We start from the raw sequence: 461,373 nt of genomic DNA, 5'->3' as shown, positions 1-461,373 counted from the left end.
GGCGGCGTGATCGTTGAAGGCACCGCGGGCAACACCGGCATTGCGCTGGCGCTCTTGGGCAATGCGCGTGGCTACTCCAGCATCATCGTCGTGCCTGACGATCAATCGCAGGAGAAAATCGATCTGCTGCGCGCCTCCGGCGCGGACGTCCGCGTGGTTCCCACGGTGCCGTTCACAGACGACAACAACTACTATCATGAGGCGCGGCGCATCGCGCAATCCACGCCGGGCGCTATTTGGGCCGATCAGTTCAACAACGTGGCGAACCGCCGCGGTCACTACGAAACGACCGGACCCGAGATATGGGCTGCGGCGGGAGGCTCGCTCGACGCGTTTGTGGCTGCGGCAGGCACCGGCGGAACTTTTGCCGGCGTTTCAACATTCTTGAAGGAACGCAACGGGCGCGTGCGCTGCGTGCTGGCCGACCCGATGGGATCGTCGCTCTTCAACTATGTCAAGCACGGCAATCTCGACGTCGAGGGCGACTCGGTGGCTGAGGGCATCGGCATCAAACGCATCACCGCGAACTTCAAAGGTGCACCGGTGGACGATGCGGTTCGCGTCGACGATCAGGCGATGATCGAGATGGTGCATTTCTTGCTGCGGACCGAAGGGCTGCTCGTGGGCGGGTCGTCGGGGATCAACGTGGTAGCGGCAGCGCGCGTGGCGCGCGATCTCCCGCCGGGCAGCAGCGTTGCGACGATACTATGCGACAGCGGCACCCGCTATATGTCTCGGCTCTTCTCAGCGCGGTGGCTGGCCGAGAACAAGCTCACCCCGCGCTGCAAGGACCTGAGCTTTTTGTAGTCTGCCGCACAGGGGAGTCAGCGCATGCTGGCAGAATAGAAAGTTTGGGAAAAATTTCACAAACTCGCCGGCGGGCGCACTGACTTCGTAAAGAGAGCGCATCTTGCCATCATCACCGTGGATCCCCGTCGCGATCTTCTTCGGCGTGGCCATCGTGGTCGCCAGCCTCATCGCGATCGTCCCCGGCATCTTCACCAAGAAACGCCCGACGAAGGAAAAACTGGAGGCATACGAATGCGGCGTGCCTCCGACGTCGGCGATGCTCGGACGCTTCCCGGTCCGCTTCTATCTCGTGGCGATGCTGTTCGTCGTCTTCGACGTCGAGGCCGCGTCGTTCTATCCCTGGGCGGTCTCGCTCAAGGCGCTGGGCTTGTTCGGTCTCTTGGAAATGGTCGCGTTTATCGTCGTGCTCGGCATCGGCTATGCCTACGTCTGGAAGAAAGGCGGCTTCTCGTGGAGATGAGCCCACAACAACCTTTCATCACGACGAAGCTCGACGACTTCATCCATTGGGCGGAGGCCTCGGCGATTTGGCCCATGACCATGGGCTTGGCATGCTGCGCGATCGAGATGATGAGCATCGTCTCGCCTCGCTACGACACGTCGCGCTTCGGCGCCGAAGTCTTCCGCTCGTCGCCGCGCCAGAGCGACCTCATGATCGTGTCCGGTCGCGTCGCCAACAAGATGGCGCCGATCCTGCGGCGGCTCTACGACCAGATGCCCGACCCCAAGTGGGTCATCTCGATGGGCGCGTGCGCGTCTTCGGGCGGCGTGTTCGACAATTACGCGATCCTTCCGGGCGTGGACACGATCTTGCCGGTCGACGTCTACGTGCCCGGCTGTCCGCCGAGTCCGGATGCGCTGATCTACGCGTTGATGCAATTGCGCCGTCAGATCCAAGCCGGCGGCAAGTCGAGGGTGCTCGCAGCCAATGGCTGAAGGCGCAGCGCCCCGAGCGGACACGAGCGCGCTCCTTCCCCAAATCACTCAGGCGCTCGGCGCAAATCTGCTGGAAGCGGTCTCCGAACAGGATATGGACGAGATTGCCATCCTGCCCGCTGGGCTTCTGCCGGCGGTCGAAGTCCTGCGCCGCGACGGCTTCGATCTTCTACTCGACATCGGCGCCACCGATCACCATCCGCTGACGCCGCGCTTTGAGATCTCCTACCACTTCCTGAAAGTCCGGCAAGCCACGCGCTATCGACTGCGCGTGTTTCCTGACGACCTCAACCCGGTCATACCGACGCTCACCGCGCTGTGGCCCAATGCCGACTGGGCGGAGCGCGAAGTTTGGGATCTCTTCGGCGTGCGCTTCGACGGGCACCCGAACCTCGTGCGCATCCTGATGCCGGATGACTGGAAAGGCCATCCGCTGCGCAAAGATTATCCGTTGCGCGGCCTCGAGCGGCGTTTCAATCCCGGCGGCCGGATGGGCGAAGTGCCTCCCGTGATCACCAAATGAGCGCGACCGATCTTTCCGTTTTCGAAAACAATCCAGACATGAGCGTCGCGCCGGGGGACGAGCGCGACACGCTGGTGCTCTCGATGGGCCCGCAACATCCCAGCACACACGGAGTGCTGCGCGTGATGCTCAAGCTCGATGGCGAGACCGTGGTCACAGCGGAGCCGGAGATCGGCTACCTGCATACCGGCATCGAGAAGCAGACCGAGAACTTGTTCTGGCAGCAGGCCATCACGGTCGTCGACCGCGCCGATTATCTCGCGCCGCTGTCGAACAGCCTCTGCTACGTGCTCGCCGTCGAGCGATTGCTCGGCATCGACAACATCCCGGCGCGCGCTCAAGTCCTTCGCGTCATGTTCGCGGAACTGACGCGCATCGCAAGCCACCTGGTGTGGCTGGGCACCCACGCCATGGACCTCGGCGCGCAATCCATCTTCATGTACGCCTTCGAGATGCGCGAGCGCATCCTCGACATCATGGAATTCGTGACCGGCGCGCGCATGCATCAATCGTGGTTCCGCATCGGCGGCTTGGCGCTCGACGTCCCCAAGGGCTTCCTCGCGCGGATCGACGATTTCATCGGCCGCTTCCCCGAGCGCCTCGCCGACATGCGCCGCATCCTCGAAAAGAACATCATCATCATGGACCGGCTGATCGGCGTGGGCAAGATCAGCGCCGAGGAAGCGATCGCGTGGGGCCTCACCGGCCCGATCCTGCGCGCGAGCGGCGTCGCCTACGACATCCGCAAGGCGTTCCCGTACTCAGGCTACGAGACGTACGATTTCGAGATCTGCACGCACGCAGGCGGCGACTGCTACTCCCGGTTCGTGGTGCGCCTCAACGAGATGCACGAAGCGTGGCGCGTCATCAAGCAGGCGCGTGAGAAATTTCCGGGTGGACCCGTGGTCATCGACGATCGCAAGATCGTGCCGCCACCCAAGACCGAGATCCAGCACTCGATGGAAGCGCTCATCCATCATTTCAAGCTGGTCTCATCGGGCTTCAACGTCGAAGAGGGGCATGTGTATCAAGCGGTGGAGGGCCCGCGCGGCGAGATGGGGATGTACGTCACGAGCGCGGGCGGCAACAAGCCGTGGCGGGTGCGCTGGCGACCTCCCTCGTTCTACAATCTGCAAGCTCTGAAAAGACTCGCGCCGGGAAATCTGGTGGCCGATGTGGTCGCGATCATCGGAAGCTTGGATCCGGTCTTCGGCGAGGTCGATCGATGACGCCCGAACGCGCGCAGCGCGGCAAGGAACTGGTCGCTCGCTATCCGCAAGCGCGATCGGCTCTCATCCCCTTTTTGCAGTTCTGCCAGGAGCAGGACGGCTACGTGACCCGCCAGGCGATCGACGATGCGGCGGAGCTGGTCGATCTCACCGCCGGCGAAGTCGAATCAATCGTCTCCTTCTACACGCTGCTGTTCAAGCACCCCGTTGGGAAGCACGTCATCCAGGTCTGCCGCACGATGTCATGCATGCTGCGCGGCGCTGACGAGCTGCAAGCGCACGTCAAGCGGCGCCTCGGCATCGGCCATCTGCAGACCTCCGCGGACGGCATGTTCACGTACGAGGAGGTCGAGTGCTTGGCGGCATGCGATCGCGCTCCGTGCCTGCAGCACAACCTCGAGTTTCATTACGATGTGACGCCCGCCGATTTCGACACGCTGGTCGAGCGCTGGCGCCGCGAATCGCCCTCTCCCGTCATGCCGGCGCAGTGATGCTGTTCGAACCCGTCTTGATGAAGGGCATCGGCGAGCTCGACCTCACCGACATCGACGTCTATCTCAAGGGCGGCGGATTCCAGGCCATGACCAAAGCGCTCAAAGAGATGACGCCGGAAGCGGTGGCGGGCGAGGTGAGCGCGTCCAACCTGCGCGGTCGCGGCGGCGCGGGCTTTCCGACCGGCCGGAAGTGGAGCTTCTTGCCGAAGGATGGCCGGCCGCGCTATCTGGTCTGCAACTGCGACGAGGCGGAGCCGGGCACGTTCAAGGACCGCATGCTGCTCGAGAAGACGCCGTTCCAGATCATCGAGGGGCTCATCATCTCGGCGTATGCGATGAATGCGGCGAAGATCTTCATCTATATCCGCGGCGAGTTTCTGGAGGGTTTTCGCGTCTTCGCGCGCGCGCTTGCCGCGGCGTACGAACGCGGATTCGTCGGGAAGAGCATCGACGGCACGGATTTCTCCGTTGACATCGTGATGCATCGGGGGGCCGGCGCGTACATCTGTGGCGAGGAGACCGCGATGCTCGAGTCCATCGAGGGCAAGCGCGGCGAGCCGCGCCTCAAGCCGCCGTTTCCGGCCAATGCCGGGCTTTACGGCATGCCGACGGTGGTCAATAACGTCGAAACGATCGCCTACGTGGCGCACATCATCGAACGCGGCGCTAAGTGGTTCGCGGCGATCGGCCCGGAGCGATCGCCGGGCCCGAAGATCATCTCGGTCAGCGGTCACGTCCAGCGGCCGGGCAATTACGAAGTGCCGTTGGGCATCTCGGCGCGCGAACTCATCGAAGAATACGCCGGCGGCTTGCTGCCCGGGCGCAGACTTAAAGCATTTCAGCCGGGGGGCGGCTCATCGGCCGCGCTCTTCGAAGAAGACCTTGCGACGTCGCTCGACTACGAGTCGCTCGCGGCCAAGAAGACGATGCTCGGCTCGGGCGGCTTCGTCGTCATCGACGACAGCGCGTGCCTCGTGCGTTCCGCCTATACGCTGGCGCGTTTTTACGAACACGAGTCCTGCGGGCAATGCACGCCGTGCCGAGAGGGCGGGCAGTGGGTCGCGCGGATGGTGGGCCGCCTCGAAGCCGGCGAGGGCTCTGAAGAGGACTTGCGCATCCTGGGCGTCATCAACCGGACCCTCACCGGCACGAACTTGTGCCCGCTGGGCGACTCGATCATGCCGTTCCTCGCCTCGGTGCTCGCGCGCTTCCCGGAGGAGTTCAAGGCGCACCTCAGCATGGCGCGCTGTCCGTTTCGCAGCGCCAGCGAGGTTAGTGCCGCGTGAGCGACGCCGCCTCGAAGAAGATGGTCAAAATCGTCATCGACGGCCAAAGCTTGAGCGTGCCCGACGGCACGCTTGTCGTCGAGGCCGCGAAATTGCTGGGCACGCAGATCCCGGTCTACTGCTATCATCCCAAGATGGAGCCGGCAGGGTTGTGCCGCATCTGCCTGGTCGAGATCGAGAAATTCCCGAAGCTGCAGATCGCCTGTGCGACGCGCGTCAGCGAGGGCATGGTCGTGCACACGATGACGCCGGCGGTCGCCGAAGCGCGCAAGGGCGTTCTCGAATTCCTGCTCCTCAATCATCCGTTGGATTGTCCGATCTGCGACAAGGGCGGCGAGTGCGATCTGCAAGATTTCACCATGGAATATGGTCCGGGCGCAAGCCGCCTCACCGAGCCGAAGCTGCACAAGCCGAAGCGCGTGGATCTGGGTCCGACGATCGTGCTGGACGAGGAGCGCTGCATCCTGTGCCGGCGCTGCACGCGCTTCGACGCGGAGATAGCCCAGGAACGCAACCTGGTGGTCGTCGAGCGCGGCGTTGATTCGCTTATCGCGACCCGCGACGGCAGCGAGTACACTTCGTATTTCGCCGGCAACACCACCGAGATATGCCCGGTCGGCGCGCTCACGAGCAAGGCATACCGCTTCCGCGCGCGCCCCTGGGACCTGGGCCACGCCGATTCGGTGTGCACGCAGTGTTCGGTCGGCTGCAACTACCGCATCGACTCGCGCTTCGGCCGGATCATGCGCACGTATACCCGCGAGAACGATCGCGTGGACGGGGGCTGGATCTGCGATCGCGGCCGCTATACTTTCAACTACCTTTACGAACCGACGCGCTTGCGCAAACCGCTGATCCGGCGCGACGGCCGGCTGCAAGAGACGACGTTCGCCGAGGCGATCGCCTTCGCGGCGCGCCGCTTGTCCGACGCTGCTCGCGAAAAGCGAGTCGGCGTCATCGGCGGCGGCCGGCTCTCCGACGAAGAGGCCTTCGCGCTTCAGCACTTCGCGCGCACGGTGCTCGGCACCAACAACATCGATCACCGGGTGCACCAGCAGAAGTTCGCGTCGCCGGCTCGCTTCGGCGCGCAATTGACGGACATCGACGACGCTTCGCTGATCCTCGTATTCGGCGCGATCACGCCGGAGCAAGCGCCGATCCTCGACCTGCGCATCCGCCGCGCTGTGGCGCGCCATCATGCCAAGCTGGTGTTCGTCGGACCGCATAGGCCGGAGTTTTTCGTGCCCTTCCGCCACATCGAGTACGCGCCGGCCGAGATCGTCGGCCTGATGGAGCAGCTCGCCGACACCGTGCACCACGGCAAAGAGGCCGGCGGCGGTTTCGTTTCGGAGCTCGCGCAGCTGTTCGTCAAAGCGGAGAAGATCGTCGCGATCCACAACGGCCGCAACCCCGGCGCGATCGCCGCGTTGGAGCACCTGGTCGAAATACTGCGGCAGTTCGACCACCAGGCGGGCATCTTAGTGGTCGGCGCCACGGGCAATGCGCGCGGCGCCGAGGCCGCCGGCTGTCTGCCCAACCTTCTTCCCGGCTATGTGGTCGCGGATCATGCCGGCATGACGACCGGTGAGATGCTGGCCGCGGCGGCAAGCCGCAAACTCGACGCGCTGCTGATCCTCGGCGCCAATCCGGCGCTGACGTTTCCGGACGGACTGCTGGCGCGAAAAGCTCTTGCAAGCGTGCCGTTCCTCGCGGTCGCCGATCAAGCGCTCACCGAGACGGCGACCTACGCGCACGTGGTCTTCGCGGCGGCTTCGTTCGCAGAAAAATTCGGACACGTCACCAATCTTGAGGGCCGCCGCCAGGCGTTTCGGCAGGCGGTCGAGCCCCCGGTCGGAACGGCGGACGACGCGCAGATCCTCGCGGCGCTCGCCGCCGAAGCGGGCCAGGCGGATGCGCTCTCCAGCGATCCGGATGTGCTGTTCGCGCGCTTGCGCGAGGCTGAAAGCAAAGGCGCCGATGGCAAGGGTCCGCTCGCGCGGCCGAAAGTCGAGGACGTTTCCGGATTTCGCTCGGAACACTACATAGGTTCCGGCGAGCAGTTCGCGATCTTTCAAGTACCCCACCTATATGCCGGCGGCGGTGCGAGTGCGCACGATCCTGGGCTCGCGCCGATGCGCCCCCGGCCGTTCGCCATACTGAATCCAGCCGACGCGGCGGCGCTCGGCGTCCAAGCCGACGATCGCGTCACGCTGTCCGGACGCGGCGGGGCGATCGATGTCGAGGCGCGGGTCTCCGCCAGCGCTCCGCCGGGCGTCGCGCTGGTGAGCGCGGACATGCCCGAAGCTCCGGTCAACAAATTGCTCGATGCGTCGGGCTCGGGCACGGCCAGCGTCGCGAAGTCCAAACTCGCGAGCGAGGTCTCTGCGTGACGCCGCTTCAGCTGTGGGTCTTGATCATCGCCATCAAGGCCGGCGTCTTGATCTTCGTCGTCGTCACGGCGTTCGCGTACCTGATGCTGTTCGAACGCAAATTGCTGGCGTGGTTCCAGCTGCGCGTGGGGCCGATCTGGTGCGGGCCTTGGGGACTCATGCAGCCCGCCGCCGACGCGGTCAAACTGGTGCTGAAGGAAGACCTGACGCCGCAAGACGCCGACCCCTTCATCTATAAGATAGCGCCCGCGCTTGCCGTGTTGACGGCGCTGCTCGCATACGCCGTGATCCCATTCGGGACGTTTCCTGACGGCTCGCCGATCTCAATCGCGAACCCCAACGTCGGCATTCTGTACCTGCTGGCGGTCGGTTCGATCGGCATCTATGGCATCGCGTTGGGGGGCTGGTCCTCGCAGTCGAAGTGGCCGCTGCTCGGCGCCATCCGCGCCACTGCGCAGATGATCTCCTACGAACTCGCCATGGGACTTGCGATCGTCGGAGTGCTGCTGCTCGCGGGCACGACCGATATAGCGGCCATCGTCAACGCGCAATCAAAGCATCACGTGTGGTTCATCCTGCCGCAGATCGTCGGCTTCGTCATCTACGGCATCACTGCCACCGCGGAGACCAACCGCGCCCCGTTCGATCTTCCGGAGGCGGAGACGGAGCTGGTCGCCGGCTTCCACACCGAGTATTCAAGCCTGCGCTTCGGCACGTTCTTCGTCGCTGAATACGTCAACATGATCACGGTCTCGGCGATCGCGACGCTGCTGTTCCTGGGCGGCGGCGACGGGCCGTTCGTCCAGCAGGTCCCGTGGCTGACCATCCTGTGGTTCGTCGTCAAAGTGGGATTGCTGCTCTTCGGTTTCATCTGGCTGCGCGCGACGCTGCCGCGCTTGCGTTACGACCGCCTGATGGCCTTCGGATGGAAAGTGCTGCTGCCCGTCGCCATCTTGAACCTGCTCGTCACCGCGACGCTGGTGGCGCTGGGAGTCGTGCATGCTTAACGCTTTGTGGGGCATCATCGCCGGCCTCGCCACGACGCTGAAATACCTCTTCATGAAGAAGTCAACCATCGATTATCCGCGCGAGGCCTACCCGCACCCCGAGCGCTTCCGCGGCGTGCACGAATTGCGCAAATACGACGACGGCATGGAGCGCTGCATCGGGTGCGAGCTGTGCGCAGTGGCATGCCCGGCGAACGCGATCACGGTGATCGGCGCCGAGAACGACCCGGCGAAGCCTGTGTCTCCGGGCGAGCGCTACGGTTATCGCTACGAGATCGATATGCTGCGCTGCATCTTCTGCGGCTGGTGCGAAGAGGCGTGCCCGACCGACGCCATCGTGCTCACGCCGCGCTTCGACATCGCGGACTACACGCGCGACCGGTTGGTCTTCGGCAAAGACAAACTTCTCGTGCGCGATCCGTTCACGCAGCATCTGGCGAACACGGAGAGCGCGGTTGAGACCGATCCGGGCGTCGTGCCGTAGCGTGGACGCTTCATGATCGCGCTCTTTTGGATCTGCGCCGCGGTCGCTCTGATCTCCGGCGTGGGCGTCATCGCGAGCCGGCAACCCGTGCATTCGGTGGTGGGCTTGATCGTCAACTTCGCAGCGCTGGCGGTGCTGTTCTTGAGCCTGTCCGCCGACTTCTTGGCGATGATCCAGATCATCATCTACGCAGGCGCCATCCTCGTCCTGTTCCTTTTCGTCATCGCGCTGTTGACCGTCGGCGCCCAGCCGGTCGAAGTCGGACCTGGGCGATTGCAGTTCCAGACGTTGCCGTCGGTCGTCGCGGGCCTGTCGGCGCTCGTGGTGATGGGCCTGAGCGTGCGCGGCGCAGGCTGGGGTCCCGCGGCCGCGTCGGCGCCTGCAGATTTCGGCAGCGTCGCCACGTTCGGGGGCGAGCTGCTCACCACGCACCTCTTCGCGTTTGAAGTGACCGCCTTCATCTTGCTGGTCGCCATCATCGGCGTCGTGCTGATGGCGGGGCGCAAGGAGGTGCGCTTCTAGCATGCCGCAGGTCCCGCTGTCGCTCTATCTCGGTCTGTCCGCGGCGCTGTTCGTCATCGGCGTCATCGGTTTTCTGCTGCGCCGCAATCCGCTGACGATGCTCATGGCCATCGAACTGATGTGGAACGCCGGCAACCTCGCGTTCGTCGCGTTCGCGCGTGATTTCGTGGATATGTCGGGCCAGATCTTCGTGTTCATCGTCATCACCGTAGCGGCGGCTGAAGCGGCGATCGCGCTTGCGATCGTGGTGATGGTGTTCAGACGGCGTCGCGAGGTGGACGTCGACGACATCTCGGTGCTGAGAGACTGATGGATCAGTTCGTCTCGATCGCCGCGCCTCTCATCTTGTTCTTGCCCCTCATCGGCGCGGCGGCGATCACCATCTTCGGACCATACGTCCATCGGTACGCTTGTGCGCTCGTCGCCAATCTCTCGATCTTCTTGTCCTTCGCGCTGACCGCGGCGCTTGCGATCCTCACCTTTCGCCTGGCGCCGGAGCAGCAGGTCGCCTACGCGCATAGCTATGCTGACGGTTTTTGGGCGCACCTGCCCTCGTACTTGAACATCTCGTTCCGGCTGCTCACCGACCCGCTCGCGCTCATCTGGATGCTGATCATCACCGGAGTCGGTTTCCTCATCCACTTGTATTCGGTGGGCTACATGGCCGAGTCGAAGAACTACCGCACGTTCTTCGCGCACATGAATCTCTTCGTCTTCACCATGCTGCTGCTGGTGATGTCGGACAACTTCTTATGGCTTCTGGTGGGCTGGGCCGGCGTGGGCCTCGCCTCATACTTGCTGATCGGTTTTGACACCGACCGGCCCGCCGCGGTGGTGGCAGCGCGCAAAGCGCTCATCATGAACGTCATCGGCGACGTCGGCATCATGGTCGCTATGTTCCTCATGTATGCGCACACCGGCAGCGTGGCGTTTTCCAACGTCTTCGCAGCGGTAGGGTCCATCCCGACCTCGGCGCTCGATTGGATCGGCATCTGGCTTTTGGTGGGCGCCGTCGCCAAGTCGGCGCAGCTGCCGCTGCACACATGGCTCCCCGACGCGATGGAGGGGCCGACGCCCGTGAGCGCCCTGATCCACGCGGCCACCATGGTGACGGCCGGCGTGTATCTCGTCGCTCGCGCACATCCTATCTACGACCAAGCGCCGCTGGCGGCGGAGATCGTCGCGGTCGTCGGCGCTGCCACGGCGCTGTTCGCCGCCACCATCGGCTGCGTGCAGTACGATATCAAACGCGTGCTGGCGTACTCGACGATGAGTCAGATCGGCTATATGATCTTGGGCGTGGGCGTCGGGGCGTATGCCGCGGGCGCGTTTCACTTCATGACGCACGCCTTTTTCAAGGCGCTGCTCTTCATGGCGGCCGGCATCGTGATCCACAACCTCGCGGGGGAGCAGGACATCCGCAAGATGGGCGGGTTGGCCAAGCGCATGCCGTTGGCATACTGGACGTTCCTGATTGGCACGCTCGCCATCGCCGGCATTTTCCCGTTCGCCGGCTTCTTCTCAAAAGACGCCGTGCTCGATGCTGCGCTGCGCCTGAACCATCCTTGGCTCTTCGGTGCCGGCGTCGTGGCCGCCGGCTTGACGGCGTTCTACATGTTCCGCCTTCTCTTCGTGTCTTTTTTCGGCCAATACCGCGGCGAGCATGAGCCGCATGCCGGCAAAGCGCGAAGCATGACGATCCCGGTCGTCATCCTTTCGGCGCTGTCGATCGCCGGCGGCTGGCTCGTGTTTCCCGGTCACGACGCGCTCAGCGGCGCGCTCTCCGCCACGTTCGCGGATGCGCGCTTGCCCCAAAGCATGGCCGAATTCAACTGGCTGCTGTCGCTGGGCGTGCTCGCACTGGCACTCGCCGGCGTCGGCGTGGCATACTATTTCTACCAAGCGAATCCGGCAGCGCGCGAGCGGGCCCGAGCCGTCCTGGAGCCCGTGCGCACACTGGTTTTCAACGCGTATTACATCGACGCGCTGTACCATTGGCTCTTTGAGAAGCCGGCCTACGCGTTGGCGGACGCGTTCGCGCGCTTTGTCGAGCCCGCCGCGATCGGCGGCGTGCCCCGCGCGTTTGCCTGGATGGCCACGCTGCTCGGGGGCCTCTCCCAAAAATGGGAAACCGGCTACTTGCGGCGCTACGGCCTGACGATCGTGGTGGGCGTCGCCTTGTTGCTGCTGTGGTACCTCTACGTCACGCGCGGTTCGCTGGCGGCCGGGACGCTGTAGATCATGTTGATCGACGTCATCATCTTCTTGCCGCTTGCCGCCGCGCTCTTAATGCTGCTGATCCCGAGGACCAGCAGCGGCGTGCTCAAAGCCGCGGCGCTCGCGGGCAGCCTCGCGACGTTCATCCTGAGCGCGCTGGTCGTGCCGTTGGCGCCGAACGGCGTCACGCAACAGGTCGTACCGTGGATCACGAGCGGCGTGGTCGCCTCGTATCACGTGAGCCTGGGCGGCATCAATGTGTTCTTCGTCCTGCTGACGACCTTCGTGGCCGTCCCCGCGGTGTGGGCAGCCTGGACCTACGCCAACGCGACGCGCTTGCGCGGCTATCTGATGCTGTTGCTCGCGTTTGAGTGGACCCTGCTCGGCTTGTTCACCGCCGGCAACCTTCTGCTGTTCTACATCTATTGGGATCTGATGCTGATCCCCGTGTTCTTGCTGCTCGTCGGTTATGCTGTCTCTCCGCAAGCGCGCCGAGCGGCATGGGGCTATCTCATCTACAATGGCGCGGGCGGTTTGATCTTGCTTGCCGGCGTCATCGGGCTGGTCGTGCAGACGCACACCTTCGAGGTGGTCGGCGCCACGTCCGGATTGCCGGCAGGGCTGGAGTGGTGGTTGTTCGCGGCGTTCGCGTTGGCGTTCCTCATCAAGACGCCGGTCTTCCCGTTCCATGCATGGATGCCCGACACGTACACGCAGTCGCCGCCGCCGCTGGTCGCTATGGTCTCCGGCGTTCAGAGCAAGGCGGGGCTCTACGGCTTGATCGTGTTCGCGCTGCCGCTCTTCCCGAATGCCGCGCATGCATGGGCGCCGCTGCTCCTCGTGCTGGCGGTGTGCAGCGTCGTCTACGGCGCTTTCGCTGCGCTCGCGCAGAACAACGCCAAGACGCTCGTCGCGTTTTCTTCGCTCTCGCATCTGGGGCTCGTCATCTTGGCGCTGTTCGCCTTCAGCTTCTCGGTCGTGCAGATCAGCGTGCTCATGATCGTCAGCCACGGTCTCATCTCGGCAGCGCTCTTCTTGCTGTTGGGGTTCATCGAAGAGCGGGTCGGCACGTGCGAGCTCGGATCGTTCGGCGGCTTGAGCGTGCGCGCGCCGCGCTTCGGCGTCTTCATGCTGATCGCGTCCATGGCGGCGCTGGGGTTGCCCGGCTTATCCGGATTTGCGGGCGAGTTTCTCATCTTCCTGAGCGCCTGGCAGACGCAACCTGTGTTCGTCGCGATCTCTCTCGTCTCGGTGGTCATCGCCTGCGTCTACGTGTTGAAGCTTTTCCAGTCGTCGATGCATGGACCTGAGAAGCTGCCCGCCGGGGCGGTTCGTGATGGGCTCGAGCTGCGACCGCGCGAGTTCGCCCTCGTCGCACCGCTGCTTGCAGCCATCATCTTCTTGGGGCTGTGGCCGGCATGGCTGAATGATCGCGTGCCCGCCTCCAATGCGGTGACCCAGGCGAGCGCAGCGAGCATGGAATCTAAATGATGACAAGCGTCGGCGTCGACTATTCGATTCTCGCGCCGGAGCTCGCGCTCGCTGCCGCAGGCTTGCTGGTGCTGCTCCTCGATCTGATCCTGCGCAACGCGTCGCGCTGGCTGCTGTACACCACCGGGATCATCGGATGCATCGCGGCGTTCGCGTTCATGCTGCCGCTCTACGGCAAGACGCAGTCCACCCTGAACGGAGCGTTTGCCAACGACAAATTCTCGTGGGGCTTCGACACGCTGCTGGTATTGACGCTGGCGGTGGTTTTTCTGCTGTCATCGCTCAAACGCGCGGAAGACGGCGGGAACCCCGCCTCGTACGCGTCGCTGCTGATCCTGTGCACCATCGGCGGCACGGTGATGGCGGGCGCGACGAATCTCATCGGCATCTTCCTAGGGATCGAGCTGTTATCGCTGTCGCTTTACGTGCTGGCGGGTACGGGTTTCCCGCGCGAGTCGTCGCAGGAGGCGGCGCTGAAGTACGTCATGCTCGGATCGCTGGCGTCGGGGTTTCTCATCTACGGTTCGGCTCTGCTGTACGGCGCCGGCGGCAGCATCGCGCTCTCAGCCTTGACCAAGGCTGCGGCGGTCTCTTCGCCGCTGTTCATCGCCGGTTTCGCTCTCTTCGTCGTCGGATTGGCGTTCAAGCTCGCGCTCGCGCCATTCCACCTATGGACGCCCGACGTCTACGAGGGCTCGCCGTTGGCGGTGACGGCGTTCATGGCTGTGGCCGTCAAAGCCGCTTCGTTCGCGGTGCTGGCGCGGGTCGCGTACACGGTCTTCGGCCACGCGAGCGACGCGCTGATACCGCTATGGGCGCTTGCGATCCTTTCCATGCTGGTCGGCAATCTCGGCGCCATCCGCCAACGCAACCTCAAACGGCTGCTCGCTTTTTCAAGCATCGCGCAGGCCGGTTACGTCGTGGTCGCGCTCGCTGGAGTCGGCGCAAGCGGACTATCGTCGCTGCTCTTCTATCTGTTCGCGTACGCATTCATGAATTTGGGCGCGTTCGCGGTCATCGGGCTTGTCGGCGACGGCAGCGAAGCCTACGCCGACATCGATGCATATCGCGGACTGTTCTTCCGGCGGCCTTGGGTCGCGGCGGCAATGGCTCTTTTCCTGATGTCGCTTGCAGGCATCCCCGGCACCGCCGGCTTCTACGGCAAGGTCTTGCTGCTCGTGCAAGGCTTCACGGCCGGGCCGTGGGGCGTCGCCCTGGGCATAAGCTTGATCGCCGGCACGCTCGTGTCGTTCTACGTCTACTTCAAAGTGATCTGGCAGATGTTCGTGCCGGTCGAGGGTGAAGCGCCGCAGATCGCCGACGGCACAGCGGCGTCATGGCTTGCCGTCGGGCTTGGCGCCGCCGGCGTCATCGTGCTCGGCGTGTTGCCGCAGATGTTCTTCACCTACGTGGTGGCTGCTCCGCCGTAAAGGATTGGCCGGGCGATGATGGAACTGCGAGCGCGATTCCACCGGGTGCGCCAGGGGCAGGTTGTATTGTGAAGACTGTCGCGTGGTGTCTTTTGGCTCTCGTGTCGTGCGGCGCGCTCGAACCCGGAATCGCAGCAGCCGCTACGCACTCGGCGGATGCGGTCGTCATCAATCGCCAGATCACCACGCCGTCGCGGGGCGCGCCTGTTCCGGCGCCGAGCCGAGTAAACCCGACGTCGGTTGCGCCGACAATGCGAACCATTCTGGCCGCCCCGGCGCCGGTGCTGACGCTCACCGCGAACACAGTCGTGGCGCTTGTCGGTCAAACGATAACCTTCGCCGCGTCGGATACGGCCAACACCGACACCTCTCTCTCTTTCGGCGACAGCACCGCCCCCGTTTTCTTGGTCCCGCCATACCCTGTCACGACCACCCATGCCTATAACGCGGTGGGTACGTACACCGCCGTCTTGACCGAACCGGCCTGTGGATTGAGCTGCGCCAGTGCCGCTCGACTGACGATCACCATCGTGGATCCGGCGAGCTTCTCGCTTACCGCGACGCCCACGACCGCGTTGGCCGGGCAGCCGGTACGCTTTCACGCCTCGAACAGCGGCCGATCGTTGCCGTCCGAGTTCATCCGATTCGGAGACGGTTCGGCGGCTCCGGTTCCGACGTCGAATTTCTTCGTCAACCACGCCTACGCCGCGCCCGGCACGTACACCGCGACGCTGCACGCCAACAACACTGGGCAGGATGTCGTGCTCGCGCGAGCCGTGGTGCGCGTTCAACCCAACCTGACCCGCGTGCCCATCGGACAGATCTATTCCGCCGTGCTCGCCGAATCGCCGGTCTTGGCCGGCAGCGATGCCAACATCATCTTGACCTATCGCATCAACTCCCCGCTCGTCGTCCGCTTCGACGGGCTTACGTCGCTCCAGGCGATCGTCGAGCTCGACGACGCGCGCGGTCACGTGGTGCGGCGCGCTGATCCGGTCCCGCTCCGAATCGCGCAAAGCGCCATCAACGACGCGCAGACGACCCTGATCCCCTACTCCGTGCCGATCGATGCCGGCGGCGCGTATCTGCTGCGCGTCTATATCAGCGTGGATGAGGGCGGGGTCGTGGCGCTCGGCCACCCGCAGCCGCTGACGATCATACCGGGTCCGGACCCGGGCCCCGTCGTCAAGTCTCAATTCCGCGCGAACGGCACGGCCGAAACGCGCGCGCCCGGCGCGGCCGGCGGAGCCAACGTGAACCTTGGCCTCACGACGGCGGTGCAGTGGCCGTACGATCTGCTGTCGCTGACCGGCACCTTTGATCCAACTTCCAAGCGAATCGACGCGCTGGCGACTTTGCAATCCGCGACGCCTGCGCCGCTCACGGCGCCGGACGCGACGCCCGGGCCGGGGCAGATCAATCCGGTGACGTCGACGCCGGGCACGTCAAGCGGCTCGCCGGCGCCGACCGTGAGCAGCACGCTCGCACCTGGCGGCACGCCGCCGCCTACTGCGACTCCCACTCCTTCGGGCACGACCGAGCCGACGCCGGGACCCGTGCATACGCCCAAACCTCCGGTTGCGTATCGTTCGCCTACGGATGCGCCGGCCGACCGGCTCGCTTTCGCGCCGCCAACCCCGACGCCGGTCAAAACAGGTACGCCCGCTCCCGGCGCGAGCGCAGCTCCCGCAACGATCGAGACGCCTGCGCCGACCCCGGCACCGCAGCCCGCCGCCACACCGCCGCCGCTGCCCAGCTTGCAGTTCAAGGACGTGCTCGGACGCACGGACGTGGACTTGCCCGCGCTGATCGGCGGCAAGGAAACGCTGCGCGGCCTCGACGCGACGTACGTGAAGACGAGCGGTTGGACGTTCCACGGCGGCGCCGGATACGCGCAGCTTGCGAGCCAAGCCACCACCGAACGCACCGGCCAACTTTTCGACATCGCCAAGAAATGGGGGCCGAACAGCGCTGACGCTTTCCGCGTCGCCTACACGCGCAGCCAGGACAACGTCAACAAGTTCGTGCCGACGAGCGGCCTCAATCCGCTGGACGTCCGCGCCGGCGTGTTCGAGTTCACGGATGCGCTGACGCCGCACTTGACGGCGACGCTCACCGGCGGCAAGTCTTCCACGCGCGACGAGCTCGGAGCGACCCCGAGCCTGAGCGATGCTTCGGACAAGGCGCTGCTCGCATACGCGGTCGGCTCGCTGACCGCCAACTACGAATACCACAACGGCGGGCCGGCCTTCGGCGCCGGCAACGGAGCGTCGGCGCAATTCGATCGGGCGGGAAGCACCGCATCGGTGGCGCTTCCCACCTCGATGATCTCGAACGTGACGCTGCTCTGGGGCCGTGACGATCAGCGCTCTGTTCTCAACCACACATCGACCGGCAGCGTTGTCTTCAGCATGACGCCGGCGAACGCGCCGACGCTGAATCTGGCGCTCGAGCGAGATCGCGCCGTGGCGGCGGGCATCGACAACACGACGCGCATCGGGCACATCGTGCTCGTGCGTTCCGGGATCACCGCGGACTACCAGCTCACTTCGGCGGTGAACGGAACAAACCCGGATCAGAACTCGCTGACGCGCAATGCGAGCCTGCTCTATGCGCTGACTTCGGGAGCGCATGTCATAGGGCTTGGGCTCGTCGGCACGCAGACCGTCAGCAGCACGTCGTCCGCGACGCTCAACGAAAACGCGAGTTACAGTTTTACGTTCGGTGGGCGACCTGCGCCGCTCGGTCAAAGCATGGGCGGCGTGACGAGGAACTTCCAGATCCAGATGAGCGCCACCAATATGAACATGCGCGGCGCAGCAAGCGAAGGTCACACGCTCAACCTGAGCGGCTTACTCACGTGGCACCTGACTCCGCAGTTCGCGCCGGGCCTCGAGGTCGTGTCGCAACACCACTACGATAACGATCCTGCGTTGAACACGCAGTCGTCTTCAATGCGTTTACGACTTGACGTCACGATCTAGCTGTCCCGCATAGGCGACCGGAACGCCAGGGCAAGGCTCGGACGACGCGAAAGTGCCGACAACCGCGGGCGCTGTGCATATCACACGCCGCGGGTAGCTTTTCCCAAACAAAAAAATCTTCTGGAGGTCATCCTCGCGATGCGTTTGTTTGGTGTCTTATCGACCTGCCTGCTCTTATGCAGCGCCTCGCTTGCCCAGGCAGACCCGGCGTCGGCGCCGGAAGCCGGCGCGGCGCTGGCTCATCGCGTCGGAGATGTTCTTGACTACACCTTGACGGGTAACGTGGCGCAGGCGATCGTCGGGCGCGACGCCTACGGACGCAAGGTCGATCAGGCGGCGATGCCGACGACGCTCAACGGCAGCGAACACGTGGCCATCAAGGACATGACCTCGCTCGGCATCAGCTTATATCGTTCCGGTCAACTCGTCGCCGTCGTGTCCGGCGGAAAGCCGGTCAAACACCCCGGTTCGGGTTGGACGCTGGTCCGCGATGACGGCACGATCGCGCGCGATAACGGCAATCTCGGCGGCGTCTTTCTTTTGCCTTTGGTCTTTCTCGGTGAGAATGCGGTTAACGACGGAGCCGCGCTGCGAGTCGGCGATCGTTGGTCGGCGAAGCTCGGCACCAAACTCTTCGGCATGACCGCGCGACCGACGATACGCTACGCGGTGGATTCGCAGCACTTGTTGCTCGGCGTGGAAGTCTTCAGCCTGTCCGGCGAAGGGTCGGCGCCCATGAAGGAACCGGTCTACTCCAACTCAGGCGAGCCGCTTGGCTATGCGACGGGCACGGCGCGCGTCACGGTCCGCTGCGATTACGATCGCGTCAATAAGCGCATCATGTCCATCGAACTCGACATCACCGACAGCTTGCATCTGACCTCGGGCAAGAAGACATTCGGCACGGTGAGCGACCGCCAGCGTTATTTGGTCTCGCTCGAGCCGGCGACCCTCTCCTCCAAGATCTAACGTAGCCACGGAGCTTTAGCTCCGTGGCTCTTTAGCCCCGTGTTTGCTGCGCCCTCCGCTCCACGCTATTGCGATATCCGTAGAGCGCGTACACCGCCAAGCCGATCAGCATCCACACGCCAAAACGCGTCCACACGATCCAATTGGTTCCATAGAAGACGAGCACGAGCGAGAGGATGACGCCTATCGCAGGAAAGACGGGCACAAACGGTGACCTGAAACGCCTTGGCCGATCCGGCTGAGTATAGCGCAGGATGATGACCCCGATGCTTACGCATATGAACGCAGCAAGCGTGCCGATATTGACGAAATCGAGCAGCGTGTTGAGGTCGAACATCGCGGCGAGCACACCGACGACGACGCTCATGATGATGGTCATGCGCGCGGGCGTGCGGAAGACGGGATGGATCCTTGCGACGCCCTTGGGCAGAAGACCGTCGCGCGCCATGACGTAGAAGATCCGCGCCTGACCGACGAAGGCGGTGAGGATGATGGACACCGCGCCAAAACCCGCCCCCCAGTTCATGATCCATGCGTAACGGCCGAGCCCAACCGTCTGAAATGCGCTCGAGAGCGGGGTGTTTTCGCTCACTTGCGTGGCCGGCACCATGCCGGTGAGCGCGATCGCAACCGCCACGTAGAAGAGCGCTCCGATGCCCAACGCCCCAAGAATCGCGATCGGTATGTCGCGCTGCGGGTTTTTCGCTTCCTCTGCCGTAGTGGTGGTCGCGTCAAAGCCGATAAAGGCGAAGAACACGATGAAGGCGGCCCCGATGACACCTTGGGTGCCCCAGCCGTGCGTTACGAACGGGTGCAGATTGGCCGAGTGGAAAAATGGAATGGCCGCCAGCACGAAGAGGACGAGCACCCCCATTTTTATGACGACGAGTCCGGAGTTGGTGTGGGCCGACTCGCGGATGCCGGCCGCCACGAGCACGCCGACGAGCACGCACGAGAGAAAAGCGAAGACGTCGAAGTACGTGTGCTGTTCAGGCGAAAAGAAGGCGGTGGCCCATAGCGGCAGGTGCACGTTGAATCCGGCGAGCCACTGCTGCAAGTTGCCCGAAAGGATGTTCGCGTCGGGTGCCGCCGAAAGCGCGTATTCCAGGATCAGGTTCCAGCCCACGATCCAAGCCACGAATTCGCCCAGTGTCGCGTAGGTATACGTATACGCGCTTCCGGCCACGGGTACCATCGACGCGATCTCGGCGTATGCGAGAGCCGCGAACACACACGCCAGCCCCGCCAGGATGAAGGAGAGCACGACGGACGGGCCGGCGTAGGTGTGCACGCCGAGACCGATGGTCGCGAAGATGCCGCCGCCCACCATGCTGCCCAGTCCGAACGCGATGAGCGCCCACGGCCCCAGCGCCCGGCGCAGCGTCGGGCCTTGTATTTCCTCGGTCTCTTTGGTGAGCGCGTCGATCGACCGGGTGATGAATAGGCCCATCAGCTGTTCTTCCTCAACTCGAGCGACAACCTCATCAACGCCTTGGTGATGCGGCGCAGATCGCTCGCCGCGATCGCCTTCGGCGTCTTGGTGCCGGATTCGAGCGCCTGTATGCGGCGCTCGAGGTCGACGACGTGTTCCCCCAGCGCGGCCGCCAAGTCGGCCACGCGCGAGAGCTCAGGCCGCGGCATCTTTTGGCGACAAGAGCGGCTCGCCTTCAATCGGCCATTCGATCCCCACTGACGGGTCTTTCCAGCTGAGCACGCGCTCGTGTTGCGGGTCGAAATGCGCGCTCATCTTATAATGGAAGATGACCTCATCGGACAGGGCCAAGAAACCGTGTGCGAAGCCCTTGGGCACGTAGACCTGCATGTGATTGTCGCCGCTGAGATCAAAGCCTTGCCACTGTTTGTAGGTGGGCGAACCTTCGCGCACGTCTACGATGACGTCGTATGCGCGGCCGACCAGGACCTGGGCCAGTTTCGCCATCCGCATGTCGTAGTGCATGCCTCGCAAGACGTTCTTACGCGAGCGAGACACGGCATCTTGCACCCATTCATCAGCGATCCCGAGCTCTTCGTACTTTCGCCGCGCATACGTCTCTTTGAAATAGCCGCGCGCGTCGCTGAAAACATCAGGCACGAAGAGGTGGGCGTCGGCGAACTTGGTGGGCTTGACGACGATCATCCGGGCCCGCCCTTAGACCCGATATGGAACCGGACCTTCACAACGGACCTTTAGGTCCGTTGAACGAACTTTTGACCCTCGGGGGCATCTTTGATTCGCGCGGACGCAAACGGTTTTCGCATCCACTTTTTCGGCACGCCGCACTTCGAGTTGGTCGGCGCTCCGTTTCCGTTCGCGGGGCCGCCAAAAGCGCTGCCGCTGCTGGCTTACTTGCTGCTTCACCGCCAGGCGCCGCTTTCGCGCGACGCCGCAGCGTTTGCGCTTTGGCCGGACGACGCCGAGGAGACGGCGCGCGCAAACCTGCGACGCCATCTGCACATGGTGCAGCGGGCATTGCCGCCTCGCGCGGATGCAGCCTGGATCTTGGCCGACGGCGATTCGCTGCGTTGGAATCCGAACTCGCCTGCGTGGTTCGATATCGCCGAGTTCGAGCGTTGCTTAAAGGACGACGACTTGTTGCCCGAAGCGGTCGCGCTGTATCGGGGTGAACTGCTCGAAAACCTCTACGACGACTGGATCATCGAACACAGGAACCGCTTGCGAAACGCATACCTGGGGGCGCTCGACCGCATCGTCGTGAACCGCCGTCGCTCGCGCGATTTCCACGGTGCGGCCGAGTACGCCGCGCGCATGCTGGTCAGCGACCCGTGGCGAGAAGACGCGCTGCGTCAGCTCATGAGCGCGCGTTACGAGCTCGGCGATCGGTCCGGAGCACTGCAAGAATTCGAGTCTTTCCGGCGGCGGCTGCGCGAGGAGATGGAAGTCGACCCCATGCCGGAGACGGTCGCCTTGCGCGACATCATCCTGCGCGGTGATCCGCTGCCCGGTCCGGCCGCGACGATCGAACTGGGACCGAAACCAGGACGGCGTGAGACGCGCGCTATTCTTCCGTTCGTGGGCCGGTCGGCCGAGACCGCGTTCCTGCAAGAGCATTGGAACCGCGCGGTGGCCGGCGCGGGAAGCCTCGTCCTCATGGGAGGCGAGGCGGGGATCGGCAAGTCTCGATTGGCCGGCGACTTCGCGCTTGCGGTCGAGCGCGAAGGCGGACGCGTCCTTTTCGGAGCGACCAGCTCGCCGGAGGGCGCGCCGTATCAGGCCGTCACCGACGCCCTGCGCTTCGCGCTGCCGCTCGTGACGGCGCTGCGCATCGAACCGGTTTGGCTAGGCGCGATCGCCCAGCTCGTGCCGGAACTGCGCGCGCAGCGCAGCGACATCCCGCCGGTGCAGCCGAGCGCGTCCGATCGAGATCGGCTGCGCCTCTTCGAATCGCTGGCCGTGACGCTCGCTGCGCTCGCGCGATCGCGGCCGCTGCTGCTGATCTTGGAGGATCTCCATTGGGCGGGCGAAGCCACCATCGCTGCGCTTGAGTTTTTGGCACCGCGCTTTTCGAACGCGCGCATTCTCGCGCTTGCGACCTATCGCGATGACGAGACGCCGCGCACGCACATGCTGCGCCAACTCCGGCACCGGCTGCAGCCCAAAGGCATCGCCGATCACTTGACGCCCGCGCCGCTGGGCGTCGAAGATCTCAGGACGATGTTGGCCGCCATCCCGACACTTGCGTCGGAGGCCGAAAGCCTCGCCCCGATGCTGCTGGCGCAAAGCGAGGGCAATCCGCTGTTCGCGGCTGAGATCGCGCGCGACTGGGCGGACAGCCGGCCGGACGTGGCGCGGATCGGCGAAGCGCCCGCGGTTCGCGCGATCATCGCGGCGCGGCTTGCGCGCCTGTCGCCTGACACGCGCGCCTGCGCCGAAATCGCCTCCGTCGCGGGCCGCGGCTTTGACGTGGATCTCGTGCGCGAAGTGTCCGGCTGGCCCGAAGACCAGGTGCTGCGGGCGTTGGATGAACTCGTCGACCGCGCGATCGTGAGGGAGAGCTCCGGACGCGCGCGCTACGCCTTCGCGTTCCGCCATCAGCTGATCCAACAGACGCTCTACGACGCGATCTCGCCCGACGTCCTCGTCCGGCGACATCGGCGCACCGCCCACGCCATCGAGGAGCTTTACGCAGAGCGGCGCGATGAGCTCGCGGCCGATCTAGCGCGCCATTACGAGCTGGGCCGCGAGCCCGAACGAGCCGCGCTATGGTATCTTGAGGCCGGCAAGCGCGCCGCGGATGTCTTCGCGCACGCCGAAGCGGAGGCCGCGTTGACCCGGGGACTTGCGTTGACGCAAGCCGACGAGATGCGCTTGGAGTTCGTGTCCATGCGTGAAGCCTGCCGCAACCACATGGGCGATCGATCGGGCCAGCGTACCGACATCGACGAGTTCGAGCGGCTGGCGGACGGCTTGGGCGACGGCGATGCGAAGTTCGACGCGACGCTGCGCCGGGTTCGGCTCGAGCGCTCCCTGGGCGAGCGCGACCGGGAAGCGGCGGCGATCACCCAGCTCCAACGTCTGGCAGGCGATGATCGGCTGAAAAAAGCCCGGGCTTTGCTGACGGCTGCCGAGCATGCTTCGCTGCTCGGCCAAGTCGAGCTGTCGATGAAGCAGGCAGCGCACGCGCTGGACCTTTTCGGCAGCCGCCCGGATGCGGTCGAATGCCTGTGTCTTCTCGCCGAGCAAGCCTCTCACCACGGATCGATCGCAGAAGGCCGCGCCTACTTGGATCGGGCGCGAGCGCGCGCGGCCGAGCATTCAACGCTGCCATTGATCGCGCGTGCGACGATGACCGCCGGAACGGCGGCGCTCATCCAACAGCGCTTCGCTGAATGCATCGACCTATGCGTCGCGGCGCAAGAACTGCACCGCGCCATGGGCGACCGTGAGGGTGAGGCGGACGCGCTTGGCCGCCAAGCGTCAGCGGCGCTGCGGCTTTTCCGGTTCGATGAGGCGCGGCGCGCGAATAGCGCCGCGGCAGCGATTTTCCAGGCGATCGGCAAGCGTCAGGGGCTCGCGTTGCGCCGCGTGAACGATTGCATTCTTGCGATGCGCCTAGGGATGTTCGAGCAAGCCCGCGAGGGGGCAACAGCCGCAATGGCATTGTTCGAAGACCTTGACGATCTGCGCGGCCGCACGGTGGCCACGGTGAATCTGAGCGCGCTCGAACTATGGACCGGTCATCTGGCGGCTGCCAAGAGCCTGGCGCGCAAGGCGATCGAGCTCGCCCGCGAGCTGAAAAATCCGACGATGGAATCCGCGGCGCTCGCGAATCTCGGCGCTGCGGAGCGTGACCTTGGCGAAGTGAGCGAGGCGATCGTCCACATGGAGCAGGGGCTTGCGCTGCGCCGGGGCATCAGCCGTGCCGCAGACAACTTGCAAGATCTCGCCGACCTTGCCCTTGGCTATGTTCAGGCGCGGGATCTCAAGCGCGCGCAAGAGGTCGCCGACGAGATGATAGCGGCTGCGGAGGAGTCGACGGAGGGCGCCATGTGGCCGCAATATGTGTTCTTGGCGGCGGCTAAAGTCTACAAGAGTCTCAAGAAGCCGGCCCGGGCGGGCGTTTTGATCGCGCGCGCCAGGGCGGCGCTTGAGAAATTCGCGGCCGCTGTCCCGGACGATGCAGTCCCAAGTTTTGGGGAGCTTTGGTTCAATCGGGAGATTGCGACCTTTGGTGCTCGAGCGGCTCGGGCGCGTCGCCGGTCCGGAGCGCGATGAAGTCTATCAGATCGGCATATTTGGTGAAGCTCAGCCGCTGATGCGACTCGACATCCTCGACCGAACCGCGCCAGGCGGCTTCGCCGGTCGAGGCTTCGCGCCACATGCGCACTACGAAAAGATGCTCGGAACGTTCCATCGCCGCCTCCAGGACCAGCCTACCATCGGCCCGTCCTGCAGCCGTCCGAGAGTCGGGGACCGTGCTAGCCCCGCTAGTCTTTGCGGACCGCCTCGACGTCGAGCGTGATGTCCAGATAGTCGCCGACGACGACGCCGCCGCGCGCCATGCTATCGTTCCAGCTCACCTTGAAATTTTGCCGGTTGATCCGCGTCGTGGCGAGGAAGCCTGCCCGCTGACGCGGCCCCTTGTTCACGCCGTCTTCCCACCACGGCGTTTCCCACTGGCCGAGGTAGGTGACCGCCAGCCCGACCTCGCGGGTGATGCCGCGGATGGTGAGGTCGCCGATGACGTGAAAATCGATCTTGCCGACGACCTCCACGCGCTTGCTGTGAAACTCGATCGTCGGGTGGTGTTCGACGTCGAGGAAGTCGGCGCTGCGGAGGTGCGCGTCGCGCGCGGGTTCGCCGGTCCACACCGTCTCGGCCTTGATCACCGTGTCGATCTTCGTCTTGGTCAGGTCCTCGGGGTCGAACTCGAGGTCGCCCGAAACGTTCTTGAACTGACCGCGTACCCAGGTCACCATCATGTGTCGCGCGCGGAACTCCGCCGCCGTGTGACCGGGCTCGAAAAACCACTTCACTCCCACATCACCTCATCGACATAGCACCATTTCCAATGCTCCCCCGGCTGAAACGAACGTATGATGGGGTGCTGCGTCTTGTGGAAATGTTTCGTCGCGTGCTTATTCTTGGAATCATCGCAGCATCCGACATGTCCGCATTCCAAACATTCGCGCAAGTGGACCCAGCTATCGCCCATCGCGAGACACTCCTCGCAGCCCGCCGCGCTGGGCGTGACTTTGTGGATGTGATCGAGATGCGTGCATTCGGTCGGCATGACTTTCTCCTTGACCCCACCTATGGCGACGCACGAGGCCGCACCTGCCATCCTTACGAGGGGGGCGAACTTTCGTTCGGTGCGGTTTTGCGGCAAGGAAAAGCTTTCTGTGACGGGAATGCCTCCGGCCACCTCGCGCCGATAATTGGAGATCCCGATGAAAACTAGTTCATCAAGGGGCTCTGGCCATCTCTATTGCTTGCGTGCTCTCGCTATCGCCTTGGTGGTGGGCGGTTTGAGCGCATGCAGTGGAGCATCCAACCCCGTCATGCCTCCGGGGCCCGGAATCACACCTCAGCGAATGGCGAAAGTGACCTTCACGGTCCACTGGCCGGCGCCCAAGACGCTGTCCATCACGCCCAAGTATCTGCCGGCGACTGCGCGCAGCGTCAGCGTTGCCGTCAACGGCGGAACGGCTCAGTTCGTCAACGCGCCCGCGACGACGATCGTCATCGATGCGCCCGTAGGCGTCGATACCTTCGCGTTTGCCAGTTATGACGCGCAAAATGGTCAGGGTAACGTGTTGAGCCGCGCGTCGATCACGCAGAACATCGTCGCCGGCACTGCGAATGTCATTTCTGCGACGCTCAACGGCGTCATAGCCTCGCTCGCGATTTCGCTGTCCAACCAGAGTCCCAACGCCGGCGTACCGGCGACGGTGAACGTCAATTTAGCCGCTAAGGACGCGGATGGGAACGTCATCGTGGGGCCCGGCGACTACAGCGCCCCGGTCCACCTTGCCATCAGCGATCCGGCGAACAGCGGCACGCTGGCGCTGTCAGCAAACAATATTCCGAACTCGGCAACCACCGCGACGTTGACGTATAACGGCGGTACGCTGTGGACCGCCGATATCGTCGCCACGTCCACCGGCGTCGCCACCGCTTCGACGACATTCGCGCCGAAGCCGACGTTCTACCAATTCTCCATCCCGGTCGCGGCCAATAAGCCTCAGTGGATCGCCGCCGGTGCCGACGGCAACATGTGGTTCACCGAATCCCCCGGCAACGCCGTTGCCCGCATCACCCCGGCCGGCGTGGTCACCGAGTTCACAGTCCCCACGGCGTCGTCGGATCCGCGGGGGATCGTCGGCGCTGCTGATGGCAACTTGTGGATCACCGAGTTCAACGGGAGCAAAATCGCCAGAGTGACGACCGCCGGCGCGTTCACCGAATTCAGCACTCTGTTCGCGTCCGACGGGCCCCAACTGTTGGTGGATCGCGGCGACGGAAACGTCTGGTTCACGGGCAACGTCGGCAACCACGTCGGATTCCAGGGTTTGACAAGCGGCGTCTCCGGCGAAACGACGATTCCGACGGCGAATTCGAAGCCGTTCGGCATCGCAACCGCACCCGATAACAATCTCTACTTCACCGAGAACGCGGCCGACCAGATCGGGCGGATCCCGATGCTCTTCGGCGCCATCACCGAGATCCCACTGACAGTGGGTTCAGCGCCGTCGGGGATCGTTCGCGGGCCGGACGGCAACGTGTGGTTTACCGAATTTGGGACCAGCAGAATCGGACGCCTCGATCCTACGAGTTTCACGGTTACCGGTGAGTTCCCGACGGTCACGGCGACCGCGAACCCGCTCGGAATCACCGTCGGCAAGGACGGCGCGCTGTGGTTCACCGAGAGCGGATTGGACCGGATCGGCCGCGTCACCACCGGCGGCGTCGTGACCGAATACACCTCGCCGGTCATCGGACTAGGAGTGAAGGGAATCGCGGTAGCACCCGATGGTTCACTGTGGTTCTGCGAGCCCGGCACGGGTCTCAATCCGGGCCGGATTGGAAAGCTGGTGTACTAATGAAGACATCATTTGGAATGCTGGCGTTCGTCGCCGTGCTCGCGTTCGCCGGTTGCACCGGCAATGAGACCACGACGGTCGTCACGCCTAACGGCGGCGCGGGGCTCACCGTCCAGTCAGGCGGCGGAGCACCCGGGTCGGCGATCAACGTGAACTTCACCACCGCCGGTTCGCAACAGACCTTCGTGGCCGTTGAAGGCGGCTTCACGCAAGCCTTCACGATCGCGAATACGTGCAGCACCGGACCGGTCGCGAACCTCTCGCCGGCCACCGCGAACGGCCCGAGCGCTCAGTTCACGCTGGCATCGGCGAGCGCGGGCAAGTGCTCCGTCACGATCAGCGACGGGTTCGGCCATGCCGCCGTCGTCAACGTGACCGTGACGACCACATCTGGAAGCGTCCAATAGACCCTACAGGTCTCACACCAACGGAGCCCGCGGTCGCACGTCGGCCGCGGGCTCCCGTTTACCGTCCCGGTGCGGCGCCGGGGGTGCGACGATTGCAGCACTGCGGGCGCCAACATCGTCACGAGTGCATAACCGTACCTTAGGCCCCGCGTGGTAGAATGGCGGCCATGGCGCTTGCTTTCACCAGGGACGAACCCGAACGGCTCAGTGTCGCCCTTATCGCCCACGACGCCCGCAAAGACGAGATGGCGGAGTGGGCGGCGTTCAACGCCGACACGCTTTCGAATTGCGATATCTACGCCACCGCGACGACCGCAAGTTCGGTGGCACGCAAACTCGACTTGCGCATCAACACGCTGTTGTCGGGCCCGCTCGGCGGCGACGCGCAAGTAGGCGCGCTGATCTCCGAGGGGCGGATCCACGTCGTCTTCTTCTTCTGGGATCCGCTCACGCCGCAACCGCATGACGTCGACGTCAAGATGCTGCTGCGCCTCGCCGTGCTGCACGACGTGCCCATCGCATGCAACCGCAGTTCCGCCGATCTGCTGATCTCCTCGCCGCTCTTCACGGATCTCGGCTATCACTTCCGCGAGCAGGGCGAGCATGTGGGGGAGCGGATCAGCGTGTGGGTCAGGCTTATCCGATCCGATGATCTGGCGCGTTGCCGCTATGTGTTCGAACACACCACGAGTGAAGACCGGTATTGCCGTTTCTTCCAATTCAAAGAAGATCTGGACGATGCGCAGCTGCGCCAGTTCGTCGAGCTCGGCGACAACGTCGTCGGCTTGCTGGCCGAGCGCGGCGACGAGCCGGTCGGCATGGCGCACGCGTGGATCGACGGGCGCGATTCGGCTGAGCTTGGAATCATCGTCTCGCGAGACGCGCGCCGGCAAGGCGTCGGCCGGCGGCTCGTCGAGCGGCTGGCGACTGAACTGCGCGCTCGCGGGGTCAAGGAGCTCTTCGCATACACGCTTGCCGAGAACGTCTCGTTCGCCGCGCTGGCGCGGTCCTTAGGCCTCACGCGCACCGGCGTCGAAGCGGGCGTCGCGACGTACCGCCGCAGCCTGTAGGCAAACGTACGCGTGTGCGGGCGGTAGAGAATATGAGCGGAGCATTATAATCGCTGGTTCGGAGGAACTCTAAAGCAAGCGCCGGAGTTACCGCATCATGAGACGCTCTCTTGTGACAGCTGTGCTTCTTCCGTTATTCGCGGCCGCGTTGCTTGCGGTCGCCTCTTTCGTGCAGGCGTCTGCGGGGCCCGTTGGTGGCGGCACGCCGCACGTGATCGGTCATCCGGGTCCCCCAACCTTGGTCGCCGCACCGAGCGGGCTCGTGGTGGTCATAGATACCGCCGAGCTGAAGGATCCATCATGGCTGAAGGCCTTGAATAATCCCTCCATAAGCGGCGTCGCGCTTCAGATCCATTGGAGCGACATCGAGGCGACCCAAGGAAAACCGGATTGGTCGAATCTGGATGCGCTGTTCGCTGCGGCCGCTGCATCAAAAAAATGGGTGCACCTCCTCATTTTCCCCGGATTCTTTGCTCCTACGTGGGCTTTGGCAGGCGCGAAGACCGAACCGTTCGCAATCCAATATGGCCCCGGCAAAGGCACCGTTTTGCCGCTTCCGATGCCGTGGGACCCAACGTATCTTGCCAATTGGCTGGCGTTCGTGAAGCAGGTGGGCGACAGGTACGGATCGTCGCCCGCTCTGAGACTGGTCGCAGCTGACGGACCGACATCGGTCTCTGCAGAGTTCACGCTGCCGAATTCGCCGAAGGATCTTAAGACGTGGGGAAATGACGGTTATACGCCGTCCAAGTATATCGGGGCATGGCAGAATATCTTCAAAGCTTATGCCGCCGACTTCCCTAGTCAGTACATCTCGCTGTCTGAGGGGTCTGGTCTGAATATCAATGACCAGAGCAAAGTCGATGCTGGCGAGGGGTTGCGCACCAAACAGGCGATTGTCGACTCGGCAAATGATCTGTTGGGACGCCGATTTGCGCTTCAGTCAAGCAACGTCCATGCGGGCCCCGGTCCTCACAGCCCCAATTCAGAAAAAGAAGATCAGTTTGTGATCGGTTATAGCGGGCGCATTATCACAGGCCTTCAACTGCGTACCTCAGCCGAAAACAGCAGCGCCGTGATGGGCGCTAAGGGCAATCCGCCCCTGGCTTTGAGCAAGTCGATCAACCTCGCGATGGAGACGAACAAAGCCGGTCAACACGTCAATTATCTGGAGATCTACGAGCCTGACGTACTGGCAGACGAAATGCAGTCCGTGCTGCGCGATGCGGCGTCGCTGTTCACAAAACACGGACCATTTGTTCCACGGGTTCTCCACTAAAGGCCGAGCGTAGTTGAGACTCCCTCCTTTTGGGTATGACCTAATTAGGAAGGGGTATCTTATGCGAATCCTTCGTGCTCTTACGATTGTTTTGTCGCTCTCGTTCCTTAGTCCAAGCGTGAGCATGTTTCCATCGGCGCAAGCCCTTGCGGACAACGTACGCATCATCGTGAACGGCCAAGAGGCATCGTTCGACCAGCCGCCCATCGTGAGGAGCGGACGCGTTTTTGTGCCGCTGCGCGGCGTCTTCGAGCGTCTTGGCGCGACCGTCGTCTACGACAACGGTTTGATCAACGCGACCGGCAACCACCGCAACATCCAACTGCACATCGGCTCGACGGCGGCGACCATCAACGGCCAGGCGACCTCTTTGGACGTCGCGCCGTTCTTGGTGGGTGCGCGCACGTTGGTGCCGCTGCGCTTCATCTCGGAATCGTTGGGAGCGAACGTCAACTACGACGGCAACTCCCGGACGGTGAGCGTGGCCATGGCAGCCGCGGCGGCACCGCCGCCTCCGACGGCAACCGTCGTTTCTGTCGTCAACATCGTCGCGTCCAACTGGAAATTCACGCCCGATACGATCAGCGTTGCCGCCGGAAGACCGGTGACATTGCGATTGACCTCCACTTCGGGCGTGCACGGCATCCAATCGGACGAGCTCGGGATCCCGCAAACCGCGATCAGTCAGGACCAATTCGCGAGAGTGACGTTCACGCCGAAAGCCGGAACGTACGTCATTCATTGCTCGATTCAGTGCGGCTCCGGGCACAGAAACATGGCTCTCACGATTGTGGTGAGATAGGGCTAACGGAGGGGGGCGCACTCAAGGTGGCAGGGAGGAGCCTATACCATGAGGGCATAAATGGTTAGGCACTAAACTATCAAGGAGCCGTATGGACGAGACAACCACCGCTGCCACCGCGCCCGCTGACGAGACGACTGACGATCTACTCAAGCTCCGCTCGGGCATCATGCACTACTGCCAGTCCTGTTCCAGCGGCAACTTCGACAACGTCAACCTCATGATCACCCTGAAGCGAACCCTCAGCGAACTCAGCAATCTATTCGAGTCAACCTACGGCGACCTGAACCTCACGCCTGGCCGCCTGAACATCCTCATGGTGCTCGATGCGGTCGATTCGAACTCGCTGCCGCTGTCTGAGTTGGGCGACTACCTCGTGGTCACGCGCGCGAACATCACCGGCCTCATCGATGGCCTGGTCCGGGACGGAGTCGTGCAGCGCACGGATTATCCCGGCGACCGGCGCATGGTGCTGGCGGAGTTGACCAAGAAGGGCAAAGAGTTCATGGCATGGTTCGCGCCGCGCCACCACGGCATCACCAAGCAAATAGTCAGCTGCTTCAGCACGAAAGAAAAGCGCCAGCTCGTCGAACTGCTCGACAAACTGCGCGCGCACGTCGGCACGCTCAGCCTGCCGAAATTCGAACTGCCGAGCGCATAAGTCCGTGGCGCAACAGACTCCTGCCGGCAACGGAAGCCGTCGCAGGATCATCATCGCAATCGCCGCAGCGCTCGTCATCATCGGCTTGATCGTCGGCATACCGTATTTCATCTATGCATCGCGCCACGTTTCGACTGACGACGCGCAGATCAGCGGCGACATCACGAACATCAGTCCTAAGGTGAAGGGCCAGGTCAAGGCGGTCTACGTCGAGGACGACCGTTTCGTCCACAAGGGCGACAAGTTGGTCCTGCTGGACGATCGCGACCTCAAAGGCGCCGTGGAACAAGCCGCGGCCGCGTACGCGCAGGCAGTCGCCAACGGGCGTGCCGCCACGATCGGCGTACCGCAGCAAGCGGCGTTGACGGCGGCGCAGACGGCGCAAGCGAGTGCGGGCATCGGCCAGGCGCAAGGCGGGCTGCAGAACGCGCAGGCGAAGTACACCTCGACTCAAGCCGCGGTCGCCGCCGCAAAGTCTCAACTCGATGCGGCGCAGGCCGCGCTCACAAAGGCCGCCTCGGATGAGCAACGCGCGCGCACGCTGGTGGCTCAGGGGGCCATTGCGCAGTCGCAATGGGATGCGGCCAAGGCCGCGTACGACGCCGCCCGCGCCGCGCGGGATGCCGCCGCGCAGGGCGTGCGCGAAGCGCAGGCCGCAGTCGCGCAGGCGCAAGCCGGCATCGGGCAGGCCCAAAACCAAATCGCGGCCGGGAGTGCCCAACTTGCGCAAGCGGAGACCGGCTTCCAGACCACCCAGATCAAGTCGGCGCAGGCGGCGACGGGCGCCGCGCAGGTCAGGGCCGCCAAGGCGGCGCTCGATCTCGCCCGGCTGCAACTCTCGTACGCGACCATCTTGGCCCCGATCGACGGTGTGGTGAGCAAGAAGTCGGTCAATGTCGGCGATTCCGTGGCCGTCGGCCAGCCGCTCATGGCGGTCGCCGATCCCCACGCGTTATGGATCACGGCCAACCTCAAGGAGACGCAGCTGACCAACGTGCGCGTGGGCCAGCCGGTCGACATCAAGGTGGACGCCTATCCGAAACTTAGGCTCACCGGCAAGGTCCAGAACATCGCGCCGGCCACCGGCGCCACGTTCTCGCTCATCCCGCCCGACAACGCGAGCGGCAACTTCACCAAGGTCGTGCAGCGCGTTCCGGTGCGCATCACCGTGGACCAAGATCCAAACGCCGACCAAGCCTTGCGACAGGGGCTTTCGGTCGAAGTCACGATCGACACAAGCAACCACTAGTCCGGCAGAGCATGCAATCCTATTCCAAGGTGATCACCGGGAACAAATGGCTCATCGCCATCCCGGTGATGCTCGCGGCGCTGACCGCGGTGCTGGATGCCAGCATCGTCAACGTCGCCATTCCGAACATGCAGTCAAGCTTTGGGGCAGGCGTAGACGAGATCGATTGGGTGATCACCGGGTATCTCATCAGCAACGTCATCATCATCCCGACGACCGGCTGGCTCTCCAGCGTCATCGGACTGAAGCGCTATTTCGCGATCAGCCAGTTCGTGTTCATGGTGGCTTCGCTGCTGTGCGGTCTGTCGTGGAACTTGCCTTCGCTCATCTTCTTCCGCGTGCTGCAGGGCATCGGCGGCGGAGCCATCCTGCCGGTGTCGCTCACCATCCTGCTCGAGGCGTTCCCGCCCTCGGAATTCGCGATGGCATCGGCGCTGTACGGCGTGGGCGCGACGATCGGACCCGCCATCGGCCCCACGCTCGGCGGCTGGCTCACCGACACCCTGTCGTGGCCGTGGATATTCTTCGTCAACGTGCCGCTGGTCACGCTCTCGATCATCTTGAGCCAAACGCTCATCGGCGAGAACCGCGAAGCTCTCGCGCAGCGCGCTTCTCGGCCGATCGACATTTGGGGCTTGCTCGCGGTGGGGACGTGGCTGGCCACCCTGCAGATCGTGCTCCAGGAGGGCGAGAAAAACGGCTGGTTCGAGTCGTCGTTCATCATCGGGATGAGCGCCCTTTCCCTCGCTGCCTTCATCGCCTTTCTCGTCATCGAGCTGCGCGTCGAGCACCCGCTCATCAATATTCGGATCTTCGCCAACCGCAATTTCACGCTCGGCTCGGTCGCCGGCGCGATGCTGGGCGCGGCGCTTTTCGGCATGCTGTTCATCACGCCGCTGTTCGCCGGCAATCTGCTGCACTACACCGCGTTGCAGATCGGGCTGTTGCTCTTCCCCGCGGCCCTGGTCAGTCTCGTGCTGTTCCCCGTGGTGGGCCAGCTGTCGTCCTTCATCGACGGGCGGTTTTTGATGTTCTTCGGACTCGGGCTTTTCGCTGCGGCGCTCTACTTCCAAAGCCTCGCCGATCTGCAAACCTCGTGGTCAACGCTGATGTGGATCCAGATCCTGCGCGGCGCTTCGCTGCCGTTCATGTTCACCTCCATCGGCGCGCTGTCGCTGACCGCACTCGCGCCGAGGGATCGTGCCGACGGCTCGTCCTTGTTCAATCTCACGCGCACGCTTGGCGGTTCCTTCGGCATCGCGATCCTGGCGACGATGGTCGTCAATCGCGAGAAATTCCATTTCGAACGTTTCGGCGAGGCCCTGACGCAGTTCTCAAGCCAGACCAGCGAGCGGCTTGCCTCGTTCACCGCCGGCTTTATGGCGCATGGCTCTTCGGCCGCGCTGGCAGCGCAGCAGGCAAAGGCCTTACTCTCGTTGTTGCTGACGCAACAGGCGTTCGTCGGCGCGTTTGCCGACGTGTCGCTCGCCCTGGCGATATCGCTCATCGCGACGGCGGTTATTCTGCCGTTCTTCCAAATCTCGAAATTGCGCGGCTCCCAGGCGCCTGCCCCTGCCGCCGCCGAATGACCGCGGGGTGATCATCAAACTCGAACTTGAAGACACCTTCGGGGACATCATCCGCAAAGCGTCGCGCGGACGCGGCACAGAGGTCTCCGAACTCTCGGCGCGCACCGGCGTTGCCGCGGAACGGTTGGCGCAATTCATGCAGGACGCCGCCAAGCCCAGCGAAGACGAGGCGCGGGCTATCGGGCGCGCGCTCAAACTCGATGCGGGCAAGCTGGCGGACATCGCCCTCTCGCGCTGGCGCCCCGTCGAGCGCGAGCAAGGCCAGCACATCGGACATCAGATCAACACCCCGCACCCGAGCAACGGCTATTTCCTCATCCTCGAGCAGCAAAAAGTTGCGGCTTTCGTCGATCCCGGCGGGAATACGCGCAACATCATCGCGACGCTGCAGCGCTCTCCGGTCAAGCTCGACTACATCCTCGTCACGCACAAACATCCCGACCATATCGACGGGGTCCCCGAGATCCGTCGCGCGTTCCCATCGGCGCGCATCGCGGTCCACCGCCTTGACGCGCCGGCGCTCGGCGCGCTCTCGCGCGATGCCGTCTCGGTCAGCGACGGCGAAAGCTTGGCGTTCGGCGACGGTGAGATCCGCGTCGTGCACACGCCCGGTCACACGGATGGGTCCATCTGCTTCATCTACCGAGGATCCATCTTCACCGGCGACACGCTCTTCGCCGGATCCGTCGGCGGCTGTTTCGGCGATCGTTTCGGTTACGAAGATCTGCTGCACGGTGCGGCCACCAAGATCTTCACGCTGCCGGACGAGACCGTCGTCTTGCCGGGTCATGGCCCGCCCTCGACGATCGAAGAGGAACGCGAGCACAACCCGTTTTTCTGAGGCGGAGGCGCGGCAAGGCGGCTCACCGAATCACCTGCGCCTATGTCTTTTCGCCTACACATTTCACTGGGGGGCGCCTTCTTGGCCGCCCTCTTCGTGACCGCGGGCTGCAGCCAAAATGCCGGCTTCGGCGCGCCGCCGGTGCCCGCGTACCCGGCTGGCGCGCAGAGCCCTTCGGTCGCATCAGGACAAACCGGTTCGCCCGGTCCCTTGGCATCGGGTCTTCTGGGCGCTTCTCCGGGTCCTTTGTCGAGCGGGTCCGCGACCTTGGGCGTCGCGGGCGCGTCAGCGCGTTATGCGTACGACGGCTCAGACCCGGATCCGGCAAAGGCCACGCGCTTTGTGGAGCTCGCATTCGCACTGAGGAACGGCACGAACACTCCGGTCGTACTGACGAAGGTCACCGCCGTGCTGGATAAGGATGTCGTCGGCGAGGCTCCGCTCAAAATCACCGCCGGGGCGAACGCCACATCCGACGTCGCGCTGGTCGCGTTCAAACCCAAGAAAGATCTCGCCGCGGCCAAGCAGTTGAGCCTTGCGTTCACGGACGACAAGGGCAAAATCGTCGTGCAGACGAGCGTGGACCTCCCGCCCATCGATACGCCGTTCGTGCCGCTCGACGACAAGGACCCGAAGGGCAGCACGAGCATCGACGGCGTCGAGGTTTCTCGCATTGTGGTGGCCGAGGGAGGGCCGCACTACGAAGTGACATTTGCGCTGACGAACGCGGGCACCGCTAAAGTCAACATCGACGGCTTCGCGATGACGGTCCCGAAGGGCACGCCGCAAAAGATCCATATCGTTTTGGCGCTGCCGCCGCGGACCACGACCGGCTTCATCAGCGTGGTGATGTCGTACAAGGGCAAAGCTTTGCCCAATGGCGACTACACCGTCTCCGCGCAAGGCAACGGGGCGATGGTCGCAAAGTCCAGCGGGGCGCTTTTGTAGGCCTCACTCCCGCAGGGAGCCGGCGACAGGACAATGGCAGCACAACGAGATCTTCTCGAACTCGACGTCGTCTTCGTCGGCGCCGGCCCCGCCGGTCTTGCCGGCGCGATCCGCTTGGCACAGCTGTACCGCGAACACAACGCGGCCGTGAAAGCGGGCACGCGCAGCGGGCCTGAACTTTCCACCGACAATATCCTGGTCATCGACAAGGCCAAGAACATCGGCGACCATGGCATTTCCGGCGCGGTGATGGACCCGCGCAGCATGCGCGAACTCTTCGGCGATTTTCTGGCGGCAGGTTGCCCCGTCGAGGGCCCGGTCGCCACTGACGCTTTGTGGTTCATGAACCCAAAGGGCCACATGAAGGCGCCGATCATGCCGCCGATGCTGAACAACCACGGCAAGTACGTCGCTTCGTTGAACAAGATCGTGAAGTGGCTCGCCGAACAGGCCGAGGCGCTGGGCGTACAGGTCTTCGCTCAATTCCCAGGTCAGGAGCTGTTGTACGACGGCGAACGCGTCATCGGCGTGCGCATCGGCGACAAGGGCCTCGACAAGAACGGGCAGCCCAAGGCGAACTACGAACCGGGTCCAGACCTTATCGCGAAAGTGACGGTGCTGGGCGAAGGCCCGCGCGGCACGCTTGCGAAGCAGCTCGAGCATCGGTTGCCCCTCGGCGCGGGCAAAAATCCGCAAGTCTACGCGATCGGCATCAAGGAACTATGGCAGATGCCGAAGGGCTCGACGCCCGAGGGTCAAGTGATCCATACGCTTGGCTTCCCGCTCGACGACCAAACGTTCGGCGGCGGCTTCATCTACTCGATGGCGGATGACATCTGGGACGTCGGCTTCGTCGTCGGTCTCGACTACAAGAACCCGCTGCTCGAGCCGCACGCCGAGTTCCAGAAGTTCAAGGCGCATCCGAGCGTGGCCAAGCTGCTCGCCGGCGGCCAGATGATCCGGTACGGCGCCAAAGCGATCCCCGAGGGCGGCTGGTTCGCCATGCCCAGACCGTACGCAGATGGCGTGCTTTTGGTCGGGGATACCGCCGGCATGCTCAATCCGATGCGGCTCAAGGGCATCCACCTCGCGATGAAATCCGGCATGCTTTCCGCGGAGACGGCATACGAAGCGGTCGTCTCGGGCGACGCCTCCGCCGCGAAACTGGCGGGCCACGAGCAGCGCGTCAACCGGTCCTGGATCCGCAACGACCTCTATCCCGCCCGCAACTTCCATCAGGGTTTTGACGGCCTGCGCTTAGCCGGCATGATCAACGTGGCGCTGGGCATGGTGACGGGCGGCATGGGTTTCGGCGTCCGAAACCGACTGCCGGGCAAAGCCGGCCACGAGCGCATGGAAAAGCTGGTCGATTACTTCGGCCGGAACGTGCCGGGCTTCGAGCGGCCCAAGTACGACGGCAAGTTGACGTTCGGCAAACTCGACGACGTCTTCAAGAGCGGCACGACGCACGATGAGAACACGCCGAACCATCTGCATGTGGCGGATACGGACATCTGCGCCACGCGATGCGCGCACGAGTATGGCAATCCATGCCAGTATTTCTGCCCGGCCAACGTGTACGAGATGATCCCGGCCGCTGTCGGCGCGGCGCAGATCTCCAAAGAAGGCTTTGCGGATTCCGGCAAGCGGCTGCAGATCAACTTCGCCAATTGCGTGCATTGCAAGACGTGCGATATCATGGATCCGTATCAGATCATCGATTGGGTCCCGCCGGAAGGCGGCGGCGGCCCGGTCTACACCGGCCTGTAATTGGTCTAACTGACCCTGATCGTGGAGCGGGACCTTCAAGTCCCGATGACTCATCGTGTAGTGTGCGACCTCTAGATCGCGCGGAAAAAACTAACGGAACCTAAAAGGTCCCGTTGTTCTTCAGGGGTCAACCGGCTCCGAGCTTCGCTCGGAACGCTACATCAGGTGTGTGATGTCAGCGGAACGTCTGGACGAAAAGCGCGTTTACCCAGCCGAAATTATCGCGCGTGAACTTATGCGGGTCGTTCACGTCGAACGACTCGTGCAGAGCGCCATCGCCGATGCTGGAGCCCGCTAGTTCGCGCAACACCGTGCTGCGTTCGTGCTGGCCGCGCGCCGTGCGGTATTGGACCACGAGCGCCAGCGGCCATACGTAGCCGGGCGGCGTGTGCGAGCTGCCGATGCCGGACGCCACACGCCCCTCATAGTAGTATGGGTTGGCTCGACTCAGCACGAAGCGCCGCGTCGCCGCGTAGACGCCTGGGTCCGCATGGTAGCCGAGCAACGGTATCGAGAGCAGACTCGGTGTGTTGGCGTCATCCAAGAACACCGCATGACCGAGGCCATCGACCTCATACGCGTAGATGCGCCCGAACGTCGTCTTGAAAATAGCTCCACGCTCGATCGCATCCTCGGCGGCCGACGCGACCGCCTCCGCGCGTCGGGCATCTTCCTCATCGCGGTAGTTGTCGCGGAAAAGGCGCGCCATGACGCGCAGCGTCACGGTCGCGAACATATTCTCGGGCACGTTGAAATTGTAGGATTGCGGTTCGTCGCTTGGCCTGAACCCGCTCCAAATGAACCCGGTACCGCGGCCGATGTGATGTTCGTTATGACGATAATGCGAGTGCGCGTGATTTTGTTCGATCTCGAGTATGTTGAGCACGGCGCGCAGCTCGTACCACAGCGGCGGATCGAAGACGGAGCGATCGCCCGTGGCTCGCGCATACTTGGCGACCAGCATCACCGGGTAGCACAGCGAGTCAAGCTCGAACTTGCGCTCCCGCACCATGTAGTTGCTGTAGAACGAGTTGGCATAGGGGTCGAGGATGATGAGGCGCTCCTGTCGTGCGATCACCCCGCGCACGAGTCTTCGATTGTGGAGCACTGACAGCGCCTGAATGCTGGAATCCCGCAGGTACATCGCATTGATATCGCCGGTGCTGACGTACGTGGTATTGTCGCTCGTGACGAAAAAAAGCGCCGCGTTGAGATTCGCGGCGCGATGGTAGATGGACGCTACATTGAGCGGTTGAGCAGGGACTGCCACAACCGCCACCGTCAACACACCCATGAGGGCTGTTATCCAGTGCATCGAATAGAACACGTGTTTGGGGCTTGTGGACAAAAGTCCTACGTGGCTAGTCCCGGTGGCCGGACCGGCTTTTTAGACCCCCAGCCAGCGCACGATGGCCACTTGCTCATCGTCCACGATGATGCTCACGACTCCGGAAGCGAAGCGCACTTTTGTCGGGCCGTCCGGATTAAGGCGGACGTACAACATCGAGCGCTCGAGCCGGTCGCCTTGCCGGGATGTTTCGCGGATCGTCAGGGTATCGCCGTGTTCGACGCCCAGGTAGTCATACACGATGCTCTCGAGGAAAGGCTGGGAACTGCGCGCGCTCGACCCGTCGAACGGGTCGTGGTTCGCGCTATCGCGCTCTTGCTGCACCTTGACGTCGATGTGGACCTCGGCGAAGAGGCGATCGCCGATAGTGGCGCGATGCGCGCCCGCTTTCGGAAAGGCAAGCGTTGGTTCCCATTTGGTGGTGCCGCGGGTGTACGTGCTGGTCTCGTGCGGCCCGATCTCCGTCGTCCACCGTCTTGACCTGGGCAAAAAAAGAGCCCCCCTTGCGGTCTACAAACCCCTCGCAACCGCGTTTCTTTCTTCATCGGCAAATGGGCCCTCAAAGCCCAGCGGCCGGCGCAAAGGGCCGTGGCTACAAGGCCCATGGCTACTAGTTTGCCTTCTTAAGAAACGCGCAGGATCGACGTCGAGAAACTGGCGCCGTTGAGGTTCACAAGACGCGCGCCGGGCGGAAGTCCATCCGAGCAAAAGCTCGCGGCGCCCGGTTTGAACTGGAAAAAGGTCGACGGCGCGCTCATGTACGCGGTCGGGCCACGCTTGGTCGCGCATTCCTGATGGACGTGGCCGTACAGCACGGCGTGCACTTGGGGCGCGGCGTCCAAGATCTCGAGCAATTCCCGCGCGTCGCTGATCGTCATCGTGTCCAGCCACTGCGAACCGATCGGCAACGGGTTATGATGCACGACGACCATGGTCGCGGCTTTCGGCTCTCGAGCCAACGTGTCGCGAAGCCAGGCGAGTTGATCGTCGCCGAGCGTTCCCTGATCTTTGCCCGCGACCGAGCTGTCCAACAAGACGAAGCGCCAACCGCCGGACTGCATCACCTGCGTCAGTTTCTCGCCGGCACCGAGCGTGCGCCGCGAGAAGAGCTTAGCCATGAGCGACGGATCGTCGTGGTTGCCCGGCGCGTAGTAGACCGGCGCGTTCAACGGCCGCAGTTTTTCCGCAAGGCGACGATACGAAGTCTCGCTGCCATCCCCGGAGCAGTCTCCGGTCACGAGCGCGAACGCGGGCGGCGTCTCCATCGCCAGCAACGCCGCGACGACGCGATCCAATTCGCGATCCGGCGAAACGCCCCACAACGTTTGCGTCGCGTCGGCGAACAGATGCGTGTCGGAGAGCTGTACGAAGTACGGTTTGTGCGCGTTCATTTCGACCGTAATAGGCTGCGCACTAAGAGCGCGGCCACCCCAACGGCTGCGATTGCGCCGAGCGTGACGTGCAATCCTCCGGATGACGGCCTACGCGCGCCGTCCGTCGCGTCAGGAGTGACGCCGGCCACTCCATATGACTCGTCAAGCAGCTGCGCGATATGCTGAACGCGCAGGCCTCCGATGCGTGCGGCTTCGGCCTCGAGCTGCATCTGGCAGCCGGGATTCGTGGTGACGATGCGCTCGGCTCCAACGGATGCGGCTGCGGCTAGCTTGCGTTCGCCTAGCAGCGCGGCGAATGCCGGATGCGTGATGTTGTAGACGCCGGCGCTGCCGCAGCATCGATCGGATTCGGGCATCTCGATCCGCTCGACACCGGGGATCGCGTCGATGAGCGTTCGCGGCTCCCGCGTGATGCGCTGCGCGTGCGCGAGGTGGCAGGCATCCTGATAGGTCACGCGCGCGCGAACGCCTTCCATATCCTCGCAGTTGAGCGGCTCGGAAGCCAGAAGCTCGCTGAAATCGCGCACCCTCTCGGAGAACGTCTGGGCTCGGTGCGCCCACGAAGGGTCGTCTTTGAGCAGGTGGCCGTACTCTTTGAGCTGCGCGCCGCAACCCGCGGCGTTGACGACGATGAATTGCGCCGAGGAGCGCTCGAATGCGGCGATGGTCTTCCGGGCGAGCTCGCGTGCGCGATCCTTAAAGCCCGCATGCACGTGCAGCGCGCCGCAGCATCCCTGATCACGCGTCGCCTCGACCGCCCAGCCGTTGACGTTGAGGACTCGCACCGTGGCCTTGTGGACGTTTGCGAAGGCGACGCTCATGACGCAGCCGCAAAACAGTGCGACCTTGCCTTTGGGCCTGCCGGCGCTGGGCAGCCAGGTCGAACCGTCGGCGTCGAACGGCGTATTTTCGATCGCAGGCATGAGCCGCTCGAGCCGCTCGATTCCTAGCACCTCGAGCAGGCCGCTGCGGCGCACGATTCGCTGGAAGCCGGTGATGCGATACCAGCGCGCGAGGATCGCCAGCAGACGGAGCGTCGATAGGTTGCCCAGGAGCACGTCATACGCCAATGCGCGCAATCTACCGGCGGGTGAACTTGCGTCGGCTTGCGTTATCTGCGCCCTCGCATCTTCTAAGAGCGCACCGAACGCCACGCCCGAAGGGCAGACGGGCTCGCAGTTGCGACACCCCAAGCATTCGAACATCTGGGCCCGAAACGTCGCATCGTCAACGCCCAGCCGTCCCTCGATGACTTCACCGATCAAACCGATGCGGCCGCGAGGCGATGACCGTTCGTCTTGCGTGAGCACGTACGTCGGGCAGGTGGGCAGACAGAAGCCGCACCGGATACACGTATTGACGATCGCGTCCGACGGCGCGTCGTGCGGACTAAAGCCGGCCAACATTCTTGCCGACGTTCAAGATCCCGTTCGGATCGAACTGGTTTTTGATGAGTCGCATCAGCGCAAGCCCCTGTGGTTCGGGACCGAACACCGGTAGTTCTCGGCGAACGTCTGGGGCCCCATGGCTCACCCGAACCAGCTCGGCGATCTGTGCGAGCGCTTCATAGAATCGGTTGAGGCGGGGTATGCCCACCTTCGGCCCGGCGCCCAGTTCGAGCACGCCGCAGCCCATGTCGGCGGTCCAGCTCATGACTAGGTCGTGCTCGACGCCGAGTTCCAAAGCCTGGCGCGTCAAACCCGCCATTGCCGCAATGGGCGCATTAACCCGAAACACCACCTCGGCTTCGCCTCGCGCGGCCGGCCCGATGCTGCCCCAATGAGAGGCCGAATCAGCGGTCCCGTGCAGCTCCTGCACTTCCGCAGCGCCCGCGGCCTGCAAGACCTTGAGCGCCTCCGCTCGCAAGCGAGCCGCGTCCTTGATATGCCCTTCGCAACCGACATGGACCTTTCCAGGTCCGGTGACGGCGACCGCGCTATAGGGCAACGCGCCTTGGACAAGCGATGCGGCTGCCTCGAGGGCGATGGACGGCGAGCGATATTCCGCGATCAGCAACGTGCGCTGCTTCGGCGCGCTCAGCAGTTTGAAATTCGCGTCCACGATGAGCCCCAGCGACCCGAGCGCGCCATGGTGAAGCTTGGTGAGATCGTAGCCGGACACGTTCTTGACGACCATGCCGCCGGACTTCACGAGCGTGCCGTCGGCGAGCACCACGCGCAGGCCGATGAGCAGGTCGCGCAAACTTCCGAAGCCATACCGGCGGGGCCCCGCGTGCCCTACGGCGATCGCTCCTCCGATGGTCGCGCGCTCTGGCTGTTCGACGTCCAGCGGCAGATGTTGACCTCGCGCCTCGAGCAGCGATGCCAGCGCCGCCACGCGCATGCCGGCTTGAACGGAAATCGTAAGATCGTCGGGTTCGTATTCGTTCACGGCGGACAACGCCGTCATGTCGACCGCGAGATCGATACGATCCACCGGATAGCCGACGTCGCTGTGCGTGCCCCCGCCGACCGGCGTCACGCGCAGTCGCATGGCATTGGCCTCGCGCAACGTCGAGCACAGCTCTTCGATCGAGGCGGGGCGCGTCACGCCGCTCGCGACGACGCCATCGATGTGGAGCGCCGGCGCTAGACCCACGCGCCCGCCTCCATAGCGGCGCGCGTGCCGCCCGCGGCCAGTTCGAGCAATTCGGCGCAGCGACGGCTTGACGGGAATATCTTATCAGGATTGAACAGCAGCGATGGATTGAAGCAGCCCTTGAGCTTTGCCATGGCAGCAAGATCGTCCGGCGAGAAGATGAGGTCGAGCGCGTTACGTTTCTCCAGGCCGATGCCGTGCTCGCCGGAGACGGTGCCGCCGAGATCCACGCAGGCTTTCAGAATCTCCGTGCCGGCCGTCATCACGCGACGGACTTCGTCTTGGTCGCGTCGGTCGAAACAGAGGCTCGGGTGCAGGTTGCCGTCGCCCGCGTGCAGCACGGTGGCGACCCTGATCTTGTGATGCGCGCAGATGGCGTCGACGCGGGTGACCGCCTGTGGGAACCGCGTGCGCGGCACGACGCAGTCTTGCACGTAGAAGTTGGGTGCGATCCGGCCCATCGCAGCCGCGGCGCCTTTGCGGCCGGCCCAGAGCCCATCGCGCTCCGCTTGGCTGCGCGCCTCGCGCACGGACAGCGCACCGTGCTCGTGGCACGTCCTGACGACGGCGGCAAGCCGCTCCTCGACGGCATCTTTTAGGCCGTCCATCTCGATGAGCAACACCGCGTCGGAGCCCACGGGGTAGCCGACGTGAAACGCCGCCTCCACCGCCTCCGTGGCACGCCGATCCATCATCTCCAGCGCCGCCGGCACGATGCCGTGGCCGATGATCGCCGACACCGTTTCCGAAGCCGCTGCGATGCTGTCAAACGCCGCCAACGCCACGCGTGCGGCTTCGGGCACCGGCGTCAGTCTCACCGTGATCTCCGTGACGATGCCGAGCGTGCCTTCCGAGCCGGTCATGATGGCGGTGAGATCAAAGCCCGGTTCGTCTGGAGCGATGCCGCTTTGGACGACGCCGCCATCCGGGAGCACGAACGTCATGCCGAGCACGTGGTTGGTCGTCGTGCCGTACTCGAGGCAATGCGGCCCGCCGGCATTGCACGCGACGTTGCCGCCGACGGTCGATATCTTTTGACTGGAAGGATCGGGAGCGTAGAAAAATCCGTAGGGGCGGGTCGCGCTCGAGAGGTCCAGGTTTATGACCCCGGGCTGCACGACCGCGAAGCGGTTCGGGCGATCGATGCGGAGGATGCGATTCATGCGCGTCAGCGCGACCGTGATGCCCCCGCGCGTGGGCAGAGAGCCGCCGACAAGCCCTGTGCCGGAGCCGCGCGGCACGATGGGCGCGCCGTGCTTGGCTGCCGCCTTCACGACCGCAACGACTTGGTCGGTGGTCCGCGGCAGCACCACGAAATCGGGCCATCCGGTGTGGCTAGGCAGCGCCGCTTCGTATGAATAGGCCGAGCGGCCGCCCGGATCGTCGACCAGCCCGTCCGGACCGCATGCCGCAAGAAGCTCGTCGCGCAGCGACATGCCCGGGTATTGTCGCAACGCACCTGCAGGTCCGTTTTATTGCCCGACGAAGCTCGGGTCCACGGACCAACCACGCCTGCCGCGCGCGCGTCCGAATCTTCTCTTCAGAGCGGGAGGAGGCGCCGGTGAGTAAACCCATCGAGCCTGAGCACGTCTTACTCGAGTTCTATACGGTTTGTTCGTTCCACCCAGAGGATGAGCCGGCCGCCCAGCCGATACCCCTGTTCGTGTTGGGGTTTCGCGAAGGAAGCGAGCCGGTTTTTGTTTGGCTTGTCGACAAGAATCGGTACGACGGCTCGCGGCTGACGAAAGACGCCTACTGGCAGCACGCGTTATCGAATCTGGAAGAATACTTCACCAAAAAACTGTCCAAATGCGTCGCCTCGGAGGGCAGCGTCCACGGCGGCGTCGAGCTTCTCATCTCGACCTATCAGAAACAATTGAGCTTCGCGGCGCTGACGCCGGTGGCGGACCATCCGCCCGGCTTGCGCAAAGCGCCCCCGACTCTCTCCGCCGTTTAGATAACTCACCTCGATGTAGTGTTCCGAGCGAGCGACGCGAGCTCGGATGACGTGGGCGGCTATATGGCCGCCCCCGTCGTATCGTTACCCAATGCTTCACGCGACCCAACCCGGCCCCCAGCGTGTGATCCTGGTCGGCGTCGACACCCGCGGCGATCGTTCACGCTTTGAGGTCGAAGTCGACGAACTCGAGGCGCTGGCACGGGCCGCCGGCACGCAAGTCGTGAGCCGGATGCTGCAGCGCCGCTCGGCCGTTGACCCGTCTACATTAATAGGGACGGGCAAGGCCGAGGAGCTTGCGGCGGCCGTGCGCGAGCAACACGCCGAGGGCGTCATCGTCTTGAACAGCTTGCGGCCTCGTCAGCGCGCCGCGCTGGAGAAGGTCATGGGCGGCGATGTCTTCGTGATGGACAGATCGGTCGTCATCCTCGACATCTTCGCGCGGCACGCCCGGACCGGCGAAGGCAAACTGCAGGTCGAGCTCGCGCAGCTGCGCCACCGCGCCGCGAATCTGATCGGCAGCCAGGACGCCCTCTCTCGTTTGGGCGGCGGCATCGGCACGCGCGGCCCGGGCGAGACCAAACTCGAGGTCGATCGGCGGCGCATCCGTTTGCGCATCTCGCTGCTCGAGGGTCAGGTGTTAGACGTGCGCAAGAGGCGCCGCGAGCAACGACGGAGTCGCGAAGGAACGCCGGTGATCGCGCTGGTCGGTTACACCAACGCGGGCAAGTCTTCACTGCTGAACGCATTGACCGGGGCACGTGTTTTCGTCGCGGATCAACCCTTTGCCACGCTCGATCCGACGCTGCGTAAGATCCGGCTCGACGATGATGCGAGCGCCATCGTGGCGGACACGGTCGGCTTCGTCAGCGACCTGCCAAAAGAGCTGGTCGCCGCGTTTCGGGCGACGCTGGAAGAGGTGACGAGCGCAACGCTCTTGGTGCATGTGATCGATTCCAGCAATCCGCATTGGATGCGCCAGCGCGAAGCGGTCGAGACGGTGCTTCGCGAACTCGGTGCCGGAGAAAAGCCGACGATCGTGGCTTGGAACAAGAGCGACATCGCGACCGCCACGCCAAGCGGTGGCGGGGTACGAGTCTCCGCCAAGACCGGAGCGGGCCTCGACGAACTCAAACGCGCGGTGTCGAGCGCTCTGACGTGAGCCCCAATACCGCGTTCGCGATCCGCGAGATCCGAGCGGACGAGATCGCCGGCACGTGCTGGTTGCGGCGCGAGATGACCCTCGAATTGGACGGAAGCGACCTCGACGTCAAGGACCGGAGTTGGCGCGATCGCTACGTCAAGTTCTTCGGAGGACTGATCGCCGATGGCGCAGGCACGTTGTTCGTGGCCGAAGTCGATGGCCTGATGGTCGGGCTGACGGCGGTCTACAAACCTGCCGACTACCGCAACCTTATCTATGGAAGGCAGTCTGCCATCATCTCTCACGTCTACGTGATTCCGGCTCGGCGCCGCAACGGTATCGCGAGCGCGCTGACTTCGCGAGCGGTGCAATGGGCCAAGGAGCGCGCTTGCGTCGTCGTGCGTTTGCGCAGCTCGACGATGGGCAGACCCGTGTATGAAGCCCTAGGCTTCAGCCCTTCCGACGAGATGGAACTGCGGCTGCCCTAGTGCCCGGCTTTTTGCGTTCGCGCGCGAGCAGTTCTTCCTTATACTGAGGCGGACCGCCGCGGCCGGGTCGTGTTGCGCGCCCATCCTTGTAGATAACGCGATGCCAGGGCACGAGAAACCATAGCGGGTTACGCGCGATGACGCTGGCGGCCGCTCGGACGGCGAGCGGGCGGCGGGCCTCGCGCGCAAGCCAGCTATACGGGCGCGTTTCTCCCCAGCGTATGCTGCGCGCGGCGAGCAGCACGTCGCGCTCGTAGTCTCTTGCCCACGAAAGGTCGATCGGCACATCGATATCGGGTGCGCCGCGGGCGAGGGCGTAAAGCGAGTCGCGAATCAATCGCGGCACCGGCGCCTCCTTGAGGCGCATGCGGATGCGCTTTTCGATCGCGAGCCGCAAGCCGCGGCGCTCGGGGTCGAGAAACGCGATGCCGGCATGCGTCCAAGCCACGCGCAGCCGCTGCCGGCCCGCCTGCACGACGCCGGTTGAGCAGGTGCCGCGGAAAGCCAAGGCCTCTAGCTATCTTCCGTAGCGGTGCATGATCTGCAGCAAGCGGTCGTGCGGCAGCGCCTTGACCGTGTGGCCATCGCGTCCGGTGATGGATTTCGCCGAAAGCAGCGCGTTGATAACCGCTTCTTCGGTCGCATCGGCCGTTGCGAGAAAGATCGGATTGATGTGCGCATGATCCATTGTGGTCACCTTGAAAGTGCGTTGGTCCGGATAATGCGGCACGACGTTCGCGGTCGAGAAAGCGATGACGAGGTCACCGCTTTGGTCCAACGCAGTGGTTCCCGTGCGCGCGAGCCCAAGAGCCGAGCGCTTCGCGACTCGCAGCAGTTGATCGTGCAAGAGCGGCGCGTCGGTCGCCACGATGACGATAATCGAGTGGGTTCGCTCCGGCAGCAACGAGACTTCGCTGCTCAATGCCTGACCGACCGGCACACCGTTGACGAGCAGGGCGCGGCGGCCTTCGCTGCCGTTGTTCGCGTTCACGAGCACGCCTACCGTGTAGCCGCCGTCCTTCGCGCTCAAGACGCGTGACGCCGTTCCGATGCCTCCCTTGAAACCGTACGAAGCCATGCCGGTGCCCGCGCCGATGCTCCCCTGCTCGACGGCGCCGCCGGCCGCTGTTTCAAGGGCGGTCACCGCATCGTCGGCCGTGTTGTGCCGGCCGCGCATATCATTGAGGTAACCGTCATCGCATTCAGCCACCACCGGCAGGGGCACGTCATCCTCGACGCCGACCTGCGGGTAGTGCTTCATCATCCAACTCACGACGCCGTCATCGACTCTTCCGACCGAGAGCGTATCGGTCAACAGGATCGGCACTTCAAGCCAGCCGGCTTCGTTGACCCATGTCGTGCCGGTCATCTCGCCGTTGCCGTTGATCGGCCACGCCGCCGCGAATACTTTCTTGTGCCAGACATCGACGCGCGGAATGATCGCGGTGACGCCGGTGCGTACCGGGCCCGTGCCGGGCACAAGCGCGCCGTCGCCCGCGATGTGCGTCACGTGACCGACGCGCACGCCGGCGACGTCGGTGATCGCATCCAACGGGCCGGGCGACAGCGTGCCGATGCGGATGCCAAGCGCCGGCGCCTTCGCATAGGGTCCATCGCTTTGGAAAGGAGCTGCAAGGGTGAGCGCCGGTGTGCCGGTGAGCATCAAAAACGCGATCGTGACTCGTACTATCATGGCTCGCGTTTTCGCCGCTTGCTTGGACGCTGCCTATATAGGAATGCTTCGTTCGGGCGCGCAACATACAACGCTCGTGTGGACTCGTCGCGAGTTCGTGGTGAGCGCGGGCGCGGCTTGGGCATTTGCGTCGCTTGTCGATCCGTCCGCAGCGAGCGCTGCCGGCGAAGTCGCAGGGCGCTCCATCCGAGTCAAACTCTTTTCCGGATCGTCGATCGCGCGGCTCGAGGTCAGCGGTCTCGTACCGCTTTCCATCGCGGTCGGCGCCGACCGGTTGTCCGCGGCCAACGCTGTCTTCGACGCTGTGGCCGCCACTCTCACGCTCGACGGCCGGCAAGCACCGATCAACGACCCCGTCGTATTGATCGCATCGCCTGCCCCATTCGCGGTGACGAGCTACACCGCGGGCGGCCAGCCATTGCTGCGGCGCTACAACGGCTCGCTGACGGTCGCCATGCAAGCCGGAGCGATCACTGTCATCAATTATGTCGACGTCGATTCATACGTCGCTTCGACGCTGGCGTCAGAAATCAGTCCGGGCTGGCATACGGAGTCCATCAGGGCGCAAGCGATCGCCGCACGGACGTATGCGATTCGCGCGGCCGCGCACGCTTCGGCGCGCGCGTACGACCTTACCGACGACACCTCGAGCCAAGTGTATCGCGGGCTCGACGGGATCGCTCCGACATTTTCCAGCGCCGTGGCGGCTACTTCGGGCCAAGTGCTGGTCGCCGGAGCTGCGCCGGCTGATGTTTTCTACAGTTCGGCTTGCGGCGGCCATACGGCCGGCAGCGTCGAGCTGACGGGCCGCGCAGGTCCGTCATACCTCAACGGCGTGGCGGACGACGACGCCGGCGGACGCGCGTATTGCTCCGCAGCACCGTACTTCGCCTGGAAGAACAGCATCGCGCGTGACGCGATGGCACGCGCGCTTGGGGTTCCCGCCGATCGGCTCGTGGGCGTGGACGTCTCAGAACGCTGGCCCGGCGGACGCGTGAAACGGCTGCGCGTTTCCCGGACTGATGCAGCGGACTCGGACTACGATGGCAGGCGCTTCTACGTCAACGTCGCCGAAGCGCTGGGCTATAAGGTGCTGCCGAGCAGCATGTTCGACATCGTTCGAGACGGTGAGGCGTTTGCGGTGACGGGGCATGGGCTCGGTCACGGCGTCGGGATGTGCCAGTGGGGCGCGCGCGGCCGCGCCGACGCAGGCATGCCGGCGGCGGCGATCCTGGCTGCGTATTTCCCAGGAACGCGGATAGCCTGACGTCACATAGACGCTCGACCGCTTGCGTCCTCCCACCATTCGAGCTTAGGCGACCAACGTCCAAACCAATAGACGAGCGATTGCCAGCGGCCGAACTCCGCAAACCTCTTGCGGATCTGCTTTTCGGTCGGACGCTTTCCGCGGAAGAGTTCTCGCTTGGCATATGCGTACGTGGCGCTGTCGACCGCGATGTGGTCGTAATGTCCGAGCAGATTCATGAGGAAATGAGCCGACGATTTGCCGATGCCTTTGAGTTTGACCAGGGTTTTGTAGAGCTGCTCGGCGTCCATCGTCTTCGCTTGTGCCTCGATCGTGTCGAAGTCGAGGGCGCCCGTCTTCTGCGCCGCTGCCAGTTCGATGATATACGGCGCGCGGTAGCCCGCGCGAACCACGTCGCGCAGATAGCGCTCGCCTGCGCGCGCCACGCGACCCGGCGAGGGCCAGGCCTTGAGCGTGGTATCAGCCGGGCACACTTCCCCGAGGTCCGCCAGCCGGTTGATCATCACGACCGCTTGCTTCCATAGCACGTTGGTGCCGAGCACGGTCTTGACGACATCCTCCCACAGCGACGATGCGCGCATGCTGCGGCCGGCGCCCCAGCGCAACGCGCCCTTCATCTCCGGCAGCTTGCGGCACAACGCGTAGAATGACTGCAGGTCCTCATCCAAGTGCAGCATGATCGTGACGCGGCGCGCCATCTCTTGAGCAACGCCGGGGTCGGTCGCGCCTTCACCCTTGACCTTGAAGAGCACGTCGCTGTAGCCGCGCTTCGTTGAACGCTGTTCGGAGATCTCGAGCAGCATGACGCGATGATCCATCAGTTGCTCGGCGCGCAAGAGCACGCCGCGCCGTTGATCCCAGCGGAACGGCAGCGTTTGATACCAGCCGTGCGACGTCACGGTCGAGAACAGCGTGAACGGCTTGCGCACCGGAATGCTGACCGAAGCTTGGTCGGAGGCGGGCATCGTTGCGGTAGCGCTCAAAACCGGTATGTCACGAAGTAGCTCAGGCGCACCGGCTTGCCGTCCAGCGTCGGCTCGGAAAATGTGCTCTCCCGAGCGGCCTTGAGCGCGGCGTTGTCCAGTGTGTAGTAACCCGACGATCGAAAGACGTTGACGCCTTCGACCTTGCCGCCCGGCCCGATTGTGATTTCGATGATCGCATCGCCCTGATGACCCGCTAAGACGTCGGTTTCGGAAACGTTTGGAGCGACTAGGTTAATGAAGGACGGATCGGTTATGACGTGCGCGATGACGTGTGGCTGACGCGTCTCCGCGGAATCGTCGAAGACGTTCTTCTCGACACCGGGATAGCGGAGAATGGCGACGTCTTGTGCTTGCGGGCATTGCGTGACCGTGGCGGTGGTCAGATCGATCACTTCCTTCACATTGACGGCGGTAAGGTCAGCGCTTGGCCACACGAACAGGACACTGGCGGTGGCTTTGCCCTCCACGCTTTCGCGAGGAGTGAGGAGCGGAACAAAAACTGCGGGGTCAGCGGCGTTGGCGTCGCCTCGAACGACGAGTCGGACCGCAGTCGGCGCAGCGATCGCCGAGGTCACGGCCACGCGGTAGCGAGAGAATCGCGCGCCATGGTCGAGTTGGACAAAGGTCCGGACGGCGACCGGACAGTCAGTCGATGAGGCGGGCGACGCTGCTGCCAGGGCCGCGACAACGGCGATTATGATCATGCTGTGCGCTCAGAGGGGAAGATTGAAGGAGTATTCTGTCTTGTACTTGCCGACCGCGGGTTTGCCTTGAACTTTGGTCTCCACGTAGGTGCTCGATCTGGCAGCCTCCAGCGCGGCGCCATCGAGGCCCGGATGTCCGCTGCTTCGGATCACGCTTGCTTCCAGCACCGTTCCGTCGTTACCCACGATGACTTGAACGAGCGCAGAGCCTTGAATCCCGTTGGCGTGTTCGCGCGCAGGGTAGTTCGCGATCATCATGTGCTCGAAAATGCCCGGATCGTTCGATTTCTCGATGACCGGCTTTGCTTCAGACAGCGCTTTGGCCGCAGGCGTGCTGTCATCGAAGTCCGCCGTCCCCGGTGGTCCGTCGATGCGGTGCTCTGCATCGGCGCACGGGGCCGACGTGCCGTCCTTGGAGCCCACCTGCTTGACCGAAATCCCACGCGCGTAACGAGCGGAGATCGCAAACGTCATCGTCCCCTTGAAAGCGCCACCTTCGCCTTTTGACAGCACCACATGCGGAGCATATATCTGCTTGGGGCCCGTATTGACCGAAGAAACCGCAAAGACCGCGGAACTCGGGCCGCCGCTATCGGCCCACAGGCTCACCTCATATCGGAAAAGGCCGCCGGACTTGCCGACGCCCGCGAGCACAAAGCTGGTCGGGACGAGCGCGCACTTCGCCGACGCCGGCACGCTCGACGTCGCAAGCCACCCAAGCGCGAAAACGAGGCACAAGATAGCCCGCAAAATCGCCTTCATGGAGAGTAAGATTCAGTTATCCGGCAGGGCGGCACCTGTACGCTGCGATGCCGACGGAGGCGCGCCTCGCGGGCTTCGTGAAATCTCGAACCCACATGCAAACCGCACCGTCCAAGGCCGCTGAAGCGCGCGGGCGCGAGCTGGCTCACCGCGTGCTCGACGCCGATTGGCGGGCTCTCGCGCGCGCCATCACGCTCATCGAGAACGATGACCCGGCGGCAGCTGCGCTGGTCGCCGCCCTGTATCCGCGAACGGGTCACGCTCACGTCATCGGCGTGACGGGTCCGCCCGGCTCGGGCAAAAGCACTTTGGTCGACTTGCTCGCGGCCGTGATCCGCAAGGAGGGCCGCACCGTCGGCATCGTATGCGTCGATCCGTCGAGTCCGTTCACCGGCGGCGCGGTGCTCGGCGATCGCGTTCGCATGCAGCGGCACGCCGGCGACGGCGGCGTCTTCATCCGCAGCATGGCCTCGCGCAAGAGTCTCGGGGGCTTGGCACCGGCGACGCGCGACGCGGTGCGCGCGCTGGACGCCTTCGGACGCGACGTCATCCTCGTCGAGACGGTGGGCGTGGGTCAGATCGAGTTGGAGATCGTCAAGGTCGCGGACACGGTCGTCGTCGTCACCGTGCCAGGACTCGGCGACGGCGTGCAAACCATCAAGGCCGGGTTGCTCGAGATCGCCGACATCTTCGTGGTCAATATGGCTGACCGGCCGGGCGCCCATCAGACCGTTTCCGATCTCAAGACGATGCTGACGCTCGGCGGATCGGAAGAGCGCCGTCGCCGCTGGATGCCGCCGGTGCTCGAGACGATCGGCACGACCGGCGAAGGCGTCCCCGCCCTATGGGAAGCCTGCCAGCGGCACCGGCTCGTCCTCACGGCCGACGAACGCATGGGGCGCTCGCGCGATCGCCTGCGCGAAGAAGTCGTCGCTGCCGTGCAGCGCCACATCGGGGACTATGTGGCCGATGAGCTCGCGCACAACGGCGCGATGGAAAACGTGCTCGCCGCGGTGCTCCAGCGGGAACTGGATCCGCGGACCGCGGCTCGGCGCATCGTCGCCGATCACCTCAAGAAGACTTGATAAGCACCACGATCGCCGGCAGTCTCCCGAAGCCGCACTGGCTGGCCGAGACGGAACGGTTGTGGCCGCAATGGCGGCTGGATGGGCCCGAATTAGAGCGTGCCAAAGAGGACGCGGTGCGCATCGCCATCTTCGAGCAGGAGCGTGCCGGCATCGACCTCGTGACCGACGGCGAGCAGTTCCGGCGTCATTTCGTCCACGGCTTTCTGGAGCGCATCGACGGCGTCGACTTTTCGAAAATAGTGCGCAAGGGCATTCGGGCCGACCGGTATCAAGCGGATCTCCCAACGGTGACGGGCCCGGTGCGAAGGCGCGGGTCGGCGCACGGAGATGAAGCGCGTTTTGCGCGTTCGCTGACCACGCGCAAACTCAAAGTGACGATGCCCGGTCCCATGACCATCGTCGACACGCTCCACGATGAATACTACGGCAGCCGGAAAGCGCTGGCACTGGCGTTCGCGGAGCTTTTGCGCGAGGAGATCGGCGATCTCGCGGCGGCCGGCGTCGATGTGGTCCAACTCGACGAGCCGGCGTTCAACGTTTACTTCGAGGATCTCGCGGAATGGGGCGTCGAGGCGCTCGATGCCGCGATTCGCGGTGCACCCTGCGCCACCGCCGTGCATGTGTGCTACGGTTACGGCATTCCGGCGAACTTGGAATGGAAACGCGGTCTGGGCCAAACGTGGGACCAATACGCGATCGTGTTGCCGCTGCTCGCACGCAGCCGCATCGGCCAGATCTCCATCGAATTGGCTGGTAGCCGCGTGTCGCCGAAAGTGCTCGCTCTGGCGGGCGACAAACAGCTCGCCGTAGGAGTCATCGACGTGGCCGACGAGCGCGTCGAAACGCCCGAAGAAGTTTGCCGTACCCTTCGGATGGCGCTGGAGCACGTGCCGATCGAGCGCCTCGCCGCATCGACGAACTGCGGCATGGCGCCGATGAGTCGTGAGGTCGCGTACGCCAAGTTGCGCGCGTTGGGTGCGGGGGCCAAACTCGTTTCAGCTTGAGCGTGCCTGGGAATATCAATAGTAAAGGGGGCACACGCATGCTGAATCAGGACACTCTGACAAGTCTGGTCGAACAGCTGGGCGCGGACGACGTGCTTCGCATCGATCCGGTACACGAATACGAATATCGGAAACACTTGCGTGAGTTCTCCGAAAGTCGCCTTGCGAAGACGCACGATGAGTCCGATGAGCTCGTCGAGCTCGGAAGGCCGACGGGGCCTTAAGAAATCTCCAATACCTGACCCTGTTTTGCGACCTGTGCGGGAAAGCCGTAGGTTTGAGTCACCGCCGCCGCGAGCGATGCCGCCGCGGCCGGTTCTGCGTGCACCAGATAGACGCTGGGCTTGTCGCGGAAATTCCCGAACCAGCGCAGCAATTCGCTGCGGTCGGCGTGTGCCGAAAAGCCGTCTATGCGCGTGATGAGCGCATTGACAGACACCTCTTCCCCAAAGACCTTGACTTGCTTGGCGCCGTTCGCCAGCTGATTGCCGAGCGTGCCCGGTCCCTGGAAGCCGACGAAGCAAACTGTATCGGCCTGTCGCGGCAGCCTATTGCGTAAGTGATGGAGGATGCGACCGCCGCTTGCCATGCCGCTGGACGAGATGATGATCGCGTTTGTTTTAAGGGCATTGAGCGCCTTCGATTGATCTGAGGTTTGCGAGATGGTGACCCGCGACGCACCCATGTTCATATCGCCGGGCCCGAAGCGCCGCTTGAGGTCGAAGCGAAGCGCTTCCGGATGGCGTTCCATGATCGCGTCGGCCTCGATGGCCATCGGGCTATCCACATAGACGTCCACGTTAGGAAAGCTGCCCTGGCGCTGCAGCTGGCCGATGGCGTACAGCACCTCTTGCGTCCGGCCGATGGCGAAGGCCGGGATGACGAGCACGCCGCCGCGCTGCATGGCCGCGGTGGTCACATTCCCTAAGTCCACCTGCGGATCGGTCGCGGAGTGGTTGCGGTCGCCGTACGTCGACTCGGCCAGCACATACTCGCTCTCGGCGATGGGCGAAGGGTCGCGCAAGAGCGGCCGGTTGTAGCGCCCGAGGTCGCCGGTGAACGTCAACTTCGATCGATCGAACCACAACTCGGTGAGGGCCGAGCCGAGGATGTGGCCGGCATCCGACAAGCGGAAGCGGCAGCCGGCGATGTCGTCGCGGAGGTCGTCATACGCCGTGGGCTTGAAAAGTTTGACGACGGCGTTGACGTCGTCATCGGTGTATAGCGGTTTTGCGTGCGCGCCCCGTTCGGGGTGCCGCTGGGCTCGAGCCGCCTCGTCTTCCTGCAAATGCGCCGAGTCGTGCAGGACCAGAGCCGCCGTCTCGGCGGTCGCTGAAGTCGTGTAGATCGAGCCCCGAAAGCCTTGCTGCACGAGCGCCGGCAGGTAGCCGCAATGGTCGAGGTGAGCGTGCGAGAGGATCACCGCGTCCAACGTCTTGGGGTCCGCCGGCGGCGGCGTCCAGTTCCGCTCCGTCAGGTCACGCATGCCTTGATACAACCCGCAATCAAGAAGCAGGCGCGCGCCCGCGTCGGTCTCGACGAGGTGCTTGCTGCCGGTTACGACGCCCGCGGCGCCGATGAAGGTGATCCGGGCCATTCGCCATCCTCCGCGGGCTTTTCTGCCATGAACGTCGAGGGTCGACGGAAGTGCCCGGCGCGATAGAATTCGACGCATCGGGCCACGAGTGCGTGCGGGTCCGCGTCATAGATCAAGTGCGCGCCGGTCTCCTTGGTGAGCTTCGGCAGGATGCTGGGCAGGTCGTCCGCGATGCCGCCGGAGTTCTTGAGGACTCCGATCAGCTTGCCTTCATCGAAGGCGATGCAAAACTCGCCCAGCGTGCCGGAACGGCCCCCCGCTATGATGACGATGTCGGACGAGTGGATGTTGTGAACCTCGCGGCCCATCAAGCCGCTACCGGCGTAGATGATGACGTTGTAGGCGTCGACCGGTGAGTCGTAACGTTTGACGTGCTCGCTGCGCGACAGCGCCGGCGAAATGCCGACCGAAAGTCCGCCTTCAGCGAGGGCGCCACGCGCGCTGTCATACGGCAATCCCGGACACGCTCCCGTGATGAGCACGCAACCTGCGCGCGCGATCGCGACGCCCAGCTCGTGCGCGCGCTTGCGCACCTCGGGATCGAGGTAACCGCCCGCGGCGCCCATGACGCCGATCGTGCGGACCGTCGGATCCTCTTGCGGGTCGTACGTGGGGTCGAGGTCGGGGGCGACGTCTCCCGCATATGGCCTCAATTCTTGGCGCGCGGCATTGTCGCCGTCTGAAAGCTGATCGTTCGTCGGAGGCATATTTCCGTTATCGGCCGTATTGAGAATCGTGCACACTCGTCCCAACGTTCGCAATATCGCGATTGTCGCCCATGTGGATCACGGCAAGACGACGCTCGTCGACGGCATGCTGCGCCAAGCGGGCATTTTCCGCGATCCGTCGCAGGCCGGCGAGCGCGTCATGGACGTCAATCCCATCGAGCGCGAGCGCGGCATCACGATCCTCGCCAAGAACACCGGCATCCTTTGGGGCGACATCAAGATCAACATCGTAGATACCCCGGGTCATGCCGATTTCGGCGGCGAAGTCGAGCGGGTTCTGCAGATGGTCAATGGCATACTGCTGCTCGTGGACGCCGCGGAGGGACCGCTCCCGGGGACACGCTTCGTCTTGCGCAAAGCCCTCGAACAAGATCTGCCGGTGATAACCGTCATCAACAAGATCGACCGCAAAGATGCCCGGCCGAAGGAAGTGCTGGATGAGGTGTTGGCCTTGTTCATCGACATCGGCTGCGCCGACCACCAGCTCGATTTTCCTGTGATCTATGCAAACGCTCGTGCCGGGACGGCGAGCACGGACCTCGCGGTGCCGGGCACCACTTTGCGCCCGCTGATGGACGCGATCATCGAGCACGTCCCCGAGCCGCCGGGCGACGATGAGGGCCCGTTCCAGATGCTCGTGTCCAACATCGATCACAACGAGTACGTGGGGCGCATCGCGATCGGCCGAGTGTTTCGCGGCATCGTGCGTCCGGGCGACGCGATCTTGCGCATCCGCGGCGACGAACGCACGCCGCATCGCGTGACCAAGATCTTGGAGTTCGTCGGCTTGCAACGCAACGAGCTCGCAGAGGCGCGAGCCGGTGACATCATCGCGCTCTCCGGCGCGGAAGGCGTGAATATCGCCGACACGCTGACCGACGCCGAACACGCCGAAGCGGTGGACGCCGTATTGGTGGACGAGCCGACCGTTGCGGTGGATTTTCTGGTCAATACGAGCCCGTTCGCCGGGCGCGAGGGCAAGTATCTGACCAGCCGCCATCTCAAGGACAGGCTCGAGCGCGAGTTGGAGAGCAACGTCGCGCTGCGCGTGGCTCCGACGGCCTCGCCCGACACGTTTGCGGTTTCAGGCCGCGGCGAGCTGCATCTGTCGGTGCTCATCGAAACGATGCGGCGCGAAGGCTACGAACTCGCGGTCTCCAAGCCGCAGGTGGTCATCATAGAGCGCGACGGCAAACGCATGGAGCCGGTGGAGTATTTGGTGGTCGACGTAGCGGAAGAACACGCGGGCTCGGTCATCGAGGCGCTCGGCAAACGCCGCGCTCACCTGCTCAATATGTTGCGCTTCACCTCGCAGCAGCGGCTCGAGTATACGCTGCCGACGCGCGCCCTGTTCGGTTTGCGCAGCGAACTCATGACCCTCACGCGCGGGACCGCAGTGGTCAATCACACGTACTACGACCATCAGCCGCTCGCGGGTGAGATCCCGCATCGCGGGGTCGGTGCTTTGGTGAGCGCCGAGACGGGAACCGTCACGGCCTACGCGCTCGACAACCTGCAGTCGCGAGGCACCTTCTTCGTCGGGCCTCAGACGACGGTCTACGAAGGCATGGTCGTGGGGCGAACCAAGTCCGAAGACGACATCACGGTCAACGTGTGCAAAGCCAAGAAACTCACCAACATGCGCGCCTCAGGTTCTGACGACGCGCCCAATCTGTCGCCGCCGGAGCTGATGACCCTCGAGCGCGCGCTCGAGTTCATCGAAGACGACGAGTTGGTGGAAGTGACGCCGCAGTCCATTCGCTTGCGCAAGCGTCAGCTGCACGAAGACAATCGCCGCCGCACCCGCCACGCCGCCAGGGCTTCTGTTCTTTAGTCGGCGGCGGCGGAGCTGGACGCCGGCTCGCCGCGCCCGCGCCAGCGCTCTTCCCAACCGGCGATGATCATGTATAGCAGCGGGATCACGAGCAGGTTCAGGAGGGTCGACACGAACATGCCGCCCACCACGGCCGTGCCCAGCGAGTGGCGACTCGCCTCGCCGGCGCCGGACGCGAACACGAGCGGCATCAAGCCGAACACGAACGCGAACGACGTCATCAGGATGGGCCGCAACCGCGTGCGCGCGGCTTGCAGCGCGGCTTGCGCGATCGGCATGCCTTGACGGCGCAAGATGTTGCCGAATTGCACGATCAAAATCGCGTTCTTGCTCGAAAGCCCGATCAGCATCACGAGCCCGATCTGGACGAAGATGTCGTTTTGCAAGCCTCGCAGCCATATGCCGCCCAACGCCCCGAGAATGGACAACGGCACCGCCATGATGATGATCAACGGATCCACAAGACTCTCGAACTGCGCGGCCAAGACGAGGAAGACGAAGACGACCGCGAGACCGAAGATGATCACAGTGACGGCACCGGCTTCGATCTGATCCAGCGAGACGCCGGTCCACTCGTAGCTCATGCCTGCGGGTAGGACCTGCTTGGCGATCTTCTGCATTTCGCTGATCGCCTGGCCCGAAGAAGCTCCGGGCGCCGGGGAGCCGTTGAATTCGATCGAGCGGAACAGATTGTAGTGGTAGATCTGCGGCGACCCGAGCGTTCGCTGGAACGTCATGAACGCGCTCAGCGGGATCATGCTCCCGTCTTTGTTGCGCACGTACATGTTCGCCAGATCCTCGACGCGCGAGCGGAACGGCGCGTCGGCTTGGACGTACACCCGATATGACTTGTTGCGATAATTAAAGTCGTTCACGTAGTCGGAACCGAGCATGATCTGCAGCGTGTCGAACACATCGCTCAGGTTGATGTGCAGCGCCTGCACCGCGTTGCGGTCGATGTTCAGTTGGATTTGCGGACTGTCGTTACGGAACGTCGTGAACACCGAGCGCAGCATCGGATCGGTATTGGTCCGGTACTCCATGGTTCCGGCGGTCGCCGCCAGCGCCGGCAAGCCGAGGTTGGCCTGATCTTCCACTTCGAAGTCGAAACCGCCGAAATTGCCGACGCCTTGGATCGACGGCGGGTTGAAGGCGAACACCGAGGCGCCGGTGATGCCGAAGAACTTGCCGGACAGGCGCGCCTCGATCGCCTGCGCCGATTGGCCGGAACCGCGTCGCTCCGCCCAGGGCTTCAACAGCACGAACATGATGCCGTTGTTCGGACTGCTGCCGGTGAATCCGAAGCCGGCCACGCTTGCGATATCGACGACGTCAGGCTCGCTGCGCACGATACCCACCGCCTGGTTCATGATATTGGTCGTGTATTCAAGCGACGAACCGGGCGGTGCCTGAGCGACGCAGATGAAATAGCCCTGATCTTCATCGGGCACGAACGCGGACGGCACGAGATTGAGGACGAGCACCGTTCCGCCGAGCAATGCCACGAAAACGATGAGCACGATGGCGCGATGTTGCAGCACCCACGGCAGCAGCCCGCGGTAGCCGTCCCTTATGCCTTGGATGCCCCGGCCGATCGCCCGCATCAGGCGGCCATGCTTGGGTGGTTCGCCGCCCAGGAAAAGCGCGGAGAGCGCCGGAGTGAGCGTCAAGGCCGTGAACGCCGAAATCGAGATCGTCGAAGCGATGGTCAGCGCGAATTGTTTGTACAGCACACCTGTAGTGCCTGGGAAGAACGCGACCGGGATGAACACCGCGAGCAGCACCAATGACGTCGCCACGACGGCGCTCGCGATCTCGGCCATCGCCAAAGGCGCCGCCGTTTTTGAATCCAGTTTGTGCTCGCTCATGTAGCGGACGATGTTCTCGATGACCACGATGGCGTCGTCTACGACGAGCGTCGTCGCCAGCGTCAACCCGAAGAGCGTCAAGACGTTGATCGAGAAACCGAATGCCTTCAGCAGCAAGAACGTGCCGACCAGCGACACCGGAATGGTGATCGCCGGGATAAGCGTGCTGCGCCAGTCTTGCAAGAAAAGGAAGATGATGAGCACGACCAGGGCGATCGCGATCGCCAAGGTCTTGATCAGCTCTTTGATCGACTCGTCCACGAACATGGAAGAATCGAAAGCAAGGCGGTAGTGCACGCCCGGCGGGAATTGTTTCGAGACCTCCTGCATGACAGCGCGAACGCCTTGCGAGACCGAGAGTGAATTAGCGTCCTGGAGCTGCAGCACGCCCATTCCGACGGCCGGCTTGCCGTTGAAGGTGAGATTGGACGCGTACTGCTCCGCGCCGAGGTCCACACGGCCGACGTCGGAGAGACGCACGAGATAATTCGGCCCCGACTTGACGATGATGCTCGAGAACTCGGCCGGCGTCGACAATCGGCCGGCCACGCGCACGTTGTACTGGTATAGCTGGCCTGGAGGCGCAGGTGCCTGCCCGATCTGACCCGCCGCGACTTGGACATTCTGCTGCTGCAAAGCGGAAACGATGTCGGCCGGCGTCAGGCCGAACGCCTGCAACTTTTGCGGATCGAGCCACAGTCGCATCGCGTATTTGCGCTCGCCGAAGATGATGACGGCGCCGACCCCCTTCACGCGGTTGACCGCCTGCGTGATGTAGCGATCCGCGTAGTTGCTCAAGAACAGCGGATCGTATTTCGGATCGTCTGACGTCAGCGCGTAGGCCATCACGAACGACGTCGAATTCTTGTTGACGGTGATGCCGGTCTGCTTGACCTGCGCCGGCAGCACGCCTTGCGCCACGTTGACGCGGTTCTGCACGTCTTGCGCGGCGAGATTCGGGTCGCGTCCCAGATCGAACGTAGCGACGATCGAACTGGAACCGTCGTCGGAACTGGTGGACGTTATGTAGCGCAGACCTTCGACGCCGTTGATCTGCTGCTCGAGGGGGTTGGTCACCGACGATTCCACCGCTTCCGCGTTCGCGCCGATGTATTCGGATTGCACCGTGACTTGCGGCGGCGCGATAGATGGGTAATGCGAGACCGGCAGCGTCGGGGCCACGATGGCGCCCGCCAGCAAGATGACTGCAGAACAGACGGCCGCGAAGATCGGCCGCGAGATGAAGAACTGCATCAGTACCCTTTGCCGCCCTTTGCCGACATCGATTGGACCGGCATGCCCGGCTGGAGCAGCACCGAGTGGTTCAGAATGGCTTGCACGCCGGGCTTGAGGCCGGGGCCGGTGACTTCGACCTGCTGGTCGTTCTGAAGACCGACCTCAACCTGCAGCGGCTTGGCTTTGCCGCCGTCGATCACGAACATCGAGTAGCCGGTGTCGGTTTGGAACACTGCCGCGCGAGGCGCCAGCAGCACGCCGGTCTTGCCGGCGCTTTTGAACGCTGCAGTGGCGATCATGCCCGAGCGCAACGTAAGATCGGGATTGGCGAGCGGGATCCGCGCGCGATAGATCAACGATCCCGGAGCTGCCGCGAGGTTGAGGTACGCGACGGTGCCATGCCAGGTGCGGTTCGCTATCCCCGAGATGGTCACGTTCGCCGGCGTGCCGACGTGCACGGTCCCTAAGTTGGATCCCGAAATGCCGACGTCGACATAGCAGTGGTCCATTTGCACGACTTCCATCAACACTGTGCCGGGCGTCGCAAGCGAGCCTGGGTCGACGTTGCGCGCCGTCACCACGCCGTCAAACGGGGCCCGGACTTCGCTCTGCGCGATCTGCGCGCTGATGGCGCCCAGCGCGGCCTCCGCGTTTTGCACGGCGGCCGTCGCCGCGCTGTTCCCCTTGCGAAGACTGGCGTTTTGCGCCGTCACCAAGGCGGCGTGATACGCGGCGTCCGCCGCCGCTGCTTGTTCCGCTGCCTGCTCGAGCGTCGTTTTTGCGACGTAGCCTTGGTGGAACAGCGTTTCGTTGCGGCGCAGGTTAGCTTGCGCGGTATCGTCCGCCACCTTTGCGGATGCGAGATTGGCCTGCGCCGTAGTGGAGCCGCCTTGGGTGTTGGCGCTCACCTCCGACAGGTTGGCCGCCGCTTGCGCCTGTTGCGCCCGCAGCGTGCTGGCGTCGATCTGCACCAGAAGGTCGCCTTTGTGGACGCGCTGGCCGATCTGCGCGCCGACCGAGACGACCGCGCCGGACACCACCGAGGACAGCGAGGCCGCTTGCAGCGGCATCACTTCGCCCGTGACTTGGAAATACTCGGCGATGGAGCCGCGTTTGATCGGAGCGGCAGCCACCGGCATCGCAAAACCGCCGGCGCCGCCGCCCGGCGGGCCGCCCTGCCGCGGCGCGCAGCCGAAGGCGCCGAGTGTCGAGATCGCAACCGCCGCGGCCAGCACAGCGGCCGGGCCCAAGGTTCTTAATCGGTTGAAAGTGGACATAGTAAACTATTGACGCCACCTGCGGGCAGGTTTCCTTGTGGATTTTGGCCCGGGACTAGATTTATGTCTAGGTGGTTACTCTTCTTAGGTTGCTTAGGGCCCTTGGTAGACGACCTCGATGCGCAGGCCGCTCGGATCGCGCGCCCACAAGGCGTAATAGTCGTCGCCGTGTTCTGGATCGACGGCCGGCGGCTCGTCGATGTCGCCCCCGAGTTCGTCCAAGAGCTTCGCGCACTCGTCGACTTTCGCGCGCGAATCAGCATTGAGCGCGAGGTGGTCGAAGCCGACGCGGCGCTCGCCGTCCCACAGATCTTCTTTGACGCTACTGCCCTTGACCAGGATGATCTCAAAGCCTTCGCGCTGATAGCCGAACGAGTCGGGCTTCTCAAAAACGATGTCGAAACCAAGCGCGGGCAGCAACGCGCCGTAGAATTTTTTGGCGACCTTGAAGGCATCGGTGCCGATCGACAGATGGTGAATCGGATGGACAGGCATGCCCGCCCTTCTTACGACGTCCTTCACCGTCAAATCCTGGCAGGTCCCAAGCGAAATACTTAAAAAGGGTGCGCGCCATGTCGACGACATTGTGGTTTCACTCGCTGTGGGGCGATCATGCTCTAGCGGTGGTGGCGGTGGCGCTCGCGCAAGGAGGTGTCCTGCTCACCGTCGTCGCGTTCGCCGGGGCGGCGTGGCGCCGCCGTTCGCAATGGGGCTTGCTCGTGCCCTTCGCGGTGGGCGCGGCAGTCGGCTTGGCCCTCGACCTTGTTGCAGGCTGGTCCTACCATGAGCTGCGGCCATTCGTCGTCCTCGGCGTCACGCCGCTCGTAGCGCACGACCCGGCCGACAACAGTTTTCCGTCGGATCATTCCGCGGCGACGGCCTATGTCGCGGCGTTTCTCGCGTTCGTGAATGAGCCATGGGCCGTGCTCGCCATTTTCGCGGCGCTCGCCGTCGGCGTCGCACGCATCTTCTGCTTGCTGCATTGGCAGCAAGACGTGTTGGCGGGGTGGGCGATCGGCGCGCTGCCGGGCGTGGCAGCTGCGTTGTATTGGAAAAAACGCAACGGCGGCTAGAGGCCCGTGCGTTTCAGGAGCGTTGGCCGTCGGGGTAGGCTTTTTCTTCTTCTGATGGTTCGTACTTGAGCGCCAGCGCCTGTTTGAGCACCTTGAGGCCCAGCAGCGCGCACTTCAGGCGCGCGGCGGAGATGTTGATGCCGACGTTGGCCAGCACTTCGTCCTTCCCGATCTTCTCGATGTCGGCGAGCGTTTTGCCCTTGATCTCCTCGGTGAGCAGCGACGCGGAGGCCTGCGAGATCGCGCAGCCGCGGCCCCTGAACTTGACATCGGTGACCACGCCGTCGCGCACCGCCACGTCCATGCGGATCTTGTCGCCGCACAGCGGGTTGATGTCCTCGAACGACGCGTCGGGATGCTCCAGCGTGCCGGCGTTGCGCGGATTGCGATAGTGATCGAGGATGAAGTCGCGGTAGAGCTCGTCCATCCCGGTGAAGGTTGGATCGGTCATAGAAGGCCTATGTTAGCTTGAAGATCTTCTTCGCCTTTTCGATCGCCGCGATCAGCGCATCGACCTCGCCCGGCGTGTTGTAAAGGTAGAACGAGGCGCGGGCGGTCGCCGGCACGCCGAGCTTCTCCATCAGCGGCTGGTTGCAGTGGTGCCCTGCGCGCACGCAGACCCCTTCGCTATCGAGAATGCTGGCGAGATCGTGCGCGTGGATGTCGCCGACCGTGATCGAGATGACGCCGGTGCGATGCTCCATCCCGGGCCCGTAGATCGTGACGTGCGACGTCTCGCGCAGGCGCCGCATCGCGTACGAAGCCAGCTCCAGTTCGTAGCGATGGACGCGATCCATGCCGATCGCCTCGAGATAGCGCACGGCAGCGCCCAAGCCCACCGCCTCGGCGATGGCTGGCGTGCCGGCCTCGAAGCGCGCGGGCACATCGGCGTAGGTAGAGCGCTCGAGCCGCACGATGCCGATCATGCCGCCGCCGGTCAAAAATGGCGGCATCGAATCCAGCAGCGCTTGCTGGCCCCATAGGATGCCCACGCCGGTAGGGCCCAGCATCTTGTGCGACGAGAACGCGATGAAGTCGGCGCCCCAGTCCTGCACGTCGACCGGCATGCGCGGCACGGCTTGGCACGCGTCAACGACGCTGACGGCTCCCGCCGCGCGCGCGCGGGCGGCAAGTCGCTTCGTCGGGTTGATCGTGCCCAACGTATTGCTGACGGCCGTGAACGCGAAGATCTTGGCGCCGTCGAGCAGCGCGTCGAGGTTGGTCAGATCAAGCAGTCCGTCGTCGGTGACCCGCACGAAACGCAGTTGCGCCCCCGTCTGCTGCGCGAGCACCTGCCACGGCACGAGATTGGAGTGGTGCTCCATCTCCGTCACCACGATGGCGTCTTTCGGTCCGACGTTCGAGCGGCCCCACGAATACGCGACGAGATTAAGGGCCTCGGTCGCGTTGCGGACGTAGATGCATTCGCTCGCGCGCGGTGCGTTGATGAACCGCGCTACGGCGGCGCGCGCCTCTTCGTACGCCTCGGTGGCCAATTCGCTGATATGGTAGACGCCGCGATGGATGTTGGCGTGATAGCGCCGGTAGTAGTCGTCCATCGCCTCGATGACTTGAATGGGCTTCTGCGAAGATGCCGCGCTGTCGAGGAAAACCAAAGGCTTGCCGTGCGGACGTTCTTTGAGGATCGGGAAATCGGCGCGGATGCGAGCGACCTCGGCCTCGCTCAGGCTCGCTCCGGTGGGTTTGATCAACGTGCTCACGGTGCTTCAGGCACCTCGATGCAGATTTTGCCGTCTGTGACGGTGACAGGATAGGATTTCACGGGCCGGATGGCCGGCAGGCGCGTGGCACGACCGGTGATCACGTCAAAGCGAGCGCCATGGCGCGGACATTCGATCTCTTGGCCGATGAGTTCGCCCTGGTCCAGCGGACCGCGATCGTGCGTGCACTCGTCGTCGATCGCGTAGAACGTGCCGTCGTAATTGCACAGCGCAAAACGTTTTCCACCGGCTTCAACCGTCTTGACTTTGCCCACCGGCACGTCGCTGACGCGCGCGACTTCCACCAACACCGGCATCGGACTAGTGCGCTCCAAGACGTCCGAGGTGCGGCCAGACCTTCTCGCGCAGCGGATCGGTCACGCGCGGATCGCCCACGCGGTCGAGCACGTCCTGGAAGAATCCGTCCACGACGAGCCGCGATGCCGAATCCTCGTCGAGGCCGCGGCTCTGGAGGTAGAAGAGCTGTTCTTCGTCGATGGGGCCGACCGTTGCGCCATGCGTACAGCGCACGTCGTCTGCCTCAATCTCGAGTTTGGGCTCGGTGTCTGCGCGCGCGTTCGCGCCGAGCAACAGGTTGCGATTCGCCTGATAGGCATCGCTGCGCTGCGCGCCTTTTTCGATGATGATCACGCCCGTGTAGACCGAATGCGATTCGTCGTCCAACGCGGCCTTGAACAGCAGATCGCTGCGCGTGTCGGGCGAGCGGTGGCCCTGTAGCGTATGGTAGTCGAATTGCTGCGAGCCTTCAGCGAAGATGAGCCCCAGCATATCGCTGTGCGCGCCGCGGCCGAGCAGCTCGACCTCGACGTCGCTTTTCGCCAGCCGGCCGCCGAGGCCGAAGTTGAGCGTCACCAATTTGGCGTCGCGCCCGATGCGCGCATGCTGGTGCGAGAAGACGACGGCGCTGTGTTCACATTCTTGAACATGCGCGTACGTGAGGTGTGCGCCATCTCCGAGAACCAATGTCGTAAGTCCAGCCGTAAAATCGTAACCCTTGGCGAACTGCTCCGTCAACGTAAGACGCGCGTTCTTGCCCAGGATGATGAGTGTGCGCGGGTACGGACCGTAGTCGAAGTAGCCTAGACGGATGGGTTCCGTCGCCTCAACTCCGTCGGGCACGTAAACGAAACACCCGATCCGCCAAGCGCACTGCACCAGCGATGAGAATTTCTCCAAGGAACTTGCTGGAGTGCGGCGCGTCAGTTCCTCGCGGATGAGTGGTTCAAATGCCTCCAACTTGGCGCACGCGCTCAGGTGGCCGAGGAATACGCCTTTCCTTTCGTTCTCGCTGCCGATTTCCCAGGACGGGCTGGACGGCGCCGGCGCCGGCGGGTCGAAGGAGATCCCGTCCAACTTTAAGCGGCGCCAACCTGGGGTTCGATCCGTGGGCGTGGGCAGGCTCGCGTAGCGCTCGAACGCGCCCAGGCGCAGTTCGCGCAGCCACGCAGGCTCAGACGCCGAAATCGTTTTGATGATTTCGGCGTCGACTGCGTTCTTGATCAGCGTTTCGGTCAAGGTTTACCCGACGGAGCCTTCCATCTCCATCGCGATGAGCCGGTTGAGCTCCACCGCGTATTCCATGGGCAGCTCCTTGACGAACGGCTCGAAGAAGCCGTTGACGATCATCGTGGTCGCCTCTACCTCGGTCAGGCCACGGCTCATCACGTAGAAGAGCTGCTCTTCGCCGACCTTCGAGACGGTCGCCTCGTGCTCGATGCGCACGTTCTTGGCGTCGATCTCCATGGTCGGGTAGGTGTCGGAGCGAGATTCCGGATCCATGAGCAGCGCGTCGCAGCGCACGTTGGATTTCACGCCGTCGCAGCCTTCGTACACTTTGACCAAGCCGCGATAGGTGGTGCGCCCGCCGCCCTTGCTCACCGATTTGCTCGTGATGATCGAGGTCGTGTTCGGCGCGGCATGGATCATCTTCGCGCCGGCATCCTGATGCATGCCCTCACTGGCGTACGCCACCGACAACACCTCGCCGCGCGCGCCTTCGCCCACCATGTACACCGACGGATACTTCATGGTCAGGCGCGAGCCGATGTTGCCGTCGACCCACTCGACGTGCGAGTTCTTGTGCGCGATCGCGCGCTTGGTCACGAGATTATAGATGTTCTTGTACCAGTTCTGGATCGTGGTGTAGCGGATATGCGCGCCTTCTTTGGCGATGAGTTCCACCACGGCTGAGTGCAGCGAGTTGCTCGAGTACGTCGGGGCGGTACATCCCTCGATGTAGTGCACGAACGAGCCCGGCTCGGCGATGATCAGCGTGCGTTCGAACTGGCCCATGCTCTCGGCGTTGATGCGGAAGTAGGCCTGCAGCGGAATATCCACGCGGACGCCCGGCGGTACCCAGATGAACGAGCCGCCCGACCACGCCGCCGAATTGAGCGCGGAGAATTTGTTGTCCGCCGGCGGGATCACCGTGGCGAAATGCTCGCGCACGATATCCTCGTGCTCGCGCAGACCGGTGTCCATGTCGGAGAACAGCACGCCCTTGGCCTCGAGGTCCTTGCGAATGCTGTGATAGACGACTTCAGAATCGTACTGCGCGGTGACCCCGCCCAAGAACTTGCGCTCCGCTTCCGGGATGCCGAGCCGGTCGAACGTGCGCTTGATGTCCTCGGGCACCTCTTCCCACGTCTTGCCCTCGACGTCGGAGGCGCGCATGTAATAGTAGATGTCGTCGAAATTGATCTGGCCGAGCAGCTCGAGATTGGCCCACGGCGGCATCGGCTTGGAGAGGAAGATGTCGAGCGATTTGTGGCGGAAGTCGTGCATCCATTGCGGCTCTTTTTTCATCTGCGAGATCTGCTCGACGATGTCGTGATCGATGCCTTTGCGCGCTTTGAAAGCGTAGCTCTCGGTTTGATCGCGGAAACCGTACTTATAATCTTTGTCGACGAGTTGTTCTTGTTTGAGGGCCATGGTTATATCTTAGGCCTCCACTAACTCTTTGATGAGCGGATCGTAGCCCTGCGCTTCGAGCTCGTGCGCCAGCTCCGGCCCGCCTTGCTTGACGATCTTGCCCTTGACGAGCACGTGCACGACGTCGGGCTTCACGTAGTTCAAGATGCGCTGGTAGTGTGTGATCAGCAGGATGGAGCGCTCCGGCGAACGCTGTGCCTCGATGCCTTCTGCGATGATGCGCAGCGCATCGATGTCCAACCCCGAATCGGTTTCGTCTAAGATTGCGAGCGTCGGGTTGAGCACCAGCATTTGGAGCATTTCGAGCCGCTTCTTCTCGCCGCCCGAAAAACCGTCGTTGACGTAGCGGCCCAACACTGAGCGCTCGATCTTGAGCTTGTCGGACGCTGAGTCGAGCAGCCCTTTGAATTTGGCCGGCGTCAGCGGGGCATTGCCCTTGGCTCGCGCCATGAGCGTGTTGCGCATGAAATTGGCGACGCTCACGCCCGGCACGGCGGACGGGTATTGGAAAGCGAGGAACATGCCGGCAAGCGAGCGCTCGTTGGGCTTCATGCCGAGCACGCTCTTGCCTTCGAAGAAGATGTCGCCTTTGGTGACCACGTACTTGGGGTGCCCCATCAGGACCAGCGACAGAGTGCTTTTGCCGGAGCCGTTGGGGCCCATCAGGGCGTGCACCGAGCCGCGCTCGACCGAAAGGTCAATCCCGCGGATGATCTCGTTGTCGCCCACGGAAACGTGCAAATCGCGTACTTCAAGGATGATGTCTGGCATGCGTACCTTCTCAGTTAATATTGTAGGCCAACGGGCAAAGATAGTCAAGATAATGGTTGAAAATCTTGTGCGATTGCTTTATACTTAACTCGCAGGGAACCCTCCGCTGGGGACCCGGCAATCAATCATGCGAGAAGCAAGTTTTTTTCAAACGACCCGCGGTCGCGTCACCCAGTCGCTAAAACGACATGGTCCGCGGACGGCTTCCGAGCTCGCCGAAGAGCTCGGTCTTACCGCGAACGCGATCCGGCAGCACTTGGCGCGCCTGGAACGCGACGGGCTGGTTCTCGAGACGAGCGCACGCCGTGGTCCGACAAAGCCCAGCCTCCTGTTTTCGCTCACCGGTGAGGGAGAGCGCCTCTTCCCACAGCGTTACGGCGTTCTGCTCAACGCTGTGTTGAACGAGTTGCGCGCCGAAGAAGGCGAGGAACGCGTTTCTGCGCTGTTCCGCAACCTTGGCAAGCGCTCCGCGCGCAAATATGCGTCGCGCTTCGAGGGCAAGGGCGATGAACAGCGAGTAGCCGAGCTGACCAAGATCCTCCAAGAGCAAGGCGTGCTCGCCGACTTCGAACGCACGCAGGACGGGTTTGTCCTGCGCGAGCACAACTGCCCGTTCAAGGATACCGCCGTAGCGCACCCGCAGGTTTGCGGCGTCGTTCACACGCTGATGCAAGAGGTATTGCCCACCACGCCGACGCAGCGAACCTCGATCGCACGAGGCGACGACGTCTGCGAGTTCATCATCCCTTCCAAAGCTGGAGGCACCTAGATGGATTTCCCCAAGTTTCAAGAGCTCGTCGAGAAGCGACACGGGTTTGCCACCATGGAAAACCCGAGCGCTACGGGCGAGTATTTCTCGGACTCGTGCGGCGACATGTACACGTTCTATCTCAAGGTCGGCGAGGGCGATAGGATCGAGGACATTTCGTATTTCACGACCGGCTGCGGTTTCGGCGTCGCCACTTGCGCGATTCTCACGACGCTCGCCAAGAACAAGACCGTGGACGAAGCGGAAGCGATCACGCCTGCAGAAATCGAGTCGTTCCTCGACGGCTTCCCCGAGCGCAAAAAGGACTATCCGGTCCGCGTGCTCGAGGCGCTCAAAGTGACGATCGACAACTATCGCAAGGCCAAAGCGCCGACCACCGCCGCCGAAGCCTTCTCCAAGATGTAATCGTAAATAATGTAGTGCCGGGACTTTAGCCCCGGGTTTCTTCCCCTCTTTCAGCATTTTTTAAGGTTTCCGCGTCTGTGCCATTAGTCGCAATGGTTTAATGAGAGTTTCACGCGTTCCATGTAACTTTCTCAGTATTGAGCCATATAGTTTAGGCGTATACTCCCATTGAGCCACCAGGCTCACCGTGACGTACCCTTTTCACAACATAAATGTAGTGCCGGGGCTTTAGCCCCGGAAAAGGCATAACCAGTGCGGGCAGTTAGTGAGTTCGACATGAAGACCAAGGGCGCGCTCGTCGCGACGAGGCGCAGATCTCCCATCACCGATACGATCGTCATCGGCCCGCGGCTGGACGCTTCGTGCGCGAAGCGTTTGTCCAGATCCATCGGACGCGTCCTCGAATCCGGTTTGCGCGACTGCACGATCGACATGTCCGGCGTTGAAACCGCCGATTCCGTGGGCTTTGGGGCGCTGATCGCCGCGTTGCGAAAACTTGGCGCGGTCGGGGCCTACGTCGCGGTCGTGTGCGCGAACCCGACGGTGCGGCGGCTGTTTGAAGTCGCGGGCATCACCCGCCTGGTGCCCGTGGTCTCGCGACTGGACGATGCGCGTTCACTGCGCGCTGCTGCCCGCGCCGGCGCCGCCTAACGGAGCAACGGGCCTCATACGTAGCAACGGACCTTTAGGTCCGTTTTGCTTATGGGCGGGCGACGCCAAAGATGGTTTGGGAGCCCGTCTTGATGAATCAATGCTTGCCCAAATTCAGGAGGCATGATCATGCGTCACGTTTTGCTTCTTGGCGCCGCGGCGTTTGCAGCCGCGATGGCCGCATGCACGGCATCGAGTTATAGCGGCCTGCCTTTCGGGCCTCAGCCACCGCCGCCGGTCGTCACGACTTTCAATGTGCCCGCGAGCGACACCGAGCCCGCCGCCTCGGGTACCACATGGGATGTTCTAAGCGTCCAGACGAGCCGGACGGGTCCGGCCGGCAGCGCTAGCTACACCAACATCGCGATCACACTGACGTTCATGCAGACCAATGCGTTTGCATCGTTGCCACCGCCCGGCAGCAACATAGGCTCGAGCGGAACGCTGCTCGGACTTTTCTTCCTAGTCGACGCCGATCAGAACAGCTCGACCGGCGTCAGCGGAAATTGCGGCGGTTTCAGCTACGGCACCGGCTTCGACCACGGAGTCGACGGTGGCGCATCGTTCCCACGTCTTGCGGACGGCAACTTCCAGATTTTTAGTCTTCCCGGCAGAGTGGGTACCGGCGAGGCGACAGTGAGCGGTTCGGGCGGTACAGTCACCGTCAACGTCCCAATCACCGCGCTCGGCGGCACCGGACAGACCAACATGTTCATGGGGACTGCAAACGCAACCGGTCTTCCCGGGGTCACCACCGATTGCGTTCCCGACGCTTCGACGATCCAGACATAGGCCGATGATCCGGTCGTGGTTGCAGTGCCGGGGCTTTAGCCCCGGCCCGAGCCTAGGTTCTTGTACGTCGGGCCGGCCACCATCGGTGAGCCGGCCTGAAAATCTTTCAAGACATCGTTCAGCGTGATCTCGAACGCCGCGAATCCCTGCGCGGACTGAATCGCGGGTGATGGCGTGCCGCGCATCGAGTAGGCCGCGGCGTCGAGCACGCACCAGACCAGCGCGCTGCTGCCGCGACCAAGGTTCTTGGCGGTCGTCGTTTGCCCGTGGACCTCGATCCCGAGGCGTCGTTCGTCGAGCGCCTTGACCTCGCCGGGCGACAGCACCGCGACGCGCGGCGCGCCGTCGGCGTCCACCGTGATCAAGAGAACGGCTCGACAGATCTCGCCGGTGGCTTTTTCCCCAAGGTCGAAGCGCAGCGGCGGCGGCAATTTGTTGCCGATGTTTTCAGACATGAATCACCTTTACTTTGTGATGAACGGGTTGGTGCGCCGTTCGGCGCCGATCGTCGTCTCTGGTCCGTGCCCCGGCACTACCAACGCTTCGTCCGGCAGCGCCATCAACGTGCCGCGTATGGAACGCATGATGTCGTCGAAATTGCCGCCCCACAAGTCGGTTCGGCCGATGCTGCCGGCAAAAAGCGTGTCGCCGGAAAAGACCACGGGCTTGTCCTGCGGCAATACGAGCGAAACGCTGCCCGGCGTGTGTCCGGGTGTGTGGCGCACGTCGACTCGCAGGCGCCCGAAGTCGATCGATCCTCCGTCAACGAGGTTCTTGTCGATCTCGCCGACGGGCGGCGCGGGTACGCCCAGCCATTCCGCTTGCGCTGCAAGCGCTTCGTACAGGGGGACATCGGCTTCGTGGATCAACGCCGGGGCCCCAGTGCGCTCTTTGAGCAGCGCGAGTCCACCAACATGGTCGATGTGTGCGTGCGTCGCGAGGATGGCCGTCACCGTCAGCCCGTGCTTGGAGAGGAGCGCCTCGATCTTGTCGATATCATCGCCGGGATCGATGACGATCGCTTTGCCGGTCTTCTCATCGCCGAGCACGATACAGTTGCACGCTAAGAGTCCGACCGGGATATGCTCGACGATCACCGCTTCGCCGCTGCCTTCTTGGCGCTCGTCTTGACCAGAAACGGTCCGGTCTCGACGATGAAACGCTCGTGAACGCCTTCGAAGATCTTCTCGACTTCGTCGTGCGCTTCGACTTTGAAAACCAGCCTGCGCCGATCGATCTCGGCCAACTCCGCGCGCATCGTGAAGCGCATGGCCTCGGGCGTGGCTGCGAGGTGGCGCACGTCCAGCCGGATGCCGACCGTCGACGTTCCGGGCGCGAGCGCGTCTGCCACGCAGCGCACGCATTCGCTCTCGGCGAGCGCCACCAAGTGCGGCGTCGCCAGAACCGGAACACCGGCATTGCCATATCGATCCGCCAGCCGTTCCGCAGAAGCGACATATTCTGACTGCGACGTCTGCCCGATCTTGAGGTTCATTTAGCCAGCTTCTTACCCAGTGTACTGCCGGACCTTGTTGTCGCCGGGGCTTTAGCCCCGGTGATGTAGAACTGCGAAAGCGTGGACATCTCCGTCTCGAATGCCGACGAGCTTGACAAGAGGATACGCTACTTCATCGAGCTACCGAGCGCCAACAATGTGTCGTTCCAGCGTTTGGCCCTCGAGCTGTTTGCACACCAGTACGCGTGCAATCCGGGCTACCGGCTCTACTGCGACCGGTTCGGCCAAACGCCCGAGTCGGTGCACGGGTGGCTCGACGTCCCCGCGATTCCGACGTCCGCATTCGGTCTAACGCGGTTGGCGTGCTTCCCCGCGGAGCACACGCAGGTCACATTCTTGTCCAGCGGAACAACCGGGGCGCAGGGTGCCCGATCCCGCCATGAACTCACTTCCACCGCGCTGTACGATGCGTCGCTGCTCGCTCATTTTCGAGCATGCGTCATGCCCGACAAGACCTCCATACAAATGCTATTCCTGGCGCCATCGTTTGCGCAAGCTCCACAGTCTTCGCTTTCATACATGTTGTCGAAGCTCAGTCAAACGCTGGGGACCAAGCGCGATGCTTTCTTGATCCGCGACGACAAGCTGGACTTTGAGTCCGCCGCCGGCATGCTTCGAACGGTCGCCGAGCCCGTCGCCGTGATCGGCACGGCATTCGCTTTCGTGCATTTCTTCGAGCGCTGCGAGAAGGAGGGATTGCGCGTCAAGCTGCCACGCGGCAGCCGCGTGGTCGAAACGGGCGGTTTCAAGGGCCGCTCTCGCGAGGTGTCGGGCGAGCGCCTCTATCGCTGGTTTTCCGATATCTTGGGCATACCGCGCGTGTTTTGCGTTTCCGAATATGGCATGTGCGAATTGGGTAGTCAATGGTATGATGCGAACCTGGCCGATTACTTCGCGGAGCGCGAAGCGCGCGTCGGCACCAAGATCGGCCCGCATTGGACTCGCATCGCGGTCGTGGATCCCGTCACCGGCAAGCCGGTTCGGGAGGGCCGCCAAGGACTGCTTCAAGTCTTCGATTTGAGCAACCGCGGCTCGGTCGCTGCGGTCTTGACGGCCGACGTTGCGCGCATCGTGTCGGGCGGCTTTGAGCTCATCGGGCGCTTCGCAGGAGCGCCGCCGAAGGGCTGTAGTATTGCGATCGATGCGCTGCTCGAGCATGGCGCCCGATAGCATGCCGGTCGCCGATAGCCTCGACCTTCCCGTCCGCCGCATCGCCGAGTGCGCGGCGGAGTGGCGCGATCCGTCATCTCCGGTGCGTGCGCAGGCGCGCAGCGCGCTTGCCGGCGGCCGATGGCCGGCGCCGGTTGTGGAGCGCGCACTGGACAACGTGTTATTCGATCTTGACGAAGCAACGGCTCGCGCGATGACGCAGGCGCTCTCCGGGCGACCGGTTTCAACCCTCGTGATCTTGCCCGGAAATATCATCGGGCCGGCGGTGTCGTCGGCGTTCTGCGCCGCGCTGGCCGGCTCACCGGTCATCCTCAAGGCGGCAAGCGACGAACGGCATCTTGCGCCCATCGTCTCGGCGCAACTGGATGGCGTGGCCGGAGCGGTTTCCGCGCAACATTGGCGCGGCGGCGAAACAGAGCCGGAGGCCGAGGCACTGGATCAGGTCGAGCGCGTCATCGCGTTCGGCAGCGATGAAACGCTCGATGCTCTCCGCTCTCGCATCAAAGCCAGACTAAAGTCTGGCATACCACATTTTGTTCCTTATGGCGATTCGTATAGCGTCGGATATGTGAACGCCGGAGCGGAGCTGAACGAGGCGGCCGCGGCCGCGGCCCGCGACGTCTGCCTCTTCGATCAGCGCGGTTGCATGTCGCCGCAAACCGTCTACGTGCGCGGCGACGCCGGTAGGGCCACGTTGTTCGCGCGCGCGCTGGCGGCGGCACTCGAGCGCGAGGGGCGCGCATTGCCGCGCGCCGCGCTGGAAGAGGCTGAGCCCGCGCTGATCGCTAGCTTTCTCCGGCGCTGCGCGGTGACCGCGCTCGATGCGGTGCCACACGGCCTGAGCACGCTCCTCACAGGACCGGCCAAGAGCGGCGTCCCTGAGTTCGTCGTCGTCGTTGAACCCGACGGCGCGCCCCGGTGCGCGGGCTTCGGCCGGGTCGTCGTCGTCAAGCCATGCGCGGATGCCGGGACTATGCAGCGACACCTCGCCGCATTTGGCCGGCCATTGGAGACGATCGGAACGGCGGGCGGGCTGGCGCCCGAAGAGCGTTCGGCGCTCGAAGCTTCGCCGGCGAGGCGTCATTGCGAGCTTGGAGAAATGCAGCGGCCGCCATTCGGCTATCGCCCAACAGTCCAAGATTTTTGCGAAGCGGAGGGCGCGTGAAAGAACTCACCGGCAAGGACTTGGCCCACGTCGTGGTCGAGCCGCCCGGCCCGCGCAGCCGCGAACTGGCCAAGCGCCTGCGTGAATGCGAGTGCCGTGACGTCACCTACGTCAGCGACGATTTCCCGGTCTTCTTCGAGCGCGGCACCGGCGCGAATCTCGTGGACGTCGACGGCAACGTCTATGTCGATCTGAGCGGAGCTTTCGGGGTCGCCGCCGCCGGGCACAGCAATCCTCGCGTCGTCGAGGCGCTCGCGCATCAAGCGGGCAGACTGTTGCACGGTATGGGCGACGTGCATCCCACCGAAGGCAAAGTGCTGTTGGCGGAAGCGCTATGCGAGGTGACGCCCGGCAAAGGCTCCAAGCGCGTCATTCTCGCTTCTTCAGGAGCCGAAGCGGTGGAGTCGGCGATAAAAACGGCGGCCATCGCCACGGGCAAGCCGGGCGTCATCAGCTTCACCGGCGCGTACCACGGCCTGACCTACGGCGCCCTCGCGCTCACCGATCGCGACCACTTCCGCGAGCCTTTCGTCAAACAACTCGGTTCGTTTGCGCGGCGCGTGCCGTACGCGTATTGCTATCGCTGCCCGCTCAACCTCACCTACCCGGAATGCGAAACCGCCTGCCTCAGCTTTGTCGAAGAGGTGCTGGATGCCGAAGGCGGCGGCGAGATCGGCGCTGTGATCGTCGAGCCGATCCAGGGGCGCGGCGGCGAAGTGCCGGCGCCGTTGGGTTGGCTCGCCGACCTGCGCGAGTTATGCGACCGGCGCCGCTTACTGCTCATCGCCGACGAGATCTTCACCGGCTTCGGCCGCACGGGCCGCTGGTTTGCGTGCGACCACGCCGGCGTGGTGCCGGACCTCATCTGCGTGGGCAAGGGCATGTCGTCCGGCTTCCCGATCTCCGCCTGCATCGGTAAGGCCGAGGTGATGGACCGGTGGCCGGAATGTACCGGCGAGGCGATCCACACGAGCACCTTCCTAGGGCACCCAACGGGCTGCGCCGCCGCGTTGGCAAGCATCCAAGAGTTACGCGAGCACAAACTGGTCGAACGCGCGGCAGCGTTGGAAAAACCGCTTGGCGCCATGTTGAACGCGATCCGCGATCGTGCCGGTGGACGGATCGGCGACGTCCGCGGCAAGGGCCTCATGTGGGGACTCGAGTGCGTGGATGAAGCCGGCGAGCCGGCGAGCAAGATCGCAGCGCAAACCGTTGCAGGCGCTTTGCGTCGCGGCGTGGTGCTGCTTGCAGGTGGTCCTGCTAATAATGTCTTGTCGTTCACGCCACCGTTGGTGATCGAAAAAGAACAACTTGAGTTTGCGCTCGGCATCGTTGCTGAGGCGCTGATCGAAGCCTGACACAACTTATCCACAATTTATTTCAAAAACGAACAGTCGTTCCGCTTGTATTGCTAGCGCGCGCACAGTATGATGCCCATACACCGACCGCGGTGCCGAAACAGCGAAGCAACAACGGATGCTACGGTTGCAAGCGTAGAGAGCCGAGCGTTTCGGAAATGGTACCCCTGCCGTTGGGGACTTGACTCACGTCAAGTGATGGACCTGGGGATCGCGTCCCAGTAATGCCTTCGTAAGCGAGCTGGCAGTGTACAATGGTCAGTTCGAAAACGCGGCAACAGCGCCATCGGCCAGACAGTAACGACCGGGCCTCACGGCCCGGTCGTAACTGATTTTAGGCCCAGGCGTTTTGTAGTGCCGGGGCTTTTCGTGTCTGTAGTGCCGGGGCTTTAGCCCCGGAGAATCGAACCCAGCCCTTCGTGCCCGTCATCGTCTCCGATATCGCAGACAGCCCCGAACCCCACCTCGACCTCCCGTCTCCACACGCCCGCGCGCGATTTGGCGCCCTCGCCTATCGCGAGTTCCGATTGCTATGGTTCGGGCTTTTGGTCTCCAATACGGGCACGTGGATGGCCCTGCTCGCCCAGGGCTGGCTCGTGGTCGAACTTTCCCCCTCACCGGCTGTAGCGCCGTTCTATCTCGGCTTGGTGGGCTTCGTGCGCGCGGTGCCCGTGCTCGCGCTTTCCGGCTTCGCCGGCGCGATCATCGACCGGGTCGACCGCCGCAGGCTGCTCGCCGCGAGCCAATTCGTCATGGCGCTCGCGACACTGCTCCTGGGCGTTCTCGTGGCGCTGCACGTCATCCAGATCTGGCACGTGATGCTGCTCGCCGCGATATCATCAGCCGCGGCCGCCTTTGAGGCGCCGACCCGGCAGTCGCTCGTTTCGGTGCTGGTCGGCCGCCGCGAGCTCATGAACGCCATCGGCCTCAACTCCGCGGCCTTCAACGCGCCCTTCATCATCGGACCGGTCCTGGGCGGCCTCCTGGTCGCGAGCGTCGGCTTTGCCGTGTGCTTCTTCATCAATGCCGCCTCGTATGTGGCGGTGCTGGCCGCGGTGCTCGCGATGAAGCCCAAACCGGCGACGCCGATGGACAACCGCCCCGGCCTGTGGAGCGACATGCTCGCTGGTTTTGACTACATGCGCAGCAATGCAGCCGTGCTCGGGGTCATCATCGTGTCCGCGGTTCTGTCGATCGTCGCGCGGCCGTACATCACGCTTCTGCCTGCCCTCGCGAAGAGCGTGCTCCACGCCGACGCGCGCATTCTCGGCGAACTCATGGCGTTTGCCGGCGTCGGCGCCCTGGCGGGGTCCATCATCACGGCGCTCATCGGCGTGCGGCGCGATCGCGGCGTGATCTTTTTGGCAAGCGCGGCCGCTTCGGGCATCGTGCTGGCGTTCTTGGGCCTTGCACAGACGTTTTGGGGAGTCTCCGCAGCGCTCGCTGGTCTCGGCGTCGCCTCGATGTTGTTCTTGGGCATGGCCAACACGCTGCTGCAGACGTACACGCCGCCGGACATGCGCGGGCGCGTCATGTCTATCTACACCATGATTTTTCTTGGCCTGATGCCGCTGGGGGCATACGTGCTGGGATTTGCGGCGAGCTTATCGTCGCTCTCCGCGACCTTCTTGGTGGGCGGCGTCATCGTCGCCGTGGTCGCCCTTGGGGCGTGGCTGCGCCGCGACGTGCGCGAGTTGGCATAAAAAAAGAAAGCGGCGCCGAGTTCGGCGCCGCGAGTTTGCTAACGACTGTAGAGCTACCCGTTCTGCTGCCCGTCAAGAACGATATATCTCGAGGGACCGGTTGGTGCGGCAGTTACGACCCCGACTGCGTCGATCAGGAACATGTCGAAGTTATTGAATGGCGCGGTGGTGGTCCCGATGAGGAATACAGCATTGACGGGGCATTGCGCGTTCCTCGGGTCGGAAGTGGTTGCATTGGGGAATCCCCCGCCGGTGACAAGCACAACGCCGCCGGTTGGGTGGTATGCTCCGAAACACCAGCCGTCATTGATTGAATGGAACAGGATGTTGTTGGTCGACGAGCCGCCGACGGCTGGGCTGCCGATGCCGTTTAGGCAACTTGGTCCACCGGTGACGCAATTGTACGAGACGCCGACCGCTTGGGCCTTAGGCGAGGCGTTGAAGAAACTCATCGCAGCAGAACCGGACGGTGTGTTGTAGTGCGGTTCGGCGAACAGGAAGATCTGCGGTTTTTGGTTCGTTAGAGTCGCGCCGGCATCGCCTCCCGCGACGATCGCATACTTCGTGTTGGGGCTCAGCGTGACGGTTGTTCCGGTGAACAGCGGATTCGTGGGATTGGCGTGATCGTAGAGCGTGACCGTGTGCGACCCGGCCGGTATGCTCAGAATAAACTGTGTTGCTTGCGCATAGTTGAGCGTTACCACGAGTTGGCCGTCGACACGGAAATCGGCGTTGGTGATGCCGAGGTGCAGGTTCGGTGAGCCTTGGATAAAGCGCACGGGGGCGCCAGGGAATGAGTTGATCTGGTTGTTGTTGCCGGTGGGCGCGATGGGTGTGCCGCTGCTGGAACAGGCTCCCAAAGTTGCCCCGGCCAGCAACGCCGCACCTAGCGCGAGAAAACGAGAGACGCTCATCCGCATAGAGGTCCTTTCCTCAGGCATGCGAGAGGTGGTCGCAAAGTCTTGGCTTTGCGAACGATTTCGAGGTGAGGCTTCGCTTCCCAGGCTCGGCTCCCTCCCCTTCCGGGGCTAAAGCTCGGCACTACATCATGCTGAAAACTCTTCGAGCCTGCGCCGTACGGCTTGCAGGAAATGGGACGCCACGGCCCCGTCCAAAACGCGGTGGTCCAGGCATAAGCAAACATTCATGATGGACCTGATCACGATGGCATCCTCCACCACCCACGGCCGCTTGACGATGGCCTCCATCGTGATGATCGCGGCCTGCGGCGGATTGATGATGGGAACGGAAGCGATGCTGCCGAGGCTGCCGGTGTTGTCCACCGTGATCGTGCCGTCGATGAGGTCGTCCATCGTCAGCTTGCGGCTGCGCGCTTTTTCGACCAAGTCATTAACGGTTGCCGCCAGCCCGGCCAAGCTGTAGCGGTCGGCGTCGCGCACCACCGGAACGATAAGCCCGTCTTCGATGTCCACCGCCACGCCAATATTGATGTGTTTACGCTGGATGATCGAGTCGCCGGCCCACACGGCGTTGACCATCGGAAACTCGCGCAGAGCGCCGCAGACGGCTTGGATCATGATCGGCAAAAACGTGAGGTTGACGCCCTCGCGGGCCTTGAACGCGGCTTTTTCCTTCTCTCGCCACTTGACGAGCTTCGTGACGTCCGCCTCGACCATCGACCACGCATGCGGGATGGTCGTTTTCGAGAGCACCATGCGCTCGGCGATGGTCTTGCGCATTTGCGAGAGACGGATCACGGTGTCGTCCGGACCAGGAGGAGCTACCGGCAGAGGTTGTGGATGCGCCGCGAAAACCGCGGCCGGCTTCACCGCGGGCGTCGGTGCGGGCGCGAGTACCGCCGGCGCTGCTTGCGGCGCCGCAGTAGTTTGTCCGGCCGGAGCGGCCGCTGCGGGCGGCGCCCCAGGCGGCGCAACGGTACCGGACTCCGTGTGAGCGATCACGTCTCTCGCCGTGACGCGGCCGCCACGGCCCGAGCCCTTGATGGCGCCGAGATCGATCCTGTGCGTTCGCGCGAGTTTGCGCACGGCGGGTGAGTAGCGCGCGCCGTTGCCAGCTGGAGACGCGGCTTCAGGAGCGGCCGGCGTCGGGGTGGCAGCGGCTTGTCCGTCGCCCGCCTGAGGCGCGGCCGAGATCGGCGAAACAGGCATAGCGACACCACCCGGGGTCACACTTCCCGCAGGCGCCGCGCTGGTCTCGGTTATCTCGCACACCGGCGCGCCAACCGGCACGGTCGCGCCCTCTTCGGCTAGGATCTTCGCAACCGTGCCTGCGAACGGTGATGGGATCTCCGACGCCACCTTGTCGGTCTCGACGTCGAGCAGCGGCTCGTACTTGGCAACGCTTTCGCCGACCTTCTTGAGCCAGCGCGCGACGGTGCCTTCGGTCACGGTTTCGCCGAGCTGCGGCATGATGACTTGGCCCATGTCAGGCGGCGGCGAGCTCGCGCATCGCGCTCGTGATGCGCTCGACATTGGGCATGAACGCCTCCTCGTATTCCTTGGCATAGCCCATCGATGGCACGTCCGGGCCGGCCAGCCGTTTGATCGGCGCATCGAGTTCGAATAGCGCCTGCTCGGCGATGATCGCGGCGATTTCGGCGCCCACCCCGCCGAACTTCTGATCCTCGTGCAGGATCAGCGCGCGGCGCGTCTTGGTGACGCTTGCGACAATCGCCTCGCGGTCCATCGGGCGAATAGTTCGCAGGTCGATCACTTCGGCATCGATGCCGTCGGCGGCGAGCTTGTCCGCGGCCTCGACCGCCAGATGGCGCATCAACCCGTAGGTGATGATCGACAGATCCTTGCCGGCGCGCGCGACGTCGGCCTTGCCGATGGGCACGGTGTAGTCGCCGTCGGGCACCTCGCCTTTGATCAGGCGATACGTCTTCTTATGCTCGAGCACCATCACCGGATCTTCGTCGCGGATCGCGCTCGTGAGCAGGCCCTGGGCGTCCGCGGGCGTGGACGGAACGCAGATCTTCAATCCAGGCACGTGGTAGAACAGCGCTTCGATGCTCACCGAGTGCGACAGCGCGCCGCGCACGCCGCCGCCGTACGGCGTGCGGATGACCAGTGGGCACGTGTTGCCGCCGGCGCTGCGATAGCGGATCTTCGCCGCCTCGCCCACGATCTGGTTGTACGCCGGATAGATAAAGTCGGCGAATTGGATCTCCGCGATCGGGCGCATGCCCGCCATCGCGGCCCCAATGGCCACGCCCACGATCGACGCTTCGGCCAGCGGGGTGTCGATGACGCGATCGCGCCCGAATTCATCGAGGAAGCCTGCGGTGATGCGAAAGACATTGCCGCGCGGCCCGACGTCTTCTCCCATGATGAAGACGCGATCGTCGCGCACCATTTCGCTGTGCATCGCGTCGCGCACGGCTTCTAAAACGTTTTTTGTGGCCATGGTATGTGTGATCCTATGAAAGCGGGCCGGAGGCGTACACGTGCGTGTACAGGTCTTCTTCCGTCGGCGGCGGCTGTGCCTCGGCCCAATCAGTCGCCTCGTCGACCTCGGCTTGGGCGCGCTTGCGCATCTGCGCAATTTCGTCGTCGTCGGTCACCCCGTGGTCCTTGAGCCAGTTCTCGAATTTCGGGAGCGGATCTCGCGCCTTGACGGCGTCGATCTCTTCTTGCGTGCGATAGGTCAATTGATTGTCATCGCTGGTATGCGACATCGCGCGATAGCACTTCGCCTCCACCAGCGTCGGGCCGTCGCCGCGCCGGGCTCGTTCCACGGCTTCGCGCACGCACAGGTACGTCGCCACCGGGTCGGTGCCGTCGCAGATGATGCCCGGAAGGCCGTACCCATGCGCGCGATCCGCCACGTTCTTGATCGCCATTTGCAGACGCTGCGGCACGGAGATCGCGAACTCGTTGTTCTCGCAGAAGAACACGCACGGCACTTTGTGGATGCCGGCGAAATTGAGCGCTTCGTGCCACTCGCCTTCGCTGGTCGCGCCTTCGCCAAACGTGATGAGCGTGACCACCGGCTGCTTGCGCATCTTGAACGCCAGCGCCATGCCGACACCGTGCGTCACGTGAGCCGCGATGATGCTCGAAATGCTGGCGATGTGGCGGTCCGGCACGCTGTAGTGGTTCGGGAACTGCCGTCCGCTGGAAAAAATGTCGCCCTTGCGAGCGAACAGGCACATCATCTGCTCGCGCGCCGTCACGCCGAAGGACAGCGCCAGGCACGTGTCGCGATAGTAGGGCACCAGCCAATCGGTGCCGCGCTTGAGCGCGAACGCCGCGCCGGCTTGCGCCGCTTCGTGACCCTGGCAGGTGGCGGCAAATGGGATCTTGCCCTGGCGATTGAGCGCGAACGCCCGGTCGTCGCACAAGCGCGTCAATGCCATCCGATAATACATATCGCGCAACTGCTCGGGCGTAAGCCCCTCAGGCAGCGAAGCGCGAATCTTCGGCTCGCTTTTCATGTGCCGATTTTCCCTTTGCGCGCAAGCGCGCCCTCTCTTAAGTCCCCATCTCCTCGCCTGCGGGTGTGCGCCGCGCCACTCCCGACTCCAGTGCTGCGGCCACTACCGCCTTGCCGACCGCCTCGACGACCCGCGCATCGAACACGCTCGGAACGATGTACTCCGATGAAAGTTCGTCCGGGGCGATCACCGATGCGATGGCGTGCGCCGCCGCCAGTTTCATCGGTTCGTTGAAACAGCTCGCGCGCGCGTCCAGCGCTCCGCGGAAAACGCCCGGGAAGGCGAGCAGATTGTTGACCTGGTTCGGATAGTCCGAACGGCCGGTCGCTATCACCGCGACGTACGGCTCGGCGATCTCCGGCGCGATCTCCGGCAGCGGGTTCGCCATCGCGAACACGATCGGCGCGCGCGCCATCTTCTTCAACGCATCGACGGAAAGGACATTGGGCGCGGACAGCCCGATGAAAACATCGGCACCCGCGATGACGTCGGCGAGCGAACCGCGCCGGCGCTCTTTATTGGAGTGTTCCGCCACCCATTGCCAGGCGGGGTTGCCGTCGTACTTGGCGCCCGCCACGAGCGCGCCCGCGCGATCGACGGCGATGACGTCGCCGACGCCTGCCGACAGCAGGATCTTCGCGCACGCGGAACCGGCGGCGCCGATGCCGTTGATGACGATGCGCACGTCCGCGAGCTTCTTGCCCACCACCTTGAGCGCGTTGATGAGCGCCGCCAGGATCACGATCGCGGTGCCATGCTGATCGTCGTGCATGACTGGGATGTCGAGCGCCTTGATGAGCCGCTCCTCGATGTCGAAACAGCGCGGCGAAGAGATGTCCTCGAGATTGATGCCGCCGAACACCGGCGAGATGTGGATCACGGTGTTCACGATCTCAGCGACGTCTTTGGTGTCCAGGCAGATCGGAAAGGCGTCGACGCCCGCGAACTGCTTGAACAGCATCGCCTTGCCTTCCATGACGGGAAGGGCGGCATACGGGCCGACGTCGCCGAGACCGAGCACGGCCGTGCCGTCGGTGACGATGGCCACCAGGTTGCGCTTGACGGTCAGCGTGTACGCCTTGCCGGGATCGTCCGCGATCGCCAAACTGACGCGCGCCACGCCCGGCGTGTACACGCGCGATAGCACTTCGCGATTGGTCACGGCGATTTTCGGATTGACTTCGATCTTGCCGCCCAGGTGCGCGAGGAACGTGCGATCCGTGACGTGCAGGATGCGCACGCCTTCGATGCGCTCGAGCGCGGTGATGACCACCTTCAGGTGATCGTCGTCGGCGACGTCGATGCTGATGTCGCGGATGACGCGCTTGGTGCCGACGCGGTTGACGTCGACCGCGCCTATGCGTGCGCCGGCATCGGCGATCGCCGACGCGACCTGCGCGAACGTGCCCAGCGTCGTCGGCGCTTCTAAGCGCACGATCGTCGAAAACGCGATCTTGAGTTGGCTGCTAGTCATTGACAGTTGCCCGAAAAGCGTGAAGTACGAAGCGGGTGAAAACGCGCGAACTCATTCGACTCTTGCACGACAACGGATGGACGCTTGCTCGGGTGACGGGAAGCCACCATCATTTCACGAAGGACGGCGAGCGAAATATCGTCACCGTGCCGATTCACGCTCTTGGCCGTGACATCCCGCCAAGACTACTCCGGAGAATCCTGAAAACGGCGAAACTGATATGAGATATGTAGTCATATTTGAGAAGAGTGCCGACGGGGGCTGGGGTGCCTACGTCCCAGACATTCCTGGTTGCTTCACGTTGGCCGACACGCGCGACGAAGCTAGCCGCTTCATTCGAGAAGCCGCGGCAGGCCACGTGCAGCTCATGCGGGATCGCGGACAGGCTATCCCTATGCCCACGACGGTGGTCGATTCGATCGAGGTCGCCTGACGTCACAATGCCGCGAAGCCTTCGACCCGATGCACCTGCGGTCTTCAAAGAGGCCGCAAGCGCGGGTGCGCGAGATCCACGAGCGGTGGAGCGCTCGAGACGCTTGTTGCTGCCATTGACCGCGGCAGATGCTGAGCGCGACGGCACGCTGTGCGCGACGCTGCGAACGTACTACGCCAACGGCGGCAGCATCACGAACACGGCTGAAGCGATGTTCTTGCACCGCAACAGCGTTCGCTATCGGTTGGACCGGGTGCGCAGCGTGCTCGGCATCGACATCGATCATCCGGAGAATGCCGCGGCGCTCTTGATGGCGTTTGCTATTCTTGACGCCGCAACCCAAGTGGAGGGCGGCCATGCGGCTCTCGGCGCGTAACAAACTGCCGGCGATCGTAGAGTCGATCCAGATCGAAGGCTTCCAAGCCAAAGTCGCGATGAGAGTCGGCGACAATCACTTGGTGGCGATTGTCACCGCCGAGGCGATCGCCGAGTTGGAGCTCAAAGTCGGCGACGCCGTGACCGCGGTGATCAAGTCCAGTTCAGTGCTGCTCGCGAAGTGATCCCTATATCGAGTAGGCGATTTCGCCGGCGACGATCGTCTTGAGCACGCGGATATCTTTGATCGTATCGCGCGGCACGTCTTCGAGAGCACGTTCAAGCACAACGAAGTCGGCATCCATGCCGGAAGCGAGCACGCCACGGCGGCCCTCGTCAAACGAAAGTTTCGCAGCGTCCGCGGTGTAGGCGCGCAGCGCCTCCTCGACGCTGAAGCGCTCCTCAGGCACATGATGATTCACGAGGCTATGGATACCTAGGAGCGCCGAGAACGGCGTGACGGGGCTATCCGAGCCGCCACAGATGACGCAACCCGCCTGCTTCGCGCTCTTGAACAAATTCATGGCCTTAGCCCGATCGGCTCCCAGCCGCTGCGCATACATCCCCTGATCGCCGCCCCACAAGTGGTCGAACGCCGGCTGCATCGAAAGCAGCATGCCGCAGCGCGCTGCGCGCGCGATCTGCTCCGGCGCGGCGATCTCGAAGTGATCGATCGCCGGCCGCACCGTTCGGAGCGGCCCCCGTTTGGCGATGACCTGCTCCCAGGCGGCTATGGCTTCTTCGATCGCGCGATCGCCGATGGCGTGCACGCCCAACGATAGATCCGCTTCCGCCGCCTCGTCGAAAAGCTCGAAGAGCTGGTCGCGATCCAGATACAGCAGTCCGCGCCCTTCACCGTCGCAATAGTCGCGGCCGAGCGCCGCCGTGCGCGAGCCGATCGAACCATCGAGGAAAATATCGCCGCCGAAGAGCCGCCCGCCGAGTTTGCGGATCTTGCCGACGTCGACCGAGCACGACTTGGCGATGACGCGCAGCGGCAGAGCCGCGTTCGCGCGGTACTCCGCCTCCAAATACTCGAGCGAGGCGTCACCCACGATCACATTGTGCACGCAGGTCATGCCCGCCGCCAGCGCGATGCGCGCGGCTCGTTCGTCGGCACGGCGCCTGGCCGGCGCGGGGATCAGCGCGAAAAAGTCATGCTGAGCTTTGTAGTTGGCTGGTCCGCGCAGACGCCCGGTTGGAACGCCCTCGGCGTCGCGTTCGACTCCTTCGAGCGCCTCCACCCGAACCGCGGCAAGCGCGCTTGAGTTGACCACGCACGAGTGCCCGTCAACGCGGGTGAGCAGCACCGGACGATCGGGCGCGACGGCGTCAAGCTCGACGCGTAAGGGGGGACGCCCCTCGGCGACGCGATGATCTTCGAAATTGCCGGCGTACAACACCGAGTCGTCGAGCCTGGCGACGCGCCGCAGCATCGCCGCGACGTCCTGGCAGTCTCGAAAATCGTATTCCCCGGCGAGCAGCCCGGTATCGGTCAGATGCGCGTGGCAATCGAAAAAACCAGGCACGATCGCCGCTCCGGCGCAGTCCACGACGTGTACGCTCTTGGGTAATCCGGTGGGTACGCCGTCCAGGAGCCGTTGCACGCGGCCGTCCGCCACGAGCACGCCGCCGGCGCGCGGCGTGCTAGGATCGAGCGTTGCGACGCGGGCGTTGACGAATGCCGTCGCCATGTGCGCCTGACTCCAAGCGATCCAGCCGATCCTGCAGGCGTTTGTTCGTCTCGCGCAGCTGTTCGAGATCGTCGCGCAGCTGCTTGACTTGGTCCGAGCGCTCGTAGGAGGTGCGGATCGCATGCGCTGCTTCGATGCACCTGCTCTTCAGCCGGCCGTCCACGTCATGCCCTGCGATGCGATCGAGTTCGGGCAGCGCATCGCGATCGTGCGCGGCTTCGAGCGCCTCGACGGCCGCCAAGCGCATCCGAACATCGCGCTCGTCGTCCAGCAACTCGATAAGGGCGCGGCTCACGTCTTTGCGGCCTTCCCCCAAACGACCGAGGGCCGCGGCCGCGGCACGCCGCGCATTTGGCGGCCGGCCATACTTGATCCATGCAAGCAGCAGCGGCACGACACGATCGTCGCCGAGTTCGGCGAATCCGGCCATCACGCCCGAGCGCACCTCGTCCGTCCACGATTCTTTTTCCAGACCGGCTACCAACGCGGCAAAGGCAAGCGTGGAACGCGTCTTGCCGATGGACGTGGCCGCTGAAGCTTCGACCGCGTACGAGCGATCGTGCTTCAGCAGCGGCATGAGCGCGCGGCACGCTTGGTCGCCACGGAAAGATCCGAGCGCGTCGGCCACCGCGCGTCGCACTTTGGCATGCGGCACTTTCGTCGAGCGCAAGAGCGCCTCAAGCGCCGCCTCGCTGCGGATGCGCCCAAGCGCCGCCGCCGCTTCGACGGCGATGCTCCAGTGCCGCGCGTGCATGACCGCTCGCGCGAGCCCCTCGACCGATTCACTCGATGAGCCTTCTGCCAAGGCGCGGGCGGCGGCGACCCCCGTACCGATGCGGCGATCGGAAGCGAGCTGACGCAGCAGCATCTCGCGCGGAACGTCGAGCTTGAGCGTTTTGAGCACGTCGGCTTCGCCATCGAAGGCGAACGTATCCGGCTTGGCCCGAAGCGGAAAGCGAAATGATTGTTCGGCCGCGTCGCACGTCACCTCAAACGTTTCGCGGCGTCCGCCCGCGAACCCAAAGTCGATGCTCAAGGGCACCGAGAACGGCTCGCTCTGCGTTTGCTTGACTCGCACGATGGCGGCGCGGCCTTGCGCATCCCAATGGTAGTGCACCTCGAACTCCGGATGGCCCGAACCGAACACCCATTGATCGAGCATGGGCTGGAAATTGCGGCCCGAAACGGTTTCCAACGCGCGCGCGAAGTCGACCGTCTCGACGTGGCGCCGCGCGTTGTCGGCGACGTATCGATTGATGGCGCGCCACCACAAGTCGTCGCCGAGACGGCGGCGGATCATGTGCAGCACGCAGGCGCCCTTTTCATAGAGGTGCCGGTCGAAAAGGTCCACCGGCTGCGAGTACACGTTGGTCACGATCGGACGGCGGTAGCGATCGCGGTCTTCGCGTAGATAGCGGTCCTGCTGCTCGATGCGGTAGTACGCGAAATCGTCGGCTCCCCGATCCGCTTCGGTGAACAGGGCGTCGAAGTAGGTGGCGAAGCCTTCGTTGAGCCACGCGTGCGACCAATCCTTACAGGTCAGGTAGTCGCCGAACCATTGATGCGCCAATTCGTGCGCCACCAGATGATCGCTGGTGTAGTTCAGCGCCGCGCGCGCATCGTGTAAGGTAGCGTCCGTTTGCGTCGTCGCGGTGGTGTTCTCCATGCCGCCGAAGATGAAATCCGAGACCGCGATCTGCGCGTACTTCGCGTACGGATAGCGGACGCCGATGCGGTCGTTGAAGAACTCGATCATGCGCGGCGTCTTGCCGAACGAACGCGCCCCCTCGACCTCACGCCCCGGATGCACGTACCACGATACCGGCGTGCCGTCCGCGGAGGATGTGCGGCCGGCGAATCTGCCGGCCACCACGCTGATGAGGTAGGTCACGTGCGGCACGTCCATCTTCCAATGGTACGTCTTGGTCTTTTTCTTCTTATCGTGCAGCGTCTCGACGAGCACGCCATTGCTCAACACGAAGAAGGCCTCGGGCACGGTCGCGGTGACTTCGCTCGTGGCTTTGTCGTTGGGATGGTCGATGCACGGAAACCAGTAGTGCGCGTCCTGATCCTGACCTTGCGTCCAGACGTGCACGGGCTTTTTCGGATAGCCCTCGTCCGGCCCGATGAAGTAGATGCCCTGACGCGGGCGACGCGCCTCGTAATCGACGACGACGTCGAAAGTACGGCCGGATGCGATGGGCTTTGAGAATCGTATGAGCAATTTGCCGGCGCTCGCCTCATGCTGCAGCGGTTTGCCGGCCGACGTCACCGATTTGATGGTCAGGCCGCCGGCGTCCATCTCAAGGTCCTTTAAACCGGCGCCGACCACCGTGAACGTGGTCGTGCAGCGGCCGTACAAGATCTTCCGCTCGAAGTCAAAGGAGAGCTTGAGCGCTATGTGCCCGATATTCGCCGGGCGGTCCGGCGCGTAGTGCGCCTTGGCCGTAGGCAGCGCATAGGCGCGGCGCGCGGACAAGCTAGCGCGCCGCCAGCGCTTCTTTGCGCTCCGCCGTCACCGTCTGCGTGATCTTCGGCGGCGCGAACTCGAAGTGGTCGTGCTCGGCTTTGAAATATCCTAGACCTTGCGTCGCGGTGCGCAATTCGGTCAGGTAGCGAGGCAGCTCGGCCTGCGGCACCAGCGCCTTGACGGTATCCCAACCGGCGCGCTCATCGCAGCCTCCATGCTCGAGGATCTGACCGCGGTGTCCGGAGACCTGCTGCAGCACCGAGCTCGTGAAGTGCGACGGCACGGTGATCTCCACGCGCAGGATCGGCTCCAGCAGCACCGGCGAACACTTCGGCAGTCCCTCGCGCATGGCGAGCGAAGACGCCATGCGAAACGACGCTTCGTTGGAGTCGACCGTGTGGTACGACCCGTCGTAGAGCGTCACGTGGACGTCGACGACCGGAAAACCGCCGATCGGGCCTTTGTCGAGCGCTTCGCGCACGCCCTTTTCAACGCCGGGGAAGAACTGCTTCGGCACGACGCCGCCGACGACGCGCTCTTCGAACTTAAAGCCGGTACCGCGCGGCAACGGTTCGATCTCGAGGTGGACGTCGCCGAACATGCCGTGGCCGCCGGTTTGGTGCTTGTAGCGGCCCTGCTGGGTGACCTTATGGCTGATGGTCTCGCGATAGGGCACGGTGGGCAAGTGCGTGTCGAGTTTCACATTGTACTTGCGCTGCAGGCGCTCCGCGGTCACGATGAGATGCATCTCGCCGTGCCCCCGCAGCACCAACTCTTCTGTGAATGGCGCGCGCTCGGCCAGCACGGTCGGGTCCTCTTCTTTCATCCGCACGAGCAAAGCCGACATCTTGGCTTCGTCAGCTCGGTCGTGCGGCCGGATCGCCACCGCGAAAGATGGCGGCGTCTGCTTCGGCACCGGCATGCTGCGCTTGCCGCCCGCGCTGAACGTGTCTCCGGTATGCGTCGCCTCTAAGCGCGTGATGGCGACGAGGCTCCCGGGTCCTGCGCTTGTGACCGCGGTTTGCGTTTTGCCCTGGAGCACGAACAGGCCACCGGGGCGTTCTTTGACGTCGGGTTTCGTCGCGTTCGTCAGTTGCGTATCGCCGGAGATCGTGCCGGCGAAGACGCGGGCGACGGAGACCTTGCCGCTTTGCGGATGCACGAACGTCTTGCAGACTTGCGCGACGAGCGGCGCTTGAGGATTGGGCTCGACCGCTTTCCCCTCTGCGTCCACGCGCGTGGCCGTCGCGGCGTCGGGAAACTGGCGCACGATGACCTCGAGAAGCGCTTGGGCGCCCCAGCCTTTGACGCCGCTTGCCACCAGCACGGGCACGATTTTGTCTTCACTGACATCGGCGGTGAGATCGCGCTCGACCTCGTCGACCGGCGGTTCCTGCCCCTCGAGGATCTCCTCCATGAGATGGTCGTCGAAATCGGCAAGCGCTTCAAGCAGCTCTTCGCGGTTCTTGTCGACGAGATGCTCGGGCATGCTCGTGGGCGCCGGCTTGCCGCCGTCTCCATATGCGTGGGCTTGCATGCCGACGACGTCGACATAGCCGCTGAAGTTCTCGCCCTGGCCGGTCGGCAGCTGCTCGGCGACGACGTGGTTGCCGAAACGCTGGCGCAGCAGCGCGTACGTCGCGGAAAAATCGGCTCCCGGCCGGTCCAGCCGATTGACGACGAAGCAATGCGGCATCTTGCGCGATTCGAGGTGCTCGACGAGCAGTTCGACCTGGGGGATGCGATTGGGATCCGCTTCGACGACGATCACGGCCGCGTCCGCGCCGAGCAGCGCGAGCTTAGTCTCTTCAAAAAAATCGACCGCGCCGGGGCAGTCGATGATGTTCACGCGCACACCTTCCGTTTGAAGGTGAGCGAAGTTCGGCGCGACGGACATTTGGTGGGCGTGCGATTCAGGGTCGTGGTCGGTGGTCGCGGTGCCCTCGATGACGGAGCCTTTTCGCGGCACCGCTCCCGAAAGCGCAAGCATGGCCTCGACGAGCGTGGTCTTGCCGCTGTGGTGAGGTCCGACAAAGGCCACGTTCCTTATGCCTGCGGCAGCGGGTGTAGCCATTGATTATGCACCCCCCTCAAATGTGGCGTTCCGAACGCAAGCTCGGAAGAGAAGAATCGCCCGCTTCGACGCCTTGCGCGCCGTGCCTCTGTAGGGCCGGCGGCACGGGATGTGCCCAAGGGCAAAGCGAAAATCACTCCGATGCTTGCGACCAAGACGCTGCTGGTCAACGAGACGTTTGCTTCTATTCAGGGCGAGGGGAGCCTCATCGGCTCGCCCGCGTTTTTCATTCGGCTCGACGGTTGCCCGCTGCGCTGCGCTTGGTGCGATACGCCATACGCGCTGGCGGGCGACGCCGGCGCCGATGTTTCCGTCGATGCGCTCGCGGCGCAAGCCGCGGACTTCGACCGAGTAGTGATCACGGGCGGTGAGCCGCTGGCGCAAGACATCGCGCCTCTGGTCGAGGCGCTCCACGGCAAGCACATCACCGTCGAGACCAGCGGCACCATTTTCACCGACCTGCCCGGCGTTTCGCTTTTCTCGATCTCCCCGAAAGTCGGCAGTTCCGGATATTCCCCCAAGCCGGCCACGCTGCGGAGATTCTGTGCATGCGCGGCCGGGCGCATGCAGCTCAAATTCGTCATCGCGGGCCTACGAGACTTGAGCGAGGCGCTCGCGTGCGTCGAGGGAATATCGGAGTCGCTGCCTGCGAAGACGCCGATCGTTCTGCAGCCCGAGAGCCGCAGCGCCGGCAGCGGCGATGGCTATGCGATGTTCCTGAAGTGGCTCACCGAATCGATCATGGCCGAGCGGCGCTGGCGCCCGTTCGACGTGCGCGTGCTCCCGCAACTGCACTACGTGCTGTGGGGCGGCGAGCCCGGACGGTGATCTCCATCTCGCTTTGCGCGCACTTCGACGCCGCGCATCAACTCGATCTGCCGTATGAATCTCCGTGCAATCGCGCGCATGGGCATCGCTACGAAGTCGAAGTCGTCGCCTCGGCCGAAGCGCTCGAGCACGGCATGGTGATCGATTACAACGTGCTCAAGAGCGCGATCGACGAATTCGACCATCGTGACTTGAACGCGATGCCGGAATTTAAGGGTGGCGCACTGGCGACCACGGCCGAGAACATCGCACTCGTGCTCGCGCAGATGCTGCAAACAAGGGCGGGGTCGCGTGTTTCAATCGATGAGGTGACGGTGCGAGAGACGCCGCAGACCGCGGCGCGCTGGCGAAAGATGAGCGGCTAGGCCGCGTCCTTGGTCTCTTGCTTTTCCGGCTCGGTGGAATACTCGAGCTTGCCACCGGCGATCTCCGCGAAGGCAGTGCTCACCGCTTTTTCCGGATTTGCGCCTTCGACGAGCGTCTCAGCGCCGTTGACGACTTGCTGCGCGCGCACGCGCGCCGCGTTCACCAGCAGATACTTGTTCGGGATCTCGTGCACCAGGGCATCGATGTTACCAAACGACGCCGGCGTCTTTTTGTCTTGCATTGTTTGTGCGCCTATGTGTGAAGAAACGGGAGGAAAATGGCTTGGGCTTCTTCGTCTCGTGCCAAACACTAATTATAGCAAAATTGAGGCCACGCAGCAAGGAGGGCGGGAGCCTCTTTAACGGGGAAATACTCATCGTGAGGTCTTCGAAATTGGTCATAGTGACCGCGCTCGGCGCGGCCCTTTTGTTTGTGGCCACCCCCGCTCCGGCCAGGCGGCACAGGCTGCCTCCGGACCCGACCGTCGTCGTCACCCAGCCGAACCAGCGAGTGGCGATCGAACAGATCCAACTCGCGCCGGTTGGCTCCCGGATCGAGGTCGTCGGCTACTTCTCTCACAAGGCGCCCGAAACCGACGGCGATCTGCATCTCTACCTCATCAATCATAAAGGTGGCTTCGTCGTCGTCGAGGCGCCGCGCCGGTTTCGCGACATGAAGTACTTCATCCGCAGTCTTCATCTGCACCGCGGCGAGTTGGTCGTCGCGCGAGGCACGCTCACGCGCCAGCCCGATAAGCCCACCAAGGTGTACCCGGCGGGCTGGATGGAGTTGAACCCGGTCGCTGATATCGGACGGTACTCCGGACCGCTGCCGGACGACCTGCATTACGTCAGAGTCGTCCATCGCCTATTCGGCCGGACCCACACCGAGTATAAGTAGTCGGACTTACGCCGCGATCGAGCGCAGCGCTTCGCGCCCGCTCCGGTAGATCCGAATATCCGACGGCAGGTCCCCGCGGGTGAGCGACTCCGCAAGCGAGCGCTGGCGCGCGACAAGCGCGAGATGCCGCTGCGGATCCTCGCTGCGCAGCCGGCGCAGCGCGCCCGTCAGAGCCGCCACGCCCTTGTCGTCTACCGCCCTGACGTTTTCGAGATCGACGAGCATATTCGAGCGGTCGCGGCCGGCGACGTACGCCAGAGCCATACGAACGGTAGGGGCGCTCGTGAAATCGAGTTGTCCTTCGATCTTGAAGAGCCGCCAGCCCGAGCTGGTCGGTAATGATTGCAGTATCACGGTGAGCAACTTCTCTCTTGGCTAGAGGCTTCGCATCCGCCCAAACGGTCCTGCAGGGCCTCCATCCGTCATGATAACGGATCTAGCATAGATATCGGTGCGACCGGGAGCACTTTCATGAAAATCTCACGAAGCGGGAGCGCATGGAAGCCGTGGCCATCATCGGCGAGCGTCTCTATCATGCAGCCGGCAGCGAGTGCCACCGGCAGTTAAGCGCGCGCGCAGGATCCTCTGTGATGACCATCACCGCGGCGTTGGCCCACGAGGTCGGCATGGAGCCCTGCGGGGTGTGCATGCAAAGCGCCGAAGAAGAGCGCCCTAGACCAAAAAACGCTTGAGCGCTTCCCGCAACTCGACAGGCAGCGCGCGCGAGGCCCACGTCTTGCGCTCCACGCAGACGAGCACGATCTCGCACTCAGCCACGAGCTCGGCGTCGTCTTTCTTGTTGATCTGGAATGCGAACGCGATGGAACGCTCGCCCATGCGCTTGATCCACGCCGATACGTTGAGCCGCTCGTCCAGCCGCGCAGGCGCTCGGAAGTCGCAGGCGTAGCGCACGCGCGGCAACCAGATATCGAAACGATCGAAGACCTTGCCGTAGGGCATGCCGGCGGCACGCATGAGCTCGCTCTCGGCGATTTCAAAAAAGCGCACGAAGGCGCCATAGCAGACGACGCCCGCGATGTCGACGTCGCTCCAGCGAACCGGCTCTTCGACGCTGAAGCGCTCGCTCACGGCTGCGGCATGCGCGGACTCACCAGCATGTATGTCGCCGTGCAGCGCGCGCACACGCCCTGACCCTCGATCTCGACCACGGCTTGGCAGCGCAACAGCGTGTTGCCGCGATCGACGACTTCAGCCCTGGCGAGGAATGGTCCGGACTTCGCCGGACGCACGTATTGCATGCACAAGTCGGTGGTCACCATATCTTTGCCCTCGGGCAGAATCGTGGTGACCGCGACCGCGATCGCGGCATCCGCGTAACCCGCGAGGACGCCGCCTTGCACGACGCCTTGATATTGCGTGAAGCGTTTGTCGTATTGGAAACGCAGTTCGGCTTTGCCCGACCCGTAGCTCACGACCTCGAGATCGAAATGATCGGCCCAGGGATTCGCGTAGAGAATAGGGCGGAAACGCTCTGGGACGTTCTTCGGGTCGATGCCGGTGACGGGCATTATGGGAGCGGCTCGAAGCGCGCCGTGAAGTGGCGCAGCGGCGGCGACTGCCAGATCATCTTCATGCCGCGGATGCGCTCGCGCTGCGCGTAGACCTGCTGCATGACCTCGATCACGTAGTCGGCGTGGCTTTGGGTGTACGTGCGCCGCGGGATCGCCAGGCGTACGAGCTCCATCGCGGCGACGTGCTCTTCGTGCGTGTTCGGATCGGTGTGGCCGAACATGACCGTGCCGATCTCGGCCGAACGAATGCCGCCCGCTGCGTACATCTCGCAGGCGAGCGCTTGACCGGGAAACTCTCGAGCCGGGATATGCGGCAGCATGCCGGCGGCGTCGATGTAGATCGCATGACCGCCCGGCGGCTGGACGATCGGAATGCCGATCTCGCTGAAATGATTGCCGAGGTAGGCCGTCGACACGATCCGGTAGCGCAAGTAATCGTGGTCCAGCACTTCCTTCAGCCCGACTGCCATCGCTTCGAGGTCGCGCCCTGCCAGACCGCCGTAGGTCGGGAAGCCTTCGGTGAGGATGAGCAGATTCGATTCTTGCTTCGCGAGCGCGTCGTCGTTGGTGGCGAGAAAGCCGCCGATGTTGACCAGGCCGTCCTTTTTCGCGGACATGGTGCAGCCGTCGGCGTGCGAGAAGAGGGCGCGCGCGATTTCGATCACGGGCGTGTCGGCGTAGCCGGCCTCACGATCGCGGATGAACCAGCAGTTCTCGGCGAAACGGCAGGCGTCGAGGTACAGCGGCAGCTTGAAGCGGCTGCATACCGCGCGCACGGCGGCGATGTTCGCCATCGACACCGGCTGACCGCCGCCCGAATTGTTCGTGACCGTGATCATGACGAGCGGAATGCGATCCGGACCGACCCGTTCGATCAAGGCTTCCAACGCCTCGACGTCCATGTTGCCTTTGAAGGGGTGCACGGCTGCCGGTATGCGGCCCTGCGCGATCGGCAAGTCGATCGCTTCCGCACCCACGTGCTCGATGTTCGCGCGGGTCGTGTCGAAATGCGTGTTGTTGGGCACGACGTCTCCGGGTTTGCACATCGTGGAGAACAAGATGCGCTCCGCAGCGCGGCCTTGATGCGTCGGCAGCACGTGTTTGAAACCGAAGACGTCATGCACCGCGTCGGCGAATCGATAGTAGGATTCGGCGCCGGCGTAGGATTCGTCACCGCGCATGATCGCCGACCACTGGTTGGCGCTCATCGCCCCGGTGCCGCTGTCGGTCAGAAGGTCGATCAGCACGTCTCGCGCATGCAGCAGAAAAGGGTTGTAAGCAGCAGCCTTGAGATGCGCCTCGCGCTCCGACCGCGTGGTCAGGCGGATCGGTTCGACGACCTTGATGCGGAACGGCTCGATGATGGTCTTGGTATTCATACCTTAAACGGACCTGAAGGTCCGTTTCCACAAAGGTCCGTTGCTACGAAGTCTTTGCTGCTGCGAGGCGGCCTTCTTCAAGATCGATGAGATCGGTCCGGTTCTTGATATCCGTGCGACCCTTCGCGAGCTTTTCCAAGTCCTCGCGATAGTGCTCCCAACCCTCCGGCGACGAGGGCACCCAGTGGTCGATGCGTTGGTTGTGAGCCGCGCGCTCCGGCTCGCCGAGCGGTTTGCGCAAAGGGCGAAGGCGCGAAATCACGTCATCATCCGTGTCCGAGCGCTTCACCGCGTCGAGGAACTGCTCGGCGCTCACACCGAGCGTGCTGAAGAGCTGCCGGTCCATAGGGCAATCGTAGATATACTCGCCAAGCGTGCCTGCGATGCTCGCCCGCGCTTTGTCGACGGCGCGCGGGAACATCGAGAGCCCGTCGAGCCGCTCGCGCGGGCTGCGTGGAAAACCGCGTGCGAGATCCATGCCCGTCCTTTCGCTTAGAAGAGGCGCGCCTTCTGGGATCGGGCGTCTTCTTCCCTCAAGGAATCGCGCACTCGGGGCGAAAGTCTGCGCCCGTGATCGCCGATCTCACCGTCGCATTGAGTCACTGCCCGAAGTGCCGCTCACTCGGCCTCGAGCGGCGGACCTATGCCTATCCGATTCTCGGCTATCGCGAATTCGAGTTCGCGTGTTTCATGTGCGGCCTCACGCTCTGGCCGCAGGCGGACGAGTCGCTCAATCAGACGTACTATCGGCGCCTGATGGATCGCGTCAGCCTATAGCCCTCGACGCCGCGTCTGTCACGATCCCGTGCTTTGATAGCGGTTCAACCCGCGCTTCCAAAACCAATACGCTGCCCCGAACCACACCGCGCCGACCACCGGCGTGAGCCACCCGAGCGCGGGGTTGACGGCGTAGTCGCCGTCCATCGTCTTGTGCAGCAGCGTGGTGGCTGGGAAATAATTCATGAAGGCGAACGGGAACACGTAGGCCAGCACGATCTGGACCGCGCGATTGTAGATGGAGATCGGATAGCGCGTGAAGTCGTTCTCGAGCGACATCACGACCCAGCGCAGCGTATCCAGCCGGATCACCCAAAACGAGAGCGTCGCGACCGCGAGCTGGATCGCGAAGTCGATCAGCGCCCCGCCCGCCATCGCGCCGAACAGCAGCGCAACGGCGGCCCACGACCACTGCAGGTGCACGAGCCCCTGCACGACCGCGAAGAACACGATCGCGATGAGGATCTCGTCCGGCCATATCTGCCCCGGCTGCGAGATGACTTGGAACAGCGGGTTGAGCGGCCGCACCATGTAGCGGTCGAATCTGCCTTCCTGGATATCCCACGGCACATTGCCGACGGTGAAGAATAGCGTGTTGTTCACCGTGTGCGCGAGCATGAACAATGCATAGAGGAAGATGACCTCCTGCCAGTGCCAGCCGTTCATGACCGGAAAGCGCTGCATCATGACCCAGATCGTCACCACCGCCGTGCCGTGCAACACTAAGCTGAAGGCGAGCCAGATGAAGAAATTCAGCCGGTACTCCAGCAGCGTGAGAAAATTCAGCCGCCAGAATTCGGCATACGCCCGCCAGTAATCCGCAAACAGATTGCGCTGCGCCAGTTCCTCGCCGGCGCTAGCCACCTTGGATCACCACGCGGCGCTCGCCCACGTGCCACAGCAGCATCGCGAACACGCCGAACACCACGGCCCACATGGCTTGCATGGCGAGCGTGGACCAGATCTGCGCGCCGGCATACTGACCTATGTAGATCGAGATCGGCGCGCTGTAAATCGCCGCGAAAGGCGACGCTTCTGCGATCGCGGCCGAACCGCCGGGGAAGAACTGCAACGGCACGACCGCGCCCGCCAGCAGCGATGTGATGAACTGGACCATCAGCTGGATGCCGAATATCTCCATGGTCCAGAAGGTGATGGTCGCCATCATCAAGTCGAGGAAATAGTTGACCACGAAGCCGAGGCCGACGCTGAGCACGAAGGCGAACGCCGCCCCCACTGAGGCCGGCGCCTCCAGATGCGTGTGGTTGAGGCCCAGCAGCAGCATGGCGAGCAGCAGCGCGGGGACGATCTGCACGATCGCAAAGCCGGTCTGCCCGGCCGTGTCCGCGAAGATGTACAGCGGCACGCTGATCGGGCGCATGAGATCGATGGCGATGCCGCCCTCGCGGATCTTCTCGCGGATCACATACGCGCCGTTCACGCCGAAGATCAAGCCCAACAGCAGCGCCAGCGTGGCGTACGTGATCGTGTCCTGCAGCGAGAAGCCCGCCTGCGTGCCGTGACCCTTGTACAGCGCGGTCCACAGCACGAAGTACAAGTAGACCCGCAGCGCGATCGAGCCGATGTGCGTGAAAACTTCGGTGCGATACGTCGCCTCTCGCGAAAACGCCCGTTTTGCGAACTCGACATACGCGGCCGCCCTCACTTGCGCGCGCGGCCCCTGAACTTGACCTTGACGACTGGACTGACGAAGCGCAGGACCCCGTCGATCGGCGCAGTGCCGACATAGGACGTGCCGCCGATGACCCAAACGGTCTGGCCGACCGTGACCACCGCCATGCCGTGCCGCGGGAAAGGCAGCCACGGGCCGTTCATCCAGCCGTAGCCGTTGTCTTCGGATATCTCGGAGGTCTGGGTGCAGCTATCGCGCAGCAGATCCTCGCCGCCGATCGCCACCATGCGGTTGTTCACGACCGCGAGGCCGAAGCCGCTGCGCGCCTCGTGCAAGTGCGAGCAGGCGCTCCAGCGATCGCGCACCGGATCGAACAGCTCGCATGCGCTCAGGTTGATCTCATCCCGGTTGCGCCCGCCGACCAGGGCGATGCGGTTGCCGATGACGGCGCTGGCCGAAGCGATGCGTTCGATACCGAGCTCGTACGGTTTGCTGCGCCACTCGCTCGTCTGCGGATCGAAGATCATCAAGCTCTGCTCATCGTTGCCGTGCGAGGACTGCCCGCCGATGAGGTAGAGCTTGCCGTCGAACGCCTGCATGGTGGCGCCGTAGCGCGGATACGGCATGGAGGGCATCTCGACCCATTGATCGTCGATCGGATCGTAGCGCCAGAACTTGTTGCTCACCAAGTTCTCGATGCGCCCACCCGCCACGTAGAGGTAGCCGTCTAGCCCGGCCGCGGCGGCATGATCCACCGGCTCCGGGATATTGGCGGCGTAGGTCCACTCGCCGACATGCGGAACGATCGGACCGCCTCGGTCTTGAGTATCGAATTCCGTGGCGACGGCCGGCTCGAAGACCAGCGTCGAACTCATCTGACGATCGTGCGGCCCGAAGCCGCCAACCAAGTAGATCCGATCCGCGATGACGGCCGCTGCGGCGTCCTGACGCGCCGACGGCAGGCTCGGTCCCTTGAGCCACACGCCTTTGTTGAGGTCGACGCGATACTCGGCCGGTTGCTCCTGTTCGTCTGAGGCGCCGGAGGCGGGTAACGCGAGCGCTGACAGCAGGACCGCGAGCGCGTACGCGATGTTCTTGGTCATGTCGGAGCCTCTGCGCCCTGAAGCGTTGCGGTGCCGGCTTCGGCGGCGAGACCGTCCAAACCGTGCTGATAGATGCCCCGGATGATCGTTTCGAGCGCAGGCTCGGCGATGGTCACGTCCTTGAGCTCGTACGATTGCGCGAGCGCCGAAATGAGCTGATCCGCGCGCACCGCGTCGCGGTTGAACTCCATTACGATGCGCGGGCCGTTGCGTTCAACGATATGCGCTCCCGGAATGTGCAGTTCGAAGTCCGAACAATCTTCGCACGCAAGGTCTGCCGTCAGCGTGCGGTTGCGGCCGTAGCGATTCTTGATCGCATCGACGCCGCCATCGTACAACTTGCGGCCGTGATCGATGAGGATGATGCGGGCGCACAGCTTTTCGATGTCCGCCAGATCGTGGGTCGTGAGGATGAACGTCGTGCCGCGTTCCCGGTTGACGCGCGCGATGAACGTGCGAATGTTCTCCTTCGCCACCACGTCGAGACCGATGGTCGGCTCGTCCAAAAAGACGACGCTCGGATCGTGCAGCATCGAGGCCGCGAAGTCGCCGCGCATGCGCTGACCGAGGCTGAGTTGGCGCACGGGCGTGCGCATGAACTCATCAAGCCCGAGCAAGTCGGTGAAATCCTTGATGTTCTTCTTGTAGGTGCTGCTGGGGATGCCGTAAATCGCCCGCAGCAGTTCAAACGATTCGATGAGCGGAAGATCCCAGTACAGTTGCGTGCGCTGGCCGAAGACGACGCCGATCTGGCGGCCGTTGCCCTGGCGGTCCAGCCAGGGCACGATACCGTTGACGGTGCAATTGCCGGAGGTCGGCACGAGGATGCCGGTGAGCATCTTGATGGTGGTGGACTTCCCAGCGCCGTTCGGACCGATGTAACCGACCAGCTCGCCGGCCTGCATGTCGAACGAGACTTCGCGCACCGCATCTTTGACTTCGTAGTCGCGCGAGAACAGGGTGGAGAGCGCGCCCAGTACGCCCTCCTTGCGCTTGAGGGTGCGGAACTGTTTGGTGAGCCGTTCGGCACGGATGATCATGCAGTTGTGATGGTTTGAGAGGAAGGCGGGCGCGTGAGAGTTCTCATCCTTTTGGCGAGCGGGGGCGGCTTCCTTGGCGCCGACTGAAAGCGCGCTGAATACCATCTTCGTGTACGGCGCGCTGATGAACGGCTGCGAGCTGCATCAGCATATGCGGGGCGCGGAGTTTTTGGGGCGCGCGTCGGTCGCGGGCCTGCTCTATTCGACAGGCCGTTATCCTGGACTAAAGGACGGGTCGGGTGTCGTGCGCGGCGAATTGTTCCGGTTTTCGGACATCGCGGTCGCGCTCGAGGTGCTGGATGAAGTCGAAGGTTACGACCCGCTCGATCCCTCGGCAAGCGAGTACGTACGTGGCATAAGAAGCGTGCGCCTCGAAGAGGGCCCAACGCAGCCGGCGTGGGTGTACCTGTACAATCGCGAGGCCGAGGATGGCCAGCGAATCGCGTCCGGGAGATGGGTCAGCAGGAGCTAAAGCTCCTGCTCCACACGCTCGTGTTCGGTCGCCAGGATTTTCGCTTTGCGAGCCGGGCCCCAGCGGTAGCCGCCGGTGTTGCCGTCGCCGCGCACCGCGCGATGGCACGGGATGACGATCGCGACCGGATTCGCGCCGCACGCTTGGCCGACAGCGCGTGCCGCGCTCGGCTCGCCGACGGCCGCGGCGATCTGTCCGTAGGTGCGCGTCTCGCCGTATGGGATCTTGCGCAATTGTTCCCACACGCGCCGGCGAAATGCCGTGGCTTGAATGTCGATCGGCAGCTCTAGGTGCGGCTGCCGGCCGCGCAGATGCGCCACGATCGCGCGGACGTACTCGGTGAGATAGGCGCCGCCGCGGCGGATGTCCGCGGCCGGATATTCGTCGCGCAGCGAGCGCTCGAGAACGCCGTCGGACGAGCCGAGGCTCACGGCGCTCACGCCTTTATGCGTGCCCGCGACGAGCAGGCGGCCGAGCGGGCAGTCCACGACCGTGTAGGCGATCTCCATTCCGGCTCCGCCTTTCCGATACGATGCCGGCGTCATGCCGAGGTGATCCCCTGCGCGCTCGTACACGGCCCGGCTCGAACCGAACCCGGCGTCGTAAAGCGCCCGCGTGACCGGCTTGCCGTTTTGCAGATTCGCTTTGAGGCGGCCGAAGCGGCCGGCTTGCGCATATTGGCGTGGTGTCACGCCAGCGACTTTCCGAAACGCGCGATGGAGCCGGTGCGGGCTGACGCGAAGCTTTTCGGCGAGGCGCTGCAGGGTCGGCTGCTCCTCGCCGTCATCGATGAGACGGCAGGCGCGGTCCACGATCCGGACTTCTGAGCTCGCGCGGCCTGAAGTCCGCGCACCATGCTGAATCATGTCCCTATTCTACGCGATTGGCCGCTATGGTTTCTATCCGTATCTTGCATGGGCAGATTCACCTTCACCGTGTCGCGTGAGAAGACCAAGTCCAGGGTCCAGTCCAGGGCCACCCGGATCTTGCGCTCGAGCGTCGGTATGCGGAATAGATAGTAAGTCCTCCACAGCCACCACGCGGGGAATCCGGAAAGTTTGAAGCCGCCGATCATCGCGACGGCCTTGTGCTCGCCGAGGTGCGCCATCTGCCCGACCATCGTGAACGCGAACGGGTGCAGCGGTTTGCCGTCAAGATACCTCATCATGTTGCTGCCCGCATGAATCCCTTCGCGAAGGGCGTGCTGCGCGGTGGGCGGATACGGCTTGCCGCCGTCCGGCGGGCGCACCTCCGCGCAGTCACCGATCGCCCAAAGCCCGGGGTAGCCAGGAACCGCCAGGTCGGCGTCCACGCTCACGCGTCCGCGAGGACCCGCGCACGGCAGTTTTGCGACGAGGCTGTTCGCGGTCACGCCGCCTGCCCACACAAACGTCAGGGTGTCGATCCGCGTGCCGTCTTCGAGATCCACTCCGCCCGCATCCGCCGAGCGCACCTTGACGCCGAGCTTGAACTCCATGCCGCGTTTTCGCAGCGTTGTCTCGGCGAATTCTGCAAGCGCTTCGCTCAATTCGGGCAGAATGCGATTTTGCACATCGACCAGCACCGTGCGGATGTCGGCGGCCTTGAAGTTCCGGTACTGCACGGCGACGTTGCGCATGAAGACGTCGAGCTCCGCCGCCGTCTCGACACCGGCGAAGCCGGCGCCGGCGACCACAAACGTCAGCAGCCGTTTGCGAAGTTGCGCGTCATCTTCCATCTCCGCCTGTTCCAACATGTCGAGCGCGCGGTTGCGCAACAACACCGCGTCGGCGAGCGAGCGAATGGTGAGCGCGTGTTCCGCCACGCCCGGCAGCCCGAAGAAGTTCGTCTCGCCGCCCAGCGCCAGCAGCAGTTGGTCGTATTCGATCTCATGCCGGTGGCCGCTTGCGTGGGTCACCGAGACGCGCCGGGACGCGAGGTCGATGGCCTCGACCTCAGCTTCCCAACAGCGGGCGCGCGGGCAGATGCGCCGCAGCGTAGCGACGACGTGATTGGTGTCGACGCTGCTCGTCGCAGCTTGCGGCAACATCGGGGTGAATAGGAAGAAATTGTCGCGGCTTATGATGGTGATGTCCACTTCCGGACGCCGCTTGCACAGCTTCTGCAACCTCATGGCGGCGTAGACGCCGCCGAAACCGCCGCCGAGGATGACGATGCGGTGTTGTTTTGCGACCGGCCGAGCGGACGTTTTCATAATGGCTTGGTTGGGCACTTCTCACGGCAGGCAACTCACCCTGCTCGGCAAAACAGTAAGTGCCGAACACCCCCGCCAAAGATAGGTGGGCGATGACTGTCCGCACGCAGTGCCTCAACGCCTCTCGCTATGCCGCCGGCCTTGCGGCCGCTATCGCGCTGTTCTCTGCGAGCGCGCCGCCGCGCGCGGCCGACGTCACGGTGCTGCCTAACGGCTGGCGCGTCACTCCGGCCGGCTCGCTATCCCCACTTGGCACCCTTCCGCTTCACATGGCGCAGGACGCCACGGGTCGATGGCTCGCGATCACCAACGCAGGCTTTTCCAAACAGTCGGTGGTCGTCGTCGATGAGGGCAACGGGCGCGTCACCGATTCTCGGCCGATCGAGCGCACGTTCTTCGGCGTTGCTTTTTCTCCCGACGGTCGTGCCCTCTACGTCTCCAGCGGCGGCGACGGAGGAGTGCTGCGCTACCCGTTCGACCCGGGCTCCGGCAAGCTGAGCGATCCGGCGGTCTGGCCTGTCGGCGTGGGCAAGCTATTCGCCGGCGGCATCGCGGTGTCGTCGAACGGCAAATCGCTTTACACCGCGGTGGAAGGCGCGGACCTGTTGGTCGGCGTGGACACGAGCACCGGCACCAACTTCCTGGCCGCCAAGGTCGGCGTCCACCCGCTGGACGTCGCCCTTTCGCAAAACGGCGCGCGCGTTTACGTCTCTAACTGGGGCGGGGAGAGCGTCAGCGTGGTCGATATCGCCAAAGGCGCGACCACGGCCACCATCCCCGTCAGCCCCCATCCGAACGCATTGCTGCTCAGCGTCGACGGCCGCACGCTCTACGCCGCGTGCGCCGACGACAACTCCGTGGCGCTGATCGACACCCAGACCAATCGCGTGCGCAGCACGATCGATGCCGCGCTCTATCCCTTTTCGCCCGCCGGCGCCGCGCCAAACGGACTCTCGCAGTCACTGGACGGCCGCACGCTCTACGTCGCCGACGCCGGCGCGAATGCGGTCGTCGCGATCGACGTTTCCTCAGCCGCGCCGCGCGTCTTCGGCGCCGTGCCCGCGGGCTGGTATCCGACCGATGTCGAGCTCAGCCACGACGGCCGGCGCTTGTACATCCTAGACGGCATGGGCGTGTCGGGCCACGCCAACCCGCAAAACGCGCACAACGATCTCACGTCGACGTCCACTGGCCACTCCACCACCGATCCGAACTACATCGGGGTGCTGTCCACGGGCGCGCTGCAGACGGTCGCGGTGCCGGATCGCGCAGCCCTGATCTCGGGTCTGGCGAGCGCGCGCGCGAACGCGCTCTACCGGCCTGACGCGACGACGACCCGGGCTGGCTTGCCACCCATCAAACACGTCATCTATGTGATTCGCGAAAACCGCACCTATGATGAAGTCCTCGGCGATGATTCGCGCGGCAACGGGGACGCCAACCTTGCGGCCTTCGGTCGGCGCGTGACGCCGAACATCCATCGCTTGGCCGCGGATTTCGCGCTGCTCGACAATTTTTATGTCGAGGGCCAAGTCAGCGCCGACGGGCATCAGTGGAGTGACGCGGCCTACGTCTCCGACTACGTGGCAAAGCTTTGGCCATCGGCGTACTCGCATCGCGGCTGGGACTTCTCGCTCGCGCCGGCAGAAATGCCCTCTTCCGGTTTCATTTGGGAAGACGCGGCGCGACACGGGCAGAGCGTGCGCGTCTACGGCGAATTCACCGCTTTCGATTCGCCGCCTGGAGCGGCGCGGGCGGGCGTGCCTTCGCTCGAGGGCATTCTCGATACGCATTATCGAGGCTTCGACACCGCCTACTCGGACCAGGATCGCATCCACGAATGGCTGCGCGAATTTCATGGCTACGAGGCCACCGAGAGCTTGCCCGCGTTGGAAGTCGTTTCGCTGCCGAACGACCACACCGCAGCGCTGAAGCCCGGTTACCACACCCCGAACGCGATGGTGGCGGACAACGACTATGCGCTGGCGCGCATGATCGAGGCGCTGAGCAATAGCGCCTACTGGCGCGATACCGTCGTTTTCAGCGTCGAGGACGACGCGCAAGACGGCCCGGACCACGTCAGCGATCAGCGCTCCGTCGCGCTCGTGGCCGGCGCCTACGTGCGGCGCGGCATCGTCGACCATACGCAGTACACGTCGTCCAGCGTGTTGCGCACGGTCGAGCTGCTCCTAGGCTTGCCCCCGATGACCCAATTCGACGCCGCCGCCACACCGATGACGGCCCTGTTCGCCGCTACTCCGGATATGCGACCCTGGGCAGCAGTCGCGCCCTCGATCAATCTCAATGGCGTCAACCCGACTGGGGCGGCGGCGAGCGCGTCCATGAGGTTGGACTTGAGCCGGCCCGATGCGAATGATCCGGCTGAGTTCCGCAAAGCGCTGAACGCGCGGCTAAATCACTCGCCGTCCAAATAGTCCAGCGCCGGTTCGGAACGGACGATGAGACCGCCGAGCCCGTCGAGCATGAGCTTCTTGGAATCCGGGTACCAGCAAACTTCGTCGGGGTGATGGTCGGAGACCATCAGAACGGTGCACGGCTTGTCGCTTTTGTTGATGAGTTGGTGCGTGCCGGACTCGCCGGTGGGAAAGGCGATGAAATCGCCGCGCCGGCAGACGAACTCGCCGCGCGTCATTCGGATCGTCGGCTCGCCATCCCACACCATGAACATCTCCTCTTCGAGCATGTGGCCGTGCATCGGGCAAAAACGTGAGCCCGACGGAATGGTGCAGATCCAATAACCGAGGTTGCGCGCCCCGATCAGGAAGCCGATCTCGCGCGCCGTGGCGGCGTACTTGCCGTCCATGTCGTTGTCGGGAACACCCTCGAGCTCGTCGATGTTGATGCGGTTCACGAAGACATCGCTTCTGCTCTGCAGGTACTCGCCGATGACGCGATCTGCGTCGCCATAGATGTTGGCGCCGTCCCCGACAAGCAGCGTCTTGAGCCGCAGCGCCCACAGCTTGCGCAGCGAGAGCACGGCCGCTTTCGGATCGAGCAGCTTGTCGTCGCGCAAGAGACGGACGGAACCGGCCGGGTCTCCCCACAGCGCATCGCCGACGATGGCCGTGCGCTTGTAGTTGAAGTGCAGCGCGATCTCGCCCGGCGATTTCAAGCCGTCAAGCGCGATGACCGCGACGCCGGGGACCACTTCGTCGCCGTGCTTGAGCGTCCGATCGACCGGACCGGATAGCAGCGGTGCATCTTTTTCGCTCGCGGCGATCTTCGCGCCGAAGGAGCGAGCCAATTCGCGCGTGCGGCGCTCGTGGTCGCGGTTGGTCACCACGATCCACGCGACCCCGCCCATCTCGAGCATCTCCGCTTCGTCTTCAGGCAGCCACGCCAGCGGATCCACGACGAGATTGCCGTCGGCGTGCTTGTAGAAGTACGAATTGAAGTGCACGTTGCGGTCGGTTTGCCAGACCGACCACACGTACAGCCCTTCGATCGCGAGTTTTTGCACCGCTAGCCGGCTAGAACCGGATTACGGCGCCTGGGTCGGTTGGACTTGCGTGTAGCCCGCGGGAACATCGAGGAACGCCCGATCGTAGAGCAGAGTCTGGTAGGACGTTATCTCGTCATGCGTGGAGAAACCGAAGTGACCGCCTACCCCCATCGACGTATCTTCCTTCAGGACGAAGCGATTGCCCGGGTGGCTCTTTGAGTGCGCCTCGCTTTGGAAAGAAAAGCAAGGAGATGCCTGCTGCGGCCCTGCAGGCGCCACCGCCGTCTGCGGCGTCCGCATCTTCGGGGCGTTCGGGCAATTCATCGAGGGCAGCTCGTTCTTGACGTACCACTCGTCGCTGCGGAAAGCAAGATCGCCGGAACCTTTGCAATCGCCGGTACCCGCGAACTTCAACGTCACGGTGTCGACGACGTGGTGTGCCGTCATTCCCGCGATCACTTGCGTCTGATCGTCGGGCTGCTCGTTGAAGTCGACGGTGACCGTTCCTTTGCCCTGGATCGGCGAGCCTTGAGGCTGCGGCGGCGGCATGGTCGCCGTCTTGAGTTTTTGCGCCATCGCGTTGTACTGGGCGTCCATATAGGCCTGCGCCTCGGCGAAGGTCTTCACCCAATACGTCTTGGCCTTGGTGTCGAGGTGCACCACCTGCTTGAGGTCGCACTGTATGATGTAGCTCGTGCCGTCGTTATTATCGGTACGCGTCCTTCCCGGCCCGATGGTTGTGGTCACGCGGGTTTCGGTGTTCGCTCCCTTCATGAACATCTTGAGGACGCCCATGCCGGGCAGGTTGACCTTCGTCATCTGCGTGTACTGGACCATCGTGGCCGGCGACGCCGAACTGCTCGAGAACAGCGGCAGCGCGGTCACGAGAACCGCGACGAAGCCGGCGATGAGGAAAATGGGCAACGCACGTTGTCGGCGCTCCATAGCGACTCTCCTTCAATTGAAAGCGTAATGCCGCTCCTCGCACTGCTCGGAGCGAGGGCTGAATTTCTGTTAAATCAAGTGCCCGTCCTAGGCGGGAGCCCGAAACCGCTTGGCGAACTTTGACAAGTATGGCTGTCCGCGCACCGTCCAAGTCCGTGCAACCTGTGATGCTTCGTTTTGAGGAGGGGGTTGCACCGGAGCGTGGCGGGCCGCCGCTCGGACAGTGGCAAGCAAGCATCCCCTCCCAACCCGCTATCGACGGCACGTTTCCCAAGCCGATCATCGCGCAAGGGCTGGCTGCTTTTCAGCGCGGCAAAGTTCGATCGATCAACGTGCGGCGCGTCGATCTGGTCGCGACGGTCGCCGACACTGAGACCCACACCACCACGCTGACGCGCGACACCTCGCGTCCGCCGCTCGGGCTGCGCTGCAACTGCACCTGCCGCTATGGCTACGACTGCAAGCATGCCGTCGCGGCGCTGTACACGCTCATCGAATTGTCCACGCGCCAGGCCGAAGAGGCTGCGCATGCTCAGAGCGACGGCAAGACGGAAGGCAACGGCCTGGCGACCCACGCGCCTCCGGGCAACGGGAAAAATGGCTCGCCGGCGATCGCCGAACCGCGTGCGCAGAGCGCGGTGCCGGCGGTGCAAGGCCTGCTGGATCTGCTCACCCCGCACCACGAATCGGTCGTGCCGCGAAGGCGCTTGTGGGTGGTCGTAGGCTTTGACGATCGCTTGGGCATCTTCTACGCCCGTCTGTGCCTTGATGCGCCGAAACTCCATGGCGTCGCGCGCACGCACGCGGATCTCCAACAGCTCTATCGCACGACGCGCCAAGCGAATCTCACCGGCGATGAGTGGGACCGCCACGACGCGGCCTTGCTCTCCGATGCCTCGCTCGGCTCTATGTTCGGCACGCCTGCAGATTATGCGCTGGCGCGCGCGACCAGCGAGCAGACCAAAGCGTTGACCAACAACTTCGCGCAGCTGCTGCTGCGCCTCATCGCGCATCCGCGCGTGCGCTACGAAGATCAACTCGGCGAGCACCCGGAGTCGATGCCGACGGTGAAGATCGTGCTTTCACCGCTGCGCTTGCAGCTTTTCGGGCAGCGTTCCGCGGCCGGCGATCTAGAACTCGCCGGTCGTTTCATCCGCCCGGACGGATCCGTCGCCGAAGCATCCTCGGTACGGCCGATCGATGGAACGCCGGCGTGGCTGTTCGACGGCACGACATTCTATTTGCACGACGGCTCGTGCAGCTTGCGCATCGTGGAACGACTCAAGACGCCTGGCGCGCTGCGCCTTTCGCCGGCCGATGTTCCGCAGTTCCTCGAGCGCGCGCATAATCTGCTCGATCCCGCGACCGCCTCCTCGCTCATGGTCATGCCGGCCGACATGCGCTTGCAAACACTGCTGGGCCTGCGCTGGCAGGGAGACGGCATCACCATCGAGGCGTCGATCGAAGACGCTATTTCCGGCGCGAATTGGAAAGTGACACCGCAAGAGTTCAGCCCGCTGCAGCGCGTCGACGACGGCAAGAAGGGCTCGACGCCGCGCTATGCCTATTGCGATCCCTCCCTTGCGCACGCACTGCGGGCTCGCATCGAGAGCCCCGGCTGCAGACCGGCCGCCGAAGTGCGTGAAGCTCTTGCCGCGCAACATCCCGGCGAGAACATCCCGCAGTACGAAGACACCGCGTGGCGCATCGAGCCGACGGACGCCGCGTATCAATTCGGCACCGACACGCTCGCGACGTGGCGCGGGGACTATCAGCTCGACATGGACGACACCGTCAAGTCGTTGGTGGAGGGCCCCAAAGCGCTGCAAGTCGCGGTTTCCGTGGACAGCGGTGAAGAAAAAGCCAAAGCCGCGGCCAAGCCGATGATCCGCGGCGCCGGCGGCATGTTCGGTCCGATAGATTGGCTTGAGATCTCGGTCGAGTTGATGCTGGACGGTCAGCCGCTCTCGCCCGACGACGTGAAGGCTCTCTGGCAGAGCACCGGCCGCTACTACCGCCTCGCCGACGGCAAGTTCATCGACCTATCGTCATTCGCGCTGCTGCGCGAGGCTACCGGCGGATTCGGCGGCGGGCTCGAGCGGGGCGGCAAGGCGCGCTTGACCGCGGCGCAGATGTTGTCCGTGTATGACGACCTCGCCAAAGCGTGCGGTGACGCTCACATGCCCGAACCGTTGCGCGAGTTGCGCGAAGCCGTGCGCGGTTTCTCGGGCATCCAAGAGGTCGATCCACCGAAACACTTGGTGAAGATCCTGCGCCCCTACCAGCGGCGCGGTTTGGATTTTCTTGCGTATCTCGCGCAGTACGCGTTCGGCGGCATCCTCGCCGATGACATGGGGCTCGGCAAGACGTTGCAGGTGCTCACCTACTTGGAGCGCGAGCGCCAGCGCAGGCGCAGCGCGCCGAACCTCATCGTTTGCCCGACCTCCGTGACCCACACCTGGGTGAGCGAAGCTGCCCGCTTCACACCGGAGATGAAAGTCGTGCTGCTGTCCGCCGGCGCGGGCCGCGATGCCGTCTACCAAGACGTGGACAAGTACGATATGCTCGTCACCTCGTACGCGCTGGCGCGACGCGACGCCGAAACGCTTTCCAAGATCAACTTCCGCACCGTCGTGCTCGACGAAGCGCAACAGATCAAAAATCCGCAGGCCAAGATATCGCAAGTCATCAAGTCGCTCGAATCGGAGCAGCGCTTGGCGCTCACCGGCACGCCGATCGAGAACTCGGTGCTCGACCTCTGGTCGATCATGGATTTCGTCATGCCTGGGCTGCTCGGGAACGAGAGCCATTTCCGCACCGCGTTCGAGACGCCGATCATGCGCGACGGTGACGCCGAAAAGCAGCAGCGTTTGGCCAAACGCGTGCAGCCGTTCATGATCCGCCGGCTGAAGACGCAAGTCGCCGCCGACCTGCCGTCGCGCACCGAGCAGACGATCGAATGCGAGATGACCCCGTCGCAGCGCAAGGCGTACCGCGAGGTCGTGCTGCGCGCGCGGCGCGAGATCTTGCGCGAAGTGGACGAGCACGGCATCGGGCGAGCACAATTGTCCATCCTAGCGGCGCTCACGAAGTTGCGCCAGATCTGCAATCATCCCGGCTTGGTCGGCGAGCACTGGCTCGAAGACGAGGACGCCTCAGGCAAGTTCTCGGCGTTCTTGGAGCTGGTCGAATCAATCGTGGAATCCGGACACCGCGTGCTGGTCTTCTCATCGTTCACCGAGATGCTGGGCATCATCCGCGAGTCCTTCGATCAGCGCGGCCGCGGCTATGCCTACCTTGACGGCTCGACGAAGAACCGCAGCAAAGTGCTCGATGATTTCCGCCGCGAGGATGGGCCGCCCGTTTTTCTCATGAGCCTCAAAGCCGGCGGCGTCGGCTTGACGGTCACCGAGGCCGATTACGTGATCCTTTACGATCCGTGGTGGAACCCGGCCATCGAGCGTCAGGCCATCGACCGCACGCACCGCATCGGGCAGACCAAACCGGTGACTGCGTATCGCCTCGTCACTCTGGGCTCGGTCGAAGAGAAGATCCAAGCATTGCAAGGCCGCAAGCAGGCGCTGGCCGATTCGGTCGTCGCCACCGATGCCGCGTTCGCCAAGAGCCTCACTCGGGAAGACCTCGACGACTTGTTCGCCCCCGTCGGGGATTGAACCACGACTGAAGCCGAATTCCGCGCGCTCTTGAATCGCGCGATGGACGGCATCGCCGCGTGGGAACAGCGCTGGCGCCCGTTCGAGCGCGATCAGAGTCTGGCGCTCGATGTCGATCTTGCGGCGCGCGCGATCGACGAACTCGTCGAGCGGCTGCATGACAACTACCCGTTCTTCCATCCGGATTACGCCGGTCAGATGCTCAAACCGCCGCATCCGGTAGCGCTGGCGGCGTATCTTGCCGCCGCGCGCATCAATCCTAACAACCACGCGCTGGACGGCGGGCCTGCAACCGCCGCGTTGGAGCGCGAGGTCGTGGCGCAGATCGCTGCCATGTTCGGCTATCATGAGCACCTAGGCCATCTCACGAGTTCCGGCACGATCGCGAACCTCGAGGCGCTGTGGGTCGCTTCGCGTCTCGCGCCGGGAAAAGTCATCGCGTTTTCCGCCGAAGCGCACTACACGCATGCGCGCATGTGCGCGCTGCTCGGCGTCGAAACGAGCGTCATTCCGGTCGATGCGCGCGGGCGCCTCGACGTCGCTGCACTCCTTGACTCGCCTGACGTCGCTCGCATCGGCGCGGTCGTGGTGACCGCCGGCACGACTGCGACCGGCGCCGTCGATCCGATTCACGAAATCGTGCCCGTGGCTCGCGAGCGCAGTTGGCGCGTGCATTGCGATGCGGCCTATGGCGGCTTTTTCTCGCTGCTCGCCTCCGAGCCGGAGGCGCGCATGGACCCCGCGCCTTGGCGCGCGATCGCGTCGTGCGATTCGGTCGTGGTGGATCCGCACAAGCATGGGTTGCAGCCCTACGGGTGCGGTTGCGTGATCTTTCGCGATCCGGCCGTCGGCGCGCTGTACAAGCACGACTCGCCCTACACGTACTTCTCTTCCAACGAGTTGCACCTCGGTGAGATCTCCCTCGAGTGCTCGCGCGCCGGAGCTGCCGCCGCGGCGCTGTGGGTGACGCTGCGCTGTCTGCCGTTGCTTCCAAGCGAGGGTCTCGGCGCGGTGCTCCTCAGGTGCCGGCGCGCCGCGCTGGGCGCGACTTCTGCGGCGCGCAAAGGCCTGGCTCTGGTCCCGGTCGTGGAACCGGAACTCGATATCGTGACGCTGGCCCCCGGACCGTTAGCCGGAGTCAAAGCCTCTGTAGTCTCGCAGCGTTCCGAGCAGCTCTTCGAACGCGCGGCGTCAGATCCGCAAGAGCCGGTCTACCTCGCCAAGTGGCGGGTGCCCAAGACATTCGGCCGGCTCGCGATGCCCGGCCTTATATGGGACGGCGAAGATTGTACGGTTCTGCGCAGCGTGCTGATGAAGCCCGAGCACGAGCAAAGCGCAGCGGCGGTCATCGCAAGGCTCGAGCGGCTTTCGTCGCTGTGACGGTGGTCACACACACCCCGCGAGCGGTCACAGTGGAGTGCGTAACATGTCATATCATTAGAAAGCCTTTTTCGTGGAGGAGCCGGGCTAGATGAATCACTGCACCTTTTGTCATTGCGACGCCGCGGCGTCGAAGTTCTACGTGACCATAGCGGAAGACGTTCCGCAGTACCACATCTGCTCGGCTTGCTACCTCGTGGCGATCCGCCACGGCTTCACGGTCGTTTTCCGCGAGGCCGCCATCGCGTAACCAAAAATACCACCGAACGACCTCGCGCATAAGAAAAAGCGCGCTCCCCGGTTGGGAGCGCGCTTTCGGGTTTTATTGGGTATCAAGAAAGCATGATCCGCCGTCCGGCAAATACCGGCTGTATTCGAGAAAGATCGACCCGAAGACAGGCAGGCGCAGGAACTTAGGCACCTTTGGTTCGCGAGCGGCGGCCCAAAAACACGAGCGCGCCGTCCAATTCTTCAAGCGCTCGCGCGGATTGTCCTAAGTCCGTTTGTCGATCGGCACCCACGGCAGCCCCATCAGCCCGCTGTATTCCACTTGCGGCCTGATCAGGCGGTTGTCTTTCATCTGCTCGAGCACGTGCGCGGTCCAGCCAGCCATGCGGCTGCATGCGAACATGCACGTGAAGCTGTCGGGCTCGATGCCGAGCGCGTACAGCGTCGGCGCGGTGTAGAACTCGACGTTCGCGTAAAGACGGCGGCCAGGTTTCTTCTCGTCCAGCACTTTGACCGCGACGTCTTCGAGCCGGCGCGCCACCGCATACCATTGCGGTTGGCCGGTCTCTTGCCCTAGATCGCGCGCCATCTTCTCCAGCGGCTCGGCGCGCGGGTCGCGAACTTTATATTCGCGGTGACCGATGCCCATGACGCGGCCGCCTTTGTCCACGACGTCGCGGACGTACTTCTCGGCTCGGTCCGGCTCACGGATGTCGAGGATCATCTTCATGACTTTGCCGGGCGCGCCGCCGTGCAAGTCGCCTTGCAACGTGGCGATGGCTGTCGTCGCCGCGGCGTACATGTCGGCCCAGGTGCTGACGGTGACGCGCGCTGCGAAGGTCGAGGCGTTGAAGCCGTGATCCGCGAGCAATACGAAATACATGTCAAGCGCGCGCGCGGCGTGCTCGTTCGGCGCTTCTCCATTTTTCATGTAAAGGAAGTTCGCGGCGTGTCCTAGATCGGCGCGTGGAGCGATCGGTTCGAGCCCGCGGCGCAGGCGATCGAATGCGGCCACCGCAGTCGCGGCGGCGGCGGTGAGGCGCATCGCGGTCGCGACGTCAGAGACATGCGTGCCATCGGGCCGGACGGGAACATGCAGCGACAGACTCGACACGGCCGTTCGCAGGACATCCATGGGCCACGCGTCGTGCGGAACGCCGTGCAGCATCGCGAGCACCGCGTCGGGTAACTCGCGATGCGCGGCCATGTCGCGCCGCACTTCGTCTAGTTCTTTCCGGCTTGGCAACCGCCCGTGCCACAGCAAGAACGCCACCTCTTCGAACGACGCGTTGGCGGCGAGGTCGGCGATGTCGAAGCCGCGGTAGGTGAGGCGGCCCTCTTGGCCGGCCACGCGGCTGATCGCGGTTGACCCGACGACCACGCCCTCGAGGCCTGGATCGACCTTCACGCTGTTCTTAACCGTGGTGCGTTCCTTTCTCGCGCTGCGACTGGCGCCCGCTCCATTCGTGCGCAGCAGGGCCCGGCCCTAGGCGTTGCACCCGCATCCGGGCACAGGCCCCGCCGACGCGAATGCGTAAACGCATTGGCGTGCACCGGACGCTAGCAAAGCCGGCTGTCGACGTGCGCACGGCTTTGTTCCTCTTCTCCGATACCGGCGGAGGGCACCGCACCGCAGCGCAGGCGATCGCCGCGGCGCTGAGCCGCATGAGCCCCGCTGACAGTCTGCGAGCCGAAATGGTGGACGTGTTCGCGGCGTGCGGCGTGTTCCCGCTGCGCGAGGGCATCAAGTCCTACGGCACGCTTTTGAAGGTGCGGCCAAGCCCCTATTCCGCGCTATATCACCTGTCCAATGGCCGCACGCGCACCCGCATCATGACCGAATTCGCCAAGCCGTTCATGCGCGGTAAGTTCCGCCGGCTGCTGGCGCGCATGGCGCCGAGCATGCTGGTGTCGGTGCACCCTCTGCTCAACGGGATCACGCGCGAAAGCATCGACAGCATGCGCATGCAGGTGCCGTTCGTCACCGTGATCACCGATCTCGTGACGATCCATCACAGTTGGACCGCTGATGCCCCGGCGGATCACTACATCGTGGCATCGCCGGAAGCAAAGCGCGTCTGTCTGGCGCGCGACATTCCCGAGTCGCGCGTTCACGATCTCGGCCTGCCGATTCGCGAAGGCTTTCACCCAGTCGCCGATTCGGCCGAGGCAAAGCGCGCGCTTGGCCTCGACGTGACCCGCAAGACATTGCTGATGATGGCCGGGGGCGAGGGCGGCGGACGGCTCTTCGCGATCCTGCGGCACATCGCACCGCGCGTGCGCGCTTTAGGCTTGCAGCTCGTCGCGATCGCCGGCCGCAATCTCTCGCTGCAGCGTCGGCTCCAGAAGATGGCTGCCAAATTCGGCCCCGATACGCGCGTCGTCGGCTTTGTCGACAACGTCGCCGAGTACATGCGTGCTTCGGACGCGCTGCTGACCAAGGCTGGACCCGGCGCGATATGCGAGGCAGCCGCGTGCGGCTTGCCGATCATCGTGTGCGATTACATCTCAGGCCAGGAGGCCGGCAATCTCGCCTATGTCGAGTCGCGCGAAGCGGGCATCGTCGCGCTCGAGCCTGAGGCGGTGGACGACTGTATCCGGCGGCTGTTCGGCGCTGACGGATCGCTGCTGAAACGATTGCGCGAGGGAGCCCTTGCCAGCGCGCGGCCGCGCGCCGCCGACGACATCGCCCGCTTCCTGCTGAGACTTATGTAAATGGAAATGTACTATTCTCTTTTTCATGGGAGGCCGTGCATCGCCAGCATGGCGGAGCCCACGATGCCGGCGTCGTTGCCGAGTTTCGCTCGGACGATCGTGGTCTGACCCTTCGGCACCATCGTCGTGAGTTCGTCGACCATTTTCGTCAGCGGAATCGCCAGCAGCGCGTCGTCGGTCTGTCCAACGCCGCCGCCCAGCGCGATCACCTCGGGGTTCGTAAAAGCGACGATGTTCGCGACGCCGATCGAAAGATCGACTAAGAAACGGTTCCACGCGGCAAGCCCGTGCTCGTCGCCTGCGGCCGCCGCCCGCGAGACCATCTTCGATCCCCACTGCTCCTTGGGCGTCATGAACAGCACGCTGTAGGGGAATGACGGCGCAACCGCCATGGCGTGGCGCAGCAGGCCCTGGCCTGACGCTTGCGCTTCGAAGCAACCGATCTTGCCGCAGTTGCACACGAACCCGGTATCGGGCCGGATCGTGTGGTGGCCGACCTCGCCGGCGCCCATCAGGTTGCCCAACATGAGTTTTCCGCCGCACACGAATCCGCCGCCGAGCCCCGTGCCGATCGTGATCAACGCAAACTCTTTGGTGCCTTTGCCGGTGCCGTGCAGATATTCGCCGATCGTCGCGCAGCGCGCGTCGTTGAGGATGCGCACCGAACGGCCTAATCTTTTCTCGAGCTTGCGGCGGAACGGGACGTCGGACCAGCCGAAGTTCGGCGAGAAGCGCACGACGCCGGTTTTGTCGTCGATGTTGCCCGGCGCGCCGATGCCGATGCCGACGATTCTCTTGCCGAGACCCTCGATGGCCTTTTCTACGACTTTAGCGATTTCGCTCACGACGTACTTGACGTCGTGCGACGCCAGCTCGCGTTTGTGGCGGCTTTTGATCTTGCCTCGCTCGTTGACGGCTGCCGCCGCCACGTGCGAGCCTCCGAGATCGATGCCGATGGCCCATTTCACGATGAGAAACCCCTTCCCAAACCGAACCGCCGCCTCATGCTCGCAGCGCGGATCGCAGCCGCCTTCGGCTCAACGATGATTCTCTTTGCTCCGGCGATAGCGGCCACTACCACGGCCGCACGCGCTATTCCGCCGCGCAAGGCGGACTTGTTCATCCACGTGGTGCGCAACGCTGGGATCTGCCCCAAGACGGTAGGGCTTTGGACGTGGTTCAAATCCTACGAAGGCGGCGGCGATAATTTCGTAGTCGCGGACACCCTTGCGATTGCCGGTGCGGCCAGGCGTACGAAGGCGACGAAGACGCGCGTGGAGTTCACGGCGCCGCTGCACCGGGACTACGCGACGTGCGTCGGCGCCGGGCTCGACAAGGACTCGACCTACAGTTTCGCGTTCGCCGGCGGGAACGTGCGTTTCCGCGTCGAGCTGAAGCCGACGACCGAACATCCGGCGATCTTCGTCGACTCGGGCCTCGTGAAATCCCGGCCGTTCGTGGAGTGGGCGATCGGCGACTGAAGAGCGTGACGTGTCAAGCTTGATCGGCAGCGTTCAGCAGCCTTGCGATAAAGGCGTCATCGCCGCGCGCTCGGCGAGCGCGCCCTGCTCTGCCGCGTCCGCGCCGTGGATCCTAGCCGCTACCATCATCGGTTCGGCGCTCGTCTTCATCGACAGCTCCGTCGCCAATCTGGTGCTGCCCGCGTTGCAAGCCGAGTTGGGCGCCACCCTCGTGGACGTGCAGTGGGTCGTGGAATCGTATGCGCTCGTGCTCGGGTCGCTCATGCTCGTCGGCGGATCGCTCGGCGACCGCCTGGGACGCCGGCGCGTTTTTATCAGCGGGCTTCTGTTGTTCGCCGCCGGCTCGATATGGTGCGGGCTCGCCCCCAATGTCGGGCAGCTCATCGCGGCGCGCTGCGTTCAAGGCGTGGGCGGCGTGCTGCTCACGCCGACAAGTCTGGCGATCCTCAGCGCATCCTTTGACGACCAAGAGCGCGGACGCGCGATCGGCACGTGGTCGGGAAGCACGGCGATTTTCGCGGCGATCGGACCGCTGCTGGGCGGATACCTCATCCAACATGCGTCCTGGCGCTGGGTGTTCTTCATCAACGTGCCGCTCGTGGCTGCTGCGGTGTGGATCGCGTTCGTGCACTTGCTGGAATCCAGGGATACGACGACCCCCAAGCCGCTCGACATTCCAGGCGCTTTGCTGGCCACGCTCGGTTTGGGCGCGATCGTCTTCGGCCTGATCCAATCGACCGCGCTCACGCTTGCCCACCCCCTCGTGCTGGGCTGCATCGCGGGCGGGTTGGCGATTCTGGCTGCGTTTCTTATCGTCGAGCGGCGCAGCCCCGCGCCGATGGTCCCGCTTGGGCTCTTCCGCTCGCGGACCTTCACCGGCGTCAACGTGTTGACGCTGCTGCTCTACGGCGCGCTCGGCGGGGCGCTGTTCTTCTTGCCCTTCGATCTCATGCAGGTGCAGGGTTATTCGCCCTTTGCGGCCGGCGCTTCGCTGCTGCCTTTCATCATCCTGATGTTTCTGCTCTCGCGCTGGGCCGGCGGTCTCATCCCGCGCGTCGGCGTGAAGTTGCCGCTCGTCGTCGGGCCGGCGGTCGCTGGATTGGGACTGGCGCTGTTCGCCCTGCCGGACATCGGCGGGTCGTACTGGACGACGTACTTCCCGGCGGTGATGGTATTGGGCATTGGTATGGCGACCGCTGTGGCGCCGCTGACCACGACGGTGATGACCGCCGCCGGCGAAGAGAACGCGGGCATCGCGTCCGGCATCAATAATGCGATCTCGCGCGTCGCGTCGCTCTTGGCGGTCGCGGCCCTGAGCTTGGTCCTGTGGACCGTGTACAATCACGCTCTCGATGGCCGGCTCGCGCCCATCGCGATGACGCCGGACGTGCGCGCGGCGTTCGACGCCGAGCGCATAAAGATGGTAGCCGCAAAGCCGCCGCCATCGGTTTCGCCGCTTGCAGCTCGAGAGATGGAAAACGCGACGCGGGAGGCGTATGTGGCAGGCTTCCGTCTGGTCATGATCGTCGGCGCGTTGCTGGCGTTCGGCGGAGCGTTGTCCGCCGCTTTGCTGATCCCCAAACGTTGAAGCGAATGCCCAGGACAGGACTCGAACCTGCACCGGTTTTACCCGACTAGCCCCTCAAACTAGCGCGTCTACCAATTCCGCCACCTGGGCCGGACGCTACATTACGCCGTGCGATCGAAATTTCCGTTTTCGGTCGCGTTAACTGACGTTGGGGTCGAGCGCGTCGCGCAGGCCGTCGCCCATGTAATTGATAGCCAGCACGGTCACGAAGATGCACAAGCCGGGGAACACCGCGGCCCACCACGCTATCTGCGCGTTTTCCTGCGCGTTGGCGAGCATGCTGCCCCACGACGCCGTCGGGGGCTGGATGCCGAAACCGAGATACGAGAGCACGGATTCCAAGATGATGATGTTGGCGATGTCCAGCGTCGCTTGCACGATGATGGGCGCCATGGCATTGGGCAACAGATGCCGCAAGATGATGCGCGCGCTACCGCCGCCGACCGCTCGCGCTGCCTCGGCGAACTCCTTTTCGCGCAAGCTCAAGAAGGCGGCGCGGACAAGGCGAGCCGCAGTAGGCCACGACAGCAAGCCGATGATGATACAGATCCACACGAAACTGAGCGACGCCTTGTCGGAGACGTTGATGATGATCCCGGTGATGACCAGCAAGAGCGGCAACAACGGAATCGACAGGAACACGTCGGTGATGCGCATCAGGACCCAATCGATCCAGCCGCCGAAGTACCCCGCCACCGCGCCGATGAACGTCCCCACGGTCACCTCTACGATGACCGCGACGAATGCGACGACGAGCGAGATGCGCGCGCCGAACATGAGCCTGGAGAGCAGGTCGCGGCCGATCTCGTCGGTGCCGAGCGAATGACCGTGAATGCCGGGCGCCAAGGGAGAGCCCGACCAGACCGCGTCGATGTCGTTCGGATTGAAGCGCGTGAGCAGCGGGGCGAAGACGGCGGCCAAAATCATCAGAAGGAGCACGGCGGCGCCGGCCAGCGCCAGGCGATGGCGCGTGAATTTCTTCCACGTGAGATGACGCTCGCGGACGTATTCGTCTTCGCCGTGTCCGAGCAGCGGTGGGAGCGTCTGAGTTGCGACTGCCATATCCGCCTGCCTCAGCTATACTTCACGCGCGGGTCGAGCCATCCATAGGCGATGTCCGCGAGCAGGTTGGAGAACACCACGAAGACGGAGATGATGATCAAGTAGCCCATCATCAACCCCAAGTCTTGTTGGCCCAGCGCGGTGATGAATAGCCGGCCCATACCCGGCCACGCGAAGATGGTCTCGGTCACGATCGCGCCGGCGACGATGCCGGGCAGCGAGAGCGCGACGATCGTCACGACGGGCATCAACGCGTTCTTGAGGCCGTGCTTCAGCAGGATGGTCAGGAAGGGCAATCCTTTCGCCGCCGCGGTGCGCATGTAGTCCGTGTGAAGCACTTCTTGCATCGAGGCGCGCGTGAAACGCGACCACGTGGCGATTTGGAGCAGACCAAGCACAGTGACCGGCAGGACGAGATGCCGTATCCTGTCGAGCAGATCGCCGCCCTCCGTGGAGGTCATGCCGGCGGACGGCAGCGAGAAATCAAAGCGGTATCCGAACGCCTGCATATGGATGCCGTAGACCGCGAAGAGCATCTGCAGCATCAACGCGAACCAGAACACGGGCATGGATTGGCCGAAAAACGCGAACGTCGTCACGAAATAGTCGACCGTCGAATACGGCCGAACTGCGGCCACGATGCCGAAGACCAGCCCGACGGCCAGCGACAGGACGAACGCGATCGAAGTCAACTCAAGCGTGGCGGGCAGACGTTCGAGCAGCGCCTCCGTCACGGGGGTCGAGTTCATCTGCGACCAGCCGAGATCGCCGTGCACCAGCGACACGAGCCAGCCCCAGTATTGGAAGATGACCGGCCGATCGAGGCCGAGATTGTGCTTGAGGCGTTCGATGTCGGCTTGCGTGAGGTGCGGATTCTGGGTGTAGGCTGCAAGACCGCCGCCCGGCATCGCATGCAATATCGAGAACAGGATGATGCTGATGAGGATAAGCAGCGGAATCGCCTGCAGCGAGCGGCGGAGGGCGTAGACTACCATGCGTTCCGGGCCTCGTTCGGTTTCATACTTATGACTACGGTAGAACCGCGGTCACCGGTTTACCATCCATCCGACGTACGTCCTCCGCGAGGACCCAGCCGAACCGCCCTCGGATCTTGCCGCTGGTGACCTTTACGCCAACGATGTCGACGTTCTTCGTCGAGAATTTCGGGCGCGCCACCCTGTCCCTGCACTCCGTGGCGGTCGCCGTCGTCCCCGGCTTTGCCAACACGGTGTGCCTGAGCACCATCGCCGTGTTGAAATCGCCGCCCGCATAGCTGATGAGCCTTTGCGCGGAATCCCAGACGAAAACGTCGGGATCGAGCGCGAGCGACGCAAGCATGATGTGGTCACCGCGATTCACGGCGCATGCCTGGGCTTGCCCGCCGGCCCACATCAGCGAAATGATCAGCACAGGGAGCGCCGCAACGCGGGCGCGGCTTAGTTCCATGCGGTGAGCGCGATTCGCTGTCCCGGCCTCACCAGCCTTGTTGGCGCTCGCGGCCGTGCCGGGGATTGCAAGAATGAAAAAAGCGGCGGATCATGCGACCCGCCGCTCGTGTGGGCTTGGCGGACTTAGCCCTTGATCGTGACCTTCTTGGCGGCCGCCGGCTTGGCGGACTGCACTGAGAGCTTCAGGATGCCGTTGTCGTAGCTGGCGGTCACCTGCTCCGCATTGATCTCTTGCGGGAATTGGATCGTGCGCGAGAACTCGGTGCGGCGAATCTCGCGATAGTGATAGCGCGACGATTCATCGGCCTTGTCTTCTTTGGTCTTGCCTGAGACGGTCAGACTGTTGTCGTTGACTTCGATCTCGATGTCGTCTTTCCTCAGGCCGGGCACTGCGAACTCGACGTGGTACTTGCCGTCCTTTTCGAAGACGTCCACTGCCGGTCCCCACGTGGCGGTGAAGCCCATGGCGCCCGGTCGGACCACGCTGTCGAGCAGCGTGTTGACGTTGCGGCGGAAGTTCGCCAGTTCGGCGAGCGGGTTGTACCGGACGAGATCGGTATCGAAGATCGTCTCCAGCTGGGCGCCGTCGCCTGCTTGGATCCGACCGGTGGCGTTGATGCGAGGTAGTGTCATTTTGATTTCTCCTTTTTCTTACTTGCGGTTGGTTTGTTCTCTTTTTTGGTCAGCTTGAGGTGGTAACGCGCCGTGCTGGCGGCATGCGCGTGGCCGAGCATGTCCTGGACTTGCCATAACGTAGCGCCTGCGAAGAACGCCGCTGCCGCTGCGCCTGCGCGCAACTGCTGCATGGTGAGATCCGAGTCCCCGGCGTACTGCCGGAAGAGCCGGTGCGCGCCCGCGTATGAGAGCGCCCGTCCCCCGTTGGCGACGAAGAGGCAATCGGTCTCATCCGAGTGGCGCGTCGCCAGATAGTCTCGCAGGCAATCGCATGCGGCCGCGGTGAGGCGGACCATGCGACTGTCTGACTCGTCGCTGATGCGAAGCGTGCCCGCGCGCAGGTCCACGTCCTCAACCTTGAGGTTGAGCGCTTCGCCTACGCGGAGCCCGTTCTGCCACAGCAGCGTGATCAGCGCTCGATCGCGCGAGCGGTCGATGCGTTGGAACAGTTTACGGACATCCTTTTCGTCGACCGCTTTCGGCACGCTCGCTTCGACTTTCACGCCGCTGCGCGACGCCAACGGATTGACCGCGAGCTCGCCCTGCTCTACGAGGAAGTCGCAAAAGCGGCGAAGCGTGCTGAGGTGGCGGTTCCACGAGCGCTCTGCGACCTCGAGCGAGTCGAGGTGCTGGCGCACGAGGCCCGCAAACGCGTTGCCCGAGATCATCTCTCCGGCTTCGCGCATCAGTCCGAAGAGATCGGCCCGATAATTGCGGACAGTCGTATCGGCTTTACCGTCAGTGCGTTCGTGATCGAGAAACTGGTCGATCAGATCGTCCAACGGAAGGCCTCTGCTGCGACTGGTCTTTGCTGCCATACCTCAACTATAGAGAGCATATGGCAAAAAGTCAATATATCATAAGATACATTGACGTCAATATATCATAGTGGGACTGGATTATTCCCATTTTTCGGGACGAGCCTTTGGGGTCGGGACAAGCCTTAGGGTACGATATTTATACGTCAGGTTTGCCGGTTCGTATCTGATGGACTCGCGTCCGAGGAGTCGATCGTGAACCGAAGCGGCCTGACATCCGAAGCCGTGCGCTCCATCAGGGCGCACGGCTTACTATTTCAAATAGCGGCGGACGAAGAAGTCGGCGTACCAGTTCTCCCACGTGGCGCCCGGAGCTTCGAAGGTCTGCGTCTTGTCCGCCAGTACGAGCAAGTAGATGAGGTCGCTCTTGATGATCGTGGCTTGCAAGCTCTTGTCAAAGCCCTGCTCCAAGAGCCGCCCCGAATACCAGATCGACCAGTCCGCATCCACGCCGTCGGTCGCCTTGAACGCGACGTGATGATCCTCAGACGTCTGATGCAGCAGGGCTGCCAGCTTTGCTTTGAGCTCCTCATGCGCCATTGTTTTGTGCCCCGCGTGCGTGAAGTTGGCGCAATACGTACTGCAAGATGCCGTCGTGCTTGTAGTATTCCGCCTCGTCCGGCGTGTCGATGCGCGCCCTTACGGTAAAAGTTCTTGCAGCGCCATCCGGCCCAACGGCTCGCACGGTCAATTGTTTCCCGACGCCCACGCCGCCCGCGATGCCCTCGATATCGTAGGTCTCTTCGCCGCTGAGGCCGAGCGATGCCGCAGACTCTCCGCGTTGGAATTGGAGCGGGAGCACTCCCATGCCGATGAGGTTGCTGCGATGGATGCGCTCAAAACTCTCCGCGATCGCCGCGCGGACGCCGAGCAGGCGCGGACCCTTGGCGGCCCAGTCCCGCGAGGAGCCGGTGCCGTATTCCTTGCCGGCGAGAACGACCAGCGGCGTACCTTCGATCGCGTACTGCATGGCCGCGTCATAGATCGACATCTCTTTGCCGTCGGGCAAGTGGCGTGTCACGCCGCCCTCCGTGCCTGGCGCGAGCTTGTTGCGCAGCCGCACGTTGGCGAACGTGCCGCGCACCATCACTTCGTGATTGCCGCGCCGCGCGCCGTACGAGTTGAAATCCAGCGGGTCAACGCCTTGGGAGATCAGATACTTGCCGGCCGGCGTGTTCTTGCCGATGTTGCCCGCCGGCGAGATGTGATCGGTCGTCAAACTGTCGCCGAATATGGCGAGCACGCGCGCGCCCGTGATGTCGCGCAGCGGCGGCGGCTTTGCCGTGATGCCGTCGAAGAACGGCGGCTTGTGCACGTATGTGGATTTCGGATCCCACGCAAAGCGCTCGCCCGGCGGCACGGGCAACGAGCACCAGCGTTCGTCGCCGCCGAACGCGTCGGCATATTCGCGGCGGAACATCGCCTCGGCGACGCACTCGCCTACGGTCTTCTTGATCTCGTCGTTGGACGGCCAGATGTCGTGCAAGAACACGGGCTTGCCGTCGCTGCCTTCGCCGAGCGGCTCGTTGAGGAGATCGATCTCCATGGTGCCGGCGAGCGCGTACGCGACGACGAGCGGCGGCGACGCCAAGTAGTTCGCGCGGACTTGCGGGTGGATGCGCCCCTCGAAATTGCGGTTGCCGGACAGCACCGAACACACCACGAGATCGTGCTCGGTGACGGTGTTGGCGATGGGTTCGTCGAGTGGGCCGCTGTTGCCGATGCACGTGGTGCAGCCGTAGCCGACGAGGAAGAACCCGAGCCGCTCCAGATACGGCGTGAGGCCGGCCTTGGCGAGATACTCGGTGACGACTTTGGAACCGGGCGCGAGGCTTGTCTTGACCCACGGCTTGCTCGTGAGCCCGCGCTCGACCGCTTTCTTCGCCAGCAGGCCGGCGCCGACCATCACGCTCGGGTTCGAGGTGTTCGTGCAGCTCGTGATGGCGGCGATGACCACCGCGCCATCGCAGATCTCGACGTCGCCGTTGGGGCTCGCGTAGGTCGCTCGACGGCGGTCGATCGGCGCGAGCGTCGCGACGGTCGCCACGCTGCCGCCTTCGCTGGCCCAATCCGCCACCGCCGGCGCGGGTGCCTTCGGCGCGGGGCGCCCTTCCGCGAACGCGCGCATGGCTTCTTCAAACGCTTGCTTGGCGGTCTTGAGCGGCACGCGGTCTTGCGGACGGCGCGGACCGGCTAGGCTAGGCTCGACGCTGGCGAGATCGAGATCGAGCACGTCGGTGAAGAGCGGCTCGGCGGAGTCATCCGATCGGAACAGGCCTTGCGCCTTCGCATAGGCGCGAACCAGTGCGATCTGTTCGTCACTGCGGCCGGTGAGGCGCAAGTAGGTGAGCGTCTCTTCGTCGATCGGGAAGATCGAGATCATGCAGCCGAACTCGGGCGACATGTTGCCGATGGTCGCGCGGTCCGCGAGGCTCAAGTTCGAGAGACCCGCGCCGAAGAACTCGACAAATTTCTCGACCACGCCCTTCTTGCGCAACATCTCGGCGACGGTGAGCACGAGATCGGTCGCGGTGGATCCCTCGGGCAGTTTGCCCCGGATGCGGAAGCCGATCACTTCCGGGATCAGCATCGAGACGGGTTGGCCGAGCATCGCGGCCTCTGCCTCGATGCCGCCGACGCCCAAGCCGAGCACGCCGAGGCCGTTGATCATGGTGGTATGCGAATCGGTGCCGACCAGCATGTCCGGATATGCCTCGCTCTCTCCGCTCGTCGTGTCGCGGAATACCACGCGCGCAAGGTACTCGAGGTTGACTTGATGGACGATGCCGGTGTCCGGAGGCAGCGCTCTGAAACGGTGCAGCGCTTTTTGGGCCCATTTGAGGAGCTGGTAGCGTTCTTTGTTGCGCGAGAACTCCATGTCGGCGTTGATCTTGAAAGCGCCGGCGTTTCCGTAAGCATCGACTTGGACGGAGTGATCGATGACCAACTCGACGTCTTGCAGCGGATTGATCCGGTTCGGATCGCCGCCGAGGTCGGCCATGGCGTCGCGCATGGCGGCGAGGTCGACCACGCACGGCACGCCGGTGAAATCTTGCAGCAGCACGCGCGCGGGGCGGAACGCGATCTCGCGGTTCGGCGGGGCTTTCGGATCCCACGAAGCAAGCGTCACGATGTGCTCTTTGGTGACCGAGCGCCCGTCTTCGAAGCGCAGCAGGTTTTCGAGCAGGATCTTGAGCGAATACGGCAGCTTTTCGACATGTCCGACGTTGGCCTCAGCCAGCGCGCCTAAGCGGTAGTAGGTCGACTTCTTTCCGCCGACATCAAGCGTGGCTTTGCTCTTGAAACTGTCGATCTTCGTGGCCATACGAGACGCTTCGCGGACCAAAGCGGGCGACCTCCGAGCTCGCTTCGCTCGCTCGGAACACTACATCGGGCGCCGCCTATTCGCCGGAGCCGGTTGAGTAGCCGGGTTGGCCGTCGAAGGTCTGCAGATTCTCCGTTTGGATGAAGTCGAAACCGGCCGCGGACACGCGGTCGAGCAGCTTCACGACTTGTGCATGTGCGATCGATGCGCCTTGCGCTTTCGCCATGAAGCGGCAGCGCCATTGGTCCGTCGTCTTGGTCTCCGGTATCCCGCCCGGCCACACTTTGGTGCCGCGGTTGAAGATGAGGCGCAGTTGTAGATCGTCGCCTTGCAGCGGTGCGAGCGCCGTGCCAAGTTCGTCGGGCGAGCCTTTGCGCCAATCGAGGAACACGTCCACGCCGACGATCGCCTTCTTCACCTCGGTGCCGGCCTTGGCAGCGGCACGCGGCGCCGCTTGCGCGGGCGCATTCTTGTAGGAGACGGCTTTCAGCTTCTCCGGCTTGCTCCCGATACGCGCGATCACGGCCTGCGCGAACTCCATGGTCCCGACCTTTTCTTTGCTCGTGCCTTCTTTATATATGTCGTAGGTATGGATGCCGTCTTCGAGCGTGCGCAGCCAGGCGTTGTGGAAGCGCTCGGCCACGTCGATCTGCTCGATATGCACCAGCATCAGCACCGCCCCCAGCATCAGGCCGGACGGGTTGGCGACGTTTTGGCCTGCGCGCCGCGGCGCCGATCCGTGGATCGCCTCGAACATCGAACACGTCTCGCCGATGTTCGCCGAGCCGGCCAAGCCGACCGAGCCGGCGATCTGGGCGGCCACGTCGGAGAGAATGTCGCCGTACAGATTGGGCAGCACCAGCACGTCGAACGCTTCGGGAGTGTCCGCGAGTTTGGCCGCCCCGATGTCGACGATCCAGTGCTCTTTTTCAATGTCGGGATACTCAGGCGCGATCTCGTCGAAGATCTTGTGGAACAATCCGTCCGTGATCTTCATGATGTTGTCTTTGGTGAAGCAGGTGACTTTCTTCCGGTTGTGGCGGCGCGCATACTCGAACGCGTAGCGCACGATGCGCTCGGTGCCCGGGCGCGAGATGAGTTTCAAGCACTGCGTGACGTCGCGTGTCTGTCGATACTCGATGCCGCCGTACACGTCTTCTTCATTTTCGCGGACGATGACCACGTCCATGACCGGGTGCTTGGTGGCCACGTACGGATAGTACGAGACGCACGGCCGCACGTTGGCGTACAGTCCAAGCGTCGTGCGCGTCGTGACGTTGAGGCTCTTGAAGCCGCCGCCTTGCGGCGTGGTGATCGGGGCTTTGAGGAAGACCTTGGTGCGGCGCAAAGATTCCCAAGACTCTGGCGCGATGCCGGTCGGATTGCCCGACAAGTACACTTTTTCGCCGATGTCGATGACGTCGATGTCGAGGCGCGCTCCCGCCGCCTTGAGCACCTCAAGGGTGGCGCGCATGATCTCGGGGCCAATGCCGTCGCCATAGGCGACCGTAATGGGCGTGTTGCCGGCCATGATATTCCTCTGCAGTCGGATTGCGTGCTCGGAGTTGACTCGGGAGTTCAAGGAATCCGCAGGACGAGCCTCCGGGCGAGGCTAATGCGAACGCCGCTCACCATGAAGAAGTCTCAACAGATCGCCGCGCGCTTCACGCAGCTCCGAGATGCGACGGCAGCCATCGATTGGTTTCGCAACCAAGCCATCGATCCGGCCGCGATCGGCGCCTTTGCGGTGCCGCCCGACGGCCAGCCTCGTCCGCCGCGCGCCGGTGACAACGCTCGCACCGATCTCGGTTGGATCGTGTCGCTCGATCTGAATCGGGCACGGATTTCCCGGAAGGACGCGGTGGCCACGCTGCGGCGCGAAGGCGGTTCACTGATCGGCCGCGCGCCGGACGGCTAGAGGGATCTAAAAGGAGCGGCCGGCGTGATCGTAGCGATCGCCCGCGAACTCGGCGCCGGAGGACACGCGGTCGGCGAGGCGGTCGCGCGCCTGCTTCGCGTCGAGTTGCTCGACAACGAGATCGTCGATTTGGTCGCCGCACGCATGGGCGCGCCGACCTCGTACGTGGCCGAGCGCGACGAACAGGTCGAAAGCTTCGCCGATCGCCTCATCCGCGTCTTCACGGCAGCGCATCCGGAAGAATACGGCGCGCAGGCCTTGCCGGACTGGTCGGAAGACCGGCTCGTCCAACTCACCAACGACATCATCAAGGAGCACGCCGCTTCAGCGTCGCTCGTGGTCATCGGACGCGGCGCGCCGATGCTGCTCAAGGACAGGCCGGATGTGCTGCGCGTCTTCGTCACCGCGCCGAACGAGGTCCGGATCAAGCGCGTCTGCGAACGCACCAGCGTCACGCTTGAAGAAGCCGCGCGCGAGATCAAGAAATCAGATCAGCGTCGCACTGCGTATCTCAAGGAGCACTATGGAGTGGAGTGGCGCGAACCGCACAACTACGATATCGTGGTGGATACGGGGCGCTTCACGATCGATCAGGCCGCTCAGCTGATCGTGGATGCGGCGACATTGATTGAATCGCATGAATAACCGTTTGATGATTCGGGTCGCGATCGTCGGTGTCGCGCTGCTTTGGTTCTCCTCGACCGCATGCTATGGCGACGGGTCGAGCGGCGGCCTGCGCCTTGTCAACCAGGCGCTCGACCCGGGCGTTGAGATTGAAAGCTTCGCTTGGATAAACAGCCTCACGTCGATTAGCGGGTTTCGCGAAGCTCCAGGCTTGATTCTGCGGGTGCCCTGCTTTAGGCAGGATCTGGAGAAACGAGCTGCACTTCACACGACCTACCCGGACCTGCAGATCCACACGCCAGACTCGCTATCGTGGTGCAGACCGCAACGGATCCCGCGAGGCGCTGACGCTGGGCGATATATCGATCAGCACGGCCATGTCTTTGCACGCCAACCGGCGCTTTCCGGCGCCGCGGCTCCTCCCCCAGCGCATGCGATGACGGAAATTGGGGCCGGCGGTGTCATGCAGGTTTTCGATCCACCAGTCGAAGTTAAAGATTCCGAGTGGATGACGAGCCTCACGACGTTCAGCTCGTTTCCCGGCGCTCCAGGTTTGATTCTGAGGGTGCCCTGCTTTCGGAAGGATCTTGGCAATCCGCCCTCACCTAACCCGGTACTTGTCCTGAGGCCTCCGCTGCAAATGCCAAAGTTCTCATCCGTGTGGTGTGCTGCCAAACAAATTCCGCGCGGCGAGTGGGCGGGCCGGTACGTTGAGGTAAACGGTGAAGTTATTGTTCCGCCGCCCCGCTAACCGCTGCTTAGACGCGATCGAACAGCATGAATAACCCCATGATTCGTGGTGCGATCATCGGTGTCGCGATACTTGGGTTCTTCTCGATCGCATGCTATGCCGACGGATCGAGCAGCGGCTTGCGCGTTGTCACGCAGACGTTCGATCCGCCCATTACGACTGGGACTGTCGAGTGGATAACGAGTCTCACAGCAATCAGTGGGTTTCGCGGGGCTGCAGGCTTGATTCTGCGGGTGCCTTGCTTTAGGCAGGACCTACTAAAACGGGCCGTGGAGGAGAGAACTTACCCACAAGTGCACTTTCGCACGCCAGGTTTGCAATCGTGGTGCCGGCCGCAACGAATCCCGCGGGGGGCTTACGCTGGGCGATACGTTGACGAGCACGGCCGTCTCTTTGCGCGACAAACGACGGTTCCCGGTGGCGTTCCGCCCGTGCCGGATACATCACAAAAGCAAATGGAAGGCGGCGCAATTTTGCAGGTCTTCGATCCGCCCGTCGAGATCGAAGACTCTTCGTGGATGATAAGTCTCACGACCGTCCGCAGGTTTCCCGGGGCTCCAGGCTTGATTCTGCAGGTTCCTTGTTTTTCGGGGTATCTCGGCGTTCAACCGTCACCCGGCCCTACGCGTATCCAGACCATTGCCATGCCAAGACCAAGGCCAAGATATCAGTCCTCGTGCGCACCCCAGCGAGTCCCGCGCGGAGACGACAAGGGTCTATATGCCATGCAGGACGGTTACATCGTACCGCCGCCGCCCTAAGAATCCTAGCCGCGGGCGGCGTCGAGCGCGGGGCCTTCGCCGATCGCGCACGTCACGCCCGAATCCCAGCGGATCTTCTCCTTCACGAAATCGTTGAAGTCCGAGACGCGAAACGTTCGGAGCATCGCCAGTTCTTGCGCGGGCGTGACGAGCGGCTGGTCGAACAGCGTGAGCTCCGCGTAGCGCGATGCCTGATACGCGTTCCAATCTCCCATCAGCGTGATCTGGGCGCTCAGCGAATCTCGGCCGCGTTCGAACTCGTCGAGCGAAAAGCCATGATGCGTTTCCTCGAGGATCCGCTTCATCTCGCGCACGCCGATCCCGGCGCGACCGCGACCCACCGCCGCCATCGCGCTCATCACGCCGGCGCGCGAATAAAAATCCTGGGTGGCGTAGACGTCGTAGGCGAGTCCCGAGCGTTCGCGCAAACCATCCCACAATCGGCTGCCGTCGCCGTCGCCGATGAGCGTCTGTGCGAGTTGCGTGCGCAGGACGGCGCCGTATCCGTCTGGGTACGACGGAGTGATCGTCGACATCGAGAACCATACCTGCTGCGTGTTCGAACGGCGCAGGATCTTGGAGCGGCGGCCCTGGCGCAGCGGCGGCTCGTAGTACGCGCCCGACTGCGCTTTGGGAATGACCGCACCCGGCGCAGGGCGCCAACCCCCGAAATGCCGCTGCGCGACGTCGAGCATCTCGCTCTCTTCAAGCACACCGGCCATGCTGAGGATCGCGTTGCGCGGGTGGAAATACCGGCGGTGATAGCGCCGCACCTGCGCGCGCGTGATGTCGCGCACCGACGCGCGCGTGCCCCCGATATCGCGGCCGAGCGGGTGCGCGCCCCACATCGCGGCGTCGGTCAGCGCCTCGATGCGTTTGCTTGGATCGTCTTGCCAGTCGCGCAGTTCTTCCAGCACCACTTGGCGTTCGGTTTCGATGTCAGGATGTGCGAAGAGCGGGTGGCGCGTCACGCTACTCAACAGATGCAGCGCGTCCGACGTTTTGTGCGACGGCACGGTGCCCGATAGCGAGACGATCTCTTTGGTCGTGCCCGGATCGAAGCGGTTGCCGCAGCGCTGCATCGCCGCGGCGAGCTGCGCGCGCGAGTAGTCGCTCGTCGCTTTGAAGAGCAAGTGCTCGAGGAAATGCGCCAGCCCGGCCGCTTCCGGCGGATCGTAGATCGAACCGGCGCGCACCGCAAGCGCGATGCTCACGGCGTCGCCGCCGGGGATATGCGTGGTCACGACGCGCAGACCATTGCGCAGCCGGTGAGTCGTCGGCTTTGGCGTTTTTTTGATGCGGGGCATGGCGAGGCTGGGGTGCTTTCTTTGGACGGAGGGGGGATTGTAGACTTCGCACCCCTCTATCACGCATCCGGGTCGGGCAGGGACGTGCAAAATGGGGGTTTCTCGACCAGCCAAGCGTCCCGTTTTGTGGAATTAAAGCCCGACCAGGCGAACGTCCATGCGAAGACGCTCAGAAGCGCGCCGACCAAAATCGCACTGACCGCGAGATCCGCAGCCGGCGAGCGCCACCCCAGCGCTTGGGCAAGTTCGTAGGCGCCCACGGACAAGGCCAACGCGGTCACGGTGATCATCCACACGCGCGTCGCGCGGACGAGCTCCAGCGGATGGCGCGTGCACAGCTTATGCACCAAGAGGCTGTCGAGCGTATCGGTGACCGCCATGCCCAGCGAAAAGATCGAGCCGATGAGCACGCCTGCGAGCACGCCGCCGCCGCTCGTGAACGCGAGCGCGTAGGTCGCGACCTGACTCGAAGTGTCGAATCCGAGTCCGAAGAGCAGACCGATGGGGATCGCCGCTAAGGGGCTTGTGGCCGCCCGCAATGCTTTGGGAAGCATGGCGGTTTTTGGGCCGGCCACGGGACCGATCTTGCCGACGGCGAGTGCGCGCAGGTTCAAACCGCCGATGACGAACAGCGTGATGATGCTGAACCACGTGCCGATCGCTTCGAGCAGCGCGCCGTGCGCTGCGATGCGGCTGCCGAGCAGCCCCGCAAGCGCCGCGATCGACAAGACCATGAGGGAGTGGCCGCCGGCGAAGAGCGTGCCGACGAAGCGGCTGAGGCGCCGGCGGGTCAGCGAGTTGCGCGTGAGGTTGTCGATGGCGGCGAGATGGTCCGGGTCGGCGCCGTGCCGCAGGCCCAATGCGAACACGGTGAAGGCGGTGACGCCGAAACTCGTTGCGATGATCGGGGCGATCACGTCTACACCTCTCTTGCCGACGTCATATGGTTAGTCGGTAATCCGTTCTGCGCCTACGTTCGTTCAAGAAGACGTGAGCGGTCGGAGGTGCGGCCGGCTGCACGAACACCTCCGATGACAGAACTTATCGCAGCTTTCCCTCCTCCCAACCCGTTCGGCGGCTTGGCCGCCGAACGGGGATTTTTTGCGCCCCGCGCGCCAGGCGTTGCCCATTTGCGGACAGAAACAGGCCCCCGAATGAGCGATGACAGCGCGTTGATGCGGCGTGTGCGCACCGGCGACGCGGAAGCGTTTGCGGTTTTGTACGACCGCTACTCTGCGCTTGTCTTCGGCGTGGCAAAGCGCGTGCTCGGCAACCAGACGTCGGCTGAGGACGTCACCCAATCCGTCTTCCTTTCCTTGTGGTCCAAGCCCGACGCGTTCCAGGGCGGCAACCTTGGGGCGTGGGTCGCGACGATCGCGCGCAACGCGTCCATCGACATCCTGCGCAGCGCGGCCGTGCGCACCCGCGAACCCGAACTGTCCGCGAATATCCCGTCCGGCGACGTCATCGACGAAGAAGTTTTCGAGCGCGTGCGCGCCGGACAGGTCAGCGGCGCTCTGCAAAGGCTGCCGCAGGAGCAGCGCGACGCGATCGAACGCGCTTATTTCGAAGGACTCTCGTATCGGGAAGTCGCCGAGCAATTGGGCGCACCGCTCGGCACCGTCAAGAGCCGCATCCGGGCCGGACTTCGGCGCCTGTCCGAGACGTTGCGCGGAGTGCAAGCGTCATGATGCAGCAGCACGACGACATGCTTGAACTCGCTGCGCTCTACGCGCTTGGCGCGCTGCCACCCGACGAAGCGCGCGACGCCGCAGCGCACATCCTGCAATGCGCGCAGTGCCGCGCCGAATACAACAACGCGACGCTGGCGGTGTTCGGCCTGGCGGCATCTGCTGCGCAACGCCCGGCTCCAGCCTTACGCGCGCAGATCCTTGCGAAGATCTCGCCGGCGGCCGGCAAGCGCGCCGCACCAGCGCTGCCGCGGCCGTCCATGTGGCAGAGCCCGGCGTGGATGCTGGTGGCGGCGGCGGCGGTCGTCGTGGTGTTCGTCGCGACGTGGTATGGCCAGATCATGAATCAGCGGACGCAGGTGGCGAGAATGGAAAGCCATCCTTCGTGGACCATCGCGTGCGCCGCCACGCCGTGCCCGTTCAGCGGACGGGTCGTACTTTTGAGCGGCCGGTTGATGCGCCTAGAGGCGCACGGCTTGCGGCCGCTGCCCGCCAACAAAGTGTATCAGGCGTGGTACATCCCCAAGGGGGCCAAGCCGTTTCCGGCTCCGACGTTCACCGCGACGGCGAGCGGCGATGCGGTTGTTGCGATTGCGGCCGCCGCGCGTAAGGGCATGCTCGTGGCGGTGACGATCGAGCCGAAGGGCGGCTCGAAGCAGCCGACCACGAAACCGTTCCTGGTCGCCGCGATCAACTAATGGGGGCGGGTCGCGATATACTGAACGCAGCGGTTAGTCGCCCGGTAGTGATCGCTGGAATAGCGATCGCGATTGTTGTGGGCGTGGGGATAGGTTGGGGATTAAGCCAGTTGTCGCTTGCGCCGCCAGAAATTTCCGCGACGGCCTCGCAACAGGTCGCCCGCGCTCGCCAAACGCTACCCATGAAAGAACGCTCGTTATCGTACGCCAGACCAGCCCCAACCTTTACCATCGCGGCTCACTGCTGGATCTACGATAAGATCTTCCCGGCGACAACGACTGCGTACAAGAGCCAGCATCTGACGCTGGCCGAGCGACACGAGGTTGAGAAATGGGCCGCCAAGGTGCCGTCGTCTGAGCGGTCGTCGGTGCGATGGATGCGGGACGAAAAAAGCTTGCTTATCTTCATCAAGAGGCCAATCGCTAATCCTAGCTGGAATGGCCACGGTAGCGACCCTGGATACGCTCCGTGGGTCGAGCTTAACGGATATGGAAATGTCCTCATCGACCCGCTACGATGTTGGATTTATCCCTACTCTAAAGCATGAAGCAATTCATTCGCGCTATTTCGGTCGCGCTGGTCAGTTTACGGTGCGGAATTTCGCATACACGTACGGATAATTCGGCCGGAACCAGTTGCGGAGACTGCGCCGGATGAGCTCGCGCGCGGTCACCGCCGAGGCGCCCTTCATCACGTAGTGCTGTCCGTCGAAGAAATCCGACGAATACGGCGGATAGGTCTTCATCGGCGCGAAGCCCGGTAGCGGCCCGAAGACGGTCGACGTCCATTCCCAGCCGTTGCCGACCAGATCGTGGACGCCCCACGCGCTGGCGCCTGCCGGGTACGAGCCAGCGGGCACGGGATCGTAGCGCTCCAGTCCAAAGTTGCCTCGCGTGCTGTCGGGAGCGGCGTCGCCCCACGGCTGCGGCCGCTCTTCGCCGCCCGCCGTGCCGTACGCCGCGCGATGATATTCGCCTTCGCTCGGCAAGCGGCGGCCCTGCCAGCGAGCATAAGCGGTCGCCTGCTCCTGCGTCACGTACGCCGGCCACGCCAACGGCAGCGGGATCTCGTCGAACATCGCCGACTGATGCCATTCGTCGCCGCGGCGCACCCAGAACGGCGCGGGCTCGCCGCCGGCATCCACGAACTTCAGCCAATCCGCGTTGGTCACGCTGTGCGCGTCGATCTCAAAAGCCGGCACGTCGACACGCGTTTCCTCAAATTCGTTATCCCAGCCGAACACGACATCGCTCGATCGGGCTCCGAGCGTTGCTTTCCCCGCCGGTATCGCGATCCGTTTGCCCGCGGGAACTTCACCGTCGCGCGGCTTTTGCGCGCCGGCCGGGCGCCGCTTTTCGGCTACCGGCAAGCGGTGGAGCATGTAGAGGAACGTCTCGTGATGCATCGGTTCGTGCTCGAGAATCGTGTAAGCGCCTTGACGCGAGAGCGCAGGCGCTTTGTGTCCTTGCCGGGTGATGTCATCGAGCGCCGAGATCACCGCTGCATCCCAGAGGGAGGCGAGACGACGCACTTCTTCGCGGGTCGGCCATTCCGTCACGCTTTGCGCCTGTGCGGTCTTCAGGTCATCGGGATCGATGCCGCGCTGGAAGAATTTTTCGAAATGCTCGTCGATCGGCGGCTGGCCAAGCGCTCCGCGATTCAGCGTGATGTAGCTGAACGCCGGCAGATGGCCCTCGTAGAACTCGATCGGGTGGCGCAGCGGAATCGGACGCGCGAGATAGTCTTCGGGTACCGGGATAGCGAAGAGTTGCGCGGTTATTTCGCGGTTTCGCCGGTACCAAGCGGTCAGCCGCGCGCTGACGTCTGGCCGTACATCCGTCTGAGCCATGTCGAGCCTCCGGGTGGTGTGATGGGAAGACGGCGGTTTCGGCGCGGGCGGATTCGCGCCTTTCGCATGTGGAACGAAAAACCGGGGCTAAAGCCCCGGCACTACATAAACTGGAACGATCGACCGGGGCTAAAGCCCCGGCACTACATTCGCTTGGAGGTTAGGCGGCGTTTTTGAAGACGAGCGCGGCGTTAAGCCCGCCGAAGCCGAAGCTGTTCGAGAGCACGTACTGCTGCTTCAGCGGCGTCGGCACGGATGGCGAGTAGCGCAGGTCGCAGCCTTCGGCCGGCGTTTCGAGATTTGTGGTCGGCACAACGACTGCATCTTTGAGACCGAGCGCGCACAACGCCGCTTCGACCGATCCGGTCGCGCCAAGCGCGTGACCCATCATCCCCTTGATGCCGGACACGATGAGCTTGTCGGCGGACGCGCCGAAGACGCTGCGAATCGCGCGGCTCTCGGTGGCGTCGTTCAGCGGCGTCGACGAGCCGTGCGCATTGATGTGATCGACTTGCTCGGGCCTCACGCCGGCGTCCGCTAACGCTTTGCTCATCGCGCGCTTTGCTTCGCGTCCATCCTGGCGCGGCGCCGCCATGTGCTCGCCGTCGTTGGTGAGCGCGTAGCCGCACAGCTCCGCATACGGGGTGGCATTGCGGGCGACCACGTCTTCCTCGCGCTCCAGCATCAGCAAGCAGGCGGCTTCCGCCATGACGAAGCCATCGCGCCCGGCATCGAACGGCCGGCTTGCGGTCGCTGGGTCGTCATTGCGCTGCGACATCGACTTGATGACGTCGAATGCGCTGAAGATCAGCGGCGTGAGCGGGATTTCGACTCCGCCTGCCAACGCGCGCCGTGTATAACCGTCGCGCACGGCGCGAAACGCTTCGCCGATCGCCACCGCGCCGGCAGCGCATGAATTCGAATTGGACACCGTCGGTCCATGGATCCCGAAATGGATCGCGATGTTGCAGCACGCCGCAGCCGGGAAGACGGACAACGCGAGCATGGGGTGCACGCCCTTGATGCCGCGCTCCAGGAAACTGCGCAGGTTCGCTTCGCCGTATGCCGCGCCGCCGAGCGCGCTCCCGACCCAGATGCCAAAATCCTCGTCATCGCCCGACGGCGTAAAGCCGGCGTCCTCTAACGCCATCCGCGCGGTTGCGATGGAGAACTGCGCGAAACGTTCCGAGCGCTGCAATTGGCGGCGATCCAAAAATGCCGCGGGGTCGAAATCCTCGACTTGGCCGGCCACTCGCGATCGGAAAATCGAGGCGTCGAAGCGGTCGAGCGCGCGGACGCCCTGGCGACCCGCGAGCGCGCCCTGCCAGAGGTTGGTGCGGCCGATGCCGATGGGCGTGATCGCGCCGATACCCGTTATAAAAACCCTGTGTGTCACGATTGTTCCGCTAGTTCTTTCATGCGCGCAAGCGTACGCCCGGCAATGCTTTGGATGAAGAAATCCCCGATGATGTATCTACTTACCCAGGCGCCGATCAGGGGAATCTGTTTGAAATCGAGATCGTGAACGATGGTGACGCGCGTGCCGCCGTCTATTGGTTCAAATGTCCATGCCACCTCCATTCCAACAGTCCAGCCTGAAAGATGTCTGAATGCTATACGCGGTGTCACGGGGTCGAGACGCTCGAGCGCGGTCCAGCGCACGGGTATCCAGCCGCGCCGTGCGGCCATGATAGCGGTCCTTTCGTGGTCCCGCTCGCTCAACACCGTGACGTAGCGATAGTGCGGCAGGAGCTGCGGCCAACGACCGATGTCCTGCGCTAAAGCATAGATCGCTTGCGGCGTGGCGGCGATATCGATCGATCGTTCAGCGTGCATGCTTTAAGTCAAGAGACCCAACACGAGTTTGGGCGAGATCTTCGCGTTCGCGTCGGCGCCGGCCACCGCGGCGAGCAGCGACTCCGCTGCTCCGACGTCGCGCGCAACGCGTCGGAAAAGCCTTGCGCGCAGCGGCCGGGTTCGCAAAAGCGCGTCGATGACACGAGCGGCGAAGCGACGCGGGCGTACGAGGGCGTCGTGGGCAGCGGCATAGGTGCGGGCGGCACGCGCCGGGTCGCGGCCTTCCAACATATACGTCACGGCCTGCTCGGCTAGACGCGAACTGCTCACCGCCATCGGTACTCCCTGACCGGTGAACGGGTCGAGCAACCCGGCAGCATCGCCGACGAGCAGGATACGACCGCTGGCCACCCGCTTGGGTTGATAGCGAAGCGGCCCGATCGCGACTTTGCGCTCCAGACGCCCTTGGTCGAATGCATAGCGCCCATTCGTTATCGCGGCGACGGCGACGTCGGCTCGCTCGGGCGCAACCGCTGTGGGCATGACATACATCGCGTTCACCAGGCCGCCGCCGAGCGGATTGCGCGCGTAGTAGCCTTCGGCAGTGAGATACATCGCGACGTCGTCTCCGTCGCCGTCCGGCTGCTCGCGAAGATGCCCTCCTACCGCCCAGCGCCCGCCGGTCCGCTGGGTGGTGCGCAGGCCGCTGTGCTGGGCGACTGACGACCACGCGCCATCTGCGCCGATCAGAACGCTTGCGGTGAGCGAGCGTTCGACGCCTTCGGCGTCGCGAAATGCGACGTCGACGCGACGTTCGTGCTCCACGGATGAGAGATACGCGCCTATGTGCAAGCGCGCGCCGGCAGCCAGCGCGATGTCGAGCATGAGCGCGTCCAAGACCGAACGCGCGAGCGCCAGCGCGCCCCGCCCGGGCAGTTTCAAGCGCACGGGACCAAGCCCGAAACCGGTGAGGCTGATCGTCCGCAGACGATGCGCTCGCTGCTCGACGCGATCCAGCACGCCCGCTTCGTCAAACGCCGCCAACGCGCTGGGACTCAGGTAGTCGCCGCAGACTTTGGTGCGCGGGAATCGGCTGCGCTCGATGAGGGCCACGGAACGGCCGGCTCGCGCAAGACGCAGCGCCAGGCTCGAACCCGCTGGACCCGCGCCGACGATCGCCGCGTCGAAATGTGGCGCCCTCAGAGCGTTGCTCGTGGCACTCCCTGCGCGCGAGGGCGTCGGCCGCCTGCGACGGCCGTCGCGACAAAACCCGCGATCCAAAACAAGAACGCGACGACGAGGAGCATGCCGACGCCGATGGCGCTCGTCACCGCACCTGCCGACCCGAGCGTGCGCACGTAGTACGGCGACCACTTGGACCCATCACCCGTGGCGAGGTCGACCAATGCGGTCACCTTTCCGGATCGCACGTCTTCGAGTTTGGGTGACACGCGAACCGACGGACTCCCCGCGTCGACGCGTTCCGCCAGCGTGTAGGGCGGTAGCGCGCTGCCGATCGACACGAAGCCGGGAGGGATCACGTAGTAGCCGGACGTTATCGTGTAGCCATGCCCGACCCCATGCGCTTGCGCAAGCGACCGCGCCGAGCGCGGCAGCGGCGCCGCGCCCAGCATCGCCGCTACGCCATACAGAATGAGCACGACGCCGATCAGCCCCAGCGTCCACACAAGGCGCGCGCCGATGGATACGCCACGCGCGGGCAGCATCGTCGCCGCGCGCGGCCTAGACAATTTTCTCAGCCACCGATTTGGCTTGCATGAACAGCAGCAGGTAGTCGGGCCCACCGGCCTTCGAGTCGGTGCCGGACATATTGAAGCCACCGAACGGGTGCGCGCCGACCATCGCGCCGGTGCACTTGCGATTGAGGTAGAGATTGCCGACGTGGAATTCGGCTCGCGCGCGCTCGAGTTTGGCCGGATTCTTGGAGTACACGGCGCCGGTGAGTCCATACTCGGTGTTGTTCGCTATGCTGAGCGCGTCGTCGTAATCTTTCGCCTTGATGACGGCCAGCACCGGACCGAAGATCTCTTCCTGCGCGAGTTTGCCCTTCGGGGGTATGTCGGCGAAAATCGTCGGCTCGATGAAATAGCCCTCGCCGGGCGCGCGCTCGCCGCCATACACGAGCTTGCCCTCGGCTTTGCCCTGCTCGATATACGAAAGGATCTTCTTCATCGAGGCCTCGTTGATGACCGGGCCCATATAGTTCTTCGGATCGGCGGGATCGCCGACGGTGATCGTGTCGGCGCGCTCCACGAGCCGTTTGACGAAGTCATCGTAGATCGGTTCTTCGACGATCGCGCGCGAGCACGCCGAACACTTTTGGCCTTGGAACCCGAACGCGGATACCGCGACGCCTTCCACGGCAGCGGCGACGTCGGCGTCGGCGGAGACGACGATCGAATCTTTGCCGCCCATCTCCGCGACGACGCGCTTGATCCAGATCTGATCAGGCTGCGGCGTGGCCGCGAGCTGGTTGATGTGGAGACCGACTTCCTTGCTGCCGGTGAAGGCGATGAAGCGGACGTGCGGATGCTTGACGAGCTCATCGCCGATCTTGCCGCCCGAACCCGTGATGAAGTTGAGCACGCCTTTGGGCAGACCGGTATCGTCAAGCAGTTCGACGAACTTCGCAGCGATCACGGGCGAGTCGCTCGAGGGTTTCAACACGACGGTGTTGCCGGTCACGATCGCGGCCGCGGTCATGCCGACCAAGATCGCGAAGGCGAAATTCCATGGCGGAATGACGACTCCCACGCCGAGCGGGATGTAATGCATGCCGTTGCGCTCGCCCGCCATCGGCGTCACGGGATGGACGCCGGCATAGCGCAGCATTTCGCGCGCGTAGTATTCGAGGAAGTCGATGCCTTCGGCGACGTCGGCGTCCGCCTCGATCCACGACTTGCCGACTTCGGTGATCAGCCACGCGTCGAATTCATAGCGACGGCGACGCACTTCCGCCGCTGCTTTGAACAACAGCTCCGCTCGCTCTTCGGCCGGCACGCGCGACCAGGTCGCAAACGCGCGACCCGCCGCGTTGACCGCCTCGCGCGCCTGCTCGAGCGTGGCAGATTGAACCTTCCCGATCACCTCGCTGGGCTTTGCCGGATTGCGCGACTCGAATTGCGTCGGCGATTTCTGGCGCGCGCCGCCGATGATGAGGTCGTATTCCGTGCCGAATTTCCCTCGCACTGCGGCGAGGGCGGCTTCCATTTTCGACCGCACATCCGGCTCGGCCGGATTGATGTAGGTCTCGTTCTTGAATTCGGGGACGCGCTCGAGAACTGTCGCCATGGTCGGGGGCTCCTTGATGCTTGATCGATCCGAGCTTCGCTCGGAACGCTACATTAGAACGGCGTAGATGCGGCCCCTGCGGCCCTAAACTGCCGCGGTGACGGGAGCTTCGGCGTGCGGCGCGGCGCGGTGGCGCTTGCGTGCTTGCGCGTACGCGCGGATCGCGCGCCCGAAGCGAGCCATCGCTTCCGGTGCCATTTCTTCGGACAGCTTGCCATACGACATGCGCAACGTGTTCGTGGCCGGCGCAGTCGGATAGAAGGGCGCGCCGGGCAGGAACAGCACGCCTTCCTGGGCGGCGTAGCCGAACAGTTCCATGGCCGACCATTCAGTCGGCAACTCGACCCAGACGTTGACGCCGCCGCGCGGCACGGCAGCGCGCGCCCCGTCGGGCAACACTTTGCGCAGCGCGCTCATCAAAGCGTCGCGGCGCTTGTGATAGAGGAAGCGCGTCGCGCGCATATGCCGGCTCGCGGCCTTCGACTCCAAGAATCGCAGCAATGCGCGCTGGCTCACGGTCGTGGTGAACGAATCCGCGCGCAGCTTCGCTGCGTAGAGGGCCTGCAACGCGGGTCCTTTCGCCGCGATGTATCCGATGCGCAGGCTCGGCAGCAGCAGCTTCGACATGCTCTCGATGAGGATGACGCGGCCGTCCGGGTCCGAAGCGAGCAGCGGCGGGGGCGCCTCGCCGTCGTACGTCAGCGGCCAGCACGTCTGGTCTTCGACGATCGTGATCTTCGCGCGGCGCGCAACGTCGATGATCTTCCGATGACGTGCCCGCGAGAGATAGGCGCCGGTCGGGTTCTGCGCCGCGGTGTTGAGATAGGCCGCTTTGGGCGCGTGCCGCCATGCGACGTCGGCGAATGACTCCGGCAAGAGACCGTCGGCGTCCGAGGTCAAATTGCTCCAAGCCACGCGCCGCTGATCGAACAATTCGAGGGCAGAGAAGTAGGTCGGCGCCTCCGCGGCTGCGGTGTCGCCATATTCGAGCAGCGTCTCGGCCGCCAGGCTCAAGGCCTGCTGCGCCCCGCTGACGATGAGGATGTCGTCCGCGCTGACGTCGGCGCCCCTGCTGCGCAGGCGGTCGGCGAAGAACGCGCGCAGGTTTTCGTCGCCCCGATCGGCGCGGTATTGATGGATCTCAGGCGGATCGTCGAGGAACGTGCGCACGTAGCACTGCGCGAAGTCGGCGACGGGATACGTCTCGGGCGCCGTGTGGCCGGCCGAAAGCGCGATCGCGCCGGGGCGCACGGCGGAACGCAGCAAATGCATGGCCGCGACCCTGCGCGTCTCCGTCGCGTAGCGGTGAATGCCCGGATCCCAATAGCCGACGGTGTAGTCGGGCACCGGCGCGCGACCGGTTGTGCGAGGTCTCGATGCGGGCGCATCGTCGCTTTCATGCGATACGAACGTGCCGCGTCCGGTGCGCGATTCCACCAGACCTTCCGAAGCAAGAACTTCATACGCCTGGCTTGCGGTCACGAGCGCAATGCCGTGCTGCTTTGCCACTTCTCTTTGCGGAGGCAGTTTGGCGCCATGCGCCAGCGAGCCATCACGGATCTGCTGCGCGATGCCTTCCGCGAGCTGCTGGTAGAGCGGCCGGCGATCGCGCGCATGGAAGGCGACCGGCACGAACCCATCCGAACCGCCGTCCCTATTGCCCTGGGTATTGTCATGCTTATCCTGCATGTGTGCGGGATACAAGCATGTCGCTCAAAACACCTCTTAGGCTTCGCGCGATGACTTCAACGCGTCCCTATTGCCCCCACCTGATACTATGCGAGGGCAATCCCATGAGAAGCGAAGCCGCGCTAACGCGGCGTTTGAGGCGGGTCGATCGGAACGGGCGGTTCTCGATCCGGCAGCGGCACGGTGAACTTGCGGCGACGCATGTCGGCAAGGCCCGGCTTGGCCATCTCCATCCCCGGCTGGTCGATGGGCATTTCTTTGTCGTAGACGCGCCCGATATGGCGCAGGTCGAGCCGCGGCTCGAACAAGGCTTTCTCATCAGTCATCACTGCAGGTGTACGGTGCGCGCTTAAGCGCGCCCTGTCTCAATTCTTTTCCGAGCTCGCTCGCGCTCGCTCGGAACACTACACGTCACCTAATCCTAAGGAGAAAAACCCAATGGCACGCACTATTGCCTTTCCCGAAACGCTGGTCACGACCGACTGGGCGAAAGAGCACCTCACCGAAAAGGGGTTGCGTTTCGTCGAAGTCGACGTCGATACGACGCAGTACGAACAGGGCCACATCCCCGGCGCAGTCGGCTTCAACTGGCAGACCCAACTGAACGACCCGGTGCGACGCGACATCCCCTCAAAGGAAGAGTTCGAAAAACTGCTCTCGGACGCGGGCATCGACAACGACACCACCATCGTGCTGTACGGCGACAACAACAACTGGTTTGCGGCCTTCGCGCTGTGGCTGCTCAAGTACTATGGCCACGACAAGGTGCTGCTCGTCGACGGTGGGCGCAAGAAGTGGCTCGCGGAGAACTGGCCGTTGACCAAAGATGTGCCGTCCTACCCGCGCTCTCAGTACAAGGTGCGCCACGTCGATCCGGCGCTGCGCGCCAAACGCGAGTTCGTGCTCGACACGGTGCGCGCGAAATCGCGCAACCTCGTGGACGTCCGTTCCGTGCCTGAGTTCACGGGCGAGATCATCGCGCCGCCCGGCATGCCGGAAACCGCGCAGCGCGCGGGCCACATCCCCGGTGCGATCAACATCCCGTGGAGCCAGGCGGTCAACGAGGATGGCACCTTCAAGTCGCCGGATGACCTGGCCAAGCTCTACGAATCAAAGGGCCTCGATCCGTCGAAAGAGACCATCACGTACTGCCGCATCGGCGAACGCTCGTCGCACACGTGGTTCGTGCTCAAGTATCTGCTTGGATACGAGAAGGTCATCAACTACGACGGCTCGTGGACCGAGTACGGCAACCTCATCGACGTGCCGATCGAGAAGAACGTCTGATCTGGGCCCCACCCGGATGCGGTGTTCGAGTTCGGAGAGGCGGACCCAGGGGGTCCGCCTAACCGTTTGCGCCGGAGGGCGTCATGAACAAATACATCGCTGAATTTGTCGGCACGTTCGTTTTGCTGTTCGCCGGCCTGGGCACCGCGATCTTCGACGGCAAAGATGTCGGGCATCTCGGCATTTCCCTCGCGTTCGGACTGGCGCTGTTGGCGATGGCCTACGCCATCGGACCGATCTCCGGCTGCCACATCAACCCGGCGGTCACCATCGGACTCGCGGTGGCCGGACGCTGCCCCTGGTCCGACGTACCGGGCTACGTCATCGCCCAGATCCTGGGCGGCTTTTCCGGTTTCGGCACGGTCGTGCTGATACTGTTCATGGCGGGCCACTACGACCCGAGCGTCGCGGCCTCAGTCGCGAACGGCTACGGCGACCACTCAGCGATCGGTGCTACGGTGGGCGGAGCTTTCGTCGCCGAATCGGTGCTGACGTTCGTACTGGTGCTGACCGTGCTCGGAGCGACGGCGAACAACGCGCCCGCCGGCTTCGCAGGCATCCCGATCGGGCTTGCGCTGGCAGTCACCAACTTCGTCGCGATTCCGATCACCAACGCGTCGATCAATCCGGCCAGAAGCATCCCGCCCGCCTTCTACGCGCACGACTGGGCGCTTTCCCAACTGTGGCTTTTCATCGTCGCGCCGATCATCGGCGGCGTCATCGCCGCGCTGGTATATCTTCCGATAGGCGGCAAGAAGTAAACCGGGGCTAAAGCCCCGGCACTACATGACGGCGTCTTAGTATTTCGGGATCGAGGGGTCGGCCTCGTCGCTGTAGGCCTCGATGCCGCCCGCGAGGTTCTTCACATTGCTGAAGCCTGCTTCGCGCAGCAACTGCGTCGCGAATGCGCTGCGCTTGCCGGAGTGGCAGTACACGATCGTCTCCGCATTCTTGTCGAGCTCGCCGATGCGTCCGGACAATTGCGTGACCTCGATCTCTTTCGTGTTGGGCAGCTTCGCGGTATCGATCTCATCTTGACGGCGCACGTCGAGCAGCACGAAGCGCTCGCCGCGGTCGAGTTTCGCCTTGAGCTCTTCAGGCGCGATGTCGAAATCTTTCAATGCTCCGTTCCTCTCGGTGGGAGCGTCGCCGCAAAGGCGATCGTAGTCCACCAACGCGGTGATCGTCGGATGCGTGCCGCACACCGGGCATTTGGGATCTTTGCGCACCTTGAGTTCGCGAAACCGCATCTCCAGCGCGTCGAACAGCACCAGCCGGCCGACGAGCGTTTCGCCCGTGCCTACGATTAGTTTGATCGTCTCGGTGGCTTGGATCAGTCCGATGATGCCCGGCAGCACGCCGAGCACGCCGGCTTGCGCGCACGAAGGCACGGCACCGGGAGGCGGCGGCTGCGGGAACATGCAGCGGTAGCATGGTCCGATGCGCGCGTCGAACACCGACGCTTGACCTTCAAAGCGATAGACCGAGCCGTACACGTTCGGTTTGCCGAGCAGCACGCACGCGTCATTGACGAGATAGCGCGTTGCGAAGTTATCCGTGCCGTCGGCGACGATGTCGTACTCGCGGAGGATGTCCAGCGCGTTTGCCGAGGAGAGTTTGGCCTCGTAGCCGACGACGCGCACGCCGGGATTGATGCCGGCGATCGTCCGCGTCGCCGATTCGACCTTCGGCTTGCCGACCATGTCGGTCGAATGCAGCACCTGGCGATGGAGATTATTATACTCGACGACATCAAAATCGACGATGCCGAGCGTGCCCACGCCGGCCGCGGCAAGATAGAGTCCGAGCGGCGAGCCCAGTCCCCCGGCGCCGACCAACAACACGCGAGCCGCCTTGAGCTTTTGCTGACCTTCCAGCCCGATCTCGGGCAGGATCAGGTGGCGCTTGTAGCGGCGCAGTTCGTCGCGGTCGAGTTCGATGACGGATGCCTGCATGGGAAAGAAGACTTCGACGCGTTTTGGAGCGCGCCTACGGCTCCAGCACGATCTTTCCGAACGCCGCGCCCGACTCGATCCGCTCGTGCGCGGCCCCCGCTTCCCGCAGCGGCATGACCGAATCGATGACCGGCCGGAACGTGCCGTCGGCGAACAGCGCGAGAATGCGGTCGAAATCTGCCGGCCGGATGATCCCCATCGAGCCGATGATCGAAGCGTTCTTCGTGATGAGGTCCATAGCGTTGATTTGCGCGACGTCGCCCGAAAGCGTGCCGACGACGATGATGCGGCCGCGCGGACTGAGCATCTCGATGGATTGCTGCAGCGTGGCGCGACCGACTAATTCGAGGACGCACGTCGCTCCCTGTTTGCCGAAGGCGTCCTTCACTTGGTCGACGAGGTCAGGCGCGTTGTGATCGATGACTGTTTCCGCTCCCAGCGCGCGCAGCTGCACCTCCTTGCCCGGGGCGCTGATCGCTAACGCGTGCGCGCGCTTCCAGCGCGCGATCTGCAGCGCCGAGGTTCCAACGCCGCTGGAGGCGGCGTGCACAACCACGCGGTCGCGGCCGCTCAGCGCGGTGTTGTAACAGAGCGCGATCCACGCGGTGGTGAAGGCGAGGCCGATGCTCGCCGCGGCCGCGTACGAGAGGCCATCGGGAATGCGGTGTAGTTCCCGCGCCGGCACGGTGGTGAATTCCGCATACGCTCCGTCGCGCTCGCGCCCGAGCGCCTCGAACGCGGCTACCACGCGATCTCCCTCTCGCCAGCCCGCGACGCCCTCGCCCAGCCCGGCGATCTCGCCCGCCACGTCCATGCCGAGCACATGCGGCAGCTCTTTGTGGATGAGGAATCTTCCCGAACGGTGGAAGAGGTCGGGGTGGTTGACGGTCGCAGCGCGCACCCGGATCAGCGCCTCGCCGGGCGCAGGCACGGGAAGCGGCATCTCTTCGTAGCGCAACACGTCGGCGCCGCCGCGCTCGTGCATGATCACGGCGTGCATGCTAACCGTTGAAGAAGTCACGACGTGATGCGGGCGAAGCGAACGCTTGCCGCTACGATGAGGACCGCCCCGAGTGCCAACATCGCGGTCACCGCGGGCCACAACGTGTCGATGCCGGCGCCGCGCAGCACGATGCCGCGCAGAATCTCGAGGAAGTAAGTCAGCGGAATAGCGTAGCCGAGCCATTGCATGATCGGCGGCATCAAGTCTCTTTCAAAAAAGAAGCCGGACAGCAATACCGACGGCAGCGTGCTCGCGAACGTGAACAGGATCGCCTGCATCTGGTTTTGCGCAACGCTGGAGATGAGCAAGCCGAGCCCGAGCGCCGCGATGAGGAACCCCACGCCCAGCAGCAGCAGCAGCGTAAGGCTGCCGGCGATGGGCACATCGAAGATATAGCGCATGGCGAGGAGCGCGCCGAGGAAATCCACAAAGCCGATCACCGCGTACGGCGCGATCTTGCCCAGCATCAGCCCGGTCGAGCCTATCGGCGTGACCAAGAGCTGATCGAGCGTGCCGCGTTCTCGCTCGCCGGTGATCGACAGCGCCATCAGAAAGACGGTGATGAGCTGCATGATGATGCCGATGAGTCCGGGCACGAGAAAATTGGCGCTGCGCAAGCTCGGGTTGAAGAGCATACGCGGCCGGATCTCGACCAGCATCGGCGTCACGGTGGTCCTCGACGACAACTGCGCGGATAGCGCCTGCCCAATGGCTACCGCCGCTCCGAACGCCTGTTGTGCGATGTTCGAATCCGAGCCGTCGATGAGCACTTGGATCTGGGCCGTGCGGCCGGCCCGAACGTCGGCCGAGAAGTTCGGAGGAATGTCCAGAGCCACGCGCACCTTGTTGCCGACGATGAGCCGCTCGAGTTCGGCGCGCGAGCGGGCCTGATACACGAGGTCGAATTCACTCGAACCTCGCAACGCATCGAGCGCGCGGACGGCGATGGGCCCGCGGTCCTCGTCGAAGTAGGCGGTTCCGATGTGTTCCACGCGCATGTTGACGGCGTAGCCGAAGATGATCAACTGGACGACCGGGAGCAAAAGCGCGAGGATCAGCGTCGCCGGATCGTGCCGCACGTGGATGAATTCCTTGTACAGCACCGCGCCGAATCCGCGAAAGTCGAGCGCGCGCCTCACGCCACGTCTCGCTCCCGGGTGAGCGCCACGAAAACGTCTTCCAGCGACGGCTGGATGCGCTGGATGTCATCGATGGGGCCGCATTTCGGCTCGAGATCCGCGCGCAGCGTGTCGGGCCCGACGGCTTGATCGACCACGACGTGCAGATCGCGCCCGAAAATCGTGACGTCCTTGACGTACGGCAGGGCGCGCGCCGTTGAGAAGGCGCGCATGACGTTCTCGGTGCTCACCAAGTAGCGCACCGTGCCTGGCTTCTGCACGCCGGGGAGCCGGCGCAATTCGTCGAGCGTGCCGAGCGCGATGAGATCGCCGTCGTAGATGTAGCCGACTCGCGTGCAGCGCTCCGCTTCATCCATATAATGCGTGGTCACGAACAAGGTGGCGCCGCCCTCGGCCAACTTGAACAACAGGTCCCACAGGTCGCGGCGCGCCACCGGATCGATGCCTGCCGTCGGCTCGTCCAGGAACAGGACGGGTGGCTCGTGCAGCAGAGCCGTCGCCAGCGCTAAGCGCTGTTTCCAGCCTCCGGAGAGCGAGCGAGCTTGATAACTGTAGTACCGGCCAAGCCCGGTCAATTCGACGACCTCGCGCTTGCGCTGCTGTCGGCGCTCCGGGGTCAAGCCGTACGCGCGACCGTAGAACTCTAGATTCTGGTCGACCGTGAGATCACCGTAAAGCGAGAACGACTGCGACATGTAGCCGATGGCGCTTCGCGCTTGCTCGCCCTGTCGCTCGACGTCGTAACCGTCGATGCTGCCGCGCCCCGCTGTGGGTCGGACCAAACCGCACAGCATCTTGATGGTGGTCGATTTGCCGCTGCCGTTGGGACCGAGGAAACCGAAGATCGAGCCGCGCTCGATGGAAAAGGAAAGGTCTTTCACCACGAGGCGATCGCCGTAGCGCTTGCTCAAGCCTTGGGCGACGATCGCCGCGCCGGAGGTCACGGTCCGGAGATTTCGACGGTCGTGCCGCCGCGCAGCACGCGGTCGGGGTCGTGCACGCGCACCTTCACCCCGAAGACGAGGTTGGCGCGGTCCTGGGCGGTCTGGACGTCGCGCGGCGTGAACTGCGCGCTCTGGTCGATGAATTCGACGGAGCCCGTGAAGGTGCGATCTTTGAACGCGTCCGATTTCACGCGCACGCTTTGGCCGACCGCGAAGCGGCCGAGATCAGGCTGAGCCACGAAGATCCGCACGTACGGATCCCTTTGCTCGTCGATGCTGGTCACCGAAGCGCCGGGTTGCACCAAGTCGCCGGGCCGAAGATCCATACCGCTGACGATGCCGTCGGCCGGCGATCGGACGACCATCTCGGCAAGACGAGCACGCGCTGCGCTGACCTGCGCTTGGGCAGTGCTCACAGCTGCTTGCGCTTGCGCGACCTGCCCGGGGCGCGTCCCGGCTTGCACCAGCGCGAGATTCGCCGCAGCGGCTTCGTATTGCTGGCGAGCCGCCTCGACATCGGTCGACGCAGCGCCGGATTGCGCGGCAGATAATTGCGCCTGGGCCGACCGGAAACGAGCCTGTGCTTGCCGATACGCGGCGCGGGCTTCGTCCAGCGACTGCGCCGGGATCGCCCCGTTGTTGTAGAGTTGCTGCGCGCGATCGAAGTCGCTCTTGGCGAGCGCGGTCGCCGCCTGTGCTTCGTGCACGGCTTGGCGCGCGACCGCCAAGGTATCTGGTGCGGTGCTGCGCGCCTTTTCGTATGCGGCCTGCGCCTGTGCCGCCTGCGCTGCAGCCTTGTCGACGTCTTGCGGCCGGGGACCCGCCTGCAGATCGGCGAGCGTCGCGTTCGCCTGTGCAAGCTGGCCAAGCGCGGAAGCGAGTGCGGCCTGCTGATCCTTGTCATCGAAACGCACCAAGACTTGACCGGCCTTGACGCGCTGGCCGTCGTTGACCAGCACAGCCGTGATGCGCCCGCCGACGGTGCTGCCGACTTGCGCCGACTCCGCTTGCAGCGTGCCGCTATACGTTCCTTTTGCGTTAGCGCTGCAGCCCGCGATCAAGACGGCGAGCACCAATGCGGCATATCTCACGGCGTGACACCGACGATGAACACGACCAAGAATTGCGGACCGTGCGCGCCCAGCACCAATGTCTTCTCGATGTCCGCCGAGCGGCTTGGACCCGTGATGATGACGAACTCGCCGCGTTCGCCCGCGCGTGCGCGCGCGTAGAGCGGCGCGAGCGCCTCCAGCGTCATGTGCGAGTGGAGCCGCGATTCGTCGGCGATGACGATGCAGGTGCGAGGCAGATACGGGAGCAGACGCTCGCCGCTCGTCGAGAAAGCTGCCACGACGGATCCCGTGTCCGCCAGAAGCGCCTCCGCCGCGATCACCGCGCACCTGGCGCCGGCGACCCGCAGCTTGTCGGCGTCTGCCGCCGAAAACGCCGCCCCCTCGGGCAGCCGCGTGAGCGCCCAGCGGACGGCGATGGAGTTCTGACATGCGGCGCTCGCTATCTCGCGATCCTTCAGGAACTGCGCGAGCGCTCCGGGGAGTTCCTGAGCAGTCGCTACGAAGCGCGCCTCGCCGGAGAGCGCCTTGAGTTCGTCGCGAAAACGCGCGGCGAGGGTGGCGCGGTCGGCCGCCGGCTCCGCGCCGAAGATCGGCTGCGGCTCGGGCAATGCGCGCGCTGGTTCGTCGCGAAGCGCCGTAGCGATTCGCGCCAAGATCGCGGCGCGAGGATAGAGATCAGCCATTTCGCTTTTGTCTCAGCCACCACTCTTTGAACGTCTGTTTGGCAAAACGTGGAATATCGCGCCGGCGCGACCACGCCGCCAGCGGCCCCGGCTTCAGGCCGAACGCGCCGAGCACGCTTGCACCGAAACGGGCGAGTCCCGTGGCACGGCGATAGGCCGGCAGGCTGCGCATCGCTTTGGCCCATGCGTCGATCGCCCGGCGCTCGCCCGCGTCGCCGATGGCTTTGGCTTCGACCGCCTTGTGCCGCAGGTGCACCAGCTGGTGCGGCAAGTCGATGTTCACCGGACACTCTTCTTGACACGCGCCGCAGAGGCTCGACGCGAAGGGAAGCTCAGCGGCCTTTTCGATGCCGACCATAGCCGGGGTGACCACGGAGCCGATCGGCCCGGGATACACCCAGCCATACGACCAGCCGCCGACCCGGCGATAGATCGGACACACATTGATGCATGCGCCGCAGCGGATGCAGTACAGCGCTTCGCGCGTCTTCGGATCTTCGAGCAGTTTCGTGCGCCCGTTGTCGACGATGATGCAGTACGCCGCCTTGCCGGGCTCGGGTCCGGTGAAATGGTGCGTGTACACGGAGAGTTTTTGCCCGGTCGCCGCACGAGCCAGGACGTGCAGAAACGGCGGCAGGTCCACCAGGCGCGGGATGACTTTTTCAATGCCCATGATGACGACGTGGACCGGCGGCACGGAAGCCGACAGTCCCCCGTTGCCCTCATTCTCGACCACCACGACCGTGCCGGTCTCAGCGATGCCGAAATTCGCGCCGGTCATGCCGAGACCGGCTTCGAGGTAGCGCTGGCGCAGGCGCTCGCGCGCCGCGGCGAGCAACTCCTCCGGATCGTCCGTGTACTCGATCCCAAGTTTTTCCGCGAAGAGCTTGCCCACGTCGCTGCGCGAGAGGTGCAATGCGGGCGCGATGATGTGCGACGGTTTTTGGCCTGCGAGCTGCACGATGTATTCGCCGAGGTCGGTTTCGAACGGCTCGATGCCGCCCGCCGCCAGCCGTTCATTGAGCTCGAGCTCTTCGGAGACCATCGACTTGCCCTTGACGACCGAGAACACGCCGTGCTTCACGCAGATGTCGATGAAGTGCCGTCCGCCTTCGTCGCCGTCGCGCGCCCACAGCACGGTGCCGCCACGTGCGGTGAACTGCTTCTCGAATTCGACGAGCAGTTTGTCGAGATTCGCGATCGAGTAGGCTTTGATGTCATGCACGCGAGCGCGCAGTTCTTGCCACGGCACCTGTTGTTGTGCCACGTGTTTGTCGGCTACGATGCGCTCCATCGTTGCGGGCAGACCCGCTGGGCCGTGCGGGTGGTGGAGGTCGGCGTTCACCGCTTGTCGATCGAAGTGGATCACGACGTGCTCGCCAACACCTCGGCGAGGTGCATCGTCCTCATATGTGGAGCAGGACCTTTAGGTCCTGCGTCTTCCCGCGCCAGCATCCCGCCGATGTGCATCAGACAGCTCGAGTCACCCGATACGAGCACGTCCGCTCCGGTCGCGCGCGCATTCGCGCATTTCTGCGCGCCCATGTCAGTGGAGAGCTCTTCGAACTTCACGCTGAACATGCCGCCGAAGCCGCAACACTCCTCGATGGCGGGCAATTCGACGTACTCGAGATCTTTGACCGCGCGCAGCAATGTGGTGGCGGCGTCGCCTGCGTGCAACTCGCGCCTTCCATGACAGCCGTCGTGATACGTGACGCGGTGCGGAAAACGTGCGCCGACGTCGGTGATGCCGACGTTCTCCACAAGAAACGTGGCGAGATCGCAGACGCGCGCGCCCACCGCCGCGGCGTCGGACTCAGGCGCGAGGTAGTCGTAAAAGACTCGGCACATCGCGGCGCACGACCCGGACGGCACGACGATCCACTCGTACGGGCGGAAGACGTCGGCGAAATGCTGCGCGACGGCGCGTGCCTCGTCCCAATAGCCCGAGTTGAAGGCGGGCTGTCCGCAGCACGTCTGCTCCATCGGATACTCAAAGGGCAACGCCAAGCGCTCGAAGAGCGTGACGACGGCCTTGCCGACCTGCGGGAAAAGCATGTCGGCATAGCAGGGCATAAAGAACGCGACGCGCTCTCCTTGCGAGTACCGCCGCGAGGTGCCGGCTTCGCCCATGAGGCTCCGGTGTTCTGCGCTATGCGAGCTTCACCCTCATCAGATATAGCCGCGGCGAAGAGCCGTCACGGCAGCGTGCGTGCGGTCGGCGGCGGAGAGCTTCGCCAAGATGTCGCGCACGTGGCCCTTGACCGTGCCCAAACCGATATTGAGCTGCCGCGCGATCTCTTGATTGCCGACGCCGTCCGCGATCAATTTCAAAATGCCGGTTTCGCGCGGGGTCAGCGGCGAAGCCGCAGGGTCGGCTTCGCGCGGTGAGAACCGCGCAAGGGCGACGTGGGCGATGCGCGGATCGAAATATGCGCCGCCTTCGGCGGCGATGCGGACCGCCTCCACGAGGCGTTCGGGTTCTGCGCTCTTCAAGCAATACGCATCGGCTCCGGCGGCGAGCGCTGCGATGACCTCGTGGTCCATGTCGAGCATCGTCACGATGACCACGTGGGTCGCGGGCGACTGCGCGCGGATGCGTTGGGTCAATTCGATGCCGTCAAAACCGGGCAAGCCGATGTCGATCACGGCGACATCCGGACGCTCGCGGGTGACGGCTTCAAGACCCGAGGGACCGTCTGCCGCTTCGGCTACGACATCGATGCCGGCCGATGTCAGGCTTGTGCGCAGGCCGGTGCGTACGAGCGCGTGATCCTCGACGATGACCGCTCGGATCATGCGCCGCGGTCCGGAGCGCGCGGCAGCGAGAAGCTGAAACGGCTGCCTGGTTCGCGCGGCTCAAAGCCGACGGCGCCGTCATGTTTTTCGGCGATCCGGCGTACGATGTAAAGCCCGAGCCCCGTGCCGCCCCCGCGCGGGGGTCTTCCCCCGCCGAAGCGCTGGAACAGCAACGGCCGCTGTTCCGGCGACACGCCGAAGCCGTCATCCTCTACTTCAAAGCGCGCCGTCTTGCCGTTGGTGATGGTCCTGATGCGCACGTGTCCTCCCGAGGCGGTCGCCGCTATCGCGTTGCCGACCAAGTTGATAGACGCGCGTCGCAGCTCGACCGCATCGCCCAAGACCATCGCCGGATCGCCCTCGACGGCGAGCGCGACGCCGCGCGCGCGAGCGCCCGCCTCGAGCTCGGCGCGCACCTGCCGCGCGATCTCCGCGAGGTCGACCGGCGCGCGCACCGCTGACGCCTCGCCGGATTCGTACTTCGCCACCATCAGCAGCGTCTCGACCATGCGCTGAAGGTCCTGGTTCGAGCGCAGCGTCGTATCGAGCACCTCGCGGTATGCATCGGGCAGCGCTCCGTATGCCCCGGCTTTCGCCTGCTGCATGGTGACGTCGGCGGCGGCCAGCGGCGTCCGCAGATCGTGCGCCAGCGCGTACACGAGATCGCGGATCACATCGCTCCTCTCGAGCAGTGATCGGTGCTGCGCGCCTATCTGTTGAGACTGTTCAGCGGCGTGCTCGAAGAGTTTGGCCTGAGCGACGGCGATGGCTGATTGGTCCGCGAACGACTGCAACAGACGCACCTCGTCACGAGCCCATGCTTTACTGCTGCGGAGGAGCAGCAGGCGGACGTCGCGGTCGTCCAGGCGCAGCGGCGCTACGAGCGCGAACCTCGACTCGAGCGCTTCCAGCGCATACCGCGCGACCGTGTCTATGCTTTCTTCTCCCAGAGCTCCGGCGCCGTCCCATGCGCGCGCCAAGAGCGACCGGACCTCGGCGGGCAACGGCTGTTGCTGTACCGACACCTCCTGCTCGCCCGCGCGGGCCACATAGCGCGTTGCATCGGGCGCGGGCGAATCCACCACGAGCATCGAGCGCTCGGCGTCGAAGAGCACGAGACCTTCGCGCGCCACGGCGCGCAGCACGAGTTCAACGCTGAGGCTTGCGCGCACGCGGTCGAGCGCCAGGCGCAGACTGCGTTCGCGTTGCGCCTGCTCGGCGCGCGCGTCCGCGAGGCCTGCGGTGCGCGCGAGTTCCTGCGTCTTGAGGGTCATGTAGCCCACGAGCAGGAACGAAGCAGCCAGCAAAACGCGATCGCCGACGGCGATGGCATCGAACCGGCCGCCGGCTTGGATGCCGTTGACATACCCGGCGACGGCGTTTGCCGCCTCGGCGGCGACGATCAAGCCGATGGTCAGGCGGCCGCGCAGCGCCAAGCTGCTCAGCGCGATCGGCACGTTGCTCAAGATCGCCGCGACGAAGAGCTGTGGCGTGAAAAGGTCGAGAACGAAGACTGCGAATAAAATCGCATAGCACAGGGCCGGCAGCACGGCAGGCCCTTGGTGGCCATGCGTTGCGCTCCCTGCGGCCGCGCCGCGAGAATGCTAGAAGCCGGTGACGTGAAACGCGAACTGGACAGACCGGACGCTGAGGCGCTGCTCGCTGAATACGGCGAACGGGCTCGGCTGGTGGTTTTCTTGGCGGCGGCTCCTGGCGCCGGCAAGACGCGGCGTCTGCTCGAAGAGCTTCAGCGGATGCGCGCCGCCGGACGCGATGCGGTCATCGGCTGGATCGAGACCAAGGGCCGTCCGGATCTCGAGGCGCTCGCTCGCGACATCCCGCAGATCCCCCCGCTGGTCGTCGAACGAAATGGACAGACGTTCACCGATTTCGACTTCGATGCGGCGCTCGCGCGCAAACCACAGGCTCTTGCCATCGACGAAGTGGCCCACGAAAACCTGCCCGGCACGCGCTATCGCACGCGTTGGGAGGAGGCGCTCGCGCTGCGCGACGCAGGCGTCTCCGTTCTGTGCGCTTTCAACATCGCGCATCTCGAAAGTGTCGCACCCGCGGCCGAGCGATTGATCGGTCACCCGTTGCGCTCGCTCGTGCCGGATCGGTTCTTGCGCGCCGCAGACGAGGTCGTCGCGCTGGACGTCTCGCCTCAGCTTCTGCGTAGCCGCTTGCGCTCGGGGAAAGTGGTCCGCCCGACCGACGTCGATGCCGCGTTGAGCAACGTGTTCTCCGAACGCACGCTCTACGGTCTGCGCGAGTTGCTCTTGCATACCGTGGATATCGTGACGATTCCGCACGTATCGGCGGAGCGCGTGTCGACCGCGGTCGCGTTCGTGCCCCCGGGCATTCCGGTCGAGTCGTATGTGGAGCGCTCCGCGACCGTCGCGCGCGCACTCGATCTACTGCTGGAAGTTCGGGCGGCCGGCGCCGTCGACATGACCGCGCTGCAGGACGCGGCAGAGCGAACCGGAGCGGAACTGCTCAGCGACCCCTTCGACATCGGCAAGCTGGACTTAAGCGATCTGCGCGCGAGCCTCGTCATCGTGCCCAATGGAAAAGGAGCGCGCCGGCTCGTCAACCATCGTCTGGATCGCGACGTCTTCATCATCGATCCAGCACAGACGTATCTGAGCGATCGTCCGTTTCGCACGTACCCGCTCGACACCACGGCCGGCGACCGCTTTCGGATCGGTTACGGCAAGCTCGTCGTGTATCTCGGCGCAGTCGCCGGCGCAGGCAAGACGTACGCTATGCTCGATCGCGGCAACCAATTGCGCGCCGAAGGCGTGGACGTCGTCGCGGGCTTCATCGAGACGCACGGGCGGGCCGAGACGGCCGCCATGATCGGCGACCTCGAGGTCTTGCCTCGCCGCGTCATCGAAAAGAACGGAGTCCGCTACGAAGAGCTCGATCGCGACGCGGTGTTGGCGCGGCGGCCTGAGGTCGTCCTCATCGATGAGCTGGCGCACACGAATGCGCCCGGAGCCTTCGCAAGGAAGCGCTACGAGGACGTGCTGGCGATCTTGCGTGTAGGCATCGACGTCATCACCACGCTGAACATCCAGCATCTCGAGGCCTTGAACGACACGGTGCTCCGGATGACGCAGACGCAGGTCCGCGAGACGCTGCCGGACGGCATCGTCGCGCTCGCCGACGAGGTGATCCTGATCGACGTCTCGCCGCAAACGTTGCGGACACGCTTGCGCGAGGGCAAGATCTATCCGCCCGATCGCATCGAGCGCGCGCTCTCCAGCTTTTTCACGCTCGACAATCTGGCGAGCCTGCGCGAACTCGCGCTGCGCGAGGCGATGCGGGCGCGCAAGCGCGAGCGCCCGAGAGCGCCCTTCGAGCGCTTGCTGTTATGCGCCGGGCCGCGCGAGCAGGATGTCGCTTTGATCTTGCGCTGCTCGCAATTCGCAGCGCGGCTCGGCGCCGATTTCGCGGTGGCCATGATCCTGGAGCCGCGCGATGCGTGCTCGAAGGAGCTGACCGAAGCGCTGCGAGCGGAAGCATACAAGCATTGCGCGGAATGGATCGAGGAGATCACGCCCAACCCGGCACGCCGGATCATCGAGCTGGCGCGCATGGTGCCCGAGACCACCGTCGCCTTGGCAGCCACGTTGCGAAAGCCTCGCTGGCCGCAGCGCGATGCATTCGCGCTGCGAGTGCTCGATGCGGGCGCGCGCGAGTTGCTGGTTTTAACGCGACGATAGCCGTAGAGTTTGTTGTATGTGGAATGCGAGACTTTAATGTGGTATGCCGGACTTCAGTCCGGGTCTCGTTCGAGAACCGGCGCTCGCGGCGATGCAGTTGAAAGTCCTTTAAGAACACGCTCGCCACGACATCACCTAGCATCCACCAGCGTAGGGGCCGGACTAAAATCCGGCATACCACATCCGGGGCTAAAGCCCCGGCACTACAAGCCCGGCCGCGAAATCAAACCCCCAGCGGATAGGCCTCCTCGCCGTGGAGCTCGACATCGAGCCCGCGCTCTTCGGCCGCCGGATCGACCTTCGTGCGCGTGACCAGGTTGATCAGCCACAGCATGGCGTAGGTGAAGGTGAACGCCCACGCACTGCACACCGTTGCCGCCGTGATCTGCTTGATGAAGAACGAGGTCCCGCCGAGCAGCAGGCCATCTGCTCCGGCCGGGTTCCACGCCTTGGAGGCGAAAACGCCGAGCAGCGTGATGCCGAGGAAACCGCCGACGCCGTGCACGCCCCACACGTCGAGCGCGTCGTCCCAACGCAGTTGGTTCTTCAGCGCCACGGCGTAGTAGCAGACCGATCCCGCAAGAACGCCGATGATCACGGCGGTGGTCGGCGAAACGTAGCCGGCAGCGGGCGTGATCGTCGCGAGACCTGCGACGGCGCCGGTGAGCAGCCCGACGAACTTCGGCTGCCTGCCGCGCGCCCATTCGACGAGCAGCCACGTCACTGCCGCGAACGAAGCGGCGAGGTCGGTGTTGAGGAAAGCCGCAGCCGTCACGGGGTCCACGCGCAGCTCGGATCCGGCGTTGAACCCGTACCAGCCGAACCAAAGCAGGCCCGTGCCGAGCGCGATCAGCGGCACGTTGTGCGGCCTGTTGTCGATGACGGCTCGGCGTCCGACGTACAACACCGATGCGAGTGCGGCGAAGCCTGCCGATGCGTGCACCACGATGCCCCCGGCGAAATCGAGCGCGCCCCATTTGGCGAATAAGCCATCCGGGCTCCACAACATGTGCACGAACGGGAAGTACACGAGGATGAGCCAGGCCGTGAGGAAGAGGAAATACGCCTTGAACGTGACTCGGTTGGCGAATGCGCCCGTGATCAGCGCCGGCGTGATGATGGCGAACATCATCTGATACGCGATGTGCACGACGAGCGGGATGCCCGCGTCGTTGCCCGTGAACATCGTCTGCAGCGTGACCCCTCGCAGGAATGCATACGTGGTCGGGTTGCCGATGATGCCGTGCCAATCCGGTCCGAAACTCATCGAATAGCCGCAGATGAACCACAGCACGGTCGTCCACCCGAGCGACACGAAGCTCTGGATCATGATGGCCAGCACGTTCTTGCGCTGCACGAGGCCGCCGTAGAAAAACGCGAGCCCCGGCGTCATGAGCATGACGAGGCTCGCGCAGATGAGCATGAACGCTGTATTGCCGACGTTGAACGGAATCACCGTGGCGATCATGGGCGGCCCTTAGGCGTTTCCGGTCGGATTCCTACACTATCGGCCTTTGCTATCGAGGGCGAGATTCAGTTCCAACACGTTCACGCGCGCTTCGCCGAGAAAGCCGAGCTCGCGCGGCCGTATGTGCTCGGCGATGAGCGCGTTGACTGAGCCGATCGGCATCGCGCGAGCCTTGGCTATGCGGGGCGCCTGGTAGTAGGCGCCCTCGGGCGAGATGTCGGGGTCGATGCCGCTCGCGCTTGAAGTGACAAGGTCCATGGGCACCGGCCCATGGGAATAGGGGTTCTCTTTTTTGAGGGCGGCGATCGTCGCGCGCGTCTGATCGATCAGCTTCTTCGACGTCGGACCGAAGTTGGTGCCGCCGGTCGAGGTCGGATCGTAGCCTTTCCCCGCCGCCGACGGCCGGCCGTGGAAGTATTGCGGCTTGGTCCACAACTGACCGATGATGTCCGAACCGACGACGCTGGCGTGGGCCGTGACCAACGAGCCGTTCGCCTGACGCGGGAACAGCGCAGATGCGACGAGCGTCATCAGCAGCGGGTAGATGATGCCGAGCGCGATCACGGACACAATCGTGTAGAGCAGCGCCGTCGGGATGTGACGCAGCGTGCTGTCGTTGGTGGGCGTATCGACCGGCTGTTGCATGGAGTCGTTTCCTCTACGTCAGGTGGAACGCGGCAAGCAGCATGTCGATGAGCTTGATGCCGGCGAACGGGATGATGATGCCGCCCAGGCCGTAGATGAAGACGTTGTCGCGCAGCACCAGATCGGCGCCGCGCGGGCGGTACGCTATGCCGCGCAGCGCGAGCGGGATCAACGCGACGATGATGAGCGCGTTGAAGATCACGGCCGAGAGGATCGCGCTCGACGACGTGGTGAGGCGCATGACGTTGAGCGCCTCCATCGCCGGGTACGCGGTCGCGAACATCGCCGGCAGGATCGCGAAATACTTGGCGACGTCGTTGGCGATGGAGAACGTCGTCAGCGCGCCGCGGGTCATGAGCAGCTGCTTGCCGATCTCGACGATCTCGATCAGTTTGGTCGGGTCGGAATCGAGGTCCACCATGTTGGCGGCTTCTTTTGCGGCTTGCGTGCCGGTGTTCATCGCGACCCCGACGTCCGCTTGCGCGAGCGCGGGCGCATCGTTGGTGCCGTCGCCGGTCATGGCGACAAGCCGCCCCGACGCCTGCTCGCGCTTGATAAGCTGCATCTTGTTCTCCGGCGTCGCCTCGGCGAGGAAATCATCCACGCCCGCCTCGCGTGCGATGGTGTTCGCGGTGAGCGGGTTGTCGCCGGTGATCATGACCGTGCTGATGCCCATGGCGCGCAGGCGGTCGAAGCGCTCGCGCATGGCGGGCTTGAGGATGTCTTTGAGATGGATGGCGCCCAAAACGGCGCGATCCTGAGCCAGCAGCAGCGGTGTGCCGCCGGAGCGCGCGATGCGCTCGACGTCGGCTGCGAGCACGTCCGCTCCCTCGCCACCGCGTGCGCGCACCCAGGTCCTCACGGCATCGGGGGCGCCTTTGCGGATCGCGGTGCCATCGGAAGCGTCCACCCCGCTCATGCGCGTGTACGCGGAGAACGGCACGAACGTCGAGCCACCCGGCGCCGGTCCGCCCAGGGTCACGCCGTTGACTTCCGCCAGCGTCACGATCGACTTGCCTTCGGGCGTTTCGTCCGCCAGCGAAGACAGATATGCCGCTCGATACGCGACTTTGGGATCCACGCCCGGCGCGAGCACGATCTCAGTCGCGCGCCGGTTGCCGAGCGTGATGGTGCCAGTCTTGTCGAGCAGCAGGGTATCGACGTCGCCCGCCGCTTCGACGGCGCGCCCGCTCATCGCGAGCACGTTTCGCTGCAGCACGCGGTCCATGCCCGCGATGCCGATGGCCGAGAGCAGCCCGCCGATCGTCGTCGGGATGAGGCACACGAGCAACGCGATCAGTACGGTCACGGATTGCACCGTGCCGGCGTAGATCGAGAACGGGCCAAGCGTGACGACTGCGAACAGGAACACGATAGTCAATCCGGCGAGCAGGATCGAAAGCGCGATCTCGTTGGGCGTCTTCTGGCGGCTGGCGCCTTCCACCAGCGCGATCATGCGGTCGAGGAACGTGTCGCCCGGATTCGAGGAGATGCGCACGAGGATGTGGTCGGAGAGCACGCGCGTGCCGCCGGTGACGGCGCTGCGGTCGCCGCCGGCTTCGCGGATGACGGGCGCGGATTCACCGGTGATGGCGGATTCGTCGACCGAAGCTGCGCCCTCGATCACGTCGCCGTCGCCGGGGATGAGTCCGCCCGCACCCACGCGGACCACGTCGCCCTTGCGCAATTCGGTCGCGTTGACCGGCTCCTCGCGGCCGCCGACGACGCGCCGCGCCTGGGTTTCGGTCTTGGTGCGCCGTAGAAAGTCGGCCTGTGCCTTGCCGCGGCCCTCCGCCACCGCCTCGGCGAAATTGGCGAAGAGCACGGTGAACCACAGCCACGCGGAAATCGCGAAATCGAAACCTGAGTTCTTGCCGCCGGCGAAGAACAGGTCGCGCAACCAGAATATCAGCACCGCGAGCGCGCCGACCTCCACGATGAACATCACCGGATTGCGCGCCTGCCAGCGCGGATCCAGTTTCACGAACGAATCGCGGATGGCCCGCAGGATGATCTCCCGGTCGAAGAGCGAGCGGGCTTTCGGGCGGCGTTCGATGCGACGCTGCGTGATCATGGCTAGAACGTCTTCCCCTGTAGCATCAGCAAGTGCTCGACGATCGGCCCAAGCGCATCGGCGGGGAAGAACGTGAGTGCGCCGACGATGACGATGACGCCGATCAGAAGGAACACGAAGATCGGCGAGCGCGTGCTGAACGTGCCTGCCGTTGTGGGCACGCTGGGTTTACCCGCTAGCGAGCCGGCCAGCATCACCGCGGGTATCAGGAACAGGAAGCGCCCGCAGATCATCACGATGCCCATCACGATGTTGAAATAAAGGTTGCCGCCGAGCCCGGCAAACGCGCTGCCGTTGTTCTCCGTTGTGGATGTGAAACCGTAGAGCAGTTCGGAGAACCCGTGCGCGCTGCCGTTGTTGAGCGTCGCGGTACCGATCGGCAGCAGTACGGAAATCGCCGTCGGCACCAGTGCGAAGAACGGAAGCACGAGCGCCCCGAGCATGGCGAGCTGCACCTCTTTTTTCTCGATCTTCTTGCCGAGGTATTCCGGGGTACGCCCGACCATGAGTCCGGCGATGAAGACCGTCAGCACGACGAAGAGGATCATGCCGTACAAACCCGTGCCGACGCCGCCTAACACGACCTCGCCGAGCTGCATGTCCGCCAACGGCACGAGGCCGCCGAGCGCGGTGAACGAATCGTGCATGGAATTCACGGCACCGCACGACGTGTCGGTGGTCACCGTCGCGAAGAGCGCGGATGCCGGCACGCCGAAGCGGCACTCCTTGCCCTCCATGTTGCCGCCGGACAGCCCTAGCGCGTGCACGATCGGGTTGCCCGCGGCCTCGGCGGCGTACGCCGCCGTGAAGCCGACGCTGAAAAGGATCGCCATGGCGGCGAAAAGCGCCCAGCCCTGCCGCTGGTCGCGGGCGTAGCGGCCATACGTGTAAGTGAGCCCGGCGCCGATCGAGAAGATGAGCAGCATCTCGAAGAGATTGCTGAACGGCGTCGGATTCTCGTTCGGAGACGCGGAGTTGGCGTTGACGAAGCCGCCGCCGTTGGTGCCAAGTTCCTTGATGACCTCCTGCGACGCCATCGGCCCGCCCGTGATCGACTGTTTGAAGCCTTCGATCGAGACGATGTCCTGATACGGATGGAAGTTCTGCGGCACCCCTTGCCAGACGAGCAGCAGCGCGCCCGCGACGCTGATCGGGAGCAGCACGTAGAGGATAGAGCGGGTCAGGTCCACCCAGAAGTTGCCGACGGTCTTCAGATCGGTGCGCGTCACGCCGCGAATCACCGCGATCGCGATGGCGATGCCCACGCCGGCAGAGACGAAATTGTGCCATGCCAGGCCGGCCATCTGCGAGAAGTAACTCATCGTGCTCTCGCCCGAGTAGAACTGCCAGTTGGTGTTCGTCGTGAAGCTGACCGCCACGTTCCAGGCATTATCGGGCGTGAGGTTGTCAAAGCCTTGCGGGTTGAGCGGCAGCCACGAGAAGCCCGTGAGCCATTTCTGCGTCCGGAGCAGGACGTAGAGATAGATCAGTCCGACGGCGCTGAACGCGAACGTCGCCACCAGGTACGAGACTGCGGACATCTCCTTTTTGGGATCGATGCGGCAAAGCCGGTAGATAAGTCCCTCGATCGGCGCAAGCACCGGACTGAGGAAGGTGCGGCCGCCTTGGAAGACGCGCGCCATGTAGGCGCCGAGCGGCTTGGTGATGGCGACGACGATCGCCACGAACACAAGGGTCTGCAGCCAGCCGATTGCGGTCACGTGCGCTCTCCTAGAACTTTTCGGGGCGCAGCATCGCGTACGCGAGGTACACGAGCGCGAGTATGGAAAGCACCAAGCCGGTGATCTGTTCAGCCATGTTACAGCCTCTCGCAGCCTTTGGCATAGGTGTCGAAAAGCCAAAACGACGCCAGCGTCAACGCCAGGACCGACAATTCCAGGATCAACATCAGCGCTGCACTCCGAGCTCAAGACCGATCCGGTTCTGCGTGGTGCCGGTGCCGCTCGGGCCGAAGGCCAGCCCCGGCGTGGCGCGTTGAACGGTCATATGCGAGTACTCGAGGCGGACGAACGAGATGCCGTGGCGATAGGTCGGTGTGAGGGTGAACGTCGTCCCGCCGCTTCCCGGACCGAAGCCCACGAGATCGGCGTTTGGACTCGTATCGGTGGTGGCGCTGTGATTGTTGACCTGCTCCCAGCGGGCAGCAACGGAGTAACCCGAGTTGAACGAATACGTGCCCATGAAGACGGACGCGAACGCGGTCTCGTCGTGCGTGTATCCAAGGGCGGTAGAAGCGGGCGAACGCACCCACAACAAGTAAGGCTGTAGCTGCAGCTTGCCGATCGTCTGCGTTGGGAACAAATCGTATTCGACCTTGTTGCCGACGGTCACAGTAGGATTGGAACTAGCGTTGGCTTTGGGAACGATTGCCGCGAACTGGATATTGGTGTTCGACGTAGGCGCATAGCCGAATAACGCTTCCCATGCCCTATCGTGACCCGAATAGTAGGCGTCGTTAAACTCGAGCGTGCCGCTCCATGCGCCTTGAGCGTACGACACGTGCACGCCCCGGCTGATCGTCGGCTCGAGTGACCACGCCAAGCCGCGTTGCACGTTCACGTTTTGAAACGTGAAGGGCGATTCTTGACCCAAAAGGGCGCCGAACTTTCCGGCTGCGACGCTCCACCGGTCGTTGAACGAGTATTGCAGCGAGCCTATCGGCACGACGCCGAACAGCCTTGTGTTCGCGCCGGGTTGGAGCGCCGGATTGAGCGCGAAGCCTAGCGTCGGAAACGAATACTCGCCGATCAGCGCCGAGGCTCGTAGCTTACCGGTTCCGGCGCTGGCGTTGAGAAAGAAATCGTTGAAGTCGGTGCGCGTGGCAAGATCGACGCCGCTCGGTTGATCGAGCGCGCCCGTGGCGTTGACGCCGGTGGTGTGGAAGCTCCCCAAAAGAACGATGTAGCCGAGCGACGAGGACGGCGTTGGCGTGGCTGTCGGCGTTGCCGCGGGCGTTGGCGTCGCAGCCGGCGCCGGCGAGGAGGCATAAGCGATCGCGGGCGTGCAGAGCGTGAGGCACGCGAGCGCGGCGAGGAGCGCAGTGGAGTAACGCATCAGCGCAATCATAGCACGGCGATTCGGACCCGCCTAGCCGCCCAACGGATGAGCCGAACGGATGCGCCGGACCAGTCCTTCATATCATATCTTCCTGCTTGGCGACTGGCTCCGGTCCGCCGATAATGTAGACGTGGGATCTGTCAGCCGCGGCGCGGCGCCCGTCAACCTCACGCCGCTGTACCTCACCCTCGTGGTGCTGGGCAGCATTGTCGCGCATTTCGCGGCCGAGTTCGCCGCGATGGGAAGCGACGCCCAGGGACTAGCCTTCAGCCCGCGCCATCTGTATCTCGCCATTGTCGCGGCGGTTTGCCTCTGCGTCGTCGTCGTCCGGCTCTTCGCGCTGTGGCGTCAATCCGCGGGCGGACGCGATCTCAAACGAGCGCTGCACGTCGGCATGGACACGTTACCGTTGCGCGGACGCGGTTGGAGATTCTATGCGTTGACGGTCGGCCTGCAGTTCGCGATCGGTCTGATCACCGAAATCGGCGAAGGCTGCCCGTTCTGCGCGCACGATGTGGCAGCAGGCGTGATCGGAGCGCTCGTGTGCGCTTTGCTGCTCGCCTTCGCGCTCAGAGCCGTCGCGCGCCGGCTGCCGGCCTTCGCCTTTGCCTTCACGCGCCTTTTGCGGCTCGACCCGGTCCCGTCAGCCGCGCGTTGGCTGCCGCGCCACGTGGCCTCGCGCCGCGAGTCGTCGTTCGCGTGGTTCTCTCGTCGCTTCAACCGACCACCGCCCGCTCTCCAAGTCTGATCTTCCCCACTTTCTGACTTGGAGAGTTTTCAATGCGTACTATTGTTCTTTTCGTTTGCGCGGTGAGCGCCGCGTTTGCCGCCTGCGCGGCTGCCGCGACCGCCGCGTCCACCACCTTCGTCACTGGTACCGTCACCGACAACGGCAACCCAGCTGCCGGCGTTGCGGTCTCGATAGCCGGCAACAACATCGTCCAGCGCACCGCGACGGATGACGCAGGCCGCTTCTCCTTTGGGGCCCTGTCGGTCGGGACGTACACCATCACGGCCGTCGCCCCCAACGGATCCGCCGACCTGCACATCGATCTGTCGAGCGCGGGCGCTACGGTGGCGCTGGACATCCATGCGAAAAGCCTGGGGTCAGTGACCATCACCGCGGCGAGGATGACGCGCGCCAGCGGCGGAGACCTCGTGCTCAACCAAGACCTGCTGGCCAAGGCATCGGCAGGGACCAGCCTGCCGCAAGTGTTGATCCAATTTCCGGGAGCTGCGCGCGGCGCCAACGGCGTCGTCCACCTCAACGGCGATCACGGCGACATCAACTACATCGTAGACGGCGTTTCGATCCCCCAAGAATTGAACCGCTCGCTTGGCTCCGAGTTCGACTTGAGCGACATCGCGTACATGGAGGTCATCGAGGGCGCGTATCCCGCGCAGTATGGCGAGCGCTTCGGCGGCGTACTCAACATCAGCACGCGCGCGGCTGCGGGGCCTGCCGGCGTGGACGCCGGCGCCGCGTTCGGCTCGTACGCCCACACCGATACGACGCTTGGCATGCATACGCACGTGGGCGCTGGTTCGCTGTCGTTCACCACGCGCAACGAACGCGGCGACCACGGCTTGGATCCGCCCAACTTCGACTCGCCCCACAATCAGTTCAGCAACGCCAACCAATTCCTGCGCCTGACGTTGCCGGCCGGTCACGGCAATGACTATTGGAACGCGACGATCAGTCACGCGTTTCGCACGTTCCAGTTGCCCAATGACGTCGCCAACGGCGAGCCGGCCGCGACCGACGACAACGAGTGGCAAGACGACCTGTTCGCCACCGTCCAGTTCCGGCACGCGATCGGCGATCACGGGTCGTTGTCGTTCGGCCCCAGCATGAAACGTTCGCGGATCCGCGACTTCGGCGATCCGAACAACGACTGGACTTATGGCGAAGCGCTCAACGCGGGTAACGGCGGATCGGCGACGGACTGCGCGAATGCGGTGTCGTCGGGGACGTTTGGTCCGACCACGTGTGCTTTTTCCTTGACCAGCGATCGCACGGCGACCGATTACAAGTTCAACGCCGACTACGCGCTGCGCAGCGCGGCTCACGACATACGGGCCGGCGGCTTCTACGACGCCACGAAGGTCGCGAAAGACTATCGGATAGCGCTGCAGCCGATGAATTTCCTCGCACCGATCTACGATCCGGCCAACCCCAACGCGCCGTTTGAGGTGGTGGACAACGCGCCGAACGTCGGCCAGACCGAGGCGGTCTATCTTCAGGACAGCTGGCGCGCCAGCGAACGGTACGAACTGGATTACGGCCTCCGCTACGATGCGTTCCAAGTCGTCTCGACGCAGTTCCGATCCTTCGCCGACATGTTCAGCCCGCGGGTGAAGCTCACGCGTTTCTTGGGATCACGCGCCAGCGCGTACATCTACTATGGGCGTTTCTTCACGCCGTTCTCCTTCGAAAACGTGTCGCCGCAGGCGGCGCAGTTGATCAACCTGCCGCTGCAGCCGACGGTAGCGCAGTTCGATCTCAGGCCGGAGCGCGACTCGATGTACGAGATCGGCGGGCATCTGCCGCTCGGGCGAGGCGATCTGGGCATCCGCGTGTGGCAGAAAAACGCTACCGACCTCATCGACGACACTCAGGTCGGGGTCACGCTGCTCCACCAGGACATCAACTTCAACCTCGGCCGGCTGGCGATGCAGATCCTCAACTATCAGCAGCCGCTCGCGCGCGACGGCCGCTTCTACGTGACCTTTGCGCACGAGATCTCGCTCAACAAGGGCTGCGAGACACAGCTGCTCGCTCCGTGCTTCGGATCGTCGACGAACTGGACGCCCGCGGATCACGAACAGCGCTGGCAATCGACCGCGGGCGCGCTGATCAACGACGCGCACGGCGGCTGGTTCGCCGTGGATGGCGAGTATGGAAGCGGCTTGTCGTCGGCGAGCTGCCCGCCGGGCACGCCCGGCTTTTGCAAGCGCACACCGCACACTACGTTCGACGTCGAGAAGGGCTTTCGCGTGGGACCCGCAGCGTTCGTGACGGCGAGCATCCACAATCTGCTCAACGACCGCTACTTCGTCACCCTCGCCAACGCGCAGGGCAACCACTACGCGCCGCCGCGCACGTTCGAGGTCGGGTTGCGCTTTGGCCGCTAGTCGCGCGAGCGGATGAAAGGCCGATGAATTGGTGCACAGGGACGGCGTGGCGCTCGCCGGAATCAGCAGAACAACTATGAACCGGCGCTTCGCATTGTGGTCCCTCTTCGCCGCCGTCGCGCTCGCGGCGTCGTTGGCGGCGCACGCGTTGCAGTTAGCGCTCGAGAACGGCCACCTATTCGGCGGGATCAGGTCGGCCTATTCGCATCCCGCGCAGGGTCCCATGGCGCTGGCGGCGCTCGTACTCGCGGTTTTTGCAGCGAGTCTTGTCGTGCGCCGCGTGTTGGCCGCCCGCGGCGGGCGCCGTGCCGACGCCGATTGGCTGCTCCCGGCCTTGGCCGACGTGCGCGCGCTCGGACTCGCGCGCTGCTTCGCTATCATCGTAGGCGTACAACTGTCGGCTTTTGCCGCCGGTGAATTGGTGGAGCAAGCGACCTTCTCGTACCGGCAGTTCGGATTCGCGGCATTCGCCGGCTCCGGCCACGCCAGTGCTGCGCTCGTGCAATTCGCGATCGGTCTCGTGGCCGCCGTCGTGCTTTGGTTCTTCGCTCGCGAAATCTGCCGGCACGCGCGTGCGCTTGCCGAATTCGCCGGCATCGTGGCGTCGTGGCTTGCACGTCCGGCACGCGTGCGCGTCGCACCCGCGCTGCGCTCCATCTCGCTGGGCGCAGCCACGCCCCAGCCTCCTCTTCTCTCGCGTCGTATCGCGAACAGACCACCCCCAGCCTCCACGCTCTCGTTCGCCTAGCCGGACCTCGTCGCCGGACATACGTCCGGCATACCACATCCTCAGAGGTCCGTCTGTCACTCGAGTTTCGTGGAGGTTTTTTCGTGCGTCATCACATTTTTGCGGCAGCGGCCGCGCTCATACTTTCTCTTGCGAGCGGACAGTTCGCCTTGGCCAGCACCTACGGCGCGGTTTCGGGAACCATCTCCAACGAAGCCGGCAAACCTGTGGTCAACGCATCGGTGAGCTTGAGCTCACCGGATAGCGCGGCTCAAGTCACCAAGAGCGACACTGCGGGCCAATTCTCTTTTCCTCGCGTCACCTTCGATACGTACACGGTCAGCGTTTCCGCGTCCGGATATGGCGATCAAACGGCAGTCGTCACCGTGTCGAGCGGCGGCGTCGCCACGGTCAACTTCACCATGTCACCGCGTTCCCTCGGCAGGATCGTCTCCCGGGCCAGCGCGTCGGCGCACCCGGTAAGCGTCGACGTCATCTCGACCCAAACGATCCTCACGCTACCCGGCAACAACTCGCTGGGCAAAGTGACGGAGACGGTTCCCGGCATCGTGCCGTTTTCGTACGGCGAGCCCGTATCGCACGGTTTCCACGGCCTCATGTACGAGGTCGACGGGGTGCCCATCCCGCAAACGAGCTCGTCCGAGTTCGCCGAGATCATCGACCCGCGCGACATCGATCGCCTCGAAGTCTTCACGGGCGCGTTTCCGGCTGAGTTCGGCGGCCAGCGCGAAGGCGCGGTCGTCGATATCATCACCCGGCACGTGGGAGCTGCGCACGGCGGATCGCTGAGCCTCTCGGGCGGCAACTACGCCTACAACGCGGCTAACCTCAACGACGCGTTCGGCAATGACCGCTTCAAGGTTTTCACGTCGTTCAATCTCGTGCGGAACGCGCGCGGCATCGACTCACCGACGCTGGTGCCCGAGCACGACAACTCCGATCAGGCTGACGAGTTCCTGCGCGCCGTGTACGCGCCCAACGCTCGCGACACGTTCGCGTTCGATTTCTCCAATCAATATGCGGCGTTCCAGATCCCCATCGATACCGATCCGGCACACCCGAATTTTTCGGTCCCGGGAACCGACGATAACCAACACGAGTACGACCGCTTTGCGAACCTCGCATTCAACCGCTTGACGGCTGACGGCAAGGGTTATTTCGAGATCGCGCCATGGTATCGCACGGGACGAGTCACCTACTTGCCCGATCCGGCCAAGGATCTGGCCGGCGGCAGCGCCTCATCGACCTTCCAAGATCGCCGCGCGCAATACTACGGCTTGACGACCGCGTGGTTTCGCGGCGGCCAGCGCCATAACGTCAAGGTCGGTTTCACGGCGACTCGGGAAGATTTCGCGAGCCAGTTCCAAATCCGGTTCATCGATCCGATCTTGGGATTGCAGACGTTCAACGACAACGTCACGCAACCGGGTTCCAATTTCGGCGCTTACGTCCAAGATAAGATCAACGTGTCGCCGGTGCTGACGCTCAACGCCGGGCTGCGCTACGACCACTCCACCGGCTTCACGAGCGGCTTCCAATGGAGTCCGCGCATCGAAGCCAATATCCAGGCCGACGACAAGAACACGCTGCACTTCTACTACGGACGCCTCTACGCCGCGCCGGCCTTGGAAGACGTGCGCCGCGATGCTGCGGTCGTGGGCGGAAGCGGTGGTGTGCCGGTATACGACCTCAAACCCGAACGGGATTCCATCTACGAGGGCGGGCTCGCGCACGCGTTCTCGCCCCTCGTGCGCGGCTACATCACCCTGTGGGCGCGGAGCGTCAGCAATGTGCTCGATACGACCCAACTCGGGAGCACGCCGATCTTCACCATCTTCAACTCCGACGTGGGCAGAGCCAGAGGCGTAGAGCTGAGCGTGAGCGGGCGAAGAGAAAGAGGCGACAGCTACTTCCTATCCTATGGCGTGAGCGAAAGCCTGGCCAAGGGCATCTCCGGCGGCACGTTCCTCTTCTCGCCGGCCGCGCTGCAGGGCGCGTCTAGCTTCGCGCTGGAGGATCACGACCAGACCCACACCTTGAATGCGGCGTACACGTGGGCGCTTGCCGGGGACCCGAATCGCTATCTGACTCTGGGCACGCGCTACGGCAGCGGCTTCCCGGTGCAGTTCGAAAACGGTCCGGGCCGGCTGCCGGTGCACTGGGAGGTCGACGCATCGTTCGGCCGCAAGGCCGCGCCGGGACATCTCGGCTGGGAACTCCAGGGTACGAACTTGCTGAACCATCAGTACCTGATCAAACTCAACAATGGTTTCAACACCACGCAGTACGCAGCGGGGCGCCAGATCACGTTGAAGGTCACGACGCCCATCCCCTGATGAACCAACGAGCACGCTACATCGTTATAACGTTATAAAGGAACGAACTCCACAGGGACTAATACGGACGACATGAATCGGCGACTGGCGATGTGGGTTTTGGTGGCGGGCTGCGCGCTGCTCGCCTCCTTCATCGCGCATGCCGCGTTTCTCGCGCTCGAACGCTCGCACGGCGTCGTCGTCGTGCTCGCCTACGATGCGCACAACTCGATCGCCAACGCGGCGCTCCTCGCCCTCGCACTAGCGGCGGCGTTCGTCGTCCGCCAGCTCATCGCCGGCTTGCGCGCGGGCGGCAGCGCCGAGCTGTTGCTGCCGGCCTTGTGGGGCGTGGTCCGGCTCGGCCTCGCGCGCTTGATCGGCGTGCTCGTCGGCCTGCAGCTCGCTTCTGGATTTTTCGGCCTGCTCTTCGCGCAGGCTGTCTCGCTCCACGGACGCGTGAGCCACATCTTCGGCCCGTCCGATCCCGTGGCGTTGACCGTGCAGGTTATCGTCGGCGCCGCAGTCGCGCTGGCGTTGTGGTCCTTCGCAAAGGCGGCGTGCAGCCACGTCCGCGCCGTCGCGCAGGCGGCGCTCGCATTCATCGACTGGATGGCTCGCCCGGCGCGGCCGAGCGTTGCGCATCAACTCTGCGAAATCACGCTGGGATCTTCCGTTCCGCCGCCGCCCGTCTTGGCGCGCGGCATCGCGAACCGGCCGCCTCCGGCCTTCTCAGCCTCTCCGGCATAAGCGCGTTGTAGCGGCGCATTGCGTGCCGCGCTGACGCGCCTCGATGAGAGCGTGAAGGCCGTTTTATATCATTTCGTCCGACGCGCCTCGACTCGAGGCCGGAGACTGCTTGACAAGTGTCGGCGGCGCTCCGGTCACTGACTGCCCGCCCGCGCCGGAGCGCCGCGACAGACCGCGCGTCTCGTTCGTGCAGAAATGGGCTGCACGAGCGCGACGCGCGGCTCATTTTGGCCGAGGACTGTAGCCCGCCGGGGGCGCGTCGCTCGTGCCGGCCGGTGGAGGCACCGGCGCGATGCCGATCTTCGCGCAATTCCACGGCGACGGTATCGACATCACCACGCTTTCGGGTATGAGCGCAGCCGAAGCCGGCAGCGGCTGCCGTTTGCCTTGCAGCCGTCCGAGATCGAACGCCCCCGACAGGTCGCCGATGCGAGGGTCGCCATCGCGCGGTCCTCGCGGCAGATACGGCTTCTCATCAGGTAGCGAGGCCATCGCGGGCAGACCGAAAACGGTCTCGACGAATTTCGGCACGGACGCCGTGTCGTCCATCTCGTGCACGATCGCACCCGATTTCGCGAACGGCGAGATCACGATCGCCGGAACGCGCGGGCCGTCGCCGCATGGCGCCGCATCCGGGCACTGCTCGAAGACGGGTGGCGGCACGTGATCCCAGTAGCCTTCGGAATCATCCCAGGTGATGATGATGGCGGAATCCTTCCAGTAACGGCTGCGCGCGATCGCGTTGACCATGTGGGCGACGAGCGCCTCGGAGATCTGCTGGTCGGAGTATGCGGGGTGATCGTCATCGCCGCGGAAGGCGCCGAGCGCGCGCAGCTGCGGATTCGCGGGTTCCAGTCCCAAGATATTCTTGAAGCCGCCCTTGACGAAGAACAACCCGCGATCCGGCAGCCTGCCCTCTTGAAGGTCGGTCTCGAACTGCCTGAGGTCGGCCAAATGGCGCAGCATCGTCCGGTTGGTCATGACGTAGCCGAAATATTGCGGCGCGTTGTGGTGCGTGATGTAGGTGAGATGCTTAGGATCGTTCGGGTCGGCATAACCCTCCTGGTACCAGGCCCACCCCACCGGGTCAGCTTGCGCTTTCGCGATCGCGCTCTCGTCTTGGCGCACGTCGTAGTTGTCGTTGACGACGGCGAGCGCGTCGCGCTGCTCGAGCTCGAGCAGCACGTTGACGAACGTCAGGTCCACCTGGCGATGCGCGTATGGCCTGCTCACGTTGAACGGCCCATAGTTCGGGAATAGATCGTTGACGACCGGCACGCCGGGGCCGCGGTCATCCGGGTCGGCCACTTGCTCGGGATGGCGGGCCGCTTGCGTGAGGCCGGTTTGGCCCGCGATGATCTCGATATTGCCCGGCGTCGATGGGCCGGTCATCCCTTGGAAGAAGCGATCGAACAGCGTGAAGCGATGCGCGTAGGTCCACAAGTACGGTATGGCGTCGCAGTCGATATGGAGCATGGTGGAGTCGCCCATCCCAGCCGCCATCGCCGGTGACGCACCCCTGCCCTGGTAGATGGCGGCCTCGGTCTCAACGAACCGGTCCATGCGCCCGCCGCTCATCTTCTTGACCAGCGTCTGGCGGGTATGGTCGACGTCCGCGACGTCGGGATCGGTTATCCGAAACGGCGTGACGTCCGTGCCGTCGACCGGATTCTTCTGCGTGAAGCCGTGCGCGCGCGCAGCGTCTGAGTAGACGCCGTCAGCGCCCGGATACGTGCCGAACTCGGAGTCGAACGAGTGGTTCTCTTGGTAGATGACGAAGACGTACTTGATCTTCGAGTGAAGCAGCGCTTGTATGGTCGCGTTTGGCATCGCTCCGGTGTGTAGTGCCGGGGCTTTAGCCCCGGTCTTCGAAGAAGCGCCCGTCAGCGCGAACGCCAGCCCGCCCATCACGAGCGCAGCGGCCAGCATCCTGCGCGCGCCGCTCATTGATTGAGATTAGCGGCGTTGTGCAGGTAGGCGTTGATGAACCCTTCGATTTTCGATTTGTCGACGCGGTCAAGCGTCGCCAAGCGCGTCCACGCGGTGAGCGCGATCTTATGTTTCATCCCGGAATACGGCGCCACGATCACTGCGAGACCTCCTTCTTCGGCGGCTTGAACGTCCGCGGGCAGGGGCTGCAGATGGTTTGACGGGACCTGCTGCGCATCGTATTCGTACGCGATCTGCGCCAACGCGGCCGCGACGTCCGGACATTCGCAATTGTATTGCAGCAGCACGTTGCCGTGCTCGAGCAGATGAACCTGCAGGAACTTCGGCAGCGGCGTCGGGCTCACGAACGTGTCGTTGAACAATTCTTTATGCGATCCCGAAGTCGGAGGGTCGGAGTTATAATGGAACGCGGTGGACTCCCCTTCGGCGAAATGCTTGTGTCCTTGCGCCGGGTAGTGCGTCCCCGGTACCACAGCGGGGGCGGCTTGCGCCGCCGAACCGGTCGCGCTCGCCGTGGCGGCCGGTGTTGCAGTTGACGAATCGGCGCCGCCTTTCGAACAACCCGTCAGTAACGCCGCCGATGCGACGATCGCGCATGAGAGGAACTGGAAGCGCATGGGCACGCCTTTCGTCACCCGGTGACGGGATTGTGCAAGTACGCGTTGATGAAGCGCATGATCTGCGCGCGATCCACCTTGTCCAGCGTCAGCAGATGCGTCCACGCGGTGACCGCGATCTTCGATTTCATCGCTGGGTAGGGCGCCAGGATCACGCCCGTGCCTTGCTCTTCGATGACGTGGACGTCGTCGGGCGTCGGCAGGTTGGCTTTTGAGGGCAGCAGCCGGTAGTCGTACGCTCCGGCGATATCCTTGAGCGCGGCCGCGACCTCCGGGCACGCGCAGTTATATTGCAGCAGCACGTTGCCGTGTTCGAGCAAATGGACTTGGATGTACTTGGGCAGCGGGCTGTCCGCGAAGAGCTGATCGGAGAAGCGCTCCAGGTGCATGCCGGAGGTCGGAGGATCGGAGTTATATTGGAAGCCGGCGACTTCGCTCGGGTCCTTTTTGTCGTGACCCGGATTGCCTTGGGATTTGACGAGAACGCCGATCACGACGCTCGAGTGCGGAACAGGCATCGCCATGGACTGCATGGGCGACGGTGTCGCCGGCGCCGGGGTCGCGCTTCGGTTTTGGGCTGCGACCGTGAGGTAGATGAGGACGCCCAGCGTGATCACGACCGCGGCGGCGAGCAGCAAGCCGATGAGGCGCCCGGCAGCGGGCGTCCCCGATCCGGGCTTTTTGGGCCGATTCTTTGACATGGCTGCGCACCATTCTGCCTCTCTTGCCGATAATACTGTTAACGTATTGGAGGTAGCGGTGGCATGCGTTATGCCGGCATTCTTCTCACGCTGTTAATCATCTCGATTTGGGCGGTGTGGACATTCGCGCATCTCGGCACCAGCGATTCCCACGACGTCGATTGGTGGTACGGTCATCCGGCCGAGCGCGCCGAGCGGCTCAAATGGTGCAACGAACACCCGCAGCAGCAGGATACCAGTGACTGCACCGTGCCTATCGCCGCGCAAACGCGGGCCGACATCGAGGGCCCGAAGTGAAGCTTAAGAACAGCGCGCGCACAGGCCGAAAAATTCCAGCTTGTGCTGCGTGAGACGAAAGCGCAGATTGCCGGCCAGCGAGCGCGCGAAGCCCGCCACCGAGCGGCAGGGAACGTCGTCGACCCGTCCGCAGCGGACGCAGACCGCGTGATGGTGATGTGAGATCGCGCAGAAGAGGTATGCGGTCTCGCCGTGCGCTTGCGGCGCGGCGCTGGCGGCCCCGATCCGCCGCAGGACCTCAAGCGTCCGGTACACCGTGGCGAGCCCGATGCGCACCTTTGCAGATCGCAGATGGTCGTGCAGTTCTTTGGGTGTGACGTAGCGCCGCAAATGCGCGAAGGCGGTGACGATGGCCTTGCGCGGCCCGGTGACGCGGCACGAGGCGCGCGTCAGTTCGCGGTAGACGTCGTCGAACTCAGGTCTGCCGCGCGCTCGGAGGGTCACGAGCGATTCCTTTGCGACGTGCGTCGCGCTTCGAGCACCGCGGTCAACAGCGAGCGCCGCTTGGGCGAGAAGACGAGCGCGAGGAAAAAGCAGGCGGTCGCGGTGAGCACGATGGTAGAGCCGGACGCCGCGTTGAGGTAGTACGATGCGTACAGACCGACGACCGCGGACACCACGCCGACGATTGCGGAAGCCGCCATCATCGGGCCGAAGCGGTCGGTCAGCTGGTAGGCGGTCGCGGCAGGCGTGACGAGCAGCGCCGCGACGAGCACGATGCCCGCTGCCTGCAGCGATACGATGATGGTCACGGCGAGCATCCCGAGCAGCAGGTAGTAAAGAAATCCCGTCGGCAGACCGCTCGCGCGCGCCATGGCCGGATCGAAGGACGCGAACAGCAGCTCCTTGTACAGCAGCGCCACGATCAGCAGCACGGCGCCAGTCAGCGTCGCCACCAAGATGATGTCGAGACGATCGACTCCCAACACGTTCCCGAATAGAAAATCCTGCAGATCGACCACGTAGTTGCGCACGCGCGACATGAGCAGCACGCCCAGCGCAAAGGCGGCGGTGAAGAGCACGCCGATGGCCGTGTCGACCGACACGCCTGCGCGCCGGCTGACGACGCCGATGCCGAGCGCGGTCAGCACGGCGAACACCAAGCCGCCCAGATAGAGGTTGATCTTGAGCAGATACGCGATGACGATCCCCGCGAACGATGCGTGAGCGAGGCCGTCACCGATGAACGAAAGGTTGCGCAGCACGACGTAGACCCCGACCACCGAACAGGTCAGACCGATAAGCGTGGACGCGATGAGCGCCCGCACCATGAAGTCCTGCTGCAGCGGCGCGAGCAGCCAATCCATTTAGTCTCTGCGGCCGGTGATCGCGCCGGCTTCGGGGATCAGGAGCACGTGGCTGCCGAACGTCGCGGAAAGCGTGGCGTCGTTGAGCACCTCGGCGGGCGGACCGAAGGCGATGATGTGGTGGTTCAAGCACAGCACTTTGTCGAACCATGTGGTCACGCACGAAAGATCGTGCGTGGTGGCGATGATCGTCATGCCGCGGCGTTGACGCTCCTCGAGCAGTGTGAAGATCGCGTGCTGGCTGGTCGCGTCCACGCCCGCGATCGGCTCGTCCAGCAGCATCAAGTCCGGGTCCTGCACGAGCGCGCGCGCCACGAACACCCTCTGCTGCTGACCGCCCGACAGTTGGCCGATCTGCGAATCCGCGCGATCCGCCATGCCGACTTCTTCGAGCGCGGCCAATGTGCGCTGCCGATCCGCTTCGTTTGGGCGTCTGAAGAGCCCGAGCCGTCCATACCGACCCATGAGCACGACGTCGAAAACCGTCACGGGAAACGCCCAGTTCACCGACTCGATCTGCGGCACGTAGCCGATGCGGCGATGATCCGGCGGCGGAGGCGCCCCGAAAACCGTCACGCTGCCGCATTGCGCCGGGTGCAAGCCGGCGATCACGTTGAGCAGCGTGGTCTTGCCCGAGCCGTTCGGACCGATGATCCCGATGAATTCTCCAGCGCTGACGGAGAACGTCACCGCGTCGAGCACGTCGCGCCCAAAGTAGCCGGCGCACACGTCTTCGAGCGCGACGACGACGCCGGGCGCGGCGACACTCGAATGGAATGCCTGGTGATCGCCATGGCGGTGCAAGTGGGGAGCGACCGGCGCGATCGCGTGGCTGTGATCCGCCGGCGCCTTGATGTCGGCAGGCGCGACGTGCGTGTGGTCGTGCGGATGCTCGGGTGTTTTGCTCATGTGCTCAATGCCTTGACGATTTGGGCGACGTCATAACGCAGCATGCCGTCATAGGACGACAGCTCCGGCGTCGTGCCCAGGGTGTCATCGTAGAGGTCCGTCACCGTGCGGATGCCCGCGCTCGTCGCCAACTCGTTCGCAAGTTTCGGCGAGAATTGCGGCTCGGCGAACACCGCGTTCACGTGATTCTCCTTCGCCGTCGCGATGAGTTTCGCTAGGTAGCTCGCGGAGGGTTCTTGTCCGGGCGATAGCTCGATGACCCCGACGTCGCGCAAGCCGTAACGGCGATCGAAATACAGCCAGGCGTCGTGGAAGGTGATCATGCTGCGTTTTTGCGGCGGGATGGTGCTGATCTGCTTGCGCACCCAGGCATCGAGTTGGCGCAGCCGCGCCATTTCGGCCCGGGCGTTGCGCGCGTAGTACGGCGCGCCTTTAGGGTCCGCGGCAGTCAATGCGGCATTGATCTTTCGGACGTACGCCTGCGCGTAGACCGGGTCCATCCAGAGATGCGGGTTGCCGCCCAAGCCGTCCGGAGTTCGCCCGGCCACCGGAAGTCCGGCAGACAACTCGACCCGGGTCACATGCTCGCCCGCCGCGCCTTTGAGGATCTTGGCGAGCCAGATCTCGAGGCCGGCGCCGTTCAGGAACAGCACCTGCGCAGCAGAGAGCTTGACCATGTCTTGGGGTGAGGGCTCGTAGGTCTCCGGCGACGCTCCGACCGGAACGAGGCTGTACACCAGGACGCGATCGCCCCCCACCGCTTCTACTAGCGACGCGAGCGTGGAGATGCTCGCGATGACCGTGAGCGCGTGCGAATCCTTTGGTCCGGTTGCTCGCTGCGCCGGCGCGCACCCCGCCGCGAAGATGAGCGCGCCGAGGAGCGCCGGCACAGCGCAATGCCGGGCCTTATCGAGAATCATTCTCGATAGGTTTGCTCCTTAGCCGACGAGAGCCTTTGCCCGGTAGTCGGCGAGGACGTCGCGCACGTACGCCCGCGTTTCCTGATATGGCGGGACACCCCCATAGCGCTGGACTGCGCCAGGGCCGGCGTTGTAGGCGGCCAGCGCGAGATCGAGCCGGCCGCCGAACTGATCGATGAGCCCGCGCAGCAGCTTGGCGCCGCCCTCGACGTTCTGCGCTGGATCAAACGCGTCCGAGACGCCCAGCGATTTTGCCGTGTCGGGCATCAATTGCATCAGCCCTTGTGCGCCGGCCTTGGAAACGGCCGTCGGGTCGAAAGCGGATTCGCGCCGCGCGACGGCGGCGAGCAGCGCCGGATCGAGCGCGTGGCGCTCGGCGGCGGCTCGGATAAGCCCGTCGTACGGACTGACGGTCGATTGCGCCTGACGCGCCGCCGTGCTTTCGAGCGCGCGCGGCGGCGGCGCCGCAAACCTGGCGCTCAAACGCTGCAACGTTTTAGCCAGCTGTTGCGAGAGGCTTTCAAAGCGCTTCTCCAGGTCGGCGATGAGCGTCGCGAACCCGCCGCTGACGCTGCGTGGTGTACCTTGAAGTCCTGCTTCTTCCAGCGTATCCGCTATTTCGCTTGAGTGGGATAGGTCGAGTTGCGCCGCGACCGGCGCCCTCCAGCCTGGTTGCGAGCTTCGCAGCGTGCTCGCGAGATCGGTCGGCGCGATGCCCATATGCGTCTCCTAGAAGCGGCGTTGTTCGCCTTTATATCACGCAGCAGTGCGCGATGGTCCAGTGGCGGCCTGGAGGCGGCCGGCGATATCCGCAAGCTCGGCGACCGGGTCGGGTGAGCTCTCGGTGCCTGCGCCGTCGAAGATCAGCCTTTCGATGTCGGGGCGCGCCGCAACGCACGCGTCCAGCCAAGGATCCGCACCTGGACGAAACGCCCCGATCGCGAAGAGATCTTCCGCTTGTTCCAGAGCGGCCAGCGCGTGGCGCACGACCGTCGCGGCCTGTTGATGCGCCGGCGTCGCGATGTCGGGCATCGAGCGACTGATGCTGCGCAGCACATCGATCGCCGGAAAGAGTCCGGCATCCGCCAATTTTCGGGAGAGCGCGACGTGTCCGTCCAGCAACGCGCGCAGCGTGTCCGTGACGGGTTCGAATGGGTCGTCCGCTTCGACGAGCACGGAGAAGACCGCGGTGATGGAACCGCCCGAAGCGCGCGCACCCGCTCTTTCGACGAGCCGCGCCAGCGCGCCGACGAGCGACGGAGGGTGGCCGCGTTGCGCGGGCGGCTCGCCGGCGGCCAGCGCCATCTCGCGCCACGCGGATGCGACGCGCGTCAGCGAATCCAACACGAGCAGCACGCGACGACCCCGCGCGCACAGCCACTCGGCTTGCGCAGCTGCGCTTTGCGCTGCGCCATAACGCTCCATCGGGCCCGAGTCGGAGGTCGCGCTGTAGATGCTGGTCGTGGACCACCGGCTGGAGCGCTCGAGGCGTCCGATCGTCTCCGCGGCTTCGCGAGCGCGTTCCCCTACGAGCGCCACGACGCGAGCGTCCACCTCCGCGCGCTCCACGATCCGGCGCAGCAAGCTCGTCTTGCCGACGCCTGCGCCCGCGGTGAGCGCGATGCGCTGGCCGTAGCCCAGCGGCGCGAACGCGTCCATAGCCGCTATCCCGGTTCGCAGCATGGCCTTGATGGGAGCGCGCTCATGCAGCGGCAGCGGCGGCGGCTCGATCGAGGCGACGAGTTTGGTCCCCGGCGCGTTGCTGCGACCCCACGCGTCGGCGGCGCGGCCGAGAAGCGACGGTCCGACGTACGCGCCGAGTCTTGCAAGCTGCGAGGTCGCGCGGGCGCCCGCGCTGACTCTGTCGGCGCGTTCGAGCGGCGTGCAGTGGGCGCCGCGCATGTCGATAGAATGCACGCGCGCGAGCAGCGGCCGGCCGGCGTCGCGGGCGACGAGAACTATCGTGCCCGGCTGGAGCGCCGGCACGCGCACAACGAGATGATCTGCCGCCACCGACTCGACGACGCCGGTGCGTACCCAACCGTCCGCCGCGTCGAAGCGCAGCGGTACGTCACGCATGTTCGCTCGCGGCCATTGCCAGACAAGCGGCGCGTTGCTCGATCGAGGCGCCGACCTTGCCTTCAGCGACGTCGACCTCGCATGCCCCGGGCTGCAGCGCGTCGTCCGCGACGATGTCCACGCCGGGGCGAGCAGATGCGTGCTTCGCGTCCTTGGGATGGAGTCGCACTACGGCGCTGCGCGGGCGGCCGCACGCTCGCAGAGCATCGTCCACGAATTGATCGATGAGGCGCGGATAGTGCGCGAGCGAACGACGCATTGCGCGGGCGCAAGCGATACCCGCAAAGCGCGCGGCTTCAAGCCGGAGCGTTGCGATGTCTTCGAGTTCGGCGAGCTCAACCGGCGGCGGGTCTGGATCCGCAGGCGGCGGATCTGGCGTAGCCTGCGCTGGAGCGTTCGGACCGGGATCGTCCTGAGCCGGTGTTTCGGCCCGCGCGTGCTCGATCTCGATGCGTGCGGCGACGAGTTTGCGCGGGCAAAGCGGTTCGAAACGCGCATCACGCACGTCGATCGCGTCTCAGCCACGTTTCGATCGTCGCGCGCCGCGCAGGGCTCGCCGATTGCAGCACGCGTTCGCGCGTCGTGCGCGGCACGTTTGACAGGACGTATGCCGCGGCATGCGGTGACTCCCGATCCAGCATGGCCCGCAAACGCGCCGTTTCCCCGTCCACGGGCGGCGTGCGGCGTGCAGCGGCGACGTGGGGCCAAGCAAAAAGACCAAGCAACGTCAACGCCACGGCGGCGGTCGCGGGCAGGATAGCGCGGACGAGCACGGGCCGCGGCGCCGCCGGTGTCAGCGTCACCGCAGCATGTGGCGCGAAAGGGACCGATTCCACGACCACGTCGTCGCCGGCCTGGAGGTCTGCTCCAGCGGCCGCTCGCACGAGCGCGGCGATCGTCTGCGTCTTGCCCGAGTCGACACGAGCGGCGTCAAGGAACACGGCGACCGACAGCGTCCCGATGGCATCGGGAGGCGACGTGCGACGCTCGACGACCGTATCGTAAGCGTAGTGCCGAGTGGTGCGCTCCTTATCCAACTTGCGACCGTTCTCGGTGCCGCGCTCGCGCCCCGTATCGGCGTCAAGAAGCCCATGCGGTGTCACCCGCGTGGTCTGCACGCTGTGCTCTCCGGGCGCCGCGCGTACGCTGACGCGCACGACTGCGACGCCGGAACCGAGCACGGCATCGAGCGCGCTTTGAACCGCGCCTTGCACGCGCAACTCTTTTGACGCGGAGCGATCTGCCACGACGTTCAGCACCGCGCCGGCGCCATCCACCACGGTGACGCGCTCCTCCGTGAGACCGGGGTACGCCGCGGCGACAAAGCGCCGGACGCCGGCTACGGTACTCGCGGACAAGTTCGCGCCCGGCTGAACGATCAACTGAACGCTCGCGCTCGGCGGCGTCCGCTGCGCTTGATCCGCGAACAAATCGCCCGCCGCCGGCGCGATGACGACGGATGCGTCCGCGACTCCGTCAACGCGACGCAAGCTTTCAACCAAGTCGCCCTCGATGCCCGAGCGGCGGCGATCGTCTACAACCGTTTGCGGAGTGAGCGGCCCGTCCGGGGTCTGGAGAACGTCGGCCGTAGTGGGCACGTAGCGGTGGGGCAAACCGGCCATGACGAGCTTCAAGAGAACATCCTTGCGCCGACCCGCGGCCACGTACACTTGCGTCCCCTGCGAACCCGTTTGAAACGGTTCGTTCCACAGCGTCAGCGCCTGGGCGACCTCACCTGCCTGCGTTGCGTGCAGCGGCGCGTCGAAGAGCGGCACGAATGCCGTGCCGCGCGCTATCGCGATGATGGCGGCGGCACACGCCGCGGCGGCCACGACTCCAGCACCGACCGGAGTCTTGCGCCGTCGGACCCATACCACGCATCGTTCCAGCACGCGCGGCAACGACGGCGGCAGGCGCGCCAGCATCGCTCTACACCTGGGTTTGCAGCAGCGTTGTGACGGCCGCGCTCACGCGCGATGCAGTCACGGCCGCTATTTCGAGCAACACGTCAGCCTTCGCACGCGCGACGGAGGCATCGGCGACGCTGCCGCGACCGAGCGCCACCGCGCCGGCCTGCGCATCGGCCGCGTCGAGCGCTCCGGCAACCGCGTCCAGCGCAGCGGCGAAACTTTGCGCGCCGCTACGCCCTTCCGGGAACCCCCCAGCGCTCGCTTGGAACATCGCATCCGGTGCGATACCCGAAGTCAGCATCCAGCCTCACGCCCTCTCGATGTCGACCGCCTCGATCTCCATTTGTTTGGCGGCTTGCAGCACGGCGATGTCCGCGTCGTATGCGCGCCCCGATGCGACGAGCCCAACCATCTGCGATACCGGATCGACCGCCTGCTCGCTGGCATCGACGAGGCCGGCGAGTCGCACGCCCGCGACTTGCGGCTCGTCGTCGAGCGAAACCGCAAATGCGTCAAGCGATGCGGAGTCGAGGGCTTGTGCGAACGGCGAGGCGGTCTCGAACACGGCCGCGCGCGCGTGGAACGGCGCTCCGATGCGCGCGGTGTTCGCGTTGGCAAGATTGTCGGCGATCAAATCCATTTGCATGCGCTGCGCGGCCATGCCGCTTGCCGCGATGTCGAATGCGGACTCCGGTCCGATCATCGGCGCGACTCTTCGGCGACGGTGCGCAATTCTCGCAGCATCGCGCGTTCTTGATCCGCAAGCGCGCGATAGGTCACGGAATTTTTCGCGGTCGCGGCCATCGCGTATTCGAGGCCGGCAGCCGGTCCGCCCGAAGCCAGTTCTTGCGTCACGGCGGCAAAACGCAAGCCCCCGGACTCAAGACCCGGTTCGATTGCCGGCGTCAGATCGCGCGGCACGAACCCCGGCGTGGCCGAGTTTGCGACGTCCGCCGCGAGCAAGCCGGCGCGCGCTTGCGCGAAACGCATACCTTGTTCGACCAGCGAGATCGCCGACGTGCTCATGCGGCTTAAGGTACGCGCCGCGCATGAGCGGATTTTGAACGCTGGATGACCAACTTCTTCAGAACCGTGCATCGATCGAACTTCTTCCGCTTCGCGACGCCTGCGCTGATCGCGCTGGCCATCGCCGTCGGCGCCGTGCCGGCGTCGAGCGCCGACGGCGTTGACGCCTCCACCCCGGTCCAGGTCGCGCTCCCCAGCGGATTCAGCTCGACCACCACGAGCGTCGAACCCGTTCCAGGGGGCAAGACGAAATTCGTCATCATCAATATGCTGCGCGTGCGCAACGCCAGCCGAACGGTCCCGCTGGACGTTCTCTACCGCAGGTTCTCGCTCGTCACCGACCAGGGCGACCGCTTCGACGTCAGCGCGCGGACCAAGTCGCTGCCGTTCTCGCTCTCCGAGGGGTCCCTGGGGCCGGGTCAAGGCGAAGTCGGCTCGCTTGCTTTTGAGGTGCCGGCGGGGGTCTTGCGTGCCGCCCTCATGTTCGATGCCGAGCAATTCGGGGTCAGTTACCCGACCCTTTACTAGGGTCCCCACACCCGGAAATGCCGATTATCCCATATAGATGGAACACGACCGGCGCGAGAATCCCTGGGAGAAGATCGCGGCCCGGCTCGATGAGGCGTTGGACGAGACGCGCAGCCTCACCGAACCGGCTCCTTCGACGCGCACCTCGTCGACCGCCACGAAGCTGCTCGACCTGCTCGCGCGCGCCCGCCGCGAGGTGCACGCCCGCGAATTGGAAGCCAGTGTAGCCTCGACCCGCGCGCAACGGCTGCAGGACGAACTCGAGCACCAGCAGCGGCGCGCAGACGTGTTGGCGCGCATCGGCAAGACCCTCAATGCCGTGCGCGACCTGCCGGTACTGGTGCAGTTGATCAGCGATCTCGCGGTTGAAGCGACGGGCGCGGAACGCGCTATCGTCCTGCTCCCCTCACGTCCGGACCAGCGCCCCGAAGGACGGCCTGAGCGACCAGAGCTCAGCGCAGGCACGAACCTCGATCCGCACATCATGACGAGGCCGGAATTCGCGGTGAGCCGCTGGATCATCGAGCACGTGTGCCACGACGGCATCCCGATCGTGACGACCGATGCGCAGAACGATCCGGTCGTGCGCGACGCGCCCAGTGTCCGCTCCCTGCATATCCGCTCGATCGTGTGCGTGCCCATCAATAACGGGAACATCGTGCTCGGGGCGATCTACGTCGACTCGCGCATCGGCGCCGACAATCCGCTCAATCACGATCCCGAACTGCTTGGGGCCATCGCCGAACAAGCCGCGATCACCATCGAGAACGCGCGCTCGTTTGAAGACCTGTCGCATGGTTTGGACGAGCTCTTCGCGCTCAAGTCGCAGAACGACGAGATCCTCGAGTCGATCGCGTCGGGCGTCGTGGTGCTTGACAAGCAGGACGTGGTGCGTCGATTCAACCGTGGCGCAGAGATGACGTTCGGCCTGTCGGCATCAAGCGTTGAGGGCCGGCATGCGCGGGCGCTCAACACGTGGCTGCCCGGATTCACCACGTTGCTGGAACAATTCCGGTCGACCACTGACGCGCGGACCAGAGTCGAGCTCACCGGGTCGCATGCCGAGCGCGGCCCGATCGTGCTCCAGTTGACCTTCTTCAGCATCCGCTCGCAGGCCGGCACGAGCGGCACTGCGATCGTGTTCAACGACCTCACCGCGAGTCGCGCGCTTGAATCCGCCAATCGCGCCCAACTCGAGAAGAGCGAGCGCATCGCGCGCTCCTTCGAGCGCTACTTGGCGCCGCACGTCGTCAACAGTCTGATGATGGACCCCGATGCCGTGCCGCTCGGCGGCACGCGCCTGATCTGTACGATGCTTTTCGCCGACATCCGCGGTTTCACCGAACTTTCCGAACGGCTGATGCCTGAGGAGGTGGTCGAAATCCTCAACCGCTACCTCGCGGCGACCGCGAACGTCGTCTTTGCGAACCTGGGCCTGCTCGACAAGTATTACGGTGACGGCCTGATGGCGGTCTTCGGGGCGCCGAGGCCTGCGGCCGACGACGCCCAACGCGCGGTCACGGCGGCTCGCCAGATCATGCAGCAAATCGAGCGCCTCAACGCCGCGCGCGGCGCCAACTGGCCGCTCGCCGTCAGCATCGGTCTGGCCACCGGCGACGTCGTGGCCGGCAACATCGGCTCCGAACAGCGCCTCGAGTACACCGTCGTCGGCAACGCGGTCAACCTGGCGTTTCGGCTGCAAGCCATCGCGGAACCTAGCCAGATCCTCGCCGATGCCGCGACCTACGAAAAGGTGCAAGGGCAGGTGACGGCAACGCGTCGTCAAGCCCGCATCAAAGGCAAGGTCGGGCCAACTCCGGTATACGTCCTGCACGGCTGATGAACGAAGCGCTCGCCCCGAAACCTTCCATCTCCAGCTTTAATTCGGCGCTCGACGAAATGCGCTGGTTCGAAAGCAGTTTGCTCAAAGCGCGCTTCGTCGGCATCCTCATCGGCGCCACCGTGTTCTTGCTCTTGCCGCTGCCTCAAGGCCGCTGGCTGCAGCTTGTCGGCGTTGTGGCGTGGTTCGCCGCAGGCCTCGTCGCCGCAGCCATCGTGCGGCGGGCGACGAGCGACGCCGTCGTAATTTGGACCGGTAGGTCACTCCTCGCGCTGGACTTCCTCATCGCATCGGGCATCATCGTGCTGTACATGGCGACGCTGCCCGATGTGTGGGGAGGTTTCTTGGTCTTCATCGTGATCGCCGCGGCCCGCGCACGCGTCAGCGGCGCCATTTTCATGGCGTCCCTTACCACGGTGCTGTTGACCGTCATGCGCGTGGTGCCCAACCTGCCTGAAACCGGGCACTGGGCGTCGCTGCTGGTCCAGCTCAGCGTGGCGTGGATCGTGGTCTTGACGCTCGGCGTCATTCTGCAAGCCGCGCGGCTCCAGCGCGACGCGATCGCGGAACAACGCGCGGCGCACGACCTCAATCTGGAGGAGTACGCGGCGATGAGCGAGGCGGCTCAGGCGCAAGCGCGCATGTTGCAACAGGTCATGGATCTGGCGGTCGTGCTGCTGCGCGAGCGCAACCTGCCCTCGCTGCTCGCGCGCATCTTGGAATCGACGCTACAAGTCTTCCGCTTCGAGTGCGGCGCGGTGTACGTGGCGCAACGCGACACCGAAACATACGTCTGCACGGCGACGATCGGCTATCCGCCGCAGATCGCCGAGCGGCTGCACGGACGCCAAGTCTCTTTTGCGCAGATGGGTCTGCGCATCGACCGGCGCTTTGCGATCCGCCCGGACGTCTACTATGCGCCGGTCGAGCGGCAGACGTGGCACACCGACCCGGAGTTCTGCCGCAATCCCGAAGCGCTCTACGAAGCGCGCCGCGAGACCGGCCGCTGGCACGAGGCCGACTTGCTGCTCTTCACGCTGCAGTCTTCCAGCGGCGAGATCATCGGCGTGCTGGCGGCGGACTCGCCGGCCGACGGGCGCGTGCCGTCGCAGCAGACGCTTGACGCCAGCGCAGTGTTCGTGCGGCTCGCCGCAGCTGCGATCGAGACCGTGCACTTGGTATCGGCCGAGCAGCGGCGCGCAGAAGATCTGAGCGAACAGAACGTGGCGATCCGGCGCATGCACGCCGACGCCCAGGCGATCGCGGAGCAACGGCGCGCTTACGCCCACCGCCTCGAGCGCATCCTCGACGTCTCTACTGCCATTTTCAGCGAGCACGACCTCGACACGCTGCTCAAACGCATCCTCAGACTGACGCTCGACATGTTCGGGTTTTCCGGCGGAACCATTTTGCTGCGCGACCCGATGAGCCACAAGTTCGTGCGCCGCGCAGCGGTCGGCTACTCGACCAACGTCGTCGGCGAGGAGATCCAGCCCCGCGAGGTCGAGGACAGCATGAACGAGCGCACGCGCGTGCGTGACACCTTCTACTATGCGCCGAAGGAGCTCGGCATCACGGGCGGCGTGACCCGCCATCCCGATCGCGCGTCATTGCCCCGAACCGCGGCCGGCGCTTGGCACGAAGATGACATGCTCATCTTCCCGATCTTCAATTCATCGGGGCGCACGATCGGCTTGCTCTCGCCGGACGACCCGAAAGATGGGCGCGTGCCCGGTGAAGAAACGGTGCGCACGATCGAGGTGTTCGCGCAGCTCGCCGGCATCGCGGTGGAAACGGCGCGCCTCAGAGCGGCCGCCCGCCAGCCCGTCTAACCGGGCTAAAGCCCCGGCACTACAAATCTATCTCTTGCTGAACTGGAAGCGTTTGCGAGCGCGTTTGCGCCCGTATTTTTTCGACTCTTTTTCGCGCGGATCGCGCGTCAGCAGGCCCGCCTTGCGCAGGATCGGGCGGAGGCTCTCGTCGGCTTGCACCAGCGCTCGCGCGATGCCGTGGCGGATCGCGCCGGCCTGACCGCTCAACCCGCCGCCGAACGCGTTGACGATGACGTTGAAACGCCCGACGCTGTTGGTCGCCTCAAACGGCTGACGCACGATCTGCATGAGCGTGGCACGCCCGAGATATTGATCCGCGGGTTTCGAGTTGACGGTGATCTCGCCGGTGCCGGGCAGGAGCCTCACGCGCACCACGGCGCGTTTGCGGCGGCCGGTGCCGCGCGGCACAGAGGATGGGGCGTTGACTGCCATTATATTCCTTTTAGCTGTTGCGGCTGCTGCGACATGTGGTCATGCTCCGCACCGGCGAAAACGCGCAGTCGTTTCATGCGAGGCGCGCGCAGTTTGTTGAGCGGGAGCATGCCGCGCACCGCCCACTCGATGAGGCGTTCCGGCCTGTCGTTCTTGATCTCACCTGCCGTGCGCGTGTACAAGCCGCCCGGGAATTGCGAATGCTGCCGGTAGAGCTTCGTCGTCAGTTTCTTGCCGGTCAGGTGGACCTTCCCGGCGTTGACGACGACCACGCAGTCACCGGTGTCGGCGTGAGGCGTGAAATCGGGCTTGTGCTTGCCGATCAGTACGCTCGCCACGCGCGTGGCTAGGCGGCCGAGGGTTTTATCCCTTGCGTCGACGAGGAACCAGGTCCGCTGGGCGGAGTTCTTGGACATCAAACGGGTGCGCATGTGAACCTCAGAAAATAACCTCCCGGCTGGGAGGGACACCTCATGATAAGCGAGCCGCGCGGTAGCCGTCAAGCAGTGCAGCGCTGTCCCTCATAGCGGTTCCCAGGCGTTTTGTATCCCGCACCAAAAAATGCCGGTGCATGGAAGACTTGACCCGCACCATCCGCGTGTTCCGCTCGAACTGGCAGATCCTGGTGCCGGTCATCATCGTCATCGTTTTCCTCATCGTCGAACACGCTATGAACCGGCACGAAAACCCGCACTGGCTGTGGGTCATCTTCGGCACGCTCGCGATCGGGCTCATCGCGGGCGGCGCGTATTTTCGGCGCCATGGCGTCATCGTCGTCGGTGCTGGGCTCGGCGTCGTCGCCGCCGTGCTTCTCTTCAACGTAGGCGGCGCCGCATTTTGGCTGTGGACGCTGGTCGCCTTCGTCATCGTGATCGCCGGCATTCTCCTCGCGCGGGAATGACGGCATGCTAGCCGCGCGTGATGTGCACCGCGCCTGCCGCGACGTGCCACATGACGAAAAGCGCCAGCCCCAGTCCGACATATTGCGCCCCGATCAGCCAGCGATCGAGCGTGGTGACCGGCGATGACCGGGAGAACAGCGGAGCCACCACCCAGCCGCCGTCAAGCGGCGGAATCGGCAGCATGTTGAACAGATTCAAGAAAAACGTGATTGAGGCGAGAGCGAACCAGAACGGCTGCCCTGTTTGGATCCCGGCGACGTAGCAGCCGAAGGCTCCCAACGCGCCCGCGGCTGGACCCGCCAGCGAGATCAGCGATGACATCTTGGTATTGCGCTCGAGGCCTTGCAGCGCGACGAATGCGCCCATGAACGGGATGAACACCGGGGCGCTCGGGTGCAATCCGTAGGCGCGGGCGGCGACATAGTGGCCCATCTCGTGCAGCAGGATGAGCAGCACGAAGCCGACCGCGAACGGCAATCCGAAAAACGGGATCCACAGCAGGATGGTGGCGAGCAGCGAGCCGGACGACAGCAGCAGCTTGCCCAGAATCGCGATCCACTTGAAGTTCAACAGCACGAGCAGCACGGTCTTGAATTTGACGGCGATCGCGATCAGCACCGCGCCGATGCCGACCAAACCGGCCCCCGTCTGCGAGCGCGTGCGCGGCTGCAGTTGAAATGACTGGGTTTGGTAGCCGGGGGGCAGCAGGTGCGAGTAGTCGGGCTGCGGTTGCGGGGCCTGAGGGTCGGAGTCGTTCACGTTCTTGCTATTCCGTGCGCGCGTGGGGCCGGACCTTTAGATCCGGCTAACTCCTCACGTGACGCGCGACCTTTAGGTCGCGCCGGAGCTAAAGCTCCGGCACTACACCGGGATCAGCAGGACCTCAAGGTCCTGCTCCACACAAGCAATGTTTCCGGCTGCTAAACCGGCGGATCGTACAACACGTATTCGAGGTAAAGCCCGTGCGCCGGCGCCGTGTGCCCGGCTTGCGTCCGGTCGCGCGATGCGAGGATGCGCGACATGTCGTCGGGCGAGCGCTTGCCGCGGCCGATTTCGACGAGCGTTCCGACGATGATGCGCATCATCTGATGAAGGAACGAATCCGACTCGATCAGCACGTCGATGAAATCACCGGATCGCTGCGCTTCGGCACGCTTGACGTCGCGCTTGGTTATGCCGCTCGCCGGCTTCTCGGCGCCGCAGAAAGCGGCGAAGTCATGCTCGCCCAACAACGCCTGCGCGGCGTGCCGCATGACGTCGGCGTCGAGTCTCGAGCGCACGTAGAACGCGCGGCGCTGATGCAGCGGCGAAGGCGCCAGCCGATTCAAAATGCGGTAGCGATACGTCCGCGAGAGCGCGTTGCGGCGCGCCGAGAATCCGTGCTCGCGTTCGACCGCGCGCAGCACGGCGATGTTCGAAGAACGCAACATGCCGGAAAGCGCTATCGGCATCCTTGCGATAGCCGCACTGGTCTCGAAGCTCACCACCTGCCCGGTGGCGTGGACGCCCGCGTCCGTTCTGCCGGCGCCGACGACGTCGACGCGATGACCGCAGAAGATCTCTAGCGCGCGCTCCACCTCGCCCGCGACGGTCGGCAATGCCTCCTGGCGCTGGAAGCCGTGCAAGTCGGTGCCATCGTATTCAAGGACGAGCGCGACTGTCCGCATCGCTGACCAATCGGATCTGCGTGACCACTGCCTGGGCCGCGGCATACAGTGGCGACAATGCGTGCGCGGCCGCTTGTATCGCCCGCTCATCGATCGCTTCCGATGCGCGCACGCTGTTTCGCGCGATGACGAAGAAGCGGACCTGACCCGGATTTGGAAGCGGGTAGCTTGTGGCTTCAGAGAAGCCGGCCGCACAATGCTTTGCCGCCGACAAGAACGCCTGTGCCGCCGCTCGGACCGCCGGCCGTCCTCCCATACCGAGAAAGCCGCCGCCGCTGCTGACGTACATGCTGACGGTGCCGTCCGCCATGGCTGCGAGCGTCGCGCTGCCGTTCGGATATGCCAGATCCATCAGGGCGCCCTCGACGCCGGCGGTGAGCGCGTTGTTCCGCAACTTCTCGTACGGATTCGGTGGAGGCATCTACTCCGGTCTTTGCAGCGGGAATAAAAGCACGTCGCGGATCGATTCCTGACCGGTGAGGACCATGATAAGACGATCCATGCCGAGCCCCAAGCCGCCGGTGGGCGGCATGCCGTATTCCAGCGCCTGCACGTAGTCCCAGTCAGGCTCCGGCGCTTCGGGGTCGCCTTTCGCACGATCCGCCGCTTGGGCGAGGAAGCGTTTGCGCTGATCGTCCGGATCGTTCAACTCGGAAAATGCGTTGACCATCTCCGAGTGTGCGATGAACAGCTCGAAGCGCTCGACCAGCTCCGGGTCGCGCGGACTGCGTTTCGCCAGGGGCGAGAGAATGACGGGCGTGTCGGTGACGAAGGTCGGATCGATCAAGTGGGGCTCGACCACGCGCTCGAAGAGCTTGTCGATGACGTGCGCGTGACTATCCGTCCGCGCGACCTCGACCTTAAGGCGCGTCGCTGCGGCACGCGCCCGCGCTTCGTCCAACAACTCCTCGCGCGGCAGACCGTGCTGCGCCGCCGCGTCCAGATATGCCACCCGGGCGAACGGTTTCGCGAAATTGATCGTCTCGCCGCGAAACGTCGTCTGGCCTTTGATGCCGGCCACGTCCGCGAGGTGGCGGATCAGGTCTTCGGACAGATGCGCCATCCCCTCCATGTCGGTGTAGGCCTCGTACAGCTCCAACATGGTGAACTCGGGGTTGTGCGTCCGGTCGATGCCTTCGTTGCGGAAGATGCGGCCGAGCTCGTAGACCTTTTCGATGCCGCCGACGATGCAGCGCTTGAGGTTCAATTCCGTGGCGATGCGCAATTGCAGCGGAATATCCAGGGCGTGCGAGTGCGTGACGAACGGGCGCGCATTGGCCCCGCCCGCCAGGCTGAGCAAAGCCGGCGTTTCGACCTCGACGTAGCCGCGCTCGTCCAAGAAACGCCGCGCGGCTGCGACGATGCGGCTGCGCGCGAGCATCGTGTCGAGCGATAGCCGGTTGACGATGAGATCCACATAGCGCCGGCGATAACGCGCTTCTTGATCGGTCAGACCATGCCACTTCTCGGGCAACGGTCGCAAAGACTTGGCCAGCACGGTAAGCTGCTTGACCGCGATGGTGAGCTCGCCGGTCTTGGTCGCGAACGGCTCTCCCTTCACGCCGACGATGTCGCCCCGATCGAGCTGGTCGGTGAGCTCGAACTGCGCGCCGAGCGATTCGGCGTTCAGGTAGATCTGGACGCGCCCGCTTTCGTCCGCGAGATCCGAGAACACCGATTTTTTGCCCATGCGGCGCAACGGTCCGAGCCGTCCGGCGAGCGCCGCGCTCGCACCGCTGTGCTTGCCCGCCTCGAGTTCGCCGTGCGCCGCGCGAAGCGCGGCCGCCGTGTGCGTGCGCTCGAACTTCGTATGCAAGAACGGATCGTGCCCGGATGAACGCAGCGCGTCGAGCTTGGCTCGACGCGCCTTGATGAGCTCCGCTTCGGCTGCGCCGACCTCCAGCTCGTCGCTCACTTCACCTTGGCGCGGCCGGATTTCCGGTTGGCCTTGATCGACACGACGCGCAGCTGCACATCGCCGCTCGGCGTGGTGGCGCTGACGGTTTGGCCGGGCTTGGCGCCCACGAGCGCTTGGCCGATCGGCGAATCATTGGAGATCTTCGAACGCATCGGGTCGCTTTCGGCGCTGCCGACGATGGTGTATTCGTGCTCCGTGCCGGCGGTCAGATTCTTCACCTTGACCGTGCTCGCAAGGTGGACTTCGTCGGCGCCGCCCTCGCCCTCGGTGATGATCTTCGCGCCGCGGATCATCGCTTCGAGCTTCATGATGCGGCCCTCGATGAACGCCTGCTCCTGCTTGGCGTCCTCGTATTCCGCATTTTCGGAGATGTCGCCGAACTCTTTGGCTTGGCGGATGCGGTCGTTCACCTCTTTGCGGTGGACGGTCTTGAGCTCGTCGAGCTCGGCCTCCAGTTTCTTCAGCCCTTCGGCGGTGACGACGGTCTCTTTTTCTTGCATGGTATTCCTTATTTGACGGTCGATGGAATGGCGAGTTCTTCGATGCGCGGTTTGAAATCGAGCTGTTGGAGCAAGCCGAGGTAATCAGCTTCGGTCACCTCGTCCCAGCGTTTGCCGAGCAGCGCCAAGAGCGCGGCTTCCATCACGTTGGTGCCGAACGAGCGGCCGCCGATATTCGGCGTGCTTGTGATCAGCCGCGCGACTCCGCGAGCGCGCAACTCCTCGATGTCCGCCGGCGTCACGGTGTTGGTGAGCACGGTCTTGCCGCCCAAGTCGGCGGGCATGTGCTGGCGGATGAAGTGGAAGTCGCCCGCGATGACGCTCGCCGCGGCGTAGTAATGCGGGAACTTCGGTTCGGGCGGCTTCTCCTGTTTCTTGCCGGTCGGATAGAAGAATTGAAACGGCAGCTTGCAGGCGTCGGGCAGATATCGCTCGGCGAGCGCTTCGAATTCGACGAGCGATGTGACCGGCTTGTCGACGCCGAGCGCGAAGATGAAGTCTCCGAACGTCACTTTGGCGCCGGCGGCCACCAGCGCTTGCGCCATGCCGAAACGATCGAGCGCGCTGACCATGAGCACCGGGAGATCGCGGAAGTCGATGACGCCGTGCTCCTGCAGATACTTGACCGTTTCGCGTTCCAAGGTGTTCTTGAGTCCGCTGCCGTCCACGACCGGCGTCTTCTTCACCGAGTCAAGCATCCGAAGCCCGTCGCGCAGCGCGTAGCGCTTGCTGCCGGCGTAAAGATACACGTCGATGCCGCCCAGTCCGATGGCATCCACGCGCCCGTCGAGGCGGCGTAATTCTTCGATCGCCCGGTCGAGCGAACCGTCGAAGCCCACGCGCGAGATGTCGAAGTCCTCGCCGAGCCACCGCACCGTTGCCCGGTGATCGCGCGTCGATGATCCCAGGCTCACCGAAACGACGCGCTTCACGTGCCTTGGACCACGATGCCGCCCGGGGATCTGCGCCGAGCGGCGAGCGCGCGCGCGGCGCGGGCTCGCTTGCGTATGCGGGCGATCTGTTCTTCAGTGACGGCCTTGTCGAACGCGCGCATGCCGGCGAGCTTGAAGCCGTGCTTTTCCGCGAGCCGCTCGATCTCGAGCACCTTGTCGAGGTTGATGCCTCGGCCGAGCGAGTAGTTCACGAAGCGCTCTTCGAGCGTGAGGATCATGGTCTCGGCCATGCACGCCAGCGCAGTGCGCGGGGGCAGTCCGAAATCGAAGTTGAAGTTGAGCTTCTTGCCCGGCACGAGTATGTTACCGCCCTCGGTGACGAGCACATCGTCGCGCTCGGAGGCGACGCGTCGCGAGACGTCGTGCGGCAGCGACACCTCGCACACCACCGCGCCCGGGCGCAGATCTTCGGGCTCGACCACGCTGGACGTAGAAGCGGTGGCGGTGAGTATGAGGTCCGCGCTGCGCACCGCGGCGCGGATGTCGACGGTCCAGTCGAGCTGCGCGCTCACGTGGGGCTGCATTGCATGCGTCAAATTTTTCAGCCGCGTCGCGTTGCGCGCCACCAGCGTCACCTTCGCGACCCGGTTGCCGAGGATCTGCGAGCATGCCGAACCGATGCTGCCGGTCGCGCCGATCACCACGGCATGCGCGGAAGAAACGCGGATCTTCAACTCTTTTGCGCCGCGGAAAAGGCTCTGCATCGCAGCCGCGATCGTATACGAGTTGCCGGTGGTGACCGCGATCGAGGGGCATTCCTCCGCCACGGTCACGCCGCCATCGCCCACCACCGCGGTGAACCCGCCCAGGCCCACGATGTCGCAACCTAGTTCGATCGCGACCTTGGCGCCGTTGATCACGCGCTGCACGGCTTCCGCGCGCGGGAGTTCCAGCCACTGGTCGGGCAGCAGCGGCACGGCGATGAAATGTCCGCTGACCTCCTTGCCGGTAATGCTGCGCACGCCCACGATGTCGGATACCCTGTAGGCAGGCATCCATTCGAGGATCTTCCTTATCAGCGGCTTGCCCTTGCCCACCGCGCCGGGCTCGTACCGGATGACGTCCTCGTACGAAAGGGGGTGGACCAGGAATCCGAACTTACGCAAGTTCAAGAGTTTCTACGTTCCCTCGCTTTTCGCCTTGAGCGCCTTGAGCATCATGACCGAGTTCTCTTCGACCTTTTTGTGCAGGAGCGGGCCGATGAGTTCGGCGAGCGTCGGCACGCCGAAGTCGTAGTCCACGCCGAGAACGACGTGCGTCTTTCCGTCGCGCTCTTCGAACGTCCAGCTGCCCTCGAATTTGTCCAGGTCGCCCTCGATGAGCCGGTAGTCGATGCGCGTGCGGGCGTCGTCGAAGATGTCCTCTTCGGTCCATTCGATCGGCGCTTCTTCGACCAGCGTCTTCCAACGCGTGATGGTGACGTTGCCCTCACGTTTGAGCACCTTCACGGATTCGACATCGGGCATGAAATCAGGATAGCGCTCCATCTCCTTGGCCAATGCATAGATGGCTTCGGCGCGGGCCGCGATATCGATTGAAGTTTCTACGTAGGGCATTCGCTCATCACAAAAGGCGCCTGAGAGAATCTCGCAGCGCCTAGCTTCGGTGGCTCAAATCCCCGAGTTGTGCTTTGGCTTTGGCCACTCCTTGTTCGAGCAGCGCCATCGCTTCGTCGATCTCCGTTTCCGTCACGACGAGCGGCGGCTCGAGCCGGATGACGCGCTGCTGGTTCAACGTGTAGGCGACCATCAAGCCGAGCTTGAGACATTCGGGGATGATGGCGCCGCCGTAGCCTTCATCGGTGAGTTCGAGTCCGACGACCAGTCCGCGGCCGCGCGTCTGCGCGATCACGTCCGGATGGCGCGTCATGAGCTTGGTGCTCGCGACGAGCAGCCGCTCGCCGAGAACCCGCGAGCGCTCCGCCAGCCGTTCCTCGAGCAGCACTTCCAGCGCCGCCAGACCGGCGGTGCACGCGAGCGGATTGCCGCCGAACGTGGAGGTATGGATGAGCGGGGATTTGCCGAACGCGTTCATCCACACGTCCGGCTTGGAGATCGTGGCGCCGATGGGGATGACACCCCCCGACAGGCCCTTTGCCGCGGCGATGACATCAGGAACCACCTTTTCGTAATCCACGCCCCATAGGTAGCCCGTTCGCCCGAGCCCGGTCTGCACTTCATCCGCGATGAACAGCGCGCCGTGCTTGTCGCACAGATCGCGCACGCCGCGCAGGTAGCCGTCAGGCGGCACGATCACGCCGCCCTCGCATTGGATCGGCTCGACGATGAACGCGGCGGCGCCGGGCAACGCCGCATCGAGCGCGTCGAGGTCGCCGAAATCCACGTGCTCGAACTGGGGCACGAGCGGCTTGAACGAATCCTTGAACAGATCGCGGCCCGTGGCGGTGAGGCTGCCCATCGTCTTGCCGTGATAGGCGTTGTGCGTCGCGACGAGTTTCGTGCGCTTGGTGGACAGGCGCGCGAGTTTGAGCGCCGCTTCGACCGCCTCGGTGCCGCTATTCGAGAAAAAACTGATCTTGAGGTCGCCCGGCGCGAGATCCGCGAGCGCTTTCGCGAGCGCGGCCTGCTTGGCGTTGAAGAACACGCGCGAGGAGAGCGCCATGTCCTCCAATTGCGCTTTCACCGCCGCGACGACTCTCGGATGCATGTAGCCGAGCGTGAACACGCCGTAGCCGCCGCAGAAATCCAGGTACGATTTGCCGGTGTGGTCCCAAACCCGGCAACCGCGCGCGCGCACTTCGACCGGCGCGCCCGCCATCTTCATGAAGCGCGCGAGCGGCGGGTTGATGAACTCCTTGTACGCGGTATAAACCGTGTCGAACAATGCTCCGGGATCGCCGTCGGCACTCATACGAAAGTTAGCCTTCGGCGGCTCCGCGCGCGCCCACCTTTCCGTTGGCGCACTAGGGAACACCGCGCCCGTTTTCGCGCTGATCGTATTGGAAGCCGTGAGGGACGACAGTCAAGTACCTGTCCAAGTATCGACTAAAAATCAAATTTGAGTCAGGTTGAACGCGGCCATCGAAGTACAAAACGAGATGCCCCTCGAGGGGCAGAGGCCCAGCGCCGGCCGCGCCTGCGACATACTCGACGACGAGCCCGTGATTTGGAAGCCGCTCATAACCTTCGCGTCCCGGATGCACGCGAAACCAGAGGATGTTCGCGCGCTTGGCGGCGGGCAACATGGTCATCACCTTTCCGAATCACGACGTGGTCGACCCAGGTCACGCCCGCAGGGATGTGCGCGTCGATTCGATCGTCTGCAATCGACCTTGCGGGGATCGGCCAACCAACGTCCGCCACCGGCGGTAATGTGCTAACCACAAAGCCCGGTGCAAGACTCGGCGTCGCTGACGAAACGCTACGCGAGGATCGGCTGCAGCCGCAGCACACGAGAAGACTAGCCACTATGGCTAGACACGCTGGAATGGTGCGAATGCTGCTCGAGGCGCTAACGCCTATGCCAGCTTTGCGCCGCAGTTGCCGCAGAACTTCGCGCCGGGCGCGGTCGGCTGGTGACATTGCGGACACTGCGCCGCGGCCGTCGACTTGCCGCACTCGGGGCAGAATTTCGCGCCCGCGGCGATTTGCGCATGACAATTGGGGCACGCCATCGTGGCCGCAGCAGCTCCGGCCGCGGCCGCAGCGTTGGATGCCGCTCCTTGCTGCATGGCTTGATTGATCATGCCGGGCACCATGAAGCCGAGCCCCGCGCCCATGCCGATGCCGGCAGCCGTGCCCGCGCCGCCGCTCGGGTTTTGCGCCGCGTCTTCCAGCGAGCGCGCCGCCTTGTATTGCATGTACTGGCCCATGTTGCCGACCACGCCCATGCCGGTGCGCTCGTCGATGACTTTTTGCACTTCATCGGGCGGCGTGATCGCGTTGATCAAGAAGTCGACCAGCTCCACGCCGTATTGCGCGAAGTCGTCTTTCACGCGCGCTTTGGCGGCGGCGTCGAGCGCGTCGTAGTACTTGGGCAGGTCGAGCACGCTCTTCACGGTCTCGCCGAGCAGGTTGTTCAGCCGCGACACGATGATGTTGCGGAAGAAATCCTGCAGCGAATCCGACGTGTAGACGTTCTGCGTGCCGACGATCTTGTTCACGAAGAGCTGCGCATCGGTGACGCGCACGCTGAAAATGCCATACGCGCGCAAGCGCACCATCGCGAATTCGGTATCGCGGAACAAAATGGGCTCAGCCGTGCCCCAATGCAAGTTCGTGAAGACTTTAAGCGCGACGAAGTACACCTCGGATTGGAACGGCGAGGTGCCGCCGAACGGGATCGAAAGCAGCCCGGTGATGAGCGGCAGGTTCTGGGTCGAGAGCGCGTAACGGCCGGGCCCAAAGGTGTCGAGCGCCTTGCCGTCGCGGAAGAACACCGCTGACTGGCTCTCCTGGACGATGAGCTGGCTGCCCCACTTGATGTCGGTGGAGCCCTCCTCCGGCCAGCGGTGGACGATCTGCTGCCCGGTGTTGTCGAAAAACTCGATGACGGAAAGTCCGAGTGCCATTGCTTCTGCTTTCTTAACCTCGAAGGGCGCCTAAAGAGCGAAGTGGTCCGCGCCTACATACCTATAGGTTCGGCAGAGGTTTCAAGGCTCTTGACGTCGTGTCCCGCAACACCTCGCGCTCCGCAGGGGTTGGGCGGACGCTCCCGGTACGGACCCATGCTACTATTGGTCGCATAGGAGGACCGTCATGAGAGCTTTCTTTCGCTTCGCTGTGTACTTCATCGCCGCGGGCGTCGTTCTGGTGGCGTGCGCCAAGCAGGGTGGATCGCAAGGCGGCGGCCTTTTCGGCGGCAACAGCGCGCCGCAGAGCACGTTTCCGATGATCTCACCGAACACGGTCGTGACGGTCGGCAAGTACGACGACAGCCCCGAGATCGAGAAACTGGGTTCGAATATGTTCGGCGAGGGCCAAGACCAGTATAAGCCCTACATCGGCTCGCAGGAGTTGATCAAGACCAGCGCATCGCTTGAGGACCTTCGCAAGTGGCTGCATCAAGTCGTAGCGTCGCCGCCGCCGGATCTGATTCCGACTGACGCTACCACGTTCCGCGACAACGAGGTGAATGGCGCGAGTGCGATCGCCTCTCCGGCCGCGGGTGCGACCGCGCAGCCCTCATCGGCACCGGTTGATCCTTTCGTCAACACATTCCAGACGTTCGGCCTGGTGCCGGCAGGCTTCTTCACCAAAGACCGCGGACGCGTCGTGCTGGTCATGATCATGGATCCCAAAGCGGTAGCGGACCACCTCGGACCGACCATGGACCTGATGGACCAGTACGACAAGTTGCCCGCCATGATGCGCGGCGGGATCGACGAGGTGGCCAAGAAGAACACCGGCATGTCGATCTCCGACCTCATGAACACGAATACGCCGATGGGCATGATCGTCTACGCCGCGCGCAATTACAAGACAGAAGACACGCGCGCGATCATCCTGATCGACGCGGTGCGCCAGCCGAACCCGTTGCCGACCCCGCAAGCGACCCATACCTAAGCGGGCATGTCGCTGGAAGTCTGGAGCATCGCGGCCTCCGTTGGGACCTTCGTCGTCATCACCGTGACGGCCATAGCCGCGTTCGTCCAGCTCCGCCATTTGCGTACCAGCAACCAGCAAGAATCGCTGCTCACGCTCGGGCAACGGCTCAATGACAACATACCTTTGATCAGCTTCGTCTATTTCGAACTGCCGGAGCTGATGAACTCCGAGGAGTTCCGTCGCGATATCGGGCTCGTGATCAATCGCGACCATCACCCCGAACTGATCGTTGCCGGTTTTTTCGACGAACTCGGAGCGTTGGTGAAGAATCGGATGATGGACGAATCGCTGCTCATGGAGTTCGGCGGGGGAGCCGACTCGATTCTGTGGTGTTGGAAAAATCTCGCCGGCGTCATCGCGATCCGCCGCCGCAATGCCCCCGCCGCCTACGAGAACTTCGAGTTCATCGCATCGAGGGCCAAACGCTGGAAGGAGCGCTTTCCCAAGGGGACGTACCCGGCACGCGAACCACGCATGCCGCTCCCGCCGGAAAAGCCCGGTTGATGCTTAGACGGTCGGCAGGCCGTCGAAGAGGTGCTTGCGCGCTTCGAAGCGGCGGTCGAATTCGGCGGTCAGCGCGTCGAGCTTGTTCAGCGCCGCGCCGAGTTTCGCGGAGTCCGAAGCGCTAGATTCTATTTCGGACGCGGCGGCGTCAAACGAGCCCAAATCCTGCATGATGCCCAAGTCGTACTGATACAGCCGATCGAGCTCAGGCTCGCCCAGTTGAACGCGATCGAACACGGCTGAATAGCCGTAGTCGGCGAAGCGCATGCGATCGATGAGCCGTTCCAAGCGCCGGCCCGATTGATCGATGAGCGCGAGCGCGTCGAGATCGCCCTGCCGAGTCAGTGCGTCGACGACGCCGCTCAGGCGGCCATTGATCGCGGTCAATCGCTCGCCGATCGTGGCTCGCAATTGTTTGTCGGAATTGCGTCGATCCTCGATCGCTTTGTATCCCGCAAATCCCGGGATGATGCTCGCCAAATTGCTGAGCAGGTGGCCGATGCCTTGCGTCGGGCCAGCTTGCTGCGGCGGCGCGGGCGTGTGTTGCGGCGCACCCGGCTCGGGGGTTGGTACCGGCACCGGGGCCCGGATGGCGGGCGTCGGGGTTTGCGATTGGTCTGACATCGGTGTCTCCTACTCCGGGGCTAAAGCCCCGGCACTACACCCGAGCTTCGCTCGGGTCGCTACATTTTATATCGCCCGGCGTGGGCGGAAGTTCCATTTGGTTTTGTCCCGCTGGACTTAGCTCGCGAGGGCCTCCATGGGGGTCCCCACGCTTTCGGGTTCGCGCGTGCGCGCGATGTCGAGTAGTTCCCGAACGGCGTCCACACCCGGTGTGTTATTGATCTGCTCGCGCAGCGTTGAAGCATCGCGGATGCCCTTGATGTACCAACCGAGATGTTTGCGCATCTGCAGCACGCCCGATTTCTCGCCGTAGCGATCCACCATGGCGTCCAGATGCAAGCGCGCGAAATCGATGCGTTCGCCGACGCTCGGCTGGGCCGGCGCGGGCTCGCCCCGCATCGCTGCCGCGATCTCTCGGATGAGCCACGGATTTCCCAGCGAGGCCCGGCCGACCATGATGGCGTCGACGCCGGTCTCGCGCAGCCGCCGCACCGCGTCAGCCGCCGAACTGACGTCGCCGTTGCCGATCACCGGCACGGTCAGCACTTCCTTGAGCCGCGCGATGTGCGCCCAATCCGCGCTTCCTTTATAGAACTGTTTTCCGTAGCGGCCGTGCAGCGTGAAGGCTTCGATGCCCACCGCTTCTGCGCGCCTGGCGATCTCCACGAACGTGAAGTTATCGGATTCCCAACCCAGCCGCATCTTCACGGTGACCGGCACTCGCGTGACCGCCTTGCGCACCGCCTCGCAGATCTTCACGGCGAGGTCGGGGTCGCGCAAGATCGCGGCGCCGTCTCCGCCCTTGACGATCTTGGGCGCCGGACACCCGAAATTGATGTCGACGATATCAGCCCCGCATTCTTCGACGAATGCGGCGGCTTGCGCCATGACTTCAGGATCGCTGCCGTGGAGCTGGACCGCCGTCGGCCGCTCCTCGGCGTAAACGTCGATCATCTCGAGCGTGCGCCGGTGCATGCGCACGAGCGATTGCGCCGACACGAATTCGCTCACCGTCAAACCGAGACCGAACGGTTTGAACAAGCGTCGGAACAGGGCGTTGGTCACGCCCGCCATCGGCGCGAGCGCCAGCGGCGGGAACATTTCGAGCTTGCCGATGCGAAGCGGTTTGATGTCGTGCATGGAACGAAGCAACTGTTCGACTAATGACCGGGATGCGCCTCGCTGGCAGGCGTGTCACGGCCTGCGACGAAGCTCGGCCGATACGGAGGAGTGCCATGCACAAATATCTTCTTTTGACGATCGCGAGCGCCGGCGCGCTCGCCTTCACGTTCAGCGTCGCACCATGCGCGGCTGCGAATCTGCGCGCGATCGCTTTCGTCAATACCAGCACGGGCTGGGCTGCCGGCGACGGCACGATCGTCGCGACGACCGACGGCGGGCGCACCTGGCACTCGCAATACACCGGACGCGTTCAGTTCACGTCGTTGAGTTTCACCCCCGGCGGCAGCGGGTGGGCCGCGGGCGTCGATCCGATCCGCGGCAACGGCATTCTCATGGGCACCAATGACGGCGGACGCAATTGGAAAAAACTTCCGGAGCCGCGAAACTCGCTGCGCACCATCAGTTTCTCCGAGCCGAGTTTTGGACTCGGGGTCGCCGGCGGCTCTCCGATGGCGCCCAGCGAGGCCACTGAACGCTCCACGCCGTTCTTCGGCGGCCGTCTTGCCGTCGCATCGAATCAGGGCTACACCTGGCGCCTGGAGGATCAGCCGCTGCTGATCGATTCGGCCTGCAGCGCGGGCGCGTATGCATCGTTCGTCGCGTATCAGGCGGCCGTGCTCGTCAGCAAAAATTTCGGCACCGACTGGCAGCACGCGTACTCGGCGCCGGTGGACACGCATATCACGTGGTACGCGACCGTGCGCTGCAACGGCGGCTCCGTGTGGGTGCTCTTCGCCACCGGCGCGCGCGGAATGCAGCAGCGTTCCTATCTGCTCGTGCGCGGCGACCAGACGGGCAACAACTGGAATCCGGTGCTGCAGAACAAGAGAACTCCCGATGCCTATCCGCAGGTGAACGTCGCCGATGGACCTGCTGAGGCGCCCGGCGACTACTCGGTGCCCGACGCGAACACCGCGTTCGTGCTCGGCATCTGTCTGCCGTGCCAGGACGCCGGCGCGGTGACGATCATCAGCACCACGGACGCCGGCGCGCACTGGACGTCGGTTTCGACGATCCTAGGGATCACGGCCGCGAGTCCGCCGGCGATCTCGTTTGTCGATTCAAGCCATGGCTGGGTAGCAGGCGTGAACGGCAGCAAGGGCGTGGTCCTCGCGACCGGCGACGGCGGGCGTTCGTGGAAGCAGGTCTATTCGAAATGACCGGCGCGCTCCTCGATGTCTCGCCCGCGATCTTCCGCGACGTCGTTTCGGTGCGCCGCGATCTGCACGCGCACCCGGAACTCGGTTTTGAAGAGCATCGCACCGCCGGCATCGTCGCGGAACGCCTCCGCGCATTGGGATACGAGGTCAAGACCGGCGTCGGCGTGACCGGCGTCGTTGGCGTCCTGCGGACGAAAAAACCCGGTTGCACGATCTTGCTGCGCGCGGACATGGACGGACTCCCGATCACAGAAGAGAGCGGCGTCGATTTCTCGTCGACGAATTCCGGCACGATGCACGCCTGCGGCCACGACGGACACGTGGCGATTCTGCTCGGCGCGGCTCAGATGATCATGGAGCGCCGCGATCTGCTGTGCGGCACAATCGTCCTGTGCTTCCAGCCGGCGGAGGAGGGCAAAGGCGGCGCAAAGGCGATGATCGAGGATCGCTTGTTGGACGACCCGCACGTGGAGCGGGTCTACGGTCTGCACCTCGCTTCGCTGTATGCCTGCGGTCAGGTGCTCGTGCGCCCGGGGCCAGTCATGGCATCGAGCGATTCGATCGAAGTGACGATCCGCGGCCGCGGCGGGCATGGCGCGGCGCCGCATCAGACGATCGACCCGATTTGGACTGCCGCGCAGTTCGTCAACCAGGTCCAGTCGGTCGTGAGCCGGCGCGTCGACCCGATCGAGCCCGCGGTCGTCACGATCGGCGCCATTCACGGCGGCACGATTCACAACGTGATCCCCGACGAGGTCAAGCTGCTCGGAACGGTGCGCGCCTTTTCGGCGCTAGAGCGCGCGCAGATGAAGCCTCGCATCGAAATGGTCCTCTCGGGCTGCTGCGGGGCGTCGGGCGCATCCTACGACTACCAGTATCTCGAGCGCTATCCCGTCACGGTCAACGACGCCAAGGAGGCGGCCTACGTGCGCGAACTCGCGGCGCGCACGGTCGGCGCCGAGCGCGCGGTGGATTTCACGCCGACCATGGGCGCTGAAGACTTCTCGTTCATGCTGCAAAAGCGCCCGGGCTGCTTCTTCTTCATCGGATCGCAAAGCGACGAGCGCACCGCGGTGCCGCATCACAACGCGCGCTTCGCGATCGACGAGCGCGCGCTGGAGACCGGCGTGCAGATGATGACCGCGCTGGCGCTTGACGCCCCGAAAAACCGGGGCTAAAGCCCCGGCACTACATTCCGGCTGCCGCTAGGTATTTGCCGAACCAGGCCAAGGTGCGCGCCCACGCGTCCTGCGCCGCCGCCGCGTTGTATGATTTTCGCTGGTCGTCGAAAAACGCGTGGCCGGTGTCGGCATAGATCTTGAAGTCGTGCGGCGTTTTGAGCCGCTGATCCAGCGCGCGCACGTCGTCCGGCAAGATGCTCGTGTCTCGACCACCCCAGCTGCCGATGACCGGCATGCGGATCTCATCTGAATATGCCAGCGCCATGTCGGTGATCGGCCCGGTGTCGCTCGTCCCGTATCGCACTTTGCCGTAGAAAATGGCCGCGGCGTCGAACGTCGGCGTGTCGACGGCCGCGCGCAGCGCTATGCTGCCGCCCATGCAGAACCCGAGCACGCCGACTTTGGGCGGACGTTGGGTAGGCTGCGCGTGCGCGCGCGTGCGGATCCACGCCGCACCGGCGGCGATATCTTTGTCTACTTGGTCGTCGGAGAGCTTCGAAGCGATCTCCGAGAACGGTTTGTAATCGGTTGCGCCGTCACCGCTCGGCGGATTCCAGCGCGCGAACAGATTCGGCGCGATGGCGACGTAGCCGGCCTTCGCGAAACGGCGCACGACGTCGCGGATCGAGGTGTCCACGCCCCAGATGTGCTGCACGATCACCACGCCGGGCGTTTTTTGGTTCGCGTTCTTCGGATGCGCGGCGTAGGCGTCGATGTTGCCGTCGTCGCGCGCCAGCGTCGGCCGCTCGACCCGGATGTCCGGATCGTTTTCCGGCACGATCGGCGCGTGCGGCTTGCCATAGTCCTCACCGGCGGCGAGCGCCGCTCCCATTGAACTTGCCGCGCCCGCCGCGACGGCCGTTACGCCGATGAAGGTCCGGCGGCTCAGGTCCGGATTCGTGGAATGCAACGGGTCGATGTGCTCGCGCATGCGATTGCCTCCATTTCCGGGGCTAAAGCCCCGGCACTACACTTTTAGGCGGCGGGTCCAAGCGGCCAGCGCTACGAGCAGTTCGCGCAATTCTTGGGCGACATCTTCGTCGGTCAACGCGCCCGCGTCGTCGAATTTCTGCCACGCGCGTGCGACGCGCATTTCCGGCTCGTTGAGGATCCACATGTTCGTCTCGACCGCGACGTGACGCAGGTGCAGCTGCGCGCGCACCGTACCGAAGCCGCCGGCCGAGGCGCCCGCGATGGCGGTGGGCTTGTCGTTGAGGCACGAATCGTCCGGCGGGCGCGAGGCCCAGTCGATCACGTTTTTGGTGACGCCGGAAAACGAATAGTTGTATTCCGGCGTGACGATGAGCAGCGCGTCCGCCGCCCGGATCGCCTCGCGCATCGCGCGCACCGAAGGTGGTGTGTTCGCCGGCTCCAGGTCCGCGTTGTACAGGGGTATCTGGCTGATGTCGATCGTTTCGATGCGCATGCCGGGTGGCGCCAGTTTGCCGGCCGCCCGAAGCAGCATTTTGTTGTAGGATTTTTCGCGCAGGCTGCCCGCGAAGGCAGCCACGGTCAGCGGGGCGTCGCTCATACGGCTGGCGCCGGGCCTTCCAACTGGTCGCCGCTTCCTCCTCGCCGTGCCATGATTTTTATGCGGCCGGAACGGCCAGCCGCACGGCGTCGGCCAGCGTGAACTCGCCGTCGCGAGCGGCCGGCAAACCCGGCTGCCATGAAGGGTCTGCGCTTCGATAAGAGGTCGGATCGGCATCGATGATGCCGATCAACGTCTCGGCGACGATGCGGCCGCCGACTTCGCCCAAGCGCTCGCCGTTGTGCCTCGCTTCGGCTTCGCGCAGGATGTAGTACCAGAGCGGCGTCTCGCCTTTCCACCCGTATTCCCCGAGGCCGGCTTCGGCGGCGTCCAGCGGTTCGGCGCCGATGTGCCGCGCCACCGATTCGCCGGACGGGAGATTCAACGCGTTCGCGCGCAGCAGATCGCGGCACGCCAACGAGTGGTACTCGGGCAAGGCGGTCGCGCCCACGACCGATTCCGGCAAGTCGATGAGCGAGTGAGCCATGCGCGCGCGGATGCGCGCGCTCGCTTGAGGACGCGTCTTCGGGTCGAGCTCGAGAAAATAACGCCACTCGACGACTCGTTCCGGGGGCACGAACCTGCCGCCGGCCAGGTCGGGGAATATCTCGGCGAAGGTTTTCGCATTAAGCCGGTACTTCACGCGGATCTGCGCGTGGCCGAACCGATACGCGGCGTCGGCGAACTCGACCGGGATGAACGGCCGGCTCCCGGTCTGATAATAGCGAAGACCTCGCTCCAGCAGCTCGCTCATGAGGTCTTCGCCCACGGTGAGCGGCAGAAATTCGTGCAGCACGATCCACTGCAGATGCCAGCGCACGTTGCGTTGCGCCTGCGAGAAGGCCTCACTCGGCGCCGCCCCGTCTTTGCGCACGTGGTCGACGACTTTGTTGTGGAACTTCAGCATCGTCAGATGCAGCTGGGAGATGATCCCGTGCACGTCGTTGCGCGGATCGCCAAGCAATGCGCGTCCTTGCCGATTGCGAGGCAGGTCGTTCTGATCCGTTGCAGCGTTATTGCCCAAGAGGAATTTATCCGGGTCATCCGCGTCGTAGAGGTAAGGCGCCCCGCCGGGGCCTGCGCCGTATAGGGACTCGAAGTCGAGCGCCGGCGTCCGGAAATTGCGGATCTCACGCAGCCGCGCATGATGCTGCAGCAGGCTGCGGTCGGCCGTGACGTCGTGAGCTAGCATGTGGCCGAATATCGTGTGGCCCGCCGCGATGCGCGGATTGTCCGCCTCGGGGACATCGCTCACGACGTCCATCGCGGCGCCGGTCCGCCCCAGCGCGAGCAAGAGAGGCTCGTCCACCTTCAAGCCCTCGAGATCGGGAAACATCCGGCGATATTTGCCGCCGGCGCCGCCCGACAGTCCCTCTTTGAGATCCAAGTGGAGAACACAACTATGAATAGCCATCGGTTAGGCTTGGGTTCGCCAAGCCGAGTTCCTCCTGGACTAATGTCGGGCTATTTCGCTCGGCTGCGCGCTGCGGCGCCGGCGGGCTTGGCCTCGTTCGGGCGCGAGCGCGCGGCCCAGTGGTAGATGCCATCGAGCACGAGGCGTTCGTCTTTCGCCTGGAAGATCTCCATGTGCGGCGCGATCAAGTCGGCGAGACCGCCCGTCGCGAGCACGGTAGGCCGCGGGCCGCCCATTTCGAGCGCGATCTTCGCGACGAGATACTCCACCTGTCCCATGAAGCCGAAGATGATGCCGGATTGCAGCGAGGTCGGCGTGTCGGTGCCGATCGCGGACTCGGGCTTGACGAGCGGCACGCTCATCAGCTTCGCCGCGCGTCCGATCAGCGCGTCCACGGAGACCTCGATGCCAGGCGCGATCGAAGTGCCGATGTACTCGCCGCGCGCGTTGACCGCCGCGAAGGTCGTGGCGGTTCCGAACTGGACCACGATGAGCGGCGCGCCGTATTTGACCACGCCGCCGATCGCGCCGCCGATGAGGTCCGCGCCGAGCTCCGCGGCGCGCCGAGTCTTGACCGGCACGATGGTCTGGCGCGCCGCCGACAAGAACTCCGGCCTGCAGTTGAAATAGCGCTGCGCCATGCCGGTGAGCGCGCGATACAGCGCCGGCACGACGCTTGCCACCGCCACGCGGGTGACCGCGCTGCGCTTCACGCCGTTCAAGCGGAGCATGCCGTCTATCGAGGCGGCGAGATCGTCGCCGGTCTGTTGGCGGTCGGTGGCCGAGCGCCACGTATGCACGAGCGTGCCCGCTGCGGCGCCTTCGGTCTCGAAGAGCCCAAATTTGATATTGGTATTGCCGACTTCGATCGCGAGCAGCACGTCAGCGTTCGGCTCGCAACGTCGCGACACGATCGAGAATCGCCGCCGCGACCGCGCTCTTCGATCCGCGCGGCACCTCTTGGCGGCCGTCGCGTCCCCACAAAATGGTCACCGCATTTTCGCGGGCGCCGAACGCGCCGTCGGGGCCGCCGACGCGGTTGGCGATCACGCAATCAAGCCCTTTGCTTTCGAGTTTCGCGCGCGCGTTCGTCTCGATATCATCCGTTTCGGCGGCGAACCCCACCACGAAACAGCCTTTGGGTCCGTGCGCGGCGACGTCGGCCACGATGTCGGGATTGCGCGCGAGGGTCATGGTCAGTTCGGCCGATTCTTTTTTCACCTTGTGCGCAGCGACAAGCTCGGGCCGAAAGTCCGCCACCGCGGCGGCGCCGATGAAGATCTGCGCACCCGGTAGATGTTCCAGCACGGCGGCGTGCATCTCACGCGCGCTCGTCACCGCGACCGTCTCGGCGATTGCCGGCGGTCGCAATTCGGTTGGGCCATAGACCACCGTGACGTCAGCCCCGCGCGCCGTGGCTTCGGCAGCAAGCGCGAAGCCCATCCGGCCGGTGGCGGGATTGGACAAAAAACGCGCCGGGTCTGCGAACTCGCGCGTCGGCCCCGCCGTGATGAGCATGCGCACGCCTTCGAACTGATGCGTGCGGGCGATGACGCGGCGCACCGCCGCGACGATCTCGGCCTCATCCGCCAGACGGCCGCTGCCGACTTCGCCGCACGCCAAGAAACCGACGCCCGGCTCGATGAACTCAAAACCGCGCGCTTGGAGACTGGCGATGTTCTCTTGGGTCGGCGCGGCTTCGAGCATCGCGGTGTTCATGGCCGGCGCCACCAGCACCGGCCGGCGCGTCGCGAGCACGCTCGTGGTCAGCAGATTGTCGGCGATGCCGTGCGCGAGTTTCGCAAGCGTGTTGGCGGTGGCGTTGAGCACCAACATCAGCTCGCTCTTGCGCACGAGACCGATGTGCGCGATGTCCCATGTCGAGTCGGTCGCGAACATATCGGTGTGGACGTCGTTGTTCGACACCGCCTGGAACGTGAGCGGCGTGATGAATTTCTGTGCCGACTCGGTCAGGATGACGTGCACGTCTGCACCGGCCTGACGCAACGCGCTCACGACCCCCGCACACTTGTACGCAGCGATGCCGCCGCACACGCCCACGAGCAGCGTCTTGCGGTTCAGATCGGCCAGGGGTTGGTCGTTCGGCATGCTTATGGTGTTTTGAATTCCAGGTTGTCGATGAGCCGGGTGGCTCCCGCGAACGCGGCGCCCACCGCCAGCAGCGCGGCTCCGGCCGGCGCCTCCGTGAGGGGTTCGAAGCGCGCTGGGTCCACGACAGCGAGGTAGTCTAGTTTCAATGGAGGCAAGACGGCTTCCGCCTCCCGCAGGGCTGCGGAGACGTCGCGCTGACCCCTGCTCAGGCGCTGGGCCACGAGCTGGAGTGCGCGAAAAAGGCGCCCCGCTTCGCTTCGCTCCTGCGGCTTGAGGTATGCGTTGCGCGACGACAGCGCTAGGCCGTCGTCTTCTCTGACGGTCGCGCAAGCCACGATTTCGATGGGCAAATCCAGATCGATCACCATGCGTCTCACGACAGCGAGTTGCTGCGCGTCTTTTTGTCCGAAGTAGGCGCGCTCCGGCCGGATGATGTTGAACAGCTTGAGCACGACGGTCGCGACGCCGCCGAAGAAATGCGGGCGCCGCTGCCCCTCAAGACTCGCCGCGACCGCCCCCGGAACGACTGCGAACTGCGCGTTTGGGGGGAACATCTCGCTCTTGCCGGGCGCGAACAGGATGTCGGCGCCGTGGCGCTCGAGCCTTGCGCTGTCGGCTTCTGGCGTGCGGGGATAGCGCTCGAAATCTTCGCTTGGCGCGAACTGCAGCGGGTTCACGAAGAGCGACACCACCACCGACGCGCATTCGGCGCGCGCGCGCGCCACGAGCGACTCGTGACCCGCGTGCAACGCTCCCATCGTCGGCACAAATCCAACCGGCGCGGAAAGCTTATCGCGCGCCGATCGCAGCTCGGCTATGCTGTCTATGCGCCTCAAGGAATTTCGAGGACGCGCAGCAGCGTGCGACCGACCACGAACGGCGTGCCTGTCGCAATGGCCGTGCGGTCTTTCACGGGTCGCCCGTCGAGAAATGTGCCGTTGCTGCTTTCCAGATCGCTCAAGAAAAGCGCGCCGTTTTCAACGTTCACGCTGGCGTGGCGGCGCGAAACGCTGCGGTCGGTCGAGAGCACCGCCTGCGCATTTTCATGATCTCGTCCGATCGTGATGGCCTCGTCAAACGGCCAGCGTTTGCCGTCAAGCGGGCCGTTCATCGCTTCGATACAGTACATCGGCGAGCGGCTGTTCGAGGGTCGAAAAAGGGGTTCCCGCGCTACGTCTTGCGGGACCGAGCGGCTGCAAAGTGTGATTCAAAGTGTGACGGCTTTGGCGGGAAATACCGCTCATCTTTGCGGCCCCGGTGGCCGATGAGAAGCATAGAGGGAAGTCCCAATCTTGAAAAATCTCCATGAATCCGAAATGATGGACATCGACCCCGTGGCGCTGCGCGAGGCGGAGCGAGAGTTTGCCCAAGGCATCCTGGACACCATGCCGGGCAAAAGCGTCGCCAGCGCGACCTACGAAGAAACGCGCGTGGTTGTGACCATGACTGACGGGTCGGAATACTACTTCTACGGGTTCCTAGGAGAGTCCAGGCCCCGCTAGCTCCGCGTTTGCCGGCGCGTGTCTTGCGCGTCCACGAATTCCAAAACAGCAGTTCGATCATCGGGATCCATCGACGTGAAAGCGACCCCGTGATGAAACTTTTTTTCGCCGCCTAAGAAGGCGCTGGCCACCGCGCGCCCGCGCGCGCGAATCGAACGTTCCGATCCGGGCAGCCGGAACTTGATCTCGAGGACGGCGTGAGCCGGGAGATCGTACGAGGCGACCAGGCGCATGCCGCCTGCGCCGAGGTCAAGCGCCGAACCCGCTCGACCGGCAGCTTCGCCTTCGAGCGTGAATTCAACGGGCAGCGACACCGACACACGCACGTAGTGACGCCTATGAAGATCCCCCATCACCGGAGAGTATTCTCTCGCCGCCGACGTGGGCCTTCAGGATTGGGCCATGACGGCGGCCGCCGCGCTCATCGTCGCGAGCATGCCGTGGCCCGCATCCATGCCGCCCTGCAAATACATTTCGAACGGCTCGCGCAGCGGCGCGTCGCACGAAAGCTCGAGCGTCGAACCAGAAACGAAGGCGCCTCCCGCCATGATGACGGGCTCGGCGTAACCCGGTACCGGTCCAGGTTCGGGCGCTGCCCTTGCGTTGATGGGCAGCAGTTTTTGCAGGCCGCGCGCAAATGCGACGATGTTGGTCACGCTCTTCAACCGTATCGCCTGGATGATATCCGTGCGCTGCTCGCCCGTCTTGGGAGACACGACAAAACCGAGCCGCGCGAACAGCGCCGCCGCGAAGTCCAAGACTTTTAGACTTTCCGCCACCGCGCGCGGGGCTCGGTGCAGACCGGCGAGCATCCAGCGTTGACCTTCGAGCGTCGGTCCAACGGCGCCGCCCAAGCCGGGCGCGAAGACGCGGTCGGCCACGCGGGCCACGAGCTCCGGCGTGCCCGCGACGTAGGCGCCCGTCGCCGCCATGCCGCCGCCTGGATTCTTGATCAACGAGCCTACTGCGACGTCGGCGCCGACGGCGCCCGGCTCGCGCGCTTCGACGAGTTCGCCGTAACAGTTGTCCACCACGATGATCGCGCGCGGCGCATGCGCGCGCTTCAGCTCCACCAGCTTGGCGATGTCGGCGATGTTGAGCGAACGGCGCGGCGCGTAACCGCGGGAGCGTTGGATGAAGACGACATCGGGGCCGACTCGAAGCGACGCGATGACGTCCTCATCGTGCAGCTCTTCGTCGGCTTTCCACGGCGTCTCGGAATAACGCACGCCTGTTTTGGCCAAGGCGTTGGGCGCGTCCGCCAGGGCCATGCGAAGCGTATCGTAGGGCCGGCCGGTCAGCATGCACAAGCGGCCGCCCGGAGGCGTCAAGGCTGCGATGGTGGCCACGATCGCTTGGGTGCCGCTGGTCAGCTGCGCGCGCGCAAGGACAGCCGGCGCGTCGAGGATCTCCGCGAGCAACGCTTCGTATGCTTCGCGGCCGCGATCGTGGTAAGCGTACCCCGTGCTGCCCGCGAGATGAGCGTCGTCAAGGCCGGCGCGCGCAAAAGCGGCCACCACCTTGCTCGTGACCTCGAGCGCGGTGACCTCGCGCCCTGCCCATGCCGAGGCGCAATCGTCGATGGCGCCTTCAGCCGCTGCCACGACGGATGCCGGAAACGAAAAGCGCTGCGCCGCGCCGCGCAAGACCGCTTTCATCGCAAGGGCTCGTCCGGCGGGATCTCGTGCGGCTGCCGTTCCGGGTGGCGTTCGACCTCGAGCTCGTGCTCGCGGATCGCCTCGGCGGTCTTGACCAATTGCTCTTCGGTGGCCGGCGCTTGGCGCACCGCTTCCTCAAAAGTCCGGTAAAAAGGAAGATAGCAGACAAACGTGATCGCGAAGTTGACGAACACGAGCACCACCGCTCGCCAGTCCCCGTGCAGCAGCACCGCTCGCCAGTCGCCGTGGCCCGTCGAGGTGGTCAGCCATGCGGCGATCGGCGCGGGCAGCGCACCCGGCAAGAACACGGTGGTCTTGTTGACCAGCCCGAACCACATCGCGCCATACGTCACCGACGCGAGGAGCAGGGGCACGACGACGAACGGGATCGTCAACGACGGATTCATCACCAGCGGAATCCCGAAGATCAGCGGTTCGTTGATGTTCAGGAAGCTCGGCAGCAGCGAGGCCATGCCGAGCTTGCGCAATCGCGGGATCTTCGAGCCCAGCATCATCAGGTTGAGCGAGATCGTGGCGCCCGAGCCGCCGAGGAAAATGAACACGAACAGCGTGATGGTCACGATGTGCTCGGGTTGTTGATGGTGGATGATGGCCTGGCCGTTTTGATCGATCGCAGCGAGGAATACCGGGGTGGTGATCGCAGCAAGGAATGCCGGGCCGTGCACCCCTGCGCTCCACAGGAGCACTTGGAGGAACACGACCAGCAGCAGCGCCGGCAGCGTGTCCCCGACGCCGACCAGCGGCTTGATGATGCCAAGCGCGACGTCGGCGATGCTCAGGTGTGAAGGCGAGAGCGCCGCCGCGATGCCGCCGAAGAAGATGCTGGCGGCGATCGCGGCCGCGGCGATCGCCAGCGAGCGGTTGCGGATCAGGCGGTGCGACCAGCGCAGAAATTCGCCCGTCGCCAGACTCACGATGAGCGCCAGGAAAAGGCTGCTGGCCGATAGGTTGCCCAGCAAGACCAGCGGGTCGTGGGGTATCGGGCGCGGCAGGGAGATGCCGAATGCGGCGAAGCTGAGCAAGATCGCGGCGGCCTGATTGTAGCCGAAACGCAAAGCGAGATGGTTGGCCAGCAAGATCGTCAGCGCGACGCCCATTGCGCCGAAGCCGACGTGGTACGCATCGAGGAATTGCGCGAAAACGTCCTCGCGCGGCAGCATGAAGAAAGCGATCACGGTGCCGGCGATGAGGACGTAGAACGTGGGCTGGATGGCCGCGCGGATCGCGGCTAGGTGCGGTTCGTCCGCGGCCCGCTGAAGGGGCGGAAGCAGGCGCACTTCGAGCGCGCCAACCGCGGCTTCGAGTCCGCGCATCGCCGACCGCTTCAACGGCCTTGCGCCCTAGCCCGCGCCGGAAGTCGCTTTGCGGCTGCGCGCCCGCTCCGCGGCCTTGGCCACCAGCGTGGCGAACAGCGAACGGCTCGGGCCGTCCTGCCCGACCATCTCTTCGGGGTGCCATTGCACGCCGGCGAAGAACGGGTGCTCGTCGCGCGATTCCACGGCTTCGACGATGCCGTCGCGCGTTTTGCCGACGGTGGCCAGATCGTAAGCCACCGTGCGCAACGCCTGGTGATGCAGCGAGTTTGTCGACACGGTGGTCGAGCCAAGCGCAGTCGCCAATCGCGAGCCTGCGCTCAAGTCTACGGGATGCGTCGGCTCGCTGCGCGCCGCTCCCGGCGTCTGCTGGTGACGCACGATGAAGCCGGCCGGCGCGTCGTACTGATCGTCGATGTCCTCGAAGAGGGTGCCGCCCAGTGCCACGTTCATCAGTTGGATGCCGCGGCAGATGCCAAGCGTCGGCAGTCCCGATGCCTTGGCGCTGCGCGCCGCATCGATTTCGAAATCGTCGAGTTCCTTTGGGCTTGGTTCCACGAGCGGATGCGGCTTGCTCCCGTAGCTTTCAGGCGCGATGTCCTTGCCGCCCGGGATCAGCAACCCATCGAAAGCCTCCAGCGCGGATGCCACTGCGTCGGCGCCGCCCGAGACGAACAGCAGCACCGGCTCGCCGCCGGCCTGTTCCACGGCGGCGCGATACTTCGCGCGCGCGCCGGGTTTGCCGGCATCGTCAGGTCCGACGGTGATGGCGATTCTTGGGCGCATTCTACGTCCGGGTTACCCCCTAATAGAAAAGAGGCCTGCCACCTGGCTAGACCCCTTCCGCAACGTTTGTAGTGCCGGGGCTTTAGCCCCGGATTAGAGTTTCCTTATAACCGCGGAAACCTTGCCCACGATCTGCACATCCGTCGCGTAGATCGGCTCCATGAATTTGTTCTCGGGCTGCAACCGGATGCGATTGGCTTCCTTATAAAAGGTCTTGACGGTCGCCTCGGTTTCAACGCCTTCGACTTGCGCCACCACGATCTCGCCATTTTCGGCGACCTGCGTCGGCTGCACCACGATGAGGTCGCCATCGAGGATGGCCGCGTCCATCATGGAGTCGCCCTTCACGCGCAGCATGAACGAGCCGGATTTCGCTACCAAGTTGGACGGCAGCGCGATCTCTTCTTCGATGTTTTCGGAGGCGGTGATGGGGATGCCGGCGGCGACGCGGCCGAGTAGCGGCAGCGTGACGACTTCGCGGGCATGGTCGGTGCCTGAAACGAGCGCGCGTGGCTTGGTCGGGTCGCGGTGGATCAGTCCTTTGCGCTGCAACGTGCGGAGGTGGCTTTGGACGGTCGAGCTGCTCGACAGTCCGACGCGCTCGCCGATCTCTCGCACCGACGGCGGGTAACCGTGCTCGCGCCGATAGTCGTTGATGGTATCGAGAATGGCCTGCTGCCGCGGCGTCGTCTTGCGATCCACAGAACTATACCGCCTTCCCAACTGCGCCGCTATGCGGGACGAAGAGCGACGCCTCTAAACCGTCGATTACGCTAAGCGACGGGGCAATACGGATTCTATCATGGCCCGCGTCCCAAATGCAAACGTTTGTTCGAAAAAACCTTGACACTCGTGCTCAGCCGGCGGTAAGATTAATCTGAACTAGAACACATGTTCGAGCCGAAGCTCGGAGGAAAGTCCTATGTACTCCTACCGCCGCCGATCGCGGGTGACCCTGATTCCCCTCATCCAATTGCTCTCCCTCGTGCTGGTGTTCGCCATGCCGGTGGTGTGGGCGTCCCAAGTCTTCACGTCCAGCCCCGCGCGCTTTGACAGGGTCGTCGTCACTCGCGGTGACACGGTTTGGAGCCTCGTGGCACGCAGATCGGAGCCGGGCACAGACGTCAACGAAGCCGCCTATAACGTGATGGCGGCGAACCACCTCAAGGCTGACGCCAGCCTCCAGCCGGGCCAGGTCTTGCTGATCCCCAGATAACCAGAAACTCCCCCCACAAGAAACACCCAATTGTAGTGCCGGGGCTTTAGCCCCGGTCTTTTTTTTGGTTTCCCGACACTCGCGGTCGCACTGTCCCGATTGACGGGTGTTTTCAGCATGTGCTATTCTGGGCGTTGTATGGCATTAACGAAAGATCACAAAACGACAGTCATCGGCAAGCATAAGCGAGCCGACAACGATACCGGGTCGCCCGAAGTCCAAATCGCACTTTTGACCGAAGCGATCAACGAGCTCACCGGCCACCTTCAAACACATAAGAAGGACCACGCCAGCCGGCGCGGTCTTCTCATGAAGGTGGGCAAACGGCGGCGCTTGCTGCGCTACTTGGAGAGCTCGGATCTCGAGCGCTATCGCAAGATCGTGGGCGAACTCGGCCTGCGACACTAGTCACAGCTGCGCTCGATTCCAGGGATGCTTTGCCTACATTAAGAACACTGTATTCGTCTATTTAACGATATTGTTAGCATAGGCGCGATTGTGGTCGCGCCGCATTAGGAGGTCCCCCCTTGCCAGAGTCCGTCAGCATGGAGCTGGGCGGGCGCACGCTCACTATCGAAACGGGTGAGCTTGCACGCCAAGCCAGCGGCTCCGCATTTGTCCGATACGGCGAAACCTGCATCTTGGCAGCCGCCACCGCCAGCGCCAACCCGCGCGAAGGCATCGATTTTTTCCCGCTCACCTGCGATTACGAAGAGCGCATGTACGCCGCAGGCAAGATCCCCGGCGGCTTCATCAAGCGCGAGGGCAGGCCCTCAGAAAAGGCGACGCTCACCGCGCGCCTGATCGACCGGCCCATCCGCCCGCTTTTCCCCGACGGTTTCCGCCACGACATCCACGTCATCTGCACGGTGCTTTCGGTCGACCCTGAAGTCGATCCGGATGTCGTAGCGCTAGTCGGCGCGGGTGCCGCTCTGGCGGTGTCAGCTATCCCGATCGAGGGCACCGTCGCCGGCGTGCGCGTCGGCATGGTGGAGGGCGAGTACGTCGTCAATCCCACGCCCGCGCAGCTCGAGAAGAGCATTGTCGACGTCATCATCGCCGGAACCGAAAAGGCCGTGATGATGGTCGAGGGCGGTGGCAAAGAGGTCTCGGAAGAGACGTTTTTGGGCGCCGTCGAGTTCGGGCATCAGCGCCTGAGAGAAATTCTGAAGATCGTAGGCGAGTTGGCGCGCAGGGCGGGCAAGCCGAAGCGCGAGTTCCCGCTCTTCCTGCCGTCGCCTGCGATGCGCCAGTTCGTCGACCAAGCCTTTGGCGACGACATCAAGCACGCCATGCGCGTCACCGGCAAGCAGGAACGTGAGCGCGCGTTCGACGCCGTCACTCGCACAGAGGCGCTGCGGCGCATCGTCGGTCTTCCGTTAGAACACGAGTTGCGCCCGTTGCTCGAGGACCCGCGCAACCACGACTTCGACAAGTGCGTGAAGGGCCGCCAAGAGGACGAGTTGCGGACGATGGTCGTCGACGAGGGGCTGCGCCCCGACGGCCGCAGGCTCGACGAAGTGCGCCCGATTTCGGCGCGCGTCAGCGTCGTGCCGCGCACGCACGGTTCCGGACTGTTCACGCGCGGTGAGACACAGATCTTCACCGCCGCGACGTTGGGCTCGATCTCGGACGAGCAGCGCATCGATGGCCTCGGCCCGATGACGTTCAAGCGCTTCATGCATCACTACAACTTCCCGCCGTACTCGGTGGGCGAGACCCGGCCGATGCGCGGTCCGGGCCGCCGCGAGATCGGACACGGCCTTCTGGCGGAGCGCGCCATCGCGCCGATGCTGCCGCCCCAAGATGCGTTCCCCTATACGCTGCGGTTGGTCTCTGAGACATTCGAAAGCAACGGCTCGTCCTCGATGGGCTCGGTGTGCGCGAGCACCCTTGCGCTCATGGATGCCGGCGTGCCGCTGCCCAAACACATCGGCGGCGTCGCCATGGGTCTGATCCTCAAAGACGGCCGAGCCGGCATCCTCACCGACATCCAAGGTTTGGAAGACGCGCTCGGCGAGATGGATTTCAAAGTCGCAGGCACGGTGGACGGCATCACCGCGGTGCAGATGGACATCAAGGTGCAGGGCATCACGATCGACATCATGCGCCGCGCCATGGAGCAAGCGCGCGAAAGCCGCATGCACATCATCGGCAAGCTGCGCGACGCCATCGCCGCGCCGCGCAAAGGTCTTTCGAAGTACGCGCCGCGGATGTTCGTGCTGGAGATCCATCCGGACAAGATCAAAGACGTCATCGGCCCAGGCGGCAAGGTCATCAACAAGATCGTGGCCGAGACCGGCGCCAAGATCGACATCGAAGACGACGGACGCGTGTTCTTGGCCTCGCCGGATGCGGCATCGGCCGAAAAGGCGCGCCGCATGGTGGAGGACATCGTCAAGGACGTCGAGGTCGGCGAGGTCTATACGGGCGTCGTCAAGCGCATCATGAACTTCGGTGCGTTCGTGCAGATCTTGCCGGGCAAGGAAGGCTTGATCCACATCTCGCAGCTGGCGGCGCATCGCGTGAATCGGGTCGAGGACGAAGTGAACATCGGCGACGAGGTGATCGTCCAGGTGCGCGAGATCGATCACCAAGGGCGGATCAACCTGACGCGCAAGGGCGCGGGCGCCCCCGAACCCGCCCCCCGCTAAACGGTCTTTCTATCCCTAATGTAGTGCCGGGGCTTTAGCCCCGGTCTTTTTTATTGCTGCAACAACCCCGCCGCGGCTTGCAGCGTCACGAGTGCGATGCGCAGGTTGGCGAGCGCCGCGACGAACTGCGTCTCCGCCTGCGTATTGCTCAGCTGCGCGTCGGCGAGTTCGATCGCCGTTCCCGCACCCGCCCGATAGCGGAGCTGCGTGACGCGCAGACTCTCTGCTGCAGAATCTTGCGCTGACTTCGCGGCCGCCACTTGCGACTGCGCGGCCCTGTAGTTGAGGAAAGCCTTGCGCGCCTCCAGGTCCACGGCGTTGCGCTGCTGCTGCAATTGCACTTTCGCCTTGTCGACGTTGGCTTGAGCCTCGACGACCTTTCCCTTGGTCAGCCCGCCGTCGAAGAGACGCCACGTCGCGGCCAGTGTTTCCGAGAGCTGGGGTTGCGGCACGTTTTGAAAATTGGGCTTCGAGCTTGCGTCTTGGACTTGCAGTGAGATGGTCGGCAGCGCCCCTGCCCGCGCGCTTTGCACGGCGTGCTCGGCGATCGAGACGGCGTCCTGGGCCGCAGCGACCTCCGGCCGCTTGACTTGCGCATCTTGCAAGACTTCGTCCATCGTGAAGGTCGGGGTCGGACCTTCAAGTGGTTCGGCCGGCGAGACCGTGCTGTTGAGGTTGATGTTCAGGAGGTTGGCGAGCACCGCGTTCGCGATCGCCACCGCGCTGTTGGCTTGCACGTCCTGCACCTGCGCGTTGGAGAGCACGACCTGCTGCTTGAGCACGTCGGCGCGCGCGGCGGTGCCTGCGTGAAATAGTTGATTCGATATGTCCAAGCTTTTTTGCGCGACGCTCACCGCCTCATCGGCGATCAGCGCGGTCCGCTGCGCCTGGACCAGCTGGAAGTACGCGCTGGTCGTGTCGCGCACGATGTTGCCTTTGACCGCCGACACCTCGCTCTCCGCAGCTGAAAGTCCGGCTGCAGCGCTGCCGATCGCCGCTTGCGTTGCGCCGCCGTTATAAAGCGCCCACTGCAGCGTGGCGTTCACATTGTTGAGGTCGGTGGCGGACAGTTGGATTGTTTGAAACGTTGTCGGCCCGGTCGGGATTTTGAACACGGCGGCGTTGGCCGTGTGAAAATAGGAATAGCCGGCGCTCAAACTCGGAAGCGCGCTGCCGCGTGCCTGGACGATGCGCCCGATCGCGATTTTCACGTCGGCGATGGCGCTCTTGAAGGTGAGATTGTTCGCGAGTGCGAGCTGCAGCGCGTCCGCCAGGGTCAGCGACACGCGGGGCGGCACCGCGCTATTGAGCGCCGGAACCGGAGTGGCGACTTGGGCGATTTTGGATGAGCCCGCGGCATCAGCCGCAGAAGTTTGCCAGGCAGTGACGGCGGACGCGAGACACAGCGCCGCAAGCAGCGATCTGACGCGCATGCGAACTCCTTCGAACGAGCGGTTTCTTAGGCTGCCGGTGCGGCTTGCGTGGTGTGTGCCGCTTGAGGCTGCAGCCGGAAGACGCGCGATAGGCCGGTTAGCTCCAAGATACGGCGGATGGGTTCCTTGGCCGCTTCAATGGTCACGTTGCCGCCGGCGTCGCGTGCCAAACGCAAGGTGGCGATGAGGGCCGCGAGGCCGGACGAGCTCAAGTCGCCGACGCCGTCGAGATCGATCGTGAGGTCGGTTCGGCCAGACTTCACGACGCGGGCTAGCTGTCGGCGTGCCTGTTTGCCGCCGGCCGAATCAAGATCCCCGGCGAGCGAAATGCGCGTAGAACCGGGCTGGGACGTTTCTTTGATTTTCAGTTGCAGGGCCATGAAAGAGCTCCAAAATGGGTGCTTTTAGGGGGAACTAGTTTCCCGCCTAATCGTTAACTACCTAATTATATACCCATTAACGCTATCCCTGCAAGCCCTTTAGGAACGGGGGTAGTACTTATTGCCTCGAAAGTGCGGCACTTTTGGGAACACCTCGATCTCGATCCAACGGTGCCCGCTACAGCGGCGCCGGGTGATACTGGGGTTGCACTAAGAGACCTGCGGTAATCCCGATCATGAGCGCACAGGCCAGAATCAGCAGAAAAATCGACCGATCAAACACCCACCAGTTTCTGGACAAACCTAGCACGGCGGAGAGAAAGATCACCGCTACCGCGCCTATTGCCAGATACCAGAACGCCAGGTACTCGGGCCAGTCAGCGGACGTGGGGTCGAATCGAACTTGCCGATACGTGCTAATTCCGACCGCTGATGCGAACCCACCGTAAATAATCGCAAACCACTGCATCGTTGATTTGATAGCTTCATTCATGGGCTCCGTCCTTCTCAAGAAAAAACCGCGCCCCTACTTATAGGTCTCCAAAATGCGGCACTTTTGGGAACACCCTCTAAGGGGTGAGGTGGCCGGTGCTTTCACCTTCGGGAATATAAAATCGAATTTTTTTCAAGAAGGCGTGACCGACTTGCGTTAAACTCTGGCCAGGCAGGTAGGCCTCGACACGCGATTTATTCCTGTTGGCGCCATATCTTGGATCGACCATAAAAGACGAAGGGTCGAGATTGGCGGCACGGATGACGTACACCATGGCGGCCGTCGAGTAGGACGACCCACTCCCTGATGCCCTTCTGCGAAAGCGAAGCAGACTGAGTGTCCACCTCCAAAATCGCGCTAACCACCACGGGTGCTGCACTTCAACAGAATCTGTTATCGGCGGGAGCGTCTCGAAGATGTTGATCATCCAGTGCCGATTCCGGATAATTGTGCCGTCATGGATGTCGGCGTTTCGCAATCCGATGATGGTAGCGATGTCTAGGTCGTCCTCTTTCGCAGTCCACCAGGCTGCGGCTGCCCCGCCTCGGCTCGCAGCATCTTTTCGTACGTACTCAGCCGCTGCCCGCGCGTTCGCTAAGAACGTGCTAAAATGGTACTCAAAATCGTCGTCCTGTTGAGCAGTCTGGGCAACCTCCATTTCAGCGATCGCCCGTTCGGCCAACGAGAGTTTCTTTTGAACTCTTGCTAAAGCCATGGCGGTGCTCAGCTGCTCTTGCCGATCGCCCGTTGCGACATCCTAAGGGGTGTATGCCCAAAAGTCCGATATAGCTTTAGCCTCAGCGGCAACGGCGAGTAATACTCGCGGCCTAGGACATCGAGGACGAACGCGGTGTTGAAGCGCTGGCCGGTCTTGTTTTTTTCTTCCATTTCAATGAGAGCATCATCATCTATTAGAATGTCGGTCGAATCACCTTCGGTTAGAAGTTTTGGCTGACCCTCCCAGGCCATGTATGAACCACCATCACGCCCCAACAGCAGTCCCGCCTTATCCATCTTGATTGGCCGTCGCCCATTGTTGATTACGGTGATATACGCCCAGCTCTTAGAAGGATCAAGTTTCACCATGTCTTTTTCGAGCGCGGCTAGATGCTCGGCCATCAGTTTCTGGATGTTCTCGGGAATTGAATCGCGCATTGCTTTGAATTTCTCATACCGCTCGGCAGTATTCACCGAACGTAGCCCTCTCACGAACCTAACCGCGAGACTGCCTCGGTCCCTTCGATAGTTGAGTATCGAGATGAGTAGGCCCAGAGGACCCGTGAGCGACCCGAAGATCGCCAAAGCTCCAACCCACCAAATACTGCTATTCATCTCGATGCCCTTTGCCCTTCAAAGAAACCCGAAGTGAGAACGTTTGGGAAGAGGTAGCCTATGTGGTAGATGCCTACAGTCTGGGAAACAGGTTATTGATCTTCTCCTCAGTAGTCATGACTTCTTCGACCTGCCGCTCCTCATTACGAGATAGAATGTAGTCATCGCTGCGGTTTCGTATTGCACTCGAAACGGCTTCCAAAAGGTCGCCTATGGAGTGTTGGTATCCTCGAAGTTGCTGATACCGACTTGTCCCTAGCTGCTTGAAACCTTCTGGGTGCTTGACACCGCTAGCGGCGAGTCTCATCGAGCGCTTGCGTACGCGTTCAATAATTGTGCGGGCTTCGCTTGCAGACATCATTTTGGTTCGAACCTCGACCAATCGTTGAGGAGACTCACTAGCGCAATAAAATCGGGTGGAACATGCGACCCTAGTTCTCTGTCGCTTGCTCTGTCGTTATAGGAAGACTTAGTCCGGCCAATCGAAGAATTAGAAGTACCACTGCATCGAGGTCTAGGTCTCTGTACTGAACGGCGTGTAAGATCGCGTGACCTACTTTGTCTCGCAGGCCCTCCGGTTTGCGGTCGAGCGTGTGCTTTGCGAACGCTATCAGATCTTCGCCGCATAGCGCTTGTATCTTCGGATGGTCGAGCAGTTCGAGTCCCGCCACATTTGCGATCGCCCGCCCGTGCCGATCATCTGCAGGACGAGTGTCCGGAACATCCAGCAAACGGGCGAGTTTACGAAGCATCGCCTCAACGCGCAAAGTTAAAGTGTCAAGAGTGGGAATCAACGAGTCACGGTGGACCTTATCGGTCTTAATCAAGAAGTAGAGCCTCAACCCGGCCATCAGCAGCCGCACAAGATCGTTCGGCATTGTTGCATCCCCGCCATAGGAGATGTTCTCCTCGCGACCGATCCACGATTCGGTTAGGAAGCGCTCCAAGTGATTGAGGTCGATGTCGCCATTTGGCACGAGCTCCTCGATGAAGACAGAGAATTTTAGGACTGAGTCAAACATCCAAGCAATATCATAGGTCTCAGCTAATGCAGGGTCCGAACCTTGAGCCCCCGACTCACCATGACTAACGATGCGCTCGCCAACTGAGTCGATTTGCGTAGCGAGCTTCCTAAAGGTGCCGATGCCTCGAGATTCCATGTCCGCCACCAGGTCTCGTACGGCCGAGACTCGCGGGATTAGCTCAGGGTCCGCCGCTAGCCAGTGGAGCACGCCGATTCCGCCCTTGTCGCGCACCATCGTACGAGCCAAACCTTGCATCGTGAGCACTTGCTCCGGCCAATCATCGGGCTGCCCGGAGAACACCGTATATCCAATCTTGGATCGCGCCTCGCGCATACGTTTGATAGTAATCTGACGTTGTGCGTCATTTCTTAGTAGTTGGTAAAGACGCATGAGCCGCGTGCCAACAATTTCTACAAGCATAGGATGCGCCCCAAGTTCGAGTCGATCTTCGAGCGCGGCCGCTTCGGCCTCGAGCCAGGGGACATGAGATTCCTGAATGCGATCAGCCAGCCGCCGGCCTATACGTGCGGCCTCCATAATCTCCTCATGGTAGCCTCCCCGTAGCTGCAATGGCAAATCGAGCGAGAAGCCGCGGAGGCGAATCATATCCTCTCGCATGAATCGGCGCGAATCCTCAACTGCGAGTTCGAGCAATTGAGACTTGACGCGGACAAACCACTCAGGGCCGTCGAGCAAAAAGGTAAGCGCTTCCTCCTTGAATCTGTCGAACACGCCGTGTCTTCGAGCCATGACCATTGCCACGGGGAACATGCGCTGAAGTGCGTGGAATGCGTCGAAATTATCGCGCGGTTCTTGTTGTCTGTAGTGATGAATAGCATCTAGGTATGCTTCGGCCGCAACGCGGCCGTCATCTTCCCGCCTCGTCAGGGCGGCAACAGCGTGCAGGTACCTCGCTTTGGCTCGAGGATTCGGGGTCTCGGCTGCACGCAACCGGAGGTACTGGATATCGCTTTGAAACAACGTTTCGGGAATCACACCAGATAGGCGGTCAATGCTTGCCTGATCGTCAAATATCAGGAACACGTTACCTTCGCAACGTACGACACTATCTAGAGCCTGATCTTGGGTATTTGAGGCTAACTGTTTGAGTTCTCCGAGCCTAAATGGGATTCTCGTTTCCTCCGTAATCGGCGTGGTATCAATCAGCGAACTCACGCGGGTGTCGGATTGCGGTGCGATTTGATTACCTGGCTTATTCATTTCACTGCCGCAGACTCCGAAGCAGTCTTCGAAGCCGAGCGTTTAGAGCACGTTTGCCACATAACACTTCCGTCAAACGCCCAGCATGCGTGCCTATTCGCTCCGCAAACTTGCGAAGCCCCTCTTTGCATGCCTGTTCTCGAGCGCTCATAGCAAGAACGAGGTCCTCGCTGGATTGTAGGTCGCATTCTTCAATAAACCGGCGTACTCGGTCAGACAATGCACCCGGGAGGGCTTGATCCCCGTTCACAATTCTTCGAATGGTGTAATCCGACTTTCCAACCGCTCTCGCAACAGCGCCGATCCCAAAGCGTCGGACAACCGATCGCAATAACTCGGCCGATCCGGCTGAGGAGAACTGCGCCGGTTCGTACCCGACAAAATGATCCTGGCGCGAATACCGAATCGTCTCCTTGCCGATAATATCGATTCTTGACGGCGCAACGCTCCGCCGCTCGGTTTCGCCCTGCGCCTCGTCGTGCGCGTTCGAGTTACTAGTGACGACCAGTGGTTACGGGAAGGCTACATATACGTTTGCCGACAACAAACCGCTTCAGGCAATAACCGGTAGTGAGTTGCTCTATTTGTTGAAAGAGCACAGGGGAGTCGATGCAAGAATAGAATTTCCAGATAATTGGACCGATCCTGTTGACGATAGCGCGACGGAAGAGGGCGTTGACCCGGTGCAGAGACTGAACGAACGCCCGGAAGGGGAGCCGTCTCGGCACGAGTGAGGAGTCTCGTTCATCCGAGGATTGTGTATTTGAGCGCGCTGCCGGTGCTGGATACTTACGACTACATTTTCACCGTTTCAGGCATTGCTCTAATCGTGTTCGGCACCTGGCTCCTCATAAACCCGAAGCCCTTCAATGAATACACTACGCGCATGTACGAAAACAGCCCGGTTTTTCAAAAGATCGGAGTCCTGAGAGAATACCTACGCTCCCCCTCAAGAGGGCGAGTGTATGGGGCAACCATGATGGCCGTTGGAATCTTGTTCCTTTGCTTTGAGTGGCTGTCTTTGCCAATGAAGCGCTAAGAAGAATCGATAAGGGATTGCGCTCCCTTGTACCTGGCTGAAAGTCTGCCTCGGCCGTAATCCCACGGCCGCGTCGCACACCAAAGACCGGACGTTTGGCACGGCGGCGGTTGCCTCGCTAGGGCACAGCACGGCTACGTCGAAGCCAGTATTTTATGGGGATCATCAATATCGAGGTGCTGCTCGACGTCATGAAAGGCAGCCGCGCTGCATTTGTGAGGCTGGCTGCGACGGCAGTTGCAATCGCTTTGATCATGTTGGCGGTCCTTTTCAGCACCACGCACCTCGCTTCGTTTCCCCTGATGTTCAGCGGGGAAGTCATCGCCGACTTTTTCCGGTACCTGCCTCGGACGATCGAGCTTATTGCCATTTCTTTCGTGGTTGCATCGATCGCGGGGCTCTTGTCCGCTCTTCCGCCCGCTCGAGCGGTGAAGCCGTTGATCACGAGCATCGCAGTGGGATTGCAATGCATTCCGTTCTTTTTGCTTGCCATCGTCGTGGGACTCGCGTTTGCCTTCTCCGGTATGCATCCAATTGCAGGGATGACCCGCCCCGGCTTTGCGGACAGCCTCTCGGGCTTGCTCGCGCCGGTCGGTGTCCTCGCAATGTTTCAGTTTCCGCTCATCCTGGAGCACTTCGACAAACGGCTTACGCTAGGGCCGAACCTCCGAGCAGCTGCCTCCTCAATTCTTGGTGGGCTTGCCCAGCAGTTCGCCAGAAATCTTCCCGATTTGCTAACCGCAACGATAATCACAGAAATCGTCCTCGGACGGCCAGGGGAGGGCAGACTATTCTGGCATTCACTTTCGACACCCGCCGGTTCAGAGGCCGCGGGGTTATTGTTGTTCATGGCGTTGTCAGTTCTTGTGACGCGCTTCTTGGCCGAGACGCTCACACGACATACTACGGCAGCAACGGACAGCCATGCCTAGGTGGATTGCGGTAGTCACGGCGTTGGCGATAGCTGCATTATTTTTCGCGCTTCTGGTCCTCGCGCAGATGCAATTTAACCCAAACGACATTGATCCGCACTGGACTGGAACGCCGCTGCCGCCATGCTTTTTGGATGCCAAGGCATGCTTTGGTCACGTGCTCGGCACGGATGAGGTCGGTCGGGATGTCCTGGCTCGATTAGGTCGCGGGGGAGAAATAAGTCTCGGACTCAGTCTCATCACGGTATTCTTCGAGATCGCGTTTGGCGCCGGTTTCGGCATCCTCTCACGTTACGGCGGAGCGGTTTTGAAGTTCACTATTCTTCGGGTAGCTGACGCTCTCTCATGCTTTCCGGCGTGGCCGTTTCTCATGCTCATAGTGATTCTCGCTACGCCTCCCGATCATGCTACGTTGAAGGCGATCTTCATCGCTGCGATCATCGCAATACTTCTCTCGCCCCAGATCCTGCGCCCCATAGCTATCGGCAACCTGCGTGATGTTGTCCACGCTGTCTCCGACCACGCTGCGCGGGACTTAACTCGCATCATCGTGCTCTTCGCGACGATCGACTTCTTCGGCTGGGGTGTGCAGCCGCCGACGCCCACGTGGGGTGCGATGCTGGCAGACTGGCCGGAGAACGTTATGCTTGCTTGGTGGTCTGTCGTGTTCCCCGCCGTCTGCCTATTCGGCGCGATACTCACGATTGAGATCATGAGGCGGCGATTGCTCCGATTCGTCGAGCCGACTAATGAGGCAGCGCCTATCTAGGCGGTCTGCGCCGCACGCTGAGAAGGTGGCCGACCACAGGTGTTATGACCCATTTAAGCGCTGGATCCGGACGTATTGGTGGCGACACGATGGCCGGGCGCTGACTGGAGACGGAGGCTGGCCAGATGGCCGCCACACTGCGGACGTTTGCGGCTGCCGCAGCGACCGGACGTTGCCGACCTGGCGTCAGCAAGGCGCTCGAATAGCCTTGAGTAGCGAAGAACGAATATTGCGTCGAGTTGTACTCGGGCCAAGGCATCGGCCAACGGGAATCGTTAGACATTACCGTGGCCTCCCACCCTCGCTTGGCGAGGGTGATCGAGTGTTGCTGCCGCCGCCGACATCTCTAGCCATCATGAAATATGACGACGACACAGGGTACTATCTTCTTTACTACGATTCGCGCGGAGAACGGCAGAACGACACATATCACGACTCGCTCGAGTTAGCCCTCAACCAGGCGTTTCTTGAATTCAAAGCCAGGCCCGAGGATTGGGAGGTTCTTGAATAACCTCCGTGCTTGCGTAGGGCCAACGGACGTTTCCCAGGCTTTGGAACCGTGGTGCAACTTGGTTGCACCACGCGTCGCACCTTGCATTAACCGGACGTTCGCACGGCTGCCACGTACCGCGAACAACGCACCGTAGCAGCCGGCAAGACAACCGTAGATAGCCAACAGACCGCGGCCAATCACCGCTTACGCCGGACGTTTACCACGACACGTCGCGCGGTGGAGATCCACATGGTCACCATGTCACCGGACGTTTGCCGGTCAATCGAGGCGTTTTCTCGCACGGGCCGAAGTCTGAAGCGGAGAGGTATCCATTCAATGACGAAAGAGATTTGCTCCGACCGTGGTCACGAGCGGAAGCCGTGGCACGAAAACGCCTCAACCAAGTGCATTAAGCTCGTGGACAAAGATAAGGAGACACCTGCCGGAGTTTTCAACCAGCAGGTTCAATGTGGTTGTCCAGCTTTCAAATGAAGAAGCGTTGACCCGACGTTCATGCCAGTACCCACCCAAGTTGATGCCTCCACAGCGGCGGAAAAGATAACCACCTTGGACCGGACGTTCCACCGTCTAACTACGCGGCTCCGCTACAACGGACAATGGCCGGTAGATAGACCGCAGAGTGAATTCCTGGCATACTTCGGACGTTTGCAATGGTTATTGGGGCAACCGTCGGATCGGCTAGGAACTCGATGCCGCGGACGTTCCGCGGCTGCCGGGGACTGCAAAGGCATACTCCACAGGCGCATTGCGCCAGAACCGGACGTTTGGCTGTGGTCCGACCTAGCGTGTCGCTAAGAAACCTAACTGCTGCCGCCTTGGTCGCGATTACATGTTCGTCCATGGGATGCGCGTCGCGATTCGCGCCCTCCCAAGTGGGAACCAGCCCTACGCGAGCTGATGCGCCGCTCTGCAACTCGACATATGACTCTCAAGCAGTCCTCCAGGTTGAGCTGTCTGATGCGCAGCGTGCATACGCTCCTTTTTACCCGATCGTGCCAAGCGTGTTTGATGGCTGGGACTTTCTGGATCTTTACGAGTACAAGTACCCCGGCGGTCACGTCAGCAATATTCTGATCGTGCGCGTCAACCGGCAGGAGTGGGATCGCGCTTACGACCACGGCGGCCAACAATTCGCGAATCAAATCGGCGCCGTTTGGTTTCGAATCTATCGCGAGCATCACACGAAGTGCGTGCCGGCGTTCACTATGGTCAAGATTTTCGATAGTGAGGGCGTCAAAGTTGCCGAATCGACGAAGTCGCCGGGGGACCGGACGTTCACCGCGGCGCCGACTCCCACGCCATTTGGACTGCCGCCTGCAACTCCAACTGGACAACCAGTAAGCGCCACGTGCCTTGGCGCGGTGAGAAGACACGTGTTCGAACTCACGCGTGCGACTGGGAGCTTCCCCGTGCGAACGCTGGACGGTTTCGGGACCCTCGTGTGGCTCCCGCCCGGTCCGCTCGAGATCGACATGCCTTCGTGTGACCCAAGCGCCTCCGTCGGCGCAAGTTTTGACTGGTACCATCACGAGAGACCGATCGACCTGTACGCTTCGAGCGGCTCGATACGACACTTGAGGCTGAAGTTGGACGGCGGCCGAGCGGTACTTTCCGCGTGGGATGCTGGGGGAAGACTCTTTCAGCTGACCCTTCCCGCACAACCCTCAGGCGTAGGACTCTTGCGGAATGGTAAGCGTCCGAGTTTTCAACTTGGGTATGACTTTGGCGAAGACGGACGAGCCGTGTTCATTGGTAAGAGGGGCTTGTCATTCGCTCCCGCCTTTGAAGGCGGACCTAGCCCACCTCCTTAGCCGCACCGGACGTTCCAACGGACTGGCGTCAGAACTTGTCCGTTTTGCCGCATCCCGCTATACCCCGCCCTTAGGAACGGGGGATAGTACTTAGCTAGCTTTGATGTTCAAGGTCGCATCTTCCAAGGCTCAGACCTGAATGAAAAGTGTGAGGCTTTCAAAGCGGATGATCCGATAACCGTCTATTACCTGCCAACCGAACCAAGTGTGAGTGTAACCGAGGACCCTCGCGGTCGCCTTACTAACGAGAATATTGCCATACTTCTAGCATCTATTTTGATCCCATTAGTCGCATCGTTAGCTATAATCGAGGTTTTAAGGACCTGGAAACGCTGACCGCAGATTTGGGTGTTCCCAATAGAAGAGAGTGAGATAGTATGATTAACAAGCAGATCTGGTTCATTACTGGAGCAGGCCGCGGTATGGGCGTCGACATCGCTAAGGCCGCCCTGGCCGCCGGCCACGCAGTCGTCGCCACCGGACGCAACTCCAAGCGGGTCAGCTCCGCGCTCGGAGTCCACGACGACCTCCTGGCCGTCAAGCTCGACGTCACCAGCCTCGACGACGCCAAGGACGCCGCGCGCGCCGCCGTCGACCGGTTCGGCCGGATCGACGTCCTCGTCAACAACGCGGGCAACTTCTACGCCGGGTTCTTCGAGGAGATCACACCGGCGGACTTCCGGTCACAGGTCGAGACCACCATGTTTGGCCCGATGAACGTCACCCGCGCGGTACTTCCTGTCATGCGCGCCCAGCGCTCAGGCCTCGTCATGGCGATCTCCTCGACCGCTGGCATCGTGGGCCAGGAGTTCTGCACCGCTTATGCCGCCTCGAAGTTCGGGGTGGAGGGTTGGATCGAATCGCTGGCCCCCGAGGTCGCGCCCTTTGGCATCCACACGATGCTCGTCGAGCCCGGCTTCTTCCGCACCGAGCTGCTCACGCCGGAATCGACGAACTACGCCAAGCCCTCGATCAACGACTACGCCGAGCGCACCAAGCAGACCGTCGCTGCCTGGAACAGCATGAATGGCAAGCAGGGAGGCGACCCCGCAAAGCTCGCCAACGCGCTGGTCCAGCTCGCAAGCCAGGGCCAGCCGCCTCTGCGCTTCGCGGCCGGCGCCGACGCCGTGTCGGCCGTTGAGAAGAAAGCAAACGATCTCCTTGCCCAGGTGGACGCCCACCGTGAGCTGTCCAGCAAACTCGCCCTCCATGACGCCTGAGTCACGTCTAGCCTGAGGGCGAAATCATGTGTTCCCAAAAGTGCCGCATTTCCGGGGGCATAAGTACTAACCGCCCCTTAAGTTTGGGGGGTATAGTAGAGGCCATCCGGTAGTGGTGCACTCCGGTCAGTGTCACCCTGGCGCCCGACCGAAGTTATTCCACTCACGGATAGTGCACGTCGAAAAACTCGAGCGGTTCACTTCCGTGGCCTGGTTGATGCCGCGTGCGGGATTGCGGCGCTACTGTTTGATCGTCCCTGGTGAAACGACCGACCTGGGAAACAAGCGAGCGCAGACGTGGTTTGAGTTGGCGGACTGCGTATTGGTGGCGAGGTTGCGCGCTCTCACGATGAAGCAATCGTTCACCGCCCACTGACCGCGCAAGAGCCCTACACCCCGCAAATTGTGCGCTGGATCGTAGAGCGGAGCGTAGCGGTCCTGCGTCGTGCCCGGCCGGCGGACGATCACGAACTGGTCGGCGGTAAGGCATTCGACATGACCGCAGGCTTGCGTCCACGCCCAGAGCAGGAAAGAACCCCCGCCCTCCACCGCCTTATAGCAAGGGAACTTCGCCGGCCCAAGATTGAGACATGCGTTCGGATCGGTGAAGAGCATCAAGTCGGTGGGCGCGGCGATGCCGACGTCGACAATCACGCGGGCTGCGCTTGCGACCGGCAAGGGTGATGGATACGCACCGGCGTTGGTTTGCATCAGCCCTATGGCGGTGCACACAACAAGCAGAAACGCCGTTCCAAGATAATTCATCCGTTTCATATCTCTTGCTCCATGGCGCGTCGCAATCTGATGCTGCATCAGACACCGTATATTGCGGCTTTTCCTCTTCCGCACCCTTGAGATGCCTCTGTTGCAAGAGGAGCCCGGCGGCTTAGCGGTCCACTTGAGCCATTTGGCGCTCACTGTAGCGCGGGCCGGCCACCTTCTCAGGCGATAGAGCAGCGTCGAGTGCGGCCATGTCTTCAGACGTCAGCGTCAGGGCTGCTGCGCCGACGTTCTCCTCCAAATAGCGTCGCCGCTTCGTTCCGGGAATGGGCACGACATCCGAACCCTTGTGCAGCAGCCACGCAAGTGCGATCTGCCCGGGGGTCACGCCCTTTCGCGATGCGAGCTCACGCACGGCCGCCGCGGCGCGCATGTTCGCGTCGAAATTCGCACCTTGGTAGCGCGGGTCGTTGCGGCGGAAATCGCCCTCTGGATAGTCCTCCGCACGCTTTACAGAACCCGCAAGAAAACCACGCCCGAGTGGCGCGAAGGGGACGAGGCCGATGCCGAGTTCACGCAAGAGTGGAATGATGCGCGGTTCGAGGTTGCGCTCCCACAGGGAGTATTCGCTCTGCAGCGCGGAGATGGAGTGCACGGCGTGTGCGCGCCGGATCGTCTTCTCACCCGCCTCCGATAGGCCAAGGAAACGCACCTTGCCCTCCCGCACGAGCTCGGCCATCGCACCTACCGTTTCCTCGATGGGAACTGCCGGGTCCACACGATGCTGATACAAGAGGTCGATGCGATCGGTGGCGAGCCGCCGGAGCGAACCGTCGACTGCCTCGCGCACGCGGTCGGGCCGGCTGTCCAGGCCGGTAATGCCTTCTTCGCCGAACCGGAAGCCGAACTTCGTCGCGATAACGACCTTGTCTCGCCGGCCCTGCAGCGCGCGAGCCAACAGTTCCTCGTTTGTATACGGTCCGTATGCTTCAGCCGTGTCGAAGAACGTCACACCAAGCTCGATCGCACGGTGAATCGTCGCGATAGATTCGAGCTCATCGCGCTCTTCCGGACTACCGTAGGACTGACTCATGCCCATACAGCCAAGACCGAGAGCGGACACAGTGAGACCTTGTGTACCAAGTGTGCGGGTGCTCAACATAGGTTGCTCCGTTTGTTACAGATTCCTAGTGGTGCAGCAAGCGGGCGAGCCAAGCGACCAACAACGTTAGCGCCGCGACGGCAAGACCGAGGATGATTTCCTGCCGCGGCGTTGCAGGCGCGACCGCCCCCGGCACGCCTTCCTCCGCATCATGTCGATCCAGGGCGACCCCTTGGCGCAACAACCACGAGTTGGCAGTCTGGATGCGCTCCGGTGTGGCGCGCTCGGATGCCCACGCAAGGATTTCGTCGTCGCTTGAGTGCTGGCCGACGGCGGTGGTGAACTCGCGCGGGCTGATGCCCCAGCGTTGCATCATCGCGCGATCCATTGGGCACGGATAGATGTAGCCGTCCTGCGTGCTGTTCTGCTTTGCGCGCGCCTTGTCGAAGACGCGGGCCAGCCACAAGAAATCGCCAAGAGCCTCTCGGCCCCGCCTTGGGAAGGTCTTTCCATCTCGAAAGTCAGTCGGCACTGCTGGTTTGCCCGCTGCTGTTGCTTGCAACGGGCAGTAATCGTCGCTCAGCGCGAGGATAGTCGCCGTCCGGGTGCTGCTCAACCCACGCTTTGGCCCGGGCCGCCAAGTACTCGAAGTTCTCAAAGACGTGTGGCCGGTTGGTTCGGCTGATTGCGATGACGTCCGCCAACAATGCCCAACATAGATTGACATTGTACCAATCGGTCTGCAGGTACGTGCGTTCATCGATGAGGCCGCTGCGCACGAAGGAGCCGATGTGGTTGTACATATCGCAGAGATAAAATTCGGGGTGCTTGCGCCGGTCTATCGGGATCTCCAGCAAACTAGCGCGAAAGTCATCATCTTTCATGCGCTCTGCTAGCTCGTGGCGGACGAAATTCAGCAGTTCGCGAACACTCGGATCCTGCAACATGCCGAATACCGTGATGAGGCCGCTGAGTTGATTGCCCGTGCGCAGATGGCGCAGTTGTGCCAGCGCAGCGATAGCAGATGCCGTGATGACGACGAACGTGCCAACTGCTGCAGCGGTGTTCCAGGCTTCTAGCGTCATGCTGGACAGGACATTTGGGCTGAGTGGGGCGGTCGCCCTCTCCTATGAAATGCGCCCCAAGACGTAGATCACCCAGGGGGCGATTGCGGTTTCACGCACCCATGCATACGCCTCGCCGCGATCCCCCAAGGGTCTGTATACCTTGATCGGCTTCAGACCCGAACGCTCGTACACCTCGCGGTAACCTTCGTCCGTCCAGAGGATATCTTCCACTGGTCGCCTGTCCTCGACATCGAGCATCACGATCCGAACTTTATCGCCGCATCGAGCGGCCCGGTTCTCAGGAAAGTCTTCAGTGGAGAACGACGTCCACTCGTTCACGTAGATCTCGGGGGACGACACCACACTCACGATTCTCCCGTCCAGGCTCAGTAAACGCCTCAGGCCTTGGAAGAGCGTGGTTTTCTTTTCGATCGTGGGGATGTTGTCGAAGGTGAATGCTGACAAAACCAAGTCATAGGCCTCGGCAGCTAGGCCGGTGAGGTCACCGTCCGAGACCAAACGATAATCCCCTTGTGGGTCGCGGTCGCGGGCTCGTGCGAGCATGGGCTCCGAGATGTCGACGCTTACCACATCAAAACCCAGCGCGCGCAAGAACCGCGTGGAACGACCGGCCCCGCACCCGAAGTCAATGGCCTTCCTGCCGTGGACGTGCTCGCTGATAATCGCGGGCAGGTCCCGGTACGCCAGGTAGTAGGTGCCGGGGAAGTCAAGCTTCGCGTAGGCTTCTGCACGCGCGCTATCATCGTAGACGTTAGAGAACTTGTTAGGTTCCATGTTTTCGGTAGCGACTCAAGAAACGCTGGCCCCTGACCTTTAGCCTACTTCGCTGTGCTCAAGGTGGCGGCGCCACGCGCACAGTAAGCGGGCGTCCATGCTGGTTCTTTTAGCAGCCGCGACGCTTCTCTTCTACCCCGGACCCGTGGTGGCGACGACCTTGCGCCTTGAAGTGTCGAAGGCTATGAGTGCGCCATCGCCCATGTGGGCGAGGTACAGCATCCCGTTGGAACGTCGTGCCGATCCTGGCTGGCGGGTAGCAGCAAAGAGACCCCGGTTTAGTAGGAGTCTCTTTAACTACGGATCTACGCGGACGTGCGTCTAGTTACCGTGGCCCCCGTTGCCGTTGCCTTGGTTGCCTTTGTCCTGCTTGCCGTGACCTTGGTTGCCCTTGCCCTGATGTTGCTTCCAATATTGCTTGCAATGACCTGGCGGCCAGCACGCGGGTCGGTAGCCTTGCGGGAAATACGCGGTCAGATGCGTTGGCGCGCAGCGCGTGCCATAGCCGTTGAACGTACACGGTTGCGACCCATTATTGCTCAAGTATGTGGTGACGTTCCCGCTGTTGGGGTACACGACGCGGCCGTCACCGTAGATGACGCCGCCGTCGCGCGTGTAGCCGACGACCGTATTGGCTTGCGCCACTTTGTGTTGGTAGTTGTTGTAAATGATGATGCCTGCCGCCACGGCGGCCGCGCCAAGAATGAGGTTACGCGTGACCGCGGCGCTATCGGCTCGCGTCTGCGACATCGTCCCGGCGAGCATCGAGAAAACCAAGGCTAATACGAGAAATGCCTTGTACACGCTGCGGGAGCGAACGAATGACAATGCCATGAGATTTCTCCTTGTGCCTTGATTCTACCCAATCCGGCACCGACTCACGCCAGCATTGATGCCTTCCTAGTTCTTCGTTGTGAGTACGACGCGGAAGCGTGCCTTACCGCTCATCATGCGATCGTACGCTTCCGCCGCGCGTTCTAGCGGAAACACCTCGTTCATGGACCGAATGCCCTTCAGCACGCTGAAAGCCATTGTATCCTGCGAGTCTATTGACGATCCGGATGGCCAGCCCGCGATCGCGCGACGTCCTCCGATCAATAAGAGTGGGGGTATTTCAAGCGGATCGGGTGCGGCACCGACGATGATAAGCTTTCCATTGATCCCTAGACCACCCAGCACTGCCGTCATGGCCTTCCCACTGGTGACGGTCGCCAGGATGACTTTCGCACCGCCGAGTTTGCGCAGTTCGGCCGCAACGTCGCGTGCCTGGCTATCGATGTAAAGCTGAGCGCCCAGTTTCTTGGCCAAGGGCTCCTTATCTGGGCCCCGAGCGATAGCGACGGTGTGAAAGCCCATGTTGGCGGCGAACTGTATGCCTAAATGGCCGAGTCCGCCAACGCCGAGAATCGCGACCACATCGCCTGCGCGTGCGCCGCTGTTCCGCAATGAGTTGTACGTGGTGACGCCGGCGCACATGAGCGGCGCCGCCTCTGCGGGGGTAAGCTCGTCAGGAATGAGTGCGAGCGCACCGGCTGGAGCTATGACGTGATCCGCGTAGCCGCCATCGTAAGAAATGCCCGGCACTTGGGCGGCCACTTGGCAGGTGACAAAGTCACCGCGCCGGCAAGAATCACAATGGCCGCAGTGACCGCCGTGCCACCCAACCCCGACGCGTTGGCCTGCGCTCCACCCGATGACGCCCGGGCCTATGGCATCGATGATGCCTGCGATCTCATGTCCGGGAACCCGCGGATACTGAATGCCCGGCCAGTGGCCCTCCTTGGTGAGCGAGTCGCTATGACAGATCCCGCAGGCTTGGACCTTGATTCGCACTTGCCCGACGTTCGGCTGCGGAACATCGCGCTCCACCAATTCAAAAGGTCCACCGGGTTGTGCGACCTGAAGCGCGCGCATCTTGGCCATACGGTCCTCCACTCTGAACTAGGTTCTGCGCCTACGGAAGCCTGCCGGGTGCGTCGTACTTCACGACAGTACCTTTACGGAAGAAAACCGTGTACCTGAAGGGCGCCACCTCATCATAGCGCCACATATCGAGCTTTTGTACCTGCCCGATTGTGCCGTAGACGGAAGGGTACCCGAACATCCACGCGATCATGTCTTTGCTCATTCCGATCTCGACGTGTCGGCTTTCAATGGCATCTATGGTGGCCCGGGACCAGTCCGGGTGCGCACGCGAAATGGGGACTAGGCTAAATGATCGTTCGAAGTCCCACGCGTCTGAAAGAACCCAGTACAGTACGGCGGTGTCGGGGACCGACTGCACAAACCCACCTTGCATCGTCAAAGCCGCAGGAGTCTGAAACCTGATAACGATCGGATCGAGAGCGACAAAACCGGAGGCCCGATCCAAGCCCGACGCTGCCCAGCTACCCGGCGATCCGATCGCAAGCTCGGGCGCGTATCCGCGCGCGCGATATAGCCCGGTGATCGTCAGAGCGTCGCCCGTTCCCGCCGAACCCCCCGAATTGACTCCGCTCACGTACGGGCCGCCATAGGCCCAGACTTGTTGACCCAGATATTTGACCCGCAGCTGTCTCACCGAGTTGTCGTCAACGAGCGGGTAAAGGCCGGGTATGCTTAGCGCATCCGCGTCGCGGGCAAGGTACAGCGGCGCATCGATGCCCTCCACATGGAACTGCATGCTCTCACGGTTGATCTGCTCGAGAGTCACGATTCGCCCGAGCACGCTTCCCGCCTGGATGTGAACACCACTAGTGTCGATAAAGGGAGCCGCTCGCAGACCGCTGCGGAACGCCGGAAGCGCGATGAATTGTTGACCCTGTACGAGTTCCGGTTTCCGATCCGGCGCAGGCGGTACGTAGACTGCAAGTCGGTTATAGCCGTAACGCTGATCCATGATGAGTGCTTGGCCATTCTCTCTAGTCACGAAACCAGCATCGTAGGTTGCTGCGATGCGATACATGCCTGCGACAAGACGAGTTGGATCCAGAATGAATCCGCTCCAGGACCTGGGGAGTGGGGGTTGCGGGTAGGGACCATACGGAGACGTGATGCACGAGTCAAAACGGAATCTCTCACCGCCGGCGACAGCGTGGCCCGCGTTATCTTCCAACGTGAGATGAGCACGGTTCGGATGAAGTTCGATCTGTGCTCCGGGCTCGCCATCAACCCGAATTCCAAATTGCACGCCCTGGGGGCCGGGAAGGACAAGCGCTCTAAACGGATACCTTATGTGCAGCTGATCAATGATCGCCTGTGTCTGCGGCTGCGCTGTGGGTGTCGTTCCCGTATGTAAGCAGGGCGGTGATGGCGCGGGCGCGTTACCTAACACACTGACCGCGGTGACTACGAGGGCCGCAAGACCGATCCAGGCGCGCTCAAGATGATAACGCACAAGTGCTGATCCTCAGAAGTCTCCTCACCACAGCGCGCCCTCGGCGACCAAAATGTACAGAATCGGTCCAAGCCCCCAGATGATGCTGACGACAAACCAGACGGCCTTCTTGAAAGTGGCCATCTCCTTGCGTGCGATCAAGTTGATCCACATCAGGATCATGGCAATCGGGTGCAGGAAGATCGACAGAAGTATTTCGAGCGCGAGCTTCATGGCGTGGTCAGCGCTACCGCTCCGAGGCGAAGGACGTGGTGGTCCACGAGGACGACTTGACCTTCCAGGCGCCGTTGATCCTGACAAGCACAATCGCAAACGTGCCGCTCTCGCTGCCCAGCTTACCGTTTATCGTAAAGGAAAACGTCGCCGGCACCGTTATCCACGCGCGATCGCCCTTGGCGTCCCAGAAGCGGACCGCATCGAACGTGACATGCACGCTCTTGAGACCGCCGGCGCGCAACCAGGCGCGTAGATCCGACGCGTACTGGCGGACCGCGTTCGGGCCGCTCCATTCATAGGGTGCGAACTCGTCGACGATAATAGGGTCAGATGTGTACGCGTTCGTCAACATCTCGACCGCGCCCGTTTCGCCGATCACAGCTGCATAGACGGGCGCCATCATCGCGCTGCTGGGATCTTTGGTTTGGGCCGCGACCGGCCGCAGCGAGGAAAGCGCGATGATCGCGCCGATCGCGAATAGCGACAGCGCACGCGCCATATACTTCATCATATTCCTCCCTCCGTGAAGAGCACGCGCGGGAGTTGGCGGCCTGACCGACCTCGCCCTGTTACGGGATCGTTTTTGGGAACAGCTCAGCTCCGCGGTTCTAGAGAACGCGGAGCTTTGCTATGCAGAGTGGTGTTTAGCGGAGTACCGCTACGTGTTGAACCACTTCCGACACCAGGACGGATCCCTTGCGCATCGATACATTCGTGCGCATGTTGTACGCGTAGAGAGCGCCGCCGACGAGTCCGGCCGCGCCGCCCAAGTTCGAATGGAACAGGGTCTTCCCGATGATGTTTCCGACGATCATGCCGCCGACCGCGGTCAATGCGACGTTGCTCGTGTTGTTATGGCGCTGGGTCGCTTGAGTCTGGAGCAATGTCGAGACGGCGCCTTGCTGTCCATTGGCCAAGTGGATTCGATCGAGGGCGAATTCCAGCGCGGCATTGCGTCCCTGGCCGGCGCGCACGACATTGGTGATGTGTCCGTCCAGCTGCGCGTTCGCGAAGGACGAGCCGCCGCTATTGGGATATGGCGACAGCACCGTTAGGGTGAATTTGTCTCCCTTGTTGGCGCTGCCGGAATCAATGGTTTGATTCATGCTGGCGGTGATCATGTTGCCGGGCCTCAGGACGACGACCTGAGCGGCGGATGCAACCAAAGGCAGTGCGACGCCGACGGCGATCGCGGCGAGTGTGATGGCTCGATAGATAGTCCTCATGGTTCTCCTCAAAGCGGCGATTAGGTTGATTCTTCTTCTCTTCTACCCACCTTCGCCGCGAGGCAATTCTGGGAATCGTCACCGTATGGGACGGCACGAGGCATGAAAGTGTGATACAATGTCACTACACAGCGACTCTAGGCATTTCCGAATCACTGCCCCCGGTACCGCCGCAAAGGCGCATCACTGTCGGGCAGTTTGTTTTTGGTGAACACCCGTGATATCGACTGTTGTCCAACTATCGTTAAGGAGTCTAAATGTTTGCTCGCATTGTCAAGATCAACCTGAAGCCCAACCGCGTCAACGAGTTCAACGAGACGTTCGAGAAGCAAATCCTTCCGCTGCTGCGCAAGGAAAAGGGTTTCCAGGATGACATCACATTCGCCGGTCCGAGCGGAACCGAAATGGTTTCCATCAGCCTGTGGGATCGCAAGGAAAGCGCTGAGACATATAACAGCGTGACCTATCCCGAAGTGCTGAAGTCCTTGTCGACCGTGCTTGAGGGTAGCCCGCAAGTCAAGACGTATGAGGTTGCCAACTCAACCTTCCACAAGATCCCCGTCCACGCGACGGTCTAACAACCCACACAGCGTTCCATCCTACGGAGCGGCCGGACTAACGTCCAGCCGCTCTATTTATTTTGGAGACAACCCTCTCTAGGGTGCGTGCCAGAGGCTGCTGCCGGTAGAGCTGTATATGGTCTCCCCGAACGTGCCGTCCTTGTAGTAGCCGAGGAAGACGCGATCGGTCTTGGTGGTGTCGCGCAAGCGCAGCTGCGGATTGTCGGCACTGCTCGATCCGAGATAGGCGCGCTCGACTCCGGATCGGTCGCTCAGCGACAGGCCGTACGAGCCGTCGGTGAAGCTGCCGACGTACGTCCGCTCGGTTCCCGACGCATCGAACAGCGAGAGCAGCGCGGCGCCCGAAGAGCTGAGGCCGAAACGAGCCCGAGTCTTGCCGTTGTGATCGCGAACGTCGATCATGGAGTCGCCGTTGGGCGTCAAGCCGATCGACATGCGCGACGTGCCGGTAGAATCTTCAAAGGCGATGTAGTCGCCAAAGATGTGAATGCTGTGCCCGCCGGGACCGCGGATGATCATGGGTCCGTTCGAGGTGGTGGCGGCGGCGGTGAATCCCAGCAGCGCGAAAACAGCGAAAGCTGCCAGCACCACGGATCGCAGGCGGGTGTTCGCGGTCTCCAGCCGTTCGATGCGGCCAAGCAGCGCGCCCAGTGTCGGTTCCATATAGCCTCCTTGTTTTGGTCAGTCGAAGTTCTGTTTGACCGTCCACTCGGTCTGGGGATAGACTTTTTCGAGCTCGTGCCAGCCGTGCAGCAAAGCGTTCGCCTCGCCGGTTTTCCGATAGCCCGTTACGGCTGAGAAGTACTGAGCCTCAGGCGCCGCAAATGCCGTTGGAAAACGTTTCAAGACATCGGCGTACAAGCTCTCGGCCTTCTCGAAGCGCTGAAGGCGCAACCATGCAAGCCCGAGGCCTGCGAGCAGCCGCGCAGCGAATTCTGCCGGCGGCAAATAGCCGTTCCAGTGATAGAGTTCGACGCCTGCACCATCGAGGATGCGCAGATCCGGCGTCCAGATATGGCGGAAGCGCTCGACGAAGGCCTTGTTCGCATCAAGCGAGTTGTCCACTTGCACGGGCACGCAGAACTCCGAAACGATGTCTTGCACGAAGGCTTGGGGATACGTCACGGTATCCAGCGCTTTGCAGCCGCCTCACGTGGGCTTGAAAAAATCCAGCAGGACCAGTTTCCCGGCTGTCTTCGCTTGAGCCACGGCGTCGTCAACGGACGCCAACCACCGAATCGCCATTGCTGCCTCCACAGGGGAAGGGGAGACCCAGCCTTCCCCGCGTAGGCTTCACAGACATGTCGGAGATACAGACTTTCTTGGGCCTGATCGCGGCGATCGCCGCGCTCGCTTGGCTCGCACAGCGGATCAAGGTGGAATATCCGATCCTGCTGGTGATGGGCGGCCTGATCCTGGGATTCATCCCGGGGTTGCCGCAAGTGGCTTTGCGCCCCGACGTCGTCTTCTTGCTCTTCCTGCCGCCGCTGCTCTACTACGAGGCTTACAACTCTTCGCTGCGCGATTTCCGCGCGAACCTTCGGCCCATCACCTTGTACGCGGTCTTTTTGGTCGTCGTCACGATCGCCGCGGTTGCGTGGACCGCGCACGCGCTCATCCCAGGCATGTCGTGGGGCGCCGCTGTGGTTCTCGGCGCGATCGTCGGACCCACCGATGAGACCGCCGCGATTGCCATCGCCTCTCGCCTTCACGTGCCGCGCAAGCTGATAACGCTGATCAAGGCCGAGAGCCTATTCAACGACGCCACGTCGCTGGTGATCTACGCGGTAGCGCTCACCGCCGTGGTCACCGGCATGTTCTCGCTCGCCATGGGCATCTGGCAGCTCTTCCTCGACGCCATTGGCGGCGTGGTGGTCGGACTCGCCGTCGGCTGGTTGCTGACCGTCATCCGGCGACGCGTCGAGGATCCGTTGATCCAGAACACGCTCTCGCTGCTGAGCGGCTACGCTGCGTACCTGCCCGCCGACGCCCTGCATCTCTCGGGCGTTCTTTCGGCGATCACGGCGGGCATCTACCTCGGCCGGCAAGGCTACACGTTCACGACCGCCGAGTCGCGCATCCAAAACGCCGGCATGCGCGAGATCACGCTGTTCTTGATCAACGGCATCTTGTTCATCCTCGTCGGATTGCAGCTGCATCCCATCCTCGCCGGTTTGTCCGGCGCCACAGCACCAGCGACGCTCATCTGGCGGGCGCTGGCCATCAGCTTCGTAGTCATCGTCGTGCGAATCACGTGGATCTTCGCGACCGTATATATTCCCCGTGCTTTCTCACTGAGGAACAACAAATGGAAAGCTTCCATGCCGTGGCAGCATGCTGCGGTCGTGTCGTGGACGGGGTTGCGCGGAGGCATCTCGCTGGCGGCTGCCTTGGCGGTCCCGCTCGTCATCGGATCGGGCGCGCCGTTCCCGCATCGCCCGCTCATCCTCTTCCTGACCTTCGCCGTCATCCTGGCGACGCTCGTCATCCAAGGTCTGACGCTGCCTGCGCTGATCCGCGTGCTCGGGGTGGCGAGCGACGGCAGCGCGGAGCGCGAAGAAACGCTCGCACGTCTCAAAGCGACGCGCGCGGCGTACGATCGTCTGAAGAACCTGGCGAAAGAGCCTTGGGCCGAGAAGGCTGTCGTCGACGACCTGCGCGGGCATCTCAAGGCGACGTATGCGCACCAGAGCGGCCGGCAGCAGCGCAGCTTGACTCCCGAGGACGAGTCACGCGCTTCCGCCGTCGCCAGGATTCGCCGGGAGCTCACTGCCGCCCAAAGCAGAGAAATCGTCCGTCTTCGTGACGAGGGCGCCATCAATGACGCCGTGATGCATAAGATCCAGCGCGAACTCGACCTCGAAGACCTGCGGAACGTCTCCTCCGCGGCTACCGCGACGGATTAGGCGACTGGGGTTTTCGGGCGTCCGGCGGAGCGATAGCGGGTGACGATCTCCCGCGGCAAGGGTTCCAGACCAGCAGCGCGACGCAGGACGTCCACGAAGTAGTTCGCCGCGCCCTCTGCCGAACGCGCGATGGCCGGATCGTATAAACGCCGTACCGGCTCGGACTCGCCATTTGAGTACTCGACGTCCCATAGCTGGTTCGCGCCCCAGGTGGCCACGACAACGGAGTCTTCGTAGCGCGCGCTTTTTCCGTCGGCGCCGCGCTTGGTTCCCAGCACGTCTTTCTGGATCGTATCGAAGAAGCTTTGGATAAACTCGTCGGGTTTCAAGACAGAACTCCTTTACTTTCAGTCTTGTACGCTTCGACACAGGCGAGCCCATTACCGCTACGAATACGGCCGATTGCGGGCCATTTTTCAACGAAACGAGCACGCTCCCTCAGGGGCGTGCTCGTGAGGTCAGTGGTAGCCAGACCTAGAGCTTCGCGTTGATCACCGCGTCCACACCGACGCCGTACACGCGCTTGAATCCGCCGGCGACGACGTTGAGGTTGTTGATGGGCACGATCGCGCGGACTTGCCACACGTTGTTGTTCCATCCGCCCGCGAACTCGCCCACCGCCTGCGTCTGCGCGATCGCATAGGCGGGGCCGGTGACTTGCGCCGCACCGATGTACGTCGAGGATCCGACGGTGAGGATCGGCACGACTTTGGTCTTGTCATGATTGGCGACTCCGTTGGACAGCATCAGGCTGTTGATGAAGCCGTTCAACGGTGTGGCGATCGCTTTGACCGCCAGCACGCCGGCCCCGCCGACCAGCACCTTGTTCAGGATCGAATCTGCTCGGACCGCCGCGAGCGACGAACCTGCAAGGAGCGCCACGAGCGCCGCCGCGGTCCACGTTTTCTTGAGATTCACGATGTTTCGATAGTCCTTTCCACCGCGCCGCGCACCCGTGCGGGCGAACGCTGCGGCTTCTTACAGTACTAAAACGTCGCCCGCGTGGGCAATGTCTCGCTTGCCCTCTTACCCGCGAACCAACTCTTGCATGCACCGACGTGCGGGACATCGAGGCTTTCGTCGGCGTGCTTGAGAACGAGCGACGCCGTGTACGCGAACCTTCGGGAGTTCGTAGACGAACTGCGCCGCGACGGCGACCTCCTGGAAATCAAGGCGCCGGTCGATCCCCGGCTTGAGATCACCGAAATCGCCGACCGCTGCGTCAAGGACTCAGGCGGTTCACCGGCGCTGCTGTTCAGCAACGTCAAGGGCTCGCAATACCCGCTTCTGATCAACGCGCTTGCTTCGGCTCGGCGCATGGCGAAAGCGCTGGGAGTCGAGCGCTTGGATGATCTGGGCGCGAAGATCTCCGGCTTGATCGATCTCATCAAACCCGGCGCGCAGGGTGGTGGGCTTGCCAAACTTTTTTCGGCGCGCGATTTGCTCGGCATTTTCCCAAAGACGGTGCGCTCGGGCGCGTGCCAGGAAGTCGTCACCGAAGGCGGTGCGGTGAATCTCAACGAGCTGCCGGTGTTGACGTGCTGGCCCGAAGACGGCGGCCCGTACATCACGCTGCCGCTCGTATTCACCAAAGATCCGGGTTCGAGCGTGCAAAACACCGGCGTGTATCGCATGCAGGTCTTCGATGCGCGCACGACCGGCATGCATTGGCAGCGCCACAAGCACGGGCGCGAGCATCAAGATGCCGAAGGCCCGGGCCGGCGGATGCCGGTTGCAGTCGCGATCGGCGGAGACCCGGTGCTGACGTACTGCGCGACGGCGCCCGTGCCGTCGGGCGTCGACGAAATGCTGCTCGCCGGGTTCTTGCGCGGCCATGCGGTTCCCATGGTTGCGTGCAAGACGGTCGATCTCAAAGTGCCCGCCGACGCTGACTTCGTGCTCGAGGGTTACGTCGACAACGACGAGCTGCGGCGCGAGGGCCCGTTCGGCGATCACACCGGCGTCTATTCGCTCGCTGACGATTTCCCGGTGTTTCACGTTACCTGCATGACGCGCCGGCGCACGCCGATCTACTGGACGACCATCGTCGGGCGGCCCCCGATGGAAGATGGCTGGCTCGGGAAGGCGACCGAACGGCTCTTCTTGCCGGTCTTGCAGCAGATGCTGCCGGAGGTCGTCGACTACAACTTGCCCGTCGAGGGCGGCTTCCAGAATTTGGTGATCGTGTCGATCAAGAAACGCTATCCTGGGCAGGCCAAAAAAGTGATGTACGCGCTATGGGGTCTCGGACACATGATGATGCTCACGCGCAACATCATCGTTGTGGACGCCGACGTCGACGTGCAGAACCTTCGCACGGTGAGTTGGGTGACGCTGAACAACGTCGATGCCGGTCGCGATCTCGTCTTCGCCCCCGGTCCGGTGGACGTGCTCGACCACGCCGCGCCCCTGCCCGCCCTCGGCACGAAACTCGGCATCGACGCCACGCGCAAAGGCGCGGACGAAGGCTACATGCGCGAGTGGCCGCCCGACATCTTGATGTCGGATGATATCAAGGCGCTGGTCACGCGACGTTGGAAGGAATATGGCTTCGGCGACGGCGCCGGCACTCGATGAGTCGCATCAAGCAGTTTCTCGATGACATCAAGATCGAGCACACGTTGTTCGCGCTGCCGTTCGCCTATGTCGGCGCGCTGCTCGCGCAAGGGGGCATCCCGCCTGCCCGGGCGCTGATCTGGATCACGCTGGCGGTGATCGGCGCGCGTACCGCCGCGATGGCCGCGAACCGGCTGCTCGACGCGCGCCTCGATGCGCGCAACCCGCGGACCGCGGGAAGGGCGCTGCCTAGCGGCAAGCTTTCGCCTGCGGTGATGGTGTGGGCGGCGTTCGTCGGTCTTGTGCTGCTCACGCTGTCGGCGTACGAACTCAATCCGCTGTGCTTCGCGCTCGTGCCGATCGGCGCGCTGGCCGTTCTGATCTATCCGCTGGTCAAGCGCTTCACCTGGGGCGTGCACTTCCTGCTCGGCGCCGTGGACGCGTTGGCTCCGCTCGGCGCTTGGCTGGCCATCACCGGGCGCTTCGAACCCGGCGCCCTGCTGTTGTTCGCAGCCGTGACGCTATGGGTCGCCGGCTTCGACATCCTCTATGCGCTCATGGACTACGATTTCGACGTGCGCGAGCACGTCAGGTCGATTCCCGCGCGCTTCGGCGTGCGCAGCGGTCGGGCGCTGCCGTTGCTGCTCCACGCGCTCGTCGTCGCGACGCTGGTCTGGGTCGGCTGGGCGGTGCACGCTCGCCCGCTGTATTGGGGCGGGGTGTTCGCCGGAATCGTGCTGCTCGGTTACGAAGTATTGCTCGTTGGCCGGCAGCGCGACGTGTTCGTGCTGAACTCGGCGGTCTTCAACGCCAACATGGCTTTTTCGGTGGTGTTCTTCGCGACGACGGCGGCGTCCGTCGTCGTATGATTGACGGGAGAATGAAAATCTTGAATCGCGTTCGCTTGCTCAGTGCCGCTCTGGCCGCCGCTCTGGTGGCCGCATCCTCCAATGCCGCGGCGCTGGCGGACTTCCCGCCGTACGCGCACATCGTCGGCATCGCCTTGGTCGCACCTCTGTCCGGTGACAGCCGCGAGTACGGCCTTCAACTCTCAAACGGCCTGCAATTGGCGGTCGACGAGGCCAACGAGCGGCGCAACCTCACCGATTTCGGCTGGGTGCTTCACACCTTCGACGATCAAAACGATCCGGGCGTCGCGCAGCAGCAAGCGGAGTTCTCGTTGGTAGACGAGGGCACGTCGGTGGTCGTCGGGCATGTCGGCGCCGAAGAGACGCTTTTGGCGCTGCCGACATACGCCCAAAAAGGGGCGCCGCTCATCATTCCGACGTCGCCTCTCGGCCAGCTCACGCAGCGCGGTTACACCGATATCTTCCGGTTGTGTCCCCCCGACTCAGCCGAGGGTCAGCAGGATGCCCGCTATGCAGAGCGCACGCTGAAAGCCAAAAAAGCGGCGGTGATCTATCAGGAAAACGACATCGGTGCGAATACCGCGCAGGGTTTCCTCAATTTCGCGAACGCCGGAAAGAATCTGGCGGCGAAGGACTTCGGCGTCGATCCTGACGTGAAGAGTCCCGCCGCGCTGGTCGCATCCATCAAGACCTTCGCGCCCGACTTGCTGTACGCATCGGGCGACGGGCGCTTTCTCTCCAAAACGATTCTCGCGTTGCGCGCGGCCGGCGTCGACGCGCCGCTCTTCGGCACGCAAGGTTTTTGGAGCGATCCTGCGATGAAGGCGCTCGGCACCGGCGCCCAGGGCACGCTGGTGAGTTCGTGCGTGCCGCCGATCGAGCTCATGCCGACCGCGCAGCTGTTCATACGCCACTACCAGGCGCGTTTCGGACGGCCGACCTCCTTTGCGCTCTTCGGCTACGTCGCGGGGCAAGTGGCCATCGCCGCGGCGCAGCAGGTCCGCACCGCGGACCGGCGTCTGATCGCGCGCCAGCTGTCCATCGGTTCGTTCCAGACAATCTTGGGCACGATGACCTTCCAGCGCAACGGCGACCCCGCCCAACCGATCCTGTATCTCTATCGCTACGGCCAAGACGGCGCGTTCAAGTACGTCGACGCGACGTTCCCGAATCCGCTTATCGCCCGGTAGTCCGGCAAGTGTGCGCTGCGTCACTGCTCGACCAAATCGGCAGTTGGCTTTAATCTGCGCGCCTGGCGCGCCGATGGAGTAAGAGTAGTCCAAAGCACATTTTCGGAGGGAGTTAGACGTGGCCGTAGAGGTTAGGCCTGCGCCGCCATCGGCGCTTGAAGAGTTGATCCGGTCGGTGGCAGACACGCCTGATCGGCCCAAGCCGTGGGTCGACGTCGCGACCTACCCATGGAACGAAGAAGAGTTCTCATCGCGCTACGTGCGCCGCGCGAACTACCAATCGCTCTACGGCATGAAAGATACCGGCGACGAGGTTGAGGACATCATCACGCTGCTCAACCCGCAGCCCAAAGCGCGCCTCCTCGATTTGTGCTCCGGCAATGGACGCCACGCGATCGCGATGGCGCTGCGTGGTTACCGCGTGACGGGCATCGATATCGGTCCCGGCGCCGTCTCGCTCGCGCGCGACACGGCTCGCAATCTCGGTCTAAGCGTGGACTTCCGGCAGCTCGACGTGCTGCACATCTCGTTTGAAGACTTGTACGACGGCGCGTACCTCACATGCGGCGGCTTTTCCGACTTCAGCCCGGCCGAGGGCCAGGCGTTGCTCCAGGCGGTCGAGCGCGCGCTGTCGCCGGGCGGTCGGATCGTGGTTGAATTCGCCGACGCCGACGCGGGAAGAGCGCCAGACCTTCGAACATGGCAGTTCGTGCAAGCGGAAACGTCGCTTTATATGGACGGTTCGCATCTGCAGCTCGACGAGCGCAACTTCGATCCGGAGCCTGCGACCGAGGTCGAACGCTGCTACGTCGTGCCTTCCGATGGACGCGTGCGTGAATTCACACGCTGCCGTCAACTCTACACCGAGGCGTCGATGCGATCCGCGTTGGAGTCGGCGCGTTTCGACATGCTCTCGTTCTCACCCGGCAGCGCCCCGGGCCTGAAGAAAGCCGCCGCCAAAAAGCGCTGACAATTCTATCCTCCCTCTCCTGATGTAGTGCCGGGGCTTTAGCCCCGGTTCTTTTTTTCATAAAATCGGCATAGCGCTTGCGCCATCGCCTTCATCGTCGACTTGTCGGGCACGACATCAACTCTGATCCCCAGCTCTTTCGCTTGGCCGGCCGTTATCGGACCGATGCAGGCGATGACCTTGTCTCGCAGCAGCACGGGAGCGCCCGAGCCGAGACCTCTGACCAAGGATCGCACCGCGCTGGCAGATGCTAACACGATGGCACCGGCCGCAGCCACGCGCGCGGGCAAATCCGGCGGCGGTGTCTCGAGCGTGGAGTAGCCGGCAACCGCGGTCACGAGGAAGCCTGCTTCTTTCAAGCGAGATGCGAGAACCGGCCTCGCGTCCTGTGCCTGCACGATCAAGATGGCAGCGCCGGGCTTCGCCGCTTTCCTCAACGCCTCCGCAAGCTCTTCGCTCACGAAGCGCTCGGGCACGACATCGGGCCGCCGCTTGAACGTCTCTTGCAGCGCGTCGCTGGTCGCCGCACCAACCACCGCGGTGCGCACCTTCGCGGGGAACGCCCGGCGGCACCGTGCAAACGCCTCGACCCCGCTTGCGCTGGTGAAGACGATCCAGTCGAAGCTGTCGGCGTCTCGCACTGCTTCCTGCAGGCCTGAGTCCTTCGGGGGAGGACCGATCGCGATGACGGGCGCGACGTCTACCCTCGCACCCAACGCCTCGAACAGCGCTGCAGCGCTGAGATGCTCGCCCGCACGCGTCACCAGAACGGTGACGCCGTCGAGCGGGAGGTCCATGTGGGTTTTAGTCTAGCCGCGCCGGCGCGGACGGGGCGGACGCAGAGCTTCTGCAAGCTGCTCTTCGAGCCTGGCTCCAAGCGTTTCTAGGTCGAGCAGCCGTTCCGTCGTATCCGAGCGGAGCGCACCGCTCTCGGCCGCGCTCTCGCGCAAGCGCGTGACCGGCGCGTGCAGCAGTTTGTTGAGGATAGACACGCTCGCGCCCGCGATGAGTTCGCGCTGGTGGCTGTCGAGTTCCGGCAGACGCGCAAAAAGCTTGTCGATCTCGGCAAGCCGGATCGCTTCTGCCTTGCGCCGCAATGAAGCGATGAGCGGCACGGCCACGCGCGACTGATACCAGCGCATGTACTCACGGACGACACCGGCGATGATCGCTTCCACGGCCGGTATCTCGGCTCGCCGCGTGTCGAGGGTCGCGTCGATGACTTGCTGCAAGTCGTTCAGTTCGTAGATGGTCACGCGCTCAAGCATCGCTGCGCTCGGTTGCACGTCTCGCGGCACGGCGATGTCCACGATCAGCAGGGGCTTGGAGCGGGCGGCACACGCGGTCTGCAGCATCGATTCGGTGATGAGGAACGCGCCGCCGCCGGTGGCGCTGATGACGAGATCGGCGCTGCGCAGCAACTGCGGTAGTTCACCGATGCCGTGCGCGCTTCCATCGATCGATGCGGCCAAGCTTTGCGCGCGTGCCGGTGTCCGGTTCACGATCGCAAGCGTAGCGGCGCCACGTGCGGCGATGTGCTTTGCGACGATCGTGCCCATCTTGCCGGCGCCCACCACGACGACCTCGGCAGCAGCTAAGCCGCAGTGACGCGAAGCGAGCTCGACCGCCGCCGCTCCCAACGAGACGGCGTCCCGGCCGATGCCCGTTTCCGTGCGCGCGCGCTTGCCGCATTCGAGCGCGATGCGGAACAGCCGGTTGAGGTGCGGGCCGGTCGAATGCGCGCGCCCTGCGAGCGTCAGCGCCTCTTTCACTTGCCCGACGATCTGCGCTTCGCCGAGAAGCATCGAATCGAGGCCGCTTGCAACGCGGCAGAGTTGCTCGACCGCCTGGGCGCCGAGCAGAGTGTACAGATACTTGTCGAAGTCGTCGACCCGCATGCTGCGATAGGTGGTCAGAAAATCCTTGAGTCGATCGACGCCGATCTCGTAGTCGTCGACGTCGGCGTAGATCTCCAGGCGATTGCAGGTGGCGACGATGGCCGCTTCGCGCACCCCGGTGTAGTCGCGGAGCGCGCCCAGCGCTTCGGTGATGCGCTCGGTGGGGAACGTATGGCGGTTGCGCACCTCTGGGGGCGCGGTCTTGTGGCTCAGGCCAAGGACGACGATCGGCACGCTGGTGCTCTTGTCTTGGGCGTTCCGCGTTCCCTACCGGATGGCGCGACTTTGGTCGCTTACGACAAGTGGTGGGTCAGAATGGACAGCTCGGAAGCGAGGTCGATCGAACGCACGGATACCCGAGAGTTCACTTTCAGGGTCGTGGGGGCGAAGTTCAAGAGCGCGCTCACGCCGCATCGGACGATGCGCTCTGCGACGGCCTGTGCGGCGCCGGCCGGGACGGTGATGAGTCCGATGCTGCAGTTGAGCACCGGCAGCACTTTTTCGAGATCGTTCACGTGGCTGATGCGCACGCCATGCCAGCGCGTGCCCACGAGTTCCTTGTCGATGTCGAAGATCGCCGCGATGTGAAATTTCTCTTCGCGGTATTCCAAGAACGTGGCGAGCGCGTGGCCGAGGTAGCCGAAGCCGACGATGGCGATGCGCCAATCGCGGTCAAGCCCGAGCACGCGCGCGAGCTTCTTCACCAGCATCACGACGTTGTAGCCGCGGCCGCGGCGGCCAAGCGTGCCCAGATAGGAGAGGTCTTTGCGGATCTGGGTCGACGACACGCCGCGTCCGACGCGCTCGGCGAGTTCCTGCGACGTCAGCACGGTGGTGCCCTCACGCAACGCGTCTTCGAGACCGCGATGGTACAGGAACAATCGCGGCGGGTTGATGTCGCGTTTTGCGCTATGCGGTGACGACATCAAAGGACTCGCGGGCGGCGTTGATGGTGCGCTCGATCTCAGCCTTGCTGTGCGCGAGCGAGACAAAGCCTGCCTCGAACTGCGAGGGCGGCAGATAGATGCCGCGCTCGAGCATCGCATGGAAGAATCGACCGAATGCTTTGGTGTCGCAGCGTTTGGCGGATGCGAGATCAGTCACCGCATCTTTGGTGAAGAACAGCGTCCACATCGAGCCTGCGCGAGCGACGTGCGCCGGTGCGCCGACGTGCGACAACACTTCATTCAGGCCGGTTTCAAGGGTCTTGCCAGCGGCTTCGAGGCGTTCGTACGCGTCGGACTCCTTGAGGGCGCGCAGCTGCGCGATGCCCGCCGCCATGGCGAGCGGGTTGCCGGAAAGCGTGCCCGCCTGGTACACGTCGCCCTCCGGGGCGAGATGACGCATGATGTCAGCGCGGCCGCCGAACGCCCCGACCGGCAGCCCTCCGCCTATGATCTTGCCGAGGCACGTCACATCGGGTCTTATATCATGGAGAGCTTGCGCGCCGCCATACGCGACGCGGAAACCCGTCATGACTTCATCCATGATGAACAGCGCGCCGTGCTCCTTGGTCAATCGGCGAACCGCTTCCAGGTAGCCCGCTTTGGGCCGCGCCACGCCCATGTTGCCGACGATCGGTTCGAGGATGACGGCGGCGATCGGGCTTGATCGCTGCGCGAAAAGTTTTTCGAGCGCGGCGACGTCGTTGTACGGCACCACGATCGTGTCCGCCGCTTGTGCCGCGGACACGCCGGGAGAATCGGGCACGCCCAGCGTGAGCGCGCCGGAGCCCGCCGCCACCAGCAACCCGTCGGCATGACCATGATAGCAGCCGGCGCACTTGACGATCTTGTCGCGCCTGGTGAAGGCGCGTGCTAAGCGCAGCGCGCTCATGCACGCCTCGGTTCCCGAGTTGACGAAGCGCACAAGCTCGATCGACGGCATCGCTTCAACGATCAATTCAGCGAGTTCCACTTCGAGCGCGGTAGAGGCGCCGAAGGAGGTCCCCATGCGCGCCGCGCGTTCGATCGCCGCGATGACGGGCGGGTACGCGTGTCCGAAGATCAGGGGTCCCCACGAGCCCACGTAGTCGACGTACTCGTGGCCATCGACGTCGAATATGAGCGGGCCCTCGCCGCGCGCGATGAAGAGCGGCGTGCCGCCGACGGCCTTGAAGGCGCGCACCGGCGAATCCACCCCGCCCGGGATGACCCGCTTCGCTTCTTCGTACAGATCCTGAGAGCGCTTGATATTCACCGCGATATCTTCACCGCTCGCTCGTAATCTTCGGGCGTATTGATGTTCGCGAGCATGCGCTCGTCCTCAGAAGTGACGTGGTATGCGGCGACCTTGAGGCCGTCCAGCGCGGCGGTCACCTTTCGGCGACCGGCTGCCAGCGCGCGTTGGGCGCCGCCGATCCAAGGCGCGGTCGCGTATAAAGCGGCGAGCGGCTCGACTTTGCCGTCCGGCCACGTCGGCAGCACGGCATCCGGAGCGTTGCCCGCGGCTTCGCGATCCTGAAACGTCTTCAAGAGCTTCGCGATGAATCCGCTGTCGATGTCGGGCAGATCGCCGGCGACGGCCACGAAGAGCGGCGTCCGCACCTTTCTCGCGCATGAAAGAACAGCTCCCAGCGGTCCGCCGTCGGAGATCTCGTCGGTGACGATCTCACACGAGATCAAGTCGGCCAGGCGCGGGTCGAGCCGGTCGCGCACGCTGAGGATGCACGGGGTGCCGTCTGCCGTGAGCCGCCGGTAGATTCCAATGAGCAGCGGCTCGCCGTTGAGCGGGAGCGCGAGCTTGCCCGGCAATCGCGTCGCCGCGCCGCCTGCGAGCAAGACGATGGTGACTTCCGCCATGCGCCTTGATTAGTGAGTCTAGCGCTTCAGCCGTGCAGCGACGGAGCGGGCGAAGTACGTCACGATGATATCCGCGCCGGCGCGTTTGCAGCTCACCAGCACTTCGTCAATCGCGCGCTGTTCGTCGATCCAACCGCGCGCCGCCGCTGCCTTGATCATCGAATACTCGCCGCTCACGTTGTAGACGGCGACCGGAACGTTGACCGCCTCGCGCACGCGATGCACGACATCGAGGTAGCTCAGCGCAGGCTTGACCATCACCGCATCCGCGCCTTCCTGCACGTCCAGCAGCGCTTCGCGCACGGCCTCGCGCGCATTCGGCGGATCCATTTGATGCGTGCGGCGATCGCCGAACTTCGGCGTCGAGGCCGCGGCTTCGCGGAACGGGCCATAGAAGGCCGATGCGTACTTCACCGCATACGAGAGAATGGCGACGTCTATGTGGCGCTTGCTGTCCAGCGCGTGGCGGATCGCCTTGACCCGACCGTCCATCATGTCGGAAGGCGCGACGATGTCGACGCCGGCTTCTGCGTACGAAAGCGCGCCTTGCGCGAGCAATTCGAGCGTGGCGTCGTTGTCGATCGCGCCGCGCTCGTCGATGAGTCCGCAGTGGCCGTGCGAGGTGTATTCACACGCGCACAGATCGGCGAGGACAAGCAGTTCGGGCGCGGCGTTTTTGATCGCCGCGATCGCGCGCTGCACCGCTCCGCCGGGATCGGCAAGACCTGAGGCGACATCGTCCTTGTGGTCTGGGATGCCGAAGAGCAGCACCGCCGGAATCCCAAGCGCTGCCGCAGCTTTCGCGTCTTCAAGCAACGTGTCGACGGACTGCCAGAAGACGCCGGGCATCGACGGGATCTCGCGTTTGACGCCCGTGCCCTCGACGACGAACAGCGGCTCGATGAGATCGTTCACGCGCACGGCGTGCTCGGCGACCATGCCGCGCAAACCGCTCGTGCGGCGCAAGCGGCGCGGCCGCTCCGTCGGTGTAGGAAGGCCGGCGATAGTTTCGCGCCTTCGTTCGATCATGCGCATCGTGGTGAGCGGTTCGCGAAGACCGGACTGAAGTCCGGCATAGCACGTGCCGCTAGGTGCGGAACTTGGCGATGATCTCACGCGCCCCGGCGGCGAGCATTTCGTCCGCCAACGCTTCCACGCGGGATCGCGCCGCCTTATCCGAACCGCGTATGCTCCGGCGCTGCGCTTGCGTGCCATCGACCTCGGCGACAAAAGCGTGGAACGTCCAGCCCTCCTCCCCCACCTGGGCGTGCCCTCCGATCGGCACGAGACAGCCTCCGCCCATGCGCTTGAGGAAAGCCCGCTCCAGGTCTACTTCGAACGCGCTTGCGGGATCGTCCAAGGGCGCGAGCATTTCGCGAAGCGCGCTGTCCGCCTCTCGATGCTGCACGTACAGCGCGCCTTGACCGACCGCCGGAACCATTTCGTCGATCGCAACGGGCAGCGCGCCGGCTTCCGCAGGCAGGCCGATGCGTTCTATGCCCGCCATCGCAAGGACCGCCGCGTCGCATGCTCCGGCGAGCATTTTCTTGATGCGCGTGTCCACGTTGCCGCGGAGATCGCGGACCCGCAGATCCGGGCGGATAACAAGCAGTTGCGCCTTGCGACGCAGCGAGCTGGTTCCGATGACGGCGCCTTGCGGCAGATCGCGGATCGTCTTGAACGCCCCGCGCGGCGAAACCAACGCGTCGCGCGCATCGGCTCGAGGCGGAACCACGCCTGCGCGCACGCCGGGAGGCAATTCTGTTGGAAGATCCTTCATGGAGTGCACGGCGATGTCGGCGCGGTTGTCCAGCAGCGCGTTTTGCAACTCCTTGACGAAGACGCCGTCACCGCCGATTACGGCAAGGCTGCCATCCTTGTCGCGGTCGCCGCGGGTCGTGATCTCCACGATCTCGCACGCGATCCCGCGCTTCGCGAGGCGCTCGACGATCGAGCGGGTTTGGATGAGCGCGAGCGCGCTGGTTCTCGTGGCGACGCGCAGCGTGCGGACAAGCGACATGCGAGCGCGCTTCCAGGCGGCGCGAAACACGTCCTTGGCGGCGCAGCAGGAGCCAATGCGCTTCCTCAACCATTGGCTCCACATGAACGAGGTTTCCGAGCTTCGCTCGGAGCGCTACATGTGGTTGTGGCTGCGCGGCGGGGTCTTCGTCTTGCTGGCGGCGCTTTATTTCGTGCGCCTGGGCTCGGGCAGTCTGTGGGATAACAGCGAACCCACCTACGGCGAGATCGTCAAGGAGATGTTCCGTACCGGCGACTGGATCACGATGCACTTCAACTTCGCGCCGTGGTACATCCACCCGCCGCTGTGGTTTTGGATCGCCGGCGGCGCGGTCAAAGCTTTCGGACTCAACGAACTCAGCCTACGCCTGCCCAGCGCGATTTTCGGATTGCTCGGCGCCGGCGCGACGTACCTCGCCGCGCGACGGCTTTACGGCGAGATCGCCGGACTCATCGCCGCGCTCGCGCTCGGCACGAGCCTCGAGTACATCGTGCTCTGCCGGCTTGCGATCCTCGATACCACGCTTGTCTTCTTCATGACGGTCACGTTCTTTTGGGGTTATTTCGCGCTGCGCGACGGCGATCGGCGCGCGTTTTGGATCGCGGTGGTGGCCGCGGCGCTTGGCACGCTGACCAAAGGCCCGGTCGCGCTCGTGTTGCCGCTGCTGTCCTTGCTGGTCTACTTGTGGTGGGCAAAGGCGTGGCAGCAAGTGCAGCGCCTGCCATGGGCGATCGGTTTTCTCGCCTACGTGTTGATCGCCGGCTCGTGGTTCGCGGCCGAAACCGGTTTGCACGGTCAGATCTTCATCATCGATTATTTCGGCGCTTCCACCTTTGGGCGCTATCTCCAGCCGTTCGAGAATCAGCCCGGACCGGTGTACTATTACATACCGCTGCTCGCCGTCGGCTTCTTCCCGTATGTCGCCTTTTTGCCCAAGGCCATCAAGGAGGCCGTCCTGCGGCGCAGCAACGACGATATCTTCTTGCTCGCTTCGGCAATCGTGCCGTTGGTGTTCTTCTCCGCCGCACAGACCAAACTGCCCAACTACATCGTGGTGATCTTTCCCATGCTGGCCGTGCTCGTCGGAGGACTGGTCTGCGAAGCCATCGCCGCCAATCAGCTGAAACCGCTGCGCGGCGCACTGTTCATGCTGCCGGTATCGCTCGTGCTGCTGACGATCGGCGTGGTCTTATATCTGAACATCCAGGTATCGCAGGATCTGTCGGCGCTGACGCCGGCGCTCGCCCTCTTGGGCTGGATCGTGGTGCCGACAGCCGCCTTGACGCTCGTCGCCACGCTTGTGACCAAGCGGGTGTGGCTGGCGCCGCTAGGCTTTGCGGCGATGATGGTCGGCCTCATCGGCGCGCTCGTGATCGCCATTTTGCCCGGCGTCGAAGCGCAGAAGCCGATGAAAGCGATGGCCGCGCACATCCAATCCCTCGTTCGACCCGGCGACAAGATCGGCATCGCCAGCGTGCGCGGCGGCTTTTCCCTCCTGTTCTATACCGACAACCACGGGATCACGTTTTTCGGCAAGGTCACGGGCGCACTGAGCCCGTGGAGCTTCTTCGGCCAGAAGGCGCGCGTGTTCGCGCCGATCACGGCAGCCGAATACTACAGCATGCAGCTCATGCGCGTCAAGAGCGTTTATGTGTGGCTGCGCACGCCGAGCATGTGGCTCGCGTCCAATCGGCCGCCCCCATGATGGCTCCGAGCTTCGCTCGGAACGCTACACTAATTCCGGGGGTAGTCCCTAACCTGCGGCCACGCTCTTATTAGCGTGGCTATGGCCAAAACCGCGAGAACCAGATAAATCTTGTCCCCGAGGGCAAACACAACCCATAGAGAAAACACAGCAAAAAGTACGGCGACAATCATCAGGGACACCCAGAACCAGTACATAGCCTCCTAGCAATACTCTATTTGTAGGAGTGGAGGCCGCTGATCCAGATGTTGACGGCGAAGTAGCTGAAGAGAATCGTCGCGAAGCCGATGATCGAGACCCACGCCGACACCGTGCCGCGTAATGAAGGCTTGGTGTGCATGTGCACGTACGCGGCGTACACGATCCATGAGATCAGCGCTGCTGTCTCCTTTGAGTCCCACTGCCAATAGCTGCCCCACGCGACGTGCGCCCACAGCGCGCCCAAGATGATGCCCGCGGTGAGGAGGATCTCGCCGATGGCGTTGGCGCGATACGCCAAAACGTCCAGGCGCGGCGAGGCCGGCAAATTTTCCAGCCACGCCAAGTAGATGGGCCGCGCCTGCGCCGCGACCGCCGCGCCAACGGATTGACCGGCGCCGGGCGGGCGATTCTCGTCGGCTTTCTTCATTAGAAAGAGGATGCTGACGGCGCAGCCGATCAGAAACGCCGCATATGCGCCCAACACGACCGGCACGTGGATGTAGATCCAGGTGCTTTGCAACGACGGAACGAGCGGTTCGAGGCCTTTGTTCCAACTTTTCGCGTAGGCGAGCAGCGCGTCGCTGAACGCGAACACCAGCGGACCCGCGAACCAGCTCTTGTAGCGCGCGCCGATGAATAGGAACAGCACCGCCACCCACAGCGAGACGACCGACAGCGAACCGTACAAATCGTTCCAGGGGACGTGCTGGCTGTAATACCAGCGCAGGCCGAGGCTTGCGACTTGCGCCGCGATGCCGAGCACTGCGAACGTGATGCCGACGCCCAGCACCATCCAGTTGCGGACGAACCAGTAGATAAGGAATCCGGCAGCGGCGAATAGGTAGAGGATGACCGCCGCCTCATACCAAGCCATGTACGCCGCAACATGCGCGTTGGCCACGGCCGCCACGTTGGTGTTGTATTGCGTGTAAGGAGTCGTGTCAGGCATAGGCGCTCACCGTTTCCTGGATCGGCGGCGGATCCGGAGCCCGAAGGCGCTTCTCCAGACCCTTCACCAGGCTTTCGAATTCGTCTTCGTACATCGCGTTGCCCTTGGTGGTCGTCGCTGCGATGTCGACCAGCGCACCCCCGCCGGCCTGCGCCTTCACCCGCGCATACAACTTCACCGGCAGGAAGAAAAGCGCCATGACGAAGCCGCCGGAGAGGATGAGGGCGCCGAGTCCGACGTACAGCTCGCCCGGGTCGTAGCGGTAGGTGATGCCCGACCACGCGATCGGCGGCAACGCGCGCACCGTGTAGCCGTCGCCGGCGTTCAGGCTTGCGCCGATCGGCAAGAAGATCGGTTTGGCGGTCGTCGGGATGCCATCATGGAACACCCACAACGCATACGTGTCGCGGATGGGCAGCGGAACGCCCATCGGCGACTGCGATGGATCGGATGGTCCCAGCATCGTGCCGTACTCGATAGCGCGGCTGGTCCCCGGCAACAGGATCGCGTCTTGGGGCATGAGCCGCCCCTGCGCAGCGGGGGAGTCGATCGGCTTGCCGTCGCGCGTGATCTGCAGGTGACCGCCGTAGCCGTATGAGGCTTGATAGAAGTACACGTTTTCCGGCGTGACGTAGGGCTGATTGACGATGATGTTGGCGGCGGCCGGCGCGCCTAATCCGCCGGCCGAGCCCACCCTGACGTCGGATTGGAAAAGCGATGCCTGATACATGGTGCCGTTGGGCGTTTGCACGGGCGTGAAGTGCGCGATGAACTTGTCGAGCGTGAGGTTGAGCCGCGCCTGAGGGACCGCGACCGTTTGGCCGCTGAAGACCTGAAGCTCGCCGCGATAGCCTTTCAGCCAGCCCAAGAAGAGTCCAAACGCGATGACCGTGAACCCGAGATGCGCCACGAGCACGCCGTAGCGCGCCCATTTCTGTTTGTCGGCGAACACCCAATGCGCGCCGTCGACCTCCTGCGTGCGGATGGCGAAGCCGCGCCGGCGCGCGTAATCGTCGATCTTCGCAGCCGTGGCCGGCACGTCTCGGCTGCATTCGCGGGCCGCGTGCAGGCCGAAGTTCTCGAGCGCGACCGGCCGGTCTTTTGGGAAACGTTTCGGGATGACGCGCCTGAACGTGCACACCGCCATCGAGATCAGCAGCAGCAAGACCAGCGAGAGATACGGCAGCGAATGGAAGATGTTCGTGAGGTGCAGGCGCAGGATCGCGTTGGCCATCGCCGCCGGGTACTCTTCGTAGTAGCGCTCGGGCGGCTGGTTTTGATCCACGATGGTGCCGACCGTGGTCAGCGTGGCCCAGATGAAGAACACGACGATCGGGAACATGACGTTGCTCAGCACGTCGAGCGTTTGATCGTAAGGCGAGCGCGTGGGGCGCGCCGAGGCGGGAGCGGCCATGTCCGCGTTGGCCTTAGGCGCCGTCGCTGGCCGTTCCCTTTTCGGCTGCGATTTTCGGCTGAACCAGCCGGACGACCAGGATGCTGAGCACGTACAAGACGATGAGCGGCAGCGCGAGCAGCAGCATGGTGAGCGGGTTGCCGTCCGGCGCACCGATGCCCGCCGCGATGATGATGATCATCGTAGCGTGACGCCACTTCTCCGCGAGCATGCGCGCGTTTACGAGCCCGACGCTTGCCAGGATCGCCAGCACGATCGGCAGTTGGAACATGACGGCGAAAATACCGAGCAGGATGATCACGAATCCGATCGTCGGATCGAGCTGATACGTGCCCACCAGCCCCGAGCTTTGCGTATACTTGAGGAGCGTTCGCATGACGAACGGTATGATGAAGAACCCGCAAAATGCGATGCCGGCGAGCGACATGAACAGCGACGGCAGCGCGAACCACGCGATGCGCGCGCGCACGCGCCGGTTGAGGGCGGGAGAGACGAAGGCGTAGATCTGATAGAGGATGAGGGGAAACGCGACGACGATGCCGACCAACACCGAGAGTTTGATCTGGACGCGGATCACCTCGGCCGGCGAGAACACGTGCAGCTGGATGCCGGGCAAGAAATACGCCTCCATGAAGTTCATGAGGCGCGGCATGAAACCGAAGGCGAGCACCGAGATCAAACAGACCGCGATGATGGAGATCAGCAGACGATTACGGAGCTCCGCGAGGTGCTCCGTAAACGTCATCTCGATGTCGTCAGACGGTTCTGACGGTGGGTGCTCCTGCAAATTCTATACTGGAGCGGAGGGGGGCGGGTCGCCGGGGGTCGGCGGCGGGGGAATGGCCTGTTGCGGCGGCGGCGGCGCATCGGCCGGTTTAGCAGAGGCCGCTTCGAACTCCCGTTTCGCCTGACCCATCGAGCGTGCGAGTTTGGGGATCCGTTCGGCGCCGAACAGAATCACCGCGATGCCGATGATGATGGCGATGATCGGCGCGTCGATGACCGCGTAAAGTGGCGTCATGTGATTCCTTGAGGCTCCTTTCGTATGAGTCTTATCGGAACGCGGCGCCCGCGCCCTGCCGGTTTCTCATGAAAACTGCTTGAGAGTTCGCGCCAAGGCGGCCAGTTCATCGCGGGCAGGCGTAGGGTGTAGGTCGTCCAGCGCGCGCTCGGCTGCATCGGCGTGCTCCGCCATCGCGGCGTTGGTCGCATCGATGGCTGGCCCGCTGCGCATGCCCTGCATCGCCTCGGCGAGCAGCGGCTTGGCTTCGGCCGAATCGAGGTCCTCAAGTTCGAAAAGCTTCTCGACCGCGCGCCGGAAGGCGTGGTCGCCGAGCTTCAAGGCGTTGATCATCGGCAGCGTCATCTTCTTCTCGCGCACGTCCGAACCCGACGGCTTGCCGAGTTCGGCCTCGCTCGCCACGACGTCGTAGATGTCGTCGCGGATCTGGAAGGCGAGCCCGAAGAGGCGTCCGTATTCGCGCAGCATGCGCACTTCCGGTGCGTTGCGCAGCGCCGGACCTGGGGCTCGCCCGGCCTGGATCAGTCCGTTGATCGCGCCCACTTCGGCGCAGGCCGCGAACAGTTCGGCCGTCTTCTTCCCGATGATCTCGTAATAGCGCGTGGCCGACAATTCGACGTCGCCCGCGGCGCGCAGCTGTTTGACTTCGCCGTTGCAGATGTCGGAGAGCATCGCGGCCAAGATGGTGGGGATCGGCGGCGCGTAGCCCTGCGTGATCTTCTTGAACACCCACGAGAACAGATAGTCGCCCGCGAGCACCGAGAAGCGGTTGCCGAACGCGCGATTTGTGGACTCGCGCCCGCGGCGCAGATCGGCGTTGTCGAGCACGTCGTCGTGGATCAGCGTCGCCACGTGGATGAGTTCCATATAGGAGGCGAGCACGGGATCTTCCGAGGCGGCCGCATTGCACGCGAGGCAGGCCAGCATCGTGATGCGCGGGCGCAGCCGTTTGCCGCCGGCATCGAGCATCGACCACACCGCACCGGCGATGTGCGCGTTCTCGTGCGACAGTTCTTCGCGCACGAACTGCTCGACGACGTTTTGAATCGTCTGCTGCGGGCTGCTTTGGATCATGCCGGCGCCGGAGCGTGCTCTTCCAGGGCGCGCACGTGCGCCTCGATCGTGTGCGGATGCTTCGGCGCTTGCGCCGTGGTGCCGACGTGCATGGTCACGGCGCCGCCCATCAGCAAGATGCACTGCACGCACGCGAAGCCGCTCGTCTTGAAGAGCTGCGACAGGGCGTCGGCATCCGGAAAATTCACGAGTGATTGCGGCAAGTAGCGATACGCGGCCTTGTCGCCGCCGACGAGACCGCCGAGCGTGGGCAGCACGTTGTAGAAGTAGAAATAAAACGTCCGCCGCCACAGCTTGTTGGCAGGTTTGCCGATCTCGAGGTTGACGAATGAAGAGCCCGGTTTGAGCACGCGCCGGACTTCGTCAAGGCACGCGCCGATGTCCACGACGTTGCGCATCGAGAATCCCATCGTGGCGCCGTCGAAGTAGGCGTCGGCGAACGGCAGCGTCAGCACGTCACCTTGCAGGTAGCGTATGTTCGAGTAGCCCTGATTGGCGCGCGCGATGTCCAGCATCTTGGGAGAAAAGTCGATGCCGACGACTTCGCCTTCCGGTACCTTGCGCGCAAGCACTTGGGCGAGCGCTCCGGTGCCGCAGCAAAGGTCGAGCAGGCGGGCATCGTTGGGGACGTCGATTAGGGCAGCGGCTTGCCGGCGCCATATGCCGTCCATGCCGCCCGTCATGACGCGATTGGCCATGTCGTAGCGGCCGGCGATGCGGTCGAACAAGTCGCGAACGACGCTTCCTTTATCCATAGAGCGGTGTACGCCGGTATTTCCCTGCCCTTCACAGCCCCACCTTGACGGTCTCGTGCTCCTGCGTGATACAAGCGCGCATGGGATATCTGCACGTCGCGCTCGGCGGAGCGGCTCGCGATGCGTTCTGTTCGGCTTTCGACGGCGCCAAACGGAGCATCGATGCCGAATTCTTCAGCATCCGCGATCCGTCACTCGTGCAGGGCCTCAACCGCGCGGCTGCGCGCGGCGTGGACGTGACCGTGCACGTCGAAGGTGACCCAGACCGCTACGGGCACCGCGGCGCGCATGAGCCTAAACCGCGGTGCGTCTTGCGGACGACAAAGCTTTACTCGAATCTATTCGACCCTCGCGTCCATGTCATCGTCGAAAGCGATGCGAAGGTGCTCGAGCACAGCAAAGCCGTCGTGATCGACGATGCACGCGCGTTGCTCGCCACCGCCAATGCGAACGATGACGGCTTCCGGTGTCCGGGTGAAGTGTGCGTGGAGGACGATGCGGCGGTGGATGTCGCTGCCGTGAAAGACGCGATCGCCGGACGGCCGGGCAACTCATCGCGGATCGTCGCGGGTCCAAGCGAGCATTCCCGCGATCGCATTGCGCGATTGCTCGGCTGCGCGCACGACCTTCGCATCGCTTCCGAAGATCTCTCCGATCCGCAGATCGTCAACGAACTTGCAGCGCGGCGCGCCGCTGGTCTGCACGATGAAGTTCTCGTGAAGCGCGAGGGTCGCGAAACGTGGCCGGAAAAGCGCGCCTTGAGCGAACTTTCTGCAGCCGGGGTTTCGGTCCGCTCGCTTGGCGAGACGTTCATGCACGACAAGTACATCGATACGGGCGACGAGATCTACGTCGGCTCCGCCAACCTCACCCGAAACGGCCTCGATGAAGCCCGCGAGATCGGCATCATCGCGCCCTCGGCCGACTTCGGCGAAGGCGCCGTCACGCTGCGTGCCGATTTCGATCGCATGTGGCCCCTCGCGCAACCGGTCTGACCACGACTCCGGGGCTAAAGCCCCGGCACTACATTAGCTTGAGAGTTTGAGGCGGGGGAAGAGGCGCAGGGCGTTTGTGGTCGTCGCTTCTGCGATCGACTCGGGGCTCGCGCCGCGCAGTTCGGCGAGCCGGGCGCAGGTGAGCGCGAGGTATGCCGGCTCGTTGCGTTTGCCACGATGCGGCGCCGGCGTCATGTACGGACAATCAGTTTCCAACACGAGCCGTTCGATCGGCAAGCGTGTCGCCGCATCGTGCAGTTCAAGCGCCTTCTTGAACGTGAGCGCGCCGCCGAGTCCCAGATAGACGTCGAACTCTTCGATGAAGCGCATGCCGGCGTCGTAGCTTCCGGTGAAGCAGTGGAGCACGCCGAGCCGGCCCTTGCTGAAGTGCCCGCGCAGTGCGGCGGCGACGTCGTCCTCGGCCTCGCGGCAGTGCATGATCACGGGCAAGCCGTGCTCGCCGGCGAGATCGAGTTGGCTATTGAAAACAGCGCGCTGCACGTCGCGCGGAGAAAAGTCGTAGTGGTAGTCGAGTCCCATCTCACCGGCCGCCACGACTCGCTCATCCATGAGCAGCGGCGGCAGCCAGCGTAGGTCGCCGGCATCTTCGGCTTCGTGCGGGTGGACGCCGACCGCCGCGGCGACGAGCGGCCGGCGCGCGGCGAGATCGAGCGTCGCGCGGCTCGTCGCTTCGTCCTGGCCGGCTGAAACCACCGCGCTCACCCCGGCGCTCGCGGCGCGCGAAATGACCTCATCGAGATCCGCCGCGAACTCGTCGCCCTCGAGATGCGCGTGCGTATCCACAAAACGGGAGGTCACGCGCTGGGGACGCCTTCTTCCACGCGTGGGAACAGCGCCGCCGGCACGGTCGTCTTGGCGCCTTTGGGCAGACCGCCCCATCGAAGCGTTTTCTCCCAAGCGGCCCCCGGCGTGCCCTCGAGCGAGAGCGCCCGCCACATCGCCTCGCCGGATGCCGGCATGAACGGATAGACGAACGCGGCGAGCCAGCGAAGGCCCTCGCACAAATCGTAGAGCACGGCATCGAGCCCGGCCTGATCGCCGCGTTTGGACAGCTCCCACGGCTTCTTCTGCTCGACAAGCAGGTTGAGCGCACCGACGCGCTCCCCGATGGACGCAAGCGCTCCCCGAAAATCGAGCCCACCCAGCGCCCCTTCGATCGCGGCGCGCGCCGTGTCAAAGGCCGTGCTCAACTCTTGGTTCTTCGTCGCAGCGGGTACGACGCCGTCGCGATATCTGGCGAGCATCGACAGCGTGCGCTGAACGAGATTGCCCAAATCGTTTGCCAGGTCGGCGTTGTGGCGCCGCAGCATCGCCTCTTCGCTGAAGCTGAAATCGGTTCCGAAGGTCGCTTGGGCGAACAGGACGTAGCGCGTCGAATCCACGCCGAAGCGATCGATGAGCTCGCGCGCGCTCACGATGTTGCCGATGCTCTTGCTCATCTTGCGGCCTTCCATCGTGATCCAGCCGTTGGCGAACACGAGCTTGGGCGCCGGCAAGCCGAGCGCGAACAAGATCGCCGGCCACAAGACCGTGTGGAAGCGAAGGATCTCTTTGCCGATGAGCTGCACGTCCGCCGGCCAGCGCCGCTCGAAGCGCGCCATGTCGTGCGGGTAGCCTGCGGCCGTGATGTAGTTGACGATCGCATCGAACCACACATAGATGGTGCCGCCGCCACCGGGGATGGGGATGCCCCAGTCGACGCTGGCGCGAGAAACGCTCACGTCTTCGAGCCCCGCCTCGAGCAGCGCCATCATCTCATTGTACGCGCTCTGCGGCCGCACCCAGTCCGGATGCTTGCGGAAGTGATCGGCGACTTTGTCGCGATATGCGGATAGTTTGAAGAACCACGAATCCTCGGAGACCCATTCGACCGGACGGCCGCATTCAGGGTTCGGACAGTGACCGTCGACCAACTTCGACTCCAACCAGAACGTCTCGTCGTTGCGGCAGTACCAACCTTCGTACTTGCCGGGGACGATGTCGCCTTTGCGGCGCAACGTTTCGAAGATCGCCTGTACCGCGGCCTCGTGTTCCGGATCGGTCGTGCGGATGAATTGATCATAGGAGATGTTCAGCTCGCGCCACTGCGCCTTCCAGCGCTCGACGATCTCGTCGCAGAACTGCTTGGGTGTTTTCCCCATGGCTCGCGCGGCATCGGCGATCTTCTGCGCGTGCTCGTCGGTGCCGGTGAGGAAGTGGGCGTGTCCGTCGCCCGTGACGCGGCGATAGCGCGCGATGATGTCGGCCGCGACGGTGCTGTACGCGTGGCCGATGTGCGGCGTGCTGTTCGTGTAGTACAGCGGGGTCGTGACGTAAAACGTATCTTTTGGCATCGTTAGCCGTAGGTGTTCAGCAAACTCCTTCGGGAGGGCCTGCCTGCAGGAACCTAGAGCCGGTTGCTAGCGGCGAAGGATCTGCCAGAGCAGGCTCGACGCGAGCACCCATGTCATCGCCAAGAAGACGTAACGGACAAACGGCGCACCGCGCAAAATCGCAAGCCGCGAACCCGTGAACCCGCCGGCGATGGCGCAGGCCGCCATCACCACTCCCACGCGATAGTCGATCGCGCCGGCCAGCGCGAAAATCACGACCGAACCAAGGTTCGAAGCGAAGTTCGCCGCCTTTGCCATGCCCGTTGCGTGAAGAAAATCAAGCCCGAGCCACGCCACGAAGAGGAACACCATGAAAAGGCCGGCGCCGGGTCCGAAGAAGCCGTCGTAGAAGCCCAACGCAAGCCCGATAGTGCCGGAGCGCCAAATCGAATGTGTGGCTGCTTGACGTGTCAGGTCTTGGCCGAGCTGTGGAAACACGGTGATCACGAGCGACACGAGCAGCACGAGGACGATCACCACGATGCGCAAGATCGTCGGGTTGGTGTTCAGCACCGCGTGAGCGCCGAGGACCGAACCGAGCAGCGCAGCGATCATCGCGCTGGCGACCAGATGCCAGCGGATGGCGCGCGCCGAGGCGAACGTCACAGTCGCGGTCGCCGTCCCCGCGATGCCGGCCAGCTTATTCGTGCCGAGCGCCATTTGCACCGGTAGGCCTGCAAGCAAGAGCGCCGGCACGTTGACCAAGCCCCCGCCGCCGGCGACCGCATCGATGGTCGCCGCCACAAACGCGACGGCGCCGAGAACGGCGATCACCCACGGATCTGTATGGGGCATCTAGTCGCGAGCCGCGCGGATGCGCTGCGCCAGCGCGTACAACTGGTTCCGCGGCGCTCCGCTGGCCGCATGCAGTGCCGCAACTGCGGTCTTGGCGCTCACGCCGTCCGCGAGCAGCTGCTCGAGCGCGACGACGACGCTGTCGGCGATCGCGACGCTCGAGCGCTGTTCCGCCGGCGCCCCCTCCAACACGAGTGCGAACTCACCGCGGGGCGGTGCCGAAAGCTCACGAAGCACTTCGGCCGCCGTGCCGAGCAGATGCTGCTCGAACTTCTTGGTGTATTCACGCAGGACGAAGACTCGGCGCTCGGGCAGGACGCCGGCGACGTCGGCGAGCAGATCCGTCACGCGGCTCGGTGCCTCGTACCACGCGACGGCGAAACGTTCATCTGAGAGCAAGCGCAAATACTTGCGACGTTCCCCAGACTTGCGAGGCGGAAACCCGTCGAAGCGAAAGCGGCTGACGTCGAACCCGCTGAGCACCAACGCGCCGACAAAAGCCGTAGGCCCCGGCAATACCTCGATCGCCGCGCCAGCGGAGCGAGCGGCTCGCACGAGCTCCACTCCGGGGTCAGAGATGCCGGGCGTGCCGGCGTCGGTGGCCAGCGCGACGGTCTTGCCGGCCGCCAACGTCTTCAACACGGCGCGGATGCGCTGCTGCTCGACGCCTTCGTGCAACGAATGGATCGGTTTGGAAATGCCGAAGTGCGTGAGCAGCGTACGCGTCACGCGCGTGTCTTCGGCGACGATGACGTCGCACTCGCGCAACGCGCGCAGCGCGCGCGCAGTGATGTCTTCAAGATTTCCCAAAGGCGTCGGACATAGCACGAGGCGGCCCGATCGCTCCTCAGTGTGACGAAGCGCCATGCGCGGCGCTTCGGCGACATCATCGGAAAATGCTTGCGCACCAGGCGCACCGAACCCGCGCCGCATGGTGTCTTCCCCGCGTCCGCCGAGCGATGCGCGGCTCGACGTCTTGGACGGTTTGCGAGGCATCGCGATCCTCATGGTGTTGTGGTACCACGTGTGGCAGCTGTCGTGGCTGAGCACCGGCGTCACCGCGCTTGGGCGGCACTTCGACGCTCAGTTCATCCCGGAAACCGGCTTTTTGGGCGTCGAACTGTTCTTCTTCATCAGCGGTTTCGTCTTATTCTATCCGTACGCGCGGCATGTGTTCGAAGGCAAGCGCTTGCAGACGGCGGGTCAATTCGCATACCGCCGTTTTATCAAGATCGTGCCCTCGTATTTGATCGTGCTGATCGTGCTCGTGCCGATCGTCGCCCGCGACTTCGGTTCGGCCGCGAATACGGCGTGGCAGGTTTTCACCCACGCGCTGTTCATCCACACGTGGTTCTACGACACGATGAGCTCGATCAACGGCGTGCTCTGGTCGCTCGGCATCGAGGTGCAGTTCTACGTCATCTTCCTGCTGCTGGCGCTGGCGTTCCGCAAGTGGCCGTTATGGACGTTTCTCGGTATGCTGGCGACGGCGCTGATCTATCGCCACCTGCTCGCAGCATGCTGCATCGCCGATTACACGAAGATGAACCAATTGCCGGCTTACATCGATCTGTTCGCCGCGGGCATGATGGCCGCGTATCTCTTCGTGTTCTTAAAGGTCAAAGTCGTAAACGTGGAGCGCTACGCGCTGGGCTTCACGGTCGTGGCGCTCGCTATGGCGGCGGTCTTCTATCTCATGCAGCATAATTTGTTCGAGGTGCGTTATCAAGATCAGGGCTTCGAGATCTGGAAAGCCGACAACCGTACCTACCTCGGGCTGGTGTTCCTCGCGTTCACCGTGGCATCGCTGCTCGCGGCTGCGTGGTGGCGGGCCGTGCTCGCCAACAAGATCCTGTTCTTTTTCTCGATCATCTCGTACAACTTGTATCTGTGGCACGCGGTGATCGCCCGCTACTTGTTCGAACACCGGATTCCGGCGCCGGGGACACCGGATCCGCACAACGATCCATACTGGGCGTGGCTGTATACGTTCACCGCGGTGGTGGCGGGCATCATCGTGGCGGCCGCGATCACGTACCTTTTCGAACGGCCGCTGCTCAACAAAGGCAACACCGGGGCTAAAGCCCCGGCACTACGATTAGGTCTTGTTGGATTAGATCCGGACGCCCCAGCCGCTGAAAAGCGAGGCATCGGCGGCTCCCAGAGCGCGAACCAGCGTGGACTGCGACCCCAGTAGTTGGGACGAGTTGGAACCTTGAATGAGTATGTTGCTGACCATGATTTTGAACCTCCGAGTGGTATCCGTTTAGTAACCTGCTATAATAGTACACTAGTTAGTATAACCTGTCAATAGATTTTGCAGGTTATCGAGCATTCCAGGAATAAGGAGCGGTCATGGCCAGCGCCAGCCTGCAATTCCGGCCCCTAACGCCCGCCAGATGGAAAGACTTGGAAGCGCTCTTCGGCCCGCGCGGCGCCTGCGCCGACTGCTGGTGCATGTGGCCTAGATTTGCACCCGCGCAGATGCGCAAGAGGAGCAACGAGGCGAATCGACGCGCGCTCCACCGCCTCGTCAACTCAGGCGTTCCGCCTGGCATCCTTGCATATCGCGACGGCCGGCCCGTGGGGTGGTGCGCCTTCGCGCCGCGCGAGGAATACCGCCGTCTGGCCACCTCGCGCGTGCTGCGGCCGGTCGACGACAAGCCGGTCTGGTCGATCATCTGCTTCTTCATAGCGAGGAGCGTGCGCCGAGCCGGCTTGACGGGCGCGCTGCTGCGGGCCGCTTTGGAGCACGTTCGCAAACGCGGCGCGCGTATCGCTGAGGCCTATCCGGTCGACGCCCGCGCGCGGAGGAGCAGCTCGGCGCTCTGGCACGGAGTCGCTTCGACCTTCTTGCGCAACGGATTCAAAGAGGTCGTGCGCCGCTCGGCAGACCGGCCGATCGTGCGTAAGCAGCTTCGAGTTGCGCCGCGATGAACGATCGACAAGCCGCGTGGGAGCTGCTGTGCCGGCATGTGCAGAACCCCGCGCTGCGGCGGCATTCGCTTGCCGTGGAGGTCGCGATGCGCGCCTGCGCGCGCAAACTCGGCGAGGACGAGGACCGCTTCGGCGTCACCGGCTTGCTGCACGACTTCGACTGGGAGATCCACCCCACCAAAGAGCAACATCCCGAACTGGGGTGCCGGATGCTGGAAGAAGCCGCCTGGCCTCCGGACATCGTGAAAGCGATCCGCGGACACGCGCCCTATCTGGGCGTGCCGCGCGACACGCCGATGGCGAAGGCCCTTTTCGCGTGTGACGAACTCACCGGTTTCATCACGGCGGTCGCCTTCGTCAGGCCCGGGAAAACCGTGCGCGAAGTCACACTCCAATCGGTCAAGAAAAAGTTGAAAGAGAAAAGCTTCGCCGCGAACGTGAATCGCGACGAGATCTTTCAAGCGGCCGAGGAGTGGGGCGTTCCGTTAGACGAGCACATCGAGTTCCTGATCGCGGCGCTTTCGGAGCGCTCAGACGAGCTTGGCCTCTAGCAGGCAACCGAGCGGCCGCCTGGAAGAAACACCCGTCTGGATGGGTACGTTAGAGATACGGAGGGAGTACATCTAATGACACATGTCTTGAATTCAATGGCGCATACCTGGCGGACGCTCGTCGCATCGTTCGTCGCGGTGGCGCTGCTCGCGTCCATCGCAATCCCCGCGTTGGCCGAGACCGCTGGCCAGCGCTCGACGCGCAACATCCTTTTGGGCGCAGCTGCAGCGACGGTGGGCATAATCCTGTACAACAACTACCAGCACAAGAAAGCCGCTGCGAACACGGTTGTCGGTTACACCCGCGATGGCGGCGTGATCTACGCTGACGGTCGCATCGTGTACCCGAACGGCGGGGTCATGTATCCGAGCAACAACGGCCAGCAGATCTGCGACTGGGATGACGACAACGACGCCCAGCGTTGCGGACCGAACGTGACCGCCTACGCGCCGCGCGGCCACGCGTACGGCTATTGGAAGCATCACAAGAACAAAGGTGAGGGCAACGAGAACCGCGGTGGGAACGAAAATCACGGCGGCGACAACTAGCGCCTGACCTTCGACGAACGAACGCGCTGCGCGGGATCACTCCCGCGCAGTTTTGTTATTCCACGAGGGGGGCGGCCTGGGGTATGAGCGGCTTGTGCTCGCGACGCTTCCAAACCAGGAAGTAGTACGCCGACTGCAGCGAGAGCGCGACGATAAAGCCGGCTGGATAGCCTATCCATATCCCGTTGAGCCCGAGGTGCTGCATCAGCACGTAGGCGACCGGAACCTCGACCGCCCAAATCGCCAGGATGCCGTTGATGGTGGGGACGATCACCGTGCCGCTCGCGCGCATGATGCCCGAAAGGACGGCTGAGTTGCCGAATATCAGGTAGCTCCACAGGGTGATCATCAACAGCGAGTGGGCGATGTCGATCGTGCTCGGATCCGTGATGAACAGCGAGACCAGCTCGCGCGAGAAGAGGTAGCACAGGCTGATGAGCACCGCGCCGATCGCGTAGTTGAGGCCGATGCCGGCGTGGATGACGCGGCTCAGCAGATCGGGGCGCCCCGCGCCGATCGCCTGTGCGCCGAAGATCGAGGCGGTGATCGAGACGCTCACCGCAGGGAACTGCACGTAGCTCACGATCTGGTTGACGGCGCCGTACGCCGCGGTCGCCTTCGAACCGAAGTGGTTCACGAAGGAGATGACGGCGATCTCCGCCAGCGAGACCATGACGACTTGGAGACCTGTGGGTACGCCGATGCGCACGACAGCCGAGAGCACCGGCCACCGGATGCGAAAGTTGTGGAGGGTCTCCGCATCGAGCGCAAGGGGATGCTTCACGGCGCGCAGGTAGATGATCAGCACGACCAGCGACACGACGCTCGAGCACAGCAGCCCCGCCGCGGCGCTCGAGACGCCAAGGTGCGGCAGGCCCAGCCAACCCAAGATGAACGCCGGGGTCGTGATCAGCCCGACGACCGTGAAGAGCACCAGAAACCAGAACGGCGTCGCCGCGTCGCCGATGCCGCGCAAGATCGACGTGTACATCAAGAACACGAATGCGACGGGCAGCGAGAAGAACACGAAGCGCGCGTAGGCGATCGAGTCCGGAAGGATATTGGCAGGCGTGCCGAGCGCGACGAGGGTCCTGTCCGTGAAGAGCGCGCCGAAAATCGCAAGCGCGATGCCCAACAACAGCATGAACGAGATCGTCGTGCCGGATACCTGCTTGAGGCGATGCTCGTCGCGCGCGCCGTACGCCTGGCCGATCAGCACGCTCGCGCCGCTGCTCAACCCGATGAGGAATGAGATCAGGAAGAAGAATATGGGGAAAAAGGCCGAGATGGCGGCAAGGCCGTTGACGCCGATGAGCCGGCCGATGAAGATGCTCGTGAGCGTGCCCGACGCCGACTGCAATAAGTTGCCGAGCATGAACGGCAGCACGAAGATCAGCATCACCCGCCATAGCGGCCGCGATTCATCGAAGATGCCGCGCCTCGCGCCGGCAGGACCTGCGTTTCGTTGCATCGCTCACCTACTATCGACGCGGACCGCTCGCTCCCCTGGATGATTTTCTTTCCGGACGGGACTTGACAACTTCGAAATGGTATGCTTCACGCATGCTGGTGATGGAGAAATTGCTGTTATGAAATGGGTGACACGAGAGCACGCCAAGGTCGACCGCATCGCCTGCCCGTGGCTCATACGCCGATTCATCGATAAGCAGGCCGAATTCTTGTACGTCCCTGCCGACAAGGTGATGGAAGTCGCGAAGCGCGAGGGGGCTTTGGCCTTTGATGTGCCTGACGTCGAGCTCGGGCATCATGGACCGCTTTGCTCCTTCGACGCGATTCTCGACAAGCACGGTCTCGACGATCCGGCGCTGCGCGAACTTGCCAAGGTCGTGCGCGGGGCCGATACGAGCGACATCGGCTTGACCGAGCAGTCCGCGGGACTCAGAGCGATCGCATCAGGCTTTTCCAAACTCTTCCCGGACGATCACAAGAACTTAGAGCATCAGTCGTTCGTCTACGATGCGCTGTATGAGTACTGCCGCGGCGTTGCCGGCGGGTAAGACCTACTGACGCGCACGCTGACGGTTCTCTTCGGCACCCGGTTCTTGCGCGCGGCGGCGTTCGGCGTCGCCACGGTGCTCGTCGCGATCCATTTGGAGCGCTTGGGCGTCGATCCAAGGCTCATCGGTCTGACGCTCACGCTGGGCGTGTTGTCCGCTTCCCTTTTTGGCCTCGGCGCGGCTTGGCTTGCCGCCCGGGTTGGCCGGCGTCTTTCCTTGGCGGTCAGCGGAGCGTTGATGGCCTTGTGCGGGCTGGATTTGGCGTTTGCCACGCAGTCGTGGATCCTCGTGCTCGCCGGCGCAACGGGCATGTTGGGCATCGCCGGCGCGGATGTCGGTGCGTTCAGCTCGGTGGAGCAGGCGGCTTTGGCCCAAGTCATTCCGCAACAGCATCATGCCATTGTTTTCGGACGCTATGCCTTGGCCGGTGGCTTGGGCTTCGCGGCGGGCTCCTTTGCCGCACTCGTGGGCGTGACGCTGCCCGCGACACATTGGCTCTTCATCGGGTATGCGGTGGTCGGCGTCTTGTCAGCGGGTGCCGCGCTGCTCCTCGATGACATCGAAAGCCCGGCGCCTGGACGGTCTGCGAAACGGGCTGCGCTGCCGAGGAGCATCTACGAACTCGCTGCGCTCTTCGCGCTGGATTCGTTCGCCGGAGGGCTCGTCGTGCAAGGCTTCATCGTGTACTGGCTGCACGTCCGTTTCGGCGTCGATGCGCAGACGCTCGGACCCGCGGTGGCCTTCATGTCGTTGGCGCAAGCAGCGTCATTCGAAGTATCGGGCAGGCTCGCTCAACGCTTCGGTTCCATCCGGACGATGGTGTTCACGCATCTGCCCAGCAACGTGCTCCTCATCGCCGTGCCGCTATGTCCGACGTTGACGGCGGCGCTCACCGTGCTCGTCATGCGCTTCGCCATCGCGCAGATGGATGTGCCCGCGCGGCAAGCGCTGATCGCCTCGCTTGCGCCGCCTGAAGCGCGCGACAGAGCCGCCGCGCTTGCGGCGGGAGCACGGGGTATCGCGCAGACGCCGGGTCCCACCTTGGCCGGCGCCGCCGTGCAGGTCGGCGCCCTCGCCGCGCCGTTCTTCCTTGCGGGTATCCTCAAGATCGTCTACGATGTCGTCCTCTACGTCCGGCATCGCGACCTACGGTGAGCATGCTGGGCGCAACCGTAGCCGTCACCGGTGCCAACGGCGGGATCGGCAGCCACACCGCCCTCGCTCTCGTGAAGCTCGGCGCGCACGTCGTCCTCGTATGCCGCTCGCAGCGGCGCGCCGATGAAGCGACAGCCTTCATCCGCGCAAATGAGCCTGGCGCGCAGGTCAGCTCACTGGCCGCGGACCTTTCGCGCCTGGCCGACATCCGCCGGCTGGCGCGCGATCTGGCCGCTGCGCATCCGCGCTTGAGCGTTTTGGTCAACAATGCCGGCGCGATCTGCAGGCGGCGCGCGATCACCGAGGACGGCTTCGAACTCACGTGGGCCGTCAATCACATCGCGCCGTTCGTGCTCAGCACGGAGTTGCTCGAAGTCCTGCGCGCGAATGCACCCGCTCGCATCGTCAACGTAAACTCGGACTCGCACCTGCACGGCACGATCGACTTCGACGACCTGAACGCCGAGCGCGGTTTTTGGCCTCCGCGCGCCTACGAGCGCTCGAAACTCGCGAACGTGCTGTTCACGAAGGAACTAGCCAGGCGCGTCGATCCCGCGCTTGTGACGGTGAACGCGCTCCACCCCGGATTGGTGAACACCAATTTCGGCGAGGTCGGCGGCATCGTGGAGTTCGGATGGCGGGTCTACAAGCACTTCGGAATCACACCGGCGGAAGGCGCGCGCACGCCCGTCTATCTTGCGACGTCGCCTGAGGTCGCCGGCAAGACCGGCGGCTACTACCGGAAGTGCCTGCTCGGGCCGGTCAATCCGCTGGCGGAAGACGCGGAGCTTGCGAAGCGCCTCTGGGAACAAACGGCAAGAGCGGTCCGCGGAGCGTGATGTAGTGCCGGGGCTTTAGCCCCGGAAATGTAGTGCCGGGCTTTAGCCCCGGATGCTGGAGAACGCCTCCAGCACCTTTTGAAACGCCGCGATCTCTTTGACGCTGAACCCCTTGAGCGCGCTCGCCTCGTACTTGCTGAGAACTTCGAAGACTTTGGACGCCAACGTCGAGCCGGCTTTCGTGAGACGCACCGTGATGCTGCGGCGGTCGCTGCGGTCGACAGCACGCGTGATCAGCCCCCGCTGCTCCAGGCGATCGAGGACGCTCGTCAGCGTCGAACGCCTGTGGCCGAATTCCGCGTGGAGATCGCCGACCCGAGCCGCGCGCGCCCCGTGCAAATGGGCCAGCAGGTGCGCCTCGGCTTGGTCCACCTTGAGTTCTTTGTGGTCGGCGAGGTAGAGCGCCACCGCGTGGACGGCGCGCTCCACCTTGGGAATGGCTTTTAGTCCCAGGGACGTACTCCCGCGTGCGGCGGGCACACCGGCAAAACCTGGAGGTCCGGCTCGACCCATCTCGCGCGCGCATCGTCGCGAAAAAGCAGATCGCGGCTGTAGAAGCGGAGCGGCATCTTCTTGTCGAGCAGGTCCGGGTTATATTCGAGGAACTCCTCGAAGGACCGCGCCGATTTCTCTGCATCGAGAGCTGCGGCCACGAGCCGCGTCCAGCAGCACGTGAGCGTGACGTGGAACTTCTGTTGGTGGCCGAGACCGGTCGCATATCGGTTGATGACCCGCAGCATGTGCTCTTGCGCTGCCGGAAATCCGAAAGTCCGCAGATAGTAGACGGTGGCCTGCAGGTGCTGGCGATGGCGAAACGCCTCATTCGGCAAGCGCAGCGATTCGAGCGCGCTGACGAGATCTCTCGAGTTCATTATGACGATATCGTACTATACGATTACGTATTATGTCAAGAGCTTGAGATCACCGGCCGATAGGGCGGGTCGCGCCAACTCGGGATGTCGCTGGTGCGCCCCCGGATGGGACGGCCCGCGAAGAATTTCACCATGCCGATCAAATGCCATACGGCGAGCAGTTGACGATAGCCGATCTGCTCCAGAAACGCGGTCAGGAAGAGCGCCCACACTTCGCTCACGCGGCGCGTGCGATAGGATACCTCGTCGAGCAGGAACGCGCTCGCGGACTTCAAGATCGTCAGGCTGAAGACCAGCGCGAGCAACGCCACTTGCGCATAGACCGAAAGGATGCCAAGCCATCCCGCGACGATCACGAACGCGAGCCCGCCGATCATCCAGATGGGTGACAGCCATTCGATCAGCGCGATCGCAGGCAGCGCGACCCAACCCGCCACGCCGCCGCGGCGGCTGAACATGAGGTTGCGGTGGTGCATGATCGTCTCGGTGATGTGACGATGCCATCCGATGCGTTGGCCCTGCAATGCCTCCAAACTATCCGGCACCGTCGTCCAACACACGGCGGCCGGCACGAAGGCGATCCTATATGGAAGCCCTCGTTCCCGCATGTAATGGTGGACGCGGACGGTGATCTCCATGTCTTCCCATGTGGTGTTGGCTAAGTAGCCGCCGGCGCCCACGACGATATCCTTCGTCCACAGCCCGCAGGCGCCGGAGATGCTCATCAGTCCATTGATGGGCGCCCATCCGAAGCGCGACGTCAATGCGCTGCGCAGATACTCGAGTACCTGAAAGCGCACGAGCAAGTTCCGGGGTAAAGCTTTAGGGATGGGCACGCCGTCGACGAGCTCGGCCTCGTTCAAAATCCTCAACCCCGCGCCGCATGCGACCGTCCTCGGATCCTCCAAGAACGGCTGGATCATCTGCTCGAGTGCGTCGGCCAGGTACACGGAATCTCCGTCGCCCGTCAACAAGAGCGGGTAGCGCGCCTCATTGAGGCCGGCGTTCAGAGCATCGCCCTTGCCGCCGTTCTCCTTATCGACCACGCGAAGCTCGGGGTATTTCGTCGAACGGTATCTGCCGCGAACCGGCTTGGTTCGGACTGCTTGATATCCGGCTTCGAAGACCGGTGTGAGCTCGAATGCTTTCTCCAGGAGCTGCAACGTCTCGTCGGTGGACCCGTCGTTGATGACGATCAGTTCCATGGTGGGATAGCGCAGCCGCAGCAATGAGCGCACGACGTCCACCACTGCCGCGGACTCATTGTACACGGGCAGCAGCACCGAGACGGGCCGCGCGAACGGGAGCGTGACGCGGCGCAGCGCATCGGCCGCGCCGACCCGCAGGAAGCGCGGCATGTTCCAGAGCGCGATCGCGATCAGCGAAAAGTCGATGCCGTTCACGATGATGAAATAGGCGGCCAGAAGCAGCTCGATCGTGATCACGACGGGATGCGCGCCCAGTCCCTGGGGCATACCGGTGATCGTCACATGGAACGGCAAGTGCACCGCGTGCATCAGGCGCCCCCGCTTCGCGCAGCGAGCTCGCGCTCTCCGATGACCTGTCTGAGAACGTCGCGCGCAAATCGATCGGGATGCTTTTCGAGCAGGCGTTGCAGCGAACTGACGGCGTTCAACTTGGCAAGAGCCTCCGCGGCGCGGTAGCGCACCCACCAGTGAGTGTCTCCAAGCAAGGCCGTGAGGATAGGCGCCTGCGTCTTCCGGCCCAAGCGGCCGATCGCATTGGCCGCCTGCACGCGCACCCGCCAGTCGGGATGCGTCGCGAACTTGCCGGCGAGGCCGGCATCGGTGGCCGCTGCGATCGCGCCAAGCACTTTGAGCGCCTCGCGGATCTGCTCGGCGTCGGCGCCCGTTTCTAACACGCGGCGGATGGCCGGCATCGCCTTAGCCGCGTCGAAAAAGGCCAAGTACGGGATCAGGCGCGAGGATGCCGCGGGCGGGAACTCCTGCACGGCGGCGACCAGGGGCTCGACGAGCGACGCGGTTTCTTGGCGCACGACCGAAAGCAATTTGAACGGCGACCAATCGGTGCGCTCGACCATGAGGGCGACGAAACGCCCCGCCTCGACGGAATCGATCTGCAGCAAAGCGCGCGCGGAAGCGAACGAGATCAGCGCGCTCGGCGACAAGACGAAGCCGGTCAGCGCCGGCGTGGCAGAACGCTCGCCGAAGTGGCCCAACAGCGTGATGGCGGAAAGGCGCCTGGCGAGGTCACGCCCTCGCAGCCGGTGCAGCGCGCTTTGCCCCAGCCCGGTGTGGCCGGCGATCTCATTGAGATAGCTGCGCCTCTTCGCATCGCGACCAGCATCACGGCTCAATGCCGCTTCTTGCGCTTCATTCCATAGGATCATCAAGACCGTGAGGTCGGCGGCCTCCACGCCCGGGAGCTGATCGATCGGCTGTGGCGGACCGTCAAGGATCGCCTTCCAGGTCGCTTCGAACCGTTCCAGGTGCTGCGTGCGCGCGCGCCCCAAGACGCGCATGGCGGTGACCTGGAAGGTCAAGAGAAATGATGCGACGCCCACGGCGGCGGCGACCCAGTAGACAACCGCGATGAGTACGCTAAAGTCGATAGTCAAGGCCGAGATGTCCGCCCGACCGGGTGTAGCTTTTTCCTTGCGCGAAAGATTCCAGCCCGTAGGCGATGCCCCAATGATCGCTCGTCCAGTGCCTCCCCGCTATGCTCACGCCGCTGACGTTCGATACGAGCAGCGCCGGCAGTCCCACGTTCTCGACTTCGCGGCCGGCGGTGAAGCCGAGGCCGACGTAGCTATTCCTCGCTCCGTAGTAGCGGTCGAGCTCGATCGAATGATCGACGTCCGTGCCCGTGGCCTCGACGTGCGCGGCGGTGACCAAGTAGGCGAAACGAAAAGTCCCCCAGTAATGCTCGACGCTCAATGCGGTGCTATTGACGCTCGTCGAACGATAACCCGTGTGTCGCAGGGTCAGGCCCTCGAACCATTTGGCACCGGATTCGTAGGTGGCGCCGAGTGCGACCGAGTTGGAAGGCAGGATGCGATACGTCGGAGAGAACGACCCCTCCGCCATGCCGGTCCAACGAGTCCCGAGCGGGAAATAGGCGCCGAGCGTGAGCTGCGTGTCGTGCTTTGAGAATCGATCGACCAGGTCGAATTCGGCGTAGTCGACCCGCTGGTTATCGACCTTGCGGATGACTCGCACATACTGACTGGTCCAGGCCGGGAAGCCGTTCGTCAGCGATTCGTAGGTCGCGCCGAGTTCGAGGTCGGTGGTAGGCCGTGCGGCGGGCGGTGCCGGCGCGGCCGCTGCTGCCGCACCGAACAACAGCGCTAGCGCTACGGCGAGCGTTGCAAGTCCGGTACGGAGGCGGGTCACGCCACGACTAAGCGTCGCTTCTGCTCAGCGATAACGCCCTGCAGTATCGCATCGATCCCAATCCTTGGATTGAAGCCGATGCACTGCCTGGCAAAGGAGATATCTGGGATTCGTCGTTTGATCTCGTCGAATTCATGCTCGTAGGCCAGTTCGTGCGACATGTACACCAATTCGGAGGACGAATTCGTCAAGCCCTTCACGCGCAACGCCAGATCGCGGATGGTGATCTCGTCGTTCGTGCCGATGTTGAGGATCTGCCCGCGCGCCTTCGGCTCGTTCATCGCCGCGATGAGGGCTTCCGCGACCTCGGTCACGTCGGCGAAGCAGCGCGTCTGGGAGCCGTCACCGTGGACGGTAAGCGGCTCGCCGGCTAGAGCTTGGCGGACGAACGTCGGGATGACCATGCCATATCGACCGGTCTGCCGGGGTCCGACGGTATTGAAAAGCCGGACGATGGCGACCGGCATGTTCCGCTCCGCGTGGTAGGCCATGGCCAAGACCTCGCCGGCGGCCTTCGTGTAGGCGTAGTTCCAGCGCCTTTTCGTCGTGTCCCCGAGCACGATGTGATCGCCTTCACGGCTCGGCTTGTGCTCGTTCAGTCCGTACATCTCGGAGGTGGACGTGAACAAGACCGATTTGCCGGCGGCGGCGGCTTGCGCGAATACCACTTCCGTGCCGCGCACGTTCGTTTCGAACGTCCGCAGCGGCCGTTCGAGCACGAGGCGCATGCCGATCGCGGCCGCGAGATGGTATACCTGGTCGCAGTCTTTGACGAGGCGGGCTACGAGGCTCTCATCCGTGACGCTCCCCTGGATGAGTTGAAAATTCGGATTGGCCGCGAGATGCGCGACGTTGGCTTCGCGGCCGGTGGACATGTCGTCGAGGGCGCATACCGCGTCGCCGCGACGGATGCAGGCCTCAGCCAGGTACGAGCCGATAAAGCCCGCGCCGCCCGTGATGAGGACTTTCACAGGCGAATGACCCGTGCTTTGGTCGGGAGGTCTTTAGGGATGACGTTTCGCGTATCGACGATGAGCTTTGCGCGCTCGCCGATGAACTTATGATCGACGCCTGTGTGCGCCGTGACGATGACGACGCAATCGGCGTTCTGCAAAACGATGTCGTCGAGTGCGACCGATGCATGCTCCGCGTCAAGCCGCGCGACGAACGGATCGTGATAGCTGACATCCGCTTGTTGGTCGCGCAGGAGCTTGATGATCTCGAGGGCGGGGCTTTCTCGCATATCGTCGACGTCCGGCTTGTACGCGACGCCGATCAACAGGATGCGCGCTCCGCGCAGCGGCTTTCCGTCAACGTTCAAGCCCTCGGTGACCAGTCGCACGACGTGTTTCGGCATCGCGTCGTTGATCTGCTGCGCCAGGCGGATGAATCGCGACTCGACTCCGAACTGCTTGCCCTTCCATGACAGGTAGGCTGGATCGATCGGGATGCAGTGCCCGCCCACGCCGGGTCCCGGATAGAACGGCATGAAACCGTAGGGCTTGGTCTTCGCAGCGTCGATGACTTCCCAAATATCGATGTCCATCTCGCGGCAGATCAGCGCCATCTCGTTGACGAGCGCGATGTTGACCGCGCGAAACGTGTTCTCCAAGACCTTCGCCGTTTCGGCCACGCGCGTCGAACTGACCACTTTCACGTTTGGCGTGATCGCGGTGTAAAGCGCCTCTGCGGCCTCCGCGGAGTCCGGACTGCATCCGCCGACGATGCGCGGTGTATTCGCAATGCCAAAATCTCGATTTCCCGGATCGACGCGCTCGGGAGAGAATGCGACGAAGAAATCGCGGTCGAGCTCGAGACCGGTCTGGGTCAGCTCGGCGAGGAGCAGCTCATCGGTGCAGCCGGGATAGGTCGTCGACTCGAGAACGATCAGCTGACCGGGGCGCAGATGTTTTTTGACCTGCTGGACCGCCGCCCGGATGTGGCTAAGATCGGGATCGAGCGTATCGGTCAGCGGCGTGGGAACGCAAATGATGATGCAATCGCATTCCTTTATTTCGCGGAAATCAGTGGTGGCGCGCAGGCGCTTTCGCGCGAGCATCTCGACGACGACGGGCGAGCGCGCAGAGGTTTGGTTCTCGTTGATGCGACGCGCCTTCGACTCGTCGATCTCAAACCCGATGGTGTGGTAGCCCGCTTCGGAGAAACTGGTGGCAAGCGGCAGACCGACATAACCCAGCCCCACGATGCCGACGCCGGCTCGCTTGCTTTTTATCGCCTCTATCAGAGCTTGTTTTGCGGTCCCACGCGAGGTGATGTCGTGAGGCGCTATGCGGTACGCCAACGGGAACTCCTAGGGTCGCGCTACAGGATTCTACAACAGAATCCCATGCCGGTATTCATACCTATTATCGGCATTTAGTATGACCGGGCTCACACCGTTTTCGTTACATAATCCGCTGGCTGCGAGGCGTTATTTAGGGGTCTAATCGGCGCTAAGAAGCTATCGCAAAACGCTGATCGCACTGCCGTTGCTGATCAGGGTTATGCCCCCGCTTAAGTCCGTGCGATAGACTTCAGCGCCGGCGTCCTGCAATGCCGCGAGCGTCTGCGGGCTTGGGTGGCCGAACACGTTGTGCCGGCCACATGAGATGACCGCGATCTTCGGGCGTACGGCGGCTAAGAAGTCAGGCGTCGACGAGTAGGCGCTGCCATGATGACCGACTTTTAGGACGTCGGCGCGCACATCGGCTCTTCCGTGCGATAGCAGACGCGCTTCTGCTTCGGATTGCGCGTCGCCGGTCAGCAATATGGCGATCTTGCCAAACTCGATGCGCAACACCACGGAGTTGTTGTTGATGTCGGATGCGGTGCCGGTGATCAGCGGCAGCTCGGGGGCGAGGATCTTGACGCGGGCGGAGGGCCCGAGCCTGAAGGTCACGCCACGCTGTGCTCTCAGCCATGGGATATGACGCTCGCGCGCGGCGTCGAGTGCGCGTTGATAGGCCGGCCCGCTGTAGAGTTGAGCTGAGTCGTACAGCGCACCGACGCGCTGGCGCGTGAGGATCAGCGGGAGCCCGCCTGCGTGATCGCCGTGTGGATGGGTCAGCACCACGGCGTCAAGTTGTAGGACCCAGTGCCGTAGCAGAAACGGCAACACGGTGCGCGCGGCGATGCGATCGCCGATCGGTTGCGCGACGACGCTTGTGCTTCCAACGCGTTCCAGCCTGCCTCCGCCGTCGACCAGCATCGCGTGCATGCCGGGCGCTCGGATCAGCAAGCAATCCGCTTGGCCGACGTCGATCGCATCGAAGCGCAAACGCGGATCGAGTGCGGCCGCGATGCCCGGCGCGCAATAGACAAGCGCGAGCGCCAAGGACGCCCCGATCGCCCAGGGCGCAGCGCGCTTCCATTCCAGCTGTTTGTGCGCCGCCCACGCAAACGCTGCGAGCCCGGCCCAGTAGAGGATGATGAACGCGTGACTCGGCGGCGGCACGTCGATATGGGCATGTGGCAACGTGGCGATTTTTTCAACGGCGCCGATGACGAACGCCAGCGCCCACCAGCACAGGTTGGAGAGCGGAGCCGCGAGCGGCGGAAACCACAGGGCCGTAGATGCGTAGGCCGTACCTGCCGCCATGACCAGGCCGACCAGCGGCACGACGAGCATGTTCGCGGCGATCGCATATGGCGTGAACGCGTTGAAATATAGCGCTTGCAGCGGCCAGAGCGCCAACTGCACGGCGCTGCTGGTGCGCGCTAGCTCGGCGACAAAGCGCGGGCAGTTGTCACCCTCGCGAAGTCCGCAAGCGGCGAGCGCCGGCGAAAGCAGCGCGATCCCGCCAACGCATGCGAACGACATCGAAAATGACGGCGTGAGGATGGCAAGCGGATGCGGCAGCCCGACGGCAAATGCCGCGGCGGCGAGCGCAGCCGAGGGCGAGCGGCCTCGGCCTGCTTCGTATGCGATAGCACCCGCTGTCAGCATGGTGGCCGCTCGCAGCGTAGGCAGATGCATTCCGGCAAGCGCGGCATAGCCCCACGCCGCGCCAAGGGTGAGCGCGACGCGGGCCGGTCTTGGAATCGGCAAGAACGACAGCAGACCGGCGACGAGCGCGGCCATGATGCCCAGATGCAGCCCCGCGGTCGTGAGCACGTGCACCGTGCCGGTGTCCGAAAATTCTTGGCGCATGGTCGCGGGCAAGTTGCCGCGATCACCCCATAGGATGCCTTCGAGGACCGTCGCCTCCAATGGCGGCAAGCGAGATTCCACGGCTGCTGCGGCACGCACGCGAACGCGAGCCAACCGAGCGCGCCAATCGTGCGACTCGCCGAGATCCAAGATGTCCGCTGCACGATGCACGGTCAGCACGACGGCGACGCCTTGCTCGGCAAGCGTGTCGCGCTCCGAAGGCTCGCCCTCGTTGCGTACTCCGGCGGGCATGTCTAGCCTCGCTCGCAGGCGCACCAGCTTGCCCGCGAGCTCCGCATGCTCCAGATCGCCCGGAAGCTCCACCAGGGCGCCGGTGCCGACGAGGTCGCTTGCCGCCCGATTTGCGGGCGACTGGACGCTTTCGATGCGGACACGAACGGAGACACCGTTTCCGCTCGGTCGCGGACGCTCAAGCGCGATCGCTTCGACCACGATGTGCCTGCCGTCAAGCGTTGCGAATGAGCGATGCTCGACGCGCCACAACGCGGTGCTTGCGCTAAGGAGCCCTATGCCTGCCGCGGCACAGACGACAAAGGCGAGTTCGCGGACAGCGCGCGAAGGTCGAAGCGCCGCTGTGAGAGCGGCGACCAGCGCCAACCCAGCAAGACCCGTTGTCCACGGAAAGCCGCGCGCCGCGACGATGACTCCGAAAGCATAAGCGCCGAAGGCCACGGCAAAAGCGTGACCTGCGCGCAGTTGTTCAACGAGTGGCGCCACGCCCTCATATCACGGTCGCAGCGCGCTATGTCAAGGTGGAGTTAGCCGGTCCAGGAGCGCTTCGGGCCCGTGTCGATGTGCACCCAGCCGCCGGCGTAGTTGCCGACGCCGCCGCTATCGGGGCAAGCATAGCAGATACCCGCCAACTCGTCGGTGTCCACGCCGCGCACGTGAAAATCGACGGCGCGGCCGTACATGTGCAGCGAGTTCCACGCCGCACCTTCGGTCGCGGCGTTGGTTTCGGGCGTGCGGTAGCCGCTGTGCACGACGAGCGGCTCGCTCACGCCCGCGCGTATCAGGTATTGCTGCACCGACCATAGCACTTCAACGGTGCGGATTGGGATCTTCACCCAGCCCCGATAGATCGGCACGTGTTCGTCGCGCAGCACGGCGCACAGCTGCTTGTAGCCGGGGAAGTATAATGTTTTTCCGTCACGTGTGAACGGAGCATACGACTGCTCGCCCGTGTCGGAGCGTTCGAGCCATAGATTCCAACGCGAAGAATCGCTCGCGGCTGCTGCAAGCTCGAATGGCGCCAGCGAAATAGTCGCGGCGATGCCCAAGCCGCCAAGGACGAAAGCGCGCCGATCGATTTTCGGCGACGCGCATTGCTCGCACATCTTATTATGGTTATCGAACGCCTGGCGGCTCAGCTTGAGCCGGATGAGGGGGCACTGCGAGGTACATCACAGTTCTCAGTGGAAGGGGTAGTCCTAGGACCGCGACCGCGCGGCTCCACGGGAGGAAAAATGTACGCTGACGATACCGTCTTGATCATCGTTTTGCTCGTCCTCATCTTCCTCGCGGTGACGGGTCACCTGAAGCTGTAGACCCGACGTTACATGCTGAAAGGGGGGTGAACTGATGTCCAGCACGCTCCTCATATTCTTGCTGATCTTGGTCTTGCTGCTGATCAGCGGGCACCTCACCCTCTAGTCCGCCACGTTGCGCATCCTGGTCACGGGCGGCGCGGGCTTCATCGGCTCGCACGTGGTGGACGCCTTTCTCTCCGCCGGGCACGAAGTCGCCGTCATCGACGATCTTTGGGTGCATGGCGGCGGCCGCCGTGAGCACGTCAATCCCCGCGCGGCGTTCTACGACCGCGACATCCGTGACCCGGACATCGGCGAGATCTTCACGCAGCTGTTCCGGCCGGAAGTCGTGTGCCATCACGCCGCGCAGCACAGCGTCTTGCTTTCGACCCAGGACCCGCAGCACGACGCGGACGTCAACGTCCGCGGTCTGTTGAACATCCTCCAGGCGAGCGTCAAGTCGCAAGCGCGCAAGTTCATTTTCGCATCTTCTTCCGCGACCTACGGCATGCCGCAGTACCTTCCGATCGATGAGCGCCATCCGCAGATCCCCGAGTCGCCGTACGGCATCTCCAAAATGGTCGGGGAACACTACCTGCGCTACTTCAGCGAGGCGGCCGGTCTGAAATACACCGCACTCCGATATGGCAACGTGTATGGTCCGCGACAGGATCCCAACGGTGAGGCGGGCGTCATCGCTATCTTCGCCACGCGCATGCTGCGCGGTGAGCCGATCCGCATCGACTGGGATGGCGAGCAGCAAAAAGACTACGTCTACGTCAGCGACGTAGCCCGCGCGAACGTGGCCGCGCTCGAAAAGGCTGATGACGAGATCATGAACATCGGCACGGGGTCCGGCACATCGGTCAATGCATTGCATCGGGCGATCGCGCAGGAGGTCGGCCGCGACGTCGAGGTCGTGCATGCGCCCAAGCGGGCCGGCGACGTCAGAGCGTGCGTGTTCGACGCGAGCAAGGCGAAAAAGCTGCTCGGTTGGCAGCCGTCCGTCGCGCTCGCCGAAGGAATCAAGCTGACCGTCGAAAGCGCGCGCGCAGCCCAAGTGGCGAGCGACTGAGGAGAAAACGGATCATGTTGACCGCGCAAAACAGCATCACCATCAATCGTCCTGTCGGCGATGTCTTCGCTTTCGTTGCGGACGGAGAAACGGCGCCGCGTTGGCGGCCTGCCGTCGTCAGCATCAAGCTCAAGTCAGGCTCCAAGGACAGCGTCGGGGCGGTGTACATGCAGCGCGTGAAGGGCGGGCCGATGGGCGACGTGCCTGCCGACTACGAGGTCACGAAGTACGAGCCGAATCGGCGCTTGGAATTCCGCGCGGTCGCCGGACCGGTGCGTCCTGAGGGCTACTATCAGTTCGACGACAAGGGCGGATCGACGCAAGTCACCTTCGGCCTTTCGTGCGAGCCATCAGGCATGGCGAAACTCATGGGCGGCATGATCGCCAAGTCGATGCAAAGCGAAGTGGCTTGCCTCGCTGAACTCAAGCGCGTCCTCGAGGGCGGCTAGTCTAGTTCGCGACGATATTCAGCAGCTTGTCTTTGACGAAGATGCGCTTGCGCACCGTTTTGCCGTCGAGCTGCGCGCGAACCGTTGAGACGTCTTTCGCTTGCTCGAACACCGCTTCTTCGGGCGTCCCCGGCGCGACTTCCAGCGTGCCGCGGTGTTTGCCATTGACTTGGATCACCAGCGGGATCAAAGAACGCCGCAGCGCCGTCTCGTCGTACGACGGCCAGCTCTGCAGATGAATGCTGCCCGCCTGGCCGGCGCGCTGCCACAGCTCTTCCGTGATGTGCGGCGCGAAGGGCGCCAGCAATAGCAGCAACGCTCGTAGTCCTTCGCTGAAGGCGGCTGAGCGTGCCGCCGGATGCGCGCTCGCGTACGCTTCGAGATCGTTCAGCAGCGTCATGATCGCCGCAACCGACGTGTTCACGTGCAGCCGGTCGCCAAATTCTTCCGTGATCTGCTTGATCTTGGCATGCGTGCTGTAGCGCAGCGCGGTATCAGCGCTCCCGTTTGAGGCGCCAGCTGGCTGCTTGCCTGAGAACGCGTCGATGTTGGCCAGCACGAGCCGCCACACGCGCTGAAGCGTGCGAGTGGCGCCTGCGATGCCCGTCGTCGACCAGGGGAAATCTGCTCCGGGCGGTGCGGCGAACATCTCGAATAGGCGCAGCGCATCCACGCCGTAGCGGTCGGCCGTGTCGTCGATGCTGATGACGTTGCCGCGAGACTTGCTCATCTTCTCGTTGTTCTCGCCAAGCACGAAGCCTTGGTTGAACAGCCGCGTGAACGGTTCGTCGCCCGGCACCATGCCTTCATCCGCCAGCACCTTGTAGAAAAAGCGCGCGTACATGAGGTGCATGACGGCGTGCTCGGCGCCGCCGATGTACTGATCCACCGGCATCCAGTAGTCCACCGCCTCTTTGTTCCACGGCGCCTTGTCTTCATGCGGACTCAAGTAGCGCAAATAGTACCACGACGAGCACATGAACGTGTCCATCGTGTCGGCTTCACGCTTGGCCGGCTTGCCGCATTTCGGGCACGTGGTGTTCATGAAGGAAGGCACATGTTCCAACGGACTGCCTTGCACGCCGGTGAACGGAGCGTCGTGCGGCAGCAGCACCGGCAGTTGATCTTCGGGCACCGGCACGAGTCCATGGTCGGGGCAATTGACGAACGGGATCGGCGCGCCCCAATAGCGCTGACGCGAGATGAGCCAGTCGCGCAGCTTGTAATTGACCGTCTCTTCGCCGATGCCGCGTTCGATCAGCCGGCGCGCGATGTTCGCGCGGGCTTGCGCGCTCGGCTGGCCGTCGAACTCGCCGGAATCGACCAGCACGCCGTCCTCGACAAACGCCTGGGTCGCGGGCGCCTTCGCCCCGGGTTGCTGCGGCGCGACCACCGTCTTGACTTCGAGTCCGTACTTGCGAGCGAACTCGAAGTCGCGCTGATCGTGCGCCGGCACGCCCATGACCGCGCCGCCGCCGTAACTCGTCACGATGTAGTTGGTCACCCAGATGGGCACGCGTGCGCCGGTCAGCGGATGAAGCGCATAGCCGCCGGAGAAGACGCCAAGTTTCTCCATGAGCTGCGTGCGCTCGAGCTCGCTCTTGGTCTTCAGGCCGGCTGCGAACTCGGCGACGTCCTTTGCCTGCGCTTTGCCCTTGACGATCTCGGCGACGAGCGGATGCTCCGGCGCGATCGCGACGAACGTGACGCCGAAAAGCGTGTCGATGCGCGTCGTGAAGACCGGGATCTTGCCGCTGACGCCTTCGACGTCGAACGAGAAGGTGACGCCTTCGCTGCGCCCGATCCAGTTGCGCTGCATCGTCTTGATGCGTTCGGGCCAGCCGCTGAGTTTGTCGAGTCCGGCCAGGAGTTGTTCTGCGTACGCGGTGGTGCGGAAAAACCATTGATTGACCATGCGCTGCTCGACGCGCGAGCCGCAGCGCCAGCACACCCCGCCCTCCGCCTGCTCGTTGGCGAGGATGGTCAGGTCGGTGGGGCACCAATTGACGGGCGCTTCCTTCTTATAGGCGAGCCCGCGGCGATGCATGAGCAAGAACAACCATTGCGTCCAGCGGTAATACTCAGGCGAGGATGTGTCGATCTCGCGCGTCCAGTCGATGGCGACGCCGAGGCGCTGGAGTTGGCTGCGCATATTTGCGATGTTCGCCTCGGTCCAGTCGGCTGGGTGCACGCCGCGCTGGATCGCCGCGTTTTCGGCAGGCAAGCCGAACGCATCCCAGCCGATCGGGTGCATGACGTTGCGTCCGCGCATGCGGCGATAGCGTCCGACGATGTCGCCGAGCGCGTAGTTGCGGGCATGGCCGACATGCAGGTCGCCGCTCGCGTACGGCAGCATTTCGAGCAGATAGAATTTTTGGCGCGAGGGATCTTCGTGGACCTCGTTCTGCGCGCGCTCCGCCCAGATGCGCTGCCACTTCGGCTCGATGACCTGCGGCTCGTACGCGGGTATTGGTCGAGCTTCGCTCGTCGTATCGGCGCTCATACGCACGCGTTGGCCGCGTTGGACCACTCTTGTTGCACCTGATAGCCGCCTAACGTCTTGACCTTCCATGCGCAGATGTCGCCGATCTCGCCGTTGGCGTCGTCGTACCAGCCGCTGCCGGGCACCGGGTCGGTGATGGCTTCGCACAGCTCATGCGACGAGACGATCGTCAATGCTTCGAGCTCGGTGAAGCCGGCGTTGCAGCCGGAACAATTCGGATACGGCATGACCGCGTAATATGTCGCGGGAGCGATGACGTCGTGGTACCCGCAGAAGCTTTGACATGACGCGCTGCCGAAATTGGTGACGCTCGCGTTCGGCGGCAGGTAGATGAAATAGAGCGCATCGACGTCGGGCTTCGGCACGGCGCCCGACAGGATCTGCGCGGCGAGCGCCGCGCGCACGTCGGCATCAGTCACGGTGGCGGGCGGCGCGCCGGCGGCGATCGTGGAGGCCGCGCGACGGCCGGGCCCTATGATCGTGCTCAGCGTATCATACTCGGTCAATTGATCGATGAGCGGGCTGGCGACGATGTAGTCGAAGAAAGCGTCGAGCGCGCTGCGCGTGTCGCCAAGAGGGGGCGTCGACCACGCATCGCCCCAGTACACGATTGCAACGCTCACCGCGCTTATGATCGGACCACCGCGATACGTCAGTTGCGGCGCAGCCGTCGGCGGCGCGCCGGCCTCCGGCAGCCGCATCGGCACGATTCTGATCGCGTCGCTCATCTGTTGTGTCATAACGATACGCTATATCGTACCATGGGGCGGCGCACAAGCCCTTGACGCCTGCTATGCCAGGCGGGAATGACGTTGCATGAAGAGCCACATTCTCGATAGGCGATGGCTGGCGGTCGGAGCAGGGGTCGCAGCTCTGGCCACCGGCTTTCTGTTGCCCCATCCCTCGCCGCCGGCAACGCAACTCGCGCCGTTGGCAACGGTTCCACCGCAACTCAGCAACGGAATCGACGCGTCGCTCGGCGCTTCGCCATCACCGTCCCCCGGCGGGGTCGCGGTTTATATATGCGGTGCCGTCGCCAAGCCAGGCGTATACCGGCTCGAAGCCGGCGCGCGCGTGGAGGATGCGGTGAAAGCCGCCGGCGGGACCACGAGCGCGGCCGATCTCGACCTCATCAACTTGGCAGAGCCGCTGACCGACGCCATGAAAGTATGCGTGCCGCGCAAGGGTCAGGCTTTATCCGACTTCGGCATCGCGGATGCGGCGGCAGCGCAGGCCGCAGCCGGTAGCGGGCGGCACCATCGCGGCCGGTCGCGCGGCGGAGGTTCGAGCGGCGGCGCCCACAAGCTGCAGCAAGGTCAGACCCTTGACGTGAACACCGCCGCCGCCGATCAGTTAGTGGCTTTGCCGGGCGTAGGGCCGAGTTTGGCCGAGCGCATCGTCGACTATCGCCGGCAATACGGACCGTTCCAAACGGTGGACGATCTCCAAAACGTGCCCGGCATCGGCCCCTCGAAATTTGATAAGATGCAACCCTTCGTGCACCTTTAACGACCCAGAGCGTTCTTCAGCGCCGAATTGACCGTGGCGTCTTGCGAATCTCCGACGACCGTCTGCACGAGCCGGCCGTGGCGGTCGAAGATCATCTGCGTCGGCCATGCCGTGACGCCGTAGGCATCGAAGACGCTGCGATCGTTGTCCACGAGTACCGGCCACACGACGCCCTGTTCCGAAAACGACTCGATCAAGTTCTTGCGCACCTTCTCGTATTCCGTCTCAGGGCTATGCACGCTCAAGATGACGAGGTCGTTGCGCGAGTGCTGTTTGTATAGCGCCCGCAGGTTGGGCTCGGTGTTCTTGCAGTTGTAGCACAGAAACGTGTAAAAATCGAGCAACACGACTTTACCGCGCACGTCGGCAGCCGCAGGCCGGCCGTTGAGCCAGTCTGATTCGGACAAAACTCGTTGGAGCGTTATGCCCGGCCCCATCGCCTGTGCAGATCGGGCTTGCGACGCGCACGCGCTAAGGGCCAGGGCCGCAAGGATAAGAGCGATTTGTCTCATGCCGATAGTACGCAGCCTAGAGCCAAGCGGATTATATCCCCGCGAACCACTCGTAGCCTCGATCTTCCCAGTAGCCTCCGCGGCCGTTCGGTCCGCCAAGTCCAGCGACGAGTTCGATCCGGTTGATATGCTTGGCGCTCTTGTACCCCAGCTGCGTCGGCACTTTGAGGCGCAGCGGGGCGCCGTTGAGCGGGGGCACGGGCTGATCGTTGAGGTCGTACGCGAGCAGCGCTTGCGGGTGCGCCGCCTGATGCATGTCGAGCGATTCGTAATACTTGACGCCGGTGCCGTCGTCGTCCATGCAATGGAAGACGACGTAGCGCGCTTCGGGCTTGGGCGCGCAATCGGATAGCACGTCGGCCAACAGGGCGCCGCCCCACTTGCCGATGACGCTCCAGCCTTCCACGCAATCATGACGCGTGATCTGCGAGCGCTTCACGAACTTCGTGCGCAAGGCGGGCAGATCGTAGGACTTCGGCTGGTCCACCAAGCCGCCGACGAACAACCGGTAGCCGCGCCAGGCGCGGTTGCTCCAGCGCACGTATTCGGGATACATCGGCGGATCGAAGCCGTTGTGGCGGAACATCGGCGCGATATCGGCTTCCGAATACTCGCGCGCGAGCGGCTGCCCGGCACCAAGCAGCGCAAGGTCCAATCGCTCGGGCGCTTCGAGCATTTTACGAAACGCCGGGTTTTCGGTCAGATCCGTCGCCCACTTCGAACAACCGGTCAACGCGGCGGAGCCGGCCAGCAAGGTCAGAAAGCGAGCGCGCTGCATGCTCATTTCGCTTTCTCCGCAGCCTTGCCGACGACGAACCAGCCCGTGATCATCGCCCATACGTTATTGAAGACGCCGGTGAGCGAGACCATCATGATGTGGAGTCCGAAGAAGCCGATCAAACCCCACATCGCGGCGAAGTGCCAGACACGCGCGAACTGCCTGCCGCCGAGCAGCGCGGGCAGCCACGGCGCCCACGCATCCACCGACGGCGAAAGCGCGAGCCCGGAAAGAATCGCAAGGGGAGCGAGCACGAAGACCACGCCGAAGTAGGTGATTTTTTGCAGCGGATTATAGATAGGTTCGGCCTTGACGCGCCACGGCACGATATGGCGTTTGAGCGCGCCGGGCAGGTCCGAAATGTCTTTTTTCTTCGGGATGAGCCGCAAGGCCCAATACGCGTACACCAAGGCGCACAGTCCGAAAATCCACGCGAACAGGATGTGCCAGCGCCTGCCGTCGGCAAGGTCGCGATAAAACGGAATCGTGGCCCACGACGGAAACGCTCTATCCGTCTCGCCGCCTTGCCCATCGTCCGTCCACCCCAACACGTGGGTGGTGGTGAACGTCTTGCTGCCCACCCGCAGACGGCCCGCGGGTTGGCCGCGTGCATCGTTATCCGCGTAGATTGAGAGCAACGGTTGCGTGAAGTTCGAGGCATCGGAAGCATAGAGCGCGGGATGCGCCATGAAGATCTGCAACCCGCTCATCGTCAGCACGAGGAGCGCAAGCGCGGTCACCCAGTGCGTGATCCGCACGGCCAGCGGGTGTCGGTATATCCGATTTTTCATCTGATCGTTGCTACGTCTTCGCGGTGCTCTTGGATTATCCGTGCAGCTGCAGGCGCGCGCACGCGGCGGCGAACGCCTCCGGCTGCTCGACGAACGTCATGTGCCCCGCTTCCGGGATGGTCACCACTTCCGATCCTTTGATGCTCTCATGCAGTTCTCGTGTGGCTTCCGGCGGACAGATGAAATCGCTATCGCCGGCGATGATGAGCGTCCTGGTGGTGATGCGCGCAAGCTCCGGCCGCAGATCGATCTTGCGGAATTCAACCTCGTTGAAGTAACGAAGCGCGTTTGGATTGCAGCCGTGTTCGCGAAGCTTCTCCGTATACGCTTGGGCTCGAGCATCGAACGAGTGGAAGTACAGCGGCATTTCTTGCGCGAGCAGCGTCCCCAGCTCGGCTGCGTCTTGAAAATCGCCGGCCTGCTCGCGTTTCAGCGCGGCCATGGCGCTATCGAACCACGCTTCACCGCGCTTGGACTCGATGTGCTTGTCCATGGCGCTGATGGTCTCGTTGGAGAAACGCGCTGCGGTGCTCGCCAGAACGAGCGCGCTGATCCGGCGGCCGAAATGCGCGGCGAACTGCTGCGCGACAAGACCCCCGTGTGAGAATCCGAGCAGCATGACCGGCGGAACGCCCGCCGGGATGATCTGCGTGAGGTCGGCCACGTAGTCGTCGAGGGAGTAGGCGCGCGGGTCCGGAGGCGTGCCGCTCCTGCCGGTCCCGCGCGGATCGATGAGGACGAGCTCAAAGATGTGTTCGAGCCCGGCGAAATCGTCGCCGAACTCGGCCGAACTCAGCCCGGGGCCTCCCGGATGCACGTACATCACGGGCCCATGACCGCGACGCGCGAACTCGATCGGCACTGCTTACGTGTCCTTCGCTCGAGACTTTCGCGTCAAGTCCCAAGCGTACACGAAGATGAGCCACGTCAACCCGTACACTGGAATCTGAAAGCTGAAGTTCCACGGCATGTTTATGACGGCGGCGACGAAACCGCCCCAATTCCATGGGAAATATGTCGACAGCACGACATTCATGATGACTTCGTAGAACAATACCGTCATCGCGGCGTAGACGACGTTAACGCGAAGCAGCGCTACGACAACGGTGATTGGGGCAAGCTCTACGGCGAACCAAAATGGTCCAAGGAGAAATCGAAGAAACATGGAGTTTCCCATGAACAGCGTGACTGAGAGCTCATTCGCAGCATAATACCGCGTTGCAATCACGGAATAAACGATCCCTAGAACCGCTAACACAACGATCAACCAAACTCGTTGACTTCGCATCCTATTTTGTCAGCCTCGCCTGACTGCGCAGATCGCGGATGCGTAGTTCTTTCATTTTGTCAGGACGAGTTCTCGCAATCTCTCTCATTCTCTACAGCCCTTTACGGACGAGCCATTGCGACGATTTCCTGTTTCTCCAGTGTTCTCTCATTTTGCCGCATTGACCACCGCTATGTGGGGACCTAAGTGGGGACCTCCTTTTCGGTTTTCTTGGCTATCTCTACGACGTCCTCAGGCCTCATGGTGTGCGGCTCTTCCAAGTTGTGTCTCTTGCGATATTCCTCGGCCATACTATGCAAATCAACAGCGTTGCGCCAATAGGAAGCACCCTGTTTCTGTTGCAACTCGACGAAGGGCTTCAACTTTGACCACCCCACGAGAACATCATAGACAACGCTTTCAAGCATGATGTCTTTGCTCACCAATCCGAAATTAATTGCTTGTCCTATTCGCTCAAACTCGTTCAGGATGATTCTGGCGGCTTCGTTGGTCTTGTCGAAGTCAGCCACTTTCATTTGACTGTGCAAAACCGGGTACATCGAGTTGAGGTGCCTCGTCGCTTCCATGTATTCTTTCCTCGTGAATGGTTCCATCAGACGAGAGAGAGCATCAAACTCAACCGACCGTCGAAAGTCCCTCAGTTGAAAGTAAGCGACCGATAGCGCGAAAACAACGGCTAGCGCCCCCATCCAGGTGCCAGTCGCAGTGAAGATGTCCGGATCGCTTCTGTGTTGGTACAGTAGCCACGAGAAACCCCCGACAAGCGCCAGGAGAAACCACCAGGCTCCGGTAGGGATTACCTTGATACTAAAGTTGGCGTGAGGCACTTGCTGTTACGCCAACTTGGAGAAGAGACTATCCATTGCGTCCACGGCTTGCCGCTGCATCGAGGGTAAGATGTGACCATAGCGGTCGAGCGTGATAACCACGTCCTTGTGACCGAGAATGGCCGAGACGACCTTGATATTAACGCCTTTCGCTATCATGAGTGAGGCCGCAGTATGTCTCAGATCGTGAAAGCGAATCCGGGGCAGCTCTGCCTTGGTGAGCATTGGCTCAAATTGCTGGCGCACGAGGTTCCCTCGGAAGTATGGGTTGCCTTCTGTGTTTGAAAAGACCCATTCGGACGCTCTGTTTCCCCCGGCGAGCATGTTCTTTTGGTGATCGCGCAGGGCTGAGGCAGCAAGGGTATTCAGGTCGATGGTTCGCCGACTCCACGGGGTTTTCGTGTCCTTGGCAACCAAACCGATCGGGTCTAGTGTCCTGCAGACAGTCAGAGTTGGTTGCTCATCCTTCAATTTCAAGTCTTTCCACTTCAGGCCGAGGAGTTCGCCCTGCCTTAGACCTGTTGTGATTGCCAAGACATAAAGAGCGTAGAGTCGGTCGCCTTTCGCGGCCTTTAAGAGTTGCTCGGATTGGCTCTCGTCCAGGACGTGCATCTCTTTTCGCTCGACCTTGGGCGGTTTCACAGCCTTGCACGGGTTTACCGCAATCATGTTCCAAGCCAAAGCCTGCTTGAGCGCTCCAGATAGGATGATATGAACCTTCTGACGGTTGCGGGCCGAATTGCCCTTCCGCTCTAGGTTTGCGTACAAGTTTTGAATGTGCAACGGTTCCAGGTCTCTGAGTCTGTAGCCGCCGAGATTTGGAATGACGTGGTTTCGAAGTACGCTATTGTAGTCTTTGTAGCTCCCGACGGTTAGACCCGGGCGAACAACATCTTCGAGCCAGCGTTCGAGATACTTGGCAACTCTAATCTTCTCGCTCTTTACCAACTTGCCGTCCTTTTTGTCCGCCTTGAGTGAGTCGAGTTTGTCGAGCAGGTCTTCCTTGCGCTTCGCGTAGACGTAGCGGCGTTTTGCTCGACCGTTTTCGTCGAGCGCTATTGCAATCGAGCCGACCCAAAGGCCCTTGCTCCTACTAAAATGTACGCCACCCTCGCCTTTGCCACGTGGTGCTTTCATTGAGTCTTATCCCTTTTCGGCGTAAATCCGAAGCGCGACCCTGGGAATGCGACGCGACTTGCCTAGTTTGCAGAAAGGCAACTTGCCCGCCTCCATTAGTTTGTAAAGTGTGGACTCACCCAACTGCAAGTGCTCTGCGGCCTGCTTCACGGTAACGAGGCCCTCTGAAAGTAGGTCGATGCCCTGATAGTGGGTTTCTAGCGATCTTGGGTAAAGCATTCTGTTCTAGTCTCAATTGGATTTTGGGTTTCTCGGGCTTTCGCCCGCGCACCAGGCCCCGGATTCCGAAGGCCGGTGTATCAGCGACGCTGCGCTGAGAGTATAATTCGATGAGTAAAGGATTGGAGGCGCTATGCCCTCAGGAATATGGAACACGGTTTCAATCGTAATCTTCCTAGCGTTCTTCGTGCCCGGTTTCGTGTCAATGCAAGTATTTTCGCTGCTTGTGCCGACTGAGCCGCGTGATTTCAGCAAACAGTTGCCTGAAGCGATTGGCTTCAGTGCGCTCAACTATGCCGTGGTCGGTCCCGTCCTATTCTTTATGTCCAAAGACCCGGTTTGGTTCGTGCCTGCCCTCTACATCAGTCTACTCCTCTTGCCAATCGGCTGGCCATTCCTATATCTTAAAGTCAGAGAGTGGCTTCCGTTTACGACCGTCGATCCTTACGCTAAGCCATGGGACTACGTCCTCCGGCTGAATACACGCTGGGTGATCCTGCATCTGCGTAACGGGGAGAAGCTCGCAGGGAAATACGGCTTCAAGTCATTCGCTTCATCATATCCAGCACCTGAGCAAATCTACCTCGAAGAGGTATGGACGCTCGACGAGCATGGTTCTTTCTCGGAGCCCCACGACCGGACTCGTGGTATAATAGTCAACGGTGCAGACATTCTAATGTTTGAACTCCTAGAGTGAGGTAGCGCCGTGTCCGACGATAAGAAACCGCAACCTGCAGGCCAGAAGAGCGAGAAGGACCGCGAAGGCTGGAAACCAGTCGAGAAGGGTCACAAGCCCACGCCGATGGGTTCGGATCATGCGGATTTTGACAAACCACCCCAGAGGGTCCCCGATCCGACATCGAAACCTGCTCCGGAAAAGCCCCAAGCCTCAGACGACAAGAAATAGCGCGACACTTACGACTGTATTCGCGCCAAAAATGCGCGCCTAGGGAATGGCGCGATTGGCTCGATTCGATCCGCGCCGGAAACCAACTACTTGTCAGCCAAAGTACACGCCCCCCGCCACGTATCGGTGTATACGTGGCCGGGGTGGGCTATGGTACCCACTCCCAAGATATGCTTCGGGCGTGGCGCGAATTAGAATATAGGCGCGGTATGGCTTTCACGCGATTCGCGCCAGTATCGCGCCACGTTGGCGCGGTTTATTGGCGCGGTTCTAGCCCCTCGGTCGTTAGGGGATCGGGGATCGCGTATGACTCCAGGTCGAGCGCTGCCTGTGGTTGAGCCTTGAACCGATAACGGAGGGCTCTGCTTTTCCCCGTTGACTCGACTGAGTCACGCTCGAACGCAGCGCTGACTGCTCGCCTGAAGGTACCGCTGCTTCGGTCCAGTCCCACGGCTTGCGCCAACTCTGTTGGTCGCACCCATTGTGGAAAGACGCGCTCAAGGTGACTAATAACCGAGTCGGCGACGTGCTCCGCCTTGCTACCATCGGCTGCCTCACCGCCTGCGAGCCCCGCATATGTGCAAGTGTACTTCCCGCCCGCGAACCTCAGGTCAACGAAGAATGGATCATATTTCTCCGCTTCGTTCATCTTTACGCATGTGAACTTTACGCGAGATACCCCCGGCTCGAACTCGGCCAGTCGAACTGTACTTATGTGGGCAACTTGGCGGAATGACGCCTTCTTCTGTGTCGATCCATAGATCAGATCGGCCGGGTTGGCTGAAGCACCGATCTGTTGCCGTTTCGAGTGGTCAACGATGATGCCGTTCGCCTTGTGATTTTCAAACGCGGCGCGTATAGCACGAATGGCTTCTCGCATGTCGCGAGCCTGCTCTGTTGACGCATTTGGCTCGTAGACGTCCGTCCAGCAGTCAAACACATAAAACGTGTCTTTGTTCTCGCGTAGGAGATAACCAAACTTCTCTGTTTCCCAGTGAGAAGCGCTCACCACGTATAGGTTGCGCGGATGATGCTCCAGACGACAAACTCGGCGCTCGAACGCGAGTCGCCCGGCGTCGAGGTTGATGTAGTAGACGTTGATTCGCTTCCGCGACTTGAAGTGACCGAAGACCGAACTTCCTGAAGCAATACAACTCGCTACGTGCAATGCAAGCCAAGACTTGTACGAATCCGAGTCACCGAACCACAGCACGGGACCGGAATCGCGTTCTAGAAAGCCTTCCGCGTCCCAGGAGGGTGGAGGCGGGGGGTTTTCCGCGATGTCGTCGGCCGAGCGAGCTTCCCATTGCCATTCGGAATCGAGCTTGAGCTTTTCGACCGTCGCCTCTGTGTTTGTATCTATGTCCATAATCGTCTTTCAAAAAGTTATTCGAGGTCGCGCGCTCTTGTGGACGCAACCTCGGTGAGTTTATCGGCCGTGAACTTATGCTCTTGACCTACGCGCGACGCCACAACGACGAGCGTTGACGTTTCATCATCGTAGGTGGAACGCAGCACAGTGCCAGGGTTGGTCACAAACCAGATGTGGGTACAACCTGAAGGTACTTTCATAATGCCTCTCTATCGCTAAAAATGTAGGTCGGGAATGTTCTCGACAAGGCGACGCGCCGTCGCTTCGCGCATTTGATTCACGATGCGAATGTGCGCTGGAGTCTTGAGCCACGAAACTTCCGCCGTTAGCCATACGAACTTGGCCCTCAGGAGCAGATCGGGTGCACCACGCGTACTAAGCCAGGCGATTCGCGCATTAGCGACGGCCAAATGCGTACGAAGAACAAAGTGAGTTACGCGAAGGACGAAACGGGTTGTCAAGAGTTTCCATTCGCGGTAGAGTTTCTTAGCGAGGGCTTTCATATCGGTTAGCTTTCTTGAGCCGCTTTCTCGTGGCGTGTGATTTTAGTCGGCGTCGCTGTCCGGACGGGAGAAAGTGCGCCCGGCGACGCATCTCGAAAGGAATGCCCGCCTTTTCGATCTCTCGGCGAAAGCGCTTGAGCGCGGAAATTACGCCCTCTTCGGGCTGAACATGTATCATGGGGTATTTCTTAAAAGATGTCGCGAGCGCCGTGAAGGGTATTTTCCTTTTCGAGCGCCCGCGAGTCGCGCGACGAAAGGAAAAACGTCGCGCTGAGTTCCCGCTGGAGTTCTGCGGTCACATAGAAGGCAGAAGGCGGGCAAGTTAGATCGGCGACGAGCGGTTTACGCCAGCTCGTCGCTTCGCGCGGATCGGCCGCACTCCACGACTCCGCCAAAGGAAGGTAAGGCGAGTCGCTCGGACGCGCGGCTGAAAACGCGCGCCCGCTATCCCGCCAAACGCCCAGGATGAAACGCTCGGCGGGAATGTTTTGAATTAAGCGAGCTTGGAAAAGTCGTCGGCGAGCTGCTTCTTGGACGCCGCCGCACGGTCCGTGACCGCCTGCCGGGCGTCAACTGCGCGGTTAAAACTTTCGGCGGCACTCACACTGCCGAACCTCTGCGAATCGAAGTCAGCTTTTTTGCGGATGGCCCGGCGACCATCAGCCAGGGCCTTCGCGTCGTCAATCCCTTTTCGGGCCGCAAGCTTTCGTTCTGCGCGCGCGCGGTCGGCTAGTGAAATCTCGGTATCGAGGTCGTCGTTTTCTTTTTTAATCATTTATTTGCTCCAGTTGGGATTTTTTGAAATGAGGGCAAGTTAGTGCCCAAAGCGAGTCTGCCACCATTCCCGCTCACGCAGATCGTCAGGCAAACGCCTCAAAAGGCTTTCGGCGATGTCTATCGCCTCGCGGACTTGGGCTTTGCGCGCGGGATCGGCGGTCCCGAAAAATAGATTTTCGTCGTTCCATGTTTTCAAAGCGTCCCCGCGTAGAGATGAAACAACCTCACGGAGGGTCTTTTTAGGCGCATGAGATTCGATAAAGGTATTTTGGTCGGCGATGGCCGCCGCATATTTGTCCAGCGCCGACGTGATCTCGGTTAGTTTGGTCTGAATTTCGCGAATTTCCACGGATGTAATCTCCTAAGCCGCGACTCGGCCCTTGATGAAGGCAAAAATGTCGGCGATTAAATCGTCACTGACGCGCGTGAAAAGCACGGCAGGCGGCAAACCGTAGTGCTCGCTCAATTTCCGTCTGAGTTCGAGGGACGCATCGGCGCGATTGGCTTCTATGGCCTGGATCGTGCTCCGATGTGAGCCGACCGACGCGGCGAGTTCGTCAATCGTTTCGGCTCTTAAAGTTCTGGCGATTTTGATGATAAATGATGGCACGTTCGGCCACCTCCTCGGGCTAAGGTCCAAGACCAAAGCGACAGCTTGGCAAAAAAAGAGCGACCTCGCCGTAGCGAGATCGTCGAGAGCGGAAAAATGCCCCTCTCCAATCCTATCGTGGGCTTCGTCATCTAGTTGCGCGCGTTCTTAATGCTAAGAATCGCTCTTCGACGATACGGAGGCGAGCTTCGGCCCGGCGTTTGCGTTCAGCCTCGGAAACCCCGGTGCGGTCCCAGAAAACCCGATGCGATTGCCGACGGTGGCAGGTTCCGCAAAGGGTTCGAAGAGACTCGAACGTCTTAGGCGCACCTATCGGGGCCCGGACGAACATTCGACGCGACGTTTCGCCACATGCAACGCAGCGATGCCGATCCCGATCTAAGACCTGTGCCCGAGGGCTAAAGCGCTCCCGATGGGCTCGGCCGCACTTTGGCTCGCAATGCTTCGCCGACCGCCGGTACGCGGGAAACGTCTTACGGCAACCCTCGCAGTCGACGATCCACAAATCTTGGGGCGAGGGACCCCAACGCGACGAGTGGCGCTTGCGGTAAGCATGGCACTTTAAGGCAGCCTGCACGGCCGCCTCGATCTCGGGGTTTACTGCTGTCACGTCCGCTACTTGGGTGCCGCCCGCGACGTTCGGCGGCGAAGGAGTGGGTCGCGATGAGGGCGAGAGCCCCATGAAATGGTCCGGTGCCCGGACAAAAAACGAGGCGCAGTGGCATTAACCACTGTGCTATCGGATTGTATCACAGGACTGTCCCATTTGTCAAGAGGGTAGACCTTTTCATAGCGGGACGAATGGAATTTTACCTAATCGTGGTTTGCCGACAAACCTGACGAAGAAGGCGACCTTGTCGGAGAGCTATTTCCGCCAAACCTTACGATGAAGGTCGCGCGCAGTTCTCGATTTCGACCTTACCATGTCTGTGTGCTATGGTCGCAACGGAGGTACCCGTTGCTATGCGCATCTGCATTACGCACCTGTCCACGGGGCGAAGATTCTACTTCGAGTTTGAGGATCGGAAGTCAGCGGCTGACGCCCTTGCCGTGCTCCAAGAGTATGGAGTCCCGGTGTTTCTTGAACGCTTCGGGGATAGAGCCGTCTCTGATTAGCCGCCTCCGTAAAATCGCCGGCGACTCTGCTCCTTCGCAGCTTCGAGCGCTTCCTGGAAGTTTCGTTCACGGATAGGCTCGTGTTCGAGCAGACATCGGAACGAGCAGTACACCTCGTTGTAGACCGCGCCTTCGATCAGTTCATGGCAATAAGCACAGGTTTGCATTAGTATGGTGTCCATTGCTTGTCGAGTTGGTCAGCGAGTTGTTCCGCAAGCGCCTGAGTCGAGCGTTCGCGCGCCAGAGCTTCCTCGAAGGTCGGGGCTTGGGCGGACGGAAGGGTGGTAGTGCCGTCTTCGCGTTTGTGAACTTCTTCCGCGAGTCGTACTGCCGGTTCTGACTTGCCCGGCAAGGATCGCTCTTCTGAGGGCTCACCGTTTATGATCCTACGAACGCGGGCGTCCAAAGCGACGCGGACTCGCTCTTCCTGAGCCTCTTCCTCTCTTGCTTGCGCTGCGCGCTCGCAGTTCTCAACAAACGTCGTCAGTAGGCCCTCCTCGGGAGAAATCCACGATCCGTGCCTTTCGACGGCTACTCGGTTGAGTGCCAGGGATTCTGCCAACTTCTTGAGCCGGGCCGAGGCCTGCTTTAGGGGAACTGTAACCTCGGCGTCCGGTGAGTCAAGCTGGCGGCTGCGCAGCACTCGCAAGAGCATTTCGTCGACTGCGAACGCATAGAGCAAGGGGAACTGACCACGATCTTCGTCGACGAGGGTAAAGAGTTCTTGGACGCGCGCCGTTATTGCCTCGCGCACCTCGTCGGGATAAGCCGCCAAGAACTCCGGACGGTCAACTTCAATGGCCGATACCGGAGGGAGTTCGAAGCTTAGTCCGAGGGCATCCATCCTCGGAGCGAGTTTGCGAAGAGCCAGGGCCTCGCGTTCCTTGTGGGCGCGTAGGTTCTTCGGGGACATCCGCTCGACCGTGCCCGTGTAGTTGCTGACCAATTGAGACACGCTTGCGACGCTACCCTGACGCGCCTCGATCCGCTCGCGCCGACTTGTGCCAAGCTCGTCCATCTCGACCAGGATTCGATCCAGAACCGCGCTCAGGGTACGCTCGACGTCGTCGAAGTCTTTGCTCTCGGTGAAGAGCCCGACTTCCTTCTCTCGGAGCTTGCCTAGAATAGCGACGTCGGCTTCCAGGGCGTCCATTTCAAGATCAGGTAGGATCGGCTTTGCGGTCGGAGCTTGGCCGAAGGCGACCGCCGGACGGTTCTTGGCGCGGTGCCGAGCTTTCCGAGCGGCCTCGCGGCATTTGGTAATGCAATAGGATTGCTGAACGCCTATTTTCTTGGGGCGATAGGCCTTTCCGCAGTGGCTGCAGTGTTGAGTTATCGGGAGGGTCATGAGATTGTATTCCTTTCTGTTGCGTGTCCCCGGGGTGTCCCCGGTCATGTCACGGGTCTGGTCACGGGTCTAGTCCCTAGTCTAGTCCCCCGGTCAAAAAATCCAAAATCGTGGATCGGGTCCGCCGGTTTTTTCAAATCGAGTTGACGGCCACGCGCGGTAAGGTTGTGTGGTGGTGCGGGGCAGCCGGGTCCTACTTTTTCCCACTGCTTCTTATCCCCCAAGGGTCTCCGTAGCTGATCTTGGGGAGCCGGAAAGCCTTATGTTATAAGGGTTTGAGCGGTTCGGGTTAGGGAGGTCGATTTGAGACCTTATGCTATAGTTCTATGTAATACGGTCGCGCTCGCCCTGGGATCGACCGTGATCCCGCCACGGCGTCAGCGCTAGGCAGGAATGACGATCCGGGAGCGAGCTTGCCTCAAGTCCGCGTGAATTTGCATTCTAAGCCCTCCTAGGCCAAAAATACATACGTTGTCGCAAAGCCTTATGGGCAGGGCAAAATCGTCGCTCCTAGCGCTTCCTACGCCCAAGGGAGGGCATCCGCTGTGTGGGGGTGCCCAAGGAGCGGGGGTGATTCTTTGGCGCTAATCGGACACCAGAGACCCGCTCACGGTGGGGATAGAGCGGCTTGGCGGTGCATAGTACTTAGTGATATAATAATGGTAATATACCGTCATGGGAGGTAGGGATCGTGGCAGACAAGAGTACGCGCAAAGTCTACGGGTATGCGCGAGTTTCGAGCAGGGGTCAGGCTGACGAAGGTATCTCTTTGGACGCGCAACAGGCCCGCATTGAGGGCTACGCTCTTGCGAAGGGTTGGGCGCTTACGGACGTTCTGATCGACGCAGCTCGGTCCGGGAAGAATACGCGACGGCCTATGCTGGAGCGGTTGCGACGCGAAGTCCGCGAAGGCCAAGTCGAGACGATCATCACGCTTAAGGTTGATCGGGTTTCCAGATCGACGCGAGACTTGCTCAACCTCCTTCAGGAGTTCGAGACGCATAAGACTTCATTCGTGAGCGTCTTTGAGAATATCGACACGTCAACTTCCATGGGTCGCTTTGTCATCACCCTTCTAGGCTCTTTGGCGCAGTTAGAAGCCGAGCAGGTTGGCGAGCGAACATCCTTCGCGCTACGCAAAGCACGGCTCGATGGCAAGGCCTACTGTCGCACGGCTCCTTTTGGCTGGAAGCGTGTCGGCGGGGACTTCCGACCTGCCGAGGCCGAGCAGCGCGCACTTGCCCAAATACGAACCATGCGCGCTAAGAACGATTCTTGGCAGAGTATCGCTCGCTGGCTGGCAGAGAATCGAATCAAGCCCCGAGCCGGGGACAAGTGGTATCCGGCCACAGTAAGGCAGGTCCTGAACTCTAAGCTCGCACTGGAGGCTGCCTAACATGTGGCACATGTTCAACTACGGATCGAATCGGCGGACGTGGGGTTCTCCGAATGGTGCTGGTGAGAATTACGCCTCGCAGTTTTCGCTTCTGTCGATCTTGGGTTTGAAGGTTAGGCGGCCGCGCGGACGTCCGAAGGGTCTTGTCCCCGGCTCGCGCCGCTGGAAGGCCGCTCAGAAGAAAGAGGCTCGCCAATGACTAGGCTCGCGTTCGATGTCTTCGTTTGGGCTCTCCTCACCCTGGTCTTCCTGCTTCCGCTGAACGCTCTATGGCGCAGGAAGAAATACGGCTGGTTCTCGGTCGTTGCCATCATCGGTGCGTTTGTACTGCTCATCTTTTGGTTGGGGCAGCGCGCAGCGGGTTGGTGAGGCCGTAAACTCTAGCATCCTCAAAGCCTCGGCGGAAACGCCGGGGCTTTTTGGTTGTCTAGCGCGGACCCCGAGGGAGACGAGCCGGAGGGGTACTAAGCCCCCGGTTGAAAGAGTCTGGGACTCTTGCCTGGCGAAGAACGAACTATGAAGCTCCCAAGAAAACTGCGGCTCTCTAGTTTGCGGCAGAAAGTCTACCGCGCAGGTTCAATCCTTGGTGACGTTGAGGCTGTCTCCTCGGGCAAATCAGAACGCATGGCGCGGCGAATGGGTCAGCACGTGTTTTGGCGGTTCTTTGGGAACCTTGGCCGAAGCATCTTCGGGTTGTTCGGAGGCCGAAGGTGAGTAAACTAGGCGAACTGTTTGTCGCGGTTGTGACCGACATCGAGAACGATGGGCAAACGATGATGGATGCGCTCAAGCCGATTCTCAATCGCGACCCGCAGGGCCGCCAGGTCGGCACGATTGTCGGGGAGTTTTTCAAAAAGCAGGGAGACAGCGGCACAATACCGGGCGGGGCATTTCATAACCTGAGAGATGTGATCGACTACCAGGCGAAAATGTTTGGGCTCCTGCGCGAGGAGCTAGTACTGCTAGGCACGTTGTCCTGTCTAGACGGTCCGGCAAAAAAATGCGTCCAAGAAATCATAAGCGACTTTGACACTATTCTGTCCAGCGCTCCTGCCGAGGGAGCCTCGATGACCAAAGATCGCCGTACTGTTTGAAAAATTTGGCGTGAACTGCGGCACGTTTACCAGGCGGCGCTTTTCATAGCCCGAGTCGCGCGAGAGACCGCTCAGTCACAAAGAACTCCGCCAAGATACGAGCTGCTTGAAGCCCTACGTGACAGAATCGCACAGCCGGACAGCCGTTGAACCACTTACCCCGATCTTCGAAGCCGGATTGGCAAACAAGTTCCGTCTGTTTGCGAGTGCCCATGCGCGCAAATTCGCAATTGCTTCTTTGAGTAAAAGCAATAAGTGATCGGGCGCGACGCATAAATGCATGTATTCCTCCGGCGGGTCTCCGTCTTTGCTCTGATTTTCGTAGTAGATTTCGTGTTCCGTTGGTAACCCCCTGAACGGCTCATGCTCCTTGCCCACTCTCAGCTCGTGGTGAATGCACGTGCGGTAATCGACGTAGATCAAGTAGCTATAGGTGGCCCTATCAATCAATTCCGAGGGAGTTCTGTAGCCGAGCCCGGCAGTCCATCTCAGAAAGTCCGCCTCCAATGGATCGGCGGTCGCCTCGCGGACTAGCCAATTATGCTCTAAGGGGTAAGCCCGTCGGCAGTTGCTCTCAAACCTGGCGTGGCCGCCTTCTCTCTTCAGTTTTCTCAGTAGAATCGGAATGCTCACACGTTCTTTGAATGAGGGGCAGTGTTCTCTTAGCAGCAACCGAAACTGCCTTTGGGTCCCCTTTCCCGGGTAACAATACTTCCCCAACGAGCACATGACAATCCCCATCAGGCCAAGGGCGTCAATTGAATATGGGTCGGCCTTCAGTAGGCCCTCAATCACTCGAACCCTGTTCGCTAAGAAACGGTCGAAGGGATCGAGAATCTCCTCGTCAGAGATTGGACGTCGCGAGTGACGCGTAGTCAACTGCGAGTGCCACCGTCACTTGGTGCTCCAGCCTCGATCATTGCGTTAGATTCGAGTCCGCCTTCTTGCGCTCGAAGACCAACTTGATGCTCGCCGAGCCGCCAAGGGAGGCACCAGTGCCGAGAATCCCGATCTTGCCGTCTGCTGAGGCTTGTAGGTTCACCTCGACCGTCTGAAGGTTGAGCCCACCAACCGGCTTATTGAACCACGGTGAGAAGCTTGCATCAAGGGCCGTCAGGGCACTGTTCAGATCACTCGTCATGTCTTCGATTTTGACTTTGGTAACTTTCGAAGCTCCGCCCTTGAAAAGGTCAAGTACAAAGGCCTGCTTCGAAAGTTCACCGCTATGCACGTTCACACCGACGCCTTCAGTGATGATCTCTTCTGTCTCGAAGGCCTCGCCCGTGTCAATCCTAGGAACCTTTGGCACACGAATGGTGCCGACGCTGATCGGCTGGCCCAAGGTACCGGCGGCCGAAACTATATTAACAGTCAAAGGCTTCTTCATTTTGCAAAACTCCCGTTGGCCAAGACTGACGACTATATTCGGCAGCCCCTTCGCCTTGGATTATAGCAGAGCTTGGCAAGAGCGGGGCCATCGCGTCAGTATTTCATCAATAAAAGATGCGACGCGCGCTGAATCCGGGCACTTTTCGGTGTCGAACCTGAGTCGATGAACCTTCACCTCGGCTTCGTCCTGCTATTTTCGCAATCCGAGCAGCTTGCAGAACGCAGCAAACAGGGATTCCTCTTGCCTGACGAAGCCATCGGCGACGACAAACATCAATCCGAGAACTAATGTTGCTCCGACGTAGTTTTTCATTCAAGTCCACCTCCTTTCGAGCGCCTTAGAAGGCGCGAGTCTTTAGCCAATTGTTACGTTCATCACCAAAGTATATGGACGCCCAATGCTTATGAAGGCGCGCGACAAAGAGAACGTCTCCATCGTGCAAAGACTGTTGGAGGTGGTCGCGAACCTGTGCCGCGGTAAGGGGCGTATCCACTAACCACACGGATTTCTCAACGTGGGCCCAGTTTGGAAACGCGCCCTTGATGGCGGTTATTACGCGGTCATAGTCAGCAGGCGTGTCGTTGGGACTTCGAAGATCGTAGGTCACTATGTGAACCATTCCGGCTACTCGCCCGACTCAGTTGCGGTCGCGCCTGATTGCTCGTTCTTAGCGTCGCTCGTAGCTGATGCGCTGGGCGGTATGCTTTTCATGCGATACCTCCCGCGCGCTTCGCGCTCGATCAACCCCGCCTTTTCGGCTCGAAGGAGGCGGTTAGTAGCGGCACGCTCGTTTATCCGCAGCTCCTGCGCAACGTCTGAGACGGACCGGGCCCCCTCCACAGACCGTAGGAACTCCACAACGGCGCGCACGGCGTCAGGTGTTGGCCCCCTTGCATCGTCGCGAATCGCCTCGCGCGGAAGGCCATGTGCCGCCGAAAGTTGTCCGCGCAGCCGCCGTTGCAGCGTGTCGCGCTGGGCACGAAGATTATCAAGCTCCCTTTCCAACTCACCGATTCGGTGATTGACCGACCCAAATTCTTTCAGGTCGGTCGAGAACTGATCCGGCATGCTCAGATGCTACCACGGGCGGCTGGTTGCGTCAATTATACCTGATGCTTTATTGGTGCAAGTCGATACTTTTGAAGGATACCAGGGGTTAGTGCAGAAGGCGGGACACGTTTAAGGCTCAGCGGTGTGCCCGCTGAGCCCTAAATGGGGCGCATGCCCCTTAGATACGCTGCTCGGGCGGACCCGGGCATGTCTTGCGACACAGACATTTTCGAGTCCGCCGGGCACATTCCTAGCGGCGACAGCCGCAAAGAGGGAGACTGCCGTGGCACTTAAGTGTACAGGCCGCCGAATGGCGGCGAGCGCAACCAGCGATCATCTTCACATAAGCCATCTGTGGTACAGGGGGGACGATGGCCGCGGGGCCGAGCAAGTCTGTACTCGCGCGCTGATGGTGGAGTATGTTGAGAAAAACGGCGAAAACTCTGTCTGGTGCCCTGACCGGAACCCAACTCTCAACGGCGCGTGGCTCTACGTGAACCACAACGCCGTCGTGAAGTGGGTACAGACCATGGCCGATGGGCGCTGGACCGACAATCTCCTCGCGCTTCCGTTGCGGTAGCGCCTCCAACAACCGAGGCGGACTCAAAATGGTCCGCCTTCGGCGTGTCCTCACGTCGCGAAGTGGGGACTTGGAGGGTACTTTACTCAATCGGTTGAGACAATCGAGTCGGGAAACTCTTATTTTACGCCCTTCGCGTGCCCCCGCAAATCCCTAATCCGGAGTTCTTTCATCTGCGTGTCGAGGCCGAGGTTGGCCTCGAGCTGCGCAAGCGGCAGCACGTCGATCCGGTTCGGCGCCACTTCGGTATCTGCGAGCAGCTTTTGCATGAGGCGGGCCTTGAGCGCGTCGGTGTTCACGCCATCGTTGCACGCGATTGAAAGCACGAGTTCATCGAGATCGTTGGGATCGTCGTTATGCTTTTTGATCACCAACTGCCATTCGACGACGTCGCGTACTTCGGCCATCGACGGCAGGAACGTGTTCAGATCCACCAGCGTTCCCTTGATCTTCGTCAGTTGGAATTCGCCGACATCGGTCTTGCGAGACAGCGTCGTGGAGATGCGCGGCACGACGCGGCCGCAGCCCGGGCAACTATCGTAGAGGATGCCGCCTTCGGCGATGTCGCCCGTCCGATAGCGCAGCACGCACGACCCGTGGCCGGCAAGCGTCGTGTACACCAGTTCGCCGCGCTCTCCCGGTTTGACCGGTTCGCCCGACGCCGGGTCGACGATCTCGAAGATCTCGAGTTCCGGATAGGTGTGAAAGCCGTACGACGTCTGATAGTCGGGCGGCGGACACTCGGCCCAGCATTGGCGCGCTTCCGTGAAACCGTAGATGCTGTGCACGCGCACGCCCGGCTGACCCATCTGCTCGCACAGCGCGCCCATGCGTTCGCGCAACGCTACCGGCACGCGCTCGCCGCCGACTGCGATGCATCGCAACTTGGCCAGCTTCAAGCCTTGTGCGGCGGCTTCGAGCAGCATGTGATAGACGTAACCTGGAATCCCCATCATGACTTCAGGCTGCATGCGCGTGAGCACGGTGATGTTGCCGGCCGTACCCATCGTCTTGCCGCCGCCGGTGTGCAAGATGAGCGTGTTGCTGCCTTGACCGACTGCGTAGACCTGCCAAAATGCGAGGTGCGGCGCGAACGGAAACACGTTCAGGCAGCGGTTATCTTCGCCGATATCCACCACGTCCGTCAAGCGCCGCCCGACTAAGTGAAAACGCTCCATGTCCGGACCGCTGTACACGAACTGCGTGGGCAGCGCTGTCCTTCCAGTGGTGAACGTCACCAGCACGGGCCCATACTTGCGCCGTACTTCTTGCACGACGGCGTGATCGCCGCGCGTCAGTTTGATCCACGCGAGCTGCGCGAGCCTCGTTTTCGGCGCGAACCTGCGGATCTTTTCCGCGTCGGGCTGCAGGACGAGATCGAGGTGACGGGTGGGGTTGTCGGCGGTCGGCGCGATGTCGGCCTTGGTCGTGAACGGTATCCGGCGCAGATCGTCGAGTGTGCGGATCGACCTCGGGTCAATCTTGTTCGTGTCGAAGAGCCGCCGGTAAAGCGGGCTATACGGATACAGCTCCTCGTTGATAAACCGATGCAGCCGCGCGTTGCGTTCATCGGCCCACTCATGCCAGGGCTTCGTCGGTCTCCAAACCGGCGCGCCGCTAATCGCTTCCAGCACGCGGGAAGCTTTCTGTCTTGCCAGACGGCTGCCTCCGGCGCGTCACGTGGCTCGAAAGATAGCTCCGGGTATTGACAAGACCTTGGCGTTGCTCTAGGATACCCTTACATTTCTATGATTATTAAAAGTAATAATGTGCCGCGACGGGCGGCTCCACGCCACCAAGACGCGGTATTCGGCTCCGCCATCTTCCGCGGACCGGTGAAGACGAAGACCATCGTCCCGCTGCTCATCCTTCATCTGCTCGGCAAGAGCCCCGAGCACGGCTACGGGCTGATGGAACGCATCGCAAAGATGACGGGCGACGTCATGCCGGTCAATCCGAACACGATGTATCCTCTCTTGCGGCGGCTCGAGGAGCGCGGCTTTGTGGTCGGCACGTGGGAACATCCTGACCGGCGCAGCCGCCGGCTCTACAAACTCACGCGCGCCGGCGCGGAGCGTTACGAACAGATCAAAGTGCGCGTGCGACCGCATCTCGACCGGCTGATCGGCGCCATGCAGCTCCTGCGCAGCGAGGTCGTCGACGCGACGTCGACCAAAGGCGGCAAGCGCCGCGGCGCGCGCACCGCCCCCATTTCGGAGATCGCCTCATGAGCTCGAATAACGGCAAGCGCGACGCGGTCATCGTCAGCGCCGCGCGCACCCCAGTCGGTAACTTCGGCAGCGCATATCGCGAATACGACGCGCTCAAACTCGGCACGGTCGCGGCCAAGGCCGCGATCGAGCGCTCCGGCATCGGCGTCGAACATTTCGACGAAGTCATCTTCGGCAGCGGCGGGCAGCCGATCGAATTCGCCAACATCGCGCGACAGATCTCGCTCGAGGTCGGCATTCCCATCGGCACTCCCGCCTACAGCGTGCAACGCAACTGCGCGAGCGGGATACAATCGATCGCCAACGCGGTGCAGGGCATCGCCAGCGGCGACGGAGACGTGTATCTCGTCGGTGGCACCGAGAACCAATCCATGGCGCCGTACATCATCCCGTCGGCGCGTTGGGGCGCGCGACTACGCCCCGTGGAGATGCTCGATCCGATCTGGACCGGCCTCACCGACCATCACACGGGCTTGCTCATGGGCGAGACGGCCGAACTGCTCGCGGAAGAATTCACAATCACGCGCGAGATGCAGGATCAACTTGCAGTCGAAAGCCACAACAAGGCTTTCCGCGCTCAGCGCATGGGCAAGTTCAACGATGAACTCGTGCACGTGCAGGTGCCCAAGAAGGTCGGTGAGCCCGAGACGGTCGCCAAAGACGAAGGCCCGCAGGCCGGACTCTCCGTGCAAAAACTCAGCCTGTATCCGGCGGTGTTCAAAAAAGGCGGCACCGTCACGCCCGGCAACTCGTGTCCGCTCAACGATGCGGGCGCCGCGCTCGTCGTGATCAGCGCGGAAAAGGCGGAGAAACTGGGAGTCAAGCCGCTCGCGCGCATCCGCTCGTACGCTTTTGCCGGCTGCGATCCGAGGACCATGGGATTGGGCCCGACGGTCGCGACGCCCAAGGCGCTCGCGCGCGCCGGCATCACGCTGGACGACATCGAACTCGTGGAGTTCAACGAAGCGTTCGCCGCGCAGTACCTGGCTTGCGAGAAGATCATGGAGCTGGACCGCAGCATCGTCAACGTCAACGGCGGCGCGATCGCGCTCGGCCACCCGATCGGCGCGACCGGGGCGCGGCTCACCACCACCTTGGTGTTCGAGATGCGCCGCCAGGGCAAGCGCTTCGGGCTCGTGACCATGTGCATCGGCGGCGGCCAAGGCGGCGCGCTCGTGATCGAAAACGCGGAGGCGGCGTAAGTGTATATCTTCAAGTGCGCAGTGGTCGGCGCGGGAACGATGGGCGGCGAGATCGCGCAAGTCGTCTCGTGGTCCGGTTTGCCGGTCCTGCTCAAAGACGTAGATCAAAAAGCGCTCGACCACGGCATGGAGACCGCTCGCACCATCTATCAACGGCGCGTTGACAAAGGCAAGATGACGGCGTCGGAGATGAACGACAAGCTCGCGCTCATCACGCCGGTGCTCACTTACGACGATTTCGGCGACGTCGATTTCGTCATCGAAGCCGTGCCCGAGAAGCTCGAACTCAAGCAACGCGTTTTCGCCGAACTCGACAAAGTGTGCCAGAGCACCGCTATCCTGGCGACCAACACCTCGGCGCTCTCCATCACCGCGATCGCCGGCGCGACCAAGCGGCCGGCGCAAGTGGTCGGCTTCCACTTCTTCTATCCGGCGTCGGTCATGAAGCTGATCGAGGTCGTGGCGGGACCGCAGACCAGCCAAGACACGATGGACACCGCGGTGTCGTTCGCCGAAGAATTGCGCAAGCTGCCCGTCAAGGTCAAAGAGTGCGCCGGCTTCGTGGTCAATCGCGTGTTGATGGCTTCGATGATCGAGATCATCAAGGCGCGCGCGGAGCTAGGCGTCGATCCCCAGACCGTCGACGCGATCGTCACCGCAAAGGGCGGCGCACCCATCGGACCCTTCCTGCTGTCAGACATGCTCGGGCTGGATATCGCGGCAGACGTCGCAGCGACATTGGAAAAGGCGTATGGCCCGCGTTTTGCCGCGCCGCCGGAGCTGCGCGAACTTGTCGCAGCCGGCCATTTGGGAGTGAAGACCGGCAAGGGCTTCTACACGCACACCGGCGCGGAGGCGAAGTAACCGATGGCGATCACCCAAGACAAAGAGGCCGCGCTCGTCGAGCGCTTCACCTACGCCGCCATCGCCGAAGCGGGCCGGCTTTTGGATGAGGATATCGCGTCTGCCAAGGATATCGATCTCGCAATGCGCGCGGGCGCCGGTTTGGCCGTCGGTCCGCTCGAGCAGGCCGACACGATCGGGCTCGACGTGGTGCTCGAAACGCTGCGCTCGCTTCACGCCAAGCACGGTGACAACTATAAGCCGAGCGCCACGCTCGAAGGACTCGTGGCCAAAGGCGCGCTCGGCAAAAAAACGGGCCGCGGCTTTTTGGGGTATTCGTGACATGCCCGAGACTGCGACGTATTCCAATATCCTCGTCGACGTCCAAGGCGGCGTCGCGCTGCTCACCATCAACCGGCCGCCCGCGAATTCGTTGTCGAAAGCGACGCTGGAGGAGTTGAACGCTGCGTTCGACGCGCTGGAAAACGATCCGGCGACGCGCGCCGTCGTCATCACCGGCGCGGGCCAGTACGTGTTCATCGGCGGGGCCGACATCAACGAGTTCGTCGGCCTCGATGACGCCGGCGTGCGCTCTTCAGTGCAACGCGGTCACGCGCTGTTCAGCAAGATCGAGCATTTTCCCAAGCCGGTCATCGCGGCGGTCAACGGCGTGTGCGTCGGCGGCGGCAACGAGCTGGCGATGGCGTGCGACATCAGGATCGCGGCCGAAAGCGCCAAGTTCGGACAGCCCGAGGTCTCGCTCGGCATCATCCCGGGTTGGGGCGGAAGCCAGCGCTTGACGCGCTTGGTCGGCAAAGGACGCGCCCTGGAGATGATGCTCACCGGCGATCTCGTCAAGGCCGATGATGCGCAGCGCTATGGGCTCGTGAACAAAGTCGTTCCGGACAACGAAGTGCTGACCCATGCGCGCAACCTCGCGCGCAAGCTCGCGATGTCGGCGCCGATCGCGATGAAGTATATCAAACACACGACCAATGTCGGGCTCGACGAAGGCATTGCCGCCGGATTGCGCGCGGAAGCCGAGGGTGCGCTGGCGATCTTCAACAGCAACGACGCTAAGGAAGGCGTCGCGGCGTTCCTCGGCAAGCGCCGCCCGAAATTCACGGGAACCTGATGTAGCGTTCCGAGCGAAGCTCGGAGGAGAAATCGATATGGCTATCGCCACCAAACCTGAAGGTCTGAACTTCGAACTGCCCGAGGATTTGAAACTCCTCAAGCGTTCGATCCGCGAGTTCGTGGAGAAAGAACTCTGGCCGATCGGCAACCAGGTCGAGGACACGGACGAGATCCCGCAAGCCGCCATCAACAAGATGAAAGAGATGGGGCTCTTCGGTCTGCCGTTTTCCGACGAATACGGCGGCGCCGGCATCGGCGAACTCGGCTACTGCGTGGCGCTTGAAGAGCTCGGCCGAGCCAATGCCGCGTTTTCTAACTTGATCGGAGCGCACTGCAGCATCGGCGCTATGGCGGTGCACCTCGACGGGAGCAAAGAGCTCAAGGACAAGTACATGGAGCAGCTCTGCACCGGCGAGAAGCTGGCCTGCTTCGCGCTGTCCGAACCCAACGCCGGCTCGGATGCGGCCGCCATTCAAACGGCGGCGCGGCGCGAGGGCGATACGTTCCTGCTCAACGGCGTCAAGCATTTCATCACCAGCGGCGACATCGCTGACTTCGCCACCGTGTTCGCGGTGACCGACAAGAATCTCGGCGCGCGCGGCGGCATCACGGCGTTTTGGACGGATCTCAACCAGCCCGGCGTCAAGCGCGGGCCCAAGGATCGCAAAATGGGGCTGTACGGCAGCCACACCTGCGAGCTGATCTTCCAGGACGCAAAGGTGCCGGCGGATCACGTCATCGGCCAAGTAGGCATGGGCTTCATCACCGCCATGCGCACGCTCGACATGGGCCGCTTATCGCTCGGCGCCGGGTGCGTGGGCGGCTCGCAGCTGGCGCTCGAAAAAGCGATCGCGCACGCCAAGGAGCGCGTGCAGTTCGGCAAACCGATCGCCAAACAGCAAGCCGTGCAGTTCATGCTGGCCGACATCGCGACCAAGATCTACGCCGCGCGCAACATGGTCTATCATGCGGCGTGGAAGGCGGATCGCGGCGAGCGTTTCTCGATGGAAGCGGCGATGGTCAAGCGCTATTGCTCGGACATGTCGATCTGGGTGATCGACCGCGTGCTGCAGATCCACGGCGGCATGGGCTTCATGAAAGAGACGGGCATCGAGCGCGGTTATCGCGACGCGCGCATCCTCGCGATCTACGAGGGCACCAACGAGATCCAGCGCATGATCATCGCGGAAGAACTCCTCAAGTAGTGCGCATCGCGGTCTGCGTGACGGCGGTCCCCAACCCCGAAAAGGTTGCTTGGGACCGCTTCCGTCAAGTGCTCGACCTGCAGGACGCCGAGCCCGTCCTCAATCCGCTCGACCGCAATGCGCTCGAACTCGCCGGGCAGCTCGCCAAGAAGACCAGCTCGACGTTTTTCACGATTAGCGCCGGTCCAGGCGCTTCTTCCGCGTTGCGCGAGGCAGCCGTGTTCGGCGCCGATCCTTTGATCGCGCTCGGCGATCCTTTGCTGGAGCAGGCTGATGAACGCGGCGTCGCTGCAGCGCTCGCTGCGGCGATCCGTCACGCAGGCAGCGCCGATGTCGTGCTCTGCGGCGCATCGTCCGCCTCGTTCGGCAGCGGCGCCGTGCCGGGTTTTCTGTCCGCCTACCTCGAGGCCGGACTCTTGAGCGGCGTGATCGACATCGCGACCGACGACAATGGCGTGTCCGTCGCTTCCATCGGAACGACTTCTTTGGTGCGTTCCTCCGCCACGCCACCGGTCGTGCTCGCCGCCGCTCCGTACGGCATCGCGGTGCGCACGATCTCGCCGCTGCTGCTCATGCGCGCGGCGAAAAAACCGATCGTCGACCTGACGCTTGCCGCCATCGGCGCGCCAAACCCGCTTCCATCAAGCGGCGTGCTCGACGGCTCGCCGGAAGCGACGCGGAAAAAACGCGCCAACGAGACGGTCGACGCGATCACGCTCGTCGCCGCGCTGCGCGACCGCGCGCTGTTGTGACGTGCCGGTAAGCGTCGATCTCGAAAAATGCGACGGCACGGCGGAGTGTCTGAAGGCCTGCGCCTTCAACGCGCTCGAGGTGCGCGACGGCAAATGCGTCATCTTCGAGAACTGCGTGGATTGCGATGTATGCGTGCGCGCCTGCCCGACGGATGCGATCATCTCGTCCACCGCACCGGTCGCGGCCGGCAAAGCCCGCGTGCTGACGGTGGACTTCGAAGACGAATCAGGCATCGCGCGCGTGGCCGAGCGCATCGCGCGAAAAGCGGAAGCCGCCTCCAGCGCAGTGCGCATCGACGTTGCAAACGCAGGTGACGCCGCGCAAGCACTCGCCGAGTTTGCTCGGACTGAAGGCGCTACGCTTATCATTCTGCCGCATGCGGGCGCAGGCGATGCCATCGCCTCCAGACTGGCCGCGACGCTGAATGCGACGCTGCTCGCCTGCTGCTCCGACATCGGCGTGGACGAGGACGGTGCGCTTCGCGCGCGGAGACCGCGCTATCGCGGAGTGGTCGAAGTCACAAGCCGCTGCCCCGCCGGCTTAACCGTGGCGACACTTATCCCGCGAGGCGTCACGCACTTCGCCGCGACAACGCTCCCTACCGGGGCTAAAGCCCCGGCACTACAAACCTTGGCTCCGGCACTACAAACCTTGGCTCCGGCACTACAAACCTTGGCTCCGGCACCAGAAACTTTCGCGCAAGAAGCACCGATTGAGCCGGATACGATGGCGCGGCGCGTCGTCGCGATCGCGGCCGATCTCGATCAAGCGACCACAGAGGCGGCGCGGGCTTGCGCGAAAGCGCTTGGCGCTACCGTCATCGATCCTAACGCCGTTGCCGGCCGATCGTATGCGCCCGACCTCTACGTCGCTTTTGGCGTGAACGGCTCGACCGAGCACAACACGGCAATGCGTCGTGCGCGCGTCATCGTCGTCTTTGTCGAGGACGAACGCGCGCCGATCGCTCAAATCGCAGACTATCTCTTGATCGGCAGCGTCGCCGACCATGCCCGAGCGCTGCTCGCGGCCTTATAGGACGTACTCCGAGCTAGCGCTCGGAACGCTACATTAGATGGCTAGAACAGGCTCTTGATCAGACCGCCGTCGACGGCGATCGTCTGCCCCGTGATGTAGCGCGCCGGCTCGCCGCACAAGAACGCGACCAGCGGCGCGAATTCTTCGGGCGTGGCGACACGCCGGATCGGCACCTCGGCGGCTGCGGCTTTGTGAATCGCATCTTCATCGCCGTAGATCTGGCGCAGCCGATCGGTCAGAATGCGGCCGGTCGCAATCGCGTTGACCGTGATGCCATCCGGCGCGACTTCTCCGGAGAGCGTTTTCAACGCGGCGATCAGCGCCGTGCGAAACGTGTTCGAAAGCGCCAGCGTCGGGATGGGCTGCTTGACCGACGTCGAGGTCAGCGCGACGATCCGGCCCCACTTGCGCCCGCGCATCTCGGGCGTGACGGCGCTGATCAACTGCAGCGCGCCGCGAAGAATGCCCCGATAGGCAGTGTCGAAGTCCTCGAGCTTGAGATCGAGGTAGGTTCCCGATCTTGGACCACCGCTATTGACGACGAGGATATCGATAGGCCCGAGGTCTGCGCGAACCTTGCCGAGCAGCGCATCGATCGAGTCTGGGTCCTCGAGGTCGAGCGCGAACGGACGGGCATCTGGCGCACCGCGGCGTTTAGCCTCGCGCGCGACGTTTTCGAGGCGATCGAGACGGCGCGCCGCCACCGCGATCTTAGCCCCCTCGCCGGCTAGCTGAAGCGCCACCGCCTCGCCGAGGCCCGAGCTGGCACCGGTGACGAGCGCGACCTTGCCGCGAATCCCTAGATCCACATCACCAGTTCGGCAGGTCCAAGCGTCATTGGCTGGGAGCCTGCAAACCCGTGATCAGCAGCGCGGCTGCGACCGAAAGCACGAAGAGCACGAGAAAGATAAGCGTGAAGGTACGGATGATCCGTTGACGGGTTTTCTTCTTAAGTCTGTTCCACACCCTAAGGCCTCAGCGTTTCTTGGCCGGCGCATTGGGCGTTCCCCACAGCCGCTCGAGGTTGTAAAACTCGCGCGTCTGCGGCAGAAAAACGTGGAGGATCACCGCACCGTAGTCAACGAGGATCCAGCCGCCTTCATTATAACCCTCGGTCCTCACCGGCGCGCCGTACTCGTCTTCGCAGGCCTCGACGACTGCGTCGGCGATGCCGCGCGCTTGGATCAGCGAACGACCCGTGGCTAGCACGAAGTAGTCGGCGAAGTTGGCGCGGCGGCGGATGTCCAACATGACCACGTCTTCGCCCTTTTTCTCCAACGCGGCGGTGCGGCAGCGCCGCGCCAGTTCGAGCGCTTGCGCGTCGTTGAGCGCTCCCACGGTGTCGCGAGTCGTGGCGATGCCGTTTCGCTGCGGCGCTAAGAATTCGCTTCGCGCGATGAAGCGTTTGGCTCCGCCGAGTGAAGGCCGCGCGATGCGCGCTTTTTTCTTGCGTGCGACCACTGGTTTTGCCCGCTTCGGAGCCCGGGACTTAGGACGTTTTGCCATATCGTTCTACCAACGCGCGGTACGCCTCCATAGTTTCGGGCGCAACGGGAACGCTGCGCTCTCTCAGGTATTCAATCGACGCTTCGATGCACGCCAGCATGCCCTCGTCGAGCGAACGCAGCGCCGCCGCTTCGAGTTGCGCGCGCTGCGGAAATTGCCGGCACGGTTCGAACGTGTCCGCCAGATACAGGATTTTTTGAAGATCCGTCATGCCGGGTCGCGCCACGGTGTGCGTCTCGATCGCGGCGGCCACGTCCGGATCGGTGACGCCGAACTCCCGGCGCGCGATGTCCGCGCCGACCCGCGCGTGCAACAGCGTCGGAGCACGCCGTTCGCTCTCGGAGACCGGCAAGCCGTGCCGGAGCGCATAGGCGAGCAGCTCATCAGGCGGCCATTCACGGGCCGCGTCATGCAGCACGCCTGCGATGCGCGCCTTCCAGGTCGGGAGGCCGTAGCGGCGAGCCAAACGCTCCGCCGTGCGCGCCACCGCGAGCACGTGGCGATAGCGCGGCCGCGCAAGCCGTTCTCGCATCGCAGCGCACATCGCGAGAAGACGTGCTCCAGATCCGGCTTCGGCGGAAGAATCTTCGGAGGGAGGCACTGCTTGCAGACGCGCCGTCAGTCGAGACTCGCTTTCAGCGTGTTCAAGCGATTGCGGTAGATCGCGCCTTTGAGGTTGCCGGCCCACATCACGAGCGCGTTCTCATCGTTGTCCGAATAGTAGCCGCGCCGCGTGTTCACGATGCTGAAGCCATACTTCTTATACAGGCGCTGCGCCGCGACGTTCGACTCGCGCACTTCGAGCGTGATCCAGGACGCCCCGCGTTCGATCGATTCCTCGAGCAGCCGGATCAGCATGCGCTCGCCGTATCGGTGGCGCTGATAGTCCGGCTCGACCGCGACGGTGGTGATATGCGCATCTTCGAGGATGACCCACAAACCGCCGTAGGCGATGATCTTGTCGTCCGCCCGGCCCACGAAATAGTGCGCCAGTTTGTTCTCGGTCAGTTCGTTGAGGAAGGCGTTGCGCGGCCAGGTGGTGACGAAACACAGGTTCTCGACCCGCAGAACGTCCGGGATGTGTTCGAGACTCATGGGTTCGATGTCCAGCGTTCGCGGGAGCGATTTCATTGGCGAATTTGGTTCGCGCTCCCGGAACATCGGCCCCCCTGCGCGCTACGGCACGTAGGGCGCCTGCCCGTAGTCGATCTCCAGCGTGCGCCAGTCGCCCGACGCCCCCGCCTTGCGCGCTTGCAAGCCGAGTTTGGCCACCTCGCGCGCGCGATCTCCCGGCGGCCGCTGCGCAAAACTGCTGCCCACGACGTGCGGTGCATCCACGCTGCCGGGCATCTCGCCGTACAGCGTCACCGGCGCGTCGCCCGTTCCTGCGGCGACGCGAATCGCCTCGGCCATCGCCGTTCTGTCGCCGCGCACGAAATCGAACGGTGCGTTCTTGTGGGCACGCAAGCGAGCGTAGTAGAAACCGCGCTTTCCCGCCACAAGAGCTACGCCGGTGTGGGTCGGCTCGTGCCCGGCTTGCGCGACATCGTAAGCGGACACGCCGACGAGCGGGATGTCGCGCGCTTGCGCGAGCGATTTGGCGAACGCGACGCCGATGCGCAGACCGGTGAAGGATCCCGGGCCCACGCACACCGCGATAAGCGCAACCCTGTCAAGAGACATGCCGGCGTCGCGCAAGACGCGCTCCACGCAGCCGAGCAGCGATGCCAGCGCCTGCTCTTTGGTTGCGCCCACAAACGCGCGAGCGCCGTCCAGGATGGCCGCTTCGACGGGCCCTGACGTGGAGATGCCGAGCACCGCATTTGCGCGGTTCATCCTGCGCTCTCCGCTGCAAGGGCGTCGACGATGGGTGCGCCCGTGCCGAAGCCGGTTACTTTCGCCACCCGGGCCTCGCCGTCGATGCTCAAATCGATCTCGACGCGATCAGGCGGCCATGCTCCCTCGGCGTTGTCAGGCCATTCGATCAACGTCACGGCGTCTTCCGAGAAGTACTGGGAAAGGTCCAGATCGTCGATGTCGCGCTGTTCGACGATGCGAAAAAGGTCAAGATGCCAGACCGGTATGCGGCCGTCTGGGTACGAGTGCGCCAAGACGAAGCTTGGGCTGGCCGCGTGACCCGCGCCGATGGCCTCGACGAAGCCCTCGACCAGCGTCGTCTTTCCGGCGCCGAGCGGCCCGCGCAGCAAGATCGTGAGGCCTCGGGGGCTGGCTGCGGCGAGCCGGGCTCCGAGCCGCTCGGTATAGGACGCGGTCGGTAGCGCGCTGGTGAACGATGCCATCGCAGTAGCAAGTGTGGAGCGGGGGCTTCAGCTCCTGCTAAAAGAGCCGTTTTGGCGGGAGGCAAGAGGCCCAAAATCGAACCCTGACCTGTTAACGTCTGTTGATGCTTTTGCTCTAGAAAAGGCTACAATTCATCTGTGTCTCCGCGCGACGACGCTCGTTCTCGTGACGGCAGCGGCAAGAAGCCGCGCCCCGAAGTAAGTTTCGAGGAATACCGCCACAGCATGCCCTCCGACCGGGTTCTGACGGTCAACATCGAGGACGAGATGCGCAGCTCGTACCTCGATTACGCCATGAGCGTGATCGTGGCGCGCGCGCTTCCGGACGTGCGTGACGGCCTCAAACCCGTCCATCGGCGCATCTTGTACGCCATGTCCCAGATGGGGCTGAACCCCGACAAACCCCATCGCAAGTGCGCCGGCACCGTGGGCGAGGTGCTGAAGAACTATCACCCCCACGGCGACACCTCGGTCTACGACGCGCTCGTGCGCATGGCGCAGGATTTCTCGTTGCGCTATCCCCTCATCGCAGGTCACGGCAACTTCGGATCGATCGACGGCGATCCGCCTGCGGCGATGCGCTACACCGAAGCGCGTCTCGCGCACTTGGCGCTGGAGATGCTGGCTGACATCGACCGCGAGACCGTTGATTTCGTCCCCAACTACGATTCCTCGTCGCGCGAGCCCACCTTGTTGCCCGCGCGCCTGCCGAATCTGTTGGTCAACGGCTCTTCGGGCATCGCCGTCGGCATGGCCACCAACATCCCGCCGCAGAATCTCACCGAGATCTGCGACGCGCTGGTCGCCATGATCGAAGATCGCGACATCAAAGACAACGAACTCTTGAAAATCGTGACCGGTCCGGATTTTCCGACCGGCGCACTCATCTTGGGACGCGACGGCATCAAGCAAAGCTACCTCACGGGACGCGGCTCGCTGCTTTTGCGCGCAAAGCACGAATTCGAAGAGATACGCGGCGGGCGCCAGGCCATCATCGTGACGGAGATCCCGTTCCAAGTCAACAAATCGCGGCTCTTGGAGACCATCGCCGAGATGGTCGCCTTGAAGCGCACCACCGGCATCGCCGATCTGCGCGACGAGAGCGATCGCAAGGGCATGCGCATCGTGATCGAGCTGAAGCGCGACGTGCCCGCGCAGCTCGTTTTGAACCAATTGTACCGGCATTCGCCGCTGCAGACCTCGTTCGGCGTCAACAACGTCGCCTTGGTCGACGGCCAGCCGCGCACGCTCACGCTGCGCCAGATGCTAGACGAGTATATCCGGCATCGCATGATCGTGGTCACGCGGCGCACGCAATACGATTTGCGCAAGGCCAAAGAGCGCGCGCATATCTTGGAAGGCTATCGCATCGCGCTTCAAAATCTCGATGCGATCATCAAGCTCATCCGCGCTTCGAAGACCACCGAAGAAGCGCGCGAAGGCTTGATGAAGAAGTTCGAGCTGACGGAGATCCAGGCCAACGCGATCCTCGACCTGCGCCTGCAGCGCCTTGTCGAACTCGAGCGCCTGAAGATCGAAGAGGAATACCTCGCCCTGCTCAAGACGATCGCCAATCTCGAGGAGATCCTGCGCAGCGAGCGGCGCCGCTACGCGATCATCAAAGACGAGATCGGCGCGCTGAAGAAAAAATTCGGCGACAAGCGGCGCACGCAGATCGTGGAAGCCGAGGGCGAATTCGCGATCGAGGACCTCATCCCGGACTCGGAAGTCGTCATCACCGCGACGTCAGGCGGCTACATAAAGCGTCAGAGCGTGGACGTGTTCCGCTCGCAGAACCGCGGCGGGCGCGGCATCTCCGGTCTGGCGCTGAAAAAGGAAGACGTCGTGCGGCGGCTGTTCTCAGCCACCACCCATCAGCACGTCCTCTTCTTCACGAATCGCGGACGCGTCCACAGGCTGCGGGCGCATGAGATTCCGGACGCCTCGCGCCAAGCGCGCGGCACGGCGCTGGTCAATCTTCTGACGTTGCCGCCGGGGGAAACCGTTTCTGCGGTGTTCCCCGTGCGCAAACTCAAGACCGAAGAATACTTGGTGATGGTCACCAAAAAAGGCTACATCAAGAAGACCGCGTTGTCGGAATTCGGCAACGTGCGCCGCTCGGGTCTCATCGCGATCAATCTCATGCCGCACGACGAGCTGTTGAGCGTCACGCTGACCGGCGGCAAGGCCGAGCTGATCCTCGCCACGACCGGTGGTTACGCGATCCGCTTCGACGAGAAGACGGTGCGGCCGATGGGCCGCGCCAGCCGCGGCGTGCGCGCCGTGCGTCTGGGCTCGCGCGATCTCGTACAAGCGATGGACGCGGTGAGCAAGGATCGGCGCGAGGTGCTGATGATCACGAGCAAAGGCTACGGCAAACGCACGCAGATCGATCGCTATCGGAAAACCAACCGCGGCGGCAAGGGCATCAAAGCGTTCGCCAAGACGTCGAAGAACGGCGAGATCGTCGAGCAGATGTTGGTCAAGCCCGACGACGACATCATGCTCATCTCGGCGCACGGTGTGGTCATCCGCACGAAGGTTTTCCAGATCCGCGAGACTGGGCGCTCTGCGCAGGGCGTGCGGGTCATGAAGTTGGACGAAGGCGACAGCGTGATCGCGGCGGCCAATATCGGCCGGCGCGCTGAAGAAATGGAAAAGATCTCAAGCGTAGCCACGGACCTTTAGGTCCGTGCATGCTTGTAAAGGGTTCTATACCCCCTCGGACAACGTGATCTGCATGAAGCGCCTATTCGTGGCGTTGGTTTTCTCCCTCTTCGTTTTTGCTCAGACCCCGCCGGTTAGCGCCGATATGACCGGCGGCATCCGCGGCACGGTCGTGAACTGGACGGGACCGTGGGCAGGGGCAGAGGTGCGGGTCATCTGGCCCGAACGGAGCATGGCGGCGAGAACAAACGGTCGCGGTGAGTTCGCGATTCTTGGTCTGCAACCCGGAATCAGCACGGTAGAAGTCTGGTCGATTGGTTATCCGACCATCATTGCCAACGTCCTCGTTTGCGAAGACGCCACGCGGCCTCTTCACCTTGTCCTCGCTCACGTGCCGCCCCAACGGGAACCCCCGTGCCCCGAAGGTTTGCTCTGTACTTACTACACGGTAGAGCTGCCGCCGCCGCCTATCAAGGACTTGCGCTGTTGAAAGGACTTTAGCGCCCAGGCGCGGATGCGTGCGGCCATGAGACTCCACGTCATGTCGGATCTGCATCTTGAAAAGGCTCCCATCGAGCCTTTTTCCGTTCGTGGCGACGTGTTGGTGCTCGCCGGCGATATCGACACGCGGCCCGGCAGCCTGCGCGATTTCCTCAAAACATTTCCGGGCGACCTACCTGTGATCACAATTCTTGGCAATCACGAGTTCGACTGCCGCGTGTTTTCCGAAGTGCTGCCGATGTACCGCGAGGCGCTCGCGCCGTTGCCAAACGTTCACCTGCTTGAGAATCAAAGCGTCGAAGTCGGCGGCGTGACCTTCCTCGGCTGCACGTTATGGAGCGACATGGCGCGTGGCGCGGAAGCGCCGGCGATTGCGCGATTGCTCCAGTATTTCGAGATGAAAGAAATAACGGTGCCGGACTTGATGGACTACCATCAGCACAGCGTCGATTGGCTGCGAGCTTCCTACCCGAAAGGAAAACGTGCGGTGGTCGTCACCCATATGGCGCCGTCGTTGCGAAGCGTCAAGCCGCGCTATGCGGGGTCGCCGATCAACGGCTTCTTCGCATCCGACCTCGAGCCGCTTATCGCCGAGCTCGGCCCGCCGCTGTGGATCCATGGACACATGCATGACGCGATGGATTACGAGGTCGGCGCGACGCGCATCGTCTGCAATCCGCGCGGGTATCCGGAAGAGAATCCGCGCTGGACGCCGGATGGCGTGCTGGTGGACGTGCCGGACTAAAGTCCGGCATACACATTAGGGTCCGGCATACCACTTACTATCCCGGCGCATAGCGCTTAAAGGCAGGGCCGCTGGGCGGCTCGAAACTGCTTGCTCCAACGCCAAAGGAGAGCATCTTGAGTCAAGTCCCAGCCGTCAGCCAAGCCACGTTCGATTCCGAGGTGCTCAAGTCGAGCAGCCCGGTACTGGTCGACTTTTGGGCCACGTGGTGCGGGCCGTGTAAAATGGTCGCGCCGGTGGTCGACAAGATCGCAGAGCAATACAAGGGCCGGCTAAAAGTCGTCAAAGTCGATACGGATGAGAATCCCAACGTCGCCGTGCAGTATGATGTCCACGGCATTCCCTGTCTCATCCTGTTCAAGTCGGGTGAGCCGGTAGACCGGATCGTCGGCTACGTGCCCGAGAAGCATCTCGCGACGATGCTGGAAAAACACCTCGCCGCCGCGTAGCGCGGCGCCGCCATGCGCGACATCCCCGCCGTTCACCGTTTCACAACCGATCCTTCGATCGCCGCATATGAGTCCGTCCTAGGACGCTCGGCGGTAAAGTCACGGGTGCACGACGTGCTCGAGGAGGCGCGCTCCTCGGGCGATAGTGCACCAGCCTTCGAAGCGTTGCGCGATCGAATGCTGTCGCGCTTGGCCGTAGCTCAGGCCCAAGGGCTCGTCTCGGTGATCAACGGCACCGGGGTTCTGTTGCATACGAACTTCGGGCGCGCGCCGCTGGCCGCTGCCGCGTTGCAAGAAGTGTCGCGCCTCGGCGCCGGCTACACCAACCTCGAATACGATCTGCAACTCGGCGAGCGCGGCAGCCGGCACGACCGCGTCGCCTCGCAGCTGCGAGAACTCAGCGGAGCGCAGGCCGCTCTCGTGGTGAACAACTGCGCGGCTGCGGTGCTGCTCGTGCTCGATACGTTCGCACGCGGACGCGAGGTCGTCGTGAGCCGCGGCCAGCTCATCGAGATCGGCGGTGGATTCCGCCTGCCCGAAGTGCTGGCCAAGAGCGGCGCCGCGCTTGTCGAAGTCGGCACCACCAATAAGACCTATGCGCGTGATTTTCGCAATGCGTGGAATGCGAACACCGCGATGTTCATGCGCAGCCATCAGAGCAATTTCCGCATGAGCGGCTTCGTCGCTGATGTGGATCCCGCGGCGCTGGCAGCCCTGGCCAAGGAACTCGACGTGCTCTCGTTTGAGGACCTCGGCAGCGGCGCGCTCGTGGACTTGCAGAGTTTTGGCCTTCCTCACGAGCCGACCGTAGCTGAAGAGATCGCCGCGGGTCTCGATCTCGTCGCCGTGTCGGGCGACAAGTTGCTTGGCGGACCGCAATGCGGCATCATCGCGGGCAGAGCCGATCTCATCGACGCGCTGAAACGCAATCCGCTCCTGCGAGCGCTGCGCGTGGACAAGATGACGCTCGCTGCGTTGGGCGCGACGCTTGCGGCGTACCTCGAGCCCGAGCGGCTTACCGAGCTGCCGCTTTTCGCGATGCTCGCGCAAAGTGCCGAGCACCTGCGCGCTCGCGCTGACGCGCTGTGCGCCGAACTCAAACGCCGCGTTTCCGACGCGCGCATCACCGTGCTTTCCACGACCTCGACCACCGGAGGTGGTACCCTGCCCGATGCAGCGCTGCCATCCGCGGGCATCGGTATTGAGAAGCCGGCGGCCGGACCTGATGCGCTGGCGCAATCGCTACGGCGCGCGAGCCCACCCGTCATCGGGCGCATAGAAGGACCGAAACTCGTCATCGATCTGCGCACGGTCCGAGAGGCGGAGGAGCCGCAGCTCCTCCAGACGCTGGTAGGGGCGCTAAGCAGCAGGACCTGAAGGTCCCGCTCGACATTTAGGGGACTACAGGTTCCTGTTCCATATGCACATCATAGGCACGGCCGGGCACGTCGATCACGGCAAGAGTTCGCTCGTCATCGCACTGACGGGGCATAATCCCGACCGCTTCATCGAAGAGCGCGAGCGCGGCATGACCCTCGATCTCGGCTTCGCTCCGTTGCGTTTCGACGATGGCGTTGAGGCCGGCATCATCGACGTGCCCGGGCACGAGCGCTTCCTTCACAACATGCTTGCGGGCGCCGCCGGCATGGAGCTGCTGCTGCTGGTCGTCGACGCCGCCGAGGGCCCGCGACCGCAGACGCTGGAGCATCTCCACATCCTCAACGTCCTCAACGTGAAGAGCGCGATCATCGTGTTGACCAAACGCGACCTCGTGGGGCCGGACGAACTCGAGATCGCAGGCGCGCTCACGCGCGAGGTCTGTTCGAATACGTTTGCCCACAGCGCTCCGGTCATCGCCGTCTCGAACACGACCGGCGAAGGCATCGAGGACTTGAAGCGCGCCATCCACGACGCGCTGGTCTCCTTGCCTCCGCGCGACCCGGCGGCGCCCGCTTATCTTCCGGTGGATCGCGTCTTTGCGATGCCCGGCCACGGCACCGTCGTCACGGGCACGCTGATGCAAGGCACGATCAAAACAGGTGACACGCTCGCATTGCAACCGAGCGGCCTCGCGGCTCGGGTTCGCAGCATCCAGGTGTTCGGCAAAAAAGTCGATGCGGTCAGCGGCGGGTCGCGTGCCGCGCTCAATCTTCCGGGCATCGGCGTGTCGGACATCCACCGCGGCGAGGCGCTTGTCGCGCCGCGCGAGTTCAAGCCTTCCAGCAGCCTCGCGGTGGATTTCACGCCCCTGCTCGGTGCTGAGAAACTCTTGAAGCGGCGCACGCCGGTGCGCGCTCACATCGGCTCCGCGGAGATCCCCGGCTCGCTCATCTTCGATGCCGGCGTTCCGTCCGCTGCACAGACGGCGCGCGCGCGGCTCGCGCTGTCACGCCCGGCGGTGTTCTATCCGGGAAGCCGGCTCGTGCTGCGCAGGCTGAGTCCGAAGAATCTGCTCGGCGGAGCGGTGGCAGTCGCCGATGTGGCCGACGGAGTTGATGCAGTCGACATCGCGGCCGACGAGGGCGCGTCTCCCTTGCTGCGAGCGCTGCGAGCCGGCGGCCTCGCACCGGTTGAGCTTAGCAGACTCGCTGCCGCGTCGAACCTGGTCCTCGAAGCGGCCAAGGCGGAAATCGAGCGGCTGATCGAGGACGGCCGCGCGATCGCGCTGCAGAAGCCGGTGGCGTACCTTTCGCGCGATGCCTTTGACGGCGCGTTTGAACTCGTTGCGCGCTGGCTCGCCGACATCCATCGAGACAAAGCGTGGCTCGCTGGGGCGACATCGCAGGAAATGGCGCGATCGCTCGGTGTGGACGAGAAGTTGATGGCGCGCCTGCTCGACGCTTGGCAGCATGACGGGCGGGTCGTCCAAGGCGGCCGCTACTGGCGTTTGCCCAGCTTCACGCCGTCGCTCACGCGCGAGCAGCGCTCTTTCTTCAGCACCGCGCTCGCAGCGGATCCTGCAAATCCGCTGGTGCCGCATTCGCACGACGGTTTAGCCGTCCAGCTAGCGGCCGCCAAGATAGCGGCACTCGATGAAGCCCTCGAGTCGCTCTATGCGGCGGGCGCGCTCATCCGCATCGGCGATGACGTGTATCGCCGCGAGCAGATCGATAGAGCGCGCAGGCTGCTGGAACAGACGTTGGTGCGCGGCGTAAGCGCGACGATGGCCCAAGTGCGCGATGCACTTGGAACGTCGCGCAAGTACGCGCTGCCGCTCATGGAATATTTCGACGGCATAGGCCTGACCATTCGCGACGGCGATCTGCGGCGTTTGCGGCACGGGGACCCCGGGGCTAAAGCCCCGGCACTACATGAGAAGTAAGTTTCTCATGAGCTTGGAGGACAACGGCGACTCGTGCGGCGTAGTTGGACGACCCACTCGTGGGAGAAGTATGGGGCTGGTGCCCCTGCTGGTCTTCAAAACCGTCAGCGGGGTTGTCAGCCTCTGCCGTCCGGTATCAGTTGCTGAGGTTGTCTTCGGGCAACCTCTCGCGGCCATGCCGTCCAGTGACATCTACCTGCAAGGTCTCGCAAGGACTTCGTTAGCAAAATGTTTGCTGACTGCGCGCTTAGCAGAGATGGCTTATTGGGCCGCTATGACCGAGGGTCACGGCCTGCCACGAACGTCATGATTCCGGCGATGCGCGCTCCGCTAAAAGAGACTTGTAGACGATGCTCTCATCTGGGCATTCTTCTGTACCCAGAGCAATTTTCTCAACCTGACGGAGGGCTACAATGGATGAAGCCATTATCGCTGGGATAGTTATTCCAATGCTGCAGTTTGTGGGCGGTGTCAAGGATGCAATCTAGCGACGTACACAACTACGCTGATGTTGCAACGATTGTCGCATCAATCGTTGTGGTATTCGGTTCTGTAATTGCTCTTTGGCAGGCAGTTAGGTCCAAAAGAGCTTTGCGAGAGAAACGTAAGCGCCTTGAGAACGTTCTTCGAAGCGAAAAGCAAAAACAAATCGATAATGGGCAGCGCACGGTGCCATTTCTCATCTCAAGAACTGGGCTTACCGAAGAGGAAATCATGAAGGCCGGTGTCGACAATCCGCTAGTCCGCCGAGTAGTCAGCGTGAACTTCGACGGTAAGGCAAGGCAAGTTTTATTCGAATATGTAGGTGACGCGAAGAATTGATCAAGTCTTAGTTGACCGACGTAACCGCTGTAGGAGGTATGATCGGAGTCTCGGAGTCTCGACCTCTGGTCCCTTTAAGGGGCGCTGCAACCAGCCATCTACATTGGTCTTTTTTAGGCGATATTATATTTGACGTACCCAAACTCGGGTGATATGATGGGCTTCCACGGGCGTGCTTCCTGGTGGAGTGCCAAGCCTGTCAAGCAGACGCAGGGGGTTCGATTCCCCTCACGTCCACACTTCACGTACAGCAAGGTGGAGTAAGGGGATCCACTAGGGCTTGGTGGTCCCCTTGAAATCTAGGTCTAGACAGTGTAGAATATGTGGGACAGGCTTGGCACTCGCCAAGAGTCGGAGCTGGAAGCGGAAACGCCTCCAGCTCTTGCGTTTTATGGCTTCTTTGACCGCTTCGGCGGCACGATCTTCTTGAATGCCTGCTCGAACGATTCGCCAGACTCGTCGCAGCCAAGCTCTTTGGCCTTGTCGATGAACCGCCGCGCTTGAGCCATATCACCCGTTTTCGCTTTACGTCGCCGCATCGGACGCCTTCTTCTTATCGTCGAACATCGGCAACGCCGTGCCGGGCGGCGGTTCGGGTGGGCGCTTGACCTTCAATAGCTCGCCGTCTACCCGCTTGATCTTACCATCGAGCGGGAGAATGTCGTTTTTATCGTAGGTATGAAATTCGTCGAGATTGTTGAGGGCAGCCGTCGCAAGGTGAATCGCGTCGTTCGGCTTGTTGAGGTATTGTCGCAAGAGCGCGCGAGCGAACGTGGCGATCTCCACCGTGACCGCAACCCGTACAACAAAGTCCTGAGAAAGTAAGTCCAGGAAGGCTTGTTCCTTATCTGCCGGCAACGCGGTCTGCGCTCCTCCGCACTTCACCTTGTAGACTTCGGCGATAGTCAGCGCCGAGGTCCATATCTGAATGCGTCCGGCTTTAGCTTCATCCAAGACGTACTGACACGCGATAACCTTATCGGCCTCACCGCGAATGAGGCCGATCCAGGCGCACGAATCCCAATAGACTCGCTTAACGGCCAAGCTCGCCCTCTCGCAGCCGTTCGAGGTATTCAGCCGCGTCCAGGCCGTCCGTGAATTCTGGATCGCGCAAGTCGTCTATGGTCACGTCGCGCGGCGGGGGGATTATCGCGACCGATTCCGAGAGGACGCGCATGATCCTGCCCTGGTCATCGTAGTTGAGAGATCCGTGTACGCTCACGCGGCGATTGTGCCAAACGTCGTCAGCGTGAATTGCCGCATTGATCTTCTCGACGGTATCCTGGGTGATCGTGCAGATAATTTCAGCCCCGGTCCCGTGCTCTTTTATGCGTATCGCTGGCTCACTATAGTAGGTCGTAATATCGATGAGGTTGCCTTCGACGGCCCCGCGCTCCGTGTGACGATGAAATTGATGGATGGGAGCCTGCTCTAGTTTCGCGATAGACTCTTTCGCCGTAGGCGGGTCAATACGAATCGCAGGCTCGTCCTCATCGAAGATTACTTCGGTGGCTCCGATCCCGTTGAAGTTGCGACGGATAACCGCGGTCGCAATGGCAACCTTCTTGGCCGACCACGCTCGCGGCATTCGTCCATCCCTCAGCTCTCGCAGGTTCTTCGCAAACGACTTGATTTGCGCGGTAGCGAGAAGACTAATGTCCACGTCCGAATGAAGACTCACGGCTTCCGCCGTAACGACGAGCGGGCTGTTCGCGGAAGCAAGAATCAATCGCCAAACGACTTCTCCGCTGTCCTTGCCCTCGGGCGTGAGCAAAGTAAACTCATCCAGGACCTGCCTCATCGCGTCCTGGATGTCGAGAACGTCGGGGTGCTCTTTGGGAGCTTCGACCTTAACCGTTACTCGCTTTGCCACTTCTCCCCCCGGTCTTTTGCCAATGAGTCCCTGTAGGTCAGTCGCCTACCAACAATACCGTGCAGCGCCGTTTCGGTTCTTAGCTCATCGCTTTGCGAACGCTCGTTGTATCGAAAGTCAAATTCCGCAAAGAATAGCGATGTAGATGTTCCTTAGCGCAGTGCTGGTATATGCCTTTCATGCCGCGCTTGAATATGGAGAAGTATCCCTCGATGGTGTTGGTGTGGACCTTACCTCGCCCGACTCGCCTTGGCCGTGTTTGACAACGCCGTGGTCGGCGAACTCACGCTTCAAGTGCGTACATTGCCCGGCCTCGTCTGTCATAACGTGCGTCTCGCGATCAATGTTGTTTCTTAGGATGGGGATTACGGTTTGCGCGCTCAAGTCATCAATGACCATACTCCGCGCATGGCCAGTCTTTCGGTCAACCAGGGCGAGAATCTTGTGCTTGTGCGCGTAGCCCCGCCCCCTCTTGGCGCCCCTGGGCTTCACGCTGCGGTCGTTGCCGATGAACGTCTCGTCAACCTCAACGATGCCGCCGCGCCCGCCCGCTGGGGACAGTCCACCCTGGCGCATGGCTTCGCGGATGCGATGCGCCATGAACCAGGCGCTCTTGAGGGTGATGCCTAGCGTCCGTTGCAATTGGTTCGCGCTGATGCCCTTCTTGCTGCTCGACAGCAAGAACATAGCCTGCAGCCATATACGCAGCGGAATATGGCTGTCCTCGAAGATCGTTCCGACTTTCACCGTGAACGGCTTGCGGCAATCATAACACTTGTAGACGCCGATGCGGGTACTCTTACCGCTCAGTTTACCGGCATGACCGAAACAGCCACAATGAGGGCAGACGGGACCGTGCGGCCAAATCCGCTCCTCTACCCAGGCGTAGGCCGCTTCCTCGTCGTGGAACCGCTTGTCGGAGAGTATGGACTTTCCCATACCCGAAGTATATCACGTACCCCTGGGTACGTCAAATATAATATCGCCTTTTCTTAAGCCCTCAAATGACCAAAGGCCAGCCAAGCCTTGACGAATGTCGGGAATCGTCCGGATAGTAGCGAAGTAACGGACATGAACGACTCCATCCCGCCAACGCCCGTCCATACGTCGCCCCTTGTATTTATCTGCCACAGCTCATCGGATAAGGATCGCTTTGTGCGACGTCTCGAAGCGGGACTGCGCTCAAGGCACGTTAAGACCATTTTTGACGAGCGCGATTTCACCCTCGAATATTCGCTGCCAGATGCGATGTTTGAGAAGGGCATCGGCGCGGCAACGGCAGTTGTCATGGTCTTGTCTCGTGCTAGCCTTCGAAGTCCGTACGTTGCCGCCGAGCAGGAGGCGGCGGTAATGCGACGCATAGAGGAACGCGTCCCAATTCTGCTTCTCATTCTCGACAATCTTTCGAGTGCGGAAATTCCCATGTCGTTGCGCTCGCTTATCCGTGTTTACGTGAACGCAGACGACGATACTTCAGTAGAAAGCGCGATTGCAAAGACGGCGAACAGCGCCCTTGGCGTGTCGTTCGAGCAAGAACTGGGCCCGCCACCGCCGTGGATTACCGCCCCGCTTCCGGCTCTCACTAGTGAACCGCTTGACGCCGCCTTGCTTGGCGTCGCGGTGGCCGCGGCTCTAAAGGGCGATGCCGAATCGTTTGTAGCGCGAGAATCTTACTTCGCAGAAGCTCAGGGATTTGAACGCAGCAAAGGAGATGCGGAAGACAGCATTCTCGAGCTTCGCCGCTTGGGCTGGCTCGAGGACTACAACTGGTACGGAGCGGGCCGAGTCGCACGCCAGTACCGAGCGACCCGACAAGGAATCAGTAGGTGGCTCACCGGCACGGATCCGAGTTACGAAGAACGGCTTCGCATCATCGGCGCCTCGTTAGTCAACGACGGATGCCGCAGCAATTTTGAGGCCCAAAGGAAGACAGGTTATGACCTGCCATTGATCAACCACTATTTCGATGAGCTTGAGGCGCGCGGCCTTATTGAAATTCGGCCCGTCGCAGCTGGTGGAATGCGGCCGGCCAAGGCAACTGCGGCCCTTCGCCGCTTCTTGAAGCAATGAAGGGTGCAGCCTCAGCCGCTTCGGACAGCGTTAACAACCTTCAGCCAGATTTAGCGGTACTCGTGGATCAGCTGGAGAGGTGGTCCCCAATAGGATTTGTGCGCGAGCTCGAAAATGTCTTGCTAAGAGCCGCCAATAGCCCCATCGACACGTCCGATATCGAGAGCCAGATCGACATGTGCATTGAACTGGTTTACCGATTCGACGGCGTCGTATTGAAATTGAAAGGGTCCGAGATCCCTGGACGCGCGACCCGTCGGAGAGTCGATTCTCACGTGATAGGCGACGCACTCAAGCCAGTAGTGCATGCGCTGAAATCGGCAGGCACGCTTTTGCTTCAAAAACACAACACCGTGAACAGTGCCGTTGCGCGATGGCAGGCCGCTGGAATTTTGAAGAGCCAATTGAGCGACGAAGCGCGCGCGGAGGTGATGCGTCTTCAGGCAGATGCGGATGCATGCGTTACAGCTGGCGTGCGAATACAGGAAGCGATCGATTTCCTCACACGCTCCTAGGTTCGTCTATCGTGCCAGGGCTAGCATCCGCCACAGGTTCTTACCGCGGTATCGGGCTTTTCCAGAGGAAATTGGCGACGCGGGTAGACGGGACTCGAACCCGCGACCCTCAGCTTGGGAATTTGATTCAACGGTATTCCACTGACTATCCGCCAACATGTGCCAACGCCCGCCCTGTAAAGGTTTGGCGACGATCTTGATTCCGCCGACATTCGCCGAAATACGCTGATATTCGCCCATCAGGCTACAGTCAGGCTACATTGGAGACGGATTCTCTGTGCCTGAGTGCCCACGTCCGGTTTGCCTAGGGGCTCAATACTATCGACCGAGAGGGCTGGTACCAATTGAAGACCTTGTGCCAAGCTGGGCGCGCAACTCTTCATAGGTTATATCTTTGGCAAAATGCTTTTGGAGCGCCAACGGTTTCCCCGCAGACTCCTTGTCGGTGAGGTCAATGGGAAAGTCTGCTTGTAGCCCTGTTCCCGGCAGTAGCACGCGGAGAACATACTTGGCCGGGAACAGGTTCTCAAAGAAGTACGATTGACCATCCACCACGGCTCGCGCAACTACATCCTTCGATATAGCGGAATTTAGCAGAACAAGCGCAAGACCTTCGAGTGGTAGGTGCCCCGCCAACGAATAGTTCGTCTCGATCATTGGGAACAAATGACCAAGAACGGCCAGCAGATGCCGGTCCTGGCCTTTAAGAATCGTCAGCGCGAACCTTGCATCGCAGTGCTTTGTCCTTAGCATTATATAATAGTGGCCCGGCGGAATGACTAAACTCACCGAATACAGCCCGCGATCATTGCGTTTGCTAGTGCTATTCACTAACACGTAGTCTTTTCCGTACGCTGTAGTACCCAAATATACAGCGGGGGCTTGGTTGTCCTCAGGGCAGTTGATCGCATTAACAAAAACGTGTGCGCTGCTTGGAGCAGCGTATTTGCTCGCGAGCGCGCCTGCGGCTTGAAGGGGGCTCGCTATCGCACCTACCAAGAAAGCTCCCCAAAGAGCCAGCTGTACGCTCAGTACTCTTCGGGCGATAGTAGCGTTGACCATGCACATGGGTGTCCCTTTCTAAGGCAAAGCCGGGGCGTGAAAGTTCCGCAATTCTAATATACTCCAGAGCATGGCCAGTTGCAGAGTATAGTTGGATCCAGATGATCCCAGGTTTGCATTTCTATGCGTCCAAATCGAGATGTGTACAACGTGATATCGAATCCCGCCGCATGAAGTGCCGCCAGCATCTCGGCATGAAAAGCAAGCCCCTTGCCCCCTTCGATATGCGAGTGCCAGTAGCCAACCAGGCGGGTGTTATCCGGAATATTGTCAACATTTATGCTGGTGTACCCGCCAATGGCGTCAGTACTGCCCGTGTCGTATTCGCCATTTTTCCCACCGTATCCGAACTTTTGGAGTAGTTTGCCGGTTGCCGGATCAATTCTTTGCCAAATGTTCGCGCCATATTCGGGCTCGCCACAACCTTCGATCTTACAGGGCGCCTTCTGGTCCGCCGCATACGCGGCGGTATCCTTGTAGTCGTAGTCGCCGTTCTTGTGTTCTCGATAGTCCTCTTTTACGAGGGCCCAATGATCCGAGTCGTCCGACTCTATTTGACCTTGCAGGTCTCCCTTTGCAAAACTTCCACCCTGGATTGCCATGACTGTTGGCATGAATCCCGTGGGATCCGAGTATCCGACCGGGTTGTTCCGATCATATGAATATGGCTTTTGGCTCATCGGGTCGTCAGTAACTCCCGCGAGTGCGTCGGGTGCCGTCCATGCACCGACCGAGGGGTCATAGCTGCGCACGCCCTGAATCATCACCGCGCCATCGGAAATGGAGTCCGTGCTGGGCTCATAGATCTGGTTGGCTGTCTGCAAATTGGTGTCGCAGATCGATTTGCCGTTGGGCGGACAGGCAGTGCTGTTCCATGGGAAAAATGGAGCGGCAAACCCGGACGTTGGAGTCGCAAGCAAGACTGGAGCGTTCGCGAATCCATGATTGGGGTCGGGGAAGTACCACGACCCCGTCCCCGTCGAGTTGCGCGACGAGGCGATCTGTCCTTTGGCATCGCGATCCCATACGGTCAGCCCCGCGTGCCCTGAATCCGCCGGCAAGTAGTCGGCGGCGTGGCCAATCTTGATGTCGTCGACGATTGTGATACCGAACGACGTTCTCGTAGTGAAGAGCGGCGTGCCGCCGTCCCAATGCAAGGTTTCGGTCCGGTAAGTTGGCGGCGCCGTGGAAGAGGTCAGCGGCGATAACCCAGCCATAATCGGGTGTCCGTTCGGTCCCCACTCGGTCCTATCGTTAAGGGCCCTGTTGAGGATCCCGGTCGAGTACCCGACGTGGTGATTCATGGCGTCGTACGAGCGATTCGGGCCGCTACCTTGCCCTATCCCGCCTTTAGTGGTCCCATCGCAGGAAGTTTGAAGTTGGCTCGACAGCTGGCTCGTCTGTCGGCCTGATTCATCGTAGTTTACGGTTTGGACCGTAAGCCCGTTGCTTTTCGCGTACGGATTGCCGTCGCATATCCCTGGATCCGGCGGCGGCGGTGGAGTGGCGTTCCAGTTGGCTCCTATTGAGGTAGCTGGCCGAGCATCGAACGCCGGAGTAATGCGGGGCGCTTGCGTCGGATAGGCGTAACCGTTGGCGCTCTTTGTCGTGTCGACCACCTCGCCGCGCGTGTTGTAAGAATGGGAGAATGTGGTGCCTCCCGAGATCGACGCCGAGACCGTTGTGCTTGTGATGTCGCCTTCGGGGTCGTAGGTATAACCGGTGTAGGTCCCGGCTGGAATGGCGTAACTCGCCAACCGTCCGTACGAATCGTAGGACCGCGATGTCGCGTTGGTTCGCAGCGGGTCGCTCGTCGTTTGTAGCCGGCCTGCGTTCGTGAACGTCGATGAAAATGCATAGGCGACCGAGCCATAGTTGAATTTCTCTTGCGACAGCAGGCCGTCAGGCCGATATGAATAGGCAAAAAGGTTTGATTGTTGCAGGGCACTGGACGCGCCTCCAACCGACAGCGTCGAACGCGAACCATCCGGATAGTACCCATACGTCATAGTCGCCGGCGAGGTCAAGGTTCCCGAGCCCGAAAAGCCCGGCATGCCAGTACCGCCCGCCGGATCCGTACTGGTAAGCCTGCGTCCGACGGCGTCGTAAGTGTATCTTTGAGTGCCGACGAACGAAGAATTGATCGATGCCACCCGACCGTCTGGGTCATACGTCGTTTGCATCGAGGGTGTATAGAGCGCCTCGCCTCCGGAAAAATTTGCCGCCGTGACTCGGCCGAGCAGGTCGTATGTCGGCGTCGAGGTTACGCCAGTGCCGGTTGTACTGGAAGTCACGAGGCCGCGCGTCAAAGACGTAGCATCATAGGTAGTGCTTTGCGCCGTCATGCTCACCCCGGGCACGTATGTGTAGCCGGCCACTGGGCGGTCAAGGGCATCATAGGCCGTCCCCTTGGTATCGGTCCAGCTCTGTACGCCAGTGGCCGGTTGACCCGCCTCCTGAATCGGGTCTACAAGATACTCTTGGACCGCGAACAGGTTTCCGTGGGCATTGTACGTCGCGGTACCCCACGACGGTGCATTCATCCCGAGGCTTACGGTACCTTGGTTCTGTGTGAGGTCGTACAGATACCGTGTTAGCCACGAGAAGGCGTAGAAATCACTCTGGCCTTGTGGGAGCGCCACCTCAACGAGTCGATCTGCACCATCATAGTATTTTGTGGTGGTCCCGCTCGTGCCTCCGAAGCGGTGCATCTCGGTGATTTCATTGCGATCGGCATCGAACGTGTAAACCACGCCGGTGGCGTTGGAGTGCTGGAATGCGGTCTCTGTCCGCTGCACTTGTCCGTTTGCGTAATAGTATTTGTAGGAGGTGACGTTATCTGGATCAGTGGCGGCTATTAAACGGTTGAGCGCGTCGTACGCGAGCGACCAGCTGCCAACGCCTTTGGAATAGCTGGTCACGTTGCCGTGCGCATCGTAGACAAGAGACGCAGCGGGCGCGCGCAGGCTGCCGTCGTTTTGCGTGAAGGAAGCACCGGTGACGGTGGTCGGCAACCCATAGTCCGCGCCGCCTTGCGGCGCCACCGCGTAGGCGAACGTGGTCTGGTAGCCACTGGGTGCGGCCACCGTCGCCGGTTTGAGCGTCGACGTCAATTGGCCGTTTGGTTCGTAGCTCTGCGCTGTCCATGTGTACCGGGTCGCCCCAGTATCGCTAGGGCATAGACTATCGGATGAGGCGGGCCGAGTCGTCCAATCCAACCCTTTGGTGTGGACGTCAACCGGATCGCAGGAAGCCGTGACGTTGTTGTTGGTATTATAGGAGTACAGGCTCGTGGCCCGCATGTTGACCTGCGTGCCGTTGACGTTCGTGCTCGCTGAAGGCGCCGCTATGGCGATCGGGTTGCCGTTCGCGTCGTATGCGACATCCGTTTCGTCGCCGCGCGGGTCCACGGTCACTATTAGATTATTGTTGGCGTCCCAGGTCTGTGTCGTTGAGAGCGATGGCACACCGCCCGACGGATCTCCCGTAAAATCCGTACGACTGGTAACCCGATCTGAGGAATCGTAATTGTATGTCACCTGGTGGCCGTCAGTGTCGGCAATCACCGTGTTGCCCGTGCCGTAGGTGAATGAATCAGTGTAAAAATAGTATGGTGAGGCAGGGTGGCCAGCCTGCAGTTGCGCCGTCGAGTAGCCGTCATTGATCTGCAGGTCTACGTTAGCATAGAGATTGATCGCGCTGGTCTTGCTCCCATTGTACGAAAATACAGCGGCGCCGCCGTCGGTGCCGCCGGAGCGCACGTAGCGCGGGCCCATAACCCATTGCAATTGGTGGCCGGGCAGGTATGAATACTGTTCGGGTAGACTAGCGGCCACGTTGTTGCCCGGTCCGCTCACTTGCGTCAGGATAGGGCTGTGGCTTGCGTCGGAACTTATCTGGTAGCTATAGGTCACTGCCGTTGTGTTGTCCGGCCAGGTTAGAGTGTACAGTAGACGTGCGCAATTCTGCCCGTTAGCGTCACAGAAATTCGCGAACGTGAGTTTCGCGGTGCGGCCGTCCTCCGCAGTAACGGTTATCTGATTGAGTTTGGCCGAGGTAGATGCATCGCCGCCATCCCAGGCGTATGTGAAGGTCAGGTAATTGTTATAGTTGCGGCCGAAAATTTCTACGAGACGGCCAGAGTACGCCGCGGTGGAGCCAGTCAGCGCCGGGTAGTAGAAATAGTACATTGTCCCGGACTTTTTGACCCAGAAATAGCCGCCTTGACCGTTGGGATTGCCGTCGTACACGAGCTTGGCGTGCTGCCCTAGTGGGGCGATCCAGTTGCCATGGCCGTCGGGCGCGTAGTCGTAGCGCGCCCCGTCGATGTCGTAGACGCTGATGCCCGCAGGCGCTCCGTTATTGAACGCGATGTGCGCGTCGAACGTATTGGTGAAGCCGTCCCCGTAGTTAGACGGTATGCTGCCATCGGCGTTTGCGTAGGTATGATTGCTCATCGAGTTGTACGTGCGACGAAAAGCGAACTCGATGCCCTTGTTGGGAACCCCCATGTCGTCGGATTGCACGATCAGGTTGCCGCTGGCGACGTTGACCATGTACTTGCCGACGCCACCGATGCCGCCTTCTTCATATTCCCACCAATGGTTGATGCCCGTGCTATTAGGTCCCGTGGTGTCCACAGTCATCAGACGCAGCATGCTTTGAGGCCGCACGCCGCTGATGGGCTTACTGCTTGCGGTCGCCACGGGTTGCGGTCGAATGCTCTGCAACGCTCCACTTTGTGGTCGCGGGCGAATCTGCTGGAGCATGCGACTGGTACTACTCATCGCGCGTGGGTCTAGAGGAGGATTGAGCGGGTCCACTGGGCGCGAGAGCATTTGTGGAAGGTTCGCAGGCACCGCGGCCACGAGAACCAACGGCCGCTGTGACTGCGCAAACTCGGTTGGCAAGAAAACCCGCGGCGTGAAGTTCGGCGGTGGTGGTACGGCACTTGCCGGCCAAACGCTTGCTCCCGTACTGAAATGAGGTGGGTTAAGTGGCGGCTTACCCACCCTCTGTAATTGCGCTGCGGAAGCCGAGCCTATGAGCGACGCTGCCGACTGAAAAGACATAGCAAGTAGCACGACGCCGGTAATGAATCGGCGGATCCCCTCACGCATGACACACCCCAAGTTCCACGGAAAAGAAAAAGCCCGACCGGGTTCCTACACGGACGGGACTATGATTAGTGTAGCATATTCTAAGGGATCCGAGGTTGGCTACGGTTTTTGTATTGGTGGCGAACCGAATGGTACAGCACGGTATCCGGGACAACAGTTCCACAACCGAGAATCTTTGATGCGCTAGGAGCTGACTACGAGCACGCTGCGAGCGTTGGTCAGGTTGTAGTAGTCGTAGTCTCCGAAGTAATACGTGCCCGGCGTGACGCTCAGTGGTTGGGAAAAACACGGCAGCGGTGCGAGCCGCCCAGTGGACCATTGCGCCTGCGAGATTGAGTTTCCAATCTGTTGCTGCGTCGAAGTGGGGAAGCTGTACGGTGGTGCCGGAAAGCCGAGGGCATTCGGAAACCCCACCGCCGAATGGAAAATGGTCGACGGGCCGGTATTCTCGGCATTCACGAATTGGATGACGTCGGTCGAGTGCGCATTGATGACTGCAGCCACTTCTTACCAGACATTAGATAACACTTCGTAAGAACTCGTACCCAATCGTAGGGCCAATCGTGGATTCCTGCTCCGAAACTTAACGTGGATAAACGTCTTTGCAGTGTTAGAGGCTGGAAGCGAGGAAGTAAAGTTAAACCCGGTCTTTCAACGTTCGAATGCATTTATAAGGCTGTGAGCTTTGGGACGCCCGACTTGACAGAAGCAGAGTGGAAAGAGCAAATCGAGAAGCAAGACAAATGGTACATCGAAATGAACGGATTTCTTGATTGGCGAAAATCGTTTGACCGAGAATTGCCAGGCGAGGCTGAAGAGTCGCGTGAACAGCGCAGGCGACGAGTGGCAGCACTGGAGTTATGGTCGCGAGAAAATAGCTGCTACGATGGTCCGACACCAGAACAGCGGGCCCTAAGAGAGCGTATCGCAAACGCGAAAAAATAGGTAGACCGTGCACCCCCCTACGTAAGGCTCCTTTAGAAGGTCTCAGCATTTTGCAGCGCGCCAATTCAATGAGGTCACCCATTTTTATGGCAACCAACACCTCGCGACGCCCAGTCTCTGACGAGCAGATACTCTATCCCTATGACGGTTTTCTGGCAAACAGGGTTCGAGTGATTGACGGCCTACTGAAGGCCGATCCATATTCAATTGACGCCCTTGGCCTGGTGGGGATGGTCATGTGTTCGTTGGGGAGGTATTGTTACCCGGAAAAGTGGACCCAAAGGCAGTTTCGGTTGCTGCTAAGAGAACACTGCCCCTCATTCAAAGAACGTGTGAGCATTCCGATTTTACTGAGAAAGCTGAAGAGAGACAGCAGCCACGCGAGGTTTGAGAGCGACTGCCGACAGGCTTACCCCCTAGAGCAGGGTTGGTTAGTCCGCGAGGCGACCGCCGACCCATTGGAGGCAGACTTTCTCAGATGGGCTGCCGGACTGGGCTACAAGGCTCCCTTGGAATTGATTGACAGGGCCACCTATAGCTACTTGATCTACGTCGACTACCGGACGTGCATTCACCACGAACTAAGGGTGGGCAAGGAGCATGAGCCGTTCAGAGGTCTACCCACTGAACGCGAAGTCTACTACGAAAATGAGGGCGAAGAGGGAGCCCTGCCGGAGCAATACATGTTTCTATGCGTCGCACCCGACCACTTGTTGCTTTTGCTCAAAGAAGCAATTGCGGATTTACGCGCATGGGCACTCGCAAACAGACGGAACTTGTTTGTCAACCCGGCGTCGAAGATCGGGGTGAATGGTTCAACGGTCAGCGCTTCAAACTGATTAGCCTAGCATTGGAAGAGGAACACAATGGCAGACGAGCAGTCCAGCGCGCCATCAAAAGCACCAAAGTTCAACTACTTGCTTCAGTTGCCTATCATTATCCTAGCCCTTACCGCGGCGGTTGCTCACGCCTACGCTGGAAAGGACTCAGCCCCGGTCATCGACACGATCACGCTCGGCCTTTTGCTGTTGGTAGCGGCTGGCCTCGTACTGCATCGAATCAAAGGACTGAAACTCGGAGAGGGAGAGCTTACTTTCGCAGAGGAGCAAGCCGTTCAACAGGTCGCCCAAGTTCTGGACATCGCGTATCCCAAGACAACGGCGCTGCTGAGAACTTGGATGATATCATTGGACTCGCTCGCGGAGAGCTATGAGAAACTCAAAGACAAGGACGACGCTGGCGCAATCTTTATTCGTTTCGTGGTAGAGCGCATGCAAGAAGCGATCGACTTGATTCGCGCTCCCGAAGACTATGTCCGGATGTCTATTTGGTGGTACAGCGAGAAGGAAGATCGTTTGAAGTTGCTAGTTGCGTCGTACGAAGTCGACGAACAAAAGAAGTGGTCTTACGGTTTCGCGCCACGAGAAGGTCTGATAGGTCAAGCATTTGTTGACAACGCAGCAGTGGTCACGTACGGAGACGCGCCATCCGAGACGTTCTTCAAGCGAGTTGGAAAAGACCCCACATTCCATGGACTCCTCATGGTCCCGATCCGGTATCACCACAAGCCAGTTGGGATTCTATCAGTTGATCGCAAAAAAAAAGGCAAATTTGCCAACGAGGTGGAGGACGTCGCGGTCGCCCTTGCGGACCTGGTCGCGATTGCCGCGACCTACCCAAACTTCAGGCAGCTCGTTAGACTCTTGCCGTCACGCCCAGCTTCCGAATAGCCTCTCGTGCTTCTTGCACAATCGACGTCGGAGACTTTGCCCCTGAATCAGCTACCTCTTTCGGCGAAACTTCTTGGGCCATTTTTTGGACTAGCTCTATTGCATCTTGCTGATCCATGTCTTTTTTGTCTTCCATAACCAGCCTCTTCGTCGAGGATTCTGAGCTACCCTCTGGCGTCTTTTCGGTTGTTTAGAGCGCCGGGATGGCTAGACTGCTGGCGGCGCGGGCCACAGGGTCGGGAAGTAGCGGTCTCGCATGAGAGACGACAGCAGCAAATGTGCAATAATACCCACTGCATCATGAACCCTGAAGGCGCGATCCGCATCCGCAAGGTGGTTGCCGTAACTCCAGCCGCTGAGAGTGCTGGGGTTCTCGTCAAACTCGATATTCGGAAATCTAATCATGCCTTCGCCTTCAATCCCAAACTGCGCTGGCGTGTCTCGGAACGATATGAACTCATACGCCGCATTCGCAGCCATTGTTTCGTGGAGCACGTCGCGATAGAATTCACGGTCCCCAGTTAAGGCTGCAAGATCAACAAGCACGGTGGCCAAGAATGACTCGCGTCGTCGTCTCGGGACTTGGATTTCGCTTCCGGAAAACGCCAGATAGCGCAATTCTTCTGCCGGGTCTGAATAGACTTGTGCCAGACGACGACCATGAATAATTGAATCGGCGAGATACATCGCCGCGTCGCCAAGCCACTGTTTGTAAAGGTCCCATTTGCCTTCACGTAAGAGAGCCAGTTGCTCGCTTTTGTGGATCCAACGTAGTCAGGTACGAGGGAGGATCGATAGCCAATTGACCCCTACACGGTCCATGTAGGTTCGTTCATGCTCTTCCGCGGCCGGCCGCCGAGCCGGAGTATCATCACTTTTCTCACTGCTTGATGCCGACAGTCCGGGTTGTTGAGGGATACTACAGTAACCCGCTCAAACGTCCGGACTAATGTCAATTAAGTCACTAGGGCTCAAGGACAATTAGCTTCCAAGCATGACCTTCCTAATGGTATCAGCAACCACTCCAGCCGTGACGTCGGCAGGGCTCTGCGGTCTTGGTGCCGGCATCGTGCTCGGCCAAATCGCGACGATCTACTCGCCTGAGTAGCGGGATTTGCGCACAGGACTTCTCCTTCGGCTAGCTTACGCTAGCGAATGTCCTTAGAGCAACCTCTGCCATTCTTGGGGGCACGTGACGCGCACCAGCTTAACTATCTGTCTCATGAAACGCCCGCACTACAATACCTAACGGGCATCAGGTAGCTGGTGCGAAATCAGCTCGCCCGAAAGTAAAAACTGTTAAAGTCTAAAATTCGACTGCGCTTAGGGCGCAGCTTGCTTATGTTGAGGAAATTACGATCTCTCGACTCTTCTGCTGCCAGCGAGTAAGGCCCCGCGCAGTGTCGTGATCACCTGCAGATGCGCATTAGTGGCTGTGAGAATCCCCTTTACAAACGCGACCTCTGCAATGGATGTCCAACCCGGCCTATGGATAATCCGCAACAACTCTCTTAGATCAAAAGTTGAGGATGTTGAGCGGATGTTTCTGATAAGCTGATTTATTAAGGGTGTAAGCTGTTTGGAGTGAGAGCGTTTCATGGCCATCTCCTCTCATTTCGGCGCTTTGGTGAGCGCGCCAAGATACTCGACTCCAAGTATTCGCCTGATGGCGCTCGTGCATTAGACGGGGTGAACTACGACTGCGATGTCCCCGATGGGTCAACCATGTCTGATAGAATCAGCGGCGGCGTGTGCACGCCTCTCGCCCGTTGCGTCACCCCGGATACATGTATGCCAGCGAACATACGTATGAGTCAAGGCCTGAGTCGAAGGTCGACTCAAATGTACTCGCCCCTCTTGGAGTTAAACCAGGCTCTCACCCGGATACCTCCACGTTTAAGTCTACCTGAAAGACGTCGCGCGGCCATTAGTGAAGTCCGCAAACTTAAGGCCTTGGGTGCGCCTCCGCTCGGGGTACAGGCGCCATTCTTTGCGGAGAAGGGGGCGCTTTTGCGGCGAACGTTCGATGCCTGCTTCGTAGGCTTTAGCGCCCCGAAACTTACCGACAGCCCTGGCGCCGAGCTAATCCAAGCCGATGGCAATAGAGCGTGGGAGCGAATTAGTTACTTCCACGCGCGGAACCCACAGTACAACATCAACTAAAAGTACGAGGCGTGGCGGGCCGCCGGATGGGGAACAAGTCTCTGGCTGTTACCAACCCGCGGGGGCACACCATTGTGAATCGGAGATCGATACGCTATCCTCGGTCGCAGCGAGCACGGCAGGCGTTAAAATCAACGACTGCCTTCGCTGCGGCAATCGCACCCGCTGGCCAACCGAGCCTAGCCGCGGCCGCCAGTGCAATCACCTTCTCGCCTGCGCATTTCTTGTAACACGCCGTCTGTTTCTCGTCTGGTATGTGTTTAGCGGGAGCTTTCGCGGGCGCAGGGATAGCCGTAATGTACGCATAGCTGTTCTCAGCAAATTTTTGAACCGCCTGCTCATCGTATCCCGGCGTACTCGCGAAATGGGTCTTGAGATCTTGCGTCAGCTCCGTGGGGTTTTCGTAAACGCCATTCTTCATGGTTTGGCTCCTTTGAGGCGCGATCTTTGGTGTTGGTCTTGACTTTATGTGCTTGCCGGTGTGCGCATAAATACCGGAGCAACATAGCCGATGGCTATCGACGCGACAATTCCGGCGATCGCAGTGAAAGCCGAGCTCAAATGCATGGCCGATATAAGCACGCTACCCGGTAAGTTGAATGCCCAAATAATGAAGGCGAATAGAGTCGCGATGACCGGAAAAGATACTATGGTTCGAAGTGCTGGAAACTTGCCCGTCTTCTGTTTCACTTTGCCGGCGAACGGAAACCAGACGCTGGCTGCGCACAAGACCAGGAATGTGATAAGCACGGCGAATTCAGGTCGGGTCTGATCGCATCCGTTGCAGCTGGCGCCCAAGATTGCCAAGACAGCAACGTAGCCGCCGATAATTTCTGTTGGGATAAATCCCGTGATGCGAGCCCAGAGACTCGCAGGGACCTGCGGCGGCGCTGCGGGTGGGGGGCGGCGGCGGGCCGCCGCTAGCGTCGCCGGGCGAGCTGGCCGCGCCGCCATTCCCACCGATGTCGTCAACTAGGGGTTGTATACCGAAGCCTCCCATTGGCTCAGGGGGAAACGGGACAGGCAAACGGCTTGGGGCTGCGTCGACGGGTTCAGCCTGTGATACAGTCGAGGCGATGCTCTGATTGGCCACCGCCCAATTTACGATGGTGCTGATGCTCATGGTGGTGTCCCCGCGAGGAATAAAAATTAGTGGACCGGGCAAAATTAACTGGGTCGAAACCAGAGTAGCACGATAGCCTCGCTCGAACAAGCCGCAAGCGCGTTCGACCGGAAATGATGGGCCGTCCTGTCTTTCGCATGTGGACAACTCACCCGATTTGGTGTCCCCCCCGGCGGTAAGCGCCCCGCATCATCGCGCTTTCTTAGCTATTCGAGGTATCATCAAAGAGTGCGCTCTTCGGGAGTGGTGGATACGGCTTATCTCCGTATTGAGTTATTGCCGGGTCTATGGCAGAATACAGCATGTACGAGCGTTCGGTGTTGCGTCGTACGCGAAGATCAATATATGTGAACTCGTTCGTCTGAACCACATGAAACGTTTGGTCCGATATGGACTCGTCGTCGATCGGTGCGTACGAAGCGTACGCGGTTCCACTATGAACTTCCACACTTACTCGATGCGGGTGAATTCCTAACCATCTATCAGCGTTGACATAGAACGACATTGTGCCGGGCGACGCTGGATTATAGAGTGGCTGATGCGGCTCAAGGGAAAGCGACACTGTCTTCACATTCCCATTGTCATCCTTAAGCATGATCAAACTGTCGTGAATCGGGGTGTTCTCGTCGTCGCTCAGTGTCACAACGATCGTGGCATCCGCTTGGGGATTGATACTATCGGCGTTCTTTTGATTTGTCCACACAGCCGTTTCGGCGGCCCACTTAAGCCGAACGGCTTCGTAAGCCGTGGCAGTATCAACCGACATAGCCTCGATCAGTGCCTGAAATGGTCGGTCTTGGAGAGACGTGACGCCATCGAGTATTCCTCGAACATCATCAGTTACTGGCTCGTTAAGGTGACGACGATCGGTGAACGAATTGATGATGCCGGCTGCCTCCGAAAGGACTAGCCCTTTGACGTCCCGTTCACGTTGGCTCGTGTGAGAGTAACGCTCAGTCGGCGTATCGATGACCAGATGTGCAGCCGGTCTTGACATTGTCTCAGGTCTTGCCGTAATGGTGCCATCCTGCGCCATGTCGACGCGCATCCACCTGTAGTTAAGATTCGCGGCGCTTATCCTGACGGTGCCATCTGAACCCGTCTCGTGCGCCTGCCACGCAAGTTGATTTTTCCAAAAACTGTGGTCTGCGCCTCCCATGCTAAAACAAAACACCCTTGAAAGGCTTGATTGGGGACGGTTCCATTCGGCCAACCACTCACCGTTTAGGCGGCGCAAGAAAGCACTGCCATAATCTAGATCTTGCAACACACGTACTCCTACTGAAGTATGCTGTTCGAATTCGCGGAAGATCTTCGCCATAATCGATCGCCCCAGTTGTGCCAGCGACGAGCCGTGGTTGGCCCCAGCACAACTAATGAAATGCGATGGCAGATCCTTCGATGGATAGCGCTTCATCCGATTTAATATCCATCTGCGTGTCACGATTGCGCCGGTCGAATGCGTTATCATGGCGGTCTTACGGAGATTCACGCCATGTTTCGCTTCGAGCACCGCCATTCGATCCTCAAGGGCGAAAGCCAAATCGTCGCAAGATACCGCGTCGTCTAACGAGATAAAGGCAGAAAGCAAAATGCTATTCGTTGAGACTCCCGCGGAGGCGAGTAGTTGTGGAATGGCCGCGTAGTTATTAAGCAGCTGCACGCTGTATCCATGAACTAGGATAACATGATCGACGGCTAAGGATATAGGCGCGGAAGGACTTGGCATTTGCAATGGTTCCTTTCGGGGCACAATTTTCTGAACCGCAGCGCGAAGTTTTTCGAGGATGTTCATACCGAGTGGATTGCAGAACAACCAAGATCAAGTTGCTGCGGTTCTTCGACCTCTATGACTGCGATATGGGTGTTAAGCTCATCGAACGGTGCATCAAGCTCGTTCCTATCGCTCTCACCTGGGGCAGTCGGCACGTGACACCTCCCTGCGCCCGTCGATGTTCCCGGTGCTCCACGACATTTTTCTTGCCCTCGCTACCAATTCAATTGTTGAACGATCCATAGGGCCGCTTGCGAGCGCGTCATGTCACTAGGCGGCCAGTTGAGCTTTTTGCCCAAGTTGCTTTCGACCGCCGCCTTGGCATCGTCGCCGAAGTCGTCATTTGGCTGGAAATTCATACTCGTGCCCTCGCCGCTCATAATGCCGGCAACGCCGACCAAGTGCACGGCCGCGAATGCCTGGTCGGCGTTTGTGATATCGGTCCACCAGAAGAGCGGGACACCTCGTGCGAGCAACCGCTTTTGCAAGCTCCTCAACAAGGATTGATTGCCTGGCACGTCTGCCGGTCGCGCGTTTTTATCCAGCGCAAACACCGCCAAAGCGGCGGCCGCCTCGCCGATATTCCACTCAACAGGATGCAACCGATATGCTCCGTTCGTGATGTGCGTGACGCCGAGATTCTTACACGCGGCGAGGACGTTCTTGACGCGGATTGGTACCAGCGCACGAAGTGGAATCTCGAACGGCTTGATGGAGATAAACTGTTGGCCCATGCCCACCGCATTGTTTCCGTGGATGTCAAGCCCGCCATAGAAGCCGATGCCGCACGAATCATCGTAGTTCTTGCCGCGCGGCCCGGCATTGGACGCTTGATCGAGATCCTGTTGCACGATCCTGTATTGCCCTTTGATGCGGCGCGACTCGCGAATGTAGGGTTGCGCCGCAGTCCCGTCATCGGTGCCGAACTCGTCCCCCCGCACCTTCAGATTCTGGTATCCGACGCCACCGCCGTCGTCGCGCGGGCACTCCGTCTGCAACCAGTAGACGTACGCGAGCGATGCCTGACGTGCTCCAGCGATGACAGCCGCATCGCCTTCGGCGCTGCCGGTTGGCAGCGTCCCGCCTTGAAAGTCGTTCGCCCCCATGTTAAGCATGCTGAAATCGCACGGGAAGGCCGGGTCATTGAAATTCGCTGCATAGATGTGGCGGCGGTAGCCCCACATGTCCACGCCCGGCTGGAACATCTTTTTGATGTAGCCGTCGAGAATGGTATACTTCTGAGTCGCCTTGAGCGCGTCGTAGTCGGGCGGCTTTACAATCCTGTTGTCTTCTCCATCCGGACGACGCTCGAGCGCGACGACTACCGTGATCGGCTGAATCCAGTCTGACCGCGCTTCTGCCGGCGCTGCTGACTCGCGCGTGTCATCCTTGCTCTCGGCGCCAAGGTTGTACTCGACGCCTGCAATCGGGAGGAGGTCGCCGAGATCGGTCGCATCGAGGAAGTACTTTGCCGCATAGGTCGTTTGCACTCCGTCCGAACCGACCGCGACGACGCTTTGAAGACAGTCTCCCTCTGCTTGAGCGCTTGAGATGCTAGTGTTGAGACGAACGTGAACGTTCGAGAGCGCTTGGAGCTGCTGCAGCAACACCTGATGCGCCACTCGAGGCTGCGTCGCAAAGCCGGGGTAGCCGCCTCCAGGATTGAACGTCGGTTGACCTTGGCCGCTCGGGGACAACCGGTAGTTGCTGCGATAGAATGCGCGGACGTTGTGCTGGAAACCGCGATATGTCGCTGTGCTGCCGACCGTGGGAGTGTAGCTTGATTCGTCCGGTTTGGTGACGCCCTGGGCAGAGTATTGGCCCCCTAGCCATCCGCTCGCTTCGAGCAAGCACACCGTGTATTGGCTCGATCCTGCGCTCAATGCGGCGGCGCATCCCCCCAAGCTGCCGCCGACGATCACGATATCATAAGTCTGATCAGCCATCGCCCACTCCAAATACCAACCGGACCCCAATCAGGAAGTACCGTCGCAACGGGTGTATGTAGGTACGTATCACAAAATCATCAGCTCTGCAATAGCCTTTGATTACGCAACCACTGTTTGCGTTAAGAGAGTCTAAGGACGATGACATTATCGAACCACGCAATCGTGCCGCCGGCGACCTGAATCTTCACCCGGGCCGGAACGCTCGCGCTACTGTTCTGGCTTGTACCCTGGAGGAACAGGTATTCCCATTCCCCCGAGCCCGAGTGCTCCGCGACAGCAAGATCGATCCACGTGTCAGTGGTTTGTAGGCGAAGAGTGGCGCCGAGCGCGGAAGCCTTTGCCCAGCACCCGACGCCGTAGGCCGCGCGCGGGTCGAGCGAGAGTCCCGGCTGGCCGACCCATGTGTCACCGGCGGACGCATCGACTTTAAGGCACGAGCTGCCGCTGTCGGCAAAGCGCATGTGATCGGCGGCTGCTTCGGCATCGACGTCATCCACCGCAATCACGCCGACGCCATCGAGGGTCCAGCCGGTTGGAAGACCGCCAACCCAGTCCTCGAATCCCGCGTTGGTCAGCGCCAGCTGGAGGGAACGATCGCCGGTGAGTTTTAGCAGAACGTTTCGGGTAATCTGCTCCACCGGTGATCCGCTGCTGAGCCCGCCCGCCCAGTTCACCGTACCGGTTGTGAACGCCGTGCCGTTGCGCCGATAGGTTCCCATCGTGGCGAAGCCGCCCTGCCCTTTTGGGCCCCAGTCCCTAAGGTCGGCTATGGCGAGAACCACGAAGTCTTTCGGCGTGCCATCTGCCCCAGTCACGACGGGTGGCACGACGCCTTGAGCAATAAGCGCGGCATCTGTTTCATAGCCGAGGATTGTATCATCGACACTCGTTCCGCTTCCAAATGTATCGCCGTTCGACAAGCCAGTCCCACCGAAGATCCAGTGTGACGAACGAGCGACGCTATAGCCGCGATAACGGAGTTCGGGGAGGACAGGGTCTACCCACCAACCTGCACCGTTGCGGTAGCTAACGCCGGTCATCGAATTCTCCGGCCGCGACACCGGCGCCGCGTACCAGGCAGTCGTCACTCGGCGCGAATCTTGCCGCTCGGGATCGGGCGGGTGGCCGGCTTCCGCCTCCTTGTAGCAGGTCATCGAGCGTTGACCATCGCTCAAGTCGAACCGTATCTGCCAATAACAGGTGTTTGCGCTCAAAAAGCACGCGTTTCCACCGCTCGCGATGAACGCCTCGACTTGGTCGCGCATCTCGAGCGACCAGTATTCGTCGTGGCCAAGACTGATGAACAACCTGTATTTTTTTAGCAACAGCGGGTTGGTGTGAAGATCCAAACTTGAGCACAGGTCGAGCAAGAATCCATTGCGCTCCGCCCACTGAAGAAACGGCAGTTGATAGCGCTCGTAGAGGCTTAGATCATCGTACGGACGGTTGAACGAGATCTTCGGCGAGAAGGGAGTGGTGTAAAACCCGCGTCCGCCCCAAGCGGTGTAGGCTTGTGTGGTCGTATCGCTGATTTTCAGCAGCGCGATCCCACCCGACCCAGCAGCAGCGCGGACGATGAACGGGATCCACGCCGTCTGATCGCCCGAGCTCACCTTGGCGAGGTAATAACCGCTCATCCACTCGGTCGGGACTGTCATTCGACACGACGCGACAGCTGGCCAGTCGCATCCGTTGACGGCGAGCGTTGCGTCGTCTTGAGCGCCCGGCACGAACGCATCACCTTCAGCCGTCTTTAACAGCGTATCTTGAAGCCCGCGCTGAAACACCTGCATCGTGAAGTGGCGATGGTCGGGCGTTGCACGGACGTAAAAATCTACGGCATCACCAGGACTCGCTGACGCGACGGACGCGTAAGCTTCGATTGCTGCAGCCACAAACGTCTCCCAGAAGGCTTTTCTCTCCATAAGCGGGCGAGTTACCCGTTTCCTTTGCTGCGTGATATCGGTCCGTTGACGAACTTGATTCGAGCCGTTAGAATAAAGTCCACAATTTCGGCCTTTGGCGACCCGCTGTCTACATTTCTCCAATACGGGGGCCCCGCAACGAGCGCCCTTCCAGTCAGGAAACCGAATTTTTTTCCGCTTGGAGCTCTTTTCGCCGAAGAATGTTCCGCTCCCAATCTTAATCAGTGTCCAATGGGGCGCGAAAGGGCTTTTTTTTTGGCTGTCCGTGTGATAAACTGAGCGCGAAAGAGTGCAGGCTTTCCAGCTTGCATGTTGCGCTTTTCCTTCACGTCATGTTGCTTTGACCTCGTCGGAATCGTTGCCGAGGCCACTACCTCTCGAACAACCTCCACAACCCCCTAAGCACGCGCTGCTCACATACGTGTTGAAGTGACACGGCCACTCACCCACTTCATGTAGATGTGGATACGAATTGGAGGGTTCTATGAAGGCTCGGGAGGTGATTGTTACGAGTAAGATCGCGTTTACACGATTGCGGCCCTTCGCGTTGTTTAGTATCACTACGTTAACGTCGCTTATGCTGGTTCTGGGGCATACGCAAGGAGCCCGCTCAGGTGAACGTCCGACATTCGGTTCGGCCAAGACCGTTGCGTTGGTTCATTGTGGCACTGAAAGATGGGCAGCGAAAACTTTGTCCGATGGAGTAGCCATCGACTTTAATCATCCGACAATAACGACGGTGAGTAAGTTGGGAAATGTCACGCCACCGAGTGGTGCTAAAGGCATGAACGCACGGAGGACGCCTGAAGAGACTCGCGTTTACACGGTCCACGCGTTGTTGCAAAAGTACAAACTTGAGGCGAATGACAACGACTTTCACGTCGTGATTTCAGACTTCGGCGGACCAACGAATATCACGATGATCGCCGAAATACCAGATAGTATTTGTGAGGGCGTTTCCGGCGACGGGTGGACCGCGGAATTCGACAGCATGCGATCGGCTATCGAAACCAGCTTTGGCACAGCGAAGCCATCCATGCGCACTGTCAACGCAGAAGTGACAATAACCGGCGTCTTGTTTTTTGATTTTCCTCACGGTCAAACGGGTCATGCGCCGAATTTTGTTGAGTTGCATCCCGTGCTTGCCCTGAAGTTTGGCGCTGCGGGCCCACAACCGACGGCCGCTCCTAGCACGTCTCCCACTAGTTCTCCGACGGGACCCATCGTGAAGTTCGACACGGAGGCGGCCGCCCAACAGCATTGCCCCAATGATGTCGTGGTTTGGCTCAACACCCGTTCCGGTTTCTACCATCTAAAGGGCCACCGCTACTATGGGGGGACCGTGCATGGCGCATTTGTCTGCGAAAAAGACGCGGTGCGAGCCGGCTATCACGAGGGATACTGACAACTGGGGGTTATTCGTATGCCCGACAATGATGGCTCCGCAGTCCGGAACGGCAATCGTTGGAGCTTCCTTCTCATCCTCACACCGCTATTGGTAGCAGGCTTTGGCGCCTGGACTGGCTGGCAGAGTTCATCTGCGAACAGTCGAGTTCAGCAGCTTCACGACGCTCTAACTCAGACGCAAGCGTTCACGGAACAGCTCAACAAGTCAGTTGATGCCCTTTCGGGAAGCAACGCCACAAAGGCCAAGCTCGCATTCCTGAGTCTATACCCCTTTGCCCAGAATGGCAGCGAGAAGTACATTCTCATCAGCATAGCCACCGATGCAAAACATCCCGAGCTTGTCGAACCGGTCGGCGATCTCCTGAATGACATCCCGGAGTCTGACTTACGAAAATACCCTTCGCTGGCTGCCGCCGAAGATCGGCTTCGAGCGATTCTAGATTTGCAGGGGAGGAAGAAAGTATCGGATTCGGCGGCGGGAAACAGCGCCACCACAATTCTGGCAAAACTGACGCCGTCCCAGGTTTCGGGCTGGATATACTTGGGCGTTTCGAACAAGAGTGGTCGGTTCGTGAGGGAACAGACGACGGACGCCAACACGACCCCCACAGCCGGGGCTTCCATCAAGGCTTTGGTCGACATCAATCTGCGAGACCGCCCGCCGACCAATGGGGAACTGGGAAAAGTGCTCGGGGCGGTCAGCGGCGGCTCGACTATTTCGCTCCTCGAAGCGCCTAAATCGATTGGCCTCTCAAACTCCGTCGCGACAGTCTGGGCGAACGTTTCAATAACGTCACGACCGAGCCCGAGCGTAACGTCTCGCTAGCAAGGAGTCAGGGAAGGACACTTTGTCGCGCCAAGCTGGCGAGAAGTCAATCACGTCAAGAAGCGCACGGCTGCTGGTGAAGTCCGCAAACTTAAAGGTCGTCGTCCGGATTTTTGAAGTCGCCGCGAACATCCGTGCGCTTTGAAATCTGACTGTCGCAATTAACCGGATGTTATCTCGAACACATGCTCGTGGCAACCGCAACATCTTCAAGATTCGGAAACTAGTGTTCGGCATAATCATCCACTTCGGTGCGACATCAGGATTTCAAAGAGCACTGGTGGGCCAGAAAAGTAGTGGTCTAACAGACTGAGGACCTTGAACGAAGGGAACGAAGCGATGGGACATGGTTTTGCGGAGTACGATCACTTAGGTCTTGGTGGGGCTCTACATCATTTCACCGTCCAGTTGAATGTCAACTATGACGAAGTGAGCTGCGGATTTAAGGAAATCAATGGGGACTGCAGCGTCCTTCAGGTTGCGCCGCAATGGTCGACACTCGAAGGACCAAAATGGTATGTGAAGCCAGACAGCTGGGAGCACACCACGGCTCCAGATTGCGTATGTGTGGTTCATGGTGCTTCGAAAGTGAAAGACAAATGCTTCACATATTGCGGCGAAGTCACAATGCTGGAGAGCACGCCGAAGATTTCCATTCCAACGCCTTTCGGAACAATTACCTTGCCAACAATCGCTATTGCGAAGGTTCAAATCATTATCGAAATCAGGATTTGCGAAAGCGGCGCGATCCATAGTAGGAAATGGCGCAAGGTCGATGACGGCCCGAAGGAAGAAGTGCATTAGAGCAGATTCTTAGCCCACCAGCACGGAAAGAGGGAACTCCAGCCACCGTTCCATCGCCTCTGAGCGTGGATTGAGTCCACTGACGTCCGCCATTGTCCGAGGTTGTCCGGGCTATTGGCCAACCAATGGCCAACCGAGGTTGACGTCTTCGGGTGACTCTACCATAATCAACCTCGCTGACGACCGGTGATCGTTTTCAATAAGATCTAGTGCGCACCCACGCCCTCCTGATGTCCTCACGGCAGCCAGTCCGGTTTCAACAGAAAGGTTGACAGCCACCCTAGGATGGCTGTGTGGTGCAGGCCGGTTGGAGTGAAGTACTAGGCCGCCATTAGCGACGCGGAATCCGGGCGTATCAGGCAAGCCAACCCTGAAGAACTTCAGACTATGGTCTATCTCTATGGAATCGCCGCTGCTTAGTTTCAAGGCAGACATGTGACGATACAAGGGAGATGCAATAATCGTGTCGTTAAAAATTCTTAGGAGCGCGTATTGCTGGACGCCCGTGCTTACCAGCGTCTTAAAGCGCAGTGTCTGAAGCGTACCGAAATAGTATGTGATTAAGAGCATATATGCCATGACGAAGGCCGCGACAAAACCCCTCCGGCCCAGCCAACCGGTCATGATCTGCCAGTAAGACGGATTCGACTCATCTGTTTGGCCTGACGCTTGCCGCCTTTTTCCTGATTTTACTTATGTAACCATAAATGAGAAAGCGAAGAGCCAGAGCATTTAGGATGAACAGTGCAAAGAAAGTCAAAATGCTAGTCAAATAGGGTTTGACGGCGATCTGGATTCTGCCGACGTTCGCCGACATGTCCTGATATTCGTTCATCCGGTCCCTCATTTTGCGAAGGTTGCGCGTATACAAACAAGCGCCGTGATCTTACGATACTCCTGGTTGAATCGGCGTCGGCGACTTCATACCAAAGGTTTCCCAGACCCGCAACATGGCATCACGTGCGGGTGTAGCGGCGCCGCTGACGGAGTTTTGATGGGTTTCGCGAGCGGCTTGATCGGGCGTCTTAAGGCTTTCAAAAAATCGATTAAGCCTGGCAATCGTCTGTAAGTTCATAGAATTCAGATAGGTGGCTTCGAAGACAGCCGCAGCCTGCGCCTCGTCTAGTGCGTCTGCGACATCAGGCATCGATACCCGATTCTCCACTCGTTCCAGGGACACAGCCCACATAGCATCATTTATTAGCCCTTGGGATTGAGCAACGAAGCAATACCGGTCCAAGTCTTTCATAAGCGCGCGAATCTGGCGCCTTACCCCCTCGTCGTGGCGGTTCAGTTTCATTTCCTCGAGGTCCCTTGCTGCCTTGCTGGAAGCCTTTTGAACCTTTAGGGCAACTACTCCGGCTATCCCGGCTCCAACAAGCGCGCCTATTAAGCCCATGACGGCGGGAAGAAGAATTGCCAACGACGATCCTGGCTGAAGCGAGGTTGAGTCAATGTAATTCACTGGGTCTCCAACGGTGACTAACACTAATCCGTTACGTGGAATCATTGAAGCGGAGTGCACAGCTCGTGCGACAGCTGCAGCGATGGAGGAGCTCGCCGCATTACCGGTTGCCGAGCGGGAGACGAGTCTCGAACCCGCGACCCTCAGCTTGGGAATTTGATTCAACGGTATTCCGCTGACATCCGCCAACATGTGCCGACGCCTGCCCTGTAAGGGTTTGGCGGTGAACTAGATTCCACCGACGTCCGCCGAAATATGCCAAAATCCGCCCATCAGGCTACAGTTTGGCTACAATGGGGCTCTCAATGCAGGTGAAGATGACCTATCACCCCCGCGTGTGTCTTGAAACGGAACCAAAAACTGTGAACTCTTGAGATGTTTGCCTGTGTAAACCAAATGTCGCCATTAGGAGCCTCGACCAAAGTATACACGGGATCGTCGTTTGGGGGTTGGTAGCACGTCGACTTGCGATTGGCCGCGAACTTGCATATCCTTCCTGCACCATGGTCAGCGATCCAAAGGTCTCCATTCCTAGCCGTCGTTATGTAAGATGGCTCATGCTCGGGCACGGCATACTCTTCCATCTGGCCCCTTGCGTCGACCGCGCCGATCTTTTGGGCCCCGGACTCAGAAAACCACATCCTGCCGTCGGCGCCGAGCGTAATTCCCGTCGGCTTACTGTCCCTCGTCGGTGTGGGGAACAGATCAACTTTTCCGGACGTTGAGAGCCTTCCGACACAGCTTCGTGACTGAACTGTAAACCAAATACTTCCATCCGGCCCTTCATAAACTCCGTATGGGCCGCTGTAGCCTTGGGGGCGGGGGCCCAGTGGTGGCAACGCATATTCATGAAAAAATCCGTTTGATGACAATCGCCCTATTCGATCCCCAAGGTTTTCCGCGAACCACACCACTCGGTCTCTCCCAATCGTCAAGCCCTCAGGCTGCGCGCGGAGAGTGGGAATGGAGAATCGACTTATGGATCCCGAGGGCGAGCGCCTAACAATCTCATCCGCCCTTAAGGCAAGTGGAAATGCAATAGCGGTGACCCAAAGGGAACCATCCTTATCGGCGATCATGTAGTTCGGAAAGATTACGTCCAGGTTTCGCATAATCGCGATTGGCACTCGCTCGATGTCGCCACGCTCGGACATCCGTCCAATTAGGACCCGACCCCCCGAAACGTCCTCAATAGTAAACCACAGCTGACCATCAGGGGCGATAGCTAGACTTTTTGGCTCAAAATCTACTTCAAAAATCTCAAACTGACCGGATACTATCCCACTGCGGCTCGCACAACCTGGTTGGCAGAGCGCTATGGCTCCCAGAAGAATAGCCAAGGTTGTAAGGCACGCGGGGCGTGAAAGTCGTCGAGACTTCATTGCTTCCTTTTCACGCAATCGCATTCTCCCAGGCCCTGGTCTCATTTAGGGGGATGGTTTGGATAAAAGGGCTCGACGCCTGGGATATTTGACATGTTGGGGGTCACGCCATAGCCATTCCATGATAGGCCGAACAAGACGGGAATATAAATGTTCCCCCAAGGAGACGGGACTATAAACGCCCCCTCCGCGCCGCCGCCGGGCGCAAGTACGGTCCACGGACTTCTTGCCCAAATGACAGCGAAGGGAGTGCCGAAGCCGGCGAAACCGAAATAGGTGGCAATTGTGTTGGAGTTGCTTGTATCACCACCGTAAAGGACCGTGTTTTGGGGCCAAGCGTTGGCTGCTGCAATCATTTGCACCGCCGGAGCACACATTGCTGTGCACTGTTGCGTGAAGATCGGTATGGCGGTACTCACATATCCTTGATCCATGGTTAGGTTAAGATTTAGGTAAATCCCCGCAAAGCTACCGCTTAGATTGAATACCATCGGACCATTGCCCATGTCGTCGAGCTCAAAATGCCAGAACGCATGTAGAACGAGATTTCCGGTGGAGTCCCATACCGGTCGAAGTTCCAGAGTAATTGTACCGAAGCCGCTCGGGTCTGCGTACGTGGTTGGGTTATTGCGATTCCACGCATAGGGCCTCTGACTCATCGGGTCGCTCAGCACACCGGCGTAGGCATCTGGAGTCGTCCAAGCTTGAAGCATTGAATCGTAAGAGCGAACGCCTTGGATTCTATTGAATCCATCGGAGAATCCGTCCGGTCTCGGCTCTGCAATGAGGCCGCCCCAACCTACAAGGTTCACGCCGCTAGCCGAAGTTTGTGCCCCAATACCCGCGGCAAAGTTGGTCGGGGGCGAATAACCGGTCGAAGCGGCTGCAAACGTCGCGTTGATCGCCGCACCATTATCACTGCAATTTGAAACGAAAGGATTGCCCGAGACCCATCCATCGTGGGCACCGCTGCCAGCGTTGTGGTTAGAGACGACTTGGCCGTCAGGTCCCCGGTCCCATACGATGAACATGCCCCCCGACTGCATGGTTCGGTCCGCCAGGGTTCCAATTTTTACGTCGTCGACAACGCCCGATTGCGAGGACGTGAACAGCAGCGTATCGCCGTCCCAGTGGAGCGACTCGAAATTGAACGGCAAAGTAGAGCTCGACGCTGGGCCGATCCGGTCCTGCGAGAAGTTTGGAGTGCTTGATCCGACTTGAATCGGGTGCCCACTAGGACCCCAATTGTAACGCACGGTCAGTGATTCATTGTAACCCGGCTGCGCGCAACCGAGACCCCAGGCAGCCCAATTTTGCGTTAGTAGGTGATTCTCGGCATCATACTGCCGTACAAACGCGCCGGCGAAGTGAGTTCCACCTTTTTGTTCCGTCGCCGAAGTCTGCCGCCCAGCTGCATCGAACGTGAACGTGTCCGTTGGACCATCTCCCCCCGCCATGGCAATGCGCGTAAATACCCCGTTTTTGCTGTCAACTGTCTCGATATTGTCTTGCCAAACCCCACTCACGAGGTTGGAGAGATGCATCGCCCCGTATAAGCTCGCGGCGCGGAAACCGTAGGATTGCGAATCCGTTTGGCCCGTCATTTGTCCCCTGTCGTTGAAGGTCATCGAAATTGTGCCGGTGCCCGCAGAATAGCTTGTCAACTCGCCCTCCGAATCGTAGGCCATGTTGCTATACTGGCCTGCGACAAGAGTCGAAACCGTCAACCGTCCAAATGCGTCGTACGTTGCGGTGTGTGATGGATTAAGATAAGGGTCGGAAGTGGTTACCATCCTCCCGGCTGGCGTTAGGTTCCAAGCAAACGACCTAGCGGGATCTGTGAGGTAATTAAAGCGCTCTGAGCTACGTGCACCATCCGAACGGTAGGAATACTGCAGCATGTTCGTCTGCGTTAGGCCGCTTGAAGAAACTGACAGGTCCCTGCGCGAGCCATTTGGGTAGTAGTCATAGGATATCGTCGCGTGAGATGTGAGAGGCTGAGATGGATTCCCGTTTGGCTCGACCGACGTGAGCAGCTTGCCCTCGATATCATAGGTGTACGACTGAGTTCCAAACCAAGAGGATGCGACGCTTAACGTTCGGCCGTTGGCATCGTACGTGAACGTCTTAGTTGGCGTGCCGTCATTGAATGATATCTGTGTTTTTCGACCTAGGTTATCATAGGAAAAGGTCGAGCAGGCGAGGTCACAGGTCTGTGACGGCAAACCAACTAACCCTCCACCGTCGAACGTTGCGGACGAAGAGCGCAGAGTTGCGTTACCCGGTGCATAAAAGTATCCGATTTTCGCTCGATCTAAGGCGTCAAAGGCATTTCCTTTTACATCCGTCCAGGCGGCGTTAATGTATTCCTGACTCTTGAAGAGGTTGCCGTGGGCGACCACATTCGTGCCACCAACACTAATTGTTCCGAGAGAGCCATTTTGCGAAAGATCATAGAAATACCGGGTAAGGTGTGGCGCGTCCAGATCACCGGTGTCGGTCGGCATCCGTACCTCGACCAGGCGGTCGTTGCCATCATACCATGCTTGGGTTGTTGCGAGGACGTTGCCGAAATTGTGCGTTTCGGCGACTTCGTTGCCATTCGCGTCGTAAGTGTACGATGTCAAGAAACCGCCGGGAGGCGGCGTAGGGCATCCTCCGCCGTTCCAACAGCTCCCGGATTGTAAGGCTTGCGCAGCCTGAAAGGGCGTCTGCACGGTTGCGACTTGACCGTTCGCAAGATACGACCTGGTGATCACGATGGTGGAGGAAGGCAATCCTGGCGTCTTGGCGCACGCTGCATTGCTAAGCGACGCGTCGTCCGGGTCACCAATCTTGACTACTCTTCCGAGATGACCCGCGTCATACTGGAGAATCCACCAAGCAGGCTGTCCGCTAACTAGGCCTTTCGAATAGCACACAAGATTGCCATAAGCATCGTAAACAAAATCTTGCTCAGGTATGAGTTGCGAGCCGTCGAACTGCGTGATCGTCGCCCGCTGCAATTGCGTTGGGAGACCGTAATCGACACTGCCACCTTGTCGAGAGACATTGTAGACAAAGGATGTTGAGTAGCCGAGGGGCGTCGTCACTTGTGCCAACTCGCCGTCGGGCTCGTACCCTGCGCCAGGCACCGTCCATACGTATTGAGTAGAGTGAAGTATGCCGTTGGAAGATGAGCAAAGGGAGTCAGTTCCCGGAGGAGGAGTGGCCCAATCCTTGTTCGCCTCGTGAACCTGCGCTGGGTCGCACGCTGCGGTCAGATTGTTATGCGTGTCGTACGAATAATAACTGGTCGGCCGGAATGCGCCAGGTGACGGCGCGGGCGCCGCGACAGCCACCGTGTTTCCATTTGAATCGTAAACATAGTCTGTCTCTAGATTGCGAGGATCGACCGATGTCGTTACATCGTTGCTGGCGTCCCAGGACCCTGAACCCGTGAGCTGCGCTACTCCGCCGCCGCCATCGCCCGTTGTCGCTTGGATCTGGGTCACTCGGCCGATTGTGTCAATCGTGTAGTTGATTGAGTGCCCGTCGGTGTCCGTAACCGCAGTGTACGAGCTTGGGCATCCCGACTGCGCCGGGTAGCAGAAATTGACCGAACGAATCACGTTGTTGATCCCGTAGTCCGGCGTGAAGTTTGGCTGAACGAACGAGTTGGTGGGGTCTGGGATTCTCGGATTCACGTCGCCGAAATAGTTCACGTGCAAAACGTTGCCGTAGCTTCCGTAGCTAAATCCGAAGGCAGGCCCGGCGCCCGGAAGGTGGGGGTTGATCACCCAACGGGGGCTGTTCATGTACAGCAAGAGGTCATAGGGGTTGCCGTAGTAGTACTGCTGCACGAGCTTACCCGAAGCAGTGCTGCCGTTGCCTGGCTCATCGACCTCAGTCAGTCTCGGGCTATATCCACCAGGGCCACCCCACGCCTCGATCGTATAGCCGTAGGTCACCGCCGTTGTGCCGTCCGGCCACACCAGCGACTGCAACAACCGGTATGGGCCTCCCGGACCAGTCACGTCCCCGAAGGTCAGTATCGCAACGCGGCCGTCCTCAGCAATGACATTCGTCTGCTGTAGGTTCTTCAAACTTGAAGCGTCGCCGTTGGTGAAACTGCGCGCAAAAGTCAGATACGTATTATAATTTCGCCCGTAGATCGCGGCGATTTGTCCTGCGAGCGCCACTTGACTGGGAAGTTGGTTGACGTCCCAAAACGTGTATGCCGTTCCCGACTTCTTAACCCAAAGGTATGCGCTACTGCCGTTGTAGTATAACCCCGCGAATTGACCAGCAGGGGTTATGAAATTGACGCCGTCGCCGACCGGCGCATAATCATACCGAGCGCCATCAATGTTGTAAACGCTTATGCCGTGCTGTCCATTTACTGTAGGCATGCTATTAACGGCTATATGCGAGTCAAAAGTATTAGTCCACTTGTCGCCGTAAAGCGAAGGCGAGCTACCATCGCTGTTTCCGTAGTCGTGGTATGAGAGGGTATTATAGGTCCGTCGGAAAGCAAATTCAATACCTTTGTTCGGGATAGCCATGTCATCGGCTTGCACAATGCCTGTGCCGCTAGCAAGGTTAACCATCCATCTTCCGATACCACCCATGGAGTCCGATTGAAAACCCCACCATCGGTTCGTGCCGTCGGGGTCGGCCGAACCGGAATTCACCGTCATGGGCAAAATACTGTTCCCGCTACGCATCCGCGGACGAATTGTTTGAGTCGTCTGCGTCCTCGCGATTGACTGAATACGTCGTGCGATTGCGGTGGCCGCGTACATATTCGACAACGGTACTGGCACGGCCAGAGGAATCGGGGCCTGAAACCGCCGTGGTGCCGCATTCAACGCCGTCGCGGCTTTGGAAAGCGCAGCCCGGGTCGCAGCAACGTCCACAACGCCGACGATCCTCGCGAAACCAGCGGGGCTAACTGGGAACTGCACGTTGGTGGGACTAAGTGGCGTGGGTCCTCCATCGAGCGAGGTAACCGCCGATGACTTTGTTCTCGCAATGCTGAGCGGTCGCTGCGGTTGCCCGATTGTCTGGGGGGGAGCTGCTGGTGCAAATGAACCAGACGGCGACGCCACCGCAAGGCCAAAGGACGGCATAAATAGTTGCACGCCTACGAGCGCTAAAGCAAAAAACTTAGCTCCAACGATACGCATAACACACCCCAAATTGAGTAAGAAACACGTGACATCAGGCTAAAGGCCCTCGCGACCCTGATTTCTCCGTTGACCAGCCTACAATTTGAGCCTATCACATACGCCGCGCCCAGGGCTACTCAAAAGATTAGGCCTTCCGCATTTCAAAATTTTTGCGAACGCGCGTGCCCCAAATCTTGCAGTTGTACCGAACCCTGACCGAATAAAAGACCCGAAATCGCTTCACACGCCGGATAAATAGTTCTTTTGCGTGCGACGCTCCAGTGATCCGTGCCGGATGATCACGCTGAACGTGGCCCCATGGAAACTGCAACACTTTCAAGATTCGGAAACTCTACGACTACGAACTCACCACAAGCACGTCTCGCGCGTTGGTGAGGTTGTAGTAGTCGTAGTCTCCGAAATAGTAAGTGCCCGGCGAAGCCGTCAAGGTCTGCGAGAAGCACGGCAGCGGCGCGAGTCGCCCGGTAGACCACTGCGCTTGCGAGATCGCCGAGCCGATTTGCTGTTGCGTCGAAGTGGGGAAGCTGTACGGGGATGCCGGAAAGCCGACGGCATTTGGGAACCCCACGGCCGAATGGAGGATCGTCGCAGGACCCGTGTTCTCCGCGTTGACGAATTGGATGACGTCGGTCGAGCGGGCGTTGATCACGCTCGCCACGTTGTTGAACGTCGAATCGATGTTGGCTTTGATGTAGCCGTTGATCACATTGTACGGCGAAACGGTGGTGGCGGAGATGCTCGACGACATGACGATGATCACGGTCGCTTGCGGCGCTTGCGTTGCGCACGCTGCTGGGCTGCTCGAGGGACCGGCACTAGGCGTGGGAGTTGGGGTCGACCCCGGCACAACCGAATAGCTGGGAAGGTGCGCACAGGCGGCGATGGCTAGCGCACCACCCCACAGCACGAGCACGCATATCGCGAGGACACGAGCCTTCACGGTAGTACGCTGATCGGGATCTGCAAGGTGGCGTTGGACCCATCAGGTTTGGAAGCCGTAAGCGTCAGTTGCGCTTGCACTTGTCCCAGCGGAATACTCCCCGCATTGAAGGGGAACGAGGCTTGCCACTGCCCGGGCGAGACAAGAGTCAGCGTTGACGAGTAACCGCCCGCTCCGATCGCCACCGCGTTGGCGTTGGTCGTGGTGATGACCGAAACATGAACGAGCGCGCCGTTACGCAACACAGTTGGAGAAAATGAAGCATACAAGATGCGCACCGGATCGGTTGGACCGGCGTACGAATTTGGTGGCGGACTTCCGAACGTGAAGACATTGGCCGCGGCGAACGCCGAGGGCATCGGAAGCGGCAAAGGTGTGGCTTGACCGAGGCGAGTTACGCTGACCATGCCTTGGGGCGACGGCGTCGGCTGCGCCAAGGGCATACCCATTGGGAACTGGCCACTTGGCGTTGGCAGATTGGCATTAGGTGGCAACGTCGGCAGCGCGCGCGGCGTCGGCAGCACTGGCAAGGCAGGCCCTGGAACGACGAGGTTCTCGCCAGCACGTAAGATGTGCGGCGTAACCACGATGATCAGCTCGTTGCGCGACTGGGTAAGCTGCTGATTGCGGAAGATACGCCCGATGAGCGGGAGATCTCCCAAGATAGGCAGCCTGTTTTCGGTGCGCGTGGTGCTCTCTTGGATAAGACCGCCGATCACCAGCGTCTGGTTGTCGTGCAGCTGCACGGTCGTCACTACTTCGCGTGAGGAGATCTGCGGCACGCCGTTGTTGATGCCGGCCAAGCTGCTCACATTGGGATGCAAGGTTACGGAGACCTCATCGCCGCTGTTGACGACCGGGGTGATGTCCAGCAAGACGCCAGTCTGGAAGCTTTGGACGCTGGTTTGCGTTGGCACGCCGACGCCTCCCCCACTGGTGACCAGGATCGAGATGTTGTCGCCCGCTTTGATGGAGGCGGTCCGGCCGGACATGGTCGTGATGCGCGGGTCGGCGAGCACGCGTGCCTGACCGCGCTGAATGAGAAAGTTGAGCTGCGCGGTGATGGAGATTCCGGTGCGAGTAAAGGGTTGGATGCCTAGCAGCGGTGGTGGGGTGCCGCCGGTCGGCGGGGCGATCGGTTGAATCTCGGAGTACGTCGTACCGATGACCGCGACCGGGAAATTCAAGCCCAAGTTCTTGGCGGTGCTCTCTTGCACTTCGAGGACTTCGGTGTCGAGCACGACCTGCGGCGGCGAAACATCGAGTTTGTCGATGAGCTGTCTGGCCAGCTTGATGCTGTACGGGCTTCCCGAGAGAACCAGGCTCGTTGAGTTTGGTGGCACTGTGATCCGAAGATCCGGGGCTGAGCCCTGCAGCGCTTGCGTTACAGTTGTTTGAATATCCGTCGCGGTGGTTGAGACCGCACCTTGGGTCAACCCGGGCTGTGCGGATTTTAGCGTTATGACCTCGATGTTCGTACCGCCCGGACCCGCCATGCCTGCGCCTGCCACTCCCGTTGTCGTGCTCGTTGCGCCTGAAGTTCCGGGCGCGACGTCTAGCTGGTTGACGGCGTCTGCGATGCGTTGTTGTTCCGATGTCGTGGCGAGCACCGAGATCGCGTTGAGATCGGCATCGACGTCCACGTGAATGTCCGAGAACGAGCGGGTCAGCAAACCCGCCACCGAGCGCGCATCGACGAACTTGATGCGATACACTTGCGTGAATCGGCTGCCTGCCTGCGGCAGGTCGATCAATGCTATTAACACCTTGGCTTTTGCGATCTCATCGGGCGGTCCGCTTAAGATCACGGATGCTCCAAGGGCACTGGCGCGCACGTCGGGATACTGGCGCGCGACCACGCGGGCAACATCTTGCGACCGCGCTTGAGTCACTTTGACCGCCTCGGCCGCAGCGAAGGTGGGTGCCGGCGTGACCGTACGTGTATCAATTGATGCGATCACGGACTTGATTTGCGTTAGATCTTGTGGGATAGCGACTACGATGACCGTCTTGTTCGGACCGGCGGAAATGCGCGCGCGCGGATAGAGCGCCTGCAGCCGAGTCGCCAGCGCCTTGGCATTGACCGTTCGCACTGGAACGGCTTCACTCACCGGTCGCGTGGGATTCTGTACGTCGATGCCTTGAAGGACACCGCGCATCGCTTGGACCACCTCGGGCGAGGCCACGACAATGACTGCGTTGGCTGAGCTATCTACGCTGATTTGAGCGTGCGGGTACAGGCCTCGCAGGACTAAAGCTGCCCGGTCCGCAGAAATGACGGTGACCGGAATGACAGCGGGTGCGACGCCCGGGGTAGCGCTTGGAACCGCTCCAACTGCGCGAACCTGAGCGCTGGCACCAATGACGATGACGTTCCCGCTGCGGTGAATGCGGTATCCGAACTGCGAAGTCAACGCCTCGAGCGCTTGATCGAGCGTCACGTCGTGCAACGTCATGCTAACTCGACCTTGCACTTCGTTCCCGACGACGATGTTGATTCCGACTTGCTTACCGAGCTTGAGGAGGACGTCGCGTAGTGGTTCGTTCTCTGCCGTGAGTGAAATGCGCCCGGCGGATTCGCTAATAGTCGCGGCAGTCGTCGACAACGGCGCAAGTTCGAATGGAAGCACAAGTGCCGCAGCGAGACCAACGACGACGATTCGAGCGATCTTCAATGCCGCCTCGAACAAATAGCGCACCCCAGCGAGGTGGGCATCCCACATTCGCCGCTGGACCCTCTTGCCCTATCGAATAAATATCCTTTCGTCTGCATTTTCAGCCGTGGGCTAGGGCTTAAGTTTGCGGACTTCACTAGTGGCCCCGCGACGTCTCTCTGTTAAACTCAATCGTGGAGGCATACGGGTGAGAGCCTGGTTTAGCTCCAAGAACCGGTATATTGTTGTCGCCGCAATGAAGCTGGCAATGTTTTCGCAATGGCGCGGCGAGAGGGCCGCGCGGCTGTCACAACGATAACCGCGAGCGACAAAGCGAAACGCGACGTCATCCTTACTTAGTTCGCAACCGAAAAGCGGCGGTCTCGCAGTGAAACACCGCCTTAGGGGCTCTCCGGCTGCTAGCATCTTGCGCACATTTCCGGTTTGATGTACCCTTGAACTAGGCAGCGCGTGCGGCAGGAAATCGCCGAGGGATTTGGGGGTAGGGCGCGTGAAGATCGTGAGCGACCTATTGGATGCCAAGACGGCTCGAACTGCAGCCATAGTGATGTTTGTGGCGACAGCCCTGATTTCTGCGCTGCTCATCGCGGGGAAGAGTTCGTACACGCCCGGTATCGCCGACAACTTATTCGGCGTACACAAACAGGTTGATGACGAGATGGACAAAGTTCGCACTAAATGGGTTCATTTGGTGGATTCGGGCTACACAAAAACCTTTATTTTCGTTCCCGTAACCCCGACCACGCCCGAACAAGCCCCGCAAGCCCCGCAAGTGATGTACTTCTATTCCGCGCCGGATCAAGACGTCGAACTCAGGGGCACCGCCGACTCCACATCTAGTGCTAGGATTCTAATCCTGGCCGACAATTACCGACTGATAGACCCGACCCAAGACCAGAGACAGACAATCATGCCACCTCCAGGGGAAAATAAAGACATTGACATCCAACTCAACCCACCCCTGGTTGGTGAACCAAGCCTCGCACAACATGGAGTGCTCAGCGGTGACATCCACACGCTTGAGATCAGACTCCTGCCAGGTGAGGTAATTGCCGCCCCGCTGAGGTTGAACATGATAATCATCGTAAGGAATCAATAGGTTGTCGGCAGCCTTCGGCCTTTGTCGGGGAAATCAGTATGACGGAAGGTAACCCCTTGCGCGTCCAAAGTGCACCTTTTGGTCTTGTCTGCTGCGTCATCGTTATGGCAATCATCGAGATCAGTTGTTCCAGTTCGAGCCAACCAAGATCAACATCTGCCGACTCCCAACAGCCGAGTGAGATGCCGATGGCGAAAGCTCAGGTGAAAAACCTGGTAGTGGCAATACCACGCCACGTCACATACAAGCGATTCACGTTCGACGGCATCGGGGGCCCCGTAACAATCGACGACATCAGTCTGGATCAAGATGCGCTTGAGACGCATGTGATCGATGTACTAGGCTTCGATAACAAATCTACCTATAAGTCCTACGCGATAGGAGAGGTGGTCCGCATTCTACACCCTATAATAGCAATCAATGCGGGAGCTTCTTCTGGAGACCCGGCCTTGCCCGCAGCACTTGGTTTGGTCGTGGACAATAACAAAGTGGTGACCGCCCTGAATCCGAAACAGAGTTTGGCAACCGGTGTTTTTTGCATTGATCAAACTGGCAGGGCCAGGATATTCCATGTCGGCGCATATCGCCAGGGTACATGTCGAGAGGCCGTACAATCTGGGCCGGTCGTCATCGAGCCACATGGCGTCGTCGGGATCCTGCAGAGGGAGGACACACATCCCAGGCTGGCGAGATTTCTCACCGCACTGGACCGATCGGGCAAATTGCATTTTCTTGCAACAACGCCGGCGCATTTGTATGACTTGGCGCAGTTGATGGTGCGACCGGTCAAGAATGGTGGGATGGATTGTACTGACGCTCTGAATCTGGCCACCGGCGACCGCGAATCGGCTCTCTATTTTTTCGATGGCCTCAACAAGGCTCACGTGTTCGGGAATCTCGACGCGCCGGTCCCGACCGTCATAGTTGTTCAAAACCGCGTTTGAAGGGGACAAGTTGACCTGAAATGAGATTTTATGCTACATTCTCGTTCGTAGCGCGGCGCCCGCTCGGACCACGCTATAGCGCGCAAAGTTAGTCCCCGCGCCAATTCACGAAAAGGCTCCGTTTGGAGCAACCTGCACGTGCATGCCCTCAAATTCAACCGGGACCTGTGCACGAGCAGACTCCTGACTGAGGAAGACAACGTTGGAGCTGCAGATCAAGGCGATCGCGGAGACGCGCGTGCACTACGGCTATCGCCGAAGGCTTGGATCGCGCAGTTCGAGAGCCAGGTTCTCACTCATCCCAGCTTGTCCAGCAACGGGGTGAGTCAGGGCCAAGATGACTCAAGTATCTCCAAGGGGCGGAGAATCACTACCCTCTCCCCGTGGGCATCGCACATTCGCGGAGAAAATGACCTACCTTAGCCATCGGTAATTCGTCCCTGGCCAGTCCAGCTGAGGAGCTAAAGTTTGCGGACATCACTAGTGGCGTCACAACCGTTTTCCGGTAAACTAGGGGTACACCGGCGGCATCGTTTGGGTCCCAGGCTAAGAAAGAGTCCGGTTGGGGCCCGATGGGGTGTGACTGCTTGGCTTGCATCCGCTTCTTTGGTACCGGTAAGGGACCAGTATGCGTTTCGGAAGACTTTGCGTTTCTCTCTTCGTCTTGGTGGCCGTCGCGCTCTTGACCGGGTGTCGTCAAAATGTTGATCTTGAGGCACTCGCCGCACTAAGTAAGAGCGTTGGCGATTCTCAGGCGGCCTTTGCGTCGCTTAGTGAGGATTTTCATCAAAGCTGCGTCCGCACAGTGGGATGGCAGCGCGCCGCAGACCCTAATACGTTCTCAGACTGCGCTGAAGAGGCAAGAGCGGCCCGCCAATGGACATCGGCCGACTCGGTTGTTACGGCGTACATCGCGTCGCTCGGTGCGCTCGCGGGCGGTGCAAGTGATCCCGGTGATTACGGGATTTCCGATTTCTTTCAAACGCTTGGCAATGCTGGGGTCACCAAGACTTTTAAGGCCGACCAACTCAAAGCGGCTACGGGGTTCACCAAGTCGCTGATTGACAATTTTTTCAAAGTGAAGCGTCGCGAGGAACTGGCAACCGTCATTCCGGCCGTCGACGCGAGTCTCAACGGCTTGATCGCCACGCTGAAGGAAGTGGCGCGAACAAACTATGTTAATCAGCTGACTTCGGAGCGTACAGCGGTCAAACTCTTTTTCGAACCTAATATTGCCAGAGCAAAGCCTGGTCTAGAGACGCTGTATGCCTTCACCTTCCGTGAAACAGAGCGAGAAGAGCAAGCCAAGATTGATGACAAACAAGCGGCAATCGCCAATTACATCGCGGCTTTGGATCAGATCAGCGCAACCCACCACAAGATCGCTGAGGCTATCAAGAACAATAGAACGGCCGATGTCGCGGGCATAATCCGCGGGTATGCTGCCGAGTACGGACCGGACATTCGTGCTCTTCAGAAAGCGTTCAAATAGGGGAACCAGATGAACCTAGCCCGAGCTCTCAACGCGATCGCCGGCAATCTAATTCCATTGCTAAACTCAGCCTCGGCAGATCCGTCACCGGAGAGTCAGGCAAACGCCGCCTCCCTGACTCGAGTGATCAATGCGCTCCTGACCGACGCGATGCAGGCCAATGCATTAGATGTCGAACAGAAATTGGCTGCGGCCGCCGACGCGCTGCAGCGTCTGACGGCCTTCACCACTCAAGCTGATGCGGCGTCTCAACGGCTTGCAAAGCAACAATCAAATGTGACTCGTTTCGTGTCGTTGGCGACGAACGTCGGCAAACTCATTGTAGCGGCCGCATCTGGGAACGTCGTAGCGGCGGGGACTGCGATAGGGTCTGCCTGCGGGGATCTCGGGATTTAGCCCATGGCCCGGAAAGCGCGCGCAGCCGTTGGACCCCAGGAGGGATGAGACATGCTCGACGATCCCCACAAGCGCAAGGAAGAAATTGTCGACAATCTCGCGCCTACCATCATTACTGAACCTCTTCGGTCAAGGCTCAACGAGAGCTGCCTAGCCCGTCTAGCGACACCGCCTCGATTCGACATTATTATCGAAGCGAACTATGCTTACGCCGGAGGGATCTCTAAGGCGCGAGGTGCGATCATCGCGCTCGTTGCCGAGATCGCTGGAAGCGATGCGTTGTCTCGGAACCAAATCCAACCTAGTCGGTCGTACGTATTCGCGTCGCTTACCGCAGACCAAATTCTCGCTCTCGCGCGCCGCGATGGTTCAGGCGTGAGCGATGCCACCACCGGCCGACCGGCGCGAGCCATTTTCCGTGTCTGGGAGTCGATGAAGATCGGTCCCCTGACGACCGCCTCTATTTGCACCGTCAAAGCCGATGCGGCGCAGCGAGCGTATGGAGCATGCGGCAAAGGCATCGTCTGGGCGATCGTCGACTCGGGGATCCAAGCAGATCACCCGCATTTCTCCAAGTACCAGAACCTTATCTTGCCCGCGGCGATAGCCGATGCACATAAGTCCTTTGTTCCGGGGTGCGACCCACGAAGTGACCCGTTTGGTCACGGAACGCATGTGGCGGGAATCGTCGCTGGCGGGTCGCGTGACGCCATACCCCAAGCTGCATGTCAGGCGCCGGATCAATCTGGGAATGCTCAGTTCGTCTTGAAGGATGTGCCCGGCATTAAGGGCATGGCGCCGACGTGCAAACTGGTGAGTCTGCAGGTTCTCGGCGCCAATGGCAACGGCGATGCGACCTCACTAATTCAGGCACTCGAGTACGTGGAGTTACTGAACGACTATGGACGCAAGGTTGTCGTGCATGGGCTCAACATCAGCGCGGGATACCCATTCGACCCAAGGTGGTATGGATGTGGTCAAACGCCGGTATGCAAGGCCGTGGATCGCTTGGTTCTACAGGGTGTCGTGGTTGTCGTGGCCGCCGGCAATACTGGCTACGTCACCACGATGGTAAATGCCGGCGCCGGCACCGTTGGCTCGTCGCAAGCCGGCCAATTGATGAGCGTGAACGATCCGGGAAATGCTGATTTGGCCATTACGGTTGGGTCGACCGATAGAGAAAAACCGCATCAGTACGGAGTCTCCTATTTCAGCTCGAAAGGTCCCACCAGTGACGGCCGTTCCAAACCCGACGTTATCGCACCCGGCGAAAGCATCATCTCCGCTGCAACTGGGCAGAGCAAGCTGAAGGTCCCCCCGAGTGCGGCTACTCAGTCTTTCGACTACATTGAGGATACTGGAACAAGCATGGCCGCGCCGCACGTGTCGGGTATCATCGCCGGCTTCCTTTCGGTGCGCCCCGAGTTCATCGGCAAGGCTCTCGAGATTTCCGAACTCATCCGACAATCCGCGATGAGCCTCAAACGCGACCCGAATCTGCAGGGTCGGGGACTGGTCGACATGATGAACCTTCTCCAATCGGTTTAGGAGAAAACATGCTCAACACGTACGGCGGATTTCCGGCATTCGACATCATGTACGACACCGGCGGCAATCTTTTAGACCCGGCTGCGGAGAGTGAGATGCTCGCCAACCTGGCTTCGTCGGACCCGAAGACGCCGGCGTCAGGCACCACGGACCTATTCATCATTTCACACGGGTGGAACAATAACATTGATGAGGCGAGGGCCTTGTACGCTCAGTTCTTTCAGAGCGTCCAATCGATGCTCCGACAATATTATGCAAATAAATTTAAGAACCGCAAGATCGCCATCATGACAATCTTTTGGCCTTCGAAACGCTTCACGGAACCCACAGAAATACCCGGAGGTGCAGCGGCGCTCGCAGATCCCGATGCAGCGCTCAATTCTGTGCTTGATGGTCTCAAGACGCTATTTCCAGACCCACAGAGCGCCGCTAAGATTGACCACGCGCGCAACCAAATTCCCAATCTAGAAGTCAGTCAAAGTGCGCAGAACGACTTCGTTTTCGCACTCAAGTCGCTGCTCCCGCCTCCTCGAGGTCCGCGTGACGAGGGTCTCGATGAATCGCGCGCGGCGCTCGATGACCCCGCTCTCAATGGTCATCAAGTACTTCAAAATCTTTCGATACCTATCATGCCGGTGCTACCTCCCGTCGGGCAAAGTGCAGCGCTTGGATCGGCCACGTCCTTTATTGGCAATGTCATTAGTGGCATCAAACAGGCAGCCGCGAATTTTGGAAACCTTCTCACCTATTACACCATGAAGGATAGGGCGGGGATCATCGGATCCGGCGGCGTAAAAGACACCGTCCAAAAGATTCTTGTGGGCTTTCCAAGTCTTCGCGTGCACTTAGTCGGTCACTCATTCGGGGGCCGTCTCGTTACGGCCGCCGCCAGCGCACTTCCGGCCGGCTCGCGTGGTTTGTCAAGCATGTCGCTTCTGCAGGCCGCCTATTCGCACAATGGCCTTGCTCAGAATTGGAATGGTCAGGGGGTGGACGGCGCCTTTCGCAACGTCGTCTCCGCTCCTGAGGTCCATGGCCCGGTTCTTATTACGCACAGCTTGCACGATATGGCGGTCGGCCTAGCATATCCGCTTGCCTCGCGATTAATGAATCAGGCAGCCGCCGCACTGGTTGGAGGGCCGGGTGACACCTATGGCGGCATGGGTCGTAACGGCGCGCAGCACACACCTGAGGCCTTCAACGACGACCTTGCGCCGGTAGGAGCTGTGTATCAAGCGCTTCCAACTGGGCAGTGGATACGGAATCTTAACGGTGATGGCCCACCGCCGAAGCCGACAATCACATCACATGGCGATATCGCGAAATCAGAGATCGCATACGCGATTCTGGACGCTATTTGAAAGAGATAGGCACGTGCAAGCGCGGATACAAGTTCAAATGGCTCCGTTAGCACGGCGCGTACAGGATTCGTCCTTCGGTTGGTCTGATTTCACTCAGACTTCGGCCCTCTGAGATTTGGGCGCGCAAGTAACCGTTCGACCCGGGTATGAAGCGCCTTACCCTTGACTTGTTGCTCGTCTAGGTTTTCGCCCTGCCTAAGAAGCGATATGAACATGATCCGGATCGACCGACGAATATCGTCGACGTCCTGCTTGTTGTGGGGTGATTCAAACAAACTTTGTTGCCGAGCAGAGAACGACTCCTTAAGTGCTGTCGCATCCGCATCTGTCACCATTGTCTCAAGTTCGTGCGCGAGCCGATTTCTTATCTTGTTCAACACGAGGTAGCAGGGTACATCATCGCCAGCGAGGATGCCAAGCGCGCAACACATCCGCGCCATTTGATTGAACGACAGCTTTGCGAGTGCGAGAGCATCCGGACTCAAAACGGCCCGCGAAAGCACTCGGGAAAAAGCGGATTCCAGATAAAGATGCCCTCTAATGACGGCACCGACGGGATCTTCAATCTTCATGTGGGCTTCAAATCGGTCCATGAGGCCGTGCCCGTACCATTCTGACAGATCAGGGTCAACTTCAGCCCTAGCGGTCGGATTGTCGCAATGAGGACAGAGAATCGTACCGACATCTACGGTACCGCCGCAGTGAAAGCACTTCATAAGGACGCTAAGGCTCCCATGTCCATGAGCTCTTGTAAAATGATATTTGCCCCTTTACACCGGGGTAAAGAAAAGGAACCCACATGTTGCTCTTAAGCGTCCCACCGAGCCTTGAACTCTCATGCATGTTGTCGTAAACGTCCTTCGAAATGAACGTTCGAAATGGTGTTTGCCGAATCGCACTTAACTTGGCCGCAACATTCGCAGCACGTCCGACCCAAAGCAAGTCGTTATCCTTGTAGACTCCACCTCTTACAACCAGGATGTCGGAGACGTCAATCCCTGTCGAATACTCAAGCTTGAAGCCGCCGCTTTCCAGAGTTGGGAACGCTACAAGAAGTCGTGGCTTCACCACGTTGCAAAAAGCCCAATTGAGATGCAGTCCGCACTTGGCGGCCTGCGTCCTCTTGGTGCCTCCCAAGAATACACCCATGATCCGGTCACCGTCAAAGCTCCGAACATATCCGCTGTTAGCCTTTATAAGGCGCGCTGCCGTACTAAGAAACGTCTTGAAGACCTTTGCAACAACCCCGCGATCTTTTGTCATGACTAGCGCCGTTGAATCCGCCAAGTCCGCGTAGAACATGATGGCATCTAGTTTTACTGCTCCGCCAACTAGATTAACGTCCTTGTTCTCAGGTACGACTATACCGTCTCTAATGCTCCATGGTTGGGAGAGAATCGCGTTCACTTCGCTCGTGATGTCTTCTTTTAGGCTCATCTACCTTAGTAAACCCGGTGCATTTTGGTTAAACATTCCAAAAATAATCACCGCAACAACCCATGGCACAATTGACCACGCAAGGTAGATATGAGCGCTCTTCAGGGCCGCGAATTTCATGTCCAAGATTTCCGAGTTTCGCCAAACTTGACTGAGTAGGTCTGCGATGTGTTCTTTTCGGTCGCGCTGGGAAAACGACCGAACAAAATCAGTTTCGGTTCGCTTCCCAATCGCGGCGAAGTATATCAGTGACTTGTCACCGCCCTCCAGTCGTGGGAAAGAGCATTTGTACACCTCCCAGAGACTTTTGATCATACAGAGCAGGAATAACAGCGCAGGAATCGCTGGCAAGAGAAGTGTCGGCCATGTGAGATTCGCGACAGCCGGAGCGTTGAATGCCAAAAGGCCAATCATCGCGACATCAAGGCCGAGTACGACCGAGCATTTGGAGTCTACTCTCGGAAAAAAGCTGAGTGTGACGTTTAGCTGGTCGTACGAGACCTGCTCCATCTCCTCTTCTTCCATAACGTGCTACCCGGACTTTTGCTCAATGGTCATGTCATTAGGATTCTCGCTAGACACTCGGAAGTGCTCTAGCACACAATTGCATCAAGACCTGAGTTTTGAGAAGCAGATCAGCGGTGTTGCTGCCACGGGCCGAGAGCCTAAGAAGTGCCTCGCGGAGCTCAGCAAAGGCGATGTACTTGTTGTTTCCGAAATCAATGGCAGGTTTTGAGACTGGGATTAGGCCACCACCCGGCCCTTCTTTTTTTCTTAGGGGGCTAATCAATGACCCGCGTGGGTTTCATCTCGCTGCTTTACGCTATCGCATTTGCATCCACTACCTTATCAGATATGCGATGTATGCGCTGTGGTACGAAACTTCCGCCCTTAGATCTCAATAATGAATGGGTCCGACAACATGGGATGCCAAAAGGCCCCCGATGGTGCCATCCGTGCGAAGCCTGGCGAACGTATTACCGCTGGGCGTGGCACGCGCGTTTAAAAGGGAAGGAAATGAAAAAACCCGCTTTCCCCGATCCGGTTAGGCTTCTCTATCGAACTTCGGATGCTAAAGATAGTGCACTAAGATTTCACCCGCGCACGGCAAACACCGCACCGAGTCGAATCGGGTAGTGCCCCCTATTAAAGCTCGCCACCCGCTCCTGGTCGAAATCAAATTCGTACAGTAAAGCCGAAGATAGACAGCCAGCACCAATTCTCAAAAACTATACCTTTAGCAATGTGTGGAGGACAACGTGGCCGTCAGCATCTCAGCGTCTCATAACTCCGTCTCAAAACCCACAGGTCGACTGATTGGGCTTGCTAGGGTTTCTACGGACGAACAGAACCTCGCTTTGCAACGCGACGCCTTACTCAAGGCCGGCTGCGAGCTGATCTTTGAGGAGCGCATCAGTGGCGCTGCCGCCAACCGTCCCCAGCTTGAAAAGTGTATAGCCGTGCTTGGACGAGGCGATGTACTCGTGGTTTGGAAACTCGATCGACTCGGCCGCAGCCTGATCGATCTTCTGCAGATCGTTCGTGACCTTGAGCGTCGTGGTGTCCAATTTCGAAGCCTGAGCGACTCGATTGACACAACGACCCCGACAGGCGCGCTATTTTTCGCGATCAGCGGGGCTTTTGCAGAATATGAGCGATCGCAAATTCGCGAGCGGGTTCAGGCGGGGATGGCTGCAGCCAAACGTCGTGGCGTGCACCTCGGCCGTCGGCGCGCACTAACGCCAACCGCCATTGCCTATGCCAGGCGACTTCTCGCCGACGGTGAATCAGCTCGAAGTGTTGCGCGGAGCTTAAAATGCTCAGTAGCGACTCTTTATCGACGATTAGCCGAAATTCGCTCGGAATCTGAAACGCCGGGCGTCACATGACAACACTAGAATTCGGGCGGGGCGCCGGGCTAAGACCGGAAGATTGGGCGCGTCGCGATTCGTCCGGCGCCCGTTGCGCTCGCTCGTCTTGAATGCCCGTTGATGTACGGTGAAAGGTACCGAAAATGTCCTGGGCCGCAACCCCAGCTCTAGGAGGTCTGTCACTACCATCAGACTTCCCAGGATCCGATTGGTTGCTGTTACTGAATACGGTGAACGCCCATGAGGAAAAACATAGACCTGGTCCTTGGTCGGAAGCCCGGCGTGAGTGGGGAGGTGCCTGGAATGCCGTGGTCTATCGTTTCATAAATTGCGCGGAGGATGATGAGGCATTTCGCGGAGAGCTTAAGAAATTGGGTCCGACGCCGGCTGTGCCCGGTCGGTACGCTCAGGAGCGGTTGTTATTTACCTTTTCTTGCGCGGCTGTGTCAACGCTGGAGTCGCTGACCTATGGTCTCTACGCACTAGGAGCAATCGTATCGCCGAATAACTTCCCGCTTAGTGCCCCTCGGAATACCAACCCGCGGACAACGCTCGAGCAGTTCGAAGCCCTTTTCCCGACTGAGCCTCTAACGCAAAAGCTCTCTTGGATAAATTCGTCAGAGTTCAAGAAGATCCGGGACATGAGAGCCATGCTCTTTCATCGCTTAACTCCTGGCCGCCACATATCTGAAAAAGTGCAATGGGGTACTGAAACGATCGACGAGGCGTTGACTGCAGAAAAGCGAGAATGGGTAGCTGAGGTTTTGGTGGGGACCATACCTGCGGCGGTTCTATTTGCTAGTGCTATGCTGAAATAGCAACTAAGGGCAAAGTGTAGGAAGTCCCGGTGCCCGCAGTTCGGAGCCCGTTACGGCCTCGACGGCGACCGGACGTTCTAAAAGCACCGGACGTTCCATTGCGGCTGGGCTACGACCGGAAGTTTGCACGCCTTGTGTAGTATCCCCTAGAATTCGGGCGGGGTTAATAAGGAATGAGGCCAGAATCAGCCACCCTGCAGGCGCTATTGTCAAACGTCCGGTGTATTTGCGGTAGCGTCGAACGTCCGGTGAGCCGTCAAGATTTATCGACCCAACCTACGTCGCCGAGCCGTAAACAAACGTCCGGTGCAACCGGTAATGGGCCGCGTAACCTTGCAATTCGCGGTGTTTTCCGCCGCGATTGAACCGGTACTCAAATCACGATGGAACATCTTTGCGAACGTCCGGTGAAATGGTATACGTAATCCGTGGTCCGTCCAACGGGAAGGGCGGTGCGGCAGCACATTAGAAAATGCGAAAGTGTGGACTTTTGATTTTATCAGGTTGAATTTCATACACGCTGAGCGATCCCTTTGGGATGAGTTGGTTGAAATCCAGTACGACGGCAGACGTTTGGGGGACGTCGTTCTCGAAATGAAGAGCCCTAGCCCAAATGAAATACAAATCTCGCAGAAGCACAAGGAACTTCGAATACTAACTACGGCCCTGATAAGGGCTGACTATCACCCAATTTCGATTCATTCACAAGAGCGTCCGGATTTTGCGGTCGACTTGAAGGACGAGGGAACCATCTATGTGGAGGTTGCGGAAGCAATAGGGGAAGCTTCTGCCCGATATCACAACACCATCTTTGACCTATTGAGGGACTTACGTGACGCGGTCGACGCCGACTCGCAACTAGCGTCAGCCCTCGCAAATCACTATGTGACGTTCACACTTGGAGATGTCCCCTCGAAAACCGACCGAACCGGGGCTTTAACCGAAATGACGCGGTTCATTGCGAACGAGGATCTATCCGCGTACGATCAGCGGAGGCTTACCCCTCTGCCTCAGACGTATCCAATTTTGGCGCAACTCTCTTCTCGAGTAATTGTCATACCGGGTCCCGGTCCTGTCATGGTAACGTCTACGGCTCACGCCTTTAACCCAGATGACCTTACTCGCTCGGCCTTAGGAATATTGACCGATAAGGGTGTCAAAGCCGCCGGGTATACGGGGTCTCCGCTTTGGGTCGTAATTGGAATGACCGATCTAAGCGGCTTTCCAGATATGAGCCTAGATCAATTTGCTTCAATAAATCCTCGGTTCGCACCATTTGCCCGCTTGATTGTAACAGCGGATACGAAATTCTTTACTCGCCCTTGAAGGCTATCTTGCGGGTTGTGGTGTCATTTGCGGTTTTCGTCCGATCACCTGAACAACATTCTGCGTCGAAGTGATAGTGAGGGCTAACCAATGTCAGAATATCGTCGCGGGATCAAGGTCCTAACGGAGAAGAATTTCTTAGAGCCCGATCGTACGAGCATGAGGTTCAGCCCTCGTGGGCTTGGCGCTCCCGTAAAGGCAACTAAGGCAGAAATTGAAAACCGAGTGAAGTCTGTACTGGAAATTGGCCTTAAGGAAACAACGCCGCCTCAAATCTGTAACCTGTTCGATGTTGCGAAAGGTGCGATGGTTTATGGAATCTTCTTCTACCCGCTCTATACTCTTGGGATGGAGCAGTTAACGCGCGTTTTCGAGGCGGCGGTATCGCACAAGGTGGGAGAAATCAACCCCAGGCTATCTAATATGAACCTTAGGCCTAAAGTGGAATGGTTGATAAAACGTAAGCTATTACCTGGACCGGTTCCAGAGAGATGGATCGCCCTTAGCGAGCTACGAAACGCCTTTTCTCATCCTAGAGATCAAACGCTAGTCGGCCCACCTGACGCTAGGAGAATGTTACGAGACTTGAAGGCTGTGATTGACCATCTTTTTTCGTTAGGATACAGTGATTCCGGCTTGGGGAGCCCACACAAGAGAGATAGTGATTCACTTCGCCGGAGCCGATCGGAGTGCCCCAAATAACCCTATGAGCCCCACAAGAATCGCGCCAATTACTCCAATTGTAGCATCGAAGCCTATGTTACTATCGACGTCAATGGCCAGCGGCAGTCTCGCAACGGATATTGACGAGGTTGATTGCGAGGCCTGGAACGCTATCATTGCGACCTGGTGGCCGGGATGTTTGGCTACCATCACCCAGATCCAGCTAGCCGCGCATGGCGATTCACGATCAAGAACCGGCCCCTGCTTATCGAAGCCGGGCGCCATTAGGGTTAGTGAGGGCGAACGCAGTTTTCCACCGCAGCCTCCCTTGACCCAAGGCTCCTGAACGGCATGAACGGTGACGGTTATCGAATCGCCGTCGTCGATATGACGTCCCTCGTTATCGGCCAACACGCTCACAAGAACACCGTCTTGCAAAGTGCTACTATCAGTAAGCGGCGTCCGCTCAATAAGATGCCACGGCCGAATGGTTATAACAAGCAACAGCACGAAACAAGCGATGATGAACACGATGATCAAAGACGAGATGGAAAGGAGGGGTAGAGGTCGACGTTGCGTGATGAGTGTCAGGGCCTGGCCCTCCCTGCGTGGCGTCGCAGGAGTAACCGACCATTGTTGTATCGGTTCTGCAATAGTCGAGTACTCCTCGAAATATTGCTCAGCAGCGGTGGTCTTTCTCGCTAGAAAGTAAGTTAATAGTCCGAGACCAATCGATATCAGAATAAGGAGTAGCGACGTCACCGCTGCATTCATCTACTTACCTTCCAAAATTACGCTGAGATCATCCACTAACCACTGACTTACAAGATCGGAAATAGGAAAATCACCAAATATGTCGAGTATGCCGGTCGAAATGACATGCCTCATTCCCTCGCACGCGTGAGGTCGACGCTCTGACCATAAGGCTCGCAATCGAATCGCTGTCCTCTCGTCGTCAGTAACATGCTCAGAGGAGCGCGTCACGGTAACCCTTGATGGCGTACCATGAGGCAAAGGCATATAGTAGCGTTCAGCCCAGGGGGGTGTTCCTAATTCATCATTCGCGACCGCCAAGACGTTAACTCGGTACTCGATCGGCAAAGCCACGTAAAGAGACATTCGGGCAGCGAACGATGGGAAGTACTCTCGCACAAGAGCCTCATAAGCGCGAATCGCCTCTGCGAACACAAATTGGATTCTCTCAAGTAGGCGGGCTTCTGAAAAGCCACTCCAAACCCACCGGAGCTCCTCCCCCTGTAAGTCAGCGTATGGCCACGGCGGACCCATCTGGGTTGCACCCTGAATGCGAAACCGCTCCGCAACAGCCTTTAGTGGCGCAGTGCTGATCAATCGTACACCTGATATTCGGACCGCATCAGTTTCGAGAACGCCGGTGCTTCGAAGGGCTTCTAGATTCACCGGATCGAGTGCAAGGGATCCCCGATTAAGCGCCCCAAGCGCGGCTTGCCAAGCCCATTCCAACTCTTGCGCCGAGCCCTTGGCAATACAATTCCTACTCCTAGCCAGCTCCAGCAGCGGCTTGGCCACGGCTTCCAACATTTCTCGCCACGTCCAAGTTGGGTGAATCCATACGGTCTGTTGGTATGATGCGCTTTGGAATTGCTTCGGAAGGGAAAGCACAGAAAACCCGGGCTCCAATTCAAAAACGTCGCGCCTCGTCTCTGCACCGTGATACCATCCCACAACTAAGTGATTGCCCGCGACCGACACACCGATTTTCGCCACATCGCCGGCGTGTGCAAGAGGTGATAGACTCGAAAGTGGATGGATTGCGCGCATCCAAGCACGCGCAGCAAGTCTTAAGCGCCTTCCGCACTCGATGGCTGGAGGCAAATTGTCGTCCCGTAACCCAAACCATTCTCCCCTGGCTTGGTGGAGTAATGACGCTACAAAACCTGGTGACACGCGTGTTAGGGTTTCAAGGACGTCGTCTATCCGGTCGTCTGATGCCATACCGAAGAAGAAAAGCAATGGATAACGCCACCTATCGAGTTGCTGCTCGGAACCTGCGATCTCCTCAACTGCGATCTCCTCAACTGCGATCTCCTTCAACTCTAGCCGCTGAGCTGCGAACCATTGTGTCAAGATCGGAAGAGTAAAGCCCACGTGGTCATTCGAGGCATCATGCGTGATAAGTCCGGAATCCAACAATGCCTTTTGTTGTGTGCTGGAGACGACTTGGTTGAGTGGGACTAAGCCGCCCCCTGCGTCTATTTGCAGACTTGCTAGTCGACGTAAGGTATGGGCCGCATTTTCAATTGAACCCTGGAGCCGCTCATAGGCCGACTTTGCCATCAGCGTTAGCAAGTCTCCCCTTGAGGGCGGTCTCCTTACGAAGTCTAGAGACTTAAGGTGGACCGCGAACAAGATCACGAATAGCGGCCGCTCGAGAACCTCTGTAAAGTCGCTTATCAGGTTATCGTTCAGCTCGCTGACATCGAGGCGTCGCAGCAATTCCAATGCATCGGAGAGGGGAAACAGCGGCATTTCAACTGTCTCATCCGCGGGTTGGAGTTGAGTTGTGGGGCGTGATGTTACAATCATCGTAGAATTCGGTGACGCTAGGCGCAGCGCGCGTAGTTTCTCCAGCACATATGTCAATCTGTCAGACCCCAAAGCTTCTGCGTTATCAAGGAAAAGGCCGAAGGGCTCGTCTGTCTGTTCTAACTCTGCTAAGACCGCTTCCACGGTTGGCGTCCACCGTGCATCCGCGTAGTATATCTTTCGGACGCTAGAATCGATGGAACGAATCGCAAACTCTTGTAGAAACCGTTCTAGGGCGAGTGATTTTCCAACGCCGAAATCACCCACGATGAATGTCAGATGACGTCCAATGAGGTCGTCTAGACTTATGTTCATAGACCCTACAGAGTGATCATTGGCGAGAGTAAGCGCAACGTCGCGCCTTACTCCTAGGGACTCCCACCGTGCAATACACCGCGCCATAGAACGATTCTTAAGGGCCAGAGCTTGCTTGATCGATTCTGGGATTACTGTGCTGCCGATATCGTCAGGGCGAAAAGTACTAAGGTCAATGCCCGCCGACTTCGCGCTTTGTCTGATGCTCTTGGCGGTGGCCCCAAATGCCGTGGCGCTGGGCCCGATGACTGACGTCACCATCCCAACCGCGCCGTTGTCGCCCCATAGGGGTGCGCCGCTGAAGCCAAGGGTTATCTCATTCGACCGGAGCTGAAGTTGCTGACGCCCGTCGACCTCGGTCAGGCCTAAGAAAGTCGCGCTGCCCCACATTCCCCGAAGCCCAGGCACGCTAGGATATCCGAAAGTCGCCAAGGAGCACCAGGCACGCAAGTCGCCTTCATAGAGTAGCAGGGGTGGTGCTAGGACTTCGGAGGTCAACCAAGCGATATCCTGAGCATCGTCTCTGAATCGAACACGCGCTTCACTCGTAGCATCCAAGTCGGACTTTAGACGTAGTGCCTCGGTCTTTGGACTCAGGCAATGAGCGGCCGTGACTAGTGTCTTGGGGGCGACAACGAAGGCAGTTCCACAGGCTGTGTTGTCCTCAAAGATTTCGAAGACGGAGGACCGGAATTGAGATGTTGAGTTCATTCCAGCTAGACCTGCCAAGCTTTTCTTTCCGCCGGAAAAGAGATCAGCGCGTGAGCGGGTCCATCCGAGCCGCGATATCCATGGCCCAGTCAGACCAGACAGCCAGCTTGTCATCTGCTTTGCCACCTCGAGCCAGCGCCGCACTTAGAGCCGCCTTCACGTAGTCGCGAATCTGCCGCGCTTGGGTCCAGGCTGCTGACTCGGCGACGAGCTTCTGGATACGCTCTTGCTCGATTCGCCTACGCTCCTGCGCCGCGACGCGTTCCTGTTCGTCGACAGCCCGCTGCCGATGCCAATCTTCCCAATGAAGCCGCCGACGTCGAGATTCGGATAATGCTATGAGGAGTCCACTCAGAACCTCATGCAAGCGCGTCTCTAACGGCTTTCCCGCCAGGTCACCCCAGCTCTTTTGAATCGGCCGGTCGAAGGATTCCTCGAGCAGTAATCGCAGCCTTCCAGAAGCCTGCAAATCGGGCATGGAATCACGGTCTGGATACCAACGCAGTTCCTGTTGCGTAAGTGGACGCTGCACCCGATTGCTGGGCTCTCGCAGCGTGAACGCAAGTTCATCTGCCCCAATTTCGACTTTGAATCTATACCAGTCAACTGCGACAATACGACCCTTCCATTTCTCAATGTGCTGAATGATCGCGTAAAGGATTCGGCGCCGACGCTTCTCAATCTCGGAAAGAGCGGACCGTCGATCGGATGCGCTGACCTCCGCGCGCCGATCTGCTGAATCCCAGCGTTCGAACATCGGGTAAGCGCGGGGATAAGTGACGGGGACACTGATCTCGGGTCCCTGATTCATGGCTGAAAGCATTTCCGCGATGTCTTTTGGCAACTCCACAGCGACGCCCACGCTTCTAACGTGACTAGAAGTTATTTCAATGGTTTCGTTTTGACTATCCGCTGCTGGAGGCAGATGGGGTCGGCGTCGTTTCTTAACGCTTCTGGCCCAGTAGCCCATTGGTGGCAAAGGTACGCCTACGCGGCGACACAGTTTGGCCAGCCCGACGTCGGACAAGCCATACTTTGGCGCCAAGAGGCGCATTGGCTCGTTCCAAACGTGTTCGAATAACTGTGCGCGTGAAATTCGATGGACGACTGGATGAGTTGTCATTGGCGACCCCCAAGACAGGCAACAGAAGTAAGGTTATTACACCAATCCTAGCTTTATCGCGAGCTATGCCGTATCGGACTGCTTTCCAAACAGAACTATCGCAACGATCCCAACACAAGGAATGCTAGGATGACAATTGCAAAGACCGGGTTCGTCTGCCCTTCGGTTAAGAGGTCCGCTGCATTCGACGCGTCATGCGGTCGTTGGCCGTTTATCGTAACTTCACAGTAGCGGCCTCAAGAGTCCGGTCCGGAGATTCTAATTCACCTTTCACGCTCGCCGATAATTCGCGTCATTCAGGCACGGCGGGCGGGATGTCGTTGTCCAGTTTTTGAGCCGCCATTTCAACATCATCCAAGAACATTACGAGGCGAGTAACGGTAACGGGAAATTTTGATTGCGGTCTCAGTATGCCGCGATGTCGTTGAAGCCTCTCAATTTTGTTTTTTACCGCGAGTAACCACTTTGTAAACGCCGCAGTAATTTCAGGCGAAACAAATGAATCGACACTCAGACTTCCATGATACCGTATAAGACACTTTCTGACCGTGATAATCAAGTCAAAAGCCTGCTGCCTAAGGTTTTTCATCTCGGGAAGTTCCCGAAACGTCTTCGCAGCGAATGTGTCTTGGCCGGCCGCGTCAGCTTGTCTCTGCGCCTCGTCCAACTTAGCAAACGGGATTCGACCGACTAGCGGATCGCTATCTACCGCTAGTTTTGCCATTTCATCTTCTGACGAATACTCTGGCGCCCTCACGATTCGATCGGCAACTAGGTAAGGTCTGTCCAGCTCCTCGACGTCGTAGGCAAAAAAGCGTGAATTCGGAATAGTTGTTTGCAACACGTGTGCGTACTGACGGTACAGGTTTCCGGCGTGATCCTCAAACTCAGCGATGAAGTGTACGGGCGGCTTCATGAATCCGGTAAAAGCTCGCTTGTCTTCATACAGCGTCCGTCGTTGCACTCCGGTGCCCACTTCAATTGGGCGACTAAGAGCATCAGTCATAATACCAGGTATAAACAGTACTATCTTTCGCGCAACACCTTGCCCAACATTTCGAACTGTCCAGGCAAGGTGCACTCTTCCGTTCACATCCGACGGAGTGCTGAATTGAACAGAAAGGCAGGGCCTGAAGCCAACCAGGTGCGGCTGGTCTATTAATGCGTCAGTGGGAGGGTTGAACTTCACCGGATGTTTCTCCTAATATCTATTCCAGTTTTCAATAAACTCTACAGACTCTTCTGGTGCCGGCTGTCTTTGCGGTTTGACGACTCGTAGTATCTCCCGGATAAGACCGTCCATTCCGAGTTTGCCATAATCAAGCTGATACCGGTCTCCTAAGGTTGTGTCGTATGCGGAGACCTGCCGACTTGTCACACCGTACAGAACCGGGATTATCAGGTTTTGCTCGTGCTGATTGATTTGTCGCGAGAGCAGAACATGATACTCATGATCCCGCAGCCCCCTTCTCTTCTTAATAAATGCCTTACTAAAGACTACGATTGCATGACGAGATTGCTTCATGCCATCGTTAAGAACTTCCAGCAGAAGATCGCCGCCTTTGAGGATATCGTCGTCGTACCAAACAGTTATCTTCTTTTGCAATCGACGTACTAATTTCAGCACAAACGGCTCCTTGTCTGCATTTGCATGATTCACGAAGAGGTCGTACCCTCTCGCCGGCGCCGTTTTGCGCCCGGGGCGTTCACGCCGTGCACTAGGCCGGTGCGGCGCTCGACGTTTATTCCGCATGTCTTGCGCGTACGAAGCGGAATGTGGTAATCTTCAAACTTGACCCTAACACGACAAACACGGCGAACCTGTACGCAAACTTGCTCTTATAGCCTTTTTCACACGTCTAAGCTCATTCTTAGCTTTGCTCGATTGTGCTCTAGAGGCACTAATCGTACCGAAGAGATCTCGGAGCACCTTATCCATGGCCCGGTTGTCGTGGTTCTGGAAGCGCCACTACCTCTCAAGGCACTCATCATCGAGCGGTATGATATACCCGTCACGAGCGTGATTTCCAACGCCCATCCGACTCCTACTCACCAAAATCGTTCCTATCGGTGCGAATCGCCGACAGCTTGTCGCTGGCATCGCTAACGCTCCCGTGGCCGTTCTTAGCCAGGCTCAGAGCGTGGTTTGCCGCTTCTTCGGCTTCTACCAGTGCGCGTGTGCTCTGGGACGTGTCGTTAAAGGTATGATACTCCTGACCCGCTTCTTCCAGCGTGGTTGCTGCCGACAGGTAGTCTGAGTAGCTTTCTTGATGGTCCCTCGCGGTCTCGGCGCAACCGATCCACTCCTGGCCCGCTTGTTCGAGCTCTGTCGCGACGTACAGGCTATCGGGTAGGACGATTGCCTGGCGCACTTTGCTTTGCGCCGAGGAACAAACCTCATACGGCTCGTGTGTTGCTGGTCGGGAAGTGCGCCGCGCAGTCACCTTCACCGTTGGCACGGGCGAAGCGGCTGACCTATTGGGGGCGCTAACCTGTGTCTTTTCGGTACATGACTGAAGCGCTGCTGATGTGACGAGTATGATTAGCACGGAAAACACGTCAATCCGATGCATTGGATATAGCACTCCCAATGATGGCAGGCCAAATAGATTCAAGGTCGAGGCGCTAGGATCTAGGAGCTATGATTCCAAGTTCGTCGAGACCAACCTGCGGCCGAATACAAATCCGCCCGATTGGCGTCCTTCTCTTTTGCTATCTCGAGGGCTTAAGCATCGCGATCTTTGCCTCAGCGTGAGCGAGCAATGTCGAAGCTGCATTCCAGTAGCACGACAACGCGCGACTTAAGCGGATGTAGTCCTGGCCGCCGATATTGATCGTTGGCAATTGTGACAAGCAGTCGTATTGCGCCTTGTTCTCAGGCGAGTCGTTCATCGTCGCCCTGAGCATGTCAAGACTTAGGCCGTCTACTGAGACCTCGTTCTCGGGAGCTTGGTAGTCGCTGGCCTCCCGCATGCGAAAGTAGAAGCGCCACAGCTCGTCGGCAGATTCGTAGGACGACTCGGCTTCCGTCACTTCTAAAAATGGCCCTGGAAGCGTGTCGGTTTTCTTGCCTCCGAAATCTACTATGATCGCGGCCATCGCAGCCTTAGCATCGCTGGCTGCGTCCAGCAAGCGCGAATGATAATCTGCAAAGCTGATTCCAATCTGAACATCCGAATCGATCTTTCGAAGTGCTCTGACCGCCGTTCGGTAATCCTTAATCACAGCGTTGGGCGCTATAAGGGCTGACGATGGTTTCGACGTTGGACCTGTCGTCGCACCAGTACTAAACACAAAGACGGTGAGGCATAAGCAAATTGCAGTAGACCGCCGAGACATCTTAATCCCTTCCCATCTCTTTACGCCGCCGCGCCTGCTCTAATCGTGCGACGTGACGCTACTTATAGTCTGTAGACTTATAGTGTTCTTTACCCGCAGAATCCTTGTGTGGGAAAGCGCGAGCAGGAGATCCTTGGGCGTGAAGTACGACGTCTTCGCTGCGCGCTCGAACTCTCACAAGAAGGACTTGCGGAACTGGCTGGACTGCACCGAACCTATGTTGGCGGGATCGAACGGGGCGAACGAAACGTTTCCTTGGCCAACATTCTCAGACTAGCAAGGGCACTCAAGACTACGCCGAGCGACCTCTTGCGCGGCATCCGCTAAACGATTCACCGAAGCAAGGTCAGTCGACGTCCCGTGGACGGCGTTGTGCGCGAGCGTGGTTAGTGCACTATCAGCTTCGTTTGTGCGGGCTTTTCGCCGGCAAACAGGCGATTTTTGGTATCACTCTGGTTCGCCTTTGGTCTCATTTCGCGCATGACCTGAGGGCAGCCGCCTTTACGGTCTCTATTCGGGTAAGCCCCAGCGCTTGTAGGCCCATTTGGGGATGGCATTCTCTTCCGACTGCAAGGCCTGTCCGGGAGTCGCGATCAGGCGTTCTTTTCGCACTTTCCCCGCGATCAAGTCTGCTCGCAGCTCTCGTTCCCAGCGCAGGAGCTTAAGGTAGTCGCGCAGGTTCGGGTCAACGACGCGGCGTCGCTCGACCTTGGTCAGATTGGGATCTGCTGGATCGAGCTTAGCGCGGTCTGCAAATCGGCCTTTGAGCCACGAAACTGCCTTCAAATCGTTGTACAGCTGGTCTGCCTGAGCCAGCACGCTTCTCCTCACTAACTCTTCGCCGAGCTGCGCATCGTGCTGTGCGACTAGCCGTTGCCACCCAAATCTACGACTCCAGCGTTTCAACGTGCTTGGACTCGCCCTAGTCCCCCGCCATTGAAATTCCTTGGCGGTGCGCACGAGTGATCGATCGGCCCCAAGGTTTAGGTAGTACTGGAGTGCCGCTTGTTGGCTAAGGTGCATCGGATCCATCGTTCATTGAGGCGAGCGCCCCAAGCGGAGCCTGCTTAATCGGACCGTTGAATCTTGAGCCGGGGGGAGAGTCGGGAGGCAAAATCGGTTGCCCTCTAGCCCATTTCGAACCACCGAATATCGGCTCTCGCTCCAATAGTAGCTCTGTGAATCTGAGCACCCCAGCGTGTTCTAAGGTATCTCGGCGGAACTGTTCCAAGTAAGAGTCTGAAAATAGGTCGTGAGTTCTGACCACGTCGAGTATTTGTGAAGGCAGGCTCGCGCTAGATTCGTTACTTACGGCTGCCGTAGAATCATTCCAGGGCATGGATATCGGACGAAGCACATCAATTAGAACCTGAGGGTTCAAGTCGAAATGCCTGATATCCCGAAATAAGATCTTGACCTCGTTCTCTTGGCGGCGGCTGATTTCTTGAGCGTAGACGTTGAAGCGCTCCCACCAGCGAATCCATTGGTCGGGCGATTCCGGGTTTAGCAGAAGAATGGGTACCGCTGCGACAATATCAACGTGAATAGTCGTTGAAAGAGTATCCTGAAAACCTGGGTCAAGTATGCACCAAAGAGCCGCACCAACTTGGAAATCATAGGTTGGAATCCTAAGTGCGTCACCATGCCTCAGGGTCGATGCATTTCGACCATCCTTTGGACACCCTGTCTTTACTTCCAATCTTGTTTCTCGCTTGCCGAGGACGGTGATATCGAAGCCTGCGTCTGGCCTTGGGCGGATCAACGACATGCGTGCTGAAAATCCGACATGATGCATCCATAACTGCACGGCCAGTTGTCCAGCCATTCCAGCAAAAGCATTGATCGCATGTGAACTTTTTCCGCGCCTACGAGAGCGGTTACCGGCATGTTGGATACATGCCATTTGCAGAGCACCCAAGAGCTCAACTGGTTGTCGCGGTACCATCACGTGCACAAATTGCCATCCGTTTTGCCGGACAGGAGCAACCCTAGGGCCAGCATGTTCTTCTGTTTCCAGCGAGGACCTAATCCCTTTTGGCATCAAGGGTAGTCAGGTAGGCCGATGGCATAGTCAAGGGTTATGCAAGGGTGAGCTAACAGATAGGGACCGAGGTCGGTGCCATCTATCGCAACGACGGTCAGGGCGTGCTCGTCGGAAGCGGCTGGTTCTGTACCATCGCGTATCAAGTGGTCGTCGATGGTCGACGCAAGGATATCGCGGGCCCTCAGAAATTGGCGTTGAATAATGGACCGCATAGCACACCAGAATTCATAATGATTCACGCCTAATTCTCGCAGCCAGGTTCCGTCTCGAATTCTGATCGCACGGTTCTGGACGGTTAAGCGCTGGGGCGAAATGCCACCGAAACGTAGAGGGTTGGAGTCTCTCATCATCAACAAGAGTAACCGAAGAGCCGCTCCGGCCACGAACTCGAGGCACTCGCTGACTCTAGCCCAAATGCCGAACGCGCCGGAGGATATCACTTCCCGCGGAACGATGAAAAATGAATCAGCTTGCTGCAGGGTGCTGAGCTTACGCGGCTTCCCATCCGCGCCCATTATCAGATAAGCCTTGTACGGGCCATTGGAATTCGAGCGATATGTTTGCTCGATGAGTCCGGCGCCCGCCAGGGTGTCGAGAGAGGCTTGAATACGTTGGTGCGCCCGGTCGATTTGCGCCCTGCGCCTGGCCCACTGCTTTCGCGTAAGATTTAGCCTAGTGACGCCCGTGTACGAGTCCGTATGGAAAGGAACGAATCCTAGCTGTCGACGCAGCAGTTTCATTCCGGGATAGGCAAGACCGGTCCACCGATTGGCGAATCGGACCAGTGTAACATATACGCGAATCGCGTCATCGTCGAGCAACAGCAGTTTTGGCAGAATCGCGCTTTCGATGATCGCGATCTCCGGTTTGGCTCGACTTGACCTGCGCTTGTAGGTTACGGGATTTAGCGGGCCGGAGCGATCCCTCTTCGGACTTCTGCCATGATTGTTGGAGTGCCATCGCAGAGCTTCGGTTAGCCCCCTCATCGTCTGCGCTCTCTCCGCCTGCGAGAGTTGTGATCTGTCGGAGCTCTCTTGGTGCTCGAAGACTCCTCAACTCCCACAGTGCCGCCATCCAGCCAGCTACGAATGGCCGATTTTGACGCGATAATCCGCCTGCCAATGCGAACAACACCCGGTATGCTACCTCGCGCCACAGCTGCGTATGCAGAGCCAACCGAGATACCGAGCAAGCCCGCCATCATCGGCACGTTAAGCACGTCGGGAGCTTCGGAAAAAGTAGACTTGGAGCTCGTGTTCGCGCGACGTCCCGGCATTTTGCCTTCCTTGTAGTCGTGTTCACCAGGATTCCGTTGCTTACGGCCCGTATCCTGGAGTTAAGCTTACCCTTCAGTACTGGAGAGCATTAGCCCTTAGCATATGGTACCAGTGAGCTATGTTGTGATAAAGAGTGAATCTATATTCCGTTATTATTACCCCAGCACAACCCACTGTCCGACTGAAAGGGCTTGAAATGCCACGACATTCTGCGTTGCTTGACTTAGGCGAGCGTCACCGATTTGGGGGTTGGATCGATGCTGCTCGATCGGCATTTGGCATTTCGAAGAGCAGACTTGCTACCGAGCTACACCACGACAGCATCGCTCAGGTGAACAAGTACCTGCGCGGCGAAGTCTTCCCGACGCCTAGCGTAGTTCGAAAGATCGCGGCGGCACTCGGTATTCCACGAACAATGGCCCTGGTTGAGGCGGGCTACCTTAATCATGTCATGCGCATGCTTCGGCCTGTTTACTCCCTGGGCCTCATGTGGGCATTTGAAGACAATCCGGAACGAGTCTCGCCACGACGCGGGCTGGGCAAGCCCTTCTACCTCCTCGGCCACCGGCGAACAATGGAGCTCATCGCTACTACCAGATATGTCGGGGTTGATCACGACTCACAAACATACTTGGTACCTCGACCTGTATCCGCAGTAGTGCACTTGGCATTAGGCTGTTTCCCAAGGCGTGGCGACGTGTTCTTCGAGCTGGCGCCCAACTTAGTGTCCAAAGCGTGCGTGGAATTCGATGCCCTTTTCGAAGAGACGGAATCGGACATCGAAATGCTGCGCGCGCCTATAGGACTTCGATCTGCCGAAAGGATTCTGGGGAATTGGCGGTTGCCGCGCGCCGCACGCATCGCCATGTCCGCTGAAGCAGTACAGTTCTGGGTGGAAAGCAACTGTGCTCCCTGTTTCGCAGCGACGCGACGAGTGTTTTACAAAGCGGCCGGTGACCTGACCCGGGTAATGCAACTTGACCCAACTATCTCGACGCAAAGCGAAAGGACAAAACAATGAAAGGGCATATTCGAAGACGCGGTAAAGGCCGCTGGGCGGTTGTTGTCGACAACGGTCAGCGTCCAGACGGCAAACGACGTCAAAAATGGGTTACGATTCACGGGACCAAGCGGGATGCGGAGCGTGAACTTGGCAAGATGCTGGTTGCGGCAAATGGCGGTGGACTCGTGGAGGCGGGTAGAACATCGGTGAGGGAGCATCTTATTCGCTGGCTCAACGAGGAGATCACTCATCGGGTATCGCCGACAACCCTGTGGCGATACAGGGATATTGTTGAGCGAGCCCTGGTTCCTGTTCTAGGGGGCCATCGACTCTCAAGGCTTCAGCCGCAAGATATTCAAGCGGCGTACAATGGATGGATCGAGAACGGCCGGCACGATGGACGCGGCGGATTATCGCCCCAGACGGTCGTTCATCATCATCGTGTTCTCCGCCAGGCTCTGGCGCAGGCAGTGCGCTGGAACCTAATCGCCGCCAATCCAGCTGAGAGAGTCAGGCCACCCCGGGTCACGCGTTATGAGCCGCGGGTCCTGGATGAATCGGCGGCCGTTCGATTAATTGACGCTTTGGAGAACTCGAGATTGTTGGTTCCTGTCGTATTGGCAGTTGCGACCGGCATGCGTCGCGGCGAGATTCTCGCTCTTCGATGGACCGATGTCGATCTGGGGCGTGGAACACTGCTAGTTTGCAGATCCCTCGCCCAAGTGAAAGGTAATCTCAGATTCAAGGATCCAAAATCAGCAAAGGGGACGCGAACTGTTGCCATGCCCGCCTTTGCGGTTGAATGCTTGCGGCGCCACCGAATAAAACAGAACGAAGTGCGGTTGCGGCTCGGCCCATCATATCACGACGGTGACCTCATATGTTGTCGCCTGGACGGCAAGCCATGGGCTCCCGCAACGTTCACTACCGTATTCATGGACGCAATACGGCGACATAAACTCCCGCGAGTTCGGTTCCACGACCTCCGCCATGCGCATGCAAGCTGGTCCGCTAAGTACGGCCAGCACCCAAAAACCGTGTCTGAACGATTGGGACATAGTTCGACCAAGATTACGATGGACACATACACGTCAATATCGCCTGATTTGCAGGAACGGGCGGCGAAACAGTTGGATCAGGCATTCGCGGCGGCTCGTGAGACTTCGTTTGCAAACCGTTTGCAAACTGATGAGCCGGCCGGATCCAATCTTACAGGCGACTCCCGTAAAGCCTTATAGAATAAGATCAAAATCGTTCATGGGAGAAGTATGGGGCTGGTGCCCCTGCTGGTCTTCAAAACCAGTTGGTCTTCGTAAGGGGACTGGTAGGTTCGATTCCTATCTTCTCCCGCCACACGGACCTAAAGGTCCGTGGCTACGTTTTCGCTCGGGGCGCTACATTTCGGGCGCTCCATTCGTCTCTCAGCAATGACATCCACAGAGAATTCTGCCACACGCCGTCGTTGTAGACATCGCGGCGCAGCAGCGCCTCGCGCTTGAAGCCGCACTTCTCGTACACCGCGATGGCTCGATGGTTATGGGTATAGACGCCGAGCTCGATCCGGTGCGTTTTCAGTTTGCGGAACCCGAAATCGCATAGCGTCTGCACCGCATAGGTGCCGATGCCTTTGCCGCGCGCTTTCGGATCGAAGATCGCGATCACCAGCGTGCGGCCGCTGTAGGTCGCCGGGAACAGCGCGCACAGTCCGACGAAACGGCCGGCGTCAAGAATCGCAAAGCGGTGCGGTTTCGGGCGCAGCCGGCCTTGCAGTTCGAAGCGCCCCGCGGCCCGCGCATACGAAACCGGCATACGCCAAAACGTCGTCGCGGCCGCCGCGCCTGAATTGAACCCGTCCGTGAGGGCATCGACGTGCCGGCGCGTGAAGGGAACAAGTCTAGCGACCGGCACGCGCGAGCCATTCCTCGTGCAGCGCGCTCATGAGGAGCATATCGGTCGGTTTCCCATCGCGGTACACGAGACGGCGCAACACGCCTTCACGCGCGAACCCAGCGCGTTCGTAGCAAGCAATGGCGCGCGCATTGTCGACGAGCACGGTCAGTTCGATGCGCACCAGCGGCAGCGCTCGAAACGCTCCGTCGATCAGCGTCCGAACCGCGTCGGTTCCACAACCTTTATTCCAATAGCTCCGCTCGAAGATGCTGATGCCGAGCGTTGCGCGCGCGCCGTCGATCACGAGCCCGGTGACGCCGATGTCCTTGCCGCGCAGCGTTTGGATGATGTACGTCGGCGTTTTCGGATCGCTGGCTGCGCGCGCGAGCCACTCCTGCTCCTGTTCGCGGCTGAGCGGCAAGCGAGTGAATATGAAATCCCGCGCGGGCGACGTGTTCACCCAGCGCTGCAGCATGCGCACGTCGCCGGGCTCGAGCGGCCGCAGCCGGATCATTTTGCCGACAAGCCAGGTCGGTGCGGCTTTCCGCGGCGAAGGTGGTCGCATGATTGGGCCATGGATTGGCGCAACGGCGGCGGGCTTCTTGCTCGCATTTGCCGGCGCCGCCACCGGCTCATCGCCTCAGCCCGGTGTCGCCGACCTGCTTGCGCGCCATCATCGAGCGATTGGCGCGTTGCCGTTTGCCGGCGCGACGTGGAGCGGCACGATCTCCCAGCGTGGCGTCGACGCGCAATACGTGACGCTGGCGGACAAAGACGGCCGCTACCGCACGATCTTGACCCTATCACTCGCGCAGCGCGCGCGCGGCAGCGACGGCAACGTCGAGTGGGTGCAGGACGAGAACGGCGACGTGCAGACCGGCCCGCTGCAGCGCCGTCATTCCCTAGCCTCGCTGCTCCTCGGTTACAATGCCGTGCTCTTCGACTCGGGCATCACCTGGAGCGTGGACGGCACGGCGTCCATGGACGGTCGCACCGCCTATAGGCTCAAGACGCAATTCGGCCGCACGCCGGCGATCTTCTACCTCGACGCGGCGACTGCGTTGCTCGATGCGGTAGAGATCGGCGACCACGCGGTCCACTATGCCGCCTACCAGACGTTCGGCCGAATCACGCTGCCGGTGCGCATCGTCGAGTCGGATCGCGATCAGAACGTGACGACGACCGTCGACAAAGTCGAATTTCGCGTGCAGCTCGCGTCCGATTTCAGCGTGCCGCAGATCCGCAAACCCGATTTTCCCGCCGGCAAGAGCGACGTCGCCGTGAACTTCGACGCGCCGCATGGACTCATCGTGGTGCAGGGCGCGATCAACGATCACCCGGTCAAGTTCCTCGTCGATTCGGGGAGTTCGTCATCGCTGATCGATCTGGCCGCCGCCAATCGCCTGGGTCTGCCGACCGGCGGGAGTTCGCGCGTGGCCGCCGCCGGGATGCTGAACGGAAAAATCGCGCGTGCCGACACGCTCAGCGTGGCCGGCATCCAGTTCCACAGCTTCGTGCTCCAGGCCGTTCCGCTGCAACTGCCCGGGCAGATCGATCGCGCCGGCATCGACGGCATCCTTGGGTTCGACGTGCTCTCGCGAGTCGTGCTGCGGGTGAGCTATTCGCGCGGTCAGCTCCATCTCATCGCGCCGGAGACGTTCACGTACTCGGGCACCGGGGTCGTCTTGCCGCTCGATCTCGCCGAGCGCGTTCCCCGCATCAAGGCCGTGCTCGGCGACAACGACCCCGTGACGCTGTCGGTCGATACCGGAAGCGACACCGGCCTCATCTTGTACGAGGATTTCGCCAACGCGCATTTTCGCGATCTGGGTCCGGCAAGCTCGAGCATCGACCCGCCGACCTTGCGCGAGGACGTCGGATCGGCGCGCGGCGCCGGCGGCCATTTCGCCATCCGCACGACCACGGTGAATCGCTTGGCGTTGGGAAACTTTTCTCTCGCCGACGTCTATACGGAGGTGCTGTTGAACCCCACCGGCGCGTTCACGCAGAGCAAGAGCACTGACGGCATCTTGGGAGGCGGCGTGCTCTCGCGCTTCAGCGCGACGTTTTTGGATTACCCTGGCGGGCGATTGATCTTGGAGAAGTGAGCTAGAAGGCCTGCTCTATTTGATCGACGACCCACTCAGACGATGAGGTGCGCACCGGCGCGCTGCAATAGTCACAGCGGCCGTTCGTCAGCTTGAGCGGCGCGCCGCACGAAGGGCACGTCGACGCAAGCGTGGTCGACCCGGCGGCACTCTTGGCGTCGGCCCGCCTGATGAAAGTCCAGAACTCGGTAAAGGTCGTCGGCACGCGTTCGCCATCGACGACCTTCTTCGTGTTCTCGTCGATCGTGTAGTCGGCCATGCTCGCGGTGAAGGCGACGCAGATCGAATCGTAGGGCGCGGCCGGCGTCACGCCGGTGATCTTCGCGTGCCCGATGACGATGTTCTCGAGCACGTCGACCTGATGATTCGCGATGAGCTGATCGGTCTGCATCTTGTGACGTTCGTAGAGGGCGTCGCTCATGACGTCGCGCGCGAGATCTTGATTGCGCGCCGCCCAAGCTTGCTGTATTTTGAAAAACGCCGTCTGCGCTCGATCGAGAAATGCCTGGAGGTTGAAGTTGGGGTCGCGCTGTTGGATCGCAGCGATGCCGGCCGCGATCGCTTGCTCGTCGACCACGCGCGAAGGCGCGTTCATGAACTCCGGCGTCACGGTTTGGGCTTGCTGCGACCCGCCATCTCCTTGCGCGCTGCGCGAACGGTTATATATGTAGTAGAGGACGATGAGCGCGATGATGGCCCACGCGCCCGTGCCATGCCCCAAGAAGAGCAGGGGCCACAGGCTGAAGAGACCTCCTCCTCCGCCGCCGCCGTACCCACCGCCGCCGTGACTGCCGCCGCCGCCGTAGTGCCCGCCGCCGCCCGCGCGAGCGAACGCCTCAGCGGCGCTCGCGAGCATCCACGCCAGCGAACAGAACGTTGCCAAAAGAACCGCAGGTCGCCGCACAATCATCGTCCGTTCTTACTTTGTGGTTGAAGCGAGTGTTTCGGTTTTTCCGGGATCAGCGCCTCAGGCCTACGGGACGAACGGCCGGCCCCGCAAGCGTGCGCGCAGCGCGCACGTTGGCGCGGTCGAGCTCAGGAGTTTTTGGCGTTTCGCAGATGACCGCGACGTGTTCCAGTTCCGGGCGCTTCAGCAGCGAGCGCATGCCGCGCGTGCCGATCTTGCCTTTGCCGACGTGCCAATGGCGGTCGCGTTTAGCCCCGAGGTCCACTTCGGTATCGTTGAGGTGCAGCACGCGCACGCGCTGGAAACCGATGTGACGCTCGATCGCGCGCATGAACTCGGCCACGCCGGTCTCGCCGGAGATGTCGTAGCCGGCGGCCCAGGCGTGCGCGGTGTCGAGGCACACGCCGACCCGCTCGCTCGGCACTTCCTTCAGAATGGCGCCAAGCTCATCGAGCGTGCCGCCGCACAGGTTGCCGGCGCCGGCGGCGTTCTCGAGCAGGAGCATCGGTCCGGGTTTTGCGGCGCGCACCAATTTGGCGATCGTCTTGCACACGCGCGTGAAGCCTTTCGCGCGGCTTTCTTCACCGTAGCTGCCGAGGTGGGTGTTGACGTACTCGATGCCGCCGCGAGCGGCCACCTCGAGATCGTTGGCGACCATCAGGACGCTGATCCGGTGAAGCTCCTGCGCAGCCGTGACGAGATTCACCAGATACGCGCTGTGGATGACGGTCGGCGCGATGTCGTAGCGCTCGCGCAGCGCCCGGAACTTGTCCCATGCCTGGGCATTGTACGGGGTACGCCGGAAACCGCGCGGGTTGCCGGCGAAGATCTGAATGCATTCGCAGCGGGCGGCCCGCGCTTCCGCGATCGTCTTTTCGAAACCGCCGCCGATGCCGACGTGAACGCCGAAACGCATACGCTCTACGGCTTGTGCGCCAAGTAGATCACCTGCTGGTGATCGATCTCAAACTCACCGCTGGGTGGCGCAAGGCGCGCGACCACCGCTCGCGCCGCTTCCAAGAACGCTTCGCGGCGCGGCCCCATGGCGAGGCGCAGGTTCTCACGCGAGGCGTGATAGCCGATGTACGAATCAACGCTGTAGCGCAACGGAAAATCGAGGCTCCTGCGTTCGCCGCCCACGAACATCGCGCCGGCGCGTTTTTCGCCGGCGCGCGCGGTGACCGCCCAGAAGGGCGCCATGCGCTCGGCGGTATGCACGTCGAGCGGCGCTTTCTTCTGACCCGTCCATTCCGACATGAGCCCCGCGACGGCGCGCCCGAATGGATTGTCTTTTGCATACTTCCAGAATATGGCCAGAGCGCCGCCGGGCGCCAGCACGCGCGCGAATTCGGCCAGCGCGCGCTCAGGTTCGAACCAATGGAAGGCTTGGCCGCAGACGAGCAGCGCGAACGCGCCGTCCGCGAACGGCAACGCTTCGGCGCTCGCCGTGTAGAAAGCGGCGCGCCCGTCCGGCGCGGCGCTGCGAGCCGCTGCCAGCATGCTCGGCGCGATGTCCACGCCGGTGACGGCCCACCCGCGCTCCGACAAACCCACGCTGGAGAGACCGCTCCCGCACGCGACGTCGAGCGCGCGGCGACCGCGCGGCCCGCCTGCGACCTGCGCGATCGCATCGAACAGCTCGGGCGAGTACGGCCGGCGGAAGCGGACGTATTCGTCGCACAGCGTGTCGAAATCGGAGACGTAGTGGGGAGCGGTCAAGGTCTTGGTCTACGTGCTCTCGAGCGCTTCTTTGAGCTCCTGTGCGACGCTTTGCTCCAGTCGTGATTCGGAGCGCGGCTCGATGTCGTCTTCGTGGCCTTCGACCGATTCCTTGATCTGATCGAGCGAGCTTTCGCGCTCGGGCTTGTTCGGGAATTGGAGCAGCTCTCCACCCGCGCGGCGCGGCGCCCCCTCCGGTAACGGCGGCAAATCCTCGAGCGATCGGAAACCGAATGCCTCGAGGAACAAGTCGGTCGTGCCGTAGATGATCGGGCGACCGACCGTATCCTTGCGCCCAAACTCGCGGATGAGCCGGCGCTCTTCGAGCGTCTCCATGACCCCGTCGACGTTGACGCCGCGCAGACTTTCGATCTCCGCTTTGGTCACCGGCTGCAGATACGCGACGATCGACAGCGTTTCGAGCGATTGCTGCGACATGTGCGTCTTGGGCGGCAGCAGATAGCGGTCGACGTCCTCGCGGCACTCCGGGTGGGAGGCGAAGCGCCAGCCGCCGGCCACTTCGCGCAGCACGATGCCGCGGTCGCCGAGCGATCCTTCGATCTCGCGCACGGCTTTGCGCACCTCCGCCGCGTTCGCGCCGGTCACTTCGCACAGCGCCTCGAGCGCGACCGGCTTGTCAGCCACGAAGAGAATCGCCTCGACGCGGCTACGCAGAGTGGGCAAGGTGATCCACTTCGCCCTTCGGCGCGGGAGCGAGCGCGATGTCTTCGAACGGCTTGCGCTGCTTGCACACGACCTTGCGCGCTTTGATGAGTTCGAGCACGGCCAGGAAGGTCACGACGACCTCCATCCGCCGGCAACCCTCGACCAGTTCCGAAAACAGCGCGCTCGCGCGCTCGCGGATCTGGCGCAGCACGTAGTTCATCTTCACGACCATCGAATACGTTTCGCGCTTGACCACCGTCGGGCGCGCCTCCGCGTTCGCGAGTGCGCGAGCGAACGCGATGCCGAGCGTCCCCGAATCGAGCCGGTAGTGCTGTACGAGGCCCTCGACGGCCTGCTGCGGCCTTCCGTAAAACGCGGCGTTGGCGTCGAGCAGCTGGCGGAAGCGGCCGCCGAGATTCTTGTAATGTTGATACGCGATGAGGCGCTGGCGCAGCGATTCTTCCGCCCACAAGGCCTCGTCCTCGAGCGCGTCGCTGAACGGCGGCGGAGGCGGCGGCAGCAGTTTTTTCGACTTGATGAAGAGCAGGGTGGCGGCGATCACCAGGTACTCGCTGGCGATGTCGAGATCGAGGCCCTCCATCATCGCCAAGTAGGCCAGGTATTGCTCGCAGACCGCGGCGAGGCTGACCTTCGTGATGTCGAGGTCTTGTTCCAGAACGAGGTGGAGCAGGAGGTCGAGGGGTCCGTCGAAGACGTCGAGCTTGACCAGCAAACGATTGCGGTCGGCCTCGGTCGAGGCGTTCACGGCCTCAAGGGCTATGGCGTTGGACCCCCTTCTTTGGGTTCTCCGAGCTCGCTTCGCTCGCTCGGAACACTACATTAGCTTCGCTAATGCGACCAGACGGATTTCCCGCTGACGACGCGGCTGCCCTGCGGTAAGACCTCGATGTAGATCTGACCGGGCTTGAAGTAGAGCGGCTTTTCATCGTCACCGAGCAAGCTCGGCACGACTGTGGGACCCGGCGCCACCCACATGCCCGTTTCTGCGCGTCCGTCGCGGATGAGCAGCGCCGGAAACGTGCCGTACACGTTCATCGCAAGATCGCCGAGCGAGTCGAGCACTTGCGCGGGCATCCATACGGCGACGATATCGGCCACGCTATAAGGCCGCGCGTCGTCGCGGTCGACTTGCACGTTGCCGTCGATGTAGCGCTGGTAGCCTGTGCCATCGTAGACGAACAAGACGTTGTAATCGTTCCAGAAGGACACCACGACGGGCGGGATGTTGAGCGGGGCCGCGTCCGGCGGGCGCGGATCGGGTGGCTCGAAATCGAATTGCCGCTGCGTGTATTTCTGGTCTTTCATGCCGTAGGTCGGAGCCGTTTTGCGCATGCGCTCGACCGAGGTGTAGAGGTTGTGCGGCATGTCGCGAGCGTCATCGCGCCAGAACGCCTGCGCGGTGCCGAGGATTTCGTCCATATCGGCAAAACCGCCCGCCCGAAGGTTCTTGAGCTTATCGATCGTGTCGTTGTTCTGACCGCCATGGGCGAAAAAGGGATCGTATGGGCGCGCGAGATCGACGAAATAGGTGCGCGCGCTGCGCACCGGGCCGACCTTCTTGGGATTGCCTGCCAGGTACAGCGCCATGTAACGAGTGATGCCGCCTTCGGCCTCTACTTCGTAGACGACGTCGGCGTCGAAGAGACCGCTTTGCGGTCGCGCATCGATCGGATAGTTATCGATCATGACGGCGGCAACGCGATGTTTCACGCTGGCCAATGGCACGATCGCGCCGTTGAGCGGGTCGGCTGTGGTCGGCGTCGGTTTGGGAGTGGGCCTGGCGGGCGTGACGGTCGTAGGCGTCGCCGCCGGCTTCGCGCAGCCCAAGGGCAGGACCGCTAACGTCAACGTCAGCGCCATCGCGCCGCAGGCCGAGGTGAGGATGGAGTGCTTCAATCAGTGGACCATTTACGGTTCAGGCGCCGCGGAACCCTCGTAACTAAAAGCCGAGGGCGGCGGCTGACTTCTCCTGCACGATCCCCTGCACGAGCGCGACCAGACGACGTTCGTTCAAGTGCGTCATGCGGCTGTGCATCTCTTCCAGCGGCAGCCAGCTCACTTCGTCGACCTCTCCGACTTGCGGCGCCAGCGAGCCGCCGACGAATCGCATCAAGTAGAAATGGACGACTTTGCTGTGTTTGAGCCGGCTGCTGTAGAACCAATACTTGATGTCGGCGAGCTTCTCGATGATCGTCGCTTCGATGCCCGTCTCTTCGAGCACCTCACGCGTGGCGGTCGACTCGACCGCTTCATTCGGTTCCACATGCCCTTTGGGAAGCGACCAGATGCGCGGCGTGCTGCGGCCGATCACAAGACCATGATAGCCTTTATCGTCATGCTTGAGCACGAAACCGCCCGCGGAGCGCTCGTGCTTGATGCGAACAGGACGGCGCCGTTGCGCCACCTTACGAGGACACACCGCCGGAGGGCGGCGTCCAGCGCAAACCCACCGCCTTGTTCGCAAGGCGCCCTACCTGTGCTTCATCGACTCGGCGCACCGGCGTGTGCAGCGGGAGAGCTTTGACCGATTCCGGATCTCGGTGCGACTGTTCGACCAAGCCGCGCAGCAGCTCGACGAATGCGTCGAGCGTAGCCTTCGTCTCCGTTTCCGTCGGCTCGATCATCAGACATTCCGGAACGACGTGCGGCCAGTACATGGTGGGGGCATGCACGCCGGCATCCAGCAAGCCTTTGGCCAGATCCAAGGCGCGCACGCCGGTCGCTTTCTTGAGCTCTTCCGCCGAACACACGAACTCATGCCGGCAGTAGTCTTCGTACGGCACGGTGAGAAACTCGCGGATCTTCGCGCGCAGATAGTTCGCGTTGAGCACCGCCAACCGGCTGTTGGTGCGCAAGCCCTCTTCGCCGTGCACGATGATGTACGCGTAGGCGCGCACGATCGCGAGAAAATGCGCGGGGAACATGCGCACGGGCCCGATGCTGCGCGGCAGAGCGGCGTTCCACGAGAACGTTCCGGATTTGTCTTTTGCCACGGCGGGCGCAGGAAGATACGGCGCCAGCGCGGCGCTCGCTCCTACCGGCCCCGAACCCGGCCCGCCGCCGCCGTGCGGCACCGAAAACGTCTTGTGCAGATTGAGGTGCATGAGATCGAAGCCCATCTCGCCCGGACGGCATAGCCCGACGATGGCATTCGCGTTGGCGCCATCATAGTACATGAGGCCGCCTGCTTTGTGCACCGCTTGCGTCATCTCGACGATGTCGTCCTCAAAAAGCCCCAGCGTGTTGGGGTTGGTCATCATGCACACCGCGACCGAGCCGTCGAGTTTCGCGCGCAGCGCCGCGAGATCGGTGTGGCCGCGCGCATTGGAGGGGATGCTGACGACGCGATATCCGACCATCGCGGCGCTTGCGGGGTTGGTACCGTGCGCCGTATCGGGCACGAAGCACGTCACGCGTTCGCGCTCGCCGCGCTCCTTGAAGTATTTCTTGGCCATGAGCATGGCCGTGATCTCGCCATGCGCGCCTGCGGCCGGCATCAGCGAGAACGCCGTCATGTCGAAGAGGCTCGACAGCGTGCGCTCCATGTGCCAGAGCAGGCGCAGCGCGCCCTGCGCCCCCGAGTCAGGCGCGAACGGATGGAGATCGGTGAAGCCGCGCAAGCCTGAGACCGCTTCGTTCAACTTCGGATTGTACTTCATCGTGCACGAGCCGAGCGGATAGAAGTTCAAATCGACGTTGAAATTTCGATGGGATAGCTCCGTGAAGTGACGCGCGACTTCGAGCTCGGTGAGGTCGGGCAGGGGCAGCTCGGCGCGCAGAGACTTCGCGTCCAGATACGTGCTGGGCGGCCCGGGATCGCGCACGAACTCGCTGCCGCGGCCTGCGGCGCCGCGTTCAAACAGCAGCGACGGCATGCGCGGTCTCCTCCAGCAGCGCGGCGGTGAGGCCGGCGACGTCGGCCGGCGTGGTCAGTTCGGTGGCGCACACGAGCAGCGCGCGCTCCATGTCCGGATAGAAGCGCGCGAGGGGCAAGCCGGCGAGGATGCCGCGGCGCTCCAGCGCGCGAGCGAGTTCTTCCGCCACTACGGGCGTTCGGACCACGAACTCGTTGAAGAACGCGGAGTCATGGGCGAGCGCGAAACCGGGCACGCGTCCGATCGCGGCAGCCAGCTCGCGCGCGTTCTTCAAGTTGACGCCGGCGATGGCGCGCAAGCCCTTGCTTCCGACGGTTGCGAGATACACGGTTGCGATGAGCGCGCACAGCGCTTGATTCGTGCAGATATTCGAACTTGCAAGCTCCCTGCGGATGTGCTGCTCGCGACCTTGCAGCGTCAACACATAGGCGCGGCGGCCGTCGACGTCGTGCGTCTCACCCACCAGCCTGCCCGGCATGCGGCGCACGTGTTCTTTGGTCGCCGCCACGAAGCCGACGTATGGACCGCCGTATCCGACCGGTAAGCCGAACGATTGCGCGTCGCCCACGGCGATGTCGGCGCCCAGTTCGCGCGGGGTCTTGAGCACCGCAAGCGACAGCGCTTCGGCCACCACCTGCACCAGCAGCGCGCCGGATTTGTGGGCCACGGCCGCGGCGCCGGCGACATCGTCGATGCAGCCGAAAAAGTTGGGGCTCTGCACGATCACCGCGGCCACGTCGGCGTGCAACCCCGAAAGATCGGTCAAGCCGTCGGCGCGCACGGGGACCTCGAGAACCTCGATCTCCATCCCCTCGCAATAGGTCGCCAGCACGCGGCGGTACAGCGGATGCACGGCGCGGCTCACGGCTACGCGCTTGCGCTCGGTTGCGTTCACCGCCATGACGACGCTCTCGACCAGCGCGGTGGCGCCGTCGTAGACGGACGCGTTGCTCACATCCATGCCGGTAAGCAGACAGATGTACGATTGCCACTCGAAGATGGCTTGCAAACTGCCCTGACTCGCCTCCGCTTGATACGGCGTGTACGAGGTCAGGAATTCAGAGCGGAACGCAAACCACGGCACTGCCGGCGGTTGGTAGTGCCGGTAGGCGCCGGCGCCGAGGAATGAAATGCTGCGCGCGTGGGTGTTCTCGTCCGCCATCGCGCGGACGTGCGCATACGCTTCGGATTCGACCAGCGCCGGCGCGACGTCAAGCTTGCCGCGGATCGCCAGTCCCTTTGGCGGGTCGGACAGCGCCTCCAATGACGGCACGCCGATGACCTGGAGCATGGCCCGGATCTCGTCCGGCGTGTGCGGCGTGTACATCGTGACTAACTTACTTCAGCGCGTCGATGACTAGCTGGTAGGCTGCGGCGTCAAGCAAACTCTTCGCCTCGGCGGCGTTCGAGAGTTCGATCTTCACGAGCCAGCCGGCGCCGTACGGATCGGTGTTGACGATCGCCGGATCGTTTTCGACGTCGCCATTGACTTCGACGGCCTTACCGGATATCGGCGCGTAGATATCAGAAACGGCTTTCACCGACTCGACCACGCCCATCGGTTTGGACTGCTCGAGCGCGGCGCCGGGTTTCGGCATCTCGACATACACGATGTCGCCGAGCGAGGACTGCGCATAGTCGGTGATGCCGACCGTCGCGAGTTTGCCCTCGACCTTGATCCACTCGTGCTCCTTGGTGTACGCCCTGTCGGTGGGCAGATTCGCCAACGCGTCCTCCTTGCCGGGCCGGAAACCGTCAAATCGTCGACTAGAATTCTCCTCAAACCAGTTCCTCCATCGGCGGCGGACTCCCGCAAGGAAGCGCCTTGCGGTGGTCAAACGCCTGTCCGGGGCCGTGTCAAGAGCCGCACGAATGGAGCTTGATATCATGAACGCGTTCTTTGCGTCGTCTCCGGTCGCCATCGCCACCCTCGCGCTCGTAGCCTTGACAGCTCTTTCGGCGATGCCGAAGAGCGCCTCGGCGCAAACCGCGGCGGTCTATGTCAATGGTCGTTTGGTGCAATTCGATCAGCCGCCCATCGAGCGCGGCGCTCGCATCTTCGTGCCGCTGCGCGGCGTGTTCGAAAACTTCGGCGCGACCGTCGTGTACAACAACAGCAACGGGGCTATCAACGCGACCAGCGCCAACGGCACACTCGTGCACCTCGTCGTCGGCTCGCACGACACCACGGTCAACGGCAGGACGGTGTCTCTCTTCTACGCCCCGTTCGTCGTCGCCGGCCGCACGCTCGTGCCGTTGCGATTCATCGCCGAATCGCTCGGAGCGGTCGTGAACTACGACGCCGTGAAACATATCGTGACCGTCAACAGCGGCGCGCCGGTCGCCGTCGGAGACGGCGGCATTCACAAGATCAAGCACATCATCATCATCATGCAAGAGAACCGTTCCTTCGATGCCTACTTCGGCACGTATCCCGGCGTGGACGGGATTCCCATGAGCGGTGGCGTGCCGAGCGTGTGCGTGCCTGACCCGAAAACCAACGAGTGCCTGAAGCCATTCCATGACACCAACGACCGCAACCTAGGCGGACCGCACGGAGCGCGCGACGCCACAAAAGATATCGACGGTGGAAAAATGGACGGCTTCATCGCTGACGCGGAGACCGCCGGACGGTTTTGCCGGCCGCCCCACCCACGCTGCGGCGGCGGCCGTGACGTCATGGGCTATCACAACCGCAATGAGATACCCAACTACTGGGCGTACGCGGACAACTTCGTGCTTCAGGATCGCATGTTCGAGCCCAACTCCTCGTGGAGTCTGCCTTCGCATCTCTTCTTAGTATCTGAGTGGTCGGCAGCTTGCACGCGGGCCGGCGATCCAAGCAGCTGCACCAGCGCGTTGGACGACCCGGCCCTTCCGATGGATTTCGGGGCGCGTGTGCCGCCGGACTATCCCTGGACCGACCTCACGTATTTGCTGCATAAGAGCCGCGTGAGCTGGGCGTATTACGTCATGCCCGGCTTGGAGCCGGACACCGCAGACGGTTCCTTGAACGGACCGCAACGCAACCAGAACGCCCGCACGCCTAGCATTTGGAATCCGCTGCCACACTTCGATACGGTCAGCGCCGACGGCGAACTCGGCAACATCCAACCGCTCGCGAACTTCTTCACTTCTGCCAAGAACGGCACGCTGCCGGCCGTTGTCTGGATATGTCCGGCGCAACCGTATAGCGAGCACCCGCCGGCGTTGGTGAGCACCGGACAAGCCTACGTGACAAGTCTTATCAACACGGTTATGCTGGGCCCGGACTGGAACAGCACCGCGATCTTCCTGACCTGGGACGACTGGGGCGGGTTTTACGACCATGTCGTTCCGCCGCGAGTGGATGAAAACGGCTACGGCCTTCGCGTGCCCGGTCTCGTGATCAGCCCGTATGCTAAAAAGGGCTACATCGACCATCAGACGCTGAGCTTTGACGCTTACGTCAAATTCATCGAAGACGACTACCTGGCCGGCGCGCGTCTTGACCCCAAAACCGACGGGCGGCCTGACCCTCGTCCGGTCGTACGCGAGAGCGTTCCGACGCTGGGCGACCTGCGCGCGGACTTCGATTTCTCGCAGGCGCCGCGCGCACCGCTCGCGCTGCCGGGCGGTCGCATCTGAAGAAGCGTTGAACGGTCTGCTCTAGCCGGCTCGGTCGCGTTTGTAGAACGGCAGCGGCACAACGGTTCCGGCGTGGCGTTGGCCGCGGATCTCCACTTCCAAACGCGTGCCGACTGCAGCGGCCCGGGCCGGCACGAGAGCCGTCGCGATGTTCTTGCCGCCTAGCGCGGGCGCGGGCGAGCCGCTTCGGATCTCCCCCGCAGGCCGGCCATCATGGAACACTTTATAGCCCGCGCGCGCCGGAGCGCGACCTTCCATGACCAAGCCGGCGATGCGGTCGTAGCCGCCTTCCCGTTTCTGCTCGGCGAGCGCGTCTTTGCCCACGAACGCGGGCTTTTCGAGCTTGACGCACCAGTCGAGGCCGGCTTGCAGCGGCGTGATGTACTCCTCCAGCTCGTGGCCGTACAACGGCATGCCCGCCTCGAGCCGCAACACGTCGCGCGCGCCCAGTCCCGCCGGCTGCAAGCCGACTCTTGGCCCTTCGCGCATCAGCCCATTCCATAGACGCTCCGCTGCTTCTGCAGCGACGAAGAGCTCAAAACCGTCTTCGCCGGTGTAGCCGGTGCGAGCCATCACGGCCTTGACGCCGCACACGCTGCCCTCGCCCGCAAAGTAATACTTGATGGCGCCCAGCTCGATGTCGGCCACGGGTTGCAGCAGCTCCAGCGACTTAGGACCTTGGATGGCGATGAGCGCCGATTCGGACGTGCGGTCCTTCAAGCGGATTCCGGCCGGTTTGCGCCCGCTCAACCAGGCCCACATCTTCGGACTGTTGGCAGCGTTGACCACGACCAACCAGCGGCCGTCCAGGCGGTAGATGATGGTGTCGTCGTGCGCCCCGCCGCGCTCGTTGGTGAAGATGTTATAGCGCGCTTGATTCGGCTTCATCGAGGGCACGGCGTTGCTGGTAAGGCCGTCGAGCCACGAGTCCACCGCCTCGCCCTCGAGCACGAACTGGCCCATGTGCGAGAGATCGAATATGCCGGCTGCCGTGCGCACAGCGCGGTGCTCTTCGAGAATGCCCGCATATTGGATAGGCATGAGAAATCCCCCGAAGGGGGACATCTTCGCGCCGAGCCGTTCGTGGGTCGCGAACAGCGCGGTGCGCGCCGCCGCTTCTGCCGTCGTCATGTCAGCGGACGAGCAGTCGCGTATGCGTCGCGCAAGTAACGCGGCAGGTTGAACATGCCGCGGTGCGACTCGGCGTCGTAGAAGCGCAGTCCGCCGCACGCTTTCGCGTGCCGATCCGCTGCGCCGGCCGCCTCCGCTTGTGGGCGGCTTGCTTCGCTGCACAGCGCCAACCCCCACTCGGTATCGAATGCGGGCATGTAGACTGAGTAGGGCAAGACCGAGCCGAACACACCGCGCAGCGTCGCGATCATGCGCGCATGCAGTGAGAAATTGTGCGGGCCGGCCATCGAGGTTTGCAACGCGTACGCTCCACCCGGCGCGATGCGCTTGCGGAGCTGCTCGTAGAACGCCGGCGTGTGCAGACCATAGGACGGTGAGTCCTGCAGCGGCTCGGTCAAGTCTCCGATGATGACGTCGAATTTCCCGCTCGATCCTTCGACGTAGGCTCTGGCGTCGCCGATAATCAACTCGGCGCGAGGATCTTCAAACGCACCGGCGCTCCATTCCGGCAAGTGCCGGCGACATGCTTCGACCACTTCGCCGTCGATGTCGACCATCGTGACTTCAGCCATCGAAGGCACGCGCAACAGCTCGCGCAGACTCGCACCCTCGCCGCCGCCGAGTATCAGAGCGCGCTTGGGCGCGCCCGCGTGCGCGCACGCCGGGTGCACGAGCGCCTCGTGATAGATGAACTCGTCCAGGGCGGCGCTTTGGGTGTCGCCGTCCAGCACGAGCATTTTTCCGAAGAGGGAGCTTTGTACGACCGCGTAGGTCTGATAGATCGACTTGCCGGAGACGAGGGTTTCGGTTAGGGCGTGAGCGTGTATCTCTCCGGGCGCGACTTGCTCAACGTACCACTGAAAGTTTTCGGTTTTTGGCAACTGGCTCCACTCCGGTCGTCTTACGGCCGACGCTGTGACCGTACACACCGGCTTCGTCGGTCATCCCCCGGCGCACTTCCGTGGTGAGCATCTGCTTGGCTTGGAACTCGGTCGCCGCGTAGCGGCAGGCCCGCCAAGGATCGGTGGTCTCTCCGCACGTGTAGATGTCCATGGCGGCGTAGCCATATTCGGGCCACGTGTGGATGGAAAGGTGCGATTCCGCAATAACGACGACACCGCTCACCCCTTGCGGGTTGAAGCGGTGAAACGTGGTCTGCAGAACTTCGGCTTTTGCCTCTCTTGCCGCTTGAACGAGTATCTTTTGGACTTGGTCGACGTCGCTCAGGATCGCTGGATTACAATCCGACAGTTCGACGATGATGTGCGTCCCAAGTGCCTTCAATAAACCGCCCCCCACGAGCTTGCGAGTGAGGAGATCCCACCTCCATTGACGGATGCCACGTGGCTAATCCACGTACCAAGTTTGAATATTAGGGCATTTAACATCAAATGTAAATACTTTTGCGGGACTTCAATTGCGGGACAGAGAAGTTTGACGTCCGCAGAGGCCGCGTGGTACGATTCTCGCTTCTCGCTTCCGTCTCAATTGGAAGGTAGTCACTCACAGCATGTACGCCGTCATCGAAGCCAACGGCCGACAGATCTTGGTGCGCGAGGGCGAGGTCATTCGCCTCGACCGGGTCGCCGGCGACGCGGACGCAAAAGTCGTCTTTGACCGGGTGCTGCTCGCGCATGACGGCAAAGCGCTGCGCCTCGGCACGCCCCTGGTGAGCAAAGCCAGCGTGACCGCTCGGGTCGTCCGGCAGGGGAAAGACCGCAAGATCATGGTCTTCCACTATAAGCCCAAAAAGCGCATCCGCAAACGCTACGGGCACCGGCAGCCGATCACCGAGCTGCGGATTGAAAAAATCTCCCTCTCGTCATAAGCCGAACCTCGCAGTATCGATCGAGCGGCACGCGGGTCGCGTTGTCGGCCTGCGCGTCACCGGTCATGCCGGGTTCGGGCTTTCTGGAAAAGATATCGTGTGCTCGGCGGTCAGCGCCCTTGTGCTGTCGGCGGCCAACGGGCTGAAGCAGCGCGCCGGAGCGGACGTACGGGTCCTGGACGATGCGGACGGGGAGTACCGATTGGACCTGCTGCGCGGAGACGCCCGCGCGCAAGCGATCCTCGAAAGCGTGGTCGACGGACTGCGCGCGATCGCCCGTTCCCATCCAGGCCACCTGAAAGTCGCCTCGCTCAGGCTTCGCGCGCGGCCTCCAGCGCCTCGTCGACCGTCGCGTGCATCTCAATAACAAGACCAAGCCCGGCGATGCTCAAGATCCTCTCGGCGCGGCTGCCTTCCGGTGCGACCAGCGAGAGCCGTTGGCGGTTCGTGAGCATGCGCTTGGCGAAGTCCGCCAAAGCGGCCACCGTCCGGCTATCGAAGTACGTGACCTGGGCGAAATCGACGATGATGCCGCCGCGGTCGGCGGCGGCGGCCCGCTCCAAATACGTCCGGAATTCGGCGACGTTGACCAGGTCGATCTCTCCCGCGACCTCGACGACGTTGACGCCGGCGCGCTGCGCCATGCCGAATCGAGCTTGATGGCTCATGCCGCAGGGCCGGCGATAGCGTGCGTGAGGCGCACCATCGTGCCTTTGTCCGAGTTGTTGAGCTCCACTTTGTCCACGAGGGCTCGCATGAGCATCAGTCCGCGGCCGCGCGCATCTTCTCGTTGCCTGCGCCAGTGGCCAGAGTCCTCGACCTCGACGACGACGGAGCCGTCTCGCACGAAACCGCGCACGTGAACGTTTCCTTGACGCACTCCATAGGCATGTTCGATTACGTTCATGATCGCTTCGCCGGATGCGACCTGAAGCGAATACGCGCGATCTTCATCGAGACCGGCTGCGACGTAGAGCCGGCGCAGCGCCTCTCTCAACGTCCGGCTGTTGATCGGGAGGGCCTCCAGCACGAGGTCGAGCTCGGTGAGGGGTTTGGCCGCCAAAGCCAGCGTGAGAATGGCGATGTCGTCGCGCGCGGTGGTGCCTACGATGCGCGAGCAGATCGCCTGGGCGGGGTTTCGCGAGTCGGTCCCCAGCTCAAGCGCGATCGCTTCTCTGAGCTGCTTCTCGCCCGCGAGCACGTCGCGATCCTGCTCGATCAGGCCATCGGTGTAGAACACCAGCAGCGCGCCCGGTGACAGGACCACGCGTTGTTCCGGGAAGCGCGCCTCGTGAAAGACACCGAGCGGGGGCGAGGACAGGGCTAGCGGGCGCACGCCGCCCTCTGCGTCCGCCAGCATCGGCGGCGGGTGACCGGCGACCGCCCAGGTGAGCGACGAATCGATGGGATCGAAAACCGCGTAGACCGCCGTCACCATCTCCGGCTTGTCGTGGAGCAGCAGGCGATTGACGCGCTCGAGCACGCGCGATGGCGTCGCGTCCTCGAAGGCCGCGCCGCGCACGGCTTGGCGCACCGATCCCATCGCGGCAGCGGCCTCTAACCCTTTGCCGGCGACGTCTCCGATGGACAAGCCCACGCGGCCATCCGGGAACTGGAACGCGTCGTACCAATCGCCGCCGATCTCCGCCTCGGTCATGCCTGGGATGTAGTACGCGTTGATGGCAACGCCGGGTATTAGCGGCAGCGTCGCCGGCAAGGATACGCGCTGCAGCGTATCCGCGACCCGATGCTGGCGTTCGTACAGAAGAGCGTTGTCGTACGCCAGCGCGACGCGCCGGGCGATGAGGAGCGCGAACTTCAGGTCCTCGGAGCCATAACGCTTGCGCGACTCCGCGGCGATGAACGTCAGCGCTCCAAGCGTTCGACCGCGCGCCAAGAGAGGCACGATCATGACCGAGGTCATGTTCAACGAGCGCAGCATTTCACGCGCACGGGGGTCGGGCAGCACGCCCAATTCTTCGTCGGTGATCTCCCCGTAGAGTTGAGGCTGCCCGGTACGAATCACCTCGTTGGGACCCTGCGGGCTGTTGGGATCGAGCGGGAACTCTTCGCCGAAGCGGCGCGCTAGATCCAGGTGCGCAGGATTGTTGTGGCGGATGACCATCGTCTCGACGCTGCCATCGTCTTGAAGGACGTCGATCGTGCACCAGTCGGCGTAGCGAGGCACGATGAGGTCGGCGACGCGCTCGAGCGTCGCCGCTGAATCAAGTGACGTCGACAGAGTGGCGCTCAAGTCGGCCAGGAACGTCAACTGCTCTTCTGCGCGCTTGCGTTCGCTGATGTCGAGGTTCATGCCGACCCAACCTCGGGAGGCGCCGTCCGGCCCCGCGATCCGCACGCCGCGCGCGAGGATGGTGTACACCTGGTTGTCCACGGCGCGCACGCGAAATTCTTCCTCCCAGATGCCCTCCGCCGTATCGCGCTTCTTCCACGACGCCTCTAGGCGCTTCGCGTCGTCCGGACTCAGGCGACTGAGCCAGCCGAGGCCTCGGAACTCGTCGATCGTCTCGATGCCGATGAGCTTTTTGAATGATTCGCTGATGAACGTCGTCTTGCCGGCGGCGTCGGTTTGCCACGTTCCAAACGGGATCGACTCGCCGATGCCGACGTAACGCGCGTGCGTCTCGGCGAGCGCCTCCTGCGTGTCGGCGAAATCCTTGAGGCGGACGTTCTCGCGTTGGGCGTCCTTCAATTGTACCGCGGTCGCGGATGCTCGCGCGGCGCTCGTGCGGATGATGCGGACCAGAATCACGGCAGCGCTCAGCGTGAAGAAGAGGATCGCCATGGTGAAGAGATCCGCCGAGGTCGGCAACCCGAGTCCGCCGCGTCGCTCCGCTTCGGTGAAGGCGACCGCCATGAGCAGGGCCGCGATGATTCCCACGCGCAGGCCGGCCACACCGGTCAGTGCGATGACTAAGATGAAGGATAGCGGCCGAAGTTTCCAATCCGCGGGTGCGTAGTAGTCCGCTACCACGGCGAGCACGGTCATGAGCGCAAGGGTCGCCAGCAGCCACGCCCGTTGGCGTGCTGAAAGCACCCGCAACGCGGATCGATCCTTCACTGCAACGCTCTAGTATCGGAAGAGAGCAACCCTCGTGCGGTTTTACGCCTTTTCTGAGGGCGGATGGGTCACTGGTCTTGGTTTACCCCGGCTGGCGGTAAGGCTAAACGGAGCTAAGCTCCGTTGCTACATGGTGTGAAGGTCCGTTGCCACAAATTCGGCGAACTCGGGGGTATGGATGCTTCTCCCAACGGCGCCGGAGGCGCCGACCGGCCCGGCGGCGAGGGCGGCGAACTCAAAGCTACGCTGCTTGCCGGTCTCATCGGTGCGGTTGTCGGCGCCGCAGGTTATTTGATATACAGCCGGCTCGAAGACGACCAGAAGAGCCAGATCCGGACGTCGGTCTCAAAGTTCTTCGAGGATAAGATCTCGGATCTGCGCACCCAGATCAAGTTGTAACGCGGGTCCCGGATCGGCCGCCTGTGGGCGGCCATTTCATTTTACCGCGCCAAAAACCGATAATTCTCTTATGAACCGGGTCGCGGCCATCGTGCTTTGCTCGGCTGCCCTTCTCTGCGGCTTGGCGCCGGCGCGCGCCGACGACGATGTTACGCTGTATCATCGCAGCGTGGCGGCCGGCGGCTCGGACGCAATCGCGTCAACGGGCAGAACCGCGATGCACTTCCACGTGAGTTCAGCCTATGCGATGCGCATCTACGTCCAGGCGATCCGCTATTTCAATCCGGGGATCGACGAGGCTGAGGCCCAGCAGATCGTCTACGCCATCGTCAGCGAGGCCCGTTCAGCGGGCATAGACCCGCGCTTGGTCGTGGCCATCGTGGCAACGGAAAGCGCCTTCGACCGGACCGCGCGCAGTTCCGCGGGAGCCTTGGGGCTTGGGCAGCTGATGCCCAGCACGGCCGCGGCGGATGGCGTCGGCGACACCAGCGACATCAGCCAGAACATCCATGGAACGGTGCTCACGCTCAAGGGCAATCTGGAGCACTACGCCGGGTTGGATCCGCAGCGTCAATATGAGTTCGCGATCGCGGCGTACAACGCCGGCACGGGGGCTGTGGATCGCTATAACGGCGTGCCTCCGTACGACGAAACGATCAACTACGTGACCAAAGTCATCGCGCTGTGGCGCCGTTTCTATGGCAAGTCTTCTTCCTGATCTAAGCCGTACCTGACGGTCCGGTTTCCCGCGACGAGCCTGCCGGACCGGACGCGTCTTCTCCCGGCGCCGGCGTCGCCGTGTCGGGCAGCTGCTCGGGTATGACCGCGGGCGCCGTCTTGATCTCGGCGGCGACGGCAGCGCGGTCCATCTCCTGCATGAAGGCATGGGTGGTGTTCTGGACGTGACGCATGGCTTCGCCCAACTGCTTGGCGATGCGCGGCAAGTGTTCGGGGCCGAAAAGCAGCAGCGCTGCCACGAAGATGATGATGGTATCGGAAGGGCTGAGCATGGTTTTGCCGGTTGCCGGGCAAATCTTAGTACGCCGCGTGTGGAGCAGGACCTTTAGGTCCTGCGTGCGGCTTTTCAGGAACGCCACTCTCGCTTGAAGATCTACTACACGAAGAGCCAGCGCGAAGAGGCGGTCGCCTCGATCGCGACGCTCAAGAAGATCCTCTCCCGGTTCGCGCATCACCACGTCTTTTATGAGATGTCGGCGCGCCACCGCCGCGCGCGCCAACTGTACTCCGTGAAGAACTCATTTTTGGTGAGCGAAGTCGAGGTCACCGGCTCGAGCGAAGTGATCATCACCATTTTTGACGGAGACAACCCGTCGCATTCGATCGAAGTCGTCAACCCGTATGCCATGCGCGTGTATGATGACAGTCCGGCCAAGAATTTCGCGGTGGCGCTCTATACCGAGGAGGCTGCCGACTTCGATGTGCGCTATTACCTGCGCGATGAGGGCGAGGGCGGCAAGACGCCGAAACGCACCGCTTTGGAACGCATCACGCTGCCGCAGCTTTTCGAATACCTTGAGGAGATCACGGACGCTGAAGTCGTCGAGGTGGTCGAACCCGCCAAGAAATAATGTGGTATGCCAGACTTTAGTCTGGCTATCGCCGCTTCCCCGATAACCACTCCAAGAACGTCAGCTTGCCGCGGTTTTCGTATTTCGCGGCAAGGCGCAGCTCGCGCACGCTCTCGGCGAACTTGCCCTCGCGGCGCAAGAGCACGGCGTAGTTATGATGGGCAGGCGCGTACGTCTCGTCGATGAGGAGCGCAGCCTCGAAGCGCGCGCGCGCCACGTCGGTTTGGTCAGCCTCAAGCGCGAGGTTTCCCAGATTGGTGAGCGCGGCGACGCAGCGAGGGTCGATTTGGAGGGCCGCGTTGAAATCGCGCGCGGCCGCACCCCGGTCGCCAAGACGCAGCCTGCAGACGCCGCGCTTCGAAACCGCGTCGGCCGCCCTATCGTCTTCGTCCGCCGCCTGCGTGAACAGCACGATCGCCTCCTCGAATCGCGCTCTGCCGAACGCGCGCAGCGCGTGTTCGAACGTCGAACCCTTGCTCATGCGCGGCACCGGTTCGCGCAGGTCGGGCCGCGTGGATTCCACAATTGCAACCGTCCGATGCAAATCGACATCCTCACGCTTTTTCGTCCGTTTTTCGAACCGATCATCTCCGGCAGCATTCTAGGACGCGCGCAATCGAAAGGCCTCGTCAGCATCGCGCTTCATGACCTATGGGAGTTCGTCCCCAAGGGCGAGCGCGCTGACGACGCGCCGTACGGCGGCGGACCGGGCATGGTGATGCGCCTGGGGCCGCTGATGGCGGCGATGGAACACCTGCTCGGCGCGCAGCTCGCTATGCCCGCGAATTGCCGGATCATCGTGCCCTCACCAGCGGGAAGACGTTTCGATCACGCGCTCGCAGCCGCTCTCTCCACGCAGTCGCGCCTCATCTTCGTCTGCGGGCACTACGAAGGCATCGACGACCGCTTCTTCGACCTCATCGCGGCGACGGAGATGTCGCTTGGCGACTTCGTGCTCACCGGCGGCGAGATCCCGGCGCTCGCGTTCGTCGACGCTGTCGTGCGCCTGCTTCCCGGCGCGATCGCGTCCGAGAGCGCGTCGGACGAGTCGTTCGCCGCAGGCGGGCTCGATTGGCCGCACTACACGCGCCCTGCGACTTTTCGCAACGTCGCCGTGCCGGAGATACTGCTGACGGGCGACCACGCTCGGATCGCGCAATGGCGTCGCGAGCAGGCCAAAAGCCGCACCGCCAAGCGGCGCCCAGACCTGGCCCCCGGCGACAGGAGCGAACGGACGCAGGGTTGAGTCCGCCTCTGCAATTGCCTTGCCGGCTTGCCTTGTGCTATACTTCTAGACGTTCCAATTTCGGCATTTGGGCGCCATGGCGCCGGGCCTTGAAAACGCGAGGCCGGCGCTTTTTTAGCGACCCGTAGGAAAGCTACGTCATCATGGATCTTGCCAAACTTATCGGCCCCGGCCACGCCAAGAAGCGCTCCGTCGAGTTCTCGTCCGGCGACACGGTCAAAGTCCATTCGCGCGTGACGGAAGGCAACAAGGAGCGCATCCAGGTCTTCGAAGGCGTCGTCGTCGAGCGCCGTCACGGCGGTCCAGCGTCCACCTTCACCGTGCGGCGCATCGCCCACGGCGTCGGTGTCGAGCGCTCGTTCCTCGTCCACTCGCCGCGCGTCGAGAAGATCGAAGTCGTGCGACAGGGGCAAGTCCGTCGCGCCAAGCTCTTCTACTTGCAAGAGCGCATCGGCAACAAAGCGACCCGCATCAAGGAAAAGAAGTAGCGCCTTTCGATGAGTCCCGGCGCCCTCTTCATCATCATCGGCGTCTTAGTCGTGGCGCGCGTCATCATCGGCGTGCGCCCGTTGACGGTTCCCGACCTGAAGCACCGCAACGTCATCAGGGAATATCTCGACGCATTCATCGTGGCGGGCATCGTGGCGCTCGTGCTCATGCAGTTCGTCATCCGCACGTTTTGGATCCCATCGGGCTCGATGGAACCGACGCTCGATATCAACGACGTGCTCCTGGCCAATGAGATCCAGTATCGTTTTGGCGACCCGCAGGACGGGCAGATCGCGGTCTTCGCGCCCCCGCCCGCGCTTGGCACCACCGACTTCATCAAGCGCGTGATGGCGCAGCCGGGCGACCGTTTTCGCATCAGCAAAGGCGTGGTCTATCGCAACGACGCGAAACTCGACGAGCCGTACATCCCGCCGGGCCAGCGCCCTGATTACGAGCTTGAGATCAAAAACTACGCCATCTATGTAGAGGGCGTGCCGCTGGATGGTTCTCGCGCCCAGGTCCCACCAAGGTCGGACTGGCAGGCCCCGGATCGCGTGCCCAAGGGCTACTACTTGATGCTGGGCGACAACCGCAACGATTCGGACGACGGTCACCTTTGGGGCTTCCTGCGGCGCGAACAATTCGTGGGGCACGCCTTCTTCGTGTTCTGGCCGCCCAAGCACGTCAAGGTTTTGCGCTAAAGCGCAGCGGGCATACTTAAGATTGGGTGCCGGACTCTCGTCCGGCTTCGCTTGGGAGGTCTATTCATGCGTTCTCTTATCATCATCGCCGCAATCGCCGCCGTGCTGTCGTGCGGCTTGTTCGCGCCCGCGCCGGCGCAAGCCAAGTCGGCAAATTGGGTCGGCCGGGTAAGCCACGTGTCCATCAACAACATCAAAGTCGTGGACGCAACGGGCAAGGAGCTCAGTTTCCTCATCCTGCCGAAGTTCAACAAGCTATTCTCGGACGACGGCAAGACGACGTATCAGATGACGTCGCTGCACAACGGCATGCGCGTCAAAGTCGTCTACGATCAGAAGGTGCTTGGCGCGCGCCATGCGGACAAGATCTACATCCTTGACCCACACGGTTATCCGCTGAAAAGATTGTAAGCGCCCCGGGGCTAAAGCCCCGGCACTACAAAGCTGGTTTGCGGAGTTTCCATATGTTCTCCGCGGGCCAGCGGCGAGCCCAGTCGACGTCCACGTAGTCGCGGTACGTCGACTGCGCGTTTTCCGGCGGTCGGAGTTCGATCAGAGCCTCGACCTCCAAGCCGGCTGCTCGGAATAGCCGGATCCATTCGCCATACGGGCGTTGGAAGACGATCGTCTCATCGTCCTCGCCGCCGCGCATGCCGAAATAGGTACGCATCAGGCGTTCGCGCACGACGTCGTCCTCGTCATCCCAACACAGCTCCATGAGCGGGCTCGTCATGTTGAATGCGAAGAGCCCGCCGGGCCGCAACAAGCGCGCGGCCTCCGGCACGGTCCGCTCCGGATCGGCGAACGACATCGCGCCGTGATCGCAGAACACGATGTCGAAACTCGCGTCCGGCAGCGGCACAGCCTCGGCACTTGCGAGCAGCAGCGGAAACTCAACACCGCGCTCGCGCATGAGCCGGCGCGCGTGATCCAACTGCGTCTGCGAAAAGTCAAGACCCGTGGGCCGAGCGCCGGCGACCGCGAGAAAGATAGACCACTGCGCCGCGCCGCACCCAAATTCGAGCACGTCTTTATCGCGCACGTCGCCCAGCACGTGCAGGTCGGATTCCGGGATGGCCCACACGCCCCAGCATTGCGCCTTGTCGTTGAGCTGCGACGCGTGTTTGGCCTGGTAATCGGCGCTGGTGCGCTCCCAAAACTCGAGGTTCTTGATCTCATGCCTGCGCATGCTTTGCAGCCTAACGTTTGTCGTTGCGCAGTGCCGGCACTGCAAAGGCCACCGAAGCCAGCAGGAGGTAGCCGACCGCGGACACCACGATCGGCACGCGCACGCCGAAGTGGTCCGCTAAGTAGCCGCCGCCGATCGTGCCGGGCACCACACCGATGAGGGCGATGAGGCGGGCGACTCCGAAGACGCGGCCGACCTTGTCTTCGGGGATGACGCGCATGCGCCAGCCTAGGATCTGCGTCACTTCAAAAGATGCGGCGATGCTCGCGAGCGACCAGAATCCGATGACCACCCAAAGATCGTGCGCCCAGATCACGGGCATGAAGATCAAGCCGTCGATGGTGTACGCGATGCACAGCGACAGGCCGTAGGGCCAGCTGCGGCCGACCGACCCGGCAAGCACCGAGCCGAACAACGAACCGACCGCGATGATGCCGAAACTCAACCCCACCTGCGCGTCGCTCGCACGGAATTCGCGCTTGAGAAAGGCGATGAACACGGCCGTGGCCATCATGCCGAACATGTTCAGCCCAAGGCTCATGAGCGAGACCGTCCGCATGGCGACGTCCGCGGTCAGGAAGCGAAAACTCTCGCGGATGTCCGCGACCAGTTCCTTCAGCGTCGGCAGCCCGCCCGGAAATTCCGGCCCCATGGTGGGCACGAGCGCGATCGATATCTGCGACGTGAGATACGTGAACGCGTTGACCACCAACGCGGGCAGCGGCCCACCCAGCGAGAACAGCAGGCCACCAAGGGGCGGCGTGACGAGGTTCGACGTCTGTTCCGCCGCGATGAGCGCGGCGATCGCTTGGCTCGCGCGCTGTTTGCCGAGGAGATATGGGATGCTCGAGGCTTGCCCGCCCATGAACACAGCCGCGGTAGCTGAGACGAGCACGATGCCCGCGTAGAGCATGGTCAGCGAGAGAAATCCTCGCCAGTATGCGAGCGCGAAAAGTCCTATGATCGCGAAGCGCACGAAGTCGCATCCGATCATCAGCCGGCGTCTGTCCAGCCGGTCCGCGAGAGAGCCGCCGACGAGCCCGAACAGCGCGAACGGCAGGAATTCAAGCGCGTAAGTGATGCCGAGCGACAGCGCGGATCCGGTGAGTTTGAAGACGAGGAGCGGAATGGCGAGCGTGCGCAAGCCGTCGCCGACGAAGCTCAACGCTTGGCCGGCGAAATAGAAACGGAAACCTCGCTCTGCGAAGATGCTTTTCATAGATGGGATGCGCCTTATACTGTGGGGAGGGCGCACTCGCCTGTTTCCTGAACCAGTGAGTCCGTGGCGTTGGAAAGCGCGCTCGAAGGTCCCCGCGCCGGCAGACTCGACCGCTTCAAGCGGATCGCGAAAGCCGCGGGGAAACTAGCTCTCGAACTCGCCGCGTTGTGCCTGTTGGCGCTCCTGTTCTTCTTCCGCGCGCCGCAGGTGACGGGTCACTCAATGGAGCCCCAACTGCTCGCCGGCGACCACGTGCTCATCGACACGCTGGCGTTCGATTTCAGCGTCCCCGCGATCCACGTCCGCTTGCACCAGCTGGCCCGCGGCGAGGTCGTCGCGTTCGTCCACGGTGCAGGCGACGGCAAAGAGTCGTACGTCAAGCGCGTCATCGGAGTGCCCGGCGATGCGGTCGCCATCGTCGGCGGCCAGGTGCTCGTGAACTCAGAGCCGCTCGCCGAAGCATACGTGAGCTTGCGCGACCGGGCCAACTTCACGGAGATCGTGGTACCCACGGATTCCTACTTCGTGTTGGGCGACAACCGCGGTGAGTCGGACGATTCCCGCGCCTTTGGTCCAGTCCCGCGCAGCGCGATCACCGGTCGCGCCGACTTTGTCGTGTGGCCGCTGAATCGTGTCGGCCGGATCCGCTAAGCCCAAAGCGCACGCGTCATGGTTCCCCGGCCACATGGCCGCGGGGATGCGCGCCATCGACGAGATCGCGGCGGTCATCGACGTCGTGGTCGAGGTACGAGATGCGCGGCTGCCTGCCGCGACCGCCGTCGCCCATCTGCATCCAAAGCTCGGCCGTAAGCCGTCGCTCATCTTGCTCAATCGCGAAGACCTCGCAGATCCGCGCGTCACCGGCCTGTGGCTTTCAACGCTGCGCCAGTCCGGCCGATCCGTCTTCGCCGGCGTCGGCACTCGAGCGTCATCACTGCACGGTCTGCGTGACGCGATCATCAGCCGGCCGCGCCGCGCCGGGCGGCTGCGGGTCGCCGTGATCGGCGCTCCGAACACCGGCAAGTCGTCCGTCATCAACGCGCTTGGCCGCCGCAAGCGCGCGGTCGTGCAGGATCGCGCGGGCGTCACACGTCATGTCCGCTGGCTGCCCGTCAGCGACGGCGTCGAAGTGCTTGACACTCCGGGCGTGCTGCCGCCGCGCATAGCGAGTCCGGACGCCGCGTGGCAACTCGCCGCGTGCGGGTGTTTGCCGGAAACGGCCTACGATCCCGAAGACGTCGTCGAACGCCTGGCCGCTTGGGTGCGCACGCAAGGGTTGGTCCAGGCAGATCGCTTCGAACTCGATGCGTTTGCCCGCGCGCACGGGATGCTGCGTAAAGGCGGCGAACTCGACCGCCCAGCAGCGGCGCGCAAGCTGCTCGCAACGTTTCGCGCGGGAGCTCTGTTGCACGTGACCTTTGAACGCCCGGTCGTGGAAAAAGCGTGAAGCCCAGGGAGCGCCGGCGCCTCAAACGGCTGCACGCTTTCGAGCGCGCGGCGTGGGAGAGCGGCGCCCACTACGTGTGCGGCGTTGATGAAGTCGGCCGCGGTCCGCTCGCAGGACCCGTCGTCGCCTGCGCGGTCGTCATCGATAAGCCGCTCGAGCTCGAGCATCTCAACGACAGCAAGGTCGTGACGATGCTGCGCCGTCAGGAGCTGGAAGCGGTCATCCGCTCGCAGGCGGTATGCGTCTCGCTCGGCTGGGCCGACGTGGAAGAGATCGATCGCATCAACATCTTGCAAGCATCGAGACTCGCCATGGCACGAGCTCTCGCGGGCTTGAGCGTGCCGCCCTGCCGCGTGTTCGTCGACGCGGTCTCGATCCCAGGTTGTCCTTACCCGCAAGAGTCCATCATCGACGGCGACGCCAAATCAGCGGCGATCGCGGCAGCGAGCATCGTCGCCAAAGTGGCGCGCGACGCGCACATGGCGCTGCTTGATGCGCTATTCCCGGAATACGGCTTTGCGCAGCACAAGGGCTACGCCACGCTCGAGCACCTGCACGTGTTGGCTCGACTCGGTCCCTGCGCGCACCACCGGCGCAGCTTTGCGCCCGTCATCGCGCCCCCGTTCGATTTCGTCTTCGACCGCGGCGCCCCGTGAAGCGACGGCCCCGAGCGGGCTTGGCGGCCGCCGGCGGCGCCGCCGAGCGAATCGCCGCCGCTTTTCTGCGTGAGCGCGGGTATCACGTGCTCGAGCATAATTTTCGCTGCCGCGGCGGCGAGATCGACCTGGTCGCGCTCGACGGCAGCACGTTGGTATTCCTCGAGGTGAAGATGCGGCGCACTCTGGCCCGCGGCGCGCCGATCGAGGCCGTGACCGCGCTCAAACAAGCGCGCATCCGACGGGCCGCGCAGTCGTATCTCGCATACTGCGGCCAGGTGTTCCATCGCATCCGCTTCGACGTGATCAGCATCATGAAGACCGCGCGCACGACGGATATCACGCATTTGAAAGCGGCATTCGAGGCGCCGCCGGCATGAGTGTTCCCGCCAACACGGTCCTCGCCAACCGTTACCGCATCATCGAGCGGGTCGGCGGCGGCGGCATGGGTGAAGTGTTCCGCGGCATGGATCACGTGCTGGAACGAGAGGTGGCGATCAAGCTGCTCACCGAGCAATCGGATGAGGTCAACCGGCGTTTCTTGGTCGAGGCGCAATCCATGGCGCGGCTCAACCATCCGAACATCGTGAGCGTGTACGACGTCGGCGTCGATCGAGAATTCTCGTACATCATCTTGGAGTACGTGCGTGGCCGCACCGTGCGCCAACTCGACCGGACCGCGCTCGGCATCCACGGAACGATCGACCTCGCGATTCAAATACTCACGGCGCTGCAATACGCGCACGAACGAGACGTGGTGCATCGCGATCTCAAGCCCGGCAACGTCATCCTCGCAGACGACGGCACGCTGAAGGTGATGGATTTCGGGCTGGCCCGGCGCCTTTCGGACGTGACCAACCTCGAGCAGAGCGGCGAGATCATCGGGACGATCGCGTACCTCCCGCCTGAGCGCTTCCTTGGGAAGCCCGGCGACCGCTCGAGCGATCTCTACTCGGTCGGCGTGCTGATGTACGAGCTGCTGTGCGGCGTCTTGCCGTTCGCCAGCCCTACTGCGGATCTGGCCGAGGTCATGCGACTGCGGGTCAGCCAGCCTCCGCGACGTCCACGGGAGATCAATCCGCGCGTGCCCGAAGCTCTGGACCAAGTCGTGATGCGGCTCCTTCAAACCGATCCGGCAAAGCGTCCGCACGACGCCGCCACCATCATCGCCCAATTGCGCTCGATCCGGCACGCGACACGCAGCGCACCCGACGAGCGCCCGGCGGGGCGAGAACGCGGCGAGCCGGCAGAGCGCCTGCGCGTGGCGCGAGCCCTCGACTTGATGGTCGAGGGCAGGCGGCAGGGCCTGGGCGGAGGCGGGCGCGGGGCAAAGGCGCGCTACCTCGCGGCGCTCAAGCTTCTGCGCAAGCCATTGTAGGCCTGAGGCTCGACGCATCCGAATGCCTCAAGCCTTGAACAATCCGAAGTACCTTCGCTTCAAGGTGGCGTCGTCGTTCATAATCGCCGCGCTTGCGACGATCGCCTTCGTGCGACTCGCGCTTGAAGCGCCGCCCTCGCCGCAGACATTTGCGGCATACGGCGTCGCCGCGGTCATCGCCGCAGCCGGCATCTGGCGCGGTTTGATCTACTTGCGCGCCGCGCGGGCCGCCCAGCGCGCTTGAACCCCGCGTTCGAGCCGGCCGGCATCGTGATCGGCCTGTTGATCATCGGCGCCGTCGCATCGAGCATGTACTGGATGCTTCATGCGCCGTCGTCGCGCACGACGATGATCGCCGCATCGGCGTCCGAGCACGCGACCGAGATCTCGGGCAAAGTGCTCGTGGTCTTTTCGGCGGACATCCAGTCCGAAGTGCTGATGGCACTGGCGGCGCGCATGGCGGCGCGGCAGCACGCGCAGGTCCTGGCGATTTACGTCATCGAGGTGCCCTACACGCTGCCGATCGAGGCCGAGTTGCCGCAAGCCGAGCGCACCGCGCTCGAGGTGCTGACCGCCGCGGAGGAGATCGGGCGCAAAGTCAACGTGGACATCCAAACGCGCACCATCCGAGACCGGCAGGCCGGCCCCGCCATCATCGGGGCCGCGCGAGAGGAAAACGCGAGCCTTATCGTTATGGGTACGTACCGCGAACACGGCTACACGGGGGCGCCGCTCGCGAAAACCATCGAATTCGTCACCACGCACACGCAGACCGACGTGCTCATCGGTGTGTCCAGTATCGATTCGGAGAGCATGCTCAGCGTAGGCCCCGCAGATTTCACCGTGCAGCTAGGCAGAAGGAAAAAATGAACAGACATGCAGCCATCGGCGCGGGCGGCGTAAGCGGACTCATCGCAGCGGCTTTGATGGCGCTCGCGGCGCCTACGAGCGGCGCGATGCCTCCGCCGCCGCTTTCGCCCGCGCAGCGCGCGCTCGCAAAGTTCGAGACGGCCTGGAACGCGCTCAAGACGTACTCGTGCACGCTCGACGCGCACGAAGTTCAAGACCGTAACGTGCAGGATCGCACCTATGAGTTCTGGTTTTCAAAGCCGTTCGACACGCGCATGAACATCGTCGGCGGCGCCGGACGCGGCGGCGCGGCGGTCTGGCACGGCGGCGATCGCGTGACCGGGCATCAAGGCGGCATCGTCTCGTTCATACACCTGACCTTGAACATCCACGACGGCAGGGCGACCTCGCTCCGCGGCATCACCATCGCCGAGGCCAACTTCGGGGCGTACCTTGACAAGATCCACAACGCGAAATTCAAGTCGATCGACGCGGTCCCAGATGGTGACAAGTGGACGATCACGCTCGTGCCCGCAGATCCGGCTACGTTTCAGAACATCACGAAAGAGACGATCGTGCTCGGCGCGAGCGGCTTGCCGACGGACATCACGATGTACGTAGGCGAAGGCACGTTGGCGGTCCACAACGTGTACAAGAACACGAAGATCAACGTCGCGATCCCGCCAAGCACGTTCAACTTGTAGTGCCGGGGCTTTAGCCCCGGAAGACCTACGCTTCGCCCGTGAGTTCCCGGTCCTCGAGCTCGGCCTTAGCGTCCTCGCACGCCTGACGCAACGCTAGCAATCCGCCGTGACGCTGCGCGTCCTTGGGATCGGGCGTCGCGTCGGCTCCGATGTCGCCGGTTTCGAACACCCCGTACTTCTTCTCCAGCGCAGCGATGTATGTGTTGACGTCGAGTCGTGTTTCGTCGAACTCTTTGACGAAGCGCTGCAATTCAGGAGTCAGCGAGTGCTCGACAGCCGACAGCCGCTCGGCGTCATCCGCCATCGTGAATTTTTTCCAAAGTGCGACCATCGGACCGAGTCGTTCCCAGATGTCCTCGGGCATGCTCCTTACCTTGGGGCGAAAAAACGCCTGCGGACTGCGTCGAGCAGCAAGGCGCTCAAGATTACCGCGCCGAGGACGACTTCCTGCGCGTACGATTGGACATTCAGAAGATTCATCAGATTGTACAGCACTCCGATGAGCAGCGCGCCTACGAACGTTCCACCCATCGACCCGCGGCCGCCGAAAAGGGACGTTCCGCCCACAACGACGGCTGCGATGCACTGGAGCTCGTATCCCTCGCCAGATTGGGGGATGCCGGAGTTCAAGCGTGCCGCCAGCAGGAGGCTGGCCAGTCCGGCGAGAGCGCCGGAGATTATGAAGACGCCGACCTTCACGCCGCCCACGTTGATGCCGGACAGGCGCGCCGCCTCTTCGTTGCCGCCGATCGCGAATACGTAACGCCCGAAGCGTGTCTGCGTAAGTACGAAGTGGCCAGCGAGGATGATGGCGAGCATGATGATGACCGGCACAGGGATGCCGGGAATGCCGAAGATGTGGCCGACGCTGATCAGCCCGGCTCCGGCGAAGTTGAACATGTCGTTGTTGATCTCGATCGGCCGTCCGCCGGTATAGAGAAACGCTAGGCCGCGCGCCATGAGCATCATCGATAGCGTCGTGATGAAAGGGGCTAAGCCCAGTTTCACAACCGGCACGCCGTTGATTGCGCCGGCGATACCGCCCACACCCAGTCCGACGGCGATAGCCAGGAACAGCCCGAAGATTGGCGACGGCTGACCCGACAGCGTCCCGGCCATGAGCACGCCGGTCAGCGCGATGAGCGACCCGACTGAGAGGTCGATGCCGGCGGTTATGATCACAAAGGTTTGCCCGGCGGCGAGAATCGCGTTGACCGAGATCTGGCGCAGCACGTTGACGACGTTGCCCGGCGCGAGGAAATCGCCGTGGGTAAGGCCGTTGAGGACCCCTAACAGCACGACTAAGCCTGCGACAAGACCTGCGGTGCGCAGGGCCGAGCGGCGACGTTTCTTGGCCGTCTCAGCGGCGGCTGCTTGGGTTTCTGCCGTAGCCTTGGCTTGCAGATTCGCCACGCTAAGCGGCCGCCGCCCCGGTCATGAAACGCGCGACGGCGTCTTGCGTCGCTTCCCCGCGCTTGAACTCCGCCACCACGCCTCCTCCGCGCATCACGACCACGCGCATCGACATGCCCAAGACCTCGGGCAGCTCGGATGACACCATGATGATCCCGGTGCCGGCTTTGGCCAAACCGACCATGAGGTCGTAGATCTCTGCTTTTGCGCCGACGTCGATGCCGCGCGTCGGCTCGTCGAAGCAGATGAGCTCGGCGCGTTCGAGCAGCCATTTCGCCAGCACGACTTTTTGTTGATTACCGCCGGACAGGGCGCGCACGATCTGTTCGATGGATGGGGCACGGATGCGCAGCTCGGCTGCTAGTCTTGAGACGGCGGCGGTCTCCTCGAGGCGGCTCACGACGCCGTGGTGCGTGAACTCCGCGAGATGCGGCAGCGTGACGTTTTCTCGGATCGTCATGCCCAGCACCAGGCCCTGGGTCTTGCGATCTTCCGTGACGAGCGCGAGGCCCGCCGCGATCGCGTCGTGCGGGCTGCGTGGATGCAACGCTGCTCCTTTCCAAAGCAGCGAGCCGGAATCGAAGGAATCCGCGCCGCAAATGGCCCGCAGCAGCGATGTGCGGCCCGCGCCCACCAATCCGGCGATGCCGAGGATCTCGCCCTGATGAACATCCAGACTCACGTCATGCATGCGGCCGGCCGTCGTGAGATTGCGCACCGAGAGCAACGGCACACCGGTGCGGTCCGGTTCCAGCGGCAGCGTTGGAAAGTGCGCCTCTAAGGTCCGCCCGACCATCAGCTTGATGACGGCGTCTTGCGTGAGGTTCTTGGCGTCGTCGGTGCCCACCAGCCGCCCGTCACGGAACACCGTGATGCGGTCGGCGATCGCGAAGACCTCATCGAGCCGGTGCGAGATGTACACGATCCCGACGCCTTGTTTCGTGAGCGTGCGGATGATCTCGAAGAGGTGCTCGACCTCGCGCCCGGACAGCGCGGCCGACGGCTCGTCCATGAAGATCACGCGCGCCTTCACCGATAAGGCCTTGGCGATCTCGATCATCTGCTGCTGGGCCACCGACAACGTGCGCACGAGCGCGAGCAGCGGCACGTCCACGCCGAGCCGAGCGAACAGCCCCGCGGCCTGCTTGTAGAGCTCTTTCCAATCGATCGCCGGACCGCGCGTCGGCTCGCGTCCGAGCATCACGTTCTCGGCTGCGGATAGCTGCGGCACGAGATTGAATTCCTGATGGATGACCGCGATGCCGAGCGCTTGCGAGTGTTTGGGAGACGCGATGATGACCGGCTTGCCCTCGACCTCGATCGAACCGCCATCCGGGTGTACCGCGCCGGCGAGGATTTTCACCAGCGTCGATTTGCCGGCGCCGTTTTCGCCGACCAGCGCATGCACCTCGCCGCACCGGACGTCGAAGTCGACGCCGTCGAGCGCGCGCACGCCGGGATAGGATTTGGCGATGCCGCGCATCGTCATATAGGGCGATTCGGCGGGAGCGTCAGCGGGCGGCATACGGTTGTTAGTGGGTCGGCTGCTTTCCGGTGTACGAACCGACCTGCACCGGCACTCGCTTGGGCGGCACCTTGCCGGAGAAGTAGTCGTGGATGGCGTCGATGGTCAGCTTACCGATGAGATCGGGGTGCTGCTCCGGGTCGCCGACCATCTGGCCGGCGTCGATCGCTTTCTTGGCTTCGGGGTTGGCGTCGTATCCCACGATCTTGATCTTGCCGACCTTACCGGTGGATTTGATCGAAGCGAGAGCGCCGAGCGCGGAGTCGTCGTTGATGCCGAACACGCCCGAGAGATTTGGAAAGCGCTGCTGCAGATTGTCCATCACAGATGCCGCCTTGGCGCGTTCTCCGCCGGCGGGCTGATCCGCCACGATCGTGACGTTTGGATATTTGGCCTTGAGCTCGTCCTTGAAGCCCTTCACGCGATCTTGGACGGAGGTCACTTCCGGCTCGTCGATGATGGCGATCGTGCCTTGGCCGTTGAGCGCTTTGCCGAGCAGATCGGCTGCGACCTTGCCGCCCTGAACGTTGTCGGAGGCGATGTGGCTGATCACGTCGCCCTTGCTGGCCGTGCTCGCGATGTCCGCGGTGAACACGGGGACTTTTGCGGTATTGGCCTCGACGATCGCCGGGCCCACGGCTTTCGAATCGGCCGGCGACAGCACGATCGCGTCCACGTGCTTGCTGATGAAGTCCTCGACCTGTGACGTCTGTTTCGCTTGATCGTGGTTCGCATCGGTGAAGGAGATCGCATAACCGTACTTGCCGGCTTCATCCTTCATGCCTTGTTCCATCGCCTGATAGAACTGCGCTTCGAGATCGAGCAGCGACACGCCAATCGTCTTGCCGCCGGCGGGTCCCGCCGTGCTGCTCGCGTTGTTGGAACTTTGCGTGCACGCCGAAAGCGTCAGAGAAGCCGCGATCGCGGCGCCGACAATCATCGAGAACGGCCGATTTTTCAAAGTTTCCTCCTGGGAAGCGTCGTTTCACTTGCTGGTACGAACGCCTGCATCGCATGCATGTTCGAGTGGAAGGTCCTCGCTCCTATCCACACGGTTTCGCCGCATTTGTGTGGATATGTGGATAGAATTTTCCCCATCCTTAAGCCTGGCTCAAGGGGCCCGCGAGCGGTTTCAAGAGGCCGTTTCTTACGAGATTGCCGAGCGCTTTTCCCCGCCCGATGGACGAATTTCGATACCGGCTAGTAGTATGTGACGTCGAGTGTTTCTGAAGAGAACTGTGTCAGGCACGTGCTCGATAGGATCACCATCTGATAGATCACCTCCGGCTGATCGCCGTCCAAGACGATGCCTTTGTTCGCCGCAGGTGAATTCGCCCACGACTGCACGATCGGCGTGACGTCGAGCTGTATGTCTGGGCCTTGGATGCGCGAACCTCCATACGAGGCCGTGCGCGCGACTCTCCCGCCCGGATACCAGACCTGATTCGCGGGCCCGTACGATGACAGACATGTGGTTCCTCCGCCGATTCCTTGCGTCGCGCCCGCCACCAAGTGCAGTTGTGCTTTGGCTATGGTCCGCCCGGTGAGGGCGCCGGTGTTGAAGTGCACGTAGCCTCGGAACAGGCTGTTCATGTAGCCCGATATATCCGTGTGCGCATTATCGCGAAACATGTCGGCGATGTGCGTGAAGCCGACGCTGAGGCTCAGCAGGTCTCGCACGTTTCCGTTTTGGTTTGATTGCTTCCACACTTCTATATAGGTGATGTAGAAGTAGTCGACCACCATCGTGCCGATGGTATCCGGATTGAACGACATCGTCTTACCGATGCCGCCTTCGCCGATGCACAGGCGTACGCTGCGGTTTGATTCGTCATTCCCATGGAAGGCTGTGACCGCGAAGCAAGCACCTGCTCTGGGTTGATCAAGCACGATCAGGTGAACGCTCGGATCATGCTGCGTGGCGACCGGCTTGATGGCGCCGAGCATATGAATGGCGGTGGCGCCGGAGACGCCTGTGTCCGCCGTGTAGACGTTGTACCCGTCGATGTGCGCCGGGAACGGATAGTCCCACACCAGCACGAGCTTGCCGGCCGGCAAGGCGATGTAGCACGCGAACGAGCCCGCGCTACCGCCATGCGACGCGCACGCCGGCGGCGGCACCTTCGGATCCGGACCAGGTAGCACTTGGGCTAAGTTGATCGGCGGCTGCAACGGCGCCGGGAGCGCGCTGATGTTGGCGATAGTAGCGCTGCCGGGTTTTGGCGTGGGTGTGGCGTTGGGTTTGAAAATCGTGGACGGGCTGACAATCGAGAGCTTTGGTGTGGGTGTAGGCGTCGGCGTGGGATTGACGCAGGTGACCGAGACCTTGACGCTCGCGCTCACCGGACCTTGCAGAACTCGCAAAGCCTCGGTCTCGATGCCGGCCTGCGCGGCTGTGACGGTGATCGAGTCGGTGACCGTCAGCAGTGCCGGCGACAGTGGGATCGTGCCGACCGTCCAGGGCGTCATTGAGGGCGAGCCGCCCACGACGCGAGCGAATTGATAGGTCGGTTTCAAACCGGCTTTGCCTGAGATCCCGCCGGTGAATTTGATCGTGACTGGGCAAGGCCCGGTGTAGGCCGCCACACTCGGCGTCAGGGTGACGCTGAAAACCTTCGGCGCGGCGAGCGCTGGCAAACTCAATAGCGAGGAGCCGACGAGAAAAACCGCGAGGCCGGCAATGGCCTGTCTTAGAGTCATCGTTAGAACCTCAAAAGCCGTCTTACACCCCGGTCTTATTGTAACTCACCCACGTCCGACGCCCGTCTCGCCCTTGCGACGCGCGAACACAATTCTGGGACGGTTGCGGGACATTTACGGCTTAGCTCCACTGCGTGACATAGGGGATATGTTGGCCATTGGATACTCGGCGGCGCTGCGCGGCATCGACGCCTATGTGGTGCGCGTGGAAGTCGTCGGCGTGCCCACGACCGACATCAGCATCCACATCGTCGGGCTTGCAGACCGCTCCATTCAAGAGTCGAAGGAGCGCGTCAACGCCGCTGTGCGCTCGTGCGGCTATCTCTTCCCGACCTACAAGGTCGTCGTCAACCTGGCGCCGGCCGATATCCGCAAAGAGGGCGCCGCGTTCGACGTGCCTTTAGCCTTGGCGATCTTGGCGATGGATGGCCAGATCGACGCGAAGAATCTGCGAGGCGTCATCGCTATCGGTGAGCTTGCGCTCGACGGAGCGGTGAAAGCGGTTGGGGGCGTGCTTCCCATCGCGATCGGCGCCAAGCGCGCCGGCTTTACGAAATTGATCCTGCCCGCTGATAATGTAGCGGAAGCGGCGCTCGTGGATGGACTCACGCTGTTTCCAGTGCGCACGCTTCCGCAGGCCGTTGACGTGGTGCTCGGCCGGAGCACGTTAGGAATCGCGTCGACTGGGAGCCGAGAAGAGCTCGCCGTCGAGCCTACTCATTACTCTGAAGACCTCGAGGACGTGCGCGGTCAAGAGCGAGCCAAACGTGCGATGGAAGTGGCGGCGGCGGGCGGCCACAACTTGTTGTTCGTGGGCGCACCGGGAAGCGGCAAGACGATGCTGGCGCGGCGCATCCCGTCGATCATGCCTTCGCTCACCGCTGCCGAGGCGCTCGAAGTAACCAAGCTCTACAGCGTGAGCGGTTTGCTGCGCAACAAATCGCGCTTGGTGACCTCGCGCCCATTTCGGGCGCCACATCATACGGTGAGCGCCACCGCGCTGGTCGGCGGCGGTTCGTTGCCGCGGCCCGGTGAAGTCTCCCTGGCCCACTGCGGGGTGCTGTTCTTAGACGAGTTGCCGGAGTTCCCGCGTTCCGCGCTCGAGGTATTGCGCCAACCGCTTGAAGATGCGACGGTCACCGTGTGCCGCACCGCCGGCACGGTGACGTATCCCGCGAAATTCATGCTCGTCGCCAGCCTCAACCCGTGCCCCTGCGGCTACAGCGGCGACAAGTTGCGCGGCTGTTCGTGTTCGCCGCACGCGATCGCGCGTTATCTCTCGAAGCTTTCGGGACCGTTACTCGATCGCGTCGATATCCACGTTGAGGTGCCGCGTCTGCCGTATGAAGACATGGCGCGCCGTACGCCTGCGGAGCCCTCGGGTGCGGTACGGGCGCGTGTCGAAGCGGCGCGCCGGCGCCAGCGCGAGCGGCTCGGCAGCGCGGGCTGCAACGCGGCGATGCCAGCCAAGTCGCTACGCCAGTATTGCGCGCTCGAGGATCGATGCCGCGGACTGCTCGCGGCAGCCGTCACCAAATTGCACTTGTCGGCGCGCGCGCACGATCGCATCTTACGCGTCGCCCGGACGATCGCGGACCTCGCCGGCGCGGACGCGATCGCCCCGGCGCACTTGGCCGAGGCGATCGGCTATCGAAGTTTGGATCGCTCGCTGTGGGCGAGCTGACGGCTAGTGGATCGCGAAGTCGACGGGCGATCCGCCACCCGGCAGCGCATATGTCGTCCAGTTCGTGCCGCTCATGTCGTCGATGCGCACGATGCGGTTGTTGCCCTCATCCGTCACGTAGATGCGTCCGGAGGCGTCGAGGTTGACCTTCCCCGGGAAGCTGAAGTTCCCGACGCCCGCACCCTGGGTGCCGTACGCCGTCCAATTCGCACCGCTCATGTTATCGATGCGCACGATGCGATGGTTGTTGTCGTCGGCGACGTAGATTCTCCCGGACCCATCCACGGCCAAGCCGGTCGGAAAATTGAAATTAGCAACGCCGCTGCCCGACGTGCCATAGGTCGTCCAATTCGTGCCGGTCATGTCGTCGATGCGCACAATGCGCCCGTTGCCTTCATCGGTGATGTAAATGCGGGTGCTCGCATCCAGCGCAAGGCCGCGCGGGAATCCGAACTGATTGGTACCCGCACCGGCCGTGCCGAAGGCCGTCCAACCCGTTCCCGTCATGTCGTTGAAGCGCACGACGCGATCATTGCTGCCATCGGCGACGTAGATGCGGTTGCTCGCGTCAAGAACGATGCCTTCGCCGAGGCTGAACTGGTTCGTGCCGGCGCCAAGCGAACCGAACGTGGTCCACCCGCTGCCGGACATATCGTTCATCCGCACGATGCGATTATTGTCCGTATCGTCGACATAGATCTTGTTGTCGGGTCCCACCACAATGCCGCTCACGTCGTTAAAATTCCCAACGCCGGAACCGAATGAACCGTAAACGACAAAGCCTGCGCCGGTCAAGTCGCTGATGCGAATGACGCGCGAGTTCGTACCATCCATGATGTAGAAGCCGGCGTTGGGCGGCGGTCCGAAGAACGGCGCCGTGCCGGCGCCATTACAGGCGACCAAAAGCAATGCAATCGCCGCGAATAGAACCGTGCCACGTCTCATCATGTTATGTCCCTTCAGCGTCACGTTTTGCGGACGATCATCGAAACCACCGTGCCGAGGATGAGCGCCGCGATGAGCTCATAGCCGAGCTGCTTGAGCAGCAAGATCGAGGGCATCGGCTGCACCGCGTACACTATCACGAACGGCGGCAATTTGGCGAGGAGCCACGCGAGAAATCCAAAGGTCAGGCCTTGCATGACCGGCGGCTTATCTTCGACGCCCTTCGAGTAGATCCACACGAACGCGATCGCGTAGGCCGCATACGCGAGAAATATCAACGGGAACAACGTGCTGGCCGCCGGCCGATAAAGCGTCGCAACGGTATTATAGTCCGATGCCAGTAAGAAGGCGTGGATCAGCGTTCCCAACCCCGCCATGAGTATGAAAGCAACGATCATAGCGATCAACAAGCGCGCAGTGCTCATGGTCCCCTCCAAACGGCTAAGCGAGCGCAGCTCCGTGCGAGAAGCGCCCGTGGCCGCATTCGGATGACGGGGGTCGTACCCTCCTAGCGCGCTCTAGTCCGCCGGCGCGGGGTGGGCGGCGTTGAAGCGCGCGACACCGTCAGCAGCGTGCCACATCTCCTGAAAGCATGCCGAAAGGGACTCGTAGCGGTACAAACCGGATAGAACCGCCAAATCGTCGATGTCGTTGCGCAGCACAAACGTCGGTCGGATCGTGCCGCCGAGCGCCTTAAATTCGGCGGTCGCGTCATCGATGCGCGCCATCGTCGCGGGATCGTCCATCGCGCGCTCCAGCGCCGCTGGATCCAGCCCACCGGCGCGTGCGGCGATTTCGGTCGCGACATCGCGTCGCGCCAGTTTCTTGCCGTCGTTCATCGCCGCTCGTGCGAGCGCGAGACGTACGCGATCGTCGCTGACCCCGAGCGTGCGCGCCGCTTCAGCCGCAAGATTGGCCGGCACGGTCGTGTCGGCGACGCTTTCGCGCCACGCGGCGTTGAGCTTCGTGCCGGAGATCGACGCGGTGCGCGAGTAATACCAGTCGCAGGTCTCGCGCGAATAGCCCATCGCTTGCTTCTCGAAAAGGATTGCGATGCGCCAATCGTAGGCGAGCCGCTCGCCGCACTCTTGGCGCAGGCGTGCAAGCGCGGGTTCGGCGACCAAACACCATGAAGACAGAACGTCGAGATAATAGGTGAGCCGCACGGTCGTCATGCTCGGCCTCTTGCCTTAGCGCATGCCTTCGAACCTGCCAAGACACACCGGGGCTAAAGCCCCGGCACTACAAGCGCCTGGCAGGCAACCCAGGAGCGTTCTTGCGAGCGTCCGAATCCCGCCAGCCTTGATCCAGTTCGAGAGCGCCAATAAATGGTTCGGGCAGAATCACGTTTTGCGCGACGTGACGCTGCGCGTCGACGCAGGTCAGCGCGTCGTCGTATGCGGGCCGTCGGGCTCGGGCAAGTCCACGCTGATCCGCTGCGTCAACGGGCTCGAAAAATTGGATTCGGGGAGGTTGATGGTCGATGGCGTGGGCTTGAACAATGGCAAGGTCGACCTGCCTGCGCTGCGCCAGCACATCGGCATGGTCTTCCAATCGTTCAATCTCTACCCGCACAAAACCGTGCTCGAAAACGTCAGCATGGCGCCGATCCTCGTGCAGCGCGTTCCGGCGGGCGAAGCTCGAGATCATGCCCGCACCTATCTCGAGCGCGTCGGTCTCTCCGACAAGGCCGGCGCATACCCCGCGGAGCTGTCCGGCGGGCAGCAGCAACGCGTGGCCATCGCACGCGCGCTCGCCATGCGGCCGAAGATCATGCTCTTCGACGAACCCACGTCGGCGCTAGATCCGGAGATGATCCAGGAGGTGCTCGACGTGATGACGAGCGTCGCGCAGGAGAACATCACGATGATGGTCGTCACCCATGAGATGGGATTCGCTTCGGCGGTCGCGGACCGCATCGTGTTCATCGACGCCGGCGAGATCCTCGAGGATCAACCGCCGGCGGAGTTCTTCGCGCATCCTCGCTCCGAACGGGCACGCGCGTTCCTCGGCAAAATTCTCAAACACTAGGTGCTTGCACCACTTTAGGAGGAGGCTCTATGCTCAAGCGATTCGGCTTCTTCGGCATGGCGGCGTTCGCCGCGCTCGCCGTGTTCATCGGCGGGGTCGCGCGCGCCGGTGCGAACGTCATCCCCGACATCAAGTCGCGCGGCACGCTCAACGTCGGCGTCAAGGCTGACGTCCTCGCGTTCGGCTACAAGAACCCGCAGACCAACCAGTTCGAAGGCTACGAGATCGACATCGCGCACGAGATCGCTAAACGTTTGCTCGGCGACCCGAACAAGATCAACTTCACCATCGTGACCGCCAAAACGCGCCAAGCCATGCTCGATAGCGGCGAGCTCGACGTGATCACGGCGACCTTCACGATCACGGACGCGCGCAAGAAAGTGGTCGACTTCAGCCCACCCTACTACACGAGCGGCATCGCGCTGCTGGTGCTCAGGGATTCCGGCATCAAAGGGCTCAAGGACCTGAACGGCAAGACGATCGGCTTCATCAAAGGAGCCGACACGGCGCAGCGTTTGGCCGACAGAGCTAAGGATTTAGGGGTCACCTTCGATGCGGCGGCGTTCGAATCGTATCCTGAGATCCTCGCCGCGCTTGAGGCCGGCCGGGTGCAAGCGTTCTCAACGGACGGCTCAATCCTCCGATTCTATGAGATGCAGGATCCCAAGACGGTCATTCTACCTGATCGCTACAGCAATGAAGACTACGGCGCCGCCACCAAGAAGGGCAGCGACGACCTGCGCGACTTCGTAGCCGGCGTCATCACCGACATGCAGAAGTCCGGCGCCTTGAAGAAGCTCCAACAGAAGTGGGGTATCTACAGGGAGAACCAGGCGCACTAGGCCTTCCGTGACGCTCGACGCCTGGTCGCAACTCTTCGCCGACTGGCGCATCTTCGCACTCGGGCTGGGGCACACGCTCTTCGTAGCGGCCCTAGCCCTCGTTTTTTCCACGATCCTCGGATTCGTCTTCGGCTTGCTGGGCGTGGCGCCGTCCGGCTTCTTGCGCGCGCTGAACCGCGTCTACGTCGAGGGCATCCGCAACACGCCGCTGCTGCTGCAGGCGTTCTTCCTCTATTACGGCCTGCCGCGCGTCCACATCGTGCTCCCGGTGCTCGCGGTCGGGGTCGTCAGCCTGTCGATCTACACCGGGGCGTTCATCGCGGAGGTCGTGCGCGCCGGGATCCAGTCGGTCGCTCGCGGGCAGCTCGAAGCGGCCTACGCGCAAGGCTTTGGGTTTGCCGCGGCGATGTGGCACGTCGTCCTGCCTCAGGCGTTCCGCGTCATCCTGCCGCCGTACACCAATCAGTGCGTGAATCTGATCAAGAACACGCAGATCCTCTCGTTGATCGCCGGCGCCGATCTCGTCTATCAGGCCGACACGTGGTCCTCCGAGACCTTGCTGTACGGGGTCGCGTATGTCACCGTGGGCGCGCTCTATCTCATCATCACGCTGCCGCTTGCGACAATGGCGCGCTGGCTGGAGCGGCGTACCGGCGCCGCCCTGGACATCGGACGGGTCGCGTGACGCTGCGCGGCTTCACCGTTCTGTTCGATCCCGCCAACCTGCGCTTCTTATGGTGGGGCTTCGAGGTGACGCTGCAGATCGCGGTGTGGACGATCGCGCTGTCGTTGGCGGGCGGCCTGGTGCTGGGCGTCGCGCGCTTCGCCGGCGAGAACGCGCGCGGCAATCCGGCCTTGCGCATCGTGGGAATCCTGGCGGGGTTCTATATCGAGCTCTTCCGCAACCTGCCGATGCTGTTGATCATGCTCGCGGCGCGTTTTTGGAGTCACCTGCATCCCGTGCCGGCGGCCATTGCCGGCATGTCGCTCTACACGGCCGCCGTGATGGCAGAGATCGTGCGCGCTGGGCTGAACGGGGTTGGCCGATCGCAATGGGAAGCGTCAGCCGCTCAGGGTTTTACGTACCTGCAGACCTTGCGCTATGTCATTTTACCGCAAGGTCTGCGCAAAGTGATTCCGCCTCTGGTCGGTCAGTTCATCACGGTCGTCAAGGACACGTCGTACGCGTGGGGCTTGGGCGTGCAGGAGATCACCGGCTCCGGCACCATCATCTTCGCGAAGTACCTCAACCCCATGGAGACGTTCACGCTCATCGGCCTAGTGTATTTCGTCACCAATTTCTCGATGGCGCTCGCGGCCCGCGGGCTGGAGCGGCGCCTGGCGAGGCGTACCTACTAAGACCTAGGCCGCCATCTGCATCAGGTTTTGCACCGACTTCTTGATGTCAGAGACGTCGGTCTGCGTACGCTCGGCTAGGCGCATCAGGATCTCTTCCTGCACCTCCTGATGATGGAGCAGCCGCGCTATCGAATCGTGGTCCGATTCGGCGCGAAGCTCATCGTGCTGGCTCGATCGCTTTTGCGACACGGCGATCACGAAGATGAGGATGAGCTGCAGAATATTCGAGCATGTCAACAGGAAGAGAAAGGGAAAGGGGTCCCAGTGCGTGATGATCCCGACCGCGACCCAGCATAGTTGAAGGACGATTGCGAGCAGCAGCGCAAGCGGCGCACCGGTCAGGTCCGCGATGTCCTTGCAAACCGTCTCGGTCTTCGACAAGTTATCGCTGTGCGCCTGATTGACGTCCATGACGGCCGGGTGTTCCGTTGGATCCGTCTGCGGATCGGAAACCATCGTAGGTACTTGCGCAGGTGCTTGTGGCATGTGTATCTCCCTCTTTTCGCAACAGCGACAGCAGCGAACGATCACGGCGCTCGCTGCGGAATGTTTCCGGCTGAACATCGGACCGACCTTTGCCCTAGTCAGACGCGGCATTGCGCGTGATAATTGCGATGCGTGGAGCAGCTCTGGTTCGTAGCGCTCGACACTGCGCGGCTGCGGCCGCTCTTGCTTGGCGCGCGACGACGGGTCGCTTCGCGTGCGCTCGCTTCGGCGTCGTCTGATGCAGGCGTGAGGATCGCGGATGCGGCCGTGGCGCCCTGCGGCCTTCGAGCCATCGTCGCCGGCGGTTCCACAGAGGTGAAAATCTTCGCGAAGCGCGTGATCGCGCTAGCCGCTGGCAACGGCGCGCTGTGGCGCTATCGTTCAGCGCGCGCAGCGCGACTTTCGCGCGATGGGCTGTGGGCTTGCCGCCGTTATCTTGCTCGAGCGCGCTGGGTTTGGCCAGAGGATCGAACCATGAAACACACCGGGATTCTGAAGCGCGCGTCCGTCAAGCGCGCCGCCTCGCTCATGCGCGCCGTCGATGCGGCCGTTGACACGACGCTCGGCTCCGAGGAGGTCGCAGCTCGCGTGCGCCGTTACGTCGCCGATCACGACGCGCCCGCCGACGATGCGGTGGCTTTTGGCCGCCTGTGTCTGGTGGTATTCGCGCAGGGGATGCAGTGGGCCATCGTCGAGTCGAAACGCGCCGCGCTCGAGTCGGCGTTTTGCGGCTTTGACCCGGCGGCTGTGGCCGCATTCGACGACGCTAAGATCAGGCAGATGCTCGCGCAGCCTATCATTCGAAACGAAACCAAGCTGCGGGTATGCGTGGACAACGCGCGCCGGTGGCGCGAGCTTGCCGCCGGCGATGGCACGTATCTCGCTCGGCTGGCGAGGTACGCCGTAGGCGATCAGCCCGAGCTCGGGTGGCCCGGGCTCGCCCAGATTCTGTGCGCCGATTTTTCCCGGATGGGCGCTATAGCGACTCGACAGACGCTCAAGCGCTGGGGGTTCTTCACGGCCTTCGCGCATCCGGGCGCGCGGCGCGTGCTCGAACGGCTCAACGTGATCGACGCGGCCAAGGAACCGGAAGCGGCGCAGCTCGCGATCGGCGCGATCGCGCAGCAGCTTGGGCGAGATCCCTACGCGGTCGAGGCCGTTCTGGCGCTGTTCGCAGCGCTCGGTCCGTGCCGTGTGAAGCCGCAGTGCGACGAATGCGCGTTATCCGACCGCTGCCCTTCCGCCGCCGCAGCCCAGGCGTCGTAGATCAGGAGATCGCAGCTGCGAGCGCTTCGGGCTTACCTCGGTAGAGGTCCCAGTCGATTTCGTTCGCGGCGATGCTGCGCAGGATGCGAGTCACCGCCGCGTTCGCAGGCGCGGCGACGCCGGCCGCGGACGCGCGTTGCGCGACCGCGCCGTTGAGCGCTTCCACCTCGAGCTGCGAGCGGTGAGCGCGCAGATCCATCAGCAATGACGGAAGCTTGCCGCCGCGACCGCCGACGACGCGACCGGCGAGCACGGGTCGCAACACGGCGGAAGGCAGCGCGCGCACCGCGCCTATCAAGAGCGGCACGGGAAAATCGATCAGACCGACAGGTGAAAGATTCAGCGCTTCCATCGCAGCGATGGCTTCGAGCAGGCAGCGCCGTTCGATCCCGAACGAGCCGCGGTTGCCATACACCTGCTCCGGGGTCCAGTCGAGGATCGCGCACACGGCGTTCGCCATCAAGTTGATGCACAGTTTAGACCACTTCAAGGCGCGCCAATCGGCGGCGGCGGCGACTTTCATGCCGGTCGTTTCGAAGGCGGCGATGAGCCAATTGTGCGCCAGTTGCCCGACGGGCGCGATCGTGAGCCCGCCTTTGGCTGATGCGATGACGCCGGATTCGCCGAAGCGGTCGACGGCGGTGGTCAGCGCCGCCGCGACGACGCGATCGGCCCCGAACGCGCTCGCGCAAAGCTCTTCATTTCCTAAGCCGTTTTGGACCACGAGCAGCGAGGCTTCCGAGCACGCCGGCAAGGCTTTGATCGAATCGATCGCCCCGAGGGTCGCATACGACTTCACCGCCGGGATGACGAGTTCGAACGGGTCGCGTAGGATCGGGTCGGCAAGATCCGACGTACCGCTCACCGCTACCGCTTGCGTGCGCCCGTCCGCGCGCAGCGTCACGCCGGCTTTTTGCAGCGTGGCTGTAGTTGCAGCCCGCCCCAGCAGCACCACGTCGTGGTCGCCTGTGCGCAGGCGCGCGGCGAGGTACTGGCCGACAGCCCCTGCCCCGACGACCAGCGCCCGCACGAACGTCAGCTCGCGTTCTTGTCGGTCGAGCCGAATCCGCCGGCGCCGCGGCCGGTGACGTCGAGTTCGGCCACGCTCGCAAACGAAGCGCGCGTCACGCGCGCGACGATCATCTGCGCGATGCGATCGCCGCGGCGGATCAAAAACGGCGTGTCGCCGAGATTGACCAGGATCACGCTGACGGGTCCGCGATAATCGGCGTCGATCGTCCCCGGTGAGTTCAAGATCGTGACGCCGTGTTTCAGGGCCAGCCCGCTGCGCGGGCGGACCTGCGCTTCATAGCCTGAGGGTATGGCCATCGAGAATCCGGCGGAGACCAACGCGCGTTCGCCGGGCTGCAGCATCAGTTGATCGTCGACCGCCGCGAACAGGTCGCAGCCGGCCGCGTCGGCGCTCATGTACGCGGGCAGCGGCAGGCCATCGCCCTCCGGCAGCACGGTGATCGCGATGCGGACCTCTTGGTTCACTTGTTCTTTTTCTGCAGCTGCGCGAGCTCTTCTTGAAACGAACTGATGTCGGTGAAGGATCGATACACCGAGGCGAAACGGATGTAGGCGATCTCGTCGAGCGTGCGCAGCGCCCGCATGACCAGCTCGCCGACCGCGCTGGACGCTACTTCGCTTTCGCCGCGAGCGTAAAGCTCGCGCTCGACGGTGTCGGCGACTTCCTGCATGACGGAATCGGATATCGGACGTTTCTCGCATGCCTTGCGCAGCCCGGAGAGCACTTTGTCGCGACTATAAGGCTCGCGACGGCCATCTTTCTTGACGATGAATAGCCGTGCTGCTTCGATGCGCTCGTAGGTGGTGAAGCGGTGGCGACATGCTTGGCATTCGCGCCGCCGGCGGACTGCGCTTTCGTCATCGCGGCTATCGACGACTCTCGTGTCGCCGCTGCGGCAGGCCGGACACAACATGGATCAGCACCGCCGCTGCGAGCCGGCGGTCCCGGCTCGGCGAAGAAAGGTTATGCGGATGCCCCTATCTTGAACAGCTTGGTCGAGCACACCGGACACTCGCCCTGCACCGCAGGACGGCCGTTCTTCATGGTGATCTGCTGTGGGTTCTTGATCTCTCTCTTGGCTTTGCATTTCACGCAATACGCTTCAGGCATTTGGTCTCCCTTAGTGGGCGGACGCTTCGCCACGTGCGAAGGACCACCCGGCTGAAGTTCGAAGGCCCCGCCAATGGCCCAGGATGTACGCGCAGTCTTTTTCGACGCAGGCTACACGCTCCTTTGCATGGAGCCCGACCAAAAGACCAACTTTTTGCAGGCTTGTACCGATTTGGGCATCGATATCGACCAAAATCGACTCGCCGGCGGCATCGCGCGCGCCAACGTCTTGCTCGGTCCGCGCCATCCCGAGGCCGCCGCGCAACGCTTTTCCATCGAATTGGTCGATCAGTTTTGGATCGAATACAATCGCGTGCTGTTGTCCGCATGCGCGGTCGATCCGGCGGACGCCGCCCGCGCTGAAGCGGTGTACCGGCGCTTCCTCGAACGCCTTGGGTGGCGCGTCTACGACGAAGTCCGGCCGCTGCTTCTCGCGCTGCGCGCGCGCGGCATCATGCTCGGCGTGATATCGAATTGGACGGGCGATCTCGAGGAGGTGCTGCGCTCCGTCCAGCTGCGCGATGCATTCGATTTCGTTTTGGATTCGGCGCATCTCGGGTTTGAGAAACCGCACCCGCAGATCTTCCATGAGGCGCTGCGGCGCGCCGGTTCGGCCGCGCAACACGCGCTTCACGTCGGCGATTCTCCGGAACACGACGTCGAGGGCGCGCTTGCAGCCGGCTTGCGAGCGGCACTGCTCGATCGCGATGAACGCTTCGCGGATTTCGATCGCGCCCCGCGCCTGACGAATCTAAAGCAAGTGCTTGCGCTTCTCGATTCCGCTTGAGAGGACTTAACGACCGCGCTTGGATGCGTGATGCTAGCAGCGATGGACGACCTCGAGCTCGGCTACCTGCTGGCGGTCGCCGGTGCCGGCGCCTGGGCGCCCCGGCCGCTTGCTTCGTGGCTGCGGGCGCTCGGTTCGCCGCGCGCGATCGTCGACCACATCCGCACCCATGAGGGCGCGCCGCCGGACGGCGCCGAAGCGCTCTCGTTTGACGCGCTGACGCGGCTTGCGCAAGTGGATGAGGCGGCGGCGGCTGGGGCTCTCGACGAAGCCAGAAAAGCCAAGGCGCGTATCGTGTTGCATTCTGACGCGGCTTATCCCACGAAGCTGCGCGACCTGTGCGACCGCCCACTGGTGCTGTATTGTCGGGGCGATCTCGGCGCGTTGGAACGCCGCTGCGTCGCCATCGTCGGCAGCCGCGCGGCGACGTCGTACGGGCGCTTGGTCGCGACCGCCATGGCTTCCGATTTCGCGGCGTTCGGCGCGACGGTCGTTTCGGGCCTCGCGCGCGGCATCGATGCGGCTGCGCATCGCGGCGCGATCGAGGCGAACGCGCCCACCGTTGCGGTGCTCGGGTCGGGCGTCTGTGCGCTGTATCCGCCATACCATGCGCTGCTCGCCGAAGAGATCGTCGACGCAGGCGGCACCGTGCTCTCGGAATTTCCTCCGAGCATGACCGCTCGCGCGCATCAATTTCCGATGCGCAACCGCGTGGTCGCGGCGCTGGCCGACGCCACGGTGGTCGTCGAGGCAAGCAATCGCAGCGGCGCGCTCATCACGGCGCGTCTTGCCGATGAACTCGGCCGCGCGGTATACGCCGTCCCCGGCGATGTGACACGCCCGACGAGTTGCGGCACCAACGCCCTCATCGCCGACGGCGTGGCATTGGTCACCGGTGCCGCGGACGTCGCCGCGCTTTTGAACTGGGAACCGCTCGGTTTGCATTCACCGAGCGCGCCGAGCGGACCCAAGGAGGATCGCGATCTGCTGAAGCTGCTCGATGGCGGCACGGGCATCGACGAGCTCAGCGCTCGCATGGGGGCTCCTGCTGCGGACGTCGCGGCCCGGTTGACGCTGCTGGAGCTGCAAGGCATCGTCGAACGCAAGCCGGGCGGGAACTACGCGCTGGTGCGCGGTGGTGCCGCGTCGAAGGCGGCTGCGAGATGAATCTGGACGTGATCGCGGTCGACAAGATGCGCGAGAGCTACCTGCGCGATGGCTGCGCCATGTACCGCAGGCGTCTTGCGCCGTACATCTCGGTCAATGTGATCGAGGTGAAGGCGCAACCGAACGACCTCGAGAGCGAAGGGCGCGCGCTGCTCGCGCGGGTTGCAGCCGGCAGCGTCGTGTGGGCGCTCGATCGCGAAGGCACGCTGCTTGATTCGCTCGGAGTCGCCGGCAGACTCGCGGCGGTCGAGCGCGCAGGCAACCGGCGCCTTGCGCTCGTCATCGGGGGGCCGGCTGGACTTCACGACTTGGTTCTCAAAATAGTCGACTTCCGCTGGTCGCTCTCTCCGCTGACGTTTTTGCATGAGATGACGCGACTGCTCGTTTTCGAGCAGCTCTATCGCGCGATCAAGATCAATCGCGGCGAGCCGTATCACCGGTGACGTCTCCGAGCTTCGCTCGGAACACTACATTTCAGTTACAGGCGCGCCGCGACGCTTCATCCAATCAATTGATATGACGACCCGCTACCGTGAAGCTTTGACGGCGGTCGAGCGCGCGTTGCAGCGCCGGCTCGAGGCGACCGTTGGAGCGGATCCCGGCAGCACGCCGACGGTAGCGCTCTCGCCCGCGCGCGATCCCGCGCACGGAGACTTCGCCACCGCCGCCGCGCTGGCGGCCGGGAAGCTTTGGAAGCGCAACCCGCTCGAGGTAGCGCAAAGCGTCATCGCGTCGGGCGTTAAGGGCCTCACCGGCGTCGCCACGATCGACGTCAAGGCGCCTGGCTTCATCAACCTGCGGATGGCACCGGCGTTCTGGGGCGACGTGGTCGCAGAGATCGTCGCGCTCGGCGCGGCATACGGGAAGTCGGATGCGTTGAAGAGCGACGGTCCGATTCTCCTCGAGTTCGTGTCTGCAAATCCGACCGGCCCGCTCAACGTGGTTCAGGGCCGCTCGAGCTCCATCGGCGCGACGCTCGCGGCGTGCCTGCGCTTCGGCGGCGCGACCGTCTCGACCGAGACGTACGTCAACGATGCCGGAACGCAGCTCGATCTCTTGGCCGACACGCTTTTCGCTCGTTACGCGACGCTGTGCGGAGTTCCGACGCCGCTGCCGGAGGACGGATACCAGGGCGACTATCTCGTCGACGCCGCGGAACGATTGCGCGCCCGCGACGGCGACAAATGGCTGCATGCGCCGATCGAAGAGCGTCGCCGGACGCTTCGGACGTTCGGACGCGACACGATCGTCGACCAACAGCGCGCGGACCTGGAGTATTTCCGGGTCCGCTTCGATCGCTGGTTCTCGGAAGCGTCGCTGCACGAGTCTGGCGCGGTGGACGACGTGCTCGAGGATTTGAAGCGCCGGGGCGTGACCTACGAGCAAGAGGGCGCGCTCTGGTTGCGCTCGACGCAGTTCGGGGACGACAAGGACCGCGTGCTTCGGCGAAGCGACGGACGGCCGACGTACATCGCCTCGGATGCGGCATATCATCGCGACAAGCTCGCACGCGGCAACAAACGCCTCATCGACATCTGGGGTCCCGACCATCACGGTTACATCACGCGTCTGAACGCCATCGTGTCGGCCCTCGGCGCGCCCGGCAGCCTCGAGGTGCTCACTGCACAGCAGGTCACGCTCAAGCGCGCCGGCGAGGTCGTCGCCATGAGCAAACGCGCGGGCAACATCGTCACGCTGCGCGAGGTGCTGGATGAAGTCGGCGTCGACGCTGCCCGCTTCTTCTTCTGCATGCGCGCGCTGGAATCACCGCTCGTGTTCGACCTTGGGCTCGCCGTCGCGCAGTCGGCGGACAATCCCGTCTACTACGTTCAGTACGGACACGCGCGCATCGCCTCGATCCTGCGCAAAGCCGCAGAGACCGGGCGGGAAGCGCTGCTCGAACGCGCGCAAGCCTCGCGCGACATCGCGAAACTCGCGCAACCGTCGGAACTCGCGCTCGTCCGCCGGCTGGCCGATTTTCCGCGGACGGTGGTCGACGCCGCCAAGGCACGCGCACCGCATCGGCTGGCGGAGTACGCGCGCGACGTCGCGACGGACTTCCATGGCTTCTACACGGAATGCATCGTGTTGAGCGACGACGAGGCGCTCACGAGCGCTCGCCTCTCGCTATGCATCGCGACCAGGACCATCATCGCCTCAGCGCTGGACCTCTTAGGCGTCTTGGCGCCCGAAAAGATGTAGGCTTATTTGCCGAAGGGCTTCGCCAGCACGAGTATGCAGACCGCCGCTGCGACCGCGTGCATCGCCATGAGCGTTCCGACGTTCGCGAGCGTCGCGCCTTTATACATGGGCCACACGAGCAGCGCGATGTCGGGAAGCCACGACACGACCAGCGCCACGAGGGCGATGCGCAAGAACCAGATGCCGCCTGCCGGTGAGCCCGCCAGGGCGACGCGCACCACCGTAGCCCCCACAACCCCGATGACCGTGCCCGTGGTCACCGCTGACGCCTCGAGCGGTAGGAAGGTCCCGGCGCCCGGAAGCAACGCCAGAGCGAGGGCCCGCACCCCCAGATTGGCAGCCGCGGCTAGGACCAGCGCGATGGACCCCGCCAACCACACACGGGCGGGTGCGACCGATGTCTTCATGGAGAACTCCTTGCCTTTAAGAGACGGCTTCGAGTTCCTCGTCGGAGATCGGCGCCGGCTTGCCGGTCAGCCACGGGTGGATCCACAGCGTCCAGACGACTTTGAACAACGCGGCGCCCGGAATCGCCAAGATCAGCCCCCACAGACCAAAGAGCTCACCGCCGGCGAACAGCGCGAAGATGATGGCCATCGGGGAGATGCCTACGCTCTCGCCCATGACCTTGGGCACGAGGAAGTCGGCGATCTTCGTGACGACGAAGATCACGACGACGATCAACAACGCGACTTTCCACGATGTCAGCAGACCGAGCAGCCCGCCGATGACGATCGCGATCAGAACGCCAAGATAGGGAACGGCGTAGAGCACGCCGGTGAGAACGCCGAGGAGCAGCGCGTAATCCGGCGTCAGGCCGAGCAGGATCAAAAAGGTCGCCACGGCGCAAAACGTCGACAGGATCGCCTGACCAAGTATGTAGCCGCCGACCACGCGCCCGACTTCCTGCGCGAAGAAGCGCGCAGCCTTTTGCGCGCGCTCGTGGAAGAGGCTATAAAATGAAGAGCGGATGTCGTCGACGTGCGCCAACAGGAAGTACGACAACACGACCGCCATCACGCCGACGAAGATGCCGTTCGCCACGTTGACGATGACCGATCCGACGCCGGACAACGCGACGGTGAACATCGACGAAAGTTTGCCGATCACCTGGGCTTCGATCCCCTGCACTTGGGCCGGCAAGATGTGCTCGCCGAAACGGGTCCGCAGACCGACCGCTGTTTGGTCTATGAAGCGCTGAGCGTTGGGCATGTAGGTCGCGCCGCGCGCAAAGACCGACTGCAGCTGTTCGACGGTGTTCGGAACGATGATGATGAAGCCGATCGCGGCGAGCAGCAAGAAAAGGGTGTAGGTGGCGGCGATCGCAGCCGGCCGGGGGATCCGCCGTGACATCCATCGGACCACCGGGCTCATGCCGTACGCGATCAGCGTCGCAAGCACGAACACCTCGACGGTTCTCGGGATGAGCGTCAGCACGTAGGCAACAGCTGCGACAAGCGCGACCAGCAGCGCCACGCGGCCGACATGGCGCCAATTGATCCCGGATGAGATCGGCGTGGCGGGCATTATCCGGCGCCTTCTTGCATCGGTTTGGTCATCTGCACCCGTTCTTCGACAAACCCCGCGCCGCCATACAGCGTCCTCGCGCGATGGTTCGATGCCGTCACCATGAGACTCAAGTGCGGCAAAGCCCTCGCCCTGGCCTCGTTCTCAGCGGCGCGGAGCAGCTCGCGCCCGACCCCGCGCCGGCGCGCGCCTTCTTCGACCGCCATGTAAGCGACGAAGGCTTGCTCGCGGCGCGTCACTTCGTCGGGCACGGAGGTCAGCAGGATGAGGAAGCCGGCCTGGCGGCCCTCGTGTTCGGCGACGAGCGTCACCGTGCCGGGTTGCTCGAAGCAAAATGCGGCGAGACGGCGGAACGACTCAGCAGGCACCCCAGACGCTGCGGGCCGCAGGATCGAAAAGCTCGCCGCCGCGCTTAATTCACCCAAGCTATCGATGAAGGCGCGATCCGATGCCCGCGCAGGACGCACGACGGTCGCCATCAGTCGGGCATCGCGATCGTCCGGTTGCGGCCGGCGCGTTTCGCCTCGAGCAGATAATGGTCCGCGGACGCTAGGAGTTGCGCCGGCGTCTGCACGCTCTCGGTCAACGACGCGATGCCGCATGAGATCGTCACCGCGATCGGCTTACCGCCCGCCGAGGAAAGGCGCAGTTTCTCCACGGCGCTGCGCATCCGCTCGGCTATTTTCATGGCTGCGCCCGACGGCGTGCTCGGCAGGATGACGGCGAACTCATCGCCGCCGAGGCGGGCCACGAGGTCGATGCCGCGCGTGGCGCCGCTGATCGCGCGCGTGATCGCCTTCAGCACCCGGTCGCCCTCGGCGTGGCCGCCCTCATCGTTCACGTTCTTGAAGTAATCGACGTCCAAAACGATGACGCCGAGCGGCCGGCCCGCGTTGCGCGCGCGCGTCATCTCTTCGCCGAGCCGGCGGAACAGGTAGCGCCGATTGAACGCGCCGGTCAATTCATCCGTGGAGCCGAGCGAAATGCTTTGCGTGAACAGCGCCGCGCCCTTGAGACTGCGGCCCGCGATTTCGGCGACTTGCATGAGCACGCGCAGGTCGTCGCCGCCCAGACCTTCGTCGCTGATCTCAGACAAAACGATGCAGCCCGCCGCAGGATCTCCCTCGCCGCTCGTCAGCGGCAGCACCGCGAAGGCCGGCGTGCGCTTACCCCCTTCCATCTGCGCCGGCAGGGAGAGCAGGGCGCAATGTTCCACGCTCGATTCGATGATCTCGCGTTTGTGGCGCAAGAATTCATCGCCCCCAAGGCGATCAATCCCGTGACCGCCGTAGAACGAGAGCACGCCCTTGTCGGCCATCGCCACGAAAAAGCGCTTCACCTTTGGGCGAGCGACGGACGCGATGGCATCGATCACCGTTTGCGCGACCGTCATGGGTTCGATGGAGCCCGCGAGCAACATGCTGGTGTTGTACAGAAATGACAGCTCGAGATTCTTGCGCTGCAGCAGCGTTTTGGCGGATTCCAGGCTGGCGACGCGCGCGCGCAGCGCTCGTAACGTCGCCAGCTCGGCTTCAGCCTCGCCGCTGGAGATCAAGGCCCGCTCGGGGCTGATAGCCACGCTTTCGACCTGCTCGGTGAAGTAACGCGACAAGCGTTCGAGGATATCCAAGAAGCCGTCGGCCAGGCGCAGGGTGTAGCTGACGCCGATGTCGCCCTCCGGTCCTTTGCGCTCGACCACGCCCAAGCGCTCGAGCGCTTTGAGCAGTGAGATCGCGTCGGCGCGCGTGACCCCTGCGCGGATGGCGATGTGCTCGACGCGCAGCGGATGCAGGGGCTCCTCGGAGAAAAGCCTCACGATCCGGGCGGCCGCCTCGATGTCGAGGACGAGCATACCGGCTTGCGCGCTCTCCCCCTCATGCGGGTCAGGTGGCAATGGCGGCGTTCCTTATGGCACGGCTATGGGCTCGCCGGCAAAGCCCAAGCGGGCCGACAATTTCGCGCCGCAGTCGAGGATCTCCGACGTGAACGTCGCCACATGCGCGTCATCCAAACGTGTCACGGGACCCGAGATGGAGAGACTCGCGACCACTTGCCCGGACGCGTCGCGCACCGGAACGGCGAGGCAGCGCACGCCCTCCTCGTGCTCCTGATCGTCGAGCGCGTACCCGAGTTTGCGCACGCGCCCAAGCTCGGCGGCGAAGCGTTCCGGTTGCGTGATCGTGTTGGGGGTGCGAGGCGTCATGCCATAACGGCGCAAGACGCCCAACACCGTATCCGGCGGGGAGAATGCGAGCAGCGCTTTGCCGCTGCCGGTGGAATGTGCGGAAACGCGGTTGCCGAGCTGCGTGAACATCCGAAGGATGCGCGAGGATTGCGCTTGATCGATGTATACGACCTCGCCGTCGTCGAGCACGGCGAGATTGGCGCTCTCGCCGCTGCGCTCCACGAGACGCTGCAAGAACGGCCGCGCTTCGAGCCGCAGGCTGAAACGCTGGCGCATGTCGTTGCCCATCTGGAGTGCGCGGAAACCAAGTGAGTATTTCCGGTTCTGCCGGTTCTGCTTCACATACCCGCGGCGGATCAACGTGCCCAGAAGCCGGTGCACGGTCGCCAGCGGCAGCCCGACGGTTTGGCTGATCTCGACCAGCCCTACTTCGGACCCGAACTCGACCAGCGATTCGAGAATGTCGAGGGTTCTTTCCACGGACTGAACGCCCGGCCGCTCACGAGGGGCGCCCACCTCGGCGCCGTCTGCCACTTTTGACATGCGGAAATAGCCTAGCACCAGAACGGAAAACCTGTCAAGAAATTGTGATGCCGTCCCGCGGTCGGAGCGCGGTCAAATCCCGAGGTACGCCGTCTTCACGTGCGGGTCGGCTGCGATCTCAGCAGCGGGCCCCGAAAGCGTCACTCGTCCGGTTTCCAGCACGTAGGCACGATCGGCTGTTTCAAGCGCCACCAGCACGTCTTGCTCCACGATGAGCAAGGTCGTGCCCTGCTTTCGCAGCGACGCCAAGACCTCGAGCAATTGCTCGACCACGATCGGCGCCAACCCGAGCGAGAGCTCGTCGACGACAAGCAGCTTGGGCTTGCCCATCAAGCCGCGCCCGATCGCGCACATCTGCTGCTCGCCGCCCGACAGCCTGCCGGCCAACTGGCCGCGCCTTTCGCTCAGGCGAGGAAATAGCGCAAGGACGCGTTCGAGATCTTCGCGCACACCGCTCGAGTCGGAGCGATGAAACGCTCCCATCAGGAGATTGTCGAGCACGCTCAAACCGCCGAAGAGGCGCCGCCCTTGAGGAACGTGTCCGATCCCGCGCGCGACGATGCGCTCCGGGCTCCAGCCTGTGATGTTCTCGCCATCGAAGGTCACCGAGCCGCGCCGCACCGGCACGAGTCCGGTTATCGCCGCGAGCAGCGTGCTCTTGCCTGCGCCGTTGGCGCCAAGAATCGCCACGATCTCTCCGGAGCGCACCTCGAGGCCCACATCCCACAGCACTTGCGCCTCGCCGTAACCGGCGTCGAGGTTATCGACCGCCAGCATCGGTGCGCGCTCCCGCGTAGCGCTTGCCCAGGTACGCCTCGATGACGCTCGGCTCGGCCACCACGTCCGCCGGAGCGCCTTGCGCGATGATGCGACCTTGGTGCATCACCACGATGCGCTGCGAGACGCCCATGATCGCTTTCATGACGTGCTCGACCACCACCAGCGTCATTCCCGCCGCATGCATGCCGCGCAGCAGCGTCATGGCGTCGTCGATTTCGCGCGCGTTCAGACCGGCCATCACTTCGTCTAGCAAGATGATCTGCGGATCGGTCGCCAGCGCTTTGGCGATCTCCAGCCGCTTGCGCCCGGCCAGGGTCAGTTCCGATGCGAACTTGCCCGCTTCGCTCGCCAACCCGACGCGCTCCAGCACCTCGTCGGCCGCCGCGAACGCGGCGCGAGCCGATCGGCGGGAACCGTGGCGGCCGAACAGCGCACCCACCGCGACGTTTTCGCGCACGAGCAGGTTCGGAAAAGGTTTGACGATCTGGAACGTACGCGCCAGCCCGAGCCTGGCGATCGCGTAAGGCGCGCTGCGCGTGAGGTCGACGCCCTCGAGCTCGATCGAACCTGACGTCGGACGCTCGGTGCCCGAGATCAGGCTGATGAGCGTCGTCTTGCCGGCGCCATTGGGACCGATGAGCCCGAGGATCGCGCCGCGCTGAACGTCAAGGTCGACGTTGTCGACGGCGACGAGGCCGCCGAAGTGCTTGCTGACGCCGCGTAGGCTGAGGATGACGTCGGCAGTCATATCCGGCTCGCTCTGAGCTGATCTCCGATGGCGCGCGCGTTCCACATGCGCCGCCCGGTGAGATACGGCATGATGCCGCGCGGCAGCACGATGACGACGAACACGATGATCGCACCGAGCGCCACGGCGTGCCATGGCGAGATCGATTGACTTCCCAGATATTCGGAGATGGTGTAGAGGATCGCCGCGCCGATGGTCGGCCCGGCGACCGTGCCCGCCCCTCCGATGATCGTCATGATGATCATCTGCACGTTGAAATTGAGATCGAACACCGTCGACGGATCGATGAAACTCGTCCAATACGCGAACGTGGCGCCGGCGGCGCCGGTCAGCGCCCCCGAAACGCCCCACGCCGCGACCTTGGCGACTGCCGTGTTGATGCCCAGCGCCGCAGCCGCTTCTTCGTTCTCCCTGATCGCCGCAAGCGCAAAGCCGAAGCGCGAATTGGCCACCAGATATGTCACGATGATGCCGGCAGCGAGAATCGCGAGCATCGTCCAATAGAAGAAATGGAAATCGCTGTTGAGCGGCAGCGTCATGCCGCTGCCCTGGCCGAAAGCCGGGACTTGTGCGACCAGCGCCTGCGTGCCTATGCCCAAGCCCAGCGTTGCGATGGCGAAGTAGTGCCCGCGCAGACGCAAAATCGGCGCGCCGACGACCAGCGCAAGGGCTCCTCCGACGAGTATGGCAAACGCGAGTGCGACGAAGAACGGCCAGTGAAATTCGTTCATCGCGTACGCGCACGCGTAGGCGCCCGTGCCGAAGAACGTGACGTTCCCGAAGCTCACGTACCCGGCAAAGCCGCCGATGAAGTTCCACGCCTGCGCAAGGATGGCCATGGTGAAGAACAAGGTGAGGATGTGGACGTAGTTGCCGTTCAAATGATTCGGCAGAAAAGCCGCGACTGCGAGCGCCGCGAGCACTACTGCGGTGGTCACGACCCGGCCGGCTCTCATACCGTCGCCCTGCCGATGAGTCCGTACGGACGGAACAAGATCACGAGCAGCAAGACGACGAGTGCGACCACGTCCTTGTAGCCTTCACCGAACACCAGCGCGCCGAACGACTCGATGATCCCGTAGACGATTCCGCCCACAAGAGCCCCCGTGACGTTACCGAGCCCGCCCAGCACGCTGACGACAAAGGAGCGCACGAGAAAGGAGTCGCCCATCGTCGGTGTGATCGCGTATGAGACGCTGGCAAGCGATCCGGCAGCCGCCGCGAGCGCTCCGCCGATGGCGAACGTCAGCGCGTAGATGCGAGCGACGTTGACACCGCTCAGACGCGCCGCGTCGATGTCCATGCTCGTCGCCCGGATCGCGCGCCCGATCTTGCTCTTGGCCATGAACAAGCTGAGGCCCAGCGTCAGGAGCGCCGCGAGCCCAAGCGTGATCAGCTTCACCCATGGGACCACGAGCCCGGCGACTTCGAAGTTCCCTCCGGAATACGCCGTAGTCACGGAGCGGATGTCGGATGACCAGAAGAGCAGCGCGAGATTCGTGATGAGGATCGCCAGGCCGAAGGTGAGCAGAAACGTCGCAAGGATCGGTGCGCGGATAACCAGATTGACGACGTAGCGCTGCAAGACGTAGGCGATCACGAACACGACTCCCATCGCGAGCGGAATCGACAGGAACGGATCCAGATGCAGGGGCCCGACGAAGAGCCAGTACGTCACGTAGGCGCCGAGCATGATGAACGCGCCGTGCGCGATGTTGATGATGTTGGTGACGCCCCAGACCAGCGAAAAACCGAGCGCTGCGGCGGCATAAATGCCGCCGATCAGCAGCCCGTTGACGAGGACCTGAAGCTGGAGCGTAGAGGGTCTACCGGCGCTGCGCCCAGGTCGGGAGCGGGTACACCGGTTTCGCGTTGGCGACGTCCGGCGTCCAGACGGTGACGTGCTGGCCGTTCTGGATCTGTTCCACGTACATGGGCTTGTACACGTTCACGCCGCGGCTGTCGAACTTGATCTGACCGTAGAAGGTCTGGACGTCGAGCGCGGCCAGCGCGTCGCGCACTTTTTTGGGATCGACGTCGCCCGCTGCTCTGAGCGCGAACTGGAAGGCCTCGCAGGCCGCCGTCGATTCGGCGTTGTGGTAATCGGGGATATGATGGTAGCGCGCCTGGAATGCGCGCGTGTATCGCCCCGCGTTGCCGAACAGCGGGTCGATGCTCTTCAGAACGGTCGTCCACTGCGCGCCGCCCACCACGCCGTCTGCGTCCTTGCCGAGACTCGTTATGAAGTCAGGCGTCGACGGCCCGACCGAAAACCCGATGACCTTCGGATTGACGTTTTGTTCCTTGGCCGCGCGCATGATGAGCAGCGAGTCCTGCAAGTGCCCAGAACCCAGGATGATGTCAGGATTCTTGGCTTTCACCTGCGTGATCAACGTTGAGACGTCTTTGGTGTCGGGCGGATAGTCTGAATAGAAGACTTCATTCATGCCGTTAGCCTTGGCGAAGTCGCGGATGCCGACCGCCACTTCAAGCGAGAACTGGTCGTTTGCCGCGAGCACGGCCACCGTGTTGGGTCTCGGTTTCAGGGTGAGCGCCATCTCCAGGATGCCCTGCAGGTACTTCCTCGCAGGGCTCAGCACCGCGAACGTGTACTTGAATCCGCGGCTGAAGATCTTTTCCGCGGCGCCGTTTGGATCGACCATCGGCACGCCGTACTTCTCCGTGACGACGCTTGCGGCGAACGTCCCTGCCGAGCCGTATGGAGCGAGGATGAATTTCACGTTGTCTTGGGTGATCAGCCGCTCGACGAGCTTGGCTGACGTCGCGGCGTCGCTGCCGTCGTCATAGTACTTGATGTCGACTTTGTACAGCGTGCTCCCGACCTTGATGCCGCCCTGTGAATTGACGTAGTCCTTCCAGAAATCATAGCCTTCTTTGGTCAGCGCGCCTTCGCGGGCGTCGCGGCCCGTGATGGACAACGGGGCGCCGAAGACGATGACCGGCGCGTCTGCAGAGGCCGATTGCGGTGCGAACGCGGCGCCGGCTGCGATGAGCGCGATGGCGAACGCGACCGAAGCGGTGAATGCGAAGATGCGGCGGTGAGCGCGAGTAAGCACGATAGCGGGTCCTCCAATGGGAAAGGTCCGCACGGGCGAAGCCGGCGGGGGGCTTTCCTTACTTCCGGTCGCGGTCTATGCCTGCTTGGTGCGCCGCGAAATCGATGCGCTCGTCGAGCGGCGGGTGCGTGTAGAAATACCACACCACGAGCGGCTGTGGGTGAAGGCTGAGCAAGCTGTCGCTGCCCAGTCGCGCGAATGCGCGCACCCCGGCATCGCCGAGCTGCGTGTTGGCGGCGGCGAACGCATCGGCCGCGTGCTCGATGGCCCGCGAGCCTGCGTTGAGAGCGGGCTGCTCGACGAGGTTGACGCCCACGGCGAGCAGGGCGATCAGAGGCAGCGCAGCAGGATCGCCCAGACCGCGCAAACGCCGGTCGCGCCGGACGAGCGCTCCCCCAACGACAGAGATGACGGCGATGAGGCCAAGCGTGCCCAGCCAGCCGTACCACGAGCCGAGCCAGAGGTGGCGCAGAATGTAGTGGCCCATCTCATGCGCCACCACGTACAGCACCTCGTCGGGCTTCATCTTCTTCAGGAGATTGTCTGCGATGGCGATGCGGGTGCTCGGCCCCAAGCCGCTCACGAACGCGTTGCTCGTGGTCGTCTGCCGGCTGGCATCGTACACATACACGGCTTGGGCGTTGATGCCGTGCGAATTTGCCAGACGGAGAATGGAGCGCGTGAGTGGGCTCTCCGGCAGCGCCTCGTAGCGGTTGAACAGCGGTGCGATGAAAACAGGAAAAATTGCGGTCCCGAAGAGGATGACCGGCGCGGCGAGCAGCGCGGCGACGATCGGCCACGTCCGTTCGAAACGGCGGGCGATCTGTAAGAAGCCGGCGCTCACGGCCGAACCGATGAGCACCGCCAGTCCGAGTTCTACCGCCCAGTCGCGGAACCACTGCGCGTTGGATTCGACGCTCAGTCCGTACCGGTGGAGCACGATGAAACCACCGTAGTAACTGAGCGGCAGCGTGACGAGCGTTACCGCAAGGATGAGCAGCGCGGGAACGCACACGTCCACGAGCAACGGGCGGCGCAGTGCGTTCTCAAGCTTGGTCCTGATGCTCAGCGCCACGCCGCTCGCGTAGATCGCCCACAATATGAGCAACTCGACGCCATTCTCAATGAAGAACAATCTTCGACCCGTGGCGGCGAGCTCGGCGGCGATCGCCTGGCGCGCCGGTGGGTAGATGGCATTGACGAGATGTTCGACGCCCGGCGATAGCTCGATCACGGCGCTATCTCAAGGTTTGATCGGGGTGAGCTTCACGTCTGCGAGCCCTCGGTTGTACGCCGCCAGGTCTTGCGCCACGAAATTATTGTAGGCGCTCAGCGCGGCTGTCATCTCCGGCTGGACCTCGTCGTACTGCTCACGCTGCGCCGCCGTCGGCGGCCCCAGCGACTCGCCTAACTGATCGATCAGCCCCTTGATGCGTTCGCGCACCTTGTCCGCATAGAGGATGCTGTCTTCGTCGTTTTGCGGATTCGATGTGATCAGCGCTTGGATCCCGTCCGCACGTTTGATCAGAGCGTCGCTTTGCGCCGCCACGCCCGGCGACCCCGCGCCGGCTGACTTCGAGCGCTCCCTCGCCTGCCTGCGGATCGCGTCCAGCGAGTTCAGCGCGACGTTGAGACGCGAATACTGGCTGAAAAGCGTCGTAAGGAAGTCGTGGCGCGCCTGGTAGTCGGCAGCCGTCCACGGCGCTCGCGGATCGGGCTTGACTTCTACCGTGCGGCTGTAGTTGCGCCCATCCGCCTTCAGCTGCAGCGTGTACGTGCCCGGCACCGCCTCTGCGCCGCCGTCGGGACCGCGGTACGTCTTAGCGGCGCCCATCCATTTCACGGGTGCGTTCTCCAAGAGATCCCACGTAAGCCGGTTGAGCCCCGCGTGATTGGTGAGGTAAGGTTTTGGTTTATCATCGACGTCGTGCGTGCCGGCGAGCCGCCGCACGAGCCGGCCGGCAGGTCCGACGACATCCAACTCCGGCCTTTGTTTTGCGGGTTTGGCGAGGTAATACGTGAGCATCACGCCGACATCGGGATTGCTGCCCGCGAACTGGTTATCGGGAGCCTTGTTGTCGTTGGTCTCCTCCGGCGACCATTGCCAGTGCCAGTACGTCGTGCGCGGTTGGAAGAGAAACGTTCCGGCGGCCTGCGCGGTGCGCAACTGCTGCAGCGGTGTGAGGTCGTCGAAGATCCACAGCGAGCGGCCGTGGGTCGCGAGGATCAAGTCGTTTGCGCGCGGCTGCACCCGCAAATCGCGTATCGACGTCGTCGGCAGGTTGTTCTGAAGACTCGACCACGAACGCCCGCGATCGAAAGATATCCATATACCCTGCTCCAGTCCGGCGTAGAGGACATCCGGATTGCGCGGATCTTGACGCACCGCGCGCACGTATTGGTCCGCGGGCAGATTCGCGGCGATCGAACGCCATGACACGCCGAAATCATCGGTCTCGAACAGATACGGCGCGCGGTCGCCCATGAAATGACGGTTGAGCGCCACAAAGGCGGTGCCTGCGCTGTGCGGTGAAGCTTCGATCGTCTCCACTTGCCCGAATTCGGGGAGGCCGGGCATGCTCACGTTCTTCCACTGCGAGCCGCCATCGGTGGTCAATTGAACGAGACCGTCGTCAGTGCCCACCCAGATCACGCCCGCCTGCACAGGGGAAGGAGCGATATCGAGGATGGTGTCGGAGATCTCGGCGCCCGAAACGTCGAGTGTGATCGGTCCGCCGGACGCGAGCTGATGTTCCTTGATGTCGCGCGTGAGGTCGGGACTGATGCGCGTCCAGTGGCGCCCGCGATCGTCGCTGCGGAAGACCACATTCGCGCCGACGTAGGCCACGCGCGGATTCTGGGGCGAAAACGCGATCGGCGAGTCCCAGTTCCAGCGATACTTGAACTTGTCGACCGCCATGCCGTTGAAGTCGCGAGGATATGGCGAAACATCATAATTCTGCTGCGAGCGAACGTCGAAGATGCCGTATGTGCCATTTTCCGTGTTGTTCCAAAGCAGGTTCGGATCGAGCGGGTCGGGCCACACGAACATGCCGTCGCCGTAGTTGATCTCGAACCAGTCGCGCGCGAGGATGCCGGCCGCGTTGCGGCTGTCGTTTGGAGCGCAAAACGACGCGTTGTCCTGAAGGCCGGCGCACACGCGATACGGCACTTGCAAGTCGTAGCCGACGTGATAGAACTGGCCGATATCGATGTTGCCCGGCCAGATCCAGGTCTTGCCGCCGTCGTGCGAGAGCACCACGCCGCCGTCATTGCCGACGATGAGGTGCTTGCCGTCGTGAGACCACCAGATGGCATGATAGTCCACATGCACAGACCTGGCGATCTTCTTGAAGGTGCGGCCGCCATTGGTGCTCTCGGCAAGGTCCTCTGACAACGCCAGCACCCGGTTCTGATTGGTCGGGTCGACGGCGACGTGACTGAAATAGAACGCGCGCTGATTGACAAGACTGTTCGACGATACGAGCGACCACGACTCGCCGCCGTCGTCGGAACGCCATAGCACGCCTTGCTTTGACTGGATGACCGCGAAGACGCGTTGCGGTTTGCCCGGGGCGACGGCCACGCCGATGCGGCCCATCAAGCCTGAAGGCAGACCGTGCCCTTCGATCTTGCGCCAGGTCTTGCCGCCGTCGCTCGAACGATACAGGCCGTCGTCCGGACCGCCGCTCGTCAGATTCCACGGTACCCGGCGATACTGCCACATGCCGGCGAACACGACGCCGGGATGGGCCGGATCCCAGGCCATATCGGATACGCCGGTGGAAGGGCCGACATACAGCGTTTTCTCCCACGTCTTGCCGCTGTCGCTCGTGCGATAGACGCCGCGAGCTTCACTGTCCTTATAGGGATCGCCGAGGGCGCCGACCAGCGCCGTGTTGGAATCGCGCGGATCGACGAGGATCTTGGAGATCTGCATCGTGTCGTCAAGACCACGGTGCTGCCATGTCTTGCCCCCGTTTGACGACAGCCACACGCCGTCGCCGTACGAGACGTTTTGGCGAGGATTCGCTTCGCCCGTGCCGACCCAGACGACGTCCTTGTTGGAAGGGGCGATCGCGATCGCCCCGATGGCGGCGACCGGCTGCTTCTCGAATACGGCCTGCCACGTTCCGCCCGCGTCGATCGTCTTGAAGACGCCGCCATCCGCCGCTCCCACGTAATAGAGGAAAGGATCGGCGTCCGTTCCGGCGGTCGCAGAGACTCGCCCGCCGGAAATCGCGGGCCCGATCTGACGCCACTCGAGGTGCGAGTAAGGCTCGGCGCAACGTCCAGCGCTCGACACAAACATGACTGCGAGCACCACGAAGCTCGCCGGCACATAACACAAATGCTTCATGCCGCGCATCTTCGCGCGGGGCGGAGCCCGCCCTTCGCGGGGCTTGGTTTGCGCCGCTTTTGTTGACAGCGATTCGTTTGGCATGGTAGCATGGGGTTCTGTACCGCATCGAGCCCTCAGGCGAAGCGGGACGTCACGTTTCAGGAGACGGATTTTTTTGAGCAAGAATTTTCTGACGGCTTTGAATCTTGGCGATCTCCCGTTGGGGATCGCGCGAGTTGCCGTTATGCGCGGAGGGGTTGAGCGATCGCAGACGAGGTAGGCTTGGAAAAGCCTACCAGGTCTAAAGTGTTCGAGGCCTCCGCGATGCGGGGGTCTCGTTTTTTTGCGGCCCAATGTAGTGCCGGGGCCGCTTTTAGATGTAGTGCCGGGGCCTTAGCCCCGGATCGTTAGGGAGGTGAGAGCAATGAACGACTGGGTTTCGTTGGACGCGGTTCGCCAGCGTCAAGGCGAAGTACGCGATGATGTCGCGAGACTGCGGCTTGGCGCGTCCGCCGATGAGCGGCGCTACAACGCTGCCCGCCGCCGCTACGCGCGCTGGCTCGTGGCCGCCGGCAGGTTCCTCGTCAATTGGGGCGAGGCGGTCGGAGGCGACAATGCCGGAACGCAAGACGGAGCGTCACAGCGGTGCGTCTAACGCGCATGAGGCATTTCGAGGCAACATAGAGACTCGAAGTGCCTCAATTTATTCGCGCGCGGCGATCGGTCTGGCGCGCACGAACGACAGCGTATTGCGGCCGGCGTGTTTGGCTTCATACATCTGCGCGTCGGCGGTCTCCAACAGCCGATCCGCGGGCTGCCGCTCATCGGGATCGACGTCTTCGGGATACTGCGCAAGGCCGATGCTGATCGTCACGTGCGGCGATCCGTCGCGCGACGTGAAATCGGCCGATGCGATGCGCCGGCACAGGTCCTGTCCGAGCCTGATCGCGTCTTCTTTGCGGCCATCGAGAACGGCGATGCAGAACTCGTCGCCGCCGTTGCGGCCCGCAAAGCCCTCGGTGCGGGCGGCCAGCTCTTTGAAAGTCGCGGCAAGCCGCTTCAGCAGCGCATCGCCCGCTGCGTGGCCGAAGCGATCATTCCACTGTTTGAAGAGATCCGTGTCGATGAAGTACAGCGCCACGGACGATCTGCCCGAGCGGCGACGCCGTGTCTCGACCTCATCGCGCAAACGCCTCCGGAAACTCACCGGCGTGAGCAGCCCCGTGAGCCCGTCGATGTCGGAGGTCCGGCGGACTTGATCCGTAAAGCGCGCGCGTTGCAGCGCGTCACCGGCCAGCTGCGCGATCGTCGAGAGCGTGAGCATATCGTCCGTCGTGAACGGGCTCTTGCGCGGGCGGTCGGCGTACAGCACACCGACGACTTCGGCGCGCCGGCCTTGCGCTTGCGGACGCAGCATCGGAACTGCCGCGGCCCACAGCGTGTCGCGGCTGCCGGCGATGGGACCGATCTCGAGTTTCGCGCCCGTCGGTGATGCACCGAGATCGATCGCGTCGATCGGGCCGACCGTCGCGTACGGGCCAGGTCCCGTGATGGCCGTGCGCGCCTCGCGCTTCACCCAGTCGACGATCGTATCGCCGTCGTAGGGCTCGCCTTCGCGCAAGAATTCGATATAGGCCGGGCCGCGTTTGGCGCCCAGCATCAAATGGCCGCCGTCCACGTAAAAGCACAGGAGCGTCTGAGCGGGCACGAGCACGGCGACGCGGTCGAGAATTCTGGAGCACGTCGCTGCGGTAGACTCCATCGCGGCGTTGGTCAACGCAGGAGCGATGTTCTCCAATTCGGCAAAGCGCCGCTCGGCGCGCTCGGCGCGCAGACCAAGCGCTCTCGAGCGCAGACTGAGAAGAACGATGACCGCAACGGCCAACGCCGCACTCAGCGCGGCGAGCGCTAGCGAGATGGGATTATCAGTTACGATGTTGCGCGAGGCTCCTTGACATCGTTCGTTTCGCCTGGGCCGCCGGGGACCCTTGAGCCACCATATCACACTTTTCTGAGCTGCCGGAAAGTGCGGATGTCCCGGGCTAGATCTTGAAACGAGCCTCGAACGCGGCTTGGAACGGCAAGGTCGTGCCGACGAAGCCGGTGTTGTTGTTGTTCAGCCACATCGCATATGGGAAGCGCAGCGGCGCCGGCGCGCTCGCCGTCGGAGCGAAGTTGCCGACCGGCGGCAAAATGCTCGAGGGCAGCGTCGAGTAGACGCAGATGTTCGGGTAATCCCAAGCATAGCCGCGCTGATGGCAGGTATCGACGAGATTGGTCAGCGTCAACGTATAGCTAGCGCGGTCGGTCGCGCGCAGCGTGATCTGGGCGTTGACCGTGATGCGCGACGGTTCGTTGAAGTCCCCGAAGTTGTCAAACTTGCCGGTGTAGACGTCTGGGATGAGGATGTTGCCGCCAAAGCCGGATCGGTCGGCTGCGCTGCACGTCGCGTTGGTGCCGCTGACGCACGCGGATGGATCGTAGCCCGGCCATACCAACGGCGAGCCGTATTTCGCACCGGAGCTGTACGCGAGGCTGGGCGCGAAGCTCCACTTGTCGTGCTTGAAGTTGAGGATGAGCGAGGCGACGCTCGGCGTTTCGAAGCCATTGCCCCCCGCGAAGGGCGCCGGGATCAGGTCGTACGTCGAGTACCAGCCGTTGCGGTCGAACAGCGGCTGCGGCATCTGGCTGAAATACGGGTTGACCACGTCACCGGCACCGCACGCCCCGAGCGGGGCGTTGGTGGTCGCGCTGAAGCACGGCGCCGCATTGGCGCTCGCGATGCCGTTGCCGGTGCACTGCGGGCTCGTGGAAGCGGCGCAGGCCGACGTGAAACCGTTGTACTTCTGCAGATACGTATTGAGGTTGTCGATGACGTTGCGGCCGTTGGCGAAGTTCTGGTATTGGATGCGGCTGCGCGTGTACGTGTACGCGAGCTTGGCCGCAAAGCCGTTGCGGTCGAAATCGCCGGCGTTGAACGCGAACTCGACGCCGCTCGAGATCTGATGGCCGGCATTGAAACTCGCGAACAAGCCCGTCAGCGGGTTGACGATGAGCTGCTGCAACTGGTCTTGCGTGCTGCGATAGAACGGCGTGAGCTTGAACGATTTGAGCGTTCCGGGGAAGTGGTGCTCCCACGACAGATCGAAGTTCGTCGACCGGTCGGGCCGGACGTCATGCTCGGGCGTGCTGAAGCCGTATTGCAAAAAGTCGGCGCCGAGCAGCACCGGCAAGTTGGGTTCTACGGTGTTCCACGACGCCTCGCGCGTGCTCGCGGGCCGGGCATACAAGCCGGCTGAGAATCGCAGGACGTTGTCAGGATTGGCCTGCAGCGTCACGCCGAAGCGCGGCTGGACCACCGTGTGCGAGAAGCTGCCTCCGCCCGATGGATTCGTCAGGCTGACCGGCGCAGTGGCCGGCGGACACGGGTTGAGCACGCCTGCGGTGTAGCCGCGGTTGACCGGAGCCAGCAGGCCGGGGCCGAAACAGAACTCGCGATTGTACGCGGCAAACCAAAACGCGCGTGCACCGACCGTCAGATCGGGATACTGAACCGCGTAGCTCTCGCCGCGAACGCCGATGTTGAACGTGAGTCGATCGTTGGGTTTCCAGGCGTCGTTGACCGACAACGCGGTGAAGGTCGGCTTGACATCGTTGAGGTTCGCATGATACCCGGCGGCCGTGGTGAGCCACTGGGCGTTGGCGGCCAACGCGCTGCCAATCGCAGCGTAAGGCATCGGGCCCGCACCCAACCCTGGGAAGCGGCCGCGGTTCGCGGTGCTGAAGCAGGTGTTTTGCGCTCCTGTGCTGTCGTAGCAGTTGCCGCCTGAGTCCACGAGATTGGTGATGAACGAGGCTTGGCCCGAGGACGAGCTGCAGTCCGCGGAGCACGGCGGGAAGCCGCCGGTGTTGGAGTAACGCGTCGATCGGCCTCGCGAGTAATATGCCCCGAGCGTCAACAGGTTGTGATCGTTGAACTGGTTGGCGTATTGTGCGGCGCCGCCATACTGATGCATGATGTTCTCGTAGTCGCTGATCTCAGCGCCGAACGGCAAGAACGACGACAGCGGACCGT

General features: G+C 62.3%; 454 protein-coding genes, 2 tRNA genes and 2 pseudogenes (2 of these 458 running past the window's edge). 179 read left to right on the top strand and 279 right to left on the bottom strand.

What is annotated here, in order from left to right:
* From VN934_07590 to VN934_07510, 17 genes are all read left to right on the top strand, one after another.
* A protein-coding gene (locus tag VN934_07590) for a cysteine synthase A (GenBank protein HXM18663.1) crosses the window boundary here: on the top strand, positions 1 to 807 show its 3' portion. Its footprint begins 198 nt before the window's first position; only the last 807 of its 1,005 coding nucleotides appear in the window; its start codon lies off the left edge, out of view; the stop codon is at positions 805 to 807.
* Between the two features lie 103 nt (positions 808 to 910).
* Positions 911 to 1,270, top strand: a complete 360-nt coding sequence (locus tag VN934_07585; GenBank protein HXM18662.1) for an NADH-quinone oxidoreductase subunit A — start codon at positions 911 to 913, stop codon at positions 1,268 to 1,270.
* Complete coding sequence (locus tag VN934_07580; protein HXM18661.1) at positions 1,267 to 1,746, top strand: NADH-quinone oxidoreductase subunit B family protein; 480 nt, start codon at positions 1,267 to 1,269, stop codon at positions 1,744 to 1,746. Before VN934_07585 ends, VN934_07580 begins: the two co-directional genes overlap by 4 nt.
* Complete coding sequence (locus VN934_07575) at positions 1,739 to 2,269, top strand: NADH-quinone oxidoreductase subunit C (protein HXM18660.1); 531 nt, start codon at positions 1,739 to 1,741, stop codon at positions 2,267 to 2,269. Before VN934_07580 ends, VN934_07575 begins: the two co-directional genes overlap by 8 nt.
* A gap of 38 nt (positions 2,270 to 2,307) precedes the next feature.
* Positions 2,308 to 3,498 carry an NADH dehydrogenase (quinone) subunit D gene (nuoD, locus tag VN934_07570; protein HXM18659.1) on the top strand — a complete coding sequence of 397 codons (1,191 nt, stop codon included), beginning with the start codon at positions 2,308 to 2,310 and terminating at the stop codon, positions 3,496 to 3,498.
* Positions 3,495 to 3,989 carry an NAD(P)H-dependent oxidoreductase subunit E gene (locus VN934_07565; protein ID HXM18658.1) on the top strand — a complete coding sequence of 165 codons (495 nt, stop codon included), beginning with the start codon at positions 3,495 to 3,497 and terminating at the stop codon, positions 3,987 to 3,989. The genes nuoD and VN934_07565 overlap by 4 nt, the downstream gene beginning before the upstream one ends.
* Positions 3,989 to 5,278, top strand: a complete 1,290-nt coding sequence (nuoF, locus tag VN934_07560) for an NADH-quinone oxidoreductase subunit NuoF (GenBank protein ID HXM18657.1) — start codon at positions 3,989 to 3,991, stop codon at positions 5,276 to 5,278. Before VN934_07565 ends, nuoF begins: the two co-directional genes overlap by 1 nt.
* Positions 5,275 to 7,668: an NADH-quinone oxidoreductase subunit NuoG gene (gene nuoG, locus VN934_07555; GenBank protein ID HXM18656.1), complete on the top strand. Its 2,394-nt coding sequence runs from the start codon at positions 5,275 to 5,277 to the stop codon at positions 7,666 to 7,668. The genes nuoF and nuoG overlap by 4 nt, the downstream gene beginning before the upstream one ends.
* Complete coding sequence (nuoH, locus tag VN934_07550) at positions 7,665 to 8,675, top strand: NADH-quinone oxidoreductase subunit NuoH (GenBank protein HXM18655.1); 1,011 nt, start codon at positions 7,665 to 7,667, stop codon at positions 8,673 to 8,675. The genes nuoG and nuoH overlap by 4 nt, the downstream gene beginning before the upstream one ends.
* Positions 8,668 to 9,159, top strand: coding sequence for an NADH-quinone oxidoreductase subunit NuoI (gene nuoI, locus VN934_07545; protein ID HXM18654.1), 492 nt, complete (start codon positions 8,668 to 8,670; stop codon positions 9,157 to 9,159). Before nuoH ends, nuoI begins: the two co-directional genes overlap by 8 nt.
* Positions 9,160 to 9,171: 12 nt before the next feature.
* Positions 9,172 to 9,681, top strand: a complete 510-nt coding sequence (locus tag VN934_07540; protein ID HXM18653.1) for an NADH-quinone oxidoreductase subunit J — start codon at positions 9,172 to 9,174, stop codon at positions 9,679 to 9,681.
* A gap of 1 nt (position 9,682) precedes the next feature.
* Positions 9,683 to 9,991 (top strand): NADH-quinone oxidoreductase subunit NuoK, encoded by a 309-nt coding sequence (nuoK, locus tag VN934_07535; protein HXM18652.1) that lies wholly within the window; start codon positions 9,683 to 9,685, stop codon positions 9,989 to 9,991.
* Positions 9,991 to 11,919: an NADH-quinone oxidoreductase subunit L gene (gene nuoL / locus VN934_07530; protein HXM18651.1), complete on the top strand. Its 1,929-nt coding sequence runs from the start codon at positions 9,991 to 9,993 to the stop codon at positions 11,917 to 11,919. The genes nuoK and nuoL overlap by 1 nt, the downstream gene beginning before the upstream one ends.
* 3 nt (positions 11,920 to 11,922) lie before the next feature.
* A complete protein-coding gene (locus VN934_07525; GenBank protein ID HXM18650.1) occupies positions 11,923 to 13,389 on the top strand; it encodes an NADH-quinone oxidoreductase subunit M in 1,467 nt (488 codons plus the stop codon).
* Positions 13,386 to 14,819, top strand: a complete 1,434-nt coding sequence (locus VN934_07520) for an NADH-quinone oxidoreductase subunit N (protein HXM18649.1) — start codon at positions 13,386 to 13,388, stop codon at positions 14,817 to 14,819. The genes VN934_07525 and VN934_07520 overlap by 4 nt, the downstream gene beginning before the upstream one ends.
* A gap of 68 nt (positions 14,820 to 14,887) precedes the next feature.
* Positions 14,888 to 17,803, top strand: a complete 2,916-nt coding sequence (locus tag VN934_07515; protein ID HXM18648.1) for a PKD domain-containing protein — start codon at positions 14,888 to 14,890, stop codon at positions 17,801 to 17,803.
* 138 nt (positions 17,804 to 17,941) lie between these two features.
* Positions 17,942 to 18,772: a hypothetical protein gene (locus VN934_07510; protein HXM18647.1), complete on the top strand. Its 831-nt coding sequence runs from the start codon at positions 17,942 to 17,944 to the stop codon at positions 18,770 to 18,772.
* 31 nt (positions 18,773 to 18,803) lie between these two features.
* On the opposite strand, the gene VN934_07505 is transcribed toward VN934_07510, so the two are convergent.
* Genes VN934_07505 through rfbC form a run of 3 tightly spaced genes read right to left on the bottom strand, consistent with a single transcriptional unit; the run spans position 18,804 to position 20,909 of the window.
* Positions 18,804 to 20,222, bottom strand: coding sequence for an amino acid permease (locus tag VN934_07505; protein ID HXM18646.1), 1,419 nt, complete (start codon positions 20,220 to 20,222; stop codon positions 18,804 to 18,806).
* Positions 20,222 to 20,413, bottom strand: a complete 192-nt coding sequence (locus VN934_07500) for a hypothetical protein (protein ID HXM18645.1) — start codon at positions 20,411 to 20,413, stop codon at positions 20,222 to 20,224. The genes VN934_07505 and VN934_07500 overlap by 1 nt, the downstream gene beginning before the upstream one ends.
* A complete protein-coding gene (gene rfbC, locus VN934_07495) occupies positions 20,400 to 20,909 on the bottom strand; it encodes a dTDP-4-dehydrorhamnose 3,5-epimerase (protein HXM18644.1) in 510 nt (169 codons plus the stop codon). The genes VN934_07500 and rfbC overlap by 14 nt, the downstream gene beginning before the upstream one ends.
* Positions 20,910 to 20,999: 90 nt before the next feature.
* On the opposite strand from rfbC, the gene VN934_07490 reads away from it, so the two are divergent.
* Positions 21,000 to 24,506, top strand: a complete 3,507-nt coding sequence (locus VN934_07490) for an AAA family ATPase (protein ID HXM18643.1) — start codon at positions 21,000 to 21,002, stop codon at positions 24,504 to 24,506.
* Here VN934_07490 and VN934_07485 read toward each other — a convergent pair.
* The 3 genes from VN934_07485 to VN934_07475 form a co-directional block, all read right to left on the bottom strand.
* Positions 24,439 to 24,645, bottom strand: coding sequence for a hypothetical protein (locus tag VN934_07485; GenBank protein ID HXM18642.1), 207 nt, complete (start codon positions 24,643 to 24,645; stop codon positions 24,439 to 24,441). The two genes, VN934_07490 and VN934_07485, sit on opposite strands and share 68 nt — an antisense overlap.
* 73 nt (positions 24,646 to 24,718) lie before the next feature.
* Entirely contained in the window at positions 24,719 to 25,267 is a 549-nt protein-coding gene (locus VN934_07480) for a YceI family protein (GenBank protein ID HXM18641.1), read from the bottom strand.
* Entirely contained in the window at positions 25,264 to 25,524 is a 261-nt protein-coding gene (locus VN934_07475) for a UBP-type zinc finger domain-containing protein (GenBank protein HXM18640.1), read from the bottom strand. The genes VN934_07480 and VN934_07475 overlap by 4 nt, the downstream gene beginning before the upstream one ends.
* Positions 25,525 to 25,825: 301 nt before the next feature.
* Here VN934_07475 and VN934_07470 point away from each other — a divergent pair, with 301 nt between their 5' ends.
* The 11 genes from VN934_07470 to VN934_07420 all read left to right on the top strand — a co-directional run bounded on the left by VN934_07470 (position 25,826) and on the right by VN934_07420 (position 37,950).
* Positions 25,826 to 27,334, top strand: a complete 1,509-nt coding sequence (locus VN934_07470; GenBank protein ID HXM18639.1) for a hypothetical protein — start codon at positions 25,826 to 25,828, stop codon at positions 27,332 to 27,334.
* Positions 27,334 to 27,741 carry a hypothetical protein gene (locus VN934_07465; protein HXM18638.1) on the top strand — a complete coding sequence of 136 codons (408 nt, stop codon included), beginning with the start codon at positions 27,334 to 27,336 and terminating at the stop codon, positions 27,739 to 27,741. The genes VN934_07470 and VN934_07465 overlap by 1 nt, the downstream gene beginning before the upstream one ends.
* A gap of 167 nt (positions 27,742 to 27,908) precedes the next feature.
* The gene (locus VN934_07460; protein ID HXM18637.1) at positions 27,909 to 28,811 is read left to right on the top strand and encodes a methylglyoxal synthase; all 903 of its coding nucleotides are present in this window, start codon (positions 27,909 to 27,911) and stop codon (positions 28,809 to 28,811) included.
* A 97-nt stretch (positions 28,812 to 28,908) separates the two neighbouring features.
* Positions 28,909 to 30,090: a hypothetical protein gene (locus VN934_07455; protein HXM18636.1), complete on the top strand. Its 1,182-nt coding sequence runs from the start codon at positions 28,909 to 28,911 to the stop codon at positions 30,088 to 30,090.
* A gap of 124 nt (positions 30,091 to 30,214) precedes the next feature.
* The gene (locus VN934_07450) at positions 30,215 to 30,892 is read left to right on the top strand and encodes a stalk domain-containing protein (protein ID HXM18635.1); all 678 of its coding nucleotides are present in this window, start codon (positions 30,215 to 30,217) and stop codon (positions 30,890 to 30,892) included.
* Positions 30,893 to 30,983: 91 nt separating this feature from the next.
* Positions 30,984 to 31,553 carry a MarR family transcriptional regulator gene (locus VN934_07445; GenBank protein HXM18634.1) on the top strand — a complete coding sequence of 190 codons (570 nt, stop codon included), beginning with the start codon at positions 30,984 to 30,986 and terminating at the stop codon, positions 31,551 to 31,553.
* 4 nt (positions 31,554 to 31,557) lie between these two features.
* Positions 31,558 to 32,802 carry an HlyD family secretion protein gene (locus tag VN934_07440; GenBank protein ID HXM18633.1) on the top strand — a complete coding sequence of 415 codons (1,245 nt, stop codon included), beginning with the start codon at positions 31,558 to 31,560 and terminating at the stop codon, positions 32,800 to 32,802.
* Between the two features lie 11 nt (positions 32,803 to 32,813).
* The gene (locus VN934_07435) at positions 32,814 to 34,391 is read left to right on the top strand and encodes a DHA2 family efflux MFS transporter permease subunit (protein ID HXM18632.1); all 1,578 of its coding nucleotides are present in this window, start codon (positions 32,814 to 32,816) and stop codon (positions 34,389 to 34,391) included.
* 7 nt (positions 34,392 to 34,398) lie between these two features.
* Positions 34,399 to 35,232: an MBL fold metallo-hydrolase gene (locus tag VN934_07430; protein HXM18631.1), complete on the top strand. Its 834-nt coding sequence runs from the start codon at positions 34,399 to 34,401 to the stop codon at positions 35,230 to 35,232.
* 81 nt (positions 35,233 to 35,313) lie between these two features.
* Entirely contained in the window at positions 35,314 to 36,180 is an 867-nt protein-coding gene (locus VN934_07425; protein HXM18630.1) for a hypothetical protein, read from the top strand.
* A gap of 33 nt (positions 36,181 to 36,213) precedes the next feature.
* Positions 36,214 to 37,950: an electron transfer flavoprotein-ubiquinone oxidoreductase gene (locus VN934_07420; GenBank protein ID HXM18629.1), complete on the top strand. Its 1,737-nt coding sequence runs from the start codon at positions 36,214 to 36,216 to the stop codon at positions 37,948 to 37,950.
* A gap of 175 nt (positions 37,951 to 38,125) precedes the next feature.
* On the opposite strand, the gene VN934_07415 is transcribed toward VN934_07420, so the two are convergent.
* The 6 genes from VN934_07415 to VN934_07390 all read right to left on the bottom strand — a co-directional run bounded on the left by VN934_07415 (position 38,126) and on the right by VN934_07390 (position 44,744).
* On the bottom strand, positions 38,126 to 39,244 hold the full coding sequence (locus tag VN934_07415; GenBank protein ID HXM18628.1) for a glycoside hydrolase family 125 protein: 1,119 nt from the start codon (positions 39,242 to 39,244) through the stop codon (positions 38,126 to 38,128).
* Between the two features lie 93 nt (positions 39,245 to 39,337).
* Positions 39,338 to 39,787, bottom strand: a complete 450-nt coding sequence (locus tag VN934_07410; protein ID HXM18627.1) for a hypothetical protein — start codon at positions 39,785 to 39,787, stop codon at positions 39,338 to 39,340.
* A gap of 134 nt (positions 39,788 to 39,921) precedes the next feature.
* Positions 39,922 to 40,689, bottom strand: a complete 768-nt coding sequence (locus VN934_07405; protein HXM18626.1) for a phosphodiesterase — start codon at positions 40,687 to 40,689, stop codon at positions 39,922 to 39,924.
* On the bottom strand, positions 40,686 to 42,098 hold the full coding sequence (locus tag VN934_07400) for a (Fe-S)-binding protein (protein ID HXM18625.1): 1,413 nt from the start codon (positions 42,096 to 42,098) through the stop codon (positions 40,686 to 40,688). The genes VN934_07405 and VN934_07400 overlap by 4 nt, the downstream gene beginning before the upstream one ends.
* Complete coding sequence (locus VN934_07395) at positions 42,082 to 43,290, bottom strand: FAD-binding oxidoreductase (GenBank protein HXM18624.1); 1,209 nt, start codon at positions 43,288 to 43,290, stop codon at positions 42,082 to 42,084. Before VN934_07395 ends, VN934_07400 begins: the two co-directional genes overlap by 17 nt.
* Positions 43,281 to 44,744, bottom strand: a complete 1,464-nt coding sequence (locus VN934_07390; protein ID HXM18623.1) for an FAD-linked oxidase C-terminal domain-containing protein — start codon at positions 44,742 to 44,744, stop codon at positions 43,281 to 43,283. Before VN934_07390 ends, VN934_07395 begins: the two co-directional genes overlap by 10 nt.
* 107 nt (positions 44,745 to 44,851) lie before the next feature.
* Here VN934_07390 and VN934_07385 point away from each other — a divergent pair, with 107 nt between their 5' ends.
* From VN934_07385 to VN934_07375, 3 genes are all read left to right on the top strand, one after another.
* Entirely contained in the window at positions 44,852 to 45,247 is a 396-nt protein-coding gene (locus VN934_07385; protein ID HXM18622.1) for a hypothetical protein, read from the top strand.
* A gap of 91 nt (positions 45,248 to 45,338) precedes the next feature.
* The gene (gene hflX / locus VN934_07380; protein ID HXM18621.1) at positions 45,339 to 46,409 is read left to right on the top strand and encodes a GTPase HflX; all 1,071 of its coding nucleotides are present in this window, start codon (positions 45,339 to 45,341) and stop codon (positions 46,407 to 46,409) included.
* Entirely contained in the window at positions 46,406 to 46,879 is a 474-nt protein-coding gene (locus VN934_07375) for a GNAT family N-acetyltransferase (protein ID HXM18620.1), read from the top strand. Before hflX ends, VN934_07375 begins: the two co-directional genes overlap by 4 nt.
* Here the strand turns inward: VN934_07375 and VN934_07370 are convergent.
* Together VN934_07370 and VN934_07365 are read right to left on the bottom strand one after the other, a co-directional pair.
* The gene (locus VN934_07370) at positions 46,842 to 47,387 is read right to left on the bottom strand and encodes a methylated-DNA--[protein]-cysteine S-methyltransferase (GenBank protein ID HXM18619.1); all 546 of its coding nucleotides are present in this window, start codon (positions 47,385 to 47,387) and stop codon (positions 46,842 to 46,844) included. The genes VN934_07375 and VN934_07370 overlap by 38 nt on opposite strands.
* Before the next feature lie 9 nt (positions 47,388 to 47,396).
* On the bottom strand, positions 47,397 to 48,572 hold the full coding sequence (locus VN934_07365; protein HXM18618.1) for a P1 family peptidase: 1,176 nt from the start codon (positions 48,570 to 48,572) through the stop codon (positions 47,397 to 47,399).
* A 76-nt stretch (positions 48,573 to 48,648) separates the two neighbouring features.
* Here VN934_07365 and VN934_07360 point away from each other — a divergent pair, with 76 nt between their 5' ends.
* Positions 48,649 to 49,839: a SpoIID/LytB domain-containing protein gene (locus VN934_07360; protein ID HXM18617.1), complete on the top strand. Its 1,191-nt coding sequence runs from the start codon at positions 48,649 to 48,651 to the stop codon at positions 49,837 to 49,839.
* A 2-nt stretch (positions 49,840 to 49,841) separates the two neighbouring features.
* Here VN934_07360 and VN934_07355 read toward each other — a convergent pair whose 3' ends face one another.
* Genes VN934_07355 through VN934_07345 form a run of 3 tightly spaced genes read right to left on the bottom strand, consistent with a single transcriptional unit; the run spans position 49,842 to position 52,291 of the window.
* On the bottom strand, positions 49,842 to 50,804 hold the full coding sequence (locus VN934_07355; protein ID HXM18616.1) for a hypothetical protein: 963 nt from the start codon (positions 50,802 to 50,804) through the stop codon (positions 49,842 to 49,844).
* A gap of 14 nt (positions 50,805 to 50,818) precedes the next feature.
* Positions 50,819 to 51,529, bottom strand: a complete 711-nt coding sequence (locus VN934_07350) for an energy transducer TonB (GenBank protein ID HXM18615.1) — start codon at positions 51,527 to 51,529, stop codon at positions 50,819 to 50,821.
* 9 nt (positions 51,530 to 51,538) lie between these two features.
* Positions 51,539 to 52,291, bottom strand: a complete 753-nt coding sequence (locus VN934_07345) for an energy transducer TonB (GenBank protein HXM18614.1) — start codon at positions 52,289 to 52,291, stop codon at positions 51,539 to 51,541.
* Positions 52,292 to 52,386: 95 nt separating this feature from the next.
* On the opposite strand from VN934_07345, the gene meaB reads away from it, so the two are divergent.
* From meaB to VN934_07330, 3 genes are read left to right on the top strand one after another with little or no spacing between them, the layout of a single operon-like run.
* Complete coding sequence (gene meaB, locus VN934_07340; protein HXM18613.1) at positions 52,387 to 53,376, top strand: methylmalonyl Co-A mutase-associated GTPase MeaB; 990 nt, start codon at positions 52,387 to 52,389, stop codon at positions 53,374 to 53,376.
* Positions 53,373 to 54,383, top strand: a complete 1,011-nt coding sequence (locus VN934_07335; GenBank protein HXM18612.1) for a methionine synthase — start codon at positions 53,373 to 53,375, stop codon at positions 54,381 to 54,383. The genes meaB and VN934_07335 overlap by 4 nt, the downstream gene beginning before the upstream one ends.
* Before the next feature lie 38 nt (positions 54,384 to 54,421).
* On the top strand, positions 54,422 to 54,607 hold the full coding sequence (locus VN934_07330) for a hypothetical protein (GenBank protein ID HXM18611.1): 186 nt from the start codon (positions 54,422 to 54,424) through the stop codon (positions 54,605 to 54,607).
* Here the strand turns inward: VN934_07330 and VN934_07325 are convergent.
* Both VN934_07325 and VN934_07320 read right to left on the bottom strand, forming a co-directional pair.
* Positions 54,604 to 55,980, bottom strand: coding sequence for an MBL fold metallo-hydrolase (locus tag VN934_07325; GenBank protein HXM18610.1), 1,377 nt, complete (start codon positions 55,978 to 55,980; stop codon positions 54,604 to 54,606). The two genes, VN934_07330 and VN934_07325, sit on opposite strands and share 4 nt — an antisense overlap.
* The gene (locus tag VN934_07320) at positions 55,941 to 56,687 is read right to left on the bottom strand and encodes a hypothetical protein (GenBank protein HXM18609.1); all 747 of its coding nucleotides are present in this window, start codon (positions 56,685 to 56,687) and stop codon (positions 55,941 to 55,943) included. The genes VN934_07325 and VN934_07320 overlap by 40 nt, the downstream gene beginning before the upstream one ends.
* 28 nt (positions 56,688 to 56,715) lie before the next feature.
* Between VN934_07320 and typA the strand changes: the two genes are divergently transcribed.
* Positions 56,716 to 58,542 (top strand): translational GTPase TypA, encoded by a 1,827-nt coding sequence (typA, locus tag VN934_07315; GenBank protein HXM18608.1) that lies wholly within the window; start codon positions 56,716 to 56,718, stop codon positions 58,540 to 58,542.
* On the opposite strand, the gene VN934_07310 is transcribed toward typA, so the two are convergent.
* The 3 genes from VN934_07310 to VN934_07300 form a co-directional block, all read right to left on the bottom strand.
* The gene (locus VN934_07310) at positions 58,539 to 61,664 is read right to left on the bottom strand and encodes a multidrug efflux RND transporter permease subunit (GenBank protein ID HXM18607.1); all 3,126 of its coding nucleotides are present in this window, start codon (positions 61,662 to 61,664) and stop codon (positions 58,539 to 58,541) included. The genes typA and VN934_07310 overlap by 4 nt on opposite strands.
* On the bottom strand, positions 61,664 to 62,896 hold the full coding sequence (locus VN934_07305; GenBank protein ID HXM18606.1) for an efflux RND transporter periplasmic adaptor subunit: 1,233 nt from the start codon (positions 62,894 to 62,896) through the stop codon (positions 61,664 to 61,666). The genes VN934_07310 and VN934_07305 overlap by 1 nt, the downstream gene beginning before the upstream one ends.
* Positions 62,897 to 63,016: 120 nt before the next feature.
* Positions 63,017 to 63,418, bottom strand: a complete 402-nt coding sequence (locus VN934_07300) for a VOC family protein (GenBank protein HXM18605.1) — start codon at positions 63,416 to 63,418, stop codon at positions 63,017 to 63,019.
* A 77-nt stretch (positions 63,419 to 63,495) separates the two neighbouring features.
* On the opposite strand from VN934_07300, the gene VN934_07295 reads away from it, so the two are divergent.
* Positions 63,496 to 63,996, top strand: coding sequence for a phosphatase PAP2 family protein (locus tag VN934_07295; GenBank protein ID HXM18604.1), 501 nt, complete (start codon positions 63,496 to 63,498; stop codon positions 63,994 to 63,996).
* 13 nt (positions 63,997 to 64,009) lie between these two features.
* Here the strand turns inward: VN934_07295 and VN934_07290 are convergent, their stop codons facing one another.
* Genes VN934_07290 through sufC form a run of 6 tightly spaced genes read right to left on the bottom strand, consistent with a single transcriptional unit; the run spans position 64,010 to position 69,440 of the window.
* On the bottom strand, positions 64,010 to 64,447 hold the full coding sequence (locus VN934_07290; protein HXM18603.1) for an SUF system NifU family Fe-S cluster assembly protein: 438 nt from the start codon (positions 64,445 to 64,447) through the stop codon (positions 64,010 to 64,012).
* A gap of 7 nt (positions 64,448 to 64,454) precedes the next feature.
* A complete protein-coding gene (locus VN934_07285) occupies positions 64,455 to 65,684 on the bottom strand; it encodes a cysteine desulfurase (protein ID HXM18602.1) in 1,230 nt (409 codons plus the stop codon).
* Positions 65,685 to 65,713: 29 nt separating this feature from the next.
* Positions 65,714 to 66,034: a non-heme iron oxygenase ferredoxin subunit gene (locus tag VN934_07280; protein HXM18601.1), complete on the bottom strand. Its 321-nt coding sequence runs from the start codon at positions 66,032 to 66,034 to the stop codon at positions 65,714 to 65,716.
* 4 nt (positions 66,035 to 66,038) lie between these two features.
* Positions 66,039 to 67,253 (bottom strand): Fe-S cluster assembly protein SufD, encoded by a 1,215-nt coding sequence (gene sufD, locus VN934_07275; GenBank protein ID HXM18600.1) that lies wholly within the window; start codon positions 67,251 to 67,253, stop codon positions 66,039 to 66,041.
* 3 nt (positions 67,254 to 67,256) lie between these two features.
* Positions 67,257 to 68,669, bottom strand: coding sequence for a Fe-S cluster assembly protein SufB (sufB, locus tag VN934_07270; GenBank protein ID HXM18599.1), 1,413 nt, complete (start codon positions 68,667 to 68,669; stop codon positions 67,257 to 67,259).
* A 9-nt stretch (positions 68,670 to 68,678) separates the two neighbouring features.
* Complete coding sequence (gene sufC, locus VN934_07265) at positions 68,679 to 69,440, bottom strand: Fe-S cluster assembly ATPase SufC (protein HXM18598.1); 762 nt, start codon at positions 69,438 to 69,440, stop codon at positions 68,679 to 68,681.
* A 127-nt stretch (positions 69,441 to 69,567) separates the two neighbouring features.
* Here sufC and VN934_07260 point away from each other — a divergent pair, with 127 nt between their 5' ends.
* The 4 genes from VN934_07260 (at position 69,568) to VN934_07245 (ending at position 72,057) form a co-directional block, all read left to right on the top strand.
* Positions 69,568 to 70,209 carry a helix-turn-helix domain-containing protein gene (locus VN934_07260; GenBank protein ID HXM18597.1) on the top strand — a complete coding sequence of 214 codons (642 nt, stop codon included), beginning with the start codon at positions 69,568 to 69,570 and terminating at the stop codon, positions 70,207 to 70,209.
* On the top strand, positions 70,210 to 70,614 hold the full coding sequence (locus VN934_07255; protein ID HXM18596.1) for an iron-sulfur cluster assembly scaffold protein: 405 nt from the start codon (positions 70,210 to 70,212) through the stop codon (positions 70,612 to 70,614). It abuts the gene before it with no gap.
* Between the two features lie 252 nt (positions 70,615 to 70,866).
* Entirely contained in the window at positions 70,867 to 71,265 is a 399-nt protein-coding gene (locus tag VN934_07250) for an STAS domain-containing protein (protein HXM18595.1), read from the top strand.
* Positions 71,266 to 71,394: 129 nt separating this feature from the next.
* On the top strand, positions 71,395 to 72,057 hold the full coding sequence (locus VN934_07245) for a hypothetical protein (GenBank protein ID HXM18594.1): 663 nt from the start codon (positions 71,395 to 71,397) through the stop codon (positions 72,055 to 72,057).
* Between the two features lie 35 nt (positions 72,058 to 72,092).
* Here the strand turns inward: VN934_07245 and VN934_07240 are convergent, their stop codons facing one another.
* Genes VN934_07240 through VN934_07230 form a run of 3 tightly spaced genes read right to left on the bottom strand, consistent with a single transcriptional unit; the run spans position 72,093 to position 73,552 of the window.
* Positions 72,093 to 72,512 carry a hypothetical protein gene (locus VN934_07240; GenBank protein HXM18593.1) on the bottom strand — a complete coding sequence of 140 codons (420 nt, stop codon included), beginning with the start codon at positions 72,510 to 72,512 and terminating at the stop codon, positions 72,093 to 72,095.
* 9 nt (positions 72,513 to 72,521) lie between these two features.
* The gene (locus VN934_07235; protein HXM18592.1) at positions 72,522 to 73,154 is read right to left on the bottom strand and encodes an MBL fold metallo-hydrolase; all 633 of its coding nucleotides are present in this window, start codon (positions 73,152 to 73,154) and stop codon (positions 72,522 to 72,524) included.
* Complete coding sequence (locus VN934_07230) at positions 73,151 to 73,552, bottom strand: hotdog domain-containing protein (protein ID HXM18591.1); 402 nt, start codon at positions 73,550 to 73,552, stop codon at positions 73,151 to 73,153. Before VN934_07230 ends, VN934_07235 begins: the two co-directional genes overlap by 4 nt.
* Positions 73,553 to 73,633: 81 nt before the next feature.
* Here VN934_07230 and VN934_07225 point away from each other — a divergent pair, with 81 nt between their 5' ends.
* The 4 genes from VN934_07225 to VN934_07210 all read left to right on the top strand — a co-directional run bounded on the left by VN934_07225 (position 73,634) and on the right by VN934_07210 (position 78,969).
* Positions 73,634 to 74,743, top strand: a complete 1,110-nt coding sequence (locus VN934_07225) for a hypothetical protein (protein HXM18590.1) — start codon at positions 73,634 to 73,636, stop codon at positions 74,741 to 74,743.
* A complete protein-coding gene (locus VN934_07220) occupies positions 74,730 to 75,908 on the top strand; it encodes an acyl-CoA reductase (protein HXM18589.1) in 1,179 nt (392 codons plus the stop codon). The genes VN934_07225 and VN934_07220 overlap by 14 nt, the downstream gene beginning before the upstream one ends.
* On the top strand, positions 75,905 to 77,266 hold the full coding sequence (locus tag VN934_07215; GenBank protein HXM18588.1) for an aspartate aminotransferase family protein: 1,362 nt from the start codon (positions 75,905 to 75,907) through the stop codon (positions 77,264 to 77,266). Before VN934_07220 ends, VN934_07215 begins: the two co-directional genes overlap by 4 nt.
* Before the next feature lie 419 nt (positions 77,267 to 77,685).
* Complete coding sequence (locus VN934_07210; protein ID HXM18587.1) at positions 77,686 to 78,969, top strand: MFS transporter; 1,284 nt, start codon at positions 77,686 to 77,688, stop codon at positions 78,967 to 78,969.
* Positions 78,970 to 79,022: 53 nt separating this feature from the next.
* On the opposite strand, the gene VN934_07205 is transcribed toward VN934_07210, so the two are convergent.
* From VN934_07205 to VN934_07185, 5 genes are all read right to left on the bottom strand, one after another.
* The gene (locus tag VN934_07205; protein HXM18586.1) at positions 79,023 to 79,889 is read right to left on the bottom strand and encodes a DUF4397 domain-containing protein; all 867 of its coding nucleotides are present in this window, start codon (positions 79,887 to 79,889) and stop codon (positions 79,023 to 79,025) included.
* Positions 79,890 to 80,015: 126 nt separating this feature from the next.
* Positions 80,016 to 81,374: a dihydrolipoamide acetyltransferase family protein gene (locus VN934_07200; GenBank protein HXM18585.1), complete on the bottom strand. Its 1,359-nt coding sequence runs from the start codon at positions 81,372 to 81,374 to the stop codon at positions 80,016 to 80,018.
* A gap of 1 nt (position 81,375) precedes the next feature.
* Positions 81,376 to 82,359, bottom strand: a complete 984-nt coding sequence (locus tag VN934_07195) for an alpha-ketoacid dehydrogenase subunit beta (GenBank protein ID HXM18584.1) — start codon at positions 82,357 to 82,359, stop codon at positions 81,376 to 81,378.
* A gap of 13 nt (positions 82,360 to 82,372) precedes the next feature.
* Entirely contained in the window at positions 82,373 to 83,389 is a 1,017-nt protein-coding gene (locus VN934_07190) for a thiamine pyrophosphate-dependent dehydrogenase E1 component subunit alpha (protein ID HXM18583.1), read from the bottom strand.
* Positions 83,390 to 83,426: 37 nt separating this feature from the next.
* Entirely contained in the window at positions 83,427 to 84,863 is a 1,437-nt protein-coding gene (locus VN934_07185; GenBank protein ID HXM18582.1) for an NAD-dependent malic enzyme, read from the bottom strand.
* Positions 84,864 to 85,303: 440 nt separating this feature from the next.
* Here VN934_07185 and VN934_07180 point away from each other — a divergent pair, with 440 nt between their 5' ends.
* A complete protein-coding gene (locus tag VN934_07180; GenBank protein ID HXM18581.1) occupies positions 85,304 to 85,672 on the top strand; it encodes a helix-turn-helix domain-containing protein in 369 nt (122 codons plus the stop codon).
* Positions 85,653 to 85,856 (top strand): TOBE domain-containing protein, encoded by a 204-nt coding sequence (locus VN934_07175; protein HXM18580.1) that lies wholly within the window; start codon positions 85,653 to 85,655, stop codon positions 85,854 to 85,856. The genes VN934_07180 and VN934_07175 overlap by 20 nt, the downstream gene beginning before the upstream one ends.
* Before the next feature lie 3 nt (positions 85,857 to 85,859).
* On the opposite strand, the gene VN934_07170 is transcribed toward VN934_07175, so the two are convergent.
* From VN934_07170 to VN934_07160, 3 genes are read right to left on the bottom strand one after another with little or no spacing between them, the layout of a single operon-like run.
* Positions 85,860 to 87,365: an amidohydrolase gene (locus VN934_07170; GenBank protein ID HXM18579.1), complete on the bottom strand. Its 1,506-nt coding sequence runs from the start codon at positions 87,363 to 87,365 to the stop codon at positions 85,860 to 85,862.
* The gene (locus VN934_07165; GenBank protein ID HXM18578.1) at positions 87,319 to 89,844 is read right to left on the bottom strand and encodes a M1 family aminopeptidase; all 2,526 of its coding nucleotides are present in this window, start codon (positions 89,842 to 89,844) and stop codon (positions 87,319 to 87,321) included. The genes VN934_07170 and VN934_07165 overlap by 47 nt, the downstream gene beginning before the upstream one ends.
* Before the next feature lies 1 nt (position 89,845).
* Positions 89,846 to 91,909: an elongation factor G gene (locus tag VN934_07160; GenBank protein ID HXM18577.1), complete on the bottom strand. Its 2,064-nt coding sequence runs from the start codon at positions 91,907 to 91,909 to the stop codon at positions 89,846 to 89,848.
* A 141-nt stretch (positions 91,910 to 92,050) separates the two neighbouring features.
* Between VN934_07160 and VN934_07155 the strand changes: the two genes are divergently transcribed.
* Together VN934_07155 and VN934_07150 are read left to right on the top strand one after the other, a co-directional pair.
* Entirely contained in the window at positions 92,051 to 92,737 is a 687-nt protein-coding gene (locus VN934_07155) for a 7-carboxy-7-deazaguanine synthase QueE (protein HXM18576.1), read from the top strand.
* On the top strand, positions 92,734 to 93,102 hold the full coding sequence (locus VN934_07150; protein ID HXM18575.1) for a 6-carboxytetrahydropterin synthase: 369 nt from the start codon (positions 92,734 to 92,736) through the stop codon (positions 93,100 to 93,102). The genes VN934_07155 and VN934_07150 overlap by 4 nt, the downstream gene beginning before the upstream one ends.
* Here VN934_07150 and rpoZ read toward each other — a convergent pair.
* Complete coding sequence (rpoZ, locus tag VN934_07145; GenBank protein HXM18574.1) at positions 93,099 to 93,344, bottom strand: DNA-directed RNA polymerase subunit omega; 246 nt, start codon at positions 93,342 to 93,344, stop codon at positions 93,099 to 93,101. The genes VN934_07150 and rpoZ overlap by 4 nt on opposite strands.
* Positions 93,345 to 93,481: 137 nt before the next feature.
* On the opposite strand from rpoZ, the gene VN934_07140 reads away from it, so the two are divergent.
* Entirely contained in the window at positions 93,482 to 94,003 is a 522-nt protein-coding gene (locus VN934_07140; protein ID HXM18573.1) for a hypothetical protein, read from the top strand.
* A gap of 6 nt (positions 94,004 to 94,009) precedes the next feature.
* On the opposite strand, the gene VN934_07135 is transcribed toward VN934_07140, so the two are convergent.
* From VN934_07135 to VN934_07115, 5 genes are all read right to left on the bottom strand, one after another.
* Positions 94,010 to 94,357, bottom strand: coding sequence for an STAS domain-containing protein (locus VN934_07135; GenBank protein ID HXM18572.1), 348 nt, complete (start codon positions 94,355 to 94,357; stop codon positions 94,010 to 94,012).
* A 318-nt stretch (positions 94,358 to 94,675) separates the two neighbouring features.
* The gene (locus VN934_07130; GenBank protein ID HXM18571.1) at positions 94,676 to 95,146 is read right to left on the bottom strand and encodes a thioesterase family protein; all 471 of its coding nucleotides are present in this window, start codon (positions 95,144 to 95,146) and stop codon (positions 94,676 to 94,678) included.
* Complete coding sequence (locus tag VN934_07125; protein HXM18570.1) at positions 95,089 to 95,532, bottom strand: PaaI family thioesterase; 444 nt, start codon at positions 95,530 to 95,532, stop codon at positions 95,089 to 95,091. The genes VN934_07130 and VN934_07125 overlap by 58 nt, the downstream gene beginning before the upstream one ends.
* Positions 95,532 to 96,914 carry a tryptophanase gene (locus VN934_07120; GenBank protein ID HXM18569.1) on the bottom strand — a complete coding sequence of 461 codons (1,383 nt, stop codon included), beginning with the start codon at positions 96,912 to 96,914 and terminating at the stop codon, positions 95,532 to 95,534. Before VN934_07120 ends, VN934_07125 begins: the two co-directional genes overlap by 1 nt.
* A 43-nt stretch (positions 96,915 to 96,957) precedes the next feature.
* The gene (locus VN934_07115; GenBank protein ID HXM18568.1) at positions 96,958 to 97,392 is read right to left on the bottom strand and encodes a DUF5069 domain-containing protein; all 435 of its coding nucleotides are present in this window, start codon (positions 97,390 to 97,392) and stop codon (positions 96,958 to 96,960) included.
* Between the two features lie 92 nt (positions 97,393 to 97,484).
* Between VN934_07115 and VN934_07110 the strand changes: the two genes are divergently transcribed.
* Positions 97,485 to 97,691, top strand: coding sequence for a hypothetical protein (locus VN934_07110; protein HXM18567.1), 207 nt, complete (start codon positions 97,485 to 97,487; stop codon positions 97,689 to 97,691).
* 18 nt (positions 97,692 to 97,709) lie between these two features.
* Here the strand turns inward: VN934_07110 and VN934_07105 are convergent, their stop codons facing one another.
* Genes VN934_07105 through VN934_07090 form a run of 4 tightly spaced genes read right to left on the bottom strand, consistent with a single transcriptional unit; the run spans position 97,710 to position 101,467 of the window.
* Positions 97,710 to 98,555 carry an ABC-2 family transporter protein gene (locus VN934_07105; GenBank protein HXM18566.1) on the bottom strand — a complete coding sequence of 282 codons (846 nt, stop codon included), beginning with the start codon at positions 98,553 to 98,555 and terminating at the stop codon, positions 97,710 to 97,712.
* Positions 98,548 to 99,357 (bottom strand): ABC-2 family transporter protein, encoded by an 810-nt coding sequence (locus VN934_07100; protein HXM18565.1) that lies wholly within the window; start codon positions 99,355 to 99,357, stop codon positions 98,548 to 98,550. The genes VN934_07105 and VN934_07100 overlap by 8 nt, the downstream gene beginning before the upstream one ends.
* Entirely contained in the window at positions 99,354 to 100,427 is a 1,074-nt protein-coding gene (locus tag VN934_07095) for a kelch repeat-containing protein (protein HXM18564.1), read from the bottom strand. Before VN934_07095 ends, VN934_07100 begins: the two co-directional genes overlap by 4 nt.
* On the bottom strand, positions 100,424 to 101,467 hold the full coding sequence (locus tag VN934_07090) for an ATP-binding cassette domain-containing protein (GenBank protein ID HXM18563.1): 1,044 nt from the start codon (positions 101,465 to 101,467) through the stop codon (positions 100,424 to 100,426). The genes VN934_07095 and VN934_07090 overlap by 4 nt, the downstream gene beginning before the upstream one ends.
* A gap of 73 nt (positions 101,468 to 101,540) precedes the next feature.
* Here VN934_07090 and VN934_07085 point away from each other — a divergent pair, with 73 nt between their 5' ends.
* Positions 101,541 to 101,939: a gamma-glutamylcyclotransferase family protein gene (locus VN934_07085; protein ID HXM18562.1), complete on the top strand. Its 399-nt coding sequence runs from the start codon at positions 101,541 to 101,543 to the stop codon at positions 101,937 to 101,939.
* Here VN934_07085 and VN934_07080 read toward each other — a convergent pair.
* Positions 101,936 to 102,805 (bottom strand): methylated-DNA--[protein]-cysteine S-methyltransferase, encoded by an 870-nt coding sequence (locus tag VN934_07080; protein HXM18561.1) that lies wholly within the window; start codon positions 102,803 to 102,805, stop codon positions 101,936 to 101,938. The two genes, VN934_07085 and VN934_07080, sit on opposite strands and share 4 nt — an antisense overlap.
* On the bottom strand, positions 102,802 to 104,133 hold the full coding sequence (locus VN934_07075; GenBank protein HXM18560.1) for an NAD(P)/FAD-dependent oxidoreductase: 1,332 nt from the start codon (positions 104,131 to 104,133) through the stop codon (positions 102,802 to 102,804). The genes VN934_07080 and VN934_07075 overlap by 4 nt, the downstream gene beginning before the upstream one ends.
* A 92-nt stretch (positions 104,134 to 104,225) precedes the next feature.
* Here VN934_07075 and VN934_07070 point away from each other — a divergent pair, with 92 nt between their 5' ends.
* Positions 104,226 to 106,568: a bifunctional YncE family protein/alkaline phosphatase family protein gene (locus tag VN934_07070; GenBank protein ID HXM18559.1), complete on the top strand. Its 2,343-nt coding sequence runs from the start codon at positions 104,226 to 104,228 to the stop codon at positions 106,566 to 106,568.
* On the opposite strand, the gene VN934_07065 is transcribed toward VN934_07070, so the two are convergent.
* A complete protein-coding gene (locus tag VN934_07065) occupies positions 106,550 to 107,614 on the bottom strand; it encodes a cupin domain-containing protein (protein ID HXM18558.1) in 1,065 nt (354 codons plus the stop codon). The genes VN934_07070 and VN934_07065 overlap by 19 nt on opposite strands.
* A 21-nt stretch (positions 107,615 to 107,635) precedes the next feature.
* Positions 107,636 to 108,541 carry a hypothetical protein gene (locus tag VN934_07060; protein HXM18557.1) on the bottom strand — a complete coding sequence of 302 codons (906 nt, stop codon included), beginning with the start codon at positions 108,539 to 108,541 and terminating at the stop codon, positions 107,636 to 107,638.
* A 167-nt stretch (positions 108,542 to 108,708) separates the two neighbouring features.
* Between VN934_07060 and VN934_07055 the strand changes: the two genes are divergently transcribed.
* From VN934_07055 to VN934_07045, 3 genes are all read left to right on the top strand, one after another.
* Complete coding sequence (locus VN934_07055) at positions 108,709 to 112,215, top strand: SNF2-related protein (protein ID HXM18556.1); 3,507 nt, start codon at positions 108,709 to 108,711, stop codon at positions 112,213 to 112,215.
* 30 nt (positions 112,216 to 112,245) lie between these two features.
* On the top strand, positions 112,246 to 113,595 hold the full coding sequence (locus VN934_07050; GenBank protein HXM18555.1) for an aminotransferase class I/II-fold pyridoxal phosphate-dependent enzyme: 1,350 nt from the start codon (positions 112,246 to 112,248) through the stop codon (positions 113,593 to 113,595).
* A 91-nt stretch (positions 113,596 to 113,686) separates the two neighbouring features.
* The gene (locus VN934_07045) at positions 113,687 to 113,845 is read left to right on the top strand and encodes a hypothetical protein (GenBank protein ID HXM18554.1); all 159 of its coding nucleotides are present in this window, start codon (positions 113,687 to 113,689) and stop codon (positions 113,843 to 113,845) included.
* 243 nt (positions 113,846 to 114,088) lie between these two features.
* Here the strand turns inward: VN934_07045 and VN934_07040 are convergent, their stop codons facing one another.
* Entirely contained in the window at positions 114,089 to 115,231 is a 1,143-nt protein-coding gene (locus VN934_07040) for a citrate/2-methylcitrate synthase (GenBank protein ID HXM18553.1), read from the bottom strand.
* Between the two features lie 122 nt (positions 115,232 to 115,353).
* On the opposite strand from VN934_07040, the gene VN934_07035 reads away from it, so the two are divergent.
* Complete coding sequence (locus tag VN934_07035; protein ID HXM18552.1) at positions 115,354 to 116,538, top strand: glycosyltransferase; 1,185 nt, start codon at positions 115,354 to 115,356, stop codon at positions 116,536 to 116,538.
* Positions 116,539 to 116,561: 23 nt separating this feature from the next.
* Here VN934_07035 and VN934_07030 read toward each other — a convergent pair whose 3' ends face one another.
* On the bottom strand, positions 116,562 to 117,506 hold the full coding sequence (locus VN934_07030) for an ROK family protein (protein ID HXM18551.1): 945 nt from the start codon (positions 117,504 to 117,506) through the stop codon (positions 116,562 to 116,564).
* Positions 117,507 to 117,542: 36 nt separating this feature from the next.
* On the opposite strand from VN934_07030, the gene VN934_07025 reads away from it, so the two are divergent.
* Both VN934_07025 and VN934_07020 read left to right on the top strand, forming a co-directional pair.
* Positions 117,543 to 118,019 carry a hypothetical protein gene (locus tag VN934_07025; protein ID HXM18550.1) on the top strand — a complete coding sequence of 159 codons (477 nt, stop codon included), beginning with the start codon at positions 117,543 to 117,545 and terminating at the stop codon, positions 118,017 to 118,019.
* A gap of 10 nt (positions 118,020 to 118,029) precedes the next feature.
* Positions 118,030 to 119,607 (top strand): MFS transporter, encoded by a 1,578-nt coding sequence (locus VN934_07020; GenBank protein ID HXM18549.1) that lies wholly within the window; start codon positions 118,030 to 118,032, stop codon positions 119,605 to 119,607.
* A gap of 6 nt (positions 119,608 to 119,613) precedes the next feature.
* On the opposite strand, the gene VN934_07015 is transcribed toward VN934_07020, so the two are convergent.
* The 9 genes from VN934_07015 to VN934_06975 form a co-directional block, all read right to left on the bottom strand.
* Positions 119,614 to 119,697, bottom strand: a tRNA-Leu gene (locus tag VN934_07015).
* A 48-nt stretch (positions 119,698 to 119,745) separates the two neighbouring features.
* Entirely contained in the window at positions 119,746 to 120,669 is a 924-nt protein-coding gene (locus VN934_07010) for an ABC transporter permease (protein HXM18548.1), read from the bottom strand.
* Positions 120,670 to 120,680: 11 nt separating this feature from the next.
* Complete coding sequence (locus VN934_07005) at positions 120,681 to 121,664, bottom strand: ABC transporter permease (protein HXM18547.1); 984 nt, start codon at positions 121,662 to 121,664, stop codon at positions 120,681 to 120,683.
* A 34-nt stretch (positions 121,665 to 121,698) separates the two neighbouring features.
* Positions 121,699 to 122,115 (bottom strand): hypothetical protein, encoded by a 417-nt coding sequence (locus VN934_07000; protein HXM18546.1) that lies wholly within the window; start codon positions 122,113 to 122,115, stop codon positions 121,699 to 121,701.
* 125 nt (positions 122,116 to 122,240) lie between these two features.
* A complete protein-coding gene (locus tag VN934_06995; GenBank protein HXM18545.1) occupies positions 122,241 to 122,750 on the bottom strand; it encodes an Hsp20/alpha crystallin family protein in 510 nt (169 codons plus the stop codon).
* On the bottom strand, positions 122,747 to 123,574 hold the full coding sequence (locus tag VN934_06990; GenBank protein HXM18544.1) for a tyrosine-type recombinase/integrase: 828 nt from the start codon (positions 123,572 to 123,574) through the stop codon (positions 122,747 to 122,749). Before VN934_06990 ends, VN934_06995 begins: the two co-directional genes overlap by 4 nt.
* Before the next feature lie 288 nt (positions 123,575 to 123,862).
* Complete coding sequence (locus VN934_06985; protein HXM18543.1) at positions 123,863 to 124,150, bottom strand: hypothetical protein; 288 nt, start codon at positions 124,148 to 124,150, stop codon at positions 123,863 to 123,865.
* Positions 124,140 to 126,935 (bottom strand): aconitate hydratase AcnA, encoded by a 2,796-nt coding sequence (acnA, locus tag VN934_06980; protein ID HXM18542.1) that lies wholly within the window; start codon positions 126,933 to 126,935, stop codon positions 124,140 to 124,142. The genes VN934_06985 and acnA overlap by 11 nt, the downstream gene beginning before the upstream one ends.
* 76 nt (positions 126,936 to 127,011) lie before the next feature.
* Positions 127,012 to 128,466 carry an NADP-dependent isocitrate dehydrogenase gene (locus VN934_06975; GenBank protein ID HXM18541.1) on the bottom strand — a complete coding sequence of 485 codons (1,455 nt, stop codon included), beginning with the start codon at positions 128,464 to 128,466 and terminating at the stop codon, positions 127,012 to 127,014.
* 102 nt (positions 128,467 to 128,568) lie between these two features.
* On the opposite strand from VN934_06975, the gene VN934_06970 reads away from it, so the two are divergent.
* The 3 genes from VN934_06970 to VN934_06960 are packed head-to-tail and all read left to right on the top strand — an operon-like array spanning position 128,569 to position 130,228.
* Entirely contained in the window at positions 128,569 to 128,853 is a 285-nt protein-coding gene (locus tag VN934_06970) for a hypothetical protein (GenBank protein HXM18540.1), read from the top strand.
* A 24-nt stretch (positions 128,854 to 128,877) separates the two neighbouring features.
* The gene (locus VN934_06965) at positions 128,878 to 129,498 is read left to right on the top strand and encodes a cytidylate kinase-like family protein (GenBank protein HXM18539.1); all 621 of its coding nucleotides are present in this window, start codon (positions 128,878 to 128,880) and stop codon (positions 129,496 to 129,498) included.
* 7 nt (positions 129,499 to 129,505) lie between these two features.
* Positions 129,506 to 130,228 carry a hypothetical protein gene (locus tag VN934_06960; GenBank protein HXM18538.1) on the top strand — a complete coding sequence of 241 codons (723 nt, stop codon included), beginning with the start codon at positions 129,506 to 129,508 and terminating at the stop codon, positions 130,226 to 130,228.
* A 766-nt stretch (positions 130,229 to 130,994) separates the two neighbouring features.
* Here VN934_06960 and VN934_06955 read toward each other — a convergent pair.
* Together VN934_06955 and VN934_06950 are read right to left on the bottom strand one after the other, a co-directional pair.
* Positions 130,995 to 132,296, bottom strand: a complete 1,302-nt coding sequence (locus tag VN934_06955) for a pitrilysin family protein (protein HXM18537.1) — start codon at positions 132,294 to 132,296, stop codon at positions 130,995 to 130,997.
* Between the two features lie 59 nt (positions 132,297 to 132,355).
* A complete protein-coding gene (locus VN934_06950; protein HXM18536.1) occupies positions 132,356 to 133,213 on the bottom strand; it encodes a hypothetical protein in 858 nt (285 codons plus the stop codon).
* Positions 133,214 to 133,450: 237 nt separating this feature from the next.
* Here VN934_06950 and VN934_06945 point away from each other — a divergent pair, with 237 nt between their 5' ends.
* Entirely contained in the window at positions 133,451 to 133,987 is a 537-nt protein-coding gene (locus VN934_06945; GenBank protein ID HXM18535.1) for a sigma-70 family RNA polymerase sigma factor, read from the top strand.
* Positions 133,984 to 134,685, top strand: coding sequence for an anti-sigma factor (locus VN934_06940; protein HXM18534.1), 702 nt, complete (start codon positions 133,984 to 133,986; stop codon positions 134,683 to 134,685). Before VN934_06945 ends, VN934_06940 begins: the two co-directional genes overlap by 4 nt.
* Before the next feature lie 581 nt (positions 134,686 to 135,266).
* Here the strand turns inward: VN934_06940 and VN934_06935 are convergent.
* From VN934_06935 to VN934_06900, 8 genes are all read right to left on the bottom strand, one after another.
* Complete coding sequence (locus VN934_06935; protein HXM18533.1) at positions 135,267 to 136,535, bottom strand: SUMF1/EgtB/PvdO family nonheme iron enzyme; 1,269 nt, start codon at positions 136,533 to 136,535, stop codon at positions 135,267 to 135,269.
* A gap of 160 nt (positions 136,536 to 136,695) precedes the next feature.
* The gene (locus VN934_06930) at positions 136,696 to 137,931 is read right to left on the bottom strand and encodes a beta-ketoacyl-[acyl-carrier-protein] synthase family protein (GenBank protein ID HXM18532.1); all 1,236 of its coding nucleotides are present in this window, start codon (positions 137,929 to 137,931) and stop codon (positions 136,696 to 136,698) included.
* On the bottom strand, positions 137,928 to 138,371 hold the full coding sequence (locus VN934_06925; GenBank protein ID HXM18531.1) for an SRPBCC family protein: 444 nt from the start codon (positions 138,369 to 138,371) through the stop codon (positions 137,928 to 137,930). The genes VN934_06930 and VN934_06925 overlap by 4 nt, the downstream gene beginning before the upstream one ends.
* A gap of 3 nt (positions 138,372 to 138,374) precedes the next feature.
* Positions 138,375 to 139,613 carry an FAD-dependent oxidoreductase gene (locus VN934_06920; GenBank protein HXM18530.1) on the bottom strand — a complete coding sequence of 413 codons (1,239 nt, stop codon included), beginning with the start codon at positions 139,611 to 139,613 and terminating at the stop codon, positions 138,375 to 138,377.
* On the bottom strand, positions 139,532 to 140,059 hold the full coding sequence (locus VN934_06915; protein HXM18529.1) for a hypothetical protein: 528 nt from the start codon (positions 140,057 to 140,059) through the stop codon (positions 139,532 to 139,534). Before VN934_06915 ends, VN934_06920 begins: the two co-directional genes overlap by 82 nt.
* Before the next feature lie 16 nt (positions 140,060 to 140,075).
* The gene (pruA, locus tag VN934_06910; GenBank protein ID HXM18528.1) at positions 140,076 to 141,644 is read right to left on the bottom strand and encodes an L-glutamate gamma-semialdehyde dehydrogenase; all 1,569 of its coding nucleotides are present in this window, start codon (positions 141,642 to 141,644) and stop codon (positions 140,076 to 140,078) included.
* Between the two features lie 84 nt (positions 141,645 to 141,728).
* The gene (locus VN934_06905; protein HXM18527.1) at positions 141,729 to 143,333 is read right to left on the bottom strand and encodes a PLP-dependent aminotransferase family protein; all 1,605 of its coding nucleotides are present in this window, start codon (positions 143,331 to 143,333) and stop codon (positions 141,729 to 141,731) included.
* Positions 143,334 to 143,455: 122 nt separating this feature from the next.
* The gene (locus tag VN934_06900; GenBank protein ID HXM18526.1) at positions 143,456 to 143,659 is read right to left on the bottom strand and encodes a hypothetical protein; all 204 of its coding nucleotides are present in this window, start codon (positions 143,657 to 143,659) and stop codon (positions 143,456 to 143,458) included.
* 112 nt (positions 143,660 to 143,771) lie between these two features.
* Between VN934_06900 and VN934_06895 the strand changes: the two genes are divergently transcribed.
* The gene (locus VN934_06895; protein HXM18525.1) at positions 143,772 to 144,620 is read left to right on the top strand and encodes a sulfurtransferase; all 849 of its coding nucleotides are present in this window, start codon (positions 143,772 to 143,774) and stop codon (positions 144,618 to 144,620) included.
* Between the two features lie 83 nt (positions 144,621 to 144,703).
* Positions 144,704 to 145,381 (top strand): aquaporin, encoded by a 678-nt coding sequence (locus VN934_06890; GenBank protein HXM18524.1) that lies wholly within the window; start codon positions 144,704 to 144,706, stop codon positions 145,379 to 145,381.
* A 36-nt stretch (positions 145,382 to 145,417) separates the two neighbouring features.
* Here the strand turns inward: VN934_06890 and moeB are convergent, their stop codons facing one another.
* The 10 genes from moeB to VN934_06840 are packed head-to-tail and all read right to left on the bottom strand — an operon-like array spanning position 145,418 to position 155,766.
* Positions 145,418 to 146,575: a molybdopterin-synthase adenylyltransferase MoeB gene (moeB, locus tag VN934_06885; GenBank protein ID HXM18523.1), complete on the bottom strand. Its 1,158-nt coding sequence runs from the start codon at positions 146,573 to 146,575 to the stop codon at positions 145,418 to 145,420.
* A 34-nt stretch (positions 146,576 to 146,609) separates the two neighbouring features.
* Positions 146,610 to 147,596 carry a zinc-binding dehydrogenase gene (locus VN934_06880; protein ID HXM18522.1) on the bottom strand — a complete coding sequence of 329 codons (987 nt, stop codon included), beginning with the start codon at positions 147,594 to 147,596 and terminating at the stop codon, positions 146,610 to 146,612.
* Positions 147,593 to 148,717, bottom strand: a complete 1,125-nt coding sequence (locus VN934_06875; GenBank protein ID HXM18521.1) for an ABC transporter permease — start codon at positions 148,715 to 148,717, stop codon at positions 147,593 to 147,595. The genes VN934_06880 and VN934_06875 overlap by 4 nt, the downstream gene beginning before the upstream one ends.
* The gene (locus VN934_06870; protein HXM18520.1) at positions 148,714 to 149,661 is read right to left on the bottom strand and encodes an ABC transporter ATP-binding protein; all 948 of its coding nucleotides are present in this window, start codon (positions 149,659 to 149,661) and stop codon (positions 148,714 to 148,716) included. Before VN934_06870 ends, VN934_06875 begins: the two co-directional genes overlap by 4 nt.
* A complete protein-coding gene (locus tag VN934_06865; protein ID HXM18519.1) occupies positions 149,658 to 150,752 on the bottom strand; it encodes an HlyD family efflux transporter periplasmic adaptor subunit in 1,095 nt (364 codons plus the stop codon). Before VN934_06865 ends, VN934_06870 begins: the two co-directional genes overlap by 4 nt.
* Positions 150,749 to 151,417, bottom strand: a complete 669-nt coding sequence (locus VN934_06860) for an LUD domain-containing protein (GenBank protein HXM18518.1) — start codon at positions 151,415 to 151,417, stop codon at positions 150,749 to 150,751. The genes VN934_06865 and VN934_06860 overlap by 4 nt, the downstream gene beginning before the upstream one ends.
* A complete protein-coding gene (locus tag VN934_06855) occupies positions 151,410 to 152,786 on the bottom strand; it encodes a lactate utilization protein B (protein HXM18517.1) in 1,377 nt (458 codons plus the stop codon). Before VN934_06855 ends, VN934_06860 begins: the two co-directional genes overlap by 8 nt.
* Positions 152,783 to 153,550: a (Fe-S)-binding protein gene (locus VN934_06850; protein ID HXM18516.1), complete on the bottom strand. Its 768-nt coding sequence runs from the start codon at positions 153,548 to 153,550 to the stop codon at positions 152,783 to 152,785. Before VN934_06850 ends, VN934_06855 begins: the two co-directional genes overlap by 4 nt.
* A gap of 39 nt (positions 153,551 to 153,589) precedes the next feature.
* Complete coding sequence (locus VN934_06845) at positions 153,590 to 154,216, bottom strand: response regulator transcription factor (protein HXM18515.1); 627 nt, start codon at positions 154,214 to 154,216, stop codon at positions 153,590 to 153,592.
* On the bottom strand, positions 154,213 to 155,766 hold the full coding sequence (locus tag VN934_06840; protein ID HXM18514.1) for a HAMP domain-containing sensor histidine kinase: 1,554 nt from the start codon (positions 155,764 to 155,766) through the stop codon (positions 154,213 to 154,215). Before VN934_06840 ends, VN934_06845 begins: the two co-directional genes overlap by 4 nt.
* 69 nt (positions 155,767 to 155,835) lie before the next feature.
* Between VN934_06840 and VN934_06835 the strand changes: the two genes are divergently transcribed.
* Complete coding sequence (locus VN934_06835; protein ID HXM18513.1) at positions 155,836 to 157,944, top strand: hypothetical protein; 2,109 nt, start codon at positions 155,836 to 155,838, stop codon at positions 157,942 to 157,944.
* A 223-nt stretch (positions 157,945 to 158,167) separates the two neighbouring features.
* On the opposite strand, the gene VN934_06830 is transcribed toward VN934_06835, so the two are convergent.
* The 5 genes from VN934_06830 to VN934_06810 form a co-directional block, all read right to left on the bottom strand.
* Positions 158,168 to 159,412 carry an ammonium transporter gene (locus VN934_06830; protein HXM18512.1) on the bottom strand — a complete coding sequence of 415 codons (1,245 nt, stop codon included), beginning with the start codon at positions 159,410 to 159,412 and terminating at the stop codon, positions 158,168 to 158,170.
* Between the two features lie 36 nt (positions 159,413 to 159,448).
* Positions 159,449 to 160,057: a potassium-transporting ATPase subunit KdpC gene (kdpC, locus tag VN934_06825; GenBank protein HXM18511.1), complete on the bottom strand. Its 609-nt coding sequence runs from the start codon at positions 160,055 to 160,057 to the stop codon at positions 159,449 to 159,451.
* Between the two features lie 13 nt (positions 160,058 to 160,070).
* Complete coding sequence (gene kdpB, locus VN934_06820; protein HXM18510.1) at positions 160,071 to 162,131, bottom strand: potassium-transporting ATPase subunit KdpB; 2,061 nt, start codon at positions 162,129 to 162,131, stop codon at positions 160,071 to 160,073.
* Between the two features lie 2 nt (positions 162,132 to 162,133).
* A complete protein-coding gene (kdpA, locus tag VN934_06815) occupies positions 162,134 to 163,852 on the bottom strand; it encodes a potassium-transporting ATPase subunit KdpA (GenBank protein ID HXM18509.1) in 1,719 nt (572 codons plus the stop codon).
* 187 nt (positions 163,853 to 164,039) lie between these two features.
* Positions 164,040 to 165,206 (bottom strand): outer membrane beta-barrel protein, encoded by a 1,167-nt coding sequence (locus VN934_06810; GenBank protein HXM18508.1) that lies wholly within the window; start codon positions 165,204 to 165,206, stop codon positions 164,040 to 164,042.
* Positions 165,207 to 165,339: 133 nt separating this feature from the next.
* On the opposite strand from VN934_06810, the gene VN934_06805 reads away from it, so the two are divergent.
* The 5 genes from VN934_06805 to VN934_06785 all read left to right on the top strand — a co-directional run bounded on the left by VN934_06805 (position 165,340) and on the right by VN934_06785 (position 172,154).
* Positions 165,340 to 165,957, top strand: coding sequence for a hypothetical protein (locus VN934_06805; GenBank protein ID HXM18507.1), 618 nt, complete (start codon positions 165,340 to 165,342; stop codon positions 165,955 to 165,957).
* Positions 165,958 to 165,989: 32 nt separating this feature from the next.
* Positions 165,990 to 168,344, top strand: coding sequence for a TonB-dependent receptor (locus VN934_06800; protein ID HXM18506.1), 2,355 nt, complete (start codon positions 165,990 to 165,992; stop codon positions 168,342 to 168,344).
* Positions 168,345 to 168,420: 76 nt separating this feature from the next.
* On the top strand, positions 168,421 to 169,092 hold the full coding sequence (locus VN934_06795) for a hypothetical protein (protein ID HXM18505.1): 672 nt from the start codon (positions 168,421 to 168,423) through the stop codon (positions 169,090 to 169,092).
* 83 nt (positions 169,093 to 169,175) lie between these two features.
* Entirely contained in the window at positions 169,176 to 171,428 is a 2,253-nt protein-coding gene (locus VN934_06790; protein ID HXM18504.1) for a TonB-dependent receptor, read from the top strand.
* A gap of 72 nt (positions 171,429 to 171,500) precedes the next feature.
* A complete protein-coding gene (locus VN934_06785; protein ID HXM18503.1) occupies positions 171,501 to 172,154 on the top strand; it encodes a hypothetical protein in 654 nt (217 codons plus the stop codon).
* A gap of 222 nt (positions 172,155 to 172,376) precedes the next feature.
* On the opposite strand, the gene VN934_06780 is transcribed toward VN934_06785, so the two are convergent.
* The 3 genes from VN934_06780 to VN934_06770 are packed head-to-tail and all read right to left on the bottom strand — an operon-like array spanning position 172,377 to position 175,422.
* A complete protein-coding gene (locus VN934_06780) occupies positions 172,377 to 174,101 on the bottom strand; it encodes an alkaline phosphatase family protein (protein ID HXM18502.1) in 1,725 nt (574 codons plus the stop codon).
* Positions 174,098 to 174,739 (bottom strand): DUF3105 domain-containing protein, encoded by a 642-nt coding sequence (locus VN934_06775; GenBank protein ID HXM18501.1) that lies wholly within the window; start codon positions 174,737 to 174,739, stop codon positions 174,098 to 174,100. The genes VN934_06780 and VN934_06775 overlap by 4 nt, the downstream gene beginning before the upstream one ends.
* Positions 174,736 to 175,422: a DUF3105 domain-containing protein gene (locus VN934_06770; GenBank protein ID HXM18500.1), complete on the bottom strand. Its 687-nt coding sequence runs from the start codon at positions 175,420 to 175,422 to the stop codon at positions 174,736 to 174,738. Before VN934_06770 ends, VN934_06775 begins: the two co-directional genes overlap by 4 nt.
* 63 nt (positions 175,423 to 175,485) lie before the next feature.
* Here VN934_06770 and VN934_06765 point away from each other — a divergent pair, with 63 nt between their 5' ends.
* Complete coding sequence (locus VN934_06765; protein ID HXM18499.1) at positions 175,486 to 175,719, top strand: hypothetical protein; 234 nt, start codon at positions 175,486 to 175,488, stop codon at positions 175,717 to 175,719.
* 3 nt (positions 175,720 to 175,722) lie between these two features.
* Here VN934_06765 and VN934_06760 read toward each other — a convergent pair whose 3' ends face one another.
* Genes VN934_06760 through VN934_06710 form a run of 11 tightly spaced genes read right to left on the bottom strand, consistent with a single transcriptional unit; the run spans position 175,723 to position 183,870 of the window.
* Positions 175,723 to 176,163 carry a transcriptional repressor gene (locus tag VN934_06760; GenBank protein HXM18498.1) on the bottom strand — a complete coding sequence of 147 codons (441 nt, stop codon included), beginning with the start codon at positions 176,161 to 176,163 and terminating at the stop codon, positions 175,723 to 175,725.
* The gene (locus VN934_06755; protein ID HXM18497.1) at positions 176,160 to 177,026 is read right to left on the bottom strand and encodes a metal ABC transporter permease; all 867 of its coding nucleotides are present in this window, start codon (positions 177,024 to 177,026) and stop codon (positions 176,160 to 176,162) included. Before VN934_06755 ends, VN934_06760 begins: the two co-directional genes overlap by 4 nt.
* Positions 177,027 to 177,935, bottom strand: a complete 909-nt coding sequence (locus tag VN934_06750) for a metal ABC transporter ATP-binding protein (GenBank protein HXM18496.1) — start codon at positions 177,933 to 177,935, stop codon at positions 177,027 to 177,029. It lies immediately after the preceding gene.
* The gene (locus VN934_06745; protein ID HXM18495.1) at positions 177,932 to 178,855 is read right to left on the bottom strand and encodes a metal ABC transporter substrate-binding protein; all 924 of its coding nucleotides are present in this window, start codon (positions 178,853 to 178,855) and stop codon (positions 177,932 to 177,934) included. Before VN934_06745 ends, VN934_06750 begins: the two co-directional genes overlap by 4 nt.
* Before the next feature lie 18 nt (positions 178,856 to 178,873).
* Entirely contained in the window at positions 178,874 to 179,575 is a 702-nt protein-coding gene (locus VN934_06740) for a lytic transglycosylase domain-containing protein (GenBank protein HXM18494.1), read from the bottom strand.
* 36 nt (positions 179,576 to 179,611) lie between these two features.
* The gene (locus tag VN934_06735) at positions 179,612 to 180,934 is read right to left on the bottom strand and encodes a hypothetical protein (protein HXM18493.1); all 1,323 of its coding nucleotides are present in this window, start codon (positions 180,932 to 180,934) and stop codon (positions 179,612 to 179,614) included.
* On the bottom strand, positions 180,927 to 181,439 hold the full coding sequence (locus tag VN934_06730; protein ID HXM18492.1) for a FliH/SctL family protein: 513 nt from the start codon (positions 181,437 to 181,439) through the stop codon (positions 180,927 to 180,929). Before VN934_06730 ends, VN934_06735 begins: the two co-directional genes overlap by 8 nt.
* Positions 181,432 to 182,859 carry a flagellar M-ring protein FliF C-terminal domain-containing protein gene (locus VN934_06725; protein ID HXM18491.1) on the bottom strand — a complete coding sequence of 476 codons (1,428 nt, stop codon included), beginning with the start codon at positions 182,857 to 182,859 and terminating at the stop codon, positions 181,432 to 181,434. The genes VN934_06730 and VN934_06725 overlap by 8 nt, the downstream gene beginning before the upstream one ends.
* 4 nt (positions 182,860 to 182,863) lie before the next feature.
* Positions 182,864 to 183,145, bottom strand: a complete 282-nt coding sequence (locus VN934_06720) for a hypothetical protein (protein ID HXM18490.1) — start codon at positions 183,143 to 183,145, stop codon at positions 182,864 to 182,866.
* A 6-nt stretch (positions 183,146 to 183,151) separates the two neighbouring features.
* The gene (locus VN934_06715; GenBank protein ID HXM18489.1) at positions 183,152 to 183,547 is read right to left on the bottom strand and encodes a flagellar basal body protein; all 396 of its coding nucleotides are present in this window, start codon (positions 183,545 to 183,547) and stop codon (positions 183,152 to 183,154) included.
* On the bottom strand, positions 183,544 to 183,870 hold the full coding sequence (locus VN934_06710) for a hypothetical protein (GenBank protein ID HXM18488.1): 327 nt from the start codon (positions 183,868 to 183,870) through the stop codon (positions 183,544 to 183,546). The genes VN934_06715 and VN934_06710 overlap by 4 nt, the downstream gene beginning before the upstream one ends.
* 45 nt (positions 183,871 to 183,915) lie before the next feature.
* On the opposite strand from VN934_06710, the gene VN934_06705 reads away from it, so the two are divergent.
* Genes VN934_06705 through VN934_06695 form a run of 3 tightly spaced genes read left to right on the top strand, consistent with a single transcriptional unit; the run spans position 183,916 to position 188,070 of the window.
* Positions 183,916 to 184,398, top strand: coding sequence for a hypothetical protein (locus VN934_06705; protein HXM18487.1), 483 nt, complete (start codon positions 183,916 to 183,918; stop codon positions 184,396 to 184,398).
* A 37-nt stretch (positions 184,399 to 184,435) separates the two neighbouring features.
* Entirely contained in the window at positions 184,436 to 186,238 is a 1,803-nt protein-coding gene (locus VN934_06700) for an adenylate/guanylate cyclase domain-containing protein (GenBank protein ID HXM18486.1), read from the top strand.
* A complete protein-coding gene (locus tag VN934_06695; protein ID HXM18485.1) occupies positions 186,238 to 188,070 on the top strand; it encodes a GAF domain-containing protein in 1,833 nt (610 codons plus the stop codon). Before VN934_06700 ends, VN934_06695 begins: the two co-directional genes overlap by 1 nt.
* A gap of 27 nt (positions 188,071 to 188,097) precedes the next feature.
* Here the strand turns inward: VN934_06695 and rpsI are convergent, their stop codons facing one another.
* Both rpsI and rplM read right to left on the bottom strand, forming a co-directional pair.
* Positions 188,098 to 188,502, bottom strand: coding sequence for a 30S ribosomal protein S9 (gene rpsI, locus VN934_06690; protein ID HXM18484.1), 405 nt, complete (start codon positions 188,500 to 188,502; stop codon positions 188,098 to 188,100).
* Positions 188,502 to 188,933: a 50S ribosomal protein L13 gene (gene rplM, locus VN934_06685; protein ID HXM18483.1), complete on the bottom strand. Its 432-nt coding sequence runs from the start codon at positions 188,931 to 188,933 to the stop codon at positions 188,502 to 188,504. The genes rpsI and rplM overlap by 1 nt, the downstream gene beginning before the upstream one ends.
* A gap of 140 nt (positions 188,934 to 189,073) precedes the next feature.
* Between rplM and VN934_06680 the strand changes: the two genes are divergently transcribed.
* A complete protein-coding gene (locus tag VN934_06680; protein HXM18482.1) occupies positions 189,074 to 189,403 on the top strand; it encodes a hypothetical protein in 330 nt (109 codons plus the stop codon).
* Positions 189,404 to 189,410: 7 nt separating this feature from the next.
* Here the strand turns inward: VN934_06680 and VN934_06675 are convergent, their stop codons facing one another.
* From VN934_06675 to VN934_06630, 10 genes are all read right to left on the bottom strand, one after another.
* Positions 189,411 to 190,163, bottom strand: a complete 753-nt coding sequence (locus VN934_06675) for a site-2 protease family protein (protein HXM18481.1) — start codon at positions 190,161 to 190,163, stop codon at positions 189,411 to 189,413.
* Between the two features lie 161 nt (positions 190,164 to 190,324).
* Entirely contained in the window at positions 190,325 to 191,071 is a 747-nt protein-coding gene (gene truA / locus VN934_06670) for a tRNA pseudouridine(38-40) synthase TruA (GenBank protein HXM18480.1), read from the bottom strand.
* Entirely contained in the window at positions 191,046 to 191,492 is a 447-nt protein-coding gene (locus VN934_06665) for a hypothetical protein (protein ID HXM18479.1), read from the bottom strand. Before VN934_06665 ends, truA begins: the two co-directional genes overlap by 26 nt.
* The gene (gene lysS, locus VN934_06660; GenBank protein HXM18478.1) at positions 191,493 to 192,986 is read right to left on the bottom strand and encodes a lysine--tRNA ligase; all 1,494 of its coding nucleotides are present in this window, start codon (positions 192,984 to 192,986) and stop codon (positions 191,493 to 191,495) included. It abuts the gene before it with no gap.
* Positions 192,983 to 193,489: a transcription elongation factor GreA gene (gene greA / locus VN934_06655; protein HXM18477.1), complete on the bottom strand. Its 507-nt coding sequence runs from the start codon at positions 193,487 to 193,489 to the stop codon at positions 192,983 to 192,985. Before greA ends, lysS begins: the two co-directional genes overlap by 4 nt.
* Positions 193,490 to 193,497: 8 nt before the next feature.
* A complete protein-coding gene (locus VN934_06650; GenBank protein HXM18476.1) occupies positions 193,498 to 194,421 on the bottom strand; it encodes a hypothetical protein in 924 nt (307 codons plus the stop codon).
* A complete protein-coding gene (locus VN934_06645; GenBank protein ID HXM18475.1) occupies positions 194,418 to 195,548 on the bottom strand; it encodes an NAD(P)H-binding protein in 1,131 nt (376 codons plus the stop codon). The genes VN934_06650 and VN934_06645 overlap by 4 nt, the downstream gene beginning before the upstream one ends.
* Before the next feature lie 12 nt (positions 195,549 to 195,560).
* Positions 195,561 to 195,998: an aromatase/cyclase gene (locus tag VN934_06640; GenBank protein HXM18474.1), complete on the bottom strand. Its 438-nt coding sequence runs from the start codon at positions 195,996 to 195,998 to the stop codon at positions 195,561 to 195,563.
* Between the two features lie 40 nt (positions 195,999 to 196,038).
* On the bottom strand, positions 196,039 to 197,313 hold the full coding sequence (locus VN934_06635) for an aspartate aminotransferase family protein (GenBank protein ID HXM18473.1): 1,275 nt from the start codon (positions 197,311 to 197,313) through the stop codon (positions 196,039 to 196,041).
* Between the two features lie 607 nt (positions 197,314 to 197,920).
* Positions 197,921 to 198,973, bottom strand: a complete 1,053-nt coding sequence (locus tag VN934_06630) for an SPFH domain-containing protein (protein HXM18472.1) — start codon at positions 198,971 to 198,973, stop codon at positions 197,921 to 197,923.
* A 187-nt stretch (positions 198,974 to 199,160) separates the two neighbouring features.
* Here VN934_06630 and VN934_06625 point away from each other — a divergent pair, with 187 nt between their 5' ends.
* Both VN934_06625 and VN934_06620 read left to right on the top strand, forming a co-directional pair.
* Positions 199,161 to 199,967, top strand: coding sequence for a hypothetical protein (locus tag VN934_06625; protein HXM18471.1), 807 nt, complete (start codon positions 199,161 to 199,163; stop codon positions 199,965 to 199,967).
* A gap of 6 nt (positions 199,968 to 199,973) precedes the next feature.
* Positions 199,974 to 200,513 (top strand): hypothetical protein, encoded by a 540-nt coding sequence (locus VN934_06620; protein HXM18470.1) that lies wholly within the window; start codon positions 199,974 to 199,976, stop codon positions 200,511 to 200,513.
* A gap of 3 nt (positions 200,514 to 200,516) precedes the next feature.
* On the opposite strand, the gene VN934_06615 is transcribed toward VN934_06620, so the two are convergent.
* A complete protein-coding gene (locus VN934_06615; GenBank protein HXM18469.1) occupies positions 200,517 to 201,137 on the bottom strand; it encodes a hypothetical protein in 621 nt (206 codons plus the stop codon).
* Positions 201,138 to 201,254: 117 nt separating this feature from the next.
* Positions 201,255 to 202,277 (bottom strand): tRNA dihydrouridine synthase DusB, encoded by a 1,023-nt coding sequence (gene dusB, locus VN934_06610; protein ID HXM18468.1) that lies wholly within the window; start codon positions 202,275 to 202,277, stop codon positions 201,255 to 201,257.
* 95 nt (positions 202,278 to 202,372) lie between these two features.
* Here dusB and VN934_06605 point away from each other — a divergent pair, with 95 nt between their 5' ends.
* Together VN934_06605 and VN934_06600 are read left to right on the top strand one after the other, a co-directional pair.
* Positions 202,373 to 203,479, top strand: a complete 1,107-nt coding sequence (locus tag VN934_06605; GenBank protein HXM18467.1) for a YCF48-related protein — start codon at positions 202,373 to 202,375, stop codon at positions 203,477 to 203,479.
* The gene (locus VN934_06600; GenBank protein HXM18466.1) at positions 203,476 to 204,657 is read left to right on the top strand and encodes an amidohydrolase; all 1,182 of its coding nucleotides are present in this window, start codon (positions 203,476 to 203,478) and stop codon (positions 204,655 to 204,657) included. Before VN934_06605 ends, VN934_06600 begins: the two co-directional genes overlap by 4 nt.
* Before the next feature lie 10 nt (positions 204,658 to 204,667).
* Here VN934_06600 and VN934_06595 read toward each other — a convergent pair whose 3' ends face one another.
* From VN934_06595 to VN934_06565, 7 genes are all read right to left on the bottom strand, one after another.
* Entirely contained in the window at positions 204,668 to 205,591 is a 924-nt protein-coding gene (locus VN934_06595) for a dienelactone hydrolase family protein (GenBank protein HXM18465.1), read from the bottom strand.
* 36 nt (positions 205,592 to 205,627) lie between these two features.
* Positions 205,628 to 206,191, bottom strand: a complete 564-nt coding sequence (locus VN934_06590) for an NADPH-dependent FMN reductase (protein ID HXM18464.1) — start codon at positions 206,189 to 206,191, stop codon at positions 205,628 to 205,630.
* A gap of 58 nt (positions 206,192 to 206,249) precedes the next feature.
* Entirely contained in the window at positions 206,250 to 207,578 is a 1,329-nt protein-coding gene (locus tag VN934_06585) for a heme peroxidase family protein (protein ID HXM18463.1), read from the bottom strand.
* A gap of 77 nt (positions 207,579 to 207,655) precedes the next feature.
* Positions 207,656 to 208,516, bottom strand: coding sequence for a type III pantothenate kinase (locus VN934_06580; GenBank protein HXM18462.1), 861 nt, complete (start codon positions 208,514 to 208,516; stop codon positions 207,656 to 207,658).
* Positions 208,488 to 209,714, bottom strand: a complete 1,227-nt coding sequence (gene coaBC, locus VN934_06575; GenBank protein HXM18461.1) for a bifunctional phosphopantothenoylcysteine decarboxylase/phosphopantothenate--cysteine ligase CoaBC — start codon at positions 209,712 to 209,714, stop codon at positions 208,488 to 208,490. Before coaBC ends, VN934_06580 begins: the two co-directional genes overlap by 29 nt.
* Before the next feature lie 2 nt (positions 209,715 to 209,716).
* The gene (gene panC, locus VN934_06570) at positions 209,717 to 210,553 is read right to left on the bottom strand and encodes a pantoate--beta-alanine ligase (GenBank protein ID HXM18460.1); all 837 of its coding nucleotides are present in this window, start codon (positions 210,551 to 210,553) and stop codon (positions 209,717 to 209,719) included.
* A complete protein-coding gene (locus VN934_06565; protein ID HXM18459.1) occupies positions 210,550 to 210,828 on the bottom strand; it encodes an FHA domain-containing protein in 279 nt (92 codons plus the stop codon). The genes panC and VN934_06565 overlap by 4 nt, the downstream gene beginning before the upstream one ends.
* A gap of 181 nt (positions 210,829 to 211,009) precedes the next feature.
* On the opposite strand from VN934_06565, the gene VN934_06560 reads away from it, so the two are divergent.
* Complete coding sequence (locus VN934_06560) at positions 211,010 to 211,219, top strand: hypothetical protein (protein ID HXM18458.1); 210 nt, start codon at positions 211,010 to 211,012, stop codon at positions 211,217 to 211,219.
* Here the strand turns inward: VN934_06560 and VN934_06555 are convergent.
* The 5 genes from VN934_06555 to lexA all read right to left on the bottom strand — a co-directional run bounded on the left by VN934_06555 (position 211,216) and on the right by lexA (position 215,699).
* Positions 211,216 to 211,545 (bottom strand): PilZ domain-containing protein, encoded by a 330-nt coding sequence (locus VN934_06555; GenBank protein HXM18457.1) that lies wholly within the window; start codon positions 211,543 to 211,545, stop codon positions 211,216 to 211,218. The genes VN934_06560 and VN934_06555 overlap by 4 nt on opposite strands.
* A 63-nt stretch (positions 211,546 to 211,608) precedes the next feature.
* Positions 211,609 to 212,877 (bottom strand): methionine gamma-lyase family protein, encoded by a 1,269-nt coding sequence (locus tag VN934_06550; protein HXM18456.1) that lies wholly within the window; start codon positions 212,875 to 212,877, stop codon positions 211,609 to 211,611.
* Complete coding sequence (locus VN934_06545) at positions 212,874 to 214,211, bottom strand: PTS transporter subunit EIIC (protein ID HXM18455.1); 1,338 nt, start codon at positions 214,209 to 214,211, stop codon at positions 212,874 to 212,876. The genes VN934_06550 and VN934_06545 overlap by 4 nt, the downstream gene beginning before the upstream one ends.
* 27 nt (positions 214,212 to 214,238) lie before the next feature.
* A complete protein-coding gene (locus VN934_06540) occupies positions 214,239 to 214,997 on the bottom strand; it encodes a gamma-glutamyl-gamma-aminobutyrate hydrolase family protein (protein ID HXM18454.1) in 759 nt (252 codons plus the stop codon).
* A gap of 93 nt (positions 214,998 to 215,090) precedes the next feature.
* Positions 215,091 to 215,699 (bottom strand): transcriptional repressor LexA, encoded by a 609-nt coding sequence (lexA, locus tag VN934_06535; GenBank protein HXM18453.1) that lies wholly within the window; start codon positions 215,697 to 215,699, stop codon positions 215,091 to 215,093.
* A gap of 247 nt (positions 215,700 to 215,946) precedes the next feature.
* Here lexA and VN934_06530 point away from each other — a divergent pair, with 247 nt between their 5' ends.
* The 3 genes from VN934_06530 to VN934_06520 all read left to right on the top strand — a co-directional run bounded on the left by VN934_06530 (position 215,947) and on the right by VN934_06520 (position 218,867).
* Complete coding sequence (locus VN934_06530) at positions 215,947 to 216,213, top strand: LysM peptidoglycan-binding domain-containing protein (GenBank protein ID HXM18452.1); 267 nt, start codon at positions 215,947 to 215,949, stop codon at positions 216,211 to 216,213.
* Positions 216,214 to 216,351: 138 nt separating this feature from the next.
* Positions 216,352 to 216,621 carry a 30S ribosomal protein S15 gene (rpsO, locus tag VN934_06525; GenBank protein HXM18451.1) on the top strand — a complete coding sequence of 90 codons (270 nt, stop codon included), beginning with the start codon at positions 216,352 to 216,354 and terminating at the stop codon, positions 216,619 to 216,621.
* 119 nt (positions 216,622 to 216,740) lie between these two features.
* Positions 216,741 to 218,867 carry a polyribonucleotide nucleotidyltransferase gene (locus tag VN934_06520; GenBank protein HXM18450.1) on the top strand — a complete coding sequence of 709 codons (2,127 nt, stop codon included), beginning with the start codon at positions 216,741 to 216,743 and terminating at the stop codon, positions 218,865 to 218,867.
* A 50-nt stretch (positions 218,868 to 218,917) separates the two neighbouring features.
* Here VN934_06520 and VN934_06515 read toward each other — a convergent pair whose 3' ends face one another.
* The 6 genes from VN934_06515 to VN934_06490 form a co-directional block, all read right to left on the bottom strand.
* Entirely contained in the window at positions 218,918 to 220,300 is a 1,383-nt protein-coding gene (locus VN934_06515) for a TolC family protein (protein HXM18449.1), read from the bottom strand.
* 26 nt (positions 220,301 to 220,326) lie between these two features.
* Positions 220,327 to 220,680: an STAS domain-containing protein gene (locus VN934_06510; protein HXM18448.1), complete on the bottom strand. Its 354-nt coding sequence runs from the start codon at positions 220,678 to 220,680 to the stop codon at positions 220,327 to 220,329.
* A 178-nt stretch (positions 220,681 to 220,858) separates the two neighbouring features.
* Positions 220,859 to 221,173 carry a hypothetical protein gene (locus VN934_06505; GenBank protein ID HXM18447.1) on the bottom strand — a complete coding sequence of 105 codons (315 nt, stop codon included), beginning with the start codon at positions 221,171 to 221,173 and terminating at the stop codon, positions 220,859 to 220,861.
* Between the two features lie 76 nt (positions 221,174 to 221,249).
* Complete coding sequence (locus VN934_06500; protein ID HXM18446.1) at positions 221,250 to 221,888, bottom strand: hypothetical protein; 639 nt, start codon at positions 221,886 to 221,888, stop codon at positions 221,250 to 221,252.
* Positions 221,889 to 221,896: 8 nt separating this feature from the next.
* A complete protein-coding gene (locus VN934_06495) occupies positions 221,897 to 222,364 on the bottom strand; it encodes a hypothetical protein (protein ID HXM18445.1) in 468 nt (155 codons plus the stop codon).
* A gap of 572 nt (positions 222,365 to 222,936) precedes the next feature.
* Positions 222,937 to 224,706: a hypothetical protein gene (locus tag VN934_06490; protein ID HXM18444.1), complete on the bottom strand. Its 1,770-nt coding sequence runs from the start codon at positions 224,704 to 224,706 to the stop codon at positions 222,937 to 222,939.
* Between the two features lie 808 nt (positions 224,707 to 225,514).
* On the opposite strand from VN934_06490, the gene VN934_06485 reads away from it, so the two are divergent.
* The 5 genes from VN934_06485 (at position 225,515) to VN934_06465 (ending at position 231,036) form a co-directional block, all read left to right on the top strand.
* Positions 225,515 to 225,790 carry a hypothetical protein gene (locus VN934_06485; GenBank protein ID HXM18443.1) on the top strand — a complete coding sequence of 92 codons (276 nt, stop codon included), beginning with the start codon at positions 225,515 to 225,517 and terminating at the stop codon, positions 225,788 to 225,790.
* Positions 225,791 to 225,945: 155 nt separating this feature from the next.
* A complete protein-coding gene (locus VN934_06480) occupies positions 225,946 to 226,722 on the top strand; it encodes a hypothetical protein (protein ID HXM18442.1) in 777 nt (258 codons plus the stop codon).
* A 67-nt stretch (positions 226,723 to 226,789) separates the two neighbouring features.
* On the top strand, positions 226,790 to 227,491 hold the full coding sequence (locus VN934_06475) for a hypothetical protein (protein HXM18441.1): 702 nt from the start codon (positions 226,790 to 226,792) through the stop codon (positions 227,489 to 227,491).
* A 355-nt stretch (positions 227,492 to 227,846) separates the two neighbouring features.
* Positions 227,847 to 228,002, top strand: a complete 156-nt coding sequence (locus tag VN934_06470) for a hypothetical protein (protein ID HXM18440.1) — start codon at positions 227,847 to 227,849, stop codon at positions 228,000 to 228,002.
* Between the two features lie 2,191 nt (positions 228,003 to 230,193).
* Positions 230,194 to 231,036 (top strand): SDR family NAD(P)-dependent oxidoreductase, encoded by an 843-nt coding sequence (locus VN934_06465; GenBank protein ID HXM18439.1) that lies wholly within the window; start codon positions 230,194 to 230,196, stop codon positions 231,034 to 231,036.
* Positions 231,037 to 231,276: 240 nt separating this feature from the next.
* On the opposite strand, the gene VN934_06460 is transcribed toward VN934_06465, so the two are convergent.
* From VN934_06460 to VN934_06410, 11 genes are all read right to left on the bottom strand, one after another.
* A complete protein-coding gene (locus VN934_06460; protein HXM18438.1) occupies positions 231,277 to 231,810 on the bottom strand; it encodes a hypothetical protein in 534 nt (177 codons plus the stop codon).
* 112 nt (positions 231,811 to 231,922) lie between these two features.
* Positions 231,923 to 232,918 (bottom strand): aldo/keto reductase, encoded by a 996-nt coding sequence (locus VN934_06455; protein ID HXM18437.1) that lies wholly within the window; start codon positions 232,916 to 232,918, stop codon positions 231,923 to 231,925.
* A 25-nt stretch (positions 232,919 to 232,943) separates the two neighbouring features.
* Positions 232,944 to 233,390 carry a DUF5069 domain-containing protein gene (locus tag VN934_06450; GenBank protein HXM18436.1) on the bottom strand — a complete coding sequence of 149 codons (447 nt, stop codon included), beginning with the start codon at positions 233,388 to 233,390 and terminating at the stop codon, positions 232,944 to 232,946.
* The gene (locus VN934_06445) at positions 233,380 to 233,943 is read right to left on the bottom strand and encodes a hypothetical protein (GenBank protein ID HXM18435.1); all 564 of its coding nucleotides are present in this window, start codon (positions 233,941 to 233,943) and stop codon (positions 233,380 to 233,382) included. Before VN934_06445 ends, VN934_06450 begins: the two co-directional genes overlap by 11 nt.
* A 42-nt stretch (positions 233,944 to 233,985) precedes the next feature.
* Positions 233,986 to 234,720: a class I SAM-dependent methyltransferase gene (locus VN934_06440; GenBank protein HXM18434.1), complete on the bottom strand. Its 735-nt coding sequence runs from the start codon at positions 234,718 to 234,720 to the stop codon at positions 233,986 to 233,988.
* 321 nt (positions 234,721 to 235,041) lie between these two features.
* On the bottom strand, positions 235,042 to 235,554 hold the full coding sequence (locus tag VN934_06435; protein HXM18433.1) for a hypothetical protein: 513 nt from the start codon (positions 235,552 to 235,554) through the stop codon (positions 235,042 to 235,044).
* 66 nt (positions 235,555 to 235,620) lie between these two features.
* Positions 235,621 to 236,643, bottom strand: a complete 1,023-nt coding sequence (locus VN934_06430; protein HXM18432.1) for an alcohol dehydrogenase — start codon at positions 236,641 to 236,643, stop codon at positions 235,621 to 235,623.
* A 31-nt stretch (positions 236,644 to 236,674) separates the two neighbouring features.
* A complete protein-coding gene (locus tag VN934_06425; GenBank protein HXM18431.1) occupies positions 236,675 to 237,664 on the bottom strand; it encodes a hypothetical protein in 990 nt (329 codons plus the stop codon).
* Positions 237,665 to 238,120: 456 nt separating this feature from the next.
* A complete protein-coding gene (locus tag VN934_06420; protein HXM18430.1) occupies positions 238,121 to 238,309 on the bottom strand; it encodes a hypothetical protein in 189 nt (62 codons plus the stop codon).
* A gap of 13 nt (positions 238,310 to 238,322) precedes the next feature.
* Positions 238,323 to 238,823 carry a nuclear transport factor 2 family protein gene (locus VN934_06415; GenBank protein ID HXM18429.1) on the bottom strand — a complete coding sequence of 167 codons (501 nt, stop codon included), beginning with the start codon at positions 238,821 to 238,823 and terminating at the stop codon, positions 238,323 to 238,325.
* A gap of 133 nt (positions 238,824 to 238,956) precedes the next feature.
* Entirely contained in the window at positions 238,957 to 239,538 is a 582-nt protein-coding gene (locus VN934_06410; protein HXM18428.1) for a hypothetical protein, read from the bottom strand.
* 257 nt (positions 239,539 to 239,795) lie between these two features.
* Between VN934_06410 and VN934_06405 the strand changes: the two genes are divergently transcribed.
* Complete coding sequence (locus VN934_06405; GenBank protein ID HXM18427.1) at positions 239,796 to 240,116, top strand: hypothetical protein; 321 nt, start codon at positions 239,796 to 239,798, stop codon at positions 240,114 to 240,116.
* 78 nt (positions 240,117 to 240,194) lie between these two features.
* On the opposite strand, the gene VN934_06400 is transcribed toward VN934_06405, so the two are convergent.
* Positions 240,195 to 240,782 (bottom strand): hypothetical protein, encoded by a 588-nt coding sequence (locus tag VN934_06400; protein ID HXM18426.1) that lies wholly within the window; start codon positions 240,780 to 240,782, stop codon positions 240,195 to 240,197.
* Between the two features lie 18 nt (positions 240,783 to 240,800).
* A complete protein-coding gene (locus VN934_06395; protein ID HXM18425.1) occupies positions 240,801 to 241,244 on the bottom strand; it encodes a hypothetical protein in 444 nt (147 codons plus the stop codon).
* A gap of 176 nt (positions 241,245 to 241,420) precedes the next feature.
* Here VN934_06395 and VN934_06390 point away from each other — a divergent pair, with 176 nt between their 5' ends.
* A complete protein-coding gene (locus VN934_06390) occupies positions 241,421 to 243,025 on the top strand; it encodes a Na+/H+ antiporter (protein ID HXM18424.1) in 1,605 nt (534 codons plus the stop codon).
* Here the strand turns inward: VN934_06390 and VN934_06385 are convergent.
* Positions 243,022 to 243,354, bottom strand: coding sequence for a hypothetical protein (locus VN934_06385; protein ID HXM18423.1), 333 nt, complete (start codon positions 243,352 to 243,354; stop codon positions 243,022 to 243,024). The genes VN934_06390 and VN934_06385 overlap by 4 nt on opposite strands.
* 145 nt (positions 243,355 to 243,499) lie before the next feature.
* Positions 243,500 to 243,943: a hypothetical protein gene (locus VN934_06380; GenBank protein HXM18422.1), complete on the bottom strand. Its 444-nt coding sequence runs from the start codon at positions 243,941 to 243,943 to the stop codon at positions 243,500 to 243,502.
* Positions 243,944 to 244,132: 189 nt separating this feature from the next.
* Between VN934_06380 and VN934_06375 the strand changes: the two genes are divergently transcribed.
* The 4 genes from VN934_06375 to VN934_06360 all read left to right on the top strand — a co-directional run bounded on the left by VN934_06375 (position 244,133) and on the right by VN934_06360 (position 248,610).
* A complete protein-coding gene (locus VN934_06375) occupies positions 244,133 to 245,602 on the top strand; it encodes a menaquinone biosynthesis decarboxylase (GenBank protein HXM18421.1) in 1,470 nt (489 codons plus the stop codon).
* Positions 245,599 to 246,450, top strand: coding sequence for a UbiA-like polyprenyltransferase (locus tag VN934_06370; GenBank protein ID HXM18420.1), 852 nt, complete (start codon positions 245,599 to 245,601; stop codon positions 246,448 to 246,450). Before VN934_06375 ends, VN934_06370 begins: the two co-directional genes overlap by 4 nt.
* A 20-nt stretch (positions 246,451 to 246,470) precedes the next feature.
* Complete coding sequence (locus VN934_06365) at positions 246,471 to 247,640, top strand: branched-chain amino acid ABC transporter substrate-binding protein (protein ID HXM18419.1); 1,170 nt, start codon at positions 246,471 to 246,473, stop codon at positions 247,638 to 247,640.
* 118 nt (positions 247,641 to 247,758) lie between these two features.
* Positions 247,759 to 248,610, top strand: a complete 852-nt coding sequence (locus tag VN934_06360; GenBank protein HXM18418.1) for a class I SAM-dependent methyltransferase — start codon at positions 247,759 to 247,761, stop codon at positions 248,608 to 248,610.
* A 38-nt stretch (positions 248,611 to 248,648) separates the two neighbouring features.
* Here the strand turns inward: VN934_06360 and VN934_06355 are convergent, their stop codons facing one another.
* From VN934_06355 to hemC, 7 genes are read right to left on the bottom strand one after another with little or no spacing between them, the layout of a single operon-like run.
* The gene (locus tag VN934_06355) at positions 248,649 to 249,407 is read right to left on the bottom strand and encodes a uroporphyrinogen-III synthase (GenBank protein HXM18417.1); all 759 of its coding nucleotides are present in this window, start codon (positions 249,405 to 249,407) and stop codon (positions 248,649 to 248,651) included.
* A gap of 12 nt (positions 249,408 to 249,419) precedes the next feature.
* Positions 249,420 to 250,742 carry a glutamyl-tRNA reductase gene (gene hemA, locus VN934_06350; GenBank protein HXM18416.1) on the bottom strand — a complete coding sequence of 441 codons (1,323 nt, stop codon included), beginning with the start codon at positions 250,740 to 250,742 and terminating at the stop codon, positions 249,420 to 249,422.
* Positions 250,743 to 250,801: 59 nt separating this feature from the next.
* On the bottom strand, positions 250,802 to 251,434 hold the full coding sequence (locus VN934_06345; protein ID HXM18415.1) for a redox-sensing transcriptional repressor Rex: 633 nt from the start codon (positions 251,432 to 251,434) through the stop codon (positions 250,802 to 250,804).
* Positions 251,418 to 252,707, bottom strand: a complete 1,290-nt coding sequence (hemL, locus tag VN934_06340) for a glutamate-1-semialdehyde 2,1-aminomutase (protein ID HXM18414.1) — start codon at positions 252,705 to 252,707, stop codon at positions 251,418 to 251,420. The genes VN934_06345 and hemL overlap by 17 nt, the downstream gene beginning before the upstream one ends.
* Positions 252,704 to 253,309 carry a molybdenum cofactor guanylyltransferase gene (locus VN934_06335; GenBank protein HXM18413.1) on the bottom strand — a complete coding sequence of 202 codons (606 nt, stop codon included), beginning with the start codon at positions 253,307 to 253,309 and terminating at the stop codon, positions 252,704 to 252,706. Before VN934_06335 ends, hemL begins: the two co-directional genes overlap by 4 nt.
* A gap of 18 nt (positions 253,310 to 253,327) precedes the next feature.
* The gene (gene hemB / locus VN934_06330) at positions 253,328 to 254,425 is read right to left on the bottom strand and encodes a porphobilinogen synthase (protein HXM18412.1); all 1,098 of its coding nucleotides are present in this window, start codon (positions 254,423 to 254,425) and stop codon (positions 253,328 to 253,330) included.
* Entirely contained in the window at positions 254,397 to 255,329 is a 933-nt protein-coding gene (hemC, locus tag VN934_06325; GenBank protein ID HXM18411.1) for a hydroxymethylbilane synthase, read from the bottom strand. The genes hemB and hemC overlap by 29 nt, the downstream gene beginning before the upstream one ends.
* On the opposite strand from hemC, the gene VN934_06320 reads away from it, so the two are divergent.
* Positions 255,274 to 257,034, top strand: coding sequence for a glycosyltransferase family 39 protein (locus tag VN934_06320; protein HXM18410.1), 1,761 nt, complete (start codon positions 255,274 to 255,276; stop codon positions 257,032 to 257,034). The genes hemC and VN934_06320 overlap by 56 nt on opposite strands.
* A 214-nt stretch (positions 257,035 to 257,248) precedes the next feature.
* On the opposite strand, the gene ccsB is transcribed toward VN934_06320, so the two are convergent.
* From ccsB to ubiE, 6 genes are all read right to left on the bottom strand, one after another.
* Positions 257,249 to 258,184, bottom strand: coding sequence for a c-type cytochrome biogenesis protein CcsB (gene ccsB / locus VN934_06315; protein HXM18409.1), 936 nt, complete (start codon positions 258,182 to 258,184; stop codon positions 257,249 to 257,251).
* The gene (locus VN934_06310; GenBank protein HXM18408.1) at positions 258,177 to 259,598 is read right to left on the bottom strand and encodes a cytochrome c biogenesis protein ResB; all 1,422 of its coding nucleotides are present in this window, start codon (positions 259,596 to 259,598) and stop codon (positions 258,177 to 258,179) included. The genes ccsB and VN934_06310 overlap by 8 nt, the downstream gene beginning before the upstream one ends.
* Before the next feature lie 13 nt (positions 259,599 to 259,611).
* Positions 259,612 to 260,343: a twin-arginine translocase subunit TatC gene (gene tatC / locus VN934_06305; GenBank protein ID HXM18407.1), complete on the bottom strand. Its 732-nt coding sequence runs from the start codon at positions 260,341 to 260,343 to the stop codon at positions 259,612 to 259,614.
* Between the two features lie 45 nt (positions 260,344 to 260,388).
* Positions 260,389 to 260,619, bottom strand: coding sequence for a twin-arginine translocase TatA/TatE family subunit (locus tag VN934_06300; GenBank protein HXM18406.1), 231 nt, complete (start codon positions 260,617 to 260,619; stop codon positions 260,389 to 260,391).
* 66 nt (positions 260,620 to 260,685) lie between these two features.
* Entirely contained in the window at positions 260,686 to 261,693 is a 1,008-nt protein-coding gene (locus VN934_06295; protein HXM18405.1) for a polyprenyl synthetase family protein, read from the bottom strand.
* Complete coding sequence (gene ubiE / locus VN934_06290; protein HXM18404.1) at positions 261,690 to 262,448, bottom strand: bifunctional demethylmenaquinone methyltransferase/2-methoxy-6-polyprenyl-1,4-benzoquinol methylase UbiE; 759 nt, start codon at positions 262,446 to 262,448, stop codon at positions 261,690 to 261,692. The genes VN934_06295 and ubiE overlap by 4 nt, the downstream gene beginning before the upstream one ends.
* Positions 262,449 to 262,528: 80 nt before the next feature.
* On the opposite strand from ubiE, the gene VN934_06285 reads away from it, so the two are divergent.
* The gene (locus VN934_06285) at positions 262,529 to 263,443 is read left to right on the top strand and encodes a phospholipase D-like domain-containing protein (GenBank protein HXM18403.1); all 915 of its coding nucleotides are present in this window, start codon (positions 262,529 to 262,531) and stop codon (positions 263,441 to 263,443) included.
* A 33-nt stretch (positions 263,444 to 263,476) separates the two neighbouring features.
* Here the strand turns inward: VN934_06285 and VN934_06280 are convergent, their stop codons facing one another.
* From VN934_06280 to rsmI, 4 genes and pseudogenes are all read right to left on the bottom strand, one after another.
* Complete coding sequence (locus VN934_06280; GenBank protein ID HXM18402.1) at positions 263,477 to 264,262, bottom strand: TatD family hydrolase; 786 nt, start codon at positions 264,260 to 264,262, stop codon at positions 263,477 to 263,479.
* A pseudogene (metG, locus tag VN934_06275) lies at positions 264,259 to 265,809 on the bottom strand (methionine--tRNA ligase). The gene VN934_06280 and the pseudogene metG overlap by 4 nt, the downstream one beginning before the upstream one ends.
* Before the next feature lie 54 nt (positions 265,810 to 265,863).
* Positions 265,864 to 266,631 (bottom strand): TSUP family transporter, encoded by a 768-nt coding sequence (locus VN934_06270; GenBank protein HXM18401.1) that lies wholly within the window; start codon positions 266,629 to 266,631, stop codon positions 265,864 to 265,866.
* Positions 266,632 to 267,627 (bottom strand): 16S rRNA (cytidine(1402)-2'-O)-methyltransferase, encoded by a 996-nt coding sequence (gene rsmI / locus VN934_06265; GenBank protein HXM18400.1) that lies wholly within the window; start codon positions 267,625 to 267,627, stop codon positions 266,632 to 266,634.
* On the opposite strand from rsmI, the gene VN934_06260 reads away from it, so the two are divergent.
* The 4 genes from VN934_06260 to VN934_06245 all read left to right on the top strand — a co-directional run bounded on the left by VN934_06260 (position 267,617) and on the right by VN934_06245 (position 270,668).
* Positions 267,617 to 268,828 (top strand): acyltransferase, encoded by a 1,212-nt coding sequence (locus VN934_06260; GenBank protein ID HXM18399.1) that lies wholly within the window; start codon positions 267,617 to 267,619, stop codon positions 268,826 to 268,828. The two genes, rsmI and VN934_06260, sit on opposite strands and share 11 nt — an antisense overlap.
* Positions 268,829 to 268,986: 158 nt before the next feature.
* A complete protein-coding gene (locus VN934_06255; GenBank protein ID HXM18398.1) occupies positions 268,987 to 269,568 on the top strand; it encodes a GNAT family N-acetyltransferase in 582 nt (193 codons plus the stop codon).
* A complete protein-coding gene (locus VN934_06250) occupies positions 269,565 to 270,119 on the top strand; it encodes an HDIG domain-containing protein (GenBank protein ID HXM18397.1) in 555 nt (184 codons plus the stop codon). The genes VN934_06255 and VN934_06250 overlap by 4 nt, the downstream gene beginning before the upstream one ends.
* Positions 270,120 to 270,194: 75 nt before the next feature.
* Positions 270,195 to 270,668: a hypothetical protein gene (locus VN934_06245; GenBank protein ID HXM18396.1), complete on the top strand. Its 474-nt coding sequence runs from the start codon at positions 270,195 to 270,197 to the stop codon at positions 270,666 to 270,668.
* 55 nt (positions 270,669 to 270,723) lie between these two features.
* Here VN934_06245 and VN934_06240 read toward each other — a convergent pair whose 3' ends face one another.
* Positions 270,724 to 272,139: an MATE family efflux transporter gene (locus VN934_06240; protein HXM18395.1), complete on the bottom strand. Its 1,416-nt coding sequence runs from the start codon at positions 272,137 to 272,139 to the stop codon at positions 270,724 to 270,726.
* Between the two features lie 118 nt (positions 272,140 to 272,257).
* Between VN934_06240 and VN934_06235 the strand changes: the two genes are divergently transcribed.
* Genes VN934_06235 through VN934_06225 form a run of 3 tightly spaced genes read left to right on the top strand, consistent with a single transcriptional unit; the run spans position 272,258 to position 274,680 of the window.
* Positions 272,258 to 272,686: a chromate resistance protein ChrB domain-containing protein gene (locus VN934_06235; protein HXM18394.1), complete on the top strand. Its 429-nt coding sequence runs from the start codon at positions 272,258 to 272,260 to the stop codon at positions 272,684 to 272,686.
* Between the two features lie 6 nt (positions 272,687 to 272,692).
* The gene (locus VN934_06230) at positions 272,693 to 273,841 is read left to right on the top strand and encodes an MFS transporter (GenBank protein HXM18393.1); all 1,149 of its coding nucleotides are present in this window, start codon (positions 272,693 to 272,695) and stop codon (positions 273,839 to 273,841) included.
* 2 nt (positions 273,842 to 273,843) lie between these two features.
* Positions 273,844 to 274,680 carry an SDR family oxidoreductase gene (locus VN934_06225; protein HXM18392.1) on the top strand — a complete coding sequence of 279 codons (837 nt, stop codon included), beginning with the start codon at positions 273,844 to 273,846 and terminating at the stop codon, positions 274,678 to 274,680.
* A 42-nt stretch (positions 274,681 to 274,722) separates the two neighbouring features.
* Here the strand turns inward: VN934_06225 and VN934_06220 are convergent, their stop codons facing one another.
* From VN934_06220 to VN934_06180, 9 genes are all read right to left on the bottom strand, one after another.
* Positions 274,723 to 275,109 (bottom strand): MarR family transcriptional regulator, encoded by a 387-nt coding sequence (locus VN934_06220; protein ID HXM18391.1) that lies wholly within the window; start codon positions 275,107 to 275,109, stop codon positions 274,723 to 274,725.
* 14 nt (positions 275,110 to 275,123) lie between these two features.
* Complete coding sequence (locus VN934_06215; protein HXM18390.1) at positions 275,124 to 275,552, bottom strand: hypothetical protein; 429 nt, start codon at positions 275,550 to 275,552, stop codon at positions 275,124 to 275,126.
* Positions 275,553 to 275,587: 35 nt separating this feature from the next.
* Positions 275,588 to 277,069, bottom strand: coding sequence for a glycosyltransferase (locus VN934_06210; protein ID HXM18389.1), 1,482 nt, complete (start codon positions 277,067 to 277,069; stop codon positions 275,588 to 275,590).
* Positions 277,069 to 278,151: a HEAT repeat domain-containing protein gene (locus VN934_06205; GenBank protein HXM18388.1), complete on the bottom strand. Its 1,083-nt coding sequence runs from the start codon at positions 278,149 to 278,151 to the stop codon at positions 277,069 to 277,071. The genes VN934_06210 and VN934_06205 overlap by 1 nt, the downstream gene beginning before the upstream one ends.
* Positions 278,135 to 278,926: a YaiO family outer membrane beta-barrel protein gene (locus VN934_06200; GenBank protein HXM18387.1), complete on the bottom strand. Its 792-nt coding sequence runs from the start codon at positions 278,924 to 278,926 to the stop codon at positions 278,135 to 278,137. Before VN934_06200 ends, VN934_06205 begins: the two co-directional genes overlap by 17 nt.
* The gene (locus VN934_06195) at positions 278,923 to 279,897 is read right to left on the bottom strand and encodes an NAD-dependent epimerase/dehydratase family protein (protein ID HXM18386.1); all 975 of its coding nucleotides are present in this window, start codon (positions 279,895 to 279,897) and stop codon (positions 278,923 to 278,925) included. The genes VN934_06200 and VN934_06195 overlap by 4 nt, the downstream gene beginning before the upstream one ends.
* On the bottom strand, positions 279,894 to 281,228 hold the full coding sequence (locus tag VN934_06190) for a nucleotide sugar dehydrogenase (protein ID HXM18385.1): 1,335 nt from the start codon (positions 281,226 to 281,228) through the stop codon (positions 279,894 to 279,896). The genes VN934_06195 and VN934_06190 overlap by 4 nt, the downstream gene beginning before the upstream one ends.
* A gap of 159 nt (positions 281,229 to 281,387) precedes the next feature.
* Positions 281,388 to 283,814: a DNA internalization-related competence protein ComEC/Rec2 gene (locus VN934_06185; protein HXM18384.1), complete on the bottom strand. Its 2,427-nt coding sequence runs from the start codon at positions 283,812 to 283,814 to the stop codon at positions 281,388 to 281,390.
* Between the two features lie 41 nt (positions 283,815 to 283,855).
* Positions 283,856 to 284,434, bottom strand: coding sequence for a DUF882 domain-containing protein (locus tag VN934_06180; GenBank protein HXM18383.1), 579 nt, complete (start codon positions 284,432 to 284,434; stop codon positions 283,856 to 283,858).
* Between the two features lie 325 nt (positions 284,435 to 284,759).
* Between VN934_06180 and VN934_06175 the strand changes: the two genes are divergently transcribed.
* A complete protein-coding gene (locus VN934_06175) occupies positions 284,760 to 285,701 on the top strand; it encodes an NAD-dependent epimerase/dehydratase family protein (GenBank protein HXM18382.1) in 942 nt (313 codons plus the stop codon).
* A gap of 14 nt (positions 285,702 to 285,715) precedes the next feature.
* Positions 285,716 to 286,150: an SRPBCC family protein gene (locus VN934_06170; GenBank protein ID HXM18381.1), complete on the top strand. Its 435-nt coding sequence runs from the start codon at positions 285,716 to 285,718 to the stop codon at positions 286,148 to 286,150.
* A gap of 1 nt (position 286,151) precedes the next feature.
* Here VN934_06170 and leuS read toward each other — a convergent pair whose 3' ends face one another.
* Positions 286,152 to 288,653 carry a leucine--tRNA ligase gene (gene leuS / locus VN934_06165; protein HXM18380.1) on the bottom strand — a complete coding sequence of 834 codons (2,502 nt, stop codon included), beginning with the start codon at positions 288,651 to 288,653 and terminating at the stop codon, positions 286,152 to 286,154.
* Positions 288,650 to 289,393 (bottom strand): hypothetical protein, encoded by a 744-nt coding sequence (locus tag VN934_06160; protein ID HXM18379.1) that lies wholly within the window; start codon positions 289,391 to 289,393, stop codon positions 288,650 to 288,652. Before VN934_06160 ends, leuS begins: the two co-directional genes overlap by 4 nt.
* 76 nt (positions 289,394 to 289,469) lie before the next feature.
* Here VN934_06160 and VN934_06155 point away from each other — a divergent pair, with 76 nt between their 5' ends.
* Complete coding sequence (locus VN934_06155) at positions 289,470 to 290,162, top strand: helix-hairpin-helix domain-containing protein (protein HXM18378.1); 693 nt, start codon at positions 289,470 to 289,472, stop codon at positions 290,160 to 290,162.
* On the opposite strand, the gene VN934_06150 is transcribed toward VN934_06155, so the two are convergent.
* The 7 genes from VN934_06150 to VN934_06120 form a co-directional block, all read right to left on the bottom strand.
* A complete protein-coding gene (locus tag VN934_06150) occupies positions 290,159 to 290,674 on the bottom strand; it encodes a redoxin domain-containing protein (protein ID HXM18377.1) in 516 nt (171 codons plus the stop codon). The genes VN934_06155 and VN934_06150 overlap by 4 nt on opposite strands.
* 31 nt (positions 290,675 to 290,705) lie before the next feature.
* Positions 290,706 to 291,458, bottom strand: a complete 753-nt coding sequence (locus VN934_06145; GenBank protein ID HXM18376.1) for a molybdopterin-dependent oxidoreductase — start codon at positions 291,456 to 291,458, stop codon at positions 290,706 to 290,708.
* Positions 291,455 to 292,243: a cytochrome b/b6 domain-containing protein gene (locus tag VN934_06140; GenBank protein HXM18375.1), complete on the bottom strand. Its 789-nt coding sequence runs from the start codon at positions 292,241 to 292,243 to the stop codon at positions 291,455 to 291,457. Before VN934_06140 ends, VN934_06145 begins: the two co-directional genes overlap by 4 nt.
* Before the next feature lie 34 nt (positions 292,244 to 292,277).
* Complete coding sequence (locus VN934_06135; protein ID HXM18374.1) at positions 292,278 to 293,105, bottom strand: alpha/beta hydrolase; 828 nt, start codon at positions 293,103 to 293,105, stop codon at positions 292,278 to 292,280.
* A 3-nt stretch (positions 293,106 to 293,108) separates the two neighbouring features.
* Entirely contained in the window at positions 293,109 to 293,408 is a 300-nt protein-coding gene (locus VN934_06130) for a hypothetical protein (protein ID HXM18373.1), read from the bottom strand.
* 305 nt (positions 293,409 to 293,713) lie between these two features.
* A complete protein-coding gene (locus VN934_06125) occupies positions 293,714 to 294,124 on the bottom strand; it encodes a hypothetical protein (protein HXM18372.1) in 411 nt (136 codons plus the stop codon).
* 240 nt (positions 294,125 to 294,364) lie between these two features.
* The gene (locus VN934_06120) at positions 294,365 to 295,495 is read right to left on the bottom strand and encodes a site-specific integrase (protein HXM18371.1); all 1,131 of its coding nucleotides are present in this window, start codon (positions 295,493 to 295,495) and stop codon (positions 294,365 to 294,367) included.
* A 352-nt stretch (positions 295,496 to 295,847) separates the two neighbouring features.
* Here VN934_06120 and VN934_06115 point away from each other — a divergent pair, with 352 nt between their 5' ends.
* Positions 295,848 to 296,411: a DUF6338 family protein gene (locus VN934_06115; GenBank protein HXM18370.1), complete on the top strand. Its 564-nt coding sequence runs from the start codon at positions 295,848 to 295,850 to the stop codon at positions 296,409 to 296,411.
* 466 nt (positions 296,412 to 296,877) lie between these two features.
* On the opposite strand, the gene VN934_06110 is transcribed toward VN934_06115, so the two are convergent.
* The 6 genes from VN934_06110 to VN934_06085 all read right to left on the bottom strand — a co-directional run bounded on the left by VN934_06110 (position 296,878) and on the right by VN934_06085 (position 302,152).
* Positions 296,878 to 297,990 (bottom strand): AAA family ATPase, encoded by a 1,113-nt coding sequence (locus tag VN934_06110; GenBank protein ID HXM18369.1) that lies wholly within the window; start codon positions 297,988 to 297,990, stop codon positions 296,878 to 296,880.
* A gap of 17 nt (positions 297,991 to 298,007) precedes the next feature.
* Complete coding sequence (locus VN934_06105) at positions 298,008 to 298,193, bottom strand: hypothetical protein (GenBank protein ID HXM18368.1); 186 nt, start codon at positions 298,191 to 298,193, stop codon at positions 298,008 to 298,010.
* Between the two features lie 796 nt (positions 298,194 to 298,989).
* Positions 298,990 to 299,271: a hypothetical protein gene (locus VN934_06100; protein ID HXM18367.1), complete on the bottom strand. Its 282-nt coding sequence runs from the start codon at positions 299,269 to 299,271 to the stop codon at positions 298,990 to 298,992.
* 39 nt (positions 299,272 to 299,310) lie between these two features.
* Positions 299,311 to 299,622, bottom strand: a complete 312-nt coding sequence (locus VN934_06095) for a hypothetical protein (GenBank protein HXM18366.1) — start codon at positions 299,620 to 299,622, stop codon at positions 299,311 to 299,313.
* Positions 299,623 to 299,634: 12 nt separating this feature from the next.
* Positions 299,635 to 299,883 (bottom strand): helix-turn-helix transcriptional regulator, encoded by a 249-nt coding sequence (locus VN934_06090; GenBank protein ID HXM18365.1) that lies wholly within the window; start codon positions 299,881 to 299,883, stop codon positions 299,635 to 299,637.
* Between the two features lie 1,282 nt (positions 299,884 to 301,165).
* Entirely contained in the window at positions 301,166 to 302,152 is a 987-nt protein-coding gene (locus VN934_06085) for a hypothetical protein (GenBank protein HXM18364.1), read from the bottom strand.
* Positions 302,153 to 303,038: 886 nt separating this feature from the next.
* Here VN934_06085 and VN934_06080 point away from each other — a divergent pair.
* The 3 genes from VN934_06080 to VN934_06070 all read left to right on the top strand — a co-directional run bounded on the left by VN934_06080 (position 303,039) and on the right by VN934_06070 (position 304,837).
* Positions 303,039 to 303,743, top strand: coding sequence for a recombinase family protein (locus VN934_06080; GenBank protein ID HXM18363.1), 705 nt, complete (start codon positions 303,039 to 303,041; stop codon positions 303,741 to 303,743).
* A 195-nt stretch (positions 303,744 to 303,938) separates the two neighbouring features.
* Positions 303,939 to 304,112 (top strand): hypothetical protein, encoded by a 174-nt coding sequence (locus VN934_06075; protein HXM18362.1) that lies wholly within the window; start codon positions 303,939 to 303,941, stop codon positions 304,110 to 304,112.
* 341 nt (positions 304,113 to 304,453) lie between these two features.
* Complete coding sequence (locus VN934_06070) at positions 304,454 to 304,837, top strand: hypothetical protein (GenBank protein HXM18361.1); 384 nt, start codon at positions 304,454 to 304,456, stop codon at positions 304,835 to 304,837.
* 916 nt (positions 304,838 to 305,753) lie between these two features.
* Here VN934_06070 and VN934_06065 read toward each other — a convergent pair.
* Positions 305,754 to 306,224, bottom strand: a complete 471-nt coding sequence (locus tag VN934_06065; protein ID HXM18360.1) for a hypothetical protein — start codon at positions 306,222 to 306,224, stop codon at positions 305,754 to 305,756.
* A 165-nt stretch (positions 306,225 to 306,389) separates the two neighbouring features.
* Here VN934_06065 and VN934_06060 point away from each other — a divergent pair, with 165 nt between their 5' ends.
* Positions 306,390 to 306,515: a hypothetical protein gene (locus tag VN934_06060; GenBank protein ID HXM18359.1), complete on the top strand. Its 126-nt coding sequence runs from the start codon at positions 306,390 to 306,392 to the stop codon at positions 306,513 to 306,515.
* A 1,461-nt stretch (positions 306,516 to 307,976) separates the two neighbouring features.
* Here the strand turns inward: VN934_06060 and VN934_06055 are convergent.
* The gene (locus tag VN934_06055; GenBank protein ID HXM18358.1) at positions 307,977 to 309,491 is read right to left on the bottom strand and encodes an AMP-binding protein; all 1,515 of its coding nucleotides are present in this window, start codon (positions 309,489 to 309,491) and stop codon (positions 307,977 to 307,979) included.
* A gap of 135 nt (positions 309,492 to 309,626) precedes the next feature.
* On the opposite strand from VN934_06055, the gene VN934_06050 reads away from it, so the two are divergent.
* From VN934_06050 to VN934_06015, 8 genes are read left to right on the top strand one after another with little or no spacing between them, the layout of a single operon-like run.
* Complete coding sequence (locus VN934_06050) at positions 309,627 to 310,088, top strand: PadR family transcriptional regulator (GenBank protein HXM18357.1); 462 nt, start codon at positions 309,627 to 309,629, stop codon at positions 310,086 to 310,088.
* A complete protein-coding gene (locus tag VN934_06045; GenBank protein ID HXM18356.1) occupies positions 310,085 to 311,290 on the top strand; it encodes a thiolase family protein in 1,206 nt (401 codons plus the stop codon). Before VN934_06050 ends, VN934_06045 begins: the two co-directional genes overlap by 4 nt.
* On the top strand, positions 311,291 to 312,154 hold the full coding sequence (locus VN934_06040) for a 3-hydroxyacyl-CoA dehydrogenase family protein (GenBank protein HXM18355.1): 864 nt from the start codon (positions 311,291 to 311,293) through the stop codon (positions 312,152 to 312,154).
* Between the two features lie 3 nt (positions 312,155 to 312,157).
* Positions 312,158 to 312,475 carry a 3-hydroxyacyl-CoA dehydrogenase family protein gene (locus VN934_06035; GenBank protein HXM18354.1) on the top strand — a complete coding sequence of 106 codons (318 nt, stop codon included), beginning with the start codon at positions 312,158 to 312,160 and terminating at the stop codon, positions 312,473 to 312,475.
* Position 312,476: 1 nt separating this feature from the next.
* Positions 312,477 to 313,268, top strand: coding sequence for an enoyl-CoA hydratase-related protein (locus VN934_06030; GenBank protein HXM18353.1), 792 nt, complete (start codon positions 312,477 to 312,479; stop codon positions 313,266 to 313,268).
* Between the two features lie 37 nt (positions 313,269 to 313,305).
* Positions 313,306 to 314,475 (top strand): acyl-CoA dehydrogenase family protein, encoded by a 1,170-nt coding sequence (locus tag VN934_06025; protein ID HXM18352.1) that lies wholly within the window; start codon positions 313,306 to 313,308, stop codon positions 314,473 to 314,475.
* The gene (locus VN934_06020; protein HXM18351.1) at positions 314,475 to 315,227 is read left to right on the top strand and encodes a hypothetical protein; all 753 of its coding nucleotides are present in this window, start codon (positions 314,475 to 314,477) and stop codon (positions 315,225 to 315,227) included. Before VN934_06025 ends, VN934_06020 begins: the two co-directional genes overlap by 1 nt.
* A 1-nt stretch (position 315,228) precedes the next feature.
* Positions 315,229 to 316,263 (top strand): hypothetical protein, encoded by a 1,035-nt coding sequence (locus tag VN934_06015; GenBank protein HXM18350.1) that lies wholly within the window; start codon positions 315,229 to 315,231, stop codon positions 316,261 to 316,263.
* Between the two features lie 41 nt (positions 316,264 to 316,304).
* Here VN934_06015 and VN934_06010 read toward each other — a convergent pair whose 3' ends face one another.
* The 7 genes from VN934_06010 to tsaE form a co-directional block, all read right to left on the bottom strand.
* Positions 316,305 to 317,072: an SDR family oxidoreductase gene (locus tag VN934_06010; GenBank protein HXM18349.1), complete on the bottom strand. Its 768-nt coding sequence runs from the start codon at positions 317,070 to 317,072 to the stop codon at positions 316,305 to 316,307.
* Positions 317,073 to 317,097: 25 nt separating this feature from the next.
* Positions 317,098 to 317,229 carry a hypothetical protein gene (locus VN934_06005; GenBank protein ID HXM18348.1) on the bottom strand — a complete coding sequence of 44 codons (132 nt, stop codon included), beginning with the start codon at positions 317,227 to 317,229 and terminating at the stop codon, positions 317,098 to 317,100.
* 9 nt (positions 317,230 to 317,238) lie between these two features.
* Positions 317,239 to 317,724, bottom strand: coding sequence for a ribosome silencing factor (gene rsfS, locus VN934_06000; protein ID HXM18347.1), 486 nt, complete (start codon positions 317,722 to 317,724; stop codon positions 317,239 to 317,241).
* A gap of 28 nt (positions 317,725 to 317,752) precedes the next feature.
* Positions 317,753 to 318,301 (bottom strand): bis(5'-nucleosyl)-tetraphosphatase (symmetrical) YqeK, encoded by a 549-nt coding sequence (gene yqeK / locus VN934_05995; protein HXM18346.1) that lies wholly within the window; start codon positions 318,299 to 318,301, stop codon positions 317,753 to 317,755.
* An 86-nt stretch (positions 318,302 to 318,387) separates the two neighbouring features.
* On the bottom strand, positions 318,388 to 318,900 hold the full coding sequence (rimI, locus tag VN934_05990) for a ribosomal protein S18-alanine N-acetyltransferase (GenBank protein ID HXM18345.1): 513 nt from the start codon (positions 318,898 to 318,900) through the stop codon (positions 318,388 to 318,390).
* A 45-nt stretch (positions 318,901 to 318,945) separates the two neighbouring features.
* Positions 318,946 to 319,605: a tRNA (adenosine(37)-N6)-threonylcarbamoyltransferase complex dimerization subunit type 1 TsaB gene (tsaB, locus tag VN934_05985; GenBank protein ID HXM18344.1), complete on the bottom strand. Its 660-nt coding sequence runs from the start codon at positions 319,603 to 319,605 to the stop codon at positions 318,946 to 318,948.
* Positions 319,602 to 320,069 carry a tRNA (adenosine(37)-N6)-threonylcarbamoyltransferase complex ATPase subunit type 1 TsaE gene (tsaE, locus tag VN934_05980; protein HXM18343.1) on the bottom strand — a complete coding sequence of 156 codons (468 nt, stop codon included), beginning with the start codon at positions 320,067 to 320,069 and terminating at the stop codon, positions 319,602 to 319,604. The genes tsaB and tsaE overlap by 4 nt, the downstream gene beginning before the upstream one ends.
* A gap of 225 nt (positions 320,070 to 320,294) precedes the next feature.
* Between tsaE and gyrA the strand changes: the two genes are divergently transcribed.
* The 7 genes from gyrA to VN934_05945 all read left to right on the top strand — a co-directional run bounded on the left by gyrA (position 320,295) and on the right by VN934_05945 (position 328,575).
* A complete protein-coding gene (gyrA, locus tag VN934_05975; protein HXM18342.1) occupies positions 320,295 to 322,757 on the top strand; it encodes a DNA gyrase subunit A in 2,463 nt (820 codons plus the stop codon).
* A 52-nt stretch (positions 322,758 to 322,809) separates the two neighbouring features.
* On the top strand, positions 322,810 to 323,226 hold the full coding sequence (locus tag VN934_05970; GenBank protein ID HXM18341.1) for a carboxypeptidase-like regulatory domain-containing protein: 417 nt from the start codon (positions 322,810 to 322,812) through the stop codon (positions 323,224 to 323,226).
* Positions 323,227 to 323,262: 36 nt separating this feature from the next.
* Positions 323,263 to 323,982 carry a metallophosphoesterase gene (locus tag VN934_05965; GenBank protein ID HXM18340.1) on the top strand — a complete coding sequence of 240 codons (720 nt, stop codon included), beginning with the start codon at positions 323,263 to 323,265 and terminating at the stop codon, positions 323,980 to 323,982.
* A 116-nt stretch (positions 323,983 to 324,098) separates the two neighbouring features.
* Positions 324,099 to 324,431: a thioredoxin gene (trxA, locus tag VN934_05960; protein ID HXM18339.1), complete on the top strand. Its 333-nt coding sequence runs from the start codon at positions 324,099 to 324,101 to the stop codon at positions 324,429 to 324,431.
* A gap of 12 nt (positions 324,432 to 324,443) precedes the next feature.
* Positions 324,444 to 325,808: an L-seryl-tRNA(Sec) selenium transferase gene (gene selA / locus VN934_05955; protein ID HXM18338.1), complete on the top strand. Its 1,365-nt coding sequence runs from the start codon at positions 324,444 to 324,446 to the stop codon at positions 325,806 to 325,808.
* A 43-nt stretch (positions 325,809 to 325,851) separates the two neighbouring features.
* A complete protein-coding gene (gene selB / locus VN934_05950) occupies positions 325,852 to 327,753 on the top strand; it encodes a selenocysteine-specific translation elongation factor (protein HXM18337.1) in 1,902 nt (633 codons plus the stop codon).
* A gap of 477 nt (positions 327,754 to 328,230) precedes the next feature.
* Positions 328,231 to 328,575: a hypothetical protein gene (locus VN934_05945; GenBank protein ID HXM18336.1), complete on the top strand. Its 345-nt coding sequence runs from the start codon at positions 328,231 to 328,233 to the stop codon at positions 328,573 to 328,575.
* A gap of 389 nt (positions 328,576 to 328,964) precedes the next feature.
* Here VN934_05945 and VN934_05940 read toward each other — a convergent pair whose 3' ends face one another.
* The 4 genes and pseudogenes from VN934_05940 to VN934_05925 all read right to left on the bottom strand — a co-directional run bounded on the left by VN934_05940 (position 328,965) and on the right by VN934_05925 (position 331,387).
* Positions 328,965 to 329,114 (bottom strand): hypothetical protein, encoded by a 150-nt coding sequence (locus tag VN934_05940; protein ID HXM18335.1) that lies wholly within the window; start codon positions 329,112 to 329,114, stop codon positions 328,965 to 328,967.
* Complete coding sequence (locus VN934_05935; GenBank protein HXM18334.1) at positions 329,101 to 329,619, bottom strand: PIN domain-containing protein; 519 nt, start codon at positions 329,617 to 329,619, stop codon at positions 329,101 to 329,103. The genes VN934_05940 and VN934_05935 overlap by 14 nt, the downstream gene beginning before the upstream one ends.
* Positions 329,609 to 330,448: a hypothetical protein gene (locus VN934_05930; GenBank protein HXM18333.1), complete on the bottom strand. Its 840-nt coding sequence runs from the start codon at positions 330,446 to 330,448 to the stop codon at positions 329,609 to 329,611. Before VN934_05930 ends, VN934_05935 begins: the two co-directional genes overlap by 11 nt.
* Positions 330,433 to 331,387: pseudogene (locus VN934_05925) on the bottom strand (IS1595 family transposase). Before VN934_05925 ends, VN934_05930 begins: the two are co-directional and overlap by 16 nt.
* A 132-nt stretch (positions 331,388 to 331,519) precedes the next feature.
* Between VN934_05925 and VN934_05920 the strand changes: the two are divergent.
* Entirely contained in the window at positions 331,520 to 332,518 is a 999-nt protein-coding gene (locus VN934_05920) for a toll/interleukin-1 receptor domain-containing protein (GenBank protein ID HXM18332.1), read from the top strand.
* A gap of 62 nt (positions 332,519 to 332,580) precedes the next feature.
* On the top strand, positions 332,581 to 333,033 hold the full coding sequence (locus VN934_05915; protein HXM18331.1) for a hypothetical protein: 453 nt from the start codon (positions 332,581 to 332,583) through the stop codon (positions 333,031 to 333,033).
* A 318-nt stretch (positions 333,034 to 333,351) separates the two neighbouring features.
* Here the strand turns inward: VN934_05915 and VN934_05910 are convergent, their stop codons facing one another.
* From VN934_05910 to VN934_05900, 3 genes are all read right to left on the bottom strand, one after another.
* Positions 333,352 to 334,101 carry a hypothetical protein gene (locus tag VN934_05910; GenBank protein ID HXM18330.1) on the bottom strand — a complete coding sequence of 250 codons (750 nt, stop codon included), beginning with the start codon at positions 334,099 to 334,101 and terminating at the stop codon, positions 333,352 to 333,354.
* Between the two features lie 47 nt (positions 334,102 to 334,148).
* Positions 334,149 to 338,864, bottom strand: coding sequence for a DUF6531 domain-containing protein (locus tag VN934_05905; GenBank protein ID HXM18329.1), 4,716 nt, complete (start codon positions 338,862 to 338,864; stop codon positions 334,149 to 334,151).
* Positions 338,865 to 339,398: 534 nt separating this feature from the next.
* Positions 339,399 to 339,719, bottom strand: a complete 321-nt coding sequence (locus VN934_05900; protein HXM18328.1) for a hypothetical protein — start codon at positions 339,717 to 339,719, stop codon at positions 339,399 to 339,401.
* 195 nt (positions 339,720 to 339,914) lie between these two features.
* Here VN934_05900 and VN934_05895 point away from each other — a divergent pair, with 195 nt between their 5' ends.
* The 3 genes from VN934_05895 to VN934_05885 all read left to right on the top strand — a co-directional run bounded on the left by VN934_05895 (position 339,915) and on the right by VN934_05885 (position 341,890).
* Complete coding sequence (locus VN934_05895; GenBank protein ID HXM18327.1) at positions 339,915 to 340,160, top strand: hypothetical protein; 246 nt, start codon at positions 339,915 to 339,917, stop codon at positions 340,158 to 340,160.
* An 86-nt stretch (positions 340,161 to 340,246) separates the two neighbouring features.
* Entirely contained in the window at positions 340,247 to 340,999 is a 753-nt protein-coding gene (locus VN934_05890) for a hypothetical protein (protein ID HXM18326.1), read from the top strand.
* 27 nt (positions 341,000 to 341,026) lie between these two features.
* Positions 341,027 to 341,890 (top strand): GAF domain-containing protein, encoded by an 864-nt coding sequence (locus tag VN934_05885; GenBank protein HXM18325.1) that lies wholly within the window; start codon positions 341,027 to 341,029, stop codon positions 341,888 to 341,890.
* 207 nt (positions 341,891 to 342,097) lie between these two features.
* Here the strand turns inward: VN934_05885 and VN934_05880 are convergent, their stop codons facing one another.
* The 5 genes from VN934_05880 to VN934_05860 form a co-directional block, all read right to left on the bottom strand.
* Positions 342,098 to 342,577, bottom strand: a complete 480-nt coding sequence (locus tag VN934_05880) for a hypothetical protein (protein HXM18324.1) — start codon at positions 342,575 to 342,577, stop codon at positions 342,098 to 342,100.
* A gap of 1,570 nt (positions 342,578 to 344,147) precedes the next feature.
* Complete coding sequence (locus VN934_05875) at positions 344,148 to 344,474, bottom strand: hypothetical protein (GenBank protein ID HXM18323.1); 327 nt, start codon at positions 344,472 to 344,474, stop codon at positions 344,148 to 344,150.
* Between the two features lie 904 nt (positions 344,475 to 345,378).
* Positions 345,379 to 346,971, bottom strand: a complete 1,593-nt coding sequence (locus VN934_05870; GenBank protein HXM18322.1) for a hypothetical protein — start codon at positions 346,969 to 346,971, stop codon at positions 345,379 to 345,381.
* 194 nt (positions 346,972 to 347,165) lie between these two features.
* On the bottom strand, positions 347,166 to 348,896 hold the full coding sequence (locus VN934_05865; GenBank protein ID HXM18321.1) for an FAD-dependent oxidoreductase: 1,731 nt from the start codon (positions 348,894 to 348,896) through the stop codon (positions 347,166 to 347,168).
* A 122-nt stretch (positions 348,897 to 349,018) separates the two neighbouring features.
* On the bottom strand, positions 349,019 to 350,824 hold the full coding sequence (locus VN934_05860) for a N,N-dimethylformamidase beta subunit family domain-containing protein (protein ID HXM18320.1): 1,806 nt from the start codon (positions 350,822 to 350,824) through the stop codon (positions 349,019 to 349,021).
* A gap of 484 nt (positions 350,825 to 351,308) precedes the next feature.
* Between VN934_05860 and VN934_05855 the strand changes: the two genes are divergently transcribed.
* The 3 genes from VN934_05855 to VN934_05845 all read left to right on the top strand — a co-directional run bounded on the left by VN934_05855 (position 351,309) and on the right by VN934_05845 (position 353,861).
* A complete protein-coding gene (locus VN934_05855) occupies positions 351,309 to 352,229 on the top strand; it encodes a hypothetical protein (GenBank protein HXM18319.1) in 921 nt (306 codons plus the stop codon).
* An 18-nt stretch (positions 352,230 to 352,247) separates the two neighbouring features.
* Positions 352,248 to 353,057: a hypothetical protein gene (locus VN934_05850; protein HXM18318.1), complete on the top strand. Its 810-nt coding sequence runs from the start codon at positions 352,248 to 352,250 to the stop codon at positions 353,055 to 353,057.
* A gap of 318 nt (positions 353,058 to 353,375) precedes the next feature.
* On the top strand, positions 353,376 to 353,861 hold the full coding sequence (locus tag VN934_05845; protein HXM18317.1) for a hypothetical protein: 486 nt from the start codon (positions 353,376 to 353,378) through the stop codon (positions 353,859 to 353,861).
* An 886-nt stretch (positions 353,862 to 354,747) separates the two neighbouring features.
* On the opposite strand, the gene VN934_05840 is transcribed toward VN934_05845, so the two are convergent.
* From VN934_05840 to VN934_05825, 4 genes are all read right to left on the bottom strand, one after another.
* Complete coding sequence (locus VN934_05840) at positions 354,748 to 355,326, bottom strand: hypothetical protein (GenBank protein ID HXM18316.1); 579 nt, start codon at positions 355,324 to 355,326, stop codon at positions 354,748 to 354,750.
* 1,423 nt (positions 355,327 to 356,749) lie between these two features.
* A complete protein-coding gene (locus tag VN934_05835; GenBank protein HXM18315.1) occupies positions 356,750 to 361,387 on the bottom strand; it encodes a DUF6531 domain-containing protein in 4,638 nt (1,545 codons plus the stop codon).
* An 829-nt stretch (positions 361,388 to 362,216) separates the two neighbouring features.
* Positions 362,217 to 362,819 (bottom strand): hypothetical protein, encoded by a 603-nt coding sequence (locus VN934_05830; GenBank protein HXM18314.1) that lies wholly within the window; start codon positions 362,817 to 362,819, stop codon positions 362,217 to 362,219.
* A complete protein-coding gene (locus VN934_05825; GenBank protein ID HXM18313.1) occupies positions 362,816 to 365,542 on the bottom strand; it encodes a secretin N-terminal domain-containing protein in 2,727 nt (908 codons plus the stop codon). The genes VN934_05830 and VN934_05825 overlap by 4 nt, the downstream gene beginning before the upstream one ends.
* A gap of 442 nt (positions 365,543 to 365,984) precedes the next feature.
* On the opposite strand from VN934_05825, the gene VN934_05820 reads away from it, so the two are divergent.
* The 6 genes from VN934_05820 (at position 365,985) to VN934_05795 (ending at position 372,334) form a co-directional block, all read left to right on the top strand.
* Positions 365,985 to 366,593: a hypothetical protein gene (locus VN934_05820; protein HXM18312.1), complete on the top strand. Its 609-nt coding sequence runs from the start codon at positions 365,985 to 365,987 to the stop codon at positions 366,591 to 366,593.
* A 38-nt stretch (positions 366,594 to 366,631) separates the two neighbouring features.
* A complete protein-coding gene (locus VN934_05815; GenBank protein HXM18311.1) occupies positions 366,632 to 367,537 on the top strand; it encodes a hypothetical protein in 906 nt (301 codons plus the stop codon).
* A 628-nt stretch (positions 367,538 to 368,165) separates the two neighbouring features.
* On the top strand, positions 368,166 to 369,029 hold the full coding sequence (locus VN934_05810) for a hypothetical protein (GenBank protein HXM18310.1): 864 nt from the start codon (positions 368,166 to 368,168) through the stop codon (positions 369,027 to 369,029).
* Between the two features lie 123 nt (positions 369,030 to 369,152).
* Positions 369,153 to 369,425 (top strand): hypothetical protein, encoded by a 273-nt coding sequence (locus VN934_05805; protein ID HXM18309.1) that lies wholly within the window; start codon positions 369,153 to 369,155, stop codon positions 369,423 to 369,425.
* Positions 369,426 to 369,476: 51 nt separating this feature from the next.
* Positions 369,477 to 370,973, top strand: coding sequence for a S8 family peptidase (locus VN934_05800; protein ID HXM18308.1), 1,497 nt, complete (start codon positions 369,477 to 369,479; stop codon positions 370,971 to 370,973).
* 8 nt (positions 370,974 to 370,981) lie between these two features.
* Positions 370,982 to 372,334 carry a hypothetical protein gene (locus tag VN934_05795; GenBank protein ID HXM18307.1) on the top strand — a complete coding sequence of 451 codons (1,353 nt, stop codon included), beginning with the start codon at positions 370,982 to 370,984 and terminating at the stop codon, positions 372,332 to 372,334.
* Positions 372,335 to 372,423: 89 nt separating this feature from the next.
* Here the strand turns inward: VN934_05795 and VN934_05790 are convergent, their stop codons facing one another.
* The 4 genes from VN934_05790 to VN934_05775 form a co-directional block, all read right to left on the bottom strand.
* Positions 372,424 to 372,906 (bottom strand): hypothetical protein, encoded by a 483-nt coding sequence (locus VN934_05790; protein ID HXM18306.1) that lies wholly within the window; start codon positions 372,904 to 372,906, stop codon positions 372,424 to 372,426.
* A gap of 151 nt (positions 372,907 to 373,057) precedes the next feature.
* Positions 373,058 to 373,771, bottom strand: a complete 714-nt coding sequence (locus tag VN934_05785) for an adenylate/guanylate cyclase domain-containing protein (protein ID HXM18305.1) — start codon at positions 373,769 to 373,771, stop codon at positions 373,058 to 373,060.
* Positions 373,772 to 374,296 (bottom strand): Pycsar system effector family protein, encoded by a 525-nt coding sequence (locus VN934_05780; protein ID HXM18304.1) that lies wholly within the window; start codon positions 374,294 to 374,296, stop codon positions 373,772 to 373,774. It abuts the gene before it with no gap.
* A gap of 848 nt (positions 374,297 to 375,144) precedes the next feature.
* Complete coding sequence (locus VN934_05775) at positions 375,145 to 375,339, bottom strand: hypothetical protein (GenBank protein ID HXM18303.1); 195 nt, start codon at positions 375,337 to 375,339, stop codon at positions 375,145 to 375,147.
* Between the two features lie 533 nt (positions 375,340 to 375,872).
* Here VN934_05775 and VN934_05770 point away from each other — a divergent pair.
* A complete protein-coding gene (locus tag VN934_05770) occupies positions 375,873 to 376,460 on the top strand; it encodes a hypothetical protein (protein HXM18302.1) in 588 nt (195 codons plus the stop codon).
* A gap of 1,992 nt (positions 376,461 to 378,452) precedes the next feature.
* Here the strand turns inward: VN934_05770 and VN934_05765 are convergent.
* From VN934_05765 to VN934_05735, 7 genes are all read right to left on the bottom strand, one after another.
* Positions 378,453 to 379,223, bottom strand: a complete 771-nt coding sequence (locus VN934_05765) for a hypothetical protein (protein ID HXM18301.1) — start codon at positions 379,221 to 379,223, stop codon at positions 378,453 to 378,455.
* On the bottom strand, positions 379,224 to 381,281 hold the full coding sequence (locus VN934_05760) for a hypothetical protein (protein ID HXM18300.1): 2,058 nt from the start codon (positions 381,279 to 381,281) through the stop codon (positions 379,224 to 379,226).
* 802 nt (positions 381,282 to 382,083) lie between these two features.
* Positions 382,084 to 382,890: a hypothetical protein gene (locus VN934_05755; protein ID HXM18299.1), complete on the bottom strand. Its 807-nt coding sequence runs from the start codon at positions 382,888 to 382,890 to the stop codon at positions 382,084 to 382,086.
* A gap of 565 nt (positions 382,891 to 383,455) precedes the next feature.
* The gene (locus VN934_05750) at positions 383,456 to 384,352 is read right to left on the bottom strand and encodes a hypothetical protein (GenBank protein HXM18298.1); all 897 of its coding nucleotides are present in this window, start codon (positions 384,350 to 384,352) and stop codon (positions 383,456 to 383,458) included.
* Between the two features lie 12 nt (positions 384,353 to 384,364).
* Positions 384,365 to 384,823, bottom strand: coding sequence for a TIR domain-containing protein (locus tag VN934_05745; protein HXM18297.1), 459 nt, complete (start codon positions 384,821 to 384,823; stop codon positions 384,365 to 384,367).
* A 385-nt stretch (positions 384,824 to 385,208) separates the two neighbouring features.
* On the bottom strand, positions 385,209 to 385,535 hold the full coding sequence (locus tag VN934_05740; protein HXM18296.1) for a hypothetical protein: 327 nt from the start codon (positions 385,533 to 385,535) through the stop codon (positions 385,209 to 385,211).
* Positions 385,536 to 385,875: 340 nt separating this feature from the next.
* Positions 385,876 to 386,388, bottom strand: a complete 513-nt coding sequence (locus VN934_05735) for a hypothetical protein (protein ID HXM18295.1) — start codon at positions 386,386 to 386,388, stop codon at positions 385,876 to 385,878.
* Between the two features lie 222 nt (positions 386,389 to 386,610).
* On the opposite strand from VN934_05735, the gene VN934_05730 reads away from it, so the two are divergent.
* The gene (locus VN934_05730) at positions 386,611 to 386,829 is read left to right on the top strand and encodes a helix-turn-helix transcriptional regulator (protein HXM18294.1); all 219 of its coding nucleotides are present in this window, start codon (positions 386,611 to 386,613) and stop codon (positions 386,827 to 386,829) included.
* Positions 386,830 to 387,012: 183 nt separating this feature from the next.
* Here the strand turns inward: VN934_05730 and VN934_05725 are convergent, their stop codons facing one another.
* The 3 genes from VN934_05725 to VN934_05715 all read right to left on the bottom strand — a co-directional run bounded on the left by VN934_05725 (position 387,013) and on the right by VN934_05715 (position 389,532).
* Entirely contained in the window at positions 387,013 to 387,333 is a 321-nt protein-coding gene (locus VN934_05725) for a hypothetical protein (protein HXM18293.1), read from the bottom strand.
* 181 nt (positions 387,334 to 387,514) lie between these two features.
* Entirely contained in the window at positions 387,515 to 388,420 is a 906-nt protein-coding gene (locus tag VN934_05720; protein ID HXM18292.1) for a hypothetical protein, read from the bottom strand.
* A 122-nt stretch (positions 388,421 to 388,542) separates the two neighbouring features.
* Positions 388,543 to 389,532, bottom strand: coding sequence for a hypothetical protein (locus VN934_05715; protein ID HXM18291.1), 990 nt, complete (start codon positions 389,530 to 389,532; stop codon positions 388,543 to 388,545).
* A gap of 505 nt (positions 389,533 to 390,037) precedes the next feature.
* Here VN934_05715 and VN934_05710 point away from each other — a divergent pair.
* The 3 genes from VN934_05710 to VN934_05700 all read left to right on the top strand — a co-directional run bounded on the left by VN934_05710 (position 390,038) and on the right by VN934_05700 (position 392,179).
* Positions 390,038 to 390,844 carry a helix-turn-helix transcriptional regulator gene (locus tag VN934_05710; protein HXM18290.1) on the top strand — a complete coding sequence of 269 codons (807 nt, stop codon included), beginning with the start codon at positions 390,038 to 390,040 and terminating at the stop codon, positions 390,842 to 390,844.
* Positions 390,841 to 392,064: a tyrosine-type recombinase/integrase gene (locus VN934_05705; protein HXM18289.1), complete on the top strand. Its 1,224-nt coding sequence runs from the start codon at positions 390,841 to 390,843 to the stop codon at positions 392,062 to 392,064. The genes VN934_05710 and VN934_05705 overlap by 4 nt, the downstream gene beginning before the upstream one ends.
* Before the next feature lie 21 nt (positions 392,065 to 392,085).
* Positions 392,086 to 392,179, top strand: a tRNA-Sec gene (locus tag VN934_05700).
* Between the two features lie 21 nt (positions 392,180 to 392,200).
* Here the strand turns inward: VN934_05700 and VN934_05695 are convergent.
* Both VN934_05695 and VN934_05690 read right to left on the bottom strand, forming a co-directional pair.
* The gene (locus VN934_05695) at positions 392,201 to 392,734 is read right to left on the bottom strand and encodes a GNAT family protein (protein ID HXM18288.1); all 534 of its coding nucleotides are present in this window, start codon (positions 392,732 to 392,734) and stop codon (positions 392,201 to 392,203) included.
* Complete coding sequence (locus VN934_05690) at positions 392,721 to 393,281, bottom strand: GNAT family protein (GenBank protein ID HXM18287.1); 561 nt, start codon at positions 393,279 to 393,281, stop codon at positions 392,721 to 392,723. Before VN934_05690 ends, VN934_05695 begins: the two co-directional genes overlap by 14 nt.
* Here VN934_05690 and VN934_05685 point away from each other — a divergent pair.
* Positions 393,280 to 394,824: an aspartyl protease family protein gene (locus VN934_05685; GenBank protein HXM18286.1), complete on the top strand. Its 1,545-nt coding sequence runs from the start codon at positions 393,280 to 393,282 to the stop codon at positions 394,822 to 394,824. The two genes, VN934_05690 and VN934_05685, sit on opposite strands and share 2 nt — an antisense overlap.
* 1 nt (position 394,825) lies before the next feature.
* On the opposite strand, the gene VN934_05680 is transcribed toward VN934_05685, so the two are convergent.
* The 6 genes from VN934_05680 to VN934_05655 form a co-directional block, all read right to left on the bottom strand.
* On the bottom strand, positions 394,826 to 395,734 hold the full coding sequence (locus VN934_05680) for a TIM44-like domain-containing protein (protein HXM18285.1): 909 nt from the start codon (positions 395,732 to 395,734) through the stop codon (positions 394,826 to 394,828).
* A gap of 49 nt (positions 395,735 to 395,783) precedes the next feature.
* Positions 395,784 to 396,647, bottom strand: a complete 864-nt coding sequence (locus tag VN934_05675) for a deoxyribonuclease IV (GenBank protein ID HXM18284.1) — start codon at positions 396,645 to 396,647, stop codon at positions 395,784 to 395,786.
* 5 nt (positions 396,648 to 396,652) lie between these two features.
* Complete coding sequence (locus tag VN934_05670) at positions 396,653 to 397,450, bottom strand: class I SAM-dependent methyltransferase (protein HXM18283.1); 798 nt, start codon at positions 397,448 to 397,450, stop codon at positions 396,653 to 396,655.
* A 9-nt stretch (positions 397,451 to 397,459) separates the two neighbouring features.
* The gene (scpB, locus tag VN934_05665) at positions 397,460 to 398,134 is read right to left on the bottom strand and encodes an SMC-Scp complex subunit ScpB (protein ID HXM18282.1); all 675 of its coding nucleotides are present in this window, start codon (positions 398,132 to 398,134) and stop codon (positions 397,460 to 397,462) included.
* Positions 398,118 to 398,882 (bottom strand): segregation/condensation protein A, encoded by a 765-nt coding sequence (locus tag VN934_05660; protein ID HXM18281.1) that lies wholly within the window; start codon positions 398,880 to 398,882, stop codon positions 398,118 to 398,120. The genes scpB and VN934_05660 overlap by 17 nt, the downstream gene beginning before the upstream one ends.
* 83 nt (positions 398,883 to 398,965) lie before the next feature.
* Positions 398,966 to 399,823, bottom strand: coding sequence for a DUF3048 domain-containing protein (locus VN934_05655; GenBank protein HXM18280.1), 858 nt, complete (start codon positions 399,821 to 399,823; stop codon positions 398,966 to 398,968).
* Between VN934_05655 and VN934_05650 the strand changes: the two genes are divergently transcribed.
* Complete coding sequence (locus VN934_05650) at positions 399,822 to 400,076, top strand: hypothetical protein (GenBank protein ID HXM18279.1); 255 nt, start codon at positions 399,822 to 399,824, stop codon at positions 400,074 to 400,076. The two genes, VN934_05655 and VN934_05650, sit on opposite strands and share 2 nt — an antisense overlap.
* On the opposite strand, the gene VN934_05645 is transcribed toward VN934_05650, so the two are convergent.
* Genes VN934_05645 through gcvH form a run of 4 tightly spaced genes read right to left on the bottom strand, consistent with a single transcriptional unit; the run spans position 400,077 to position 403,739 of the window.
* Positions 400,077 to 400,541 (bottom strand): NUDIX hydrolase, encoded by a 465-nt coding sequence (locus VN934_05645; protein HXM18278.1) that lies wholly within the window; start codon positions 400,539 to 400,541, stop codon positions 400,077 to 400,079.
* A 1-nt stretch (position 400,542) separates the two neighbouring features.
* A complete protein-coding gene (gcvPB, locus tag VN934_05640; protein ID HXM18277.1) occupies positions 400,543 to 402,012 on the bottom strand; it encodes an aminomethyl-transferring glycine dehydrogenase subunit GcvPB in 1,470 nt (489 codons plus the stop codon).
* Positions 401,993 to 403,339 (bottom strand): aminomethyl-transferring glycine dehydrogenase subunit GcvPA, encoded by a 1,347-nt coding sequence (gcvPA, locus tag VN934_05635; protein ID HXM18276.1) that lies wholly within the window; start codon positions 403,337 to 403,339, stop codon positions 401,993 to 401,995. The genes gcvPB and gcvPA overlap by 20 nt, the downstream gene beginning before the upstream one ends.
* A gap of 10 nt (positions 403,340 to 403,349) precedes the next feature.
* Positions 403,350 to 403,739: a glycine cleavage system protein GcvH gene (gene gcvH / locus VN934_05630; protein HXM18275.1), complete on the bottom strand. Its 390-nt coding sequence runs from the start codon at positions 403,737 to 403,739 to the stop codon at positions 403,350 to 403,352.
* A 160-nt stretch (positions 403,740 to 403,899) separates the two neighbouring features.
* On the opposite strand from gcvH, the gene VN934_05625 reads away from it, so the two are divergent.
* A complete protein-coding gene (locus tag VN934_05625) occupies positions 403,900 to 405,639 on the top strand; it encodes an alkaline phosphatase family protein (GenBank protein HXM18274.1) in 1,740 nt (579 codons plus the stop codon).
* A 21-nt stretch (positions 405,640 to 405,660) separates the two neighbouring features.
* On the opposite strand, the gene gcvT is transcribed toward VN934_05625, so the two are convergent.
* Genes gcvT through speD form a run of 3 tightly spaced genes read right to left on the bottom strand, consistent with a single transcriptional unit; the run spans position 405,661 to position 408,054 of the window.
* The gene (gcvT, locus tag VN934_05620) at positions 405,661 to 406,770 is read right to left on the bottom strand and encodes a glycine cleavage system aminomethyltransferase GcvT (GenBank protein ID HXM18273.1); all 1,110 of its coding nucleotides are present in this window, start codon (positions 406,768 to 406,770) and stop codon (positions 405,661 to 405,663) included.
* Entirely contained in the window at positions 406,767 to 407,651 is an 885-nt protein-coding gene (locus tag VN934_05615) for a fused MFS/spermidine synthase (GenBank protein HXM18272.1), read from the bottom strand. The genes gcvT and VN934_05615 overlap by 4 nt, the downstream gene beginning before the upstream one ends.
* Positions 407,617 to 408,054, bottom strand: coding sequence for an adenosylmethionine decarboxylase (speD, locus tag VN934_05610; GenBank protein ID HXM18271.1), 438 nt, complete (start codon positions 408,052 to 408,054; stop codon positions 407,617 to 407,619). Before speD ends, VN934_05615 begins: the two co-directional genes overlap by 35 nt.
* 226 nt (positions 408,055 to 408,280) lie before the next feature.
* On the opposite strand from speD, the gene rplU reads away from it, so the two are divergent.
* Both rplU and VN934_05600 read left to right on the top strand, forming a co-directional pair.
* The gene (gene rplU / locus VN934_05605) at positions 408,281 to 408,598 is read left to right on the top strand and encodes a 50S ribosomal protein L21 (GenBank protein ID HXM18270.1); all 318 of its coding nucleotides are present in this window, start codon (positions 408,281 to 408,283) and stop codon (positions 408,596 to 408,598) included.
* Positions 408,573 to 408,965 carry a ribosomal-processing cysteine protease Prp gene (locus VN934_05600; GenBank protein HXM18269.1) on the top strand — a complete coding sequence of 131 codons (393 nt, stop codon included), beginning with the start codon at positions 408,573 to 408,575 and terminating at the stop codon, positions 408,963 to 408,965. Before rplU ends, VN934_05600 begins: the two co-directional genes overlap by 26 nt.
* Here the strand turns inward: VN934_05600 and VN934_05595 are convergent.
* Positions 408,910 to 409,242 (bottom strand): STAS domain-containing protein, encoded by a 333-nt coding sequence (locus VN934_05595; protein HXM18268.1) that lies wholly within the window; start codon positions 409,240 to 409,242, stop codon positions 408,910 to 408,912. The genes VN934_05600 and VN934_05595 overlap by 56 nt on opposite strands.
* Before the next feature lie 20 nt (positions 409,243 to 409,262).
* Positions 409,263 to 411,680: a SpoIIE family protein phosphatase gene (locus tag VN934_05590; GenBank protein ID HXM18267.1), complete on the bottom strand. Its 2,418-nt coding sequence runs from the start codon at positions 411,678 to 411,680 to the stop codon at positions 409,263 to 409,265.
* Between the two features lie 174 nt (positions 411,681 to 411,854).
* Here VN934_05590 and VN934_05585 point away from each other — a divergent pair, with 174 nt between their 5' ends.
* Positions 411,855 to 412,079, top strand: coding sequence for a hypothetical protein (locus VN934_05585; protein HXM18266.1), 225 nt, complete (start codon positions 411,855 to 411,857; stop codon positions 412,077 to 412,079).
* Between the two features lie 70 nt (positions 412,080 to 412,149).
* Positions 412,150 to 412,797 (top strand): lytic transglycosylase domain-containing protein, encoded by a 648-nt coding sequence (locus VN934_05580; protein ID HXM18265.1) that lies wholly within the window; start codon positions 412,150 to 412,152, stop codon positions 412,795 to 412,797.
* A 1-nt stretch (position 412,798) separates the two neighbouring features.
* Here the strand turns inward: VN934_05580 and VN934_05575 are convergent, their stop codons facing one another.
* Positions 412,799 to 413,089, bottom strand: coding sequence for a twin-arginine translocase TatA/TatE family subunit (locus VN934_05575; protein HXM18264.1), 291 nt, complete (start codon positions 413,087 to 413,089; stop codon positions 412,799 to 412,801).
* A 93-nt stretch (positions 413,090 to 413,182) separates the two neighbouring features.
* Between VN934_05575 and VN934_05570 the strand changes: the two genes are divergently transcribed.
* The gene (locus tag VN934_05570) at positions 413,183 to 413,668 is read left to right on the top strand and encodes a hypothetical protein (protein ID HXM18263.1); all 486 of its coding nucleotides are present in this window, start codon (positions 413,183 to 413,185) and stop codon (positions 413,666 to 413,668) included.
* Positions 413,669 to 413,693: 25 nt separating this feature from the next.
* Here VN934_05570 and VN934_05565 read toward each other — a convergent pair whose 3' ends face one another.
* The gene (locus tag VN934_05565; GenBank protein ID HXM18262.1) at positions 413,694 to 414,191 is read right to left on the bottom strand and encodes a tetratricopeptide repeat protein; all 498 of its coding nucleotides are present in this window, start codon (positions 414,189 to 414,191) and stop codon (positions 413,694 to 413,696) included.
* 15 nt (positions 414,192 to 414,206) lie between these two features.
* Between VN934_05565 and trmD the strand changes: the two genes are divergently transcribed.
* The 4 genes from trmD (at position 414,207) to VN934_05545 (ending at position 416,515) form a co-directional block, all read left to right on the top strand.
* The gene (gene trmD / locus VN934_05560) at positions 414,207 to 414,914 is read left to right on the top strand and encodes a tRNA (guanosine(37)-N1)-methyltransferase TrmD (protein HXM18261.1); all 708 of its coding nucleotides are present in this window, start codon (positions 414,207 to 414,209) and stop codon (positions 414,912 to 414,914) included.
* Positions 414,915 to 415,057: 143 nt separating this feature from the next.
* Positions 415,058 to 415,402: a 50S ribosomal protein L19 gene (rplS, locus tag VN934_05555; GenBank protein HXM18260.1), complete on the top strand. Its 345-nt coding sequence runs from the start codon at positions 415,058 to 415,060 to the stop codon at positions 415,400 to 415,402.
* 9 nt (positions 415,403 to 415,411) lie between these two features.
* Entirely contained in the window at positions 415,412 to 416,104 is a 693-nt protein-coding gene (lepB, locus tag VN934_05550) for a signal peptidase I (protein ID HXM18259.1), read from the top strand.
* Positions 416,105 to 416,170: 66 nt separating this feature from the next.
* Positions 416,171 to 416,515: a hypothetical protein gene (locus VN934_05545; protein HXM18258.1), complete on the top strand. Its 345-nt coding sequence runs from the start codon at positions 416,171 to 416,173 to the stop codon at positions 416,513 to 416,515.
* A gap of 25 nt (positions 416,516 to 416,540) precedes the next feature.
* Here VN934_05545 and VN934_05540 read toward each other — a convergent pair whose 3' ends face one another.
* Positions 416,541 to 417,293, bottom strand: a complete 753-nt coding sequence (locus VN934_05540) for a class I SAM-dependent methyltransferase (protein ID HXM18257.1) — start codon at positions 417,291 to 417,293, stop codon at positions 416,541 to 416,543.
* A gap of 10 nt (positions 417,294 to 417,303) precedes the next feature.
* On the bottom strand, positions 417,304 to 418,512 hold the full coding sequence (locus VN934_05535) for an MFS transporter (protein HXM18256.1): 1,209 nt from the start codon (positions 418,510 to 418,512) through the stop codon (positions 417,304 to 417,306).
* A gap of 63 nt (positions 418,513 to 418,575) precedes the next feature.
* Between VN934_05535 and lepB (VN934_05530) the strand changes: the two genes are divergently transcribed.
* From lepB (VN934_05530) to VN934_05495, 8 genes are read left to right on the top strand one after another with little or no spacing between them, the layout of a single operon-like run.
* On the top strand, positions 418,576 to 419,163 hold the full coding sequence (gene lepB, locus VN934_05530; protein ID HXM18255.1) for a signal peptidase I: 588 nt from the start codon (positions 418,576 to 418,578) through the stop codon (positions 419,161 to 419,163).
* Complete coding sequence (locus tag VN934_05525; GenBank protein HXM18254.1) at positions 419,144 to 419,959, top strand: GTPase; 816 nt, start codon at positions 419,144 to 419,146, stop codon at positions 419,957 to 419,959. The genes lepB (VN934_05530) and VN934_05525 overlap by 20 nt, the downstream gene beginning before the upstream one ends.
* The gene (locus tag VN934_05520) at positions 419,956 to 420,615 is read left to right on the top strand and encodes a ribonuclease HII (GenBank protein HXM18253.1); all 660 of its coding nucleotides are present in this window, start codon (positions 419,956 to 419,958) and stop codon (positions 420,613 to 420,615) included. The genes VN934_05525 and VN934_05520 overlap by 4 nt, the downstream gene beginning before the upstream one ends.
* Positions 420,612 to 420,995: a YraN family protein gene (locus VN934_05515; protein ID HXM18252.1), complete on the top strand. Its 384-nt coding sequence runs from the start codon at positions 420,612 to 420,614 to the stop codon at positions 420,993 to 420,995. The genes VN934_05520 and VN934_05515 overlap by 4 nt, the downstream gene beginning before the upstream one ends.
* On the top strand, positions 420,992 to 421,993 hold the full coding sequence (locus VN934_05510; GenBank protein ID HXM18251.1) for a protein kinase: 1,002 nt from the start codon (positions 420,992 to 420,994) through the stop codon (positions 421,991 to 421,993). Before VN934_05515 ends, VN934_05510 begins: the two co-directional genes overlap by 4 nt.
* A 34-nt stretch (positions 421,994 to 422,027) precedes the next feature.
* Positions 422,028 to 422,237: a hypothetical protein gene (locus tag VN934_05505; protein ID HXM18250.1), complete on the top strand. Its 210-nt coding sequence runs from the start codon at positions 422,028 to 422,030 to the stop codon at positions 422,235 to 422,237.
* Positions 422,234 to 422,863, top strand: a complete 630-nt coding sequence (locus tag VN934_05500; GenBank protein HXM18249.1) for a universal stress protein — start codon at positions 422,234 to 422,236, stop codon at positions 422,861 to 422,863. Before VN934_05505 ends, VN934_05500 begins: the two co-directional genes overlap by 4 nt.
* Positions 422,860 to 423,546 (top strand): hypothetical protein, encoded by a 687-nt coding sequence (locus VN934_05495; GenBank protein ID HXM18248.1) that lies wholly within the window; start codon positions 422,860 to 422,862, stop codon positions 423,544 to 423,546. The genes VN934_05500 and VN934_05495 overlap by 4 nt, the downstream gene beginning before the upstream one ends.
* Positions 423,547 to 423,571: 25 nt before the next feature.
* On the opposite strand, the gene VN934_05490 is transcribed toward VN934_05495, so the two are convergent.
* The 5 genes from VN934_05490 to VN934_05470 form a co-directional block, all read right to left on the bottom strand.
* On the bottom strand, positions 423,572 to 423,910 hold the full coding sequence (locus VN934_05490) for a hypothetical protein (GenBank protein ID HXM18247.1): 339 nt from the start codon (positions 423,908 to 423,910) through the stop codon (positions 423,572 to 423,574).
* A gap of 5 nt (positions 423,911 to 423,915) precedes the next feature.
* Complete coding sequence (locus tag VN934_05485; GenBank protein HXM18246.1) at positions 423,916 to 424,959, bottom strand: ribose ABC transporter permease; 1,044 nt, start codon at positions 424,957 to 424,959, stop codon at positions 423,916 to 423,918.
* Between the two features lies 1 nt (position 424,960).
* Complete coding sequence (locus VN934_05480; GenBank protein HXM18245.1) at positions 424,961 to 426,448, bottom strand: sugar ABC transporter ATP-binding protein; 1,488 nt, start codon at positions 426,446 to 426,448, stop codon at positions 424,961 to 424,963.
* Between the two features lie 43 nt (positions 426,449 to 426,491).
* Complete coding sequence (locus tag VN934_05475) at positions 426,492 to 427,445, bottom strand: substrate-binding domain-containing protein (protein HXM18244.1); 954 nt, start codon at positions 427,443 to 427,445, stop codon at positions 426,492 to 426,494.
* 239 nt (positions 427,446 to 427,684) lie between these two features.
* On the bottom strand, positions 427,685 to 429,184 hold the full coding sequence (locus VN934_05470; GenBank protein HXM18243.1) for a hypothetical protein: 1,500 nt from the start codon (positions 429,182 to 429,184) through the stop codon (positions 427,685 to 427,687).
* Between the two features lie 148 nt (positions 429,185 to 429,332).
* Between VN934_05470 and VN934_05465 the strand changes: the two genes are divergently transcribed.
* Positions 429,333 to 430,868, top strand: a complete 1,536-nt coding sequence (locus VN934_05465) for a YifB family Mg chelatase-like AAA ATPase (GenBank protein ID HXM18242.1) — start codon at positions 429,333 to 429,335, stop codon at positions 430,866 to 430,868.
* 3 nt (positions 430,869 to 430,871) lie between these two features.
* On the opposite strand, the gene VN934_05460 is transcribed toward VN934_05465, so the two are convergent.
* The 3 genes from VN934_05460 to VN934_05450 all read right to left on the bottom strand — a co-directional run bounded on the left by VN934_05460 (position 430,872) and on the right by VN934_05450 (position 432,988).
* The gene (locus tag VN934_05460) at positions 430,872 to 431,816 is read right to left on the bottom strand and encodes an NHL repeat-containing protein (GenBank protein ID HXM18241.1); all 945 of its coding nucleotides are present in this window, start codon (positions 431,814 to 431,816) and stop codon (positions 430,872 to 430,874) included.
* Between the two features lie 17 nt (positions 431,817 to 431,833).
* Positions 431,834 to 432,238: a hypothetical protein gene (locus VN934_05455; protein ID HXM18240.1), complete on the bottom strand. Its 405-nt coding sequence runs from the start codon at positions 432,236 to 432,238 to the stop codon at positions 431,834 to 431,836.
* Between the two features lie 93 nt (positions 432,239 to 432,331).
* Entirely contained in the window at positions 432,332 to 432,988 is a 657-nt protein-coding gene (locus tag VN934_05450) for a DsbA family protein (GenBank protein HXM18239.1), read from the bottom strand.
* A 127-nt stretch (positions 432,989 to 433,115) separates the two neighbouring features.
* On the opposite strand from VN934_05450, the gene VN934_05445 reads away from it, so the two are divergent.
* From VN934_05445 to VN934_05430, 4 genes are read left to right on the top strand one after another with little or no spacing between them, the layout of a single operon-like run.
* The gene (locus VN934_05445; protein HXM18238.1) at positions 433,116 to 433,844 is read left to right on the top strand and encodes an amino acid ABC transporter ATP-binding protein; all 729 of its coding nucleotides are present in this window, start codon (positions 433,116 to 433,118) and stop codon (positions 433,842 to 433,844) included.
* A gap of 29 nt (positions 433,845 to 433,873) precedes the next feature.
* Positions 433,874 to 434,686: a transporter substrate-binding domain-containing protein gene (locus tag VN934_05440; GenBank protein ID HXM18237.1), complete on the top strand. Its 813-nt coding sequence runs from the start codon at positions 433,874 to 433,876 to the stop codon at positions 434,684 to 434,686.
* A 7-nt stretch (positions 434,687 to 434,693) separates the two neighbouring features.
* Positions 434,694 to 435,371 (top strand): amino acid ABC transporter permease, encoded by a 678-nt coding sequence (locus VN934_05435; GenBank protein ID HXM18236.1) that lies wholly within the window; start codon positions 434,694 to 434,696, stop codon positions 435,369 to 435,371.
* On the top strand, positions 435,368 to 436,045 hold the full coding sequence (locus VN934_05430) for an amino acid ABC transporter permease (protein ID HXM18235.1): 678 nt from the start codon (positions 435,368 to 435,370) through the stop codon (positions 436,043 to 436,045). The genes VN934_05435 and VN934_05430 overlap by 4 nt, the downstream gene beginning before the upstream one ends.
* Positions 436,046 to 436,048: 3 nt before the next feature.
* Here VN934_05430 and VN934_05425 read toward each other — a convergent pair whose 3' ends face one another.
* Complete coding sequence (locus tag VN934_05425) at positions 436,049 to 436,531, bottom strand: DUF1003 domain-containing protein (protein ID HXM18234.1); 483 nt, start codon at positions 436,529 to 436,531, stop codon at positions 436,049 to 436,051.
* Between the two features lie 132 nt (positions 436,532 to 436,663).
* Between VN934_05425 and VN934_05420 the strand changes: the two genes are divergently transcribed.
* The gene (locus tag VN934_05420; GenBank protein HXM18233.1) at positions 436,664 to 437,797 is read left to right on the top strand and encodes a DNA-3-methyladenine glycosylase I; all 1,134 of its coding nucleotides are present in this window, start codon (positions 436,664 to 436,666) and stop codon (positions 437,795 to 437,797) included.
* A 1-nt stretch (position 437,798) separates the two neighbouring features.
* Here the strand turns inward: VN934_05420 and VN934_05415 are convergent, their stop codons facing one another.
* Genes VN934_05415 through VN934_05400 form a run of 4 tightly spaced genes read right to left on the bottom strand, consistent with a single transcriptional unit; the run spans position 437,799 to position 439,940 of the window.
* A complete protein-coding gene (locus VN934_05415) occupies positions 437,799 to 438,827 on the bottom strand; it encodes a 2-dehydropantoate 2-reductase (GenBank protein HXM18232.1) in 1,029 nt (342 codons plus the stop codon).
* A 5-nt stretch (positions 438,828 to 438,832) separates the two neighbouring features.
* The gene (dut, locus tag VN934_05410) at positions 438,833 to 439,294 is read right to left on the bottom strand and encodes a dUTP diphosphatase (protein HXM18231.1); all 462 of its coding nucleotides are present in this window, start codon (positions 439,292 to 439,294) and stop codon (positions 438,833 to 438,835) included.
* On the bottom strand, positions 439,291 to 439,743 hold the full coding sequence (gene nrdR / locus VN934_05405; protein ID HXM18230.1) for a transcriptional regulator NrdR: 453 nt from the start codon (positions 439,741 to 439,743) through the stop codon (positions 439,291 to 439,293). Before nrdR ends, dut begins: the two co-directional genes overlap by 4 nt.
* Positions 439,744 to 439,793: 50 nt before the next feature.
* Positions 439,794 to 439,940: a DUF5679 domain-containing protein gene (locus VN934_05400; GenBank protein HXM18229.1), complete on the bottom strand. Its 147-nt coding sequence runs from the start codon at positions 439,938 to 439,940 to the stop codon at positions 439,794 to 439,796.
* A 73-nt stretch (positions 439,941 to 440,013) separates the two neighbouring features.
* On the opposite strand from VN934_05400, the gene VN934_05395 reads away from it, so the two are divergent.
* From VN934_05395 to argS, 4 genes are all read left to right on the top strand, one after another.
* Positions 440,014 to 440,727: an HAD-IA family hydrolase gene (locus tag VN934_05395; protein ID HXM18228.1), complete on the top strand. Its 714-nt coding sequence runs from the start codon at positions 440,014 to 440,016 to the stop codon at positions 440,725 to 440,727.
* A 42-nt stretch (positions 440,728 to 440,769) separates the two neighbouring features.
* Positions 440,770 to 441,894, top strand: a complete 1,125-nt coding sequence (gene dprA, locus VN934_05390; protein ID HXM18227.1) for a DNA-processing protein DprA — start codon at positions 440,770 to 440,772, stop codon at positions 441,892 to 441,894.
* Complete coding sequence (locus tag VN934_05385) at positions 441,891 to 442,337, top strand: 23S rRNA (pseudouridine(1915)-N(3))-methyltransferase RlmH (GenBank protein ID HXM18226.1); 447 nt, start codon at positions 441,891 to 441,893, stop codon at positions 442,335 to 442,337. The genes dprA and VN934_05385 overlap by 4 nt, the downstream gene beginning before the upstream one ends.
* Before the next feature lie 73 nt (positions 442,338 to 442,410).
* Positions 442,411 to 444,096, top strand: coding sequence for an arginine--tRNA ligase (gene argS / locus VN934_05380; GenBank protein HXM18225.1), 1,686 nt, complete (start codon positions 442,411 to 442,413; stop codon positions 444,094 to 444,096).
* Between the two features lie 2 nt (positions 444,097 to 444,098).
* Here the strand turns inward: argS and VN934_05375 are convergent, their stop codons facing one another.
* The 12 genes from VN934_05375 to VN934_05320 form a co-directional block, all read right to left on the bottom strand.
* Positions 444,099 to 444,503 (bottom strand): hypothetical protein, encoded by a 405-nt coding sequence (locus VN934_05375; protein HXM18224.1) that lies wholly within the window; start codon positions 444,501 to 444,503, stop codon positions 444,099 to 444,101.
* A 16-nt stretch (positions 444,504 to 444,519) separates the two neighbouring features.
* Entirely contained in the window at positions 444,520 to 445,623 is a 1,104-nt protein-coding gene (locus tag VN934_05370) for an AI-2E family transporter (GenBank protein ID HXM18223.1), read from the bottom strand.
* A complete protein-coding gene (locus tag VN934_05365) occupies positions 445,623 to 446,102 on the bottom strand; it encodes a GNAT family N-acetyltransferase (GenBank protein HXM18222.1) in 480 nt (159 codons plus the stop codon). Before VN934_05365 ends, VN934_05370 begins: the two co-directional genes overlap by 1 nt.
* Positions 446,102 to 447,475 carry a diguanylate cyclase gene (locus tag VN934_05360; GenBank protein HXM18221.1) on the bottom strand — a complete coding sequence of 458 codons (1,374 nt, stop codon included), beginning with the start codon at positions 447,473 to 447,475 and terminating at the stop codon, positions 446,102 to 446,104. Before VN934_05360 ends, VN934_05365 begins: the two co-directional genes overlap by 1 nt.
* A gap of 54 nt (positions 447,476 to 447,529) precedes the next feature.
* Positions 447,530 to 448,351 carry an IclR family transcriptional regulator gene (locus VN934_05355; protein HXM18220.1) on the bottom strand — a complete coding sequence of 274 codons (822 nt, stop codon included), beginning with the start codon at positions 448,349 to 448,351 and terminating at the stop codon, positions 447,530 to 447,532.
* 72 nt (positions 448,352 to 448,423) lie between these two features.
* On the bottom strand, positions 448,424 to 449,128 hold the full coding sequence (locus VN934_05350; GenBank protein ID HXM18219.1) for an ABC transporter ATP-binding protein: 705 nt from the start codon (positions 449,126 to 449,128) through the stop codon (positions 448,424 to 448,426).
* Positions 449,112 to 449,879 carry an ABC transporter ATP-binding protein gene (locus VN934_05345; protein HXM18218.1) on the bottom strand — a complete coding sequence of 256 codons (768 nt, stop codon included), beginning with the start codon at positions 449,877 to 449,879 and terminating at the stop codon, positions 449,112 to 449,114. Before VN934_05345 ends, VN934_05350 begins: the two co-directional genes overlap by 17 nt.
* A complete protein-coding gene (locus VN934_05340) occupies positions 449,876 to 450,835 on the bottom strand; it encodes a branched-chain amino acid ABC transporter permease (GenBank protein HXM18217.1) in 960 nt (319 codons plus the stop codon). The genes VN934_05345 and VN934_05340 overlap by 4 nt, the downstream gene beginning before the upstream one ends.
* A complete protein-coding gene (locus VN934_05335) occupies positions 450,832 to 451,668 on the bottom strand; it encodes a branched-chain amino acid ABC transporter permease (protein HXM18216.1) in 837 nt (278 codons plus the stop codon). Before VN934_05335 ends, VN934_05340 begins: the two co-directional genes overlap by 4 nt.
* 37 nt (positions 451,669 to 451,705) lie before the next feature.
* Positions 451,706 to 452,956, bottom strand: a complete 1,251-nt coding sequence (locus tag VN934_05330) for an amino acid ABC transporter substrate-binding protein (GenBank protein ID HXM18215.1) — start codon at positions 452,954 to 452,956, stop codon at positions 451,706 to 451,708.
* A 58-nt stretch (positions 452,957 to 453,014) separates the two neighbouring features.
* On the bottom strand, positions 453,015 to 454,190 hold the full coding sequence (locus VN934_05325; protein HXM18214.1) for a M48 family metallopeptidase: 1,176 nt from the start codon (positions 454,188 to 454,190) through the stop codon (positions 453,015 to 453,017).
* Positions 454,191 to 454,199: 9 nt separating this feature from the next.
* Positions 454,200 to 457,316: a hypothetical protein gene (locus VN934_05320; protein ID HXM18213.1), complete on the bottom strand. Its 3,117-nt coding sequence runs from the start codon at positions 457,314 to 457,316 to the stop codon at positions 454,200 to 454,202.
* Positions 457,317 to 457,722: 406 nt separating this feature from the next.
* Here VN934_05320 and VN934_05315 point away from each other — a divergent pair, with 406 nt between their 5' ends.
* On the top strand, positions 457,723 to 457,953 hold the full coding sequence (locus tag VN934_05315) for a hypothetical protein (GenBank protein ID HXM18212.1): 231 nt from the start codon (positions 457,723 to 457,725) through the stop codon (positions 457,951 to 457,953).
* 48 nt (positions 457,954 to 458,001) lie between these two features.
* On the opposite strand, the gene VN934_05310 is transcribed toward VN934_05315, so the two are convergent.
* Positions 458,002 to 459,183, bottom strand: a complete 1,182-nt coding sequence (locus tag VN934_05310; GenBank protein ID HXM18211.1) for a GGDEF domain-containing protein — start codon at positions 459,181 to 459,183, stop codon at positions 458,002 to 458,004.
* A 157-nt stretch (positions 459,184 to 459,340) separates the two neighbouring features.
* Positions 459,341 to 461,373: the 3' portion of a TonB-dependent receptor gene (locus VN934_05305; protein HXM18210.1), read on the bottom strand. It continues 1,483 nt past the right edge of the window; only the last 2,033 of its 3,516 coding nucleotides appear in the window; the start codon falls outside the window, past its right edge; the stop codon is at positions 459,341 to 459,343.

Source organism: Candidatus Tumulicola sp. (assembly GCA_035601835.1).
Lineage (GTDB): Bacteria > Vulcanimicrobiota > Vulcanimicrobiia > Eremiobacterales > Eremiobacteraceae > DATNNM01.
Note: the sequence above shows the minus strand (reverse complement) of the source record. Positions and strands in the feature narration are given on the sequence as shown.

Bases quoted from the DNA above. Each gene is read 5' to 3' on its own strand.
- VN934_07580 (HXM18661.1), top strand. From the start codon at position 1,267: ATGAGCCCACAACAACCTTTCATCACGACGAAGCTCGACGACTTCATC.
- VN934_07575 (HXM18660.1), top strand. From the start codon at position 1,739: ATGGCTGAAGGCGCAGCGCCCCGAGCGGACACGAGCGCGCTCCTTCCC.
- nuoD (HXM18659.1), top strand. From the start codon at position 2,308: ATGAGCGTCGCGCCGGGGGACGAGCGCGACACGCTGGTGCTCTCGATG.
- VN934_07565 (HXM18658.1), top strand. From the start codon at position 3,495: ATGACGCCCGAACGCGCGCAGCGCGGCAAGGAACTGGTCGCTCGCTAT.
- nuoF (HXM18657.1), top strand. From the start codon at position 3,989: ATGCTGTTCGAACCCGTCTTGATGAAGGGCATCGGCGAGCTCGACCTC.
- nuoI (HXM18654.1), top strand. From the start codon at position 8,668: ATGCTTAACGCTTTGTGGGGCATCATCGCCGGCCTCGCCACGACGCTG.
- VN934_07540 (HXM18653.1), top strand. From the start codon at position 9,172: ATGATCGCGCTCTTTTGGATCTGCGCCGCGGTCGCTCTGATCTCCGGC.
- nuoK (HXM18652.1), top strand. From the start codon at position 9,683: ATGCCGCAGGTCCCGCTGTCGCTCTATCTCGGTCTGTCCGCGGCGCTG.
- nuoL (HXM18651.1), top strand. From the start codon at position 9,991: ATGGATCAGTTCGTCTCGATCGCCGCGCCTCTCATCTTGTTCTTGCCC.
- VN934_07525 (HXM18650.1), top strand. From the start codon at position 11,923: ATGTTGATCGACGTCATCATCTTCTTGCCGCTTGCCGCCGCGCTCTTA.
- VN934_07520 (HXM18649.1), top strand. From the start codon at position 13,386: ATGATGACAAGCGTCGGCGTCGACTATTCGATTCTCGCGCCGGAGCTC.
- VN934_07510 (HXM18647.1), top strand. From the start codon at position 17,942: ATGCGTTTGTTTGGTGTCTTATCGACCTGCCTGCTCTTATGCAGCGCC.
- VN934_07505 (HXM18646.1), bottom strand. From the start codon at position 20,222: ATGGGCCTATTCATCACCCGGTCGATCGACGCGCTCACCAAAGAGACC.
- VN934_07500 (HXM18645.1), bottom strand. From the start codon at position 20,413: ATGCCGCGGCCTGAGCTCTCGCGCGTGGCCGACTTGGCGGCCGCGCTG.
- rfbC (HXM18644.1), bottom strand. From the start codon at position 20,909: ATGATCGTCGTCAAGCCCACCAAGTTCGCCGACGCCCACCTCTTCGTG.
- VN934_07485 (HXM18642.1), bottom strand. From the start codon at position 24,645: ATGGAACGTTCCGAGCATCTTTTCGTAGTGCGCATGTGGCGCGAAGCC.
- VN934_07475 (HXM18640.1), bottom strand. From the start codon at position 25,524: ATGCCGACCGAATGCACGCATCTCGATCACATCCACAAAGTCACGCCC.
- VN934_07470 (HXM18639.1), top strand. From the start codon at position 25,826: ATGGCGAAAGTGACCTTCACGGTCCACTGGCCGGCGCCCAAGACGCTG.
- VN934_07465 (HXM18638.1), top strand. From the start codon at position 27,334: ATGAAGACATCATTTGGAATGCTGGCGTTCGTCGCCGTGCTCGCGTTC.
- VN934_07460 (HXM18637.1), top strand. From the start codon at position 27,909: ATGGCGCTTGCTTTCACCAGGGACGAACCCGAACGGCTCAGTGTCGCC.
- VN934_07455 (HXM18636.1), top strand. From the start codon at position 28,909: ATGAGACGCTCTCTTGTGACAGCTGTGCTTCTTCCGTTATTCGCGGCC.
- VN934_07450 (HXM18635.1), top strand. From the start codon at position 30,215: ATGTTTCCATCGGCGCAAGCCCTTGCGGACAACGTACGCATCATCGTG.
- VN934_07445 (HXM18634.1), top strand. From the start codon at position 30,984: ATGGACGAGACAACCACCGCTGCCACCGCGCCCGCTGACGAGACGACT.
- VN934_07435 (HXM18632.1), top strand. From the start codon at position 32,814: ATGCAATCCTATTCCAAGGTGATCACCGGGAACAAATGGCTCATCGCC.
- VN934_07420 (HXM18629.1), top strand. From the start codon at position 36,214: ATGGCAGCACAACGAGATCTTCTCGAACTCGACGTCGTCTTCGTCGGC.
- VN934_07415 (HXM18628.1), bottom strand. From the start codon at position 39,244: ATGGGTGTGTTGACGGTGGCGGTTGTGGCAGTCCCTGCTCAACCGCTC.
- VN934_07405 (HXM18626.1), bottom strand. From the start codon at position 40,689: ATGAACGCGCACAAACCGTACTTCGTACAGCTCTCCGACACGCATCTG.
- VN934_07400 (HXM18625.1), bottom strand. From the start codon at position 42,098: ATGTTGGCCGGCTTTAGTCCGCACGACGCGCCGTCGGACGCGATCGTC.
- hflX (HXM18621.1), top strand. From the start codon at position 45,339: ATGCTTCACGCGACCCAACCCGGCCCCCAGCGTGTGATCCTGGTCGGC.
- VN934_07365 (HXM18618.1), bottom strand. From the start codon at position 48,572: ATGATAGTACGAGTCACGATCGCGTTTTTGATGCTCACCGGCACACCG.
- VN934_07355 (HXM18616.1), bottom strand. From the start codon at position 50,804: ATGCCCGCCTCCGACCAAGCTTCGGTCAGCATTCCGGTGCGCAAGCCG.
- VN934_07350 (HXM18615.1), bottom strand. From the start codon at position 51,529: ATGATCATAATCGCCGTTGTCGCGGCCCTGGCAGCAGCGTCGCCCGCC.
- VN934_07345 (HXM18614.1), bottom strand. From the start codon at position 52,291: ATGAAGGCGATTTTGCGGGCTATCTTGTGCCTCGTTTTCGCGCTTGGG.
- meaB (HXM18613.1), top strand. From the start codon at position 52,387: ATGCAAACCGCACCGTCCAAGGCCGCTGAAGCGCGCGGGCGCGAGCTG.
- VN934_07330 (HXM18611.1), top strand. From the start codon at position 54,422: ATGCTGAATCAGGACACTCTGACAAGTCTGGTCGAACAGCTGGGCGCG.
- VN934_07325 (HXM18610.1), bottom strand. From the start codon at position 55,980: ATGGCCCGGATCACCTTCATCGGCGCCGCGGGCGTCGTAACCGGCAGC.
- VN934_07320 (HXM18609.1), bottom strand. From the start codon at position 56,687: ATGCCTCCGACGAACGATCAGCTTTCAGACGGCGACAATGCCGCGCGC.
- VN934_07310 (HXM18607.1), bottom strand. From the start codon at position 61,664: ATGCAGTTCTTCATCTCGCGGCCGATCTTCGCGGCCGTCTGTTCTGCA.
- VN934_07300 (HXM18605.1), bottom strand. From the start codon at position 63,418: ATGCCTGTCCATCCGATTCACCATCTGTCGATCGGCACCGATGCCTTC.
- VN934_07295 (HXM18604.1), top strand. From the start codon at position 63,496: ATGTCGACGACATTGTGGTTTCACTCGCTGTGGGGCGATCATGCTCTA.
- VN934_07290 (HXM18603.1), bottom strand. From the start codon at position 64,447: ATGACCGATCCAACCTTCACCGGGATGGACGAGCTCTACCGCGACTTC.
- VN934_07280 (HXM18601.1), bottom strand. From the start codon at position 66,034: ATGCCGGTGTTGGTGGAAGTCGCGCGCGTCAGCGACGTGCCGGTGGGC.
- sufB (HXM18599.1), bottom strand. From the start codon at position 68,669: ATGGCCCTCAAACAAGAACAACTCGTCGACAAAGATTATAAGTACGGT.
- sufC (HXM18598.1), bottom strand. From the start codon at position 69,440: ATGCCAGACATCATCCTTGAAGTACGCGATTTGCACGTTTCCGTGGGC.
- VN934_07260 (HXM18597.1), top strand. From the start codon at position 69,568: ATGCGAGAAGCAAGTTTTTTTCAAACGACCCGCGGTCGCGTCACCCAG.
- VN934_07255 (HXM18596.1), top strand. From the start codon at position 70,210: ATGGATTTCCCCAAGTTTCAAGAGCTCGTCGAGAAGCGACACGGGTTT.
- VN934_07245 (HXM18594.1), top strand. From the start codon at position 71,395: ATGCGTCACGTTTTGCTTCTTGGCGCCGCGGCGTTTGCAGCCGCGATG.
- VN934_07240 (HXM18593.1), bottom strand. From the start codon at position 72,512: ATGTCTGAAAACATCGGCAACAAATTGCCGCCGCCGCTGCGCTTCGAC.
- VN934_07230 (HXM18591.1), bottom strand. From the start codon at position 73,552: ATGAACCTCAAGATCGGGCAGACGTCGCAGTCAGAATATGTCGCTTCT.
- VN934_07220 (HXM18589.1), top strand. From the start codon at position 74,730: ATGGCGCCCGATAGCATGCCGGTCGCCGATAGCCTCGACCTTCCCGTC.
- VN934_07205 (HXM18586.1), bottom strand. From the start codon at position 79,889: ATGCGGATGAGCGTCTCTCGTTTTCTCGCGCTAGGTGCGGCGTTGCTG.
- VN934_07200 (HXM18585.1), bottom strand. From the start codon at position 81,374: ATGGGCCAAGTCATCATGCCGCAGCTCGGCGAAACCGTGACCGAAGGC.
- VN934_07195 (HXM18584.1), bottom strand. From the start codon at position 82,359: ATGGCCACAAAAAACGTTTTAGAAGCCGTGCGCGACGCGATGCACAGC.
- VN934_07190 (HXM18583.1), bottom strand. From the start codon at position 83,389: ATGAAAAGCGAGCCGAAGATTCGCGCTTCGCTGCCTGAGGGGCTTACG.
- VN934_07185 (HXM18582.1), bottom strand. From the start codon at position 84,863: ATGACTAGCAGCCAACTCAAGATCGCGTTTTCGACGATCGTGCGCTTA.
- VN934_07180 (HXM18581.1), top strand. From the start codon at position 85,304: ATGCCGCGAAGCCTTCGACCCGATGCACCTGCGGTCTTCAAAGAGGCC.
- VN934_07175 (HXM18580.1), top strand. From the start codon at position 85,653: ATGCGGCTCTCGGCGCGTAACAAACTGCCGGCGATCGTAGAGTCGATC.
- VN934_07170 (HXM18579.1), bottom strand. From the start codon at position 87,365: ATGGCGACGGCATTCGTCAACGCCCGCGTCGCAACGCTCGATCCTAGC.
- VN934_07160 (HXM18577.1), bottom strand. From the start codon at position 91,909: ATGGCTACACCCGCTGCCGCAGGCATAAGGAACGTGGCCTTTGTCGGA.
- VN934_07155 (HXM18576.1), top strand. From the start codon at position 92,051: ATGCTTGCGACCAAGACGCTGCTGGTCAACGAGACGTTTGCTTCTATT.
- rpoZ (HXM18574.1), bottom strand. From the start codon at position 93,344: ATGCAAGACAAAAAGACGCCGGCGTCGTTTGGTAACATCGATGCCCTG.
- VN934_07125 (HXM18570.1), bottom strand. From the start codon at position 95,532: ATGCCCGTCACCGGCATCGACCCGAAGAACGTCCCAGAGCGTTTCCGC.
- VN934_07120 (HXM18569.1), bottom strand. From the start codon at position 96,914: ATGAATACCAAGACCATCATCGAGCCGTTCCGCATCAAGGTCGTCGAA.
- VN934_07115 (HXM18568.1), bottom strand. From the start codon at position 97,392: ATGGATCTCGCACGCGGTTTTCCACGCAGCCCGCGCGAGCGGCTCGAC.
- VN934_07095 (HXM18564.1), bottom strand. From the start codon at position 100,427: ATGACCAAGAACATCGCGTACGCGCTCGCGGTCCTGCTGTCAGCGCTC.
- VN934_07090 (HXM18563.1), bottom strand. From the start codon at position 101,467: ATGATCATCCGTGCCGAACGGCTCACCAAACAGTTCCGCACCCTCAAG.
- VN934_07080 (HXM18561.1), bottom strand. From the start codon at position 102,805: ATGATTCAGCATGGTGCGCGGACTTCAGGCCGCGCGAGCTCAGAAGTC.
- VN934_07075 (HXM18560.1), bottom strand. From the start codon at position 104,133: ATGAAAACGTCCGCTCGGCCGGTCGCAAAACAACACCGCATCGTCATC.
- VN934_07070 (HXM18559.1), top strand. From the start codon at position 104,226: ATGACTGTCCGCACGCAGTGCCTCAACGCCTCTCGCTATGCCGCCGGC.
- VN934_07060 (HXM18557.1), bottom strand. From the start codon at position 108,541: ATGGAGCGCCGACAACGTGCGTTGCCCATTTTCCTCATCGCCGGCTTC.
- VN934_07055 (HXM18556.1), top strand. From the start codon at position 108,709: ATGCTTCGTTTTGAGGAGGGGGTTGCACCGGAGCGTGGCGGGCCGCCG.
- VN934_07045 (HXM18554.1), top strand. From the start codon at position 113,687: ATGAATCACTGCACCTTTTGTCATTGCGACGCCGCGGCGTCGAAGTTC.
- VN934_07035 (HXM18552.1), top strand. From the start codon at position 115,354: ATGCGTAAACGCATTGGCGTGCACCGGACGCTAGCAAAGCCGGCTGTC.
- VN934_07025 (HXM18550.1), top strand. From the start codon at position 117,543: ATGCTCGCAGCGCGGATCGCAGCCGCCTTCGGCTCAACGATGATTCTC.
- VN934_07010 (HXM18548.1), bottom strand. From the start codon at position 120,669: ATGGCAGTCGCAACTCAGACGCTCCCACCGCTGCTCGGACACGGCGAA.
- VN934_07005 (HXM18547.1), bottom strand. From the start codon at position 121,664: ATGGTAGTCTACGCCCTCCGCCGCTCGCTGCAGGCGATTCCGCTGCTT.
- VN934_07000 (HXM18546.1), bottom strand. From the start codon at position 122,115: ATGGAACTAAGCCGCGCCCGCGTTGCGGCGCTCCCTGTGCTGATCATT.
- VN934_06995 (HXM18545.1), bottom strand. From the start codon at position 122,750: ATGACACTACCTCGCATCAACGCCACCGGTCGGATCCAAGCAGGCGAC.
- VN934_06985 (HXM18543.1), bottom strand. From the start codon at position 124,150: ATGGCGCATGAGGAGCTCAAAGCAAAGCTGGCAGCCCTGCTGCATCAG.
- acnA (HXM18542.1), bottom strand. From the start codon at position 126,935: ATGGCCACGAAGATCGACAGTTTCAAGAGCAAAGCCACGCTTGATGTC.
- VN934_06975 (HXM18541.1), bottom strand. From the start codon at position 128,466: ATGGCCGGCAACACGCCCATTACGGTCGCCTATGGCGACGGCATTGGC.
- VN934_06970 (HXM18540.1), top strand. From the start codon at position 128,569: ATGAAGAAGTCTCAACAGATCGCCGCGCGCTTCACGCAGCTCCGAGAT.
- VN934_06960 (HXM18538.1), top strand. From the start codon at position 129,506: ATGATTCGGGTCGCGATCGTCGGTGTCGCGCTGCTTTGGTTCTCCTCG.
- VN934_06955 (HXM18537.1), bottom strand. From the start codon at position 132,296: ATGCCCCGCATCAAAAAAACGCCAAAGCCGACGACTCACCGGCTGCGC.
- VN934_06945 (HXM18535.1), top strand. From the start codon at position 133,451: ATGAGCGATGACAGCGCGTTGATGCGGCGTGTGCGCACCGGCGACGCG.
- VN934_06940 (HXM18534.1), top strand. From the start codon at position 133,984: ATGATGCAGCAGCACGACGACATGCTTGAACTCGCTGCGCTCTACGCG.
- VN934_06935 (HXM18533.1), bottom strand. From the start codon at position 136,535: ATGGCTCAGACGGATGTACGGCCAGACGTCAGCGCGCGGCTGACCGCT.
- VN934_06925 (HXM18531.1), bottom strand. From the start codon at position 138,371: ATGCACGCTGAACGATCGATCGATATCGCCGCCACGCCGCAAGCGATC.
- VN934_06915 (HXM18529.1), bottom strand. From the start codon at position 140,059: ATGCTGCCCGCGCGTGGCGTATCCATCGGCGCGCGCCTTGTGTGGACG.
- pruA (HXM18528.1), bottom strand. From the start codon at position 141,644: ATGGCGACAGTTCTCGAGCGCGTCCCCGAATTCAAGAACGAGACCTAC.
- VN934_06905 (HXM18527.1), bottom strand. From the start codon at position 143,333: ATGCAGGATAAGCATGACAATACCCAGGGCAATAGGGACGGCGGTTCG.
- VN934_06900 (HXM18526.1), bottom strand. From the start codon at position 143,659: ATGACTGATGAGAAAGCCTTGTTCGAGCCGCGGCTCGACCTGCGCCAT.
- VN934_06895 (HXM18525.1), top strand. From the start codon at position 143,772: ATGGCACGCACTATTGCCTTTCCCGAAACGCTGGTCACGACCGACTGG.
- VN934_06890 (HXM18524.1), top strand. From the start codon at position 144,704: ATGAACAAATACATCGCTGAATTTGTCGGCACGTTCGTTTTGCTGTTC.
- moeB (HXM18523.1), bottom strand. From the start codon at position 146,575: ATGCAGGCATCCGTCATCGAACTCGACCGCGACGAACTGCGCCGCTAC.
- VN934_06860 (HXM18518.1), bottom strand. From the start codon at position 151,417: ATGGCTGATCTCTATCCTCGCGCCGCGATCTTGGCGCGAATCGCTACG.
- VN934_06850 (HXM18516.1), bottom strand. From the start codon at position 153,550: ATGGGCGAAGCCGGCACCTCGCGGCGGTACTCGCAAGGAGAGCGCGTC.
- VN934_06845 (HXM18515.1), bottom strand. From the start codon at position 154,216: ATGATCCGAGCGGTCATCGTCGAGGATCACGCGCTCGTACGCACCGGC.
- VN934_06830 (HXM18512.1), bottom strand. From the start codon at position 159,412: ATGATCGCCACGGTGATTCCGTTCAACGTCGGCAATACAGCGTTCATG.
- kdpC (HXM18511.1), bottom strand. From the start codon at position 160,057: ATGCAACAGCCGGTCGATACGCCCACCAACGACAGCACGCTGCGTCAC.
- kdpB (HXM18510.1), bottom strand. From the start codon at position 162,131: ATGATCACGCAGCGTCGCATCGAACGCCGCCCGAAAGCCCGCTCGCTC.
- VN934_06810 (HXM18508.1), bottom strand. From the start codon at position 165,206: ATGCGTTACTCCACTGCGCTCCTCGCCGCGCTCGCGTGCCTCACGCTC.
- VN934_06800 (HXM18506.1), top strand. From the start codon at position 165,990: ATGCGTACTATTGTTCTTTTCGTTTGCGCGGTGAGCGCCGCGTTTGCC.
- VN934_06795 (HXM18505.1), top strand. From the start codon at position 168,421: ATGAACCGGCGCTTCGCATTGTGGTCCCTCTTCGCCGCCGTCGCGCTC.
- VN934_06785 (HXM18503.1), top strand. From the start codon at position 171,501: ATGAATCGGCGACTGGCGATGTGGGTTTTGGTGGCGGGCTGCGCGCTG.
- VN934_06780 (HXM18502.1), bottom strand. From the start codon at position 174,101: ATGAGCGGCGCGCGCAGGATGCTGGCCGCTGCGCTCGTGATGGGCGGG.
- VN934_06770 (HXM18500.1), bottom strand. From the start codon at position 175,422: ATGTCAAAGAATCGGCCCAAAAAGCCCGGATCGGGGACGCCCGCTGCC.
- VN934_06765 (HXM18499.1), top strand. From the start codon at position 175,486: ATGCGTTATGCCGGCATTCTTCTCACGCTGTTAATCATCTCGATTTGG.
- VN934_06755 (HXM18497.1), bottom strand. From the start codon at position 177,026: ATGGATTGGCTGCTCGCGCCGCTGCAGCAGGACTTCATGGTGCGGGCG.
- VN934_06750 (HXM18496.1), bottom strand. From the start codon at position 177,935: ATGAGCAAAACACCCGAGCATCCGCACGACCACACGCACGTCGCGCCT.
- VN934_06745 (HXM18495.1), bottom strand. From the start codon at position 178,855: ATGATTCTCGATAAGGCCCGGCATTGCGCTGTGCCGGCGCTCCTCGGC.
- VN934_06740 (HXM18494.1), bottom strand. From the start codon at position 179,575: ATGGGCATCGCGCCGACCGATCTCGCGAGCACGCTGCGAAGCTCGCAA.
- VN934_06735 (HXM18493.1), bottom strand. From the start codon at position 180,934: ATGCGTGACGTACCGCTGCGCTTCGACGCGGCGGACGGTTGGGTACGC.
- VN934_06725 (HXM18491.1), bottom strand. From the start codon at position 182,859: ATGCTGGCGCGCCTGCCGCCGTCGTTGCCGCGCGTGCTGGAACGATGC.
- VN934_06720 (HXM18490.1), bottom strand. From the start codon at position 183,145: ATGCTGACTTCGGGTATCGCACCGGATGCGATGTTCCAAGCGAGCGCT.
- VN934_06715 (HXM18489.1), bottom strand. From the start codon at position 183,547: ATGATCGGACCGGAGTCCGCATTCGACATCGCGGCAAGCGGCATGGCC.
- VN934_06710 (HXM18488.1), bottom strand. From the start codon at position 183,870: ATGAGCACGTCGGCGATCTCGCTGGTCGAACAAGGTATGCGTTTCGCG.
- VN934_06705 (HXM18487.1), top strand. From the start codon at position 183,916: ATGACCAACTTCTTCAGAACCGTGCATCGATCGAACTTCTTCCGCTTC.
- VN934_06700 (HXM18486.1), top strand. From the start codon at position 184,436: ATGGAACACGACCGGCGCGAGAATCCCTGGGAGAAGATCGCGGCCCGG.
- VN934_06695 (HXM18485.1), top strand. From the start codon at position 186,238: ATGAACGAAGCGCTCGCCCCGAAACCTTCCATCTCCAGCTTTAATTCG.
- rpsI (HXM18484.1), bottom strand. From the start codon at position 188,502: ATGGCAGTCAACGCCCCATCCTCTGTGCCGCGCGGCACCGGCCGCCGC.
- rplM (HXM18483.1), bottom strand. From the start codon at position 188,933: ATGCGCACCCGTTTGATGTCCAAGAACTCCGCCCAGCGGACCTGGTTC.
- VN934_06680 (HXM18482.1), top strand. From the start codon at position 189,074: ATGGAAGACTTGACCCGCACCATCCGCGTGTTCCGCTCGAACTGGCAG.
- truA (HXM18480.1), bottom strand. From the start codon at position 191,071: ATGCGGACAGTCGCGCTCGTCCTTGAATACGATGGCACCGACTTGCAC.
- VN934_06665 (HXM18479.1), bottom strand. From the start codon at position 191,492: ATGCCTCCACCGAATCCGTACGAGAAGTTGCGGAACAACGCGCTCACC.
- greA (HXM18477.1), bottom strand. From the start codon at position 193,489: ATGCAAGAAAAAGAGACCGTCGTCACCGCCGAAGGGCTGAAGAAACTG.
- VN934_06640 (HXM18474.1), bottom strand. From the start codon at position 195,998: ATGCCCTACGTAGAAACTTCAATCGATATCGCGGCCCGCGCCGAAGCC.
- VN934_06635 (HXM18473.1), bottom strand. From the start codon at position 197,313: ATGAGTGCCGACGGCGATCCCGGAGCATTGTTCGACACGGTTTATACC.
- VN934_06630 (HXM18472.1), bottom strand. From the start codon at position 198,973: ATGGCACTCGGACTTTCCGTCATCGAGTTTTTCGACAACACCGGGCAG.
- VN934_06625 (HXM18471.1), top strand. From the start codon at position 199,161: ATGAGAGCTTTCTTTCGCTTCGCTGTGTACTTCATCGCCGCGGGCGTC.
- VN934_06620 (HXM18470.1), top strand. From the start codon at position 199,974: ATGTCGCTGGAAGTCTGGAGCATCGCGGCCTCCGTTGGGACCTTCGTC.
- VN934_06615 (HXM18469.1), bottom strand. From the start codon at position 201,137: ATGTCAGACCAATCGCAAACCCCGACGCCCGCCATCCGGGCCCCGGTG.
- dusB (HXM18468.1), bottom strand. From the start codon at position 202,277: ATGCACGACATCAAACCGCTTCGCATCGGCAAGCTCGAAATGTTCCCG.
- VN934_06605 (HXM18467.1), top strand. From the start codon at position 202,373: ATGCACAAATATCTTCTTTTGACGATCGCGAGCGCCGGCGCGCTCGCC.
- VN934_06600 (HXM18466.1), top strand. From the start codon at position 203,476: ATGACCGGCGCGCTCCTCGATGTCTCGCCCGCGATCTTCCGCGACGTC.
- VN934_06595 (HXM18465.1), bottom strand. From the start codon at position 205,591: ATGCGCGAGCACATCGACCCGTTGCATTCCACGAATCCGGACCTGAGC.
- VN934_06590 (HXM18464.1), bottom strand. From the start codon at position 206,191: ATGAGCGACGCCCCGCTGACCGTGGCTGCCTTCGCGGGCAGCCTGCGC.
- coaBC (HXM18461.1), bottom strand. From the start codon at position 209,714: ATGCCGAACGACCAACCCCTGGCCGATCTGAACCGCAAGACGCTGCTC.
- VN934_06565 (HXM18459.1), bottom strand. From the start codon at position 210,828: ATGAACGGCCCGCTTGACGGCAAACGCTGGCCGTTTGACGAGGCCATC.
- VN934_06550 (HXM18456.1), bottom strand. From the start codon at position 212,877: ATGAAAGCGGTCTTGCGCGGCGCGGCGCAGCGCTTTTCGTTTCCGGCA.
- VN934_06545 (HXM18455.1), bottom strand. From the start codon at position 214,211: ATGCGCGGACTCGAAGCCGCGGTTGGCGCGCTCGAAGTGCGCCTGCTT.
- VN934_06540 (HXM18454.1), bottom strand. From the start codon at position 214,997: ATGCGCCCAAGAATCGCCATCACCGTCGGACCTGACGATGCCGGCAAA.
- rpsO (HXM18451.1), top strand. From the start codon at position 216,352: ATGGCATTAACGAAAGATCACAAAACGACAGTCATCGGCAAGCATAAG.
- VN934_06515 (HXM18449.1), bottom strand. From the start codon at position 220,300: ATGCGCGTCAGATCGCTGCTTGCGGCGCTGTGTCTCGCGTCCGCCGTC.
- VN934_06510 (HXM18448.1), bottom strand. From the start codon at position 220,680: ATGGCCCTGCAACTGAAAATCAAAGAAACGTCCCAGCCCGGTTCTACG.
- VN934_06505 (HXM18447.1), bottom strand. From the start codon at position 221,173: ATGAATGAAGCTATCAAATCAACGATGCAGTGGTTTGCGATTATTTAC.
- VN934_06500 (HXM18446.1), bottom strand. From the start codon at position 221,888: ATGGCTTTAGCAAGAGTTCAAAAGAAACTCTCGTTGGCCGAACGGGCG.
- VN934_06480 (HXM18442.1), top strand. From the start codon at position 225,946: ATGGGGATCATCAATATCGAGGTGCTGCTCGACGTCATGAAAGGCAGC.
- VN934_06475 (HXM18441.1), top strand. From the start codon at position 226,790: ATGCAATTTAACCCAAACGACATTGATCCGCACTGGACTGGAACGCCG.
- VN934_06470 (HXM18440.1), top strand. From the start codon at position 227,847: ATGAAATATGACGACGACACAGGGTACTATCTTCTTTACTACGATTCG.
- VN934_06465 (HXM18439.1), top strand. From the start codon at position 230,194: ATGATTAACAAGCAGATCTGGTTCATTACTGGAGCAGGCCGCGGTATG.
- VN934_06460 (HXM18438.1), bottom strand. From the start codon at position 231,810: ATGAAACGGATGAATTATCTTGGAACGGCGTTTCTGCTTGTTGTGTGC.
- VN934_06455 (HXM18437.1), bottom strand. From the start codon at position 232,918: ATGTTGAGCACCCGCACACTTGGTACACAAGGTCTCACTGTGTCCGCT.
- VN934_06445 (HXM18435.1), bottom strand. From the start codon at position 233,943: ATGACGCTAGAAGCCTGGAACACCGCTGCAGCAGTTGGCACGTTCGTC.
- VN934_06440 (HXM18434.1), bottom strand. From the start codon at position 234,720: ATGGAACCTAACAAGTTCTCTAACGTCTACGATGATAGCGCGCGTGCA.
- VN934_06435 (HXM18433.1), bottom strand. From the start codon at position 235,554: ATGGCATTGTCATTCGTTCGCTCCCGCAGCGTGTACAAGGCATTTCTC.
- VN934_06430 (HXM18432.1), bottom strand. From the start codon at position 236,643: ATGGCCAAGATGCGCGCGCTTCAGGTCGCACAACCCGGTGGACCTTTT.
- VN934_06425 (HXM18431.1), bottom strand. From the start codon at position 237,664: ATGTATCGCATCGCAGCAACCTACGATGCTGGTTTCGTGACTAGAGAG.
- VN934_06420 (HXM18430.1), bottom strand. From the start codon at position 238,309: ATGAAGCTCGCGCTCGAAATACTTCTGTCGATCTTCCTGCACCCGATT.
- VN934_06415 (HXM18429.1), bottom strand. From the start codon at position 238,823: ATGATGAAGTATATGGCGCGTGCGCTGTCGCTATTCGCGATCGGCGCG.
- VN934_06410 (HXM18428.1), bottom strand. From the start codon at position 239,538: ATGAGGACTATCTATCGAGCCATCACACTCGCCGCGATCGCCGTCGGC.
- VN934_06405 (HXM18427.1), top strand. From the start codon at position 239,796: ATGTTTGCTCGCATTGTCAAGATCAACCTGAAGCCCAACCGCGTCAAC.
- VN934_06400 (HXM18426.1), bottom strand. From the start codon at position 240,782: ATGGAACCGACACTGGGCGCGCTGCTTGGCCGCATCGAACGGCTGGAG.
- VN934_06390 (HXM18424.1), top strand. From the start codon at position 241,421: ATGTCGGAGATACAGACTTTCTTGGGCCTGATCGCGGCGATCGCCGCG.
- VN934_06370 (HXM18420.1), top strand. From the start codon at position 245,599: ATGAGTCGCATCAAGCAGTTTCTCGATGACATCAAGATCGAGCACACG.
- VN934_06355 (HXM18417.1), bottom strand. From the start codon at position 249,407: ATGGACCTCCCGCTCGACGGCGTCACCGTTCTGGTGACGCGTGCGGGC.
- VN934_06345 (HXM18415.1), bottom strand. From the start codon at position 251,434: ATGTCGTCACCGCATAGCGCAAAACGCGACATCAACCCGCCGCGATTG.
- VN934_06335 (HXM18413.1), bottom strand. From the start codon at position 253,309: ATGGCGGAAGTCACCATCGTCTTGCTCGCAGGCGGCGCGGCGACGCGA.
- VN934_06320 (HXM18410.1), top strand. From the start codon at position 255,274: ATGAGCGCGAGCGCGCTGGTTCTCGTGGCGACGCGCAGCGTGCGGACA.
- hemC (HXM18411.1), bottom strand. From the start codon at position 255,329: ATGTCGCTTGTCCGCACGCTGCGCGTCGCCACGAGAACCAGCGCGCTC.
- ccsB (HXM18409.1), bottom strand. From the start codon at position 258,184: ATGCCTGACACGACTCCTTACACGCAATACAACACCAACGTGGCGGCC.
- VN934_06310 (HXM18408.1), bottom strand. From the start codon at position 259,598: ATGGCCGCTCCCGCCTCGGCGCGCCCCACGCGCTCGCCTTACGATCAA.
- tatC (HXM18407.1), bottom strand. From the start codon at position 260,343: ATGACGTTTACGGAGCACCTCGCGGAGCTCCGTAATCGTCTGCTGATC.
- VN934_06300 (HXM18406.1), bottom strand. From the start codon at position 260,619: ATGACGCCACTTTACGCGGTCATCGACGCGCCGATCATCGCCATCATC.
- VN934_06295 (HXM18405.1), bottom strand. From the start codon at position 261,693: ATGATCCAAAGCAGCCCGCAGCAGACGATTCAAAACGTCGTCGAGCAG.
- ubiE (HXM18404.1), bottom strand. From the start codon at position 262,448: ATGGATAAAGGAAGCGTCGTTCGCGACTTGTTCGACCGCATCGCCGGC.
- VN934_06285 (HXM18403.1), top strand. From the start codon at position 262,529: ATGGGATATCTGCACGTCGCGCTCGGCGGAGCGGCTCGCGATGCGTTC.
- VN934_06270 (HXM18401.1), bottom strand. From the start codon at position 266,631: ATGCCCCATACAGATCCGTGGGTGATCGCCGTTCTCGGCGCCGTCGCG.
- rsmI (HXM18400.1), bottom strand. From the start codon at position 267,627: ATGCCTCGCAAACCGTCCAAGACGTCGAGCCGCGCATCGCTCGGCGGA.
- VN934_06255 (HXM18398.1), top strand. From the start codon at position 268,987: ATGGCCAGCGCCAGCCTGCAATTCCGGCCCCTAACGCCCGCCAGATGG.
- VN934_06250 (HXM18397.1), top strand. From the start codon at position 269,565: ATGAACGATCGACAAGCCGCGTGGGAGCTGCTGTGCCGGCATGTGCAG.
- VN934_06245 (HXM18396.1), top strand. From the start codon at position 270,195: ATGACACATGTCTTGAATTCAATGGCGCATACCTGGCGGACGCTCGTC.
- VN934_06240 (HXM18395.1), bottom strand. From the start codon at position 272,139: ATGCAACGAAACGCAGGTCCTGCCGGCGCGAGGCGCGGCATCTTCGAT.
- VN934_06235 (HXM18394.1), top strand. From the start codon at position 272,258: ATGAAATGGGTGACACGAGAGCACGCCAAGGTCGACCGCATCGCCTGC.
- VN934_06225 (HXM18392.1), top strand. From the start codon at position 273,844: ATGCTGGGCGCAACCGTAGCCGTCACCGGTGCCAACGGCGGGATCGGC.
- VN934_06215 (HXM18390.1), bottom strand. From the start codon at position 275,552: ATGAACTCGAGAGATCTCGTCAGCGCGCTCGAATCGCTGCGCTTGCCG.
- VN934_06210 (HXM18389.1), bottom strand. From the start codon at position 277,069: ATGCACGCGGTGCACTTGCCGTTCCATGTGACGATCACCGGTATGCCC.
- VN934_06180 (HXM18383.1), bottom strand. From the start codon at position 284,434: ATGTGCGAGCAATGCGCGTCGCCGAAAATCGATCGGCGCGCTTTCGTC.
- VN934_06170 (HXM18381.1), top strand. From the start codon at position 285,716: ATGTTGACCGCGCAAAACAGCATCACCATCAATCGTCCTGTCGGCGAT.
- leuS (HXM18380.1), bottom strand. From the start codon at position 288,653: ATGAGCGCCGATACGACGAGCGAAGCTCGACCAATACCCGCGTACGAG.
- VN934_06160 (HXM18379.1), bottom strand. From the start codon at position 289,393: ATGACACAACAGATGAGCGACGCGATCAGAATCGTGCCGATGCGGCTG.
- VN934_06155 (HXM18378.1), top strand. From the start codon at position 289,470: ATGAAGAGCCACATTCTCGATAGGCGATGGCTGGCGGTCGGAGCAGGG.
- VN934_06150 (HXM18377.1), bottom strand. From the start codon at position 290,674: ATGAGACAAATCGCTCTTATCCTTGCGGCCCTGGCCCTTAGCGCGTGC.
- VN934_06145 (HXM18376.1), bottom strand. From the start codon at position 291,458: ATGAGCATGCAGCGCGCTCGCTTTCTGACCTTGCTGGCCGGCTCCGCC.
- VN934_06140 (HXM18375.1), bottom strand. From the start codon at position 292,243: ATGAAAAATCGGATATACCGACACCCGCTGGCCGTGCGGATCACGCAC.
- VN934_06130 (HXM18373.1), bottom strand. From the start codon at position 293,408: ATGTTTCTTCGATTTCTCCTTGGACCATTTTGGTTCGCCGTAGAGCTT.
- VN934_06125 (HXM18372.1), bottom strand. From the start codon at position 294,124: ATGGAACCATTCACGAGGAAAGAATACATGGAAGCGACGAGGCACCTC.
- VN934_06120 (HXM18371.1), bottom strand. From the start codon at position 295,495: ATGAAAGCACCACGTGGCAAAGGCGAGGGTGGCGTACATTTTAGTAGG.
- VN934_06115 (HXM18370.1), top strand. From the start codon at position 295,848: ATGCCCTCAGGAATATGGAACACGGTTTCAATCGTAATCTTCCTAGCG.
- VN934_06110 (HXM18369.1), bottom strand. From the start codon at position 297,990: ATGGACATAGATACAAACACAGAGGCGACGGTCGAAAAGCTCAAGCTC.
- VN934_06105 (HXM18368.1), bottom strand. From the start codon at position 298,193: ATGAAAGTACCTTCAGGTTGTACCCACATCTGGTTTGTGACCAACCCT.
- VN934_06100 (HXM18367.1), bottom strand. From the start codon at position 299,271: ATGATTAAAAAAGAAAACGACGACCTCGATACCGAGATTTCACTAGCC.
- VN934_06085 (HXM18364.1), bottom strand. From the start codon at position 302,152: ATGGACGCCCTGGAAGCCGACGTCGCTATTCTAGGCAAGCTCCGAGAG.
- VN934_06075 (HXM18362.1), top strand. From the start codon at position 303,939: ATGACTAGGCTCGCGTTCGATGTCTTCGTTTGGGCTCTCCTCACCCTG.
- VN934_06065 (HXM18360.1), bottom strand. From the start codon at position 306,224: ATGAAGAAGCCTTTGACTGTTAATATAGTTTCGGCCGCCGGTACCTTG.
- VN934_06060 (HXM18359.1), top strand. From the start codon at position 306,390: ATGAACCTTCACCTCGGCTTCGTCCTGCTATTTTCGCAATCCGAGCAG.
- VN934_06045 (HXM18356.1), top strand. From the start codon at position 310,085: ATGAGCTCGAATAACGGCAAGCGCGACGCGGTCATCGTCAGCGCCGCG.
- VN934_06035 (HXM18354.1), top strand. From the start codon at position 312,158: ATGGCGATCACCCAAGACAAAGAGGCCGCGCTCGTCGAGCGCTTCACC.
- VN934_06030 (HXM18353.1), top strand. From the start codon at position 312,477: ATGCCCGAGACTGCGACGTATTCCAATATCCTCGTCGACGTCCAAGGC.
- VN934_06025 (HXM18352.1), top strand. From the start codon at position 313,306: ATGGCTATCGCCACCAAACCTGAAGGTCTGAACTTCGAACTGCCCGAG.
- yqeK (HXM18346.1), bottom strand. From the start codon at position 318,301: ATGCGAGAACGGCTTGCGCGGCCGCGCTATCGCCACGTGCTCGCGGTG.
- rimI (HXM18345.1), bottom strand. From the start codon at position 318,900: ATGAAATCGCTCCCGCGAACGCTGGACATCGAACCCATGAGTCTCGAA.
- tsaB (HXM18344.1), bottom strand. From the start codon at position 319,605: ATGAACCGCGCAAATGCGGTGCTCGGCATCTCCACGTCAGGGCCCGTC.
- tsaE (HXM18343.1), bottom strand. From the start codon at position 320,069: ATGGCATCGTTCACCAGCGCGCTACCGACCGCGTCCTATACCGAGCGG.
- gyrA (HXM18342.1), top strand. From the start codon at position 320,295: ATGCCCTCCGACCGGGTTCTGACGGTCAACATCGAGGACGAGATGCGC.
- VN934_05970 (HXM18341.1), top strand. From the start codon at position 322,810: ATGAAGCGCCTATTCGTGGCGTTGGTTTTCTCCCTCTTCGTTTTTGCT.
- VN934_05965 (HXM18340.1), top strand. From the start codon at position 323,263: ATGAGACTCCACGTCATGTCGGATCTGCATCTTGAAAAGGCTCCCATC.
- selA (HXM18338.1), top strand. From the start codon at position 324,444: ATGCGCGACATCCCCGCCGTTCACCGTTTCACAACCGATCCTTCGATC.
- selB (HXM18337.1), top strand. From the start codon at position 325,852: ATGCACATCATAGGCACGGCCGGGCACGTCGATCACGGCAAGAGTTCG.
- VN934_05945 (HXM18336.1), top strand. From the start codon at position 328,231: ATGCAATCTAGCGACGTACACAACTACGCTGATGTTGCAACGATTGTC.
- VN934_05940 (HXM18335.1), bottom strand. From the start codon at position 329,114: ATGCGGCGACGTAAAGCGAAAACGGGTGATATGGCTCAAGCGCGGCGG.
- VN934_05920 (HXM18332.1), top strand. From the start codon at position 331,520: ATGAACGACTCCATCCCGCCAACGCCCGTCCATACGTCGCCCCTTGTA.
- VN934_05910 (HXM18330.1), bottom strand. From the start codon at position 334,101: ATGTGCATGGTCAACGCTACTATCGCCCGAAGAGTACTGAGCGTACAG.
- VN934_05905 (HXM18329.1), bottom strand. From the start codon at position 338,864: ATGCTCCAGCAGATTCGCCCGCGACCACAAAGTGGAGCGTTGCAGAGC.
- VN934_05890 (HXM18326.1), top strand. From the start codon at position 340,247: ATGGCAACCAACACCTCGCGACGCCCAGTCTCTGACGAGCAGATACTC.
- VN934_05885 (HXM18325.1), top strand. From the start codon at position 341,027: ATGGCAGACGAGCAGTCCAGCGCGCCATCAAAAGCACCAAAGTTCAAC.
- VN934_05880 (HXM18324.1), bottom strand. From the start codon at position 342,577: ATGTATCTCGCCGATTCAATTATTCATGGTCGTCGTCTGGCACAAGTC.
- VN934_05875 (HXM18323.1), bottom strand. From the start codon at position 344,474: ATGAAGAATGGCGTTTACGAAAACCCCACGGAGCTGACGCAAGATCTC.
- VN934_05870 (HXM18322.1), bottom strand. From the start codon at position 346,971: ATGAACATCCTCGAAAAACTTCGCGCTGCGGTTCAGAAAATTGTGCCC.
- VN934_05865 (HXM18321.1), bottom strand. From the start codon at position 348,896: ATGGCTGATCAGACTTATGATATCGTGATCGTCGGCGGCAGCTTGGGG.
- VN934_05860 (HXM18320.1), bottom strand. From the start codon at position 350,824: ATGGAGAGAAAAGCCTTCTGGGAGACGTTTGTGGCTGCAGCAATCGAA.
- VN934_05855 (HXM18319.1), top strand. From the start codon at position 351,309: ATGAAGGCTCGGGAGGTGATTGTTACGAGTAAGATCGCGTTTACACGA.
- VN934_05850 (HXM18318.1), top strand. From the start codon at position 352,248: ATGCCCGACAATGATGGCTCCGCAGTCCGGAACGGCAATCGTTGGAGC.
- VN934_05835 (HXM18315.1), bottom strand. From the start codon at position 361,387: ATGACGGTGAATTCCGGTTCGGCCGACCCCGACGGCACGAACCGATGG.
- VN934_05825 (HXM18313.1), bottom strand. From the start codon at position 365,542: ATGTGGGATGCCCACCTCGCTGGGGTGCGCTATTTGTTCGAGGCGGCA.
- VN934_05815 (HXM18311.1), top strand. From the start codon at position 366,632: ATGACGGAAGGTAACCCCTTGCGCGTCCAAAGTGCACCTTTTGGTCTT.
- VN934_05810 (HXM18310.1), top strand. From the start codon at position 368,166: ATGCGTTTCGGAAGACTTTGCGTTTCTCTCTTCGTCTTGGTGGCCGTC.
- VN934_05800 (HXM18308.1), top strand. From the start codon at position 369,477: ATGCTCGACGATCCCCACAAGCGCAAGGAAGAAATTGTCGACAATCTC.
- VN934_05795 (HXM18307.1), top strand. From the start codon at position 370,982: ATGCTCAACACGTACGGCGGATTTCCGGCATTCGACATCATGTACGAC.
- VN934_05790 (HXM18306.1), bottom strand. From the start codon at position 372,906: ATGAAGATTGAAGATCCCGTCGGTGCCGTCATTAGAGGGCATCTTTAT.
- VN934_05785 (HXM18305.1), bottom strand. From the start codon at position 373,771: ATGAGCCTAAAAGAAGACATCACGAGCGAAGTGAACGCGATTCTCTCC.
- VN934_05780 (HXM18304.1), bottom strand. From the start codon at position 374,296: ATGGAAGAAGAGGAGATGGAGCAGGTCTCGTACGACCAGCTAAACGTC.
- VN934_05765 (HXM18301.1), bottom strand. From the start codon at position 379,223: ATGAATGCAGCGGTGACGTCGCTACTCCTTATTCTGATATCGATTGGT.
- VN934_05715 (HXM18291.1), bottom strand. From the start codon at position 389,532: ATGAGGGGGCTAACCGAAGCTCTGCGATGGCACTCCAACAATCATGGC.
- VN934_05705 (HXM18289.1), top strand. From the start codon at position 390,841: ATGAAAGGGCATATTCGAAGACGCGGTAAAGGCCGCTGGGCGGTTGTT.
- VN934_05685 (HXM18286.1), top strand. From the start codon at position 393,280: ATGATTGGGCCATGGATTGGCGCAACGGCGGCGGGCTTCTTGCTCGCA.
- VN934_05690 (HXM18287.1), bottom strand. From the start codon at position 393,281: ATGCGACCACCTTCGCCGCGGAAAGCCGCACCGACCTGGCTTGTCGGC.
- VN934_05680 (HXM18285.1), bottom strand. From the start codon at position 395,734: ATGATTGTGCGGCGACCTGCGGTTCTTTTGGCAACGTTCTGTTCGCTG.
- VN934_05675 (HXM18284.1), bottom strand. From the start codon at position 396,647: ATGCGTTTCGGCGTTCACGTCGGCATCGGCGGCGGTTTCGAAAAGACG.
- VN934_05650 (HXM18279.1), top strand. From the start codon at position 399,822: ATGACGGCGGCAACGCGATGTTTCACGCTGGCCAATGGCACGATCGCG.
- VN934_05655 (HXM18280.1), bottom strand. From the start codon at position 399,823: ATGATCGATAACTATCCGATCGATGCGCGACCGCAAAGCGGTCTCTTC.
- gcvPB (HXM18277.1), bottom strand. From the start codon at position 402,012: ATGCCGTCGCTGCTGTTTGAACGCGGCGCCGCAGGCCGCGGCAGCGAG.
- gcvPA (HXM18276.1), bottom strand. From the start codon at position 403,339: ATGTACACGCCGCACACGCCGGACGAGATCCGGGCCATGCTCCAGGTC.
- VN934_05625 (HXM18274.1), top strand. From the start codon at position 403,900: ATGAACGCGTTCTTTGCGTCGTCTCCGGTCGCCATCGCCACCCTCGCG.
- gcvT (HXM18273.1), bottom strand. From the start codon at position 406,770: ATGACGACGGCAGAAGCGGCGGCGCGCACCGCGCTGTTCGCGACCCAC.
- rplU (HXM18270.1), top strand. From the start codon at position 408,281: ATGTACGCCGTCATCGAAGCCAACGGCCGACAGATCTTGGTGCGCGAG.
- VN934_05595 (HXM18268.1), bottom strand. From the start codon at position 409,242: ATGGCGCAGCGCGCCGGCGTCAACGTCGTCGAGGTCGCGGGAGAGATC.
- VN934_05585 (HXM18266.1), top strand. From the start codon at position 411,855: ATGGATGCTTCTCCCAACGGCGCCGGAGGCGCCGACCGGCCCGGCGGC.
- VN934_05580 (HXM18265.1), top strand. From the start codon at position 412,150: ATGAACCGGGTCGCGGCCATCGTGCTTTGCTCGGCTGCCCTTCTCTGC.
- VN934_05575 (HXM18264.1), bottom strand. From the start codon at position 413,089: ATGCTCAGCCCTTCCGATACCATCATCATCTTCGTGGCAGCGCTGCTG.
- trmD (HXM18261.1), top strand. From the start codon at position 414,207: ATGCAAATCGACATCCTCACGCTTTTTCGTCCGTTTTTCGAACCGATC.
- rplS (HXM18260.1), top strand. From the start codon at position 415,058: ATGGATCTTGCCAAACTTATCGGCCCCGGCCACGCCAAGAAGCGCTCC.
- lepB (HXM18259.1), top strand. From the start codon at position 415,412: ATGAGTCCCGGCGCCCTCTTCATCATCATCGGCGTCTTAGTCGTGGCG.
- VN934_05545 (HXM18258.1), top strand. From the start codon at position 416,171: ATGCGTTCTCTTATCATCATCGCCGCAATCGCCGCCGTGCTGTCGTGC.
- VN934_05540 (HXM18257.1), bottom strand. From the start codon at position 417,293: ATGCGCAGGCATGAGATCAAGAACCTCGAGTTTTGGGAGCGCACCAGC.
- VN934_05535 (HXM18256.1), bottom strand. From the start codon at position 418,512: ATGAAAAGCATCTTCGCAGAGCGAGGTTTCCGTTTCTATTTCGCCGGC.
- VN934_05510 (HXM18251.1), top strand. From the start codon at position 420,992: ATGAGTGTTCCCGCCAACACGGTCCTCGCCAACCGTTACCGCATCATC.
- VN934_05495 (HXM18248.1), top strand. From the start codon at position 422,860: ATGAACAGACATGCAGCCATCGGCGCGGGCGGCGTAAGCGGACTCATC.
- VN934_05490 (HXM18247.1), bottom strand. From the start codon at position 423,910: ATGCCCGAGGACATCTGGGAACGACTCGGTCCGATGGTCGCACTTTGG.
- VN934_05480 (HXM18245.1), bottom strand. From the start codon at position 426,448: ATGACGATGCGCGGCATCGCCAAATCCTATCCCGGCGTGCGCGCGCTC.
- VN934_05470 (HXM18243.1), bottom strand. From the start codon at position 429,184: ATGACTCTAAGACAGGCCATTGCCGGCCTCGCGGTTTTTCTCGTCGGC.
- VN934_05465 (HXM18242.1), top strand. From the start codon at position 429,333: ATGTTGGCCATTGGATACTCGGCGGCGCTGCGCGGCATCGACGCCTAT.
- VN934_05460 (HXM18241.1), bottom strand. From the start codon at position 431,816: ATGATGAGACGTGGCACGGTTCTATTCGCGGCGATTGCATTGCTTTTG.
- VN934_05455 (HXM18240.1), bottom strand. From the start codon at position 432,238: ATGAGCACTGCGCGCTTGTTGATCGCTATGATCGTTGCTTTCATACTC.
- VN934_05450 (HXM18239.1), bottom strand. From the start codon at position 432,988: ATGACGACCGTGCGGCTCACCTATTATCTCGACGTTCTGTCTTCATGG.
- VN934_05440 (HXM18237.1), top strand. From the start codon at position 433,874: ATGCTCAAGCGATTCGGCTTCTTCGGCATGGCGGCGTTCGCCGCGCTC.
- VN934_05425 (HXM18234.1), bottom strand. From the start codon at position 436,531: ATGCCACAAGCACCTGCGCAAGTACCTACGATGGTTTCCGATCCGCAG.
- nrdR (HXM18230.1), bottom strand. From the start codon at position 439,743: ATGTTGTGTCCGGCCTGCCGCAGCGGCGACACGAGAGTCGTCGATAGC.
- VN934_05400 (HXM18229.1), bottom strand. From the start codon at position 439,940: ATGCCTGAAGCGTATTGCGTGAAATGCAAAGCCAAGAGAGAGATCAAG.
- VN934_05395 (HXM18228.1), top strand. From the start codon at position 440,014: ATGGCCCAGGATGTACGCGCAGTCTTTTTCGACGCAGGCTACACGCTC.
- dprA (HXM18227.1), top strand. From the start codon at position 440,770: ATGGACGACCTCGAGCTCGGCTACCTGCTGGCGGTCGCCGGTGCCGGC.
- VN934_05385 (HXM18226.1), top strand. From the start codon at position 441,891: ATGAATCTGGACGTGATCGCGGTCGACAAGATGCGCGAGAGCTACCTG.
- argS (HXM18225.1), top strand. From the start codon at position 442,411: ATGACGACCCGCTACCGTGAAGCTTTGACGGCGGTCGAGCGCGCGTTG.
- VN934_05375 (HXM18224.1), bottom strand. From the start codon at position 444,503: ATGAAGACATCGGTCGCACCCGCCCGTGTGTGGTTGGCGGGGTCCATC.
- VN934_05370 (HXM18223.1), bottom strand. From the start codon at position 445,623: ATGCCCGCCACGCCGATCTCATCCGGGATCAATTGGCGCCATGTCGGC.
- VN934_05365 (HXM18222.1), bottom strand. From the start codon at position 446,102: ATGGCGACCGTCGTGCGTCCTGCGCGGGCATCGGATCGCGCCTTCATC.
- VN934_05360 (HXM18221.1), bottom strand. From the start codon at position 447,475: ATGCTCGTCCTCGACATCGAGGCGGCCGCCCGGATCGTGAGGCTTTTC.
- VN934_05355 (HXM18220.1), bottom strand. From the start codon at position 448,351: ATGTCAAAAGTGGCAGACGGCGCCGAGGTGGGCGCCCCTCGTGAGCGG.
- VN934_05350 (HXM18219.1), bottom strand. From the start codon at position 449,128: ATGCTGGCGGTCGATAACCTCGACGCCGGTTACGGCGAGGCGCAAGTG.
- VN934_05345 (HXM18218.1), bottom strand. From the start codon at position 449,879: ATGACTGCCGACGTCATCCTCAGCCTACGCGGCGTCAGCAAGCACTTC.
- VN934_05340 (HXM18217.1), bottom strand. From the start codon at position 450,835: ATGAGAGCCGGCCGGGTCGTGACCACCGCAGTAGTGCTCGCGGCGCTC.
- VN934_05320 (HXM18213.1), bottom strand. From the start codon at position 457,316: ATGAAGCATTTGTGTTATGTGCCGGCGAGCTTCGTGGTGCTCGCAGTC.
- VN934_05315 (HXM18212.1), top strand. From the start codon at position 457,723: ATGAACGACTGGGTTTCGTTGGACGCGGTTCGCCAGCGTCAAGGCGAA.